At 64.4% G+C, this 439,175-nt stretch carries 416 protein-coding genes, 6 tRNA genes, 2 other RNA genes, 1 riboswitch and 1 other annotated feature (1 of these 426 running past the window's edge); of the genes, 229 read left to right on the forward strand and 195 right to left on the reverse strand.

Annotated elements, in window-relative coordinates:
- The 5 genes from ACRYLT_RS15370 to ACRYLT_RS15390 all read right to left on the reverse strand — a co-directional run.
- On the reverse strand, positions 1–117 hold the 5' end (the start) of the coding sequence (locus ACRYLT_RS15370) for a TonB-dependent receptor domain-containing protein (RefSeq protein ID WP_482664956.1). The gene continues 2,976 nt to the left of window position 1, outside the view; 117 of the gene's 3,093 nt are visible here — the first part of the coding sequence; it begins with the start codon at positions 115–117; its stop codon lies beyond the left edge, outside the window.
- Positions 118–237: 120 nt separating this feature from the next.
- The gene (locus ACRYLT_RS15375) at positions 238–1,410 is read right to left on the reverse strand and encodes an aspartyl/asparaginyl beta-hydroxylase domain-containing protein (protein WP_482664957.1); all 1,173 of its coding nucleotides are present in this window, start codon (positions 1,408–1,410) and stop codon (positions 238–240) included.
- Between the two features lie 38 nt (positions 1,411–1,448).
- Positions 1,449–2,861, reverse strand: coding sequence for an adenosylhomocysteinase (gene ahcY / locus ACRYLT_RS15380; protein ID WP_482664958.1), 1,413 nt, complete (start codon positions 2,859–2,861; stop codon positions 1,449–1,451).
- A gap of 113 nt (positions 2,862–2,974) precedes the next feature.
- Entirely contained in the window at positions 2,975–3,481 is a 507-nt protein-coding gene (locus tag ACRYLT_RS15385) for a hypothetical protein (RefSeq protein WP_482664959.1), read from the reverse strand.
- Between the two features lie 121 nt (positions 3,482–3,602).
- Positions 3,603–4,163: a YqgE/AlgH family protein gene (locus tag ACRYLT_RS15390; RefSeq protein ID WP_482665463.1), complete on the reverse strand. Its 561-nt coding sequence runs from the start codon at positions 4,161–4,163 to the stop codon at positions 3,603–3,605.
- Between the two features lie 106 nt (positions 4,164–4,269).
- Between ACRYLT_RS15390 and ACRYLT_RS15395 the strand changes: the two genes are divergently transcribed.
- Positions 4,270–4,752 carry a redoxin family protein gene (locus ACRYLT_RS15395; protein WP_482664960.1) on the forward strand — a complete coding sequence of 161 codons (483 nt, stop codon included), beginning with the start codon at positions 4,270–4,272 and terminating at the stop codon, positions 4,750–4,752.
- A gap of 292 nt (positions 4,753–5,044) precedes the next feature.
- Here ACRYLT_RS15395 and ACRYLT_RS15400 read toward each other — a convergent pair whose 3' ends face one another.
- The 7 genes from ACRYLT_RS15400 to ACRYLT_RS15430 all read right to left on the reverse strand — a co-directional run bounded on the left by ACRYLT_RS15400 (position 5,045) and on the right by ACRYLT_RS15430 (position 10,175).
- Positions 5,045–5,563, reverse strand: coding sequence for a YbjN domain-containing protein (locus ACRYLT_RS15400; RefSeq protein ID WP_482664961.1), 519 nt, complete (start codon positions 5,561–5,563; stop codon positions 5,045–5,047).
- Positions 5,564–5,655: 92 nt separating this feature from the next.
- Entirely contained in the window at positions 5,656–7,524 is a 1,869-nt protein-coding gene (locus ACRYLT_RS15405) for a M2 family metallopeptidase (RefSeq protein WP_482664962.1), read from the reverse strand.
- A gap of 31 nt (positions 7,525–7,555) precedes the next feature.
- Positions 7,556–8,335, reverse strand: a complete 780-nt coding sequence (locus ACRYLT_RS15410; protein WP_482664963.1) for an alpha/beta fold hydrolase — start codon at positions 8,333–8,335, stop codon at positions 7,556–7,558.
- On the reverse strand, positions 8,319–8,762 hold the full coding sequence (locus ACRYLT_RS15415; protein ID WP_482664964.1) for a GFA family protein: 444 nt from the start codon (positions 8,760–8,762) through the stop codon (positions 8,319–8,321). The genes ACRYLT_RS15410 and ACRYLT_RS15415 overlap by 17 nt, the downstream gene beginning before the upstream one ends.
- 23 nt (positions 8,763–8,785) lie before the next feature.
- Positions 8,786–9,250, reverse strand: a complete 465-nt coding sequence (locus tag ACRYLT_RS15420; RefSeq protein ID WP_482664965.1) for a DUF1465 family protein — start codon at positions 9,248–9,250, stop codon at positions 8,786–8,788.
- A 48-nt stretch (positions 9,251–9,298) separates the two neighbouring features.
- Positions 9,299–9,856, reverse strand: coding sequence for a tetratricopeptide repeat protein (locus ACRYLT_RS15425; RefSeq protein WP_482664966.1), 558 nt, complete (start codon positions 9,854–9,856; stop codon positions 9,299–9,301).
- Between the two features lie 106 nt (positions 9,857–9,962).
- Positions 9,963–10,175 carry a YdcH family protein gene (locus ACRYLT_RS15430; protein ID WP_482664967.1) on the reverse strand — a complete coding sequence of 71 codons (213 nt, stop codon included), beginning with the start codon at positions 10,173–10,175 and terminating at the stop codon, positions 9,963–9,965.
- A 147-nt stretch (positions 10,176–10,322) separates the two neighbouring features.
- On the opposite strand from ACRYLT_RS15430, the gene ACRYLT_RS15435 reads away from it, so the two are divergent.
- Complete coding sequence (locus tag ACRYLT_RS15435) at positions 10,323–10,478, forward strand: YdcH family protein (protein ID WP_482664968.1); 156 nt, start codon at positions 10,323–10,325, stop codon at positions 10,476–10,478.
- Between the two features lie 74 nt (positions 10,479–10,552).
- On the opposite strand, the gene dksA is transcribed toward ACRYLT_RS15435, so the two are convergent.
- The 4 genes from dksA to ACRYLT_RS15455 form a co-directional block, all read right to left on the reverse strand.
- Positions 10,553–10,993 (reverse strand): RNA polymerase-binding protein DksA, encoded by a 441-nt coding sequence (gene dksA, locus ACRYLT_RS15440; RefSeq protein WP_482664969.1) that lies wholly within the window; start codon positions 10,991–10,993, stop codon positions 10,553–10,555.
- Between the two features lie 671 nt (positions 10,994–11,664).
- Positions 11,665–12,096, reverse strand: a complete 432-nt coding sequence (locus ACRYLT_RS15445) for a hypothetical protein (RefSeq protein ID WP_482664970.1) — start codon at positions 12,094–12,096, stop codon at positions 11,665–11,667.
- An 87-nt stretch (positions 12,097–12,183) separates the two neighbouring features.
- A complete protein-coding gene (locus tag ACRYLT_RS15450; protein ID WP_482664971.1) occupies positions 12,184–12,513 on the reverse strand; it encodes a hypothetical protein in 330 nt (109 codons plus the stop codon).
- A 66-nt stretch (positions 12,514–12,579) separates the two neighbouring features.
- Complete coding sequence (locus tag ACRYLT_RS15455) at positions 12,580–13,062, reverse strand: host attachment family protein (RefSeq protein ID WP_482664972.1); 483 nt, start codon at positions 13,060–13,062, stop codon at positions 12,580–12,582.
- Positions 13,063–13,165: 103 nt separating this feature from the next.
- Between ACRYLT_RS15455 and surE the strand changes: the two genes are divergently transcribed.
- Together surE and ACRYLT_RS15465 are read left to right on the forward strand one after the other, a co-directional pair.
- The gene (surE, locus tag ACRYLT_RS15460) at positions 13,166–13,954 is read left to right on the forward strand and encodes a 5'/3'-nucleotidase SurE (protein WP_482664973.1); all 789 of its coding nucleotides are present in this window, start codon (positions 13,166–13,168) and stop codon (positions 13,952–13,954) included.
- A complete protein-coding gene (locus ACRYLT_RS15465) occupies positions 13,951–15,033 on the forward strand; it encodes a potassium channel family protein (RefSeq protein WP_482664974.1) in 1,083 nt (360 codons plus the stop codon). Before surE ends, ACRYLT_RS15465 begins: the two co-directional genes overlap by 4 nt.
- On the opposite strand, the gene ACRYLT_RS15470 is transcribed toward ACRYLT_RS15465, so the two are convergent.
- Entirely contained in the window at positions 15,012–16,022 is a 1,011-nt protein-coding gene (locus ACRYLT_RS15470) for a ribonuclease Z (protein WP_482664975.1), read from the reverse strand. The two genes, ACRYLT_RS15465 and ACRYLT_RS15470, sit on opposite strands and share 22 nt — an antisense overlap.
- An 80-nt stretch (positions 16,023–16,102) precedes the next feature.
- On the opposite strand from ACRYLT_RS15470, the gene rimO reads away from it, so the two are divergent.
- A complete protein-coding gene (rimO, locus tag ACRYLT_RS15475) occupies positions 16,103–17,434 on the forward strand; it encodes a 30S ribosomal protein S12 methylthiotransferase RimO (protein ID WP_482665464.1) in 1,332 nt (443 codons plus the stop codon).
- Here the strand turns inward: rimO and ACRYLT_RS15480 are convergent.
- Positions 17,431–17,994, reverse strand: coding sequence for a hypothetical protein (locus ACRYLT_RS15480; protein WP_482664976.1), 564 nt, complete (start codon positions 17,992–17,994; stop codon positions 17,431–17,433). The two genes, rimO and ACRYLT_RS15480, sit on opposite strands and share 4 nt — an antisense overlap.
- Before the next feature lie 35 nt (positions 17,995–18,029).
- Here ACRYLT_RS15480 and ACRYLT_RS15485 point away from each other — a divergent pair, with 35 nt between their 5' ends.
- The 3 genes from ACRYLT_RS15485 to ACRYLT_RS15495 all read left to right on the forward strand — a co-directional run bounded on the left by ACRYLT_RS15485 (position 18,030) and on the right by ACRYLT_RS15495 (position 20,761).
- Positions 18,030–19,448, forward strand: a complete 1,419-nt coding sequence (locus ACRYLT_RS15485; RefSeq protein WP_482664977.1) for a leucyl aminopeptidase family protein — start codon at positions 18,030–18,032, stop codon at positions 19,446–19,448.
- 133 nt (positions 19,449–19,581) lie between these two features.
- Positions 19,582–19,923, forward strand: a complete 342-nt coding sequence (locus ACRYLT_RS15490) for a MarR family transcriptional regulator (protein WP_482665465.1) — start codon at positions 19,582–19,584, stop codon at positions 19,921–19,923.
- A complete protein-coding gene (locus ACRYLT_RS15495; protein ID WP_482664978.1) occupies positions 19,838–20,761 on the forward strand; it encodes a C40 family peptidase in 924 nt (307 codons plus the stop codon). Before ACRYLT_RS15490 ends, ACRYLT_RS15495 begins: the two co-directional genes overlap by 86 nt.
- A gap of 60 nt (positions 20,762–20,821) precedes the next feature.
- Here the strand turns inward: ACRYLT_RS15495 and mltG are convergent, their stop codons facing one another.
- From mltG to ACRYLT_RS15510, 3 genes are all read right to left on the reverse strand, one after another.
- Positions 20,822–21,796 (reverse strand): endolytic transglycosylase MltG, encoded by a 975-nt coding sequence (gene mltG, locus ACRYLT_RS15500; RefSeq protein ID WP_482664979.1) that lies wholly within the window; start codon positions 21,794–21,796, stop codon positions 20,822–20,824.
- Between the two features lie 9 nt (positions 21,797–21,805).
- Positions 21,806–23,065, reverse strand: coding sequence for a beta-ketoacyl-ACP synthase II (gene fabF, locus ACRYLT_RS15505; protein WP_482664980.1), 1,260 nt, complete (start codon positions 23,063–23,065; stop codon positions 21,806–21,808).
- Between the two features lie 139 nt (positions 23,066–23,204).
- Entirely contained in the window at positions 23,205–23,441 is a 237-nt protein-coding gene (locus ACRYLT_RS15510) for an acyl carrier protein (RefSeq protein ID WP_482664981.1), read from the reverse strand.
- A 146-nt stretch (positions 23,442–23,587) separates the two neighbouring features.
- Between ACRYLT_RS15510 and ACRYLT_RS15515 the strand changes: the two genes are divergently transcribed.
- Entirely contained in the window at positions 23,588–24,826 is a 1,239-nt protein-coding gene (locus ACRYLT_RS15515) for a glycosyltransferase family 87 protein (RefSeq protein ID WP_482664982.1), read from the forward strand.
- Here ACRYLT_RS15515 and fabG read toward each other — a convergent pair.
- Entirely contained in the window at positions 24,780–25,517 is a 738-nt protein-coding gene (gene fabG, locus ACRYLT_RS15520; RefSeq protein WP_482664983.1) for a 3-oxoacyl-[acyl-carrier-protein] reductase, read from the reverse strand. The two genes, ACRYLT_RS15515 and fabG, sit on opposite strands and share 47 nt — an antisense overlap.
- Before the next feature lie 3 nt (positions 25,518–25,520).
- Positions 25,521–26,444, reverse strand: a complete 924-nt coding sequence (fabD, locus tag ACRYLT_RS15525) for an ACP S-malonyltransferase (protein WP_482664984.1) — start codon at positions 26,442–26,444, stop codon at positions 25,521–25,523.
- A 206-nt stretch (positions 26,445–26,650) separates the two neighbouring features.
- Between fabD and rpsF the strand changes: the two genes are divergently transcribed.
- The 3 genes from rpsF to rplI are packed head-to-tail and all read left to right on the forward strand — an operon-like array spanning position 26,651 to position 27,938.
- On the forward strand, positions 26,651–27,076 hold the full coding sequence (gene rpsF, locus ACRYLT_RS15530) for a 30S ribosomal protein S6 (RefSeq protein ID WP_482664985.1): 426 nt from the start codon (positions 26,651–26,653) through the stop codon (positions 27,074–27,076).
- Between the two features lie 16 nt (positions 27,077–27,092).
- Positions 27,093–27,317, forward strand: coding sequence for a 30S ribosomal protein S18 (gene rpsR / locus ACRYLT_RS15535; RefSeq protein WP_482664986.1), 225 nt, complete (start codon positions 27,093–27,095; stop codon positions 27,315–27,317).
- 12 nt (positions 27,318–27,329) lie between these two features.
- On the forward strand, positions 27,330–27,938 hold the full coding sequence (gene rplI, locus ACRYLT_RS15540; protein ID WP_482664987.1) for a 50S ribosomal protein L9: 609 nt from the start codon (positions 27,330–27,332) through the stop codon (positions 27,936–27,938).
- 88 nt (positions 27,939–28,026) lie between these two features.
- On the opposite strand, the gene ACRYLT_RS15545 is transcribed toward rplI, so the two are convergent.
- The 9 genes from ACRYLT_RS15545 to ACRYLT_RS15585 form a co-directional block, all read right to left on the reverse strand.
- Positions 28,027–29,316 carry an MFS transporter gene (locus ACRYLT_RS15545; RefSeq protein WP_482664988.1) on the reverse strand — a complete coding sequence of 430 codons (1,290 nt, stop codon included), beginning with the start codon at positions 29,314–29,316 and terminating at the stop codon, positions 28,027–28,029.
- Positions 29,317–29,335: 19 nt separating this feature from the next.
- Positions 29,336–29,818, reverse strand: coding sequence for a hypothetical protein (locus ACRYLT_RS15550; protein WP_482664989.1), 483 nt, complete (start codon positions 29,816–29,818; stop codon positions 29,336–29,338).
- On the reverse strand, positions 29,818–30,435 hold the full coding sequence (gene folE, locus ACRYLT_RS15555) for a GTP cyclohydrolase I FolE (protein ID WP_482664990.1): 618 nt from the start codon (positions 30,433–30,435) through the stop codon (positions 29,818–29,820). The genes ACRYLT_RS15550 and folE overlap by 1 nt, the downstream gene beginning before the upstream one ends.
- Before the next feature lie 31 nt (positions 30,436–30,466).
- Positions 30,467–30,543, reverse strand: a tRNA-Arg gene (locus tag ACRYLT_RS15560).
- Positions 30,544–30,640: 97 nt separating this feature from the next.
- Positions 30,641–31,072, reverse strand: a complete 432-nt coding sequence (locus ACRYLT_RS15565) for a DUF1178 family protein (RefSeq protein ID WP_482664991.1) — start codon at positions 31,070–31,072, stop codon at positions 30,641–30,643.
- Complete coding sequence (locus tag ACRYLT_RS15570) at positions 31,069–31,959, reverse strand: carbon-nitrogen hydrolase family protein (RefSeq protein ID WP_482664992.1); 891 nt, start codon at positions 31,957–31,959, stop codon at positions 31,069–31,071. The genes ACRYLT_RS15565 and ACRYLT_RS15570 overlap by 4 nt, the downstream gene beginning before the upstream one ends.
- Positions 31,956–32,216 (reverse strand): glutaredoxin 3, encoded by a 261-nt coding sequence (gene grxC, locus ACRYLT_RS15575; protein ID WP_482664993.1) that lies wholly within the window; start codon positions 32,214–32,216, stop codon positions 31,956–31,958. The genes ACRYLT_RS15570 and grxC overlap by 4 nt, the downstream gene beginning before the upstream one ends.
- A gap of 44 nt (positions 32,217–32,260) precedes the next feature.
- The gene (locus ACRYLT_RS15580) at positions 32,261–33,004 is read right to left on the reverse strand and encodes a ComF family protein (protein ID WP_482664994.1); all 744 of its coding nucleotides are present in this window, start codon (positions 33,002–33,004) and stop codon (positions 32,261–32,263) included.
- Complete coding sequence (locus ACRYLT_RS15585) at positions 32,997–34,730, reverse strand: SLC13 family permease (protein WP_482664995.1); 1,734 nt, start codon at positions 34,728–34,730, stop codon at positions 32,997–32,999. Before ACRYLT_RS15585 ends, ACRYLT_RS15580 begins: the two co-directional genes overlap by 8 nt.
- A 103-nt stretch (positions 34,731–34,833) precedes the next feature.
- Between ACRYLT_RS15585 and ACRYLT_RS15590 the strand changes: the two genes are divergently transcribed.
- Both ACRYLT_RS15590 and ACRYLT_RS15595 read left to right on the forward strand, forming a co-directional pair.
- The gene (locus ACRYLT_RS15590; protein WP_482664996.1) at positions 34,834–35,016 is read left to right on the forward strand and encodes a hypothetical protein; all 183 of its coding nucleotides are present in this window, start codon (positions 34,834–34,836) and stop codon (positions 35,014–35,016) included.
- A gap of 72 nt (positions 35,017–35,088) precedes the next feature.
- Positions 35,089–35,162, forward strand: a tRNA-Cys gene (locus ACRYLT_RS15595).
- Positions 35,163–35,251: 89 nt separating this feature from the next.
- Here the strand turns inward: ACRYLT_RS15595 and ACRYLT_RS15600 are convergent.
- The gene (locus tag ACRYLT_RS15600; RefSeq protein ID WP_482664997.1) at positions 35,252–37,384 is read right to left on the reverse strand and encodes an ATP-binding protein; all 2,133 of its coding nucleotides are present in this window, start codon (positions 37,382–37,384) and stop codon (positions 35,252–35,254) included.
- Between the two features lie 55 nt (positions 37,385–37,439).
- Between ACRYLT_RS15600 and hmgA the strand changes: the two genes are divergently transcribed.
- Positions 37,440–38,732, forward strand: a complete 1,293-nt coding sequence (gene hmgA / locus ACRYLT_RS15605) for a homogentisate 1,2-dioxygenase (protein ID WP_482664998.1) — start codon at positions 37,440–37,442, stop codon at positions 38,730–38,732.
- 198 nt (positions 38,733–38,930) lie between these two features.
- On the forward strand, positions 38,931–39,092 hold the full coding sequence (locus tag ACRYLT_RS15610; protein WP_482664999.1) for a hypothetical protein: 162 nt from the start codon (positions 38,931–38,933) through the stop codon (positions 39,090–39,092).
- Here ACRYLT_RS15610 and ACRYLT_RS15615 read toward each other — a convergent pair whose 3' ends face one another.
- Complete coding sequence (locus ACRYLT_RS15615; protein WP_482665000.1) at positions 39,093–39,284, reverse strand: hypothetical protein; 192 nt, start codon at positions 39,282–39,284, stop codon at positions 39,093–39,095. It lies immediately after the preceding gene.
- A 57-nt stretch (positions 39,285–39,341) separates the two neighbouring features.
- On the opposite strand from ACRYLT_RS15615, the gene ACRYLT_RS15620 reads away from it, so the two are divergent.
- Positions 39,342–39,545: a hypothetical protein gene (locus tag ACRYLT_RS15620; protein WP_482665001.1), complete on the forward strand. Its 204-nt coding sequence runs from the start codon at positions 39,342–39,344 to the stop codon at positions 39,543–39,545.
- Between the two features lie 36 nt (positions 39,546–39,581).
- Here the strand turns inward: ACRYLT_RS15620 and pspF are convergent, their stop codons facing one another.
- The gene (gene pspF, locus ACRYLT_RS15625) at positions 39,582–40,631 is read right to left on the reverse strand and encodes a phage shock protein operon transcriptional activator (protein WP_482665002.1); all 1,050 of its coding nucleotides are present in this window, start codon (positions 40,629–40,631) and stop codon (positions 39,582–39,584) included.
- A 183-nt stretch (positions 40,632–40,814) separates the two neighbouring features.
- On the opposite strand from pspF, the gene ACRYLT_RS15630 reads away from it, so the two are divergent.
- The 13 genes from ACRYLT_RS15630 (at position 40,815) to ACRYLT_RS15690 (ending at position 45,563) form a co-directional block, all read left to right on the forward strand.
- Positions 40,815–40,973: a hypothetical protein gene (locus ACRYLT_RS15630; protein ID WP_482665003.1), complete on the forward strand. Its 159-nt coding sequence runs from the start codon at positions 40,815–40,817 to the stop codon at positions 40,971–40,973.
- Between the two features lie 145 nt (positions 40,974–41,118).
- The gene (pspA, locus tag ACRYLT_RS15635; RefSeq protein WP_482665004.1) at positions 41,119–41,817 is read left to right on the forward strand and encodes a phage shock protein PspA; all 699 of its coding nucleotides are present in this window, start codon (positions 41,119–41,121) and stop codon (positions 41,815–41,817) included.
- Between the two features lie 4 nt (positions 41,818–41,821).
- Positions 41,822–42,151 (forward strand): envelope stress response membrane protein PspB, encoded by a 330-nt coding sequence (gene pspB, locus ACRYLT_RS15640; protein WP_482665005.1) that lies wholly within the window; start codon positions 41,822–41,824, stop codon positions 42,149–42,151.
- Complete coding sequence (gene pspC, locus ACRYLT_RS15645; RefSeq protein ID WP_482665006.1) at positions 42,148–42,531, forward strand: envelope stress response membrane protein PspC; 384 nt, start codon at positions 42,148–42,150, stop codon at positions 42,529–42,531. Before pspB ends, pspC begins: the two co-directional genes overlap by 4 nt.
- A 32-nt stretch (positions 42,532–42,563) precedes the next feature.
- Positions 42,564–42,824: a hypothetical protein gene (locus ACRYLT_RS15650; RefSeq protein ID WP_482665007.1), complete on the forward strand. Its 261-nt coding sequence runs from the start codon at positions 42,564–42,566 to the stop codon at positions 42,822–42,824.
- A 27-nt stretch (positions 42,825–42,851) separates the two neighbouring features.
- Positions 42,852–43,142, forward strand: coding sequence for a coiled-coil domain-containing protein (locus ACRYLT_RS15655; protein ID WP_482665008.1), 291 nt, complete (start codon positions 42,852–42,854; stop codon positions 43,140–43,142).
- 13 nt (positions 43,143–43,155) lie between these two features.
- Positions 43,156–43,470, forward strand: coding sequence for a hypothetical protein (locus ACRYLT_RS15660; RefSeq protein WP_482665009.1), 315 nt, complete (start codon positions 43,156–43,158; stop codon positions 43,468–43,470).
- A 34-nt stretch (positions 43,471–43,504) separates the two neighbouring features.
- Entirely contained in the window at positions 43,505–43,834 is a 330-nt protein-coding gene (locus ACRYLT_RS15665; protein ID WP_482665010.1) for a hypothetical protein, read from the forward strand.
- A gap of 10 nt (positions 43,835–43,844) precedes the next feature.
- Complete coding sequence (locus ACRYLT_RS15670) at positions 43,845–44,120, forward strand: hypothetical protein (protein ID WP_482665011.1); 276 nt, start codon at positions 43,845–43,847, stop codon at positions 44,118–44,120.
- Positions 44,121–44,154: 34 nt separating this feature from the next.
- Positions 44,155–44,415 carry a hypothetical protein gene (locus tag ACRYLT_RS15675; RefSeq protein ID WP_482665012.1) on the forward strand — a complete coding sequence of 87 codons (261 nt, stop codon included), beginning with the start codon at positions 44,155–44,157 and terminating at the stop codon, positions 44,413–44,415.
- Positions 44,416–44,425: 10 nt separating this feature from the next.
- Positions 44,426–44,650: a hypothetical protein gene (locus ACRYLT_RS15680; protein ID WP_482665013.1), complete on the forward strand. Its 225-nt coding sequence runs from the start codon at positions 44,426–44,428 to the stop codon at positions 44,648–44,650.
- Positions 44,651–44,691: 41 nt separating this feature from the next.
- Entirely contained in the window at positions 44,692–45,105 is a 414-nt protein-coding gene (locus ACRYLT_RS15685; RefSeq protein ID WP_482665014.1) for a SufE family protein, read from the forward strand.
- Between the two features lie 65 nt (positions 45,106–45,170).
- The gene (locus ACRYLT_RS15690; protein ID WP_482665015.1) at positions 45,171–45,563 is read left to right on the forward strand and encodes a PaaI family thioesterase; all 393 of its coding nucleotides are present in this window, start codon (positions 45,171–45,173) and stop codon (positions 45,561–45,563) included.
- A 9-nt stretch (positions 45,564–45,572) separates the two neighbouring features.
- Here ACRYLT_RS15690 and ACRYLT_RS15695 read toward each other — a convergent pair whose 3' ends face one another.
- From ACRYLT_RS15695 to ACRYLT_RS15730, 8 genes are all read right to left on the reverse strand, one after another.
- Positions 45,573–46,103 (reverse strand): J domain-containing protein, encoded by a 531-nt coding sequence (locus ACRYLT_RS15695; RefSeq protein ID WP_482665466.1) that lies wholly within the window; start codon positions 46,101–46,103, stop codon positions 45,573–45,575.
- Positions 46,104–46,155: 52 nt separating this feature from the next.
- Positions 46,156–46,546, reverse strand: an RNA gene (gene rnpB / locus ACRYLT_RS15700) — RNase P RNA component class A.
- Positions 46,547–46,607: 61 nt separating this feature from the next.
- A complete protein-coding gene (locus ACRYLT_RS15705) occupies positions 46,608–47,300 on the reverse strand; it encodes an N-acetylmuramoyl-L-alanine amidase (protein WP_482665016.1) in 693 nt (230 codons plus the stop codon).
- Between the two features lie 102 nt (positions 47,301–47,402).
- Positions 47,403–48,257 (reverse strand): CheR family methyltransferase, encoded by an 855-nt coding sequence (locus tag ACRYLT_RS15710; protein ID WP_482665017.1) that lies wholly within the window; start codon positions 48,255–48,257, stop codon positions 47,403–47,405.
- Positions 48,248–49,345: a chemotaxis-specific protein-glutamate methyltransferase CheB gene (gene cheB / locus ACRYLT_RS15715; RefSeq protein WP_482665018.1), complete on the reverse strand. Its 1,098-nt coding sequence runs from the start codon at positions 49,343–49,345 to the stop codon at positions 48,248–48,250. The genes ACRYLT_RS15710 and cheB overlap by 10 nt, the downstream gene beginning before the upstream one ends.
- A complete protein-coding gene (locus ACRYLT_RS15720; RefSeq protein ID WP_482665019.1) occupies positions 49,342–49,707 on the reverse strand; it encodes a response regulator in 366 nt (121 codons plus the stop codon). Before ACRYLT_RS15720 ends, cheB begins: the two co-directional genes overlap by 4 nt.
- A gap of 68 nt (positions 49,708–49,775) precedes the next feature.
- Complete coding sequence (locus ACRYLT_RS15725; RefSeq protein WP_482665020.1) at positions 49,776–50,210, reverse strand: chemotaxis protein CheW; 435 nt, start codon at positions 50,208–50,210, stop codon at positions 49,776–49,778.
- Positions 50,203–52,551 carry a chemotaxis protein CheA gene (locus tag ACRYLT_RS15730; RefSeq protein ID WP_482665021.1) on the reverse strand — a complete coding sequence of 783 codons (2,349 nt, stop codon included), beginning with the start codon at positions 52,549–52,551 and terminating at the stop codon, positions 50,203–50,205. The genes ACRYLT_RS15725 and ACRYLT_RS15730 overlap by 8 nt, the downstream gene beginning before the upstream one ends.
- A gap of 149 nt (positions 52,552–52,700) precedes the next feature.
- Between ACRYLT_RS15730 and ACRYLT_RS15735 the strand changes: the two genes are divergently transcribed.
- From ACRYLT_RS15735 to ACRYLT_RS15750, 4 genes are read left to right on the forward strand one after another with little or no spacing between them, the layout of a single operon-like run.
- Complete coding sequence (locus ACRYLT_RS15735) at positions 52,701–53,342, forward strand: TetR/AcrR family transcriptional regulator (RefSeq protein WP_482665022.1); 642 nt, start codon at positions 52,701–52,703, stop codon at positions 53,340–53,342.
- Positions 53,339–54,310, forward strand: a complete 972-nt coding sequence (locus ACRYLT_RS15740; RefSeq protein WP_482665023.1) for an HlyD family secretion protein — start codon at positions 53,339–53,341, stop codon at positions 54,308–54,310. Before ACRYLT_RS15735 ends, ACRYLT_RS15740 begins: the two co-directional genes overlap by 4 nt.
- Positions 54,307–55,224, forward strand: coding sequence for an ABC transporter ATP-binding protein (locus ACRYLT_RS15745; protein ID WP_482665024.1), 918 nt, complete (start codon positions 54,307–54,309; stop codon positions 55,222–55,224). The genes ACRYLT_RS15740 and ACRYLT_RS15745 overlap by 4 nt, the downstream gene beginning before the upstream one ends.
- Positions 55,221–56,369 (forward strand): ABC transporter permease, encoded by a 1,149-nt coding sequence (locus tag ACRYLT_RS15750; protein WP_482665025.1) that lies wholly within the window; start codon positions 55,221–55,223, stop codon positions 56,367–56,369. The genes ACRYLT_RS15745 and ACRYLT_RS15750 overlap by 4 nt, the downstream gene beginning before the upstream one ends.
- On the opposite strand, the gene ACRYLT_RS15755 is transcribed toward ACRYLT_RS15750, so the two are convergent.
- Positions 56,366–56,998, reverse strand: coding sequence for a histidine phosphotransferase family protein (locus tag ACRYLT_RS15755; RefSeq protein WP_482665026.1), 633 nt, complete (start codon positions 56,996–56,998; stop codon positions 56,366–56,368). The genes ACRYLT_RS15750 and ACRYLT_RS15755 overlap by 4 nt on opposite strands.
- A 140-nt stretch (positions 56,999–57,138) precedes the next feature.
- Here ACRYLT_RS15755 and ACRYLT_RS15760 point away from each other — a divergent pair, with 140 nt between their 5' ends.
- The 3 genes from ACRYLT_RS15760 (at position 57,139) to mtgA (ending at position 59,780) form a co-directional block, all read left to right on the forward strand.
- Positions 57,139–58,092, forward strand: coding sequence for an RluA family pseudouridine synthase (locus ACRYLT_RS15760; protein ID WP_482665027.1), 954 nt, complete (start codon positions 57,139–57,141; stop codon positions 58,090–58,092).
- Positions 58,093–58,158: 66 nt separating this feature from the next.
- Positions 58,159–59,064: an RNA polymerase sigma factor RpoH gene (gene rpoH, locus ACRYLT_RS15765; RefSeq protein ID WP_482665028.1), complete on the forward strand. Its 906-nt coding sequence runs from the start codon at positions 58,159–58,161 to the stop codon at positions 59,062–59,064.
- Positions 59,065–59,072: 8 nt separating this feature from the next.
- Positions 59,073–59,780 (forward strand): monofunctional biosynthetic peptidoglycan transglycosylase, encoded by a 708-nt coding sequence (gene mtgA, locus ACRYLT_RS15770; protein ID WP_482665029.1) that lies wholly within the window; start codon positions 59,073–59,075, stop codon positions 59,778–59,780.
- 9 nt (positions 59,781–59,789) lie between these two features.
- On the opposite strand, the gene ACRYLT_RS15775 is transcribed toward mtgA, so the two are convergent.
- The 8 genes from ACRYLT_RS15775 to ACRYLT_RS15810 all read right to left on the reverse strand — a co-directional run bounded on the left by ACRYLT_RS15775 (position 59,790) and on the right by ACRYLT_RS15810 (position 65,857).
- Positions 59,790–60,035 (reverse strand): hypothetical protein, encoded by a 246-nt coding sequence (locus ACRYLT_RS15775; RefSeq protein ID WP_482665030.1) that lies wholly within the window; start codon positions 60,033–60,035, stop codon positions 59,790–59,792.
- A gap of 56 nt (positions 60,036–60,091) precedes the next feature.
- The gene (locus tag ACRYLT_RS15780) at positions 60,092–60,415 is read right to left on the reverse strand and encodes a YbaB/EbfC family nucleoid-associated protein (RefSeq protein ID WP_482665031.1); all 324 of its coding nucleotides are present in this window, start codon (positions 60,413–60,415) and stop codon (positions 60,092–60,094) included.
- Position 60,416: 1 nt separating this feature from the next.
- The gene (locus ACRYLT_RS15785) at positions 60,417–62,003 is read right to left on the reverse strand and encodes a DNA polymerase III subunit gamma/tau (RefSeq protein WP_482665032.1); all 1,587 of its coding nucleotides are present in this window, start codon (positions 62,001–62,003) and stop codon (positions 60,417–60,419) included.
- 139 nt (positions 62,004–62,142) lie between these two features.
- An RNA gene (gene ffs / locus ACRYLT_RS15790) (signal recognition particle sRNA small type) lies at positions 62,143–62,240 on the reverse strand.
- Between the two features lie 35 nt (positions 62,241–62,275).
- Positions 62,276–63,328, reverse strand: coding sequence for an endonuclease/exonuclease/phosphatase family protein (locus ACRYLT_RS15795; RefSeq protein ID WP_482665033.1), 1,053 nt, complete (start codon positions 63,326–63,328; stop codon positions 62,276–62,278).
- Positions 63,325–63,660 carry a 2Fe-2S iron-sulfur cluster-binding protein gene (locus tag ACRYLT_RS15800; protein ID WP_482665034.1) on the reverse strand — a complete coding sequence of 112 codons (336 nt, stop codon included), beginning with the start codon at positions 63,658–63,660 and terminating at the stop codon, positions 63,325–63,327. Before ACRYLT_RS15800 ends, ACRYLT_RS15795 begins: the two co-directional genes overlap by 4 nt.
- Entirely contained in the window at positions 63,657–64,796 is a 1,140-nt protein-coding gene (locus tag ACRYLT_RS15805; RefSeq protein ID WP_482665035.1) for a cysteine desulfurase family protein, read from the reverse strand. Before ACRYLT_RS15805 ends, ACRYLT_RS15800 begins: the two co-directional genes overlap by 4 nt.
- Positions 64,793–65,857, reverse strand: a complete 1,065-nt coding sequence (locus ACRYLT_RS15810; RefSeq protein WP_482665036.1) for a cysteine desulfurase family protein — start codon at positions 65,855–65,857, stop codon at positions 64,793–64,795. The genes ACRYLT_RS15805 and ACRYLT_RS15810 overlap by 4 nt, the downstream gene beginning before the upstream one ends.
- A 112-nt stretch (positions 65,858–65,969) precedes the next feature.
- On the opposite strand from ACRYLT_RS15810, the gene ACRYLT_RS15815 reads away from it, so the two are divergent.
- The gene (locus ACRYLT_RS15815; protein ID WP_482665037.1) at positions 65,970–66,626 is read left to right on the forward strand and encodes an alpha/beta hydrolase; all 657 of its coding nucleotides are present in this window, start codon (positions 65,970–65,972) and stop codon (positions 66,624–66,626) included.
- Positions 66,627–66,676: 50 nt separating this feature from the next.
- Here ACRYLT_RS15815 and ACRYLT_RS15820 read toward each other — a convergent pair whose 3' ends face one another.
- Positions 66,677–66,844, reverse strand: a complete 168-nt coding sequence (locus tag ACRYLT_RS15820; RefSeq protein ID WP_482665038.1) for a hypothetical protein — start codon at positions 66,842–66,844, stop codon at positions 66,677–66,679.
- Between the two features lie 65 nt (positions 66,845–66,909).
- On the opposite strand from ACRYLT_RS15820, the gene ACRYLT_RS15825 reads away from it, so the two are divergent.
- Positions 66,910–67,146, forward strand: a complete 237-nt coding sequence (locus tag ACRYLT_RS15825; RefSeq protein WP_482665039.1) for a hypothetical protein — start codon at positions 66,910–66,912, stop codon at positions 67,144–67,146.
- Here the strand turns inward: ACRYLT_RS15825 and ACRYLT_RS15830 are convergent.
- Positions 67,110–68,072: a threonine ammonia-lyase gene (locus ACRYLT_RS15830; protein ID WP_482665040.1), complete on the reverse strand. Its 963-nt coding sequence runs from the start codon at positions 68,070–68,072 to the stop codon at positions 67,110–67,112. The genes ACRYLT_RS15825 and ACRYLT_RS15830 overlap by 37 nt on opposite strands.
- Positions 68,073–68,212: 140 nt before the next feature.
- Here ACRYLT_RS15830 and ACRYLT_RS15835 point away from each other — a divergent pair, with 140 nt between their 5' ends.
- Both ACRYLT_RS15835 and ACRYLT_RS15840 read left to right on the forward strand, forming a co-directional pair.
- Entirely contained in the window at positions 68,213–69,451 is a 1,239-nt protein-coding gene (locus ACRYLT_RS15835) for a type III PLP-dependent enzyme (protein ID WP_482665041.1), read from the forward strand.
- A 132-nt stretch (positions 69,452–69,583) separates the two neighbouring features.
- The gene (locus ACRYLT_RS15840) at positions 69,584–70,636 is read left to right on the forward strand and encodes a 1,9-bis(guanidino)-5-aza-nonane synthase (protein WP_482665042.1); all 1,053 of its coding nucleotides are present in this window, start codon (positions 69,584–69,586) and stop codon (positions 70,634–70,636) included.
- A gap of 63 nt (positions 70,637–70,699) precedes the next feature.
- Here the strand turns inward: ACRYLT_RS15840 and ACRYLT_RS15845 are convergent, their stop codons facing one another.
- Positions 70,700–71,245: a GNAT family N-acetyltransferase gene (locus ACRYLT_RS15845; protein ID WP_482665043.1), complete on the reverse strand. Its 546-nt coding sequence runs from the start codon at positions 71,243–71,245 to the stop codon at positions 70,700–70,702.
- Between the two features lie 72 nt (positions 71,246–71,317).
- Between ACRYLT_RS15845 and ACRYLT_RS15850 the strand changes: the two genes are divergently transcribed.
- Positions 71,318–71,758 carry an MAPEG family protein gene (locus ACRYLT_RS15850; protein ID WP_482665044.1) on the forward strand — a complete coding sequence of 147 codons (441 nt, stop codon included), beginning with the start codon at positions 71,318–71,320 and terminating at the stop codon, positions 71,756–71,758.
- 3 nt (positions 71,759–71,761) lie between these two features.
- On the opposite strand, the gene ACRYLT_RS15855 is transcribed toward ACRYLT_RS15850, so the two are convergent.
- The 8 genes from ACRYLT_RS15855 to ACRYLT_RS15890 form a co-directional block, all read right to left on the reverse strand.
- The gene (locus ACRYLT_RS15855; protein WP_482665045.1) at positions 71,762–72,574 is read right to left on the reverse strand and encodes a trypsin-like peptidase domain-containing protein; all 813 of its coding nucleotides are present in this window, start codon (positions 72,572–72,574) and stop codon (positions 71,762–71,764) included.
- Positions 72,575–72,628: 54 nt separating this feature from the next.
- Positions 72,629–73,831, reverse strand: a complete 1,203-nt coding sequence (locus ACRYLT_RS15860; RefSeq protein ID WP_482665046.1) for a class I SAM-dependent RNA methyltransferase — start codon at positions 73,829–73,831, stop codon at positions 72,629–72,631.
- Complete coding sequence (locus tag ACRYLT_RS15865) at positions 73,822–75,240, reverse strand: NAD(P)H-hydrate dehydratase (protein WP_482665047.1); 1,419 nt, start codon at positions 75,238–75,240, stop codon at positions 73,822–73,824. The genes ACRYLT_RS15860 and ACRYLT_RS15865 overlap by 10 nt, the downstream gene beginning before the upstream one ends.
- Complete coding sequence (locus ACRYLT_RS15870) at positions 75,237–75,578, reverse strand: hypothetical protein (RefSeq protein ID WP_482665048.1); 342 nt, start codon at positions 75,576–75,578, stop codon at positions 75,237–75,239. Before ACRYLT_RS15870 ends, ACRYLT_RS15865 begins: the two co-directional genes overlap by 4 nt.
- Before the next feature lie 13 nt (positions 75,579–75,591).
- Positions 75,592–76,317 (reverse strand): enoyl-CoA hydratase/isomerase family protein, encoded by a 726-nt coding sequence (locus ACRYLT_RS15875; RefSeq protein WP_482665049.1) that lies wholly within the window; start codon positions 76,315–76,317, stop codon positions 75,592–75,594.
- 245 nt (positions 76,318–76,562) lie between these two features.
- The gene (locus ACRYLT_RS15880) at positions 76,563–77,327 is read right to left on the reverse strand and encodes a 4-(cytidine 5'-diphospho)-2-C-methyl-D-erythritol kinase (RefSeq protein WP_482665050.1); all 765 of its coding nucleotides are present in this window, start codon (positions 77,325–77,327) and stop codon (positions 76,563–76,565) included.
- On the reverse strand, positions 77,327–78,964 hold the full coding sequence (locus ACRYLT_RS15885; protein ID WP_482665051.1) for a tetratricopeptide repeat protein: 1,638 nt from the start codon (positions 78,962–78,964) through the stop codon (positions 77,327–77,329). Before ACRYLT_RS15885 ends, ACRYLT_RS15880 begins: the two co-directional genes overlap by 1 nt.
- Before the next feature lie 7 nt (positions 78,965–78,971).
- Positions 78,972–80,618, reverse strand: coding sequence for an electron transfer flavoprotein-ubiquinone oxidoreductase (locus tag ACRYLT_RS15890; RefSeq protein WP_482665052.1), 1,647 nt, complete (start codon positions 80,616–80,618; stop codon positions 78,972–78,974).
- 99 nt (positions 80,619–80,717) lie between these two features.
- Here ACRYLT_RS15890 and ACRYLT_RS15895 point away from each other — a divergent pair, with 99 nt between their 5' ends.
- From ACRYLT_RS15895 to ACRYLT_RS15930, 8 genes are all read left to right on the forward strand, one after another.
- Entirely contained in the window at positions 80,718–81,437 is a 720-nt protein-coding gene (locus ACRYLT_RS15895; protein WP_482665053.1) for a uracil-DNA glycosylase family protein, read from the forward strand.
- Complete coding sequence (locus ACRYLT_RS15900; RefSeq protein WP_482665054.1) at positions 81,434–83,194, forward strand: lytic transglycosylase domain-containing protein; 1,761 nt, start codon at positions 81,434–81,436, stop codon at positions 83,192–83,194. The genes ACRYLT_RS15895 and ACRYLT_RS15900 overlap by 4 nt, the downstream gene beginning before the upstream one ends.
- A gap of 47 nt (positions 83,195–83,241) precedes the next feature.
- Positions 83,242–84,315, forward strand: a complete 1,074-nt coding sequence (locus ACRYLT_RS15905; RefSeq protein ID WP_482665055.1) for a PA0069 family radical SAM protein — start codon at positions 83,242–83,244, stop codon at positions 84,313–84,315.
- 108 nt (positions 84,316–84,423) lie between these two features.
- Positions 84,424–84,720: a hypothetical protein gene (locus ACRYLT_RS15910; RefSeq protein ID WP_482665056.1), complete on the forward strand. Its 297-nt coding sequence runs from the start codon at positions 84,424–84,426 to the stop codon at positions 84,718–84,720.
- Positions 84,721–84,786: 66 nt separating this feature from the next.
- A complete protein-coding gene (locus tag ACRYLT_RS15915; protein WP_482665057.1) occupies positions 84,787–86,298 on the forward strand; it encodes an ATPase domain-containing protein in 1,512 nt (503 codons plus the stop codon).
- Complete coding sequence (locus tag ACRYLT_RS15920) at positions 86,282–88,009, forward strand: response regulator (protein ID WP_482665058.1); 1,728 nt, start codon at positions 86,282–86,284, stop codon at positions 88,007–88,009. The genes ACRYLT_RS15915 and ACRYLT_RS15920 overlap by 17 nt, the downstream gene beginning before the upstream one ends.
- Before the next feature lie 45 nt (positions 88,010–88,054).
- A complete protein-coding gene (locus ACRYLT_RS15925; protein ID WP_482665059.1) occupies positions 88,055–88,450 on the forward strand; it encodes a hypothetical protein in 396 nt (131 codons plus the stop codon).
- A gap of 6 nt (positions 88,451–88,456) precedes the next feature.
- On the forward strand, positions 88,457–89,647 hold the full coding sequence (locus ACRYLT_RS15930) for a winged helix-turn-helix domain-containing protein (protein WP_482665060.1): 1,191 nt from the start codon (positions 88,457–88,459) through the stop codon (positions 89,645–89,647).
- Here the strand turns inward: ACRYLT_RS15930 and ACRYLT_RS15935 are convergent.
- Positions 89,605–90,750, reverse strand: a complete 1,146-nt coding sequence (locus ACRYLT_RS15935; protein WP_482665061.1) for an acyl-CoA dehydrogenase family protein — start codon at positions 90,748–90,750, stop codon at positions 89,605–89,607. The genes ACRYLT_RS15930 and ACRYLT_RS15935 overlap by 43 nt on opposite strands.
- A 139-nt stretch (positions 90,751–90,889) precedes the next feature.
- On the opposite strand from ACRYLT_RS15935, the gene ACRYLT_RS15940 reads away from it, so the two are divergent.
- A complete protein-coding gene (locus ACRYLT_RS15940) occupies positions 90,890–91,609 on the forward strand; it encodes a winged helix-turn-helix transcriptional regulator (RefSeq protein WP_482665062.1) in 720 nt (239 codons plus the stop codon).
- Here ACRYLT_RS15940 and gatB read toward each other — a convergent pair.
- From gatB to gatC, 4 genes are read right to left on the reverse strand one after another with little or no spacing between them, the layout of a single operon-like run.
- Positions 91,587–93,065: an Asp-tRNA(Asn)/Glu-tRNA(Gln) amidotransferase subunit GatB gene (gatB, locus tag ACRYLT_RS15945; protein ID WP_482665063.1), complete on the reverse strand. Its 1,479-nt coding sequence runs from the start codon at positions 93,063–93,065 to the stop codon at positions 91,587–91,589. The genes ACRYLT_RS15940 and gatB overlap by 23 nt on opposite strands.
- Positions 93,062–93,322 (reverse strand): hypothetical protein, encoded by a 261-nt coding sequence (locus ACRYLT_RS15950; protein WP_482665064.1) that lies wholly within the window; start codon positions 93,320–93,322, stop codon positions 93,062–93,064. Before ACRYLT_RS15950 ends, gatB begins: the two co-directional genes overlap by 4 nt.
- Entirely contained in the window at positions 93,316–94,797 is a 1,482-nt protein-coding gene (gene gatA / locus ACRYLT_RS15955; protein ID WP_482665065.1) for an Asp-tRNA(Asn)/Glu-tRNA(Gln) amidotransferase subunit GatA, read from the reverse strand. Before gatA ends, ACRYLT_RS15950 begins: the two co-directional genes overlap by 7 nt.
- The gene (gene gatC, locus ACRYLT_RS15960; protein ID WP_482665066.1) at positions 94,794–95,081 is read right to left on the reverse strand and encodes an Asp-tRNA(Asn)/Glu-tRNA(Gln) amidotransferase subunit GatC; all 288 of its coding nucleotides are present in this window, start codon (positions 95,079–95,081) and stop codon (positions 94,794–94,796) included. The genes gatA and gatC overlap by 4 nt, the downstream gene beginning before the upstream one ends.
- Before the next feature lie 105 nt (positions 95,082–95,186).
- Between gatC and ACRYLT_RS15965 the strand changes: the two genes are divergently transcribed.
- From ACRYLT_RS15965 to ACRYLT_RS15980, 4 genes are all read left to right on the forward strand, one after another.
- Entirely contained in the window at positions 95,187–96,323 is a 1,137-nt protein-coding gene (locus ACRYLT_RS15965) for a DUF3089 domain-containing protein (RefSeq protein ID WP_482665067.1), read from the forward strand.
- The gene (gene ruvX, locus ACRYLT_RS15970; protein WP_482665068.1) at positions 96,320–96,796 is read left to right on the forward strand and encodes a Holliday junction resolvase RuvX; all 477 of its coding nucleotides are present in this window, start codon (positions 96,320–96,322) and stop codon (positions 96,794–96,796) included. Before ACRYLT_RS15965 ends, ruvX begins: the two co-directional genes overlap by 4 nt.
- A gap of 52 nt (positions 96,797–96,848) precedes the next feature.
- Positions 96,849–98,777: a S9 family peptidase gene (locus ACRYLT_RS15975; RefSeq protein WP_482665069.1), complete on the forward strand. Its 1,929-nt coding sequence runs from the start codon at positions 96,849–96,851 to the stop codon at positions 98,775–98,777.
- A gap of 109 nt (positions 98,778–98,886) precedes the next feature.
- Positions 98,887–99,822 (forward strand): aspartate carbamoyltransferase catalytic subunit, encoded by a 936-nt coding sequence (locus ACRYLT_RS15980; protein WP_482665070.1) that lies wholly within the window; start codon positions 98,887–98,889, stop codon positions 99,820–99,822.
- A 130-nt stretch (positions 99,823–99,952) separates the two neighbouring features.
- Here ACRYLT_RS15980 and ACRYLT_RS15985 read toward each other — a convergent pair whose 3' ends face one another.
- From ACRYLT_RS15985 to ACRYLT_RS15995, 3 genes are read right to left on the reverse strand one after another with little or no spacing between them, the layout of a single operon-like run.
- On the reverse strand, positions 99,953–101,344 hold the full coding sequence (locus ACRYLT_RS15985) for an SPOR domain-containing protein (RefSeq protein WP_482665071.1): 1,392 nt from the start codon (positions 101,342–101,344) through the stop codon (positions 99,953–99,955).
- A 13-nt stretch (positions 101,345–101,357) separates the two neighbouring features.
- Positions 101,358–101,915, reverse strand: a complete 558-nt coding sequence (locus ACRYLT_RS15990; RefSeq protein ID WP_482665072.1) for a hypothetical protein — start codon at positions 101,913–101,915, stop codon at positions 101,358–101,360.
- 13 nt (positions 101,916–101,928) lie between these two features.
- Positions 101,929–102,651, reverse strand: a complete 723-nt coding sequence (locus tag ACRYLT_RS15995) for an AAA family ATPase (RefSeq protein ID WP_482665073.1) — start codon at positions 102,649–102,651, stop codon at positions 101,929–101,931.
- A 190-nt stretch (positions 102,652–102,841) separates the two neighbouring features.
- Here ACRYLT_RS15995 and ACRYLT_RS16000 point away from each other — a divergent pair, with 190 nt between their 5' ends.
- Positions 102,842–103,858, forward strand: a complete 1,017-nt coding sequence (locus ACRYLT_RS16000; protein WP_482665074.1) for an SPOR domain-containing protein — start codon at positions 102,842–102,844, stop codon at positions 103,856–103,858.
- 87 nt (positions 103,859–103,945) lie between these two features.
- Positions 103,946–104,266 (forward strand): hypothetical protein, encoded by a 321-nt coding sequence (locus tag ACRYLT_RS16005; RefSeq protein WP_482665075.1) that lies wholly within the window; start codon positions 103,946–103,948, stop codon positions 104,264–104,266.
- On the opposite strand, the gene serB is transcribed toward ACRYLT_RS16005, so the two are convergent.
- Positions 104,263–105,129, reverse strand: coding sequence for a phosphoserine phosphatase SerB (gene serB / locus ACRYLT_RS16010; RefSeq protein WP_482665076.1), 867 nt, complete (start codon positions 105,127–105,129; stop codon positions 104,263–104,265). The two genes, ACRYLT_RS16005 and serB, sit on opposite strands and share 4 nt — an antisense overlap.
- Between serB and miaA the strand changes: the two genes are divergently transcribed.
- Positions 105,122–106,054 (forward strand): tRNA (adenosine(37)-N6)-dimethylallyltransferase MiaA, encoded by a 933-nt coding sequence (gene miaA / locus ACRYLT_RS16015; protein WP_482665077.1) that lies wholly within the window; start codon positions 105,122–105,124, stop codon positions 106,052–106,054. The genes serB and miaA overlap by 8 nt on opposite strands.
- A gap of 12 nt (positions 106,055–106,066) precedes the next feature.
- Positions 106,067–107,071 carry a ketol-acid reductoisomerase gene (gene ilvC, locus ACRYLT_RS16020; protein ID WP_482665467.1) on the forward strand — a complete coding sequence of 335 codons (1,005 nt, stop codon included), beginning with the start codon at positions 106,067–106,069 and terminating at the stop codon, positions 107,069–107,071.
- A gap of 85 nt (positions 107,072–107,156) precedes the next feature.
- Here the strand turns inward: ilvC (ACRYLT_RS16020) and mutL are convergent, their stop codons facing one another.
- Positions 107,157–108,905: a DNA mismatch repair endonuclease MutL gene (gene mutL, locus ACRYLT_RS16025; protein WP_482665078.1), complete on the reverse strand. Its 1,749-nt coding sequence runs from the start codon at positions 108,903–108,905 to the stop codon at positions 107,157–107,159.
- A gap of 220 nt (positions 108,906–109,125) precedes the next feature.
- Here mutL and ACRYLT_RS16030 point away from each other — a divergent pair, with 220 nt between their 5' ends.
- The 6 genes from ACRYLT_RS16030 to ACRYLT_RS16055 all read left to right on the forward strand — a co-directional run bounded on the left by ACRYLT_RS16030 (position 109,126) and on the right by ACRYLT_RS16055 (position 114,937).
- On the forward strand, positions 109,126–110,169 hold the full coding sequence (locus ACRYLT_RS16030; protein WP_482665079.1) for a rod shape-determining protein: 1,044 nt from the start codon (positions 109,126–109,128) through the stop codon (positions 110,167–110,169).
- A 17-nt stretch (positions 110,170–110,186) separates the two neighbouring features.
- Complete coding sequence (mreC, locus tag ACRYLT_RS16035; protein WP_482665080.1) at positions 110,187–111,218, forward strand: rod shape-determining protein MreC; 1,032 nt, start codon at positions 110,187–110,189, stop codon at positions 111,216–111,218.
- A complete protein-coding gene (gene mreD, locus ACRYLT_RS16040) occupies positions 111,215–111,730 on the forward strand; it encodes a rod shape-determining protein MreD (RefSeq protein WP_482665081.1) in 516 nt (171 codons plus the stop codon). The genes mreC and mreD overlap by 4 nt, the downstream gene beginning before the upstream one ends.
- Complete coding sequence (mrdA, locus tag ACRYLT_RS16045; protein ID WP_482665082.1) at positions 111,727–113,667, forward strand: penicillin-binding protein 2; 1,941 nt, start codon at positions 111,727–111,729, stop codon at positions 113,665–113,667. Before mreD ends, mrdA begins: the two co-directional genes overlap by 4 nt.
- Complete coding sequence (rodA, locus tag ACRYLT_RS16050) at positions 113,667–114,767, forward strand: rod shape-determining protein RodA (protein WP_482665083.1); 1,101 nt, start codon at positions 113,667–113,669, stop codon at positions 114,765–114,767. Before mrdA ends, rodA begins: the two co-directional genes overlap by 1 nt.
- A gap of 94 nt (positions 114,768–114,861) precedes the next feature.
- A tRNA-Lys gene (locus tag ACRYLT_RS16055) sits at positions 114,862–114,937 on the forward strand.
- A gap of 180 nt (positions 114,938–115,117) precedes the next feature.
- Here the strand turns inward: ACRYLT_RS16055 and ACRYLT_RS16060 are convergent.
- The 3 genes from ACRYLT_RS16060 to ACRYLT_RS16070 all read right to left on the reverse strand — a co-directional run bounded on the left by ACRYLT_RS16060 (position 115,118) and on the right by ACRYLT_RS16070 (position 119,495).
- Positions 115,118–115,978 (reverse strand): universal stress protein, encoded by an 861-nt coding sequence (locus tag ACRYLT_RS16060; protein ID WP_482665084.1) that lies wholly within the window; start codon positions 115,976–115,978, stop codon positions 115,118–115,120.
- Positions 115,978–117,462: a SulP family inorganic anion transporter gene (locus ACRYLT_RS16065; RefSeq protein WP_482665085.1), complete on the reverse strand. Its 1,485-nt coding sequence runs from the start codon at positions 117,460–117,462 to the stop codon at positions 115,978–115,980. The genes ACRYLT_RS16060 and ACRYLT_RS16065 overlap by 1 nt, the downstream gene beginning before the upstream one ends.
- A 61-nt stretch (positions 117,463–117,523) precedes the next feature.
- Positions 117,524–117,575 (reverse strand) — a sequence feature (sul1 is cis-regulatory element that is thought to sense ions involved in sulfur or methionine metabolism; They are found in Alphaproteobacteria).
- A gap of 249 nt (positions 117,576–117,824) precedes the next feature.
- On the reverse strand, positions 117,825–119,495 hold the full coding sequence (locus ACRYLT_RS16070; protein ID WP_482665086.1) for a peptide chain release factor 3: 1,671 nt from the start codon (positions 119,493–119,495) through the stop codon (positions 117,825–117,827).
- Positions 119,496–119,839: 344 nt separating this feature from the next.
- Here ACRYLT_RS16070 and ACRYLT_RS16075 point away from each other — a divergent pair, with 344 nt between their 5' ends.
- Complete coding sequence (locus ACRYLT_RS16075; RefSeq protein WP_482665087.1) at positions 119,840–120,184, forward strand: TraR/DksA family transcriptional regulator; 345 nt, start codon at positions 119,840–119,842, stop codon at positions 120,182–120,184.
- Between the two features lie 44 nt (positions 120,185–120,228).
- Here ACRYLT_RS16075 and ACRYLT_RS16080 read toward each other — a convergent pair whose 3' ends face one another.
- Entirely contained in the window at positions 120,229–121,443 is a 1,215-nt protein-coding gene (locus tag ACRYLT_RS16080) for an MFS transporter (protein WP_482665088.1), read from the reverse strand.
- Between the two features lie 315 nt (positions 121,444–121,758).
- Positions 121,759–123,174, reverse strand: coding sequence for a cell division protein FtsZ (gene ftsZ / locus ACRYLT_RS16085; RefSeq protein WP_482665089.1), 1,416 nt, complete (start codon positions 123,172–123,174; stop codon positions 121,759–121,761).
- 263 nt (positions 123,175–123,437) lie between these two features.
- Between ftsZ and ACRYLT_RS16090 the strand changes: the two genes are divergently transcribed.
- A complete protein-coding gene (locus tag ACRYLT_RS16090) occupies positions 123,438–123,905 on the forward strand; it encodes a hypothetical protein (protein ID WP_482665090.1) in 468 nt (155 codons plus the stop codon).
- A 600-nt stretch (positions 123,906–124,505) separates the two neighbouring features.
- Here ACRYLT_RS16090 and ACRYLT_RS16095 read toward each other — a convergent pair.
- A complete protein-coding gene (locus ACRYLT_RS16095) occupies positions 124,506–124,706 on the reverse strand; it encodes a hypothetical protein (protein WP_482665091.1) in 201 nt (66 codons plus the stop codon).
- A 414-nt stretch (positions 124,707–125,120) separates the two neighbouring features.
- On the opposite strand from ACRYLT_RS16095, the gene ACRYLT_RS16100 reads away from it, so the two are divergent.
- Genes ACRYLT_RS16100 through ACRYLT_RS16125 form a run of 6 tightly spaced genes read left to right on the forward strand, consistent with a single transcriptional unit; the run spans position 125,121 to position 131,180 of the window.
- The gene (locus ACRYLT_RS16100; protein WP_482665092.1) at positions 125,121–125,774 is read left to right on the forward strand and encodes a DUF4129 domain-containing protein; all 654 of its coding nucleotides are present in this window, start codon (positions 125,121–125,123) and stop codon (positions 125,772–125,774) included.
- A complete protein-coding gene (locus tag ACRYLT_RS16105; RefSeq protein ID WP_482665093.1) occupies positions 125,771–126,964 on the forward strand; it encodes a hypothetical protein in 1,194 nt (397 codons plus the stop codon). Before ACRYLT_RS16100 ends, ACRYLT_RS16105 begins: the two co-directional genes overlap by 4 nt.
- Complete coding sequence (locus ACRYLT_RS16110) at positions 126,961–127,917, forward strand: AAA family ATPase (RefSeq protein ID WP_482665094.1); 957 nt, start codon at positions 126,961–126,963, stop codon at positions 127,915–127,917. Before ACRYLT_RS16105 ends, ACRYLT_RS16110 begins: the two co-directional genes overlap by 4 nt.
- Complete coding sequence (locus ACRYLT_RS16115; protein WP_482665095.1) at positions 127,914–129,230, forward strand: DUF58 domain-containing protein; 1,317 nt, start codon at positions 127,914–127,916, stop codon at positions 129,228–129,230. The genes ACRYLT_RS16110 and ACRYLT_RS16115 overlap by 4 nt, the downstream gene beginning before the upstream one ends.
- A complete protein-coding gene (locus ACRYLT_RS16120) occupies positions 129,227–130,309 on the forward strand; it encodes a stage II sporulation protein M (RefSeq protein ID WP_482665096.1) in 1,083 nt (360 codons plus the stop codon). The genes ACRYLT_RS16115 and ACRYLT_RS16120 overlap by 4 nt, the downstream gene beginning before the upstream one ends.
- On the forward strand, positions 130,302–131,180 hold the full coding sequence (locus ACRYLT_RS16125; protein WP_482665097.1) for an RDD family protein: 879 nt from the start codon (positions 130,302–130,304) through the stop codon (positions 131,178–131,180). The genes ACRYLT_RS16120 and ACRYLT_RS16125 overlap by 8 nt, the downstream gene beginning before the upstream one ends.
- Before the next feature lie 13 nt (positions 131,181–131,193).
- Here ACRYLT_RS16125 and ACRYLT_RS16130 read toward each other — a convergent pair whose 3' ends face one another.
- The 4 genes from ACRYLT_RS16130 to ACRYLT_RS16145 all read right to left on the reverse strand — a co-directional run bounded on the left by ACRYLT_RS16130 (position 131,194) and on the right by ACRYLT_RS16145 (position 137,241).
- Positions 131,194–131,625 carry a GNAT family N-acetyltransferase gene (locus ACRYLT_RS16130; RefSeq protein ID WP_482665098.1) on the reverse strand — a complete coding sequence of 144 codons (432 nt, stop codon included), beginning with the start codon at positions 131,623–131,625 and terminating at the stop codon, positions 131,194–131,196.
- Positions 131,626–131,669: 44 nt separating this feature from the next.
- A complete protein-coding gene (locus ACRYLT_RS16135) occupies positions 131,670–132,722 on the reverse strand; it encodes an aldo/keto reductase family protein (RefSeq protein WP_482665099.1) in 1,053 nt (350 codons plus the stop codon).
- Positions 132,723–132,834: 112 nt separating this feature from the next.
- On the reverse strand, positions 132,835–135,156 hold the full coding sequence (locus ACRYLT_RS16140; protein ID WP_482665100.1) for a putative bifunctional diguanylate cyclase/phosphodiesterase: 2,322 nt from the start codon (positions 135,154–135,156) through the stop codon (positions 132,835–132,837).
- A gap of 24 nt (positions 135,157–135,180) precedes the next feature.
- Positions 135,181–137,241 (reverse strand): FecR domain-containing protein, encoded by a 2,061-nt coding sequence (locus ACRYLT_RS16145; protein WP_482665101.1) that lies wholly within the window; start codon positions 137,239–137,241, stop codon positions 135,181–135,183.
- A gap of 149 nt (positions 137,242–137,390) precedes the next feature.
- Between ACRYLT_RS16145 and ACRYLT_RS16150 the strand changes: the two genes are divergently transcribed.
- Positions 137,391–139,067: a ShlB/FhaC/HecB family hemolysin secretion/activation protein gene (locus tag ACRYLT_RS16150; protein WP_482665102.1), complete on the forward strand. Its 1,677-nt coding sequence runs from the start codon at positions 137,391–137,393 to the stop codon at positions 139,065–139,067.
- Between the two features lie 167 nt (positions 139,068–139,234).
- Positions 139,235–140,203, forward strand: coding sequence for an NAD(P)H-dependent flavin oxidoreductase (locus ACRYLT_RS16155; RefSeq protein WP_482665103.1), 969 nt, complete (start codon positions 139,235–139,237; stop codon positions 140,201–140,203).
- Here ACRYLT_RS16155 and ACRYLT_RS16160 read toward each other — a convergent pair.
- Positions 140,200–141,228 (reverse strand): aspartate-semialdehyde dehydrogenase, encoded by a 1,029-nt coding sequence (locus ACRYLT_RS16160; RefSeq protein WP_482665104.1) that lies wholly within the window; start codon positions 141,226–141,228, stop codon positions 140,200–140,202. The genes ACRYLT_RS16155 and ACRYLT_RS16160 overlap by 4 nt on opposite strands.
- Before the next feature lie 93 nt (positions 141,229–141,321).
- On the opposite strand from ACRYLT_RS16160, the gene ACRYLT_RS16165 reads away from it, so the two are divergent.
- From ACRYLT_RS16165 to ACRYLT_RS16215, 11 genes are all read left to right on the forward strand, one after another.
- Positions 141,322–143,532, forward strand: a complete 2,211-nt coding sequence (locus ACRYLT_RS16165) for a M28 family peptidase (RefSeq protein WP_482665105.1) — start codon at positions 141,322–141,324, stop codon at positions 143,530–143,532.
- Positions 143,533–143,567: 35 nt separating this feature from the next.
- Positions 143,568–144,890: a replication-associated recombination protein A gene (locus ACRYLT_RS16170; RefSeq protein WP_482665106.1), complete on the forward strand. Its 1,323-nt coding sequence runs from the start codon at positions 143,568–143,570 to the stop codon at positions 144,888–144,890.
- Positions 144,871–146,268: a serine hydrolase domain-containing protein gene (locus tag ACRYLT_RS16175; RefSeq protein ID WP_482665107.1), complete on the forward strand. Its 1,398-nt coding sequence runs from the start codon at positions 144,871–144,873 to the stop codon at positions 146,266–146,268. The genes ACRYLT_RS16170 and ACRYLT_RS16175 overlap by 20 nt, the downstream gene beginning before the upstream one ends.
- Positions 146,265–146,615, forward strand: a complete 351-nt coding sequence (locus ACRYLT_RS16180; RefSeq protein WP_482665108.1) for an MmcQ/YjbR family DNA-binding protein — start codon at positions 146,265–146,267, stop codon at positions 146,613–146,615. The genes ACRYLT_RS16175 and ACRYLT_RS16180 overlap by 4 nt, the downstream gene beginning before the upstream one ends.
- Complete coding sequence (locus ACRYLT_RS16185; RefSeq protein ID WP_482665109.1) at positions 146,599–147,462, forward strand: hypothetical protein; 864 nt, start codon at positions 146,599–146,601, stop codon at positions 147,460–147,462. The genes ACRYLT_RS16180 and ACRYLT_RS16185 overlap by 17 nt, the downstream gene beginning before the upstream one ends.
- Positions 147,463–147,486: 24 nt before the next feature.
- Positions 147,487–147,562, forward strand: a tRNA-Thr gene (locus tag ACRYLT_RS16190).
- Between the two features lie 254 nt (positions 147,563–147,816).
- Positions 147,817–148,347, forward strand: coding sequence for a YfiR/HmsC family protein (locus ACRYLT_RS16195; RefSeq protein ID WP_482665110.1), 531 nt, complete (start codon positions 147,817–147,819; stop codon positions 148,345–148,347).
- Between the two features lie 2 nt (positions 148,348–148,349).
- A complete protein-coding gene (locus ACRYLT_RS16200) occupies positions 148,350–150,407 on the forward strand; it encodes a TonB-dependent receptor plug domain-containing protein (RefSeq protein ID WP_482665111.1) in 2,058 nt (685 codons plus the stop codon).
- Positions 150,407–152,722 (forward strand): response regulator, encoded by a 2,316-nt coding sequence (locus ACRYLT_RS16205; RefSeq protein ID WP_482665112.1) that lies wholly within the window; start codon positions 150,407–150,409, stop codon positions 152,720–152,722. The genes ACRYLT_RS16200 and ACRYLT_RS16205 overlap by 1 nt, the downstream gene beginning before the upstream one ends.
- Before the next feature lie 5 nt (positions 152,723–152,727).
- A complete protein-coding gene (locus ACRYLT_RS16210) occupies positions 152,728–154,980 on the forward strand; it encodes a two-component system response regulator (RefSeq protein ID WP_482665113.1) in 2,253 nt (750 codons plus the stop codon).
- Positions 154,977–156,974: a response regulator gene (locus ACRYLT_RS16215; RefSeq protein ID WP_482665114.1), complete on the forward strand. Its 1,998-nt coding sequence runs from the start codon at positions 154,977–154,979 to the stop codon at positions 156,972–156,974. The genes ACRYLT_RS16210 and ACRYLT_RS16215 overlap by 4 nt, the downstream gene beginning before the upstream one ends.
- A 93-nt stretch (positions 156,975–157,067) precedes the next feature.
- Here the strand turns inward: ACRYLT_RS16215 and ACRYLT_RS16220 are convergent, their stop codons facing one another.
- From ACRYLT_RS16220 to ACRYLT_RS16235, 4 genes are all read right to left on the reverse strand, one after another.
- Entirely contained in the window at positions 157,068–157,457 is a 390-nt protein-coding gene (locus tag ACRYLT_RS16220; protein ID WP_482665115.1) for a response regulator, read from the reverse strand.
- A 280-nt stretch (positions 157,458–157,737) separates the two neighbouring features.
- Positions 157,738–158,733, reverse strand: a complete 996-nt coding sequence (gene ispH / locus ACRYLT_RS16225) for a 4-hydroxy-3-methylbut-2-enyl diphosphate reductase (protein WP_482665116.1) — start codon at positions 158,731–158,733, stop codon at positions 157,738–157,740.
- A gap of 138 nt (positions 158,734–158,871) precedes the next feature.
- On the reverse strand, positions 158,872–159,195 hold the full coding sequence (locus tag ACRYLT_RS16230; RefSeq protein ID WP_482665117.1) for a DUF2141 domain-containing protein: 324 nt from the start codon (positions 159,193–159,195) through the stop codon (positions 158,872–158,874).
- A complete protein-coding gene (locus tag ACRYLT_RS16235; RefSeq protein WP_482665468.1) occupies positions 159,146–159,964 on the reverse strand; it encodes a sterol desaturase family protein in 819 nt (272 codons plus the stop codon). The genes ACRYLT_RS16230 and ACRYLT_RS16235 overlap by 50 nt, the downstream gene beginning before the upstream one ends.
- Positions 159,965–160,015: 51 nt before the next feature.
- On the opposite strand from ACRYLT_RS16235, the gene crtY reads away from it, so the two are divergent.
- Genes crtY through ACRYLT_RS16255 form a run of 4 tightly spaced genes read left to right on the forward strand, consistent with a single transcriptional unit; the run spans position 160,016 to position 164,091 of the window.
- A complete protein-coding gene (gene crtY / locus ACRYLT_RS16240) occupies positions 160,016–161,119 on the forward strand; it encodes a lycopene beta-cyclase CrtY (protein WP_482665118.1) in 1,104 nt (367 codons plus the stop codon).
- Positions 161,116–162,636, forward strand: coding sequence for a phytoene desaturase (locus tag ACRYLT_RS16245; protein ID WP_482665119.1), 1,521 nt, complete (start codon positions 161,116–161,118; stop codon positions 162,634–162,636). The genes crtY and ACRYLT_RS16245 overlap by 4 nt, the downstream gene beginning before the upstream one ends.
- A gap of 1 nt (position 162,637) precedes the next feature.
- Positions 162,638–163,600, forward strand: coding sequence for a phytoene/squalene synthase family protein (locus tag ACRYLT_RS16250; RefSeq protein ID WP_482665120.1), 963 nt, complete (start codon positions 162,638–162,640; stop codon positions 163,598–163,600).
- Positions 163,576–164,091: an O-acetyl-ADP-ribose deacetylase gene (locus ACRYLT_RS16255; RefSeq protein ID WP_482665121.1), complete on the forward strand. Its 516-nt coding sequence runs from the start codon at positions 163,576–163,578 to the stop codon at positions 164,089–164,091. The genes ACRYLT_RS16250 and ACRYLT_RS16255 overlap by 25 nt, the downstream gene beginning before the upstream one ends.
- On the opposite strand, the gene ACRYLT_RS16260 is transcribed toward ACRYLT_RS16255, so the two are convergent.
- A complete protein-coding gene (locus ACRYLT_RS16260; protein ID WP_482665469.1) occupies positions 164,070–164,579 on the reverse strand; it encodes a sterol desaturase family protein in 510 nt (169 codons plus the stop codon). The genes ACRYLT_RS16255 and ACRYLT_RS16260 overlap by 22 nt on opposite strands.
- A 123-nt stretch (positions 164,580–164,702) precedes the next feature.
- Here ACRYLT_RS16260 and ACRYLT_RS16265 point away from each other — a divergent pair, with 123 nt between their 5' ends.
- Genes ACRYLT_RS16265 through ACRYLT_RS16300 form a run of 8 tightly spaced genes read left to right on the forward strand, consistent with a single transcriptional unit; the run spans position 164,703 to position 173,722 of the window.
- Positions 164,703–166,187: a CYTH and CHAD domain-containing protein gene (locus tag ACRYLT_RS16265; RefSeq protein ID WP_482665122.1), complete on the forward strand. Its 1,485-nt coding sequence runs from the start codon at positions 164,703–164,705 to the stop codon at positions 166,185–166,187.
- A gap of 47 nt (positions 166,188–166,234) precedes the next feature.
- Entirely contained in the window at positions 166,235–168,526 is a 2,292-nt protein-coding gene (locus tag ACRYLT_RS16270) for a bifunctional salicylyl-CoA 5-hydroxylase/oxidoreductase (protein ID WP_482665123.1), read from the forward strand.
- Complete coding sequence (locus ACRYLT_RS16275; RefSeq protein ID WP_482665124.1) at positions 168,523–169,287, forward strand: SDR family NAD(P)-dependent oxidoreductase; 765 nt, start codon at positions 168,523–168,525, stop codon at positions 169,285–169,287. The genes ACRYLT_RS16270 and ACRYLT_RS16275 overlap by 4 nt, the downstream gene beginning before the upstream one ends.
- Complete coding sequence (locus tag ACRYLT_RS16280) at positions 169,284–169,778, forward strand: MarR family winged helix-turn-helix transcriptional regulator (protein WP_482665125.1); 495 nt, start codon at positions 169,284–169,286, stop codon at positions 169,776–169,778. Before ACRYLT_RS16275 ends, ACRYLT_RS16280 begins: the two co-directional genes overlap by 4 nt.
- Positions 169,775–170,584 (forward strand): enoyl-CoA hydratase family protein, encoded by an 810-nt coding sequence (locus ACRYLT_RS16285; protein WP_482665126.1) that lies wholly within the window; start codon positions 169,775–169,777, stop codon positions 170,582–170,584. The genes ACRYLT_RS16280 and ACRYLT_RS16285 overlap by 4 nt, the downstream gene beginning before the upstream one ends.
- Positions 170,584–171,750 (forward strand): acyl-CoA dehydrogenase family protein, encoded by a 1,167-nt coding sequence (locus ACRYLT_RS16290; protein WP_482665127.1) that lies wholly within the window; start codon positions 170,584–170,586, stop codon positions 171,748–171,750. Before ACRYLT_RS16285 ends, ACRYLT_RS16290 begins: the two co-directional genes overlap by 1 nt.
- Complete coding sequence (locus ACRYLT_RS16295) at positions 171,747–172,139, forward strand: RidA family protein (RefSeq protein WP_482665128.1); 393 nt, start codon at positions 171,747–171,749, stop codon at positions 172,137–172,139. Before ACRYLT_RS16290 ends, ACRYLT_RS16295 begins: the two co-directional genes overlap by 4 nt.
- Positions 172,136–173,722 (forward strand): AMP-binding protein, encoded by a 1,587-nt coding sequence (locus ACRYLT_RS16300; protein WP_482665129.1) that lies wholly within the window; start codon positions 172,136–172,138, stop codon positions 173,720–173,722. The genes ACRYLT_RS16295 and ACRYLT_RS16300 overlap by 4 nt, the downstream gene beginning before the upstream one ends.
- On the opposite strand, the gene ACRYLT_RS16305 is transcribed toward ACRYLT_RS16300, so the two are convergent.
- Together ACRYLT_RS16305 and ACRYLT_RS16310 are read right to left on the reverse strand one after the other, a co-directional pair.
- Complete coding sequence (locus ACRYLT_RS16305) at positions 173,719–174,336, reverse strand: glutathione S-transferase family protein (protein WP_482665130.1); 618 nt, start codon at positions 174,334–174,336, stop codon at positions 173,719–173,721. The two genes, ACRYLT_RS16300 and ACRYLT_RS16305, sit on opposite strands and share 4 nt — an antisense overlap.
- Before the next feature lie 83 nt (positions 174,337–174,419).
- Positions 174,420–175,424 carry an NAD(P)H-quinone oxidoreductase gene (locus ACRYLT_RS16310; protein ID WP_482665131.1) on the reverse strand — a complete coding sequence of 335 codons (1,005 nt, stop codon included), beginning with the start codon at positions 175,422–175,424 and terminating at the stop codon, positions 174,420–174,422.
- A gap of 64 nt (positions 175,425–175,488) precedes the next feature.
- On the opposite strand from ACRYLT_RS16310, the gene ACRYLT_RS16315 reads away from it, so the two are divergent.
- From ACRYLT_RS16315 to ACRYLT_RS16330, 4 genes are all read left to right on the forward strand, one after another.
- A complete protein-coding gene (locus ACRYLT_RS16315) occupies positions 175,489–175,686 on the forward strand; it encodes a DUF1192 domain-containing protein (RefSeq protein ID WP_482665132.1) in 198 nt (65 codons plus the stop codon).
- Positions 175,687–175,822: 136 nt separating this feature from the next.
- Positions 175,823–178,153, forward strand: a complete 2,331-nt coding sequence (gene clpA, locus ACRYLT_RS16320) for an ATP-dependent Clp protease ATP-binding subunit ClpA (protein WP_482665133.1) — start codon at positions 175,823–175,825, stop codon at positions 178,151–178,153.
- A gap of 87 nt (positions 178,154–178,240) precedes the next feature.
- Positions 178,241–178,882, forward strand: coding sequence for a glutathione S-transferase family protein (locus ACRYLT_RS16325; RefSeq protein ID WP_482665134.1), 642 nt, complete (start codon positions 178,241–178,243; stop codon positions 178,880–178,882).
- The gene (locus tag ACRYLT_RS16330) at positions 178,879–179,820 is read left to right on the forward strand and encodes a dienelactone hydrolase family protein (protein WP_482665135.1); all 942 of its coding nucleotides are present in this window, start codon (positions 178,879–178,881) and stop codon (positions 179,818–179,820) included. Before ACRYLT_RS16325 ends, ACRYLT_RS16330 begins: the two co-directional genes overlap by 4 nt.
- Before the next feature lie 53 nt (positions 179,821–179,873).
- Here the strand turns inward: ACRYLT_RS16330 and ACRYLT_RS16335 are convergent, their stop codons facing one another.
- Entirely contained in the window at positions 179,874–180,617 is a 744-nt protein-coding gene (locus tag ACRYLT_RS16335; protein WP_482665136.1) for a Bax inhibitor-1/YccA family protein, read from the reverse strand.
- 201 nt (positions 180,618–180,818) lie between these two features.
- Here ACRYLT_RS16335 and thpR point away from each other — a divergent pair, with 201 nt between their 5' ends.
- Positions 180,819–181,352: an RNA 2',3'-cyclic phosphodiesterase gene (gene thpR / locus ACRYLT_RS16340; RefSeq protein WP_482665137.1), complete on the forward strand. Its 534-nt coding sequence runs from the start codon at positions 180,819–180,821 to the stop codon at positions 181,350–181,352.
- A 36-nt stretch (positions 181,353–181,388) separates the two neighbouring features.
- Here thpR and ACRYLT_RS16345 read toward each other — a convergent pair whose 3' ends face one another.
- The 3 genes from ACRYLT_RS16345 to ACRYLT_RS16355 all read right to left on the reverse strand — a co-directional run bounded on the left by ACRYLT_RS16345 (position 181,389) and on the right by ACRYLT_RS16355 (position 183,604).
- Positions 181,389–182,135 carry a class I SAM-dependent methyltransferase gene (locus ACRYLT_RS16345; RefSeq protein ID WP_482665138.1) on the reverse strand — a complete coding sequence of 249 codons (747 nt, stop codon included), beginning with the start codon at positions 182,133–182,135 and terminating at the stop codon, positions 181,389–181,391.
- 66 nt (positions 182,136–182,201) lie between these two features.
- Complete coding sequence (locus ACRYLT_RS16350) at positions 182,202–182,789, reverse strand: urate hydroxylase PuuD (protein ID WP_482665139.1); 588 nt, start codon at positions 182,787–182,789, stop codon at positions 182,202–182,204.
- Between the two features lie 119 nt (positions 182,790–182,908).
- Positions 182,909–183,604 carry a TIGR02117 family protein gene (locus tag ACRYLT_RS16355; RefSeq protein WP_482665140.1) on the reverse strand — a complete coding sequence of 232 codons (696 nt, stop codon included), beginning with the start codon at positions 183,602–183,604 and terminating at the stop codon, positions 182,909–182,911.
- A 41-nt stretch (positions 183,605–183,645) separates the two neighbouring features.
- Between ACRYLT_RS16355 and ACRYLT_RS16360 the strand changes: the two genes are divergently transcribed.
- Complete coding sequence (locus tag ACRYLT_RS16360; RefSeq protein ID WP_482665141.1) at positions 183,646–184,827, forward strand: glycerate kinase type-2 family protein; 1,182 nt, start codon at positions 183,646–183,648, stop codon at positions 184,825–184,827.
- 9 nt (positions 184,828–184,836) lie between these two features.
- Positions 184,837–185,712 (forward strand): S-methyl-5'-thioadenosine phosphorylase, encoded by an 876-nt coding sequence (locus ACRYLT_RS16365; RefSeq protein WP_482665142.1) that lies wholly within the window; start codon positions 184,837–184,839, stop codon positions 185,710–185,712.
- On the opposite strand, the gene ACRYLT_RS16370 is transcribed toward ACRYLT_RS16365, so the two are convergent.
- The 4 genes from ACRYLT_RS16370 to msrB are packed head-to-tail and all read right to left on the reverse strand — an operon-like array spanning position 185,703 to position 188,456.
- Positions 185,703–186,359 (reverse strand): TIGR04283 family arsenosugar biosynthesis glycosyltransferase, encoded by a 657-nt coding sequence (locus ACRYLT_RS16370; RefSeq protein ID WP_482665143.1) that lies wholly within the window; start codon positions 186,357–186,359, stop codon positions 185,703–185,705. The two genes, ACRYLT_RS16365 and ACRYLT_RS16370, sit on opposite strands and share 10 nt — an antisense overlap.
- A gap of 12 nt (positions 186,360–186,371) precedes the next feature.
- Entirely contained in the window at positions 186,372–187,337 is a 966-nt protein-coding gene (locus ACRYLT_RS16375; protein ID WP_482665144.1) for a radical SAM protein, read from the reverse strand.
- Positions 187,319–187,951: a peptide-methionine (S)-S-oxide reductase MsrA gene (gene msrA / locus ACRYLT_RS16380; RefSeq protein ID WP_482665145.1), complete on the reverse strand. Its 633-nt coding sequence runs from the start codon at positions 187,949–187,951 to the stop codon at positions 187,319–187,321. The genes ACRYLT_RS16375 and msrA overlap by 19 nt, the downstream gene beginning before the upstream one ends.
- Before the next feature lie 7 nt (positions 187,952–187,958).
- Complete coding sequence (msrB, locus tag ACRYLT_RS16385; RefSeq protein WP_482665146.1) at positions 187,959–188,456, reverse strand: peptide-methionine (R)-S-oxide reductase MsrB; 498 nt, start codon at positions 188,454–188,456, stop codon at positions 187,959–187,961.
- Positions 188,457–188,567: 111 nt separating this feature from the next.
- On the opposite strand from msrB, the gene ACRYLT_RS16390 reads away from it, so the two are divergent.
- Genes ACRYLT_RS16390 through ACRYLT_RS16400 form a run of 3 tightly spaced genes read left to right on the forward strand, consistent with a single transcriptional unit; the run spans position 188,568 to position 191,686 of the window.
- Positions 188,568–190,706, forward strand: a complete 2,139-nt coding sequence (locus ACRYLT_RS16390) for an FAD-dependent oxidoreductase (protein WP_482665147.1) — start codon at positions 188,568–188,570, stop codon at positions 190,704–190,706.
- A complete protein-coding gene (locus tag ACRYLT_RS16395; protein ID WP_482665148.1) occupies positions 190,703–191,290 on the forward strand; it encodes a TIGR04282 family arsenosugar biosynthesis glycosyltransferase in 588 nt (195 codons plus the stop codon). The genes ACRYLT_RS16390 and ACRYLT_RS16395 overlap by 4 nt, the downstream gene beginning before the upstream one ends.
- Positions 191,291–191,299: 9 nt before the next feature.
- The gene (locus ACRYLT_RS16400; protein WP_482665149.1) at positions 191,300–191,686 is read left to right on the forward strand and encodes a PaaI family thioesterase; all 387 of its coding nucleotides are present in this window, start codon (positions 191,300–191,302) and stop codon (positions 191,684–191,686) included.
- Between the two features lie 21 nt (positions 191,687–191,707).
- Here the strand turns inward: ACRYLT_RS16400 and ACRYLT_RS16405 are convergent, their stop codons facing one another.
- From ACRYLT_RS16405 to ACRYLT_RS16425, 5 genes are read right to left on the reverse strand one after another with little or no spacing between them, the layout of a single operon-like run.
- Positions 191,708–192,850: an acyl-CoA dehydrogenase family protein gene (locus tag ACRYLT_RS16405; protein ID WP_482665150.1), complete on the reverse strand. Its 1,143-nt coding sequence runs from the start codon at positions 192,848–192,850 to the stop codon at positions 191,708–191,710.
- On the reverse strand, positions 192,850–193,965 hold the full coding sequence (locus ACRYLT_RS16410; RefSeq protein ID WP_482665151.1) for an acyl-CoA dehydrogenase family protein: 1,116 nt from the start codon (positions 193,963–193,965) through the stop codon (positions 192,850–192,852). Before ACRYLT_RS16410 ends, ACRYLT_RS16405 begins: the two co-directional genes overlap by 1 nt.
- Positions 193,966–193,968: 3 nt before the next feature.
- Positions 193,969–195,132 carry an acyl-CoA dehydrogenase family protein gene (locus ACRYLT_RS16415; RefSeq protein WP_482665152.1) on the reverse strand — a complete coding sequence of 388 codons (1,164 nt, stop codon included), beginning with the start codon at positions 195,130–195,132 and terminating at the stop codon, positions 193,969–193,971.
- 26 nt (positions 195,133–195,158) lie between these two features.
- Entirely contained in the window at positions 195,159–196,619 is a 1,461-nt protein-coding gene (locus ACRYLT_RS16420; protein ID WP_482665153.1) for a flavin-containing monooxygenase, read from the reverse strand.
- Positions 196,616–197,389: a hypothetical protein gene (locus ACRYLT_RS16425; RefSeq protein WP_482665154.1), complete on the reverse strand. Its 774-nt coding sequence runs from the start codon at positions 197,387–197,389 to the stop codon at positions 196,616–196,618. Before ACRYLT_RS16425 ends, ACRYLT_RS16420 begins: the two co-directional genes overlap by 4 nt.
- 222 nt (positions 197,390–197,611) lie before the next feature.
- On the opposite strand from ACRYLT_RS16425, the gene ACRYLT_RS16430 reads away from it, so the two are divergent.
- The 4 genes from ACRYLT_RS16430 to ACRYLT_RS16445 are packed head-to-tail and all read left to right on the forward strand — an operon-like array spanning position 197,612 to position 201,486.
- The gene (locus ACRYLT_RS16430; RefSeq protein WP_482665155.1) at positions 197,612–198,862 is read left to right on the forward strand and encodes an acyl-CoA dehydrogenase family protein; all 1,251 of its coding nucleotides are present in this window, start codon (positions 197,612–197,614) and stop codon (positions 198,860–198,862) included.
- The gene (locus ACRYLT_RS16435) at positions 198,859–199,944 is read left to right on the forward strand and encodes a Zn-dependent alcohol dehydrogenase (protein ID WP_482665156.1); all 1,086 of its coding nucleotides are present in this window, start codon (positions 198,859–198,861) and stop codon (positions 199,942–199,944) included. Before ACRYLT_RS16430 ends, ACRYLT_RS16435 begins: the two co-directional genes overlap by 4 nt.
- 10 nt (positions 199,945–199,954) lie before the next feature.
- Positions 199,955–200,728, forward strand: a complete 774-nt coding sequence (locus ACRYLT_RS16440; RefSeq protein WP_482665157.1) for an SDR family NAD(P)-dependent oxidoreductase — start codon at positions 199,955–199,957, stop codon at positions 200,726–200,728.
- A complete protein-coding gene (locus ACRYLT_RS16445) occupies positions 200,725–201,486 on the forward strand; it encodes an SDR family NAD(P)-dependent oxidoreductase (RefSeq protein ID WP_482665158.1) in 762 nt (253 codons plus the stop codon). The genes ACRYLT_RS16440 and ACRYLT_RS16445 overlap by 4 nt, the downstream gene beginning before the upstream one ends.
- A 6-nt stretch (positions 201,487–201,492) precedes the next feature.
- Here ACRYLT_RS16445 and ACRYLT_RS16450 read toward each other — a convergent pair whose 3' ends face one another.
- Positions 201,493–202,311, reverse strand: a complete 819-nt coding sequence (locus tag ACRYLT_RS16450) for a L,D-transpeptidase family protein (RefSeq protein WP_482665159.1) — start codon at positions 202,309–202,311, stop codon at positions 201,493–201,495.
- Between the two features lie 360 nt (positions 202,312–202,671).
- Here ACRYLT_RS16450 and ACRYLT_RS16455 point away from each other — a divergent pair, with 360 nt between their 5' ends.
- Positions 202,672–204,735 (forward strand): 3-hydroxyacyl-CoA dehydrogenase NAD-binding domain-containing protein, encoded by a 2,064-nt coding sequence (locus ACRYLT_RS16455; protein ID WP_482665160.1) that lies wholly within the window; start codon positions 202,672–202,674, stop codon positions 204,733–204,735.
- 43 nt (positions 204,736–204,778) lie between these two features.
- Here ACRYLT_RS16455 and ACRYLT_RS16460 read toward each other — a convergent pair whose 3' ends face one another.
- Positions 204,779–205,156 carry a hypothetical protein gene (locus tag ACRYLT_RS16460; protein WP_482665161.1) on the reverse strand — a complete coding sequence of 126 codons (378 nt, stop codon included), beginning with the start codon at positions 205,154–205,156 and terminating at the stop codon, positions 204,779–204,781.
- Between the two features lie 122 nt (positions 205,157–205,278).
- Positions 205,279–206,709: an aldehyde dehydrogenase gene (locus ACRYLT_RS16465; protein WP_482665162.1), complete on the reverse strand. Its 1,431-nt coding sequence runs from the start codon at positions 206,707–206,709 to the stop codon at positions 205,279–205,281.
- 146 nt (positions 206,710–206,855) lie between these two features.
- On the opposite strand from ACRYLT_RS16465, the gene ACRYLT_RS16470 reads away from it, so the two are divergent.
- Entirely contained in the window at positions 206,856–208,085 is a 1,230-nt protein-coding gene (locus ACRYLT_RS16470; RefSeq protein ID WP_482665163.1) for an NAD(P)/FAD-dependent oxidoreductase, read from the forward strand.
- A 72-nt stretch (positions 208,086–208,157) separates the two neighbouring features.
- Here ACRYLT_RS16470 and ACRYLT_RS16475 read toward each other — a convergent pair whose 3' ends face one another.
- The 4 genes from ACRYLT_RS16475 to ACRYLT_RS16490 form a co-directional block, all read right to left on the reverse strand.
- On the reverse strand, positions 208,158–209,720 hold the full coding sequence (locus tag ACRYLT_RS16475; RefSeq protein ID WP_482665164.1) for a pectate lyase: 1,563 nt from the start codon (positions 209,718–209,720) through the stop codon (positions 208,158–208,160).
- On the reverse strand, positions 209,711–210,715 hold the full coding sequence (locus ACRYLT_RS16480) for an alpha/beta hydrolase (RefSeq protein ID WP_482665165.1): 1,005 nt from the start codon (positions 210,713–210,715) through the stop codon (positions 209,711–209,713). Before ACRYLT_RS16480 ends, ACRYLT_RS16475 begins: the two co-directional genes overlap by 10 nt.
- Complete coding sequence (locus tag ACRYLT_RS16485; RefSeq protein WP_482665166.1) at positions 210,712–212,346, reverse strand: family 43 glycosylhydrolase; 1,635 nt, start codon at positions 212,344–212,346, stop codon at positions 210,712–210,714. Before ACRYLT_RS16485 ends, ACRYLT_RS16480 begins: the two co-directional genes overlap by 4 nt.
- 90 nt (positions 212,347–212,436) lie before the next feature.
- Positions 212,437–215,400 carry a TonB-dependent receptor gene (locus tag ACRYLT_RS16490; RefSeq protein ID WP_482665167.1) on the reverse strand — a complete coding sequence of 988 codons (2,964 nt, stop codon included), beginning with the start codon at positions 215,398–215,400 and terminating at the stop codon, positions 212,437–212,439.
- 236 nt (positions 215,401–215,636) lie between these two features.
- Between ACRYLT_RS16490 and ACRYLT_RS16495 the strand changes: the two genes are divergently transcribed.
- Positions 215,637–216,989: a pectate lyase family protein gene (locus ACRYLT_RS16495; protein WP_482665168.1), complete on the forward strand. Its 1,353-nt coding sequence runs from the start codon at positions 215,637–215,639 to the stop codon at positions 216,987–216,989.
- 71 nt (positions 216,990–217,060) lie between these two features.
- Here ACRYLT_RS16495 and ACRYLT_RS16500 read toward each other — a convergent pair whose 3' ends face one another.
- From ACRYLT_RS16500 to ACRYLT_RS16525, 6 genes are all read right to left on the reverse strand, one after another.
- On the reverse strand, positions 217,061–218,602 hold the full coding sequence (locus ACRYLT_RS16500) for a carboxylesterase/lipase family protein (RefSeq protein ID WP_482665169.1): 1,542 nt from the start codon (positions 218,600–218,602) through the stop codon (positions 217,061–217,063).
- Positions 218,599–219,609 carry a PfkB family carbohydrate kinase gene (locus ACRYLT_RS16505; RefSeq protein ID WP_482665170.1) on the reverse strand — a complete coding sequence of 337 codons (1,011 nt, stop codon included), beginning with the start codon at positions 219,607–219,609 and terminating at the stop codon, positions 218,599–218,601. The genes ACRYLT_RS16500 and ACRYLT_RS16505 overlap by 4 nt, the downstream gene beginning before the upstream one ends.
- Before the next feature lie 3 nt (positions 219,610–219,612).
- The gene (gene kduD / locus ACRYLT_RS16510; protein ID WP_482665171.1) at positions 219,613–220,368 is read right to left on the reverse strand and encodes a 2-dehydro-3-deoxy-D-gluconate 5-dehydrogenase KduD; all 756 of its coding nucleotides are present in this window, start codon (positions 220,366–220,368) and stop codon (positions 219,613–219,615) included.
- Positions 220,365–221,204: a 5-dehydro-4-deoxy-D-glucuronate isomerase gene (gene kduI, locus ACRYLT_RS16515; protein ID WP_482665172.1), complete on the reverse strand. Its 840-nt coding sequence runs from the start codon at positions 221,202–221,204 to the stop codon at positions 220,365–220,367. Before kduI ends, kduD begins: the two co-directional genes overlap by 4 nt.
- Before the next feature lie 17 nt (positions 221,205–221,221).
- Complete coding sequence (uxaC, locus tag ACRYLT_RS16520; protein ID WP_482665173.1) at positions 221,222–222,658, reverse strand: glucuronate isomerase; 1,437 nt, start codon at positions 222,656–222,658, stop codon at positions 221,222–221,224.
- A 90-nt stretch (positions 222,659–222,748) separates the two neighbouring features.
- Positions 222,749–223,801: a LacI family DNA-binding transcriptional regulator gene (locus ACRYLT_RS16525; protein ID WP_482665174.1), complete on the reverse strand. Its 1,053-nt coding sequence runs from the start codon at positions 223,799–223,801 to the stop codon at positions 222,749–222,751.
- Positions 223,802–223,915: 114 nt separating this feature from the next.
- Between ACRYLT_RS16525 and ACRYLT_RS16530 the strand changes: the two genes are divergently transcribed.
- The 4 genes from ACRYLT_RS16530 (at position 223,916) to ACRYLT_RS16545 (ending at position 228,355) form a co-directional block, all read left to right on the forward strand.
- Positions 223,916–225,421 (forward strand): UxaA family hydrolase, encoded by a 1,506-nt coding sequence (locus ACRYLT_RS16530; RefSeq protein WP_482665175.1) that lies wholly within the window; start codon positions 223,916–223,918, stop codon positions 225,419–225,421.
- Complete coding sequence (locus ACRYLT_RS16535) at positions 225,418–226,854, forward strand: mannitol dehydrogenase family protein (protein ID WP_482665176.1); 1,437 nt, start codon at positions 225,418–225,420, stop codon at positions 226,852–226,854. The genes ACRYLT_RS16530 and ACRYLT_RS16535 overlap by 4 nt, the downstream gene beginning before the upstream one ends.
- On the forward strand, positions 226,841–227,461 hold the full coding sequence (eda, locus tag ACRYLT_RS16540) for a bifunctional 4-hydroxy-2-oxoglutarate aldolase/2-dehydro-3-deoxy-phosphogluconate aldolase (RefSeq protein WP_482665177.1): 621 nt from the start codon (positions 226,841–226,843) through the stop codon (positions 227,459–227,461). The genes ACRYLT_RS16535 and eda overlap by 14 nt, the downstream gene beginning before the upstream one ends.
- An 87-nt stretch (positions 227,462–227,548) precedes the next feature.
- Entirely contained in the window at positions 227,549–228,355 is an 807-nt protein-coding gene (locus ACRYLT_RS16545) for a 2-keto-4-pentenoate hydratase (protein WP_482665178.1), read from the forward strand.
- A gap of 9 nt (positions 228,356–228,364) precedes the next feature.
- Here the strand turns inward: ACRYLT_RS16545 and ACRYLT_RS16550 are convergent, their stop codons facing one another.
- From ACRYLT_RS16550 to ACRYLT_RS16565, 4 genes are read right to left on the reverse strand one after another with little or no spacing between them, the layout of a single operon-like run.
- Positions 228,365–228,886, reverse strand: a complete 522-nt coding sequence (locus ACRYLT_RS16550) for a PepSY-like domain-containing protein (protein ID WP_482665179.1) — start codon at positions 228,884–228,886, stop codon at positions 228,365–228,367.
- A gap of 4 nt (positions 228,887–228,890) precedes the next feature.
- Positions 228,891–230,171, reverse strand: a complete 1,281-nt coding sequence (locus ACRYLT_RS16555; protein ID WP_482665180.1) for a TRAP transporter large permease — start codon at positions 230,169–230,171, stop codon at positions 228,891–228,893.
- A complete protein-coding gene (locus tag ACRYLT_RS16560) occupies positions 230,162–230,671 on the reverse strand; it encodes a TRAP transporter small permease (protein WP_482665181.1) in 510 nt (169 codons plus the stop codon). The genes ACRYLT_RS16555 and ACRYLT_RS16560 overlap by 10 nt, the downstream gene beginning before the upstream one ends.
- Positions 230,664–231,656 carry a TRAP transporter substrate-binding protein gene (locus ACRYLT_RS16565; RefSeq protein WP_482665182.1) on the reverse strand — a complete coding sequence of 331 codons (993 nt, stop codon included), beginning with the start codon at positions 231,654–231,656 and terminating at the stop codon, positions 230,664–230,666. Before ACRYLT_RS16565 ends, ACRYLT_RS16560 begins: the two co-directional genes overlap by 8 nt.
- Positions 231,657–231,936: 280 nt before the next feature.
- Here ACRYLT_RS16565 and ACRYLT_RS16570 point away from each other — a divergent pair, with 280 nt between their 5' ends.
- The gene (locus ACRYLT_RS16570; protein WP_482665183.1) at positions 231,937–233,133 is read left to right on the forward strand and encodes a serine hydrolase domain-containing protein; all 1,197 of its coding nucleotides are present in this window, start codon (positions 231,937–231,939) and stop codon (positions 233,131–233,133) included.
- Here the strand turns inward: ACRYLT_RS16570 and lysA are convergent.
- The 3 genes from lysA to ACRYLT_RS16585 form a co-directional block, all read right to left on the reverse strand.
- The gene (gene lysA / locus ACRYLT_RS16575; RefSeq protein WP_482665184.1) at positions 233,130–234,410 is read right to left on the reverse strand and encodes a diaminopimelate decarboxylase; all 1,281 of its coding nucleotides are present in this window, start codon (positions 234,408–234,410) and stop codon (positions 233,130–233,132) included. The genes ACRYLT_RS16570 and lysA overlap by 4 nt on opposite strands.
- Positions 234,411–234,503: 93 nt before the next feature.
- Positions 234,504–237,587: a TonB-dependent receptor plug domain-containing protein gene (locus ACRYLT_RS16580; protein ID WP_482665185.1), complete on the reverse strand. Its 3,084-nt coding sequence runs from the start codon at positions 237,585–237,587 to the stop codon at positions 234,504–234,506.
- 228 nt (positions 237,588–237,815) lie between these two features.
- On the reverse strand, positions 237,816–240,809 hold the full coding sequence (locus ACRYLT_RS16585; RefSeq protein ID WP_482665186.1) for a TonB-dependent receptor domain-containing protein: 2,994 nt from the start codon (positions 240,807–240,809) through the stop codon (positions 237,816–237,818).
- Positions 240,810–240,999: 190 nt separating this feature from the next.
- On the opposite strand from ACRYLT_RS16585, the gene ACRYLT_RS16590 reads away from it, so the two are divergent.
- Both ACRYLT_RS16590 and ACRYLT_RS16595 read left to right on the forward strand, forming a co-directional pair.
- Complete coding sequence (locus ACRYLT_RS16590; RefSeq protein ID WP_482665187.1) at positions 241,000–242,535, forward strand: MFS transporter; 1,536 nt, start codon at positions 241,000–241,002, stop codon at positions 242,533–242,535.
- Positions 242,532–243,548, forward strand: a complete 1,017-nt coding sequence (locus tag ACRYLT_RS16595) for a serine hydrolase domain-containing protein (protein ID WP_482665188.1) — start codon at positions 242,532–242,534, stop codon at positions 243,546–243,548. Before ACRYLT_RS16590 ends, ACRYLT_RS16595 begins: the two co-directional genes overlap by 4 nt.
- On the opposite strand, the gene dacB is transcribed toward ACRYLT_RS16595, so the two are convergent.
- Entirely contained in the window at positions 243,545–245,014 is a 1,470-nt protein-coding gene (gene dacB, locus ACRYLT_RS16600) for a D-alanyl-D-alanine carboxypeptidase/D-alanyl-D-alanine endopeptidase (protein ID WP_482665189.1), read from the reverse strand. The two genes, ACRYLT_RS16595 and dacB, sit on opposite strands and share 4 nt — an antisense overlap.
- Positions 245,015–245,349: 335 nt before the next feature.
- Between dacB and ACRYLT_RS16605 the strand changes: the two genes are divergently transcribed.
- Complete coding sequence (locus ACRYLT_RS16605) at positions 245,350–247,188, forward strand: amidohydrolase family protein (protein WP_482665190.1); 1,839 nt, start codon at positions 245,350–245,352, stop codon at positions 247,186–247,188.
- Between the two features lie 5 nt (positions 247,189–247,193).
- Here the strand turns inward: ACRYLT_RS16605 and ACRYLT_RS16610 are convergent, their stop codons facing one another.
- The 7 genes from ACRYLT_RS16610 to ACRYLT_RS16640 form a co-directional block, all read right to left on the reverse strand.
- Positions 247,194–248,444, reverse strand: a complete 1,251-nt coding sequence (locus tag ACRYLT_RS16610; protein WP_482665191.1) for a dicarboxylate/amino acid:cation symporter — start codon at positions 248,442–248,444, stop codon at positions 247,194–247,196.
- Complete coding sequence (locus ACRYLT_RS16615; RefSeq protein WP_482665192.1) at positions 248,441–250,000, reverse strand: N-acyl-D-amino-acid deacylase family protein; 1,560 nt, start codon at positions 249,998–250,000, stop codon at positions 248,441–248,443. Before ACRYLT_RS16615 ends, ACRYLT_RS16610 begins: the two co-directional genes overlap by 4 nt.
- Positions 249,997–250,986, reverse strand: coding sequence for an N-acetyl-D-Glu racemase DgcA (dgcA, locus tag ACRYLT_RS16620; RefSeq protein WP_482665193.1), 990 nt, complete (start codon positions 250,984–250,986; stop codon positions 249,997–249,999). The genes ACRYLT_RS16615 and dgcA overlap by 4 nt, the downstream gene beginning before the upstream one ends.
- The gene (gene dgcN, locus ACRYLT_RS16625; protein ID WP_482665194.1) at positions 250,944–251,978 is read right to left on the reverse strand and encodes an N-acetyltransferase DgcN; all 1,035 of its coding nucleotides are present in this window, start codon (positions 251,976–251,978) and stop codon (positions 250,944–250,946) included. The genes dgcA and dgcN overlap by 43 nt, the downstream gene beginning before the upstream one ends.
- Positions 251,979–252,047: 69 nt before the next feature.
- Positions 252,048–252,932 (reverse strand): LysR family transcriptional regulator, encoded by an 885-nt coding sequence (locus tag ACRYLT_RS16630; RefSeq protein WP_482665195.1) that lies wholly within the window; start codon positions 252,930–252,932, stop codon positions 252,048–252,050.
- A 71-nt stretch (positions 252,933–253,003) separates the two neighbouring features.
- Positions 253,004–254,677 carry an MFS transporter gene (locus ACRYLT_RS16635; protein WP_482665196.1) on the reverse strand — a complete coding sequence of 558 codons (1,674 nt, stop codon included), beginning with the start codon at positions 254,675–254,677 and terminating at the stop codon, positions 253,004–253,006.
- A 461-nt stretch (positions 254,678–255,138) separates the two neighbouring features.
- Entirely contained in the window at positions 255,139–256,419 is a 1,281-nt protein-coding gene (locus ACRYLT_RS16640; RefSeq protein WP_482665197.1) for an Nramp family divalent metal transporter, read from the reverse strand.
- A gap of 199 nt (positions 256,420–256,618) precedes the next feature.
- Between ACRYLT_RS16640 and ACRYLT_RS16645 the strand changes: the two genes are divergently transcribed.
- Positions 256,619–256,990, forward strand: coding sequence for a tRNA-binding protein (locus ACRYLT_RS16645; RefSeq protein WP_482665198.1), 372 nt, complete (start codon positions 256,619–256,621; stop codon positions 256,988–256,990).
- Positions 256,991–257,015: 25 nt separating this feature from the next.
- Here ACRYLT_RS16645 and ACRYLT_RS16650 read toward each other — a convergent pair whose 3' ends face one another.
- The 5 genes from ACRYLT_RS16650 to ACRYLT_RS16670 form a co-directional block, all read right to left on the reverse strand.
- Positions 257,016–257,969 (reverse strand): L,D-transpeptidase family protein, encoded by a 954-nt coding sequence (locus ACRYLT_RS16650; protein WP_482665199.1) that lies wholly within the window; start codon positions 257,967–257,969, stop codon positions 257,016–257,018.
- A gap of 321 nt (positions 257,970–258,290) precedes the next feature.
- Entirely contained in the window at positions 258,291–260,756 is a 2,466-nt protein-coding gene (locus ACRYLT_RS16655) for an NAD-dependent epimerase/dehydratase family protein (RefSeq protein WP_482665200.1), read from the reverse strand.
- Between the two features lie 16 nt (positions 260,757–260,772).
- On the reverse strand, positions 260,773–261,957 hold the full coding sequence (locus tag ACRYLT_RS16660) for an SDR family oxidoreductase (RefSeq protein WP_482665201.1): 1,185 nt from the start codon (positions 261,955–261,957) through the stop codon (positions 260,773–260,775).
- 210 nt (positions 261,958–262,167) lie between these two features.
- Positions 262,168–263,196 (reverse strand): AI-2E family transporter, encoded by a 1,029-nt coding sequence (locus ACRYLT_RS16665; protein ID WP_482665202.1) that lies wholly within the window; start codon positions 263,194–263,196, stop codon positions 262,168–262,170.
- Between the two features lie 50 nt (positions 263,197–263,246).
- Complete coding sequence (locus ACRYLT_RS16670; RefSeq protein ID WP_482665203.1) at positions 263,247–263,687, reverse strand: hypothetical protein; 441 nt, start codon at positions 263,685–263,687, stop codon at positions 263,247–263,249.
- Between the two features lie 643 nt (positions 263,688–264,330).
- Between ACRYLT_RS16670 and ACRYLT_RS16675 the strand changes: the two genes are divergently transcribed.
- Genes ACRYLT_RS16675 through ACRYLT_RS16685 form a run of 3 tightly spaced genes read left to right on the forward strand, consistent with a single transcriptional unit; the run spans position 264,331 to position 267,461 of the window.
- A complete protein-coding gene (locus ACRYLT_RS16675) occupies positions 264,331–265,080 on the forward strand; it encodes a hypothetical protein (RefSeq protein ID WP_482665204.1) in 750 nt (249 codons plus the stop codon).
- 12 nt (positions 265,081–265,092) lie between these two features.
- Positions 265,093–266,421: a DUF2254 domain-containing protein gene (locus ACRYLT_RS16680; protein ID WP_482665205.1), complete on the forward strand. Its 1,329-nt coding sequence runs from the start codon at positions 265,093–265,095 to the stop codon at positions 266,419–266,421.
- Positions 266,422–266,426: 5 nt separating this feature from the next.
- Positions 266,427–267,461: a sodium:calcium antiporter gene (locus ACRYLT_RS16685; RefSeq protein ID WP_482665206.1), complete on the forward strand. Its 1,035-nt coding sequence runs from the start codon at positions 266,427–266,429 to the stop codon at positions 267,459–267,461.
- Between the two features lie 78 nt (positions 267,462–267,539).
- Here the strand turns inward: ACRYLT_RS16685 and ACRYLT_RS16690 are convergent, their stop codons facing one another.
- Positions 267,540–269,006 carry a S41 family peptidase gene (locus ACRYLT_RS16690; RefSeq protein WP_482665207.1) on the reverse strand — a complete coding sequence of 489 codons (1,467 nt, stop codon included), beginning with the start codon at positions 269,004–269,006 and terminating at the stop codon, positions 267,540–267,542.
- 155 nt (positions 269,007–269,161) lie between these two features.
- Positions 269,162–269,701: a TetR/AcrR family transcriptional regulator gene (locus ACRYLT_RS16695; RefSeq protein ID WP_482665208.1), complete on the reverse strand. Its 540-nt coding sequence runs from the start codon at positions 269,699–269,701 to the stop codon at positions 269,162–269,164.
- A gap of 204 nt (positions 269,702–269,905) precedes the next feature.
- Between ACRYLT_RS16695 and ACRYLT_RS16700 the strand changes: the two genes are divergently transcribed.
- From ACRYLT_RS16700 to ACRYLT_RS16715, 4 genes are read left to right on the forward strand one after another with little or no spacing between them, the layout of a single operon-like run.
- A complete protein-coding gene (locus tag ACRYLT_RS16700; RefSeq protein WP_482665209.1) occupies positions 269,906–270,271 on the forward strand; it encodes a hypothetical protein in 366 nt (121 codons plus the stop codon).
- Positions 270,272–270,280: 9 nt separating this feature from the next.
- Entirely contained in the window at positions 270,281–271,561 is a 1,281-nt protein-coding gene (locus ACRYLT_RS16705; protein ID WP_482665210.1) for an efflux RND transporter periplasmic adaptor subunit, read from the forward strand.
- A 14-nt stretch (positions 271,562–271,575) separates the two neighbouring features.
- Positions 271,576–274,743, forward strand: a complete 3,168-nt coding sequence (locus ACRYLT_RS16710; protein WP_482665211.1) for an efflux RND transporter permease subunit — start codon at positions 271,576–271,578, stop codon at positions 274,741–274,743.
- An 11-nt stretch (positions 274,744–274,754) separates the two neighbouring features.
- Entirely contained in the window at positions 274,755–276,182 is a 1,428-nt protein-coding gene (locus ACRYLT_RS16715; RefSeq protein WP_482665212.1) for an efflux transporter outer membrane subunit, read from the forward strand.
- Between the two features lie 328 nt (positions 276,183–276,510).
- Here the strand turns inward: ACRYLT_RS16715 and ACRYLT_RS16720 are convergent, their stop codons facing one another.
- Positions 276,511–277,419 (reverse strand): oxygenase MpaB family protein, encoded by a 909-nt coding sequence (locus ACRYLT_RS16720; RefSeq protein WP_482665213.1) that lies wholly within the window; start codon positions 277,417–277,419, stop codon positions 276,511–276,513.
- A 227-nt stretch (positions 277,420–277,646) separates the two neighbouring features.
- On the opposite strand from ACRYLT_RS16720, the gene ACRYLT_RS16725 reads away from it, so the two are divergent.
- Positions 277,647–277,976: a GNAT family N-acetyltransferase gene (locus ACRYLT_RS16725; protein WP_482665214.1), complete on the forward strand. Its 330-nt coding sequence runs from the start codon at positions 277,647–277,649 to the stop codon at positions 277,974–277,976.
- A gap of 146 nt (positions 277,977–278,122) precedes the next feature.
- On the opposite strand, the gene ACRYLT_RS16730 is transcribed toward ACRYLT_RS16725, so the two are convergent.
- The 5 genes from ACRYLT_RS16730 to yczR form a co-directional block, all read right to left on the reverse strand.
- Positions 278,123–278,524 carry a hypothetical protein gene (locus tag ACRYLT_RS16730; RefSeq protein ID WP_482665215.1) on the reverse strand — a complete coding sequence of 134 codons (402 nt, stop codon included), beginning with the start codon at positions 278,522–278,524 and terminating at the stop codon, positions 278,123–278,125.
- Positions 278,525–278,847: 323 nt separating this feature from the next.
- Positions 278,848–283,020, reverse strand: a complete 4,173-nt coding sequence (locus ACRYLT_RS16735; RefSeq protein ID WP_482665216.1) for a Calx-beta domain-containing protein — start codon at positions 283,018–283,020, stop codon at positions 278,848–278,850.
- A gap of 343 nt (positions 283,021–283,363) precedes the next feature.
- On the reverse strand, positions 283,364–285,823 hold the full coding sequence (locus tag ACRYLT_RS16740) for a sensor domain-containing protein (RefSeq protein ID WP_482665217.1): 2,460 nt from the start codon (positions 285,821–285,823) through the stop codon (positions 283,364–283,366).
- Positions 285,824–286,100: 277 nt separating this feature from the next.
- Positions 286,101–286,394, reverse strand: coding sequence for a hypothetical protein (locus ACRYLT_RS16745; RefSeq protein ID WP_482665218.1), 294 nt, complete (start codon positions 286,392–286,394; stop codon positions 286,101–286,103).
- Between the two features lie 123 nt (positions 286,395–286,517).
- Positions 286,518–287,948 (reverse strand): MocR-like transcription factor YczR, encoded by a 1,431-nt coding sequence (gene yczR, locus ACRYLT_RS16750; RefSeq protein WP_482665219.1) that lies wholly within the window; start codon positions 287,946–287,948, stop codon positions 286,518–286,520.
- Positions 287,949–288,023: 75 nt separating this feature from the next.
- On the opposite strand from yczR, the gene yczE reads away from it, so the two are divergent.
- From yczE to ACRYLT_RS16770, 4 genes are all read left to right on the forward strand, one after another.
- Positions 288,024–288,707: a membrane protein YczE gene (yczE, locus tag ACRYLT_RS16755; RefSeq protein ID WP_482665220.1), complete on the forward strand. Its 684-nt coding sequence runs from the start codon at positions 288,024–288,026 to the stop codon at positions 288,705–288,707.
- 179 nt (positions 288,708–288,886) lie between these two features.
- Positions 288,887–291,157 carry a putative bifunctional diguanylate cyclase/phosphodiesterase gene (locus ACRYLT_RS16760; protein ID WP_482665221.1) on the forward strand — a complete coding sequence of 757 codons (2,271 nt, stop codon included), beginning with the start codon at positions 288,887–288,889 and terminating at the stop codon, positions 291,155–291,157.
- A gap of 33 nt (positions 291,158–291,190) precedes the next feature.
- Positions 291,191–291,925, forward strand: coding sequence for a TorF family putative porin (locus ACRYLT_RS16765; RefSeq protein ID WP_482665222.1), 735 nt, complete (start codon positions 291,191–291,193; stop codon positions 291,923–291,925).
- A 148-nt stretch (positions 291,926–292,073) separates the two neighbouring features.
- Positions 292,074–293,087 (forward strand): MBL fold metallo-hydrolase, encoded by a 1,014-nt coding sequence (locus ACRYLT_RS16770; protein WP_482665223.1) that lies wholly within the window; start codon positions 292,074–292,076, stop codon positions 293,085–293,087.
- Between the two features lie 11 nt (positions 293,088–293,098).
- Here ACRYLT_RS16770 and ACRYLT_RS16775 read toward each other — a convergent pair.
- A tRNA-Ser gene (locus ACRYLT_RS16775) sits at positions 293,099–293,188 on the reverse strand.
- Positions 293,189–293,373: 185 nt separating this feature from the next.
- On the opposite strand from ACRYLT_RS16775, the gene hspQ reads away from it, so the two are divergent.
- The 4 genes from hspQ to ACRYLT_RS16795 all read left to right on the forward strand — a co-directional run bounded on the left by hspQ (position 293,374) and on the right by ACRYLT_RS16795 (position 295,452).
- Entirely contained in the window at positions 293,374–293,754 is a 381-nt protein-coding gene (gene hspQ / locus ACRYLT_RS16780) for a heat shock protein HspQ (RefSeq protein WP_482665224.1), read from the forward strand.
- Positions 293,755–293,882: 128 nt separating this feature from the next.
- Positions 293,883–294,425, forward strand: coding sequence for a 50S ribosomal protein L21 (rplU, locus tag ACRYLT_RS16785; RefSeq protein WP_482665225.1), 543 nt, complete (start codon positions 293,883–293,885; stop codon positions 294,423–294,425).
- Between the two features lie 24 nt (positions 294,426–294,449).
- On the forward strand, positions 294,450–294,722 hold the full coding sequence (rpmA, locus tag ACRYLT_RS16790; RefSeq protein ID WP_482665226.1) for a 50S ribosomal protein L27: 273 nt from the start codon (positions 294,450–294,452) through the stop codon (positions 294,720–294,722).
- A gap of 169 nt (positions 294,723–294,891) precedes the next feature.
- Positions 294,892–295,452 carry a GNAT family N-acetyltransferase gene (locus ACRYLT_RS16795; RefSeq protein WP_482665227.1) on the forward strand — a complete coding sequence of 187 codons (561 nt, stop codon included), beginning with the start codon at positions 294,892–294,894 and terminating at the stop codon, positions 295,450–295,452.
- Positions 295,453–295,527: 75 nt separating this feature from the next.
- Here ACRYLT_RS16795 and ACRYLT_RS16800 read toward each other — a convergent pair whose 3' ends face one another.
- Positions 295,528–296,376: a metal-dependent hydrolase gene (locus ACRYLT_RS16800; RefSeq protein WP_482665228.1), complete on the reverse strand. Its 849-nt coding sequence runs from the start codon at positions 296,374–296,376 to the stop codon at positions 295,528–295,530.
- Positions 296,377–296,420: 44 nt separating this feature from the next.
- On the opposite strand from ACRYLT_RS16800, the gene ACRYLT_RS16805 reads away from it, so the two are divergent.
- On the forward strand, positions 296,421–296,996 hold the full coding sequence (locus ACRYLT_RS16805; protein ID WP_482665229.1) for a TetR/AcrR family transcriptional regulator: 576 nt from the start codon (positions 296,421–296,423) through the stop codon (positions 296,994–296,996).
- A gap of 234 nt (positions 296,997–297,230) precedes the next feature.
- Here the strand turns inward: ACRYLT_RS16805 and ACRYLT_RS16810 are convergent, their stop codons facing one another.
- On the reverse strand, positions 297,231–298,703 hold the full coding sequence (locus tag ACRYLT_RS16810; RefSeq protein WP_482665230.1) for a hypothetical protein: 1,473 nt from the start codon (positions 298,701–298,703) through the stop codon (positions 297,231–297,233).
- 245 nt (positions 298,704–298,948) lie between these two features.
- On the opposite strand from ACRYLT_RS16810, the gene obgE reads away from it, so the two are divergent.
- A complete protein-coding gene (obgE, locus tag ACRYLT_RS16815; RefSeq protein WP_482665231.1) occupies positions 298,949–299,983 on the forward strand; it encodes a GTPase ObgE in 1,035 nt (344 codons plus the stop codon).
- The gene (locus tag ACRYLT_RS16820) at positions 299,980–300,912 is read left to right on the forward strand and encodes an NAD-dependent epimerase/dehydratase family protein (RefSeq protein ID WP_482665232.1); all 933 of its coding nucleotides are present in this window, start codon (positions 299,980–299,982) and stop codon (positions 300,910–300,912) included. Before obgE ends, ACRYLT_RS16820 begins: the two co-directional genes overlap by 4 nt.
- Here ACRYLT_RS16820 and ACRYLT_RS16825 read toward each other — a convergent pair.
- The gene (locus ACRYLT_RS16825; protein WP_482665233.1) at positions 300,905–301,369 is read right to left on the reverse strand and encodes a Pycsar system effector family protein; all 465 of its coding nucleotides are present in this window, start codon (positions 301,367–301,369) and stop codon (positions 300,905–300,907) included. The two genes, ACRYLT_RS16820 and ACRYLT_RS16825, sit on opposite strands and share 8 nt — an antisense overlap.
- Before the next feature lie 193 nt (positions 301,370–301,562).
- Here ACRYLT_RS16825 and ACRYLT_RS16830 point away from each other — a divergent pair, with 193 nt between their 5' ends.
- From ACRYLT_RS16830 to ACRYLT_RS16840, 3 genes are read left to right on the forward strand one after another with little or no spacing between them, the layout of a single operon-like run.
- A complete protein-coding gene (locus tag ACRYLT_RS16830; protein WP_482665234.1) occupies positions 301,563–301,811 on the forward strand; it encodes an acyl carrier protein in 249 nt (82 codons plus the stop codon).
- Positions 301,808–303,070, forward strand: a complete 1,263-nt coding sequence (gene spt / locus ACRYLT_RS16835; RefSeq protein ID WP_482665235.1) for a serine palmitoyltransferase — start codon at positions 301,808–301,810, stop codon at positions 303,068–303,070. Before ACRYLT_RS16830 ends, spt begins: the two co-directional genes overlap by 4 nt.
- A gap of 57 nt (positions 303,071–303,127) precedes the next feature.
- A complete protein-coding gene (locus ACRYLT_RS16840) occupies positions 303,128–305,146 on the forward strand; it encodes a hybrid sensor histidine kinase/response regulator (protein WP_482665236.1) in 2,019 nt (672 codons plus the stop codon).
- On the opposite strand, the gene ACRYLT_RS16845 is transcribed toward ACRYLT_RS16840, so the two are convergent.
- Positions 305,103–305,996, reverse strand: a complete 894-nt coding sequence (locus ACRYLT_RS16845; RefSeq protein WP_482665237.1) for a hypothetical protein — start codon at positions 305,994–305,996, stop codon at positions 305,103–305,105. The two genes, ACRYLT_RS16840 and ACRYLT_RS16845, sit on opposite strands and share 44 nt — an antisense overlap.
- Positions 305,997–306,104: 108 nt before the next feature.
- Here ACRYLT_RS16845 and ACRYLT_RS16850 point away from each other — a divergent pair, with 108 nt between their 5' ends.
- Complete coding sequence (locus ACRYLT_RS16850) at positions 306,105–306,782, forward strand: cyclic nucleotide-binding domain-containing protein (protein ID WP_482665238.1); 678 nt, start codon at positions 306,105–306,107, stop codon at positions 306,780–306,782.
- A gap of 48 nt (positions 306,783–306,830) precedes the next feature.
- Here the strand turns inward: ACRYLT_RS16850 and ACRYLT_RS16855 are convergent, their stop codons facing one another.
- Entirely contained in the window at positions 306,831–308,294 is a 1,464-nt protein-coding gene (locus ACRYLT_RS16855; protein WP_482665239.1) for an aldehyde dehydrogenase family protein, read from the reverse strand.
- A gap of 12 nt (positions 308,295–308,306) precedes the next feature.
- The gene (locus tag ACRYLT_RS16860) at positions 308,307–310,031 is read right to left on the reverse strand and encodes an acetolactate synthase large subunit (protein WP_482665240.1); all 1,725 of its coding nucleotides are present in this window, start codon (positions 310,029–310,031) and stop codon (positions 308,307–308,309) included.
- A gap of 234 nt (positions 310,032–310,265) precedes the next feature.
- Here ACRYLT_RS16860 and ACRYLT_RS16865 point away from each other — a divergent pair, with 234 nt between their 5' ends.
- The 5 genes from ACRYLT_RS16865 (at position 310,266) to ACRYLT_RS16885 (ending at position 321,171) form a co-directional block, all read left to right on the forward strand.
- Positions 310,266–311,645 carry a multiheme c-type cytochrome gene (locus ACRYLT_RS16865; protein ID WP_482665241.1) on the forward strand — a complete coding sequence of 460 codons (1,380 nt, stop codon included), beginning with the start codon at positions 310,266–310,268 and terminating at the stop codon, positions 311,643–311,645.
- Positions 311,642–313,606, forward strand: a complete 1,965-nt coding sequence (locus tag ACRYLT_RS16870; RefSeq protein ID WP_482665242.1) for a heme-binding protein — start codon at positions 311,642–311,644, stop codon at positions 313,604–313,606. The genes ACRYLT_RS16865 and ACRYLT_RS16870 overlap by 4 nt, the downstream gene beginning before the upstream one ends.
- On the forward strand, positions 313,603–315,582 hold the full coding sequence (locus tag ACRYLT_RS16875; protein ID WP_482665243.1) for a hypothetical protein: 1,980 nt from the start codon (positions 313,603–313,605) through the stop codon (positions 315,580–315,582). The genes ACRYLT_RS16870 and ACRYLT_RS16875 overlap by 4 nt, the downstream gene beginning before the upstream one ends.
- A 10-nt stretch (positions 315,583–315,592) precedes the next feature.
- Positions 315,593–319,819, forward strand: coding sequence for an LVIVD repeat-containing protein (locus tag ACRYLT_RS16880; RefSeq protein ID WP_482665244.1), 4,227 nt, complete (start codon positions 315,593–315,595; stop codon positions 319,817–319,819).
- A gap of 77 nt (positions 319,820–319,896) precedes the next feature.
- The gene (locus ACRYLT_RS16885) at positions 319,897–321,171 is read left to right on the forward strand and encodes an HD-GYP domain-containing protein (RefSeq protein ID WP_482665245.1); all 1,275 of its coding nucleotides are present in this window, start codon (positions 319,897–319,899) and stop codon (positions 321,169–321,171) included.
- A 182-nt stretch (positions 321,172–321,353) separates the two neighbouring features.
- Here ACRYLT_RS16885 and ACRYLT_RS16890 read toward each other — a convergent pair whose 3' ends face one another.
- Genes ACRYLT_RS16890 through ACRYLT_RS16905 form a run of 4 tightly spaced genes read right to left on the reverse strand, consistent with a single transcriptional unit; the run spans position 321,354 to position 327,455 of the window.
- Positions 321,354–322,226 (reverse strand): phosphodiesterase, encoded by an 873-nt coding sequence (locus ACRYLT_RS16890; protein WP_482665246.1) that lies wholly within the window; start codon positions 322,224–322,226, stop codon positions 321,354–321,356.
- A 4-nt stretch (positions 322,227–322,230) separates the two neighbouring features.
- Positions 322,231–324,093: a cytochrome c3 family protein gene (locus ACRYLT_RS16895; protein ID WP_482665247.1), complete on the reverse strand. Its 1,863-nt coding sequence runs from the start codon at positions 324,091–324,093 to the stop codon at positions 322,231–322,233.
- A gap of 13 nt (positions 324,094–324,106) precedes the next feature.
- Positions 324,107–324,982 carry a hypothetical protein gene (locus ACRYLT_RS16900; RefSeq protein WP_482665248.1) on the reverse strand — a complete coding sequence of 292 codons (876 nt, stop codon included), beginning with the start codon at positions 324,980–324,982 and terminating at the stop codon, positions 324,107–324,109.
- A 31-nt stretch (positions 324,983–325,013) separates the two neighbouring features.
- Entirely contained in the window at positions 325,014–327,455 is a 2,442-nt protein-coding gene (locus tag ACRYLT_RS16905; protein WP_482665249.1) for a cyclic nucleotide-binding domain-containing protein, read from the reverse strand.
- 146 nt (positions 327,456–327,601) lie between these two features.
- On the opposite strand from ACRYLT_RS16905, the gene ACRYLT_RS16910 reads away from it, so the two are divergent.
- A complete protein-coding gene (locus tag ACRYLT_RS16910; RefSeq protein ID WP_482665250.1) occupies positions 327,602–328,552 on the forward strand; it encodes a tetratricopeptide repeat protein in 951 nt (316 codons plus the stop codon).
- A gap of 104 nt (positions 328,553–328,656) precedes the next feature.
- On the opposite strand, the gene ACRYLT_RS16915 is transcribed toward ACRYLT_RS16910, so the two are convergent.
- A complete protein-coding gene (locus ACRYLT_RS16915; protein ID WP_482665251.1) occupies positions 328,657–329,316 on the reverse strand; it encodes an OmpA family protein in 660 nt (219 codons plus the stop codon).
- Positions 329,317–329,528: 212 nt separating this feature from the next.
- Here ACRYLT_RS16915 and tagH point away from each other — a divergent pair, with 212 nt between their 5' ends.
- From tagH to ACRYLT_RS16945, 6 genes are all read left to right on the forward strand, one after another.
- Positions 329,529–330,686 carry a type VI secretion system-associated FHA domain protein TagH gene (gene tagH, locus ACRYLT_RS16920; protein ID WP_482665252.1) on the forward strand — a complete coding sequence of 386 codons (1,158 nt, stop codon included), beginning with the start codon at positions 329,529–329,531 and terminating at the stop codon, positions 330,684–330,686.
- A gap of 141 nt (positions 330,687–330,827) precedes the next feature.
- Positions 330,828–331,151, forward strand: coding sequence for an ArsR/SmtB family transcription factor (locus ACRYLT_RS16925; RefSeq protein WP_482665253.1), 324 nt, complete (start codon positions 330,828–330,830; stop codon positions 331,149–331,151).
- On the forward strand, positions 331,148–331,624 hold the full coding sequence (locus ACRYLT_RS16930) for an SRPBCC family protein (protein ID WP_482665254.1): 477 nt from the start codon (positions 331,148–331,150) through the stop codon (positions 331,622–331,624). Before ACRYLT_RS16925 ends, ACRYLT_RS16930 begins: the two co-directional genes overlap by 4 nt.
- A complete protein-coding gene (locus ACRYLT_RS16935; RefSeq protein ID WP_482665255.1) occupies positions 331,611–331,841 on the forward strand; it encodes a hypothetical protein in 231 nt (76 codons plus the stop codon). Before ACRYLT_RS16930 ends, ACRYLT_RS16935 begins: the two co-directional genes overlap by 14 nt.
- 8 nt (positions 331,842–331,849) lie before the next feature.
- Positions 331,850–332,311, forward strand: a complete 462-nt coding sequence (locus ACRYLT_RS16940; RefSeq protein WP_482665256.1) for a DUF1801 domain-containing protein — start codon at positions 331,850–331,852, stop codon at positions 332,309–332,311.
- Between the two features lie 29 nt (positions 332,312–332,340).
- Positions 332,341–332,766 (forward strand): DUF1801 domain-containing protein, encoded by a 426-nt coding sequence (locus ACRYLT_RS16945; RefSeq protein ID WP_482665257.1) that lies wholly within the window; start codon positions 332,341–332,343, stop codon positions 332,764–332,766.
- A gap of 20 nt (positions 332,767–332,786) precedes the next feature.
- Here the strand turns inward: ACRYLT_RS16945 and ACRYLT_RS16950 are convergent, their stop codons facing one another.
- Positions 332,787–334,865, reverse strand: a complete 2,079-nt coding sequence (locus ACRYLT_RS16950) for a serine/threonine-protein kinase (protein ID WP_482665258.1) — start codon at positions 334,863–334,865, stop codon at positions 332,787–332,789.
- Positions 334,866–334,869: 4 nt separating this feature from the next.
- Positions 334,870–335,622 carry a PP2C family protein-serine/threonine phosphatase gene (locus tag ACRYLT_RS16955; RefSeq protein ID WP_482665259.1) on the reverse strand — a complete coding sequence of 251 codons (753 nt, stop codon included), beginning with the start codon at positions 335,620–335,622 and terminating at the stop codon, positions 334,870–334,872.
- A gap of 172 nt (positions 335,623–335,794) precedes the next feature.
- Between ACRYLT_RS16955 and ACRYLT_RS16960 the strand changes: the two genes are divergently transcribed.
- The gene (locus tag ACRYLT_RS16960) at positions 335,795–336,070 is read left to right on the forward strand and encodes a hypothetical protein (RefSeq protein ID WP_482665260.1); all 276 of its coding nucleotides are present in this window, start codon (positions 335,795–335,797) and stop codon (positions 336,068–336,070) included.
- A gap of 93 nt (positions 336,071–336,163) precedes the next feature.
- Positions 336,164–336,239, forward strand: a tRNA-Glu gene (locus ACRYLT_RS16965).
- 359 nt (positions 336,240–336,598) lie between these two features.
- Here ACRYLT_RS16965 and ACRYLT_RS16970 read toward each other — a convergent pair.
- Both ACRYLT_RS16970 and ACRYLT_RS16975 read right to left on the reverse strand, forming a co-directional pair.
- Entirely contained in the window at positions 336,599–337,366 is a 768-nt protein-coding gene (locus tag ACRYLT_RS16970; RefSeq protein WP_482665261.1) for a sulfite exporter TauE/SafE family protein, read from the reverse strand.
- 43 nt (positions 337,367–337,409) lie between these two features.
- Positions 337,410–337,892 carry an Lrp/AsnC family transcriptional regulator gene (locus ACRYLT_RS16975; protein ID WP_482665262.1) on the reverse strand — a complete coding sequence of 161 codons (483 nt, stop codon included), beginning with the start codon at positions 337,890–337,892 and terminating at the stop codon, positions 337,410–337,412.
- A 207-nt stretch (positions 337,893–338,099) separates the two neighbouring features.
- Between ACRYLT_RS16975 and ACRYLT_RS16980 the strand changes: the two genes are divergently transcribed.
- Genes ACRYLT_RS16980 through cysN form a run of 7 tightly spaced genes read left to right on the forward strand, consistent with a single transcriptional unit; the run spans position 338,100 to position 345,315 of the window.
- Positions 338,100–338,432 (forward strand): DUF2849 domain-containing protein, encoded by a 333-nt coding sequence (locus ACRYLT_RS16980; protein WP_482665263.1) that lies wholly within the window; start codon positions 338,100–338,102, stop codon positions 338,430–338,432.
- Positions 338,419–340,095 carry a nitrite/sulfite reductase gene (locus tag ACRYLT_RS16985; protein ID WP_482665470.1) on the forward strand — a complete coding sequence of 559 codons (1,677 nt, stop codon included), beginning with the start codon at positions 338,419–338,421 and terminating at the stop codon, positions 340,093–340,095. Before ACRYLT_RS16980 ends, ACRYLT_RS16985 begins: the two co-directional genes overlap by 14 nt.
- A complete protein-coding gene (locus tag ACRYLT_RS16990; RefSeq protein ID WP_482665264.1) occupies positions 340,082–340,576 on the forward strand; it encodes a DUF934 domain-containing protein in 495 nt (164 codons plus the stop codon). The genes ACRYLT_RS16985 and ACRYLT_RS16990 overlap by 14 nt, the downstream gene beginning before the upstream one ends.
- Positions 340,573–341,298, forward strand: coding sequence for a phosphoadenylyl-sulfate reductase (locus tag ACRYLT_RS16995; protein WP_482665265.1), 726 nt, complete (start codon positions 340,573–340,575; stop codon positions 341,296–341,298). Before ACRYLT_RS16990 ends, ACRYLT_RS16995 begins: the two co-directional genes overlap by 4 nt.
- On the forward strand, positions 341,295–342,734 hold the full coding sequence (gene cysG, locus ACRYLT_RS17000; RefSeq protein ID WP_482665266.1) for a siroheme synthase CysG: 1,440 nt from the start codon (positions 341,295–341,297) through the stop codon (positions 342,732–342,734). The genes ACRYLT_RS16995 and cysG overlap by 4 nt, the downstream gene beginning before the upstream one ends.
- Entirely contained in the window at positions 342,731–343,636 is a 906-nt protein-coding gene (cysD, locus tag ACRYLT_RS17005; RefSeq protein ID WP_482665267.1) for a sulfate adenylyltransferase subunit CysD, read from the forward strand. The genes cysG and cysD overlap by 4 nt, the downstream gene beginning before the upstream one ends.
- Positions 343,636–345,315: a sulfate adenylyltransferase subunit CysN gene (gene cysN / locus ACRYLT_RS17010; protein ID WP_482665268.1), complete on the forward strand. Its 1,680-nt coding sequence runs from the start codon at positions 343,636–343,638 to the stop codon at positions 345,313–345,315. The genes cysD and cysN overlap by 1 nt, the downstream gene beginning before the upstream one ends.
- Positions 345,316–345,391: 76 nt before the next feature.
- Here the strand turns inward: cysN and leuD are convergent, their stop codons facing one another.
- From leuD to ACRYLT_RS17050, 8 genes are all read right to left on the reverse strand, one after another.
- A complete protein-coding gene (leuD, locus tag ACRYLT_RS17015) occupies positions 345,392–345,979 on the reverse strand; it encodes a 3-isopropylmalate dehydratase small subunit (RefSeq protein ID WP_482665269.1) in 588 nt (195 codons plus the stop codon).
- A complete protein-coding gene (leuC, locus tag ACRYLT_RS17020; RefSeq protein WP_482665471.1) occupies positions 345,976–347,448 on the reverse strand; it encodes a 3-isopropylmalate dehydratase large subunit in 1,473 nt (490 codons plus the stop codon). Before leuC ends, leuD begins: the two co-directional genes overlap by 4 nt.
- 20 nt (positions 347,449–347,468) lie before the next feature.
- A complete protein-coding gene (leuB, locus tag ACRYLT_RS17025) occupies positions 347,469–348,569 on the reverse strand; it encodes a 3-isopropylmalate dehydrogenase (RefSeq protein ID WP_482665270.1) in 1,101 nt (366 codons plus the stop codon).
- A gap of 12 nt (positions 348,570–348,581) precedes the next feature.
- Positions 348,582–350,162, reverse strand: coding sequence for a 2-isopropylmalate synthase (locus ACRYLT_RS17030; RefSeq protein ID WP_482665271.1), 1,581 nt, complete (start codon positions 350,160–350,162; stop codon positions 348,582–348,584).
- Entirely contained in the window at positions 350,159–350,416 is a 258-nt protein-coding gene (locus ACRYLT_RS17035; protein ID WP_482665272.1) for an ACT domain-containing protein, read from the reverse strand. The genes ACRYLT_RS17030 and ACRYLT_RS17035 overlap by 4 nt, the downstream gene beginning before the upstream one ends.
- On the reverse strand, positions 350,401–352,116 hold the full coding sequence (ilvG, locus tag ACRYLT_RS17040) for an acetolactate synthase 2 catalytic subunit (RefSeq protein ID WP_482665273.1): 1,716 nt from the start codon (positions 352,114–352,116) through the stop codon (positions 350,401–350,403). Before ilvG ends, ACRYLT_RS17035 begins: the two co-directional genes overlap by 16 nt.
- A 4-nt stretch (positions 352,117–352,120) precedes the next feature.
- On the reverse strand, positions 352,121–353,140 hold the full coding sequence (gene ilvC, locus ACRYLT_RS17045; protein ID WP_482665274.1) for a ketol-acid reductoisomerase: 1,020 nt from the start codon (positions 353,138–353,140) through the stop codon (positions 352,121–352,123).
- Between the two features lie 87 nt (positions 353,141–353,227).
- Complete coding sequence (locus ACRYLT_RS17050) at positions 353,228–353,350, reverse strand: hypothetical protein (RefSeq protein WP_482665275.1); 123 nt, start codon at positions 353,348–353,350, stop codon at positions 353,228–353,230.
- A 324-nt stretch (positions 353,351–353,674) separates the two neighbouring features.
- Between ACRYLT_RS17050 and ilvD the strand changes: the two genes are divergently transcribed.
- Entirely contained in the window at positions 353,675–355,348 is a 1,674-nt protein-coding gene (gene ilvD, locus ACRYLT_RS17055) for a dihydroxy-acid dehydratase (protein ID WP_482665276.1), read from the forward strand.
- A 190-nt stretch (positions 355,349–355,538) separates the two neighbouring features.
- Here the strand turns inward: ilvD and thrC are convergent, their stop codons facing one another.
- The 5 genes from thrC to ACRYLT_RS17080 all read right to left on the reverse strand — a co-directional run bounded on the left by thrC (position 355,539) and on the right by ACRYLT_RS17080 (position 361,306).
- Positions 355,539–356,828 (reverse strand): threonine synthase, encoded by a 1,290-nt coding sequence (gene thrC, locus ACRYLT_RS17060; protein WP_482665277.1) that lies wholly within the window; start codon positions 356,826–356,828, stop codon positions 355,539–355,541.
- Positions 356,825–357,778 carry a homoserine kinase gene (locus tag ACRYLT_RS17065; protein WP_482665278.1) on the reverse strand — a complete coding sequence of 318 codons (954 nt, stop codon included), beginning with the start codon at positions 357,776–357,778 and terminating at the stop codon, positions 356,825–356,827. The genes thrC and ACRYLT_RS17065 overlap by 4 nt, the downstream gene beginning before the upstream one ends.
- A 22-nt stretch (positions 357,779–357,800) precedes the next feature.
- Positions 357,801–359,552, reverse strand: a complete 1,752-nt coding sequence (locus tag ACRYLT_RS17070) for a homoserine dehydrogenase (RefSeq protein ID WP_482665279.1) — start codon at positions 359,550–359,552, stop codon at positions 357,801–357,803.
- Between the two features lie 375 nt (positions 359,553–359,927).
- Positions 359,928–360,932, reverse strand: a complete 1,005-nt coding sequence (locus ACRYLT_RS17075) for a YeiH family protein (protein WP_482665280.1) — start codon at positions 360,930–360,932, stop codon at positions 359,928–359,930.
- Positions 360,933–360,973: 41 nt separating this feature from the next.
- Positions 360,974–361,306, reverse strand: coding sequence for a DUF6356 family protein (locus ACRYLT_RS17080; protein ID WP_482665281.1), 333 nt, complete (start codon positions 361,304–361,306; stop codon positions 360,974–360,976).
- A gap of 14 nt (positions 361,307–361,320) precedes the next feature.
- On the opposite strand from ACRYLT_RS17080, the gene ACRYLT_RS17085 reads away from it, so the two are divergent.
- From ACRYLT_RS17085 to ACRYLT_RS17160, 16 genes are all read left to right on the forward strand, one after another.
- Entirely contained in the window at positions 361,321–361,788 is a 468-nt protein-coding gene (locus tag ACRYLT_RS17085) for an Lrp/AsnC family transcriptional regulator (RefSeq protein ID WP_482665282.1), read from the forward strand.
- A 402-nt stretch (positions 361,789–362,190) separates the two neighbouring features.
- The gene (locus ACRYLT_RS17090) at positions 362,191–362,949 is read left to right on the forward strand and encodes a chorismate mutase (protein WP_482665283.1); all 759 of its coding nucleotides are present in this window, start codon (positions 362,191–362,193) and stop codon (positions 362,947–362,949) included.
- Positions 362,946–364,241 (forward strand): 3-deoxy-7-phosphoheptulonate synthase class II, encoded by a 1,296-nt coding sequence (locus ACRYLT_RS17095; RefSeq protein WP_482665284.1) that lies wholly within the window; start codon positions 362,946–362,948, stop codon positions 364,239–364,241. Before ACRYLT_RS17090 ends, ACRYLT_RS17095 begins: the two co-directional genes overlap by 4 nt.
- Positions 364,242–364,246: 5 nt before the next feature.
- A complete protein-coding gene (locus ACRYLT_RS17100; RefSeq protein WP_482665285.1) occupies positions 364,247–364,669 on the forward strand; it encodes a type II 3-dehydroquinate dehydratase in 423 nt (140 codons plus the stop codon).
- Complete coding sequence (aroA, locus tag ACRYLT_RS17105; RefSeq protein WP_482665286.1) at positions 364,666–365,985, forward strand: 3-phosphoshikimate 1-carboxyvinyltransferase; 1,320 nt, start codon at positions 364,666–364,668, stop codon at positions 365,983–365,985. Before ACRYLT_RS17100 ends, aroA begins: the two co-directional genes overlap by 4 nt.
- A complete protein-coding gene (locus ACRYLT_RS17110; RefSeq protein ID WP_482665287.1) occupies positions 365,982–366,539 on the forward strand; it encodes a prephenate dehydratase domain-containing protein in 558 nt (185 codons plus the stop codon). The genes aroA and ACRYLT_RS17110 overlap by 4 nt, the downstream gene beginning before the upstream one ends.
- On the forward strand, positions 366,536–367,615 hold the full coding sequence (aroC, locus tag ACRYLT_RS17115) for a chorismate synthase (protein WP_482665288.1): 1,080 nt from the start codon (positions 366,536–366,538) through the stop codon (positions 367,613–367,615). The genes ACRYLT_RS17110 and aroC overlap by 4 nt, the downstream gene beginning before the upstream one ends.
- Positions 367,612–368,736, forward strand: coding sequence for a 3-dehydroquinate synthase (gene aroB / locus ACRYLT_RS17120; protein ID WP_482665289.1), 1,125 nt, complete (start codon positions 367,612–367,614; stop codon positions 368,734–368,736). Before aroC ends, aroB begins: the two co-directional genes overlap by 4 nt.
- Before the next feature lie 3 nt (positions 368,737–368,739).
- Positions 368,740–369,573: a shikimate dehydrogenase family protein gene (locus ACRYLT_RS17125; RefSeq protein ID WP_482665290.1), complete on the forward strand. Its 834-nt coding sequence runs from the start codon at positions 368,740–368,742 to the stop codon at positions 369,571–369,573.
- A 392-nt stretch (positions 369,574–369,965) separates the two neighbouring features.
- The gene (phhA, locus tag ACRYLT_RS17130; protein ID WP_482665291.1) at positions 369,966–370,838 is read left to right on the forward strand and encodes a phenylalanine 4-monooxygenase; all 873 of its coding nucleotides are present in this window, start codon (positions 369,966–369,968) and stop codon (positions 370,836–370,838) included.
- Positions 370,839–371,696: 858 nt separating this feature from the next.
- Positions 371,697–372,713, forward strand: coding sequence for a 3-deoxy-7-phosphoheptulonate synthase (gene aroF, locus ACRYLT_RS17135; RefSeq protein WP_482665292.1), 1,017 nt, complete (start codon positions 371,697–371,699; stop codon positions 372,711–372,713).
- Positions 372,710–374,245 carry an anthranilate synthase component 1 gene (locus ACRYLT_RS17140; protein ID WP_482665293.1) on the forward strand — a complete coding sequence of 512 codons (1,536 nt, stop codon included), beginning with the start codon at positions 372,710–372,712 and terminating at the stop codon, positions 374,243–374,245. Before aroF ends, ACRYLT_RS17140 begins: the two co-directional genes overlap by 4 nt.
- Before the next feature lie 58 nt (positions 374,246–374,303).
- Entirely contained in the window at positions 374,304–374,870 is a 567-nt protein-coding gene (locus ACRYLT_RS17145) for an anthranilate synthase component II (protein WP_482665294.1), read from the forward strand.
- Between the two features lie 475 nt (positions 374,871–375,345).
- A riboswitch (SAM-I-IV-variant riboswitch) is annotated at positions 375,346–375,454 on the forward strand.
- A 32-nt stretch (positions 375,455–375,486) separates the two neighbouring features.
- Positions 375,487–376,470, forward strand: coding sequence for an alpha/beta fold hydrolase (locus tag ACRYLT_RS17150; RefSeq protein WP_482665295.1), 984 nt, complete (start codon positions 375,487–375,489; stop codon positions 376,468–376,470).
- On the forward strand, positions 376,467–377,681 hold the full coding sequence (locus ACRYLT_RS17155; protein WP_482665296.1) for a PLP-dependent transferase: 1,215 nt from the start codon (positions 376,467–376,469) through the stop codon (positions 377,679–377,681). Before ACRYLT_RS17150 ends, ACRYLT_RS17155 begins: the two co-directional genes overlap by 4 nt.
- 15 nt (positions 377,682–377,696) lie before the next feature.
- Complete coding sequence (locus tag ACRYLT_RS17160) at positions 377,697–378,188, forward strand: Lrp/AsnC family transcriptional regulator (protein ID WP_482665297.1); 492 nt, start codon at positions 377,697–377,699, stop codon at positions 378,186–378,188.
- A 118-nt stretch (positions 378,189–378,306) separates the two neighbouring features.
- Here the strand turns inward: ACRYLT_RS17160 and ACRYLT_RS17165 are convergent, their stop codons facing one another.
- Positions 378,307–378,666 carry a flagellar biosynthesis regulator FlaF gene (locus ACRYLT_RS17165; protein WP_482665298.1) on the reverse strand — a complete coding sequence of 120 codons (360 nt, stop codon included), beginning with the start codon at positions 378,664–378,666 and terminating at the stop codon, positions 378,307–378,309.
- A gap of 307 nt (positions 378,667–378,973) precedes the next feature.
- Here ACRYLT_RS17165 and motA point away from each other — a divergent pair, with 307 nt between their 5' ends.
- The 13 genes from motA to ACRYLT_RS17230 are packed head-to-tail and all read left to right on the forward strand — an operon-like array spanning position 378,974 to position 388,376.
- Positions 378,974–379,858: a flagellar motor stator protein MotA gene (gene motA, locus ACRYLT_RS17170; RefSeq protein ID WP_482665299.1), complete on the forward strand. Its 885-nt coding sequence runs from the start codon at positions 378,974–378,976 to the stop codon at positions 379,856–379,858.
- On the forward strand, positions 379,833–380,159 hold the full coding sequence (locus tag ACRYLT_RS17175; RefSeq protein ID WP_482665300.1) for an STAS domain-containing protein: 327 nt from the start codon (positions 379,833–379,835) through the stop codon (positions 380,157–380,159). Before motA ends, ACRYLT_RS17175 begins: the two co-directional genes overlap by 26 nt.
- A gap of 4 nt (positions 380,160–380,163) precedes the next feature.
- A complete protein-coding gene (locus ACRYLT_RS17180; protein WP_482665301.1) occupies positions 380,164–380,529 on the forward strand; it encodes a response regulator in 366 nt (121 codons plus the stop codon).
- On the forward strand, positions 380,526–382,718 hold the full coding sequence (locus tag ACRYLT_RS17185) for a chemotaxis protein CheA (RefSeq protein WP_482665302.1): 2,193 nt from the start codon (positions 380,526–380,528) through the stop codon (positions 382,716–382,718). Before ACRYLT_RS17180 ends, ACRYLT_RS17185 begins: the two co-directional genes overlap by 4 nt.
- A complete protein-coding gene (locus ACRYLT_RS17190) occupies positions 382,715–383,203 on the forward strand; it encodes a chemotaxis protein CheW (protein WP_482665303.1) in 489 nt (162 codons plus the stop codon). Before ACRYLT_RS17185 ends, ACRYLT_RS17190 begins: the two co-directional genes overlap by 4 nt.
- Positions 383,200–384,069 carry a CheR family methyltransferase gene (locus tag ACRYLT_RS17195; RefSeq protein ID WP_482665304.1) on the forward strand — a complete coding sequence of 290 codons (870 nt, stop codon included), beginning with the start codon at positions 383,200–383,202 and terminating at the stop codon, positions 384,067–384,069. Before ACRYLT_RS17190 ends, ACRYLT_RS17195 begins: the two co-directional genes overlap by 4 nt.
- Entirely contained in the window at positions 384,069–385,097 is a 1,029-nt protein-coding gene (locus ACRYLT_RS17200) for a protein-glutamate methylesterase/protein-glutamine glutaminase (RefSeq protein WP_482665305.1), read from the forward strand. Before ACRYLT_RS17195 ends, ACRYLT_RS17200 begins: the two co-directional genes overlap by 1 nt.
- Positions 385,098–385,113: 16 nt before the next feature.
- Positions 385,114–385,503, forward strand: a complete 390-nt coding sequence (locus tag ACRYLT_RS17205; protein WP_482665306.1) for a response regulator — start codon at positions 385,114–385,116, stop codon at positions 385,501–385,503.
- 9 nt (positions 385,504–385,512) lie between these two features.
- On the forward strand, positions 385,513–386,034 hold the full coding sequence (locus tag ACRYLT_RS17210) for a chemotaxis protein CheD (RefSeq protein ID WP_482665307.1): 522 nt from the start codon (positions 385,513–385,515) through the stop codon (positions 386,032–386,034).
- Positions 386,034–386,360, forward strand: a complete 327-nt coding sequence (locus tag ACRYLT_RS17215; protein ID WP_482665308.1) for a hypothetical protein — start codon at positions 386,034–386,036, stop codon at positions 386,358–386,360. The genes ACRYLT_RS17210 and ACRYLT_RS17215 overlap by 1 nt, the downstream gene beginning before the upstream one ends.
- Before the next feature lies 1 nt (position 386,361).
- The gene (locus ACRYLT_RS17220; protein ID WP_482665309.1) at positions 386,362–387,216 is read left to right on the forward strand and encodes a flagellar motor protein MotB; all 855 of its coding nucleotides are present in this window, start codon (positions 386,362–386,364) and stop codon (positions 387,214–387,216) included.
- 4 nt (positions 387,217–387,220) lie between these two features.
- Positions 387,221–387,661, forward strand: a complete 441-nt coding sequence (locus ACRYLT_RS17225) for a hypothetical protein (RefSeq protein WP_482665310.1) — start codon at positions 387,221–387,223, stop codon at positions 387,659–387,661.
- A gap of 55 nt (positions 387,662–387,716) precedes the next feature.
- Complete coding sequence (locus tag ACRYLT_RS17230) at positions 387,717–388,376, forward strand: PilZ domain-containing protein (protein WP_482665311.1); 660 nt, start codon at positions 387,717–387,719, stop codon at positions 388,374–388,376.
- A gap of 80 nt (positions 388,377–388,456) precedes the next feature.
- Here the strand turns inward: ACRYLT_RS17230 and fliP are convergent, their stop codons facing one another.
- From fliP to ACRYLT_RS17245, 3 genes are read right to left on the reverse strand one after another with little or no spacing between them, the layout of a single operon-like run.
- A complete protein-coding gene (gene fliP / locus ACRYLT_RS17235; protein ID WP_482665312.1) occupies positions 388,457–389,182 on the reverse strand; it encodes a flagellar type III secretion system pore protein FliP in 726 nt (241 codons plus the stop codon).
- The gene (locus ACRYLT_RS17240; RefSeq protein WP_482665313.1) at positions 389,175–390,062 is read right to left on the reverse strand and encodes a FliO/MopB family protein; all 888 of its coding nucleotides are present in this window, start codon (positions 390,060–390,062) and stop codon (positions 389,175–389,177) included. Before ACRYLT_RS17240 ends, fliP begins: the two co-directional genes overlap by 8 nt.
- Before the next feature lie 2 nt (positions 390,063–390,064).
- On the reverse strand, positions 390,065–390,292 hold the full coding sequence (locus tag ACRYLT_RS17245; protein WP_482665314.1) for a FliM/FliN family flagellar motor switch protein: 228 nt from the start codon (positions 390,290–390,292) through the stop codon (positions 390,065–390,067).
- Positions 390,293–390,408: 116 nt separating this feature from the next.
- On the opposite strand from ACRYLT_RS17245, the gene flgC reads away from it, so the two are divergent.
- From flgC to flhB, 5 genes are read left to right on the forward strand one after another with little or no spacing between them, the layout of a single operon-like run.
- Positions 390,409–390,816 carry a flagellar basal body rod protein FlgC gene (gene flgC, locus ACRYLT_RS17250; protein WP_482665315.1) on the forward strand — a complete coding sequence of 136 codons (408 nt, stop codon included), beginning with the start codon at positions 390,409–390,411 and terminating at the stop codon, positions 390,814–390,816.
- A gap of 32 nt (positions 390,817–390,848) precedes the next feature.
- On the forward strand, positions 390,849–391,178 hold the full coding sequence (fliE, locus tag ACRYLT_RS17255) for a flagellar hook-basal body complex protein FliE (protein WP_482665316.1): 330 nt from the start codon (positions 390,849–390,851) through the stop codon (positions 391,176–391,178).
- 3 nt (positions 391,179–391,181) lie between these two features.
- A complete protein-coding gene (fliQ, locus tag ACRYLT_RS17260) occupies positions 391,182–391,445 on the forward strand; it encodes a flagellar biosynthesis protein FliQ (protein ID WP_482665317.1) in 264 nt (87 codons plus the stop codon).
- Positions 391,446–391,461: 16 nt separating this feature from the next.
- Positions 391,462–392,214 (forward strand): flagellar biosynthetic protein FliR, encoded by a 753-nt coding sequence (fliR, locus tag ACRYLT_RS17265; protein ID WP_482665318.1) that lies wholly within the window; start codon positions 391,462–391,464, stop codon positions 392,212–392,214.
- Positions 392,215–392,217: 3 nt separating this feature from the next.
- Positions 392,218–393,285, forward strand: a complete 1,068-nt coding sequence (gene flhB / locus ACRYLT_RS17270) for a flagellar biosynthesis protein FlhB (RefSeq protein WP_482665319.1) — start codon at positions 392,218–392,220, stop codon at positions 393,283–393,285.
- Between the two features lie 4 nt (positions 393,286–393,289).
- Here flhB and ACRYLT_RS17275 read toward each other — a convergent pair whose 3' ends face one another.
- Complete coding sequence (locus tag ACRYLT_RS17275) at positions 393,290–393,691, reverse strand: flagellar assembly protein FliX (RefSeq protein ID WP_482665320.1); 402 nt, start codon at positions 393,689–393,691, stop codon at positions 393,290–393,292.
- 66 nt (positions 393,692–393,757) lie between these two features.
- On the opposite strand from ACRYLT_RS17275, the gene ACRYLT_RS17280 reads away from it, so the two are divergent.
- From ACRYLT_RS17280 to ACRYLT_RS17290, 3 genes are read left to right on the forward strand one after another with little or no spacing between them, the layout of a single operon-like run.
- Entirely contained in the window at positions 393,758–394,861 is a 1,104-nt protein-coding gene (locus ACRYLT_RS17280; protein ID WP_482665321.1) for a flagellar basal body P-ring protein FlgI, read from the forward strand.
- Positions 394,858–395,166: a rod-binding protein gene (locus ACRYLT_RS17285; RefSeq protein WP_482665322.1), complete on the forward strand. Its 309-nt coding sequence runs from the start codon at positions 394,858–394,860 to the stop codon at positions 395,164–395,166. Before ACRYLT_RS17280 ends, ACRYLT_RS17285 begins: the two co-directional genes overlap by 4 nt.
- A complete protein-coding gene (locus tag ACRYLT_RS17290; protein WP_482665323.1) occupies positions 395,156–395,578 on the forward strand; it encodes a flagellar biosynthesis protein FlgN in 423 nt (140 codons plus the stop codon). Before ACRYLT_RS17285 ends, ACRYLT_RS17290 begins: the two co-directional genes overlap by 11 nt.
- Positions 395,579–395,742: 164 nt before the next feature.
- Here the strand turns inward: ACRYLT_RS17290 and ACRYLT_RS17295 are convergent, their stop codons facing one another.
- Both ACRYLT_RS17295 and ACRYLT_RS17300 read right to left on the reverse strand, forming a co-directional pair.
- Positions 395,743–396,171, reverse strand: a complete 429-nt coding sequence (locus ACRYLT_RS17295) for a flagellar basal body protein (RefSeq protein ID WP_482665324.1) — start codon at positions 396,169–396,171, stop codon at positions 395,743–395,745.
- Positions 396,172–396,192: 21 nt separating this feature from the next.
- Positions 396,193–398,901: an NHL repeat-containing protein gene (locus ACRYLT_RS17300; protein ID WP_482665325.1), complete on the reverse strand. Its 2,709-nt coding sequence runs from the start codon at positions 398,899–398,901 to the stop codon at positions 396,193–396,195.
- 88 nt (positions 398,902–398,989) lie between these two features.
- Here ACRYLT_RS17300 and fliG point away from each other — a divergent pair, with 88 nt between their 5' ends.
- From fliG to ACRYLT_RS17340, 8 genes are all read left to right on the forward strand, one after another.
- Positions 398,990–400,024 (forward strand): flagellar motor switch protein FliG, encoded by a 1,035-nt coding sequence (fliG, locus tag ACRYLT_RS17305; RefSeq protein WP_482665326.1) that lies wholly within the window; start codon positions 398,990–398,992, stop codon positions 400,022–400,024.
- Between the two features lie 29 nt (positions 400,025–400,053).
- On the forward strand, positions 400,054–400,710 hold the full coding sequence (locus tag ACRYLT_RS17310) for a FliH/SctL family protein (protein WP_482665327.1): 657 nt from the start codon (positions 400,054–400,056) through the stop codon (positions 400,708–400,710).
- A gap of 161 nt (positions 400,711–400,871) precedes the next feature.
- A complete protein-coding gene (fliF, locus tag ACRYLT_RS17315) occupies positions 400,872–402,416 on the forward strand; it encodes a flagellar basal-body MS-ring/collar protein FliF (protein WP_482665472.1) in 1,545 nt (514 codons plus the stop codon).
- Between the two features lie 16 nt (positions 402,417–402,432).
- Positions 402,433–402,813: a flagellar motor switch protein FliN gene (gene fliN, locus ACRYLT_RS17320; RefSeq protein ID WP_482665328.1), complete on the forward strand. Its 381-nt coding sequence runs from the start codon at positions 402,433–402,435 to the stop codon at positions 402,811–402,813.
- Positions 402,813–404,159 (forward strand): sigma-54-dependent transcriptional regulator, encoded by a 1,347-nt coding sequence (locus tag ACRYLT_RS17325; RefSeq protein ID WP_482665329.1) that lies wholly within the window; start codon positions 402,813–402,815, stop codon positions 404,157–404,159. Before fliN ends, ACRYLT_RS17325 begins: the two co-directional genes overlap by 1 nt.
- Before the next feature lie 15 nt (positions 404,160–404,174).
- Entirely contained in the window at positions 404,175–406,256 is a 2,082-nt protein-coding gene (flhA, locus tag ACRYLT_RS17330; RefSeq protein WP_482665330.1) for a flagellar biosynthesis protein FlhA, read from the forward strand.
- A 1,330-nt stretch (positions 406,257–407,586) separates the two neighbouring features.
- On the forward strand, positions 407,587–408,042 hold the full coding sequence (locus ACRYLT_RS17335) for a flagellar hook-length control protein FliK (protein WP_482665331.1): 456 nt from the start codon (positions 407,587–407,589) through the stop codon (positions 408,040–408,042).
- A gap of 10 nt (positions 408,043–408,052) precedes the next feature.
- Positions 408,053–408,733, forward strand: coding sequence for a flagellar hook assembly protein FlgD (locus ACRYLT_RS17340; RefSeq protein ID WP_482665332.1), 681 nt, complete (start codon positions 408,053–408,055; stop codon positions 408,731–408,733).
- A gap of 288 nt (positions 408,734–409,021) precedes the next feature.
- Here the strand turns inward: ACRYLT_RS17340 and ACRYLT_RS17345 are convergent, their stop codons facing one another.
- The 3 genes from ACRYLT_RS17345 to ACRYLT_RS17355 form a co-directional block, all read right to left on the reverse strand.
- On the reverse strand, positions 409,022–409,306 hold the full coding sequence (locus ACRYLT_RS17345; protein WP_482665333.1) for a hypothetical protein: 285 nt from the start codon (positions 409,304–409,306) through the stop codon (positions 409,022–409,024).
- A 102-nt stretch (positions 409,307–409,408) separates the two neighbouring features.
- Positions 409,409–409,810 carry a hypothetical protein gene (locus ACRYLT_RS17350; protein ID WP_482665334.1) on the reverse strand — a complete coding sequence of 134 codons (402 nt, stop codon included), beginning with the start codon at positions 409,808–409,810 and terminating at the stop codon, positions 409,409–409,411.
- A 182-nt stretch (positions 409,811–409,992) separates the two neighbouring features.
- Positions 409,993–410,811: a flagellin gene (locus ACRYLT_RS17355; RefSeq protein ID WP_482665335.1), complete on the reverse strand. Its 819-nt coding sequence runs from the start codon at positions 410,809–410,811 to the stop codon at positions 409,993–409,995.
- 312 nt (positions 410,812–411,123) lie between these two features.
- On the opposite strand from ACRYLT_RS17355, the gene ACRYLT_RS17360 reads away from it, so the two are divergent.
- On the forward strand, positions 411,124–413,544 hold the full coding sequence (locus ACRYLT_RS17360) for an HAD family hydrolase (RefSeq protein ID WP_482665336.1): 2,421 nt from the start codon (positions 411,124–411,126) through the stop codon (positions 413,542–413,544).
- Between the two features lie 391 nt (positions 413,545–413,935).
- Here ACRYLT_RS17360 and flgH read toward each other — a convergent pair whose 3' ends face one another.
- The 4 genes from flgH to ACRYLT_RS17380 all read right to left on the reverse strand — a co-directional run bounded on the left by flgH (position 413,936) and on the right by ACRYLT_RS17380 (position 416,800).
- A complete protein-coding gene (gene flgH / locus ACRYLT_RS17365; protein ID WP_482665337.1) occupies positions 413,936–414,700 on the reverse strand; it encodes a flagellar basal body L-ring protein FlgH in 765 nt (254 codons plus the stop codon).
- Positions 414,701–414,800: 100 nt separating this feature from the next.
- Entirely contained in the window at positions 414,801–415,235 is a 435-nt protein-coding gene (gene flgA, locus ACRYLT_RS17370; protein ID WP_482665338.1) for a flagellar basal body P-ring formation chaperone FlgA, read from the reverse strand.
- A gap of 4 nt (positions 415,236–415,239) precedes the next feature.
- The gene (gene flgG / locus ACRYLT_RS17375; RefSeq protein WP_482665339.1) at positions 415,240–416,025 is read right to left on the reverse strand and encodes a flagellar basal-body rod protein FlgG; all 786 of its coding nucleotides are present in this window, start codon (positions 416,023–416,025) and stop codon (positions 415,240–415,242) included.
- Between the two features lie 31 nt (positions 416,026–416,056).
- Positions 416,057–416,800, reverse strand: coding sequence for a flagellar hook-basal body complex protein (locus ACRYLT_RS17380; RefSeq protein ID WP_482665340.1), 744 nt, complete (start codon positions 416,798–416,800; stop codon positions 416,057–416,059).
- A 136-nt stretch (positions 416,801–416,936) separates the two neighbouring features.
- On the opposite strand from ACRYLT_RS17380, the gene ACRYLT_RS17385 reads away from it, so the two are divergent.
- From ACRYLT_RS17385 to ACRYLT_RS17400, 4 genes are read left to right on the forward strand one after another with little or no spacing between them, the layout of a single operon-like run.
- The gene (locus ACRYLT_RS17385; protein WP_482665341.1) at positions 416,937–417,443 is read left to right on the forward strand and encodes a flagellar basal body-associated FliL family protein; all 507 of its coding nucleotides are present in this window, start codon (positions 416,937–416,939) and stop codon (positions 417,441–417,443) included.
- Complete coding sequence (gene fliM / locus ACRYLT_RS17390; RefSeq protein ID WP_482665342.1) at positions 417,440–418,444, forward strand: flagellar motor switch protein FliM; 1,005 nt, start codon at positions 417,440–417,442, stop codon at positions 418,442–418,444. The genes ACRYLT_RS17385 and fliM overlap by 4 nt, the downstream gene beginning before the upstream one ends.
- Before the next feature lie 3 nt (positions 418,445–418,447).
- The gene (locus ACRYLT_RS17395) at positions 418,448–418,816 is read left to right on the forward strand and encodes a DUF6468 domain-containing protein (protein ID WP_482665343.1); all 369 of its coding nucleotides are present in this window, start codon (positions 418,448–418,450) and stop codon (positions 418,814–418,816) included.
- A complete protein-coding gene (locus ACRYLT_RS17400) occupies positions 418,813–419,361 on the forward strand; it encodes a MotE family protein (RefSeq protein ID WP_482665344.1) in 549 nt (182 codons plus the stop codon). Before ACRYLT_RS17395 ends, ACRYLT_RS17400 begins: the two co-directional genes overlap by 4 nt.
- Before the next feature lie 86 nt (positions 419,362–419,447).
- On the opposite strand, the gene ACRYLT_RS17405 is transcribed toward ACRYLT_RS17400, so the two are convergent.
- From ACRYLT_RS17405 to ACRYLT_RS17415, 3 genes are all read right to left on the reverse strand, one after another.
- A complete protein-coding gene (locus ACRYLT_RS17405) occupies positions 419,448–419,957 on the reverse strand; it encodes a Clp protease N-terminal domain-containing protein (protein ID WP_482665345.1) in 510 nt (169 codons plus the stop codon).
- Positions 419,958–419,966: 9 nt separating this feature from the next.
- On the reverse strand, positions 419,967–420,188 hold the full coding sequence (locus ACRYLT_RS17410; RefSeq protein WP_482665346.1) for a hypothetical protein: 222 nt from the start codon (positions 420,186–420,188) through the stop codon (positions 419,967–419,969).
- Positions 420,189–420,310: 122 nt separating this feature from the next.
- Complete coding sequence (locus tag ACRYLT_RS17415; RefSeq protein WP_482665347.1) at positions 420,311–420,709, reverse strand: hypothetical protein; 399 nt, start codon at positions 420,707–420,709, stop codon at positions 420,311–420,313.
- A gap of 322 nt (positions 420,710–421,031) precedes the next feature.
- Between ACRYLT_RS17415 and ACRYLT_RS17420 the strand changes: the two genes are divergently transcribed.
- Complete coding sequence (locus tag ACRYLT_RS17420) at positions 421,032–422,840, forward strand: hypothetical protein (protein ID WP_482665348.1); 1,809 nt, start codon at positions 421,032–421,034, stop codon at positions 422,838–422,840.
- Positions 422,841–422,935: 95 nt separating this feature from the next.
- Here the strand turns inward: ACRYLT_RS17420 and ACRYLT_RS17425 are convergent, their stop codons facing one another.
- From ACRYLT_RS17425 to flgE, 3 genes are read right to left on the reverse strand one after another with little or no spacing between them, the layout of a single operon-like run.
- Positions 422,936–423,844: a flagellin gene (locus ACRYLT_RS17425; protein ID WP_482665349.1), complete on the reverse strand. Its 909-nt coding sequence runs from the start codon at positions 423,842–423,844 to the stop codon at positions 422,936–422,938.
- Positions 423,845–423,858: 14 nt separating this feature from the next.
- Positions 423,859–425,958, reverse strand: coding sequence for a flagellar hook-associated protein FlgK (locus ACRYLT_RS17430; RefSeq protein WP_482665350.1), 2,100 nt, complete (start codon positions 425,956–425,958; stop codon positions 423,859–423,861).
- Positions 425,959–425,998: 40 nt separating this feature from the next.
- A complete protein-coding gene (flgE, locus tag ACRYLT_RS17435) occupies positions 425,999–427,303 on the reverse strand; it encodes a flagellar hook protein FlgE (RefSeq protein ID WP_482665351.1) in 1,305 nt (434 codons plus the stop codon).
- A gap of 194 nt (positions 427,304–427,497) precedes the next feature.
- On the opposite strand from flgE, the gene ACRYLT_RS17440 reads away from it, so the two are divergent.
- The 8 genes from ACRYLT_RS17440 to ACRYLT_RS17475 all read left to right on the forward strand — a co-directional run bounded on the left by ACRYLT_RS17440 (position 427,498) and on the right by ACRYLT_RS17475 (position 436,679).
- The gene (locus ACRYLT_RS17440; protein WP_482665352.1) at positions 427,498–427,896 is read left to right on the forward strand and encodes a flagellar biosynthesis repressor FlbT; all 399 of its coding nucleotides are present in this window, start codon (positions 427,498–427,500) and stop codon (positions 427,894–427,896) included.
- A gap of 19 nt (positions 427,897–427,915) precedes the next feature.
- On the forward strand, positions 427,916–429,241 hold the full coding sequence (gene fliI, locus ACRYLT_RS17445) for a flagellar protein export ATPase FliI (protein ID WP_482665473.1): 1,326 nt from the start codon (positions 427,916–427,918) through the stop codon (positions 429,239–429,241).
- Positions 429,238–429,684, forward strand: a complete 447-nt coding sequence (locus ACRYLT_RS17450) for a hypothetical protein (RefSeq protein WP_482665353.1) — start codon at positions 429,238–429,240, stop codon at positions 429,682–429,684. The genes fliI and ACRYLT_RS17450 overlap by 4 nt, the downstream gene beginning before the upstream one ends.
- The gene (locus ACRYLT_RS17455) at positions 429,681–430,679 is read left to right on the forward strand and encodes a peptidoglycan-binding protein (protein WP_482665354.1); all 999 of its coding nucleotides are present in this window, start codon (positions 429,681–429,683) and stop codon (positions 430,677–430,679) included. The genes ACRYLT_RS17450 and ACRYLT_RS17455 overlap by 4 nt, the downstream gene beginning before the upstream one ends.
- A gap of 106 nt (positions 430,680–430,785) precedes the next feature.
- Positions 430,786–431,904, forward strand: coding sequence for a sigma factor-like helix-turn-helix DNA-binding protein (locus ACRYLT_RS17460; RefSeq protein ID WP_482665355.1), 1,119 nt, complete (start codon positions 430,786–430,788; stop codon positions 431,902–431,904).
- Positions 431,905–432,077: 173 nt separating this feature from the next.
- Complete coding sequence (locus ACRYLT_RS17465; RefSeq protein ID WP_482665356.1) at positions 432,078–433,199, forward strand: helix-turn-helix domain-containing protein; 1,122 nt, start codon at positions 432,078–432,080, stop codon at positions 433,197–433,199.
- A 277-nt stretch (positions 433,200–433,476) separates the two neighbouring features.
- Positions 433,477–436,068: a PAS domain S-box protein gene (locus tag ACRYLT_RS17470; protein WP_482665357.1), complete on the forward strand. Its 2,592-nt coding sequence runs from the start codon at positions 433,477–433,479 to the stop codon at positions 436,066–436,068.
- Positions 436,065–436,679 carry a response regulator transcription factor gene (locus ACRYLT_RS17475; RefSeq protein ID WP_482665358.1) on the forward strand — a complete coding sequence of 205 codons (615 nt, stop codon included), beginning with the start codon at positions 436,065–436,067 and terminating at the stop codon, positions 436,677–436,679. Before ACRYLT_RS17470 ends, ACRYLT_RS17475 begins: the two co-directional genes overlap by 4 nt.
- 56 nt (positions 436,680–436,735) lie before the next feature.
- On the opposite strand, the gene ACRYLT_RS17480 is transcribed toward ACRYLT_RS17475, so the two are convergent.
- Positions 436,736–438,109: an alginate export family protein gene (locus ACRYLT_RS17480; RefSeq protein ID WP_482665359.1), complete on the reverse strand. Its 1,374-nt coding sequence runs from the start codon at positions 438,107–438,109 to the stop codon at positions 436,736–436,738.
- A 183-nt stretch (positions 438,110–438,292) separates the two neighbouring features.
- Here ACRYLT_RS17480 and ACRYLT_RS17485 point away from each other — a divergent pair.
- Positions 438,293–439,175, forward strand: an 883-nt coding sequence (locus ACRYLT_RS17485; protein WP_482665360.1) for an MCP four helix bundle domain-containing protein, incomplete at its 3' end; no start/stop codon positions are given.

Genomic DNA, 439,175 nt, shown 5'->3' on the forward strand with positions numbered 1-439,175 from the left:
GCAGGCGGGAGCCTGGTCGGTCTGCGCAGTGGCGGCATAGGTCGGGCCGGCAATGCCCGCAGCCAAAAAGGCTGCAAATGAGGCAGTGCTGAGCATTCGAACATTCAAGCGGCGCATGGATGATTTTCCCCGAAAGTGCAGTTCTGAGCCATCGACATTATCGAGTGGATGGCAAAAGAAAACCGGCCAGCCAGTACCGGCTGAACTAACTTTCGATGTGTTACATTAATGTCACATTCAGTTTCGAAGAACCGAATCCTTGCGATCGATCGCGTCGAAAATGGCAGAGACGGCGCGGCGCTCATCCGCCGTCAACTCGGGGCGCCAGATATCGAAGATCAGAACAATCCTGTCCTCGTCGCTGCCATTCCAGGCTTCATGTTCGATGGTGTCATCGAAGATCAGCAACTTACCCGGCTCCCACTCGCGAATTTCGTTGCCGACGCGAAACCCGCAGCTCTCCGGGACGATCAGTGGAAGATGACAGATCAGACGCGTATTGAGCATTCCATGATGTGGTGCAATGCGCGCGCCACCCTTGAGAAGAGAGAACAGAATTGATGGCGCTCTCGTCGTGATGTGGGGCAGCGGAACTTCCCTCATCACCGCCATCGTTCGGGGAAACCGCTCGGCGAGCCCTGGGACTGGGCCCCCATCCTGCCAGATATAGAGCGTGCTCCAGTCGGGATTCCCCATGAGCCCGTGAAAGTCGTAGCCTGGACGATCATCATTCTGCTGGAGGTAAGGCTGGAACAGTCCCTCCTCGTGAAGGACCGCCTCAAGCTCCGCCCGAATCTCATTCGACGCAGCCTGCACGTCCGCAGCCCACTCGAAGTCACCGGCCTCGTAAAACTGGATCTGCGGGAGCCCAGGAAAGTAATAGGCTGTCGGCCGCTGGAAATAGATCTCCTTCTCACCAAGCATGATATCCAGCGACTGCTGGAAGCGACGCGGTTGCCGATCAGCCGTTATTCCGAGTTGATCGAGATGACCGAGAAGCTGTTCGCGATGACGTGATGATATCAGCTTGATTGCCGCCTCGGCTCGACCGACCTCGGTAGCAAGATCGGCGGGCAAGTTCGGCTTCTGTGCAGCAAGCTTTACCGCCTTGCCGTAGAAGCTCGACGCGGCGCGGTCGTCACCTGCGGCAAGCCGGCACTCGCCCTTCATTATCAGGCCACGAATATTGTCCGTGTCGAGCTTCAAGAGCCGATCAAGCGCTTGCTCCTCAGCCTCCTTCTCCGACGCTTTCCGGCAAGCGACAGCCAAGAGCAGCAGGACCTGCGAATTCACCAGGCCGGCGCCGACGAGTCGGTCCAACTCGAGCCGGGCTTCTTCCGCCCGGCCCGCCTGCAGTGCTGCGGCTGCGCCTCGGAGGATCTGCTCTGCTTCCGTCCTGCTCAGCGCCATCCCGGCCTCCGACTGAGTTGAACCGGAGTGGCGAGAGATCAATAACGATAGTGGTCCGGCTTGAACGGCCCCTCGACCGGCACGCCGATATAATCGGCCTGGCGCTGGTTGAGCTTCGTCAGCTTGACTCCGAGCTTGTCGAGGTGAAGCGCCGCAACCTTCTCGTCGAGATGCTTCGGCAGAACGTAGACATCGTTCTTGTACTGGTCGGACTTGGTCCAGAGTTCGATCTGCGCCAGCACCTGATTGGTGAAGCTGGAGCTCATCACGAAGCTCGGGTGGCCGGTGGCGCAGCCGAGGTTTACCAGCCGCCCCTTGGCGAGGACGATGATCTTCTTGCCATCGGGGAACTCGACCTCGTCGACCTGCGGCTTGATCTCCGTCCACTTCATGTTCTGAAGCGCCGAAATCTGGATCTCGCTATCGAAGTGGCCGATGTTGCAGACGATCGCCATATTCTTCATCGCCCGCATGTGGTCGAGCGTGATCACGTCCATGTTGCCGGTTGCCGTCACGAAGATGTCGGCGCGCTGGGTCGCCTCCTCCATCGTCACAACTTCATAGCCTTCCATCGCCGCCTGGAGCGCGCAGATCGGGTCGATCTCGGTAACCAGCACACGGGCGCCGCCCTGGCGGAGCGAGGCGGCACTGCCTTTGCCGACATCGCCGAAGCCGGCAACGACGGCAACCTTGCCGGCCAGCATCACGTCGGTGGCGCGACGGATCGCGTCGACCAGGCTCTCGCGACAGCCGTAGAGATTGTCGAACTTCGACTTGGTGACGCTGTCGTTGACGTTGATCGCCGGGAACGGGAGCTTACCCTTCTTGGCCAAATCATAGAGGCGGTGGACACCGGTGGTGGTCTCCTCCGAAACGCCCTTGATGGTCTCCACCGTCTTGGTGAGATAGCCGGGCCGCTCGCCGAGGAAGCGCTTCAAGGTTGCGACGAAGATCTCCTCTTCCTCGTTGGTCGGCGAGAATAGCTGCTCGCCCGCCTCGACCCGAGCTCCCCAGAGCGCGAACATCGTCGCATCGCCGCCATCGTCGAGGATCAAGTTGGCGGTCTCGTCACGCCCCCAGTCGAAGATCCTGACGACATAGTCCCAATATTCCTCGAGGGTCTCGCCCTTAACAGCGAAGACGGGGATCCCACGAGCGGCAATGGCAGCGGCGGCATGATCCTGAGTCGAAAAGATGTTGCAGCTCGCCCAGCGCACTTCGGCACCCAGCTCGATCAGGGTCTCGATCAGCACCGCCGTCTGGATCGTCATGTGAAGCGAGCCGGTAATCCGCGCCCCCGCGAGCGGCTTCGACGCGCCATATTCGGCTCGAAGCGCCATCAGGCCCGGCATTTCGGTTTCGGCGATCTCGATCTCCTTGCGGCCGAAATCGGCCAGGCCGAGGTCGCGGATCACATAGTCGCTGAACGTGGTCTGGGGCTGAGTGGCCAAGGACGATCTCCTGAAAGTTGAAAGACCGCCAGAGCGGGTCGGGCGGCCGCGTGCTCGCTACCTAGTCGCGGCCGATGTCGAATGCAAATATAAAGATATCTTTATATGTGAGTTCAATCCAAGGCCGCCGCTGTAAAGCTGATGTTGCATCGGCCGCCGGGCAGCGCGGGGGGAGGTCCAAGCCGATCATTCAGGGCGACCAGCCGAGCCACGTCGCCAGCTGCGGCAGCCGCCTCATCAGCCGACAATGCAGTCTGCGCGCAAACATCCGCATTCGTCGGATCGTCGCCGTACGTGTTGGCCAGTGAGGTCGCAAAGCGATCGTAATGAAGTTCGGCCTCCTCACCATAACCGGTTCGGAACTGCGCGAGTATCACTCGGTTCGCCCCCTGGATCGTTTCACGATTGGAGACAACGAAGCGGTTGTAGGCGGGAGTCACGTCCAATCCCGTTGCGGCGCAGCGGAGCGAAGCCACCATAAGCCTTGATTGCAGGTCCCTCACCTTCGCTGCCGCCGCCTGCGTCTCATTCCAGCAACTCATTGCCGCGCTGGCCGGCATGCCGACGGAAAGCATCGCGACGGCTGCCGCGACCATTCCGCCCCTGTTCGCTCTGTTCATGCTGCTTCCTCAACCGCCTGCACAAGGCCCGGCGCCGGGAGGCGCGAGGCCGCTGTCGAGGCTTTCGCCTCGGCGCTGGGCAGTGAAGCATCGGAAAAGTTACGGACGTGGAAACAGCAGCTTAGGCATTTCCCGATTCTGCAGCGAGAAGGCGAGAATCGATTCCCGCGCTCAGGAAGGCGTCAGCCCAGCGCGAGTCCACTTCGCTTTCGTACAGTAGATGGTCATTGCCGGGAGTAGCAAACCAGCCATGGCGGCTCATCTCCTCCTCAAGCTGACCGGCCCCCCAGCCGGCATAGCCAAGGGCGGCTACCCAGCGGGATGGTCCCTTCCCTTGCGCGATCGCCTTGAGCACGTCGAGCGTGGCGCTGAGCACCCATCGGTCGCCGACATGGACGCTTTCGGTTCCGCTCCAGTCGGGTGAGTGGAGGATAAAGCCTCTCTGGGGCTCCACCGGCCCACCAAGATGAATGCCCGGATCAGGAGCGACGCCGGGGTCGATGTCGAGCTGCCGAAGCAGGTCGTGGAACCCGAGCCTCGGGATCAATCGACCCAGCCCGATTCCCAGCGCTCCACCCTCATCATGAACGCACATGGCGATAACCGCCTTCTCGAAGCGAGGATCACCGATCCCCGGCATGGCCAGCAACAACTGCCCGCTGAGAAACTTCGGCCCGTCCATCCTCTTGCTATAGGCTCGCCAGGAGGAGTCGGACAACGCCTGCGCCTCTATCGCTGGACAAAGCGCCTTGCTAAGGCGCCGGCTAACCGCACCAAGGGAGAGAAAGATGACGATTCAGATCGGCGAGCGCATCCCCAGCACCACTCTCTTGAAGGCCACTCCCGAAGGCCCGCAGCCGGTCTCGACGGACGATTTCTTCGCCGGTCGGAGAGTCGCCTTGTTCGCAGTACCGGGCGCGTTCACCCCCACCTGTTCGGCTCGGCACCTGCCGGGGTTCGTCGAGAAGTCCGATGAGCTCAGGTCGAAAGGAATCGATGAAATCGCCTGCGTGTCGGTGAACGACGCATTCGTCATGCAGGCCTGGGGCAGCCAGGGCGGCGCCGACGGCAAGGTGACGATGCTTGCCGACGGCAATGGCGACTTCGTCGAACAACTTGGTCTCGCCGCCGATTTCTCGAAACATGGCATGGGCAAGCGCAGCCAGCGCTGGTCGGCCATCGTCGAGGACGGCGTTGTCAGGCAGCTCAACGTGGAGGAGCCTGGCGCCTTCAGTGTTTCCAGCGCCGATTTCATGCTCGGCCAGCTATAGGCCACCTTGCTCGTAAGGCGCTCTGTCTCGATACAGGAAACATTCACCAGCTCCAGCGCATTGTCGAAGCCTCGATAGGTGCTCGGAGATCCACTATGGCCGATGATCGCAGTGTGGCCGGGCGACACAACGAGCCAGAGGGACTGAGTGCGCTCGAGATCGCCCGGCGCAACATCGAAACTTTGGGTCGTCCGATCAGCCCGGTTCTCAAGACCGCGGCGACCGCTTGCGAGCTTTCCCGGCGGTCCTCGGTCCGTCGAGACGCTCGAGACTCAGCGGCTTCAAGTGGCTTTTAGCCGCGTAGGACTTCGGCAGCGAATCGCTCGCTTTGGCTGGCGAAGACCAGAAGGTTCACGGCCAGATCGCCTCGGATGAAGCCGAAATCGGCGGTGAGATAGCGTTGGAGGGCCGGGCGTCCGTCGCCGGTCAGGAAAGCTCGCGAAAAGGCATAGCGCTGGTTGAAACGCTGGATCCGATTAGCAAGAGCGTCGGCGGTCACGCCAGAGGGCCGAGTCCACACAGCCTGGATGCTGATCGCCTTGCAGGCGCTGCCTTGCCGTTCACAGCTCCCGAACAGGATCGCCGCGCGTCGGCCGTTGGCAAAGGTGACGGCAAGCGCCGGCCGTTCAGCCGTTCCCCGCCGCTCCGATCGCGCCCCGATGGCGGCAAGGACGCTTTCAACCGTCGAATAGTTGAACGTCGGGAGCACCTGCCGGTTTTCCGGCGCGGCCGGATTCCATCGCACCGCTGCCTGGGCAAGCTCGGCGCTTGCAGCTGAAACGAGGATGAGCGCAGCAATCACGGCTCGCATGATGTTCCTCCGATCTGGCGGGACCGGCTCGAAAGCGCCTCCCGCCTTTACCGGCGATGTACAGCCCACAGATCGGCGCCGCGCGACAGAAGCTACCAGCCGCACCGCCTGCCTTGGTTCTGTTCGCGAAGCCAGCCGAGCAGGGGCTGGAAATATTCGATCATCGGCTGAGCGGACATTTCACGGGTGCCGGTGAAGGCCTCCAGCGCCTCGGGCCAGGGGCGCGACGCGCCCATCGCGAGCATCTCGTTCAGCCGCCTTCCGACCTCGCGGTTGCCATAGAAGGAACAGCGGTGAAGCGGTCCCTGCCACCCAGCCATGTCGCAGGCCGCCTTGTAGAACTGAAACTGGAGGATCCTGGCAAGAAAGTAACGGGTGTAGGGCACGCTCGCGGGTACGTGATACTTGGCGCCTGCGTCGAAATGCTGTTCGGTGCGTTCCACGGGCGGAACGATGCCCTGATACTGCAGGCGCATCTCGTCCCACGCTGCCTGGTACCGGTCCGGCGTTATCTGCCCGGAAAAGATGCCCCAGCGATAACGATCAATCAGCAGTCCGAACGGAAGAAAGGCAATCTTGTCGAGCGCCTGCCGGAGAAGCAGTGCGCGATCCTGCTCCTCGGTGGGCAGCTGGTTCTCGCGCAGGAGACCGATCTGAACGAGATATTCCGGAGTGACCGACAAAGCGATCATGTCGCCGATTGCTTCGTGGAAGCCGTCATTGGCACTGTCCAGATAGAGGAATGGCTGATCGTTGTACGCGCGCTGGTAATAATTGTGCCCGAGTTCGTGGTGGACGGTGACGAAGTCGTCCGCGTTCACCCGAGTGCACATCTTGATCCGCAGATCATCCTCGTTGTCGACGTTCCATGCCGAGGCGTGGCAAATCACCTCGCGGTCGCGCGGTTGAGTGATCATCGACCGCTCCCAGAAGGTCTGGGGCAGCGGCGCGAAGCCGAGCGAGCTGAAGAAGGATTCGCCCTGTCGAACGATCCGCTCCGGAGTGTAGTTGGCTCGCTCAAGCAACTGGGTCAGGTCATAGGGCGCTCGGCCTGAGGAGCGCGGCGCGACCACATCGTAGATATTACCCCATTCCTGCGCCCAAAGATTGCCGAGCAGATCAGCACGGATCGGACCGGTGGCGGGCTGGACCTGGTCACCATAGGCGCGGTTGAGCCCGGCGCGAGCGAAGCAGTGTATTTCTTCGTAGAGCGGTCGAACCTCGTTCCAGAGCCTTTCGGTCATGGCCGCAAAATCGTCGGGCGGCATGTCATATTTGGAACGCCACATCGCGCCGGTGTCGGGGAAGCCGAGCTCGCGGGCGCCCGCATTGGCAATCTCGACCATTCGGGCATATTGCGGCCGCATCGGTGCGCCGACATTGTTGTGCCAGCTTGTCCACATTTCGCGCAATTGCTCCGGGTTGCGCACGGTGCCCATCCGCGCCTCGATCTCATTGCCCGTGAGCTGCTCTCCGTTCATCGTTCCCCGCCCGCGGCCATATTGCGACTGCAGGTCGGTGGAGATTCGATTGAGCTCGGCCGCCGCTCCTTCGGTGGTCGGCGCCGGCAAGGTGAGACCGGAGCGAAGGATGTCGAGCTTGCGCCGGGTATCGTAGCTGAGCCCTGGGACGTTCTGATATCGCGCGGCCTCATTGGCCAGCCGAACGCCCATCTCCGTTCCGATCGTGCCGAAATGGGCCGCGAGCGCGTCCGTATCTGTCGTGATGTAGGTCGAGTTCACCCATTGAGCGCGACTGTTGAGCACCGAGAACTCGGCCAGCTCACGCTCCGCTCGAGCGATGAAGGCATCCGCCTCGGCTGCCGTCGGCGTCCCAGGCTGCTGCGCTTCGGGGGAGGCCGACGCCGTAGTCGAACTGTCCTGCATCGCCGTGGCGGTGCTGCAGCCTGAAGCAAGGCAGAAGGAAAGAGCCAATGCGAGCACGGAGACGCTGCTTTTCATCGATACATCCTCGTTCTTGTCGTTTCTCGGTTCATTGAACTGTCGCCGGCAACGGGTCAACGGCGAGGAAATCCGCGATGGCTCGGCCAAGTTCCGGCCGGGTAACGGCGCTCATATGGTTGCCCGGAACCTCGACATAGAGCCCGTTCGGAAGCAGCTCGGCGAGTTCCTCGGCTGGGCCATTGTCCCGGTCCTCCGCCCCAGAAAGAACCAGGGTCGGCATCTCTATGCCGCGCAGCATCCGCTCGTCAGAATCGACGAAGCTGTCCAGCAACGGCAGCAGCGCTTCGGGATCGCCGCCAGTGGTCTTGAGGAAGGCTTCGGCCATCCATTCCGGCGAGCCGCGCTCGTGAGTGCCGAGACCGGCCAATATCCGCTTGAAATGCCGACCTCGGCGTCTGGTGTCCAGCATTCCCTCCAGGCCCATCCCGCCAATGACGAGGCGTCGGGGCGTCGCACCCGAAATAACCATTCGCGCCGCCGTCCGGCCACCGAGCGAGTAGCCGCCGAGATCATAGTCCCGCAGCCCGAGGTGACGGATCAGTTCGAGGCCATCGCGCACCAGCACATCCGGTGGATAGAAATCCCGATCATGCGGCGCTCCGCTGTCGCCATGCGCCCGAAGATCCGGCATGATGACCCGACTGCCGTGACCGGCGATCGCGGCGGCGTGGCCGAACTTCAACCAGTTCGTCGCTGCGTTGGAGAAAAGCCCGTGGAGCAGCACCACCGGTCGGCCCTTGCCCAGTTCGTGCCAGGCGAGTTCGACTCCATCTGAGGCAACGAAGCGGTGGCTAACCAGGGAAGGCACCGGTGGCCTTGACCCAGCGCTGGACGAGCGGCTCATATTCATCGGTGCGATATTCCGGCAGGGCCTCGGTGTTGATCCAGGCGCGATGAAGGCTCTCCGCGCCGAAATGATGTTTGGGGACGAAACGCCCCGGCTCATCGAAGGAGCCGACCGTCAGGTCGATATTGTCGCTGTCGGGATAGGCGAAGCCGAGCGAAGTGCCGCACGCGGAGCAATAAGGCCTTCGGGCGATCGGCGACGATGCGTACCAGTCGGGCTCAGACTGCCAGCTCAGGTCCGCCTTCTTCACGTTCTTGAAAGCGATCGACACTCCACCGGTCGCACGCTGGCACATCCGGCAATGGCAGAGATAGGCTTCGTCATTCTCGATCGATACGGCGTACCGAATCCGTCCGCAGGCGCACCCGCCCCAAACTGATTCCGGCATAGCAAACCTCCTGGAAGGAGTTCCTAAAGCGAACGCTCCAGCCGGCTCAGAAGACTCCGGGCGGGACTTCCCTGAGGGCCGCCATCACCAAAACTCGCTTCATCGAGCCGACGGACTCGCTCATAAAGTTCCTCGCTCGATCGGATCAAGTCGACCGCCGCTTTGGGCAGCCGAGCTAACAAGGCTTCGTCGGTCTCCGGAGCCGTTCCGAGCCGTCGCTCATCCTCCCCCGCCTGCGCTCGGGTCAATTCTCCCGCCGCCACGGCACGCTGAGTGAGCAGCCACGCGATCAGGTGCATGAGGCGGGTCGTCACCTTTAGGGACTCGCACGAGAAGCCGACGCGGTCCACCGGGTCCAGCGTCAGGCGGTCGTCCGAAGCGGCGCGGTCGAAATAGCCGCGGGCCTCATCGGCGAGCAACATGGCCTCGACATAAAGCCCGTCGACCAGCTTCGACGTGAGTTCGATACGCGCTTGATCGTCCGCCATTTCCGGTCAGTGCCACAAGCTGGCACGGCCGGAAATGGGAAAAAAGGCTTAACTGCGAACGCTGAAGCGGGTGAGTGCCAGCTCGGCCGGGCGCCAGCCCGGCCGCAATTCGCTTGCCCGGCGATAGTCGCGATAGGCTTGAGCATCGCGGCCAGCCAGCTCATGCGCGACGGCGCGACCATAATAGCCCACCCACGGCCGCTGCGGCCCGCCTTGGATGCCCTGATCGATCAGAGCCAGAGCCGAATCGACCGGTGCACCGCCCGCGAGCATCGTGATACCCTTGTTGATCAGTGCGTCGGGCTGGCCCGGGCGAATTTCGAGAGCGGCATCGAAATCGGCGATGGCGCCCTCGAAATCTTCCAGGCGAAACCGTACGATGCCGCGATTGACGAATGTCGCCATCCGGTCGCGCAACGTCAGATCGGCGCTTCCAAGTGCGTCGGTGCAGGTGCGGACAATCTCCGGTCGGGAAACCTCCGATTCGGCGGCACGGAAGCAGGCTATGGCATCTGCGTTGGTGCCAAGAACATTGATGGTGTGAGCATTGGCGGCGGACGCGGCCAATATCGACGAGCCAAACAGCAGCAGTGACCTTGCGAGCATGTCGACCTCCGATTGAACAGCCAGGTTGGATCTATATAGCGAAGCTTGGACTCGCCGTGCTTACCTTTTCGACGGAGCGCATGCTCGCTTCTGCAAGCAACTCGGGTCAGGCGATGATATCGGGAACCCGGAGATCTTCCAGCAGGGCGATCTCATCCTTCAATCTCAGCTTCCGCTTCTTGAGCCGGGCGAGTTGTAGCTGGTCGGGCGCGGCCATGCTTCGAAGAGCGTCAATGGCGACGTCGAGGTCCCTGTGCTCCATTCGAAGCACCGCGAGTCGCGAAGCTGGATCCTGAGCGGCTGAGTCGTTCCTCTCCATTGGCTGCCCTCGCACTGCCACTGCTCCTATCGCTCTTTAATAGACCTTCAACAGACCGTCGTACATATCCGTTGGACTGTCGGATCAGGGGAGACAAAGCTCGGCAATGCGGGTTACCTTGCCGATCTCTAGGAAGAGGAGATGGGAATGCACCAGGCGCACGTTTCGGCCTTGCAGGCCAAGCATGCAGGGCTCGAAGCCCGAATCGTTGAAGAAGCCCAGCGCCCCATGCCCGACGCGGCAACGATCGCTCGCCTCAAGAAGCAAAAATTGAAGATCAAGGAGGAGATTGCCGGTCTTTAGGGCCGCCGGCTGACGCTGAGCGATCCCGTTTGCCGGGCAGTCCGCCGCCCCGGTCGCCCGGGGCGGCGTTTCGATCAATCGTCGCGCGAAATTCGTTCGTTCCGCTCGTGACGTTCCTGCGCTTCCACCGTCATCGTCGCGATCGGTCGCGCCTCGAGCCTGGCTAGACTGATCGGCTCGCCGGTGACTTCGCAGAAACCATATTCTCCTGTCTCGATTCGGCGAAGCGCCGCGTCGATCTTGGAGATGAGCTTGCGCTGCCGGTCACGGGTTCGAAGATGGATCCCCCAATCGGTCTCGCTCGAAGCCCGGTCGGTAAGGTCGGCCTCCTGCATCGGACCGTTCGCCAGAGCCGCCATCGTCTCGCGGGATTCTTTGACGATCTCGTCTTTCCAGGCGAGAAGCTTCTGCCGGAAATAAGCGAGCTGCTCCGGGTTCATGAACTCTTCGTTGGCGCTTGGACGATAAGCGCCGCCGAACTGCGGATTTAAAGCGTCACTATGAAGCGTTGCCATACCCCTCCACTCCTCGTCTCCCGGGCCTGCCGGAGCCGAACCTGTGGCGCGGGGGGCGCATAATATAGTGGAATCCAAGCCTCCCGCCCCGAGCGAGCGTATAGCTTCCGAGTAAGACAATCACAAGTCACTCAAACCCTAAGAAAAAACGGTTCGTCTTCGAATCATCCGGCAAATCATTGAACAAATGGCCGCACGATTACGCGATTCGAACATCTTGAGGTGGTTTCGCGGCGAGTCGGCGCTGCGCTCGCCGACATGCGCGCTCGCTCCGTTCATGGCCGGACTGAAGCTGTTCTGGAATGGGACGGAAGACCCGCGAAATGCCCTTTTACCCCCCCTCCGATGGTTAATGCGCTTGCGCTTAAACCCTGTGTTTGCATCTGCTCCTTAAGACCACTCGCGTGAATGCAAATCGGGTCCCCCGATCTCTTCCGTGGGCGGCCGGAACAGGATGCTGTTATGTCGGTACGAATGACCTTGGCGAAACTCTGCGCCTGCACTGTCGGAGGCGCGGTGATCGGCGGCGGCGCCGTTTCGTTTGCGGAGTCGCCGCCCCCCCGACCGGCTGTCGTCCAGCAGGCAAAGCACCGCTCGGCCGCCGCACCCCGGCGCGCCGAGGTCCTGCGCGCGGCTCCGCGCCGGGCCCAGAGCAAGGAACGCCGCGTCGTCTATCGCCGAACGGTTGAGCGGGTCGCCTGCGCAGCGCCTACGCCTTCGACGGTGACCACGCGCACAATCATTCCCCCCATGTTCATGCCGCCGCCTCCTCCGCCTCCGGTTGCCGTGGCAAGCAGTGGCGGCGGTGGCGGCGTTCCGGTCCTGGTCGGCGGCAGTGGCGGCGGCTCCGGCTTTGGCGGCGGATTCTTCGCCGGCGGATTCTTCGGCGGCAGCTCCTCGGGCGGTAACGTGGAGGTCAATGTCTCGACGTCCACGGGCGGAAGCTCGACATCCACGTCCGGCGGATCGACTTCGACCGGTGGAAGCTCGACCTCGACGGGTGGTAGCTCGACGTCGACCTCCGGCGGCTCGACCTCCACCTCGGGTGGGTCCACCTCGACTTCGGGAGGATCGACCTCGACCTCGACCGGCGGATCCAGCACGAGTTCGAGTTCTAGCAGCTCAAGTTCAAGCTCCAGTTCGAGCTCGAGTTCGAGTTCCAGCTCGGGCGGGAAACCGAGCAGCAGTGGTCATGGCAGCTCCAGCCATGGCAGCTCCAGCCATGGCAGCTCGGGCGGAAGCGGCTCCTCGGCGAGCAGCGCATCGTCGGCCTCGAGTTCGTCTGCCAGCAGCGCGTCGAGCAGCGGTGCGACGAGCGGCTCGAGCAGCTTCGGCTCCTCGGGAAGCACGAGCGGTTCGAGCGCCTCCTCGTCGAGCAGCGCATCGAGCTCGAGCAGCTCCAGTTCGGGGGGCTCGTCGGGTTCGAGCGGGGGAACGCCCGTTCCCGCCCCGCCGATGATCCTTCTGTTCGGCGCGGCGGCAGCAACCCTGGTGGCGCGCCGGAGGCTCGGCAAGCGCACACCCTGAGCTGGCTGTCCGAGCCGATTTGGCCCCGCCGTCTTCCCCGGCGGGGCCTTTCGTGTCCGCTATTCCTGCGCCTGGAGCACCCTTTCGATCTCCTCGACAGGCATGTTCGTGAGGTCCTTTGGAATCTCGGCCGAGATTCTCTTCTCGACTTCCTTGTGATAATGCTTGCGCAATTCCCCCAACGTCTTTGGCGGGGCAACGATCACCAGCGACTCGAACTCGTTGCGTAGCGCCCGCTCCTTCAGCATTTCAGCGGCGTCGGCGGCGAAGCGGTTCTCCTCGAGCTGGTGGAAATCGGTTTCGCTATAGGCACTTCGGGCCGCACCCATCGTATCGCCATAGCCCCCGGACCGAGGATCACCGCGGTTGCTCGAAAAGGTCCTTCCCGGCGAGTCCGTGCCCTGCTCGCTGTCCTTGGGATTTTCCTCAACCCTCTTCCCTTCGACGGTGAGGTTGGGAAATTCGGAATCGCCTTCGTTCCGGAAAAACAGCAGCTTGCGGCCATCGGCGACCAAGACGCAGCTATTGTGCGGCACCCGCATACTTTGCCTCCTTTTCTCATCTATGGCCGGTCAACGCCGCAGGACCGAGGATGTTGCCCGAGTGGACCTTGCCTCGCGCCAGACCCGCCTTATGAGAGACGCGATGCGCATCCTCCTCACGAATGACGACGGCGTGAATGCGCCCGGCCTCAAGGTGCTGGAGAAAATCGCTCGCGAATTTTCCGACGACATCTGGATCGTCGCGCCGACGGAGGAACAGTCCGGCGCCGGCCACTCCTTGACGCTCAGTCTGCCGATCCGCTTGAGGAAACTGGGCGAGCGCCGGTTCTGCGTCACCGGGACTCCCACCGACGCCGTGATGATGGCCATCGCCCAGATCATGAAGGACGATCCGCCCGATCTGATCCTCTCCGGAGTCAATCGCGGCGCCAATTTGGGCGAGGACGTCACCTATTCCGGCACGGTTTCAGCGGCGATGGAGGGGGCGCTGGCGGGCATTCCGTCGATTGCTCTGAGCCAGGGATTTGCCAAAGAGGGGATGGGCGATACCGTCGCTCGAATGCCCTCCGCGCATCCCTTCGAGGCCGCCGAGGCCTGGGCCGACGAAGTGCTTCGGCCGCTGATCGGAACGCCGATGGCGCCTCGGACGCTCATCAATGTCAATTTTCCCGCTTTGGCACCAAGCGCGATCAAGGGCATTCGCGTCGTTCGCCAGGGCATTCGCGACTACGGGCGCCTCCGGATCGTCCAGCGCACCGATCCGCGCGGATTCGACTATTACTGGTTCGGCCTGAGGCCGGTCCTCCAAACTCCAGGACATACGACCGACCTCGAAGCGATTGCTGACGGATTCATTGCAGTCACGCCCCTTCACCTCGACCTTACCCACGAGCCGTCCCTCGAGGGCCTCGCCGGGCATTATCGCCAATGAGCGTCCGCGTCGCAGGTCCGGACCTGCTGACGCTCCGACGCAAGTCGCGCACCCCGCCCTGGGTGCAGATCGGCTGGCGTCTCGCTCTGGTTTCGGCGCTCCTCGTCTTCGTCATTGCCGTCCACTGGTTCGAGCGGGACGGGCTTCGCGACAATCTCGACGATCATGTCAGCTTCAGCGACGTGATCTATTTCACGATGGTGAGCATCACGACGACGGGCTATGGCGACATCGTCCCGATCGACGATCATACCCGCACGTTCGACGCGCTGATCGTCACTCCGATCCGGATCTTCTTCGTTTTGATCTTTCTCGGCACGGCCTATCAGTTCGTGCTTCGACGAACCTGGAACAGGTGGGTGATGGCGCAAATCCAGAAACGGTTGAAGGATCATATCGTCGTCGCGGGATATGGAACGAGCGGATCCGAGACGGTGGCGGAACTGCTTGCTCGCGGCACCGATCCGTCCTGCATCGTTGTGATAGACCCCGACGAAGAGGCGCTCGAAGCGGCAGAATCGCTCGGCTGCGCCGTCCTTGAGGGCGACGCGACACGAGACAAGACTCTGGAGGCGGTCCGGATCCGGGAAGCCCGGGTGATGATCGTTTCCGCCGGTCGCGACGATACGTCGATCCTCATCTGCCTCACGGGGCGGCACCTCGCGCCGAACCTGCGGATCAGCGTGGCGGTCCGCGCCGAGGACAACGAGCTGCTGGCTCGCCAGGCCGGAGCAACCACGGTGATCAATCCGGTGAGCTTTGCCGGGCTGCTGCTGGCCGGGTCCGCCCATGGCCCGAACATCGCCGACTATCTGGCCGATCTCGCCTCCACCCACGGTCGGGTTCGTCTGGCGGAACGGGATGCACGCCCCGAAGAATATGGGAAGCCGCTCGCGGCCATAACGACGGGTCTTGGCGTTCGACTCTATCGCCAGGGCAGGCCGATTGGCTATTGGGAACCCGGCTGCAAGAGCATCGAAGCGGGCGATCGGATAATCGAAATCGTCCCAAGTCTTCGATCCGAAGCGGAACTGCCGCAAAAGTCGGGCACCGCCCACTATACGGCCTCGCACGCCTGAGGCCCGTCGGTTCCCCGGAAAGCCCTTTCGACCTCGGAGATCATCGCCGCCTCGTCCTCGTAACGGGGCGAAAAGTGAAAGGGTTCGATCCGACGTACGCCCGCCGAACGGCCGATTTCTCCGGCTGCACGCGTTGTGAGATGCGCGCGTTCACGCGCCGCACGCCAGTCCGACTCGGCGAAGCGCGACTCGATGAAGAGCAGGTCCGCTCGCCGCGCCAGTTGAACGATCGCCTCGCGGTTGCGCGGGCTGTCTGCAACGTCCGTGACATAGACGAGCTTCTGCCCTTGGCTCAGGCTGACCAGATGTCGAAGGGCCCCGAGCCGCTCCGGGCCGCGATCGGGGAGACTGAGTTCCGTCTCATCGGGCCTCCCCTCGAGGACTGCCCGCTTCAGCTCCTGGAGCCACGAACCCGTCGGGAGGCCGAGTTCCTGAAGGCGATTACGCCACACATTCACATGGAACGGCTCGGCAACAGCGAAGCCCAGGCTTGGACCGTGATGCTCAAGGACAGCAGCCCGAACTTCGAACCCATCCTCGGCTGCGACCAGCCCTTCCATGGCTCGTGCCTCCGATTGTCCCTCCCGGGCGAACCGGCCCTTGAATCGGAAGCGTGCGAAACGGGTCTGGCCGCACTCGTGCAATTCGGTCACTTCGAAGACCAGGTCGGCCTCGTAGCGCTCGACCAGATCCCATTCATAAGCCAGCAGCTTGTGCTGCACCCGGTCGCAGAAGCCGGCCGGGCCCACCATTCGGATCGTCTTGTCGCGCCCGACCGAGACTCGAAGCAAGGCATCGAAGCCGACGAAATGATCCATGTGCGTGTGAGTGACGAAGACGTGAGTCACGCGCAGAAGGTCGCGGGGCGAAAGGGACGAAAGGTCGCCAAGATCGAACAGGAGCGCACCTCGGCGATGAAGCATTTCGACGAACAGGCCTGGATCGCCGAAGCGGCCATTGATCAGGCGCGGGTGGAGATTTGGACGCATGAGCCGTCAACGCGTGCGGGAGCGCGACGACGCACAGCCTCTAGGAAATTCGGAGGGCGCGCACTATGTCGCCCGCTCCCATGGAACTGGAGCTCCCTTCCCCGCCGAAAGTCGGCATGGTCTCGCTTGGCTGTCCGAAGAATCTTGTCGATTCGGAACGCATCCTGACCAAGCTGCGAGCTGACGGCTATCAGATGTCGCCCGACTATGCCGGGGCCGACGTGGTTCTCGTCAATACCTGCGGCTTTCTTGATTCCGCAAAGGAAGAGAGCCTGGAGGCCATCGGCGAGGCGATCGCCGAGAACGGACGGGTCATCGTCACCGGCTGCATGGGCAAGGAAGCCGAAGCCATTCGGGAGCGATTCCCGGACGTGCTGGCGATCACCGGGGCCCACCAATATGAGGAGGTGGTCGGGGCCGTTCACGTCGCCGCGCCAATGCCGCCCTCCGCCTACCTGAACCTGGTCCCCGATGCCGGCCTGAAGCTGACACCGCGCCACTATTCCTATCTCAAGATCTCCGAAGGCTGCAATCACCGCTGTGCCTTCTGCATCATTCCCTCACTTCGCGGGGATCTGGTCAGCCGCCGCCCGGATGCCATTCTGCGCGAGGCGGAAAAGCTCGTCGCGGCCGGCACCAAGGAGTTGCTGGTCATCAGCCAGGACACCTCGGCCTACGGCGTCGACATCCGCAAGCAACCCCGTCTCTGGCAGGGCCGCGAGATCGTTCCGAACATGACCGAACTGGCTAGGGAGCTCGGCCGAATCGCTCCGTGGGTGCGGCTTCACTACGTTTATCCCTACCCGCACGTCGACCAGGTGATCCCGCTGATGGCGGAAGGTCTGGTCCTTCCCTATCTCGACATCCCCTTCCAGCACGCATCGCGGAACGTGCTGAAGGCGATGAGACGACCGGCGAACGAGGCCAAGGTGCTCGAGCGGATCCGCGGGTGGCGCGAGGTCTGCCCCGAAATCGCGATCCGCTCGACCTTCATTGTCGGTTTTCCTGGTGAGACTGACCAGGATTTCGAGTATCTGCTCGACTGGCTTGACGAGGCACAGCTCGACCGAGTCGGCGCCTTCCGCTTCGAGCCGGTCAAGGGCGCCGCCGCCAACGGCCTTCCCGGAGCGGTGCCTGAGGAGGTCAAGGAAGAGCGCTACGCTCGCTTCATGGCGAAGAGCGCTGCCATTTCGGCAGCCAAGCTTCGAGCGAAGATCGGCCGAACCATCGACGTCATCATCGATGCGGTCGATGAAGAAGGCGGAGCGACGGGTCGCTCCAAGGCGGACGCCCCGGAAATCGATGGTGAGGTCCACCTGCGCGACTCGACCGGTGTGAGCTCGGGAGACATCGTCTCAGTTCTGATCGAAGATGCCGACGAGCACGACCTTTACGGCTGCCCGTTGAACTAGGATCGAGCGGCCTGCCTTCGCCGGCTTCGACGCACTAGCCAGTAGATGAGGGCGCCAGCGGCCAGTAGCCCGAGCAGAATCCCGGCCCAGATCCAAGGCAGCATCCGGTCCCAGGCCTCGATCATGGCGAGTTCGGGCGGAGCGGTGCTGTGTGGAGTCACGTTCCATTGCACAACCTTGTCGGGCCCCCCATCCGAATAGGTGCGAAAGGTCGTTACGGTCCATCGCCCGCCGCCATGAGTCACGAGTGTGAACTGACGGTCGCGCTCGCTGCGTCCATTCACCATTCGGGTCGAAACGTTGAAGCTGACGATCTCCGTGGTCCCCGGAACATTCGGGTAGAGATCGGGCACCTGTCCGATCAGCTTGGCGCTCTGCTCCCACAGATCGGGTTGGAAGCGCTCGCGCAGCCAGCGCTCGTTGCCCTGCCGAAGGTTCTGGACCATCTGCTCGGCAAACGCCCGATCCTCCGGCGACGTCAGGGCGTTCAGAGCCGAACGCATGCTGCAGCCACCAAGCAGCAGGATCATCGAAAGAAGCAATGCGCGGACAGCCGGCATTTGAACGCCCCCCCTGCATCCGATAGGGTTAAGACATGACAGAAATCGCCGCATTGCTCCAGCCCGACCGCAATCAGCCAGCAACCGCGCTTCACCTCGTCGACCGGAAGAGCTTCGAGAAGTGGCTGAAGGATCAACCCGACCGGGTTCGCCAGACAGTTCAGGCTCAGGGCGTCAAGGGCGATCCTTTCCAGGTCGCGATCTTCCCCGGCGACGGACAGGCGCGAGGCGGCCACGACGATTGGTCTGCGCTCGTCGGAGTGGCCGATATCGAGGCGCTCAGCCCATGGTGCCTTGCCAAGGCGGCCGAAGTCCTCCCGGAGGGAACCTACCGGGTTGCCGGCCGAGGGCCCGGCCCGGCTGCGCTCGGCTGGCTGCTCGGCCAGTATCGTTTCGATCGGTACAAGGACAAGAAAGACAGCAAGGGCCGGCGGATTCTTCTCACCGACGAGCCCGCGAAAATCGATGAGACCGTCGCTGTCGCTGAGAGCAACTGCCTGGTGCGCGACCTCGTCAACTTGCCGGCGAACCATCTCGGCCCTGCTGAACTGGGCGCCGCAGTCGAAGAGGTCGGCGAGGAATTCGGCGCCCGAACGCAAATCGTCGTTGGCGCCAGTCTGGAAAGCGATTTCCCAATGGTCGCGGCAGTCGGCGCCGCCGCCTCATCCGAGCGCGCGCCACGTCTGATCGAACTGGAATGGGGCGATCAGAGACACCCCCGGCTCGCGCTGGTGGGCAAGGGCGTCTGCTTCGATTCCGGTGGGCTCGACATCAAGCCGTCTTCGGGGATGCGGCTGATGAAAAAGGACATGGGCGGGGCTGCCCACGCGCTCGCACTCGCTCGACTCGTCATGAAAGCCAATCTTCCGGTGCGGCTCCACCTGGTGATCCCCGCCGTGGAAAATGCCATTTCCGGCGGCGCCTTCCGACCAGGCGACATATTGAAGAGCCGAAAGGGCCTGACGGTCGAGATCGGCAATACCGATGCGGAGGGGAGATTGATCCTGGCGGACGCGCTTAGCCGGGCCGCGGAGGGCGATGGCGACCGCCGACCGGAACTCATCATCGACTATGCGACCCTGACCGGCGCCGCCCGAGTAGCCTTGGGCCCCGATCTGCCTGCCCTGTTCGTGAACGACGATGCGCTGGCGCACGACATGCTCAGCGCCGGCACCGCCGTCGCCGACCCGCTGTGGCGGATGCCGCTTTGGAAGCCCTATGAGGAGATGCTCGCCTCCGACCTGGCCGATCTCGGAAACGTCTCGGAAGCACCGATGGCGGGCGCCGTGACGGCCGCCCTCTTCCTGCAGAAATTCGTCCCCGAGGGAATTGCCTGGGCTCACCTCGATACGTTCGCGTGGCGGAGTTCCGCCAAACCGGGACGACCCAAAGGTGGCGAGGCACTTGGCCTGCGTTCCGCCTGGGAGGTGTTGCGCAGCCGCTACGTACGCTGAGCCGTAACGATTTTTCTCGCTTTTGCCACAATCGGGGAAACGAAAGCGGCGCTTGCTGGTTTACCAGCCGAAACGTCAGAAATTTCATCAGAATCGGAGCTTAGCCGTGGCCAACCAAGCCTTGAAAAGCTGGATGCACACGCTGATCAACTATGTTCGCTCCGGTCAACCCGATCTCACCAATCGACAAATGGCGCTGATGCTGCTGGTGTATCTGACACCGGGGCCGCACACGGTTCGAGGGCTTGCCAATATCCTCGGAGTCTCCAAGCCGGTGATCACGCGTGCCTTGAACACGCTGGGCTCGCTCGGCTATCTCCGCCGCGTCCGCGACGAAACCGACCGGCGCAACGTCTTCGTCGCCAGAACCAGCACTGGGCAGGAATTCCTTGAAGGTTTTGAACGCAATCTCGAGCAGGACGGCGCCGGCCGAAAGCCAGCCAAAGAGCGATCCTTTCTCCTCCAGCACGGATGACAGGTTCGGACTGACCGGCCCTTCACTGCCGCTCGATCCACGGCTGAACGCCTATCGCCGCGACCTGGCCGATATCGCCTTGGCCGGACAGATCATCGCGCCCCATTATGCCCGGCCGCTGGTACGCGGTTGCGGCGCCATTCCAACCTTCGTGTGGCCGGGCCCGACCGCGGAAGGCGAGCCCATTTCCGAACTACTCCCCGGCGAGAGTTTTGCAGTTCTCGAATATGCCGGCGGCTGGGCCTGGGGCTATTGCTGTGCCGATCACGTCGTCGGCTATGTCGAGGCGATCGAACTGACCGCTCCGAGCGTCACGACCCATATCGTCTGCGAAAAGTGGGCGCCCGTCGCCGCTGACGACCGTGTGACCTCTCCGGTCCTTGCCAGCCTGCCGATGGGGGCGCGACTCCATGGCGAGGAACATGGCGCCTGCCTGACGACCGAATATGGCTGCGTCTCGTTGAGCCATTTGCGGCGTATCGACGAGCATGACGAGGATCCGGTGCTCGTTGCCGAGCGGCTGATGGGAACTCCCTATCGCTCCGGCGGCCGCAGTTTCCATGGCATCGACAGTGGCGGGCTGATCCAGCTTGCGCTCAGCCTGTGCGGACTTCCGGCGCCGCGGCTTGCCGAGCAGCTTCGCAATGTCGGCGAGACGGTGAGTGCAGGCGACCCGGCGCGTCGCGGCGACATCGTCCTTTTCGACGGCGGGGCCGGGATGATGATCGACGACCTGCTGCTGATCCATGCGAGCCGGCTGGCGGGAAAGGTAACGGTCGAGCCGCTGACCGTGATCGAGGCTTCCCATCCGGTGGAGCGGCGGCGACTTCAGCCATAGCGAAGCCGACCGACACGGCGTCGGGCTTACCCTGCGGCCGTGATCAGCCGCGGCCCAGGATCACATATCGCCTCGCGCTCGCCTGATTGCATACCATCGCTGGACGTTGGCATTATGCTCCTGGAGCGTCTCGGCGAAGACATGCCCGCCGGTGCCGTCCGCGACGAAGTAGAGTGCGTTCGTCTGCGCCGGGTTGAGAACGGCCGCGATCGACTCCCGCCCTGGATTGGCGATCGGTCCAATCGGGAGTCCCGGTGCCGCATAGGTATTGTAGCCGTTGTTGGCGCGCAGCTCCGACTGGCGAATCCGGCGGCCGAGCGGCCTCCCTCTCGTGATCGGATAGATGACGGTCGGATCTGCCTGGAGCGGCATTCCGCGACGAAGACGATTGCTGTAGACGCCTGCGATCATCCGCCGCTCCGATGGCTTCCCCGTCTCCTTCTCGACAATCGAGGCAAGGATGATCGCGGCTTCGGGGCTGACCACTGCTGTGCTTGGGCTGCGCTGAGCCCAGAGGCGAGACAGCTCCCGGCGCATCGCCTGCTGCATTCGCGCCAGCACAGCCGCCCGGCTTTCGCCGCGCCGGTAGCTGTAGCTGTCCGGAAGCACCGACCCCTCCACCGGAACATCGATCGTGCCGGCAAGATAGGGAACACGCATCAGCCGTTCGTGGACCAGAACCGATGGCATCCCTTCCGGGATCGTCACCAGCCGCTGAACCGGACGGCCATATTGCAGGTGCATCAAGATGGCGGCCGCGCTCATCCCCGGGCGCAGTTGGAACTCGCCGGCCTGAATGGGGGCATGATCTCCGAACACCCGGGCGAAGGCGCGGAAGGTGGTGGCATTACCGCGGATTACCGACGCTTCGTCAAGCTGGGCAGCGACTCGGGCGACGCTCGAGCCCTGTTCGACAATGACCGTCTTCGGCTCGGAATAGGGCCCGGGTCCGGCCCAGAGCAGCCAGATTCCGGTCCCGGCGGCAAGAACCAGCAGCGCTGCCGCAATCAGCAGGGAAAGCAGCCCTCGCTTCATGAAAACGGCTTAAACCGCTTTCATGACAAGGCTGGCATTGGTGCCGCCGAAGCCGAAGCTGTTGTTGATCACCGCCCTGACCTTTCGCTCCTTGGCGACATGGGGCACGAGATCGACACCAGCAGTGCCCTCACCGGGATTATCCAGGTTCAGAGTGGGCGGCACGATCTGGTCGCGAAGGGCGAGGATGCAGAAAATCGCCTCCACCGCTCCGGCCCCGCCAAGCAGATGGCCGATCGCCGACTTGGTCGAGCTCATCGAAAGTTCGGAAACGGCGTTGCCGAACAGGCGACGAACCGCGCCCAGCTCCAGTTCGTCGCCGAGCGGAGTCGAGGTGCCGTGAGCATTGATATAATCGATGTCGATCGGATCCAGGCGCGCACGCTTCAGCGCCATCTCCATTGCGCGATAGCCCCCTGCCCCTTCCGGATGCGGAGCGGTGACGTGATAGGCATCGCCCGACAGGCCATAGCCGACCACTTCGGCATAGATCTTCGCGCCGCGCGCCTTGGCGCGTTCATATTCCTCGAGCACGACCACGCCCGCACCCTCGCCCATGACGAACCCGTCCCGGTCCTGGTCATAGGGCCGGCTGGCGCGTTCAGGCTGATCGTTGAAATTCGTCGACAAGGCTCTCGCCTGGGCGAAGCCGGCGATCCCGATCGGGCAGATCGCCGCCTCGGCGCCTCCCGCAAGCATGACGTCGGCATCGTCCATTGCGATCATCCGGGCCGCGTCGCCAATCGAGTGCGCACCGGTCGAACAGGCGGTGACCACCGCATGGTTGGGGCCCATCAGGCCATATTTGATCGAAACCTGGCCGGAAATGAGGTTGATGAGCCGGCCGTGCACGAAATGCGGGCTCACCCGGCGCGGACCCTTTTCATGGAGGACGAGCGATTCACTTTCGATGCCGGGAAGGCCGCCGATTCCGGAGCCGATCGAAACGCCCGCCCGGTAACGTTCTTCATCGCTCATGTCGGTGAGCCCCGAATCCTCCAGGGCCTGACCGGCGGCATCGATACCGTAGACGATGAACGGATCGACTTGGCGCTGAACCTTGTGATCAACCCGCTTCGATGGATCGAAGCCATATTCGTGATCTGCCCGCTTCACTTCGCAGGCAATCTTGCAGGCATAATCTTCCGGATCGAACTTGGTGATCCGACCCGCGCCGCTCTTTGAGGCGAGGATATTCTTCCAGCTGGTTTCGACGTCCCCGCCGAGCGGCGTTACGAGCCCGAGACCGGTGACCACGACACGGCGCATGCCTTCACTCCCTGAATAGACGAACGCTGAATAGACGATCGCTGAATAGACGAACGGCCCCCCGACCTAGGACGGGGAGCCGCTTTTACAACCATCGGCTCGCTCACCGCCGGACGGGCGGAGGGGCCCTGAATCAGCCTCAGGCCTTGTTCTGCTCGATATAGTCGATCGCATCCTTGACGGTCGAGATCTTCTCGGCCGCGTCGTCCGGAATCTCGACTCCGAACTCTTCCTCGAACGCCATAACGAGTTCGACGATGTCGAGGCTGTCGGCGCCGAGATCGTCGATGAAGCTCGCTTCCTCGGTGACCTTGTCACCTTCGACGCCCAGATGCTCGACCACGATCTTCTTAACGCGTTCGGCCGTCTCGCTCATAGTTCACCTTTCCCTAGAGGCATCTTTTCGTTGCCACCGCCCTAGCCGCATGGCGGGGCCGTGCGCAAGGCCCCGACATGCGCCTGCGCGACCCGATCGGCCATCTTTAACGCCTTCTTACCGCCTTTGGCGGCAGGGAACGCTTCATGCTCGCTCGAATTGCCGACGGATCATGGCTGACCCGCGATCGGATGCGCGCGGTCGCCCTGATCTGTGGGTCGGCGACGCTTCTGGTCGTGCTGTACCTCTTCGCGACGAGCACCGGCACGCTCGACCGCTTTGGTCGCCCGCTCGGCACGGATTTTTCCAATGTGTGGACGGCGGGCCAGATGGCTCTGCGCGGGGAAGCCGCCGAAGCGTGGGAATGGCCGCGGCATTATGAAGTTCAGCAGCAGGTCCACGGTAAGGGCGTCAACTTCTACGGCTGGCACTATCCCCCTCCCTTCCTTCTCGTCGCCGCGTTGCTGGCCGTTCTGCCCTACACGGCCGCACTCGTCGCCTGGCAGGCGTCCACCCTCGGCGTCGCAGCGATCGTGCTGCGCAAGATCGTTCCGCATCGCGATACATTGTTGCTCGGCCTGGCCGCGCCGATCGTCCTGGTCTGCCTCGGCCATGGCCATAACGGCTTTCTCACCGCCGTTCTGCTCGGCGGGGGCCTGATGTTCCTCGACCGACATCCTATGCTTGCCGGCATCCTACTCGGCTGCCTCGTCTACAAGCCGCAATTCGCGCTGCTGATCCCGCCGCTCCTGATCGTGATGCGCAACTGGAAGGCCTTCGCCGGAGCCGCGCTGTCATCCTGCTCACTGATTGCGCTGACCTTCCTCATCTGGGGGTGGCCAGTCTGGTTCGCGTTCCTCCAGTCGCTCGAGCTCACCCAGACGGTGGTGATCGAAGCCGGAGAAACCGGATGGCAGAAGATTCAGAGTCCGTTCGCGACGATGCGAATGTGGGGCGCGAGCGTCGCCATCGGCTATTCGGTACAGATCGGGGCGGCGATCCTTGCGGCGGGCACGTCCCTGTGGGTCGCAGCCCGGGCCGGCCCGCCTTTGCGCAACGCCGCAGTCATTGCCGCTGCGCTCATCTGCACGCCCTATGTTCTCGACTACGATTTCGTGCCGCTCGGAATGGCGGTCGCGTTCCTGGTGGCGGATGGCTTGAAGCGAGGCTTCCTCAGCTATGAAAAAAGCCTGTTGGCCTTTGTCTGGGCGGCGCCGATCTTCGCGCGCCAGGCAGCAGAGGCACTGCTCCTGCCGGTGGGTCTGGGGACGGCCGTGATCGTCCTGATTGTGTCGGCAAGACGGGCGGCGACGCTGGACGAGGCGAGTCTGCCCCGACTCAGATCATCGCCATTCCGCCATTCACGTGCAGGGTCTGCCCGGTGATGTACCCGGCCTCTCGGCTGGAAAGATAAACCGCCGCGGCGGCGACATCATCCCCCTCACCCAGCTTGCCGGCAGGAATCCGGCCAAGCAGGGCCTCTTTTTGAGCCTCGGGCAGCACCTCCGTCATGGCCGAGCGGATGAAGCCCGGGGCGATGCAATTCACGGTTATTCCGCGACTCGCCACCTCCTGTGCGAGGGCCTTTGACATGCCGACCAGGCCTGCCTTGGACGCGGCATAGTTCGCCTGACCGGGATTGCCGGTGGTGCCGACCACGGAGGTGATCGAGATGATCCGGCCGAAGCGGGCCCGCATCATCGGCTTGAGGGCGGCTCGGGCGAGGCGAAAGGCGGCCTCGAGATTGACCTGAATGACTTGGGACCATTCCTCGTCCTTCATCCGCATCGCCAGATTGTCGCGGGTCACCCCGGCATTGTTGATCAGGATGTCGAGCTGGCCCAATGCTTCCACTGCCTGCGGCACCAGTTTGTCGACGGCCGCGCCATCCGCCAGGTTGCACGCGAGCGCGACATGATCATTGCCAAGCTGAGCCGCGAACGCATCGAGTTTCTCCGCGTTCGAGCCCGAGACGGCGAGCCTTGCCCCGCGTTCCGCCAGCGCTTTGGCGATCGCCGATCCGATCCCGCCCGAAGCGCCGGTAACCAGCGCGGTCATGCCGCTGAGGTCGAACATCTCTCAAATCTCCTTCATCAGGGAGTCGATATCGTCGGGGGTGACGACGCTCGTGACCTTGGCATCGGGGGCGATCCGCTTGACCATCGGCCCGAGCACCTTGGCGCCGAACTCGACGAAATGGGTCACTCCGCCCTCGAACATCGCGGCCATGCTTTCCCGCCACCTCACCATCCCCGTCACCTGCTCGACGAGCAGCCGCCGGATCTCGTCCGGATCCTGGACAGGCGCCGCCGTGACATTTGCGTAGAGAGGCACAAGCGGAGCAGCGACCGCTGCCTCGGCCAGCGCCTGCTCCATCGCATCCGCTGCCGGCTGCATCAGCGAACAATGGAATGGCGCGGAAACGGGCAGCAGAACGGCTCGCCTGGCGCCCTTCGTCTTGGCGACTTCGACCGCGCGTTCGATCGCGCCGCGATGGCCCGAAATCACGACCTGGGAGGGATCGTTATCGTTGGCCACGGTGCAGACTTCACCCTGCGCGGCGGCCTCCGCCACCTGCTGCGCAACTTCCACGCTGGCGCCCAGCAAGGCCGCCATTGCGCCCTGCCCGACCGGCACCGCGGCCTGCATCGCCTGACCTCTTCGCTTGAGCAGTCGAGCCGTCGTCCCGAGGTCGATCGCACCGGCCGCGCAAAGGGCGGAATATTCGCCCAGCGAGTGGCCGGCGACGAAATTGGCCTTGGCGGCCAGGTCGATACCGGATGCCCGCAAGGTCGCGATCGCATTCGCCATGATCGCCGGCTGGGCATTCTCGGTGAGAGTGAGCTCGTCCTGGGGTCCCTCGGCCATCAGCCGCGACAGCCTTTGCTTGAGCGCCTCGTCCACTTCTTCGAAAACGGCCCGTGCATCGGCGCTCGCTTCGGCAAGCGCCTTTCCCATGCCGACCGCCTGGCTGCCCTGACCGGGAAAGATGAATGCCCGCATGCCTGTCCTCCTGTCGCGGCGGCTGGTAAGCCAGCGGAGCGCTCAAGTGCAAGTCGGGGTTGATTTTCACCCGCTTCTTCGCCATGTGGCCCAGGTCCGGGGCGAAGGCGCTGCCTTCAGCCTCGGCTTTGCTTTTAGACGACAGCCGGAGGGGCGTCCGCATTGGGCGGCGTCAGCGATCGGCCAAAGAAAAGGAACGCGAACGCATGCCGCTTTACGAGCATGTCTTTCTCGCGCGTCAGGACCTGGCCCAGGCCCAGGTCGATGCGCTGGCGGAAAACGCCACCAACATCATCGAGAGCAATGGCGGTCGGGTCGTCAGGACCGAGACCTGGGGTCTCAGGAACCTCGCCTATCGCATCGCCAAGAACCGCAAGGCGCATTATGTCGCGCTCGACTTCGAGGCCCCGGCAAATGTGGTGGCCGAGCTGGAACGTCAGACCCAGATCAACGAAGACGTCATCCGCTACATGACCATCAAGGTCGACGCCCACGAGCAGGGCCCGTCGGTGATGATGCGGCGCGGCGATCGCGACAAGCGCCGCGGCGACGACGAGCGCGGCGATCGCTTCGACCGGGGTGACCGAGGCGACCGGGGTAGTCGCGGGCGTCGCGACGAAGTCGAAGCCTGAGCGAGGAGCATAAGACATGGCACGTCCATTTTTCCGCCGGCGCAAGAGCTGCCCCTTCTCGGGCAAGGACGCCCCCAAGATCGATTACAAGGATGTACGGCTTCTCCAGGGCTTCGTCTCTGAGCGCGGCAAGATCGTCCCCAGCCGCATCACCGCGGTGTCCACCAAGAAGCAGCGCGAGCTCGCGCGCGCCATCAAGCGCGCCCGCCATCTCGGCCTGCTGCCTTATGTCGTGAAGTAAGGAGGCAGCGCCATGGAAGTCATCCTGCTCGAAAGAATCGAGAAACTCGGCACCATCGGTGACGTGGTGAAGGTGAAGAACGGCTATGCCCGCAACTTCCTTCTCCCGCGCGGCAAGGCGCTTCGCGCCAACGACGCCAACCGGAAGGTGTTCGAGGCCAATCGCGAAAAGATCGAAGCGCAGAATGCCGAACGGCGTTCGGCTGCCGAAAAGGACGCCAAGAAGGTCGACGGGCTGAAGCTCCAGTTGATCCGGCAGGCCTCAAATACCGGCCAGCTCTACGGATCCGTTTCCGCCCGCGATCTCGCCGAAGCGCTCGAGGCCGAAGGCCACAAGGTCGCCAAGAACCAGATCGTTCTCGATCGGCCGATCAAGTCGATCGGTGTCCAGGACGTAAAGATCGCGCTTCATCCAGAAGTCTCGGTCACCATCCAGGTCAACATCGCCCGCTCGCCCGAAGAGGCCGAGCTTCAGGCGCAGGGCGTCGACGTGATGGCCCAGATGTTCGAAAAGGATGTCGCGGGCTTCACCGAGGAGCGCGACCCCAATGCCGAACCCGGCGACATCGCAGGAACGCGCGAGAGCGGTTCCGACGAGGGCGAAGCCGCAAGCGCCGCCTGATCGCGTCCGATACTCTGTCGATCAAAGGCCGCCGCTCACCCGAGCGGCGGCCTTTTTCTTGGCCAACGGGCCCGTTGTCGGGTTGGCTTCACTTGATCTTGGCGAGCTCGATCCCCTTGGTTTCCCGAGCGAGAAGCGCGGACATGCCGCTGATCGCGCAGGCGATTCCGACATAAACTGCCACAGGCGTGGCCGAACCATAGCTGTCGTACAAAGCGAGAGCGATCATCGGTGCCAGCGATCCCGCAAATATGGCGGTGAGCTGATAGGCGATGGAGGCCCCCGAATAGCGGATCCGCGTCGGAAAGAGCTCCGCGATCATTGCCGCCTGTGGTCCGTACATCGCCCCGTGGAGAACGAGACCTACGACAAGGGCGAAGATGATCGAGAGTTCGTCACCGCTGGCGAGCAGCGGGAACAAGGCGAAGCTCCAGGCGGCGAGGCCGAACCCGCCGAAAGCATAGACCCAGCGACGACCGATGCGATCCGACAGAAGCGCGAAAAGCGGGATCGCGAAGAATTGCACGGCGGCGCCGACGAGCAGCGCATTGAGCGCGAGCGCCCGACTTTCCGTCGAGATCTGAACCAGGAAGGTCAGTGAGAAGGCGGTGAGGATGTAGTAGGAGATGTTCTCGCCGACGCGAAGTCCGGCACCGAGCAGGACCGCCTTCGGTCGTTCCCGGAACACCTCGATCGCGGGAAGCTTCGGCGGCGCCTGGTTCTCTTCGATCGACTGCTCGAACAACTGGCTCTCGCCGACGCGGTTGCGGATATACCAGCCGACCAGCACGAGTGCGATCGAGGCGAGGAACGGGATCCGCCAGCCCCAGGCGAGGAAATCGGCCTCGCTGAGCGACTGATCGACGACAGCGAGCATTCCGGCGGAAAGCAGGAAGCCGGCGGCAACGCTCGCCTGGGGCCAGCTTGCCCAGAAGCCCCGCCGGGCAGAGTCGCCATGCTCCGCCGCCATCAGCACCGCTCCGCCCCATTCCCCACCGACCGCGAAACCCTGGGTCAGGCGCAACAGGATCAAGGCGATCGGCGCCCAGATGCCGATCGTCTCGTAGGTCGGTAGAAGCCCGATCAGCACCGTTGCCACGCCCATCAGGATCAGGCTCAGCATCAACAGGCGCTTGCGGCCGATCCGGTCACCGAAATGACCGAACACGATTCCGCCGAGCGGACGCGCGGCGAACCCCAAGGCATAGGTCCCAAACGCGAGAAGAGTCCCGGTCAGTGGTTCATAGTCCGGAAAAAACAGGCGGTTGAAGATCAAGGCAGCGGCGGAATTGTAGAGGAAGAAGTCGTACCACTCGATCGTGGTGCCGATCATGCTCGCCATGACGACCCGCCGTATCGGCGTTGCTTGCTCTGCCATCCCGTTCCTCGCTTTCACCTCAGGCGCCGCAGCTCCAAACGCCCCGGAACTCCTGCTGTCTCTGGGTCCGCCGATTGGTAACGGTCAGCCGAGCGGGCCAGCTTCGAAGCTCCTCCATCCGTTGTTCCTCGCGCTTGGTCCGGCCGATACTGATGCTGATCTGGCGATCCTCGAAAAAGCCGCCCGAAATTCCGACCGGAGCCGAAGGAACGAAGTGGCGAAGCTCGCCGCCGACCCGCGCCACCGCATCGCTTCCGACGCTTGCCAGCAGCAAGCGCCCGTCAACGCTGAAATGGCAACCCGCCCCACTGAGCCCCTCCCGCTCGACATCTTCCGTCGACAGGGGTTGAAGACGAATCGAGGCGGAGGGGTCCGCCTTCTCCACGCTCGGGGTGGAAAGCCGCTCGATCTGATTGATGTCCGGTGCCGTCTGCGCCTCCTGATGGGATCGGTCACAGCCCGCCAGAAGCAGCGACGCCGCCACCAGCGGAACGATCCTCATCAATAGCCCATCAGGGCGAGCACCTCGCGGCGGCTGCGCTCGTCGTCCCGGAACACGCCCATCATCCGACTCGTCGTCATCATCACCCCTGGCGTCGAAACCCCTCGTGCGGTCATGCAGGCGTGGCTCGCCTCGATCACGACCGCGACCCCTTGCGGCTGGAGATGCTCCCAGATGCAGTCGGCGACCTGGGCGGTAAGCCGCTCCTGCACCTGGAGCCGACGGGCGAAGCCGTGCAGCACCCTGGCAAGCTTCGATATCCCGACCACGCGATGGCTCGGCAGATAGGCGATCGCCGCCTTGCCGATGATCGGCGCCAGATGGTGCTCGCAGTGCGACTGGAAGGGAATGTCCTTGAGCAGGACGATCTCGTCATAGCCGCCGACTTCCTCGAACGTCCGGCTGAGATGATGAGCCGGGTCCTCGGCATAGCCTCGGGCATATTCCCGCCAGGCGCGGGCTACCCGCCGCGGGGTGTCCAGAAGACCTTCCCGGTCGGGATCGTCACCCGCCCAGCGGATCAGGGTCCGAACCGCATCCTGTACATCTTCGGGCACGGCGACCTCGGGCGCCTTACGCACCAGATCTCCGTCCACCGGTTCGCCTCTGTCCGCCATATGAACTCCCGAAGGTCGAAAGAAGCGAGATTGGTGACCCCGACAGGATTCGAACCTGTGGCCTACTGATTAGGAATCAGTTGCTCTATCCTGCTGAGCTACGGGGCCATCCTCTCAAAGGATGATCGGCTAGGCAGTGACCACACTGCCTAGCCATGTCCAGGAAACACGGCAACCGGATCATTGGCTGAACCCGCCTCGGGGGTCAATTCTCCTCGCCCGGTTCGGCATAGGGAAAAAGGAGCGGCGACACCGGGACGCCCTCCTCGATCAGGCTTTCCGCATCGGCGATCGTCGCCTTGCCGTGGATCGCCCGCGCTTCCGCCTCGCCGAGGTGAATGGCCCGTGCCTCATCCGGAAAGCGGTCGCCGACATAGTCGCTCTTCTCCAGCAGCTTCTTCTGAAGCAGCGCCATTTGCGCGAGCATCGCCTTGACCGTCTCCGGCGGAAGATCGGCAGGCGCTTCGCCCCGTCCGCCGACCCGCGGCGCCATCGGCGCCTTGGCGACCTGCCCGGATCCGCAGATCGGACAGGATACCAGACTCCTTGCCTGCTGGTCTTCATAATCCGCGCTGGAGCCAAACCAGGCCTCGAAGACATGACCGCCCGGAGAACATCGGAGATCGAAGACGATCATTGGCCCGCGATCGCCCCCTCCCCGGCTTCCGACCGAGGCGCTGTCGCCGGACCGATGGACGCAACGACATGCTCCGGCTCAGGGATCGAACGGCGGTGGCGGATTGCCGGCAATCGGCTGCGAACTTCATCCACGGCGGCAGGATCGATCTCGACGAAGCCCAGTCCGGGGTCCCGTCCCATGTCCAGAAGGACAGTGCCCCAGGGGTCGACGACGAGCGAATGACCGAAGGTTTCACGACCATCCTCGTGCCGCCCGGTCTGGGCCGCTGCGATCACGAACACCCCCGCCTCGATCGCGCGGGCACGGAGCAAAACGTGCCAATGGGCCTCGCCGGTCGGGACCGTGAAGGCCGCGGGAATGCTGAACAGTGTGGCGCCGGCGTCGCTGAGCCTCGAAAACAGGCCGGCGAAGCGCAGATCATAGCAGATGGCAAGGCCGAGCGGGCCGAGCGGCGTGTCGACGAGCACGGGGCGCTCCCCGCCACAATAGGCCGCGGACTCCCGCCAGCTCTCGCCGGTCGCGAGGTCGACGTCGAACAGGTGCATCTTGTCGTAGCGGGCCCGGATCTGCCCCTGACCGTCAATCACGAAGCCCCGGTTGGCAAGCTTGTCCCCTTCCCGGGTCAGGAGCGCAAGCGACCCGACATGAACCCAGATGCCGGTTCGTCCGGCGGCATCGCGAACGGCGGCTAGGACCCGATCTTCAGCCTCGGTCCGAAGTTTCGGTCCAGCGCGCTGGCGGTCGCGATCCAGCAGACCGCTCATCTCCGGAGTGAACAGCATCTTCGCGCCGCCCGCCGCTGCCTCTTCGATCCGGCGGACCAGCTCGGCCGCGTTCGCGTCGGGATCGGTACCCGTCTGCGCCTGAAACAGTGCAATCTTCATTCGGCGCTCAACAGGGGTTCGAGTCGGCCGGAGCGATCGAGTTCCAGCAGGTCGTCGCACCCGCCGATATGGCGATCGTCAATGAAGATTTGCGGCACGGTCGACCGGCCATTGGCCCGCTGCAGCATTTCCGCCCGCTTGGGACCGCCCATCGTGATGTCAAATTCATCAAAAGCCACGCCCTTCGCCGCCAGCAGCTGCTTGGCGCGCGTGCAATAGCCACAGAATAGCTTGGTGTAGATTTCGACCCTTGCCATGCCCTGCTTTCCTTCGCGGCAAGTGAGGGCGAGCCCTCGCCTTGTCAATGTTCCCTGCTTCGAACGACCCTGGCCCAGCATAGAAGCTCGACCTCGGCCGCTCCGGCACGCTTCAGCACCCGGGCACAGGCATTGGCGGTGGCCCCGCTGGTATATACATCGTCCACCAGGATGATCCTCCGGCCGCGCACCTCCGCCTGAAGCTTCCTTGAAACCCGAAACGCGCCGCGTAACGCCTCGTTGCGCTCGCGCGGGCCCAGGCCCTTGAGCGGCGGAGTTGCCTTCAGCCGCTCCAGCAGGTCGAGCCGAACCTCGCCCCCTCTTCGCCGCGCAAGCGCGGAGGCGATCAGGGCGGCCTGATTGTAGCCCCGGCGCCAGATTCTCCATCGGTGCAGCGGAACTGGTGCCAGAAGCGCGCCGTCAGGTTCGAAATGCCGCTCGATGAATCTGGCAATCGTCGCCGCCACACCGGGCCGTCCGCCATATTTCAGCTTGAGCACGACCCGCCGGGCGGTTTCGTCATAGGCGACTGCCGCGCGCAGTCTGTCGAATGCCGGGGGCTCGGCAAGACAGCCGCCGCAGAGCGCCTCCTCCTCGCTTTCGAAGCCGAACGGCTGGGCGCATCGCGCGCAGCATGGAGGTCCGAGAAAGTCCAGCTGCGACCAGCAATCGAGGCAGAACCGATGCGGTTCATCGATGATCGACCCGCAGCCCGGGCATCGCGGCGGCAGGGCGAAATCGAGCAGGGGACGAGCGGTCGCTCGAAGGAGCGGCAGGAGCTCAGCCATAAAGGCGGCTCAACACATAGGCGGTGACGACGATCGCCAGAACGGACAAGGGGGCGCCGACCCTGGGATAGTCGGTGAAGCGATAATTGCCGGGTCGCATCACGATCAGGTTGTTCTGGTGTCCGATCGGCGTCAGGAAGTCGCAGGACGAGCCGATCAGTACGGCCAGGAGGGCCGCGTCCGGATTGATCCCCAGGGCCGTCGACGCCTCCACTCCAACCTGAGCCATGACCAGTGCCGTCGCGATATTGTTGAGAAAGACGGTGAGGATCATCGTCGCGCCGACGATCACGGCAAGCATCACGAAGAGCGAGGAATCCGCCAGCAGCCAGCTCAGGACTCCGGCGATCGCCTCGCTGCCGCCAGCTTCGTTGAACGCCCGACCGACCGGGATCATTCCGGCAAGAAGGATCAGAACCGGAATGTCGATCGATCGGTAGGCCTCCTCCGCGGGGAGCAACTGGAGCAAACAGATCAGCAGGGCGGCCGCCATGAAGGCGGCGGTCGTGTCCACGCCAAGCCCCGCCAGCAGGACAGAAGCGCCGTAGATGCCGACGACGAGAAGAGCCGGGCGTCCGGGCCGAACCGGCGGACTGTCGCGATCCACTTCGAGCAGCCGGGCATGCCGGATCAGCTGGGCCAGCATCTCCGGCTCGCCGCGGAGAAAGAGCTGGTCGCCGGCGCGGATCAGGTTCGTGTGAAGCGGCCGCTTCAGCCGGGCAGCGCGAGGACCGGCCGCGATGAGTTCGACGGCCCCGCGGGTTCGGGCACCGATCGCGCCATAATCCTGGCCGATCAGCGACGAGCCGTGAATGACCGAGACATGCGCCGTCTCGGCATCGTCGCGCTCGGCAACGTCGGAGAAGAAGCCGGCTTTTTCCGCCACCTGCCAGGGATAGTCGCGACTCATCACGAGCAAGCGGTCGTCGTGGAAAAGGAGCGCGTCATTTTCCAGCCTGGCCCGCTGACCGTTCCGGATGACGGCGAGAAGCACCGCCCCCGCATCGCGAAGGGAAGCGCGCACCGAGGAGACGCGCATCTGGCCCTGGAACGCGGCCATCGGCAGGCCGAGTTCGAACGTGAGAACGCGATTGTTGGCGCCGTCTTCGGTCTGTCCTTCGCGGCGCGGCGCGAGCCGCCAGCCGAAGATCATCAGGTAGAGCAGGCCCGCGGCCGCGAGCGCCGCCCCGACCGGAGTCATGTCGAACATCCCGAAGGGCTGTCCCACGCGATCTTCGCGGATCGACGAAATGATCAGGTTGGCCGGCGTTCCGATCAGGGTCGTCATTCCGCCAAGGATGGTCGCGAAGGCCAGCGGCATCAGCACCGCACCGGCCGGCAGTTTGTGCTCCCGAGCGATGGTGAGGGCGATCGGCATGGTAATGGCCAGTGCGGCGATGTTGTTCATGAAGGCGGACAGCAAGGTACCCATCAGGAGGACGCCGCCGATGCGAATGCTGGCGAAGCGTGAGCGCGGGACGAAGAGGCCCGTCATCGCCTGGGCGGCGCCGGTAAACTCCACCGCCCGTCCGACGACGAGAACGGCGGCGACGATCAGAACCGCCGGCGACCCGAACCCCGCAAGGGCTTCCTCGAGGCTGACGAGTCCGGTGACCCAGGCAAGCAGAAGAACGATCAAGGCGACGGCGTCGGGCCGGATGCGGTCGCTGACGAACATGGCGAGCGCAAGAAGCATGATGGCCGAGCTGAGGAGAGCGTCGCTCATGCCCGTACCTTAATCGAGATCCATCTGGTCGCCACTCCCACTGAGGGCGCGAACAATTCTGGTTCTCAATGGTTCACAGGTGAAGACAAAAGAGGAGGCAAAGGTGAGCGACAAGGATTCGATCAACAAGGCCGGCACTTCGGAGCAGGAGCGCGACCGGGAGAGCGAGTTCGACATCACCGGCAACGTCCGCGAGAAGCACCAGCAGCCCTCACCGGGCGGACGCGACCGCGGAGAGCTGTCGGACGCGGAGCCGCAAGGCGCAGGGGACGTCGGGGGCCGCTGACGCGGCTCCGACCGAACCGGCATGTGAACGGCCATTGACACCTCAGGCGAAGCCGCCCATTTCGGCGCCCTCGGCCCGATGGCGGAGTGGTGACGCAGCGGACTGCAAATCCGTATACGCCGGTTCGATTCCGGCTCGGGCCTCCACTTCATTGCTCTCATTGAAGCACGGCTCGCCCGACAGGCAGCCGCCTTGCAGGGCACTTTGCGTGACCGGTTCCGGGTCGTCGCTACTCTTATCCTGCCGGAAGTTTGGCTCTGACCTTCTCCGGACTGTGGAGTCGGTCGGCGCCTGGTGGCAGGGTAAAGCGAACGCAGGCCCCCTCCCCAGCCGCGCGATCCTCGACCCAGATGCGGCCGCCATGCGCTTCGATGATCGTTCGAGAGATGGAGAGCCCGAGGCCGAGACCGGAATTCTTCGTCGTGGCAAAGGGCGAAAAGCGATCGGCCCCTCTTCCCTGAAAGCCGGGGCCGTTATCTTCGACCCAGACCGTTACCGCACCCCCGGCCTCCCGCCGGCTGCCGATGCTGATCCTCGGATCGCCCGCTTCCGCAAGTGCATCGCAGGCGTTGCGGAGCAGGTTCACGAGCACCTGCTGGATCTGTATCCGATCGCCATAAATCTGCCTGGCCTCCGGCGCCAAAGCGGTCTCCAGCCGGAGCATCGGCCAGGCCTGCGCCGGCACCACGAGCGCCGCGGCGTCGTCGATCACTCGGGTCAGCGAAATTCTGGCCAGGGTTTTCGGTTGGTTCGCAACCATCTCGCGAACCCGGCGGATGATGGTTCCGGCGAACTGCACCTGGCGCTCGGCCGCGACCAGCCCCTCCTCGACTTCGTCGAGGCTCGAGCTTCGGAGCCGTCGGCGGCTGCCGGCAAGATAGTTCGACGCCGCCGCCAACGGCTGGTTCAATTCATGGGCAAGGGTCGCGGCCATGGCGTTCATCGCCTCGAGGCGGGAAAGATGAGCCAGCTGAGTCTGGAGGCGGTCCAGCAGCCTGCGGGCGCTGATGTTCTGGTTGGTTCCGTGAAGCCGGACGACCTTCGATTGCGGGTCTAAGCTGGGGATGACGACGATCTGGTGGCGCGATTCCAGCCCGCTGGGAAGGCGAACGTCATATTCGACCTCCTGTGATTCGCCGGTACGTACCGCTTCGGCAAAGGCCGCGTCGATCGCCTGCTGACCCTCCTCGTCGAGTGCAGCCTTGAACTCGGCCAGAGTCGGACTGCCAAGGCGAGGATCACGTTCGAACTGGACGCAAAGCTGCGGCGACCAGCGCAGCTCGCCAGTCAGCACGTCATATTCCCAGTCACCGATCTGTCCGATCCGTTGTGCTTCGTGCAGCCGCTGGTTGGCGCGGGCCAGCTCCAACGCACGCCGTTCCTGCCGGGCGCGATTGAAAATCAGCAGGGCTGCGAAAGCGATGATCAAGAGGGACGTAAGCGCCGCTCCGTTGACAATGACCGCGGCCCGGCGCCTGGGCTCGGCGAGGATCTCGGCCTCGCGCACGCCGTAGGTCACGAACAGGTCGTAGTTGCTGAGGCGGCGATGGCTGAAATACCGAACGATCCCGTCAAGAATGCTTGGGCCGAGATAGGTGCCGTTCGGATGTCTCCTCTGCTGTGACATGACGAGCGTGCCACGAAGGTCCTCGCCATAGCTTTCGGTCTGGCCGGTTCGCCGGGCGCGAGTTACTCCGTCCAGTCCGATGACCGACATGACGTCGGTCGCATTGATCGACGCGTCCTGGTAGAATGCGGTGAACTGCGCCGGAGCGATGTTGATCGCCACGACCCCGGCGAATGAGCCGTCTGGATTTTCGAGTCGGCGGCTGAGCCAGATGACCGGCTGCTCCAATACCTGCGAATATTGAGGGGCGCTCACGAACAAGTGGTCGGTCCTGCGCTCCGAATGAACCTTGAAAGCCGGGTGCCCGGAAACATTCGTCGGCGGCAATCGCGATGGTTCCAGCGAGGTTGCGATGAGATCGCCCGACGCGTTGGTGAGGCTGACTCCGAGAAACAGCCCCTGGTTGGTGAAGTTATTGTGCAGCGCCGCTGGACGGTGCCGCGTGCCAAACCAGCGTGGCGGAGCGGTACCGCTTTCGAACCGGTCCACGAAATAGCGGGTGACCAGCTCGGCACTGTCGAGGGTGCGGCGAACGAACTGCTCCAGAGCCATGGAGCGATTGACGTTCTGACGCACCGCGTCGTCGATCGCCCGGCGCCGCTCGAAACCTATTTGGTGATCGACGAACCACCAGAGCGCGGAGAGCAAAGCGAGACAGAAGCTGCCCACTCCGATTGCGAAGCGGAACAGCCCCGGCAGTCGACCTTTCCCCGATCGGAGCTGGGCGATTGCAGCACGCATCCCACATGCTATGGCGGGAGGAAGACTGTCGTTCAATCACGGAGCTTGGCGAGCAATGCACGAAGGACCGGCTGTCGAAATGATGTCCGGTTTCGGCAACCATTTCGCAACGGAAGCCGTCTCGGGCGCACTGCCAAGGGGCCGGAATTCGCCGCAGCGGCCGCCTTTCGGCCTCTATGCCGAGCAGCTGTCCGGTACCGCCTTCACGGCTCCTCGCGTCGAGAATCGACGATCGTGGCTCTATCGAATGCGGCCCTCTGCCGAGCACCCTCCTTACCAGCGCTATGAAGGTGCGAAGCATTTCGGCTCGGGAACTGCCGACGTGCCACTGCCGCCAAATCGCCTGCGCTGGGATCCCCTGCCGCTGCCTGACCAGCCGACGGACTTCATCGACGGCCTCGTGACGATGGTGGCCAATCGCGATCCGGAGAGCCTCGAAGGGGTCGCCGTTCACATCTACCGCGCCAACCGATCGATGGAACGGCGCTATTTCTTCGATTCAGACGGCGAGCTGCTGATCATTCCCCAGCAGGGTCGGCTCGACTTGCGAACCGAAATGGGGCGGATTGAAGTCGAACCGGGCGAGGTGGCGCTCGTGCCGCGAGGCGTGCGCTTCCGGGTACTTCTGCCCGACGGGGAGGCGCGCGGTTACGTGGCCGAAAATCACGGTTCCCTGTTCCGTCTGCCCGAACTGGGGCCGATCGGCTCCAACGGTCTCGCCAATCCGCGGGATTTCCTGATCCCGCGGGCGGCCTATGAGGATGAAGAGGTCCGTGTCGAGCTGGTCCAGAAGTATCTCGGATCGCTCTGGGTGACCGAGCTCGATCACAGCCCGATCGACGTTGTGGCCTGGCACGGCAATCTTGCGCCGTGGAAATATGACCTGAGGCTGTTCAACACGATCGGAACGGTCAGCTTCGACCATCCGGATCCCAGCATCTTCACCGTCCTGACTTCGCCATCCGACGTCCCGGGCCGCGCCAATGCCGACTTCGTGATTTTTCCGCCGCGCTGGATGGTGGCCGAGGACACTTTCCGCCCACCATGGTTCCATCGCAACGTCATGAGCGAATGCATGGGCCTGATCTACGGCGGTTACGACGCCAAGGCCGACGGTTTCCTTCCGGGGGGTCTCAGCCTGCACAATCTGATGGCTGGCCACGGACCTGACGTCGCCAGCTGGAAGGCCGCGAGCGAGGCCGAGCTCAAGCCCCACAAGATCGAGGGCACGATGGCTTTCATGGTCGAAAGCTGCTGGCCCTATCGCCCCACGCGGTTCGCGACCGATCATGCACAGAGCGACTATGACCAGGCCTGGGGCGGCTTCCCCAAGGCACAGCTTCCCTAGTCCGATCCGGCGGCTTGCCCTCGGCCATGCATCTGCGGCCCCCGAATCCTCAGACCTGTCCCTGAAGCGACAGGGCGATCTGACACAATCGAAACAAATGAAACGCGACTGTGACCAAGATATGCATGCCAGCGGTCCGGCCGGAGCGTAATGCCGCGATCTTCCAGTAGGCGGTGCGACGAGCCGTTAGAGGCGAACATGAAGATGTGGAAGAAAATGGACAGTCCCCTTGCCCTGGTCGTTCAGGGGTTCGCTGCAGGCGCGATCCTGTTCTTCACCTTCCAACCGGTGGCGCATCCTCCGCAGCAACCGTCCGACGCCTCGGAAGAAAGCTCGCTGCTCGGGACGCTTCGGGTCTAATCATTCCGCCGGAGCGACCGGCGGTACCCCGCTGGACGAGGGGTTTGGCGCATCCTCCGGATTGTTGATCCACGCCGCCCATACGAACACCGCCACTGCGATCAGCAGCAGCGCCAAGGCAACGAGATTACAGCCAACAGAGCCCGGCCGGTGCCGAGTGTCGCCCGCCTGTGTGGGATCGGGATTGTCCATCGCCGCCTGAACCTCGAGCCCTCGATCCGGGTTCCGCCCTGTGCCATGGAACGGCAGATGGCCGGCCTTTCCTTCTTCATCTACGGGCTGGTGGCCGGCTACCTCGTCGTCAGGCTGCAGCGCCTGAAAAACGAGGGTCGGGCGCCATCCCTCCTTCTCTGGGGAACGGCATGGATCGTCATGGTGCTTTCCTTCGGACTGGCTGCGCTTTCGCTGGGCTGGATGGCCTGGCTGGAGTTGTACGGCGCGCCTGAACCCTGAACTGGAGATCCAGCCTTCAGGAGAAGACGGTGCGGCTCAGCTTCCCTGTAGCTGGTGGCGCCGCATCGCATGCCGAAGCTGGTCGTAGGTGAGACTCAGTGCCGCAGCCGCAGCGCGCTGGTTCCACCGGCAGCGCTCCAACGCGGCCGCGAGAATGGCCTTCTCATATTCAGCGACGGCGAGCCGGAAATCCGCACATTTGCCGGGATCGTAGGCCGCGGCCGCAGCCGCTTCGGCCGGCGCGGCAGCGACCGGCTCTTCCGCCTTCGGAGGCGGTGGGGTCTTCTGGTTCTCGTTGGCGGCGGTCGGAGCCCAGGGGGACTCGAAGGGATCGAACTGGATGTCCTCGATCGGCTGGCTTTCGTCGTACCAGCGGTAGACGGCTCGCTCGACCACATTCCTCAGCTCGCGGACGTTCCCCGGCCACGGATAGGAAAGAAATTGTGCCATTGCCGCCTTCGCAAAGCCCGGCCAGCCGGCCCAGCCCAGCTCGAGAGCCATTCGGCGCCCGAAGAATTCCGCCAGCACGGGAATGTCGCTTTCCCGGTGCCTGAGCGGCGGCAGGGTCACGACTTCGAAGCTCAGCCGATCGAGAAGGTCGGCTCGAAACCGGCCTTCATCGACGAGTCTCGGGAGATGCTCATTGGTGGCGGCGACGATCCGTACATCGACCTCGATCGGCTTGGAGGCACCGATCCGGGTCACCTCGCCATATTCGATCGCGCGAAGCAGACGATCCTGCGCCGGACTGGACAGCGTCGCCAGCTCGTCCAGGAAGAGCGTTCCGCCATTGGCTTCTTCAAACCGTCCGGGCCGAGCCTTGGTGGCGCCGGTAAAGGCCCCGGCCTCGTGGCCGAACAGCTCGGCCTCGATCAACGTCTCGGGCAAGGCCGCGCAGTTCATCACGATAAGCGGTCCGTCCCAGCGCGAGGACAGGTGGTGGAGGCGCTCGGCAATGAGCTCCTTGCCGGTCCCCCTTTCCCCGATAACCAGCACCGGCCGATCGAGCGGCGCGGCGCGGCTGGCTCGCTCCACCGCGTCCAGAAAGGATGAGGACTGGCCGATCAGCTGGGTGTTCCGCTCCATTCCCGAATCTTGGCGTAATCCACCACGTCTTGGCAAGCCTTAACCGCCCACTGAGCCCGCAGCCTCGCTATTTTTGGCGGATTTCTGCGCTTTTTCAAAGTTGGCACGCCCCCTGCTAACATAAGAGCGTCACGCCCGGATGGTCGGCGGGATGGGACAATGACAATGTTGGGGAGACCGCAAATGTTCAAGTCAGATCATCTGGTCGGAGTTGCCCTGGCTGCAGTCGGCGCACTCATCCTTTCGACTCTCTCGGTCGCCGCGGCGGTAGCACCGGCGGAGGCTGTCGGCGACAGCCGTACCGTCTATGCTGAAGCCGGATCGGTTCGGGCGAATGGTTGATCGCTCACCGGTGCGGATCATGGTGGAGAAGGAAGCGCTCATCCGGATGGATGCTTCCAGCAGCCAGCGTGGAAACCGCGGCGGCAGTCGGTTCTATGGAAGGGCGCCGGCCACGCCCTTCGACTTAGCGAAGGAGTTTTTTTCCATGGGTATCTTTTCGCGGACGCGCGACATCATAGCCGCCAACGTCACCGACCTGCTCGACAAGGCGGAGGACCCGGCAAAGATGATCCGGATGATCATCCTCGAGATGGAGGAGACGCTTGTCGAGGTCCGGGCCTCGGCCGCGCGAACGATCGCCGACCAGAAGGAAATGCGGCGACAGATCGCCAAGCTCGACCGACTTCAGGAAAGCTGGGTCGAGAAGGCTGAGCTGGCCCTCTCCAAGGGCCGCGAGGATCTCGCCCGAGCAGCCTTGCTGGAGAAGCAGAAAGCCGCGGACATGGCCGACCAGCTCAAGGCGGAGATCGAGGTCCTGGATGATGCGTTGCGCGCTTCCGAGGCCGACATCGCCAAGCTGCAGTCGAAACTGCGCGAAGCGCGGACTCGGCAGAACGCGATCATGACCCGGATGGAAAGCGCTCAGAACCGCGCCCGGCTTCGCGAACTCTATGCGGGCCCCAAGGTCGACGAGGCGTTCAGCCGCTTCGACGTCCTGGAGCGTCGCGCAGATCTTGCCGAAGGCCATGCCGACGCTCTCGGCCTCGGGGGACCGCCCAAGACCCTCGAGGAGGAAATCGCCGAGTTGCGCAACGCCGAGAAAGTGGATGCGGAGCTCGAAGCGCTGAAGGCGACCCTCGCCAAGCGCACCAATGGCGGCGCTGCGCAGAGCCAGGAGGACTGATCAGATGGACGACCTGGCTCCAGTCATCATCGTCGGCATGCTCTTCATCGGTCTGCCGTGGATCATCTTTCACTATGTCAGCAAGTGGAAGACAGCAGCGACTTTGACCACCGAGGACGAGAACCTCCTCGACGAACTTCATGACCTCGCCCGCCGGCTGGACGAACGAATGATCACGATCGAACGGATCGTCCAAGCCGAGAATCCGAACTGGCGTTCGATCGCCCGCGATCCGGTCGGCCTCGGGATCGAAGATCATAGATCCCGCGACCTCGCCGACAGCGATCTCGAACCGGTCGCTCGCACCAACCGCCCCCGCAGGAGGAACGTATGAGCTCTCCACGCACTCGCTTCTACCTCGACAAGCAGAACGCCAAATGGTCGGGCGTCTGTGCCGGCATCGCAGACTATACCGGAATGGACGTGACTCTCGTCCGCATCGGTATCGTCATCCTCACGATCCTCGGTGGCTTTCCCTGGACCCTCATCGCCTACTGGATCGCCGCCTGGATGGCTCCGGCCAAGCCGGTGGAACTGTATTTGGAGGACAAGGAAGAGCAGAAGTTCTGGCAGGGCGTCCGCCGAAGTCCGCACCGCACGGCGCGCCAGGTGCGAGCCCGCTTCCGGGACATCGATCGAAGGCTCGCCGACGTGGAAGCCTATGTGACCAGTTCCAACAGTCGCCTCGCTCGCGAAATCGAACAGCTTCGCTGAACCGACAGCTGCCAGAGGAAGGAGGAAGAGTCATGGATGCCAATCTTGCCTTGTTCCTGATCATCGGGATCACGGTCGCAGCGGCTTTGGCCCTGCCCCTCCTTGCAACCTTCAACCGAAGCAGCCCTTCAAGTTTCGTCGAGAGCGCCGCCAGCGATGGAGCCGACCTGATGATTGCCGAGAATTCGAGGCTTCGCGGGCAGATCGCTAGGCTCGAGGAGCGCCTCTCAAGTCTTGAAGGTCAAGGCGGACGGCCAGCGCTTCGAGGCGCCCGTAGCGGCGATCTGAACTAGAACGAGCATCAACAGGGAGACGAGCGCATGTCCTGGGGAAGTCCAGCCTTTGTCCTGGCGATCATCGCCATGTCCTATGCCGCCTGGATCGTCACCAGCTGGATCCGAGCCAAGCATGGCTATCCTGTCGAGGACGAATGGGGCGGCCTGTCCCACGGCGGCGACCCGGGAGAGGATCGCAAGGTCGAACGGCTCTCGAGCGAGAATGATCAGCTGCGTAGTCAGGTCAGCCGGCTCGAGGAGCGGATCGCCGTGCTCGAGCGGATCGCCACCGATCCGGCCGAACGCACCGCGCGTGAAATCGAACAGCTGCGCTAGAGGAGAGCCATCCGTGAATTTCCCGTTCGAAACCTTCGCTCCCGTAGCCGCCATCGTCGGGCTCGCTGCCGTCCTCGGATGGGTGTTCACGACCTGGCTTCGAGTGAAGCATGGCTACCCGCTCGACGGCGCCTGGGGACAAGCCGTGTATCCCAAGACCAGCGACGAGGGGATGGAGCGCATCAAGCTGATCAGCCAGGAGAATGCCCAGCTCAGGGCCGAACTCGGCGCGGTCAAGGACCGACTCGCCAATGTCGAGCGGATCGTGACCGACGACAGCCATCGCCTGACGCAGGAAATCGAAGCGTTGCGACTGACTCGGAACTGAGCTGCTTTGGGAGAAGTGGGAGGAGGAGAAGCCAATGGCAGAGGAAATATTGATCCCGCACCTGCCCTGGATCATCGGCGGCGGAATGGTGCTCGGGCTGGTGGCGATCGCCGGATGGATCTTCACAACCTGGTTGCGAATCAAGCATGGCTATCCGCTCGAAACGAGCTGGGGCAAGGCCGTCGAGCCAAAGATCACCACCGAAGCGTCGGAGCGGTTCAAGCTGCTGACGGCGGAGAATGCTCAGCTGAGAGCCGAACTCGGTGCCGTGAAGGACCGGCTCGCCACTGTCGAGCGGATCGTCACCGACGACGGCCACCGGGTCGCGCAGGAAATCGAGGGCCTTCGCGGGCTCAGCAATTAGGAGCACCACGATGGAAAAGACCTATCTGGTCCTCGGCTTCTTCATGATCGTCGTCGGGATCCCGGTGATGGCCGGGATCGGCTACGAGGCCTTCAAGCGCTGGCTCAAGCACAAGGAGAAGATGGCGGAAGCCCTCGCCGCGATGACTGCCGAGCGAGCCGCCCAGCATGCCGCGCACACGGAGAGGCTGGAGCAACGTGTACGTGTGCTTGAACGCATCGTGACAGAGAAGGGCGTGGACATCGCCGACGAGATCGAACGGCTGCGCGACAAACCTCTGAACTGAAACGTCGAAACACGGGAACGGAAGGAAAGCGAATATGAGCGGCAGTCAGGTAATGGTGGTGCTGATCGTTGCGATGGTCATGGTCGCGAGCATCATCAAGGCGCGCTATGGTTATTCGCACAAGTTCAAGAACGGCGGACATGAGAGCGAAACCCGTTTTGGCGGTTCTCGCGAAACGGCGCAGCTGCGCGAGGAGGTCAAGCAGTTGAAAGCCCGGATCCAGGTCCTCGAACGCATCACGGTCGAGAAAGAGAACAGCCTGGAACGGCAGATCGAAGAGCTTCGGAACAGCTAGGGAGGGAAAGTTGGCGGAGCCGCTCCTTCTGGTCACACTCGCCTCGACGGGGACAATGGCCCTTGCGATCTGCTCGGCAGCTGCCGCCAAGGTCTGGCAGGGCTGGTTCGAGCTCAGGCGTCTGGAAATCGTCCGAGCGGGCCATCGAAAAACCGGAGCAGCGCGAGGCGAACTGGTCGAGCTCCGCAATCGTGTTCGACGCCTCGAACGCATCGCCGATGGGGCACAAGGCTGACGGCGGGTGACGAAAGCGGGCGAGACCATTAAGTGCGCCCGATGGACTTGCGATCACTTGAAGACGTTTACTCGGACTATGAGCTGCTCGAACCGGACGACCGCTATCGGCTTCTGATCGACCTCGGCCGCGGTCTCGAACCAATGCCCGAGGCATTGAAGACGGATGCCACTCTTGTAAGAGGCTGCTCCGCCGCGGTCTGGCTCTATCCGGTGGCGAGTGCCGACGGACGACTGCATTTCCTCGCCGACAGCAATGCCGCGATCACCAAGGGAATCGTCGCTTTGATCCTGCTTGCGGTGCAGGATCGCCGGCCCGAAGAGATACTCGCCCTCGACATCGAGGGCGAGTTGGCGAAGTTCGACCTTCGCAATCAATTGAGCTCCAACCGCACCCAAGGCATTCCGAACATGATCGCCCTGGTGCGCGAAACGGCACGACGGCTCGCACAATGAGCGGACCGGATTCCCCTGGACCGTCCTCGGGCAGCCCAACAAGGGCCTTCGATCCCGAAAGTTTCATGAGCTATGTGCGTCACCTCGGCCATGGCGGGGCGCTCGGAATCGCCTACCGGGATCATGGCGAGGATTGGGTCGAGCTCACGCTCCCCTATCACGAGCAACTGATCGGCATGCCGGAAAGCGGCATCATTGCCTCTGGACCGATCATCAGCCTGATGGACATGGCGACCAGCCTTTCCATCTGGGTCAAGTTGGGCCGGTTCCGGCATCAGGCCACGCTCGATCTGCGGATCGACTATCTGCGACCCGCCGTTCCCGGCCGGACGATCGTCGGGCGGGGCGAATGCTATCGAGTCACTCGGAGCGTCGGCTTCGTTCGGGGACTCGCCCATGATGGCGATCCTGCCGATCCGTTAGCCCATGTGACCGGTACGTTCATGTCGACGGACTGAGCCGTCCACCTAGACGGCGCTTCGGCGCTCCTCCGCCTTGCGCAGGACTTCATAAGCGGCCTGCACGGCCTGAAAGCGCTCGGCCGCTTCCGAGTCCCCGGGACGCAGGTCCGGATGGTTGGCCTTCGCCAGTCGTCGATAGGCGATCCGGACTTCCTCGAAATCGGCATCGCTCTCGAGCTCCAGGACATCCAGCGCACGCATTTCGTCGCTGCTCCGGCTGCCGTCGCCCGGTCCACCCCATCCGTAATGGCCGGACTGGCGATATCCGTTCGCTCCCCGCTGCTCGTCAGCTTCGCGTGCCGCCGCCTCTTCGGCGGTCAGGCCTTCGAAATAGTTCCAGTTGCGATTATACTCGGCCGCGTGCCGTTCGCAAAAAAACCAGCGATCCCGGCTGTTGGGCGATTTCGGTGCCGGCCGGTCGCCAGGCTCGTCGCAGCCGTGGCGATCGCACTTGCGCACCGGCTCCGCCTGGCGGGTCGAGCCGTAGCCGCGCCAGCGGGGAAATCCCCAGTCATTCGATCGCGTCTGCCTTGCCATCGCTTCCAGATAGAAAGTGGCCGGCGGTTCGGCCACCCTCCCGACAAGAAAAACGGCCAGAGGGTCTGTAAGCCGGGTTCTGTCCATCCGTTTCGGCAAGCCTCCGCGGAATGGGCGGCCATTCCTCTAGGAGACGGATCGCTCCGCCCCTCAAGCAACCAACCCGGGCGACGAGCCGGAACGAAGCCCATATGCCGCCCCTATTCGGTCTTGCTCCCGGTGGGGTTTGCCGTGCCGGCGCCGTTGCCGGAGCCGCGGTGGGCTCTTACCCCACCCTTTCGCCCTTACCTGCCATCGCCCTGTGGCTTCGACAGGCGGTCTGCTTTCTGTGGCACTTTCCCTGGGGTCGCCCCCGCCGGGCGTTACCCGGCACCGTCGTTCCGTGGAGCCCGGACTTTCCTCGCCCCGTGCTGAGCACGAGCCGCGGCCGCCCGACCCTCTGGCACTTCCCATCTAGGCGTTTTGCGGATCGTAACCAAGGGTGCCGGAGCAATTTCGATCGGGTCAGTCGTCCCCGCGCGGTCGAGGCAAGAGGAGGGCGAGCAGAATGGCTCGACATTTCCCGTCGATCGTGCCGTCGATGAGCTCCGGACGGAAGCGACGCTGGAAAGCGACCGTCGCGGCAAGCGGATCGCTGACGTCATAGCCGAAACGCTCCAGAGCGAGCAGGAATCCGGAGTCGGTCCAGTTCGGGTCCACGAGATTATGAGTGGGGCGCGGCAGCGCGAGCCGGTGTCGAGCCAACCTTCCCCATGGGAACAGCTCCCCCGGATCCTGCTTGCGCCTCGGCGCGATATCGGAATGGCCGACGATATTGCCGCGACTGATGCCGTGGCGATTCTTGATGTCGGCGATCAGTGGGATCAGGGCGTCGAGCTGGGCGTCGGCGAAGGGTCGGTAGCCATGCTCATGCCCGGGGTTGACGATCTCGATGCCGATGCTGATGTCGTTGATGGCACTATGGCCTCGCCAATAGGACTGGCCGGCATGCCAGGCGCGCTTGCCCTCCGGCACCAGCCGGAGCACCCGGCCATCCTCCTCGACCAGATAATGGCATGAAACGCTCGAGTCCGGATCGCAGAGCCGCGCGACGGCCTCGGCCCCGGTCTTCATCCCGGTATAGTGGAGCACGATGATCGATACCGGCTGATCGCGCTCGTCGAAGTTGGGCGAGGGGTAGTCGATAATCCCGTCCATGTCTTGTTAGGGCGCCAAGCTCATCGGACGTCAAGTCATCCTTCTTCTCGGGCCGCGACCGGCGAATTTCGAGTGCGGGGAACTGCTCTCCCGATTCGAGCCTTATGCAACTCGAGCGTCGGAATGCGTCACTGGCGTCGCTGACGGCATGTATAGGCCGCGATGCTCCGGGTCGGAAACAAAGCGGTCGGTCTGCCCCATCACAGTCTCTCCCGCGCCGAGCATCAGTGCGCCATCGGCCGCGATCGCCTGTCCGAGGCGATTGAAGGCGAGACGACGCATGTCGGACGAGAAATAAAGCAGGACGTTGCGACAGAGAATGATGTCGAAGCGGCCGGGGCGCGGCGGCGGATCGATGATGTTTCCGACTTCGAAGCGGACGCTTGAGCGGACCTCATCCGAAATCTGCCAATCTCCCCCGCCCAGCTCCTCGAACCAGCGGACCATCTGCATCACAGGAAGGCCGCGCTGAACCTCGAACTGCGAATAGGTGCCAGCGCGGGCTCGCTCGATCGCCGAGCGCGAAAGGTCGGTTCCGACGATCTCGATCTTCCAGCCGCGCCAGCGCGCGGGCTCGTCGGCAAAGTTCATTGCCAGGGAATAGACTTCTTGCCCGGTCGAGCAGCCTGCGCACCAGATGGCGAGCCGCTTCTCCCGGCTTCGGGCCGTCTCAAGCTTGCTGATGGGCCCGCCGAACAGCAGGTCGAAAGGCAGTCGATCGCGAAAGAAATAGGTTTCGTTGTTGAGCAGCGCCTCGATGACCTGGTCCGTAAGACCCTTGTCGCGCCCCGAGACCAGCTGCGAAACCAGTTGATCGACGCTGGCGAAGCCGCGCTGGCGGAGGATCGAAGCCAAAGCCGTATCGATGCGCCAGCGGCGGCTGAAGGCGAGTTGCTGGCCGGTTCGCGTTTCGAGAAGACTGGTCAGGATGCGTTGGGAGGCGGCACTTATCTCCATGACGCGCCTCCCGCCCGCTCGCCGATTCGACGCGCCAGTTCCGGCGGCGGAAGCACCGCCGACGTCAGTCCGGCTTCGGCGACGACCCTCGGCATGCCCCAGATCGCCGACGTCCGCTCGTCCTGAGCGAGCACGGCTCCGCCGCGCTCGACGAGGGTCCGGCTGCCGATGAGGCCATCGCGGCCCATGCCGCTGAGGATCACTCCGATTGCGGAGTCGCGATAGACCTCAGCAACCGTGGAGAGCATCGGATCGACCGATGGAAGGCAGCCGGTCGGCGCCGGGCGCCGATCGAGCCGGACCCGAACGCTCGATCCCTGCTGCTCGACGCAGAAATGGGCATCGCCGGGGGCGACGTGGACGAGATCCGCGGTCAGGGCCTGCCCTTCCTGCACGACGCAGGCTTCGCGCCCGGACGCCGCCTGCAGCTGTCGCGCGAAATAGGGCATGAAGATCGCCGGCAGGTGTTGGGTGATCATGATCGGTGCGCCGATCTTCGGCGGAAGCGCCCGAAGAAACTCGATCAGGGCATGGAGCCCGCCCGTCGACGCTCCGAGCGCGACGCAGCGCAGCCTTTGATCGGGCATGTCGCGAAGGCGCAGCGGAACCGGTGAACGGACCGGAGTCCCCTCGCGCCGGTCGGCTCGCCCGATCCGCCTCAGCCGGTCGCACAATATTTCGGCAAAGCGCCCGGCGAAGTTTCCGGATCCAGGCTTCGGAAGCGTGTCGGCAGCGCCTTGCGCAAGCGCCCTGACCGTCACCTCCGCCCCCTTCTCGGCAATGGAGGAGACGATGAGCACCTGGGCGCCCTCGCCCGCTGCGACGATCGCGGGCAGTCCTTCGAGGCCGTTCGTGCCCGGCATTTCCACGTCCAGAAGGACAATATCGACCTGCACCGTCTTCAAGGCGTCGAGCGCTTCGCTGACATTGCCGGCTACGGCGACGACTTCGAAATCGGGATCCGACGCCACCATCCGGGCGAGCACGGCCCGGGCAACCGTCGAATCGTCGACGATCATCAACCGGATTGGCGGCTCGGATGCCTTTTCGGACTGCCGGGACCGCACGGGTGCGGGCCGGGCGTTCACGCGAGCCCGACGATCTGCAGCTTGCTGTGAAGGGTTTCCCGATCGAACGGCTTCATCACATATTCGTCCGCGCCTGCAGCGATGGCGGCGCGGATGTGCGCGATGTCGTTCTCGGTGGTGCAGAAGACGACCTTCGGCTGCTGTGGCCATTCGGATTGGCGCAGCGCCCGGAGGAACTCCATGCCGCTCATCACCGGCATGTTCCAGTCGAGCAGGATGACGTCGGGCATGCTGGCGGCGCAGCGGCTGAGCGCGTCCCGCCCGTCCTCGGCTTCCTCCACGGTGAAATTCAGGGTCTCGAGGATGTGCCTGGCGACCTTCCGGATCACCTTGCTATCGTCAACGACAAGACAGCTTCTCATTTCTTACACGCTCCATGGCCGCTGGCATCTGAATCCCTAGCGGGAATAGGTAATCACAACTTTAAAACTCATGCGGCCTGAGCCGACGGACCGGCGATCAGCGCATGCGGGTCGACCAGCAGGAGCAGGTCGCCGTCAGCCTCGGTCATGCCGAGCGACACGCGGTCCCAGCCCGGTCCGATCGGAGCTCGAACCGGGATGACACTGCCGGTCGTTTCGATCACGTCCTCGACCTGATCGACAAGCAAGGCGTAGGGATGCCCGCCCGAAGGCACAACCAGCGCCTCGATCAAGCCTTCGGTAGAAGCACGGCCGAAGCCGAGCGATGAAAGGCCGTCAATGACTGTCAGGACGCGGCTGCGAAGCGCCGCAAGACCTGCGACATGCGCCAAGGCTTGGGGCGCCGGAGTAACACCTTCCAGCTCGACGACGGCTTCCACCTCGGAAGCCGGAAGAGCGATCCGGCGGCCGGCGAGGCGAACGATGAGCAGGAGTTCAGCCACGATTGCGCTCCTTGGCGGCGGTTCGACTCAACGCGTTGAGCAGGGCTACTCGGTCGTAACGGTAGATGCTGTTGTCATTCTCGCCCGAAAGCTCCGGCCGGGATCGAATCCGAAGCACCTCGCCGGCCGCACCGGACGGAAACTCGTCGGAGTCGGTGCTGGTGATCAATATGTCGGCCGCTATCCCCTCGCCTGCCGCAACCACCCGATAGCCAAGACTTTCGATCATCGGCTTCAGCATGTTTTCCATCCATGGATCGCCGGTCGGAAGGGCGCAGACCGGGCGATCCGCATCGGAGCGACGTTCATCCGCGTGAGAGGCGAAGATCCAGTAGGGATCCAGCAGCTCGACCTGAACGTCATCGACCAAAGCCACGCCCGCCACCTCGCCGGGCGCGGGCGCCGGTCGGAGATCGAGAGCGACGGCGCGTATGTCGACGACTTCGTCGAAGGCGTAGGCGAGTTGCGAGACTCCGTCCGTCAGGCGCAAGGTTCGGACCGCCCCCTGCTTCGGAGGTTCGGTGCATCCCGCAAGCGGAAGGATCCGTTCGCCCAAAGCCACGCGAAGCTTGCCCGCGCTGAAGCGGATCGCGGCGGCGGGGACATCCTCGATCCGCTCGACGACCGGCACGGGCAGGGCACGCAGCCCGCCGTCGAGACCACGGAACAGCAGAAGGCTCGTTTCGCATCCGGAATCGCCCGCTTCCGCTTCGGCAATCCGGCGATCAACTTCGGTTTCCTGGAACCGGACCCCGGCCTGTTTGGCCATCCCGGAAGGATCGAGAAGCAGGATCGGACGGCCATCGTCGGCCAAAGTCGTGCCCGCATAAAGACCGGCGGTCATCACGGCCGGAGCCGCCGGCTTCACCACCAGCTCCTCATGATCGTGGACGGCATCGACAGCGAGTGCATAGACGTCGCTCCCGGCGGGCTTGAGCAGGATCACGTTGCGCTCGTCGTCACTGGCAAGCGGCTCGACGCCGAGCAGCCCGGGAAGGCTGACGAGGGGAACTCGGCGGCCGCGAACGGTGGCAACGGAAAGCTCGCCGACCCTGTCCACCCGAACGGCATTGCCGGTTGCCCGGAGGATTTCCTCGATCGCCGAACGCGGGATCGCGAAAATCTGGCCACCGGCGCTGACGGTGAGCGCCGGAATGATGGTAAGGGTAAGCGGCACACGGATAGCGAGCCGGACACCTTGGCCAAGCCGGGAGTCGAGATCGACGACTCCGCCGATCCGCTCGATGTTGGCGCGAACGACGTCCATTCCGACGCCCCGGCCGGAAATGGCGGTGACTTCACCCGCCGTGGAAAGCCCGGGAGTGAAGACGAGCGCCAGCTTCTGAGCCGCCGACAGCCGCTCCGCCTTTTCGGCCGTCAGCGTGCCGGCGGCCATGGCCTTGCGGACCAGCGCCTCGCCATCGATGCCGCGACCATCATCGACGACCTCGATGAGGATCTGGTTCCCGGCCTGGCGCGCGGACACTTTCAGGTAGCCGGCCGGGTCCTTGCCCGCCTTGATCCTTGCCTCCGGAGGTTCGATCCCATGATCGATGGCGTTGCGGACGATATGGGTCAGCGGGTCCCGGATCATCTCGATCATCTCGCGATCGAGCTCGACGTCACCGCCATCGACTTCAAGTCGTACCTGCTTGCCAAGTTCGGCGGCCAGGTCGCGCACCATTCGCGGCAGGGCGCCGAAGAGATTATCGATCCGCTGCATCCGCGTGCGGGTGATCGCATCGCGGATCTCGGCAATGCAGGCGGATACGCGTTCGAAGGCCGCCTCGACAGCGATGTCGCGCGGAATGTCGCGAAGCCGCCGGGCAAGCTCGTTGCGCGCCAGCACGGCGTCGGAGACACCGCTCATCATTCGGTCGAGAAGGTCGACGGAAAGCCGGATCGATCGCATGGAGCGGCGGTTTTCGAGATCGACGGGTGCCGGAGCGACGGGCTCTAGCGCCGGCGGTGCTGACCCTCCGCTCAACGCGGCGATCAGCTGTTCGTCATCCTCGCTGGCCAAGGCTTCGCCCGTCTCCAGCGCTTGGATCAATTCTCCGATCCGGTCGATGACGGCGAGGACGGCAGTGACGAGCCTCGCATCGGCGGAACGCCGGCCGGCCCGAACCTCGGCCAGGGCGTCCTCGGCCGAATGGCTGAGTTGCTCAAGCCTGGGGAGGTCGAAAAAGCCGCAATTGCCCTTCACCGTGTGAACGAAGCGGAAGATCTCGTCGAGCCGCTCGCGGTCGCCCGGTTCCGCCTCCCACGCAACGATGGCGCCGGAAAGCGCCTGCAGCATGTCGCGCGTCTCGGCGATGAAGTCGTTGATCAGCTCGTCCATGGCTCCGCCCGCAACTGGAGACCGGTCTTATGCCGAGCGGTGGTAAAGAAGGCGTTTACCGCTACGCGTCTTCGCCGTTCGGGGGACTCGACGACATCATCGCCGCCTGCTACTAACTGACTGGTCATTTACTTATGAGTCTGGAACCCATGCCGAGCGCTCAAGCTCCGAAGTGGCGGCGTCGAAAGCCTGAGCGGCCGGACGACATCCTTGCCGCCGCCCTGCAGGTTTTCGCCGAAAAAGGGTTTGCCGCGGCCAGGATGGAGGACATTGCGGCCCGCGCCGGCCTCTCGAAAGGCGCCGTCTATCTCTACTTCCCGACGAAAGTTGACCTGTTTCGAGCCGTCGTCGAGCAGACGGTCGTTCCGAACATCGAAGCGGTCGGGCGAACCGTGCTCGCGCTCGAAATGCCGTTCGCGGATCGTCTTCGGCTCGTCCTCCCTCGGTTGGCGCAGATCCTGACTGTGCTTCCGATCGGAGCGGTGGCCAAGATGGTGATCGGAGAGAGCCGCAATTTCCCGGAACTCGCGAAGGTCTGGCACGACAATGTCGTTCTGAAAGGCCTTGGGCTTCTTACCGAGTTGATCGAGCAGGCCCAGCAGCGCGGCGAAATCCGCCCCGGGGACCCCCGCTTCCATGCCTTCGCGATCGTCGGACCGATCATCGTCGGCCTGCTCTTTCGAGAGACCTTCACGCCTGTGGGCGGGGTAGAGATCGACCTTCCGCGGCTGGCACGGCAGCATGTCGAGACAATCCTCGACGGACTCCTCACCGGCGGAGACCCGGAATGAAGCGGCAGCGGATCATTGTCCTTGTGCTGGTCGGGCTCGCGGTCGGGTTGCTGGTTTGGCGTCTGACAGCGCCCCAGTTCCGCCCGGACACCACTCTCTCGGGCTATATCGAAGGCGAAGCGCTGTACCTCGCCAGTCCGGTCGCGGGAACCGTGGCTCAGCTGGGCGTTCGGCGCGGTGATCAAGTCGCCGCGGGAACGCTTCTGTTCGTGGTCGAGCCTGGTCAGCGAAGGGCTCAGGGTGAGCAGGCCCTGGCCGAGCTCGAAGCCGCCGCCGCTCAAGCCGCCGATGCACGCAAGGGGCAGCGGCCGGTCGAGATCGACATCCTGCAGGCAGAACGCGAGTCGGCGGCGGCGGCGGAGCGAGAGGCGCGGGTCCTGCTCAGTCGAACCGAACTACTGGTCCAAAGGGGGATCTATGCCCGGGTCCGGCTCGACGAGGTTCGAGCCGCGTACCAGACCGCTTCGGCTCGGCTCGATGCGGCTGACCGCCGGATCCAGGCAGCGATGCTCGGGCAGCGCGAAGACCTGGTCCGGGCCGCCGATGCACGTGTTGCCCAGGCGCGGGCACGTCTCGCCGAAGCGGAAGCGCGGATCGACGACATGGCGCCTGTGGCTCCAGCCGACGCGCGGGTCGAGGAGGTCTTCTACCAAAGGGGAGAATGGGCGGCGGCAAACCAGCCGATCCTCGCCCTTATTCCCAACGACCGGATCTTCGTCCGATTCTTCGTCCCTGAGCGGGAGGTTGCCGCCTACCGCGTCGGCCGGCCTGTCCGCTTCAGCTGTGATGGCTGCGCCGACACTTTCAGCGCAACCATTTCGTTCGTCAGCCCCCGGCCCGAATTCACGCCGCCCGTCATCTACAGCCGCGAGGCTCGAGATCGCCTCGTCTTCATGGTGGAAGCCCGTCCGACGAACGGCACCCGGCTGGTTCCGGGCCTCCCGGTCGACGTGGAGCCGCTCGAATGAACTTGGCCATCAAAGCAGACCGGCTGAGCAAAAGTTTTGGCGGCCGAACGGTGGTGAAGGATTTCTCCATCGAGGTGGCCGAGGGCCGGATCACCGGCTTCCTGGGTCCCAACGGCTCGGGCAAGACGACGACCCTGCGCATGTTGTGCGGATTGCTGACACCGGACAGCGGTAGTGGAACGGCGCTGGGCTTCGACATCCTTTCCGAGAGCTGGGAGATCAAGCGCCGCACCGGCTACATGACTCAGCGCTTCTCGCTCTACGAGGACCTGACAGTCGAGGAGAATCTCCGCTTCAGCGCGAGAATCCGGAGCCTCGATCGAGTAGGAGAGCGGGTCGATTCGGCACTCGAGCAACTCGGGCTCGCCGAACGCCGGCGACAACTTTCCGGAACCCTTTCGGGGGGATGGAAGCAGAGGCTCGCCCTCGCCGTCGCCACCCTTCACGACCCACAACTGCTGCTCCTCGACGAGCCCACCGCCGGAGTCGATCCGCAGGCGCGGCGAACCTTCTGGGACGAGATCCACGCCCTCGCCTCTAGCGGGCTGACCGTGCTTGTTTCGACCCATTATATGGACGAGGCGGAGCGCTGCCACGACATCGCCTATATCGCTTATGGCGAACTTCTGGCCCGAGGCACGGCCAAGGAAGTGATCGAGGAGGCTCGGCTGTTCACCTGGCGCGGCGACGGCGCAGGGGTGGATCGGCTTGCCGTCGAATTGCTCAAGAACCCGGCCGTCGAGATGGCGGCGCCTTTCGGCCTGGCGCTTCATGTCAGCGGCAGCGACGATGAAGCCCTGGAGCGTGCGCTCGGACCGTATCGGCGACCCCCATTCCGCTGGACCCGGGTCGAGCCCACACTCGAGGACGTGTTCATTCACCTGATGGGCGGCGCGCGGGACAATTTCCAATGAAGGCCGGCCCGAGCCAGACCTTCTCCGCCGATCGATTTGCCGCGGTGCTGGTCAAGGAGTTCATCCAGCTCACGCGCGACCGGCTCACCTACGCCATGATATTGGCTGTGCCGCTGCTGCAGATGCTGCTGTTCGGCTATGCCATCAACTCCGATCCCCGCCATCTCCCGACGGCCGTGCTCGTCCAGGAGAACAGCGTCTTCGCTCGATCGGTCCTCTCGTCCATCCACAATTCGGGCTATTTCGACATCGTCCAGCAGGTCCGCTCGCCGGCCGAACTCGACGCGCTGGTCCGCACCGGCCAGGTGCAGTTCGGAATCACCATTCCCGGGGACTTCACCCGCCGGGTCGTTCGCGGCGATGCCGCTCAGATCCTCGTCGAGGCAGATGCAACGGACCCGACCGCCACCGCCAGTGCGCTCGCCGCCCTCGGTCGACTGCCCGAGGAGTCGCTTCGCCACGACCTCGTCGGCGCGGCGGCTCGGCTCACTGAGCGAGGATCGCCATTCGAAGTTGTCGTCCATCGTCGCTACAATCCGGAGAATATCACCTCCTACAACATCGTTCCCGGGCTGCTGGGAGTCGTGCTTACCCTCACGCTGGTGATGATGACCGCCGTGGGTGTGACTCGCGAACGCGAGCGCGGCACGATGGAAGGCCTGCTCGCTACCCCGGTGCAGCCGCTCGAGGTGATGCTCGGCAAGCTCGCCCCGTTCGTCATCGTCGGAATGCTTCAGACGGGGGTGATCCTGTTGCTTGCACGGCTTCTGTTCGGAGTCCCGATGGCGGGCGGCTGGAGCGGCCTCTTCTTCGGAGTCCTTCTGTTCATCCTGGGATCGCTCGGGCTCGGCTTCCTCATTTCCACGGTTACCCGAACCCAGCTCCAGGCCATGCAGCTGTCGGTCTTCTACTTGCTGCCTTCCATCCTGCTTTCGGGCTTCATGTTTCCGTTTCGGGGGATGCCCGACTGGGCCCAATGGCTGGGAACAATGCTCCCGGTGACTCACTTCCTCAGGATCGTGCGCGGTGCTCTGCTGAAGGGACAGGATTTCGCGGACATGGGATCAAGTCTCCTTGCCCTTGCGGCTTTCGTCTGCATCGTGGCCGCGCTCGCGCTGACGCGGTACCGGACGACCCTGGACTAAGCGGGAAGCGTGGCGCCGATCAGAAGCATTCCATCCTGATCGGCCACCTGGATCTGCCCGCCTCCCTCCTCGACGAGGCAGTGGACCAGCCAGGCAGCTGCGGCTCGGGGCACCACCTCGTCAGCGGCCGTTCCGCCGACCAGAACCTTCTTGAGCTCGGGGTCGAGCACGATCCGGCTGCCCTCGGCACGAACGACGATGTCGAGCCCGGCGCCATGCTTTTCCGCTCCGACGTCGAGGCTGCCGCCGCGTACCAGCGAGTCCCCGGCGATCAGGACAAGATTGAGCAACACCTTCAGCGCCGCCTTGCTCATCACCGGTTCGTCGACCATCCAGCCCAGGCGGATTCGGCCATCGCCGCCGAAAAGCCCCTCGATGGCGACCCGAGCCTCGCGCGTATCGACCTCGTCCGCAAAACCGCCAGCGGCTCCGAAGGCGAGGCGGAAGAATTTGAGCTTGTTCGCCGAAGCCCGTGCGCTCTCGGCGAGCAGATCAAGGCAGCGGGCGCGCATCTCCGGATCATGCTCTTCCGCGAGCAGTTCGAGACCGTTGTTGAGCGCTCCAACAGGCGAAAGCAGGTCGTGACACAGCCGCGAGCAAAGCAGACTCGCGAATTCGTGCGACTTCATGCGGCAGCGCCCCTTCGAAAATATCTAACCCTCTGGCCGTATTGGCCCTTGCGAGTCGCGGTTGCAAGGCTTCCTCTCCAGAGCCGCGTCCGTGACCTCATCCGCCTTGAATTCGTTACGGCCGTCGCCAAATCGGGCCTGTGGGGGGAAAGACGATCATTCAGGCGCGAATTCCGGGTGACGCTTCGGGCTGGCGGCTCGACCGCGCGCTGGCTGCGGCGGTGCCCACGCTTTCCCGCGAGCGGCTGAAGGCTTTGATCTCCAGCGGGGAGGTGACGGGTCCGCAGGGCTCGGCGGTTCGCGACCCGGCGATCAAGGCGGTGCCCGGTGCCGTCTATGAAGTGGCCGTGCCCGAACCGAAGCCCGCGCATAACGAAGCTCAGAACATCGCCCTGGAGATCGTCCACGAGGACGATCATCTTCTCGTCGTCGACAAGCCCGCCGGAATGGTGGTGCACCCGGCCGCGGGCAATCTCGACGGCACCCTGGTCAACGCTCTGCTCCACCATTGCTCCGGCCGGCTTTCCGGGATCGGCGGCGTGGCCCGGCCGGGCATCGTTCACCGGATCGACAAGGACACGTCGGGTCTTCTGGTCGTCGCCAAGACCGACGTCGCTCATGAGGGACTGGCAAGACAGTTTGCCGTTCACCTTATTCATCGCCTCTATCTGGCGGTCGCCGCCGGAATCCCGATCCCTCCTTCGGGAACCGTCGATGCGCCGCTGGCCCGGTCCACGGCCAACCGCAAGAAGATGGCGGTCGTCGAGAGCGGTCGAGGCAAGCGCGCCGTGACTCATTACCGGATGATTCGCCCGCTGAAGGACGCGGCCATCGTCGAGTGTCGACTGGAAACCGGGAGGACTCATCAGGTGCGGGTCCACATGGCCTCGATCGGCCACCCACTAGTCGGCGATCCGGTTTACGGCCGAACCCGCCCTTCGCACCGCGAAGTGTTGAAAAGATTGAATTTCCATCGCCAGGCGCTTCATGCAGCGGAGCTCGGTTTCGTTCATCCGGTTTCGAAAGAAAACCTAACCTTTAAAAGCCCCGTCCCATCTGATATTCAGGAACTGTTCGGGGCCCTTTCCGTATAGGAGCACGAGTGCCAGCGTGGGGCAGCAGATTCCATGCGGCGCGCAGGGAGAATGTGAGAAGTCATCATGGCAAGCGGTAGAAATGTCCCGGCGACGATCCCGTCCACCGGCGGTGAGGCTGGCCTCAACCGCTATCTGGCCGAGATCAAGAAGTTCCCGATCCTCTCTCCGGAAGAGGAATATATGCTGGCGAAGCGCTGGCAGGAGCATGGCGACACGGAAGCGGCTGCCAAGCTGGTCAACAGCCATCTGCGCCTCGTGGCGAAGATCGCGATGGGGTATCGCGGCTATGGCCTCCCTGTCTCCGAGCTGATCTCCGAGGGCAATATCGGGCTGATGCAGGGCGTGAAGAAGTTCGAGCCGGACCGCGGCTTCCGCCTGGCGACCTATGCCATGTGGTGGATCCGGGCGTCGATCCAGGAATTCATCCTGCGCAGCTGGAGCCTCGTGAAGATGGGGACCACGGCGGCTCAGAAGAAGCTGTTCTTCAATCTCCGTCGGATGAAGAATCGGATCGAGGCATTTGAGGAAGGCGACCTCAAGCCCGAGGACGTGAAGCAGATCGCCACCGATCTCGGCGTGTCCGAGGAAGATGTGGTTTCGATGAACCGTCGCATGGCGATGGGTGGCGATACCTCGCTGAACGTGCCACTCCGCGACGACAGCGAGGGCAGCTGGCAGGACTTCCTCGTCGACAGCGAGCCGCTTCAGGACGAGCGAGTCGCCGAGGCGCAGGAATCGCAGGTGCGGCATGAACTGCTGCAGGAGGCGATGAACGCCCTCAACGACCGCGAGCGCCATATCCTGACGGAGCGTCGGCTGACCGATGATCCGAAGACTCTGGAGGAGCTCAGTCAGGTCTATGATGTCAGCCGCGAGCGGATCCGGCAGATCGAGGTTCGCGCCTTCGAAAAGCTTCAAAAGGCGCTGATGAACCTCGCCGGCGAACGCAGGCTGCTCTCCGCCGGCTAAGCGCTCGGGTGGCTGTCAAGACTCGAAGGAATCGCGGCTGGCTGCGACGTGGTCTCGGCTGGATCGTCCGGCTCGTCGCGCTGTTCCTCGTGGTGAGCATCCTTTGGGTGTTGCTGTACCGCTTCGTGAATCCGCCCATCACCTTCACGATGGTCGCTGACATGATCGGCGGCAACGGGGCCAGGCGCGAGTGGATGTCACTGGATCGAATGGATCGTGACATGGTCCGCGCCGCAATCGCCGGCGAGGACAGCAAGTTCTGCTCGCACAACGGCTTCGATCGCGAAGCGATCGAGGCGGCGTTCAGGCGCAACATGCAGGGAGGAAGCGTTCTGCGCGGGGGGTCGACGATCAGCCAGCAGACCGCGAAGAATGCCTTTCTGTGGCAGGGCGGCGGCTATTTCCGCAAAGGCCTGGAGGCCTGGTTCACCCTTCTGATCGAGAAGCTCTGGGACAAGCGGCGGATCATGGAGGTCTATCTGAACGTCGCCGAGACCGGAATCGGCACTTACGGAGTCAATGCCGGCGCTCAGCGCTACTTCGGGCACGACGCCTCCCGCCTCAGTCCGACCGAGGCGGCAAGGATCGCGGCAGTCCTGCCGCTGCCGAAACGCCGCGAGGCGATCGCCCCGCGGGGCTTCACCCGGCGCTACGGCAACATGATCGCGGCGCGGATGGCGGCAGTTCGCAGCCAGCGCCTCGACCGCTGCCTTTGAGAGCGGGCGCTACTGCGCCTGAACGACTTCGCCGGCGCTTCTCTGGGCATCGCCATCGTCGCGTCCCTGGCTCCAGGCGAAAACGAGCAGAAGAACGGCGACGAACAGCAGCGCCAGCACCGGCAGGCCGGGCCGCCGGTCGCTCCGGTCCAGGCCGAGGGCGCTGGGATTCTTGAAGGTCACGCTTCCGGCGGGGCCGAGGGCGCCGCTTTCGGGAAGACCGCCACCCGTTCCGGTTTCGATCTTGTCGGTCATATCCTTACCTTTCTCGGCCTTCGAACGAAGCGGCAGGAAGCGGGGTTCCCTTCACCCTAGAACGGCATCTTGAAACCGGGCGGAAGCTGCAGCCCGCCCGTGGCACTGCGCATCGCCTCCTGAGCGGCGATGTCGGCCTTGCCACGCGCATCGTTGATGGCAGCGGCGACAAGGTCCTCGACCATCTGCTTTTCGGACGGTTGAAGGAGAGATTCATCGATCTCGACACCGATGATCCGGCCTTTTGCCGAGGCCCGGATCCTGACCATCCCACCGCCGGAGACGCCTTCGACGATAACCTTGTCGAGGTCTTCCTGGGCCTGCATCAGCTTGTTCTGAGCTTCCTGCGCCATGCGCATGATTTCATTAAGGTCGGGCAATTCACGCACTCCGTTTGTCGATCGTGTAGCTGGCGAGCTCGGCCTCCGGAAAGGCCTCGAAAGCGGCCTTCACGACGGGCGAGTCAAGGACCTTCTGCCGCTGCCGCTCGGCCTCCGCTTTCTCCTGCTCGAGCAGTGACGGCTCGGCCGGTTCGTCGGCCGCACGCACCTGCCAGAATGTTCCGGTAGCGAATTTGAGGGCGGCCGCAAGATCGCGAACGAAGTCGCTGGCCAAGGGTTTCAGCGGCCGGACGACCAGTTCCGGTGGAGCATAGCGCACGAGGCCGACATAATCGTGCAGCTGCTGGGCAAGATGCGCCTTGCCGCCCTCCGCGAGGCGGTCGACGAGCTCCCGGAAACTGGCTGGCGCCCTGAGCAGTGGAGACTGGCTCTCCCCCCGCGGTCTCTCCGGCGCTCCCGGCGCGGCGGTCTCGCCGCTCGCCAGCTTGGCGATCAGCTCGCCCGGGTCAGGCAGTTCTGCGGCGTGAATGATTCGAAGCAGGGCCATTTCGGCCGCTTCCAGCGGCGAAGGCGCGATCTGAACCTCGCTCAGTCCCTTGAGCAACATCTGCCAAAGTCGGTGAATGGCGGCAAAGGACAGCCGGCCGCCCCATTCGGCATAGGCCTCCCTTTCCTCGATCGACTGGGCGGGATCCTGAGCCCCTCCGACCTTGGCGCGGGTGATTCCGTGCACCGCCTCGAGAAGTCCGCGCAGCACCGCCGACGGCTCCACTCCGAGATCATATTGATCCTTGAGCGCCGACAGGGCTCCCATGGCGTCCCCGCTCAAGAGCAACCCGAGCAGCCGGCGGATTGCGCCGCGGTCCGACAGGCCGAGCATCGCTCGCACCTGATCGGCCGTTACTGCGCCGGCTCCGTGAGCAATCGCCTGGTCGAGGATGGAAAGGCCGTCGCGCGCCGATCCTTCCGCCGCCCGGGCGATCAGAGCCAGGGCCTCGGCTTCGACCTCGGCGCCTTCGGCATGAGCCACTCGGGCGAAATGCTCGGCCAGCATTTCCGCCGGGATTCGCCGAAGGTCGAAACGCTGGCACCGCGACAGGACGGTGATCGGAACCTTGTTCACCTCGGTCGTGGCGAAGAGGAACTTCACATGCGCCGGCGGCTCCTCCAGAGTCTTCAGGAGCGCGTTGAACGCGTTCTTCGACAGCATGTGAACTTCGTCGATGATGTAGACCTTGTAGCGCGCCGAGACGGCGGCATAGCGCACCGCCTCGATGATCTCGCGAACATCGTCGACTCCGGTGTGGGAGGCGGCGTCCATCTCGACCACATCGATATGGCGGCCTTCGGCGATTGCGCGGCAGGGCTCGCACACGCCACAGGGCTGGATGGTTGGTCCCCCCTGCCCGTCCGGGCCAACGCAGTTCAGCGCCTTGGCGATCAGCCTCGCCGTCGACGTCTTGCCGACTCCGCGGACCCCCGTGAGCAGAAATGCATGGGCCAGCCGGTCGCGCCTGATCGCGTTGGCGAGCGTACGCACCATCGCCTCCTGTCCGATCAGGGCATCGAAGCTCTGTGGGCGGTATTTGCGGGCAAGGACCCGATAAGGCTGGGGGGAATCGGACATCGGCCCTACCCTAGCTCCTCAGCCCCTAGCTGTCGAAGGCGGAGCGCGCGGGGAACTCCGGCACCGATGGCCTCAGCAATGTGCGGGAATGTACCGGCTGAAGTCTCGCTCGTCCTTGCTGTGCAGTGGCGTGCAAGAGGAGGTGGGAGCCGGAACGACCCGACGCGAGAACTCGTTACGGCTGCTTCCTTCCGGACCTGACCGGGTTGGCGAGAGCGCCGTCCGCCCGACTCCCGCGGCGCATATGGGACGAAAAGGGCGAACCTGCAAGGTCACGCCGGGCAGTGGTCGGTTGCAGCGGAGTCGACGTTCCAGACAAGTTCGTAAGTGACCAGAAAGCCGTCATGATCCGACAATGCGGGGCCGCCCTCGCCGCCGTCGAACATGGCTTCCACTCGGACCGGACGAATGTCGACCTGGCGCCCCGAAGCGAACAGTTGCAGATCCTGCGTGTCCATCCAAGGCGCGTCGCCGTCCCAGGAAAGCCGGACCTCGCACTTGTCCGGCCGCTCGCTGCACCAGCGGTGAACGATCTCAAGCGGCTGGTGGCGGTCGAACTCGCCGAATCGCGCCTCCGAGTGGCGCATGTTGAAGTCGCCGCCGAACACGATTGGCCGCGATTGGTCGCTCACCTCGCGAAGGAAAGCCGACAGTGCCAGCACTTGAGCCCGGTGAGCCGCCGTATGTCTCGCCTCCGAGACGCGAGAGGCTGCGGCCGAGTTCATGTGCGTGTTGAGAATATCGACGGTGTCAGGCACGCCCGGCACGGCGATCCTGGCATAAAGCATCCCCTTGTTCGACAGGCAGTCGCGTCCTGCGCAACTGCCGCGCGGAAACGGACGCGTCTTGGTCTCGACCACGGGAAAATTGGACAGGATCACGAGGCCGGATGAGGCAAGCCTCAACCCCAACTCGCCTTGTCGGGGCTGTCGGCGACCCGGAAGTCGGTCCGTTTCGCGGGCGGGACGCCGCTCGCCACGCGCAGGGCCCGCCACCACGGCTGGATAACCGGCCCCCGAGGCCGCTTGGGCCGCAGACCGGCTGAAGACCTCCTGCAGCAGGACGATGTCGGGAGCCTCTCCGCGTGCTCTCAACATTTGCAGGTGTTCGGCGATCCGGCGAAGATGCGGCCCGCGCCCCGAGCGGATCGGCCACGCCAGACCTTCGACATTGTAGGTCAGCACGGAGATCCGGGTTCGGGCCGTCCCCCGCGCGTCGACCTGAACCGACGGCCGCACGGCCTCGTCGCAGGAGACGAACCGCTCTGCCGGAAGGCTGGCGCAATTCGCCGTCAACAGAGCGAGAAGCGCGATCAGACTCTTCATCGGCCCTGCATGTTGTGGAAGCCGCTCGGGATTCGAACGGTGAGGGCCTCCAGGCTTTCGTTCAGCCAGATCTGGCAGGCGAGTCGGGAATGGCGGGTCACCTGGGCGGCGAGGTCGAGCATGTCCTCCTCCTCTTCGCTCGCCGGAGGAAGCTTCGCAAAATCCTGCGGATCGATGATCACGTGACAGGTCGAACAGGCCATCTGGCCTTCGCACGTGCCTTCCAGCGGCTGCCCGGCATTCTGGGCGACATCGAGCAGCCGCTCCCCGGCAGGAGCGCGAACTTCCTGAACATGAGTTCCGTCGGCTGAGATGAAACGCACGAGAGTCATTGGGCGAACCCTGATGGCGAAGAGGTTTGACGATCGGCGGCGCCGAGAATGAGCGTGAGCGCCGCGCGAAGCTCGCTTTCCTGCGTATAGCGACCAAAGCCGATTCGAACGCTCGATCGGGCCTCGCGCTCGGAAAGACCCAGCGCGGCAAGAACGTGGCTGGGGCGGCCCGAGCCGCTGGCACAGGCCGACCCAGCGGAAAAGGCGACCTGCCGGACCTCGGAGATCAAGCGGGACGAATCGATTCCGGCCCTTCGGATGTTGAGATTGCCATGGTAGCGGCGGTCCGCCGAGCCATTCAGAATCCACCCGGAACTGAGCTCCCTGGCCATCCGCCAGAGACGTTCCACATGGGCGTCGTCCAGATTGCGGCGTTCGGCGAGCAGGCGGGCCGCTTCCCCGAAGCCGACGCACAGCGCCGGCGAAAGCGTTCCGGACCGGATTCCCCCCTCCTGCCCGCCTCCATGGAGGATCGGATCGATCTCCACGCCGTTCCGGATCCAGAGTGCGCCGACACCCTTGGGACCGTAAACCTTGTGGGACGAAACCGCGACCAGGTCGCACACGTGAAGCGGCAGCTCGACCCGTCCGAACCCCTGAACGGCATCGCAGAAGAAGAGCGCACCTTGTTTGTGAGCGATTTCGGCGAGCGCCTCGATCGGCTGGACGACGCCAATCTCGTTGTTGACCAGCATCGCGGCCACGAGCCCGGTGGAGTCGTTCACCTGCTCGGCAACCACATCGAGGTCCAGAAGTCCATCCTTGTCGACCGGGAGGATGACGATCTCGAACCCCTGCCGGCTCAGCCACTGCACCGAATCGAGCACACAGGCATGCTCGGTCGCGACCGTGACGATTCGGCGTCGACCCGACGCAAATCGGGCCGCCGCCCCTTTCAGCGCCCAATTGGCGGCTTCGGTCGCACCGGAGGTGAAATAGAGCTTTCCCTCGCCAGGGGCGCCGAGCGCCTCCGCCACACGCTTGCGGGCCAGTTCAATCGCTGCGGCGGCTTCGCGACCGAGACGATGCGGGCTGTGGGGGTTGCCGAAATGGGACTCGATCCAGGGCCGCATCGCCGCTGAAACTTCGGGCGCGAGCGGGGTGGTGGCCTGGTAATCGAGATAGATGCAGCTCACGCGGGCCGGCGCCTTTCGTAGAGCTTCCGCCACTCGGCGAGGAACCTCTCGACATCGCGCTCGGCCGTTTGCGGGCCGAAGCTCACCCTGATCACCTCGCGTGACGACTCTTCGTCCATCCCCATCGCCAACAGAACATGGCTCGACTTGAGGCTCCCCGACGAGCAGGCACTGCCCGCCGAGACCGCTATCCCGGCGAGGTCGAACTGCATCATCTGCGAGGCGGCGGGAACGCCGGGCATCCGATAGCCGGCAATCGTTGCGATTCGCGGCGATTCGTGACCGACGACTTCGCCGCCCGCGTCGATAATCTCCTGGTCGAGCACTTCCCGAAGCCGCTCCGCTTCCTTGTACCAGGAATGGTCGGCCTCGACCGCCGCCGCGAATCCCATGATCAGCGGCACGGCGGCGGTGCCGGGCCGGTAACCGCCCTCCTGTCCACCAATCGCCTCAAGGGCGGCGCTGTCCTTGACGAGAAGCGCACCGATTCCCGGCGGCCCGCCTAGCTTGTGCGCGGCGACGACCAGGAAATCGGCGTCCGGCAAAGGCAGCTTGCCGGCGCTCTGGGCGCAGTCGACCAGAAGGAGGCCGCCAGCCGCCCTCACCCGCTCGGCAATCCCGTCGATCGGATGGATCACTCCGGTTTCGTTGTTGACCGCCTGAACGGCAACCAGCGGCCGCTCCGCCGTCTTCAGGGCGATCTCCAGGTCGGCGAGGTCGAGCGTGCCGTTCGATCTGGCCGCGATTCGCCGGGCCTCCGGAACGGGCCGAAGCACCGCCGAATGTTCGATGGCAGACACGATTCGGGTTCCCGCACGAGCCCGGCGAAGGACGATCTCGAGCGCTTCGGTGGCGCCGGAGGTGAAGACCAGGGCTCCGGTCCAGCCCAAGGCGCTGGCGATTCGCGTCCGGGCTTCCTCCAGCGCGGCACGAACGACCCGACCTTCCAGGTGAGCCGAAGAAGGGTTGGCCCAGCTTTCGCAGGCCTTCGCGATCGCCACTGCCGCCCCGGGCAGGATCGGCGTCGTCGAAGCATGATCGAGGTAAATTCGCCCGGACAAGAGCAACGCATCCCTAAGAAATTGCAGAACGGCGTCGCCCGCCTATATAGAGCGCCGCCCCGCGCGGTGCATCCACGCGGGTTTCCTTTGTTCCCTGCCAAGCACAGGTGCAATGCCCGAAGTCATTTTTCCTGGGCCCGAGGGCCGTCTCGAAGGACGTTTCAGCCCCGGTCCGCGCCCGCGCGCTCCGGTCGCGATGATCCTTCACCCGCATCCGCAGGGCGGAGGCACGATGAACAACGCCATCGTCCTCGCCCTGTACAAGACCTTCGTTCGCCGGGGTTTTGCAACGCTCCGGTTCAACTTCCGCGGGGTCGGCAAGAGCCAGGGCATTTTCGACAACGGTATCGGCGAGTTGTCGGACGCGGCCAGCGCTCTCGACTGGGTGCAGCAGGTGCATCCGGAAGCCGAAACGACCTGGATCGCCGGATTCTCCTTCGGTGCTTGGATCGGGATGCAGCTGCTGATGCGTCGCCCGGAGGCTCGAGGCTTCATCTCCATCGCTCCGCCTGCGAACATGTACGATTTCAGTTTCCTGGCACCCTGCCCGGCCTCCGGAATCATCATCCAGGGCGAAGCGGACGAAGTGGTCACCCCCGGCGCCGTCCAGAAGCTGGTCGACAAGCTGCGTACGCAGCGGCACATCACCATCGAGCACAAAACGATCCCGGGCGCCAACCACTTCTTCGTCAATGAGATGGATCTGTTGATGAAGGCGGTCGACGACTATCTCGATTTCAGGCTCGACCCGTCCTGCCCGATCCGCTGAGGCGATCGGGAAGCGATCGGAGCTGAAGCCGAAGCTGGACCCTCATCCGCTCAGAGCGTCCACACCAGCACGTTGCCGAGAATGACGGCGGCCGCGACGAACATCAGAAGGCCCTTGGTTCGATCGCGGCGCTTCGCGATCAGATAGGTCGCTCCGCCGACGAGTGCGAACACGGCAAGCATCATGATCGAGAGCAGGATCGCGCCAGGGCCGGTCATGCCCGGCTGATGGCACGATCCCCGGCCTTCACCAACCCTTAAGCCTGGGCGAATAGGCTGGCCCGATGATGCCGCTGGACGGAGCCCTCGAATCGATCGGAGAATCGATCCTTCCGGCCTTGTCGCAGCTGCTCGACGGCGTTCTCGACGGCGCGACGCTGGCGCGCCCGGGGATCGATGCGGCGGAACATTCCGAAGCGCTCAGGAGAACGGCGCTGGAGGTCGCGGCCTTGGGCCAGCTCATCGCCCTGGTGGCACCGCTCGCTCACGCCGCTGACGAGCCTCGCAGGATCCCGGCGTAAAGCTCCGGATCGACATTTCCGCCGGAAACGACGACGACCGTCTCGTCCGGCAGATCTCCAACCTTCTCGAACAGAAGGGCCGCGAGGGCCACGGCTCCGCCGGGTTCGGCGACGATCCGCAGGTTCCGGAAGGCGAACGCCATGGCCGCCGCCACTTCCTGCTCGCCAACTGCCACTCCGATTGCGTCGGTCTGCCTTAGGGCGTCGAAGGTAAGCGGAGAGACCAGCTTCGTCTGGAGCGCGTCGCAGCGCGTCGCGGGCGCTGGCTCGTCGACCGGCAGGATGGTACCGGCGCGGAGCGACCGGCCCATGTCGTCCCAGCCTTCAGGTTCGGCGACGACCAGCCGAGTTTCGGGTAGCGCGATCGCGATTCCGGCGGCCAGGCCGCCGCCGCCGCAGGGGACGAGCAACTGGTCCGGGGCATGTCCGAGCTGATCCCGTATCTCGACCCCGACGCTCCCCTGTCCCTCGATGACGTCAACGTCGTCGAAGGACGGGACGAGCGTCGCTCCGCGCTGCTGGGCGAGTCGGGCGGCGATTTCCTCGCGCCTTTCGCGAGCGCGATCGTAGAAGACGATCTCCGCGCCCGCAGCGCGAGTCGCCTCGACCTTCACGGCGGGCGCGTCGCTCGGCATGACGATCGCCGCCGTCACGCCCAGCCGCCGAGCGGCGAGGGCCACGCCTTGAGCGTGATTGCCGGAAGAGAAAGCAACCACCCCGCGACTCCGTTCCGATTCGCTCAACTGCGCGAGCCGGTTGGTCGCACCGCGCAATTTGAAGCTGCCGCCATTCTGCAGACATTCCGGCTTCACCCAGATCCGGCGACCCTTCCAGTCGAGCGGCAGTAGGGGTGTTCGAGTCACGATTCCGGCGATGCGGTTCGCCGCTGCTTGAACACCGTTCGGCGTCGGACTTCTCTCTTGCATCGAAACCTCTGGGAAAACACGGAAATTCGCAGGTCTTTACATGGGGGTCCAGCGCCCATATATGCCGCGCCGCTGCCCCATGGGGACTTCCAACCGCAAGGCAGCTTTTTCGTCAACGATCCTGTTGGAGGTCCCTTGAGTTGCACACGCACCATAGCGCGCTGGGGCTAGCTACCGCCCACTTCGGTCGCGGCAACGCGACCGTGATCGCCCGCCAGCACCCGGTTCAGCCGGTCACGCTCATTCGTCCGCACGCCGCTCGTCGTGCTGCCCGATTCTTCGTCGAGAAGTTTCCGGGCCGCTCGCTCTATGCGGTCAAGGCGAATCCGTCCCCGGACCTGCTCCAGGTGCTGTGGGAGGCCGGAGTCACGCATTTCGACGTGGCTTCGATTGCCGAGGTCCGTCTCGTGTCGAAGACTCTGCCCGAGGCGGTGCTCTGCTTCATGCACCCGGTCAAAGCCGAAGAAGCGATTGCCGAAGCCTATTTCAGCTACGGCGTTCGCACTTTCTCGCTCGACACGATGGAAGAGCTCGAGAAGATCGTCCGCGCGACGACGAGCCCCGATGGTGTGGTTGCCAGCGATCTCAACCTGCTCGTTCGGATTCGGGTTTCGTCGGAACATTCGAAGCTGAGTCTCGCTTCCAAGTTCGGAGCCGAACCTCAGGAGATGAAGGCGCTGCTGATGGCGGCTCGCCAGGCTTCGGATGCCCTCGGCATCTGCTTCCATGTCGGCAGCCAGGCGATGACTCCGGCGGCCTATGCCGAGGCGATGCAGCGCGTCCGCGCCGCCATCGTCGAGGCCGCGGTCACGGTCGACATCGTCGACGTCGGCGGAGGCTTCCCGTCCACCTATCCGGGGATGGAGCCGCCGCCGCTCGAAACCTATTTCGAGGTCATCCACAAGGCGTTCGAAAGCCTGCCGATTTCCTATTCGGCCGAACTGTGGTGCGAGCCCGGCCGGGCGCTGTGCGCCGAATATGCGAGCCTGCTCGTACGCGTCGAAAAGCGGCGTGGCGACCAGCTCTACATCAATGACGGGGCGTACGGGGCTCTGTTCGATGCGGCGCATATCGGCTGGCGGTTTCCGGTAAGGCTGGTCCGGGAAGCGGATTCGGAGGCCCGCGACGTAGCGTTCAGCTTCTACGGTCCCACCTGCGACGATCTCGACCATATGGCGGGCCCGTTCATGCTGCCCGCCGACGTCGCCGCCGGCGACTATATCGAGATCGGAATGCTTGGGGCCTATGGCTGCGCGATGCGCACCGGCTTCAACGGCTTCGGATCCGACCTCAAGGTCGTCGCCGACGATGAGCCGATGGCGACGCTCTATGTAGAAGAGGAGGAACGGCCCGCGGCGTCGAACGTCGTGAAGCTGTAACCTCGGCGAGAGATTGCGCGTGCTGCGTCAGCAGCGGCGCACCAGGAGCGGAGCGTCTGCGGGCGCTCCGCCACCCACGGGTTTCCGGCGTCCCCATAACGACGGCGGTTCTTGTGAGTATGGGAGATTCCCGTGAACGACATCCGTGTGAACGACAATCGCAAGGCGGAGCTTCTGTCGAAGACCGTCGAGCATATCGACATCAAGAGCTTCGACGCTCGCCCCATCGTCGACGCGATGAAGAAGATGAGCTTCACCTCGCGCGATCTCGGTCGAGCCACTGAAATCTACAACCAGATGCTGGCCGATCCGGACTGCTCGATCATCCTCGTGGTGGCCGGCTCCACGTCGGCTGGCGGCTGCATGGATCTCTATGCGGACCTGGTGAAGCACAACATGGTCGATGCCGTGGTCGCTACCGGCGCCACCATCGTCGACATGGATTTCTTCGAGGCGCTGGGTCACAAGCACTATCAGGCGCTGGAGATCCCCGACGACGACACGCTTCGCTCGCTCTACATCGACCGGATCTACGACACCTATATCGATGAAGAGCAGCTTCAGGACACCGATTTCACCATCGCCGAGATCGCCAACTCGCTCGATCCGAAGCCTTATTCGTCGCGCGCCTTCATCCGAGAGATGGGCAAATGGCTGATGGAGAACGGCAAGAAGGAGAACAGCCTCGTCAAGCTCGCCTACGAGCATGACGTGCCGATCTTCTGCCCGGCCTTCACGGACAGCTCGGCCGGCTTCGGCCTCGTCAAGCACCAGGTCGACCGGATGAAGGAAGGCAAGCCTTACCTGACGATGGATTCGATCGCCGACTTCCGCGAACTCACCGACATCAAGATCAAGGCGGGCTCCACCGGCCTGCTGATGATTGGTGGCGGAGTCCCGAAGAACTTCACCCAGGACACGGTCGTCTGTGCCGAGATCCTCGGCCACGAGGATGTCGAGGTGCACAAATATGCGGTGCAGATCACCGTCGCCGACGTGCGCGACGGCGCCTGCTCCTCCTCGACCCTCCAGGAGGCGGCGAGCTGGGGCAAGGTCTCGACCGCGCTCGAGCAGATGGTGTTCGCCGAGGCGACCAGTGTCCTGCCACTGCTGGCCAGCGATGCCTATCATCGCGGCCATTGGAAGAACCGCGCCAAGCGCGCCTTCGGCAAGATGTTCGACTAAGACCAGGAGCCCCCGCCCTCACCGGCGGGGGTTTTTGCTTCTGACTGGGTCAGGCTCGAAAAGCTAAGCCAGGCGCGGCCTCCGATCCTGCCACTCCTGCTTCGTCTGGCCCCAGATATCGATCATATGGCCTTCGAACGGCGGCGGCAGCCTGCCGGGGCCGCGATTCACCGAGCCGAGCCGTTCGGCGACGGCAATCGACGCGCTGTTCTTCGGATCGATGCTGTGAATGACCTCGGTCCAGCCGAGATTGCCGAACGCCCAATCGATCGTCGCGATCGCGGCTTCGGTCGCATAACCGCGGCCCCAGGCCGACTTGACGATTCCCCAGCCCACTTCCGGTCCCGGCCATTCCTCCGGCTGCCAGGGACCCACCCGGCCGACCCAGCGACCGGTCGCCTTCTCGATCACCGAAAACATGCCGAAGCCCTTGAGTGCCCATGAGCCGGCCATCGTCGCAAGGCCACGCCAGGCGGCGGCGCGGGCGACAGGTCCGCCGATGAAAGAAGAGCTTTCCGGATCCGCCATCAGCTCGGCCCAGCCGTCGAAATCATCCTGTACCGGCGGCCGAAGCAGCAGTCGCTCCGTTTCGATCCTCGGCTGAATCATGCATTCCCTCCGCGGTTGATGCGCCATCGAAACTGTCGCACCTCTACCGGCTCAACAGGGGGAGACCAGTAAATGCAATATCCGATCCTCGCGCCCGTGGTCGCGCTCGTCGCCTGGACGCTGGTGATGATGCTGTGGCTGTACTTCACCCGTTTTCCGGCGCTTGCACGCAAGGGGATCTCCTTGAAGGGGCGCGTAGGAAGCAAGGGGGGCGATCTGGACGGAGTGATCGAGCCGAACGTCCAATGGAAGGCGCACAATTACAACCATCTGATGGAGCAGCCGACGATCTTCTATGCGATCTGCATCACTCTTGCGCTGATCGGCGGCGGCGACGTCTGGATCAACGTGTGGCTCGCCTGGGGCTATGTGCTGTTTCGGATCGTTCACAGTCTGATCCAGGCCACGGTGAATGTGGTGCAATGGCGCTTCCTCGCCTTCGCGCTCGCTTCCTTCTGCCTGATCGGACTGGCCGTCCATGCGGCGGCGCGAGTCCTCCACGACATTCTCTAGGGCCTAGCGCGGCAGCTGTCGGAGGATCGCTTCCATCACCTGCCGGGCGTCGTTGGACGGAACGGCAAGACCGATCCCGACATTGCCTTGGCCCGGTCCGATGATGGCGGTGTTGATGCCGACCACCTCGCCGCGCATGTTGATCAGCGGCCCACCGGAATTGCCGGGATTGATCGGCGCGTCGGTCTGGACATAGCTCGGCCCGTCGCCGCGCCGGCTCTGCCCAAGAGCGCTGACGATCCCCGCAGTCACGGTCTGGCCGATCTGAAAGGGATCCCCAATTGCGACGACATAGTCGCCGACCTGAAGCTGGTCGGAGTCGCCAAGCGGCAGCTGGCTGAGATTGCCCGACGGTATCTGAAGGAGCGCGATGTCGCTCCGGGGATGACTGCCCAGGAAGCGGGCGGGGAGCCTCCGCTCACCGACTGTGACTTCGATTGCTCGCGCATTTTCGACGACATGATGGTTGGTGAGTACGAGACCGCGTTCGGAATCGACAATGAAGCCGGATCCGGCCGAAAGACGCGGCGCCAGTGCGGCTTCCGGAACCCCGAAAAACTCCTGGAAGTAGGGATCCCGAAGCAACGGGTTCTGCTCGTAAGGCGATGGCTGGACGACGGCAATGTTGACCACCGCCGGAGCGACTCGGTTAACGAGGGGCGCCAGCGAAGCCGTCGAGACTCGCGGCGGGAGCGCCACCTCCTGAGCGGGTGCCGCCAACTTTCTGCCACTGAGCCACCACGCCGCCGTTCCTCCCGCCAAGCCCGAGGCGAGCAGGAGAAGGATGAGGCTGAAAAAGCCGATCCTGACGATCACGGATGATCCTTCCTGGCTGACGCCGGTCTCCGCTCCGCGAGGCGGCTGGCCAAGTCAAGCGCGGGCAAAGGCCGCAACGAGCTCGACATGCGTGGACCAGCGGAACTGGCCGACGGGCATCGCCCACTGGAGCCGGTACCCGCCGGCAACGAGGATCGACGCGTCGCGGGCGAAGGTTGCAGGGTTGCAGGAGACATAGGCGATCCGTGGAACGCTCGAGCGGGACAGCAGTGCCGCCTGTTCCTTCGCACCGGCACGAGGCGGATCGATCACGATCGCGTCGAAACGGTTCAGCTCCTTGTCGTCGAGCGGCCGACGGAACAGATCGCGATGATCGACAAAGACCTGTCGCTGAGCCCGACCGGCGCCGCCCTTGAGCGCGAGCGCCGAATCGCGTGCTCCCTCGACCGCGAGAACCCGCCCATCGAGAGCCAGAGCGAAGGTGCCAAGGCCGGCAAAGAGGTCGGCGACGATCCGCCCCTCACCCACCGCTTCCCTGACGCCGGCGACCAGCGCCGCCTCCCCCTCCTCCGTCGCCTGGAGGAAGGCGCCGTGTGGAAGCGGTACCGGCACGTCCCCCAGGGTGATGGTGGCGGGGACTGGCTCCCATAAGGTCTGAGGGCCGTAGCCGTCGTCCGTCGACAGCCGCGCCAGCCGGTGCCGTTGAGCGAAATCCGAGATCGCCTCCGCCGCCTGCAGCCCTTCCGAAGTCCAGCCCTCGAGCAGAATATCGACACCCTGGTCGGCCAGGGTCAGCCTTATCTCGGCCCGGCCGCGCGATGGTAGGTGCCGGGCGAGCAGCGTCCGAAGCGGCTCCACCAGGGCGAAAAGCTCGGGACGGAGGATATGGCATTCGCGCATGTCGACGATGCGATGGCTCGCTTCGGCATTGAACCCCAGCAGCACCTGCCCGCCGCGGCGCTCCGCCCGCAGGGCAGAGCGGCGGCGGGTCCGGGGCGGCGAAATGTGCGGCGGCCTCAACTCGGGAACGGGAACCTGCTGGGCCGTCAGGGCGCCGGCAATCCGGTCCTGAAGAAAGGCGCCATAGGCGGCATCGTCGACATGCTGGAGCTGGCATCCCCCGCATTCGGGAAAGTGACGGCATGGCGGGGCAATCCGGTGAGGACCAGGTGTCACCTCGCCATCGGCGCACAATTCATCGCCGGGCGCGGCCATCGGAACGAAACGGCCGGTCTCGGTCACTCCGTCCCCTCGGGCGGCGAGCCGCACCACGCGCTCCCTCGTCCCTACAGACATTCTGCGACGGCTTCCGGGAGGTGATCGAGCAGGTCGTCGGCGACCAGAGCCGGTCCCGCAAGCTCGGCGGCGCGGCCGTGAAGCCAGGCGCCGGCACAGGCGGCTTCGAAGGCGCCGAGCCCCGAAGCGCGGGCGGCTGCAACGAGGCCGGCGAGAACATCTCCCGTGCCGGCGCTGGCGAGCCAGTGCGGCGCGGGTCGCAGGATCGCCGCCCGGCCGTCGCGATCGGCCACCATCGTATCGGCTCCCTTGTAGACGATGACCGAGTTGGACAAGGCGGCGGCGGCTCGAGCCTGATCCACCTTGCTTCCGCCGACGCCGGGAAACAGTCGAGCGAATTCACCCGCATGAGGAGTCAGGATCGGCCGCGAGCCGCCGGACGGAAGATCGCCGAGACGCAGCAGGACCAGCGCGTCTCCATCGATCACCAGGGGCCGCCCGCAACCGAGTGCCGATCGCAGCCGTGCCTGCGAATTCCCGCTCCTGCCGAGACCGGGGCCGACGACGACCGCTCCCACGCGCTCGTCACGAAGGAGGTCCAGCCCCGCCCCCGAGCCCTGTACGACTGCCGAGGGAATGGCCGCGATCGTCTCCGGCGCGATCAGCCGAACGTAGCCCGCACCGCCGCGCGCCGCGGCGGAGGCGGCCAGTGCCGACGCGCCTGCCATCTCCCCGCCGACGACGGCCACATAGCCTCTCTTATATTTGTGATCGTCGGGCCCCGGGGCGCGAAGTTTCGGCCGTCCCGTCACCGTCAGCCGACTATGTGCTTCGATCCCTATGTCCGCCACGACGATCCGACCCATGTGCCGCGCCGCCGGCTGCAGGAGATGCGAAGGCTTCAACGTCTGAAACGTCACCGTCAGATCATGATCCGGCACCGGCGACAGGATGGATCCGTCATCACTACCGGTTCCGCTTGGCAGATCCACTGCGACCCGCACCTGGGCACGCCGGGCGAGATCGAGCAGCCGGTCGGAAAGGTGCTTGGCGAGCGGCCGGCCGAGGCCGGTGCCGAACAGGGCGTCGATCAGCAGCGGAGTTCCCTTCGCTTCCGCAATCGGGATGACCGGTCCGCCCCAACGCTCCCGAGCCGCGCGTGCGGCGGCACTGCCCGGCTCGTTCGAAGCCGCCACCTGGACCGCCATTCCGCGGCGAGCCAGTTCCCGTGCGATCACATAGCCGTCGCCGCCATTGTTCCCCGGGCCGCACAGGACCATGGCCGGCAGCGGCCCGGAAAAGCGCCAGATCGCTTCGGCCGCGGCAATACCCGCACGCTCCATCAGGGCGTCCACCGAAGTGCCCGATCCGATTGCCGCCGCTTCCGCCGAACGCATCTCCTCGGCGGTAAGGACGAACCGCTCGGCCGCTCCGAACATCTGGACAGAGCCTTCAGCCAGGCTGGTCATTGGGCCGTTGGAACCGGAAACCGGTAGACGTCGCCGGCTACTTCCACCTCAAGGCGGCCATCGGCCAAACGCGCCCAACGCGCCGGTTCGGAACCGTCGGCAGTATCGACCCCCTGCCCGGAGCCGACCAGCCGGCGAAATCCGCCGTCGGGGCGGCGAATGACCAGCGCGAGCCGCCCATCGCTTTCGCGACTTTCCAACGTGCAGACCCGCTCGAAAGCCTCGGCGCCGTCGAGCCGGCATTCGACCGCACTCGAATCGGCGCCGGTTCCTGGCTGAACGCCTGGATCGCCGCAGGCGGCGAGCAAGAGGAGGCCGATCTGCGGCAACCGTTTCATGCACGCAGTCCTATCATTTCCTTCGAAATCCTTCGAGCCGCCGGGCGAGCTCGTCGCCAGCGATGAGCGAGTCGAAGCGCCGGTCCTGCTCGGCGTCGCTTCGCCGGCCCTGTCCGGCGAGTCGAATAGCCCGCTTGAGCGTGGCAAGGCTTTCACCATCATTGGCAAGGATGGCCGATTGAATCTCGTCCGGTTCCCTCAGTTCGACCAGGCCGATCCTCGCCGCTTCCTCGGCGTCGATGCTGAGGGCGCTGAACAGGAGTCGGGCCGCCTGTCCGGTACCGACCAGCTCGACAAGCCGATGAACGTCCTCCTGAGGATAGGAGATCCCGATCTTGGCCGGAGTTATCGCGAATCGGGCTCCGGCCAAGGCGATCCGAAGATCGCAGGCCATGGCGAGAGCGACCCCTGCGCCGTAGCAGGGACCCTCTATCTTCGCGATCGTCGGAACCGGAAGTTGCCGCAATCGATCCAGCGCCTCGCGCATGGACTCGCGAAAGCGAACTCGCAGCTTCTCGTCATCCCGAAGTGCGGCGAAGTCGCCCAGGTCGGCGCCGGCGCAGAAGGCGCCGTTCGAGCCCGCCACGATCAGGAGTCTGGAGTCCGATTGCTCGACTTCGCCGATCAACTGCGACAGGCGCTCCCATCCAGCCAACGCAATGGCATTGCGGGCCTGAGGCCGATCGAGCGTCAGTCGGGCGACAAATCCTTCACGTTCGAGGCGCAGCATCGCCGCCATCGATGCCGCGTGGGCAAGGCTTTGTCTCGGAAAAAAGGCCGGATCGCCCGTTACACCGCGATCCGGCCCAAATCGGTCCGCGGCGCCCGTCCGGTGGAGGCGGGGACCGCGGGCGAATGTCGGCGCGTGCACATCCGCGCCTCGACCCGTCAAGCTCGGATAAGCAAAGGCCGTGCCATGACGAAATCCTGGGGTTTCCGATGGTTAACGCAGGTCGAAGGCTGTTCCGAAGTGGGATGAACGGGTCAGCGAAGACGGGTGCGGAGCAGCCACCAGTCGGGATGATCCGCCGCGATCGCTGCCGCCAGGCTATCACGCTGCCGCTCGTTCTCGAAGAGGCCGAAACAGGTCGCCCCCGAGCCCGACATTCGCGAGAATTCGGCGGGGCGAAGCGCAGAAAGGACCTCCGCGACTTGCGGAAGCAGGCGGATCGCCGGCTCTTCGAGGTCGTTTCGGCCCTCCCGCCAGCACTGCAACGGTCCCCGATCGACGCCATTCCAGGCCCGGAACACTTCAGCCGTGGAGAGCCCGAGACGGGGATTGACGAGGAGGACCGGCTTACCAGCGAGATCCCCTGCCTCCATCGGCGATACCCTGTCGCCCCTTCCCTCGCCCCGCGCGGTGCGGCTGGACAGGCAGGCGGGAACATCGGCGCCGAGCCCGGCCGCGATCGAGTCCATGTTGTTCGCTCCGAACAATCGAAGCACGGCCGCTGCATCGGCGGAACCGCCGCCGACTCCGGCAGCGACCGGCAGCCGCTTGTCGAGCGTCAGCGCCGCTCTCGCACCGATTGACCGGGCCGCCTTCAGGACCAGATTGTCCGTTTCGTCCCCCAGCTGACCTGCGAACGGACCGGTGATCTCCAGCGAAAGGGAATCCGCCTCTCGCGCCGTCACAACATCGCCGTCCTCGCAAAAGGCGAAGATCGTCTCGATCCGGTGATAGCCGTCAGGCAGCCGCTCACGCACGTGAAGCGCGAGATTGATCTTGGCGTAGGCGATTTCGCCCATCAGCGTGCAGCAAGGGCGGGCGTCAGGCCTCTTTCGATCTTGGCGTTGATCCGCGCCTCGTCCTCGCCCTCGGCATAGACCCGCGCCGCCGCCCAGGCGAAGCGGGCCTCGATCCGGCGACCAACGGTGAAGTAGGCGTCACCGAGATGCTCGTTGATTTCGACGTCAGCCGGCGCAGCCTGCGCCGCCTGCTCGAGCAGCGGGATAGCCTCCGCCCTGTCGCCCTTGAGGAACAGGGCCCAACCCAGCGAATCGGTGATCGCCGCATTGTCCGGAGCGAGCCGGTGCGCTTCGCGAATGAGCCGTTCCGCCTCGTCCTGATTTTCGCCCCGGACGAGTTGCGAATAGCCGAGATAGTTGAGCACCAGCGGCTGGTCGGGTGCGAGGGCGTAGGCCTGTCTCAGCGCTTCCCGCGCCTGTGGCCATTCGCCAGCCTGTTCGTGGGCTCCGCCGCGAAGCAGCCAGAGTCCCCATTCGGGATAGTCGCCGTCGCCTTCGTTCCTCAGCTCGAGGGCGCGGGCAAAGGCGGCCGCCGCCTCGCTATGTCTTCCGAGTTCCGTCAGCACTTCGCCAAGGCGGACCTGGTCAACGGCACCCGCCGTGCCGGTGCTGGCTGCCGCCCTTGCCTCCGCCAGTGCCCGTTCGCTCTCGCCGCCCTGGACGAGGAAACGTATCCGCTGGTCGCGGACTGTCTGGGCATAAGGATCATCCGCCGAAACGTTGCGGAGAAGGTCGACGGCATGCGTGTGGCGCCCCTGACGAGCGGAAAGCTCGGCCGCCACCATCCAGGTTTCGCTGCTCGCCGGGTCAAGATAGGTGGCAAGCCGGGCGAAGGTCGCGGCGATCGGCGTGAGATCCTGTGCATGCAGGTCGAGAGCGAGCTTGACCAGAAATTCGGCCATTCCGGCCGGCGCGGACTCGATCGCGCCGGGAATGGGCTTGCCGGTCTCCACCAGACGTCGAGCGGCAACAAGCGGCGCTTCATTCCCCTGGAGCAAGGATAGGGCCGCCTCGCGCCTGCGTTGCCGGACGAGAGCTCCGGCTGCCGCGATCCGAAGCCGCAGAGCCCGGGGGCCGGCGGCACCCGCAGCCTGCAATAATTGCGCTGCGCCTTCGACACGACCCTCGGCTACCAGGAGAAGCGGCCTGTGCTCGGACGCGATCGCCGCGGCTGCGCCGGTGGATCCCTCCGGGAGGAAGGAGAGCGGATCACCCCGGCCGGATCCGTGGGAAAGCCAGGCACGCATCACCGGAACGGCAAAGGCAAAGAGCTGATCGCGCTCGACAGCATCGATCTGCCGGGTTGCAGCCGTCCAGTCGCGGTTCCGAAAGGCTTCGGCGACGAGGAGGAACCGGGCGTCCGGCAACAGCGCGCCCTTGGCTTCGAGAACCCGGGCGGCGCGCAGGGCCAACGGCCAGTCGCCCGCCGAAATGGCATGGGTGAGCGCCTGCGAGGCGACCAGCTCATTGTCCGGCGCGGCCGCAAGCGCTGCGGCGAAACCGCGGCTCGCCTCATCGAACGCCCCTGCCGAAGCGGCGGCCCGCGCCTGAACATAAGCGTCAAGCGGCGAGCGCGAATCGACCCGAGCCTCCGCGGCCGCGGAAGTGGTGAGTGCGGCGGCGACGAAACCCCGCAAAAGGCGCCTACATGTTGGGGTAATTGGGACCTCCTCCGCCTTCCGGCACGACCCAGTTGATGTTCTGAGTCGGATCCTTGATGTCGCAGGTCTTGCAGTGAACGCAGTTCTGGGCGTTGATCTGCAATCTGGCTCCGCCCCCCTCCTCGACGAATTCGTAAACTCCGGCGGGACAGTAACGCTGTTCGGGCCCGGCATAGCGTTCGAGATTGACCTCGACCGGGATGTCCGGATCCTTGAGCGTGAGGTGGACCGGCTGATCCTCTTCATGATTTGTGTTGGACACGAAGACCGAAGACAGGCGGTCGAAGCTGATGATTCCGTCCGGCTTGGGATAGTCGATTGGCCGGACCATGTCCTTGCGCCAGAGGCTTTCATGATCGGGATGATGGCGCATCGTGAAGGGCAGACCGATCCCGAGCTGCCGCATCCACATGTCCACTCCCGCGAACAAGGTGCCGACCGTTCCGCCCCATTTGGCCACCAGCGGCTCGACGTTGCGGACCATCTTCAGCTCTTCGGCAACCCAGCTGTCGTGAAGGGCGGATTGATAGTCGGCCAGTTCGTCGCCGCCGCGATCTGCGGAAATGGCGGCGAAAGCTGCCTCGGCCGCTAGCATTCCCGATTTCATTGCGGTGTGACTGCCCTTGATCCGGGGCACGTTGACGAAGCCGGCCGAGCAGCCGATCAGCGCGCCCCCTGGAAAGACCAGCTTCGGGATGGCCTGGTAGCCACCCTCGTTGATCGCGCGGGCGCCGTAGCTGACCCGCCGGCCGCCCTCCAGGAACTGGCGGATGGCGGGATGCTGCTTCCAGCGCTGGAATTCCTCGAAAGGCGACAGATAGGGATTGCGGTAATTGAGCGCGACGACGAAGCCCAAGGCAACCTGATTGTTTTCCTGGTGGTACAGGAACCCGCCGCCCCAGGCGTCGTCGAGTGGCCAGCCCTGGGTGTGAATGACCCGGCCGGGCTGATGCTTGTCCGGATCGATATCCCACAATTCCTTGAGGCCGATGCCATAGATCTGAGGCTGGCTGTCACGGTCCAGCTCGAAGATTCGCTTGAGCTCCTTCGTGAGGTGGCCTCGGGCGCCTTCCGCGAGAAACGTGTAGCGCCCGTGCAGCTCCATGCCCGGCTGATAATCGGCCTTGTGGGTTCCGTCGCGAGCCACCCCCATGTCGCCGGTGGCGACGCCTTTCACCGAACCGTCCTCGTTGAACAGCACTTCCGCTGCGGCGAAGCCGGGGAAAATCTCGACTCCCAGTGCCTCTGCCTGACCGGCCAGCCAGCGGCAGAGATTGCCGAGGCTGAGCGTGAAGGTGCCCTTGTTGTTCATGAAGGGCGGCATCAGCGCGTGCGGAAAGGAAAATCTCTTCTTCGCCGTCAGAACCCAATGCTCGTTGCGGGTGACCGGGACCGTGAGCGGGCTGTCGAGTTCGCGCCAGTTGGGGAGCAACTCGTCGATCGCCCGCGGATCGACCACGGCGCCGGAAAGAATGTGGGCGCCAACCTCGGAACCCTTTTCCAGGATGCAGACGGAAACTTCCCTGCCGGCTTCGTTGGCAAGCTGCTTGAGGCGGATGGCGGCGGCGAGCCCGGCCGGGCCAGCACCGACGATCACCACGTCGTAGGGCATCGACTCCCGCTCAGCCATTCCGTCCACTCCTGTCGTCGCAAACTGCCAACGTCTGGCAGATAAACAGCGCCTTCCCGATTGACCAGCCCGCCTTGGGACGAGTCAAAGGGATGGAGAGTGGCTGTGGGGTTTGGGCAAGGCATGTCCTCGGACTGGGCGGCGAGTGCCCTGAAATGGTGGGAAGATGCGGGCGTCGACGTGATCGTCGGCGAAACGCCGCGCGACTGGTTGAACCCGCCCGCAAGAGCGGCCGCCCCGCCGACCGCGATCGAACCCACCGCCGATGTCCCGCCCGCCGACCTCGCGGACTTTCGGCGATGGTTGCTCGACTGCGATCGGTGGCCGCTCCCCGCCCGGTCAAGAGTGGCACCGGCCGGCGATCCCAAATCGGGCCTGATGATCCTCGTCGATATGCCGACGATCGAGGATGTGGCTGCTGGCGCCTTGCTGGCGGGAACGGCCGGCGCCCTGTTCGACCGGATGCTGAAGGCCATCGGCCGGAGCCGCGAGACCATCTACCTGGCCTCGCTGTCGCCAATCCGCACCGCTACCGGCAAGGTCGATCCCAGCGAATCGGCAAGCCTCGCGGAACTGGCTCGACACCATGTCGGCCTGGTTTCACCCAACGCCCTGCTCCTGTTCGGCGACGCCTGCGCCAAGGCACTGGTCGGATCGCCGGTTGCAGGTGCTCGAGGACAGTGGCACGATCTTGAGACTCCGAGCGGCTCGGTCAGGACCGTTGCAACCTTCAGCCCTCACTATCTCGAGCGGATGCCGGCGGCAAAGAAGCTCGCCTGGGAGGATCTTCAGATGCTGATGGAAGGACTGAAGCCATGAAGAGGGTGAACGCCGTGCTGTTTGCAGGGCTGGCTCTGGTTGCTGCTCCCGTTCAGGCAAGCGTCGGTCTGGCCCAGTCTTCGACAGAACGTGCCTTCTCGATTCCTACCCAGCTCAGTGCGGGTGAGCGTGAAACTTATCGCGCGCTGTTCGCGGATCTGCGGGCCAAGAACTGGGCCAGTGCGGCAGCCCGGCTGGAGAGTCTCCGACCCGCGCCGCTCAGCGATTTCGCTCGAGCGATCCTCTACACTCACCCGGAATCGCCGCGCGTCGAAGTCGGGCCGCTGCTGGAGCTGCTCGAGCGAGCGCCCGACCTGCCCCAGGCGCCGGACCTGGCCCGGCTTGCCACCTTGAGGGGCGCCACCGTCCTGCCCGAAATTCCCGAGCAGCAGCGGCTCGCCGGACTTCCAGGACAGCCGCGGCGTCAGCGGCCGCGGCCAGTTCGCGGCGACCCCGCCGCCGACGCGCTCGAACCGGCGATCAATCCGCTGCTCGTTAACGATCGCCCATTCGAAGCGGAGGCGATTTTCAACGAGCGCAATGCCGATCTTTCGGAGGAGGCAAGGACTGCCTTCGCTCAGCGCATCGCCTGGGTCTACTATCTCAACGGCAATGACCGGGATGCGCTGCGGCTCGCCGACATTGCTCGTCGAGGCGTGACCGAATGGGCCATCCACGCCGAATGGGTGGCCGGGCTGGCAAGCTGGCGACTCGCCGACTACCGTGCGGCGGCGCAGCATTTCAGCACAGTCGCCGCCCGGTCGAGCGACGTGGAGCTTTCAGCCGCCGGCCATTACTGGACGGCTCGAGCACAGACGGCGGGCGGGCAACCGCAGCTGGTGCAGCAACATCTTCAGTCGGCCGCCCGACTCAACGAAACCTTCTATGGCCTGCTCGCGCAAAGTGCGCTCGGCATTCGCCGGCGCGCCGCCGAACTCGACCCGCTCAGCGCCGACGAGTGGCGCGACTTGTCGAGACTGCGCAACGTCCGAGCCGCAGTGGCCCTGACGGAGATCGGCGAAACCGAGCTGGCGGGTAACCTGCTCCGTCACCAGGCCCGGATCGGGCCATCGCGCGACCACGAGAAGCTGACGCACCTTGCCGCGAGACTCGATCTGACCAGCACCCAGATGTGGCTCGCGCATAATGGTCCGCGTGGCCATCGAACCGACATTCACGATCGCTATCCGCGTCCTAGCTGGCAGCCGCCGCGCGGCTGGCGAGTCGACCGCGCGCTCGCCTTCGCCCACGCCTTGCAGGAATCGAACTTCCGTCCCGAAGCGGTGAGCTCCGCCGGCGCTCGCGGTCTCATGCAGGTGCGACCCGGCACGGCAGGCGACCTGATCCGATGGCGCGGGATCACGGCCGACCCCTCCCGGCTCAACGATCCCGCCAACAATATCGAATTCGGGCAGACCTATCTCGAATATCTGCGCGATCTGCCGAGCACCGGCGGATTGCTGCCGCGGGTGATCGCTTCCTACAATGCCGGTCCGGCACCGATTGCCCAGTGGAACACCCGCTTTGACCAGAGCGATCCGCTGCTGTTCATCGAGACGATCCCCTACTGGGAGACTCGCGGCTACGTACCGATCGTCCTTCGCAACTACTGGATCTACGAGGAGCAGACGGCCGATCGCTCATCGAGTCGCCGAGCCCTGGCTCAGGGTCTCTGGCCGCGGTTCCCCGGAATGCCGGGACCAACGGCCGTCCGGATCGACGGGCGTGGCCCGCAATCGGCGAGTGGGGCCGACTGACTCAATCTGTTCTTGCTATGTTCCGTCAATCGGGCTAGCTTTGTCGAATGAGGCCAGACGCCCGCCTTGGTCGCGGCGCGCCCGAGAACAGGACGCCCACGCGCTTCAATCTGCCTGTTCGCGAAGCCGATGGCGACTGGCTCGATTCGCGTGAAGAACAGGATGGCGAACCGGCGCCGCTTCGAACCACGGTCACGGTCGAGAAGCCAAAGACGATCATCGCCCGCAACCAGTCGCTCGACATCGGCTTCGATCGGTCCATAAATCCGTACCGGGGCTGCGAACATGGTTGCATCTACTGTTTTGCGAGGCCCACCCACGCATTCCACGATCTTTCTCCCGGCCTCGACTTCGAAACGAAGCTGTTTGCCAAGCCGGACGCGGCCAGGCTCCTCCGATCGGAACTCGGCAGGCCTGGCTATTGCGTGCGTCCGATGGCGATGGGAACCAATACCGACCCCTATCAGCCCATCGAAGCGAAATGGCGGATCACTCGAAGCGTCCTCCAAGTGCTCGCGGAGACCCGGCACCCGGTGACGATCACCACCAAGTCCGACCGGGTGCTTCGCGATCTGGACATTCTCGAGCCGATGGGCCGCCTGAACCTCGCCAGCGTCGCGCTTTCGATCACCTCGTTGACTCCTCAAATATCGCGCACCCTGGAACCTCGAGCGCCGACGGCTCGAAAGCGGCTCGACGCCGTGAAGCGGCTCTCCGAGGCCGGAATTCCGACGACGGTCGCCATCGCCCCGGTCGTTCCGGGGATCACGGATCACGAGCTCGAGGCCTTGGTGGAGGCGGCCGCCGAGTCCGGCGCCCAGGGCGCCTTCTTCCTTCCTGTCCGCTTGCCGCACGAAGTCGCGCCGCTGTTTCGCGCCTGGCTCGACGAACATTATCCGGAGCGCGCAGGCAAGGTCATGGCGATCATTCGCCAGATGCGCGGCGGCAAGGACAATGATCCCAACTGGTTCACGAGGATGCAGGGGTTCGGCCCATGGGCCGATTTGCTTCGGACCCGGTTCCAGCGTGCGGTGAAGAAGCACGGTCTCGATCGGGTGAGGCAGCCGCTTCGTACCGACCTTTTCGAACCGCCTGCCGGTCCACAGCTTCGGCTCCTTTGAAGGCAGCTTTCGTTGATCCGACGTCCCTGATCGGGACTCTCCCGCTCCGGGCGATTGCAGCGCTCGCGCGGGAATGAGATTGGAGAATATCGATCATCGGAGTCTGCCATGCGGAAATCCATGCTGATGCTCTCGGGACTTCTTGCAACGCCTGCGCTCGGTCAGCCGACCGAGAGCGAGGCCGAAAAGCTCATGGTCGCCCGATCGGACGGCAGCTGGACCATCACTCGCGACATCGCCGAGCCTTCGAACTCTCTTGGCCGCGAGACGGATGGACTGATCTTGGACGAGGAGGATCCGGCGACCTCGGATGATCGCCGGATGCGCCGCAGCGACGAGGATCGGGCGATTGAAGAGGCATTCGAAGAAGCGGTCGAATGGTCACGACGCACCGATCCGCAGTGACGCTCAGCGAGGATTTACACGCGCCTGCGGTCTGATGCAGATGGGCGCCCCAGCGAGGAGGCGTCCATGGCCGGTGAAGAAGAGCTTCTTGATGAGGGAGGTCCGGTTTCGTCGGGATCCCCCGCCCTCGATTACATTCTTCAGGGAGGCTATGCGGCCAGGCGGGTGCACCTGATCGAGGGCGAACCCGGCTCGGGCAAAACAACCCTGGGACTGCAGTTCCTGATCGAAGGCCGCGACAAGGGCGAACGCTGCCTCTACATCACCTTGTCCGAAAGCCGGGAAGAGCTTCTCCACGTGGCGGGCACTCATGGCTGGGACCTGTCCGACATCGAGATTTTCGAGCTCGTTCCACCGGAGCTCAGCCTCGATCAGGAACGGGAACAGTCCATCGTCTACGCCTCCGATCTCGAATTGGGAGAAACCGTTCGGCTGGTCATGGATGAAGTGGAGCGGGTCGCCCCAGCCCGGATCGTCTTCGACAGCCTCTCTGAGATTCGATTGCTCGCTCAGGGGCCGCTACGTTTCCGGCGACAGGTGCTGGCGCTGAAGCATTATTTCGCGCGGCATAATTGCACGGTCGTTTTCCTCGACGACCTCACCCAGAATACGGACGACCTCAGCCTCCACAGTCTCGCGCATGGAGTCATCCGGCTCGAGCAGCAGGCCATGTCCTACGGCGCCGAGCGACGACGGCTGCGGGTGTGGAAGATGCGCGGCCGGGCGTTTCGCGGCGGCTTCCACGACTTCCGGATTCGCAAAGGCGGGCTCGACATCTTCCCGCGGCTCGTAGCCGGTGCGCATCCTGAAGCCGGTGCGCCCGGGCGGCGAGCTTCGAGCGGGATCGAGCCGCTCGACGAACTGGTCGGCGGCGGGCTGGACTTCGGCACTTCGACCCTCATCCTCGGCCCTTCCGGATCCGGCAAGTCCACCTTGGCAATGCAGTATCTCCACGCCGGACTGCGGGACGGCGACAAGGCGCTGTTCGTCAGTTTCGACGAGACCAGCCGGATCTTCTTCCAGCGGGCCGAGGGTCTCGGATTGGACTTGGCGCCCCATTCCCAGCGCGGTGCACTCACCTTCCGTCAGGTCGATCCTGCCGAGCTTTCCCCCGGCGAGCTGAGTTCGATCGTCCGCGATCATGTCGAAGGCGGGGCCGCGATCGTGGTTCTCGACTCCCTGTCGGGATATCAGCATGCAATGCCGGACGAGCAGCACATGCTGCTCCAGATGCATGAGATTCTCACCTATCTGAACCAGCAGGGCGTGCTCACCTTCCTGATCCTCGCCCAGACGGGAATGGTGGGGCACATGCAGGCTTCGATCGACCTGACCTACCTTTCCGACAACGTACTTCTTCTTCGCTTCTTCGAAGCCGGCGGCGAGATCAGGCGGGCGCTATCGGTCGTCAAGAAGCGGACGGGTTCGCACGAGGCGACGATCAGGGAGTTCAAGATCGACGGTGGCGGCGTCCAGGTGGGCCCGAAACTGGACGGCTTCCGGGGCGTTCTGACCGGAACTCCGACGTTCGAAGGCCGGGGGGCGTTGCTCGAGGATCGGAGTGTCGACAAAAGCTGAGTCTCTCCCGGACGACCATTTCCTGATCGTTGCGCCCGGAGGGCGCGACGCGCCGGTCATCGCCGATCTGTTGCGGAGCGGTTCGCTTCCGACAATCGCGGATCCCGACGGCGAAACCCTGCTCGACGCGATCGTCGCCGGACGTGGTGCTGGTGCCATCGTCACCGACGCCGGACTTGCGCGGATCGACAAGAATCGACTTCGCCACGCGATCGAGGGTCAGCCCCCCTGGTCTGACTTCCCCTTCGTCCTGCTCGCCCGGCGAGGAGAGCAGCGGCAGGGATCGCGGGCTATCGAGGAGCTGGTCAACGTCACCGTCCTCGAGCGCCCCCTTCATCCGGCCACCTTGCTGAGCGCAGCGCGATCGGCTCTACGCGGACGGCTGCGCCAGCGCCTCGCCGCTCGACATCTGGCCGATCTGGAGCGGGCCCGCTCCGAACTGAGGGAATTGGCCGACACCCTCGAAGAGAAGGTATCTGCCCGGACCCGCGACCTTGCCGCGGCCAACGACCGGCTTACCAAGGAAATCGTCGAGCGTGAACGCGCCGAAGCGAGACTGGTCCAGGCACAGAAGATGGAGGCCGTAGGGCAGCTCACGGGCGGCATTGCTCACGATTTCAACAACTTGCTTACAGCCGTTGTCGGCTCGCTCGATCTTCTCCTGCGGCGGACCGACGATGAAGGCGTGAAGCGTCTCGCCCGCAACGCCCTGCAGGCGGCCGAGCGAGGCGCAGAGCTCACCTCCCAGTTGCTGGCCTTTTCGCGGCGCCAGCGCCTGTCCCCGGCCGCGGTTCAGCCGAACGACGTGGTCTCCGGCATGGGAGACCTGATCGCGCGTACGATCGGGCCGCACGTGCGGGTGGAGACGAAGCTTGCGCCTGACCTCTGGCTGGCGCTTGCCGATCCGACCCAGCTCGAAGTGATGATCCTGAACCTGGCGATCAATGCGCGCGATGCGATGCCGGCCGGCGGCCGACTGACGATCGCGACGAGCAATGTCGATTCGGTTCCGACCGCCCTGGTCGGCGAGCTTGAGCCGCGCCAATATGTCGCGATCTCGGTCACGGACACCGGCACGGGCATGAGCCCGCAGGTATTGGCCAAGGCCTTCGAACCCTTCTTCACGACCAAGGCTCCCGGCAAGGGCACCGGCCTTGGACTTGCGCAGCTCTACGGCTTCGCGAAGCAATCGGGCGGCACCGCCCGAATCGAGAGTCGGGAAGGCGAAGGCACAACCGTCACCATCTATCTCCCTCGAACGGAACAGGGGGTAAGCGCCCGTCCCAACATTTCGCCCACGCCAATGGCGGACCGCCGAGCACGGATCCTGATCGTCGACGATGATGACGACGTCCGGCTGGTAGCAGCGGCCATTGCGGAGGAGCTGGGCTATGAAACAGCGACCGCCGCGAGCGGTGCCGAGGCGCTCAGCCTGGCCGAGGCTGAGGAGTTTGCGCTGATGCTGACCGACATCGCCATGCCCGGAATGTCCGGGGTCGAACTCGCTCGCCGAATGCACGACGTTTCGCCCAACATGAAGATCGCCTTTGCCAGCGGCTATGCGGACATCCAGACGTTCGGCGAGGAACTTGCCAACGAGATCGTCCTCAAGAAGCCCTATCGGATTCACGAGGTCGCCGCCCGCATCGAGGCCTTGCTGTCGGAAGCTCGCGAGGATCCGGGCAAGGTGCTTCGCTTTCCCGCTGCCTGATCGAGCGGGCGCGACAATGCCGTTCGTCTGCGCTAGGGAGGCGTGATGACCAAATCGGCAACCGACGTGATGCAGGAGATCATCTACTCCGCCGTCATTGACTCGCTTGGCGCGCTGAAGACGGCATCGAAGGGGCTGCCGAACAATCTGCTGCGCGACCTTAATGCCATCCACGCCAACACAACCTTTGCCGATTTGCCGCCGGAACTTCAGGCGTCGATTACGGCGAGCGTCCGCGCCGCCTTCACCCGACTCCTGAAGGAGGGCTACTCCGTTTCGAGTGGCCAGGCCGCGCCCCCGCGCAACCCTATCCGACGCGACGCCCCTCCGCAGGGCCGCGGGCCGAGGCCGGGAGGTCCGCGCGGGGAACGCCGCGACGGACCAAGGCCGCCACGCAAGGGCGGTCGGCCGGGCGGGAAGCCGGGACCGCGCGGGAAATAGGGGATCTTGCCTGAACGGGTAACGCCGGCCGCAGCCCGGCGGATCGTGCTGGCGGCGCAGGGATTTGGCACAACCCGACCCGGACGGGTCGACCAGGGCCATCTGCGTCGAACCATCGACCGACTGTCGCTCCATCAAATCGACAGCGTGAACGCGATTACGCGCGCGCACTATCTGCCGGCCTTTTCGCGGCTTGGAGTCTATGATCGGACCTTTCTCGACCGGTCGGCCTGGGGCCGCAAGTCGGATCGACGCCTGTTCGAATATTGGGCTCACGAAGCCTCGCTCCTGCCGCTCGAGCTGCATCCGCTGCTCCGCTGGCGGATGGCCGGCGCCGATCGCGGCGAGATCGGCTGGAACAGCCTGCGCGCTTTCGCCCGGGAGCGGCGGCAGCAAGCCGAGTCGGTGCTGGCAAGGATCCGAGCCGAAGGGCCCCTCGCCGCTTCCGACTTCGACACCGGCCGGAGCCGCGGCGGCTGGTGGCAATGGGGCGAATCGAAGCGCGCGCTGGAATGGCTGCTCTGGGCCGGCCACGTGACGACTCACTCGCGCCGAGGCAGCTTCGAACGGGTCTACGACCTTACCGAACGAGTCATCCCGCCGGGCATCCTCGCTCTTCCGACGCCTTCCGAAGCGGAAGCGCAGCGGCTGCTGGTGGAGCGTTCGGCGAGAGCCCTGGGTATCGCGACGATCAGCGAGTTGCGCGACTATTTCCGGCTGAAACCCGAGCCCGCTCGCCGGGCCGTCGAGGCCCTGGTCGCAGAGGGCCTGCTCGTTCCCGCCCGTGTCGGCGATTCGCCGCTCCCCTATTTCATCCACCGCGACGCGCGCCGACCCCGCCGAGTGCGAGGCCAGGCGCTGCTTGCGCCATTCGATCCTCTGATATGGGAGCGGAGCCGAACCGAGCGGCTGTTCAATTTCCGCTATCGGATCGAGATCTACACTCCGGCCGAAAAGCGCGAGCACGGCTATTATGTGCTGCCATTCCTGCTCGACGAAAGGCTGGTCGCCCGAGTCGACCTGAAAGCCGATCGAAGCCGCTCCTGTCTCCTCGTGCGCCAGGTCACGCTTGAACCCGATTCGCCGCCGGAAACCCTTCATCGGCTCGACGAGGAGATCCGACTGATGGCAACCTGGCTTGGTCTCGGGACCGTTCAGCCATCCACGTCGAGACCCAGTGCAAGCCGACCAGAATAGAGCAGCTGCGGCTTCTCCTGAAGCGGATGGAAGCGGGCACCCTGGACATCACGGAAGGCCCGCTCGATCCCCGCCGAGCGATAGAAGGACGCTCCGCCCACCACTTCCATCGCTTTCTCGACGGTTTCGATCGCCGCGCCCCCGGCCAGCGTCCGCGCCGTCATCGACTGTTTGGTGGTTTCGGGGCCGGGGGAGGCCGATTCGGCGAGTCGGATCATCCGCTCGAGGGCCATCTCTGCCGTGGCGAAGGCATTTTCCATCTCTCCGACCAGAAGCGGCAGATGGGGATCCTGGGCTCGCTTGCGGGCCAGCTCCAGCGCCCTCGTCCGAGCCGCCTCGGCCACGCCGACATAGGCCGAATAGATCAGCGGAAAGGCTATCATGCTGATGATATGGAACAGCATGTGCCATTTGCCTGTCGGGCGACTGCCGGCAATGGCAGCGTCGGGGACGAAAACGTCGCAGAGCTCGACATCGTTGGAGCCCGTCCCGCGCATTCCAAGGCTGTGCCAGGTGTCGAGAACTCGAACGCCGGGAGCGTTCAGCGGCACGGCAAAGTGCAGCACCGTCGGTCCGGAACCCGGGTCATCGTACACGGCGCTCGTGACCAGCAGGTCCCCCGCCGGGCTACCGCTCGAAAAGGGCTTTCTCGCGGTCACCTTGTAACCGCCCTCCACCCTGGTGGCGGTGCCGCCGCTCGGCAGCCAATCCGAACCGCCGCTTGAAACAAGCACCAGATCTTCGCCGGCGACTCGCCTAAGGAGGCCTTCCGTCGGCGCTTTCTGATGGCGCCAGCGCCACGCGGCGACGGCGACAAGATGGCAATGCATGGCATAAGCGAGCGCGCTGGACCCGCAGACATTGCCCAGCCGGCGGATTACCTGGCCGATATCGGCGACGCTGGCTCCGCCTCCGCCCAATTCTTCAGGGACGAGCGCCTTGAACAGCCCTTCCTGCTTCAGTCCATGATAGGTTTCGTGAACGAAGCTGTCCTCGGAATCGTGCATCGCCGCACGCGCTCCGATATGTTTCGTCAGTCGCTCGACGCGATGCAGCCAAGCGGGCGAGCTGTGCGAATTTTCCAGTGTAGCGGCCAGTATCATGCTATCGTCTCCCGGTGGCCGGATCCGATGATCCGACGTTGCGGGAACGATGACAAGACGCTGCGGTGACAGCTAGTTCAGCAACTGAATCGACCCGGTACAGGAACTGAACTGCAGCCGCCGCCACCGGGAGAGCGAGATGGCGGAGCGGAGCTACCGGCAATTCTGTCCTGTGGCGATGGCCGCGGAAGTTCTCTGCACGCGCTGGACCGTCGTGCTTCTTCGCGAGCTGATCGCCGGGTCGACCCGCTTCAACGACCTGCGCCGCGGAGTGCCGCGAATGTCGCCAGCCCTGCTTGCCCAGCGATTGCGGGAGTTGGAGTCGATCGGCGTGGTGGAGCGGGTCCCCTGCCCTTCGGATCCAACGATACTCGAATACAGGCTGACGGAGGCCGGACTGGAGCTCGAGCCGCTGGTCGACCGGTTCGGACGCTGGGGCCAGCGCTGGGTGAAGAGTGAGGTCTCTCTGCAGAATCTCGATGCTCAGCTGCTGATGTGGGACATGCGGCGAAACCTGGTCACGACTCCGATGCCGCCGCGGCGCAGCGTGATCCAGTTCCGTTTCCCCGATCAGCCGACAGGCCGGCGCTGCTGGTGGCTGATCGTCGAGCCGGACGCGCCCGTCGACCTCTGCTCGGTCGATCCGGGCTTCGACGTCGATCTTTACGTCGGAAGCGATCTTCGAACCATGACGGCCATCTGGATGGGGCACGACAGGCTGCGGTCGGCGATCGAGGAGGGTCGGCTGATCCTCACTGGCGAACCCGACCTCGCCAGCAAGATGGATTCCTGGCTGGGCCGCAGTCCGTTCGCTCAGGTGGAGCGACCGGTTTCGATTAGCCCGACAATGCCTTCTTGAGCAGCTCGTTGACGACCTGCGGATTGGCCTTGCCCTGCATCGCCTTCATCGTCTGACCGACAAAGAAGCCGAACAGTTTGTCCTTGCCGGATCGATATTCGGCGACCTTGTCTTGATGGGCCGCGAGCACATCGGCGATGACCTTTTCGATCGCTCCGGTGTCCGAAGTCTGCTTGAGCCCCCGCGCTTCGACAATGGCCGAAGGATCCTCGCGCGTTTCGAGCATGATCTCGAAGACCTGCTTGGCCAGAGTTCCGGAGAGGGTGCCGTCGGCTACCAGCCTGAGGAGCTCGGCCCCCTGGGCAGGAGTCACCGGGCTCTGCTCGATTCCGAGCCCAAGCCGGTTCAGAGCGCCAAACAGGTCAGAGATGACCCAGTTGCTTGCGCGCTGCCCATGTTCGTCGCCCAGCTCGGCAAGGAGGGCTTCGAACCACCGCGCCGTTTCGACTTCGGCGGTGAGCACGCTGGCGTTGTAATGCGGCAGGCCCAGCACCTCCTCGTAGCGGCGGCGCTTGGCGTCCGGCAGCTCGGGCAAGGACTCCCGGCAATCGCGCAGAAAGTCGTCGCCAAGCTCGAGCGGCAACAGGTCCGGATCGGGGAAGTAGCGGTAATCGTGGGCTTCCTCCTTGGAGCGAAGCGACCGAGTCTCGCCTTTGTCCGGATCGAACAGGCGCGTCTCCTGGACGATCGTCCCACCGCTCTCCAGTATGTCGACCTGCCGATTCGCCTCATATTCGATCGCTGCCATGACGAAGCGGACCGAATTGACGTTCTTGATCTCGCAGCGGGTCCCGAAAGCTTCGCCCGGGCGGCGCACCGAGACGTTGACGTCGGCGCGCATGCTGCCCTGTTCCATGTTGCCGTCGCAGCTTCCGACATAGCGAAGGATCGCCCGAAGCTTGCGGACATAGGCACCGGCCTCTTCGGGCGAACGCATGTCGGGCTTCGAAACGATCTCCATCAGCGCCACGCCCGAGCGATTGAGATCGACATAGGAAAAGCTTGGATGCTGATCGTGCAGCATCTTGCCGGCATCCTGCTCGATATGAATCCGCTCGATTCCGACCTTTTTGGTGAGGCCGTCGCCGGTCTCGATCTCGACGACACCCTCGCCGACGATCGGATGATAGAGCTGGCTGATCTGATAGCCCTGCGGCAGATCCGGATAGAAATAGTTCTTCCGATCGAAGCGCGACCAGGGGTTGATCTTTGCGTTGAGCGCCATTCCGGTGCGGACCGCCTGGCGCACACATTCCATGTTGGGCACGGGCAGCATGCCGGGCATGGCCGCATCGATCAGCGAGACCTGGCTGTTGGGTTCCGCACCAAACTCCGTCGATGCTCCGGAGAACAGCTTCGCCTGGCTCACCACCTGGGCATGAACTTCGAGGCCGATCACGACCTCCCAGTCGCCGGTAGCGCCGCGGATTCGGTAAGTGGATTCTGCTTCGGTCATTTCTTTTCCGCTTCGACGGCCGCGGCGTGGATCCGGACGAGCATCTGCTCGATCCCGTCCATCTGCTCCTGTGGGATCAGGCCGACCGGCATGGTGCCAAGCGTACGGCGGATTCCCTCCAGCGACACTTCCATGTCGTCAGCACTCGCGACGCCCTTTTCGGCCAATATCCGAAGCGCGTGAACTCCGGCCAGGAAACCCGCGAGCCCAAGCGTGAAGTCGCGCTTGTCATAGGCGCTCTCTTCCAGCACTACCACCAGGCCTCCGGCCGATGGGTGAAGCCGGCGCGCTGCTCGATCGCCAGCCCGGCGTTCAGCACGTTCTGCTCGTCGAGCGCCTTGCCGACGATCTGGAGTCCGAGCGGCAGGCCCAGGCCATCCAGACCGGCCGGAACGGACATGGCCGGAAGACCGGCAAGGCTGGCCGGGACGGCAAAGACGTCGTTGAGATACATGGCGATTGGATCGGCGCTCTTCTCGCCAAGCGCAAAGGCGGCCGAGGGCGCGGTCGGAGTGAGGAGAAGGTCGACCTCCTGCCAAACCTGTTCGAAATCGCGCGCAATCAGCGCGCGCACTTTCTGAGCCTGGTTGAAATAGGCGTCGTAGAAGCCGGCGCTCAGCACATAGGTGCCGATCATGATCCGGCGCTTCACCTCCGCGCCAAAGCCGGCGGCGCGGGTCTGTTCGTACATTTCGGTGAGGCCGCCCTGGTCAGGCTGAACCCGGGCACCATAGCGGACTCCGTCATAGCGGGCGAGGTTCGACGAAGCTTCGGCCGGAGCGATGATATAGTAGGTCGGCAACGCATATTTGGTATGCGGAAGCGAGACCTCCACGATCTCCGCGCCGGCGTCGCGAAGCCAGTCGATGCCCCGCTGCCAGACAGCGTCGATCTCGGCTGGAACGCCGTCGATTCGATATTCGCGAGGGATGCCGACCCGCTTTCCCTTCAGGTCCGGATCCAATCCCGCCTCCCATCGCGGGACGGGAAGGTCGAGCGAAGTGGCATCCTTGGGATCGAACCCGCTCATCGCCTCGAGCAGGATCGCACAGTCGCGGACATCGCGCGCCATCGGCCCAGCCTGGTCGAGGCTGGAAGCAAAGGCGACGATTCCCCAACGCGAACAGCGGCCATAAGTCGGCTTGATGCCGGCGATGCCGGTGAAAGCGGCCGGCTGGCGGATGGAGCCGCCCGTATCGGTGCCGGTCGCGCCGGGGCAGATCCGGGCGGCCACCGCCGCCGAAGATCCGCCCGAGCTGCCGCCCGGCGCGAGCGGCGCGTTGCCGCCATCGCTCCGCCGCCAGGGGGAGATGACCGGCCCGTAGCCGCTCGTCTCGTTGGACGACCCCATGGCGAACTCGTCCATGTTGAGCTTGCCGAGCATGCCGGCGCCGGCCGCAAAGAGCCGGGCACTGACGGTGCTTTCATAAACCGGCGTGAATCCGTCCAGGATGCGGCTTCCGGCGGTCGTCTGCACGTCGCGGGTAGCGAACAGGTCCTTGATCCCGAGCGGAACGCCCGACAGCGGCTTGAGCTCGTCCCGTCGGCGCGCCTCATCCGCACAGTCCGCGGCAGCGAGGGCATGCTCCGGCGTCTCGACGATGAAGGCGTTCAGGCTCTTCGCCTTTTCCACCGCGGCGATGCAAGCTTCCGCAACTTCCCGGGCCGAGAAGTCGCCATTGCGAATGCCGTCACGGATTGCCGCGACCCCGAGATCGTTGAGCCGGCTCATTCGATGACCTTCGGAACGGCGAAGAAACCATGTTCGGCGACCGGCGCATTCTTCAGCACCTCGTCGCCAATCCCGCCTTCGGTGACGACGTCGTCGCGAAGTCGAAGCTTGTTGGGAATCACGGCGGTCATCGGCTGGATTCCCGACACGTCCACTTCCTGAAGCTGTTCGATCCAGCCGAGAATGTTGGACAATTCGGGCGCCAGCGAGGCGACCTCCTCCTCGCTCACGGCGATGCGGGCGAGTTTGGCGATGTGGCGAACGGTGGCACTGTCGACGGACATTCTTGATCCCACTGGAGACGGGATCGCAAGCGATCCCTCGGGGGCGCCGCTAGCATTGCAGGTCACGGGCTTGCAAGCGAACGCCGCTTGCGCTCAAGGGCCGGCGTGTCGAAGAAAAGATCACATCCGGCGGTCCGCTTCCTTTGGGTGATTGCAGGCCTGACCGTTCTCTTCATGGCTGGCGCCGTCGCCTACCGCCTGTTCGAGCAGGATCTGATGCGGTGGGTGATGGTGCCGAAGGTAGAGTTCGCGGAAGTGCCGATGCCCGAAGGCTCGAGCTATGCCGAACCGGAGCTTTGGATCGCCCGGCCCGATATCAGGGACAATCCGGCGCTCTGGACTCCGCGCGGGTTCCAGCCAACGCGCGAGCCGCGCGCTTCGGTCTTCTTCATTCATCCGACCTCATTCCTCGAAAGCTCTGCCTGGAACGCACCTCTCGATGACGAGGAGTCTCAATGGCGGGCGCGATTGTTCGTCCGCAGCCAGGCGAGCGCGTTCAACTCGGTCGGGGAGATCTGGGCGCCCAAATATCGTCAGGCGGCATTCGGCGCCTTCCTTACCACGGAGCAGGATGCCCAGCGAGCCCTCGCCTTCGCCTATCGCGACATACTCGCCGCCTATGAGGAGTTCCTTCGCCAGGCTCCGGCGGATCGACCGATCATCCTCGCCGCCCACAGCCAGGGAAGCTTTCACCTGATGCGGCTGCTCCACGAGCGGGTCCGAGGTGCACCCGAAGTCGACCGGATCCTGGCCGCCTACGTGGTCGGTTGGCCGATCTCGGAAACGGCCGACCTGCCGGCACTTCCCCTCGTCCCGTGCGAGCGGCCGGACCAGACCGGCTGCATCCTGTCCTGGCAGAGCTTTGCAGAACCGGCCGACCCGAAGCAGGTCACCGACGTCTACGACCAGTCGATCGGGCCCGGCGGCGTCCCGCGCGCGGGCTCGGCGATGCTCTGCACCAACCCGCTCACCGGCGCTCGCGGCGGCGAGGCGGCGAGCTCAGCAAATCGCGGCACCCTGATCCCGAACGAAGACTTCACCGACGCGGAGTTCCGACTCCACGCCGTTCCGGCACGTTGCGACGTCCGGGGTTTTCTACTGATCGGCGACAATGACTCACTTCCAGAAATGGGGCCCTACACGCTGCCCGGCAACAATCTTCACGTCTACGATTATGCCTTGTTCTGGGCGAATGTCCGGGCCGATGCCGAGCGGCGGCTCGAAAGCTTCCTCAGCCGATGATCGCCGGCACCGCCGCCGATTTCCGCGAATTGCTTCCGAACGGCGGTCGACTGATCGGCCTCGATGTCGGCACGAGGACCATCGGGACGGCACTTTGCGATGCACAATGGACGATAGCGACTCCTGCCGAGCTGATCCGGCGAACCAAGTTCGCGAAGGACCTGGAAGCCTTGCGACGCCCGGTCGTCGCCCAGATGGTCCGTGGGATCGTTATCGGGCTTCCGCTCAACCTGGATGGAAGTGACAGCCCCCGAACCCAATCCGTGCGCGCCTTCGCCCGAAATCTCGAACCGCTTGGCCTGCCGATCCTGCTCTGGGACGAGCGCTGGTCCACCCAGGCCGTGACCCGAACCCTGATCGAAGCCGATGCCAGCCGCGCCCGGCGCGCCGAACTCGTGGACAAGATGGCGGCGGCCTACATCCTCCAGGGAGCGATCGACGCGCTCACTTCCGCAGGTTCAACTCGGGCCTAGACAGCGGGACCTTCCCGTATTAGTCCAGTAACACACATTCGGAGAGACATCCATGCGCCTGAGCATCGCCGCTGCCCTACTTGCCACAAGCTCCATGACGATCGGTACGTTCAGCGCCGCCCAGGCCGCACAACCGCCCTCCCCCGAACGGACAGCCGAACCTGTGCGCTATTCAGCGCAACAATTCTTCGAGACCACGAGCTTTTCGATGGCATCGCCGGCCGGCCACGCTTTCTCCGCCGACGGGCGCAATCTCCTCATCGCCAACGATCGAAGCGGCGTCTTCAACGTGCAACTTCTGCCGATTGCCGGCGGGGAGCCGGTGCCGGTCACAAGCTCGACGGACAATGCCAATTTCGCCGCCAGCTTCTTCCCGAACGACGACCGAATTCTCTTCACCTACGATCGCGGCGGCAACGAGCTCAACCACCTCTACGTGCGAGAGCGGGACGGATCGGTTCGCGATCTCACCCCGGGCGAACGGCTGAAGGCGATGTTCCTCGGCTGGAGCGGCGATGGCCGCCGCTTCTTCGTTGCGACCAACGAGCGCAACCCGCAGATGTTCGACATCTATGCCTATGACGCGGACGGCTATGGGCGTCGGCTGATCCTTCAGAACGAGGGCTTCATGCCCGCCGCAGTCTCGCGCGACGGCCGCTATGTCGCCCTGGTAAAGGCGCATTCAAGCGCCAATTCCGATCTCTACATCGCCGATACCGAGTCCGGTGGCGAACCCCGTTTGATAAGCCAGCACGAAGGCAATGTCGAATATGGCGCCTATGACTTCACCCCCGACGGACGGACTCTGATCTACTCCACCAACGAGCATGGCGAGTTCAACCAGGCCTGGAGCTACGACCTTGCCAGTGGCGAGAAGAGGCCGCTGATCCAGGCGGATTGGGACGTGATGTTCGTCTCCTTCTCGCCGTCGGGCCGCTATCGAGTGCATGCCGTCAATGAGGACGCGTCCACTCGGCTGACCATTACCGACACCCGCACCGGCCGCCCGGTGGCGCTGCGGGGCGTGCCGGAGGGCGACCTTGGCGGAGTCCGATTCAATCGGGACGAGTCGGCCATCGCCTTCACCGTCGCCTCGGACACCTCGCCGGCCGACATCTTCGTCGCCGACCTTTCCAGCGGCCAGGCAAGGAGGCTCACGCGCGCGCTCAATCCGGCGATCGACGAGCGCCAGCTGGTCGAGGGACAGATCACCCGGTTCCGCTCCTACGATGGTCTGGAGGTTCCAGGGATCCTTTATCGCCCGCGCGAGGCGAGCGCCTCGAACCCGGTTCCAGTTGTCGTGTGGGTTCATGGCGGGCCGGGCGGTCAGAGCCGGCGCGGCTATTCGGCGGCAATCCAGCACCTCGTGAACAACGGCTATGCCGTTTATGCGATCAACAATCGCGGCTCCTCGGGATACGGCAAGACCTTTTTCCATCTCGACGACCGGCGTCACGGCGATGCCGACCTTCGCGACGTCATCGCGGCACGCACCTGGCTTTCCAACATGGACTGGATAAGCGATCGGGTAGCGGTGATGGGCGGATCCTATGGCGGCTACATGACGGCCGCGGCACTCGCCTTCCATCCCGAAGTGTTCGACGCCGGAATCAACATCTTCGGGGTGACCAACTGGGTGCGCACCCTCGAGTCGATCCCCGCCTGGTGGGGCGCTCAGCGAACGGCGCTGTATGACGAGATGGGCGACCCGACTACGGATGCCGAGCGGCACCGGCGGATTTCGCCGCTGTTCCACGCCGCCAACATTCGCCGGCCGATGCTGGTCGTCCAGGGTGCCAACGATCCGCGGGTGCTCCAGGTGGAAAGCGACGAGCTCGTTGCCGCGGTTCGCCGCAACAACGTGCCCGTGGAATATCTCCTGTTTCCGGACGAAGGCCACGGCTTCCTCCGCAAGGAGAACCGGATCAATGCGTCGGAAGCCTATCTCCGGTTTCTCGACCAGCACCTGCGGGCGCGTTGACCGGGCGGGGTCGGTTCACGATAGGCAGGCGCTGAAGGACGGGGGTATCCCTTCGGCGGCGTTGGAGACCATTGTCGGCTGCGGCTTTGAACCCTAAAGCGCGGCCTCGATGCCGACTGCCGCCTTTCCGCACCGTCACCTGCTCGGGATTGAAGGGCTTTCCGCTTCCACTATCGAACGGATCCTCGAGGAAGCGGAAGGCTGGGCCAGCTTCAATCGCGGCGTCCGCAAGGCCGACGACCGGCTCCGCGGCCTGACGCAGATCAACGCCTTCTTCGAAAATTCCACCCGTACGCTCTTCTCCTTCGAGATTGCCGGCAAGAGGCTTGGCGCTCAGGTCGCCAATTTCCATCCGGCCGCTTCGAGCGTCCGCAAGGGCGAAAGCCTTATCGATACGGCCCTTACCCTCAATGCGATGCGGCCGGACATTCTCGTCATCCGCCACGATGCCGACGGTGCTGCGGCCGAAGTCGCGGAGGTGATGGACTGTCCGGTCATCAATGCGGGCGACGGCCGGGGCGAGCATCCAACCCAGGCCCTGCTTGATGCGCTCACCATCCGCCGCCGATTCGGACAGCTTGAAGGCCTGACGGTCGCCATTTGCGGCGACATACGCCACAGTCGGGTGGCCAATTCGAACATGCGATCCCTGCCGCTTCTGGGAGCGCGACTCCGGGTCGTCGCGCCGGACCTGCTGATGCCCGATCAGCTGCCCGAAGGCGTGGAAGGCTTTGGCGACATCGAAGAAGGCATTGCCGGCGTCGACGTGGTGATGATGCTGCGGATCCAGCGTGAACGGATGGAGGAGGCCGTTTCCGGGTCGCTGGGTGACTTCCACGCGCGCTTCGGATTGACTCGAGAGCGGCTCAGGCTCGCGGCGCCGCACGCAATCGTGATGCACCCCGGCCCGATGAATCGCGGCATCGAGATTGACGGCGAAGTCGCCGACGACCCGGAGCGGTCAGTCATTCGGGAGCAGGTCGAGTTCGGGGTAGCCATCCGGATGGCCTGCCTCGACCTGCTCACCAGGGACCGGCAAGTCTAATCCGCGGCAAGTCCCTCACGATCCGGACTTCGTGGAGGCCGAGTCGTCCCGAGTTGACTGAAACAAAAGAATGGCGCCCGGCCCTTGGCCGACCGGGCGCCTTTCCAGAGGGGATCAAGCTCCGGAAAATTCAGGCGCTGCGGTCGCGGCCGGGAGCATAGCGCGCCGCCCAGCGGACCGAGGCGTCGCCCTCGCTGGGGCGAACGAAGCAGGCTCCGCCGCGAGCGCGGATCGCACTGCACGTCCGGTTGGCGTCGGCGCGGGAGTCAAAGCCGGCGACAGCGACGCGATGCAGCGTTCGGCCGTTCATGCCGATGGTGGCGGTGAGCGGTGCCCGACCCGAAAGGCCGTAGCGGCGCTCGGCCTCGAGCCACGCCCGTTCGGCATTCTGCTGCGTGCTGAACGCGCCGAGCTGGACGACGAAACGGCTTCTCCCGGATCGCGCGGTGGCCGTGCCTGACGGCCGCTCACGCTCGAACACCGGCGCAGGCGGCAGCGATACGGCAGCCGTCCGGACCACCACCGGGTCGGGTCGGGTCAGGCTTTGGGCAGCGACAGCGAAGCGCACCTCCTCGTCGCTCGCCGGCTCGGACTCAGGCGCTGCGGCATAATGCGCAGCCGCGGTCTCAGCGGCGCTCGCCTGGGCAAACTGCACCGGCTCAGCCGCCTCAGCGGGCGGCACTCCCCAGTCGGAATCCTCCGCCGGCGTCTGCACCGGAGCGGCCTCGGCGAAGCTCATGACCTCGACTCCGGTCGGGCTGTCCGGCGCAGGCCGAGAAAGCGCAATCCGGATCGGCTGACCGGGGTCCTGGACCGGAGTCACCCCCAGCAGGCTGGCGACCCGAGTGGGGCCCGAATCGGGACGGGCAAAGCTCGCCCACTGCTCCATGCGCTGGCCAAGTTCCGCCGGAGAAACGTCCTGCGCGGCAATGGTCCGAGCTCGCTGCCAGTCGCCGGCCAAGGCATAGGAAAGGGCCAGATTCTGGCGAAGCCGCGGTGTGGACTCGATGCCTCGGGCCGCCGGTTCGAGCATTTCGATGGCCCGTTCCGGCAATCCTGCCAGCGCATAAGCCAGGCCGACGTCCGAAACGGAAGCGCGGCCGACAACATTGTCGAGCTGGGCGACCGCAGCCTGCGGACGACCCAGGGCGATCTCGGTCAAGGCGAGGCTCAGTGAAGCGCGAACATGCTGGGGATCGAGTTCCACGACGTCGGCGAAGCTCGCGCGCGCCGAATCGAAGCGACCGCTCTTGAGGTAAAGGTCGGCCAAGAACAGCCGGTACCCGATATCGCGCGGCGAGAGCTCGACGGCCTGCTCGACCCGGCTGAGCGCCTGAGCGACGTCGCCCTGCTGCAAGGCGGTGCGGCCCTGCTCGTAGAGCTGATGCGCCTGCTGGTCGGACGGGGCGGCCCGGGAAGCCGAAGCAAGCCGTCGCATCGCGTCGGACTGAGCGCTGCAGGCGACCATGGTGACCGCGACGATCATCGTCGAGGCAGCGATTTTTAGAGCAGTCTGGTTCATCTATCGGGCTCCGTCAGCTTCGCTTCGCGCCGGCGACCGGGACATGCGAAGCCAGTTCGTCCAGTTCGGGGATGGTGGCTAGCGCCTGATCGAGCGCCGTCGTGACGAGCTGTTGCGCCGAGCGGCCGGTAACGGCGCAGGCCAGGCGGAGACGAAGATGCCGGTCGGAATCGAGCCGAAGCGTGAACGCCGCCTTGCGTCCAGGCGTCGGATTGGCTCTCGCCTTGGGGAGCTTCACGATCTCGGCCTTGACTGAACGTCGGCTCTTGGCGGGTTCAGGCTCTTCCTCGGCGGGAATGGCGTCGAAGCGCTCGGCGATCACGCGCTGCTGGGCGACGACTGGCGATTCGTCGCTAGCGGCGGGCTTGGGCGCCGGCGTCAAAGCCGCGATCGAGCTCGGGGCGTGGGCCACGGGCGCGGGGTCGGGCTGGGCGGCCGGGTCATAACCCATGTCGTTCCAGCCAAGATCCTCGAGACTGCTGAAGCCCTGCGGACGCATCGCCGGCTTGGCGGCTCCCTTTCGAGCCAGCAGCCCCGAAGAGAGAGAGGCATAGGGGCGTGCTTCGTTCATCTTCCCGCCCCCTTCACTGACCGATGACGCGGCGGCCGAAGCCGGCTGCGGGGCGCTGGGCACCGAGAGGACTGACGACCGGGCCACCTGGCGCGGCAAAGACGGTTCGCCGGAAATTCTTCTCGAGCCGGTCGGAGATGTAGCTCCACAATTCCTCAACTTCTCTTGCCGAACGGCCCTTGGGATCGACCTCCATCACCGTTCGGCCGTCGATCATCGACGCGGCAAAATCGGTTCGGTGGTGGATAGTGACGGGAGCGACGGTGCCGTGTTGCGAAAGGGCAATGGCGGCCTCGAAAGTGATCTTCGCCTTGGGAGTCGCGGCGTTCACGACGAAGATGAGAGGCTTGCCGGCCCGTTCGCACAGATCGACCGTGGCCCCTACGGCCCGCAGGTCGTGCGGGCTCGGACGGGTCGGAATGACGATCAGCTCGGCGACGTGGATCACGCTCTGGATCGCCATCGTGATGGCAGGCGGGGTGTCGATGACGGCGAGCCTGAACCCCTGCTGGCGCAGGACCTCGAGATCGGCGCCGAGTCGAGCAACCGTCGTCTGCGCAAAGGCGGGCATTTCGTCCGCGCGCTCGTTCCACCAGTCGGCGAGCGATCCTTGTGGGTCGATATCGATCAGGCAGACCGGACCATAGCCCGCGCGCTGCGCCTGGACGGCCAGATGGCCGGACAAGGTGGTCTTGCCCGATCCGCCCTTCTGAGAGGACAAAGCCAAAACGCGCATCTAATTTCCCTCGGTTCCCACGCTCGGGATCAAGGGTTGCACCCGCCGGTGCTAAAATCTGGTTAATCGAGCAGCCACGGATCCCCTTTCCGAGGGCCTCACGCCATGGTCAAGCTGCTGATAAGCATGCTAACAGCCGATTAAGCATTGCCGGCTAGGAAGATGGCCATTCGGTGGGGAGATTTTCCAGATGAGAACCCGGAAGCGGCTGTGGGTCATCGCTGCGGCAGCTGGTCTTGCGCTTGTCGGGAACGGCAGCGCCGCCGCCGTCGCCCAGGATACCCAGCGTGGAATCGCCGCCTGGCAGGCCGGCAATTATGACGAAGCCGTCCGCTTGTGGCGCCCGCTTGCAGACCGCGGCGATGCCGATGCCCAATATAATCTCGCGCACGCCTACAAGCTCGGACGCGGCGTGCCGCAGAACCTCAACCTTGCCGAACAATGGTATGAGCGCGCCGCCCGTCAGGGCCATGAGGAGGCCGTGGCCAATCTCGGTCTGATCCTGTTCCAGAACGGCCGCCGGCGCGAAGCAATGCCCTACATCCAGCGCGCTGCCGAGCGCGGCGATCCTCGCGCGCAGTATGTGCTTGGAACGGCCTTGTTCAATGGCGACTTGGTCGGAACCGACCTGCCAAGAGCCTATGCCCTGATGACTCGAGCGGCCGAACAGGGCCTTCCCCCCGCCCAGTCGCAGCTGCGCCAGATGGAAGAGCATCTCACCGAGGAGGACCGGGTCCGGGGACTGGAACTCGCGCGGTCGATGCCAACCCTCGCCCCGGCAATGGCAGCGGCCGCTCCCGCTACGCCGATCGTCACCGCGACCCCGTCTCCTGCCCGATCCCGACCCGCACCCGCACCCGCAGCCGAGCGCCCGGCGTCTCCCGTCTCGCCGGAAACCCCCGCTCGGCAATCGTCGGCAACTTCGCCGCCTGCTTCTTCTTCGAGGCGTTCAGCCGTTCCATCTGCCTCGCCGCCCCGCTCGGTCGGGCGCTGGAGAGTGCAGCTCGGCGCCTATGGCAGCGAAGCCAATGCGCGCCGCGCCTGGGAAAGCGTGAGCGATCACCTACCGGGGCTTGAGCCTTCTTTCAGCCGCGCCGGCAATCTGACCCGGCTGCAAGCCGGACCGCTGCAGGACCGGGCGGCGGCGGAGCGCGCCTGCTCCACCGCTCGAAGCGCTGGGCTGGGCTGTTTCGTGGTATCGCCCTGAACCGAGCCGACCGCACAAGCCCCGCGTAGCGCCTTAACCGAATTTTCGCGCCCGCCTTCTATTCATCGCCGCAAGGGGAGTGAGAGAATGGGGGCCAGCCAAAGCCTTGAAGCTCGACTCGGGATGGCGTCGCCCTGGCGACGACGCCGGATGTGCCTTCTTGTTGCCGATCGCCCCGCCCCGGCGGCGCTTCGCGAAGTCTCGGCCGCCGGCGCCTATCTCGAAACGCATGCCGATATCCGGCTCGGCGCGAGGGTCGAGTTGCGCCATCCCGAAGCCGGAGCGATTCAGGGCTGGGTCCGCTCGGTCACGCCGGAGGGGGTGGCGCTCCGCTTCGACTTCGGCGAAGCGTCCGTGGCCTTTGCGCTGGCGGCGATCGCCGCCGACATGAGCCGGCCGGCGTCCTAATCAATCCATTCCGATCGCGGATAACCCTGGGCGTAAAGCAAGGCGGTCAGGTCGCCGCGCTCGATCCGGGCATCGGCCGCCGCTGCAACGGACGGCTTGGCGCGAAAGGCGATTCCCAGGCCGGCCGCCTTCAGCATTTCGATGTCGTTGGCGCCGTCTCCGACCGCCAGCGATGCCTGAATTGGGATTCCGCGGCGCAAGGCGGCGGCCTCCAGCGCCTTCCTCTTGCCCTCGGCGCCGACGATCGGCTTTCGCACCGTCCCCGCCAGACGCCCCTTCTCGATCAAGAGCTCGTTGGCTGCCGCCTCGTGGAACCCGATCGCTTCCGCCACCGGATGGGCGAAGCGCGTGAACCCGCCTGAAACCAGCAGGCAATAGGCGCCATTGGCACGCATCGTCTGGACGAGCGTTCGTGCGCCCGGCATCAATTCGACCCGTTCCTCGCGACACCGGTCGATCGCTGCCTCCTCGAGCTGACTCAGCAAGGCGACCCGAGCATCCAGCGCGGCCTCGAAGTCCAGCTCGCCGCGCATCGCCCGCTCGGTCACTTCGGCGACCTCCGACTTCACTCCGGCATAGTCGGCGAGTTCGTCGATGCATTCGACGGTGATCATGGTGGAGTCCATGTCGGCGGCGAGCAATCGCTTGCGGCGGCCGTCCCTCGGTTGGACGATCACGTCCACCTGCGGGAGAGCGTCTTCGAGCAGCTGCCGGGCTTGCGAAGGGTCGTCGCCCAGCAGGATATCGCAGGCGCTAGCCTCCTCCACCCAATCATGACCGACGGCGACCGACAGCGCATCAAGGGCGACGGAAATATCGCCGCGCGCCAGTCGATCCGCTGCTATCAGGGTTGCGATGAACATAGACTCCTCGGCCAAGCTCCCACTGGCGCTCATTGCAGGGCCGACCGCCAGCGGCAAGTCGGCCCTCGCTCTGGCGCTTGCGGAAAGGCACGACGGAATCGTCATCAACGCCGACAGCGCGCAGGTCTATCGCGACCTGAGGATCGTGACCGCTCGGCCTACCGTCGAGGAAGAAGCGCGGGTGCCGCATCGGCTCTACGGCTATCGCGACGGTGCCGACTCCTGCTCGGCCGCGGAGTGGTCGCAGGATGCCCGAGCCGCCATCGCCGAAGCCCATGCCGAGGGACGGCTGCCGATCCTCACCGGAGGCACCGGTCTCTACATCCGAACTTTGTTGGACGGCATCGCTCCGATCCCCGAAATTGATCCCGAGATCCGTCGGGCGGTTCGCAAGCTGCCCGTCGATCAGGCCCATGTCGCCCTTGCCAAAGAAGATCCGCAAGCGGCGGCACGGATCCGGCCAAGCGATACCGCCCGAACCGCTCGAGCGCTCGAGGTCATCCGATCGACAGGCCGAAGCCTCCGCGATTGGCAGAAGGAAAAGACAGGCGGCATTGGCGATCAGGTCGAACTGATGCCTCTCATACTCCTGCCACCGCGGGAGTGGCTTTATGCCCGATGCGACGAAAGATTCGAAATCATGTTTTCAGAACAAGGGCTTGAGGAGGTTCGCTTGCTTATGAAGCGAAGCTTGCCGGCTTTCGCACCGGTGATGCGAGCGATCGGGGTTCCCGAGATCTCCGCCTTCCTCACCGGCGAATTGTCGGAACCGCAAGCTCTGGAGGCCGGCCAGACCGCGACCCGCCGCTACGCCAAGCGCCAGTTCACCTGGTTCAACCGGCAGCCGCCGCCAGAATGGCCGCGCTTCACCGAGCCGCTCGATTGCGACAGCTTGCCCGATGCCCTAGCGCGGCTGAACCTTTGAGGGGGGGGAATGATGCGCATCTTTCTCGATGCCGACGCCGATCTCGGCTTGATTCTCGACCGCAAGGTAGCGGTGATCGGCTTCGGCAATCAGGGACGGGCCCAGGCTCTCAACCTGCGCGACAGCGGCGTTGCCGTGACGGTCGCGCTGCCGATCGGTTCGGGGAGCCGTAGACGGGCCGGAGCCGAAGGATTTGACGTCATGACGGCCGCCGAGGCCGCCTCCTGGGCGGATCTCTGCGTGATTCTGACTGCGGACGAGGACCAGGCCCGGATCTATGCCGAGGAAATCGCCCCCAACCTCCGCAAGGGTGGAGCGATCGTCTTTGCTCACGGGCTGGCAATCCATTTCCGGCTCATCAAGCCGCGCGATGACCTCGACGTTTTTCTCGTTTCTCCCAAGGGTCCGGGGACGGCTCTTCGCAGTGAGTATGAACGAGGCCGTGGCCTCATCTCACTGTTTGCGGTGAATCAGAACGCGACCGGACAAGCGGAGACGCTGGCGCTCTCCTACGCCTCTGCCATCGGCAGCGGCCGGGTAGGAATTCTACCGACCAGCTTCGCCGAGGAGTGCGAGGCCGATCTGTTCAACGAGCAGGCCGTGCTGTGGGGCGCGATCCCCGAGCTGATCCAGGCCGGCTACGAGACTCTGGTCGAGGCCGGTTTCTCGCCAGAAATCGCCTATTTCGAATGCCTTACGGAGGTAAAACTCATAGCCGATCTCATCTATGAGCGGGGCATTGCCGGAATGCGGGAGGCGATTTCAAACACTGCCGAGTTCGGGGCACTAAGCGGCGGAACGCGGATCGTGACCGACGAGACCCGCGCCGAGATGCGCCGGATCCTTGCCGAGGTGCGCGACGGCCGCTTTGTCGGTTCCCTGCTGGCCGATGCCGCCGCCGGCTACCCGCGCCTGAAGGAGTCGCGCGCGCAATCGGCAGCACACCCGATCGAAGCGGTCGGCAACAGACTGCGCGCGCTGACACGGCGGAGCGCGGGAACCTCTGAAGCCGGCTGAACAGGGCAGAGAGGCGGCCCGGCAAGCCGGCCCGATAGTTGGCTTGAGTCTCGTGCGCGTTCCGGAAAAGCGCGCGGATGCGTCACTACTTGCGACCGAACAGCTTCTCGATATCGGAATGGGCGAGTTTCACCCAGGTCGGTCGCCCATGATTGCACTGGCCGCTATGCGGCGTCACCTCCATTTCCCGGAGCAGCGCGTTCATTTCCGCGACCGACAGGATCCGGCCGGCACGGACCGAGCCGTGGCAGGCCATCGTCGCCGCGACATGGTCGAGCTTCTCCTTGAGACTGAGAGCCTCGTCGAATGCGGCAAGCTCGTCAGCGAGGTCCGTGACGAGCCCCCTCACGTCGCCAGCGCCGAGCAGGGCCGGAGTCGCCCGGACCAGAAGGGCGCGAGGGCCGAACCGTTCGAGCTCCAGGCCCATTTCGGCGAGTTCGGCGGCGCGCGCCTCGATTCGGTCGCAGGCGGGTTCGTCCAGCTCGACCACTTCGGGCAGAAGCAGCGCCTGTCGGGGAACTCCGCCATTGGCCATCGCTTTTCGCATCCGCTCCAGCACCAGCCGTTCGTGCGCGGCATGCTGGTCGACCAGGATGAGACCGTCTTCCGCCTCGGCCACGATATAGGTCCCCGCCACCTGTCCCCGAGCGACTCCCAGTGGAAAGGCGCGGCTTTCCGGCGGCGGCACCGAAGCGGCTTCGGCCCGCGCCTGCAGCGCCGGAGCGGCATAGTCCGGACGATGCTCCCACACCGATGACTGACCGGGTATGGGGAGCGGGAAGCTCGGGCTGCGCACCGGCTCCGGCTGCCAATTGCCGAGAGCCGCTGCGGAGGAGCGCTGCGCCGAACGATGTCCCGCCTCATCCAGGGCATTTCTCAGTCCGCCGACGATCAACCCACGAATGTTGCCGGGATCGCGAAAACGCACCTCGGTCTTGGCCGGGTGGACGTTGACGTCGACCTCTTCGCCCGGAACGTCGATGAACAGGGCAAGCACCGGGTGACGATCGCGGGCGAGCAAATCCTGATAGGCGGCGCGAACGGCACCGATCAGAAGTCGGTCCTTCACAGGCCTCCCGTTGACGAACAGATATTGATGGTCGGCGATGCCGCGATTGAAAGTTGGAAGCCCAGCCACGCCGCCAAGCCGCGCCGGGCCTCGAACCGCGTCGATCGCGAGGCTGTTGCTCGCAAGCTCGCGGTCGGTGAGTGCCGCAACCCGGGTCGGACGATCCTCGCCCGGAGCGACGGTGAGAACTCGACGCCCCTGATGTTCGAGCGTGAAGCCGATGTCCGGCCGAGCCATTGCGAGCCGTTTCACGACATCGAGGCAGGCGGCATATTCGCTCCGCTCCGAGCGCAGGAACTTGCGCCTTGCCGGCACCTTTCCAAACAGATCCTCGACGATAACCCGGGTTCCCGGCGGCAGCGCTGCCGGCCCCTCCCCTTCGAGGCGGCCATTGTCGACGGCTCGCGACCATCCGTCGGCGCTTCGGACCCGGCTTTCGATCCGAACTCGAGCCACGCTCGCGATCGATGGAAGGGCTTCGCCGCGAAAGCCCAAAGTGGTTACCTGGTCGATCGAATCGGTGGGCAGCTTCGACGTGGCATGCCGTTCGAGTGCGAGAGCGATCTCCGAAGGCGCCATCCCGCAGCCGTCGTCGGCTACCTCGATCCTTTCGATCCCCCCGCCTGCGAGACTGACGACAATGCGCGTGGCGCCCGCGTCGATCGCATTCTCGACCAGCTCCTTCAACGCACTGGCCGGTCTTTCCACCACTTCACCGGCAGCAATACGGTTGACCAGATGTTCGGGCAGGCGCCTTATTGACATGCTTGTTGCTCTAGACGAAGCGGCGCCGGCCCGCGAGATCAATCCGATCGGAAGGTCCGGTCGCGCGCGAGCAAGATCAGCCGGCCTTGCGGCCGGATCTTCGGGTTCACACTCTTTTGTGGACCCGGGGCGCGGCGCCATCCTATAGGAGAACCATCAGGAGAGGCCGGAGATATTCGGCCCGCCCGTACCCCTCCAGGCACGAGAGTTTTAGCCAGATATGTCCGTCTTCAACTTTCTGAGACTTCCTTCCCACGACATGGCCATTGACCTCGGCACCGCCAATACCGTGGTCTATGTCCGCGGCCGCGGCGTTGTCCTCAACGAGCCTTCGGTCGTCGCGATCGAGACGATCAACGGCGTCAAGCGAGTGAAGGCCGTCGGCGACGATGCCAAGCTGATGATGGGCAAGACGCCCGATCAGATCGAGGCCATCCGCCCGCTGCGCGACGGCGTGATCGCCGACATCGACGTCGCCGAGCAGATGATCAAGCACTTCATCCAGAAAGTTCATGGCCGCCGGCGCTTCCCGCGCTGGCCTGAGATCGTGATCTGCGTGCCATCGGGCTCGACCAGCGTCGAACGCCGCGCCATCCGCGACGCCGCTTCCAACGCCGGTGCCCGCCAGGTCTATCTGATCGAGGAGCCGATGGCGGCGGCGATCGGCGCCGACATGCCGGTGACCGAGCCGATCGGATCGATGGTCGTCGACATCGGCGGCGGAACGACGGAAGTGGCCGTCCTCTCGCTGCGCGGGCTGGCTTACACCACCTCCGTGCGCGTCGGCGGCGACAAAATGGACGAAGCGATCAGCTCCTATGTGCGGCGCAATCACAACCTGCTGATCGGCGAAGCCACGGCCGAGCGGATCAAGAAGCAGGTCGGCGTGGCCAAGCCGCCGCCCAACGGCACGGACGGCGAAACGGTCCACATCAAGGGCCGCGATCTCGTCAACGGCGTCCCCAAGGAGATTACGATCAACCAGCGCCAGATCGCCGAAGCGCTGTCGGAGCCGGTCGGCACGATCGTCGAGGGCGTTCGGATCGCCCTCGAGAATACCGCTCCGGAGCTTGCCGCCGACATCGTCGACCAGGGCATCGTCCTGACCGGCGGCGGAGCGCTGCTCAAGGGCCTTGACGAAGTGCTGCGGGACGAAACGGGCCTTCCCGTGACCGTCGCCGACGATCCCCTTACCTGCGTGGCGCTCGGCACCGGGCGGGCGATGGAGGAGGAAGTCTTCCGCGGCGTGCTGCAGACGGCCTAGAGCTGGAAGGAGCGTAAATGGCGCCGCCCGCCAATCGGCGCCCCGGTTTCTCCCGACGGGCGCAGTACGGCTTGTTTCTCGGCTACGTCGTCGCCGTGGCGGGAATGATCGTCGCCGTGCTGCTGCTGGCCGTGGCGATCATCGATCCCCGCGGATTCCAGGCGATCAAGGGCGCTGCGCTCGACGTCACCACTCCGGTGAGTTCGAGCGGGCGGAGCGTTGTTCGATTCTTCGGCGACATCACCGGATCGGTCGGCGCTTACATCCGCGCCGGCTCCCAGAATGCCGAGTTGCGCTCGCAATTGGAGGCGACTCGGAGGGAATTGCTCCGGACCAGGGCGGCACAAGCCGAGAATGTTCGGCTGAGGCGGCTGCTCGGCCTCGCTTCGGAGGTCGAGGACGAGGTCACGATCGCGCGCCTCGTCACATCCTCGTTCCAGGCGCCGCGCCGGCTGGCGACCCTTTCGGCCGGAAGCGCCGCCGGCGTTGCCGTGGGTCAGCCGGTGCGATCCCCCGACGGGCTGATCGGCCGAGTCATCGAAACCGGGCGCTGGGCATCGCGCATCCTGTTGATCACCGACGGGTCCAGCAACGTCCCGGTGCGCATGCTTCGCGGCGGCATCCCCGCCCTTGCGGTCGGCCGGGGTGACGGAACGATCGAGCTGCGCACACTCGAGGTGGGCGAAAATCCCTTCCGGCGTGGCGACCTTCTGGTCACTTCGGGAATCGGCGGCATCTTTCCACCCAATGTGCCGGTTGCGTCTGTGGTTCGGCTCGAGGGCGACACCGCCATCGCCCGGCCGGTTGCCGATCCGGCGCGAGCTGATTTCGCGATCGTTCAGCGTCCGTATCAGCCGGCGGCGAACGCACCGCTCGAAAACGCCACCCCGCAGCCAATAGCCCAACCTGTGCCGGCTTCCGCTGCAGCCGCAGCAGGAATCTCCGGTGGCACGGCGCCAACGCCGCGCCAGCGCGATCCCCGCTACCAGCCGGCGTTGCAGCAGCCGCAACCGGGCACCTCCACCCCGCCTCCGGTCCCGCCGCAATGAACAGGATCGCCGGTTCCAGCACCGAAGTCGCCATTCGCGACGCTCGGCGTCGCTTCGTTCCGATCGGCTCAACCATCGTTGCAATCCTGCTCGCGCTTCTGCCGATCATCAATTCGGCGCCGCTCATTCCCGACATCGGCTTTCTGGCCCTGATTACCTGGCGGCTGCTGCGGCCGGAAATCTGGAGCGCTCAAGTTGCCCTCGGCCTTGGATTGCTCAACGATCTCGTGATCGGCAACCCGCTTGGACAGTCAATGCTGCTCTGGACGGGGATCTTTCTGGCCTTCGACCTGCTCGACAGCCGGATCGGATTTCGCGACTATCTGATGGACTGGCTGATCGCCGCCGGTGCGATCAGCTTCCATACAGTTGGTGCGTGGTACATCGCGCTCCTGATGGGCAGTGATATCGAATTCCCGGTGATGGTGCCGCAATTGGTCGTCAGCGTCATGGCTTACCCCGTCATGGCGCGGCTGATCCTGTGGCTCGACCGCTGGCGGCTGATGCGATGAGTCGGCGCAACCGTCCCCCGATCACCGAAAGCAGCCAGAACCAGACCTTCACCCGACGGGCGATGGTCATCGGCGCCCTGCAGGCGGGCCTGGCTACGGTACTTGCCGGCCGCATGGGCTATATCGCGATCGCTCAAAATCAGCGCTACAGCGATCTGGCCGAAAGCAATCGAATCCAGGAACGGCTGATACCGCCCCGCCGCGGCTGGATCGTCGATCGCCACGGACAACCCATGGCCGTCAATCGCAGTGACTTTCGAGTCGACTTGATTCCGGATCGGCTCGAAGACGAGGACCGCGTCATCGCCACACTCGCGCGAATCCTGGAACTTGCGCCGGAAGACGTGGAGAAGATCCGTCAGGACCTCGAAGCAGCGGCCGGGTTCCAGCCGGTTCCCGTCGCCGAGCACCTGCCCTTCGACAAGTTCGCCGCAGTGACGGTCCGGCTTCCGGAGCTTCCGGGCGTATCGCCCCTGCGCGCCTTCTCCCGCTACTATCCCGAGGGCGCCGCCGTCGGACATCTGATCGGCTATGTCGGAACGCCGAACCGCGAGGAATATGAGGCGGAAAACCGGAATCAGCTGCTGGTCACGCCCGGCTTCAAGGTCGGCAAGGAGGGCCTCGAAAAGGTCATGGAGCAGCGGCTTCGAGGTCAACCCGGAGCCGCCCGGGTCGAGGTGACGGCGCGCGGCCGCCTCGTTCGCGAGCTGCGCACCCGGCCGGACGTGAGCGGTCCGCCACTTCGTACCACCATCGATGCCGGACTGCAGAGCTACGCCGCTCGGCGCCTGGGGGACGAATCCGGCGCGTGCGTGGTCATGGACTGCAATTCGGGTGACCTGCTCGCCTTCGCTTCGATGCCGGCCTACGATCCCAACACTTTCGCCGATGGAATCAGCACCAGCGAGTGGCGGATGTTTTCCGCCGACGAGCGCAAGCCGCTTCTGAACAAGGTCGTCAACGCGCTCTACCCTCCGGGTTCGACGATCAAGCCGGCGGTGAGTCTCGCCCTGCTCGAGGCAGGCATCGATCCCGAGGAGCGGGTCAGCTGCGGCGGCGGTTATCAGCTCGGCAACCGCTTCTTTCGATGCCTCGGTCGCCATGGGCCGATGAACATGCACACGGCCATTGCCCGAAGCTGCAACACCTATTTCTACGCGATGGGACGCCGGATCGGCTTCGATCGGATTGCTCCGGTCTGGCGCGCGCTCGGGCTCGGCGAGAAGTTCGATCTTCCGCTCGTTTCGCAAAGTTACGGCACCGTTCCCGACAGCGACTGGAAGCGGCGTCGTTACGAGCAGAATCCCGATCGGTTCCTCCGCCCGGATTGGACCGATTCCGACACGCTCAATGCTTCAATCGGCCAGGGTTATGTCATCCTGAACCCGCTTCAGCTCGCCACCATGGCCGCTTGCCTGGCTTCCGGAAAGCGGGTCCGCCCTCGGCTGCTCGCCAATGAAGGCACGGCTTCACAAGCTTTCTCCTACAATTCCGGCTACTTCGAGACGGTTCGGGCCGGAATGTCGGAAGTGGTGAATGGCCACGGCACGGCGGGGCGAAGCCGACTTCCCTTCAACGACATCCTGATGGGCGGCAAGACGGGCACTGCCCAGGTCCGCCGGATCACCGGCAGCCAGCGCGGCCAGGGCGGTGAATGGAAGTATCGTGATCACGGCCTGTTCGTCTTCTTCGCCCCCGTCGACCGGCCGCTTTATGCAGGCGCGGTCGTGATCGAACATGGCATGGGCGGCTCCCGAGCGGCTGCGCCCGTCGCCAAGGACGTGATGACCTATTTGTTCGACAAGGATCTCGCGATGCAGGCGCTTCTGCCGCTTGAGCAACAATGGGGCGGCACGATAGCCGAGCGCATGGAGCGCCGGGCTCAGGAATGGGCCGCACGCGCCGAAGCGAATGCGCAATCGACGGACCGGAGCTGATGAGCTTCGTCCTTCCCAGACCGATTGCCGAACTTCCGTGGCAGCTGCTCTTGGTGGTCGCCGCTCTTGGAGCGGCAGGCGTGCTCGGCCTCTATTCGGCGGCAGGAGGCTCGCCCAGCCCGTGGGCCCTGCCCCACGCCGTTCGCTTCACAGCCTTTTTCGGACTGGCCATCTGCCTCTCTTATGTCCGCCCGAAAACCTTTCAGGAGTTTGCCTGGGCCGCTTACGCCTTCGGGATTATCCTGCTGATCCTGACACTGATGCTGGGCGTGATCGGGGGCGGCGCCAGAAGCTGGCTCAACCTGGGTTTCGTCCGGATCCAGCCTTCGGAGCTGATGAAGCCGGTCCTCGTCCTGATCCTCGCCCGCTTCTACTCGATGGTGCCGCCGCGGGAGATCACCCGCTGGTCGGCGATCTGGCCGGTCGCCGTCTTTCTGGGGCCGCCGCTGCTGCTGATCCTCCTTCAGCCCGATTTCGGGACCGCCTGCCTGATCGTGCTCGCCTCGGTCGGCCTGATGTTCCTCGCCGGGCTTCCGCTGAGGCTGTTCATCGGCGCGGGCCTTGCCCTCGCCGCAGCGGCACCGATCTCCTACTCCTTCCTTCTGCCCCACCAGAAGCTGCGGCTCTTCATCTTCCTCAATCCCGAGCAGGATCCGCTCGGTGCGGGCTATCACATCCAGCAATCCCAGATCGCGATTGGATCGGGCGGCCTGTTCGGCAAGGGCTTCCTCAACGGCTCGCAAAGCCACCTTCAATATCTGCCGGAACAGCATACCGACTTCATCTTCTCGGCGCTGGCCGAAGAATGGGGTCTGATCGGCGGGCTCGTCCTGATCCTGCTCTTCTACCTGCTCTGTCGGTGGTCGTTGCGGGTCGCGGTGGAAGCCAAGGACCGGTTCGAACGGCTGACCGCGGCAGGCCTCGCTTTGACCATCTTCTTCTACATCGCGGTCAATCTGATGATGGTGATGGGACTGGCACCGGTGGTCGGAATTCCGCTTCCGCTCGTGTCCTATGGCGGGTCGGCGATGCTGACGGTGATGATATGCCTCGGCATCCTGATGTCGATCGACCGGAGCAGCCGAAGCGCCCGCCGGTGAACGGCGCTCGGGGCGCAGGACAATGGTTGCAATAGCGCGCTGGCGACACTAAATGGCCGCTTCCGCGGGCGTTCGCCCGAGCGCCGAAAGGCATGGACGCATAGCTCAGTTGGTAGAGCAGCTGACTCTTAATCAGCGGGTCCTAGGTTCGAGCCCTAGTGCGTCCACCACCTTTTCTTCAAGGACTTGAGCCGGTCTCCTGCGACCGGCGCAGCCTCGCCCGGCCGCTGAAAGCTTGGTGCGAGGCGATGCCTTACGCGAAGCCGGAAACCTGCAAGTCCTGCACAGATCCCTTTGAAGGAGGCTCCTGTCAGCCGGGCCAGGACTCGGCTCTGATCTCGCTCGTCCAGCTAGCGGAACAGGAGCACCGGCAAGGTAACTCCCCGGATCACCGCCGTCGTCGTGCTGCCGACGATCATGGCGCGCAAGGGTGAATGGCCGTAGGCGCCCATGATGACCATGTCGGCCTGGCTGTGGCCGGCCTCCGCGACGATCACCCCGTCTGCGTCGCCCGGGACGATCTCCGCCCGCGCCGCCCTCTCGCCGAGAACCTCGTTCGCCCAGCGCAGACCGTCGCGGTGCTTGTCGCTTTCCGTGCCGGCGATCAGCAGGTGGAGCTCGACCCCCTCGAAGAGCGGCGAAGTCGCGGCGAAGGCGACGGCGCGGCGGGCGCTCGGGCCGCCATCGAAGGCGATCAGCGCCCGCTCGATCGGCCGAAAGGCGCGGGAAGCGACCAGTACCGGCTTGACGCTCTGGCGAACCACGCGCTCGACCTTGCTGCCAAGATGCCCCTTGGCGAAGTCGGCCGATGCCCCCCGCTTTCCGATCACGACGAGGTCTGCCTCTTCCTCCCGCTCGATCACCGTCTCGACGATGCCGCCATGCCGGTGAACGAGCGAAACCTCCTCGACGCCTCTCTCGCGAAGCCGCTCCTGAGCCGCCCGAAGCAGCAGGTTGCCCTGCTCGCGGGCAAGCCGCCCTTCGGCCTCGTCGATCCTGACCAATTCCTCAAGCAGACTGCTCTTGGCGCCAAGACCGACCGCGCCGCTGAGGTCCTGGCGCGCGGCGACCGAATCCTTGCGCTGAATGACGTGGAGCACCTCGACCGCCGAGTTCAGCCGGGTCGCGGCCCAGGCGGCATGATCGCAGACGCTGGTGGCATATTGCGACGCGTCGATGCAGGCCAAAAGCTTCGTAATCTGCCTCTCCATCAGTGCGCTCCCAGCGCATCATCGGCGCCCGGTTTATCATGAATTCCGAACCGGTCGACCATTGTCGCGCTCGCCGCATTGAGGCCGATGACCTCCACCTCCGTGCCTTCACGGCGGTACTTCAGCACGGCCTTGTCGAGCGCGGCCACTGCCGAGATGTCCCAGAAATGCGCCCGGCTGACGTCGATGCAGACGCGGTCGACCACCTCCTTGAAGTCGAAGGCTGTCAGGAACCGGTCGACTGACGCGAAGAAGATCTGGCCAGAGAATTCGTAGCGACGCAGCCTTCCATCCTCGCCAAGAGTCGAGGCGACCGCGAAGAGCCGGCTCACCTTGCTGGCGAAGAAGATACCGCTCAGAAGCACGCCGACGAGCACACCCTGAGCCAGGTCGTGGGTCCAAACGACGACCACCACGGTGGCAATCATCACCACCGAGCTGTGCCAGGGATGGACCTTCAGATTCTTGATTGAAGTCCAGCTGAAGGTGCCGATCGACACCATGATCATCACCGCGACGAGAGCCGGCATCGGGATCTGGGCGACCCAGGGACCGAGAACGACGATCAGGAAGATGAGGACGATCCCCGCTACCGCCGTCGACAGGCGGGTATGGCCTCCCGACTTCACGTTGATCACGGACTGGCCGATCATCGCGCAGCCGCCCATCCCGCCGAAGAAGCCGGTGACGAAATTGGCGATCCCCTGCCCCTTGGTTTCCTGCTTCTTGTCGGAGGGCGTGTCGGTGAGGTCGTCGACGATCTGCGCCGTCAGCAGCGATTCGAGCAGACCGACCGCCGCCATCGTCACCGAATAAGGCAGGATGATCTGCAGGGTCGTCCAGGTAAGCGGCACGTCGGGAACGAAGAAGAAGGGCAGCGTCGATGGCAGCTCGCCCATGTCGCCGACCCGGTTGACGGGAAGCGCCAGCCATACGGACACCAGAGAGAGCAGAACGATGGCGACGAGCGGCGACGGCACGGCCTGGGTAAGCCTCGGCAGCAAGTAGATGATAGCCAGTCCAGCGGCGACCAGCGCATAGGTTTCCCAGGACACCCCGATCAGCTGCGGCAGCTGCGCGATGAAGATGAGAATGGCGAGCGCGTTGACGAATCCGGTGATGACCGAGCGCGACACGAACCGCATCAGCAGGTCGAACCTCAGAAATCCGCTGACGATCTGAAGCACACCCATCAGGATTGTAGCGGCGAAGAGATATTCGACTCCATGGTCCCGCACGAGCGGAACGACAAGCACGGCGATGGCGGCGGTCGCGGCCGAGATCATCCCAGGCCTTCCGCCCACCAAGGCGGTGATCACCGCGATCGAGAACGAGGCGTAGAGCCCGACGCGGGGATCGACTCCGGCAATCACCGAAAACCCGATCGCCTCGGGAATGAGAGCGAGGGCGACGACGATTCCGGCGAGAATGTCGCCGCGGGGATTGGAAAGCCATTCCCGTCTCAGGGCGGCAAATGTCGACATGGTTGACCTTCAAGCTCACGACGAGCCTCGTCCAGGGACGCGCTCAAGACGGGACTGATCAAGTGATCCGGGGGATAGGCGCCCGGCCGAGCCACCCGCAGCGCGGGTCCGGCGAAGGCCGCCCTATGATGCAGGTTCGCAGGTGCTGCAAGTGCGAACTAGCCGCGCCGGACGCCCCAAAGCGATCTTGCTATCGCGTGTTTGCCGATCACCAACTCATGTCGGATCCTTTTCCGGTTCCCAGCCGGGCGAAGTTCCAAGGGCGTCAATCAGGCGGCGGTTCGCTCAGGGTACGTCCCTCAGTGCCGAAGTCTCGCCCAAGTGCGCAGAAGGGCATTCCTCGCCCTCCCGGATTCGACGAATCAAGATCGCTCTCGCACCGTCGCGAGCTCGATCCCCGGCCACTCCTCGACGAACCGGCCGAGTTCCCAACTATTCCTGATCAGCAGTACCGGCGCCTCATCCTGATCTTCGGCCAAGATGCTTCGGTGAGTCTCGAGGAATCGCTTCAGCAAGGCCGGATCGGATGATCGGACCCAGCGCGCAACTTCATAGGGGCTCGGCTCGAAACCAAGCTTCACCCCATATTCCTGGTCGAGGCGAGTCGCGAGCACATCGAGCTGGAGCTCCCCGATCACTCCGACGATCCATTGCGACCCGATCGTCGGCTTGAACAGCCGTACGACTCCCTCTTCGGCAAGATCGGCAAGGCCGCGCCGCATCTGCTTGACCTTTAGCGGATCGTCCAACCGGACCCGCCGAAGGATTTCGGGGGCAAAGTCAGGCAGTCCGGTGAAGGCCAGGTCGCCCTTTTCCGTCAGCGTGTCGCCCACGCGCAGAGTTCCGTGATTGGGAATGCCGACGATGTCGCCGGGGCGGGAAAGGTCGGCCAGCTCACGATCACGGGCGAAAAAGGTGATCGGATTGTGGATGGCGATGGGTTTCCCGGTGCGCCCGTTGATGAGCTTCATGCCGCGCTTCAGGGTGCCCGAACAGATCCGCATGAAGGCCACCCGATCGCGATGATTCGGGTCCATGTTCGCCTGGACCTTGAAGATGAAGCCGGTAACTCGAGGCTCGTCCGGCTTGACCGGCGCCGGCCGGGCCGGCTGCGCCTGCGGAGCCGGCGCGAAAGCGGCAAGGCCGTCGATCAGCGCTTCAACTCCGAACAGCTTGAGCGCGCTTCCGAAATAGACGGGCGTGAGGTCACCGGCACGGAAAGACTGGAGGTCGAAGCCGGGATAGGCCGCCCGGGCGAGGCCGGCCTCTTCGCGCAGAAACGAGGCGGCGTCGGCCGGAAGGTGTCGGTCGATAGCCGGATCGTCGAGGCCGCTGCACCCGATCTCTGCGCCCGGCGACGTCCCGCCGTCTTTCCTGTCCACCGTCAGCAGACGGTCGGAGCTCAGATCATAGAGACCGTGGAAGAGGCCGCCGAGGCCCGTCGGCCAGTTCTGCGGGGAAACGTCGAGCTGGAGCGTTTCCGCGATCTCGTCGAGCAAGGCGAACGGACTGAGCCCTTCGCGATCGACCTTGTTGATGAAAGTGATGATCGGGATGTTCCTGAGGCGACAAACCTCGAACAGCTTGCGGGTCTGCGCCTCGATTCCCTTGGCCGCGTCGATCACCATGACCGCTGAGTCGACAGCCGTCAGGGTCCGATAAGTATCCTCTGAAAAATCCTGGTGGCCCGGCGTATCCAGCAGGTTGAACAGGATATTGCCCCGCTCGAAGGTCATCACCGAGCTGGTGACCGAAATGCCGCGCTGCTGCTCGATCGCCATCCAGTCCGATCGCGCGCGCCGGCGGTCGCCCCGAGCGCGCACCTCTCCTGCCTCATGAATGGCCCCGGCGGAATGGAGCAACTTCTCGGTCAAGGTCGTCTTGCCGGCGTCCGGGTGCGAGATGATGGCGAAGGTCCGCCGCTCCAAGGCAACGATCTGCGTCGCGCCGCCCGCTTCGGAGCAATTCGCAACCGCCTCAGAACTCTCCAAAGCCGGCTCGAACTCACCTGGCTCCGACAATTTGTCCGTCATATCGTCTCCCGATGCCGTGCTTCAGCGTGCCCGGACCTGAAAGCTGTTCGAAGCGAGCTCCGGACAGCGACCCGGAAGGTCGAGCTTGTTGCCGACTCAATGGCGTCACTGTCGTCTCGTCCCTCGGCTCGCCCGAATCCCGTGGCTCCAGCCGAACTGACGAAGATGGAATGTTCGAAAACCCGCGTGGCAGCCGAACCCCACCAGATGGCCAGCGCGGAACTCCAGCCTCACATAGGCAGGAATTGCCGCAATTTGTAGTGCGAAATGGGACCGCCGGGCGTCCGATCGGGGCCGCCGCCAGACCTCTCGCTCCGAAGCCAGTGCGGTGTTAGCCTTTGAGAATGACTCTCGACCTTGATCATTTTCGCGACAAGTTGCTCGCCAGGCAGGCTGCGCTAACCGAGGAAGACCGACTGGCCGAGGCGGACCGCCAGCCCGTCGCGCTCGACCAAGAGAGCGTCGGCCGGCTGTCCCGGATCGACGCGATGCAGGTGCAGGCGATGGCACTTGCGCAGCAGCGTCGCCGCCAATCCGAGCGGGCGGCCATAGGCGCCGCCCTCCGCCGGATCGACGAAGGCGAGTTCGGCTATTGTCTCAAGTGCGGCGAGGAGATCGCGCCTGCGCGCCTCGAACAGAATCCGTCGGTCACCAACTGCATCGACTGTGCTCGGGAGCTGTCGACCTGATTGGGGAGGCCCATCGGTCCGAACGGTGAACTCTCGTTGCGGCGTCAACTCTGGCGTGCGCGCGCCCTCAGTCGACGCGCCGCAACGGCCAGTGCCGCGCAGGCCAGGACACACCAGGCGCTCATCCACAGCAGTTGGTCTGGCAGAGGCACGCCGAGATCGATCAGGGCGCCTGTGACTCCCGGCCCGAGGGCGGTCGAGAGCACCATGGCCGATACCGTGAGGGCGCGGATCCCGCCGAGATGGGCGACGCCATAGGCTTCGGGCCAAAGCGCGCCGAGCATCGTCCCGGTCAGGCCGTAGCTCACTCCGAAGAGCACCATGAACAGATAGAATCCCCAGACCTGCGGCAGGAGCGCCAGCGCCAGACTCGCGATTGCCAGCGGCACCAGAAAGAAAGGAAGCAGACGGAGCGCGCCGAACCGGTCGATGAGTTGACCGCAGACGAGGGCGAAGGTGACGGTCGTCGCCGCCATCAACGGAAAGGCCGCGGCGAATTCGAGCGCATCGTAACCGCGCAGGGCGATGAGATAGCCCTGGTGAAAGAAGATGGTTGTTCCGATGAACGGCGGCGCCAGCACTCCGATCAGGAGAAGATAGAAGATCGGATCACGAAGCACCTCCGCCCGGGTCCAGTCCCGTGCCGTACGGCCATTCGCCAATCCGTCCGAACCTTCAAGCGGCCTTCGCTCGACTCGAAGCAGGTGGAGGATGAGCGGGAAGGCGAAAAAGAGGACCAGGGCTGCAGCGGCCAGCCAGGCTCCCTGCCATCCCACCCATTCCGAAACGAGGACGAACGCGACCGGGAACAGCGCCTCGCCGGCCTGATGACCAGGTACGACCAGTGAGACCGCCCTTCCCCGGCTGGCGACGAACCAGCGACCGACCTCCGTGAGTGCGGTGTGAGTCATCATCCCCTGGCCAAAAAGGCGAAGCAGGAAAATCGCCAGCACAAGAGTCGCGATGTTCGGAGCCCAGGCGACGAGCACGCACGCCAATGCCAGAAGGGGCATCACGAAGCGGACGACTTTCCAGCCAGGCATCAGGTCCAGGCTCCGTCCGACCCAAGGCAGCGCCGCGGCGCTGGCCAGCGTCGCGATCATGTAGACCAGGCCGAATTCACCGCCCGACAAATCGAATCGCTCGCGCAGTTCATTGCCGGAAAGCCCGATAAAAAAGGTCTGCCCGAACGAGGAGAACATCGTCAGCAGAAAGCCGCCAGCGATCCACCGGGCGTTCGCGCGCAGAAAACCAATCACGACCACGCCTGTGGCGTCATTCCTGTCGAGTTGGAAGGCCGGCAAGCCCCCTCGGCTGCGGATCGCGCAGCTCTTTTGCATGGTCGGCCTTCGCAAAGCCGACTGCATCAAGCCGTTCAGGAACCGATGGAAGACCGGCTGATCCGGCCGGTACAAGGGGGAACGATTGGGGTGGCTGAACGCAGCACGGGCATGGGAGGGCCCATGACCATGCTGCTATCCGGCTGACGTTGGAAGCGACGACGGAAGAGACCAACCGGCCGCCATGCTGGGCCGCAAAGGCTGCGCTTGCGCCTTCGGCTGCAGGACAGAAGGTCAGGCGGCGCGGGCTCTGCTTTGCTGACGCCATTCGTCGCCGCGATAGAGGTGCGGCCTTGCGGGTTCACTCTCGATCTCCCGAACCGTCTTGACCGCAGTTCGGGCCGCATCGGCCATCCGCTCGAACAGACTGGGACCACGTGTCTCGAGTTCGCGAGCCGGAGATTGTGCAACGGCTGGTGCAGCCATGGCTGGTGCAGCGGTTGAGGGCGCGGGAGCTCTCGGGCGGACCGGCTCCGGCCGAGGCAGGACGAGACTCCGCTCGATCATGAGGCGCAGGTCTTCGCCCGACGGAGCAGTGGTACTCGGCTCGTCATCCAGCGGCTCCAGCCTCGCCTCCGCCCGCGGCGGACGCGGCAAGGGCAGATCCACCGGGGTCGCGGCGAGACTGGGGCGCACAGCGGGCTGTGGCGCCGGCGTGGCAAGCCGCGCGGCAGGCTGCAGCGCCGGCATAACGACCGGCGCAGCGGCGGCGGCGGCCTCGGTGGCTGTCTTCAGGCCTGTCGCGACCACCGACACCCGAATCCGCCCTTCCAGATCGGGATCGAACGCCGACCCCCAGATGATGTCCGCCTCGGCGTCGGCGAACTCGCTGATATGGCTGGCAACCTCGTCAACCTCCATCAGCTTCATGTCCTCTCCGCCCGTGATCGAAATGATCAATCCTCGCGCACCGGCGAGTTCGACGTCGAGAAGCGGATTGGCGAGCGCGCCCTCGGCGGCGCGAACGGCGCGATCGTCGCCGGACGCCTCGGCCGTTCCCATCATCGCCGGCCCCATGTTCGACATAACGGTGCGAATGTCGGCGAAATCGAGGTTGATCAGGCCAGGCATCAGGATCAGGTCGGTGATTCCTCGAACGCCCTGCCGCAGCACGTCATCGGAGAGAGCAAAGGCTTCACGGATCGTGGTCCGAGCATCCGCAACCCGGAACAGATTCTGGTTCGGGATGACGATCAAAGTATCGACTTGCTCGCGAAGCGCTTCGAGGCCCCGGGCCGCACTCTGGGCGCGGCGACGCCCTTCGAAGCCGAAGGGCGTCGTCACGACAGCCACCGTCAGAATGCCGCGATCACGTGCAGCCTTTGCAATGACAGGAGCGGCGCCCGTACCGGTACCGCCGCCGAGGCCGGCAGCGATGAAGCACATGTCGGCGTCCTCGAGCATTCCGACGATCTCAGCCAGCGACTCCTCCGCGGCAGCCCGACCGAGTTCGGCGCGCGAGCCGGCGCCAAGGCCCTCCGTGCTCTGACGGCCGAGCTGGATCCTGTGCTCGGCCGGCGAAGCGCCAAGCGCCTGAACGTCGGTATTGGCCGCGATCAGAGTGGCGCCCTGGATGTCGTCACTGATGAGATTCGCGAGCGCATTGCCTCCCGCGCCGCCGACGCCGATGATCACGATTCTGGGTCTCAACTCTTGCGGCTCGCTAGCAAAGGCAATCACTGTTCTTCTCCTCACGTTTGAGACTCCGTCGTCGGCGAGCGTTAACCGCTTTGCACTTGGCAGCTCGACCAAGCGACGGAGGATTACTCTAAACCTTCATTAACTCGGGAAGGCTGGCTGTGAGGATTACGTAGTTCTACGTTTAGGATTCTTACGGACTTTCGCCCCCCGTCCTCCACGTTAACCACGAACAGGTTGAATAGCCGGGCTCTCACTCGGCCGTGGAGGTCAAGTTGCGTCAGCTTTTTCTGGGGAATGCCTTGTGCGGAGTGGCTCGAAGCGGAACGATCGTGCTTCCGCGCTTCGTCCGCTCGATTCTGCCGGCCGAGACTCCCCTGACTCTCCTCATCGGCGTTCACGAAAGCGATTCTTGTCTGATCGGCTTCGAGCCCTCTTATGCGGCTACGCTCGCGTCGGACGGACATCGCCGTCGGATTGCCGAGGAACTCATCGACCCGCAGGCTCATCATTCGCGCGCGCGCCGGACCTTCGGTCTCGTCGAGCGCTGCACCTATGGCGAGAGGGGCACGCTGCGCCTTCCGCCGTTCATGCGCCGTCGCGCCCGAATCGACGACCTGGCGCTCGTCGTCGGCGTCGGCGAAACATTCGAGCTCTGGAGCCCGGCGGCCGCTCTGGAGTCCGGCGACCCGAACCTTGGTGCGCTTGCCGCCTTCCACCTCGAAATCCCCGAATCAGCTTAGGAGATAGTGATGAAGTTCATCTGCGCGCCCTCCGACCACGAGGCCGCGCCGGTTACGGTGCGAAATCAGGGGCTCGAATTCGGCCGATGCAGCCGTTGTGGCAGCGATCTGGTTCGATCGCACAAGCGCTGGCGTGCCGTGCCCTCAGGATTCAGGATCGTGTGGCGCCGTCAGGACGAGGCCGCTGAGGTCAGCTCGGCGCAGCTCCAGCTCGACCTGCAGGTTCATGGCCGGGCCTTGGCCCTGCCCCACAGGAAGGCTCCGCGCCTTGCCGGCTTCTTCCGCAAATGTGTCACTGCGCTCCGGGCGATGTTCCGCGTTCGAACGCCTCTGGTCAACGCCTGGAGCCGATCGGGACCGACTTCTCCGCCTCGGACGAGGTGGCACTCACCAACTGGAGGCCGTCGATCAGCGGCAAAACGCGGGCAGCTCTCGTCCCGCTCCATGCGTTCCGATCGCCCATCGCCGACCCGATGCCTGAACCTGCCCCACCTGCCGCCTTTGACCTGAACGCCGATCCGGAGGCTGTCTGCATTTGAGATGCAGGCCGCCTCCACCCGGCCGAGGCGGCGGCTCCGTTGTCGAACTCGCTGCGCCCGCTCAGTGCCGTTTGATCCGCCGGGTAAGCTCCTCGCCTGTTTCGCCTTCCTCGATGTCACCGGGGACAATCCAGCGGATATCCCCGCCCGAATCATGATCCACACGCACCTGACGCGCGGCGATAGCATCACGCATCGCGGCCTCGCGCGTCTCTCGCCAGGGGCCGGTCAGGGCCGAGGTTCGGTAGCGGTATCGGGGCATAGCCTCCCCCTTTTCCGGCACAGTCTCCCGACCTCAGCGTTTCTGTCGCTCAACGCGCGATATATCAGGAGAAGACCACCGCGAGGCTGGCGGTTGCGGCACCTTCCCTGACGGGTCGCAGCTCGAGATGGAGGCTGACCAGCGTCACCGCCATCCAAATCAGCGAGGATTCCGAACAAGCATCGCATGCCAGCCAATGGACGGGCTCCGAGCATCACAGCCACCTGCAGCTAATCCGGTGAGTTCTTGCCGAGCACGTGAAATAGTCTGCAATCACACGGCGTGTTTCGATCTTTTCCTCAATCGTTTTCTTTTTCCCGAACAGAACGTCAGGGCGGAAAGTCTCGTCGACAACCGATGGGACGGTTTTTCATGGCTTGCCGCTGGTCGCCAGGGATGCCTAGGATGCCGGCAATGGGGGTGGGACCGTCGATCGCGAAGCTGCCGCAACAGGCGGCTGCCGGAACCGAGGCGGACGCGCTCGCCGAGGCGCACCGGCGCCTGCTTTCCGATCGATCGATCCAGTTCGATCTTCCGACCTACCAGCCTCCGACCACACCCGCCTGGCTTCGCGCCGTGGCCGAATTCGTCCAGGCGAACATGCCGGTGCTGAAGGTGCTGTTCTGGATCGCCCTCGCCGCTGCGATACTTTTCTGTCTCTATCTCCTGGCGCTCCGATTCTCGGGCGCCGAGTGGCCCTGGCGGCGCTCGACCAGGCAGGAAGAAGATGAAAGCTGGCGCCCGGCAGAAGCCCCCGCGCGGGCGCTCCTGAGCGAAGCCGATGCTCTGGCCGCACAGGGCCGCTATTCCGAGGCCGCGCACCTGTTGCTGTTCCGAAGTATCGAGGACATCGATTCTCGCCGACCGAACCTGGTCCGGCCGGCTTTCACCAGCCGCGACATTGCCGCTTTGCCAGCGCTGCCGCCGAAGCCCCGAAACGCGTTCGCCCGAATCGCTACCTTCGTCGAGCGCAGCCTCTTTGCCCGACGACCGCTCGCCGAGACCGACTGGCGCGACTGCCGCTCGGCTTATGAGGAGTTCGCCTTCGCCGAAGGATGGCGCGGATGAGCGCCCAGCAGCCGTTCAATCCCAGGCTCGTCGTCGGGATGATCGTGGCCGGGATCGTCACGTTCGCCGTCTTGCTTCTGCTCATTGCCTATGGCGGCGGGATAGGCTCAAGCCGCGACGGTCGGGCTCACGCCCAATCGGCATCGGCGGTCGGATTCAGGGCGCTCGTCCAGCTGGTGGGGGAGTTTCGGGAAACTCATTTCGACGAGAGCGAGTCCGAGTGGGCCGACCATCTGCTCATCGTCACCCTGGAGGAGCGCAACAGTCCGGCGCAGGTCGAACGGCTGCTCGAGCAGCGATCCAATTATCCGACGCTCATCATCCTTCCCAAGTGGACGACCATGCCCGATCCCGCTCGGCGGGGATGGGTACGGGCCCTTGCTCCCGGGGCCGCCGTGGGCATGGGTCCCTGGTTCGGCAAGGGCGTCGAGGTCTCGCTTCTGAGGGAGGAGTCGCCCAGCCGCTCCGGCGGCACTGGCATAGCGGAGGGCCTGGTCTTCCCGGTTCCGGAATCTCCTCAGCTGATCGCGGGCCCGGAGCTGATTCCAGTCCTTCCGCTGACGGACGGAGGCGCGCTGATCGCCCAACTTGGTGATCAGCCCCATTATGTCGTGGCCGATCCGGACCTCTTCAACAATCACGGGCTGAGCAACCCCGAACGGGCACGATCAGCGGTGGCTCTGATCGAACGGCTGAACGATGAAGGGGAGTTCGTCGACTTCGATCTCAGCCTCAACGGAATCGGCGGAAGAGCGAGCGGATCGGGGCTGCTCCGGCTCGCCTTCGACCCCCCCTTTCTCGTGCTCACTCTGGCGCTTATGGCCGCAGCTCTGCTTGCCGGATTGCAGGGAGCGTTCCGGTTCGGACCCACGCGTCGGGAAGAGCGCGCGATCGCCTTCGGGAAGGCCGCTTTGGTCGAGAACAGCGCCGGTCTGATCCGCCTTGCCGGTCGCGAGAGCCGGCTCGGGCCCGCCTATGTCGATGTCGTGCGCCACGAGGCCGCGCGCGCCGCGAGCGCCTCACCCGAGTTGCAGGGCGAAGCACTGGACTCGTATCTCGATCGTCTCAGCCGGCCCGGCCGGCCTCGATTCAGCGAATTGGCCATCCAGCTCGCTCTGGCTCGGGATCGCTCGTCCTTGATGGCCGCCGCACGGGCACTCAATCAGTGGAAGAAGGAAATCATCCGGTGAACTTGACCGAAGTCAAAGGCCTGGCGGACGAGATCAGGGGCGAAGTGGCCAGGGCCATCGTCGGGCAGGACGATGCCGTCGAGCTGATGCTGATCGCGCTCTTCTGCTCCGGTCACATCCTGCTCGAGGGTCCTCCGGGGACGGCCAAAACCTTTCTCGCCCAATGCTTTGCCCGGACGCTCGGGCTGCATTTCGGCCGGATCCAGTTCACTCCGGATCTGATGCCGGGCGACATTCTCGGTTCGAACCTTTTCAACTTCCAGACCAGCCAGTTCACGCTGACCCGCGGGCCGATCTTCTGCGAGCTGCTGCTTGCCGACGAGATCAATCGAACTCCGCCCAAGACCCAGGCGGCGCTGCTGGAGGCAATGCAGGAACGCTCGGTGACGATCGACGCCGAGACCCACGCCCTGCCCGACCATTTCATGGTCATCGCCACCCAGAATCCGATCGAACAGCAAGGCGTCTATCCGCTTCCGGAAGCGCAGCTCGACCGGTTCCTTTTCAAGCACCGGATGGGATATCCTTCGGCCGAGGAAGAAAGAAGGATCGTTGCGAGCCACGGCGCGCGCTTCGGCGCTCCTCGGCCTCAGGAATGGGGAATAGAGCGCAAGGTCGAACCCGGCCGGCTCACCGAGGCGATTGCCGCGGTCTCCGCCATTCCGATGGTGGACGAGGTGACCGATTATGTCGTCGCACTGGTCCGGGCCACGCGCGAAGCCCCGGAACTGGAGGGCGGCGCCTCGCCGCGATCGGCGGCGATGCTGGCCGGCGCGGCCAGGGCAAGGGCAGCGCTGGAAGGGCGCGACTATGTCATTCCCGACGACGTCAAGGCGCTTGCCCCATCGGTCCTGCGTCATCGCGTTCTGCTCTCGGCCGCCGCTGAGATCGAAGGAAAGCCAGTCGAAAGCGTGATTGCGCGGCTGATCGAAGAGGTCGAGGCGCCGCGTTGATCTATCCGACGCGCCTGACCGTCCTTCTCGCCGCGGCGGTGGCGCCGGCGGCGTTGCTTATCGGGATTTTCCTGCCTGCCTATTGGACGGCCGGATTGGCGCTGCTCGTGCTGCTGATGGCGCTCTGCGCGGTGGATGCGCTGGCGGGAGCGGCGGGTCGGGATGTCGAGTTCGCCTGCCACGGACAGCGCTCGGTCAGCGTGGGCGAAGCCTTCGCGATCACCGCCAGCCTTCGCTTTCGCCGCTGGTTCCCGACCGTTGTCGAAGCGGCGCTGGGCGCAAGCGGACCTGTCAGCGCTCCCTTCGGCTGGCACAGCAAGGTTGAACTGAACTCCAACGGCCAGGGCGAGGCTGCGATCCTTCTCCGGGCAGAGCGAAGGGGCACGGCTCGGCTGGAACAATTCTGGCTTCGCTGGCCAGGAAGACTCGGACTCGTCTGGAAGCAGCGCCAGCTCGGCCTTGACGAAGCGGTGCTCATCACTCCGGACATTCGACCGGTCCGTGACAAGGGCGTTCAACTGGTGAGCCGCGAATCGATGCATGGCATGCGCGCTCAGCTCCAGGTCGGCGAAGGCGCGGAGTTCGAGGCACTGACGGAATATCACCCGGGAATGGACCGCCGGTCGATCGACTGGAAGCAGTCCGCCCGGCACACGCAATTGATTGCCAAGGAGTATCGGACGGAACGCAACAACAACATCGTAATGGCGCTCGATTGCGGTCGGGCGATGTGCGAGCCGCTGGACGGAGTTCCGCGGATCGATCGGGCGGTGACGGCCGCCCTTCTGACCGCCTACGTGGCCCTGAAGGATGGCGACCGGGTCGGCTTCTTCGCCTTCGATTCGCGGCCACGCGCATCGAGCAGTCCGATCTCCGGGCCGCGTGCCTATCCGATGCTTCAGCGGGTAGCCGCAGGAATCGACTATAGCAGCCACGAAACCAACTACACGCTGGCCGTCTCCACTCTGGCGAACGGTCTCAGCCGCCGCTCGTTGATCGTCGTCTTCACCGAATTCGCCGACACGATCAGTGCCGAACTGATGCTGAACGCCGTCGGCAGCCTGCTCGCTCGCCACCTCGTCCTGTTCGTCGTGCTGCGCGACGAGGAACTGGAAGCCTTTACCAGCGCCGAGCCGAAGGAGCCCGAGGATATAAGCCGAGCGGTCACGGCCGCCGCCTTGCTCCGGGAACGGCGACTCGTCCTGACCCGCCTCAGGCATGTCGGCGTCCACGTGATTGAAGCGGCGGCAAGTGAAGCGGGCCCGGCTCTCGTCGCCGCCTATCTGGACCTCAAACGAAGGCACCAGCTTTGACGAACTGGAATGCCGCCCAGGCCGAAACGGAAGCGGGTGATGGGGCGTGGGTCGCCGGGGCGCCATTGCCAGCCGATACCCGCCGGTTCAGGGCCGCGCGCGAAGGCGAATGGCGACGGCTGGAGGACATACTCACTCGCGCCGAGCGCAAGTCGGTCCGCGCCTTGCCTGACGAGGATCTCCTCGCCCTTCCCATACTCTACCGCGGGGCGCTTTCCTCACTTTCGGTGGCTCGGGAAACCTCACTCGATCTCGAGCTCGTCACCTATCTCGAGGGGCTTTGCGCCCGCGCCTATTTCTTCGTTTATGGCGTTCGGACGTCGCCGGGCGAACGGCTGAAGGCCTTCTTCGCCAGCGACTGGCCGGCGGCGGTTCGGAGTCTCTGGAAGGAGACCTTGGCTTCGCTCAGCCTGCTGCTGATCGGCGCTCTCGCCGGTTACCTGCTCGTCACCAGCGATCCCGGCTGGTTCGAAACCATCGTTCCGGCGGAGCTCGCCGGCGGTCGCAACTTCGGCGCGTCGACCGACCAGCTTCGGGAAACGATCTATGACGGCGGCGGCGAAAACTGGCTCAGCGTCTTCGCGACCTATTTGTTCACGCACAACAGCCAGGTTTCGATGCTCTGCTTCGCCCTTGGCTTTGCCTTCGCCGTTCCGACGGCAATGCTGCTCGTTCACAACGGGACGATGCTGGGTGCCTTCCTCGCCTTGTTTGCTTCTCGTGGCCTGGGGACGGAGATGGGCGGCTGGCTGATCATTCACGGATCGACGGAACTCTTCGCGATCGCGCTTTCCGGCGCTGCCGGGATCCGGATCGGCTGGAGCGTCGTCTTCCCGGGTCAGGAGACCCGGCTGAACGCGGCGACGAAGGCGGGCCGCACCTCGGCGCTGACAATGGCCGGCGTCATTCTGATGCTGCTCGTCGCCGGCCTGCTCGAAGGCTTTGGTCGCCAACTCGTCACCGCCGACGTCAGCCGCTACGCGATCGGGAGCGGCATGTTGCTGCTTTGGCTCGCCTACTTCTACCTGCCGCGCCGTCGCACTGGACGCTCATCCTCCGAGTCGAGCGCCCATGCCTGAGCTCGCAGCCGTCAATCGCCGCGCACTCGCAGGTCAGCGCCGGAGCCTGATAACACCGGAGGGAGTCGACCTTCAGCTCAGTCTCGCCGACGCCGGCCAGCGGATTTCAGCCTTCATCATCGACCTGATGATCATGGTGGGCGTCCTGATTGGCTTCACCCTTCTGTGCCTGCTCGGTCTAGCGGCAATGGGGCTTTCCAGTGCCCAGCTCCTACTCATTATTTGGCTGCTCGGCTTCTTCCTGCTGCGCAATTTCTATTTCGTTCTGATGGAAACGGGACCGCGCGCCGCGACCTTCGGCAAGCGCCTGGTGGGCCTCCGGGTCGTCGCGCGCAATGGCGAACGACTGACGGCGGACCGGGTGATCGCCCGGAACATGATGCGCGAGATCGAGTTCTACCTGCCCCTGTCCTTTCTGAGCTACAATGCGTCAGAAGGCACCGGCAGCGGCCTCACGGCCCTGGCGGGGCTCGCCTGGACCTGTCTCTTCCTCTTCTTTCCCTTGTTCAACAAGGATCGCCTGCGCGTTGGCGACCTCCTCGCGGGCACTTGGGTGGTCAACGCCCCGAAGAGGAAGCTCAGCGTCGACTCGCTCGATCGGCAAGGCGCGCCGGATCGCTATCGATTCACGGAAGAGCAGCTCGACGTCTACGGCATCTTCGAAATCCAGACGCTCGAACAGGTGCTCCGCAATGGCAATCCCGAGTCGATCGCTACCGTGGCGGCGACGATCCGCGGCAAGATCGGCGCCAATGACGAGGGCTGGGACCGGGATTTCCTGGTCGCCTATTATGACGCCGCCCGCGCCCGAATGGAGCGGGGGCTGCTGTTCGGACGCCGGCGCGAGGACAAGTTCGACCGCCCAGCCTAGAGCGTCCGTCTGATCAGGATCTCGGGAACAGGATATCGCCGATGGGTAGATCGATCTCCGCAATCCGGACAAAGCCCATGGCCGCGTAGAAGCGTTCGCCGTTAAGGCTGGAATAGCAGCAAAGTTCGCGCACGCCGGCTCTGCGGGCCTCCGTTTCGCAGCGAGCGTACAACGCCCGGCCGATTCCTCGACCGCTCCAGCCGGAACCGGTCGCGAAGTGACGGATGTGCGCGGATCCGGCCCCTGCCCCGTCGCTTTCCGGCGCCTCGAACGACCACCCGCCGCAGCCCACCACCTGCCCCTCCGCCTCACAAACATAATAGGTGCCAGTCCGCAGCAATCCGGAGTGGGGACGGGTAATCAGCGGCAGTGCCCGGGCGAGCAAAGCCGGATCGTAGTCAGCCGCCATCAGGGCGGGATGGGAGTCCTCCAGAACCCCAGCCACGCTACCGGCATCTTCCGGGCCGGCGACTCTGAGCGCACAAGTCGTCACGCGGCGCCTTGTGCCGCCGCGACGATCCGCTCCGCCTCGATGAACAGCGCCGGATCCACCTCGGCTCCGGAGGCGGCCACATTCTCTTCCACCTGGTCGGGCCGCGAAGCGCCGATGATGGCCGAAGCGACATTGGGGTGACGCAGCACCCAGGCGAGTGCGAACTGGGCCAGACTGAGCCCCGACTGAGCCGCGAGCGGCTTCAGCCGCTGAACCGCCTCGAGGACCGGTCGCTGGAGGAGACGATCCATCCAGCCGCCCATTTCCTCGCTCGTTGCCCGACTTCCCGGCGGCAGGGGAGAATCGGGATGGTACTTTCCGGTGAGCACGCCCTGGGCGAGCGGCGACCAGACGATCTGAGAGATCCCATTGGCCGAGCACATGGGTATCACCTCCTTTTCGGGCTCGCGCCACAGCAGCGAATATTGGGGCTGGCTGGAAACGAAGCGCTCCACTCCGGCCATTTCGATCGCCGCTCGAATGCGATCCGCCGGCCATTCGGAAAATCCGAGATAGCGTGTCTTTCCGCTCTGCACGGCGCGGGTCAGGGCTTCCATCGTCTCCTCGAGCGGCGTGTCCCAGTCGTAGCGATGACACTGATAGAGATCGACATAGTCGGTGCGCAGTCGCCTCAGCGAGGCATCGAGCTGCTTCTCGATCTGGACTCGGGAAAGGCCTCGATCGGCCTCGGACATCGGGAAATAAAGCTTGGTCGCGAGCACGTAGCTGTCGCGCGGCCGCTCGGCGAGCGCCGAACCGAGGAAGGTTTCCGCTGCACCGCGACCATAGATGTTGGCCGTGTCGATGAAGTTGATGCCGAGTTCGAACGCCCGATCCAGGCAGGCCCGGGCCTTGTCAGCTTCAACGCCCACTCCGTAGGTGAGCCAGGAGCCTAAAGAAACTTCTGATACTTTCAAATCACTTATGCCGAGTTGGCGATATTTCATGTCAAGCTCCCACAAAATTAGCAGAGCTCTGCCTTGTACAAATTTGTCGCGCAGAAGCACCAGAGCATCGTTCGCCCGCAAAGGCGAACATCGCTTGCACATGTGCTATCGGCTCATCGGCATCACGCCATTACCTGCCATCGGCATGGCATCTCGATCTTGCAATCTGCCCTGCGCACGAGATCACGCCAACCAGAGTCAACAGCCGGCGGTCCTAGGCGGCCGACTTCTGCCTTCCGTTCAGAAAGTCAGCCAGAGCGCAAGCGGGCATCGGCTTGCCGATATGCCATCCTTGGCCGATATCGCAGCCCATTTCGGCAAGCAGCGCCAGGCATCCGGCATCCTCGATGCCTTCCGCCACGACCTTCATTCCTAGCTCGTGCGCCAGCGCGATGGTGGAACGCACCATGATGGCGTTGCGTCGGTCGGAGACAAGAGTCAGCACGAAGCTCATGTCGATCTTGAGCTCGTTGGCGGGCAGCTTCTGCAGGTAGCCGAGCGACGATTGGCCAGTGCCATAATCGTCGATGGAGATGTTGACCCCGAGGCTTCGCCAGCTCTCCAGGGCGGTGATCGCCCGATCCGGATCGTCCATGGCCGCCGACTCCGTCACCTCGATCGTGATCCTGTCCTTGGGCAACGGAGCGCTGTCGAGTCGTTCGCGAAGCAGTTCCACGAAGCCATCGTCCAGCAACAAGGTTGCCGACACGTTGATTGCGACCATCAAGTCGTGACCCATGTTTCGCCAGCGGAGAGCGTCGGCGATGGCATTGTCGAAAACATGGAAGGTGAGATCACGAGCGCGGCCATGTTCCTCCACCAGCGGGATGAACTGGTCCGGCCGGATCGCTCCGCGCGCCGGATCGTCCCATCGGACCAGGGCCTCGACGCCGACGATCTGGCCGCTCCTGATGTCGAGCTTGGGCTGATAGGCGTTCCAGACCTGACCCGCGGCCATGGCAGCGTCCAGCTCACCCAGCAGGGACAAGTGCCAATTGGTTTCCTCGCTTTCTCCATCCGTGTAGCGCTCCCAGCGCCCGCCCTGACCGGCGGCATGCACGGCCGCCAGTGAGGCATTGGCCACCTGCTGCTTGGCGCCCGACGCAACCGGGTCGGCAACTCCGAAGCTCAGCGTGACGTCGATGAACCGGCCGCAATCGACAGGCGAGCGCATCAGCGCAATCAATGCTTCCAGTCGATTCGGCAGAGTCTCCGCGCCGTCCGCCGGCTCGATCCAGGCAAGGCTTCCTTCGTCGATCCGATAGATGGGCCGTTCATGGCCGAAGCCCAATCGAGCCACCACACGCTGGATCATATTCAGTGTCGCCCCCGGGCCCAGACCTGCGGCGATGGCAGCGAAGCGTTCGATCCGCGCGACGACGACCGGCGCCGAGACGTTGGCGGCAGCGGCTTCGAGTGCAGCGAGGTTCGGCAGGCCGGTGGCCTCATCCGTGAGCGAACGCTCGCGAAAGCGCTGTGCAAGATGGAGGGCCGGCCCGAGGACCGCGGCGGCCAACAGGGTCACAAGCGCCGGAGCAAGCGGCATCGACAGGGCCAGCCAATGTTCGGTGCCGAGCGGCAGCGCGAGAATGGCAGCGCTTCCGCCTAGGAAGCCGGCGATGCGCCGGTAGCTTCTGCCCGGCCGAAGCGTCGAAAAAGTGAGGCCAATGGCCAGCAACAGGGCCCATAGACCAGTGGTCCGTGCTGGGACCGGCCCGGCCAGCAATGTCTCCGCCGCCAGTGCCTGAATGACCACGCCGGGAATGACGCCATGATTGGGTACCGCATAACGGTCCCAGATCTCGACCGCGGTCGCACCGACGATGATCCGCTTGCCCCGAAGCTCAGCCGCCGGAACTCGCCCCTGCATCACGTCGGCGAAGCTGTGGCGCGGGATCGAGGCGGGATCGATCGCGTAGTCGATCTCGAACGCGCGGCCGATGGTCGCCTGCCGTTCGGCGACCATGGAGGCAAGGGAAGGTCTCGCCACCCCTGCCGTCTCGATCCCGGTGAGCATGTGGCGGACATAGCCGTCCAGATCCGGTACGACATTCACTGACGCGAGAAATGCTTTGTCACGGAAAGGGATAGCAGGGAGATTGTCCACATGATCTGAACTTTGCGCCGACTCGCGCTGACGCAGCGTCGGAAGCACGACTGCGCCTTCCGCCCGCTCGAGCGCCGCCGCAAGCGCGGAGTCGTCGACAGGGTTCGACAGCGAGGAGAAATCCACGTCGAACGCGATCGAACGGACACCCGCCGACCGGAGCTGGTCGATGAGTTGGGCGTGGTAGCGTCTTGGCCAGGGCCAGCGATCGAGTTCCCTGAGACTGCGGGCATCCATCTCGACGATATGCACTTCGCCGCTGGCCTGGTGCAGTCGCACGATATCCCGGCCGCTCCGCAGCAGCCGATCGACGCTCTCCCCTCCACCCAGGGCCAGCAAGGCAAGCCCGAGAAATGCCGCCGTTCCGGCTGTGAACACCCAACGACGGGAGAGCAGGCATTCCCAGAAATTGAGACCTAGTCTTAACATCGGCTGATTTCGATTTGATCTAGGTCAGTTTTGGTCGAACACAATCAACGGCTCTGCCGCTGATGCAGGCAACGCGCCGACAGACCTCCCGCCGTCCCGAAGGGTGTCGGAATTGACACCAAGTTCCGAGTGCGAACTGCTGTCATCGATGCCGCTCACGGAAACCAGGCTGGTGCAGGCGAGGTCGCCGGCAAGACATGCGTCCGAATGGATGCCGTCAGCGCCCGCTGACCCCGCCTGAAGACCTGGATCGGCAGGAGGCTCATTGCCAGCAACGACGTTCCGCGGCCCGCCGCCGCCGCGGCCCGGAGTGCTGTCGTCGTCGCCATCGTCGTCGTTGCCGTGGCCGTTATTGCCGTCATCGCTGCCGCCGCTGCTGCCGCCGCCATTGCCATTGCCACCGCCATTGCCACGGCCATTGCCACCGCCGTTGCCACCGCCGTTGCCGTCCCCATCTCCGCCGCCGTTGCCGCTGCCGGGATTGCTGTCGTCGTCGCCATCGTCGTCGTTGCCGTGGCCGTTATTGCCGTCATCGCTGCCGCCGTTGCCGTCGCCGTTTCCACCGCCATTGCCACCGCCGTTGCCGCCGTCGTTCCCACCGCCGTCGCCGCCGCCGTTGCCGCCGCCGCTCCCGCCGCCATTGCCGTCGCCGTTTCCGCCGCCGTTCCCGCCGCCATTTCCGCCGCCGTTCCCGCCGCCATTTCCGCCGCCGTTTCCACCGCCATTGCCGTCGCCGTTTCCGCCGCCGTTCCCGCCGCCGTTTCCGCCGCCGTTGCCGCCGCCATTGCCGCCGTCGTTCCCGCCGCCATTTCCACCGCCGTTCCCGCCGCCATTGCCGCCGCCGTTCCCGCCGTCGTTTCCGCCGCCATTGCCGCCGCCGTTCCCGCCGCCATTTCCGCCGCCATTTCCGCCGCCGTTCCCGCCACCATTGCCGCCGCCGTTCCCGCCGCCATTTCCGCCGCCATTGCCGTCGCCGTTCCCGCCGTCGTTTCCGCCGCCATTGCCGCCGCCATTGCCGCCGCCATTTCCGCCGCCGTTCCCGCCACCATTGCCGCCGCCGTTGCCGCCGCCATTTCCGCCGCCATTGCCGTCGCCGTTCCCGCCGCCGTTCCCGCCGCCATTGCCGTGGCCGTTTCCGCCGCCGTTCCCGCCGCCATTGCCGCCGCCGTTCCCGCCGCCATTTCCGCCGCCGTTCCCGCCGCCATTCCCGCCGCCATTGCCGTCGCCGTTTCCGCCGCCGTTGCCGCCGCCATTCCCACCGCCATTGCCGTCGCCGTTGCCGCCGCCATTGCTGTTGTCCGCGCGGATCTCGGCCCGTTCAGCCTCACGGATTTCGACGCTCGCGATTTCAACAGGAGGCTCGATAGCCAACAGACCGGCGGTCGAGTCCGAAAAGGGCACAGGATCCTCGGCAATGGGGATCGAGACGATGGGGGAGTCCGCCGGCGGTCCCGAAAATGCGCCGTGAGCCGGTGCCGGCACCGTGACAACTCCGGGCAAGGGAGTCCCGTTGGATCGGACCGCTCGATTACCCTCTCCCTCGACGTTGAGCCGGAGCAGATCGGATGCCCCGACGCTCACAACCATGCCGGGTCGAACCAGTTCGGCGGCGCCGCCATCTACGGTGGAGACCTCGACCGCCCCTTCCGTCACCTGCACCGAGGCTCCCTCGGCCCCCACGCTTACGGTAAAGGTGGTCCCCTTCACTACAGCGGCCAGATACGGAGTTTGAACGCCAAAGTGGGGGGTCGAGCGTCGCTCGATCCGGAACAGAGCCGTGCCCCAGTCGGCGAGCATCTGAATGACGCCTCGGTCTTGCTGTTGCGGCGCTGCGATCCTGATCTGGCTGTTGGGTGAAACGATGACGAATTCCTGCCCGCGGACCAGAACGGCTCGACCCCGAGCTGTCGCGATCGTCGAGCCCGAGGCGAGCAGCAGTCCGCGGGTCGCGGCGCGACTGCGGCCGTCCTCCACCACCCGAACGTCGCCGCTGACTTCACTGATCCGCCATTGCGGCACTTGAGCGAGAGCCGTTCCGCTCACCGCCATCAGCACCGGCGCCAGTCCCAGGATTACTCTGCGCATCGCCCTGCTCCTTCCCTCGGTCGAGGGTCCTCGCCGCATGACGTCATACGCCTGGCTACTTGCGCAGCCGTGAAACGGCAGGGTTAATCGGCGCATAATTCGCTGCATGCACAAGAGAATGTTTACCGGCCTGGAGTATGAGGCAGCCGATGAGGTCGCGTCGGATCAGCGGAGCCGGTTGGGGCAAGTGCGTGCTGGCCGCTACGGCGCTGCTGACGCCATGGACGACCTTGGCCTCCCAAGTTCCGACTCCCGAGGATCGCAGCGACGCAGCGGTCATCGTCCAGGAGGAGCGCGAGGACGGGGTCTATCCGTCCCAGGATCTGGGTCGGACTGAAGTCACGGCGGAGGAACTCGAGGCCACCGCGTCGAACCAGCTGTTCGTCGCTGGTGCGATTCGTGTCGAGGGGGCTGACGCTTTGCCACCGGCCGCCTTCGCTTCAGCGATCGAACCCTTTCTCGGCCGGCCGCTTTCACCTTCCGATCTTCGGGCACTCGCTCGCGCGGTGGCCGACGTGGCCCGTGGAGCCGGTTACGGTCTTTCCACGGCCTGGATCCCCCGCCAGAACGTCAGCAATGGCGTGTTGCGAGTCCGCATCGACGAGGGCCGGATCGACGAGGTGCAGGCCACCGGCCCAGCCGCCCCCGCGGTGGAGCGAATGCTTGCCCGCCTCACCGATGGCACTCCGGTGCGGACGGCCGAGCTCGAGCGCCAGCTTCTGCTCGCTGGCGACAGAGCCGGAGTCTCCCTCGGCCGCGCTCGTCTGGCACGGAGCGGCGGGCGCAATGTGCTGCGCGTGGATTCGGCGCTTGAGAGAGTGATAGGTCGAGCTTCCCTGGACAATTGGGGGACGTCCGCGATCGGGCCATGGCGCGCTCGGATGGCTGTCGACGTCAATTCGGTCCTGGGATTTGGCGATGCGTTCAGCATCGGCGGAGTCCTGACGCCGGCCGATCCCGGCGAGTTCCAGATGGTGCAGGTGGGATATTCACACCCGGTGGGTGATCAGGGCACAATCGCATCGCTCCGCGGCTATCTGTCCCATTCCCGCGCAGGCGCCACGCTTCGCGACCGCGACATCGAAGGCAACAGTGCTGACGTCGAAGTCGGTTTTTCGCATCCGATCATCCGCAGCCGGGCCGCAAGCCTGTGGAGCCACATCTATTTCGGAGTGCGCGACAGCAATCTCACCCGGCAAGATCGGGAAATTCGAAAGGATCGTATCGTCACCGCCACAGCGATCCTGTTCGGGGTTTCGCGCTTGGCCGAAGGCACGAGCCGAGTGCGAATCGCGGCCGTTCAGGGGTTCGACCTGTTCGACGCCACTCGAGGGAGTGAGCCGTTGGCGTCCCGCAGAGACGGCGATGGAGTCTTCACCAAACTGACGGTCTGGGCCGATTATTCGCGCCCGCTTGGAAGCGATTTCAGCCTACACGTCGGCATGGAAGGCCAACTCGCGTCGCGTCCCCTGCTAGCCAGCGAGGAGATCGGCCTCGGCGGCCGAAGCTTCCTTCGCGGCTATGACTATCGCGAGTTCGCCGGCGACCGCGGAGCGGCGGGCTTTGCCGAATTGCGCTTCGACCTTCGTGGACTGCCGAAGCCGCTGAGGCGAGCCCAGCTCTACATCTATGGTGACGCTGGTCGAGTGAGCAATCTGGACGGCGGCCGAGGCGGCGGTACCCTCGCCTCCGCCGGAGGGGGCCTGCGAGTCACGCTCGATCCTCGCATCGAAGCTGGCCTCGAGATCGGCGTCCCGCTGCGTGACGGAGCGTTTGGCGAGAGGCCCGACCCCCGCATTTCCTTCACCGCTTCCACGCGCTTCTGACTCCAGCCTCGGCTGATGCCGGCGCTGCCCCCGGATTTCGGGGCGTTCGTCGCGACTGCCTCAGAGTCCTTCTCGGAATGGACTTAAGAGTAGCTCCTAACACCATGTTTTTGCCTGTTTATTCTAATGGAACTTGCCAGGTGGCGGGGAGCCGTTAAGCCGAGATCATGACACTGCCTTCCTCGTTCGATCGCCTCCGCTTGCCCGTCATCGGAGCGCCGCTTTTCATCGTCTCCAATCCCGACCTTGTTATCGCCCAGTGCAAGGCGGGCATCGTCGGCTCCTTCCCCGCGCTCAATGCTCGGCCGCAGTCGCTCCTCGACGAATGGCTGCATCGGATCACCGAGGAACTCGCCGCTTGGGACCGGCAGAATCCGGACCGACCCGCGGCGCCCTTTGCCGTCAACCAGATCGTCCACCGCTCCAACGCCCGCCTCCAGGAGGACATGGCGACCTGCGCCAAATGGAAGGTGCCCATCGTCATCACGTCGCTGGGCGCGATCGTCGAAGTCAATCAGGCGGTGCACGGATGGGGCGGAATCACCCTGCACGACGTGATCAATGACCGGTTCGCCCGCAAAGCGATCGAGAAGGGCGCCGATGGTCTCATCGCCGTCGCGGCCGGCGCGGGCGGCCATGCCGGACGGCTGTCGCCCTTCGCCCTCATTCAGGAAATTCGCGAATGGTTCGACGGGCCACTGATCCTGTCCGGCGCCATCGCTACCGGCCGAGCGGTGTTGGCCGCCCAGGCCATGGGTGCAGACCTGGCCTATATCGGTTCGCCGTTCATCGCCACGATCGAGGCCAATGCCGAGGCCGACTACAAGCAGGGCATCGTCGAAGCCCGCGCCGACGACATCGTCTATTCCAGCCTCTTCACCGGCGTCCACGGCAATTATCTGAAAAGATCGATTGTCGCCGCGGGCCTGGATCCGGACAATCTCCCGGAGGGCGACGTCACGACGATGGACTTCGGTACCGGCACCTCGAAGGCCAAGGCGTGGCGCGATATCTGGGGATCGGGCCAGGGCATCGGCGCGATCGACGAGATCCTGCCCGCCGGCGACTATGTCGCTCGGCTGGCCGCCCAATATGAAGCGGCCAGGGCCGAGCTGAGGGCCAGAAGCGGTTTCTAGGCGGCCTTCTGTAGGTGTCTTCGGCCGAGCAGCTCGGCAATCTGGACGGCATTCAGAGCGGCGCCCTTGCGAAGATTGTCGGAAACGCACCAGAGCGCCAGGCCGTTCTCGACGGTCGGATCCTCGCGAACGCGGCTGACATAAGTGGCATACTCGCCGACGCACTCGACCGGAGTCACGTAGCCGCCGGCCTCGCGCTTATCGACCAGCATCACGCCGGGTGCTTCGCGGAGGATGGACTGCGCCTTCTTCGCCGAAATCTCGCTCTCGAACTCGACATGGATGGCCTCGCTGTGGCCGACGAAAACCGGTACTCGGACACAGGTTGCCGTCACCTTGACCGAGGGATCGAGGATCTTCTTGGTCTCGACGACCATCTTCCATTCCTCCTTGGTCGATCCGTCGTCGAGGAAGACGTCGATATGAGGAATGACGTTGAAGGCGATCTGCTTGCTGAAGTTCACCGGCTCGTTCGGATCTCCGACGAAGATGTTCCGGCTCTGCTCGAAAAGCTCGTCCATGCCCGCCTTTCCGGCACCGGAAACGGACTGATAAGTGGCGACCACGACCCGCTTGATTCTGGCATAGTCGTGAAGCGGCTTGAGGGCGACGACCATCTGGGCGGTCGAGCAGTTCGGGTTCGCGATGATGTTCTTGCGGCGATAAAGGTCGATGGCCTCCGGGTTTACCTCGGGCACGATCAGCGGAACGTCGGGATCCATCCGGAACAGCGAGCTGTTGTCGATCACCGTGCACCCGGCCGCCGCGGCCTTCGGCGCATAGACCCTGGAGACTTCGGACCCGGCGGCGAACAAGGCCATGTCCCAGCCGGCGAAATCGAAATGCTCGATATTCTTGACGCGGAGTTCACGGCCGCTGTCGCCGAAATCGATGACATCGCCGGTCGATCGCGGCGACGCAACGGCGGCCACTTCATCGACCGGGAATTCGCGCTCGGCGAGAATGTTCAGCATTTCGCGACCGACATTCCCGGTCGCACCGACCACCACGACCCGATAACCCATCTCGAATTCTCCGACTGAAGCGCGCCACGCCGCTATCGCATGCTCGCGTTCCAAGCGATATGGAATGCCTCGGCCGCAGCGCAAGGAGGGGGCGTGGCACGAGCGGGAGCGATACTGACTGCAGCAATCGTGCTGCTGCTCGCGGCAATGGGCCTGAAAGGGGCCCTGGTTCCCCTGCCCACTCCGCCCGAAGCGCCTTCAGCCGATCGATTCGACGCCAATCGTGCCGCCGCAAGACTTCAACGGGTGCTTGGCGACGAGCGTCCGCATCCGGTGGACAGCGACGCCAGCGACGGCGTCCGGGAGCGGCTGATCGCGGAAATGCGGGCGGCGGGCCTCGAGCCACGAGTCACTGACGATTTCGCCTGCAACGGCTTCACCCGCTCCCGAGCCGTCGCCTGCGCCCGGGTCCGCAACCTCGTCGCGACGATCGGCCCTTCGGAAGGTCGCCACCTCCTGCTGTCAGCCCATTATGACAGCACCTTCGCCGGACCCGGCGCCGCCGATGCCGGGATTGCCGTCGCGACGTTGCTGGAAACGGCGTCGCTGCTTCGAGGCCGAGAACTGGATCGGCCGGTCACCTTCCTCTTCAACGAAGGCGAGGAGATGGGGCTGATCGGCGCCCGCGCCTTTCTGGCACGCGATACGGTTGCGCCTCGCGTGGATTCGCTCCTGAACTTCGAGGCGCGCGGGGTCACCGGTCCGGCGACGATGTTCGAAACCAGCCGCCCCAACGGCCCCGCCATCGCTCATTTCTCCCGATCGGTGGACCGCCCGGTGGCCAACTCGATGACCACCGACCTCTACCGACTCATTCCCAATTCCACCGACGTGGCGGTGTTCGAGGCACGGGACTGGACGATCCTGAACTTCGCGATCATCGGCAACGAGACCCGCTACCACAGCATGGGCGACGACCTCTCGGCTCTCGATCGGCGGAGCCTCCAGCATATGGGTGATCAGGCGTTCGCGACGACTCTGAGCCTCGCCGCCGGCCAGCCGGTAAACGCGACGGGCGAGCGGCTCTATGCGGACCTTCTCGGCCGCGAGCTCGTCGTGCTGCCCAGGACGTTTGGACTCGTCCTGCTGGGCTTGCTTCTGATCTTCTTCCTGTTGCAGGGCTGGCGCCGCCGCGCGCTGGGCCGGCCGCTGCTCGCGATCGGAACGGCGATCATCGGCTCGGCACTGCTAGGTTGGGCAGGCCAGTCGCTGCTCGGCCTGATCCGGGATGGCGACTATTGGCGCGGCTATCCCTGGGTCACCAACCTCGCGGTCTATGGCTCGGCAGTGGCGGCAGGCCTGCTCGCGCTGCTGCTGGTCGCGCACAATCTCGAGCTGGAGCGGCTGCGCCGCGGATTCTGGCTGCTGTTCCTGCTGACCGGCGCGGGCATCGCCATCCTCGCTCCCGGTGCCATAATCTATTTCCTGTTCCCGCCCCTGGTCGCCGCGATCGGCATGGAGGCCGAGCGCCGCTGGGCCGGATCGGAACGCGCCGGAGCCGTCATCGCCAGCATGCTCCTCTATCTCACTCTCGGCCCGTCGCTCGCCTTGTTCGAAGAGCTGATGAGCAACGGGCCGCACTGGATGTTCGGCCCGATCGGCGCGACGATCCTGCTGCCGGCGCTGATCGAGTTGAAGCCCCTCCTCGAGCGGGTGCCGCGCGGCTTCGCCCTGGCAGGCGCTTGCGACCTTTTCCTGATTGCGTGGACCGCAGTTGCGCTCGCTCCTGCCTATAGCGAGGATCGGCAACGGCTCTTTTCGCTCGACTATGCCTGGGATGCGGATACCCGCCGTGCTCAATGGGTCGTGAACAGCGACGGCGGACCCATTCCCTATCAAGGCGAATGGCGCGAAACCGAACTGCCCTACTCCAGCCGGCGGCGCCCGGCAGCGCCCGCGCCAGCGACTCCGATAAGCGCGCCATCGGTCCAGCTTGTTCAAGAGCAGAGGCTCGAGGGAGAACGGCATCTCACCTTGAGACTCAGTAGCAACGGGGCCGAAAGCGTCGTCCTGATCGCACCCGCCGAATCGAGGCTGCACAGTGCCGGGGTTCCCGGCTTCATCCAGCGGTTCGGACCGGGCAGGCCAAAGGATCGCTACCTGCTTCGCTGCGTCGGCCGAAGCTGCGACGGCGCTCTCCTCAGACTCGCAATCGGCGGCTCTGATCCCATCGAATTGATGGTCGTCGGAACGCGCAGCGGCCTTCCGGCAAGCGCCGGCCCGCTTCTTCGCGCAAGACCGCCTTTGTCTCGTCCGCAATATTCGCCAGACTCCACCATCGCTTACGCCAAAATCCGGCTCTAGGTGCGAAGGCGCAGGAAATAGGCTAGTCGGCCGGCGTGGCCGACCTGTTCGCGAACGACCCACCTCCCAAACCGGCGAACCTGCCGCCGTCCGAAAATGCGCCCCTCGCCGACCGCCTGAGGCCGCAGCGGCTCGAGGATGTGGTTGGCCAGGAGCATCTCACCGGGCCCGAGGGCGCAATCGGCCGAATGGTCGCTGCAGGCAAGCTCGCCTCAATGATCCTCTGGGGACCACCCGGCACAGGCAAGACGACCATCGCCCGCTTGCTTGCCGATGCGGTTGGGATGCGCTTCGTCGCCATCTCGGCCGTTTTCTCGGGCGTCGCCGAGCTCAAGAAGGTTTTCGCAGAGGCGCGCGACTTCGCCCGCACCGGCCGACAAACCTTGCTCTTCGTGGACGAGATTCATCGGTTCAATCGCGCCCAGCAGGATGGCTTCCTGCCCTATGTGGAGGACGGAACTGTCGGTCTGGTCGGAGCCACCACCGAGAATCCCAGCTTCGAACTCAATGCCGCGCTCCTGTCTCGAGCCCAGGTACTGATCCTGAACCGGCTCGATCCTTCGGCCCTGGGCAAGCTGCTCGATCGCGCCGAAGCCCTGGTCGGCCGCCCGCTCCCGCTCACTCCAGAGGCACGCGACGCGCTCGTCGCCACCGCCGACGGTGACGGCCGGTTCCTGCTCAATCAAGCCGAAACTCTCTATTCGGTCGATCTGCCGGATCCGCTCGATTCCGCTGGCCTGGCATCGCTGCTCCACCGGCGAGTCGCCGTCTACGACAAGGATCGCGAAGGTCACTACAATCTGATCTCGGCGCTCCACAAGTCGATCCGCGGCTCCGACCCGCAGGCGGCGCTTTACTACCTCGCCCGGATGCTGGTCGCGGGGGAGGAACCGCTTTACGTTCTTCGGCGGCTGACCCGGGCCGCGGTGGAGGATATCGGACTCGCCGATCCCAACGCGCTCGTCCAGTGCATCGCCGCCAAGGATAGCTACGACTTCCTCGGCAGCCCGGAGGGCGAGCTGGCGATCGCCCAAGCCTGCCTCTATCTCGCCACGGCACCAAAATCGAACTCGGTCTACACGGCTCAGAAGGCCGCCTGGCGCTCGGCGCGAGATACCGGCTCGTTGATGCCGCCCAGGAACATTCTCAACGCTCCGACACAGCTGATGAAGCAGATCGGCTACGGCAAGGGCTACCAATATGACCATGACTCGGAAGGCGGCTTTTCCGGCGACGATTACTGGCCGGAGGAGATGGAGCCGCAGACTTTCTATGCGCCCAGCGATCGTGGCTTCGAAAAGCGGATTGCCGAGCGGATCGCCTGGTGGGAGGAGCAGCGTGCGAAGAGGAAGTCTTAGCTGGGCGGCCGCGGCCGCGGCGGCGCTGCTCGCGATGCCTCCGGTCTCGGCGCAGCAGAATGCGCCGGAATATGTCCGCGCGCTCGCCGCCGGCTACAAGGCGGCCTTCGTCTGCTCGAACCTGTTCAACGCCGGCATCAGCCCCGAACGGACGGCACAGGACGATCTTCAAGGGACCTATTCCGAGCTGAACCCGATCTTTCCGACGCTTCGCGCGGAGGTAGACGAGTCCGCCCGCCAAGTTTCGGTGGCCTATGCCGACAACATGCCGCCGCGCGTCGCGGTTTGGCGCCCGCATCTCGGCTGCGCGCAACTGCCGATCGGCGCGCGCCCCGAGACGGCGGCTCTGGTCCCGCGTCTCGAAGTCGAGCGGCCGAGCGCGATCGATGACGAGCGCGATTGGCCGACCGGCGACCGCCACGGCACCGGACGGCCCGACGGCGATGCGCGAGCGCTTGAGCGGGCGGTTGCCAAGGCCTTCGATCGCCGGACCTACGGCCAGGGAAGCGAGACGACGGCCGTCCTGATCGTCCAGAACGGCCGCATTGTCGCCGAGCGCTACCGGCCCGATTTCGACAGGCACACGTCGCAGCGCACCTGGTCGGTGGCGAAGAGCATCGCCGGAACGGTGATCGGCGCGGCCGTCCAGCAGGGGGTCGTCAGGATCGACGAGCCGGCCCCCGTCCCCGAATGGCAGCGCGCCGGCGATCCACGCCAGGAAATCACCTTCGACCATCTTCTGCGCATGGCGAGCGGACTTCACAGCGACTATCCCGGCAACCGTACCGACGCCCTCTATTTCGGAGGGGTTTCGGTCAGCGAAGAGGCGGCGAGCTGGCCGGTCGTGGCACCGCCGAACACGCGCTTTCGCTATTCCAACAACGACACCGTTCTTGCGGTGCGAGCCCTGCAGCATCGGCTGGGTGACGGCCAGGAGTCCCGGCTGTTCCCCTTTCGCGCCCTTCTCTGGAAGATCGGGATGACTCGAACGGTTCCGGAGACCGACTGGCAAGGGTATTTCATCATGTCGAGCCAAGTCTGGACCACGGCCCGGGATCTTGCGCGCCTGGGCCTTCTGTACCTCAATGACGGCGTGTGGAACGGAGAGCGGATCCTACCCGCCGGGTGGATTGACTATGTCCGCCGTAACGGCCCTGCCCGGCCCGCGAACGGCGACGGCTATGGCGCAACCTGGTGGACCTTTTCAGAAGGCGACGGGCTTCCGCCGGACGCCTTTTCCGCCAACGGCAATCGTGGCCAGTATCTCATCGTCATCCCGTCTCGCCAGCTGGTGATCGTCCGGCGCGGCTTCGACCGGGTCGGCATGGGATTCGACCATTCCACTTTCGCGCGCGACGTCCTGGCGGCGCTGCGATGAAGCCGATCGAGAGCTGGGAAGACGTGATCGCCTTCGCTCTCACCCTGCCCGATGCCGAGCTTGCCACCTCCTATGGGCGACCGGCGGTGAAGGTCCGGGGCAAGGCCTTCGTCTATCAAGGGCGGGAAAAGGGGAGCTTCGCCGTTGCCGCTCCGCTTCCAGAAAAGGAACTTCTGATCGAAACGGAACCGGACGTCTTCTGGGAAACCGATCATTATAGCGGCTGGCCGGCGGTGCTGGTCCGTTTCGGCAGCGCGTCGCGGGATCGGATCGAAGCGGTCATCGGCCGGGCCTGGTGGGATCGGGCAAGCAAGGCGCAGCGGACGGCCTTTGGTCCACGTCCCTGAATTCCACCGCTTCGCGGCGATCGACTGGTCGGGTGCCAAGGGGCACCGTCACAAGGGCATCGCCATTGCCGTGGCGGAGGCCGGCCAGGGGCCGCCCCGGCTGATCCGCCCCGATCATGCCTGGTCGCGTACCGAAGTGCTCGAATGGCTGATCGCCGCCGCCGAAGAGACCCCTACCCTGTTCGGCTTCGACTTCAGCTTCGCTCCGCCGATTGCCGAGCGCGGCGAATATCTTCCCGGCGAGCCGGGTATCCCCTCCACGGCGCGTGAATTCTGGGCCTATGTCGACCGGCAGTCCGATGATGAGGACCTCGGTGCGGCGAGCTTTCTCGAACGGGTACATCGCCGTCACTTCTATTTCGGCATCAGCGACGGCGTGAAATCACGATTCATGCATTTTCGGCAATGCGATTCCCGGCTGAACGCCCAGGGCGGTCGAAAGACGGCCAGCGCCTATGATGCAATCGGCGCCGCACAGGTTGCCAAGGCGAGCTTTTCCGGAATGCGCCTGCTCCACCGGATCGGCGGCAAGGTCGCGATCTGGCCGATGGATCCGCTTCCGGAACGGGGAAGCGTCGTCGTCGAAATCTACACTCGGATCTATCTGCGCCGAGCCGATCTGCCCGGAACCAAGCTGAGATCGAGAACCGAGCTCAACCGAGCCCTCAAGGCCCTCGGAAGTGCGCCGGTTCGGCTGCGCTTCGAGCCCAACGATCACCAGACCGACGCTCTCGTCACGGCCGCCGGAATGCGCGCGCTGGCGAGCGAAGGTCCGCAGGCGTTCGATCCGGTCGGACTGACTCCGGAACTCGCCCTAACCGAGGGCTGGACCTTCGGCATCGCTTAGCCCATGTGGAGGCGGATTCGCCTGGCCGGGTTAGCTCAGCTGGTAGAGCAACCGCCTTGTAAGCGGTAGGTCGTCGGTTCGAGTCCGACACCCGGCACCATCCCCGCCCTCCGTGGCCAGTTCAGATCATGCCGTCAGGTCTGCTGAACTGCCGAACGCCAGCGCCAGGCGCTCAACAGCTCTCCCGAAAGGACGCCGATCGAGGGCCGGAAGGGCTGCGTCCAGCGCCCGATCGAGGCAAGGGCCGGCCCCGGCGCCTAGGTAGATATACCTAGGTTAAGTCCTACGCCGAATTAGATTTTCCTGCGCCACAAGGCCTTCTGCCGTTGACGTCAAGCTCGGAGCGGGAAGGCCGTGACCAACATTCGACTGCTCTTGGCCTCGGCGGTGCTGGTGGCGCCGACCTCCGCTTGCGAACTGACCGCCTCGCCGCGGTCAGCCAATCTGGTGCAGGTTTTGGGCCGATCCGTCTCCTTTCTCGTTCCTCCCTTCGGCGGTTCGGTGACGGTCGCCATCGTCTACGAGCCGGGCAACGAAGCTTCCGTCGCCGAGGCACAAGCCATTGAACGGGCGCTCGGCTCCGGCCTCAGCGCCGGATCCGTCACCCTCAGGCCGAGAATGGTCGCCGCAAGCAACCTCAGACTGCTCGATGGCGCAAGGGTGGCCTTCGTCACGCGCGGCACAAACTATGCGCGGATCTCGGCGGCGACCGGCCCGCGATCCATCCTGACGGTCAGCTCGGATCCTCGCTGCGCCAGGTCCGGCCAGTGCGTGATGGCGATCAGCTCGGCCGGCAGGGTGCAGATTTTCGTCAGCAGGGCGGCCGCCCGAGCCGCCAATCTCAGGTTCAATACGAGCTTTCTCATGCTCATCACGGAGGTTTGAAGATGCGCCGCAACTCTTTCGTCGGGCGCCCAGCGCCATTGGCGGCGGTGCTGCTGTCTTCCGCGGCACTGACCCTTCCCGGTCCCGCCTTCGGCCAGGGCATCGAACATCAGCGGCTCCAGGATCTGTTCGGCGAGCCAGTTACGACCAGCGTGACCGGCCAGCCGCAGCGCGCCTCCGAAGCGCCTGCGGCGCTCATCATCATCACTCAGGATGATATAAGGCGGGCGCCCGCTCGCGATCTCGTGGGGCTCCTGCGTGCCTATTCCAGCATCGACGTTGCGCGCTGGACCGCGAGCCAGTCGGACGTTGCCGTCCGCGGCGGAGTCCAGCCCTTCAATCCGCGGCTGCTCGTCCTCGTCAACGGCCGACAAGTCTATCTCGACCATTATGGAATGACCAACTGGGCGGCGATCGGCGTGGAACTCGACGAGATCCAGCAGATCGAGGTGGTGATGGGACCGAACAGTGCCCTGTTCGGCTTCAACGCTGTTGCCGGCGTCGTCAACATTATCACGGTGGATCCGCTCGCGACCCGTCACGTCACTGTGTCCGGCGATCTCGGAACCGAGGGCTACGCCAGGGCTTCGGCAAGCGCTGCCTTGCCGCTCGGCAGCGGCATCGGCGTTCGCCTATCTGCAGGCTTCAGTCGTTCGGACGAGCTGGACGCGCTCGGCGAGACCGTTCCCGCTCCTCAAGATGAGCCCGTCGACAATGCATGGCGGCGGCAGGTCAGCGGCGAAATCCACGGTCAGCTTGGTTCGCGGACTCGAGCCATGCTGGGCGGCCATTATTCGGAAGTGCGCAACACCGAATATGTGCATGTCCTCCTCACCGCTTCGACGCGGCAGAAGCTCCATGCCTTCTCGGGCCGTATCACCCACGATCTCGGATGGGGTGTGCTGTCGGCTACGGCCTATCAGAACCACGTCGCGATCGAGACGCCACTGGGTTTCCCGCCAAACCGGCTGCATATACACAGCGACATGACTGCGCTTTCGTCCGCGCTCCTGGTGCCGGCGGGGCCTTCCAATACGTTCCGTGTGAGCGCGGAGTACCGCAATAACAACTTTCGGCAGGAGCCAGGCTTTTCGGGAGAAACTCGCTACCACCTCCTGGCGGCAAGCGGCATGTGGGAAACGGCTCTCGCCGCGGGAGTGACCTTCACGCTCGCCGGCCGCCTCGACCACCTCCAGCTGAAACAAGAAGGGCCAATCGATCAGCCTTCCTTCTTCAGCGAAGCCGACTTCGATCGATCGATCACGCAATGGAGCCTCAATACGGCCCTTAACGTTGCTCTGACCGAATCGACGGCGGTGCGTCTCGTCGCGGCGCGCGGCCTGCAGGCCCCTTCCCTGTTCGCCCTGGGCTCACGCTTCGTGATCCCGGCCGGGAGATTTCCGGTCGTCCTCGCCGGTAATCCGACCATCGAGCCGTCGATCGTATGGAGCGGCGAGGCCGGATTGTCGCACCGGCTGGAGGCGGAGCGGATCGATTTGCAGGTGAATGCCTTCTTCCATCGCACAACCAACCTGATGAGCACATCCGCGGGCCGAATGCCGCCAATGGCGACCCCGCCGCGCTACCCCTTCATCTTCTTCGGCTACGACAATGTCGGAAGCTTCCGAAGCTTCGGTTTCGATGCTTCGGTGGCACGACGCGCCGAAAACGGCCTTTCCTGGCAGGTGAACTACACCTGGACCGATAGCCGCCAAACTGCGGCCGAGCGCTATCGCGGGATCCAGCTCCCGCTCGTGCTCGATCGTTCAACACCGGAGCATAAAATCAAGGCACAGCTCAGCTATGAGCGCGGGCCCTGGCTCGGCACGATCGCCGCCCGCTACAAATCCGCGGTCGAGCAGCCTCTCGCGGTGGTCCGCAACATCATACTTGTCCCTTTGGAGAATAGCCTTGCCATCGACGCCAAACTCGCACTGAGGGTCAACAGACAGATCACGCTCGAACTCAGCGGCGAGAATCTGACCGATGCCGCCTCCGTCGACCTGTCGCCCATTGCGGCCGAGCGTCGCCTCTGGGCGACGGTGCGCACGAGCTTCTGATGGAAATGTTCGACTCGGGTGGGCCGTCGGCGGGGTTCCGAGTCAGGGCTCGACGACTGTCGGACTGGCCGCTCATCGCGAAGTTCGGCCTAGGGCCGCTGGTTGCCATCCTGCTTCTGCTGGTCATGGCGGTCGTCCAGATCGGCGCGCTTTGGAACATCCAGGGACATACCGATTATATCGTCGGCACGGCGATGCCTGAAGCCGGGCAAATCTCGGACATCGCCACCCGCTTCGACGCCGCAGACGCCGAGCTCGCCAAGCTTTTCATTCATGAAGCCGCCAATCCCGGCGCGCACGACCTTTCCGTTCATGTCCAGGGAGTCAGGACGGAACTGGATCGGATCGGCCGCGAGCTGGTCCAGTTGGAAAGCACGGATCTCGGTCGAGCCAATCTCGCTCGGCTACGGCAGGTCAAGGCCAAGGTGGACGAATATTCCGCCACCGTCGACGTGGTCACGTCGATGCTCAGCGTCAATTTCGTCAGCGCTGCGATGATGCTGGAGCCCTTCCACGAAAATGCGAACCAGCTTTCGACAGAGATAGGCGGGCTGGCGGATTATGGGACGGCAGAGGCGGCCCGGCGCGCCGAGGCCGTGCGCATGCACGTCCTTTCAGTCGTGACGATCTTCACCATTCTCGCTCTGCTGGCCATTCCGGGAATCGCGCTGGCCACATTCCTGCTCGGGCGAGCAACGGTCCGTTCCATTCAGAACATCGCAGATGCGACGACTCGCCTCGCGGGCCGCGATTTCGACATCGATATCGAGGCGCTTGCCCGACAGGACGAGCTTGGTGCCGTCGTGACGGCACTCAAGACCTTCAAGGACCAGGCCTTCGAAGCGCAGCGCTTGGGACAGGTCGAACGGCAGAGCCGGGAGTTGCAGATCGCGAAGACGGCTGCGGAGACGGCAAGTCGCGCGAAATCCGAATTCCTCGCCAATATGAGCCACGAGCTTCGAACGCCACTGAACGCGATTCTTGGCTACGCTCAATTGCTTGAGCGCGACGGCGATCTTGGCGAGCGACACGCTATGGCCGCTCGGACCATCCACCAGAGCGGATCCCACCTGCTCACGTTGATTACGGACATCCTCGATCTTTCCAAGATCGAAGCCGGCAAGTTCGAGCTGTGTCCGGCGCCGATCAGCTTGCGCGCTTTCCTTCAGGGCATCGCCGACATGGTGAGGGTCCGAACCGAAGAGAAAGGGCTTCGCTTTGTCTGCTGCCTGCCGGACGACCTTCCCGCTTATGTGACCGCCGATGAAAAAAGGCTGCGCCAGGTCCTCATCAACCTGCTTGGAAACGCGATCAAGTTCACCAGCTATGGAGAAGTCCGGCTGGAAGTCGAACCGATTTCCCAAAGCAGCACGACCACGACTTTGCGGTTCGCGGTCGCCGACACCGGCGTCGGCATGGCGGAGGAGGAGCTGGAGTTCATTTTCCGGCGATTCGAGCAGGTCGGCGACGCGGAGCGGCGAGCGGCCGGAACGGGGCTGGGACTGAACATCAGTGGTCAGCTGATCGGGCTGATGAACAGCGCGATCCGGGTATCCAGCCGGCTCGGCGAGGGCAGTCGCTTCTGGTTCGACCTGGAACTTCCTTTGGCAACCGCCGGCGAGGAAGTCAGCGTCGCCGCCGCGGACCGAATAACCGGCTATTCCGGGAAACCGCGTACCATCTTGGTCGTCGACGACACGGCAGCAAACCGCGCCTACCTCGCCGACTCGCTCGGGCAACTCGGGTTCCGCACTGTTCACGCCGAAAACGGGCTGGAAGGCGTCGAGCAGGCCCAAGCGGTGAATCCCGATCTCATTCTGATGGACATCAGAATGCCGGTCATGGACGGGTTCGAGGCGACTGAAAAAATCCGTGAAATGGAACTTCTCAAATCGGTTCCAATCATCGTGGTCTCCGCGAGCGCCACCCAAGACGTCCAGGCTCGAAGTATCGCCGCAGGAGCCAACGCTTTCCTCACCAAGCCGATCGAGAATGACGATCTCCTGAAGGCGCTTGTTCGACACCTCGATATCGATTGGGTCAGCAAGACCGATGACGACGTCCGTCCGGAGGCGCTCCCGGATGCCGACGAACCCGTCGATATCCCAAGGGAAGAGATCGACGCGCTGATGAAAATCGCGCTTTCCGGCAACATGAAAGCGATCCGCAGGCAGGCCGATCACCTGAAGGACATGGATGAGCGCTTCCAGCCGTTTGCCGACAAGATCCAGCAGCTGGCGAAAACTTATCAGTCGTCCACGATCCTGAGTCTGATCGAAAGCCAATATAATAGAATCCAGGTCATACAAGAATGAACCCGATGATTGGCACGCAAACGCTGAGAACCATCCTTATCGTCGACGACAATCCCCTCAACCTCGGGGTCGTCGTCGACCATCTCGAAGATCATGGCTTCGAAGTCATCGTTGCCCAGGGCGGCGCCGAAGCCATCAAGCGTGCCGAACTCGTCCAGCCGGACCTCATACTGCTCGACGTCATGATGCCCGGCATGGACGGGCTGGAGACGTGCAGGCGTCTGAAGTCGAGTGCGGTGACCAGTGCCATCCCGGTCATCTTCATGACCGCGCTGAACGACATTCACGACAAGGTCGCGGCATTCGCAGCAGGCGGTGTCGATTATGTCAGCAAGCCCTTCCAGAACGAAGAACTGCTGGCGCGGGTGCGCACCCATATCGAGCTTCGAACGGTGCAGCGGCGCCTGGCCGCGCAGAATGCCGAGCTCCAGAACCAGATCAGTGCGCGGCGAGCCGCTCAGGTCGCGTTGCGCGCCTCGGAACTGCAATATCGGCGCCTGTTCGAAACGGCCACAGACGGGATTCTGCTCCTGGGGAGCCTCACCGGAGAAGTGACGGACGCAAATCCGGCGTTCCTGGCCATGGTCGGGTGCGATCGAAGCGAGCTCGTCGGGCGGCCTCTGGCAGATCTCCCCAGTTTTGCGGGCATCGACGCCACCGATTCATGTCTGGCCGACGTTCGCGAGTTCGGTTCCGTGCAATATGACGACTGGATTCTCCACGCCAGCGACGGTTCGCCCATCGCTGTTGAGGTGGTCGGAAGCCGGTACGAAGCTGACGGCAGTCCAATCGTGCAGTTCAGTTTCCGCAACATAAGCGACCGCAGGGCTGCAGAGGCCCGAGCTCGGTACGTTGCGCATCATGATGCCCTCACCGGTCTACCGAACCGGCTCCTGCTCGCCGACCGACTGAAGGTCGCCCTCGCCAACGCCCGCCGAAGCGGGACGAGAACCGCGGTGCTGATGCTCGACCTCGACCATTTCAAGCATATCAACGACTCCTTGGGACATCATGTCGGCGACAAGTTGCTCGAAGGTGTCGCCGACCGCCTCCGGACAGCGCTGCGTTCCACGGATACGGCTGCCCGGATCGGCGGCGACGAGTTCGTGATCATCCTTCCCGATCTCGACGACCAGCATCATCCCACTGTCGTCGCCGAAAAGATCCGGGATCTGCTCGCCCAGCCCTTCACGATCGGGGATCTCGATCTGCACGTCGGGTGCAGCGTCGGCATCAGCCTCTACCCGGGAGACGGGGAGGATGGCGGAGCGCTGCTTCGGGCCGCTGACATTGCCATGTACCATGCCAAGGAAAGCGGGCGGAACACCGAGCGCTTCTTCACGCCCGAACTCAATGCGGCGGCGCAACGTTGGCACCTGCTTTCCAACGACGTGCGCGGCGCCTGGTCGCGGGGCGAGTTCGAACTTCACTACCAGCCCCAGGTTTCGCTTGAAACCCGGTCGGTCGTCGGTCTTGAGGCGCTGCTGCGATGGAATCATCCGACCGAGGGAGTGATCGCCCCCGCGCAGTTCATCCCGATTCTCGAAGAGCTCGGAATGATGACCGAGGTCGGGACTTGGGTGCTCAAGACCGCGTGCCATCAGAATGCCGATTGGCAACGGCTGGGCCTCCCCCGAGTCCGGATTGGCGTGAATGTCTCGGCGCAGCAATTCTACCGGGGGGACATCGTCAAGACGGTCGCAAAGGCACTCGCCGCCTCCGGCCTGGATCCGCAGTGGCTCGAACTTGAGTTCACGGAGAGCCTCAGCCTTGACGAGAGCGAAACCACCCTGGCGACGATGCGTGACCTGAAGGCTCTGGGCGTCGCCCTTTCCGTCGACGATTTCGGAACGGGCTGGTCATCGCTCGCCTATCTTCGCCGCTTCCCACTGGACGGAATCAAGATCGACCGCTCCTTCATGCGCGACCTCGCGACTCATTCTACCACGGCGACGGTCGTCCACGCGATCCTGAACCTGGCGCGCAATCTTGGACTGAACTGCGTCGCCGAAGGCGTCGAAACCGAAGAGCAGCTCAAATACCTCCAGCATGAGCTTTGCACGGAAATGCAAGGCTTCCTCTTCAGCGAAGCTCTACCGGCTCATGCTATGCCGCATCTGCTCACTTCCGATCAGTGGCTGACGAGACTGAAACAAGGTCCGGTCAGTGTCCGAAATCCGGCCCGCCCAGACGGACCGAGAAGGCGAGGACAATCCCAGCGGCTGCCGGCGAAGCCCGTATGGATCGCCCGGTCATGAACCAGATACCGGCTGAAGGGTCCGCCCAGACGATCCTGATCGTCGACGACAATCCCGTGAATCTCGCGGTGGTCGTCGAGCATCTCGAGGATCATGGTTTCGACATCGCTGTGGCTCAGGGCGGGGAAGAAGCGATCGCGCGCGCCGAATTCGTTCGACCGGACCTGATCCTGCTCGACGTCATGATGCCGGGCATTGATGGTTTCGAGACGTGCCGGCGCCTTAAGGACAAAGACGAGATCCGCGACATACCGGTGATCTTCATGACCGCCCTTGCCGACGTCAACGACAAGGTTGCCGCCTTCTCGGCCGGGGGCGTGGACTATGTCGGAAAGCCCTTCCAAATCGAAGAGTTGCTCGCTCGAGTGAAGATGCACCTCGAACTGCGCCGGGTTCAGAGAACCTTGCTTGCGCAGAACCGCGAGCTTCACGAGGAGATCGAAGCGAGACGTCATGCGGAAACGGCTCTGCGCACGTCCGAGCTTCGCTATGGTCGCTTGTTCGAGGACGCGACCGATGGGATCCTGCTGCTCGACAGCCGGTCGGGGCAGCTCGACGAGGCCAATCCGGCCTTCCTGGCGATGCTGGGCTATGATCGCACCGCCCGGCTCGATCGCCGGACCTGGGACGACCTCTGGCCGGAAGAAACCCGACAACAGCTTCGCTCCGCCGTCGCCCGCGCCCGCAATGGCGACACCGCCCGATTTTCCGGCTTCTGCCCAACGACGACGAAACAGCCGAGATGGTGCGACTTCGTGGTCACCCCGATCAGGACTGACGACGGCGAGGTCGCCCAGATCTTTGCGATTGTTCGGGACGTCACCGAATTGCGTGAATTGGAGGATTCGATCCGGCACGCGCAGAAGATGGAAGTGGTCGGTCAGCTGACGGGAGGGCTTGCCCATGATTTCAACAATCTGCTGGCCGTCATCATCGGGAACCTCGACTTGGTCGAGGAGGATCTCGCCGACGAAGCTCTCGCCGAGCCGGTCAGGGAGGCCATCGCAGCAGCGCTGCGGGGACGCGATCTCAATCAGCAACTTCTGGCTTTCTCGCGGCGCCAAGCCCTGGCGCCCGCAACGGTGGATATCAACGAGCTTGTCACGACGACAGGCAAGCTGTCCGCACGAACCTTGGGAGGAGCGGTGCACATAGAGCTTCGGCTCTCGGAAGGCCTTTGGTCTGCCAAGGTCGATCCGGCGCAACTCGAAGCCGCTCTGCTCAACCTGCTCATCAACGCTCGCGACGCCATGCCCAATGGCGGCGAAATCGCCATCGAGACCGCGAACCTTGCCGCCGGGCCTGACCAGCCGCTCCCGCGCGGCCTTGAACTGGATCCGGGTGCCTATGTCGTCATCACCGTCAAGGACACGGGCGAAGGAATGTCGCCGGAGACGCTCAGCCGAGCCTTTGAGCCCTTCTACACGACCAAGGGCGTCGGCGCAGGAAGCGGCCTGGGTCTCAGCATGGTCTATGGCTTCGTCCGTCAGTCCGGTGGGCAGGTCCACATAGCCAGCGAAATCGGGCGCGGAACCTCGGTACAATTGTACCTGCCCAGGTGCCAGGACGATCTCAGGGACCTTGTCGAAGACGATCAGGAAGGTTCGATCAGCCTCGGCAAAGGCGAAATGATCCTCCTGGTGGAGGACAATGATGCAGTGCGAAGGGTCACCGCACGACAGCTGGAGCAGCTGGGTTACCGGGTTGTGGTGGCCGCTGACGCCGCCGAGGCCCTGTCGATCCTGGCCGAGTATCCCCGGATCGACCTGCTCTTCACTGATGTCGTCATGCCGGGCGGGATGAACGGATTCGAGCTCTCCAGGGAAGCCCTCAGCCGATCGCCAGGACTGAAGGTCCTTCACGCGAGCGGCTATACTGACAGCCTGGAGCTTCCGGTGCAGCCGAATGGAGAAAGCGTCAGTCTGCTCGCCAAGCCGTACCGCAAGCGCGACATGGCAGCCAAGGTGCGCGAGATGATCGATTGCGCGGCTTGATGCCCGGCTGAGGGGATTCGGACCGCCGCTCACCGCCCTTGATTGGGAAAATGCCGGGGAAGAAGGCTGCCTTGAGTGCCCGGCAGGCCGGCTTCAGCCCAGTTCGCCAAAGAGCCGCTGGATCTTGGCTCGCAAGTCGGCTGCTCGGAACGGCTTCACCAGATAATCACTAACTCCGAGTTGGACCGCGCGTTCCACGATCTTGCGTTCGCCCGACCCGCTCAGCATGATGAAGGCGGGATTGTTTGTACCCGGGTCGTTGCGGACATTGGCCAGAAGCTCCAGGCCGTCCATTTCCGGCATGGCGTAATCCGAGATGATCAGGTGGATTCGACCTGACCTCGCCGCAGCCAGCGCGTCCAGCGGGCTCGCGGTACATTTGATGCTCGAGATCCCGAATCCTTCGAGGATCCGCTGAAGGAGCGAGCGCATGGGCCCCTGATCATCGACGATGATAACGTTCAGTGCCGAAGCTGCCGTCATGTCCAATCCTGCATGTGTTCGCGCCTTCTCGCGCCAAGCCGATCCGTGTGAGGCCCCGCAACGCGCCGACGCGGGCGACCAAGATCAGGCCGAAACCGACCCCGGGCTCACGATTCCCACACGGACCCTCTCGAACACATTATAGCATGCCTGCTCCGCGAGCGCCGGATCCCAGGCCATAACTTGTCCAAAAGGCATCGGTTCTCGATCCGCTTGAACCGGTACTCGCCCCAATCATCCCGAAGTTGCAGCGCGTCGTCTGACTCCGCCAATCGGCAGTTCAGGCGAGCCGCAGTGGCTTGAAGACGGTCTTTTCCTCCAGATGAACGGCTTCTTCGACGTCCAGGTCGAACCGTGTTCCGAGCCTCTGGACGATTCCCGTCACCGTTTCCTCGGGCGTCGACGCGGCGGCGCTGATGGCGATCGTGCGCGCACCGGCGAGCGCCTGCAGATCGAGGTCGAGCGGCTCGGCCACGAGCTGAACCTGGTCACAGCCGGCGGCGCGGGCCAGTTCGGCAAGGCGACAGGCGTTGGAAGAGAAACGTTCACCAGCCACGATCACCGCATCGGCATCCTTCGCGAGAATGCGCAGCGCCGCCTGGCGGTTGGTGGTGGCGTAACAGATGTCGCTGCTCGCGGGCGCTGCCACATCGCTGAAGCGCTCGATCACCGCCGCCACGACGTGAGAAGCTTCTTCAACCGAATAAGTCGTCTGCACCGCATAGGCGACGGGGAGAGTGTCCGACAGGTCGAGAGCCATGACCTCGTCCGCGCTTCGAACCACGCTTGCCGCTCCAACGGGAAGCTGGCCGAGCGTTCCGTCGATCTCGGGATGACCTTCGTGCCCGATCAGAATGACGTGCCGCCCGTCGGCATGGTGCCGGCTGACTTCGCGATGCACCTTGGCAACCAAGGGACAGACGGCGTCGAACCAATTCAGCGCGCGTTCGTCCGCTCTCTCGGCGACGCGTCTGGCGATCCCATGAGCGGACATGATGACCACCGCGCCTTCGGGCACCTCGTCCAGTTCCTGGACGAATATCGCGCCCTTGGCCTCGAGCGAGCGCACGACCGCCAGGTTGTGGACGATGGGGCGGCGGACATAGACAGGAGCGCCGTAGCGGGTGAGCGCTTCCTCGACGGCGGCGATCGCCCGGCGAACGCCGGCACAGAAACCCCTCGGCCCCGCAAGACGGACCCGCAGCGGCGGAAATGCACTCGCCGCCTCGTGTTCGAGCTCCGAATGGGCGCCCGAGGCAAAAGACTCCTCTCGCAATCCCCCGCTCCCTTCGAGGCTGGTTATGAAGAGTTTCTTGGTGAAGGAAAAGGCTGGCTGGCCGCCGAACAGGCCTGCCACAGGCGATCGCGACCTGGCCAAGCGAGGCTCGCCGCTTTCGCCTGCGCAGAAAGGCTTCTAAAGCAGATACTTCATTCGAATCGTCTGTCGGGCACCAGAAGGGCCGACGGTGAAGCGGACCTCATCGAAAGACGGGGGCCCCATCCGAATCCGAGGATTGCGGGAAAAGCCGAATCCCTCCCGCGGGATCGCCATGACCCGGTCGAATCGCCCATTGCCGTTCTCGTCGTGAATGACGGAAAGTGCATAGACACCCTCTCCCACTCCGTTGAGTCGAATGCTCGCTGCCTGGGCGCTGGAAACCGACCTCTTGATGGCCGCCGGATCGCCGTCACAGCTCGGGAAGTGCGCCGGATTGCGCGTCAGGCACAGTCTCACCATGCCGCGTTGGTTGCGGAGTCCTTCCACCTGAACCTCGACTTCGGCCGCTCGGGCGATCGAAGGTACCGAGACCGCGATCAGTGCCGCACAAGCGATCCCAGAAACGGAAATAAAGCCCATAATTGCACCCATATTGCTGATGGTGACGCTGGTGATGGCTTGCCGTGATCAACCACTTCCCGGCCGGTCCCTGGACGATCGCTCGGGGAAAGAGCTCCCAGCCCATATGATTGGTCACACCCATTACCGTCATGACGGTCAGCACCACGAACAGGGCGCCGACATGGATGGGAATGATCAGGACCAGCGCCGGAATGACCACCGCTCCGGTGAGCGCCTCGACCGGATGGAAGCTCATCGCCGCCCAGGCGGTGGGCGGGCGGCTGGCATGATGGACGGCATGGGCGATCCGGAACAGTCTCGGCCGGTGCATCCAACGATGAGTCCAGTAGAACCAGGCGTCGTGGAGCAACAGGTAGACAAGCACTGAAGCCGGCAGCCACCAGGTCGGATATTCCGAAATGTCGGCATAGACACGGGTCCAGCCATGCTCCTGCCAGCCCCAGGCGAGTAGTCCGGCCGGCGCTGCGTAGATGAAGGCACTCGCCAGCGACCAGCCGATTTCGCTGCGGATCTGCGGCTCCAGCCCGGCATAAAGATTGGGAAAGCGCCGCCTCGTCAGCCAGGCGAAGACTCCGCTGACGGCAAGGTAGCGAACGCCGACGATCAGGGTCATCGCGATGATCGACAGGAGAATGGCGGCGAGCAAGGTCACGCCTGCCCCTTACACCAGCCGCTGGGTCTGCGTAAGGAGAGCGCGATGAGCGGTGGACGAAACACACCCTTGGTGATCGCGGGCGGCGGCCTTGCCGGCTGTCTCACCGCGCTTGCTCTCGCCAGATTGCGTCCCGAGGTCCCGTTCATCCTGCTGGAACAGGGCGAAAGGTTCGGCGGAAACCATATCTGGTCGTTCTTCGACGCGGACCTGGCACCGGAGGATCGATGGCTTGTCGAGCCGTTCGTCGCGAAGAGCTGGCACGGCTACGAGGTTCGTTTTCCTGAGCGAAGCCGCACCCTTGCGACCGGCTACAACAGTGCGCGGTCCGAGCTTCTGGACCGGCTGGTCCGGGACAGGCTTCGCCCCGACCAATATCGGCTCGGAGTTCGGATCGGCGAGGAGGAGATGATCGACATCGATGCCCGCGGGCCGACCGGGCTGGAAAAGCTCGATCTCGGCTGGCAGAAATTCGTCGGTCGGGAATATCGGCTGAATGCCCCTCACGGGCTTGAGCGGCCCATCGTCATGGATGCGACGGTCGAGCAGATCGACGGCTATCGGTTCGTCTACTGCCTTCCTTTCGCCGAGGACCGGCTTCTGATCGAAGACACTTATTATTCCACCGACGTCGCTCTCGACCCCTCCATTGTCGGCGCCCGACTGGACGCTTATGCCGAAGCGCAGGGCTGGCATCCTGCCAGGGTCGAAAAAGAGGAATCAGGCGTTCTGCCGGTAGCGATGGGGGGTGATTTCGATGCCTTCTGGCCCGCTCAGGAGCGACGGGCGCGGATTGGGCTGCGCGGCGGCTTCTTCCACCCGACGACCGGCTATTCGCTTCCGGACGCGGTCCGCACCGCCATGCTGATTGCCCGCCAGACCGATTTCGGATCGCTGCATCGAACTGTCAGGGACGAGGCGAAGCGCCGCTGGCAGGAGCGCGGCTTCTACCGAATGCTCGATCGGATGCTGTTCCGGGCCGCCGAGCCGAGCCAGCGTTATCGCGTGCTCCAGCATTTCTATCGGCTCGATTCGGCGCTGATCGAACGCTTCTATGCGGCTCGATCAACGGCTGCCGACAAGCTTCGCATTCTCAGCGGCAAGCCTCCGGTGCCGATCGCCAGAGCTCTTGCGGCCATGTGGGCATGACCAAACGCGCGGCCGTGATCGGCGCCGGCTTCGGCGGACTGGCGCTTGCCATCCGACTGCAATCGGCGGGGATTGCCACGACGGTGGTGGAAGCTCGGGACAAGCCGGGCGGTCGAGCCTATTTCTGGGAAAGGGACGGCTACAGGTTCGATGCCGGCCCGACCGTCATCACCGATCCCGACTGCCTCAGGGAATTGTGGGCGTTGACCGGGGCCGACCTGGCGCAGGACGTCGATCTTGTCCCGGTAAGCCCCTTCTACCGCCTCGCCTGGCCCGACGGCACCATCTTCGATTATTCGAATGACGATCGCTTCCTGGCGGAGCAGATCGAACGTCTCGATCCGGTCGACGTCGAAGGCTATCGCCGATTTCTCGATTATTCCGCCGGTGTTTATCGCGAAGGTTATGAGAAGCTCGGGGCCGTGCCGTTTCTCGATTTCCGGTCGATGCTTCGAGCGGCACCGCACCTTGCCCGCTATCAGGCATGGCGCTCGGTCTACTCGATCGTCTCCGGTTTCGTTCGCAACGAGAAGCTGCGCCAGGCGCTCTCGTTCCACACCCTCCTTGTCGGCGGGAATCCGCTGACGACGAGCGCCATCTACGCCTTGATCCACAAACTCGAGCGGGATGGCGGCGTGTGGTTCGCTCGCGGCGGCACCAATGCGCTCGTTCGCGGCATGGTCGATCACTTCCAGAGGCTGGGGGGCGAGCTTCGCCTGTCCGATCCGGTTGAGGCCATCGAAACGGCCGGCCCGCGAGTGACTGCCGTGCGGAGCCGGAGCGGGTGGCGTGGCGAGTTCGATGCCGTAGCTTCGAACGGAGACGTGGTTCACAGCTACGGACTGATCGAGGGCCATCGCCGAGGCCCGACAAGTGCGGCCCGGTTGCGCCGCAAGCGCTTCTCCCCCTCTCTGTTCGTGGTGCACTTCGGCGTTCGCGGCAAACAGCCGCAAGTCCCGCATCACACCATCCTGTTCGGCCCGCGCTATCAGGGCCTCCTCGGCGACATCTACGATCGCGGCCGCCTCGCCGACGATCCTTCGCTCTATATCCATCATCCGACGGCAACCGACCCCGAAATGGCCCCGCCGGACTGCTCCACCTTCTATGCTCTGGCGCCGGTGCCCCATCTCGGCAAGCTTGCGGTTGATTGGAGAATCGAGGGTCCAGCCTACCGCGACAGGATCCTGGAGATCGTCGAGCGCAGGCTCGTGCCGGGGCTGCGCAACCGGATCGAGGTTCTGTTCCACTACACGCCCGCCGATTTCGCTCAGGATCTCGGGGCCCATCTCGGCTCCGCCTTCAGCCTGGAGCCGCTGCTGACGCAAAGCGCCTGGTTTCGAGTCCACAATCGCGACGACGTGATCCGCAACCTTTATTTCGTCGGTGCCGGCACTCATCCCGGCGCGGGCATTCCCGGGGTTGTCGGCAGCGCCAAGGCGACGGCAGGATTGATGATCGATGACCTGCAGCCCTCCTCGAACAGGCGGCCCCGTCCGGAGCATGGCCACGACTGAAATGAAGCGCTCCCCGGCCGCCCATTCGGTTGTCACGACTGCGAGCCGAGGCCGAGCCGAACGGGAGTCGCTGGTCGCCGAGGCGGAACGTACGATCCGCGCCGGTTCCAAATCCTTTCGCTTCGCGAGCCGGATATTCGACCAGCAAACCCGCGAACGGGCGTGGCTTCTCTACGCCTGGTGCCGTGCCTGCGACGACCTCGCCGATGGCCAGACGCTAGGTCATGGCGCCGTCGCACCGGACGATCCGGAGCGCCGGATCGCATTCATTCGCGAAGCCACTGAGCGCGCCCTGGCCGGAGAGAGGACCGGCCTCGTGCCTTTCGATGCCCTGGCGGTCGTCGCAGAGGAATGCGCACTGCCCCGCAGGTTCATTGACGACCATCTCAAGGGCTTCGCGCTCGACGCCGAGGGATGGCGACCAGCCACCGAGGCGGATCTGCTGCGCTATTGCTATTATGTCGCCGGAGCGGTGGGCTGCATGATGGCGGTCCTGATGGGCGTGGCGCCCGAGGACCAGGAGACGCTCGACCGGGCCTCCGATCTCGGGATCGCCTTCCAACTCGCCAATATTGCCCGCGACATCGTCGAAGATCATGGCGTTGGGCGCTTGTACCTGCCGGGCGAGTGGCTCGAGGGCGAACAGCTGGACCCGGACGACCGGGGGAGCCTCGCTGCCATCGCCGCGCGCCTTGCGGACCTGGTCGGGCGATACGAGGCGTCGGCACGGGTGGGCGCAGCCCGCCTGCCCTTCCGCTCTCGCTGGGCCGTGCTTTCGGCGGCCAACATCTATGGCGGCATCGCTCGAAAGGTGGTCGCCCGCGCGGAAGGGGCCTGGGACAGCCGAACCATCATCCACAAGCCTGCAAAGCTGATCCTGGTCGTCCGCGCGTTGATCGAATGTGCCGATCAGCCTCAGCTCTTGCCCAGGGAGGACCTATGGAGCCGACCTCAGGCCGGATGAGAGCGCTCAAGGCGGACATCACCACTCTCCACGTCGGCGCCATCGTCAACGCGGCCAATTCCTCACTTCTGGGCGGAGGCGGAGTCGATGGGGCGATCCACCGCGCCGCCGGGCCCGACCTGCTGCGGGAATGCCGCTCCCTCGGCGGATGCAGGACTGGTGAGGCAAAGATCACGAAGGGCTACGATCTTCCGGCTCGCTGGATCATCCACACCGTCGGACCGGTCTGGCACGGCGGCGGCAATGGCGAGCCCGAACTTCTGGCCTCCTGCTACCGCAACAGCCTGCGGCTCGCTGTCGATCATGGCATCCGCACCCTCGCCTTTCCCGCCATCAGTTGCGGGGTCTACGGCTACCCTGTCGGACCGGCAGCGAAGATCGCGGTGACGGAGACCAGCGCATTCCTGGAAGATCACCCGGAGATCGACTGTGTCAGCTTCGCCCTGTTCAGCGAGGAGGTTCTGGAAGTCTATCGCGGGCTGCTGACCTGAGGCGCGCGGACTCCGGCTCTTTCACGGCGCACCAACTCCGCCTTCAGCGCCTCTGCTGGTGGCGCCCACAGGAAGCCGAAGCTGACGGTGCCCTCCTTCGTCTCGACGGCATGGTGGAGGCGATGGGCCTGGACGATCCGCTTCATATAGGCGGACCGAGCGACGTAACGGTGCCCGATCCGCTTGTGCACGATCACGTCGTGAAAGCCGAAATAGATCGCTCCATAGGCGGCGATCCCGGCACCCACCCAGACCGCCCAGTCGCCCCAGCCCAGGTTCACGCCCCCGAAGATGAGCGTGATCGAAGGAATGGCGAAGATCACGGCGTAGAGATCGTTCGCTTCGAACGGTCCGGTCCGCGGCCGGTGATGGCTTTCATGCAGAAACCAGCCGGGTCCATGCATCACCCAGCGATGGGCGGCGTAAGCCACGCCTTCCATCCCGAGCACCGTGCCCGCAAACAACAATAGGCCTGTCCACCATGACATTCGCCCCATATAGCCCCTCGTCGGGCCTTTTGCCTCTCCTTTCTAGTCCTGCCCGCGCAACCGGCCCGTCGAATAACTGTAACATTGCCGTCCCATAAGGCGTCGTCATCTGGGGGATCGGCCTTGGCCAGCGAAGTCGAGCTCAAGTTCGACGTGGAATCGGGTGGTGCCGATGCGATCCGGCAGGCCGCCCCGCTGCGATCGGCTCAGCCGGTGCAGAAGGACTATGACACCGTCTATTTCGACACTGCCGAGAGCGCTCTGCGAAAGGCGGGCTTCTCCCTTCGCGTTCGGCAGTCAGAGGACGGCTATGTCCAGGCGGTCAAGCGCAAAAAGGCCAGCTCGGCGGGCCTTTTCGTCCGGCAGGAATGGGAGAGCGAAGTTGCGCGCTTCGAGCTTGACCCGGCGGCCTTCGAAAACTCTCCCCTCAGACAGTGGATGGACCGGCACCAACCCGGCCAGCTCGAACCCTTCGTTCGAACCCGGTTCAGACGGACCTCCTGGCAGCTTGAGCATCAGGGCAGCCGGATCGAGGTTGTCCTCGACGAGGGCAGGATAACCAACGGGGGCCACGAAGCTCCTCTCATCGAACTCGAGCTCGAACTGCTGTCGGGAAAGCCGGCGCCCTTGTTCGCGCTCGCCGAGGAGATCGGCGCAACGGCGCCCTTGCGCCTGGGCGTCCTGAGCAAAGGCGAACGAGGCTATGCGCTGGCTGAGGGGCGCCTCGGCCGAGCTTCCAAGGCCGATCCGATCATTCTGGCTGCGGACGTCGACGAGGCCGAGGCCTTCTACACCATCGCTCATGGCTGCCTTCGTCATTTCCGGCTGAACGAAATCGTTCTGCTGGAGCGGGAGGATCCGGAAGCCTTGCACCAGGCGCGGGTCGCGCTGCGCCGACTGCGGGCGGCGCTGTCGCTTTTCCGGCCGACCGTCCGCGGCTCGGACTATCGACGCCTTCGCGAAGAGCTGCGCTGGTTTGCGGCGCAGTTTGGTGACGCCCGCAATGCCGACGTTCTGGTCGCGCGATTGGAGGAGCTGGGGCAGGAAGCGCCGGAGGAAATAGGCCGAACGCGAGAGGTCGCTTATTCGAGATTATCGGAGGCCCTGCGCTCGGATCGGGCGCGCCAGCTCATGCTTCGCTTCGCGCTCTGGCTCGAGACGGGGGCCTGGCGATACCGCGAGCGGGGTGCCCGACCCGTTTTCGCACTGGCGGGCGAGCAGCTGGAGCGCCGTTGGCGCAAGGTCCACCGACAAGGCTCGGACCTCGCCCGCTTGACCGAAGAGGAGCGGCACCGACTGAGGATCGACGTCAAGAAGCTTCGTTATGCCGCCGAGTTTCTCTCGTCGCTCTACCGGGCAAAGCCACTCGCACCGCGAAGGGAACGGTTCCTGGCGGCGCTCAAGGCGCTTCAGGAACAGCTCGGCGAATTGAACGATGCCTGGAACGCGCAGCAGCAGGCGGCTCAGCTTTCGCCTGAGCTTCGACACGCTCTCGAATCGCTCCACCCGGAGAAGGACCGACAGCGCGCCCTTCGCGAGGCCAGCAAGGCGTTTCATCGCGCCGAGTCCGCAGCCGGCTTCTGGAATCAACCCCCACACCGCTCTTGACCGCCCCGGCCAGAATATTTTAAGTCTAAAATAAAGGGGAGAGCCGGATGCGGATTTCATGCCTCGGCGGCGGGCCTGCCGGGCTCTACTTCGCGATTTCGATGAAGTTGCGCGATCCCGCGCATGAAATCGACCTGTTCGAGCGGAACCGGTCCGACGACACGTTCGGATGGGGAGTCGTCTTCTCCGACCAGACGGTCGAAAACCTGATGCGGAACGATCCCGTGTCAGGGGCCGTCATTGCCGGCGAATTCGCGCATTGGGACGATATCGACGTCCACGTCCACGGAACGACCATCCGCTCCTCGGGCCACGGCTTCATCGGCATCGGCCGCAAGCGTCTGCTCAGCATTCTTCAGCAAAGAGCGCGCGAACTCGGCGTTCGGCTCCACTTCGAACATGAGGCCAGCCCCGAGCTCGAGGACTGGCAGGATTATGATCTCGTCATCGCTGCCGACGGCGCGAACAGCCGGATTCGGACCCGCTACGAGTCGCATTTCGATGTCGACATCCAGGTTCGGCGGAACAAGTTCTTCTGGTTCGGCACAGCCAAGGTATTCGATGCCTTCACCTTTGCCTTCGAGAAGACGGATTCCGGCTGGGTGTGGGCCCATGCCTATCGCTTCGACGACGATCTTTCGACGTTCATCGTCGAGATGGCACCCGAGACCTGGGCGGGACTCGGACTCGACCGAATGGATCAGCCCGAAGCCATCGCGCTTTGCGAGCGCATCTTCGCCAAACACCTCGATGGCCATTCGCTCATGTCGAATGCGAGGCACCTGCCGGGTCCGCAGGCCTGGCTCAACTTCCGCCGGATCGTGTGCCGCCGCTGGTCCCATCGCAACCTGATCCTGCTCGGCGACGCGGCCCACACCGCTCATTTCTCGATCGGCTCCGGGACGAAGCTGGCGCTCGAGGATGCGATCAAGCTGGCGGAGGTGCTGAACAGGCCCGGTCTCGATCGAGCCGAGGCGCTCGACGAATATCAGGCAGAGCGCAATCTCGAAGTCCTCAAGCTCCAGAACAGCGCCCGCAACTCGACCGAATGGTTCGAGACGCTGGAGCGTTACCTCCACTTCGAACCCATTCAATTCGCTTATTCACTGCTCACCCGTTCGCAGCGGGTCAGTCACGAAAACCTGCGGCTTCGGGACAAGACGTGGCTCGAGGGAGTCGAACGCTGGTTCCAGTCGAGGGCCCGCGGAGCGCCGGCCAACGACCCGGCACCGCCGATGTTCGCCCCCTTCCGCTTACGGGACATGACCCTCGAGAACCGGATCGTCGTCTCGCCGATGGCGATGTATTCGGCCGTGGACGGCACACCCGACGATTTCCACCTCGTCCATTATGGCGAACGCGCCAAGGGCGGGGCTGGCCTCGTCTATACCGAAATGACGTGCGTATCGGCCGAGGGACGGATCACCCCGGGCTGCACCGGCATGTACCGACCGGAACATGTCAGCGCGTGGCGGCGCATCGTCGACTTCGTCCACGCGCACAGCAAGGCCAAATTCTGCCTTCAACTCGGACATTCCGGACCCAAGGGAAGCACCAGGGTCGGCTGGGAAGGCTATGACGTGCCGCTCGAAAGCGGCAACTGGCCGGTGATGGCGGCTTCGGCCGTCCCGTGGACCCAGTGCAATCAGGTTCCGCGGCCGATGACCCGCAAGGACATGGACGAGGTCGTCGCGCAATTTGTCGCCGCTACCCGATGGGGAGAAGAAGCGGGTTTCGACATGATCGAGCTCCACGCGGCGCACGGCTATCTGCTTTCCAGTTTCATCACTCCGCTGACGAACAGGCGCACGGACGAATATGGCGGTAGCCTGGAGAACCGTCTCCGATTTCCGCTGGAAGTCTTCCGGGCGATGCGCGCCGCCTGGCCGGAGCACAAGCCGATGTCGGTGCGCATCTCGGCAAACGACTGGATGGGCGACAAAGGCGTGACTCCCGACGAAGCCGTCGAGATCGGACGCGCCTTCGCCGAAGCGGGTGCGGACCTGATCGACGTTTCCGCCGGTCAGACCTGGGCCGATTGTCAGCCCATCTACGGCCGCATGTTCCAGACCCCGTTCGCGGACCAGATTCGGAACGAAGCCCGGCTGACGACGATGGCCGTGGGCAACATCTATGAGCCGGACCATGTCAATTCGATCCTGGCGGCAGGTCGCGCCGATCTTGTCGCGCTCGCCCGGCCCCATCTGGTCGATCCGATGTGGACTCTTCGGGCCGCTGCCCAGCAGGACTACCGCCGAGTTCATGTGCCGCCGCAATATCTGGGAGGAATGGCTCAGCTCGCGCGTAATCTGCAACGCGAAGCGGAACTGAAGGCGTGAGCCGGCTCGCCGGACAGCATGCCGTGGTCACCGGCGGCGGAACCGGCATCGGGGCCGCGATCGCGCGCGCCCTTGCTGCCGAAGGGGCAAGACTGACTCTCGTCGGCCGTCGCCGCGAAAAGCTGGAAGAAGTCGCGTCTGGCGGACTGGACGCGCTCGTCGCTCCGGCCGACATAACGAGCCGGCAGGAAATGGAAGATTGCCTGGCGATCGCTCGCGAGGCGCAGGGACCTGTCTCGATCCTGGTGAACAATGCCGGTGCGGCCGAGAGCGCGCCCTTGGCGAAGATCACGGCGGAAAGCTGGCGTCAGACGATGGCGGTCAACCTCGATGCGCTGTTCCACTGCTGCCAGGCGGCGCTCCCTGACCTGCTCGAGGCGAATGCCGGCCGAATCGTCAACATCGCATCGACGGCCGGGCTCAAAGGCTATGCCTACACCGCCGCATATGTCGCGGCGAAGCATGGCGCGATCGGCCTGACTCGCGCGCTGGCCGTGGAGCTGGCCAGGACGGGGGTGACGGTGAACGCCGTTTGCCCCGGTTTCACCGACACGGAGATGGCGGCGGAAGCCGTGGCCAACATTCGGGCCAAGACCGGAAGAAGCGAGGAGGAAGCGGTCGCGGAGCTTGCCCGATTCAATCCGCAGGGTCGGCTGATCCAGCCGGAGGAAGTCGCCAGCGCCGTCGTCTGGCTGTGCCTCCCCGAAAACCGCTCGATTACCGGACAGGCCCTCGTCATCGCCGGCGGAGAGGTCATGTGAATCAGGCGCTCGCCATTCGCGAGAAGCATGAGGGTGGGCTTGGCGACGGCTCGAGCGTGCGCGTCTGGCTTCGCCTGCTTTCCTGCACCATCGCGATCGAAAAGGAGGTGCAGCGGCGCTTTGGCGAGCTGGGAATCACCCTGCCCCGCTTCGACGTGCTGGCGGCTCTCGATCGCCATCCCGAGGGCCTCGCGATGGGCGCTCTGTCCCAAGCCTTGCTCGTATCGAACGGCAACGTGACCCAGCTGGTCCAGAAGCTTGTTCGGGAGGGCCTTGTCGAAATGCGAAAGCCGCCTGAAGATCGCCGTTCGTCGATCGTTCGACTGACCGACGATGGACGGAAACAGTTCGAGAAGCTGGCACAGGCACATCAGGAGTGGATCGATAGCATGTTCGAAGGCCTGGAGTTGACGCAACGCGAGTTGCTTTACCTGACGTTGGGATCGCTCAAGTCTTCGATCGGCAGGGCCTCGGTCAGGAGCGGCGGATGAATCCGGAAACGTTCCAACCCAGCCACTTCCGGTGGGACTTCGCCGACGGCGTGGCGACGGTCACTCTGAACCGCCCGGAGCGGAAAAACCCCCTCACTTTCGAATCCTATGCCGAGCTTCGCGACACATTTCGCCAGCTCGTCTACGTCAAGGAGGTGAAGGCCGTGGTCGTTGCCGGCGCTGGCGGAAACTTCAGCTCCGGCGGCGACGTGCACGAAATCATCGGGCCGTTGACGGAGCGGCAGATGCCGGGCCTGATCGACTTCACCCGGATGACGGGCGACCTGGTCAAGGCGATGCGCGGCTGCCCGCAGCCGATCGTCGCGGCGATCGACGGAGTCTGCGTCGGCGCCGGAGCGATCGTCGCCATGGCGTCGGACATCCGCCTTGCGACGCCAGAGGCGAAGACCGCCTTTCTCTTCTCCCGGGTCGGTCTGGCGGGTTGCGACATGGGCGCCTGCGCGATCCTTCCCCGGATCATCGGCCAGGGTCGTGCATCGGAGCTGCTCTTCACCGGCCGGGTGATGACGGCCGAAGAAGGCGAGCACTGGGGATTTCACAACCGGCTGGTTCCCGCCGAAAGCCTTCTTCAAGAAGCACAGGCACTGGCGCAGAGCCTCGCAAGCGGACCGACCTTCGCTCATGGGATCACCAAGACCCAGCTCAACACCGAGTGGGCGGTGAGCCTCGACGTGGCGATCGAGATGGAGGCCCAGGCGCAGGCGATCTGCATGGCGACCAACGACTTCCGTCGCGCCTTCGAAGCCTTTGCGGCGAAGCGAACGCCCGAGTTCGAGGGCGACTGATGCCGGATCGCACGTTTCTCGACTGGCCCTTCTTCGACGACAGCCATCGCCGGCTCGCCGAGGCGCTGGAAGATTGGTGCCGGGCCGAACTGACGGCGGCTCATGGCCAGGACCTCGACACCGAGTGCCGGAACCTGGTCGCAAGGCTCGGGGCGGGCGGGTGGCTGCGCTACTGCGTGCCCGCCGCATATGGCGGAATCGCGGACTCGCTGGATGTGCGATCGCTCGCTCTGATCCGGGAAACTCTGGCACGTCACTCGGCTCTCGCGGACTTCGCCTTCGCGATGCAGGGGCTCGGATCCGGCGCGATCACCCTGTTCGGTTCGGAGCAGCAGCGGAGTGCCTACCTGCCGGCAGTGGCCAGGGGCGAGAGAATCGCCGCTTTCGCGTTGACGGAGCCCGCCTCCGGGTCCGACGTCGCGTCGATGGAGACGACCGCCGAAGAGATTGCGGGAGGCTACCGGGTCAATGGCGCCAAGACCTACATCTCCAACGGTGGAATAGCGGACTTCTATGTCCTGTTCGCCCGCACCGGCGAAGCTCCGGGAGCGAAGGGCATCTCCGCCTTCATCGTCGACGCCGAAACGGACGGGCTGGATTGCAGGGAACGGATCGAGGTCATCGCTCCACACCCCCTCGCCACCCTCAGATTCAGCGACATGCAGCTGCCGCAATCCGCCCTGCTCGGCGAGCGGGGCCGCGGCTTCGCCCAGGCAATGGCGACTCTCGACGTCTTCAGGACCACCGTAGGCGCGGCGGCCCTCGGCTTGTCCCGCAGGGCGCTCGATGAAGCGACGGACCGGGCTCTCGGTCGCCGCCTCGGCACCGGAACCCTGGCGGAGAATGCCGTCGTTCAGTCGATGCTGGCGGAGATGGTGCTGGACGTCGAGAGTTCGGCCCTCCTTGTCTATCGAGCCGCCTGGCTGCGCGACGTGAAGCAGCTGAGGAACAGTCGGGAAGCGGCCTTGGCGAAGCTTCACGCCACGGACAGCGCTCAGCAGGTGATCGACAAGGCGGTCCAGATTTTCGGAGGGCTGGGAGTGACGGTCGGAGTGCCGGTGGAAGCGCTTTATCGGGAGATCAGGGCCTTGCGGATCTATGAGGGGGCTTCGGAAGTGCAGAAAGTGGTGATCGCTCGTCATCATCTTGCGGGTCATGGCCGATGAGGGCGCTGCTTCCGACAGGGTGGCCTCGCCCGAAAGGCTATTCGAATGGCATTTCGGCGACAGGCCGGATGGTGTTCACGGCGGGGATCATCGGCTGGAACGCCCAGGAGGAATTCGAGGCCGACGACATGGCCGGGCAGTTCCGCCAGCTTCTGCTCAACATGCTCGCGGTCCTCGGCGAAGGTGGAGCCAGGCCCGAGCATATCGTCCGGATGACCTGGTATGTCACCGACATGGACGAATATCGATCCAGCCTCTCGGCCATCGGCGCTGCCTATCGCGAGCTGATCGGAAAGCATTTTCCAACCATGGCAGTGGTTCAGGTCGGATCGCTCGTGGAGCCCAAAGCGAGGATCGAGATCGAGGCGACAGCGGTGGTGCCTGAATGACGACAGCCCATTTCGATACCTACATCCGCGATCGGCTGCCGGCGCCGGAGCAGCAGCCGGAATTCCTGTTCGAACTGCCGGACCTCAAATATCCGGATCGCCTGAACGCCGCCGTGGAGTTGATCGACCGTCACGATCCGCAGGCTCTGGCCGTGATCAACGACTCCGGCCGCTGGACCTATGGCGAGATGGCGGATCTTTCGGACCGGATCGCCCGGCTATTGTCCGAAGAGGAAGGATTGGTGCCCGGCAACCGGGTTTTCCTTCGCGGGCCCAACAACGCCATGCTGTTCGCGGCCTGGCTCGGAGTCCTCAAGGCGGGCGGGATCGTCGTGGCCACGATGCCGATGCTGCGCCCAGGCGAAATCGCCACGATCCTCGGCCGGGCCCGGATCAGCCATGCCATCATCGATAGTCGCTTCCGCGAGGATTTCGATGCTGCCGGCGGAGTCGGTTCGCTCCTTACCTATGATGGCGATACCGGAACGGGCGAGCTCGAACGCCGACTGAAGCAGGTCGCCCCTGGCTTCGCTCCCGTTCAGACCCATCGCGACGATGTTGCTCTGGTCGCCTTCACCTCCGGCACCACCGGCAGGCCCAAGGGCTGTGTCCATTTCCATCGGGACGTGCTGGCGAGCTGCGACAGTTTCGCCCGTTACGTGCTTCGGCCGCGCCCGGGCGACCGCTGGGCCTGCTCGGCGCCCATTGCCTTCACCTTCGGGCTGGGCATGCTTCTGACCTTTCCGTGGCGTTTCGGCGGGACCGCGGTGACGATAGAGACACCGGGACCGAAGCCGCTGCTCGAAGCCATCGAAAAGCACAAGGTGACGACCCTCGCCACCGCTCCAACCGCCTACAAGGCGATGACGGGACTGCTCGGCGACCATGACATCTCCACCCTTCATACCTGTGTCTCGGCGGGGGAGCATCTTCCCGCGGCCACCTGGCACGCCTGGCACGAGGCGACCGGGCTTCGGATCATCGACGGCATCGGCGCAACCGAGATGATGCACATCTTCATTTCGGCTTCCGGCGAGGACATCCGTCCCGGATCGACCGGCAAAGCGGTCCCGGGCTATGTCGCGACGGTACTGGACGAGATGGACCGGCCGATGGCGAGCGGCACCGGACGCCTCGCCATCAAGGGCCCGACCGGCTGCCGCTATTTCGATGACGAACGCCAGAAGGCCTATGTGAGGAATGGCTGGAACGTCACCGGCGACACCTACCGGAAGGACGATGACGGCTATTTCTGGTATCTCGCCCGATCCGACGACATGATCATCTCTGCCGGCTACAACATCGCTGCGCCTGAGGTGGAAAATGCCCTCTATGGCCATCCGGCCGTGCAGGAATGCGCCGTGATTGGAACTCCCTGCGAGGAGCGCGGCCAGAAAGTGAAGGCCTTCATCGTCGCCGCGCCCGGCTATGTGCCGTCCGAGGCGCTCGCCCGAGCTCTTCAGGACCATGTGAAGGCGACGATCGCTCCCTACAAATATCCGCGCGAGATCGAGTTCGCCGAGGCGCTTCCGAAGACGGCGACGGGCAAGTTACAGCGCTTCGCGCTTCGCGAACGCGCCTAGGCACTCAACGGAACATAGCCCGGTGTGGCTTCGATCCGCCTGAGCCAGGCGCCGAGGCTCGGATAATCGGCAAGCCGGAACCCACCTTCTTCGGCGACGTGCGTGTATGCGTAGAGCACAATGTCCGCCAGGCTGAGGCTGTCGCCGACGAACCAATCGCGTCCAGCGAGATGTTCGTCCATCAGCTTGAGCGCGGCTTCGCCGGCGGCACGCTTGCTCGGCATCTGCACCCGCTGCTCCGCCGTCAGCCGATCCTCACCGACAAAGCCGATCCAGAACCGCAATGTCGCAATATTGGGCTCGTGATTATATTGTTCGAAGAACATCCAGCGCAGCATGTCCGAGCGTTCGAACCGATCGCTCGGTACCAGCGGCGTTCCCTCCGCGAGATAGAAACAGGCGGCGTTGCTTTCCGGAATGTAGCGGTCGCCGATCTGAAGCACCGGGATCCGGCCGTTGGCATTGACGCTGGCCAGGAATTCGGGCGTTCGGGTCTCGCCCTTCAGGATGTCATAACCCCGCCTCTCGATCGAAAGTCCGAGCAAGGCCGCCGTCAACCGCACCTTGTAACAATTGCCCGAGGGGGCATATTCGTGAAGCACCAACGCGTCCAAGGCGATCCTCCCTGCTGCCGAGGCTGTCGGGCAAGCCGGATGCGGCGACAAGCAGGTTTTTAGGAGCTTCTCATAAGCGCTGCTTATCGAGAAACCTCCAGGACGATCTTGCCGACATGTTCGCCCCCCTCCATTCGTCTGTGCGCCTCGGCCGCTTGATCGAGCGGCAGGACGATGTCGATGACCGGTCTCAACCGCTCTTCCTCAACGAGCGGCCAGACGGTTCGAAGAATGTCCTCGGCCAAAAGGGCCTTGAACTCGATCGTTCGAGGACGAAGGGTCGACCCGGTGAGCGTCAGCCGACGCTGCATCACCCGGCCGATATTGAGTTCAGCCTTCGCGCCGCGCTGGACGGCGATCGATACATGGCGTCCTTCGTCCGCCAGGCAATCGAGATTGCGCGACAGATAGTCGCCGCCCACCATGTCGAGCAGGATATCGACGCCCCGCCCGTCGGTCAGCCGCTTCACCTCCTCGACGAAATCGTGGGATCGATAGTTGATGGCGAAGTCGGCACCGAGTTCCTCTGCTCGCCGGCACTTCTCGTCGCTGCCGCAGGTGACGACAATTCGAACGCCGAACAGCTTGCACAAGGCGATCGCCATCGTTCCGATTCCGCTGGTGCCGCCATGCACGAGTGCGGTCTCGCCGTCGCGGACATAGCCGCGCTGGAAAAGGTTGCTCCAGACGGTGAAAAGGGTTTCGGGAATGGCTGCGGCTTCCACCAAAGTGAGCGCCGGAGGCACCGGGAGGCAGAGGCTGGCCTGGGCAACGGCATATTCGGCATATCCGCCACCTGCGACCAGCGCGCAGACATTCTGTCCGATCAGCTCCCTCGCCACGCCTTTCCCCGCCTCGACGATCGTCCCGGCAATCTCGAGACCAGGGATGGATGGCGCTCCGGGCGGCGGAGGGTAGAGCCCTCGTCGTTGCAGCACATCCGGACGGTTCACGCCCGCTGCCTGAACCCTGACCAGGACCTCGCCCGGCCCGGGCGTCGGCACCGAGCGACGCACGGAGATCAGCACTTCCGGACCGCCCGGCTCGGCCGGATCGATCGCGTTCATCTCTTCGGGCTGTGCGCTCATCTTCCCCCGTCCGGCCGGCGCGCTGTTTATTGACTTGGCGCGAGTCTCGGTCAACGTTGTCGGTATGGATCTGGACGAACTCTTTCCCGATAAGCCCGACGATCCGCTGACCTTGCTGACCAAACAGGATCTGGACCCCTTTTCAGTCCACGAGCTGGAAGCTCGGATCGCGATCCTGGAAGCGGAGATCGAGCGGGTGAAGGCGAAGCTCCACAACGCGGTTAACTTCCGGGCAAGCGCCGAGGAGTTATTCAAGCGATGACGTTTCCGCTGGGAACCTCCGGCCCGGCCGGGTTTTCCCAGACTGTTTCGGGTCGATGCTTGATGATGGCGTATCTAAACCCGACATGGGGAGCATGTGGCCCGTAGACTTGGCTGCGGGCCGGTAGGAGTAAGCAATGCCTTCTTTTGCCCGCGAACTCGAGCAGACGCTCCATAATGCCCTCGCCGAGGCGAGCGGCCGCAGGCACGAATATGCAACCCTTGAACACCTCCTTCTCGCTCTGACGGAGGACGTCCATGCCGGTCGCGTGATGGAAGCCTGCGGAGTCAATCTGCCGGAGCTCAAGGAACAGGTCCGTCACTATCTCGACAACGAGCTTGAAGCTCTGAAGGTCGAAGGTGAGACGGATCCCTCGCCGACGAGCGGCTTCCAGCGAGTCGTGCAACGCGCCATCCTTCACGTCCAGTCTTCGGGCCGGGACGAGGTGACAGGCGCCAATGTTCTGGTCGCGCTCTTTTCCGAGCGCGAGAGCTATGCCGTCTATTTCCTTCAGCAGCAGGACATGAGCCGCCTCGACGCGGTGACCTACATTTCCCATGGTGTCGGCAAGGGCGAGGCGATCAGCCAGGCTCCCGAGCCGAAGGGAGCGGAGGAACAGAAGCAGGAGGAGGGCAAGAAGAAGCCCGAATCGGCGCTCAAGCAGTTCACGGTCAACCTCAACGAGAAGGCGAAGGAAGGCCGGGTCGACCCGCTGATCGGCCGCGGACCGGAGGTCGACCGAACGGTGCAGATCCTCTGCCGCCGGTCGAAGAACAACCCGCTCTATGTTGGCGATCCAGGCGTCGGCAAGACCGCCATTGCCGAAGGGCTGGCGCGCAAGATCATCGAGGGCGATGTTCCCGAAGTCCTCAAGCCAGCGGTCATCTATTCGCTCGACATGGGCGCGCTTCTGGCCGGGACGCGCTACCGCGGCGATTTCGAGGAACGGCTTAAGGCGGTCGTGTCGGAGCTTGAGAAGCTCCCGCACGCCATCCTCTTCATCGACGAGATCCACACCGTGATCGGCGCCGGCGCCACCTCCGGCGGTGCGATGGACGCGTCCAACCTTCTGAAACCGGCGCTCTCCAACGGCTCGATCCGATGCATCGGGTCGACCACCTACAAGGAGTTCCGAAACCATTTCGAGAAGGACCGAGCGCTGCTCCGTCGCTTCCAGAAGATCGACGTCAACGAGCCGACGATCGAGGATACGGTGAAGATCCTTGCCGGTCTTCGGTCCGCCTTCGAGGAGCATCACGGAGTCAAGTATACGCCGGATGCGATCAAGGCGGCCGTGGAGCTTTCGGCACGCTACATCAACGACCGCAAGCTGCCCGACAAGGCCATCGACGTGATCGACGAAGTCGGCGCGATGCAGATGCTGGTCGTGCCGTCCAAGCGCAAGAAGACGATCACCACCAAGGAGATCGAGGCCGTCATCTCGACCATCGCCCGGATTCCCGCAAAGAGCGTGTCCAGCGACGACAAGAAGGCGCTGGAGCATCTCGAGCGCGATCTGAAGCGGGTCGTTTTCGGCCAGGACAAGGCGATCGAGGTCCTGTCCTCGGCAATCAAGCTCAGTCGGGCCGGCCTCCGCGATCCCGACAAGCCGATCGGCAACTATCTCTTCTCGGGCCCGACCGGCGTCGGCAAGACGGAGGTCGCGCGCCAGCTCGCGTCGATAATGGGAATCCCGCTGCAGCGCTTCGACATGTCGGAATATATGGAGAGGCACAGCGTATCCCGGCTGATCGGCGCGCCTCCGGGCTATGTCGGCTACGATCAGGGCGGGCTGCTGACGGACGCGATCGACCAGCATCCGCACTGCGTGCTCCTCCTCGACGAAATTGAGAAGGCGCATCCCGACCTGTTCAACATCCTGCTTCAGGTGATGGACAACGGCAAGCTGACCGATCATCACGGCAAGACCGTCGACTTCCGCAATGTCATCCTGATCATGACGACCAATGCGGGCGCCGCCGACATGGCGAGCGAGGGCATTGGCTTCGGCAATGTGTCGAAGGAGGATGCCAGCGACGAGGCAGTGAAGCGGATGTTCACGCCCGAGTTCCGCAACCGGCTCGATGCGATCGTTCCGTTCGGCTACCTGCCGCCGGAAGTCGTCGCGCGGGTCGTGGACAAGTTCATCCTTCAGCTCGAACTGCAGCTGGCGGAGCGAAACGTCCACATCGAACTCGACGAGGATGCCCGCAAGTGGCTGACCGAACGCGGCTACGACAAGCTGTACGGCGCCCGCCCGATGGGTCGTCTGGTTCAGGAGAAGATCAAGCAGCCTCTCGCCGAGGAGCTGCTGTTCGGAAAGCTCGTCAATGGCGGCGAGGTCAAGGTCCGGATCAAGGACAATGCCCCCGCCTTCGAAGTCATCCCGGCTCCACCCAAGGCTTCGCGAAGGAAAAAGGCCTCGGGCAAGACCAAGCCCGAGGATCATCCCGAGCAGCAGGCGTAACAAGGAAGGCCCCCAGCATGGGGGCCTTCTCTTTTCCCCGTCATGAAGGATGGCTAGGTTGCGCGCTGAATGCGAGGAGGCACGCCGATGACCGAGACCCTCACCTTCTACACCAATCCGATGTCACGCGGACGGATCGTCCGCTGGATGCTCGAAGAGGTCGACGAGCCGTACGAAACGGTGCTTCTCGATTACGGTACGACGATGAAATCGCCGGATTATCTCGCCATCAACCCGATGGGGAAAGTTCCCGCGATCAGATATGGCGAGACGGTGGTCACGGAAGGCGCCGCGATCTGCGCCTTCCTTGCCGACATGTTCCCTGACCGGGGACTGGCGCCGTCACCCGGAAACCCGATGCGCGGCACCTATTATCGCTGGCTGTTCTTCACGGCGGGGCCCGTCGAAGCGGCCGTGACGGGAAAGGCGCTGGGACTGCTCGCGCCACCGGACAAGAAGGCCATGGCCGGTTACGGCAGCTTCGAGGAGGCGATCGACTGTCTTGAATCCGCGATACGCAACGGACCCTACATCTGTGGCGAACAGTTCACCGCGGCCGACGTCTATGTCGGCTCGCAGATCGGCTGGGGAATGATGTTCGGGGTGATCGACAAGCGTCCTGCCTTCGAGGACTATTTCGGCCGCTTGCAGTCCCGCCCGGCAGCCATCCGAGCACGCGAGCTGGACGAGGCCGCGATGCCCAAGGAAAAGGACGCACAGAGCGCATGAACGATCGCCGCCGCGCCGCAATCGCGCTCTACGACCGGTTCACGCATGCAGAGAGGCAGGTCGATCGCTCACCAGGAGCAATCTCGGACTGTCGGGAGCGGTCCGACCCGCCTCTGGACCGCCGCCTGTTCATGGCCGAACTCACGCGGATCGCGGGAGGTGCGGCCGCCGCTTCCGTCCTCCTGTCCAGCATCGCCGCCGATGCCCAGGCGGTGCCGCGGATCGCCGCCGACGATCGACGACTGACCGCCCGAACCCTGGAGTGGGAGCCTCGTCCCGGCCGGCGCTACAAGGGCTATTCCGTCGCGCCGGTGGGCCGAACGGGCCTGCCGCTCATTCTCGTCATCCACGAGAATCGCGGACTGAACGAGCATATCCGCGACGTTGCGCGGCGGCTCGCACTGGCCGGCTATTCGGCTCTTGCCATCGACTTCCTGAGCACGGCCGGAGGCACACCCGCGGACGAGGATCGTGCCCGAACCCTGATCGGCCAGCTCGACATGGCGGAGATCGTCGCCGACGGCGACGCGACGATCCGCTCGAGCGCTGCGGGCGACGACGGTTCGCGCAAGGTCGGAATCCTCGGCTTCTGCTGGGGCGGCGCGATGGTCAACCGCCTCGCCGTGGCGGCTGGCGATGCGCTCGCCGCGGGTGTGTCCTTCTACGGACCGGCACCGTCGCCGGCGGAGGCGCCGAGGGTGCAGGCACCGCTGCTTATCCACCTGGCGGAACGGGACGAGCGGGTGAACGCAACCGCCCTCCCGTGGATTGCCGCGCTTCGCAACGCGGGCAAGGACGTGCGCGCGATCAACTATCACGGCGTCGAACACGCCTTTCACAACGACACCTCGGCCGCCCGCTACAACGAAGAGGCCGCCCGCCGGGCGTGGGCGACGACTCTGGGATTCTTCGACCGTCATCTTCGCGGCCGCGCATAAGAAAGGGGCCCGGCGTTGCCGCCGGGCCCCTGATCGCGCCTCTCGGCTGCCGCTTATTCCCGATTGCCGAGGAAGCGGAGCAGGAAGAGGAACAGGTTGATGAAGTCGAGATAGAGCGTCAGCGCGCCCATGATCTTTGCCTTGCCGTGGAAGTCCGTACCGGCAACGGAGAAGTACATGCTCTTGATCTTCTGGGTGTCGTAGGCCGTCAGTCCGGCGAAAATCAGAACGCCGATGGCGCTGATCGCCAGATCGAACACGCTGTTCTGCCAGAACAGGTTGATCAGCATCGCGACGATCAGGCCGAACAGCCCCATGATCAGGAACGTGCCCATTCCGGAAAGGTCGCGCTTCGTCGTGTAGCCCCACAGGCTCAGGCTGGCGAAGCCGGCCGCGGTCGCGAAGAAGGCGGTAGCGATCGAACCCGGCGTGTAGACGAGGAAGATCGTCGACAGCGAGGCGCCCATGAGCGCGGCATAGGTCCAGAAAAGAGCCTGAGCAGCGCCGGTTGAGATCCGGTTGATTCCGAAGCTCATGATCATCACCAGCGCGAGCGGCGCGAGGATGATCACCCAGGCGAGCAGACCGCCATTGGCGAAGATCTGGAAGGCGATCGAATTCTCGCCGCCCTGGGCGAACAGGAGGGCGACGATGCCCGTCAGAAGCACGCCCGAGGTCATATAGTTGTAGACCGACAGCATGTGCGACCTGAGGCCGGCGTCGAACGCGACCTCCGCACGGCCGGCCGTGCTAGCCGGCGCAGCGCCGCCGATCCGCGGGTCAGACCAGTTGGCCATTTGTCAAAACTCCCTCTCTCGGCGGAGACGTCCGCCATGCTCTCCGAATATCGGAGGAAAGCGGGTCCATTTCAAGCAAAACCGGACCGGGGTCGTTCCGGAAAGCGACGCAAAACCGGGCTTCTTTGCTGCCACTCCTGCTGCTGGCGTAGTGGGATCGACCTCGTGATCACGGGATCGGCCTCTGCTAGTGTCAAGTCCATGCACCGCCTCTTCGTGGCCATTCGACCGCCGCGCCCGATTCGCGACCTGCTTCTGAACGCGATGGGCGGAATCAGTGGCGCTCGTTGGCAGACCGATGAACAGATCCATCTCACGCTTCGCTTCATTGGCGAAGTTGACCGGCATCAGGCGGGCGACATCCTCGCCGCGCTTGGGGCGATTCACCACCCCGCCTTCGAAATCGCGATCAGCGGACTCGGGCTCTTCGACCGGCGCGGTCAGCCGGAGGTCGTCTGGGCGGGAGTGACGCCGCACGAGCCGCTCAGAAGCCTGCACAAGAAGATCGACCAGGCCGTGGCCAGAGTGGGACTTCCACCGGAGCAGCGTGCCTATATGCCGCACATCACCCTGGCACGGCTGAAACGTTCCTCGGGTACTGTCGGCAACCTGATTGAGCAATCGGGCGGACTGTCGAGCCCGCCGTTCCGAGTGGAGGCTTTCGGTCTGTACGAAAGCCAGCTGACTCCGGACGGGGCTGTCTACTCTCCCGTCGAGCGTTATCCGCTTGGGTGAGTAGCTCGATCCGCAACTCGCGGCTCGCCCGATCAACTAGCGGCTGCAGACGAGCCTTCGCAGAGGCCAGGTCAGGGCTATGCCTGACGGATGGTCGCGAACACCCAGGATTCTCTCAGCGGCCTCGGCCACCTGATCCGCGCTGGCGTCGACGGCGCCGAACAGGAGACGAAGGAACTCCGCCATGACCGACCTGCTGGCGAAGATCCAGGGAAGATCGAGAACGCGATCCTCCTCGATGGTGAAGCCCGCACCGGTAAGGAATCGCGCTGTGTTTCCGTCGAGGAATCTCCCGTCATGACCCATCGGATTATGAGCCGCGACAAAGCCATTGAGGAATTCGTCGGCCGCGCTGCCTGCCTGGACATCGGCGATCACGGCCGTTCCACCGGACCGGAGGACTCGCCGGAACTCGCGGAAGATCACTGGCAGGTCAGGTTCGTGATGAAGCCCCGCGAGGCTGACCAGGCAATCCACGCTTTCCGTTTCGAGTTTAAGGGCGTGCAACCGGCAGTTCAGCGCCGTGACCTCCGGCCGGTCGGGGATTCGAGCGAGGAACGCCCGGCTAGGCTCGACGGCGAAATAGTCGACATCCAGCGGTTCGACATAGCGCCAGAGATAGCCTGCCCCCGCAGGGGCGTCGCACAGCCGCACTCTGCCTGACCTCGGCAGCGGCGCCACCATCATTTCGAACTCAGCCCGGCGCGCTTCCGGCGCCAAAGTCATGGCCGCGTCGTAGAGATTGGCCCGTTCTTCGAAGATCTTCGAATAGGTATCGAACACGGGCAATCTCGATTCTCGCACACAGGACGGGCCCGGGCCGAACATTGGCCGCCCAGGCCTCCCCGATCAGCCGCCGATATGCGTCTGGGCAACCATGCAGTAGAGCATCGGGACCGACAGGATCAGGTTGGTTCGCGAGGCCATCATCGCCGTGGTCGCCGAACGGGCCTTCGACGCGTCATCGGCCTCGACAATTCCGAGTGCCCTCTTCTGGTTGGGCCAGATGATGAACCACACATTGGCCGCCATGATCAGGCCCAGCCACATGCCGATGCCGATCGTCCTGAAGCCTTCCTGAAGGCCAAGCGCATCGGCCGCATAGCCGGGCACCTGAAGCTCGCCGACCAGGAAGCCGAGGACGACGGTGGCGAGCGCGGCCCAGCGAAACCAGAACAGGGCGGCCGGCGCGATATATCTGGTCACCCCAGGTTTCAGCTCCGCCGGCACTTTCGGCATGGTCGGGATTTGAACGAAGTTGAAATAGTAAAGCAGCCCGATCCAGAGGATCCCGGCGAGGACATGGAGGAAGCGAAGCCACTGCGCCCAATAGCCCTCCATTCCGATTGCCTCGCCGTGCAGCCCGAACATGGCGACGATCAGAAGAAAGATCCCGATGACGAGGGCGAGGTGGAAGTTTCCGAGTATCTTCGCCATTTTCCGCTCCCCTGTGCAGAAGTTGTTGCGCTTCGGTAACTAGGCGCTGCGCGCGCCGGCCGCAACGGCCGTGGCTTAGGTGCTTCCTGTCGCCGGGGCGCTCCTCGTCTGACGAGGAATCAGTCCAGCCGCCACATGATGCTCTGCGAGAGAGGCGTCCAAACGCCCGTTCGAACGCCGGCGGCGCGGAGCGCCCGGCCGGTCCACTCGTTGCAAGTCAGGACGAAGCTGTATCCGCCTCTGGCTTCGTAGAACATGTCCCAGTCGCTGTAGCCCCGACCGACCAGCGGAATCGTCGAGCCACGCGAATCGCGCTCGAATCGGGCGCCGACATAAGTGACGAGCCGCCGATACTGGTCGGGGCTGATCGTGATCGGCCGCTGCCACTCGTCAGGCCGAGGTTCGTGGTCGTGCTCGACGTGGAGCAGGGTGCGTCCTCCGCCGAAGGCAGCGTGGAAGGCCCGGCTGACGGTAAGGTCTCCCCATGTCGGTGTGTTCAGGTAGAATTCGCGGTTGCCATAGCCGACCGCGACATGGTCGGCATTGCCCCAGCGCGGGTCGCGGACATGTTCGCCGGGGACAAAGGGGCGCCAGTCCATGATCGCATTCACCTTGGGCATGACGATCCAAGTGTGGACGCCGTTGGTTCGAACGAAGATCGTCACTCCACGCTGAGCCTCGCGCCAGGAGACGTTCGCCGGCACCAGGCCGAGGATGAGGGCAGCAAGGAAATAGGTGAGCGGCAAGGAGATCACGACCAGAATGACCCGGAGCAGGATCAGCCAAAGTTTCCGCCTCGTCGCCCTGGTCAGCACTCCCCTTTGCTAGTCCGCAGAAGATCGAACAGGAAGAGTCGATGAGGCAGGATCTGGAACGCATCTTCTGGGCGGGAGTGCAAGCCTGCCGTCCTGAACATCTTCTGCCGGCTTATCTGCCTCAGAAAACTGGACGGATGATCATCCTCGCAGTCGGCAAGGCGGCCGGGGCCATGGCCGCCGCCGTGGAAGATCATTTCGACGGTGATCTCCTGGGGCTGGCCGTCATCCCGCAGGGCGTATCGGCGCGCCTGCGTCGGCTTCGGCGGTTCGAATCGAGGCATCCGCTGCCCGACGAGTCGAGCGTCGAAGCCGCCCGGCAACTGATCGCGCTGGCCAGGTCGTCGCAGCCGGACGATTTCGTTCTCGCGCTACTGAGCGGCGGCGCATCGGCGCTCGCCTGCCTGCCCGGTAAAGGCCTGCAACTCTCTGACAAGCAGCGACTATCCGCCGCCCTTCTTCGCTCCGGCGCCGCAATTGGCGAGATCAACTGCGTTCGTCGGCATCTGTCGCAGATCAAAGGGGGGCGACTCGGCCAGGCCGTGGCGGGGCGGCTGCTGACGCTCGCGATCAGCGACGTGCCTGGAGATAGGCCCGAGGACATCGGCTCCGGACCGACTGTTGGAGATCCGACCACCGTTGCGGATGCCAAGGCGGTGCTTGATCGATACGCTATTCCCGCCCCGATGATGGGCTGGTCGGAGACTCCGGCGCGCCTCGAATCGGACTTCCGGATCGTGGCACGATCGGCGGATGCGATCGCCGCTGCGGCCCGGCAAGCGGAACAGATCGGCTATCGTCCGGTCGTGCTCGGCGAATGTACCGGCGACGCTTCAAGTCTCGGCCGCCAGCATGCTCGGCTGGCGCTGGACGCCCCGCCTGGATCGGCGCTCATTTCCGGGGGTGAGCTTGTCTGCCGCGTAACCGGGCCGGGAAGTGGAGGACGCAATCACGAATATGCGCTTGCCGCGTCGACGAGCCTCGCCGGACGGGCCGACATCGTCGGACTTGCAGCCGATACGGACGGCCTGGACGGAACCAGTGGTGCAGCCGGTGCCTTCATCGATGGGGCGCTGTTCGATGGCACCCTTGCCGAGCGGGCAGCGGAAGCCCTCGCCGCGAACGACAGCGGGACCTTTCTCGAGTCGATCGGCCGGCAGTTCCATACCGGGCCGACTTCAACCAACGTCAACGACTTGCGGATCATTCTGATCGCTCACTAAGGGTGGCCCATGAGTGAATGGACGATCGGGATCCTCGGCGGCTCCGGGCTTTACGAAATCGATGCACTGGAGGACGCCCAGTGGATCGCGGTCGACACGCCCTGGGGGGCGCCTTCGGACGAACTCCTGATCGGCCGCCTCGAAGGTGTGAAATTCGTGTTCCTGCCAAGGCATGGACGCGGCCACCGGCTCCCGCCGAGTGCGGTCAATGCGCGAGCCAATGTGGATGCGCTGAAGCGGGCCGGCTGCACCGATCTCCTGGCAATATCGGCTGTCGGTTCACTGCGGGAGGCGCTCTCGCCCGGCCGGTTCGTCCTTGTCGACCAGTTTGTCGATCGTACCTTCGCCCGTGAAAAGAGCTTCTTCGGGCCCGGCTTCGTCGCTCATGTGTCGATGGCCGATCCGGTTTGTCCCAGGCTATCCGAGTTGGCCGCAACGGCAGCGGAAGCGGCAGGCGCACAGGTCAGTCGCGGCGCCACCTATCTGGCGATGGAGGGACCGCAATTCTCGACTCGGGCCGAAAGTCATCTTTACCGGCAGTGGGGATGCGACCTCGTCGGAATGACGGGAATGCCGGAGGCAAAGCTCGCTCGGGAGGCGGAGATGCCCTACGCACTGGTGGGGATGGTCACCGACTATGACTGCTGGCGCGAAAGCGAGGAGGCGGTCGAGGTTTCCGCGATCGTCGCGCAGCTTCGAGCCAATGCCGATACGGCGCGACGGCTGGTCGTGGAACTGGCACGCCGACTGCCGAAAGAGAGACCGCCCTCGCCGATCGATACCTGCCTCGATCATGCCGTCATAACCGCGCCACAGGCCCGTGATCCGGCGATGACCGCACGTCTGGACGCGATCTGTCGCCGGTTATCCAACCCTCAACCATAATATCTCGCGATCTTCTCGGGACTCATCCCGAAGCCATAGAGAGCGAGACAGCCGAGATTCCGCGCTGAACGGCGCCACCAGCCTTCGCGCCTCCAACGCTCAGCGCTGGTGAAGGCATCCGCGTCGAGAACCGCCAGCCGCCGCCGGCCGATCCGGCGGACGATGTCGACATCTTCCATCATCGGCACCGGCCGATAACCCCCGATCTGATCGTAGAGCGGCCTTGGGACGAGCAGACCCTGATCGCCATAAGGCAGCGCCAGAAGCCCCGTCCGGGCCGCCACGGTGCGCTCAAGCAGCCGGGCCTGCCAGGCCCGGTCGGCAAGCCGGAACCTGAAGCAGGCTGCCATTCCCGGCTGGCTTTGCACATGCGCCTCGACGGCTTCCCGCCAGCCATGTCCCGGAAGCGTGTCGGCGTGGAGGAAGAGCAGCCAGTCTCCCTTCGCCGCCTCTCCTCCGGAGCGAAGCTGGCTCCCCCGGCCTTTCGGCGCAAGGATCAGTCGGACGCCGGCCGCCTCGGCAATGCCGACGGTATCGTCGCTGGACCCGCCGTCGACCACCAGGATTTCGTCGGCCGACTTCATCCGCTCCAGGCAGTCGCGCAGATAGGCGCCGGCATTCAAGGTCGGAATGACGACGGACAGCATCGGTAACCCGGCTCAGCCGGAACAGCTCGCGCCGCCCAGGACGCAGAAGCGTGCGCAATGGGGGTGATTCAGCGGAACGGCCGATGTCGCAGAGCCAAGACTCTCGCCGAGCGCGAAAGCAGGATCGTAGGGCAGCAAGGTGCAGGCAACGACATGAGGGCGCGCGGCCCCCCTCGCCTTCACGACCATGCGGCTCGATGCGCACATCATCTGGCTAGGCGAAACGTCCAATATCCCCCAGCAGGATTCGGTGATCTCCGGCACATCGGCCGATGCATCCATTTCCGGGAACAGCACCAGGCCGCAATCGACTCGCACACCGAGCTCACCGAACAGGCGTTCGTAGCCCGCGCGCGCGTCCTCTTCGCCTTCGGCGCCAAGCCTTCGCCCCGCAACCGCCAGGTGAAAGCCCGTTTCGGACAGCCATTTCAGCCCATCCAGGGCCTTGAGCCAGGTGCCGATTCCGCGCTCCGCTTCGTGAACCGACGCCGTGTAGTGATCGAGGCTGACCCGGATCACGAGCCGGTCGCCGGCTTCGGCCGCCATGGCTGTCAACGCCGCCTCGAAACGCCGCATCGGCCGCATCGCGTTGGTGAGGACCAGAAGCCGGAACCCGCTGGCCAGGGCCGAACGCATCATGGCGATCATGTCCGGGTTCATGAACGGCTCGCCACCGGTGAAGCCAATTTCGCGAACGCCCATTGCCCGGGCTTCGGCGAAATAGGGCTCGGCATCTTCGAGGGTCAGATAAGCGAGCGAATCATTGGTGGGTGAGCTCTCGATATAGCAGGTCTTGCAGGCGAGATTGCACAAGGTCCCAGTGTTAAGCCACAAGGTGTCCAGCCGCTCGAGGGACACCCACGCCCTCCGCTCGCCTTTGGCGGTCTGGTTCGGATCGCGGAACTTGGCGGGATCCAGTGGAGGCGCCCCAGCCACTTGGAAGGGCGAAGGCGAAGAGTTCAGCGCGCGGCTTGCCATATCGACTGAATGCGCTGGTCGCGGCCGCAATTCCAGCGGTAGAAGCGATATCGTACCGGGTTCTTGCGATAATAATCCTGATGATAGTCTTCGGCGGCATAGAAGTTGCGCGCCGGCAGGATCAGGGTGGCAACGCTTCGCCCAAGCTGCCGCTCGACGCGGGCTTTGGCTGACTCGGCGATCCGCCGCTCCGCTTCGCTTCCGACAAAGATGGCCGACCGATATTGATAACCGCGGTCGCAGAACTGTCCGCCTGAGTCGAGGGGATCGACCGTTCGGAAGAATCGGTCGACGAGCGTGGCATAACTGACCTGGGCCGGATCGTACGCCACTCTGACCGCCTCGATATGGCCGGTTCCGCCACCCGAAACCTGTTCGTAGCTCGGATTGGCCAACCGGCCGCCCGAATAGCCGGAGGTCGTGGCGAGAACTCCGGCCATGTGATCGAAGTCAGACTCGGTGCACCAGAAGCAGCCGCCGGCGAAGATCGCCGTCGCCACCCGGTCCGCCTTGCCAGTCCCGGTGGAACTCTGCCCGGAGCGCGATGCCACCATTCCGGCCACGGCAGCGGCTCCGGTGACGATCAGCAACGCCAGGATCAGGAGTCTGCGCATGCGCGTTTCAGGCCCGGGCCGGTACGAACTTCAGGGCAATCCCGTTCATGCACCAGCGCTGCCCGGTCGGTGGCGGGCCATCGTCGAAAACGTGGCCGAGATGACTGCCACAGCGGCGACAATGCACTTCGGTGCGGCTTATGAAGAGCGTGTTGTCGGGACGCGTGCGAACTGCTCCCCGAATCGGTCGAGTGAAGCTCGGCCAGCCGGTGCCGCTCTCATATTTGTCCTGCGATCGAAAGACCGGGAGCCCGCAGCCGGCGCACTGATAGGTGCCCGGGCGATGCTCGGCATTGAGCGGACTGGAGCCGGAGCGCTCCGTTCCCTGTCGGCGAAGCACATGAAATTGCTCGGGGCTGAGCCGACGGCGCCATTGGTCAGGCGTGAGGCTGATCTCGAACGTCTCGGCTGAAGCTTCCGAGCCGCGTCCGGCGAGCAGGGCGGCGGCAGCGGCGATTCCGGTCACCCCGGCGCCGCCTAGCAATTCCCGCCTGCTGATCCTCATGGTCGTCCGTCTCCACGCCTCTGCCGCGCCCGCCACCTTGCCGCGGACATAGTGAATGGAGGATGAGTCGCGCTCTTGCCCCGACATCGCCTTTTCGCGCACGAGGGCGCGGTGAAGCGACTCCCTCTTGGCCGCGTCCTGCTGCTGCTGTTCGTCGCAGCGGCGCTCACGGCCATTTTCTGGAGCGGTGTGCCCGACCAGCTTGGCCTGGATTCGCTCAAGGCACAGCGGGAGATGCTGGTTCGCCAAGTCGATCGCGAACCCCTGCCGGTCGCGGCCATCTATTTCCTGGCCTATGTCACGATGACGGCCCTCTCCATCCCCGGAGCGGTGATCCTGACCCTAAGCGGCGGCGCAATCTTCGATCTATGGCTGGGGCTGCTGCTTGTCTCTTTCGCTTCGACGATGGGCGCGACCCTGGCCTTCCTCGGCTCCCGCTACCTGTTCCGTGACTGGGTGGAACGCCGCTTCGGTCAACGGCTGGCACCGATCAATCGCGGGCTGGAACGCGACGGAACCCTGTATCTCCTTTCGATGAGGCTCAACCCGGCGGTGCCCTTCTTCCTGGTCAATCTCGGAATGGGCCTCACTCGGATGTCGGTCTTCAGATTTGCCCTGGTCAGCCAGATCGGCATGCTTCCGGCGACGCTGGTCTACGTCAATGCGGGCACTCAGCTCGCTCGGATCCGCTCGCTCGGGGACATTGCCACTCCAGGCCTGATCGGTTCACTGGTGCTGCTGAGCTTGCTCCCCCTGTTCGGCAAATGGGCGGCGGACCGCCTGCGTCGCCGGCGCCAGTTCAAGGCTTGGCGTCGGCCCAAGCGGTTCGATCGCAACCTCGTCGTCATCGGCGCCGGCGCGGGCGGATTGGTGACGTCCTATATCGCCGCGACGCTTCGAGCGAAGGTGACCCTGATCGAGTCCGGAGCGATGGGCGGCGACTGCCTCAACACCGGCTGCGTCCCGTCGAAAGCGCTGATCCGAAGTGCCCGACTGGCGCACGAGATCCGCCATGCCGACAGGTTCGGGCTGGAACCGGCGCAGCCCGGTGTCGACTGGCTCGCAATCATGCGACGGATCGAGCGGATCATCGCGCACATCGCACCGGCCGACAGTGTCGAGCGCTACACCAGGCTTGGCGCTGACGTGCGTCAGGGCCGAGCGAAGATCCTCGACCCATGGACCGTCGAAGTGAATGGCGAACGGCTGAGCTCCCGGGCCATCGTCATCGCCACCGGTGCCGAACCGGCCATTCCCGCCATCCCGGGACTTGGCGATAGCGGATTTCTCACCAGCGACACGATGTGGGAAGAACTTGGGCGTCGGGACTCACCGCCGAAGCGACTGCTCATTCTCGGGGGCGGGCCCATTGGAGTGGAGATGGCGCAGGCCTTCGCTCGCCTCGGAAGCCACGTGACTCAGGTCGTTCGCGGTTCCAGGATCCTGACCCGGGAAGACGAGGATGTCGCCGACTACATCGCTTCGACGCTACGCAGCGAAGGCGTGGATCTTCGCACCAGCCACGAGCCAGTCAGGATCGAGCAGAAGAGCCTGATCGCGCGGGCCGGAGGCGCGGAGCTTGCCCTTCCCTTCGACGACATCCTGGTCGCCGTCGGGCGAAAGCCGCGACTTGCCGGCCTAGGTCTTGAAACGCTGGGGATCGACACGGAAGAAATGCTGGAGGTGAACGACTGCCTCCAAACTCTCTTCCCCAACATCTATGTCGTAGGCGACGCGGCCGGCGCGTACCAATTCACCCATGCCGCCTCGCACCAGGCGTGGCACGCGGCCGTGAACGCGCTGTTCGGCGGGTTCCGGCGCTTCCGCGTCGACTATCGCTTCATGCCCTGGGTGACTTTCACCGATCCGGAAATCGCCCATGTCGGCCATAATGAGCAAAGCGCGCAGGCGGCGAAGGTCCCCTATGAAGTGGTGCGGCACGAACTGAGCCACCTCGATCGGGCAGTGACTGAGAGCGCGAGCGGCGGGTTCGTGAAGCTGCTTGTCGAACCGGGGCGCGACCGCATCCTTGGAGCGAGCATCGTCGCCCACAATGCCGGCGAGATGATCGCCGAAATCGTCCTGGCAATGAAGCATGGCATCGGCCTGGACAGGCTGCTCGGTACGGTCCACGCTTATCCGACCATGGCCGAAGCGAACAAGTTCGCGGCGGGCGAGCGCAAGAAGGCGCACAAACCGGAGCGGCTGCTCGCCTGGGCCGAGCGCTATCACAGGTGGCGGCGACGATGAGGAACGCTCGAATCATCATCTTTGCCAAGGCGCCACTCCCTGGCCGAGTGAAGACCCGGCTCATCCCCGCTTTGGGTGAGGCAGGCGCGGCTCGCCTTGCCCACCAGATGCTCCTCGACACGGTCGCCGAGGCGCTTGCGGCCAATATGGCCATTCCCGAACTGTGTACCGAACCCCATCCGATGGAAGCGGAATGGACATCGTTCCTGCCGAATGCCCCCCTTCGCTTCACCGGCCAGGGCGAGGGCGATCTGGGGGAACGGCTCGCTCGCGCAGCGAAACGGACGATCCTTCTCGGTGAAAAGGCGCTGCTGATCGGTACCGATTGTCCGGAACTCGACCGAAACCGGCTCCGAGCGGCGGCGCTGGCGCTTCGGGATCATGATGCCTTCATTCACCCTACCGTAGATGGCGGCTACGCGCTTCTGGGCTTGAGCCGGTACGACCCGACCCTGTTCCAGGACATTCGCTGGAGCACGCCAACCGTGGCCGAAGCGACGATCGATCGCATCGCCTCGCTTGGCTGGTCGTTGAAGCTGGGGGAAACCTTGCGCGACATAGACGAGCCGTCAGACCTGACCTAGGGCGGGCCGATGGACCCGCTGCCGCCTTATGCCCGCTTTCTCGGCATCAGCACCCACCGCTCGCAATCGGGCGAGCGACTGTTCGTCATGCCGTTCGGCGACGTCGTCCTCGGGCGTCCGGGCTATCTTCACGGCGGCGCGATCGCCGGGCTGCTGGAGTTCGCCGCTCTGGGGGCGCTCTTCGACCAATTGGGTTCGCGCGAGGGTGTGACGGTGAAGCCGGTCAATGTCACCGTCAATTTCATGCGGGGCGGTGTCGATCACGACACGTTCGCCGCAGCCGTCGTGACCCGGCTCGGCAATCGAGTCGCCAATGTCGAAGCGCACGCCTGGCAGCAGCACCGGGATAAGCCGATCGCGGCCGCGCAGATGAACGTCATGCTCAAGCGGGGTTAAGCCGCCGCCTCGGCCCGTCCGTTAACCGCCGCGCTTCAGAGTTTCACGAGCGATGACGAGCTGCTGGATCTGGCTGGTGCCTTCGTAGATCCGGAACAGGCGCACGTCGCGATAGAGCCGCTCGATCCCATAGTCGGCAATATAGCCGGCACCGCCGAAAATCTGGACCGCGCGATCGGCGACCCGACCGACCATCTCGCTGGCATAATATTTGGCGGCGGCGGCCTCGAGGACGATCGGAGCCCCCTGATCCTTGAGCGCGGCCGTTTCGAGCACCAGTGCCCTGGCCGCCATCGCCTCGGTCTTGGAATCGGCGATCATCGCCTGGACAAGCTGGAAGTCGGCCAAGGGCTTTCCGAACTGTCGCCGTTCGCTGGCATAGGCGACGCAGTCCGAAATCAACCTTTCCGCCACTCCGACGCAGACGGCGGCGATATGAAGCCGGCCGCGATCGAGCACGCGCATCGCGATCTTGAAGCCTTCGCCTTCCTCGCCGAGGCGGTTGACGGCAGGCACAGGTGCCTCGTCGAAGTTCACGTCGCAGACATGGGCGCCCTGCTGGCCCATCTTCTTCTCGGGCTTGCCGATGCTGACCCCAGGCAGGTCGGCGGGGACCAGAAAGGCCGAGACTCCGCGCGCACCCTCTTCCCCCGTTCGCGCCATCACCGTGAACAAGGAGGCCTTGTCGGCATTGGTGATGAACCGTTTGGTTCCACTCAGCCGGTAGACGTCGCCGTCGCGCACTGCCCGGGTCTGAACCGAGGCGCTGTCGGAGCCTGCCCCCGGTTCGGTCAGCGCGAAGCTGGTGATGATCTCGCCACTCGCGATCCTCGGGAGCCATTGCCGTTTCTGATCATCGGATCCTGCCATCACCAGCCCCTGGCTGCCGATTCCGACATTGGTTCCGAAGACCGAACGGAAGGCGGGAGTGGTTCGCCCGAACTCCAGCGCAAGTCGAACCTCCTCCGACATGGAAAGGCCAAGCCCGCCAAATTCCTGAGGGATTGAGAGGCCGAACAGTCCCATTTCCTGCATTTCCCGAACGATCCCGTCGGGCACTTCGTCTTCCTCGGCGACCCGCTCCTCCAGCGGACGAAGCCGCTCGGCCACGAACCGGCGGACGGTTTCGAGCAGCGCATCGAAGGTTTCCGGATCGAGCGGCATCAATAACCTTTCATTCGCGCAAGCCTGTCGGCATGGTAGTTCGGGTCGCCGAACAGTTCGTTCAGGACCCGGTCGCGCTTCATGTAGAGGCCGATGTCAAATTCGTCGGTCATGCCGATGCCGCCGTGCATCTGAACGCCCTCCTGAACGGCAAGAGTCGACGCCCACCCCGACTTTGCCTTGGCGACCGAGACCATCGCCTCCGCTTCAGCGCCTTCTTCGTCGAGCAGCTGCTGGGCCTTGAGCGTCGCCGCCCGGGCGATTTCGAGCTCGGAATAAAGGTGTGCAGACCGGTGCTGAAGCACCTGGAACTCGCCGATCAGCCGCCCGAACTGCCTGCGCTGCTTGAGATAGTCGACGGTCATGTCCATGGCGGCCGATCCGACTCCCACCAGTTCCGCCGCAGCGGCCGATCGACCGGCGTTCAGCATCCGGTTCAGCACGGCTTCACCACCGCCCACCTCGCCAACAACCGAGTCGGCGTCGACTTCGACCTGATGGAAAGTGAGCCGAGCGCCGATGCTGCTGTCGGCAAGTCGGACCCCTTCGGCCTCGAGCCCGCTTGCGCCCTTTTCGACCGCAAACAGGGTCAAGCCGTCATCGGTCTGGGCTGCGACAAGGATCACGTCGGCGGCCGTTCCCTGCACGACGAACTGCTTCTGGCCCGAAAGCCGGAAGCCGTTGCCGGATCGCTCCGCCCGCATCGCGATCGACTCCGGCCGATGCTTTGGTCCTTCGTCGATCGCCAGAGCGGCGACCGTGTCGCCGGACAGGATTCCGGGATACCAGCGTTCGCGCGCCGCCGTTCCCTTGAGCGCTTCGACGAAGGCGACGGCAGTCATCAGGAACGGCGAGGGCGTCAGGTTGCGGCCGATCTCTTCCATCACGATTCCGGCCTCGACATGGCCAAGGCCGAGCCCGCCGTCAGCTTCCTCGATGAGGATCCCGTTGAAACCCATCTCGGCGAACTGCTTCCACAGCCCATGTCCGAAGCCGTCGGGGCAGTTCCGATCCCGCCAATGTCGCAGCTGTTTCGTGATCGCACCTTCCTCGGCCATGAAGCCGCGCGCGGTATCGCGAAGCATCGCCTGATCTTCGTTGAGGTAGAGCGGCATGGATCAGGCTCCGGGAAGCTGGAGGATGCGTTTGGCGACGATTCCGAGCTGGATTTCGCTGGTTCCGCCCTCGATCGAATTGGCCTTGGTGCGAAGCCACTCGCGAGCGGCCTTGCCCTTCCGGGACCGGTCGCTCTCCCATTCGAGGGCGTTGGAGCCTCCAGCCGCCATGACCAGTTCGTGGCGACGCTTGTTCAACTCGGTTCCGGCATATTTCATCATCGAGGGCTGGGCCGGATGGGCCAAGCCCGCCTTGAGCTCGTCGATGAAGCGCTCGCTCATTGCCCGGAAAGCCAGCGCCTCTACGTCGAATCGGGCCACGTCGGCGCGAAGGAAGGGATCGTCGGCGACGGCGTCCCTGAGCGCCTCTCCAAGCACTCCGGTCTGGCCACCCAGACCCATCCCGCTGATCATTTCGCGCTCATGGCCGAGCAGATATTTGGCGACGTCCCAGCCCCTGTTCAGTTCGCCGACGATCTGGTCCTTGGGAACCTTCACGTCGTCGAAGAACGTCTCGCAGAAGGGGGAATAGCCGGAAATGAGAAGAATCGGTCTCGTCGACACGCCAGGCGACGCCATGTCGAAGAGAAGGAAGCTGATGCCCTGATGCTTGGGAGCGTCCGGATCGGTTCGGACCAGGCAGAAGATCCAATCCGCCTTGTCCGCATAGCTGGTCCAGACCTTCTGCCCGTTGACCAGCCAGTGATCGCCCCTGTCCTCGCACCGGGTCTGGAGGGACGCCAGGTCCGAACCGGCATTGGGCTCGCTATAGCCCTGGCACCAGCGGATCTCGCCGCGCGCGATCTCGGGAAGAAAGCGCTTCTTCTGGGCCTCGGTGCCATATTTGAGCAAAGCCGGCCCAAGCATCGAGATGCCGAAGCTCATCAACGGATTTCGGGCACCGAGCCGGGCCATCTCCTGCCGCAGGATCTTGGTCTCGGCCGGTGACAGGCCGCCGCCGCCATAGGCCTCCGGCCAGTCCGGAACGGTCCAGCCGCGCTCGGCCATTAGCTCCATCCAGCGCTTCTGCGCTTCGTTCTTGAAGGTCGGGTTGCGCCCGCCCCAGCACAGGTCCGTTTCGTCGCGGATCGGCTCGCGCATTTCGGGTGGGCAGTTGGACTCCAGCCAGGCGCGCGTTTCCCGGCGGAATGACTCAAGGTCCGTCATTACGGCTCCTCTCCTTTACGTAAACGTCAACTGCCTTGCCGCTTTTCAGGAGTCAACGGGGGCGTTCGAAACTCCATGGCCTGATCGGTCACGGAGGCGATGCGCATCATGACCAGGTCGCGGATGTAGTTCTGGTGGACTCGCCATGGCGCCTCGGTCCCCTGAGCCGGCAGGAAAGATTCGGCCCGTTTCACATAGCCGGAGCTGAAGTCGAGCATCGGCCGACGCTCGATTCCGCTTTCGGGCAGGCGCGGGACACAGATGGCATAACCATGCTCATCCATGTGGCTGAGGAGCCGGCAGACATAGCGCGAGGCGAGATCCGCCTTCAGGGTCCAGGAGGCATTGGTGTAGCCGAATATGACGGCGAGATTAGGCACGTCGCTGAGCATCATGCCCTTGTAGCTCACATGGTCGGCGACGTTGACCGGGTCGCCGTCGATCGACAGCTCGATCCCGCCGAGGAGCTTCACGACCAGTCCGGTCGCGGTTACCACGACGTCCGCCGGCAGCTCCATGCCCGAGCTCAGCCGCAGGCCTTCGGGCGTGAAGCGCTCGATCGTGTCGGTGACGACCGAAACGCTGCCAGCCCGGATCGAATCGAACAGATCGCCGTCGGGGAGCAGGCAGAGCCGCTGGTCCCAGGGGGCGTAGCTGGGCGAGAAGTGGCGCTGGACGTCATAGCCGGGCGGAAGCGCGTCGGCGGCCATCTTCACGATCGCCTGCTTCACCTTGTCGGGGCGCTTGCGGGCACGATCGAAGAAGAACAGCCCGAGCAGCACGTTCTTCCAGCGCGCCAGCCGGGTGCCGATCCGGGGCGCCAGAGGGTCGCGCGAAGGACGCGAAACGATATAGGTCGGCGAACGCTGAAGCATGGTTACGTGCGCTGCCTTCCGCGCCATCGCGGGAACGAGTGTAACCGCGGTGGCGCCACTGCCGATCACGACGACCCGCTTGCCTGAATGGTCGAGATCCTCGGGCCAGAATTGCGGATGAACCATCCGGCCGGCAAAGTCGCCTTCCCCGGGCCATTCGGGTCGATAGCCCTGCGAATAGTCGTAGTAGCCGCTGCACAGGAACAGGAAGTTGCAGGTGAGCCGGCGCCCTTCGCCTTCCACCTCGACGTCCACTGTCCAGCGCGCCTCGGCGGAGGACCAGGAGGCCCGAACGACCCGGTGACCGAACCGAATGCTCCGATCAATGCCGAACTCGCGGGCCGTGTCTTCGACATAGGTGCGGATCGAATCGCCATCGGCGATCGAACGGTCGCCTCGCCAAGGCCGAAAGGGGAAACCGAGCGTGTACATGTCGCTGTCGGAGCGGACTCCGGGATAGCGGAACAGGTCCCAGGTGCCGCCGATGCGATCCCGCGCCTCCAGGATCAGCCACTTCTTGTCGGGGCAGCGAGTCTGCAGGTGGTAGGCGGCGTCAATTCCGGAAAGGCCGGCGCCGACGATCAGAACGTCGAAATGTTCGCCCTGGATCATCCCGTGCAGAGGGAAAGAAAGGCGATCTCCATCACCGTGTCGGCCTCCACCGGCAGCGGATTGGAATCGGGAGGGCCGTATTCGCGATAGTCGGTCATGGTGCCACCGGGATCATGAGTTCGCCGGGCGAGCGCAGCGATCGTCCGCGCCTGACAGTCGATCTGGAGCAGATAGGAGATTCCACTCGGCGGCGTGTCCGGATTGATCAGTCGGAACCATGCCTTGCCGGAGCCAGGCTGGCGTTCGACGGAGCCCGCATCGACGGCGATGCCCTGGCCCGATCCCGCGCTGCCCAGGTTGAGCCAGGTCACGGCATTTCCGGGAGGGGCCGGAGCGCCGGATGGCGGCGGCAGGCTGCCGGGGCGAACGGCGCCCGGAATTAGCGCCGGTAAAGCCTCCTGACGGCGAGGGACGATCTCGTCGCTCGCATCGCAGCTCGCCGCCGCTCGGGCGAGTTCCAGCCGCACCTGTGGATCGCCCATCGATCCGGCCACGTGCATCAGGTCCTGGATGGTCAGTCGGTCGGGATCGAAATAGCCCTGTCGAACCGAGGAAGCGGCGCGCTGGAAGCGGCGGAGCTGAAGCGGGGTCAGGCTGGCGCCGAGCCGCTCCGCCACGCACTGCGTCTGACGAAGATTGAGGCCATAGCGCGTGAGCTGACCGTCGATGATGTCGGATCGCGGACCGACATAGTCGGCGACATTGCCCGCGCAGCCGGAAAGAAAGGCGGCCAGCAGGGTGAGCGATGGCAAGCGAATGAGGGCTCTCACGGCATGCTGGTTATCAATCCCGACAGCGCCGCGCCAGCCGGTGAGCGAACAGTGGCACGGCAGCAGCAGGTCGTCCGCTTCGCGAGAGTGCAGAGGTGAGAGTGCAGCCCGGGCTAGCCTCGCCGCCGCATCCGACCGGCTCGCGCGGGTAGCCCGCCACTGGCGCAGATCGGGAGTTTCTGGCAGCCTTGCCCGGCAGCCTCAGCGAGGGAATCCGACCGGATGGACTTTGACCTTACGGAACGCGAACGTTTTTACCGGGACCAAGTGCGGGAATTAATCGAGATTCGGATTCGCCCTCGGACCAAGGACTATAAGGACCAACTTGCCACTGGCGAGCGGTGGCAGCCGATCGAGGTGATCGAGGAGCTGAAGCCGCTGGCCAAGGCGGAAGGTCTGTGGAACCTGTTCATGCCTCCGGGCTGGGCACTCGCCCATGTCGACGACAGCTTCCAGTTCGAAGGAACGCAGCTCACCAACCTCGAATATGCCCTCTGCGCCGAGGAGATGGGGCGCATCGGCTGGGCGTCCGAGGTGTTCAACTGCTCCGCGCCCGACACGGGCAACATGGAAGTGCTTCACCGTTACGGCACGCGAGAGCAGAAGGAGCAGTGGCTTCGACCGCTGATGAACGGTGAAATCCGATCGGCCTTCCTGATGACGGAGCCCGCGGTCGCCTCCTCCGACGCGACCAACATCCAGTGCGAAATCAGGCGCGACGGCGATGAATATGTGATCAATGGCCGCAAATGGTGGTCTTCGGGCGCTGGCGACCCGCGCTGCAAGGTGGCCATCGTCATGGGAAAGACCAATCCCGACAATCCCCGCCATCAGCAGCAGTCGATGGTGCTGGTGCCCCTCGATTCGCCCGGCGTGACGATCGAGCGCCCATTGACCGTGTTCGGCTATGACGACGCGCCGCACGGCCATATGGAGGTCGAGCTCAAGAACGTCAGGATCCCCGTCTCGAACATGCTGCTGGGTGAGGGACGCGGCTTCGAGATCGCTCAGGGGCGGCTCGGTCCGGGACGGATCCACCACTGCATGCGGACCATCGGGGCAGCCGAAGAAGCCTTGAAGGCGATGGTCATCCGTCTCCAAAGCCGAGTCGCGTTCGGCAAGCCCATTTCCTCGCACAGCGTCTGGGAGGAGAGGATCGCTCGGGCCCGGATCGACATCGAATGCTCGCGACTGCTGTGCCTCAAGGCGGCCGACATGATGGACAAGGCCGGCAACAAGGCCGCGAAGGGCGAGATCGCGATGATCAAGATTCACGCTCCCAACATGGCGCTCCGGATCATCGACGATGCCATTCAGGCGCATGGGGGCGCCGGCGTCTCCCAGGATTTCGAACTGGCCAAGAGCTATGCCGGGATCCGAACGCTGAGGCTCGCCGACGGGCCGGACGAAGTCCACGCCCGTGCGATCGCGAAACTCGAATATGCCAGGCATGCGGTGGAGCCTCAGGCGTGAAGGCGGCGGTCCTTCGCCAGGCCGGCACTCCACTGGCGATCGAGGAAGCGACGCTCGACAATCCGGGTCCGCGCGAGGTGCGCATCCGCACCTCCGCCTGCGGGCTGTGTCATTCCGACCTCCATTTCATCGAGGGAACCTATCCGCATCCCCTCCCCTGCGTGCCGGGTCACGAGGCGGCGGGGATCGTCGAGGCGGTTGGAAGCGAGGTCCGGACCGTCAAACCCGGCGATCATGTGGTCACCTGTCTTTCGGCCTTTTGCGGCCATTGCGAATATTGCGTCACCGGCCGGATGTCGCTCTGCCCCGGCGGAGACACGAGGCGGCCCCGCGGCTCCACGCCGCGGATCACCGGCGGCGATGGTCAGCCGATCAACCAGATGCTCAATCTCTCGGCTTTCGCCGAAGGCATGTTGATTCACGAGCATGCCTGTGTCGCGATCCATCCGGAGATGCCGCTCGACAAGGCGGCAGTGATCGGCTGTGCCGTCACGACCGGCGCCGGAACCATCTTCAACGCGGCAAGGCTGACACCGGGAGAGTCCGTCGCGGTGATCGGCTGCGGCGGAGTGGGACTTGCGACGATCAACGCCGCGAAGATTGCCGGAGCGGGACGGATCATTGCCGCGGACCCAGTGCCCGAAAAGCGCGAACTCGCACGAAGGCTCGGCGCCACTGATGTCGTGGATCCGACCAGCGAGGGTGCGGCAGGCGAAATCGTCGAAATGACCAAGGGCGGTGTCGATCATGCGATCGAGGCCGTCGGCCGACCGGCCTCGGCAGAACTGGCAGTGAAGGCGCTTCGGCGCGGCGGGACCGCCACCATTCTCGGAATGATGCCGCTTGACCATCAGGTGGGCCTCGGAGCGATGGACCTGCTTTCCGGCAAGAAGCTCCAGGGCGCTTTCATGGGCGCCAATCGCTTCCCGGTCGACATTCCCCGACTGGTCGACTTCTACCTTCGTGGCCTCCTCGATCTCGATGCCATCGTTGCCGAGAGGATCCGACTCGACCAGGTCAATGAAGGCTTCGCGAGAATGAAGAAAGGCGACGCCGCCCGCTCGGTGATCGTGTTCGATTGAGGGAGAAAGTATGAGCCTGTTCGACCTGACCGGAAGGGTCGCCATCATCACCGGTAGCTCACGCGGGATCGGCCGATCGATCGCCGAAGCGATGGCCGATCAGGGCGCCAAGGTGGTGATCTCTTCGCGCAAGGCCGAGGCCTGCCAGGAGGCGGCCGACGCGATCAATGCCAGGCATCCCGGATCGGCCATCGTCGTTCCCGCCAACATTTCCTCCAAGGAGGAACTCCAGAACCTCGTCGACTCGACGAAACGGGAATGGGGCAAGGTGGACGTGCTCGTCTGCAACGCTGCCTCCAATCCCTATTACGGACCGATGGCCGGGATCTCGGACGACCAGTTCCGCAAGATCCTCGACAACAATATCATTTCCAACCACTGGCTGATCCAGTTGGTGGCTCCGGAGATGGTCGAGCGGCGCGAAGGATCGATCATCATCGTCAGCTCGATCGGCGGATTGAAGGGCTCCCCGGTGATCGGCGCCTACAATATTTCCAAGGCGGCCGACTTCCAGCTCGCCCGGAATCTCGCCCAGGAATTCGGCCCCCATCAAGTGCGCGTCAACTGCATTGCTCCGGGGCTGATCCGGACGGATTTCGCCCGCGCTCTGTGGGAAAATCCCCAGACTTTGAAGATGGTCACGAGCATGACTCCGATGCAGCGGATCGGCGAGCCCGAGGAGATTGCCGGAGCGGCAGTGTTCCTCGCCAGCCGAGCCTCGACCTTCGTGACCGGCCAGGCGATCGTCGTCGACGGTGGGAGCACCATCGGAGTGGGCCTGTGAGCGGCCGACTGGAAGGAAAGGTCGCGATCGTCACAGGCGCCGCGTCGGGTATCGGCAAGGCAACGGCGACCTTGTTCGCCCGCGAAGGCGCGAAGGTCGTTGCGGCTGACGTCAACGCGTCCGAGGGCATCGTTGCCGCCTGCGCAGGCACCGAGGGCGACGTGAAAGGGCTCGTGGACAAAGCGATCGGCGACCATGGCGGCCTCGACATCTTCTTCGCCAACGCCGGCATCTCAGGGGGCCTCGCATCGCTGTTCGAGCAGAGCGTCGAGGATTGGCAGGAAATCCTTCGAGTCAACCTGATCGGGCCCTGGCTGGCGGTCAAGCATGCTGCGCCGGCAATGAAAGCCCGCGGCGGCGGGTCGATCATCGCCACCGCCTCGGTCGCGGGCCTCCGTGCGGGTGCCGGCGGTCCGGCTTACTCAGCCAGCAAGGCCGGCGTGATCCGGCTCGTCCAGGTTGCCGCGACGCAATTGTGCGGCGCCAACATCCGGGTCAATGCCATCTGCCCGGGACTCATCGAAACGGGAATGACCAAGGGCATTTACGACATGGCGCGCGCGGCCGGAAAGGAAGACCTGATCGGCCACCTCAATCCGCTCAAGCGCGGCGGCCAGCCCGAGGAAATTGCCAACGCCGCGCTCTTCCTGGCTTCGGACGAGGCGAGCTACGTCAACGGCCACGCTCTGGTCGTCGATGGCGGCCTCTCCGCCTCGCACCCGTTCCATCGCCAGGAATATGGCCGAACCGCCTTCTGAGGCGGCTCAGTCGGTGCCGACCGGCGCTTCCTCATCGGGACCGCCCATACCGGCATAAAGACCGGCTCCGCGAACCATCGCCAGCGCCTCTCCGGCAGAGGGCGATTGCCGGATGATGTGGACCGAGGCGCCGACCTGGGTAACCGCGAACAGCTCGCGGGCAAAAGCCAGCGGCAGACGCACGCAGCCATGCGACGCGGGTCGGCCAGGAATCTGCCCGGCGTGAAGCGCGATCCCGTCCCAGGTGAGCCGCTGCATGAACGGCATGGGCGCATTGTTGTACAGGTTCGAATAATGCTCTCGCCGCTTCTGCAGGATGTTGAACGTGCCGGTCGGCGTTTCATGACCTCGGCGCCCGGTCGACACGGTGGTGATGCCGATGAGCGTCCCGCCGCGATAAACATAGGCGCGCTGAAGCGGAATACTGACGACGACCTCTACCTCACCCTGGCTCGACCGCTCCGGCGCCCAGATGAACTCGCCCGGAGCGAGCTCCGCCGCGGCCAATGTGTCGTTTGCGTCGACAATGGCGGCAGCGACCATCGCCGCTGGTGTGGCGGCCTGAACCGGCGGAGCGGTTGACTGGGGAATCGCCGCTTCGTCAGCGGTCGCGTTCGCCAGCACCGAACCTGTCGACGACGCGGGGGCACAGCGACAATCTGACGAACGGCCTTGCAGCGAGCCTGAGCGATTGCCGCTTGACGCCTGGACCTCTGTCGGTTCGGCGGAGCCGCTCTGATCTGGATAGGCGGAGCGAACCGGAGTGATGGCGAACAGCAGGGAGGTCCCTGCAACCAGTCCGTTACGGATGAGCGAATTGTACATCTTTTCTTCTGCGGGACTTTGGCCCGCCCTTCTCTTCGGCCCGGATTGGCCGCCACGGCCGACTAGACATGGTGCGTCGCAGCATTGTGCCGCCCGCAAGTCTTAGTTGTTACGTTTGTTGCAGGTGTCCGAATGGGGGAACGCGGCAGCTCATCGGTCTCAGTCGATCCGCCGGCGTAACCGAGGGTGCGCTGGCGACCAGGGCGAGTCCGAGTCCGCTATGGTGGCGAGAATCTCCGCCGGTCCGACGACGGTGAACACGAGGGCGATCCCACACTTAGGACCTCGGGCGGGCCGGCACGTGCGGTTGACGTTTACGTAAAGACGCGCCATCGGCAGGTCGACAAAGGAGGCATGCCAATGAGCCCGATTTCCACCAGGAAGCATGGCGACGTGCTGGTCGTCACGTCGAACAACCCGCCTGTGAACGCGCTCGGACACGCGGTTCGCGAAGGCTTGGTCAAGGCCATCGAGGAGGCCGATTCAGACGAGAGCGTCCGGGCGGTGGTGATCCTCTGCCAGGGGCAGACCTTCTTTGCCGGAGCCGACATCAGTGAATTCGGCACTCCGAAGTCGATGCAGCCTCCGGTTCTTCCCCAGGTCGTGGATATCATCGAGAATTGCACCAAGCCCGTGATTGCCGCGATCCACGGCACCGCCTTCGGTGGCGGGCTCGAGGTCGCGCTGGCGAGCCATTACCGAGTTGCCGTTCCGTCGGCGAAGCTCGGCGTGCCGGAGGTGAAACTCGGCCTTCTTCCCGGGGCCGGCGGCACTCAGCGCCTGCCCCGCGTCGCCGGCGTGAAGAAGGCGCTGGAGATGGCCGCGACCGGAAATCCGATCGGTGCTCGCGAGGCATTCGAGATCGGCCTCGTCGACCGGCTGATCGAAGGCGATCTCGAGCAGCATGCCGTCGCTTTCGCCGAGCAAGTGAGGGACGTGCGCCCTATTCCGAGGACGAGCGAACGGGACGACAAGATCGCCGAGGTACGCGGCAACCCGGCCGTTTTCGACGAATTCCGACAGGCCAATGCCAGGAAGTTCCGCGGCTTCGACGCCCCGGAATATAATATTCGCGCGATCGAGGCGGCGGTCACGAAGCCTTATGCCGAAGGCGTTCAGGACGAACGGCGGCTCTTCATGGAATTGATGAGCGGCACCCAGGCGCGAGCACAGCAATATTTCTTCTTCGCCGAGCGCAAGGCGGCCAAGATCGAAGGCTTGCCCGACGACACACAGCCGCGCGAGATCCGCAGAGTCGGCGTGATCGGCGCCGGCACGATGGGCGGCGGCATTTCCATGAATTTCCTGTCGGCCGGGATCCCCGTGACGATCGTCGAAATGGCTCAGGACGCGCTCGATCGCGGCACCGGAGTCATGCGCAAGAATTACGAGGCCAGTGCAGCCAAGGGCAGGATCACCGCCGATCAGGTGGAGCAGGCGATGGGATTGCTGAAGCCCACGCTGAGCATGGACGATCTCGGCGATTGCGACCTCATCATCGAGGCCGTTTTCGAGAATATGGACATCAAGAAGGAGGTGTTCGGAAAGCTCGACAGGATCGCCAAGCCAGGCGCCATCCTCGCCTCCAACACGTCCTATCTCAACATCGACGAAATCGCCGCGGCCACCTCTCGACCTCAGGACGTGCTCGGCCTCCATTTCTTCTCGCCGGCGAACGTCATGAAGCTCCTCGAGGTCGTCCGCGGAGCGAAGACGGCGCCGGACGTGCTCGTCACCGCCATGCAGCTGGCCAAGAAGATCAGGAAGGTCGCGGTCGTTGCAGGCGTCTGTTACGGCTTCATCGGCAATCGCATGCTGATCCCGCGCCAGCTTCAGGCCAACCAGCTGTTGATCGAAGGCGCCACCCCCCAGCAGATCGACAAGGTCCATGTCGACTTCGGAATGCCGATGGGACCGTTCCAGATGGCCGATCTCGCCGGTGTGGACATTGGCTGGCATCGCGATCCGAGCCGGATCGAGAATATCCGCGACGCATTGTGCGCGATCGATCGCTGGGGACAGAAGAAGGGGGCCGGTTTCTACGACTATGACGAGAAACGGCGCCCCTCCCCTTCGCCCAGGGTGCAGGAAATCATCGAAGAGTTCCGAAGCAAGGCGGGTGTGCAGCCGCGCGAGATCAGCGATCAGGAGATCGTCGAGCGAACGCTCTACACGATGGTCAACGAGGGCGCGAAGATACTCGACGAGGAAATGGCGCAGCGCGCGTCGGACATCGACGTGGTCTGGGTCTACGGCTATGGCTGGCCAGTCTATCGCGGCGGTCCGATGTTCTGGGCGGACACCGAAGGCCTGCTCAAGATCGTCGAAGGCCTAAAGCGCCAGGCGGAACGCCTTGGCCCGGAATTCGGTCTTTCAGACCTGCTGCTCCGCAAGGCCGAGGCCGGGGAAAGGTTCACGCGCTAGCGTGAACTCACCCCCGGCCTGATCGGTCTGCGATGGATCGGGTTCAGCAGTAGCGGACCCGGACATAGTCGCGATACCAGGGGTCCCACTCCCACCGGGTAAGGCAGCGCCGAGCATAATAGCGACGCGGGTGTCGGGCGCGGTAATAGCGGTCGTCATAGTAGCGACCGCGATAGTAGCCGCGATCATAATAGCCGCGCCGGTCGTAATAATAAGGATCGTAGTAGCGGCCGCGCCGATCACTTGAAGCGATCGCCGCGCCGATTCCGAGGCCGATTATCCCGGCACCGACAGCCCAGGCCCAGTCGTCATCCCTGTCGCGATCGCGCCGCCATCTCTGGGCTTCCGCCGGCGCTGCGGTCAGCGCCAGCATCGCCGCCAACGTCAGGCCGGCAAGACTCGTCCTGAAGACCTTCTTCATGAGGCTACTCCTGCAACTTCGCCCCTGTCGGGGCGAAAACGCTCGGAAGAGCCGCTTGTTCAATGCCGGACTGCCCCGAGCCGGCTTGGGCAGCGAAGTCCCCAATGGATATGGCTGTTGACCTAGATCGGATAGGCGCCCGGTTCGGTTTCCAGAGTGATCCAGCGAAGCTCCGTAAAGCTGTCGATGCCCGCTTTGCCGCCGAAGCGGCCATAGCCGGAGGCGCCGACCCCACCGAAGGGCATTTGCGGCTCGTCATGAACGGTCGGCCCGTTGACGTGGCAAATGCCGGAATGGATCCGGCGCGCCACTTTGAGGCCGCGAGCCGAATCGCGAGTGAACACGGCGGCCGAGAGGCCATATTCGCTGTCATTGGCGATCCGAACGGCATCGGCCTCGTCGCGCGCCCGGATGATCGCAACCACCGGTCCGAAGCTTTCATCACCATAGAGCTTCATGTCGGGGCCCACGCGGTCGAGAACGGTGGCGCACATCAGAACACCGTCCGATTTCCCGCCTGCCAAGGTAACCGCGCCCTTGTCGAGAGCATCGTCGATCAGCCCGTTGACCCGCTGAACGGCGCTTTGATCGACGACGCAACCGAGCGGAGCCTTGTTCTCCCGAGGATCGCCGCAGACAATCGAAGCCGCCCTGGCGGCGAGTTTCTCGGCAAAGGCATCGGCAACGGCCTCGACAACGATGATCCGTTCTGTCGACATGCAGATCTGGCCCTGGTTCATGAACGCCCCGAAGGCTGCGGCCTTGGCGGCCTCATCCAGATCGGCATCTTCGAGGACGATCAGCGGCGCCTTGCCGCCGAGCTCGAGCAGGACCGGCTTCAGGTGCTCGGCGGCGCGTCGAGCGATGATCCGACCGACCTCGGTCGATCCGGTGAAGTTGATTCGCCGAACCGCGGGATGATCGATCAAGGCACCGACGATCTCGCCCGCATCCTCCGGCGCGTTGCTGACCAGGTTCACCACGCCTTCCGGAAAGCCGGCGTCGGCGAAGCAGCGGACGATCAGTCCATGCGTGCCAGGGCAAAGTTCCGAAGCCTTCAGGATGACGCTGTTGCCGCAGGCGAGCGGGACGGCGATGGCACGTACCCCGAGGATGATTGGAGCGTTCCAGGGCGCGATCCCGAGGATCACTCCAACCGGCTCGCGCAGCGCCAGCGAGATGCAGCCCGGCTTGTCGGACGGAATCACCTCGCCGCCGACCTGAGTCGTCAGAGCGGCCGCTTCGCGGATCATCCCTGCGGCCAGGGCGAGGTTGAATCGAGCCCAGCCCTCCGTCGAACCCGTCTCGCTGATCATGAGGTCAACGAACTGGTCCGACCGCGCCTCGAGCGCGGCCGCCGCCTTGTTGAGGAGCGCGCGACGCGGGCTGGGCCCCAGCGCACTCCAGTCCGGAAAAGCGGCGGCCGCCGCTTCGGCAACTTGGCGGGCCTCTTCCACGGTGAAAGCGCGAGCGCTGGTGGCGACTTTCCCCGTCATCGGGTTGAGGCGTTCGAATGTCCGGGCGGTCGAGCCTGGTGTTGAATCGATCATCATCATCGTCTGCTATTGGCAAATTCGCCGTCGAGCCAGCCTTTCCCCGCATCTCTTCCCTCGCTCGCAGAACGATGTCCGCCTCATCCGAAGCGAGGTTGGACGGCGCCTTGCGCTTTCTCTATCCGGGCCGAAAGAGGAAGGCAGAGTTGATCGAACAAACGGCTTTCGACGTCCTGATCGTTGGTGGCGGACATGGTGGAGCCCAGGCGGCAATCGCCTTGCGGCAGCGCCATTTTCAAGGCTCGATCGCACTGGTGAGCGCCGAGTCCGAGCTGCCCTACGAGCGGCCGCCCTTGTCCAAGGAGTATCTGGCTGGCGAAAGATCGTCCGAACGACTGCTGATCCGGTCCCCGGATTTCTGGCGGGACCGCCAGGTCGAGATGCGGCTTGGGCAGAAAGTCATCCGAGTCGAGCCCGACGCCCATCAGGTGCTGCTCGAAGATGGTCGCGCTCTTGGTTACCGCCGGCTCATCTGGGCGGCGGGCGGAGTTCCTCGCAGTCTGGCCTGCAGTGGTGGCGATCTTCCAAACGTCCACACGATCCGATCGCGGATCGATGTGGACTCGCTGTTACGGGATCTGCCCGGGAGGCGCCGCCTGGCGGTCATCGGCGGCGGCTTTATCGGCCTTGAGGCGGCTTCGGTGCTTGCAAAACTGGGCAAGCAGGTCGTCCTCCTCGAGGCTCAGGATCGGGTGCTCGCGCGGGTTGCGGCAGAGCCGATCTCCCGCTTCTACGAAGCCGAGCACCGAGCACGGGGAGTCGACGTCCGGACCGGGATTTCCGTCCAATGCATCGAGGAGCGCGACGGCGCCGCAAGCGGCGTGAGACTGGCCGACGGTTTGCTGATCGAAGCGGATGCGGTCATCGTCGGAGTCGGCATCGATCCTGTCGTCGAGCCGCTGCTTCGCGCCGGCGCGAAAGGCAGCGACGGAGTCGATGTCGATGAATATTGCCGGACCGGGCTTCCCGACATCTTCGCCATTGGCGACTGCGCCGCTCATTCCAACCGCTACGCCGATGGCGGTCGGGTTCGGCTGGAATCGGTTCAGAACGCGCATGATCAAGCCGTGGTCGCCGCCGAGGCGATCCTCGGGGATCCGCGCCCCTATGACTCGGTACCCTGGTTCTGGTCCAACCAGTACGACCTCAAGTTGCAGACGATAGGCCTGGCTCACGACCATGACGAAGTGATCGTCCGGGGCGAGCCTGCCAGCCGCAGCTTCTCCGTCATCTACCTTCGGAACGGCCGGGTCGCAGCGCTCGACTGCGTGAACGCCGTCAAGGACTATGTTCAGGGGAAGCGGCTCGTCGCAGAGCGACTGTCACCGCCCAAAGACAAGCTGGCCGACCAGCAGATCCCTCTGAAAACGCTTTGAGCCGGGCGGCCGCAGAAAGCTGGTCGACTCCTGGCCGTCGCCAGTCTCGCTCCGGGACTCTGCCTCCTGGCCTCAGTCGTTTCGCTGCAGCTCTTCGATCAGGCGCGCCATGTTGGCGATGTAGGCAGCGGTCGAGATGCCGACCACCGGCGTTTCGCTCGGGTAAGGCGAGGTATCGCTCGAGTCGCCTACATGGGTGGAACGGAAGTCTCCGGCCTGTATCTCGGCTGGCCCGGGGCCGCGATACGGGTTGCTGGTCGCGACCAGGGGCGTGGGCCAGTAGCCACGCGCGTTAAGGGCGCGGATGATCTGTCGCGGCGTTCCGGCCGCGCGAGCATTGAGATCGGAACCGGTCTGGCTTCCGCTCACGAAGTAGCGGGGCAGAGGCATCGGACTGGTGGCGAACAGTGGCGAAAAGGCCCGGACCTGCTCCGAAAAGGTGTCGCGCAGCCGCGCATATTCGGCGCGCAGCGCCGGAATGTCGATCGCCCGAAAGGCCGAATAATGGCCGATCGTCGCCTCGGCGTCATAGTCCCAATAATATTGTCCGTTGACCACGTTCGATCCGCGGCGGTGGACGTAGATCGGGCGGTTGGTGCCGATCTCGATGAAGGTCGGGAAGGCGCGATTGCCGCGCTCCTGCCCCGCCGGGAGGCGAACCGTTTCCAGCCAGTCCAGCGCCTCGGGGATCCGTGCCAGGAACTTGGTCTCGCCGGTCAGGCGGTAGAAGTCCATCAACGCCTGGACGTTGGCAGCGGTCGTCTGAGTCGCGAGCGCCCGAGGTTCGTAGGAGCGCGCCTCGGCGGGTTGCAGGTCGAGCGTGTATTGAAGCGCCCAGCCGGCTTGCGGCGGGCCAAGCTGAGTCACCAGAAAGGCGTTCATCCCGCGGACGATCGCGTCACGGACCCGAGTTTCGCCGAGCGCCTGATAGCACATGATCAGGAAGCGGATATTCTCCGCCGCCACGTCGTCGTTGAACGTGATCAGCCGCGCATAATCGGGGTAGGTCTCACTGTGCGGGTAGCGCTGCGGCCAGCCGCCGATCGGGTATTGGCTTTCCAGGACGAAATCGATCGCCCGATCCAGTGCCGGCCGGTACTTCGGATCGCGCTTCTCGACATAGAGTCGGAGCAGGAATTGCATCGCTTCCGAAGTGCCGGCATCGTCGAACGTCGCGTTGCCGCCGTGATGCTGGAATTCCTCCATTCGCCAGGCGTTGCGGCCGACCGTCTCATACCAGTTGCGGGTCGAGGCCTCGCCGGCAAAGTCGATGAAATAGTTCCAGCCGCCGCTTCGATGCTGGCCCCAGATCAGGGCTCCGGCGACCTGTTCGGCCGCCCGGTAATAATAATCGTCGCCCGTGGCGTGATAGGCATCGAGGAAGAGATGCCCCATGGTCGCGGTTCCGGGCGGCTGAACCCAGATCATGCTCGGCGCGGCTTCGAGTTCTCCCCAGCGGCGCGAAAGGTCGGGAAGATAGGACCAGACATAGCCGCCATTGGTCGCCACTTCCTCGACCATGAACTCCGTCGCCCGCCGCATCGTCCGCTCGATTTCGGCGCGGTCCTGGGCCGGAGCCGGTGCGGCGACCAGTAAAGCGATCAGCACCAGGACCAGTCGGACGATCACGTCCATAATCCCTTGCGCCGCCCCCATGCGGTGAACAATGCAGGCCAACCTTCGACGGATTTGCCACGCGCCAGACGCAGGCCGAAGCCATGACCGCCATCGGGAAAGAGATGCGTTTCGGTCTCCACTCCGGCTTCGCGTAAGGCCGCCCGCAGGAGCAGGCTGTTCTCAACGACGACCGCCTCGTCATCCTCCGCATGGAGCAGGAAGACCGGCGGACAATCGGGGCGAACATTATGATTGGGCGAATGCGCCCGCTCGAGTTCTGCCGCGGCATTCTCCCCGATCAGATTGCGTCGCGATCCCGCATGCGCCGTCGGCAAGGTCATCGAGATGACCGGGTAAATCGGCGCGACCGCATCCGGGCGGGCGCTTAGCCGGTCGGCGGAATCGACGGGCTGGTAGGTCGACGCATCGAAGCGCGTCGCAAGGTCGGCGCAGAGATGGCCGCCCGCGGAAAAGCCGAGGGCGCACACTCGGCCAGGATCCAACCCGAATCGGCCCGCTTGGTGGCGGATCAGCCGAATGGCCCGCTGGGCATCACCGATCGCGACATCGGGTCCCGCGGCCCACCCTTCGTGCGGCAGACGGTAGAAGAGGACGAAAGCGGTGATGCCCCGTGCAGAAAGGAGGCGCGCCATTTCATAGGCCTCCTTGTCGATCACCACCCAATTATAGCCACCGCCCGGCATGATCAGCACCGCCGAACCGTTCGGACGCTCCGGGCGGAAGACGACCAGGCGCGGGCGAGCAATGCCGAAGACATAACGATCGTTGTAGGATGGGTCGCTGCTCCGCTCGCGCACGGTTTCGACCGGAAGGACTGCCGGAGCACCGGGTGCCTGCCCGGGCCAGAGGTCGATCGTCTCCGTCGGCTCAGGCTGGCTCATATGCGGTGACTCGCGCGTTGCCGGCGGCGGCGTTTGTCCGGCGGCTGCGGAGCTGGCTCCCACCCCGACGGCCAGGCCGGCGATTAGTGCGGTTCGGCGATCGATCATCATTGCAGCGCCCGATAGGTGAAGTTGGAAAAACGCACCTCCCCTGCTCCGGCTGCGTAGAGTGCCGGCCGGAGGCTGAGGAAGTCATAAGCGACGTTATGGTGGTAACCGGAAACTTCCATCTGAACGTCGAACTTCTGCCAGCTGCGGCCTTCGTCCGCGCTCGTGTGGATCGTCAGGATGTTGCGATCATTGGTCAGCCGCAGCCGAAGCGCCCGAAGCGGGCCGCTTGCACCCGAGTCGCGCTGGCCCGGCGCCGTGCCGCTAAGGCGCTGCAAGCCGTATCGGTGCATGACCAGGCCGCGGTCGCCGAGGCCCAAGCCGGCATAAAGGCGGCGATTGTAGAAGAGGAGAAGGCCGCCCTCGGCACCGGGATCGACCTCGACATCGGCTTCGATCCGGTAGCGCTGGTCGCCGGCGATGCAGCTGAGCGGCGAGCAGTCGCTCGGGCTGCTGCCCTTGCCGCGCAGGTGCAGCTTGCCGCCGCCGAGACGGACCCGCCCCATTTCACCGGCCGCGGGATCATAGAAGGCCCATTGCGTGCCGAAGCGGGGCTCGGAGAAGTCATCGCTCAGCGCGGCGCCATGCGGCTGCGGCCCAAGTTCGAGCGGTTTCGCGATCCTCCGGGACAGGTCGCCGCCGAGCGGTCGAACCCAGCCGCTCGTCGTCCATTCAACCGGCTCCAAAAGGGTCTGACGTCCGAGCGTCCAATAGCCATTCTCGTAACCGTGATAGATCATCCACCAGCGACCGTTGGGTCCTTCAAACAGGGTGGCGTGACCGCGCGACCACCATTTCTCGCGCTCGGAAGTGGTGCGGATGATCGGATTGCCGGGATCATCTTCCCAAGGCCCGTGGATCGACCGCGACCGAGCCATGATCACCATGTGCCCGGTCGGCGGGCCGGCTGTGCCGCCAACGGCCGTCGTCATGTAATAATAGTCGCCGCGGCGGACGATCTTGGGGCCTTCCGGAGCGAATGTCTCAACGACCCAGTCCTCGGGATAGCGCCAGGGGTCGTAGACATGCTCTACGTCGCTCGTCCTCCTCAGACCGTCGCGGCTGAGCCGGACTCGATCACCGCCGGAGAGGAAAAGATAGCGTTCGCCATCTTCGCCGACCGCATGCCCCGGATCGATATGGTTCGGCAGGTCGAGGTCGATCGGCTCGGACCAGGGCCCCTCGATCCTGTCGGCATGGATGACATAGATCGATCTCTTGTCCGGGAACCGGGCGGGGATGTAGACGAAATAGCGACCTTGATGCTTCACCAGTTCTGGAGCCCAGACCGAGCCGATCGGAATGCGCAAGGCAGCCGTAACCGGACGCCAGTTCACGAGATCGCGGCTGTGCCAGATGACGATTCCAGGATAGGCGTCGAAGCTCGAGAAGGTGACGTAATAATCGTCACCGTCACGCAGGATGGTCGGATCGGGCCGATCGCCGGCGAAGATGGGGTTGAGGAAGGTACCGTCGCCAAGATCGGCGCGCCTCTGCCCTTCGAACCCGCGGCCCCAGCTCATCTCGGAATAAGGGTCAAGCGAGCTCGACGCCCGCGAGCCCTGCGCAAACAGGCGCGCCGGTGAGAGCGACAGCCCGCCCAAAGCGAGGCCGGCCGCCGCAATGGACTTCATGCTGGTTCGACGATCCACGTCACTGCCTCTCGGTGAAGGACCGAACGCCGATCGAAGCGCCCGGCCCGAAGTCAAAGGGATGGCGGTGGATCAGAGGCGATAACGGACACCGAGCAGAATGGTCCGGCCGAAATGATTATATTCGTAGTTTCGGTTGGCATCGATGTCCGTCCAACGGTCGCGATATTCGTCCGTGAGATTGATCCCCTCGAGCGAGACCTCGAAATGATCGTTGATCTCGTACCGGACCGCCGCATCCAGGTTCAGAGTCGAATTGTAGCCTTCGAAGACGTTGCCGGTGCCGCTGTTTCCGTCGATGAACCCGCTCCGATAGCTCACCGACGCACGAGCGCTGAACCGGCCGTCATCATAGTAGAGCGTGGCGTTGAAGGTTCGCTTCGACAGCCCGAAGAAGGTCGCGCTCCGCTCCTCTGGAACCGCAGCAGCGTAATTGCCGTTGGCGAGATAGGCGGTGCGTGGCCCCGTCACGAGATAGGTGGCGTCGGAATCGACGAAGCTCGCATTCACGATCCCGCCGAAATTGGACAGGAGGCCAGGCAGGAAGCGAAACGGGCCTTGAAGCGCCACTTCGAGACCGTTGAGCGTAGCCCCCTCGCCGTTGACCGTGGTATTGATCGACCAGATCGGGGCCGCCCGGAGCGCCGGATCCAGAGCAGCCGGCGATGAGGGGACCAGCACCGAAACCGGGAGTCCCGTGGAATCGAAGGAGATATCGGTGATCGTCTCCGATACCGGGAAGCTCGCAATATCCTTCCTGAAGACGGCAACCGAGAAGATCGACTCCGGCGCGAAATACCATTCGACCGCCAGGTCATAGTTGGTGGCGCGATACGGCGAGAGTTGCGGGTTGCCGAAATTGATCCTGAAGTTGAAGCCGTCGGCAGAACCGCCCGGCGTCAGGCTTCCAAGCGAGGGCCGGGTGATCACCTTGGCCACTGCAGCGCGAACGATGACGTTGCGGGTAGGATAGAGCGCCAGGTTCACGGCTGGAAGCCAGTCATCGTAGTTGCGCTCGACCGTGCGTTCGACTCCGCTGAGCAGACCAGTCGAAGTCTGGTCGGTGCGCGCGTAGCGGATGCCGGCGTTCAGCGCATATTCGAGGCCGACCAGGTCGCCCCGGGCATCGAACTGGAGATAGCCGCCGGTCACCTCCTCCGCGACGCTTCGCACATTGCCGGCGTCCACCCGCAGCTCCCGACCGTATAGATTGGTAAACTCGGCTGCATTGCGGAGGTTAGGGATCAGCCAGGATGTTGTCGTCCCCGCAGGCTGTCCGGCATTTCCAAGCTCGAACAGCTCGGCAAGATCTGACGTGACGGGGAAACCGTAGACGGATCCTGGCCCGAAGGCAGAGGAAGGCGAGCAGGTGATCGTTCCGAGCACACGATCCGGACCGCCATTGCCGCAGACAGCCGTGTCGCGCGTAAACGCCTCGGACGCGAAACTGAAGCGCCGGTACACGGCACCGGCCTTGATCTGCAGACCGTCGGTGACATCCCATTCGGTACGCAGCTGCGCCGTCCGGAACCGGTTCGTCACGCTGGACGGACGATCGCGGATCTCCGCGAGCTGGAAATTGGCCGGGTTCGTCATGTCCGTGCCGAAAGTGAGCACCGGGCTACGCGAATTGGTATAGTCGTAGCTATAATCCTGGGCGGCGCGGTTGTCGAAGACGATCGTCGTTTCGACGGGGATCGCCGCTTGCGACCTGGACAAGCCTCCGAGGAGGGTGAAGCGGAAGCTGTCGCTGACCTCCTGGTCCCAGGTTGCGCCAAGCTGGTAGAATTCGGTCTCGGACTGGCGCAGATAATGCTCGGTGCGGACCCAGGCATCATCGAACGTGGCGGAAACGAGATTATTCGTCTCCGGGTCGATCACGAAGTTGCTGACGTCGATCCGGCGCTGGTTGCTTCGGAAAAGGACCTCGCCCCACTTCTCCTCACGATCCTCGCGGAACCGGGAATAAAGGCCATCGATCGAAAGTCGGGTACGATCGCTCGGCTCGAACTGAACGCTCGCCGTGAGGCCGAGCCGTTCGCGATCGTGCCCAACCTCGCCGTAGCGGGGGATTCGGGGGTGAAATGCCAGGCCGACCTGCCCGCAGGCACCGCCGGCCGCGCCGGGGCGGAACACGCCGCCATTATTGGCCACCGGAGTCGCGCTGGTAGCGCTTGTGTACCAGCAGGGCGTCCCGTTCACGGAATCGAACCGCGCCTGTTCCCACCGCACCGTATTGTTGCCGAGCTCCAGCGTATCGAGCTTGGAATAGGCGCCGGAAACGGAGACTCCGAAGGTCCGCTCCGGATTGGTCCAGGAGATCAGTGCGGCGACCCGCGGTCCGACATTGTCGCTGAGATCGTTGTAGGAAGCCTGCGCCGAAAGGGCGAGATTGAAGCCCGGGCGCCCACCGAGCGGATTGCCCGTATTGAGATCGATCACAGCGCCGAGCGATCCCTCGTCCAGGGAAGCTTCGGCGGTCTTGTGAACGACAATCGAGCTGAACAACTCCGAGGCGAAGACGTTGAAGTCGAACGCACGGTCGCGGTTGGCAGAAGCGCCGTCGGTCGAGGTCGCGATTGTCTCGAGCCCGTTCAGACGAACCCGGGTGAACTGGGCGCCCAGCCCTCGAACGGTGATGGCACGGCCCTCACCGCCGTCACGCTGGATCGCGATTCCGGGAATGCGCTGAAGCGACTCGGCCAGGTTCTGGTCCGGAAACTGGGCGATGTCCTCCGCGACGATCGCATCAACGGCGGACACCGATTGCCGCTTCAGGCTGAGCGCAGCGTTGAGCGAAGCTCGAAAGCCAGTGACGACGATCGCGTCATCTCCGACCGGATCGGACGCCGAATCCACCCCCTCTCCCTCCAGCGAAGGAGCGACCTCTGGTTGCTCTTCCTGGACAGGCTGCCCCTGATCTTGCGCAAGGGCGTGTCCGCTGAACGCCGTCCCGGCGATCACCAGCGCCGAGGCCGCCCCCATCAAACGGAGCGCGAGTCGCTTGTGCGGACCAAATTCCTGTTGTGCGGCCATCTTCAATCCTCCCCAACCATGACACCGGTGTCTATCCGGCGCCGGCAAAAACCGCGTGCATGACCGCACAGCGAGATTGAAGGTCGAGGAGCCCTGCTGAGCCGCCTTCCTCCCTCTCCGAAGTGCTGCGTTTGCCGCAGTCATTCTTCTCGGTTGCTCTACTTGAGTAACCGGTGTCATAAAGGATTAGTGCCGTTGAGAAGCACGTGTCAAGACCAAGCGCCGAGAGGGTTTCAATGAGGCTGTTCCACGTTCCATTTCTGATCTTTTGCAGCCTGTTGGCTGCGCCGGCTCTTAGCCAGCCTTTCCCCGGCGCGGTAGGCTGGGCCGCTTCGACTCCGGGCGGTCGCGGCGGAGCCATCGTCAGAGTCACCAATCTCAATGCCGATGGCCCGGGTTCTCTCAGGGCGGCACTGGAGCGAAGCGGTCCGCGAATCGTCGTGTTCGAGGTGGCGGGAGTGATCGATCTCGGTCTGACGACCCTCACCATTGACGATCCCTTTCTCACCATCGCAGGGCAAACGGCGCCTTCGCCGGGGATCACGATCATTCGGGGCGGGATCGACATCCGCACCCATGACGTCGTCGTTCGGCATATCCGAATCCGGGGCGGGGTGTCCGGTCAGGCGCGCCGGAGTGGTTGGGAAGCCGACGGCATCTCCACGGTAGGGGCTCGCAATATCATCATCGATCACTGCACGATCAGCTGGGCCGTGGACGAGAATCTTTCCGCCTCCGGACCGCGCTTCACCGGCGACACGGTCGAGGAATGGCGGCGCGGCACTTCACACAACATCACCTTCTCCTACAACATCCTTGCCGAGGGGCTCGCTGACGCCAGCCATCCGAAAGGGGAGCATTCGAAGGGATCGCTGATCCACGACAATGCGACGGGAATCCTGATCTACCGCAACCTTTATGCGCACAATTACGAGCGCTCTCCCCTGCTCAAGGGCGGAGTCCATGCGGCGGTGGTCAATAATCTCATCTTCAACCCCGGAGCGCAGGCGATCCACTACAATCTGATGGATCTGGAATGGGGCGATCGACCGCACCAGCTCGGCGAACTGTCGGCTGTCGGAAACGTGCTTCGCGCCGGCCTGTCGACGCGGCCCGACATCGCCTTTCTGACGATCGGCGGCGTCGGCGACCTGCGCTTTCACGGCCGCGACAATCTTGCTGTCGACCGGCGCGGCGAGCCGCTGCCGATGTTCGGCCGCTATACCACCAGCCCGGCTCGGATCATCGAGGTCGCCAATCCCCTGGTCTGGCCCCAAGGGCTGGAGGCCCTGCCCGCCGATCAGGTCGAAACGCATGTGCTGCGCTTCGCCGGTGCTCGCCCCTGGGATCGCGACGCGCACGACGTTCGAGTGACTTTCGACGTCGCCGAAGGACGGGGCGAGATCATCGATGACGAACGGGAAGTCGGCGGCTATCCTCAGGTGGAGCCCACGCGTGCGCCTTTCGTCGAGGCCGAGTGGGACCTGGCGACGATGGAACCGCGCTCGGGCCGCTATCCCGGGCAGCGTGACGATTTCATCCAGCAGCCGACGACCGCTCGCGACCGAGAAATGCGCCGCCAGCCCTAGTCTCGAGAACGGGCGGCCGAAGGGCTCTGCGCCAAGCCTCTGCCGATCCGACGGCTGCTCTGGCCGGCCGGCTAGGTACCCGGCTGGACGTAGGGGACGCGGGCGAAAATTTCGCGCTGTTCCCGACGGGGATCGCTCTCCACTCGCGACCGTCGATCGAAGATCATCGTCTGACGCTCGGGCAAGGTGTGAACCGGCCATGTCGGGAGGTCGGAATGGTTGGGATCCCCGTGCTCTGCGAAGGCGATGAACGCCTTCATCATCGCCGAACTCACCGCTCGAGCCGAGGCATCGGTCCCCGTGATGGAGCCGGCGGCATCGAGGGTGCCGAAGACGAGCGGAATATCCATCGTATGCGGCGCACCTCGCCAGGGGTCGACCGGCGAAGGATAGTCCAGCTGGTAGACCCAAGTGGGCGCTCCGGCCTTGGCCCGGGCGTCGGCTTCTTCGACCTGGCCTCGCCAGCTGCGCCCCGCCGTCGTCGCAGCGAAGAAGATCTGTTCGGCGGAATAGTCCGGGAACAGGCGCCGATATTCCGACACCACCCATTCGGGATGAATGTCGACTCGAAGCTCCGGGCCAAGCCGCTCGGCCAGATTGTCCCAGCTCAAGCCGCGGATCTTCGGATGATCCGGTCCGAAGAAGCTGCGAGTCTCGTCCCGGGTGTTGCCGAGGATCATCGGAATGGCGTTCGACTGGGGGTTCGCGTCCGGCCAGAAAGGGTGCCGGACCAGCCATTTCATGTCGAGCACCGGGCCTAAATAGACGCTTCCGCCCAGGACCGGATCGACCGCGTCGAGCCCTTCGACCAGTCTCTCCGTCGGCGCCGAGAGGAGATCGTCGATCGAGCTGGCACGTAGTCGTTCCATATAGGCGCGGGCGCGGGCCGTAGCGTTGAGCGGACCCGATGCGGTAACCTGCTGGCCGCTCATCGTCGCCGCTCGCTGGAACAGGCCGGCGGCGGCGGGCATTCCCATCATGGTGGCGATCTTGGCGCCGCCGCCGGATTGGCCAAACACCATCAATTTCTCGGGATCGCCGCCGAACGCCGCTATATTGTCCCGGATCCACCTCATCGCGAGCACGAGATCGAGCTGGCCGGCATTGCCGCTGTCGGGAAAACGTGGATCAAGCCGGGCCAAATAAAGGTAGCCGAACAGGTTGAGGCGGTGGTTGACCGTGACGACGACCACGTCCCCGGCCTGAGCCAGGAAGCGGCCATCGTTGAGCGGATCGACAACGCTCCCGGACGAATAAGCGCCGCCATGAATATAGACCATCACCGGCCGCCGCCGTCCCCGTGCTGCCTCGGGAGTCCAGACGTTGAGGTAAAGACAGTCCTCGCTCGTCGGAGTGTAACGGTCCCCCCGCTGGGGCGACGAGGGGCCGAAGCGAACCGCCTCTATAGTCTCACGCGAAACCGGAGGCGCAAGCGGTGCCTGGAACCGTCGCGCCACGCCGTAGCGAATCCCGCGAAAGACGTTGAGCCCTCCCTCGCGCGAGCCGCGTACCCTGCCCAGAGTGGTTTCGACCAGAGGTTGCGGCCGTGCAGCAAGGGCAGGGGAAGAGAGCAGTGCGGCAGTGCCGATCAAAAAGGTGCGCCGGTCGATCATCGGCGAACGTCCAGCTCTCCGGCTAGGAACGATTCCACGTCCCGAGTCGTGAACAGGCTCGAATCCCCCGGAAGGCTATGCTTCAGGGCGGTCACGGCAAGCCCGGCCCTTGCACTCCAGTCGAGATCGCGACCGGAAAGAATGCCGTGAAGCACTCCGACGGCAAAGGCATCGCCGCCGCCGATCCGGTCGACGATTCCTGCAACGGTCACTTCCTCGGTCTGAGCAGAGCCGTCGCGCGAATCGATGCGAGCGGCGATCCGATGCGTGTCCGCATCTTCGACATGGCGGGCGGTCGACGCGATCAGGCGCAGTTTCGGAAAGGCGGCAAAGGCGGCATCCGCAGCTTCGCGGCGGCGCGCTTCACCATCGCCGCCAAAGGCTTTGCCAAGCAGTAACGAGACGTCCCGATGATTGCCGAACAGGATTTCAGCATGCTGGACGAGACGGTTGAGAATGTCGCCCGGATTGCTGTCCCACCTTTGCCAGAGCTGCGCGCGATAGTTGCCATCGAAGGAGATCGGAATCGCCCTTGCCGCTGCGGCGTGGGCGGCGGCGAGGGCCAGCTCGGCCGAGCGCGGTCCGAGTGCGGGCGTAATCCCGGACATGTGAAACAGCCCGGCGCCGTCGAGCAGCCGATCCCAGTCGAAATCATCCGGCCCCGCCGATGCGAAGCTGCTTCCCTCGCGGTCGTACACGATCTCGGAGGACCGCAATCCGGCGCCCGGGGACAGGAAATAAAGTCCCATCCGGCCCTCGGTGAGGCCGACTCCGCTCGAATCCACACCATTTCGGCGGAGGAAGCCAATCGCCGCCCTTCCGAGCGCGTTGTCTGGGACACGGCTGACCATGCTGGCGGCATGGCCAAGGCAGGACAGGCCCACCGCAACATTGGCTTCCGCGCCACCGACATGGACATCGAGCCGGCCCGTCTGGAGCAGGAGTTCACGCCCCGGCGCGGTAAGCCGCAGCAGCAGCTCCCCGAAGCAGACGATCCGTCCGGTCATCGGCTAGCGCGCGAGCCAGCCGCCGTCGACGGCCAGGACGTGGCCGTTGACATAGTCGGAGGCCGTTGAAGCAAGGAAGACGGCGGCTCCACCAAGGTCGGACGGATCGCCCCAGCGGCCGGCGGGAATGCGTTCCAGGATCTGGCGATTCCGGGTTTCGTCCGACTGCAGAGCGGCGGTGTTGTTCGTGGCGATATAGCCTGGAGCAATCGCATTCACGTTGAGTCCCTTGGCCGCCCATTCATTGGCGAGCAGCCGGGTCAGGCCGGCGACGCCGGACTTGGACGCAGTGTAGCTGGGGACCCGAATTCCACCCTGAAAGCTGAGCATCGAAGCGATGTTGATGATCTTGCCCCTGCCCCGGCCGATCATGTGGCGGGCCGCCGCCTGACAGAGGAAAAACACGGACTTCAGGTTGGTGTCGATTACCGCGTCCCAATCCTCTTCGGTGAAATCCACGGCGTCGGCGCGGCGGATGATGCCCGCATTGTTGACCAATATGTCGAGCCCGCCGAGCTCAGCGAGGGCTTTGTCGACGATTTTGTTCACCGGCGCGATGGTTGAAAGGTCCGCGCCGATGACCACGGCCTTTCGTCCGAGTGCCTGAACCTTCTGGGCCGTCTCCTCGGCGGGAGTCCGGCCAGCGAGGGCCAGATCCGCGCCGGCTTCGGCGAGCGCTACCGCGATACCCTGGCCGATGCCGGTATTCGCGCCGGTGACGACCGCCACCTTTCCCGAAAGATCGAACATCGAAGTCACTGCAGCTGGCAGATGTCGAGGACGTTCATGTCGGTATAGTCCTGATTCTCGCCGGCCATGGCCCAGATGAAGGCGTAGGACTTGGTGCCCGCCCCCATGTGAACGGACCAGACCGGACTGATAACCGCTTCTTCGTTGGCGATGGTGATCTGGCGAAGCTGATCGCCCTGCCCCATGAAATGGAACACTCTGTCAGTCTCGCCGTCGAGCCCGAAATAGAAATAGATCTCGCTCCGCCGCTCATGGATGTGCGGAGGCATCGTGTTCCAGACCGAGCCCGGCTTGAGCACCGTCAGCCCCATCACCAGCTGCGCGCTGTCGCACACGCCGGGGATGACGAGCTGGTAGATGGTTCGCTCGTTCGATTCCTCGAGGCTGCCACGCTCGAGCGCATTGGCTTCGGCAATGGACAGCTTACGGGTCTGAAACGCCTTATGGGCAGGACAGGAAGCCAGATAGAAGCGGGCGCCCTGGCCGGAGAACTGAACTTCCCTGGCCCCCATCGTCACGTAAAGGCAGTCCATTCGGCCAAGCTCGAAGGCTTCCCCGTCCACCGTGACGGTGCCGGTCGCCTCGCCGACGTTCACGACCGCCAATTCGCGGCGCTCGAGAAACGGCTTGCCGGCGGCGGACGGCGGCTCGGTCTGGTCGGGCAATCGGACCGAGTTGCCGCCAACGACCACGCCGCCGATCACGAAGCGGTCGGCATGGGTGTAGTTGAGCACGCACTCGCCGTCCCGGAACAGGCCCTGGATCAGGTAGCGGTCGCGAAGCTCCTCGTTGGAGACGCACTCCATCATGTCCGGGTGAGTGGCGTAATATGTGCGTTCGAACATCATCTTCTCCGTTGGGTTCAAGCCGCTTGCAGTTGCGGTTCATCGAGCCGGTAAGCTCGTTTCACGAGGCCGTAGGTCAGTTCGTGAGCGAGCTCATGGGCCTCGTCCACGTCGAGCCGATGTTCGGCGACGAGACGGGCGAGAAAGGCGCAGTCCGAACGACGGGCAACATCATGACGAGCCGGGATCGACAGAAAGGCGCGCGTGTCGTCGTTGAAACCCACCGTGTTGTAGAAGCCGGCCGTTTCCGTCGTCATTTCCCGGAACCGCCGCATGCCTTCCGGCGAATCGTGGAACCACCAGGCCGGACCGAGCTTCAGGCAGGGATAGTGACCGGCCAGCGGCGCCAGCTCGCGCGCATAGGCGCTTTCGTCGAGCGTGAAGAGAATGATGGTCAGCCGAGCTTCGTTGCCGAAGCGGTCGAGAAGCGGCTTGAGCGCCCGAACATAATCGGTTCGGGTCGGGATGTCGGCGCCCTTGTCGCGACCATAGGAACCGTGCAGCCAGCGATTGTGATTGCGGAATGAACCCGGATGGATCTGCATGACCATTCCATCTTCCAGGCTCATCGCCGCCATCTCGGTCAGCATCTGGGCGCGGAACAGCTCCGCATCCTCCGGGCTCCAGCGGCCGCCGACAATTCGGGAGAAAAGAGCCTCCTTCTCCCCAGCGCCGAGGTCCGCCGTGGCCGCCGTCGGATGGCCATGGTCCGTGGCCGTCGCTCCGGCGGAGCGGAACTGGGCGCGGCGCTTGCGATGGGCCGCAAGATAACCGCTCCAGCTTTCGACATCCTCGCCGGTGAGCTCCCCGAAACGGACGAGCGCTTCACGGAAGTCCTCATGCTCCGGATCGACGACCGCATCGGGCCGATAGGTGGTCACCACCCGGCCCCGCCATCCCGACTGACGGATGGCGGCGTGATGGCCGAGATCCTCGTGCGGCCCTTCGGTGGTGGCAAGAAGTTCGATCCTGAACCGCTCGAACAAGGCGCGTGGGCGGAAACTAGCGGTCGCCAGGGCTTCGGTGATCCGGTCGAAGTAGAAATCGGCGGTCGCGGGTTCGAGAACGAGATCGATGCCGAACACCTCGGAAAAGACATGGTCGAGCCAGATCCGTGACGGAGTTCCCCGGAAGAGGTGATAATGAGCGGCGAATAGCCGCCACGCCTCCTTCGGATCGGCGGCCGACCGACCGGAACGGCTGCTCACTCCGAGCCGCTCCAGCGACACCCCCTGGCTGTAGAGCATCCGGTAAAGATAGTGGTCGGGCGCAAGCAGCAACTCGGTGGGGTTGGTCCAGGGTGCATTGGAGGCGAACCAGGCCGGGTCGGTATGGCCATGGGGACTGATGATCGGCAGGTCCCTCACTCGCGCATAGAGCTCGCGAGCGACCGCCCGGATCGAGGGCTCGGCGGGAAACAGCCGGTCGGGATGGAGCTGAAGCGGCCTCGGCATCGTCTTCCTGAACTTGTTGCTCGGCGAGTCTGCGCCGCCTTCTCCTCATGGTAACCGGTGTCAGACGCATGGACAAGGCCCCGGCTGCCTTCAGGACGGAGGTGGACCGACCGAACCGCGTTTCACCAGCAGCGATGGAAGCATCGAAGGCTGCTCCCCCGCCGTCCTGCCCTCGACGACATCGCCGACCAGCTTTCGAGCGGCCGAGCGCGCCATGGAGACGATCGGCCAGCGGACGGTGGTCAGTGGCGGCCAGATATGGGCAGCGATCGGCGTATCGTCGAAGCCAATGACGGAGAGTTCGTCAGGAACCGAGATTCCCCTCTCCCTCGCCGCGTAGACGACTCCGGCGGCCATCTCGTCATTGCTCGCAAAAATGGCGGTCGGCCTCGGGGAAAGGTCGAGAAGGCGATTCGCCGCCGTCACTCCGGTTTCGAAAGTGTAGTTGCCGGCAGCGATCAGGCTTCGCGGCAAAGTGATACCGGCCGCCTGAAGCGCATCCTCGAAGCCGAGGCGCCGCTCCCGCGCGGAGCGGAAGCCGTCGGGCCCCTCGATAAGGCCAATCAGGCTATGCCCCTGCTGGACGAGGAAGGCCGTCGCCTCGCGCACTGCCTCGCGGTCATTTGACGCCACCATATGGTCGGCATCGTCGAGCTGGACCGATCCCATCCGCACGTAGCGGCAGCCCAACTCCTCGCAGAGTGCCGCCAGTGAATCGTTCTCCGAGACGGGTGGAAGGAGCACCACGCCGAAAAGGCGCTGCCGCTCGAGAAAGTCGCGAACATCGTCGAGCAGCATGGAGGAGTTGCGATCGACCGGGCGGACGACCATTTCGAATTCTGTACCGTGCAGCGCTTCAAGGATGCCCTGCTGGACGTTCAGCACCATCTGTGCGTTCGGATTATCGTGAATGAGCCCGATAAGAAAGTTGCGGCGAAGGGCCAGGGCGCGGGCCTGCGGATTGGGAACGTAACCCAGTTGGCGGATTACCTGCTCGACTCGCCGGCGCGTATCGTCGTTCAGAAGAGGCGAGCGGTTGATTACTCGGCTCACCGTCTTCTTGGATACACCCGCCAATCTCGCGACATCGTTGATTGTCGGCTTGGACGTGCGCGTCGCCGCTGCTTGCTCCCGGTCCGCCAATTCCTCTCCCCTTGTTTAGCGGGATTAGCCCGCTTCGCTTCCACCCGCCAGTGAAAGCACCGTTCCGCCCTTGCCTGCCTGCCGAACTGCATCTATTTTGACACCGGTTACCATATGTCTCAAGCAGCAACCTTGGCGCAGGCGATCGAACTTTCCGCACTGCTCCGACTCCACCCATCGGACGATGTGGCGGTGGCGATCCGACCCGTGGAACAAGGCGAGGTTTCGCCACTGGCAACGACGGTCGAATCCATTCCGCAGGGCCACAAGGTCGCGATCAGGGATTTGGAGGAAGGCGCCGTCGTCCACAAGTTCGGATGGCCGATCGGACGTTTGCGGGCAGCGACGAGGGCCGGCGCGCACATCCACACGCACAACCTCGAAACACTACTGATCGGAGTCGAGGGCTATGCCTATCAGGTGAGCCGTGGCGCGCCTCTGCCCCTGGACACGCAGACAAGGTTTTCAGGCTATCGCCGGGCCGACGGACGGGTTGGAACCCGCAACGAGATCTGGGTCCTTCCGACCGTCGGCTGCGTCGCTCGAACGGCGGAAAAGATCGCCGCCATTGCTCATGCGCGCCACTCGAAGTTCGTCGACGGAGTCCACGCCTTCGCTCATCCTCACGGCTGCTCGCAACTCGGGGACGATCTTGCAGGAACCCGCTCGATTCTCGCCGCCTTGGCCTGTCATCCCAATGCGGGCGGCGTTCTCCTTGTGGGACTGGGCTGCGAATCGAACCAGCTCAATCGACTGATGGAACAGATCCCGGAGCCGCTCCGCGGGCGAGTTCGAACCTTGGGAGCTCAGGGCGTCGAGGATGAAGTCGAGGCCGGGCTGGCCCATGTCGATGCACTGGTGGCGACGGCGTCGCTCGCCAGCCGAACCGAGGTCGGTCTCGATTCGCTGGTGATTGGGCTCAAGTGCGGCGGCTCCGACGGCTTCTCCGGACTGACGGCCAATCCTCTGATCGGCCGGATCACCGACCGGGTCGTCGGATCCGGCGGAAGCGCCATCCTGACCGAAATACCGGAAGTGTTCGGCGCCGAGCGGCTGCTGATGGCCCGTGCCCGGGACCGGCACGTGTTCGATGGGCTGGTCGGAGTGGTCAATGACTTCAAGAGATACTTCCTCGGCAACGGCCAGCCGGTTTCGGAGAATCCCTCGCCCGGAAATATCGAGGGCGGAATCACGACATTGGAGGAGAAGTCGCTCGGGGCCGTTCAGAAAGCGGGCCAGGCCCCTGTCGCGGACGTGATCCGATATGGCGAGCGGATCGGTCGCAGGGGTCTCACAGTCCTGGAAGCTCCGGGCAATGACGCCATTTCCTCCACGGCACTTGCCGCTGCCGGTGCGAATGTGATTCTTTTCACTACCGGCCGAGGAACACCGCTCGGTTTTCCGGTGCCGACTCTGAAGATTGCCTCCAACAGCGCTCTGGCGACGAAGAAGCGCAACTGGATCGATTTCGACGCAGGCGAAGTGCTGACCCGAGGTTTCGAGGCGGCGACGGAGAATTTGATCCGGACGATCGCCGCGATCGCGTCGGGCGAAGCCACCGCGGCCGAACGCAATGGCGAGCGCGAAATCGCTATCTGGAAGCGCGGCGTCACTCTGTGAAAAGGCTGACGCAGGCGACGGTCGAGGCGGTTCCGGAGCATGTCGCACGTCCGAAATATGATCGGCAGGCAATCGGAACGGGAATCGTTCATTTCGGACCGGGCGCATTCCACCGTGCGCACCAGTCGGACTATGTCGATCGTCTGCTCGAAGACGATCCACGTTGGGGGATCGCTGCCGTCTCGCTGCGTTCCGGCACTACCGTCGAGGCTCTTCGGCGGCAGGACGGTCTCTACACGCTGGCGATCCTCGACGAGCGTCCAGGCCTGCGAATCTTGGGTGCCCACCGCAGGTTCGTCGGTCCGGGTGGTACTTGCGAGGTTCGCTCGCTCCTTGCGGACCCGGCCGTAAGAATCGTCTCCTCCACCGTCACCGAGAAAGGCTATTGCCTCGCCCCGGATGGCGGGCTCGATCTAAGTCATCCCGACATCGTCCGCGATCTGGCCCACCCGGACGATCCGGTCAGCCTCGTCGGTTGGCTCGCGCTCGGCCTGCGCCTTCGCCGGACATCGGGATCGGCGCCGTTCGTACCGCTCTGCTGCGACAACATGGTCGCCAACGGCAAGAAGTTGCGTGGGGCCGTACTCAGCTTTACCGAACGAATGGATCGGGAACTGGCTCGCTGGATCGCCGAGGAAGTACGGTTTCCGGACACGATGGTGGATTCGATCACACCGGCCACCGGCGACGCCCTCCGCTCCAGGGTCAGTGGCGAAATAGGCCTCGAGGACGTCGCTCCGGTCGCTCGGGAGGCCTATACCGCCTGGATCATCGAGGACGTTCTGCCGGTGGACGGACCCGATCTCCGATCGGTTGGAGCGGTACTGACGAGCGACGTCGCCGGATTCGAACTGGCCAAGCTTCGAATCCTGAACGGCGCCCATAGCAGCCTCGCTTATCTGGGCCTTCTGGCCGGGCACCAGACCGTGGCGGACGCCATGGCGGATCAGAGGCTCGCCGAAATCGTGAAGTCGATGGTGATCGAAGACGTCATTCCGACGCTCCGTGGCCGGGCCAGCATGAATCTCGGTTCCTATGCGGCCGAAATCTTCGCGCGATTCCGCAACCCGGCGATCGGCCACAAGCTCTCTCAGATTGCCTGGGACGGGTCACAGAAGCTGCCCTACCGACTGCTCGACACGATCCGCGACGCCCGAGCCGCCGGCCAACGGATTGACCGCCTGGTCCTACCCCTCGCCGCGTGGATGCGCTTCGTGCAGCGCCAGGCGCTGGCAGGTGCCGCGATCGTCGATCCCCTGGCGGACCGGCTCGCGCAGGTTGCCGGCGGAGCCCGTGACCTGCACGAACTGGCCGTTCGACTGTTAGCCTTGGAAGCGATATTTCCGCCGGACCTTGCCGGCGACGACGCTTTCCGAAACGCCCTCTTCTCTGCCATGGCCCAGCTTCCGGAGCCCAACCATGCCCGACATTGACGACATCATGAGTGCCGCACCGGTGATCCCCGTGCTGGTGATCGACCGGATCGAGGACGCGGTTCCGATCGCCCAAGCGCTCGTCGCGGGCGGCCTTCCGATTCTCGAGGTCACTCTTCGAACGCCCGTCGCGCTCGAAGTCATTCGCGAAATGAAGAAGGTCGATGGGGCGATCGTCGGCGCCGGGACCGTCCTCAATCCCCAACAGCTTGACGATGCGTTGGCCGCCGGCGCCCAGTTCGTCGTCAGCCCCGGATTGACCGAACGGCTCGGCCGAGCCGCTCGCTCCGCGGCCACGCCCTTTCTGCCTGGCGTCAGCGGCGCCGCCGAAATCATGCAGGCGCTCGATCTCGGCTTCTCGCGCCTGAAATTCTTCCCGGCCAGCGCTTCGGGAGGAATCCCGGCGCTGAAAGCGCTCAGTGCGGTTTTCGGCGAAGTGCGTTTCTGCCCGACCGGCGGCATCTCCGCCGAGGACGCCGGCCAATGGCTGGCGCTGGAATCGGTCCGCTGCGTCGGCGGCAGCTGGATCGCTCCACCAGGCAGTAGCGCCGACCTGAGCTCGGTAACGGCTCGCGCACAGCAGGCGGCACGGCTCGGATCAGCATAAGGTGACAACCGCCAGCCCGCCTCGGCCATTGCTTATGACACCGGTTTCCACTAGCCTTCCGAAAACAGCGATCGCGAGGGGATGTTCGTGAATCTGCGTACCCAGGAAACGGCGGCCATCGCCCAGCGCTTTCTGTCCGCGAGGAGACAGGCAGCGGGATTGTCCGATTATCCGGGCGAGATGCCCACTGCGCTCGAGGAGGCTTATGCCATCCAGGATCGAGCCATAGTCGCCTGGGGCAAGCCGGTGGTCGGCTGGAAGGTTGGCCGGATCAATCCGCCTTATAGTCAGCGCTTCGAGACCGACCGACTCGCCGGGCCCATCTTTCTTCAGGAGATTGCCGACGGATCCGGTCGCGGTCCCGACATGCCGGTGTTCGCTGCAGGCTTCGCTGCCGGCGAGGCCGAGTTCCTGCTGCGCATCGGCAGGAATCCTCCGCCGGGAAAGATGGAATTCTCGCTCGAAGAAGCCGCCGATCTCATCGATACGGTCCATGTCGGGATCGAGATTGCCAGCTCGCCCCTCGCTCCAATCAATCAGCTGGGGCCGATCGCCGTCGTCTCGGATTTCGGCAACAATAATGGCATTCTCGTCGGTCGAGAGATTGCGGATTGGCGCGAGAGCGGGTTCGAAAACTGGCTTGTCACCACGACCATCGACGGCGTCGAAGTCGGCACCGGTCGAGCCTCGGCCTTTCCCGATGGAGCCATAGGCGCTGCCAGATTCCTGTTCGAGTTGATGGCGCGGCGCGGCATCGAGCTGAAGCCCGGGCAATGGATATCGTCGGGTGCCGTGACCGGCGTGCACGATGCCGCAGCCGGCCAGACCGTCGAAGCCAGGTTCGACGACTCGTACCGGGTCAGCTGCGCGCTACGCGCCGCTGCTCCGGAGTGACGACGGGCGCTAGTGCGCCCATTCCCGAGTCAGTATCTCCGCTTCTCGGCCATTCCACTTGACCTCGAGCTTGCGTCCCTGCGGCTCCCCGTTGGCGGGCGAGTAGAGTTCGTAGATGACCAGACCGTCCTGCTGGACGCTCTCGATCACGCGAGTCGGCGCGATCGACGGGTCGCTTCCTTGCGCAGCCTGGCGAACCGGCGCAGGCACCGCCGAAAAAGCAATGTCGCGCTGGGTCTCGACAACCCTCCAACGTCCGCCTTCCTCCATGATGTCGAACTCGATCTCAGATCCGTCCGCGAGTCTCCCGCTGATGTCGAAATAGCGGCGGCCTTCGCGGGTTTCCGCCTCGGCTTCCTCCGGCACGAAGCCGGGCCGAGTCGTCTGCGCGGCCGTGAGCACTTCCTGCGGCACTTGGTCCAGCGGGACGTCGAGTTTCCCCGACGTTTCGACCTTGTTCGCAGGCGAGTCCGGCTCGCCACTGCAGGCGATGAGGGTGAGAAGCAGGGCAAAGGCGAAATTCGGCTTCATCGGTTCATCCAAAGTAGCGAGGCAGAGCGAGCGAAAGCTCGGGCACGTAGCTGACCAGCAACAAGGCGGCGAGAAGCGCTCCATAGAAGGGCCAGATCGTTCGAACGGTCCGCTCGACCGCGATCCCGCCAATGGCGGAGCCGACGAACAGCACCGAACCGACCGGGGGAGTCACCAGCCCGATCCCGAGATTGAGCATCATGATGATCCCAAAATGGACGGGATCGATACCGAGGGGCGCCAGGATCGGCAGGAAAATCGGAGTGGTGATGACGATCAGCGGCGCCATGTCCATGAAGGTGCCGAGCAACAAGAGAATGATGTTGACGATCAGGAGAATGAAGATCGGATTGTCGGTGAGGAAGCCGATCAGACCGGCGAGCTCGGCCGGCACTTCCAGGATGGCCAGAGCAAAGCCGAAGGCGGTGGCGGAGGCGATGATCAGCAGGACCATGGCCGCGGTCTTGACGGACTGGATCGCTGCCGCGGCAAATTCCGGCCAACCGAGGCTTCGATAGACGAAAATTCCGACAGCGATCGTGTAGATCACGGCAATGGCAGAAGACTCGGTCGGCGTGAATATTCCGCTGAGGATCCCGCCCATGATGATGACCGCGGTCAGCAATCCGGGCACGGCATAGACGGCGGCGCGGAGGAACGGCCGCCAGCCTGGGAAGGTGCCCTTCGAGTAGCCGCGCTTCACGGCGACAATCCAGGCCACAAACATCAGCAGCAGACCGGTCAGGATCCCGGGAACGATTCCGGCGAGAAAAAGGTCGCCGATCGAAACGCCGGTGCCCGACGCCGCCGCGTAGATGATCATGTTGTGCGATGGAGGGATAAGCAATCCAACGATCGCCGCCGTCGCCGTGACGTTCACGCAATAGTCCGTGTCGTACCCCTTTTCCTTCATCAGCGGGATAAGCGTCGACCCCATGGCTGAGGCACTGGCGATCGCGGACCCCGATACGGCGCCGAACAGCATCGAAGCTCCGACATTCACCTGTCCGAGGCCGCCCCGGGCGCGTCCGAACATCGCTTCGGCCACCTGGACCAGCCGCGTGGCGATTCCGGCTCGATACATGAGGTCACCGGCGAAGATGAAGAAGGGAATGGCCATCAAGTTGAAGACGCTGATTCCTGCAGCCATCCGCTGAAACACGACCACGAGCGGGAGATCGAGCACCGCGAACGTCGCCAGCGAAGCTCCCAGCAGCGCGAAAGCCACCGGTACGCCAAGCGCAAGAAGCACCAGCAGAGTGACGAGAAGGACGGCTAACTCCACCGGCTGGTCTCCTTGTCGGCGCTTTCTTCGCCCGCGGCGTCCTCGAGGAGCAGCTCGACGACAAAAAGGACAATGAGGACTCCCGAGAGGGGCAGAGGCAGGTAGGCGACTCCTCTCGGCAAACCGAGCGTCGGGATGACGTGGCTCCAGGTGCGGACCACCAATTCTCCGCCCCAGACAGCAATGGCGAGGCCGCAAAGACCGACGATCAAATGGGCCACGAAACGCATCGCTCGACGACCGCGGATCGACAGCAGCGATTCCGCGGCGAGGATCCGGATGTGGAAACCCTCGCGGACGCCTGCGGCCGCGGCGAAGAAGACGTACCAGATCATCAGCACCAGCGCTGACTGCTCTGCCCAAGCAGGGCTGGAATTCAGCACGTATCGGCCGAAGACCTGCCAACCGACTATGGCTGTCATCAGCACCAGCCCGGCGGCTCCGGCCCGCAGCAAGAGATCGCTCGCGGCGGAGTTGATCCGTTTCAGCCGTTCAAGCATCGCCGCTTCCCATGGCCAGGATGCTCCGAACGAGTTCGCTCTGCTGCGGCGAAGTGACGAACGATTCCCAGACCGGCTGCATCCGAACGCGAAAAGACTGTCGATCCACTTCGTTCGCCTGAACCCCGGCAGCGAGTAGCGCGCGGCGCGCTTCGGCGACCCGGGCGTCCCACAAGCCACGCATGTAAGGAACGGAGTCGCGTGCGCTTTGCCGAACGATCGCCTGGTCTGCCTCGCTGAGTTCGTCCCAGCGCGTCTTCGACATGAGCAGGACTTCGGGCGCCATCACGTGATTGGTCAGGCTGTAAAAGGGAGCGACTTCGAAGTGCCGACCCGTCTGATAGGAGGGCCAGTTGTTTTCTGCGCCGTCCACCACGCCCTGCACCAGCCCCTGATAAACTTCGCCAAGGTCCATCGGAGTCGCGTCGGCTCCCAGCGATCGGATCATCGCGACGTAGAGGTCGGAGTTCTGGACCCGGATCTTCAGTCCGCGCATGTCTTCGGGCCGCCGGATCGGCCGGCGCACATTGTAGAAGGATCGGCCTCCCGAATCGTAGAAACACAGGCCGATCAGTCCATGCCTCTCGAGCGAAGACAGCACCCGCTGCCCCGGTTCTCCGTCGAGCGAGCGCCGCATATGCTCTTCCGTTTCGAACAGAAAAGGAAGTGACGGGATGATCGTCAGCGGCTCGATCGAGTTCAGAGGCGCCAGATTGACCCGGTTGAAATCCAGGCCTCCAAAGCTGGTGATTTCGAGCGTGTCGCGCTCGGCGCCCAGCTGGCCTCCGGGAAAGAGCTTCAGTCGAAGCCGCCCACCGGTGCGCTGCTCGACAAGGTCCCCAAAATATCGGAAAGCGCGAACAGTAGGATAGTCGGCCGGGTGAGTGTCCGTTCCGAACAAGGTCGAGCGCCGGCCATTGCCGCACCCGGCGATCGAAAGCGCCAGGCCGCCGGCCAGGACGCTCCGCCTGGTCCAGCCAGTCATTCCACCCGTCGTCCTGGTTGCGGAGTCGATTTCCGCGCCTTTCATCCGCGCACCCGTCCCTCTCGATGATCCGGTCTTGACGCCGGCTTGCAGGCGTTTGTGGCACACGATGACACCGGTATCAATCCCCTGGCGCCACCGCTTCAATTGACTCGGCCAAGGCCGATCTCGCTCTGACGGCACGCTCGTTTGCCTCGGGATTGCCAGTCATTGCGAAGACGACATTTCGGTTTGGCAGTAGGTTGTTCTCGCTGCTTGCGACAATGGCTATGATCCACATATGCGCATTGTACCGGCGGTCGCCTTCCTTTCCCTTTCGGCCTGTCAGCTGACCCCGTCGGATCATGCTCCACCGCCACCGAATGTCACTCATGCCTGGGTCACATTCGATTCCACACAGCTGAACGAGAGCGAAGCTGCGGGCTTGGCGGACCGACGGACGGGTCGTGCCGCCACCATTGAGGACCCGGTGCGGGTTGCCTCCATATCCAAGCTGATCGTCGCGCTAGGGGTGATGCGGCTGGTCGAGAAGGGCCGGATCGATCTCGATTCCGACGTTTCCGTTTGGCTTGGCTGGCAGCTTCGGAACCCGGCCTACCCCGAAGTGCCGATCACGTTGCGGATGCTGCTTTCCCATCGTTCGAGCCTTCGAGACGATGGCGACGCCTACGTCATCCCGCTCGGGAGGACGCTGCGTTCGGCAATTGCCGAGCCCAACGTCTTCGACCCGGACCACCGGCCGGGCGATTATTTCCGCTACGCCAACCTGAACTTCCCGGTCATCGCCTCGATACTCGAAAAAGCGACCGGGGAGCGGTTCGACCGGCTGATCCACTCCCTGGTCCTGGCACCGCTTGACCTCGACGCCTGCTTCAACTGGACGATGTGCAGCGACGAAAAGGCAAGTCGAGCGGTCACCCTCTACCGCCCGGACGGCACCGTCGCCGTCGACGGCCTCGGCGGAAGGCGCCCCGATTGTCCCGTGTTCCGAGAAACCGAGACCTGCGAGCTGGACCGATACGAGCTCGGAAGCAACGGTGCGCTCTTTTCTCCGCAGGGGGGGCTGCGCGCTTCGATGAGCGACCTGGCCGTAATCGGTCAGCTACTGCTCAACCGCGGCCGCCATCGGGGTCGGCCGTTCCTCAGCGGGGAAAGCATCCGGACGGTTCTGGAACCGATCTGGACGTTCGACGGGGTCAACGGCGACACGAGCGAGGGCTTCTACTGCGCCTATGGCCTGGGGGCTCAGTCGCTGCCCGTCACCACTCCCGGCTGCGAGGACGACCTGTTCGGAAGTGGGCGCCGAATGGCCGGCCATGCGGGAGACGCGTACAATCTCCGATCGGGCCTTTGGATTGACCCCGAGCGGAAGGTGGGAATTGCCTATTTCGCCGCCAACAATCCCGCCGAGCCGCCGCGTGGCCACTCCGCCTATCGCGCCATCGAGGAATGGCTCGCCTCCAGGATGGACGACTAGCGGCTTTCACCCCCGCGGCCGAGCCACTCGGGGACCTTCTCATCCGCAAGAAAGGCTTCCAAGCCCCTCCTCTCCCTGACAATCGCCCAGCGGCTGCCCTCGACCAGCACCTCCGGCGCGAGCGCCCTGGAATTGTACGTGTTGGCCATCGTCGCCCCATAGGCTCCGGCGGTTCGGATGATCATGAGATCGCCGGCTCCGACCTTGTCCAGCGTTCGGGCGACGGCGAACATGTCGCCGCTTTCGCAGACCGGTCCGACCACGTCGGCTTGCATCCGTTCGCCGGTCGGCGCCACCGCATCGATCCCGTGCCAGGCATCGTAGAGGCTTGGCCGGAGCAGGTCGTTCATCGCGGCGTCGACGATGACGAAAGGACATCTGGGGCCGGATTTCACCCGAATCACTTCAGTCAGGAGGATCCCGGCATTTCCGACGATCAGCCGTCCAGGCTCGAAGATAAGCCGAACGTTCCACCCTCGCGTAGCCCGCGCCACCATCGCGCCATAATCCTCGATCGTCGGCGGCGGCGGAGCGGATGGATCATATTGCACCCCCAGCCCACCGCCCAGGTCAGCCGTTTCGATCCTGTGTCCCTGCGACCGAAGCTGGGCGATCATCGCGCCCACCTTGTCGAACGCCGCCTCCAGCGGCTCGAGGCGAGTCAACTGGCTGCCGATATGGACGGCAAGGCCCTTCAGCTCAAGGCCCGGCAAGTCTCTGAGCCTACCACAGGCTGCCAGGGCCTCGTCGATCGGGATACCGAATTTGTTGTGCGCCGCGCCGGTCGAGATCTTGGCATGCGAACCCGCATCGACATCGGGATTGACCCGAAAGGCGACCGGCGCCTTCCGCCCGAGCGACATCGCCACCTGCGACAGCATTTCGGCTTCGGGGAGCGATTCCAGGTTGAATTGCGCAAGGCCGCCGTCGAGCGCGAGGCGCATTTCTTCGGCCGTCTTGCCGACGCCTGAAAAGACGATCTTGTCGGACGGGATCCCGGCCGCCTTTGCGCGGCTATATTCGCCGCCGGAAACCACGTCCGCGCCGAGTCCCTCGTCGGCAAGCGTCGCCAGAACCGCTGCATTGGGATTGGCCTTCACCGCATAAGCAATCAAAGGCTCGCCAAGGGCAGAAAGCGCCTCCCGTAGCGCCCGCGCCTGGCTGCGCATCGCGCTGCTCGAGTAGACATAGACAGGCGTGCCCACCTCGCGCGCGATCAGCGGCAGCGGCACGTCCTCGCAGTGCACGACTCCATCAACAAGTGGAAAAGGGTTCATTGGCGCTCCTTACGCGCCGCCGCTAAGGCAATCGGCGACGGCGCGAAAGTCAAAGCCGCGGCGCTGGGCCGCGGCTTTGGCTCGATCGCGTGGTCAGCGCACCCGCAAGCGCATGCCGACCCTGAACGACCTTCCGAGAAGGTCGCTATAGGTGCTGTTCGCCGCCAGACCAGTTTCCGGCAGCAGGAGCGGATTGGCGTTGAACAGGTTGGTCACATTGACAAAGAATTCGCCGTCGCCCCGGCCGAGCGCGTCGAACCGCGACGTTACGTTGAGATCGACGTAGAACGTACCCGACACCCGATTGCGCTCATAGGTTGGCGCATTCACGGTCGAAACTGGGCAATTCGTCTGGCACTCGATTCCGTTCGCAACATATTTGCCGGCGCTGACGCCGCGCCCGACCGCAGTGATGCTGAAAGCATCCGCGTCGTAGGTTGCGCTGACTCGGTAGATCCATTTTGGCGTGCTGAACTGTCCGCCATTGACGCCCACGGTGTTGAGCACCACCGTACCGGGGACGCCGCTGTTGAAGCGGTTCTCCAGATAGCGGGTCGCGAGGCCACGGACGGTGAAAGCGCCGTCTGCGCCGGCGATCAGTCGGTCGAGCGCCGTCCGATAAGACGCCTCGAAATCGACGCCTCGGACCTCCTGGGTCGCCGCGTTGAAGGGTTGAGTCCGGATGATCAAATAGGGCTGACCCGGGTTCTGGGTGCGCGAGGGATCGACACTGATCGCATCGCAGAACGCTGCTTGCCCCAGGAAGCAGAGATTGACGATCTGCTGAGCGGAGAAGCTGCTGATCCCGCTATTGATCTGGATATCGAAATAATCGACCGCGAGGTTGAAGCCCGGAAGAAAGGTCGGCGAGAACACCCCGCCAATATTCCACTGATCGGACTTTTCCGGCTCCAGGTTCGGATTGCCTGTCGCGAAACCGGAATAGCTGTAGCCAGCCTGCGGCTGCTCGCCGACGGGGACGAAGGGCGGACTGGTGCCAGTCACGAAGCCGGGATTGCTTACCGAATCGCTGTTCGCCGTGCCCGCCTGGAACAGATCGTTGAGGTTCGGGGCGCGGATGTCGCGTGAACGGGTCACCCGCAGGCGGAAGTCGTCGATTGGCTGCCAGGTTGCGCCCGCCTTCCATGTCGTGACGTAGCCTGCCGTCGAATAATCGGTCGCACGCACCGCGCCGTTGAACTCCAGGCCAAAACCGAGCGGGATCAACGTTTCGAAATAGGCTTCCTTGACGTCGTAGGATCCGAAGCTGGGCAGGTAATTGCCCACCGACCAGCGATTTCTGGCACCCGTGACTCTGCCCTGCGCATCGCGGATCGGCAGCGGCTGGAACTCTTCGGGAACGAAGCCGCTAATCTCTTCCTTGCGATATTCGGCCCCGACCGCGATGCTGACATCACCGGCCCAGGTCGCGAACGGCGTCGCCGAGACGTTGAAGCCGATTACAGTCTGTTCGAGCACCTGGTCGCGATAAGGATCGCCCAGCACGTAATCGATCGCCGCCGGATCGGCGACGCCGAGACCGAGACGGTTCAACGGCACGCAGGCTGGATCGTTGTTGCTCGGATCGGCATCGACATTGATCAGGCACTGAATCGATCCGACGGGATAGCCGCTGCCCGCCGGCGCAAAGGCTGCATCTCGCGCGGCGTTGATGCGAGCGATGTTCTGGATGTCGCGGAGCTGCTCACGCACCTCGGCTCGGCCATATTGCCCGTAAATGTCCCAGCGTGCGGTCCTTGCGAACGCTTCGAACTCGCCCTCCGCACCGATCAGGTAACGCTGCACTTCGCGCCTGTTGTCGATTCCTCGGAACGGCAGGTCGGCCGACGTAGTCGCAACGGTCACGCTGGTGATGCCCTGTAGCCGCTCTGCGCCAAGCGTGTTCAGCAGGAACGCATTGCAGGTAATCGGCACCGGCGTCTGGGTGCACCCGGTCGCATCAAGCCGGATGCCAGTCTGCAGGTTGGGCCCAGCGTTGAAGGCTATTTCCTGCCGGTTGTACGCGGCCTCCGCGAACAATTCGACGCCGTCGCTAACCTCGAAGCTGATGCGGCCGAACACGCCCTGACGGTCATCCTCCGGATCCAGGCCGATCCTGCGCCCCGAATCGTTGACCCGCCAGTCGCCGCCTCGGGTGCGCAGCGGCACGGCGCTGCCGGTGGGAGACGGGAAGGTCAAATCTCCCCAGACGAACTGGTTGATCGACCCGCCGCCACCGAAATAGATGCCGCGAAGCCGATTGGCGGCACCTCCGGTAGAGTTGGTGATGATGCTGCCAGGAGTGGAATTGGTCGGACCCGCGCCACGCACGAAGATGTATTGCGGGGCGCCTGAATTCGGGTTCGCGAGATAGGCCGGGTTCTCGAACCGCAGGAACCCGATCTGATTCCAGTCCCGGTCGACCTCGAAGATGCCGTCGCGATGGGCGATTTCGCCGCTCAGCAGGATGTGACCGCGCCCGCCGGCGAACGCCAGACCACCCGTTACATTGACCGAATAGTTGAACCCGTCGCCATATTGGGTGACTCCGGTATCACCCTCGATCTTCAGCCCCTCATATCGGTTGTTGAGAATGAAGTTGACGACGCCCGCCACGGCGTCCGAGCCATAGGCAGCCGAGGCGCCGCCAGTCACCACCTCGACGCGCGAGATCAGCCCTTGCGGAATGGTGTTGATGTCGACGACCCCGGTGATCGCCGATCCCACCGAGCGCCGGCCATTGACCAGCACCAGCGTACGAGTGCCGCTCGCGCCGGCGTCCAGGTTGCGCAGGTTGAGCGAGTTTATGCCGGCCTGCCCGCTCGAAATGTTGAGGCGCGAGTTGGAAGGACGTGTCGAGCCAGCAAGCGACGGCAGGGTGTTGACGAAATCGGCGATATTGTTCGTCGGTGAGCCGCTTTCGATTTCAGCCTCGGTCAGCACCGTGAGCGGAGTAGGGGCCTGGTAGCCGTCCCGGATGATTCGCGTGCCTGTCACGACGATGTTGTCATTGCTGTCGCCACTTTCAGCCGACCGCGGCTGAGCCGCGGACGAGTCGCTCGAGGTTTGCTCGTCCGATCGCGTCTGCGCCAAGGCGGCGGCGGGCAGAGTACACAGGAGCCCTGCAACCGCCGTCCCGGAAAAAAGCATTCTCTTGAGTGACTTGGAAGTAAACATTCGATCATCCCCCCTGTGGCGACAGCTTTTCGGCATTAAGTAACAAGATTGTCATGGCTCCCCATATTTTCTGTTGGCGGACCCATAACCTCGCGGGCACTCGGCCAGCTCGCCCCCTGGAGCACCGGTCGAGCGCTGTTGCGCAGTCGAGCGCCGGCGCCGCGGAAGCTTCGCAAAACCTTCAGAAAGATGCCGCGGCTTACCCGGCCGCGGCGTCAGGGCAGGCGGTCAGAATTTGAATTCAGCCTGGAAAGTGAAGGACCGCCCCCGCGGATCGGCTACCCGAGGCTCCCAGGAGCTGCCGCCACCGGTGAAGCTGTCGTAGCTGATCGCGAAGGGCGGATCGGTATCGAAGAGATTCCTTACGCCGACGCCGAAGCGCATTCCCTCGATGCCGGTGAAGCCGACGAAGAGATTGTAGATGATATAGTCGTCAACCCGCTCCACCACGTCGGGACGAGTAACCGATCCGTTCGCGATTCCGGGAAGCTGCTGGTTCTGATATCCGTTGCGAAAGATCTGGGTGAAGGTGACGTTCCAGTCGTCGTTGGTGTAGCTGATGAACGCATTGTGTTTCCAGCGAAGCCCGAGATCGCCGCTGAACGAGAAAACGCCCAGCCGGTTCTCGATCGCAGCTCCCTCCAGGATCTGCTCCGTCTTCTTCAGAAGGTAGGTACCATCGATCCCGGCGAGCAGCCGCCCACCCCAAGCATCGACGCCACCGCGAGCGACAATTTCGATTCCTTCCGTCGTGGAACCGCCCGTGTTGATCCACCTTTGATCGATTTCGAGCAAGGCACCGGTGGCCGGGTCGCGAATGAATCGCTCCTCGAAGAGCTCGTAATTGTCGACGAGCTGACGGAGCGTCAGCACCTGGATGGTATCGTCGCGCCTGATGTTGAAATAGTCGACCGACAGACTGAAGTTGCGCGAGGGCTCGACGACCACTCCGAGGCTCCACATCTCCGCTGTTTCCGGTCCGAGATTGGGATTGCCGCCGTTGATGATGTCGATCGACCGTACGAGATTTTCGCAGCCCGGGACGGCCGGATCAGGACGCGCGCTGGGGCAGGTCGCCGGGTCCGCCAGGTCGTTGCCGGTGTAGAGCGACTCGATCCGGCCGTTGAACAGCTGGTTGAAGGCCGGCACCCGAAAGGCCGTGTTGTAATTGCCTCGGAACATCAGCTCCGGAATGGGCCGGTACTTGAAATTGACCATCGGATTTTCGGTCGTTCCGAAATCGCCATAGTCGTCGATCCGCCCGGCCAGCGTCAGCTCGAAATTGCGGAATAGTGGGATCAGGATTTCGGCATAGGCCGCCTTGATCTCGCGCTCGGCACCCTGGAGGGCATTCTGGTCGTCGAACGGCGCGGCAATGATCACCGGACGGTTCGCCGCTTCCCGCGCATCGCCGTTGAACCGGTATCTCTCGCGGCGATAGTCCACTCCGGCAGCAGCGCGGACCGTTCCGCCCGGCAGATCGAACAAGGGCCCGGAAAACGAGGCGTCGCCCTGAAGCACGGAATAGCGGCCGCCGTAGAGGATCACGCCTTCGGCGGACACGGCATCGAGAGCGGCAAGGGCTTGCGGGGTCTGCGACTGACCCGGCAGCAGGAACGGGTTGATGATGCCGCTGTTGAGCAGGCCGATCAGGCCGCGCCGCGTCGCACCGGGCGCGAGTGGAGCATTCGGGTCATCAGCGCCAGTCGCCGTCGTGCCCCGATAATAATAGCCGGAGCCAAGCTGCGATTGGGACTCGCTGACGGCATAGGAGACGCCACTCCGATAATCCCAGCTTCCGAACAACGGACCATCGATGCCAAAGGCATAACGTGCGGTTTCCGTCTCGGTCGTGATTTCGCGGCGGCCACATTCGATGCAACGCCAGCGATAGGCGAAGCCGTCCGGATCCCTGGCAGCCAGTTCGGGAAAGGCGGCGATCAGCCGCTGGTACACGATGTCCCACCCCGGCGCTCCTACGGGATGCTCGTAGCGCTGGGTCGTGGTGTTGGGCGTGATCTGGACGTTCGAGAATCGCTTCGCTGCCGCCGCGTCGGATCCCGTTGCCTCGAGGCTGATTTCATGTTCGCCCAGCCGGACGACGCCGCGTGCGAGCCAGGTAAGCGTTTCCAGCGGCTGCTGAAGCACGGCCGCGCGTCCGGTGTCCCAGGCACAGGCCAGAGCGGCATTGGGAGTCGCCCAAAGCTGATTGTCATAAGGCCCCTGCCCCGGGATCGAACCGCAGCCCTCGCCGCCAGGCAGGTCGAGAATGTTGATTCCGCCCCCTGCTCGGGTCGTAGTTCCGGGGATAAGGGGAGTTTCGCCTGCATTTGCGAAGAAGGTCCCCGCAAGCGGAAAGATCGTGGCGTGCGGCGTGCCGCGCGTGTCGGGCGACAGCCCGCGCTCGGGCTGGAAGGTGTTCACGAAATCGCGCTGATCGCCACGCAGTTCGGGGACGTCGCTATAGCTGATCGCGGCCATCACGTTGAAGCCGTCCGAACTCAGATCGCCATAGCCGGCGATCCCGGAAACTCGATAAACCGTATGGTCGCCCTCTTCCGCGACATCGGTGAAGCCCTGGACTCCGAAGCCCTGATAATCGTTGCGAAGGATGAAGTTGATCACGCCGCCGATCGCATCGGTGCCGTAGATGGCGGACGCGCCTTCTTTCAGCACCTCGACCCGCTCGATGGCCGAAAAGGGGATCTGGTTGACGTCGACGGCAGAGCCTTGCAGCCCGTGCGCGGCCACTCGTCGGCCGTTCAGCAGAACCAGGGTCGCGCCGGAGCCCTGGCCGCGCAGGTTGGCGAAGGAAGCGCCGTTATTACCCCGCTGTTGGCCGGAAACTACGTCGGCGTTGCTCGCCAGATTGTCGGCCCCGGTGCCGTTGGTCGTCAGATAGGCGATAAGCTGCTCGGGATTGGAAATGCCGTTCCGCTCGATCTCCTGCGTCGTGATGATCTGAAGCGGCAGGGCGCTGTCGTTGGGATCCCGGCGGATTCGCGAACCCGTGACGAGGATGTTCTCGCCACTGGCCTGATCGGCACTCGTACTTCTGACCGTCGCTCCCTGATCGGGGAGTTCTGCGCCGGATGGTGTGCTGTCGGGCTGGGTCGTCGATTCGGGATCCGTGACCTGCGCTGACGCCGGCAGAGCACAGGCGAGCGTGATGAAAGCGGTTCCCGAGAATAGAAACGCTCTGAATGGCGTGGCAGCAAGCATCCTATGTCCCCCTAGGCGTGAGCCGTTGGGCATTAAGTAACAAGATTTTGACCAGCGGCCATAGTTTCTGTTGGCGGGGCCATAACCTCCCGCCATTCTGGCGGTGAATGAGCAGGCTTCGTGACTCTATGGCCACAGTTGACGAGCCATGGCCGCGCCCGCGATCCTGGCTGATCGCGAAGGGGGCAGGATGGCAACGACAGCAGTAACCGAGAGTGCCGCGGCGGCCCCGCTCGTCGTGCCGAGGGGGATCGGCCGGCAGGCACTGTATATCATGCTCGGCTTTTCGGCCGGCCTTCCCTTCTACATGTTCTCGACGGTGCTTTCGCTGAGGCTCCAGGCCCATGAAGTGGGCCTCGTCATTATCGGCTTTTTCGCCTGGGTTCAGCTTCTGCCGACCTTCAAGTTCCTGTGGGCGCCGCTGCTCGACCGGTACGAGGTTCCGGGCTTCGGCCGTTTCTGGGGCAAGCGACGGGGCTGGATCATGCTTTCCCAGCTCGGCATCTTCACTTCGATGGCGACGATGGGTCTCACCTCCTCGGATCAGAATCTCGGCATCACCGCCTTGTTCGCCGTGCTTCTCGCCTTCTGGACGACGACACTTGAAGTCGCCGCCGACGCTTGGCGCATCGAACTCGCTCCAACTCAGGAGGAGCAGGGGCCGATCGCCGCCGCCAATCTTTGGGGCTATCGGACAGCAATGGTCGCGGCAGGCAGCGGCGCTCTCCTCATCGCCGACATGCCGGGCTGGGGCTGGACGGGTGCCTATCTGGCGATCGCCGCCGCCGTCTTCCTGCCTTTCCCGCTGCTTGCGGCGATGCGGCCGGACCCGAACCGTGGCGGCAGCCGTAGCGTCGCGCTGGCGACGGGGCTTCTCGCAAGCCTGATCATCCTTTCCGCGCTAACGGCTGTGACGGCGGGCATCGGCTGGCTCCTGCTGAGCGGGGCCTCCGGTCTCGGCCTCAACGGGCAGTCCAATGTGACTCCCTATGTGCTCGCCATCTGCATGGTGCCGTTCCTGGTCATGGCGGCGGCCCTCCCCCGGATCCGGGACCTGCCCCCGACGGCGCCGGCCCGCCGTTCGGTCGCTCTTGGGCCCTATGTTGACTTCTTCTGGCGCTACGGCTTCCTCGCGCTGGCGCTGATGGCGTTCGTTTCCATCTACCGAATGGGCGACGTTCTGGCTCTGAACCTCTCGAAGCCGATGATCCGCGAGCTGGGCTATTCGCTGACCGAGATCGGACTCGCCGACAGTTACGTCGCTCTGATCTCCAGCATCGTCGGAGTCGGGATCGGCGGCCTGATGGCGGCACGCTGGCCGCTCGCCCGAACCCTCGCGATCGGTGCGATCTTTGCCGCGATCGGCAATTTCGGCTTCGTCTGGCTTGCTCACCAGCCGACAGACGGAACGGCTCTCTATGTCGCGACTGCCGCCGACCAGTTCGGCAACGGCATGGCCGGGGCGATCTTCGTCGTCTACCTGTCGATGCTCGTCAACCCGCGCTTCCCGGGAGCGCAATATGCCTTTCTCTCCGGTTTCGCCTTCCTGCTGCCGCGGCTGCTTTCCGGGGCCGGCGGTGGGATGGTCGAAGCGTTCGACCGCGCCGGTTATAATGGCTTCGATCTCTTTTTCATTCTTTCCGGCGTGCTGAGCCTCGCCGCCATCCTGTTCCTGCCGGTCATTGCCCGCGCCCGGCCGCGCGCGCCAGACGATCTGCCCGAATGATGGAGGAAATCGTCGAGCGCGCCTTCGCCCCCGCACAGCAAGCGATCGAGCAAGGCCGAATACCCGGCGCTGCGCTAGGGATTGTCGCTTCGGACGGGCGGCGTGCCGTCCGCCGGGCGGGAATGGCCGCGCTTGTGCCCGATCCCGAGCCGCTGACCGACGACCATTGGTTCGACCTGGCTTCGGTGTCCAAGGTGATCGCCACGACGACGATGGTCCTCACCCTGGCCGAACAAAAGCGGATCGATCTCGACCGACCGCTCACCGACGCCATTCCGGATCTCCGCCAATATGAGCTCGACACTGCGCCCGAACGGAAGCTGACCTTCCGTGACTGTCTCGCTCATCGATCCTTCCTTCCGGCAGTGGAGCCGATCTACACCTATGGCGACGATCCGGCGCGCCTTCGCGCCTTCGTTCTGCAGCGCTCGTGGCGCCATGGCCCGCCGGTCTATTCCGACATCAATTTCATCCTGCTCGGAATCGCGATTGAGCGAGTCACCGGAGCGAGCCTCGCGGATTGGCCGCTCGGCCCAGGCTTGAGCTTCGGTCCTCCGCCGGGCCCGGCTGTCGCCACCGAAGCCTGCAGCTGGCGCGGGCGCGTCCTGAAGGGCGAGGTCCATGACGAAAATGCCTGGGCACTTGGCGGCGCGCCCGGTCATGCGGGATTGTTCGGAACGGTGGCAGGTGTGCTCGATTTCGCGGCCGGGCTGCTGGACGGCAGCGGCGCTTCGCCCTTTCTGCTCCAGGCCATCAGGACTCCGGTGCACGAACATCGCACCTGCGGTTGGGAGCGGCGCTTCGTCGGCTGGCCAGGCGGTGATTCCTGCTCCAACGAAACGATAGGCCACACCGGATTTACCGGGACCGGGCTTTGGGTCGACTTCGATCGAGGCCTTGCCTGGACTCTTCTTTCGAACCGCGTTCACCCGACCCGGCACCAGGACTCCGGGATAATGGAGTTGCGCCGGTCAACTGGCGACGCCGTCATCCGGTCCTGGGATTCGGCTTAAAACGCTTCCGCAATTCGAACGAGAGTCGAATCCATGATCGCCGTGGCGCTGGCGGCTTCCGGAACATCGTTGGCGTAGAAGGAGAAGATCAGGGTGCGACCGCTGCGAGCGACCATGTAACCGGACAAGGCATTGGTCGCATTGAGAGAGCCCGTCTTGGCGAAAAGCCGCCCTTCCAGCGGGGTGCCGCGGAACCGGTTCCCGAGCGTCCCGTCCCGCCCTGCGACGGGAAAGGTCGACCGCCATTCTTCTCCCCAGGGCTGGGCGGCCGCCCAGCGCAGGAAGGTGGCCATCGCCCGAGGTGACTGCCGGTTGTAGGTGGACATTCCCGAGCCATCCGACTGATCCCAGCCGGTTCGCGGTACACCGGCGCGTTCGAGCATGCTGGCGATCGCGGCGACTCCGTCCTCGATCGAACCGGATCCGCGAACCAGACCGATCCGGCGAAGCATCAGTTCGGAATGGAGATTCTGGCTTACCTTGTTGATCACGGTCAGATCCTCGGCAAGCGGACCGGGGACAACCCGCGCAAGGACCTCCGGTTCCGGCGGACGTGGCGCCGGGGCGCCGTTGCGTCGTTCCGGGTCGTCACTTGGCATGAACGGACGGTGTCGGGCCTCCACCCGTCCGGCAACCCTGACCCCTCGCTCCTCCAGGAGGGTCTTCAAGCGCCAGGCGGCGAAATGGGCTGGATCGTCGACGCCGAGGCGAAGCCGCTGCGGTTCGGCTCCCGCCATGATCGTCCCGGTCAAGATGACGACATGGCTGCCCGGAATCCGGTCGAAGCGCAGCTCGGTCGACCCAGCCGCGACCGTCACCGCGCGATTGTCGACGCTGTAATAGGGCAGCAGTTCCAGGGTGGGCTGTCGTCCCACCGCGCCCGGCGAAACCACTATCGTCAGCTCGTTATCGTCGAGGGTGAGCGCCGAAATCGCCGTGCCGTACCGGCTGGAAATGTTGTTCCAGCTCATCCCCGGGCTCCAGCGCTGGTCCGGAAACAAGGTGTCGTCACCAATGACGTTGCCGACCACTCGCGTCCTTGCAGCCACTGCATCGGCCAAGCTAGCCAGGCAGTTGGACAAGCAATCGGCAGCGCTCGACAATCGGGCATCGCCATGACCACGAAGCACCACGTCCGGAGCCCCGGGGCGGTTCCGGTCCAGCCGGACCGCCGCCCCGCCCGCGGTATCAGGCCGGTCCAAATCCGACAGGGAATCGTAGGCCGCGGCTGTCGTGAGCAGCTTGGTGTTCGAGGCGGGGATGAATCGCCCCTCCGGGTTGATCGCGACGATCTCTTGTCCGTCCTCGGTGGCAACGACCAGACCGAAGCGGGTTCCTGCCCTGGCTGCGGCAAGTTCCGATTCAACTTTCTGCTGAAGCGAGTCCTCGAAAGCCAGAACTGGCGCAGTGGCGGCCATCGCTAGCGTCAGGATCGTGATCCGCAGGCCCTGTCCGAGAATTTGCATCGCTCGACCCTAGGGCACTTCGCGCCGGGAGCAAGCCAGGCAGGGTCATTCAGAGCGTTGCCGCCGCTATAACGCCGGCGCATTCGTCTCCCCATCCGGGTTGCGCCGACCCTGTCAGGGCTTCAACGAGGAGCCATGGCATGGCGCAAGCTCGCGGGTCCGCCTCGGCGACCATCCCAGAACCCGGCCTTGTTGCTGCTCGTGGCGCAATCGGCGGTTTCCGGAGCACCGGTCGGGCAAACGCCGCCGCCAAGAAGCGGCGCCTGCCGGAACGCCGCACTGCTCGATGAGGGCACCGGCTTGAAGATCTGGCGACAAGAGTGGAGCGGCCGAGGATGAACTGGACGAAATGTGCGACCCTCATTCTGGCGCTGCTCTGTCTCGGGGCATCGCCCGACGGCGGCGTTCTGATCCGCGGCGCCCGGATCTTCGACGGCACCGGATCGCCGGCATCGGTCGGTGACGTCCTGATCCGGGGCGAGCGCATCGCCGCGGTCGCGCCGCGACTTGCGGTGCCTCGCGGGGCGCGAGTGGTGAGCGGGCGAGGGATGACTCTGATCCCGGGTCTGCACGACCTGCACACCCATCTGCGCGCGCCCGGCTTTGGAGGGCCGGAAGATCTCGGCAAGGCCTATGCCGGCCACCTCCTCCACGGAGTCACCACGGCGAACGACTTCTCCGTGACGGGCGAAATGCTGGCGCCCATCCGCGACATGACCCGAACGGGCGCGCTTGCAGCGCCGAACCTCAGACTCGCCATTCGCCTCGGTGTTCCCGGCGGTCACGGGACCGAATATGGCTGGGGCGACTCCTTCACTCTGGAGGCAGCGACTCCGCGGGCCGCGCAGATCGCGATGGCCCGTGCGCTTTCCTATCGGCCGGATGTCATCAAGGTGTTTGCCGACGGGTGGCGATACGGCCGCACGCCGGACCTCAACAGCATGAACGAGCCCACTCTCCGGGCGATCGTCGACAGCGCCCACGCTGCCGGAATTCCGGTGATCACCCACACCGTGACCCTGGAAGGCGCCAAGCTCGCCGCGAGGGCCGGCGTGGACGCGCTCGGGCACGGCATCGGCGACTCGCTCGTTGACGAGGAACTGATCCGGCTGATGCGCACCAACGGGACCGCTTATGTGCCGACGATGGTGGTCTACCAACCGCAGCAGAACCGCACCTTCGCGCCAGCCGAGTGGCGGAAGTTGCGGGCGCCCGAACGGGCGCGCGAGGAGGCGCGGATGGCCGGCGCGCCCGAGTCGATCCCGGACCTCGAAACGCGGCGGTGGGCGGTCCTGCAGGAGAACCTGCGAAGGCTGAAGGCCGGCGGCATTCGAATCGGCATCGGCACCGACGCGGGCATAGGCGGAGTCTATCAGGGATCGTCGGCCATCCGCGAGATACGCCTGATGACGGAGCTGGGCTTCACGCCCGCCGAAGCCCTGGCGGCCGCGACGAGCGTGAGCGCGGGAATTCTTCGGCAGAGCGAGGATCAAGGGCGGATTGCGCCCGGACAGAGGGCCGACTTGGTCCTGATTGGCGGTCGCCCCGACGAGCGGATCGAGCATCTGTACGATGTCCGTCATCTGTTCGTCTCAGGCCGCGAGATCCCGCTTCCGCAGCTTCGGCGACTCGTCGAGTCGGAGGAGCTATCGCCGCTGCCGGTCCACAGGATGGCCGGGCCGATCGATACCGGCAGTGGACCGAACGGCCGGACCGATCTTGGAACGCTACCGGTCGGAACTCATGAACCCGGCGCCGACCATAGTCATCTGCATCATCTTCGACGAAGCGACGCGCCGGAACGCCTGTTCCTGTTCGCCCGAATGGGCGCAGCTCCGCAACCCTATGCCAACCTGGTTCTCCCGCTCACGCCCGGTGCCGTTCACCTTGCCGATGCAAGTGGCTTCACCGGCATCGCTTTCACGACCCGAGGCGCCGGGCGCTACGCCCTTCTGCTCGAAAGCTACGGAATCGATCCCCGGCAGGCGTTCCGGACCCATTTCGCCGCGGACGAATCCCTTCGGGAAGTCCGAATCCCGTTTGCGGAGCTGCAGAGCCCGAATGCCGAGGCGAGGCTGAACCTCGCCCAGCTTCGCGCTCTTGTGTTCCGGCTTGAAGGCGAACCTGGCGGGCAGGCTTCGCTCGAGATCGGAAATATCCGCTTCTACCGCTGAGGTCGTCAGGCGTTCGGACCGGAACGAAGTGCTTCCGGATCGAGCTCGCCTTCCCAGCGTGCAACCGTTGTCGTCACCGTCAGGTTCGCGCTTGCGCTCGGAACGGTTCGGGTCATGTCGAGCAGGCGATCGAAAGGGAGAACGAAGCCGACGATCAATGCGGTCTGCTCGGGCGGCACGCCCACAGCTGAAAGCACGGCGGCGAGCATGAACAGCGACGCTGATGGAACCGGCGCGGTTCCGAAGGCGGCCAGCGCGCCCGTGAGCAGGACAAGGCCGTAGACGGTAGGCGACAAGGGAACGCCGAGCGCCTGGAGGCTGAACATGCTGAGCAGCCCGACATACATCGCCGTTCCGTCCTTGCCGATGCTGGCGCCGAGCGGGAGAACGGTCGAATAGACTGACCGCCCGATCCCGATATTTCTTTCCGCCACCCGCATCGCCACCGGCAGGGTTGCCGAACTGGAGGCGGTGGAAAAGGCCACGGCCAGGGCATCGATGATTGCTCGGAAGAAGCGCACGACCGGCACCCGCGCGACGAGCCGAAGCAACAGGCTGTGGACCAGCAGGATCTGGATGGCGGAGCCGATCACGACGGCGAGCGCCAGCCAGCCGACATTGGCGAAAACAGCGGCCCCGTTTGCCGCCACGGCGTTGGCGATCAGAGCGAAAACCCCAAAGGGAGTCGCCTCCATGACGATGCCGACGATCCTGAGAAGCACCGCCGTCGCCGACTGAAGCAGCCCGGCGAGCGGCCGCCCTGCCTCGCCCGCGGCAAGAGTTCCGATCCCCAGGAGGATTGCAACGAAGATGATCGCCAGCATGTCGCCTTTGGCGAGGGCCTCGAAGATATTCACCGGGATGATCCCGACGAGCTGCTCGTAAGGCGTGGGAGGCTCGCCGAGAGCCTGGGGGGCGGCTGTTCCGAGCGGCGCCCCCTCCCCTGGCCGGATCAGGCTCGCCACGGCCATTCCCACCGATACGGCGATCGCCGTCGTGACCGCGAAAAGGCCAATGGTTCGCCCGCCGAGCGAGCCGATCCGCTTCGGGTCGCCCAGCGCGGTGATGCCGGCGGCGATCGTCACCAGCACGATCGGCACGACCAGCATCCGGATCGCACGGACGAACAGATCGCCGAGGAACTGCACCGCGGGCGTGGCCTCGGGCCAAAGCATGGCAAAGACGAGGCCGAGCGCCAGCGCTCCAAGCACCCGTTTCCAGAGCGGGATCGCGAACCAGCCCCGCAACAGACTCATTGACAGGTTCCGGACGGTGGCCGGTGCGCCAGCCCTCGTCCCGCCGCGGCGCCGGTCAGGTTCCCGTCGTCGACGGCGGGAACGCCGTTGACGAAAACGGCCCTGACGCCGGTTGCGAGCAGCGTCGGCTCCTCATAGGTGGCGCGCGCCGCATAGGCATTCGGGTCGAACAGGACGATGTCGGCGAACGTACCCGGCCGCAGCCGGCCGCGGTCGCTCAGGCCGAAAGTGTCGGCGGGCAAAGCCGTACTGCGCTCGATGAATTCGCGCAGGGTCAGCACACGGCGGCGAACCACATATTCGGCATATTTGCGAGCGAAGCTGCCATAGGCCCGAGGGTGGCCGGTAGATGCGTCGGATCCCGTCATCACCCAAGGGCGGCTCATGAAGGCAGCGATGTCCTCCTCCGTCTGATTGAACGAGGCTACGGAGGGGTCTTGGATCCGGATGACGGCGATCGCCGAGCTGATCGCGTCCATCCCCTGAGCTTCGGCGACCTGAGCCAGAGTCCGGCCGCGATACCGTCCTTGAGTGATCAGGAGCGAGGCACTCCCTCCCCGGCGACGGAGGTTTTCGGCCATGTCCGCGCGCAGACGCTCGGTCAGGGAGGAGTCGTCGAACCGCTGGAGAAGGGCCGAACGGCCGCCGTCCTGTGCCCAGCGCGGCACCAAAGCGGCGGCCAGGCTCGTTCCCGAAGCGGACCAGGGATATTGGTCGGCCGTGATCCGGTGCCCAGACCGGCGCGCCTCCTCTATCCTGGCGATGATCGCTGGGGCCTGTCCGTGGACGTCGACTCCGAGTGCCTTGATGTGAGATATATTGAGGGGAAGGCCTCCTGCCGTTCCGATGGCGATCGCCTCGTCCACGGCCGCAGCCAGTCCGATCGAATAGCTCGATTCATCGCGAATGTGGGTGTCATAGACTCCGCCGCGGATCCCGGCCTCGCGGGCGAGAGCCACCACCTCCCCGGTGGAAGCGAAACTCTGAGGCGCGTAGAAGAGTCCGCTGGAAAGCCCGAGAGCGCCGCTGCACATGGCGCTCGCCACAACCCGTCTCATCCGCTCGAGCTCGTCCTGTGTCGGCGGCCGGTCGGCCTCGCCGACGACCTGCCGCCGAACCTCTCCGAAGCCGACGAAGGCGGCGTAGTTGATCCCGACCGGCCTGGTTCGGGCGCTTCCCAGCACCGAGGCGACATCGGGATCGCCGCCGCCGTCATTGCCGATGAAAGCCGTGGTCACGCCCTGCATCAGAAAGGCAGGAATGAGCCGGATCCGGGGATCCTCGTCGGCAAGCTGGGCGCCGATATGCGAATGCGGATCGATGAAGCCCGGAGCGACAATCAGGCCGCGCGCGTCGAGCACCCGGCGCGCCGAGAACGGAAGTCTACGGCCCACTGCCCGGATCCGGTCTCCGGAGACCGCTACATCGCCGACGAAAGGCGCGTCCGACCCGGTGTAAACGGTTCCGCCACGGATGATGAGGTCGACCTGCTCCGGGGGTGATGCACCTCCCAAGGCCGCCACCGCGAACAGCAGCGCCACCAGTCTTACGTTCATATCGTTCCCCAGAAACCGGCGGCCGGCGGATGGATCAGGCCGCCTTCCATCGCGATACCGCCGGGTCGATCCTCCAGGAGCCAGACGGGACCGTCAAGATCGACGAAATCCGACATGATGGCGAGGTGGAGAGCCGGAGCGATCGACAAGGAAGAGCTCACCATGCAACCCGTCATGAGTCCCAATCCGCGAGCGCGTGCAGCCGCCGCGAGCTCCAGAGCGGCCGTCAGCCCGCCGGCCTTGTCGAGCTTCACGTTGACCGCCTGATAGCGGCGCGCCACCACCTCCAGGTCAGCCGCGACATGCACGGCCTCGTCAGCGCAGATCGGAACGGCTGGCGTGAACCCCTCGAGCCACTCGTCCGCCCCGGCCGGAAGGGGCTGCTCCAGCAGCGACGCCCTGGCCTCGACGAGGACCGGCTGAACAGCCTTCAGGACGTCCGGGTTCCAGCTTTCGTTGGGATCGACGATCAAATCGGGTTTCGGCGCAGCGGCTCTCACGGCGCGGATCTGCTCCGCCGGCGCGATGGCATCGACCTTCACTTTCAGCACGGGGGCGTCGGCAAGAGCGGCGGCAGCCGAGGCCATCCCCTCGGGCGAGTCGATCACGATCGTCAGTGCGCTTGCGACGGAGCGAAGGGCCTGCCCGTCGATAAGGTTGGCCACGTCCCGGCCGGAACGACGGGCCTCCAGATCCCACAAGGCGCAATCGAGCGCATTTCGCGCTGCGCCCGCCGGCAGCACTTCCAATAGTTCTTCACGTCCCCAACCCCGCTCGACCAGCGGCCGAACCTGCTCGATTGCGGCAAGGGCGCTCGCGACCGTTTCACCGTAACGAGGATAAGGGACGGCCTCGCCACGGCCACTTACACCATCCTGGGTGACCGTGACCGTCACCACGTCCGCCGCCGTTTTCACGCCCCGGGAGATCCGGAACGGCCGGCTTAGAGGGAAGCGATCGTGCTGCGCGCTGAGGGTTCGGAACATAGCAACCGGTCGAGAATGGCATCCACGCCAAAGGCCACCGGGTCGGTACAGGGAAGGCCCAGCCGATCCTCGGTGTCCGCACAAACCCGGCGAGCGACGCCCGGATCGAGGTTCGAGGTGTTGAAGCAGATGCCGACGGCTCGAACCTGCGGGCTGGTCAGCCTCGCCGCTTCGAGATTGGCTTCAAGACACTCGGCCAGTCCAGGGAGCGGCCGCCCGGCAATTCCGCGCATGTGCGGTCTTCCAGGCTCGTGGCAAAGGACGAGCGCTTCGGGCTGAGCCCCGTGAAGCAGCCCCAGCGATACGCCGGCAAAGGAGGGATGGAAGAGCGATCCCTGCCCTTCGATAATGTCCCAGCCATCGTCCTCACGGGCCGGGGTGAGCTGTTCGATTGCGCCGGAAATGAAATCGGCGACCACGGCATCCACGGCAACGCCGTCGCCGGCGATCAGAATGCCGGTCTGCCCGGTCGCCCTGAAATCGGCTGCAACTCCGCGCCTTCGAAGCCCCTCCACGAGGACGATCGACGCATACATCTTTCCGACGGAGCAGTCGGTACCGACCGTGAGAAGACGATGGCCGCGCCTTTCATAGCCCTTCCCTACCGAGAGATTGGCCGGCGGATCGCGCACGTCGAAAAGACTGAGGCCGCGCTCCCGAGCGAGCGCGGCCAGTCGCGGCTCGTCCCGGAGTCGCTGGTGGAGCCCGGAAGCGACGCTCATCCCGGCTTCGAGAGCCGCAGCCGCATCATCGACAAGCTCGGTGCCGAGCCTTCCCCCCGCTCCGGCAATCCCCAGGATCAGCGTCCGAGCGCCGGCGGCCGCGGCCTCGCGCATTCCCAACCGCGGCAGGCCCAGAGTTAACGGGCAATCGTCGTGGCGGAATTCGCCGATGCAGTCGGAGCGGCGGAACTCGGCCACGCCACGCGAAGTCTTGATGCCCAGCACATCGGCGCTGTGACCAAGATAAAGGAGGAAAGGCGACGGGATCATCTTCGATCAGCCTAGCCATTGGCCTGGCGACCGGCGCATATTCATGAAGCGGGCCGCCATAGCCGTTCGCTATGGAGTATCCAGCACTTGCTTCATGGTCTTCAGAAACTCGGTTGCGAGCGCTCCGAGCGGACGGTTGATAAGGAACATGGCGTGGATATCGAAGGTGATACGCGGTTTCAGTGGCCGCATCGCCAGCCCCGGAGCGAGACAGGCCTGGGCAGTGAAGCTGTCGATCACCGTCATTCCGACCCCTTGCCGGACCAGTGCGCCGGCAATGTAGAAGGTTCGAGCCGAAACCACTTCGTCCAACTCGAGTCCAAGCCGGTCCAGTTCGTCCGTGAAGATCCGGCCCGTCGGGCCGCTCGCAGCGAGGCTGATGAAGCGCTGCCCTTGCAGGCGCTGAAGCTCGATCCCCGAAGGCGCATCGGGCATGTCCTGCTCCCGATAGAGGACCACCAGTTCACCTTCGCCGAGCCAGCGCTGAGCGATCGGCGCCGCCGGGGGCACCTGATAGGCGATGGCGATATCCGTCTCGCGCTCATGCAGCTTGCGCAGCAAATCGTCGTGATGGACCGTCTGCAGATCGAACTTCACATTGTCGTGGGTCCGCAGGAAACGAGACACCGCCGTCGGAATGGCATCAAGTGCGAGCGAGGGCAAAGCGGAGATCCGCAGGGTTCCCCCGGCACCTCGACGGAGATTTCGACCGGCCTCGCGCAACGCATGAACACGATCCTGAATCTCCCGCACCTCCTCAAACAAGGTATGAGCATCCTCGGTCGGTACGAGGCCGCCATTGGTCCGCTGGAAGAGTTGGAAGCCAAGCAGGCTCTCCGCATGGCGAAGCATCTTGGACACGGACGGCTGGGAGACGTTGAGCGCTCTCGCGGCGGCACTTACCGATCCGTTGACGTAAACGGCGTGAAAGATCTCGATGTGGCGGAGGTTCATTCGACGACACTTTCAGTTTTTCCGGAGGTCCGCAATGGAGCGGCCGAACATGCTCATCGGTGGCGGGCGGACTATTCAGCGATGTCGCGGCTGCGAGTCTCGGGCAGGAAGAGCAGCCCGATGACAACCGTCAGCAGGGCAACGGCGACCGGATACCAGAGACCGAAATAGATGTCGCCGCTGGCCGCGACCATGGCAAAGGCTGTGGTTGGAAGGAAACCACCGAACCATCCGTTGCCGACGTGATAAGGGAGCGACATGGACGTGTAGCGGATCCGAGCCGGAAACAGCTCGACCAGCATGGCCGCGATCGGACCGTAGACCATCGTTACGTAGAGGACGAGGATAGTAAGAATAAGCACGACCATCGGCCGGTCGATCGCCCCGGGATCGGCGCTGTCCGGATAGCCGACCGCCGTCAGCGCCGATTGCGCCTCCTGCTGAAAAGACGCGATCGCCGCCGCGCGTTCCGGCCCTGAAAGGATGCGGGGATCGGGGACCTCTACCTCCCTCTCGCCAATGCGCATCCGCGCCGCCGCGCCTCGGGGCGCCGCCACATTCTGATAGGAAACGCCGGCTCGCGCGAGGTAGGATTTGGCAATGTCACAGCTCCGGGCGTCGAACCGGTTCCGGCCGATCGGATCGAACTGGACGGAGCAGTCTTGCGGATCGGCGATGACCGCGACCGGAGCGGTCGCCTGTGCGGCGTACAAGGCGGGGTTGGCCGCTTTCGACAAGGCATGGAACAGGGGAAAATAGGTCAGGGCCGCGAGCAGACAGCCGGTGAGAATGATCGGTTTTCGTCCAATCCGATCCGAAAGCCAGCCGAAGAGGATGAAGAAGGGAGTGCCGATCGCCAACGCTATGGCGATGAGGATGTTCGCCGTGGCGCCATCCACCTTCATCATCCGCTCAAGGAAGAACAATGCGTAGAACTGTCCCGTGTACCAGACCACGGCCTGGCCGGCGACGGCGCCGAACAGGGCGATCAGGACCAGCTTCGCATTTCCCCAGCGGCCGAACGCTTCGGTGAGTGGCGCCTTCGAGGTGGTGCCCTCCGCCTTCATTCGGCGGAATACGGGGCTTTCGGCGAGCTGAAGCCTGATCCACAGCGAAACGGCAAGCAGGCCCAGCGAGATCAGGAAAGGCAGCCGCCAGCCCCAATCCGCGAAGGCTTCCTCGCCCAGCGCGGTTCGGATCCCGATGACCACCAGCAGAGCGGCGAACAAACCGAGCGTCGCCGTGGTCTGAATGAAGCTGGTATAGAGTCCGCGTCTGCCGTTAGGCGCGTGCTCGGCCACGTAGGTCGCGGCGCCGCCATATTCGCCCCCAAGGGCCAGCCCCTGGACCAGGCGCAGGAGAAGAAGGAGGATCGGCGCCGCCACTCCGATCGAGGCATAGCTCGGCAGGAGTCCAACGCAGAAGGTCGACAGGCCCATCAGCCCCATCGTGACGAGGAAGGTGTTCTTGCGCCCGACCAGGTCGCCGATCCTGCCGAAGAGGACCGCGCCGAACGGACGAACGGCAAAACCCGCGGCGAAAGCCGCGAGCGCGAAGATGAAGCCGGTGGTCTCGTTGACGCCCGAGAAAAACTGCGCGGAGATGACGGAAGCGAGCAATCCGTAGAGGTAGAAATCGTACCACTCGAAGACCGTCCCGAGCGAGGAAGCGGTAATGACCAGCTTCTCGCTCTGCCTCTCCGGAAGCTGGTCCGAGGGCAGCTGCGCCCGCTCGATTTCCGTCATAAACCCCTCCCGGTGACGAGTACGGTTCGGGGCTTCGCCCCGCCGCCTTTTCATTTTGGCGATCTTTCTTTCGGGCCAGCGGATGTGCGTCAATCCTGAAAGAGCGGCGTAGCAGCCCGGCAACACCCGCCGAAGATTCCGCTCCCGAAGCGATCCGGACAGTGTCGTTCCCGCCCAAACTGAACTAGATTCCTGATTGTATGTCAGCGACTTGCTTCTTTGGCTTCCACCGACCGTCACTTACTTCGATCGCCAAGCGCCCGTTCGGTCTCGCCGGCCTGTGCCAAGGCTGCGGAAGGCCGATGACTCGGCGCGAAGGAGGGAAATGGGAGCTCGCCGACCCGCTCGACCAGCCGCTCAAGTCTTGAAATGAGGGCCCGCGACAGGCGAGAGCGGATTAGCGTCAGCCATCTCGACCGGCACCAGGAGCTCCCAGACCAGGCTATCGTTCGGCGATTCTGCTAGGAGGCGAGGAATGACCAGATCTGCTGCACGCACAGCACCAGGAACAGCAACGCCGAGGCCGAGAGCACGAGGTTGGACAACCAGCCGTTGCGGTGCTCGGTCGCGACTCGGTTGGAGTTCAGCAGAAGCAGCAGCGTGGCGGCGAGAAAGGGCATGAAGAAGGCTCCAACCACGCCGTAGATGATGACGAGCAGGAAGGGCTGTTCGAAGAAGAGCAGCAGCATGGGCGGAAAGGTGAGCCAGAGCAGATAGGCTCGGAACGGCCATTTTCGCTCGGGATGCTCGCTCCTCTCCTTGCGGCCGCGAACATGTTCGACGAAGTCGGAAAAGAGCAGGCTTACGCCGTGCCAGACGCCGAACAGCGACGACAAAGCGGTCGCAGCGAAGCCGACGAGAAAGGCGATCGCCACCGGGCGGCCGAAGCGCTCCTCGAGCACGTCGCTGAGGTTGAGCAATCCCCGATCGTTGGCGGCGAGCGCGATCTGGGCGCTGTGAAGCAGCTCCGCGCCGACAATCAGCATCGCGACCACGAAGATTCCGGTGACGGTGTAGGCGGTATAATTGTCGAGCCGCATCATCGGGATCCAGGCCGGACCCCGCCATCCCTTGGTGTTCACCCAATAGCCGTAGGCGGCCGTGGTGATCGTGCCGCCAACGCCGCCGATCAGGCCAAGCGTGTAGAAGACCGAGCCCTCCGGAAGCGACGGCACCAGGCCGCCCAGGACGTCCCCAAGTCCCGGCGCAACAAGGATGGCGAGCCCGGTGATCACCACGAACATCAGAGCGACAAGGAACTTCATGACGCGCTCGAATGTCTCGTAGCGATTGAGCGCGACGAACAGGAAGCTGGCGACACCGGCGATCACGGCCCAGGCGGGCAGCGGCAGAATCGGGAACAAGGCGGCAAGTGGCAGAGCGGTCGCGCTCATTGCCGTCGCGCCATAGATGAATCCCCAGATGAGGATGTAGATCCCGAAATACCAGCTCGTCCAGGCGCCGAGCGATCGCCAGCCTTCGAAGATGGTCGACTCGGTGGCGAGATGGTAGCGCGCAGCGCCCTCGGAAAGGGCGATCTTGACGATGCAGCCGAGGACGGCCGCCCACATCAATGCGTAGCCGAACCGCGAACCGGCAATCAGGGTGGCAACGAGATCGCCGGCGCCCACGCCGGTCGCCGCGGCAACGATACCCGGCCCGATGAGCTTCCAGCGCCCGGAGCGCGGTGGAACCGTCGGTTCGTTCAGCTCCTCATCCCGGGATCCCTGCACTTCCGACACTGCCACCCCCTCAGCCAAGTCAGGACGCCCCGACAACTCGTGGTCGCCGAAGCGGCTCCATGTCCTTCGATTTCTACTGCCGAGCCTTCCCCTTGGCCATCCGCTTGTCTCGTTGGCAGCGATCCGCGACCGGTGCAAAGACTTGCGGCGAAGAAACCCTATCGGGTAGCGAGCGCCCGTCGAAATTCGGGGACACGCCATGCATCTTCGCCACGACCCCAGCGCTCCGGCCAGCGAGCCGATCGCCTTCGAGCAGTTTCTGGCGGTCGATATCCGCGTCGGTCGGATCATCGCCGCCGAGCCCTTCCCGGAGGCGCGGAAGCCCGCGCTGAAGCTCAGCATCGACTTCGGCCCGGTCATCGGCGTCAAACGATCGTCGGCCCAGATCACGGAGCATTATGCACCGGAAACTCTGGTCGGCCGGATGGTGACGGCCGTGGTCAATTTCCCGCCTCGGCAGATCGGACCCTTCATGTCGGAGGTGCTCACTCTCGGCTTTCCCGACGAGAATGGGGCAGTAGTCCTCGTCGTGCCGGACAAGGAGGTTCCGATCGGAGGGCGTCTATTCTAGGTCCGGACCCTTCAAGCCTGATCACTCAGCTTTCGAGGAATCGAACCCGCGTTCCCTCGCGCACCGCCGTCGCCAGCTCGCGCGCATCCCAGTTGGTAAGCCGGACGCAGCCATGGCTCGACGTCTTCCCGATCAGCCGAGGTTCCGGAGTCCCATGGATGCCATAGCCTTCGCGGCTGAGATCGATCCAGATCGTGCCCACTGGGTTGTTGGGTCCCGGCGCGATCGTCACTCGCCTGTCCGGTCCCCAGTCCCTGCCGGACGGGTCGAAGTAATAAGCGGGATATGTGGCGACGGCCCTCACTTCCATGGTCCCGCTCGGAGAAGGAAAAGTGCTGCTTCCGATCGTCGCAGGATAGGTCGCCACCAACTCGCCATCCTCGGAGTAGGCACGAAGCACAGCCGAACCCTTGTCCACTTCGATCCGAGTCACAGGTGTCGCAAGCTCGTCCCCACCGGCATCCACCACCAGGATCCTCTCGCCTGCTCTGGTCAGGTCAACGTCGGGATTGAGAGCTCGAAGAAGGCCGGCCGACATGTGGAACTTCTCAGCCAGAGCCTCTACCGCTCCCTCGAAGCCAAGGCGATCGAGCTGTGCCTGCCTTGCCATTCCCTGCGGCACCGATCGAAACGGGCCCGCCACATCCTCCTGCTTGATGACATATTCCCGAACGATTTCATCGGGATGCGCCTCGGCAAGTCGCCGGAGCAGGTCGTTGTCGAGTTCCCCGTCGACCGTTAGCCCCTGAGCGCGCTCGAACGCAGCTACGGCACGTCGCGTGTTCGCTCCCATAACCGCGTCGATCACTCCCGGCGAATGGCGGGCACGGTCAAGCAGCACCTGGGCGACCAGGACCTGCTGATCGCGCGGCTCGGCCAGAGCTTCGGCGGGTATCGCTCCGAGCCGCTCAGAAGGGCTTTCTACACCCTGAGCCGCAGACGGCGCCGGAAGTAGAGCGAGGGCCGCCGCGATCCCCACGGCCGAAGCCCTTTGCCAGCAAGATGGCCGATCCCATACTCGATGACTGGGAATTCCGTCCCCCGATAGACTAGAAATGTTGAGGCTCGACTTGCTCACCTGTTTGGACACTTGAGATCTCCTGGGCTCCGGACAGCCGAGACGGTCCAGGACTGTCCTGTCCGCGCGGGACATCGGTCAGGGAGAATTGACGCGGCTGCCATCCGGTGAATGCGGCGCTGCGTTGCCGCACATTCTCTTTTGAAATCAATGATAGAGGACGGTGATGGTTCCGCCGGACCTTGCCTGGCGGAGTGCTGCGCGGCAGTCGTCGCAAGCGCTTCAGGAGATCAACCTGCTCCACCCGCCGTAGCGGCCATGGATCGGCCCGCGACGCAGGCAGAGGATGATCAGAAGAATGCCGCAGACCAGGCTTGCAGCCGTTGAAACCGAACTAGCGCCAAGGATGAACGGCATTGCGACGAGCGCTCCGCCGAGAGGGATCAGGAGATAGCGAACCGGACGCGCTACCTCGGCGGCCGCGACAGAAACGACCGTGAGCACAAGCGAGCCGATCAGATGGTCGAAATCGGCGATCACGCCTTCCGCCCCCAGAGTCACCCGAGTGAAAAGCAGCCAGAGTCCGACGAGAACGCACAAGCCGAGGTTCCACGGCAGGTTAACGCCCCCGGAAATCATCTCGCGCAGCACCGCACCTGGCGCAGAATCGAACTCGCTGGCCCCATCCCCGTCGTTCGCGCGGTCGTCCGTGTCGCCGAGGAACAGGACTCGGAGCCAATTTCGACCGGCTCTCGCCCGGCGACGAACGAACTGGAGCGATGCGAGCAGCTCGTCGAGAGAATATGGTATCTGCACGAGAATGGCAGCCGCTCCAATCAGCGCGATCAGGCTCCAGGTGCCAATGACGATCGGCTGAATGATGATGAACAGGATCGAGACGACTCCGAGCGGCGCAATCAGGATACCGAACAGGATCACCAGCCAAGGCATGGTTCGCCAACGCCGGGTGGAGCCGATTATGCCGGTGACGATCTCGAGTGCGTAGACATATCCCCCGAGCGCTGCGTCGGAGACGGGAAACGCCTCTGACACATGAGAGGTGACAATCTCCTCCGTACCGTTTTGCGGATCGGATAGTTTTCCGGCGAAGAACGGATCCCAAACGTCCGGGATGTAGCCGAGCTGGTAGGCGGCAAGGTAGCGCGAGACGTAGAGACCGACCAGCGCAAGAGCGATAATCGGCAAACGTTGAGTCCAGGTCGACGGGTTGTAGCTCCAGCCCGGAGGTCGTTCGGGACCTGACATGGCAGCAATCGCGGATACCCCCGGGTCGGGTTTGCTAGCGAAGGCGAGGCCGAAGACGAGCATGCCTACCAGGGTCGAGGAGAGATAGTCAGCCGCGCTGTCGGACCAGAAGATGAATGGCAGCGCCATTGTCGCGATGCCGATCCCGGCGCAGACCCAGCGCGCCCACCGCAAGCGCCAGGAGAGAGAGAGGGCCGCGAACAGCATGAGCCCCGCCCCGAGCACGACCTCCAGACCGGCGAGCCAGCGGCTATCGACGCCGACGATCGGTGGCTGGATCAACAGCCAACTGCCAAGCGCGATGTTCACCATGTGCGCCCAGCGCCAGCTGCGATGTTCGTGGCGAAGCTGACCTTCGTGACGCTGACGCAACTCGCCAGGATGGAAGCCGAGCCGAGCCGCTTCCTCGACCCATTCCGGCGGTGTGATTCGGTTGCGCTGGTACCAGTCCAGAGGATCTCGCTTCAGGTCTTGAACGAGCGCGGGCAGAGTCGTTTCAAGCCGGTGGACCGGATGCCAGCCGAGCAGCTCACCTGCACGGGTAATGTCCAGGGCGTAATGATCATCCGCCATCCGCACCATGAACGGTTTGACAAAGGGTTCTTCCCCCTTGTCGATCGAATCCGGGATCACGGGCTCCAACTTACCCAGAGCTGCCGACCCGACGGCCGCCAACGGTTTCGGCACTCGGATCGTCGGCCAGTCCTCGTCGCCATGAACCAGACGGCCGATCCGGTCCTGCAGCGCATCATAGCCTATTGCGCCGGGCTCGCCGATGAGAAGCGCGGTTTGTCCCGGGAGGCGATCGCGCCGGTCGACGGTTCGACGGAAGGCATCGATCATGTCTTGGCGATGGACCAATGACTGACCGACATCGGGCGATCCGGAATAGACATAACTCTGCAGGTCTCGCTCGAATATCCGGGCGATCTGTTGAGTAAGAGTGGGTACCGCCGACTGCTCATCATAGACGCCGGCCAGCCGCAGGATCACAACTGGAGTATCGCGGGCCTCTTCCTGCACGACCGCCTCGGCGCGAGCCTTGGACCGCGGGTATATCCAACGCGGTCCGATTGGCCACTGCTCGTCGATCCGCTCGCCCGGGCGACACGGCGCATGGACGAGCATTGTGCTCGCATAAACGAATTGGCCGACGGAGAAGTCACGAAGACACCGGAGCAGCAGCCGAGTCCCCTCGACGTTCAGCTTCTCATAGAGTGGATGATCCTCGCCGGTGAAATCGAAATAGGCGGCAAGGTGCAGCACGCTTGCGATCCGCGCTCCGAACCGCTCCCGAACCTGAGCGAGCGCTTCTCGAAGCGATTGCTCCGAGGTGAGATCCGCCTCGAACAGCGGAAAATCCGCCTCGCCCTTCAGGTCTAACCCGACCACCTCGTAACCCTCCGACAAAGCGGAAGCGAGGGAGCGGCCGAGATTGCCGGCCGCTCCGGTGATCAGCACGAGGGGCTTGGAATGGGTCACGCGAACAGGTGCCGGCTTACGCCCTCTCCTTCTCCGTCTGCGCGGCCTTCTGCGAGCCCTGCGCCTGCGGCCTCAGCAGAAACCCGGTAACGGCCGCACCGGCCGCACCAACCGCGGCGGCCGTTGCGAGCGTTTTCAGCGGCCTCGTCTTGAACGTGGTGTAGAGACTACCTTTGACGATATAGTCTTCTTGATCGCCGTAGAGTTCACCCGAACTGCCCGGCCGGTCGAACCCTCCAAGATGTTCGCGCGGTCGCCGATTCGCGTCTTTTGCCGTTACGAAGAACAAGCGCGAATAGAGCCTGTCCGTCAGACGAGGAAATAGTCGCGAGGCACCTGTCATGAGTCGGCCGGCACCGCCAACAATGACATCGCGCGTGGAATGTTCGGCCGCGTGGCATATTGCCTGAGCGACGACCTCCGGAGCATAAACGGGAGGCGGAACTTTGGAAGCCGCATCCATATAGTTCCTGGCATGGACACCGAACGGTGTGTGAATACCGCTCGGCTGGATCAGGGTCACGGAAACTGGCGCATCGTCGTGCATCAGTTCAAGCCTGAGCGAGTCGGTGAAGCCCTTCACCGCAAACTTGGAAGCGGTGTATGCGGACAGGATCGGAGCCGGCATCTCGGAGGAGATGGAGCCGGTGTTGATCAGCGCGCCGCCATGCTCGCGCAAGTGCCTGAGCGCCTCGGTGGAACCATAGACCACGCCCCAATAATTGGTCTTGAACATCCGCTCATGGTCCTCGTCGGAGAGCTCATCGAGCTTGGCATAGGCCCCGACGCCGGCGTTGTTGACCCAAGTGTCAAACCCGCCATGACGTGCGATGACCGTGTCTACCGCTCGGCGAACTTGGTCCCGCTCGCCAACATCCGCGACGACATAGTCGGCCTTGCCGCCCTCGCCGCGGATTTGCTCGCAAATCTCGCGCATGCCGTCTTCATCTCGGGCGACGATGACAACGTTCGCACCCCGTGCCGCCGCCATTTTGGCCGTTGCCAAGCCTATTCCCGACGAGCCTCCGGTGATGACGAATGTCTGATCGCGCAAAGGCTTGAGTTTCATAGCATCGCTCCTGTCGGTATTTGGGGGAAGCGTCTGGACGCCTGCTCTGCTAACGGGTCGTTCGATCCATCGTTCCGAGCCAGGGGGAGTTTTCCAAGCTTCCACGAAGCCGCCGACGTCGGAAGTGGTCATCCTGGTTATAGTCGAGCAGCCGATTGCATCTCAGAGCCAGGAAACCAATCCCGCCGGTGGCGACAGGCACTGAAACGAGGCTCATTGCCGCCAAGCGGAGGTCGAGGCAGTCCGGTGGCTGATGCCATCCGACTTGGCATGCTGACGCGCCGGACTGGCGGCGCCAAGCGGGAGCAGTTTCGACCTGTTCCGGTCTACTTGGCTCATGGCTCAATCTGCACGGACATGAGCTTGAAGAGCCTCCAAGTCGCTGTCCCCGCTCAGGAACAGAGCGATCGGCTGGAGTGACGGGACGTGGGCGAAGAGTATCGTAATCAGAACCGTCATCGGAACGGCAACCACGGCACCGGCAATGCCCCAGGTCCAGCCCCACACCAGGAGAGAAAGCAGCACGACGAGGGGTGATATCGATAGTTGCCGTCCCATCAGCTTCGGGTCCACGAAATTGCCCATCACCTGTTCGATCACCAGCAGCCCCGCACCAATCCCGAGCGCCGTGCCGAGGTCCATCGTCGCAAGTGCGAAGAGAAATGGCAAAACTCCGGCGATGAGCGAGCCCACAGTTGGGATGAAATTGAGAAGAAACGCGAGCATTCCCCAGACGAGCAGCAGCGGCATCCCGAACAGCGCCAGCCATCCCGCATACAGGATCCCGGTGATCGATCCGAGAGCAAGTCGAGTGACGAAGTAGCGGCGAAAACGCTGTCCGACGGCCCTGGCGGATTCCGCCCATTGGCGGCCTTCCACGCCGCCGGAGACCGCCATCAGCTTGGCATGCCACTGCCGCCCCTCGGTCAACATCAGGAGGACCAGAAAGAGGATCAGGACCAGTCCCGCCAGCGTGTTCCAGAGACTTCCCAGGAAGCCGAGGGCTTGGGACCGGAAGGTGCTAAGGACGCCGTTCGTCGATTGCTCGCCACCGGTCAGTCGATCTATTCCAACGGACGCGGCGAGCTGTTGCAGCTTCGGAACCACTTGCCCGGCGCCGCTTGCGACCTGTTGACCGGCCAGCCCGATACCCGTGACGAACAAGGCAAGAAGAGCAATCACGACCAACAGGGCGGCGACATAGCCTAACCAGTCCAGCCACGGAGGAACCCGTTCCTGTACCCAGCGGCACACCGGCCAGATCGAGAGGGCGATAAAGAGGGACAGAGCAAACGGCAATGTTACCATGACGCTGGCACGAAGCAGCCACAGGAGAGCAACAACAGCGACGATGGCAAGCAGCCATTTCACCGTCCTACCCCGTCCGGGGGTCCCATGTCTTTCTGAAAGCCCAGGGTCGCTCATGCGTCCGAATTCCCATCGGGGGCGATCGAACCCGCTTCCTCGCGATCGTTGCCGCAGGCGCGAAGGAAGCTGTCGACCGCGCGCGCGCCCGATCCCTCGGTCGGCAGGCGGATCGATTCCGGACCCCAGCGCACCATCAAAGGTAGGCCGCGGCGCAAGCTATGAATTGGCTCGGCCTGAAGGGACAGGACCGCTTCAGCGGCCAGGCCGCCAAGCTGCGACCTGGAAAGGCGTATTGGGACGACCTGTCGGACTCGCGGAGTAGAGAAGACCAGCTGCCGAGGCCGCACTCGCGCAACCATTTCCGGACGGACGAGAGTAACGACCGCATTGTCTTCACCGTCAGGACAACGGATCATGATCGTGACGTTGTCGCTGTTGGGCTGGCCGTGGGTGAGTTTGGGTCCCGCAGAAGTTGAACTATATCCCCATTCCATGAATGGCGCTTCGCCCGCTCGAGCCGGGGCGGTGCGATCCGACTCGCGTGGGGCTTTCTCTGCGGACGGCGATCCTGCGCCGAAAGCAGCCGTTCCGTTCTTCGGCTCTGCCGGATCACTGCCGACGGACGAATTGCAGGCGACCGTACTTGCAACAAGCGCGCTTGCGCAGAGGGCGAAGGTCCGATCGATGGTCGGCGGAAGGCGGCTATCCGGGCGCCAGGCAGCGGCAGGCTTCTCGCGATCGGCCGTTCCGACCGCCGATGTAAGGCAGCTCTGAGCGAACCCTTCCATCTAGCTCTCCTCCTTGCCGCCGAGGCCACTCCCCATTGCCGACTCGATCGCCGGCGATGGTTGATCGTCACCCAAGATGCGATCGGTTGAAACAAGTCGGCTCAAGCTCCGAAGTTCCGCGGGACCCGCGTCCTGCGAATCCTCCGGCGACCGATGCTCTTCCAGGACTAGCCGAGTCGGAACTGGGGCAGTCCCCGACCATTGGAGCCATGGAGATCGGCATGTGGAAGCGCAGCAACCGCCGAAGTGCGCTGGCTGGCCATCGAGGGAATGGCGTCTTCGGCAACCCATCGAAGGGGATCGGAATGGCTGCACTCGGTGAAACGGCGGCCGCAGGCCTGTTGGCCAGATGAGAGAGGCCGGAACATGGCTCGCCTTTGCCGCGGCCCTGCTCTTTGCAGCGGTTCATATCTTCGGGCCGCGGCTTCGATTCCTTGCCGTCACCCCCCGAAGCGTCTGGCTATCGCTCGCTGGGGGAGTGTCAGTCGCCTATGTGTTCGTCCACCTGTTACCCGAGCTCGCCCACCATCAGGAGACACTGCTTCGCGTTGCGGCGGAACGGGGCTTTCTCTCGCAGCTGGAGGCGCATTCCTATCTGATCGCGCTAGCAGGTCTAGCTTCATTCTATGGGCTGCATCGGCTCGCCCGCAGTTCGGGGAAGAGGTCGAACGGCGCTGCGGTTCAGAACGCGGTGCCGATGAACGTCTTCTGGACCCATCTGGGTGCCTTCGCCGCGTACAACCTCCTCATTGGCTACTTGCTCATCCACCGGGAGGAAACTGGGGTGGGTGGATTGATCGCCTATGCCGTCGCCATGGCTCTGCATTTCCTCGTCAACGATCAGGGGCTTCGGGAGCAACATGGCAAGGCCTATGACCGCCTCGGCCGCTGGCCACTGGCGGTCGCGCCGATTGCCGGCTGCCTGCTCGGGGCGGTGACGACGGTTTCCCCAGCCTTGCTTTCGGCCCTTTTCGCCTTCCTCGCCGGCGGCATCATTTTGAATGTGCTGAAGGAGGAACTCCCCGAGGAGCGGGAAAGTCGGTTCTCGGCTTTTGCGGCCGGCACCGGCACCTATTCGGCGCTCCTTCTGATTCGTTGAGGTTAGCGGTTCATGAAAGGCACCGTTCGAGCGAATTGGCTGGAGATCAAGGCCAGCTACTGGTTCATTCCCAGCGTTCTGACCTCGGCCGCCGTTGCACTGGCGTTGATCACGATCGGGGTCGACCGAAGCTGGGGGTCCGAATGGTTGACCGATTTTTCCTGGTTTGACGGTCCCCGTCCGGAAGGCGCACGCGCTCAGCTGACGGTGATTGCCAGTGCGATGATCGCCATCGCTTCTACCGTTTTCGCCATAACGATCGCGGCCGTCGCTTATGCCTCAGGCAATTACGGACCGAGACTGCTGAACAACTTCATGAACGATCGCGGCAATCAGGTCTCGCTCGGCGTCTTCGTTTCGACCTTTGTCTACAACCTGCTCGTCCTCGGGATGGTTCGCAATGCCGAGGGCGAAAGAGGCCCCGGAGCTCCATTGTCCGACGCTGATGGCGCCTTCGTCCCGCAGCTGTCGATGCTTGTCTCTGCGGTCTCGGTTATGGTGGCGGTGGCCGTTCTCGTCTATTTTCTTCATCACATTCCCGCGAGTATTCGGATCAACACCGTCCTTGGCGGGATCGGCCGACGCCTGATCGCGGACATCGAGAAGCGCTTCCCGGCCAAGGGTGGCGCAGAGGAGCCAGTCGCTCCGCTTTCGGGTCAGGAAATCTCGGCCAACCGCGTCGGCTATGTCGAGATCATCGACTTCAAACGGCTGGAGTCGCTGGCCGAACAAAGGAGAGTCAGCGTTTCGTTGGCGGTTCGAACCGGCGACTTCATCTATCCACATCTAGCAGTCGTGCGAGTTGCGAAAGGCGATGTCGACGAGGAGCTGTGCCGGGAGATCCTCGATTGCTTCTCCCTCGGAAACTCCCGAACTCCGACTCAGGATCTCGAATTCCTCATCGACGAATTGGTGGAGATCGGACTTCGGGCTCTGTCCCCCGGCGTGAATGATCCGTTCACCGCCATTACCAGCTTCCACTGGCTCGCCGCCGCGCTCGCCAAGCTCGCGGATCGCGATCTCTGGGAAGGGCCGGAGCAGGGGAACTATGATCGCCGTCACGTTCTCCCTGTCCCTGACGACTTCGGCCATTATCTTCGACGTAGTTTTGGTGCCCTGCGACTGGCGGCGGCGACAAACCCGATTGCAGCGACGGTCTTCCTGGAATGCTTAGCGAATGTCGCCCTCGGTGCGACCTCACAGGAGCGTCGGACTGCTCTTCACCAGGAAGCGCGCCGCCTCGGCGAACAGACCGAGATCGAGCTAAGCGGTCCCGCACGCGATGAGGTTCGCGCGCGCCTGGCCGAGGTTGAAAGCAGGTTTGCCGAGCTTGCCCGCTGAACGTCATGTCCGCCGCCCTTGCATCCCTACCGCTGTCGCTGCTGATCGGAGTATTCGCAGCTGCGGCCGTGCTCGTCTGGTCGGCGGGATCCCGGCTTGCAGGACTCGTCGACGCGCTCGCCCGAAAGACCGGCATCGGTCAGGCCTTCGCAGGCATGCTTCTGCTGGGCGGGATCACCTCCTTGCCCGAGGTGGCGGCAGTCAGCACTTCGGCGGCCGTTGGGAACGGACCGCTCGCGGTCAACAATCTTCTTGGAACCGCATCCATCAACATCCTCCTGCTGGCGCTGGCCGATATCGTCTACGGCCGAGAGGCGCTGACCGGCACCGCAGCCCGGGCAACGGTGCTCATGCAGGGCGTGCTATCGATGTTGCTTGCGAGTGCCGTCAGTGTCGTTGCCGCGGCGGGGGACATTGCCCTGTTCGGAGCCGGCGCCGGCGCGACCGGCATTGCCGTGGCCGCAGTCGCCGCGATCTGGATCTCATCCCGCTACGAAAATCGCCATGTGTGGGAAGTGGTCGGCGTCGAACAGGACCATGCACACGACGAAGATGGAGACCCGCGGCCGCTCCGGCGGCTCGTGCTGCTGACCGGGCTGTGCGCCGGATTCATCCTGATTGGCGGCGCCACCCTTGCGCTGTGCGCGGATCGGATCGTGGCCGCCACGGGCCTTTCCGCCGGAATTGTCGGATTCCTCCTTATCGGCGCGGCCACTTCCCTTCCTGAGATCAGCTCGATCACGGCGGCCGTTCGGCTCCGACGCTATCAGATGGCCATCGGGGACGTGTTCGGCACGAACATCTTCAATATCATGCTGATTTTCCTCGCCGACCTCGTCTACTTGGGCGACCCGCTATTGGCCATGACGGGACGCTTCGAACTGGTCGGGGCGGGGCTGGCGGTGCTCCTTACAGGCATCTTCCTGGTGGGCCTGCTCGAGCGGCGGGACCGGACAGTCCTGCGCATGGGCTTCGACACGATCGCCGCCGTGGCCACTTTCGCGATTGGAGTCATCCTGCTCGCCAAAGTCGGCGACTGAAAGGATCGGTGAAAAGGGAGCGCACCGACGCGGATTGCGACTGTTGGGGGCGCCGCGGCGGCAAAGCGACAGGCGGTGCTAGGGCCGGTCCTGCGCCAGCGAGCGCGCCCGCTCGACGGCCTCGGGGAGAACTGCTTCGAGAAGACGTGCCCGAAATGCCCGGCCGTCGTTCGCGCGCCAGTTTATGGGGACATCGGGGAGTACCCCGCGGACCTCGTTCGATCCGTCAGCGCGCAAGCGCGCGCAATCCGGAAGCCGCAGGGTCGCGCCGCTTCGATCCAGCCTCGTCGGAGTTCCGCCCCAGCTGTACCCGCAGCCCGACCCGCCAGTTCGTGCCCCAACGATCAGCGCGGCCCTGTTGTCTTGCAGAAGAGCGGCGAACTGCTCGGCCGCCGACCAGGTCTCCTGGTCGGTGAGAACAATCACCGGTCCATCCCACACGCCGTCGCGATAATGATGCTGGGCCGGATTGAAGACGTGAACGGCCCATTCCCGTCCTTCCAATGCGCCCGCCGGAAGCTGGCCGACCAGTCCCGTCGCATATCCGGCCTGGACCAGCCAGGGGCAGGCCGAGTCCCGGGGCGGGCAGCGTCGTTCCGCTTCGGCCCTGATCGTGTCGGCTTCGGCCGCCCAGCCGAGAAGTCGTTCCCGATCGGGCGCGGAAGCGGCGCTCGCGAAGCCGCGAAGCCGATCCGCGGTCTGGCCCCAGATGCGGGCCCAATGCTCGCCGCGTACCACCGCCAGGCGGGCCGACTGAAGGGTGCGCCGGCTCATCATCCTGGCGGCAACCTCCGACCACTCGGATCCGCCGCCATTGCCGGTGATGTCGACCACCAGCACCTCGGCCCCGGCCGAGCGCAGCGTCTCGAGCCTGTCGATCATCGCCTGGCCAAGCGCTCGGTAGGCGTGAGTGATGATCCGGTTCTGGCATTCGTCGTCGCACGGCTGATCCACGGGAATGTTCAGGGCTGCGACAGCGGCTGGACATAGCGAGGGGCTGCCTTGCGGCATGAAAATCCCGATCCGGAGAAAGCCCAGCCGGGTTCCGCCGAGCGTTGCAGTGCCGGCCGGCAGCAGGTCGCCTTCGGCGATGGGCGTGTAGCCGCGGATTGCAGGGACGATCCCTGGCGAGGCCGGCGACGCATAGCCGATCGACCGGCAGAGCCGCTCTGGACTCGGAGGAGATGCCTGTGAACCTGTTGCGGCGGCCGCACTGCTCGCCCCCTGAGGTCGAGGCCAGCTCAAGCTGACATGACCGTCGCCGATCCGCTGCATCAGCCGGTCGAGCAGCACACGCGCCTCGGTATCGCTTCGGGCACTGCGCAATGCGCTCTCGGCGCGATCGAAGAGCGTATCGAGGTCGACTTCGCGCTCGGTGACGAGCCATTCCAGATTGGCATATTTGGTTTCGAGCGCGCTCCGGATCTGGGCAAGGTCCTCCAGCCAGAGTTCAGGCGACCATCCCGAGGACTGCGCCGCCGCGGGAGCACTCAACAAGGCGAGGCCCGCCGCAATCAGCGCCATCCACCGCATCCGAACGGGCATGTGTTCTCTCCCCCTGGCGGCTCAACAACCCCGCGCCTCAGCCGCAACCCGCAAGATCCGGAGCGCGTAAATCGTCGCTTCCGTAAGGGCGGGCGGACTCAATTGAACGCTATGCTCGGTCGCGAACATTCGCAACGGTCGATCGAAGACGACCTTTAGGGAGCGGGCTTGAGATGCGCCTCGATCAGTCGGTCCGCGGAGCGGACGAGCGCACTGGCCGGTCCTTGAGAGCCAAATACGTGATGGGTGGAATAGGCGCCTTCGACCAACAGCAGCAGCCCGTCGGCAAGCGCCTCGGGATCGTCGACCGCAAGGCGCCGAGCCAGTTGCAGCATGCGTTCGCGCACATCCGCCTTGCAGGAGTGGACGACTTCCCGGCCGGGATGTCCGTCCTCCGGAAATTCGACCGCCGTGTTGGACATCGGACACCCACGAAAGCCCGGAAGGCTCATCTGCTCGGCATAATGGGCGATGATCGCGCGTAGCTGGGCCAGCGGATCTTCGCCGACCGCCTCGAGCCGGTTCTCGAGCGCTGCCTTACCCTCGTCGGCGTAACTTTCCAGGCAAGCCGCGACGAGTTCATCTTTTGATTCGAAGGCGCGGTAAAGGCTCGGCTTCGTCACTCCGGCCTGACAGACGATCTCGTCCACGCCAACCGCCCGAACTCCGCGCTGGTAGAAGAGCTGGCGGGCCACCTCGAAGATCCGCCCCGCCGCGTTCTTCCGCGGCGCTCCGCAGGAATCCCGGCATCGGGACAGGCTTTCTCGGCTCCTCGAACTCAAAATCTTTTCCATTCACCCTTGACGAAATGTAACTGAACGGTACGTATCACGCCAAGGACGTACCGGTCAGTAACATTCTAACTGGCCTCCTAATGACCGATTTCAAGGAGGAAATCAATGGCATACCGCACTTTCGGAGGAGCCGACGCGTTTGAAGCGGCCCGCACCGAGTCGGACGGGGACATGGTTGCGGCACAATTCACGCCGCTCGAAGTGAGCGTCATCCGGCTCGCCGAGGCTGACCCGGTCGCCAGCCTTGGCCCGCCGACACGCTTCACCCGATTCTTCGAGCGGTGGTTCGGAATCGCCCCCCCGGCCCCGCTCGCCGATCCGCGCCTGGAGGCGCTTCGCCGCTTCGCCCTGCTCGCCCGGCTGACGAACGGACGCGTACCCGCGGAGGAGGCAAGCCGATTCATCGCCTCCGGTTTCACCAATCTCCAGGCGCGTGCGCTCCAGCGCCGAGCCGCTCTCTCGGCCCGCTGAGGAAACGTCATGTTCCACATCTTTCCCAAGGACCAGAAGCCCGTTCCCCTGGACGGCGAGGCGGCGGCCACTGCCGTGATGAACGGTCGTCGCTTCGCCGTTCGTCGCGCTATCCTTGTCCTCGGCTTCGTAGCAGTCGCAATCGCCGCCGGCATGCGTTTCCTCGGCGGCGGCGAAGCTCAAGCGGACGCGCCTCCGCCACCGACGGTGACCGTTGCGGCACCCCTCGTCAGGAACATCGCCGAATGGGACGACTTTACCGGGCGCTTCGAAGCCAGCCAGTCGGTGGAAATTCGCCCGCGTGTTTCGGGACAGCTGGTCGGCATTCACTTTCGCGACGGGGAAATCGTTCGGCGCGGCCAGTTGCTCTTCACCATCGACCAGCGCCCGTTTCTTGCCGCTCTGGCTGAGGCGCGGGCCCGGCTTGCCTCAGCGCAGTCCGCGCTGGCGCTGGCCCGCACGGATTATGCCCGGGCGTCGCGACTGATCGCCGACGAGGCGGTGCCGCAGGAGGAGGTGGACACGCTTCAGGCCGCGGTTCGATCGAGGACTGCCGAGGTCGCTGCGGCGCAGGCGATGGTTCAGCAGCGAGCGCTCGAGCTCGAGTTCACCCGCGTCCGAGCACCCTTAAGCGGCCGAGTTTCGGACCGGCGCATCGACATCGGCAATCTCGTTGCCGCCAACCAGTCGCTGCTGACGACGGTGCTCGCGCTCGATCCGATCCATTTCAGCTTCGACGCTTCCGAAGCGCTGGCGCTGCGCGCTCAGCGTCAGCGGCGGGAGGGTGACGCCCAACCGACTCACGCCGAAATCCGGCTCCAGGACGAAACGGGTTATAGCTGGCGCGGTCGCGTGGACTTCACCGACAACAGCATCGACCCAGGCTCAGGCACATTGCGTGGCCGCGCCGTCGTCGCCAATCCCGACCATTTCCTGAAGCCGGGAATGTTCGGCAGCATGCGCCTGGGCTCCGGTACTCCGCGGCCGGCGCTGCTGATCCCCGACGCCGCCGTCCAGACCGACCAGGCCCGAAAGATCGTCCTCGTCGTCGAGGCCAACGGAACGGTCGCGGTTCGACCCGTCGAAATCGGTCCGCGGCTGGGCACTCTTCGCGCGATTAGATCCGGACTTCGCCCGAACGACCGGGTGGTTGTCGAAGGCGTCCAGTTCGCCCGCCCCGGAAGCCAGGTGGGCGTTCGCTTGACCCGGATCTCCGCTGATGCCCCGGCGCAGCCCGCTTCCGCTTCCTATTCCGCACCGCCGTCCTCCCAGGCCACCCTGGCGAACTGAGACAAGGAACGCCCATGCGCTTCAGCCATCTCTTCATCCGCCGGCCGATCTTTGCCGGGGTGATCGCGATCGTGATCACCCTGGTGGGGGCCTTCTCCTATTTCGGACTGGCAATCGCGCAATATCCGGATGTCGTTCCGCCGACGGTCACGGTCAGTGCCAGCTATCCCGGCGCCTCCGCCGAAACCGTCGCCGACACGGTCGCCGCGCCTCTCGAGCAGGAGATCAACGGCGTCGACAACATGCTCTACATGTCGAGCCAGTCCACGGGTAACGGTCAGCTGACCATTACCGTCACCTTCCGTCTCGGCACCGATCTCGACACGGCCCAGGTGCTCGTCCAGAATCGGGTCGCCCTCGCCGAACCGCGCCTGCCCGAGGAAGTACGACGCACCGGAGTGGTCGTCCGCAAGGCCCTGCCCTCCTGGCTGCTGGCGGTGAACGTCCTCTCGCCGGACGGCTCGCTCGACCGCGGCTATGTCTCGAACTACGCGCTGACCCAGCTCAAGGACCGGTTGTCCCGGGTGGAAGGCGTCGGCGAGGTCCAGGTATTCGGCGCGCGCGATTATGCGATGCGGGTCTGGATCGATCCGGAGCGGGCTTCCGCTCACACCCTCACCGCCGGCGACATCGTCTCGGCCCTTCGGTCACAGAACGTCCAGGTGGCCGCCGGAACGGTCGGACAGCCACCGTCGAACAGCGGAGCGGCCTGGCAGCTGAACGTCGAGACCCAAGGGCGGTTCGACACTCCGCAGGAGTTCGCCAACGTCATCGTCAGAACCGACGAACAGGGCCGGACGACACGGCTCTCCGACGTCGCACGAGTCGAGCTGGGCGCAGAAGACTATGGGATGAACGCCTATCTTTCGAACCGGGAATCCCTGATCTTCGGCATCGTTCAGCGCCCGGGCACCAACGCGCTTGCGGCCGCCGAAGGGGTGATAAGCGAACTTGAGGCAGCCTCGGCCGATTTTCCGCCAGGGCTTGAATATCGGATCGTCTGGAATCCGACCGAGTTCATCAGCGAATCCATCGAGGCCGTCCAGAAGACCTTCATCGAGGCCTTGCTTCTGGTGGTGCTCGTCATCCTGATCTTTCTTCAAAGCTGGCGAGCGGCGATCATCCCGCTGGTAGCCATTCCCGTATCGCTCGTCGGCGCGTTCGCCGTGCTGGCGGCGCTGGGCTATTCGCTCAATACCCTGTCGCTCTTCGGACTGCTCCTGTCGATCGGGATCGTCGTCGACGATGCGATCGTCGTGGTGGAGAATGTGGAGCGCAATCTCGAGCAGGGACTCTCGCCGCGCGAAGCGGCCCATCGCTCCATGGATGAGGTATCGGTCGCTCTGGTGTCGATCGTGCTGGTGCTCTGCGCCGTCTTCATTCCGACGGTCTTTCTCACCGGCATCACCGGCGAATTCTATCGGCAGTTTGCGGTGACGATCTCGGCTGCGACCTTGATTTCGCTGCTCGTGTCCCTCAGCCTGTCGCCGGCGCTTGCGGCGCTGCTGCTCAAGCCTCGCGCCGAAGGCGTGCCGGAGCGCGGCTGGAAGCGCTATCTCGCGATTGGCGGCCAACGCTTCAACAGCGGGTTCGATCGCCTGAGCCGCTGGTATGGCGACTTTACGCGCCTGACGCTGCGCAATGCGGGAAAGACCCTTGCAACCTATGGTGCACTGATTGCCGCCACGGTCGCGCTGTTCTGGGCGACCCCGGCCGGCTTCATCCCTGCTCAGGACCAGAGCTATGCGGTGGCGGCCTTCCAGCTCCCGCCCGGCTCCTCGATCGAGCGGACCGACGAAGTGATGCGGCGAGTCACTGAGCGGTTGCTCCAGGTACCGGGAATTGAGGATGCGGTGAGCTTTGCCGGCTTCGACGGTGCCACCTTCACCGCCGCTCCCAATGCCGCCGCCAGCTTCGTCACGTTCAGGCCCTATGCCGAGCGTGCCGCCACCGGGCGCAGCGAGGCGGCAATCATGGCCGACATGCGGGCCGCCGTGGCCGATGTCGACGAAGCGATGGTGTTCGTTCTTCCGCCACCGATCATCCAGGGTATCGGCACCGGCGGCGGCTATCGGATGATGATCCAGGACCGCAACGGCCAAGGCCCTCGGGCGCTGGAACAGGCTGCCGCAGGTCTCATCGCCGCTGCCCAACAGGAGCGAGGACTCACTCAGGTATTCACGCTCTTCAACACCGCGACTCCGCGAATCTATGCTGACGTGGATCGAGTGAAGGCAGACATGCTCGGCGTACCGCCAACCCGGATCTTCGAGGCGCTCCAGGTCTACCTGGGCTCCGCCTATGTGAATGATTTCAACCTGCTCGGCCGTACCTTCAGGGTGACCGCACAGGCCGAAGCGACCCACCGCGACGACCTTTCGGACATCGGCCGGCTCGAGACCCGGTCCAATTCAGGCCAGATGGTGCCGATCGGCGCCGTCGCCACCTTCCAGGACCGGACCGGGCCTTTCCGGGTGGTGCGCTACAATCTCTATCCGGCCGTCGAAGTGGACGGCGAAACCAGCCCAGGCTTCTCCACCGGCCAGTCGCTGGCCACGATGGAGCGACTGGCGCAGGATCTGCCTCCGGGTTTCACCTATGAATGGACCGACATCGCCTTCCAGCAGAAGGCGGCCGGCAACATCGCTATCCTGGTCTTCGCTGCCGCCGTGATCTTCGTCTTCCTGGTGCTGGCGGCACAGTTCGAAAGCCTGATGCTGCCGCTGTCGGTGATCCTGATCGTGCCGATGACCCTGCTCGCGGCCATGGTCGGTGTGAACTTGAGAGGGATGGACAACAATATCCTTACCCAGATCGGACTCATCGTCCTGATCGGTCTCGCGGCGAAGAACGCGATCCTGATCGTGGAATTTGCCAAGCAGGCCGAAGAACGCGGCCTTACGGCCATCGAGGCGGCGGTCGAAGCCGCGCAACGGCGGCTTCGGCCGATCCTGATGACCAGCCTCGCCTTCATCCTGGGCGTGATGCCCTTGGTGTTCGCCACCGGCGCGGGATCGGAACTGCGCCAGGCGCTCGGCACCGCCGTTTTCTTCGGAATGATCGGAGTCACCTTCTTCGGACTGGTGTTCACGCCGACCTTCTACGTCGCCTGTCGGGCGCTGGGAGAGCGGCTGGCGTGGCGCACCAGGCGCGGCGGACCGACTCTCCAGCCTGCGGAATGAGGAAACAAGAAATGAAGTTGCGCCTCCTTCATGTGGCTGCCCTGCTGACCGCCCTCGCCGGCTGTACGGTCGGACCCGACCACCGCCCGCCGACGCCGCCATCTGCCGCTGCCGGCCCATTCCTCGGCGCCGATCATCCCGCCTTCGTAATGGAAGAGCCTGAACAAGGCTGGTGGCGGCTGTACCAGGACCCGGTCCTCGACGGGCTGATCGAGGATGCGTTCGTCCACAACAGCGATGTTCGGGTGGCGACAGCCAATCTCGCCCGCGCCCGAGCGCTGTTGCGGGAAGCTCGCGCCGGGCGAACCCCGCAAACCTCCATCGAATCTGGGGCTGCCTACGGCCGCACTCCGGAGGAGCAAGCGCGTCCCGGGGCTGACCGCGAGGACTGGAGCTTCGATGCGGGGCTCGGAGTCGCCTACGAACTCGACCTGTTCGGGCGGGTCAGCCGTTCGGTCGAGGCGAGCCGCGCCGATGCCGGCGCGGCGGCGGCGGTACGCGACGCGGTCCGAGTTGCCGTCGCAGCCGAAACGGCGCGCGCCTATGCCGACTCGGCCGCCGCGGCGGCGCGCCTCGATGTTGCCGAACACAGCCTCGCTTTGATCGAGCGCAGCCTCCACCTCACCACCAGACGCTTCGAAGCCGGCCGTGCCTCGCGTCTCGATGTCGCCCGCGTCACGTCCCTGCGCGAGCAGCAGCGAGCTGCACTGCCTCCGCTTCGGGCCGAGCGCGACGGGGCCCTTTTCCGCCTCGCCGCGCTCACCGGCCGCGCACCCGCCGACCTGCCCCCATCGGCGGGTGCGCGCCGGACTGTCCTTCAACTCGATCGAGAGATTCCCGTCGGGGACGGCCGGGCGCTGCTGGCGCGGCGCCCGGACGTTCGGGAGGCCGAACGCCGGCTGGCTGCGGAGACGGCGCGGATTGGTGTTGCCACGGCCGACCTGTATCCGCGGATCACGCTCGGCGGATCGGTCGGATCGGCATCGTCGTCGCTGGGCAATCTTTTCACCGGCGGCGCGCTCGGGTTTCTGGTCGGGCCGCTCATCGACTGGTCCTTCCCGAACCAGGAGGCCATTCGCGCGCGCATCCAGGCGGCAGAAGCGTCGGCAGAGGCCGCACTTGCCCGGTTCGACGGGGTCGTGCTGGTGGCGCTGCAGGAGACCGAGACGGCCTTGTCCGCCTATCGGCACGAGCTTGAGCGGCGCTCGGCTCTCAACGCGGCTCGGGACGCGGCCCGTGCCGCCGCCGAGCTTGAACGGGTTCGGCTGCGCGAGGGTCGCGCCGACTCGCTATCCTTGCTAGACGCCGAGCGCACCCTGGCCGAAGCCGAAGCCGCCCTGGCGGAATCCGATTCGAGGCTCGTTGCTGCTCAGGTCGACCTCTTCCGAGCCCTTGGCGGCGGCTGGCAGGATGGCGAATCCCAGCTCGCCAGCCGATGAAGCCCAGGTTTCGAGACGAAGGAGTTGGCGAGTCGCCGAGCCTTTGGCTTCGATCGGGAACGGCGAAGAGCGGATTTGAGGATCATCCTTGGGGAGGTGCGGCGGCCTCCCCGATCACATCTCAACGATCGCTGTTGGCCAGTGCGTCGACGTCGACGTCGCCCTTCAGATCGACGTCGGATTACCCTTGTCGTTGATCCCGAGGTCCATGTCGGGAAGGTCCACGTCGACGATCCGCGCCCCGACTGACCCGGGCGGTCGCAAGGCTCTAAATGCTCTCGTGAAAACGGATAGGCTGATGAGCCACCGGGCTTGTGATTGGACTCGATCAGCCAGATCGCCGGGCTTGCCGGATCGGACTGTAGAGAGAATTGGGCGACCGGCCCAGCCGGACGCAAGCCTGTGCAGGAGGAGCGGCACTGATCGGCAGCCGGTCGGCAATCCATGCCATGCCGCTCACCGCGAACGCCTGCAGGCGGCCGAGCCCCTTCCCCTCCAGCCGAAGCCGCTTTCGCAGCTCGGGGGGAACGAGTTCGACAGCCGCCGCGACGAGCAGTCGCTGAACCGGCCGGAGTCCGGGAACGATCGGCGCCTTCTTCATCAGATCGAGAAACTCGAAGATGACATCCGAAGTCTCGAGCACCGCCGTGAATTCACGAAGCATGGCCTGCCATTCGCCCAGTGAGCGGGGGGCGTGATGAGCACCGTAGAGTCGAGCAGCAGGCTGCGCCTCCGCAAAGGCCCGGCTCTTCTCCGCCTCGGACAGAGTGCTCGCATAACGGAAATAAGCTTCGATGAAACCGAAAGACGCGGTGGCCTGTACCCAGTCGAGCAGCCGAGGGTCGTCGGCCCGATAAGCAACCCCGTCCGCTCTGACTCCCCGGATCTTGCCATGCAGCCTGGAAACTCGCGCGATCATCTCCTGAGCGACACTTCTGGGACCATAGACCGTCATCATCGCCGCGGCACCCGTTCGCCGTAGCCGCATGACGGGATCGGTGCGGAACGAGCTATGATCCCATACGCCGGAGCGAACCGAGGGCTCAGCCAGTTCGAGGATGACGGCGGTCACGCCGCCGATGAAAAGAGTGACGGGATTCTTGAAAATCCGCCAGGACAGCGAGTCCGGCGGAACCAGAGCCTCCTCGCCTGGAGGTTGCGTGAACTCATATTCCAGCCCCCGGGGCGGTTCCATCAGACGTGCAATCGGATCCAGCAGCCGGTCGAGAGCGGGCATGGGCAATCTCCGTCTCTCCCCCCTCCGCCACTCCAGATGGTGCCGGGTAGGCCAGCTTCAAACGGGGTTGGCATGCCGACCTTCTCCCCATGGGGCACGATCGAACGCGAAGCCCTTCCTCGACCGAGGCTGCCACCCGGTTCGAGGCACGATCATCAAACGCTCCCGAATAGCCCCCCTTCCGCTTTTTCTACGCCTCCGGCGGCGGGCTCGTGTAGACGGACAGAATGGATCAAGTATCTCCCTCCCAGGCCGGATGGACCGTCGTGGACAATCCTGAACGGCACCGCTTCGAAGTCGATCTTGGCGGCGTGCTTGCCGTCGCTGAATATACCCTGCCGAACGGCCTCATCATGTTCACTCACACCGAGGTGCCTCCGGAACATGAAGGCAAAGGAGTGGGAACGGCGCTGATCCGGGCGGGTCTTGCAGCCGCGCGCGAGCGCGGCCTGCGGGTGATACCGATCTGCCCCTTCTTCGCCGCCTACATCAAACAGCATTCCGAGGAACATGACCTGCTGGATCCCACCTGGCGGCGGCAGCTTGGGATCCAGTGACTTCAGCGAGCCGGCAGTCCGCCACCACTTCGCGCGATGCCGGGCAGCGTCGACTTCATGGCGCCCGCATGCTGCCGGACGCCGCATTCACTGACCGCTTCTGCCGCGACGAACCGACAGGCAACGAGAGCCTCCAGGGCGCCTGATCAACTCACCAAGGTTATTGGCGGAATGATCAGGTGAGGACCCGCGACCTGGACATGTCCAGGGTCCATTTCCTTGAAAAACCGCTGCGTTCCTTCGACAACCTCCTGGAGGGTCAGGGCGGCATAGACGGTGAAAGGCGGCGCTTCGGGCCGGGCTGCCCGAACCGCGGCTTCGAGTGCGTCATCTAGTGCCAGTGCGGCTTCACGTCGGCGAAGCTCGAGCGATCCAAGCCGCCCATTCATCGCTGCCCTGTCGCGCTCGCAATGGCCCTGAAAGGCCTCAGTGGCCGAAAAGCCGCTCGCCGCCAGCGCCTGGCGAGCAGCGATCAGGCCCCGACGCAGCCCCTCCTCGCCCGCACCGTCCACAAAGAGATTCAGTTCACCATCGTTGATGGTGGCCATCTGTGCCTCCCGCCTGAATGCCGTTCATGTTCTCTATCTGTTCTCAGGAGAGAGGTCCAGAGCAGAGTGGTGAGGCATAGGTCATGGACGAATGCGCGCTCCGGCCGGACGTCCTGAGCGACTGATACAGGTGGTCCGTGAGTTCGCCGATCACGCTGAGTAGAGCCAGCGGCCAGATGCGGTGCCGCGGGCATTGGCGCCACTATGCCGGCAAACGCGGCCGCACGTGAGCTCGCCCGAATGGGTCAGGGGCGAATCTCGGCAAGGCAAGGGCGAGCCACAATCGTGCCGGCACAGAGCACGTCACGGCCCGCCCGGTCGCCTCAGACGATGTGGGCCTGGTGCCCCAGGAATTCGGGGAATCCGGACAGCATGGGCGCGGAACCGCTGCCGGTCTCGAAATCCACATCCTCGAACGCCGACACGCCAAGCAGGATGAGCGATCCGCCGCCCTTGGAAAGATCGAGCTTCAGATCGAGCACGCCGTCGCCGTTCACGTCGTCAACGCGATGGCTTCGAACACCGATACCGGGCTCCAGCCGGATGACGTCGAGGCCGACCTCGAAGTCGAGGATGGTGTCGGTGCCGCCGCTCTTGCCTTGAACGAAGAGATCGCGGCCGGCGCCGCCGATCAGAAGGTCGTCGCCGCGTCCGCCGACGAGTACATCGTTCCCGGCGCCGCCGTCGAGCCTGTCGGCGCCATTGTCACCGAACAGCCAGTCGTGTCCGTCGAGGCCAAGGAGGACGTCGTCGCCATTCCCGCCGAAAAGGTTGTCCTCGCCCGCGCTTCCGGCGAGGATGTCGCGGCCATTTCCGCCCGACAGGATTTCGCCATCGTCGATCCCGGTCACGATCACCTCGACGGTCGCGGAATCGGTCCCGCCCTTGCCGTCCGAGACGGTATAGGTGAAGCGATCGACCGCGGTCTCGCCCGGCGCGAGCGCATCGAAGGAGTCATGGTCGGCGACGTACCGCAGGGTCTTGAGCTCCGGATCGAATACCAGCGAACCATAGGTACCGGTCCCGTCCACCGACTGGATCACCAGCGAGTCGCGCGCGTTGCCGTCGCTGTCGTTCGACAGCAGCAGGTCCCACAGATTGCCGCTTGCGGCGTCCTCGTCGACGGCGATGACGTCTGCCGTCGCCACCGGCGGAACGTTCGGCTGCGGGATGTGGAAGGTGGCGATCAGCGGGTCATGGTCGCTTGCCCGCGGTGCGCCGAAGACCTGCTCTGCATTGAGATGGACCGCGTCGAACCTGGCGCCGGCAAGCAGGCCGCCGGTGACGACGATATTGTCCAGGCCCTGGAGGTTGCCTTCGTAGAGATAGCTGTAGCGTTCCTCCTCCGGCAGCAGCTCGTAGAGATTGGTATAGACGCCATCCCTGTGGAGCTCCGCCATCGTCTCCTCGAAGTAGAAGGCGTTGAAGTCGCCGGCGACGGCAAGCTTCAGCGCCGGATCTGCAGCGAGCCGGTCATTGACATAGGCAGCCACAGCGTCCGCCATCGCCTCGCGCCGATCATCGCCGCGCGGTTCGGCCGGCTGGTCGGCACCGAACAACGGGTCGCTGCCGCCGCGGCTGTAGAAATGAACATTCACCAGCGTCACCTCCTCGCCGTTGAACGAGAAGGTGCCGACGAGCGGCCTGCGGCTGTTCTGGAACGCCGGGTCGTCGATCAGGCTGAGGCCCCCCTCGACCAGCGAGACCCGGTCAGGATTGTAGAAGAAGCCGTTGCGGATGTTGCCCCCGGCCGCTCCGCCGGTGGAGCCTTCCGAGTCAGGAGCAATCTCGACATAGACATAGTTCGGTCCCCCCGCTGCGGCGATTGCGTCGATCAGCAGCTGGGCGGTATATTGGGCCGACAGGGGATCGGTGCCGCCAAGACCGTTCCCGTCCTGCATCTCCTGAACCGCGATGATGTCGGGGGCCGACAGGGCATAGACGATATCGTTGGCGAGCAGTTCGAACGTCTGTGCTGATGTCGACGGGCTGAGATTGCCCACATTGTAGGTCGCGACCGAAAGATTGTCGGCGTCCCCGTCGATCGTCGTGGTCTCGCGGTCGAGGCTCACGTCCTGGGTCGTCGTAACGGCCTCCGTGACCAGCACTTCGTAGCTGTTGAAGCTGTAGGAGACGACGCCGGTCACATCCGAGAGTCGGTCGCCCTGCGTGTGACTGGGCGAATAGCCGGCGAAGAGGCCCGAATCGGCGTCGATCTGGATCTTCTCGGGATTGAAGTCGCCCTCGGAAACAGTGATGCCGCCGCGCGAATTGACTCCGGTCGCGCCGACGCCGCCGCTGGCCACCACCCAGGTTTCGCCGAAACTGTTGGTGTGACCGACGACCAGCGGCGCCTCGATCGTGACCCGCATGCCCTCGAGCGACTCGTAGAAGTCGATCCCGTCGTTCGCCGGATCGTAGACGAGCCCGTCATCATCGATGATCGCGTTGGGCGGCAGTAGGCCGCCTGCACCGATTCGCACCGCCTCCGGAAGCGAATTCCCGGACGAGAGAATTGTGAAGGTGGCGTCGGCAATCTGAGTCACGCTCAGATTCGTCGGATCGCCGCCCGGCACGAATTCCTCGACCCTTCCGGTCAGATCGAGTGAGTCCCCCACGGCGACGGCCGGAGCCCCGCGCGTATAAACGAAGATCGCGTCGGACGTGGCGGCGTCGCCATCCCCATTCGGATCCTGCAGGTAGAAGCCATTGCTGTCTACTGCAGTGACGATTCCGGATGTGCGCACGACCTGCCCGGCGACTTCGGACACGTGCGCGGCGCTCTGGATCTGGTAGATCGCCAGGTCGACCGGATCATCGTTGACGATCGTGCCGATCGCTGATCCGGATTCGATCAGGACCGCGCCTTGAGGATTGGAAAGGATCACCGAAAGCGTCTCGTTGCTTTCACCGGCAAGATCGCCGGAGACCTGAACGACAATCTGCTGTTCGCTCTCGCCAGGCGCGAACGTGACGGAGCCGGTCAAGACCTGGCCGGCGACCAGGTCGCCCGGATCGGCGGTGCCGTCCAGTAGCACTTCATAGTCGACGGAGCCGGAGCCGTTCAGGCCGCCCGAACGGCGCACGACGAACACGAGCTCGGCGCTACCGGAATCACCCTCCACGACTTGCGAGTTGCGCACCGACACCAGTCCCGGGGCGTCCGCGCCGATGAAGTCCTGACTTCCGTTGGCGGAGCCAAAGCTCGAGTCGCCACTGACCCAGGCGAAGTCGCCATAAGATCCGCCGCTTCCGACCAGGTGGAGCGACTTGCCGGGCGCCTCGCCACCGGACTGGGACACACCGATGTCGGTGCTGGTCATCCCCGCGGCGGGCCCATCCACCGCCGTCATTTCACCCTCGTAGGAGAGGAACTGAACGACCGCGCCGCTCGGATCGATCAAAGCCAAGCCGTCCGGAGCGCCATTCTGGATGCCGGGAAAATCGAAGGCGAGCGTTCCGTAGCCGTCGTCCTGGTCGGGAATGATCCCCGTCAGCGCGATTTCGCCATAGGTCCTGCCGCCATTGCCGTTGTAGAAGACGAGGGTCCAGCCGGCGAGACTGGTACCCGCGGCCCCGGCGATCTCCACCGCTTCGCCAACGTCCGCGCCACCATTGTCATAATGAAGCTCGTTGATGAAAACCGGCCCTGCCGGGGGCGCCGCATCGTCGTTGCGGATCGTGCCGGTCGCCTCGGCATCGAGAAGCACAACGCCCGCGCTCGGTTCCGACAGGGTGACGAGGACCGTCTCGTCTCCCTCGAACTGCGTGTCGCCGGCAACTTTGATCACGATCTGGGCCTCGGCCTGTCCGTCGGCGAAGACAACCGATCCGGTCAGCGGCTGCGCCTCCAGATCGGCGAGGTCGGCGGTTCCGGGAGCGACCGCCCACGTGGCGGATGCGGAGCCCGTGAGCGATCCGCTGCGAGTGACGGTGAAGACCAGTTCGGCAGCCCCGGAATTGCCTTCCACCACCTCGGCATCGGCAATCGACAGGCCTGGGGCCGCACCAATGAAGCTCTGGCCCTGGTTGGTGGCGCCGGGCGTGTCGTCGCCGATCAGCGCCCAGGTGAAATCGCCGCGGCTGGTGCCGGTGCCGACCAGTCCGACCGAAGTGCCTTCCGCATTTCCGGGCTCGAAGACGCCGATATTGACGCTCGTCCTGCCTGCGGCTGGACCGTCGGCGGCGACGAAGACGCCCTCGTAGCTCAGGAACTCGACGACATTGCCGTTCGGATCGATCAGCGCGATTCCGTCCGGCGAGCCATTCTGGATGCCGTTCACGGGGTAAGCGATGGAAACCGTGCCAAAGCCATTCTGCTGGTTCGGTACCGTGCCGTTCAGAGTCACCGTCGAATAAGCGAGGCCGTTCGACCCGTTGTAGAGCACGATCTTCCAGCCGGTGAGGTCGGTTCCGGCGGCGCCTGCAATCTCGACGAATTCGCCGCTGTCGGTGCTTGCATCGTCATAGTGGAACTCGTTGATCCAGATAGCCATCGACCCGATTCCTTCCTCAATTGCCGCAGCGAGGCGGGCGGGCATGAAGGAGGCCCGTGCCAGACTGCCGACGCGTTGCTTCAGACCGACTGGATCGGCCCAGCTGATCACTGGCCACCTTGTGGCCGTCATCGACCCAGCTACCGGGTTCCGGGGAAGATTCCATGACAAGCCGGGGACAGGAACATTCCACCGGCTCGGCTCGCCGCAAATCGCCGGAAGCCGCTCTGGAATTTCTCAGAGCTTCAGCGCTCGATCCCGCGACCTTGCCTCCAGCCGAAGCTCAGTCTGGCAACACCTGCTCGTGGTTCGCTCCCGGCAAGTCGTCCAGTGGGACCGATGGCTAAGCTCGGGTCATGCCGGTGACCAGATCGGGAACCAGCGAGGCTTCGACCGGCTTTCCGAACAGATAACCCTGGCCAGAATGGCAGCGGTGTTTCCTGAGGAAGCTCGCCTGATCGCGCGTTTCCACGCCCTCAGCGACAATCTTGATTCCGAGGCTCTGGCCGAGATTGATGACGGCCCTGACGATCGAAGCCTCATGATTGCCTTTCTCGAGGCGGCAGATGAAGGACTTGTCGATCTTGATGACACTCACCGGGAAGTGGTTCAGGTGCGAAAGGGAGGCGTAGCCGGTGCCGAAATCGTCCAGGGCAATCTGGACGCCCTCACTCGCAAGCAGTTTCAGCGCTTCCTGGACATGCTCTGCGCCCCGCCCCAGGAACACGGTCTCCGTCACTTCGAGCTGGAGCGCGGAGCCGGGCAGACCTGCGCGGTTCAGGCGCTCGAGCAGTTGCTCGGCGAAGGCGCCTCGACTGAATTCGGCCGCGGCTGCGTTGAGGGCGACCTGTCCGAAGGCGATGCCCTGATCGGTCCAGCGGCACATGTCCGCGAAAACGAGATCGATCATCCGATCGCTGATCTCTGCAGCCAGGGTCATGTCCTGAAACGCCGCAGCGATGGTGTCGGGCGTCTGGACACCCTTGGTGGGATGGTCCCAGCGCAGCAAGGCCTCGAAGCCGTCAAGGCGTCCGGTGCGCAGATCCACCTTCGGCTGGTAGAAGGGGCGGATCCGTCCCTGAATCAGCGCGTCCTTCGCGAGAGCCAGCATCGAGAGTCGGTTCTGAGCTTCGGCGCGCATCTTCGGCTCAAACACCCTCAATATGCCCTTGCCCGCAGCCTTCGCGACGTAGAGAGCAATGTCCGCGTGCTTCATCAGTTCGCCGCGCTCCGAGCCCTGGCTCGGATAGATGCTGGCACCGATGCTGGTCTTGATGTCGAGCAGCTTACCATCGATCTGACAGGGACGCCTGAGCGCGTTCAGGATCGAAGATGCGGCCGATTCCACCTCCGCCCGCTGGCCGATCCCTCGGAGGAGGACGGCGAATTCGTCGCCACCCAGCCGTGCGACCATGTCGTCGGCTCGGACCGTCTGTCTAAGCCGGTTCGAAAATTCCACGAGCAGCGAATCGCCGGCGTCGTGGCCGAGCACATCGTTCGTGCGCTTGAAGTCGTCGAGGTCCAGCATCAGGACGGTGCAGCCGACGCCGCTTTCGCGAGCGTCCATCAGGGCGCCGTCCAATGTGGATTGGAACAAGGCTCGGTTGGGTAGTTGCGTCAGCGGATCGTGATTCGCGGCCCAGCGCACCTGCTCTTCGGCCGTCTTCTGATGGGTGATGTCACGCGCAATGGACAGGAGTCCGTTCGAACTGCCGCCGGAACTGCTGATCGGGGTGACGATGACGTCCCACCACCGAACGCCATTGACGCTCCGTTGCCTCGCCATGAAGCGACCGGTGCGCCCTGACTGAGCCTCGCGGAGCGCCAGAAGCGCCGGTTCACGCGCCTGCGTCGGGAAGGCGTCAATCCAGAAACGGCCAATCCAGCTCCTGCCCTGGCGCAAGGCGGCCACCGCTGCGGGATTGAGGAAGCGGATGATGCCTTCCGGATCAAGGAGCGCGATCCAGTCCGGGCTGGCCTCGACCATGCTTCGGTTGATCGCCTCGCTGGCCTTCAAGGCTTCGCGGGCCATCACCTGGTCGTGAATGTCGGTGCATGTGCCGTACCAGCGGATAGGCACGCCGTCCCGGTCACGTTCAAGCTCGCCGCGGCTAAGCACCCAGCGATAGTCTCCGCTTGCATGCCTGAGCCGGTACTGAGCTTCGTATCTTTCGCCTGACGCGAACTTCTCGGACCAGGTCCGGCTTGCCCTGGTCCGATCGTCAGGATGCACCAGCGAAAGGCGATCGAGGTCGAGCGCGCCGTTCACCTCGCAGCCGGTAAACTCTACCCAGCGCGCATTGTAGAATTCCTCGGAGCCGTCGGCGGCCATGGTCCAGACCATCTGCGGGATGGTGTCGAGCGTCGTCTTCCAGCGCGCGAGCATGATTTTCTGAAGCTCGTCCGCCTCCCTGCGCCCGCTAATGTCGCGAATGATACCTTCCAGGTGCAAAGGGTGCCCCTGATCGTCATAAACCGCATGGCCGCGCTCGCTCACCCACCGCAGCTCTCCGCTCTTGGTGGTGATCCGATAGGTGACTTCGAAGCTCTGCCTTGACTCCAGGGCCTCGGACACGGCGGCTTCGACCGCAGCCTTGTCCTCAGCAAACATGATGTCGGCCCAGCCGCCCTGGTCCCGGATTTCGGCAGTCTCGTAGCCTGTCAGTTCTTCTATGGCACCGCTGGCGAAGGACATCCGCCACGGGGCGTGTAGTTCGGATCTGTAGAAGAGGCCTGACAGGCTGCGAAGGACGCTCCGGAATTCCCGGCGGCTCTCCGCCAAGGCCGCTCGCAATTCCGCCACCTCAGCCTGCAGATCGCACAAGCCCAGCAGTGGATAGTTGAGGTCGGATGGCTTGGTATGGAGCAATGCGATTCAGCCAAGGTGAGTCCAACCCCCGTCATATCTCGCGGGAAGTTAAGCAATTCTCCATCCGGGGAATCGCTCCGGCGCCTCAAATTCGCCGAGTTATGAAGGGGTCTGCTCTCCGACAGTTTGCCGATCTCGGAGCCGGAATGCCGCGATCGGCTGACCACCGGAGCAAGGGCACTCCAGCCTGCTTATCGAGGCCCGCCAAGGTTCAGAAGCAGCGAATCCCGATGATCCGCCGGTCATCTTCGTTGAAGAAGAAGTTGATCCGATCGGGCCGGAAGTCTTCGGTGATTGCGTCGGACTCGGATGCCTGGCGAACATTCGGGCCGTCCGCTGGCGCCCGATCGATGCTTTGACCCATCAGGTGGGCGTAGCGATCGGCCCCACATGTATCCGGCGGCCGCTGCAGGCCAAGCCGGGCAGAATCGACGGGGCTTGGCTGCCGCTCGACACAGGCTCCCAGAAGCAGCGAGGCGATTGCCGCGTATCCCAACCTGTTCATGGTCAAATCCCTTTTGGATGTCTCACTTCACCAGACGCCGAACGGACGCCAATTCCGTAATGGGCAGCGCCCGACGGTTCCCAAGCGCGGCCTCCCGGACTTGAGCAGCGGCCATCGCGCCCGTCAGATGACGTCGACAAACCCCGCCGACAGGGTGTCCCGGATCTGGGGCCCGCTCATCTGGCGCCAGACGGCGGCAATGCGCCTCACCCCTTCCTCCATTGTTTCCGGCGCAGCGGTGAACGGCAGACGGAGACGGCGCTCCAGACCGCCTTCGGGCCCGAATCTCGACCCGGGAGCCATCCGTACGCCCCGCCCTTCGGCCGCCGCCGCAAGCATGGTGCTTCTTTCCGCGGGAAGTTGCATCCAGAGCACGAGTCCTCCCGCTGGAAGGCGGCAGGTCCAGTCCGGGAGCCAGCGCTCGACATATTTGGCAAGCAGATCCCTTTTCACCCTGAGCTCGACGCGTCTTCCTTCCAGATCGGCGATCTCGCGACCGAGCAGGTGCGCCGCCGCGAGCTGCTCCAGCAACGGGCTGGACAGGTCGAAGGATGCCCGAACCCGGGCGATCGCCTCGATCGAACGCGGATCTCCCCGGATCCAGCCGATTCGCAGTCCGCCCCAATGCGACTTCGACATGGACCCGAGGGTCAGGACCGCCCCGTCTGCCGCATAGGATCCGAGCGGCGGTGGGGGAGGCACGTCCAGCCACAGATCGCGCATCGACTCGTCGACCACGAGCAAGGTTCGGGTTCGGCCGGCGGCCTCCACAATCTCGCGGCGGCCGTCCTCGTCCATTACCAGACCCGTCGGATTGTGATGGTCCGGCTGCACATAGGCCAATCGAGGCCCGACCTGGCGGAGCGCGGCAGCGAAACCTTCCCTGTCCCAGCCACCCTCGAACATGGGAATTGCCACGGCGCGGCAGGAGGCCCGCTGCAGTGCATCGATTGCCAAGGGATAAGTGGGGTTCTCGACGACGACGCGATCGCCCGGCACCGTCAGCCAGTGGAGAATCAGTGCCAACCCATGCTGGGCGCCTTGGGTCACCAGGATCTGGTCCGGAGAGGTGGGAAGCCCCTGTTGGCAGTAGCGTTGGGCGATGGCTTTCCGCAGCCCGTAGAGGCCGAGCATGTGATAGCCGCCTTGCGGCAGGTGCTCGGGCAGTGCGGCGAGTGCCGCTGAATAAGCGTGGTGGATGGAAGCGGCTGCCGAAACCACCGCTACCGAAAAATCGATCACGCCATCCCCATCGCCCAGATCGGCTTGCGGCCGGCCGCCCGGGAGGCTCGGCACACAAACGATACTGGGCGCGCCGTGGCGGCTCTCGATGAAGCCCTCGGCTCGAAGTTCGGCATAAGCGGCGCTGATCGTCGTCCGGCTCACCGCCAAAGCCGCCGCAAGATCGCGCTCGCCCGGCATCCGGCTACCGATGGCAAGGCGTCCATCAAGGATGAGGAGCCTGATCGCATCGTGGAGCTGACGCCAGGTCGGCACTCGAGCAGATTCGGACCGCCACAGGCCAAGCTGCCGCGCCAGCGATCTGGCTCCCATTCTGACCGTGCTCACCAGTCCAGTTGTAAGGGAGTGGCCATTTCAATCAAGGCCGCTGAAGCCGAAGAGAAGGGCATGAACTATCGCCTCGCTCAACTGGTCGCCGGTCTCATTCTCTACGGTTTCTCGATGGCCCTGATGGTCAGGGCAGGCCTCGGACTGAATCCCTGGGACGTCTTCCACCAGGGCGTGGCTCCCCAACTCGGACTCAGCCTCGGAATGGTGGTGAACCTTGTCGGCCTGGTCATACTCCTGCTCTGGATCCCACTTCGCCAGAAGCCCGGGATCGGCACCGTGCTCAACGTCCTGCTGATCGGAACCGCCGCGGATTTCAGCCTGCGGTTGATGCCCGAGGTAAGCGGCTTGCCATTCCAGAGCGCGATGCTGCTGACGGGGATCGCCCTGAACGGTCTCGCCTGCGGCGCCTATCTCGGCGCAGGGCTCGGTGCCGGCCCTCGGGACGGACTCATGACCGGGATCGTGGGCCGGACCGGCTGGTCCGTCCGGACCGTCCGCACGACGATCGAAGTGGGCGTCCTCGCCACCGGCTGGCTCCTCGGCGGCACTGTCGGCGTCGGCACCGTCCTTTATGCCGTAGCGATCGGGCCGATCGTCCATGTCACCTTGCCCTGGCTTACAATCGGCGCAAGCCGGAAGAAGTGCGTGAGGCGCATTCGCCTTATGACGTCCGAACGGGACTTGTGCGATTCAGCCGGTCCTGGCGAAGAGCGGCCGAGCCCGGAGGCGCGGCCAACCTGAGATCGTCTGCCGCTTCGCCCCTCCCGGCCCGAACGGCCATCACGGCCCTGCTCGGCAGCGGCTGCGGCTGCTTCCGCTCATCTTCGGACCCGGAATAGGTAAAAACACAAGCGACGCTGAAACGTCGCGTGAACCCCGCGGGCATAGCCTCTCCCCGGCCTCAGAGCGAGGCGGGGGAAATGGCTGTGGCCGATCATTCGCACACGACATGGCGGTTCGGGCCTAAAATCCTGTTTCCAGTCGTTGCCGTGTCGTTGATCGCCACCGCTCTTTCGGTCTTCGCCCTCCACTGGACAACCCGCGGCAGCGACGAGGTCTCGGTCGAGCGGCAGATCCGAACGACGCGTCGGGCGATCGACGATGTAACTGCGCGACTCGCCCAGGAGCAGGAAGCGATTGCCGTCTGGGACGATCCGGTGGATCAACTGGCGTCGCGGGAGGTGGACCTCGCCTGGGTCGACGAGAATCTCGGGCTCTGGCTCCACAATCTGTTCGCGCATGATCATGTTTACATCCTCGATGTTCGCGACGAGCCGGTCTACGCCGGCCTTGACGGCAATATGGCACCAGCCGAGCGCTTCGAGGCCGTGCGTTCCGATCTGCGCCGATTTGTCGATCTGGTACGCGGGCGGTCCGACGAGCCGAATGGCCGGTTCGACCGTCTTCCCGGGCAGAGCCTTCCTGACCAGACCAACGTCCTGACGACGGAGAACGCGGTTCACGCAACCGGCTTGCTCAGCGTCGGCGGGCGACCGGCTGCTGTCAGCGTAATGCTGATCGTTCCTCACACCGTTGAAGCGCGCCGTCCGGGTACCGAGCCCATCATGATCAGCCTTCGCTTCCTGGACGGCGGATTCCTTTCAGAACTCGAACGCCGAAACCTGATCGATTCGCCGCGTTTTTCTCGCGAAGAGGCGTTTGAAGACGGTGAGGCCTCAATCCCGCTTCTTGGCAGAAAGAACGAGACGATCGGCTGGTTTGCGTGGCGTCCGGAACTGCCCGGATCGCAGATCAAAGCTGTTCTGCTTCCGATCGCGGTCCTGATGATCCTGGCAATGATCGGAACCATGGCCCTGCTCGCCCGCTGGCTGTGGCGAGCGACGGGGGAACTGCGCGACACCCTTGTCCAGCTCAGCGCCAGCGAGGTTCAGGCGCAGCACCTCGCCTTTCACGACACCCTGACCGGACTTCCCAACCGGGCGCTGTTCAATGACAGGCTCGATCATGCGCTGAACCGTGCCCGTCGAGGCGAGAGCCTGTCTCTTCTGCTGCTCGACCTCGATCGGTTCAAGCATGTCAACGACACGCTCGGCCACCTTGCCGGCGATGCCCTGATCCGCGAATTTGGCGCTCGGATCGCCGCCCTGATCCGCGAAGGCGATACGATGGCACGGCTGGGCGGCGACGAGTTTGCCGTGCTTCTGCCGGGCATGGAGTCCCCGTCCGATGTGGAGGCCCTTTGCGAGCGCCTCCTCGAGGCGGTTCACGCACCCTTCGAAGTGCTCGGTAGCTCGGCCTTCGTCGGAGTCAGCATCGGCATCGTCATGGCTCCCGAATTCGGACTCGACCGAGTCGACCTGATGCGCAAATGCGACATCGCCCTTTACCGCGCCAAGGAGGAGGGCCGCGACTGCTACCGCTTCTTCGTCGAAAGCATGGACGAGCGGATCCGCTTTCGAAGCGCGGTGGAAGAGGATCTCCGCGCCGCCCTTTCCGGTGGCGAGGAGCTCTACGTCCACTACCAGCCGCAGGTTTCGGCAGACGGCAAGTCGATCGTCGGTCTGGAGGCTTTGGCGCGCTGGCGTCATCCGAAGCGGGGCATCATCCCGCCCGAACAATTCGTTCCGGTCGCCGAGGAGACCGGCCTCATCTGCCAGCTCGGCGAATGGGTCCTGCACCAGGCATGCGTTGCGGCGCGGCGCTGGCCGGACTTGTTCATCGCGGTGAACCTTTCACCGGTCCAGTTTCGCGCCTCGGGTTTTGCCCAGCGGGCCATCGCGATAGCCGAGGGAGCGGGCGTGAAGCCGAGTCAGCTCGAACTGGAGGTGACCGAAGGCGTCCTGCTCGACGACGACGACCTGGTGCGCGCGGCTCTGACAGAGCTTCGCTCCGCCGGATTTCGGATCGCGCTCGACGATTTCGGCACTGGCTATTCGTCTCTCAGCTATCTGCGCCGGTTCGAGGTCGACAAGATCAAGATCGACCGATCCTTCATTCAGCATCTGGGGCAGCAGGTCGATTCGGCCTCGATCGTCGCCGCGGTGGTCACGCTCGGCCATGCCATGGGGCTGACCGTGACCGCAGAAGGCGTGGAGACTGCGGATCAGCAGCGTTTTCTGACCGTTGCCGGCTGCAACCAGATGCAGGGCTACCTCTTTTCTCGGGCACTCTCGGAAACTCAGGTGGAAACTCTGCTCGCCGAGCAGGACGCCCGCCGCAACGCCGCCTGACCCCACCCCTCTCCAGATTGAAAGTTCCTCGCCGTGCTTCGCCTTGCTTCCGCTGCCTTCGCTCTGACCGCCAGCCTCTTCTCGATGCCCGCAAGCACCGCAACGATGCCGGGGGGACTGACCCTGTCTGGCGAAGCTCAGCTCGTATCCGATTACCGCTTCAGGGGTATTTCGCTATCGGGGAGATCCCCGGCCGCGCAGGGCGGTCTCACCCTCTTTCACGAGAGCGGCCTCTACGGCACCGTCTGGAGCTCGACGATCAGCGAGACGGAAGGCGGGGCTGACGCCGAGCTGGACCTAATGATGGGCTATGCCGTCGAATGGGAGAGCGGCCTGGCCTTGGATGTCTCCGCAACCCAGTACCTTTATCCTTCGGACCGAGCCCTCGATTTCTTCGAACTGTCCGGAACGCTGTCCTATCCAGTCGGCACGACGACGCCGCGCTTCGGGTTGAGCTATGCGCCGGCTCAGGGCGCGATGCGCGACTCCTTCGGGACCAAGCGCGACAATCTGTACCTGTTCGCAGGTGCCGAACATGCCCTGTCCGGCACACCGGTGACGCTCGACGTTCAGCTTGGCTACGAGCGAGGCTATTTCGACGTGACGGACAAAGGCGGGAAGGTCGATTGGCGTGTCGGCGGCACCGTTGCCCTCCATGGGTTCGCCCTCGGACTTCATTATGCCGACAGCGACGCTCGCGCCCCGGACGACAGGGGACGCGACCTTGCCGCAGGCATGCTGCTGGCCTCGCTGGGCTTCAGCTTCTAGCCTCTCGCATCATCCCGAATCCTCAGCTCCTCGAAAGTGCGGCAGCCGGTCGCCGATAAAGGTCGTTCGTCGAAGACTGGTCGCCGAAGGATTAGTCGGCTGGCAGCAGATCGGCTGTCCGGTTTCCAACCAGGAATTGCGCAGACTGATGATCCGTCACCTCGCCGGAATGAGCCTTCTTTGCGCCGCCACTTTCGCGCCTCCAGCCGAGGCACAGCAGCTCGAGCGACTGACTGCGGACGTCGCGGTGCTGATCGGATCCAGCAGCAATGTGTTGATCCTGAGCGGACCGAACGGCGTCGTGCTGATCGACAATCAGGCGCCGAATGATCGCGAGCAAACCCAGGCGGCGATTGCGCAGGTGTCGAGCGCCGGATTACGCTACGTGATCAACACCCACTGGCATCTCGACCATAGCGGCGGCAACGACTGGGCCGGTCGTGCCGGAGCCACGATCATCGCCCATCGCAACGTTCGAGTTCGCCGGGCCGCGGATCAATATATGCGTGCGTATAACGCCCGGATCCCGGCGGCGTCCGCGGTCGCGCTTCCTAGCCTTACCTATGATTCAGGTCTGGACCTTCAGCACGGCGCCGAGATCGTCGAACTGCGCCATGCGCCCAATGCTCACACCGATGGCGACACGATCGTAACGCTCCGCAACGCCAACGTGATCCACATGGGCGACGTCTACTTCAACGGCTATTTCCCCTTCATCGACCGCGACAGCGGCGGCAGCATTCAGGGCATTCTCGCCGCGATCGAGCGCGTGCTCGCCGTCGCTGACGATCGTACGCGCATCGTTCCGAGCCACGGACCGATCGCGACCCGCGCGGAGCTCCAGGCCCATCGCGACATGCTGCAGGCCGTCGCCGGCGAGGTGCGCGAGGCAATCGCGGCGGGCGAAACGCGCGATCAGGTCCTCGCCTCGGAGCTACTGGCGCCTTATCGCCCAGGCCTGGAAGGTGACCCGGCCGGATTTCTCGGCGCGGTCTACGACAGTCTTGCCGCCGAGATGGCGCAGCGCTCTGCAGCCGGTCAAGCCTCCGGTCGCTGCCTCGCAGGTGCGTTTCCGGTCGGGTCCCGCCACCGGTATCAGATAGGTGAAGCGGGAAATCCGGTCACTCCCGCGAGGCGTAGCGGGTCAGCCAGAGGGGCTTAGAACAAGCAAGCTGGCGGAGAGGGAGGGATTCGAACCCTCGGTACCCGTGAGGGCACAACGGTTTTCGAGACCGCCCCGTTCGACCGCTCCGGCACCTCTCCGCTGCTTGAAAGCAGGTCCCTTCCCAGATGTCCGTGGAGCCAAGCTTCCTCGGATGTCCTCGGGGACCGGTCGATGAGCCGCGCGCTCTAACCCAAGCCCCTCCCCTTGCCAAGCGTCTCCTGAGCCTGTCGCAAGTGGACCAGCTTGCTTGTGTTGCGCGCAATCCTCCCTACATATGGTAGCGATGACCGAGCCTCGCAACCACAGCTTCGATTCCTCGATTGCGCTCCAGGCGCCGCCCATCGCCCATGCCCGGTTTTCGATCGGCGAGGTCGTCCGCCACCGCCTGTTCGACTTCCGCGGCGTGATCTTCGACATCGATCCGGTCTTCGCCAACAGCGAGGAATGGTATGAGGCGATCCCCGAAGAAATCCGTCCCCCCAAGGACCAGCCCTTTTATCACCTGCTCGCCGAAAATTCGGAATCGTCCTACATCGCCTATGTCAGCCAGCAGAATCTGGTTCCCGATTTGGAAGGCGAGCCGGTCGACCATCCGGCCATTTCCGGAATGTTCGAGGGCTTTTCGGATGGACGCTACCGGCTGAAGCGCGAACGGCGTCACTGAGACGGCGCCGGGCCCTGCTCTTGGTTGACAGCCACGCTGTCCCTATGTAGCAGCCGGCGTCTCCGCGCGGGCCTCGGCCGGCGCGGTCAAGCATTTTGGAAGCATCGGAAAGAGCCATGTTCGCAATCGTGCGCACGGGCGGCAAGCAGTATCGCGTCGCCGCCGGAGACAAGATCGTCGTCGAGAAGCTTGCCGGAGAGGCTGGCGACACCATCACCCTGGACGACGTCCTGCTCGCAGGCGACGGCGGCGAGCTGAAGCCCACGGACGGTCTCACCGTCTCGGCCGAGATCATCGCCCAGGCCAAGGGCGAAAAGGTGATCGTCTTCAAGAAGAAACGGCGCCACAATTATCGTCGCAAGCGCGGCCACCGCCAGCAGCACACGATCCTGCGAATCGTCGGTATCGGCGACCAGAAGGCCGCCGCGCCGAAAAAGGCAGCCAAGAAGGAGGCTCCTGCCCCGTCCGAGGCTCCCGCCAAGATCGAGGGCGCGGAGAGCCCGATGACGGACAATCCGGCGCCGAAGAAGGCGAAAAAGGAGACGGCCGCAACCGAGGCCAAGGCCGAGGCGCCGAAGAAGGCCGAGCCGACGGCAGGCGAAACCGACACCCCGGCCGCGCCGAAAAAGAAGGCTTCGACAAAGAAGCCGGCGGCTGATAAAGAAGCCTGAAGAGATTTAGAGTAGGCATTCGTCATGGCACATAAGAAAGCAGGCGGCTCGTCCCGCAACGGCCGCGACTCCCACAGCAAGCGCCTGGGCGTGAAGAAGTTCGGCGGTGAGGCTGTCCTCGCCGGCAACATCATCGTGCGCCAGCGCGGCACGAAATATTATCCGGGCAACGGCGTCGGCATGGGCAAGGATCACACCCTTTTCGCCCTTACCGACGGCCGCGTCGCGTTTCGCGACGGCAAGCTCGGCCGCAAGTTTGTCCATATTGACATGGGGCAGATTGAGGCAGCGGAATAGGGGTAGTCGAGGACGGGCTACCCAGGAAGGGGTGGCCCCGGGTTCTCGTCAGGGAACCGTAGTGAGGGAGAGGGTCACCCCCTCTCCCTTTTCATTTCTCCCTCACGCGAATGTCGCCGGACCGAAACCGATTTTTGGTCAAGGCCGGTGCAAGTGAAGGGGAAGAGTCATGTTCGCGAGGACCGAAAGACTGCTGCTGCGTCCCGGCTGGAAGGAAGACGCGCCGGCCCTGCACCAGGCGATCGCCGACGAGCGGATCGTTCGCAATCTCGCTACGGCTCCCTGGCCCTATAGCCTTGCAGATGCCGAAGCCTTTCTGTCGCGAGAGCGCGACCCGCTCGATCCCAGCTGCCTCATCTTTCTGCGCACCAGGGGCGCTCCCCGCCTGATCGGCGGAATCGGCTTCGGTCGAATGCCATCGGGCGCCCACGAATTCGGCTATTGGATCGCCCGCCCCTATTGGGGACTTGGCTTCGCCACCGAAGCCGGTCGGGCGGTGATTGCAGCCGCTCGCGACTCGCTGCGTCTGAGACGAATCATCGCCGGTCACTTCCTCGACAACCCCGCCTCGGGCCGGGTGCTCGCAAAGCTCGGTTTCCAGCCGACCGGAGTGACGGCCCACCGTTATAGCGCCGCCAGGGGCAGGGAAGCTCCTTGCAAGCTGTTCGAGCTGGAACTGCAAGGAGAGCTGGACCAGCCGCTCGAGCCTGCCTGCGCGATGGCTGCATGAATCCTGCCCTCGCTTCTCCCGAATGGGGAAGCGGGGGCAGCTTCGGTTTCCGAGGGATCGGGGCGAAGAGCGGCGCTAAGCCGCGGGGACCGGTCCCCGGTCGAGCGCCCGTTCCGCCGCTGCGATCAACTGGCGATCGTCATGGTTCCAAGGATGAAATCCCGGCAAAAAGAAGGCGAGCCAGGCGCCGAAGATCCGGCGCAACATGCCGGGACGTATCCAGGCAAACCAGAACATCCGAGCCCATGCCTTGGGCCCGGTGATTCCGTCCTGCCGCAGAAGCTCCAACGTGCCTCGAGTGCGGTCGACAAGAAAATTCCTGGTGACGTAGAGCATCACCATCGTTTTGACCTTCCAGCGCTTCGACCGGGGCCAACCACGGGTGGCGTGCAACCAGGTGTCGTAGGCGACACCCTTATGTTCGATCTCCTCGATCGCGTGCCAGCGCCACATGTTCGCGCTTTCCGGATCGGCCTTCCCAAGGTGACGCGGATCCCTGAGCAGCTCATGCGCCAGGATGGCGGTGAAATGTTCAAGGCACATGGTCGCGGCGAGGCTGACGATCGGCGGCTTCGCCCGGGTGATGGCAAGACGATGATCGACCTGATCTTCGAGCGGCTTGAGATCGTAACCCGCCTCCAAGGCTCGCCTGTTGAACTGCACATGCTCCCGGCTGTGCATCACTTCCTGGGTGACGAAGGCCTTGATCTCGCCTTCCAGCTTGGGTGGAACGCCTTCGCGAAACCGGCGCACGCTTTCGACGAAAAAGCCCTCCCCCTTCGGGAAAGTTGCCGACAAGGCATTGTAGAAAGCGGTGGCGATCGGATCGTCGCCCATCCACCACCGTTCCTGCTTTGAGCCGCGACCGAAGCGACGATCGCGAGGCGTAATCGCCAAGTCTTGAGGTGTACCCGCACGCGGCATGCTGTATCTCCGTCGGTCATGGCCGCTACAAGATACTTACATAGATGTCAATAGTTCGCGAGCGCCTGTCGCCCCAGGAAAGCCGTGCCGCTGCTCTTGAAGCGGCGCGCCGGCTGCTGATCGAGGAGGGTCCACAGGCCGTTACTCTGAAAGCCGTGGCAGCAGAGATTGGCAAGACGCATGCCAACCTGCTCCATCATTTCGGCTCCGCTGCTGGACTGCAGGCGGCGCTCGCCGAGTCGATTAGCGAGCGGGTCTGCGCCGGGATCGCGGACGCCGTCCAGAAAGCCCGCGCCGGCGAGGTTGACCCGATCGCGATCGTCGATCGGACGTTCGACGCCTTCGGCCGCGAAGGCGGTGGGGCTCTTGCGGCCTGGATGATCCTGTCGGGCAATCGCGACGCCCTCAACCCGATCCTGGAGGCGATTCACCAGCTGGTCGATCAACTCGGCGAGGGCAATGACCGACCGGTACACGAGACGACTCTCTGGCTGGTCCTCGCGGCTATCGGAGACTCGCTGCTGGGCGGCCCAATGGCCAAGGCTTTGGGGCTGCCGCGCGAACGGGCGCGAGAACTGGCCCGACGCCAGTTGATCGCTTCGTCAGACCTCCCAAGGTGATGGCGGACTTTCCGCTCACCAGGAACTGCAGTGATTCAAGGCAGCGACTGCCACGGACCAGAGCCTCTTGCCTGTCGGCCGTAATTGGATTTGCCCAAGCAAGGATTCTCCGACAGAGGTTCGTCTGGACCGCCGCTCCTTCTAGGCGATCTGCTAGCGGCAAACGCAGACAGTGAAGTCTCTATGGGGCGTATAGGTCCGGCGCCCCCCGGAAGGGGCGCCGGAACCATTGGTTTACTGGTTGACAGTTGCGCTGTTGCCCATGCCGGACTGGCTGACGATGGCCTGGTTTCCGCTGGTTGACTGCAGCACGGTGGCGATGTTCGCCGTTCCTGCCTGCTCCACCAGTGCCAGATTGCCGGTCGTTTCCGAGTCCTGAGTGATCACGGCATTGTGATCCGAACCGGCCTGCACGATCGCGGCATCGCTGTAGGTCCCGTTCTGCACGATGCTCGCCGTCGTGCCGGTGGCAGACGCAAGGCTGACACTGCTGTAATCGCCCTCAAGCAGCTCCGCCAGGTCAGCCGTGACTCCTTGACCGACGCCGCCGCGATTGCCCGCACCTTCCTGCTCGATGGTCGCCGAATTGAGGAAACCAATCTGGGCAACGGCGGCAAGAGCGGCGCCCGTCTGCGCTACCTCCGCCGTGTTGGTATTGCCGATCTGGGCCACATAGGCGCGCGCGCCATCGCTCGGCTGATCGACGGTCGCCGTGTTGAAGCCGCCCTGCTGATAGACACCGGCAGACGTAGAGTCGCCCTTCTGATTGACGCTCGCCTCATTGCCCTCGCCGAGCTGACCGACAGCCGCTTCCGCACCAACGCCGCTCTGAAGCACGAGCGAATATTGTTCAGCGCCGTCTCCGGACTGGAACACCTGGGCCGACGAGTCCGCTCCGCTCTGGCTGACGATGGCATTGTGGCCTTCGCTGCCTTCGCCCGACTGAACCACCGATGCCTCGCTGCCGCTGGCCGACGACCACTGGGTAACCCTCGCCGAATGAGTGATCGGCGCGGCATAGCTGCCCGACCCCGCGCCGACCCCCGACTGAACGACGGAGACGCTCGCATCCGCGGCGGCCTGGCTGACAATCGAACTGTGCGAGAAACCGGATTGATCGACGGTTGCGGAAGCCCCCGTGGCCGTGGCCTGCTGGGTGATCGTCGAGCCGACCCGCGGACCAACCTGGACTACCTCGGCCGACTGGCCGTCACCATATTGGAAAACGTTGGACCGGTTGGTGTCGGCAGCTTCAGCATTGGTCTGGCTGACCAGGATGGTGGAGCCGTCGCCCGTCTGCGAAATCATGCTGTCATTGTTGACATAGCCTCCACTTCCGGCGGTCTGGGCGACCTCGACCGACGAGTCGCCGTTCTGGGTGATGCTCGATCGGTTGCCGTCGCCCGCCTGGCCGACCAGGACGGTGCCCCCTGCCGTCTGCCCGATGATCGAGCGATTGTCGCTGCCACCGTTCTGGATCGAGGTGGCGGAAGCGCTCGTTCCCGTCTGGAAGATGCGGATCTCGGAGCCGAGGGAGCCTTCGTTCTGCTGTGCCACGGCCTCGTTGCCAGAACCCTGATCCTGGTCGACGAGAACGATTCCGTTTTCGCCAGCCTGGCGGATGTCCACACCATTGCTTTGTGCGGAAGCGGATGCCGCCGCCAAGAGTGCCAGCGTGGACACGGATGCGTAGATGATGCGCTTCATTTCCAACCCTTTTTGTTATGGAATAGTAGGCAACGCGATTAAGGCGGAGCGATGTGAAGCTGCACAAGCGCCCTACCGACTCACGTCAACGCCTCGTTAACCATCGCGCACTACGGTTTAGAGCCGACCGCTTCTCACTTCGGTGACGGGCAGGTTGCGTTGTGGTGACGGCGTCCCGTCATGGCACGGGTCCGGGTCGACGGCCGCCCACTTCCCTCACGCGGATCGCAACCTATAGAGTCGCCATGCATTTCCTCGACCAGGCCAAGATCTACATCCGATCCGGCTCCGGCGGCCCGGGCGCCGTGAGCTTCCGACGCGAGAAGTTCATCGAATATGGCGGGCCCGACGGCGGCGATGGCGGCAAAGGCGGCGATATCGTTTTCGAAGCCGTCGAGGGGCTGAACACCCTTATCGACTTCCGCTACACGCAGCATTTCAAGGCCCCCCGAGGCAAAGGCGGCGCAGGCCGCAACCAGACCGGCGCAAGCGGCAAGGACCTGGTCATCAAGGTGCCGATCGGGACTCAGATCCTGTCGGACGACAAGGAGCATGTGCTGGCCGACCTGACCGAGGCAGGGCAGCGAATCGTCCTGCTCAAGGGAGGCGATGGCGGACGGGGCAACGCCAGCTACAAGACTTCGACGAACAGAGCGCCGCGCCAGCACGGTACCGGCTGGCCGGGCGAGGAAATGTGGGTCTGGCTTCGGCTCAAGCTGATCGCGGACGCCGGGCTGGTCGGCCTGCCGAATGCGGGCAAGTCGACCTTCCTCAACGCTGTCTCCAACGCCAAGGCGAAGGTCGGCGACTATCCGTTCACCACCCTCCATCCGAAGCTTGGAGTGGTTCGTCACAAAGGCGTCGATTTCGTTCTCGCCGACATTCCCGGCCTGATCGAAGGCGCGGCCGAGGGAGCGGGGATCGGCGACCGCTTTCTCGGCCATATCGAGCGGACGCGCGTTCTGGTCCATCTGGTCGATGCCAACAACGAGGATGTCGCCACGGCCTATCGAACCGTGCGGGAGGAGCTGGAAGCCTATGGAGCCGGGCTCGGTGACAAGCCCGAGATAATCGCGCTCAACAAGGTCGACACGATCGACGAAGAGCTTTCGAGCGCGCTCGCTGCCGAGCTGGAGGACGAGGCCGACTGCAGCGTCTATCCTGTGTCCGGCGCCAGCGGCGAAGGAGTCGAAGCGGTCCTCGATGCGATCCTCGGGCAGCTCGGCCAAGTCCAGCGCAAGCGGGCCGAGGATGAGGAGAGCGGCTGGTCCCCCTTATGAATCGAACGAGATCGAAGATCCGCACCCTTGCCGTGACCGGCGGCACAGGCTTCGTCGGCTCGCACCTGCTGAGAGTGGCGCTCGAGCAGGGGTATGAGATCCGCGCTCTCACACGAGGCTGGAAACCGCCCGAGGAAAGACTTGATTGGGTGGAGGGGGCACTCGACCGGCCGGAAAGCCTTCGCAAGCTCTGCGACGGTGCCGATGCGGTGATTCACATCGCCGGCCTCATCAACGCCGCGACTCGCGCTTCCTTCGAAATGGTGAACGTCGGCGGGACGGCCGCGATGATCGACAGCGCTCGAAGAGAAAACGTTCGGCGCTTCATCCACATCTCGTCGCTCGCGGCTCGCGAACCGGAACTGTCCGACTATGGCTGGTCGAAAGCGAAGTCCGAGCGGCTGGTCGCTGCCTCCGGGCTCGACTGGACGATCATCCGGCCGCCCGCCGTCTACGGCCCCGGTGATCGTGAAACCTTCGAGCTGTTCAAGATGGCTCGGCGCGGCATCGTCGCCTTGCCACCGAAGGGGCGCTTCTCCGTCGTTCATGTCGAGGATCTCTGTCGGCTGATCCTCGCCGTGCTCGAGGAGCCCGAAACCGTGTCCGAGCTCTACGAGCCGGACGACGGGCTGGCCGAAGGTTGGGACCATCGTCATTTCGCTCGAACCCTTGGCCGAGCGATGGGCAGAAGAACGGCCGCCCTTTCAATGCCCAGACTCGTGCTGAAGGGGGCCTCGCGACTCGATAGCCTGGTCAGGCGCGACAAGGCGAAACTGACTCCGGATCGGGTGCGCTACTTCTGTCATCCCGACTGGGTGGTGACGGCACAGCGGCGCCCGCCCGAAGGTCTGTGGAAAGCGCGAATCCGAACGCCCACAGGACTGAAAGAAACGGCGGAATGGTATCGACAGCAGGGCTGGATCAGGTGACGTAGAGGGTGACGTAAGCGATGCAACTTGCCACCAGTCCGGCAAGGAATGTCTTGTACGCATAGCCCAGCATCCGATATTTCTTGTTCTGAAGAACCGATCCTGCCTGGTGGATGTCGCGTGCCATGGTCCGGTAAATGCGATGGTCGCTGTGCAGCCGCGACAATAACTGTTCGATGAACTCCTCCTCGTCCATCTGGCTGAACACGCCGAAGAACAGGATATTCTCGCGCGGCGAGCGTTTCGGCCTCGTCGTCTTGGGAAGCACTGCCAGCACGGCGAAGATCGCCGAAAAGAAGGCCGCGCCCCCAAGGATCAGCAGGGGAATGGGGGTGCTCGAACCCTGAGCCTTCCCGATCGTGATCGTGAAGATGACGAAGGTGGCGCCCATCAGGATGCTGGCCTTGTGGTCGGCCATCGCCGAAAGCTGCAGCTGCGCAAGCTGCGTCGTTCGCATCAGGTGAACCGCATTCGGCGGGTAGTTCGGCGCTTCAGTTTCTCCCTGGTCCGACAACTTCTTGAATCCTCGGCTACTCGTCGGAGGGCGTCATGACACGGCTCCAATGGCATTGCCAAGCCCGCCTCGCCGCCGCCCGTTTTCTGCCCTATTCGCTTGGCAGACATTCTTCCCGAACCTAAAGGGCAGCCGCATGAGTGACCGGGACCAGACCTTTGCCAAGGTCGCTGAGCTGATCGAGCCGTTCAATCGGAAAGGAGTCCCGCTGACGGACGCGACGACCTTTGCCGGCGACCTCGAGTGGGACAGCCTCGTCGTGATGGACTTTGTTGCCTCGGTGGAGGACGAGTTCGACATTCTCATCACGATGAACATGCAGGCGGAGATCGAGACTGTCGGTCAGCTCGTCGACGCGGTTTCGAAGCTGAAGAAGGGCGCATGACCGACCCCGCCCTCGACACTCTGAATCCTTCCGGCTCCTCCGCCCCGCGCGGACCGGCGCCAGACCTGTTCTCCAAATTCGACCCGCTGATCGATCAGCGCGAAGCCCTGCTCGCCACCGGCGTCAAGGATCCGTTCGGATTGGTCATGGAGAGGGTGCTCTCCCCTACCCGCGCAATCTGCAACGGCCGCGAAACCATCCTGCTCGGGACGTACAATTATATGGGGATGACGTTCGATGGAGACGTCATCGCCGCCGGGAAACAGGCACTGGACGAGTTCGGCTCGGGAACGACCGGGAGTCGCGTCCTCAACGGCACCTATGTCGGGCACAAGGCCGTCGAGGAGGCGCTGAAGGATTTCTACGCCATGGATCACGCCATGGTCTTCTCGACCGGATACCAGGCCAATCTCGGAATCATTTCCACGCTGGCCGGCAAGGGCGACTATGTCGTCCTCGACATCGACAGCCACGCTTCGATCTATGACGGATGCAAGATGGGGGACGCCGAGATCGTTCCCTTCCGCCACAATGACGTGGTCGCCCTCGAGAAGCGACTGGCGCGAGTCCCGGCCGAAGCCGGGAAGCTGGTCGTCCTGGAGGGCGTCTATTCGATGCTTGGCGATGTCGCGCCGCTTCGCGAAATGGTCGCCGTCTCGAAGGCCGCCGGCGCCATGGTGCTGGTCGACGAAGCGCATTCGATGGGCTTCATTGGCCCCAATGGCCGCGGCGTCGCCGAAGAGCAGGGCGTCCTTGACGATGTCGATTTCGTCATTGGCACCTTTTCCAAGAGCGTCGGGACGGTTGGCGGCTTCTGCGTTTCCAATCACCCGAAGTTCGAGATCCTTCGTCTCGTCTGCCGCCCCTACGTCTTCACGGCTTCGCTTCCGCCAAGCGTCGTTGCCACCGCTGCAATCTCGATCCGCAAGCTGATGCACGGCCACAACAAGCGGGCTCACCTTTGGGAGAATAGCAAGCGGCTGCATGCCGGCCTCAAGCAGCTGGGCTTTCAACTGGGCACCGAGGAACCGCAATCGGCAATCATCGCCGTCATCATGCCGGACCTCGAGAAAGGGGCCGCGATGTGGGAAGCCCTGCTCAGTGAGGGCGTTTACGTCAATCTGGCCCGTCCGCCAGCCACTCCAGCCAATATGACTCTGCTGCGCTGCTCGCTCTGTGCCGAGCATAGCGACGAGGAAGTGGGCGAAATTCTCCAGAGGTTCGAACGGGCCGGACGGGTCGCCGGAGTGATCGGCTGAGCAAGCGTTTAACCCAAAGGCTTTCCATCCCCTTCACCTTCTTCTAAATCCGGCCGCATGGCGGATGAGCCGATCGAAGCCGCGGCCGAAGAGAGCGGCCCGCCTCCTTGGCGTGCCCTTTGGGTGAGCGCCGCGGCGCTGATCGCCACGCTGGTGCTGATCTCGCTCATCTTCATGATCACCTGGTCCAATCGCGCTCGAGACGAGGCTCTGGGCTGGGAGCGGCGGACCTATGAAGTCATGCTTCTCACTCGCACCATCGATGCCACCATTGCTCGCTCGGAGGCGGCATTGGGCCGGTACGTTCTTGACGAGAACCAGCATACCGGGACCGATTACTATAATGAGTGGCGTGCGGCAGGCTTCCAAATCGGTCAGTTGCAGCGGCTGCTTCGACGCGATCCCGAGCAGACCCGGCGTGTGGAAGAACTTCAGCAGCTTTATCGTCAGCGCGGCCGCGAACTCGCCCCTGCGGCGAGTGCCGCCGAACGGCGCGCAGGCACCGGTGGATTAAGCCTGCTCTATCAGGCCGCGTCTTCGCCGACGCTCCCCGCGCTTCGGGCCCAGCTGGAGCAGATCGCGCGAGCGGAACGGGCAAACCTCACCCGCCGAATGGAGCAAACTCGCGGTTTCGTCGCTCGTGCGGACGCCTATACCGAGTGGCTCGGCTGGCTAGCCATTCTGATCGGTCTTGGTGCCGTCGGCCTGGCCGTGCTGGCATGGCGCTCATTCCTCGAGGGGCGGCGAGCTCGTCAGGAAGCGGACATCGAGGCCTGGCGCTCGCTTGAGCTCGAACGCGCCGTGCAGGAACGCACCCGCGAGCTCAGCGAGGCGAATGAGCGGCTCAAGGCCGAGGCGGCCGAGCGTGCCGCTGCCGAGGAGAAGCTGCGCCAGGTCCAGAAGATGGAGGCGGTGGGCCAGCTGACCGGAGGTATCGCCCACGATTTCAACAACATGCTCGCGGTCGTCGTCGGTGGACTGGACCTTGCCCGGCGAAAGCTTCACGGATCGCGCCGGGAGGTCGAGTTCCACCTCGACAGCGCCATGGAAGGCGCGACTCGAGCCGCGGCTCTTACCCGTCGATTGCTCGCCTTCGCCCGGGCCGAGCCCCTGCTCCCCGAACCGGTGGCGCCCTCGGAACTGATCGAAGGCATGCTGGACCTTGTGGATCGGGCGATCGGCGAGCGAATCACGGTTCACACCAGCTTCGCGCCGGAAGCCTGGCATGTGTGGGCCGATCCGACCCAGTTGGAGAATGCGATCCTCAACCTCGCCGTCAACGGCCGCGATGCGATGGAAGGCAGCGGCGAACTGACTCTCAGGGTTGAGAATGTCTCGATGAATCATGGGCAAGTCGAGGATCTGCCCGAAGGCGATTACGTCCGGATCAGCGTCTCGGACACTGGCCGCGGAATCGCCCCAGAACATATTGATCGCGTCTTCGAGCCGTTCTTCACGACCAAGCCGATCGGGAAAGGCACCGGACTGGGCCTGTCGCAAATCTTTGCCTTCGCCCGCCAGTCGGGCGGCGATGTCCGCATCGCCTCCGAGGTTGGCAAGGGCACCACCGTCTCACTCTATCTGCCACGCTTCGCGATCGGCGCCGATCAGCTCCCGAAGCGGCCGCAGGCGCCGTCGGCGCCGGTCGAAGAGCGGCCGCCGGTCCGTCCCGGAGCGTTGATCCTCGTGGTGGAGGACGATCCCCGGGTCAGCCGGTCAACCGTATCGGCCCTGGAGGAGCTCGGATATCGCCCGATACCCTGCTCGAGCGGTGCCGAGGCGCTCGATCTTCTCCAGGGCGAACCTGCCATCGCCCTCGTCGTCACCGATGTGATGATGCCTGAAATGACGGGCACCGAGCTCGCCGCGGCGATCCGGCGCCGTCGCCCGGAGGTTCCGATCCTGTTCGTGACAGGCTATGTCGGTGAAGCCGGTGAGAAAGATGAACTGATCGGGGGCGAACTGCTGCGCAAGCCGTTCACCCTCGCCGCACTCGCCCAGGCGGTGAGCGCTGCGCTCGCCCGGGCGCCGATCAGCGAATCGCGCCCCGCCGCAGCAGACGAGGCAGCAGAATAAGAGCGGTCAGGATCGGCCAGCGCCGCTGCCACGGCTTCAATTCAAGCCGGGTGCCCGCATGCCGATTGATCTTCCAGGCAAGATAGTCGGCTCCTCCCGCGAAAGTGGTCGAGGCCTTCGCCAGTCGGAGCAGCGTCAGCACCTTCCCTTGCCGCTGTCGCCTCTTCCAGTTTCGCCGGGCGAGCGTCGGTTCCGCCGGAACCGCCGCTAGTTCGGCGAAGATGGCTTGACCGATCCGCTTGAAGCGCTCCGGATCGGCTTCGACGATGGAACCGGGCCGCTCCCGCCGCTCGGCGCGCAGTTCGGCTCCGTAGGTCAGCTCATAGCCCGCGCGAAACACGGCAAGAGGATCGCCCCGTTCCTCGGCCATGGTCGGCAGGGTAAGCGCAAACAAGGTGGGAGCGGCTTGGGCGACACTGTCGACCACTTCCGAACGGGCCGCCTCGTCGCGAACCCAGACGAGACGCGAGGGCTGGGAGAAGCGTGCCCAGACAGAGGTGCTGCGCGCCTCCAGGCCGCATTCCCGAGCGAAATCGGCTTCGCTGAGGACCGCATATTTGGCGACCAGCCCCTCATGCTCGAACGGAAAGACGTTGGGCGGGATGATCCGGTTCGCCAGGGACAACCAGCCTCGGCCATAGGCTTCGCGGTAGCTGGAGACGATAAGATAGAAATCGAGCATAAGGCCCTCCAGCTCCCGCTCACGCAAGCAGGAACCATAGAAGAGAACTGCCCGAGCCGCGTCCGGATATTCGGAGGCGAGAGCCGCCGCCATTGCAGCGGCGCGGGGATCGACCGGTTCGTCCAGTTCGGCGGCCACGAGATCGCGCAGGGTGATCGGCTCATTCATCAGCGGCCTCCTTAGTGCCGGAGCGGAAATGAAGCGACTGCTTACGAACAGCGTCGCCCCTTCCGCCGGAGCCCGCATTGTCGCATTATGCCCTTCGAAGGATCATCCATGGCTACGTCGGAACTGTTTCTGCACCTGGGCTACGCGCTTCTGATCATGGGCGTGCTTGTCTCCCGCGTTGCGTTGATGCGCATCCTGTTCGCTTCGGCGGCTGCGGCGCTGGGAATTCGAGCGCTGCTCTGGACCGAGGAACTGATCACGATCGGCTGGATGTGCGGATTGACGGCCACCTGCCTTCTCCTCCTGCTGCGCGACTTCCGCGAAAGCCGGGCAGCGCGAGTCAGCGGTGAAGAGCGGGACATGCTGGACAGCCTCGTCGCCGGGCTTTCCGTCGGCCGAGCTCGGCATCTGATCGAACAGGGCGTGTGGCTGACCGGCAAGGAAGGCGATGTTCTGGTCACGGAGGGACTGCCGGCCGAAAACCTCTATTATCTCGCCGAAGGAGAGGCGCGGGTGTTGAGCATGGGCCGTCAGGTCGGCCTTTGCCGCGCCGGCGACCTCGTGGGCGAACTCACCGTTCTCTCCGGCGAAGCGGCTAGCGCGACGGTCGTGCTCAGCAGCCCAGCGCGATTCTGGTGTGCGCCCGCGGACGTATTGCGCCCCTACCTGGCCGCACATGAGGATGTCCGGCAGGCGATGGACAAGGGTTTCGCCGCTGCGCTCAAGTCGAAACTGCGCGCTACCAACCGAACCATCGCCCAAGCCGATCCGTCGCCGGCTGGCTGATTTCGGATCGCTGCGGATCAGATGCGGTCCGACCCCGTCCTTCGAAGTTCAGGATCCCATCTGCTTGAGCGCCGCGCCAGCGCCTCGACGGATCACGAGATTACGGATCTCGGTCATGTCCTCCATCGCGAAGCGGACGCCTTCACGCCCGAGTCCGGACTCCTTCACGCCGCCATAAGGCATGTTGTCGACTCGGTAGGAGGGAACGTCGTTGATCACGACGCCGCCGACGTCCAGCCGGTCCCAGGCATCGAACATCTTGAACAGGTCGCGGGTGAAGATGCCTGCCTGAAGCCCGAATTTGCTGTCGTTCACTTCGTCCAGGGCCGCCGAGAAATCGTCGAACTTCGAGAGGATGGCGACGGGCCCGAACGCTTCCTCGCGATACACGCTCGAGGAACGATCGACATTCTCGAGCAGCGTCGCTTCGAGCATCGCACCGTTCCTGCCGCCGCCGCATAGCAAAGTTGCGCCGTCGCGAACGGCTTCCTGGATCCAATTGTCCAGCCGACGTGCCTCGCTTTCGCTGATCATCGGGCCCACGAACGTTTCGCGGTCCTTCGGATCGCCGGCGATCAGCTTGCTTGCGCGCGCGCAGAGCCGGTCCCGCAGATCGTCATAGATGTCCGAATGGATGATGATCCGCTGGACTCCGATGCAAGACTGGCCGGACTGATAGAAGGCGCCGAAGATGATGCGTTCGACGGCATCGTCGAGATCGGCATCCGAATCGACGATGACAGCGGCATTGCCCCCCAGCTCGAGAACCACCTTCTTCTTGCCGGCCTTGGCCTTCAGCTCCCAGCCGACACCCGGCGACCCGGTAAAGCTGAGCAGCTTCAGCCGCTCGTCCGTGGTGAAAAGGTCGGCTCCATCACGGTGGGCGGGAAGTATGGAAAAGGCCCCTTTCGGCAGATCCGTCTCGGCCAGGACCTCGCCGATGATGATCGTGCCCAAAGGGGTTCGGCTTGCCGGCTTCACCACGAAGGGGCATCCGACCGCGAGCGCGGGCGCAATCTTGTGGGCTGCCAGGTTGAGCGGGAAGTTGAACGGCGAGATGAAGCTGCAGGGTCCGATCGGAACGCGTTTCCAGATGCCCTGATACCCTTTCGCCCGCGGCGAGATGTCCAGCGGCTGGACCTCTCCCGTCATCCGGACGCTCTCCTCCGCGGCGATTCGGAAGGTGTCGATCAGCCGCGTGACCTCGCCCTCGCTGTCCTTGATCGGTTTTCCGGCCTCGACGCAAAGCGCATAAGCCAGCTCGTCGAATCGCTCCGTGAACCGGTTCACGCAGTGCTGCAGAACGGCCTGGCGCTCGAAGCTCGCCATCCGGCCCATTGGCTCCGCCGCTTCAGCCGCGGCAGCGATTCCGGCATCGATCGTCGCCGCATCGGCCTGAGCAACCCGGAAGGCGACCTCGCCCGTATATTTGTCGGTTACTTCGAGATCGGCATTCGGCTGCTTCGCCTCGTTCGCGAGGTATAGCGGATAGACTTCCTTAAGCTGAACCATCGGAAAATGTCCTCAGGCCAGAGTGGGTCCGGCCGCGACCGGAGTCGCTTCCTCGACATTTTCGAAGCTGAGCCCCGGCTTTTCCCCGCTGTCGAGAGCGGCGCTGAGCTCCTTGAGATCCCGGTTGAGGATCCGATCGTTCTCCGAATAGTCGACCGGGCAATCGATCAGATGGACCCCCGGGGAGTTCAGGCACTGGTCGAGCAGGACCGGCAGCGATTCGGCACTGTCGACCCGGTACCCCTTGGCGCCGTAGCTTTCGGCATATTTGACGAAATCGGGATTGCCGTAGGTAAGTCCGAAATCCTCGAACCCCATATTGGCCTGCTTCCAGCGGATCATCCCGTAGGCATCGTCGCGCAGGATCAGGACGGTGATGTTGAGTCCGAGACGAACCGCGGTCTCCATCTCCTGGCTGTTCATCATGAAGCCACCGTCGCCGCAGATCGCCATCACCTTGCGATCGGGATAGATCATGGCCGAGGCCATGGCCGAAGGAAGACCGGCGCCCATCGTCGCGAGCGCGTTGTCGAGAAGAACCGTGTTGGGCTGGCGCGCCGGATAGTTGCGGGCAAACCAGATCTTGTAGACGCCGTTGTCGAGGCAGATGATTCCATCGGCCGGCATGGCTTCGCGGATCCGTTTCACAAGACAGGCCGGAAAGATCGGGAAGCGCATGTCGTCGCACATCGTCGCGGTGTGATCGATCTCCGCCTTGCGTGCCCGGAGCATCCGGTCGAAGTTCCAGGTGCCCGACGGCATGATGTCACGGTTGATCTGCCAGATTGCGTTCGCGATGTCCCCGATCACCTCGACTTGAGGGAAATAGACGGGGTCGACTTCGGCGGTCTTGGTGCTGACGTGAATCACCTCCGTTCCACCCTGAAGCATGAAAAATGGCGGCTTCTCGATGACGTCGTGACCCACATTGATGATGAGATCGGAAGCTTCGATCGCCTTGTGAACGAAATCGCCGGCCGAGAGCGCTGCGCAGCCGAGGAATTTCGGATGAGTTTCGTCGAGAACGCCCTTCCCAAGCTGAGTAGTGATGAAGGGAATCCCGGTTTTCTCGATGAACTGGAGAAGCATCCGGCTCGTCATCTTCCGGTTCGCGCCCGCACCGATCACGAGCACCGGCGACCGCGCCGATTCGATCTTCTTGACCGCGGCTCGAACCGACTTCTCGTCGGCGAGCGGCCGGCGAACCAGGCTTCGCGGGAACGGCCGCGAATCGGTCTGCTCCTCGGCTATGTCCTCCGGAAATTCGAGGTGGACCGCGCCGGGCTTCTCCTCTTCGGCAAGGCGGAAGGCCTCGCGCACACGGCTCGGGATATTGTCGGCCGAAGCGAGCTGATGCGTGTATTTGGTGATCGGTCGCATCATGTCGACGACGTCGAGTATCTGGAACCGGCCCTGCTTGGATTTCTTGATCGGCTTCTGGCCGGTGATCATCATCATCGGCATTCCACCGAGCTGAGCATAAGCCGCAGCGGTCACGAAATTGGTTGCTCCGGGCCCGAGGGTCGCGAGACAAACTCCGGTATGGCCGGTATGACGTCCATAAGTCGCCGCCATGAAGCCGGCGCCCTGCTCATGACGAGTGAGCACGAGCTTGATCTTCTTCGATCGCGAAAGGCTGTCGAGGAAGTCGAGATTTTCCTCGCCAGGAACGCCGAATACATATTCGACCCCTTCCTCTTCGAGGCACTGGATGAATAGGTCAGAGGCTTTCGTCATGTCGCCGCTCCGATCGCGTTCCTGGGATTGCCGGACATATAGTCAGACGGCGGACGGATTCGGCTCACGAGTCCGGTGCCCCCTGCTGAAGGCCCAGGTTTACCGGGGATTGTTTCGCCTGTCATCAGCGGCTTGCAAGGCGCCTTTCCCGGTTGCATGCAACAGGCGTTTCGGTCCATAGATCGGTCGGGAGCTTTGACCCGGCCGAGGGGAAACGGCCGTCAGGGAGGGCAAATGGGGGGCAGCCGTAAATTCGCCGTAGGTGCCGGCGCCGCTGGCTTCGTGGGCGCGCTCGCTTTGCTCTTTTCGATTCAGTCGCAGGGAGCGCAGGCTGTCGTTCAGAGCGGTTCCACCGGCACTTATGTCGGAGTCGCCTCCTGCGGCGGCACCACCTGCCATGGGCGCAGCGAAGGTGACGGACCTGTCGTTCGTCAGGACGAAATCATGCTCTGGCAGGATCCTGCGAGCGCGGCCGGCGCCCACAGCCGCGCCTATGACGTGCTTCGCGATCCTCGCAGCCAGGTCATCGCTCAGCGGCTCGGAATCGGAGAAGCGACCGGAGCGCCGATGTGCCTCGGCTGTCACGCGACTCCGGCGGGCCAGCGCGGCGGACGGTTCCAGCTGGCCGATGGCGTCGGATGCGAATCGTGCCACGGCCCCGCTTCCGGATGGCTGTCGAGCCACTACGCCGTCGGCGGCACGCATGCGAATAATGTTTCTCGCGGCCTGATTCCGCTCGAAAATCCGCGGGCCCGGGCGAGCGTCTGTCTCGATTGCCATTTCGGCAGCGCCGACGAGGGCCAGTTCGTCACCCACCGGATCATGGCCGCCGGTCACCCCCGGATTTCGTTCGAGCTCGACCTGTTTACGACGCTCCAGCAGCATCATCAGGTCGACGAGGACTATGTCCGGCGCAAGGGCCGGCCCGACTCGCTGCGTACCTGGGCGATCGGCCAGGCAATGGCGCTCGACCGTTCGCTGTCGCTCTTCTCGAATCCATCTCGGGGGACCGAAGGCGCCTTCCCCGAATTCTACTTCTTCGATTGCCACAGCTGCCACAGGCCGATTTCGGACGATCCGAATTACCGGCCGACCGCCGTGGCCAATCCGGGTCGGCCGATTCCATCCGGGATGCCGCCCTACAACGACGAGAACATGATCATGCTCGCGGCGGCGGCTCGAGTCGTGGCACCGGCGCTGGCGCAGCGCTTCGAACGCGACAGCCGCGCATTCCATCAGGCGATCGCCCGCGACCGCGCCAGTGCCGTTCGCTCGGCGCAGACTCTGCGCTCGACGGCTCAGGCTCTCGCCGACGCCTTCTCGTCCGCGCAAATGGGACGTGCCCAGGTCTTCGCGATCATCGATTCGATCACGAGCGAAGCGATCAGCCCGCGCTTCACGGATTATGCCGGCAGCGTTCAGGCGGTGATGGCCACCGACACGCTGCTTTCCGCGCTCGTGAACGAGGGTGAGATTGGCGAAGCGGCGGCTAACAACATCCGTTCCGACATCAACAGTGCGTATCGCGCCGTCCGCGATCCGAATGCCTACCGGCCCGGAGACTTCCGCGCCAGCCTGGGCCGGGCCGCTGCCGCGATCCGGAGGCTCAGGTGAAGCGTAGCGTTTCCACGATTGCCATTGCTGCCTTGTTGCTGGCTTCCTGCGGAGGCGGAGGCGGAAGTACCGCGCCCCAACCTAAGCAGCCCGACCCGCCGGTCGGCTCGCAGTCGGTGTTCCAGACTCCGGCCCTGGTCGGGCTGACCGTCGCCGACATCCAGCGGATCATCTCCCAGGGTGTTGCCGAAGCGCAGGCGCAGGGACGACCTTCCGGATTCGTCGTCATCGACCGGGTCGGCAACGTCCTTGCCGTCTTTGTGATGAACGGCACCAACTTGACGCTCCGGACACCGTCCGCACCGAACGGCAACAATGACGCGCTTCAGGGCCTGAACCTGCCCGCTCCGGCGGCCCTCGCTGGCGGCATTTCCAAGGCGCTGACTTCGTCCTACTTCTCGTCGGTCGGCGCCGCTTTCTCGACTCGGACCGCGAACGACATCGTCCAAGAAACGCTTCCGCCCTCGGCGGCGACTCGCGGTCTCGAGAGCGGCCCGCTATTCTCGGTGCAGTTCAGCCAACTTCCGTGCTCCGACGTTTCGTCGCGATTCCCGAATCGAGCGGGCACTCACCGGGGACCTCTCGGTGCAGGCGCGGATCCCGGCTCATTCCCGCTCTACAAGAATGGCGCCGTGGTGGGCGCCGTCGCGGTGGTGGGAGACGGAGTATACGGGTTCGACACCGAATATCGCGACAATGACCGCGATATTGAAGAGGTGATTGCGCTCGCGGCGACGACCGGCTTCGAGCCTCGGCCGGAGATCCGGGCGAACCGGATCACCGTGGATGGCTTCCTGCTACGTTATTCGGATGCGACTCCGGCGGATTTCCGCAGCAACCCGGCCAACGCGCCGAGCTTCGCGACCCTCAATGGGACGGTCGGCAATCTCGTATCGGTCCGCGGCTATTATGATGCGGCGAACGGCATTCTTCCCGGCACCATCTACGGAACCGAGGAGTCAGGGGTCCGGCCCGCAACCCAGGCCGAGTTCACGATCCCGGAAGCTTGGGTCGTCAGCGACGGTTCCGGCAACAACCGGTTCCCGATCCGGGGAGGAACCGACGGCGCCGAAGCTCTTAGTCAGGCCGAGGTCCGAGCGCTCCTCGAGGAGGCCTTCCTTGTGCAGCGGCAGGCGCGGGCGCAGCTGCGCGTGGAAGCACCGGGCGAAGCCGAGGCGCGCGCCCAGAACACGATCGTCGTGGTCGACACGAACGGCGAGATACTGGGGCTGGTCCGCGGACCGGATGCGCTTCCGGACGCGATCGACGCCGTCCCTCAGAAGGCGCGAACCACCGTCTTCTTCTCCAGCCCGACGGCGGCAAGCTACCTGCTTTCGCACCCCGATCCGGAGGTTCGGGACTACGTTCCCGCCGTGCGGACGTTTCTGGGCGATCCCAACGCGCTGACCGGGAATGTGGCCTTCGGGCTGCGTTCAATTGCCAATCTTTCCCGTCCCTGGTTCCCCGACGGCGAACTGGGGCGGCCGCCCGGCCCGCTTTCGGTTCCGATCGAACAGTTCAACATCTTCTCGACTGGTCTCCAGTCGCAGCTGATCGAGCAGGATATCATCGATCACATCCTCTATATCCTCGGCGTACGGGCAGACGACGTGCCGCGCAGCTGCACGCGCTCTCCGGAGATTCGTCCGGGTTTCAATCGGATCAACAACGGGATTACGCTGTTCGCCGGCGGCGTGCCGATCTACCGCAACGGCCGGCTGGTGGGAGCGATCGGTTCGTCTGGCGACGGCAACGACCAGAGCGACATGATCGCGTTCCTGGGCGTGCATAATGCCGGACTCCGGCTCGGCGGATCGATCGGCAATGCCGATCCGGCAATCCGCGCCGACCGAATCCAGGTTCCGCTCGGCGACGGACAAACCGCCAATCTGCGCTACGTCCGCTGCCCCTTCGCTCCCTTCGTGGGAACGAACGAACAGAATGTGTGTCAGGGCAAATGAGCCTCGCCGCTGCCTTTCTCTCGCTGATGACTTCAGCCGGGCCAGAGGCGCTGGCCGTGTCTGCACAACCGGCGCCCGAGCTCAGCGTCACTGGGGCGGCTGCGTCGATCGCCGCGCCTCAGGAAGAGGAGGCCGCCGAAGCCGAGGCGGCGGCGGAGTCGCAGAACCCGCAACCGAATGAGCGCAGCGAGCCCCCTCCTCCTCCGGCCGAGCAGGAACTGATCGACGGTCGGCGACGGCCGGACATCCAGCGCGAGCTGCCCGATGCCGTCGAGCAAGTTAATCCCGGCGCCATCCGTTCGCCTCCTCCAGAGGCTTTTCCCGCCGATCATATTCCGATCCCGGACCGCTGGCGGTTGATCCAGAGTCTGGGGCTGGTTCGGGAGCGCTGGTGGGATCCGTACAACCAGAACACGCTCAAGGGCGACCGGCCGATCTGCACGCCCGAGGACACGAGCGAGCAGCACCAGAATAGTTTCGGCTGCCGCGCCGCGCGCTTCCTGGGATTGCAGAGCAATGACTGGTTCTTCGTCGGCAGCGCTGTGTCAGACACCGTCATCGAGCCGCGAACCTTTCCGATCCCCGGTGGCGAGCAAACCACCGACCGTCCCGGCGGGCTCGACGTGTTCGGCCGCAACGGCAGCTTCGTTGGCGTTCAGACCTTCATCGTCAGCGCCGCCTTGATCAAGGGCTCCACCGCCTACAAGCCGCCGGATGTCGAATGGCGGCTGACCCTGGCGGCACAAGCCAACTATGTCGACGTGCGCGACCGCCGAATCCTCGACGTGCGCCCAAGCGTCGGCAGCAACCGGTTCGACTATGCGCTGGACGTCCAGGAGGCTTTCCTGGACTACCATTTCGTCAACACGTCCTACCGCTACGACTTCTACTCGATCCGCGTCGGAATCCAGCCGTTCCAGTTCGACTTCCGCGGCTTCCTGTTTCAGGATCAGCAGCTCGGAATCCGGCTGTTCGGCAATCGCGACAACAATCGGTTCCAGTTCAACGTCGCGGCACTCTGGCGACTTGAGAAGGACACCAATTCCGGCCTGAACAACATTCTCCAGACACCTCGGCAGGATTGGATCCTGCACGCCAACCTCTACCGCCAGGACTTCCCTTTCGTCGGACTGACGAGCGAGCTGTCCGTCACCTGGAACATCAATCGCGAACGCGACGATATCGAAGTTGACGACAATGGCTTCCCGGCACGGCCGGCTGTCATCGGCAACCTACAGGCGCGCAACTATGACGCCTGGTATTTTGGCTATGGCGTGGATGGCCGAATCGGCCGGATGAACCTGACCGCTTTCGGCTACGGGCTGTTCGGATCCGACCGCAACAGCAACTTCACTGGCGAGGAGGCACGGATCGAAGCCTTCTTCGCGGCCGCCGAACCCTCCTACGACTTCAACTGGATCCGAGTTCGGGGCGCGGCCCTTTTCGCGAGCGGCGACAACGATCCTTTCGACAATGTCCAGCGCGGCTTCGATGCGATCTTCGAGAATCCGATCTTCGCCGGTGCCGACACCAGCTACTGGATCAGACAGTCGATCCCGTTCGCGGGCGGCGCTCGAGCGGTCACCTTGGCCGGGCGCAACGGCATCCTCAACAATCTGCGCTCGTCCAAGGAGCAGGGGCAGTCTAATTTCGTCAATCCGGGGACGATGCTGCTCGGCGTCGGGGCCGATTTCGACATCACGCCCGAGTTCCGGATTTCCGCCAATGTCAATCATCTCTGGTTCCACCGGACCGGAGTGCTGAACGTGCTTCGCCAGCAACAGACGATCCGACGCGATATCGGCTGGGATCTTTCTGCGGCGGCAATCTGGCGTCCCGGGATGATCCAGAACGTCGTTTTCCGGCTCTCCGGTGCGGTGCTCGCGCCCGGCACCGGATTCGACGACCTGTTTACGAATGCTCAGCGCGACGACGTCTATTATTCGGTCCTGTTCAACGCGATTCTGACTTACTGAGGCGGGGGGAATGCAGCTCAATCGGCTTGCGAAGAAGGTGCTTATCGGGGCGGCGCTCACCGCCTCGGCAGTTTTCGGCACCTCGCAGCTCGGTGCGGCCGAGAAAGAGAAGCCGGTCGTGCGCGACTACAGCCTCGTTCGCGCCGCTCCAGCACCGCGCACTCAGGAGTGGAGCGACGCCGAAGCGAAAAGCGCCGGCTGCACGTCCTGCCATACGGAGAGCGACACGCACACGATGCACCGCTCTCCGGCGGTCGTGCTCGGCTGCGTCGACTGCCACGGCGGCAATCCTGCGATCCGCGGTAACCCGCAGCTTGCGCATGACGATCCGCAGTTCGTCGCGGCGCGTGATCAGGCGCATGTCCTGCCTCGCTATCCGCAGGCGTGGAACTGGCCGATCAGCGCCAATCCCCGGCGCAGCTACACGCTCCTGAACGTCGAGGCGCCGGAATATGTCCGGTTCGTCAATCCGTCGGACTATCGCGCGGCTCGCGACGCCTGCGGCGCCTGCCATATCGAGATCATCGAGGCTGCCGAGCGTTCGATCATGGCCACCGGCGCGATGCTGTGGGGCGGCGCTTCCTACAACAACGGCATTCTGCCCTTCAAAAACTATGTCCTGGGCGAGGCTTATACCCGCGACGGTCAGCCGGCGCGGATCCAGTCGCCGGTCAATGGGCAGATCACTCCGGAACAGCGTGCCCGCGGTGTTCTCGCCGAACTTTACCCGATGCCGACCTGGCACGTCGTTCCGCCCGGTGACATCTTCCGCGTGTTTGAGCGCGGCGGACGCAACATCAACACGCAATTCGCCGAAGTCGGCCTGCCGAACCCGACCGGGATCATCCAGCGCCTGGAAGAGCCGGGCCGGCCGGACATCCGTCAGTCCAATCGCGGCCCGGGAACCGGCCTTCGAGTGTCGATTCCGGTACTCAACGTCCACAAGACCCGGCTCAACGATCCGTTCATGTGGTTCATGGGCACGAACGACCAGCCCGGCGACTATCGTCATTCCGGCTGCGCCAGCTGCCACGTCGTCTACGCCAACGATCGCGAACCGCGACACAGCCTCACTTATGCTCAATATGGCCGCGACGGTCAGACTCAGACCATCGATCCGATGATCGCGCGCCTGAACCAGCGCCTACCCACCCAAGACGGTCACAGCGGCGAAGAAAGTCATTCCGAGGACGATGGAGCGCACGGCAATGGCGAATCAGAAGTCGGTAGTGGCACCAATGGCCATGCGGCTCCGGCCGATACGAACCACAGCGCGATGCGGGAGCGCGGCCATCCGCTGAGGCACGTCTTCACGCGTGCCATCCCGACAGCGCAGTGCATGAACTGCCACATGCACCAGCCGAACATCTTCCTGAACACCTATCTCGGCTACACGATGTGGGACTATGAGTCCGACGCCGACCTGATGTGGCCCGGGCCGGAAAACCGGCTGCCCGCCCGTAACGCTCAGGAGGAACAGCGTTTCCGCAATCAGGTCTATCCGACCGAGGACGAGGTCCATTACGTCCTGGAGCGCAATCCCGAAGCGGCGGCTCCGCGCGGGCTCTGGGCCGACGTCGAGTTCCTGCGCGAAGTCTATGACCGGGTGAACCCGCTGGCCCGCGACACCCAGTTCGCAGACTATCACGGTCACGGCTGGAACTTCCGGGCGATCTTCCGCCGCGACCGCGAAGGCAATCTGCTCGACGCCGACGGCAACATCATCCCGCCGGGCGATCCGGACACCTTCCGCCGCGAAGGCGAAGGCCTGTTTGTCCCGGTCGGCGTCAACCCCGGACGCTCCGTCCACATGATGGACATCCATGCCGAGCGCGGGCTGCAATGTGCTGACTGCCACTTCGCTCGCGACAGCCACGGCAACGGCTTCATCTATGGCGAAGTAGCCAATGCGATCGAGATTTCGTGCAAGGATTGCCACGGCACGGCTCGTGAATATGCCAACCTGCTGACTTCGAACGTGGCGGCACCGCCGCGGGGCACCAATCTCGCGCTGATCCGCAACGAGGATGGCCGCCGCCGCTTCGAATGGGTCGAGCGCGATGGACGCCGAATTCTCATCCAGCGCTCGATCGTCGATCCCAATCTCGAATGGGAGGTCAGTCAGGTGCGCGACAGCGTCGACGCCAACCTTCCGCCCTGCGAGGCTCGCGGCGACGAGGCGACCCAGGGACCCTGCTTCAGCCTCCCCTCGGCCCGAGCCAAGCTCATGTCGCGCACCGGCGCGGAGACCGGCCGCTTCGTCTTCGGCGAAGGCGTGGCGGATGAAGAGCTTGCCCATCGCGATGAGGAGATGGCCTGCTTCACTTGTCACCTATCGTGGACGACGAGCTGCGCCGGCTGCCACCTGCCGATCGAGGCGAACAACCGAACGACGATCCACCACTATAGCGGCGAGGAAACGCGCAACTTCGCGACCTACAATCCCCAGGTCGCGCGCGACGAGATGTTCCAGCTCGGTCGCCACCAGACCACCAAGGGCAACATCATTGCCCCGATCCGGTCGACCTCGGCGCTGATCCTGTCCTCCACCAACGTGAACCGCGAGCGAATCTACGTCCAGCAACCCCCGATTGCCGCTTCAGGCTATTCATCGCAGGCCTTCGCTCCGCACTTCCCGCACACCGTGCGTCGGACCGAGACGAAGACCTGCACCGACTGCCATCTGTCGGAAGCGAACGACAATAATGCGATCATGGCCCAGCTGCTTCTGCAGGGTACCAATTTCGTGAACTTCGTCGGCATGCACGTCTGGTCCGGTCTCGAGGGCGGCTTCCAGGCCACTCGGGTGACCGAATGGGAGGAGCCGCAGGCGGTGATCGGATCGAACCTCCACCGCTACGCCTATCCCGACTATTGGCGGATGCATGTCGAGCAGAACGGCCGCGAGCTGATCAACTGGACCCGCGGACGCACGTTCGACAGGCGGTTGAGCGGTGAACGCTTCTCGCTGGAGGAGTTCCGCAACATCGTCCAGGGCACGCGCGATCCCGTGCGCTGCCTCCAGAATCGCGGCGAGTATATGTTCGTCGCAGAGGGCCGCGGCGGCTTCATGGTCTATGACATTGCCAGCATCGGCAATAAGGGCCTGTCGGAGCGGATCATCACCGGTCCCTTCTCGCCGCTTGGGCACGACACGCGGGTGAACTCGCGCAATGCGACCTGCGTCGCGTTGCCGACCAACCAGCCGATCCGCCCCGATCGCAACGATTCGATGGCGAACACCGCTCGACCGCAGCCGGATGGAAGCACGATCACCCTGCTCGAGGAAAATCAGGAGCAGCGGATGCACGAAATCTACCGCTATGCGGTGGTGACCGACTCCGAAGAAGGCCTGTTCCTCGTCAACGTCGACACGATGTCGAACGGCGAACCGCGTGACAATTTCCTGCGCCGGGCCCGGCTCGAGGGTGGAGCGACCGCCTGGAACCCGGACGGGATCCTGAACGGTGCAAGGCACATCACGCTTGCCGGCCACTATGCCTATGTCACGACCCCCAATGCGCTGGTCGTCGTCAATCTTGACAACCCGCTGGCGCCGCGCCTCGTCACCAGCCAGCCGCTTCAGGACGGGCGGGCCTCGGCGATCCAGTTCCGCTACCTGTGGGTCACGGATGCTCAGGGGTTGAAGCTGTTCGACGTCACCCGGATGGACAATCCGGTGCCGGTGCCGGGCGCAACCGTGCCGTTCGAGAATGCGCAGCGTGTCTATCTTGCCCGTACCTACGCCTATGTCGCGGCGAAGCATCAGGGCCTGGCGATCGTCAACGTGACCAACCCGGAGCGGCCGGGCGCACCGACCTTCGTCACCTTCGACGGGCAGATGAACGACGTCGAGGACGTGATCGTCGCAAGCACCAACGCCTCACTGTTCGCCTACGTCGCGGACGGCCGCAACGGCGTGCGAGTGGTGCAGCTCACCTCGTTCGCCAGTACGCCGCAAGTCTACGGCTTCTCGCCGCGGCCGGTGCCGGAACTGATCGCCTGGGCACGCACCCCCACGCCCGCGCTGTCACTTGCCAAGGGCCTCGATCGCGATCGCGGCGTCGACGAAACCGGCGGCCAGATCGCCGTCTTTGGTCGACTTGGATCGCGACCATTCAATCGGCAGGAGATGGAACGCCTGTTCCTCAACAGCCGTGGCCTGCCCTATCGGGTGAGCGACCATGGTGTGATGCAGGACTGGATTCCCGCCCGTCTCGCCTCGGTTCGCCGCTAGTCCTGCGGATTTTTCGAGGCCGATCTTAAGGAATTTTCCAGTACCCCTTTTCCATAGAGGATCGGGGGGTTTCGCTGATGTTGCGAGTTCGGAAAGAGGATTTGCGGCTCGGGATGTTCATCGAGTCGCTTGAGGGCTCGTGGTTCGAGCATCCTTTCTGGAGGTCCCGGTTCCTGCTCGAGCGGGAGGAAGATCTTCACGCCCTCCAGAGTAGCGGTATCGACAGCGTCTGGATCGACGAGGCCAAGAGTCTCGCCCCGGCCATTGCTCATGTTTGCAGCCCGCCCTCTCCGCCCCGCCGCAGTCTGTTGGCGGAACTGGCCGCGGAAGCGCCGACCCAGGCCGAGCCCGAGCCGAAGCCGGCGCCCAAACCTCGCCGTGCCCCACGGCCCAACGAATTTCGTGCCGCCGAGACGGTGCTCGCCGATTGCAAGGCCGCCGTCGGTGATCTGTTCGCAAGAATCCAGAGCGGCAACGGCGCCGAGGCCATTGCCGACGCGGCGCCGATCGTCAGCGGGATCGCGGAGTCGGTCGAGCGCAATCCCGATGCTTTGCTCACGCTCTCGCGGATCCGAACGCTCGACGAATATACCTACATGCATTCGGTTGCGGTCAGCGCGCTCATGATCAATCTGGCGCGGGAGCTGAAGCTCGCTCCGGATTATGTGAGACAGGCGGGCACGGCCGGCCTTTTCATGGACGTCGGCAAGGGCTTCCTCAGGGCGGAGCTGCTGAGCAAGTCCGAACTCTATTCACCCGAAGAGCGGGCGGAGATGCGTCGTCACACGGAGCTCGGCGCTCAGGCTGTAAAGGCTTCAGCCGAAATGTCGAAGATCGTCGCCGATGTCTGCCTTCACCATCATGAAAGGCATGACGGGACGGGCTATCCTCACGGCCTGAAGGGCGATGAGATCAGCCTCTTTTCACGAATGGCAGCGGTCTGCGACGCTTATGATGCCCTGATTTCGCCCCGGCCCCATCGACCGGCACTCAGTCCCGCCGAAGCGATCGCTGACATGTACAAATCGGACGGCCATTTCGACGACAGCCTTCTGACAAGCTTCATTCGGAGCGTGGGAATTTACCCGGTCGGCAGCCTCGTCCGACTCGAATCGCGGATGCTCGGCTGCGTCGCTGCTCAACGTCGAGACCAGCTCACGCGTCCGGTCGTCCGGATCTTCTATTCCATCTCGGAACGGGCCCATGTGCCGGTTCGCGAACTCGATCTGGCACAGATGCCCCAGCCGGACAGGATCGTTGCTCGGGAGGAGCCGGCCCGCTGGGGGTTGGCCGATTGGGACAGCTTTGCGGTCAATCTGCTGCAAGGACAGAAGTCAAAGCTTGCCGCCTAGCCAGGAGCGCCTGCCTCGTCCGGCGGGAGCTGTGCCAAGCTGAGCTTCGGGCCAGCCTGGCGCCATGTGCTTCCGGCCGAGAATCAGCGCCGTGCACTGGATACAAGGTCTACTCACATGGCGAGCGTCTGCGGATCTTTCTTGCAAGAACGATAGGCCCTGCCCGCTAGGCGGGGCGTCAATCAGCCGAGGTCGAGCAGGGTGTTGCCCTCTTTCTCCCGGACGAGCATCCGCACCAGCGGCTGGAGCTTGGGTGTGTAGCGAACGATGATCTCGTGATCGTCGACTGTATCGAAATGAGTGACGAGCTGACGCCCGTTCCACCAATGGAGAGCGAAGTGAGGCTGCCCGGCGACGATCATCGGCCGCTGGTCCGGCTGATCCGGATTGATCGGTTCCAGATCGAGGGCGACCTGAGGGGCCGTTGACGGGCACACAATCAGCGGAAAGCCTGCCCAACCCGTCACGAGCGGCCGATGGACATGTCCGGCAACCATGGCGACGACGTTGTCGTGCGCCTCAAACACGTTGCGCAGCCGTCCGACCCAAAGCGCGTCCGGATCTTCGGTCAGCCACGGTATGCCCGTATCGATCGGGGGATGATGAAGGGCGATGAGGGTCGGCCGCTCCGGCGCTTCCGCAAGTCGCGCCTTCAGCCAGGCTTCGCGCTCGCTGCAGAAGGCACCTCCGTGCCGGCCTTCCTCTAGCGTGTCGAGGACGAGGATCCGGACCGGATGGTCCTCGATCGCATATTGGACGAACCCCCCCACGGTGGGAGTGCTGGGAAACACGCCAAGAAAAGCTTCCCTGCTGTCGTGATTCCCCATCAGCGGAAAAACCGGGAACGGAAGATCCGCGATCGCCTCCTTGAAGCGAATGTAGGAGACCCCGTCGTCGCCCCGCTCGGCAATGTCGCCCGTGACCAGCAGCAGGTCCGGCACCGGCCTCAGGCTCCGGAGAGCCGCCAGCGTCCGATCCAGACGCTGGCGGTTGAACTCGTCCGCGTTGCTCGGATCGAAGCCTAAGTGAAGGTCGGTGATCTGAGCGACCAGCATCCGATCATCGCGTTCTGGCCGCCGGCTGCGGCTGCGTACGAAGCACCGTCGTTCGCCACCGCTGCCCGCGAACGGTTTGCCGGATCAGCATCGAAGGCGTGCCTTCGTCCATATGGTAATCGTGGCACATTGCGCAGGTCGATTCCACTGGCAGATCCGTCGATTCGCCGCCGTGGCAGGCGCGGCAGCTGGCAACGTCCGGTAGCAGCAGATCGCTTGCCTGGCCGGAAGCGTCAGCGCGGTGACAGCTCAGGCAGGCCTGAGTGCCTTCCTGCCGCGGCTGACCGGGACGCTGGACGAACTGGTGCGGACGGTGATCGAACCAGCCGTGCAACATGTAGCGGCTCGGGAACGCAACCGGTCGAATACCGAAGGCGAGGCCGGAACTGGGCTGTTCGACCTCGTGGCAGTCGAAGCAGGCACCGCCTTCCGAGAAGACCGCGCGAACCGCCTGGTCGGCCCTTGTGCCGGCGGCGCCCCTTGCCCGTGCGGCCTGAACGGCGGCGCGGACCTGGTTCACGTCACCCGGTCGGCTCCTTTGGACTCCGAGCTCGGCCGGCCGAACTCTGAGGCCAGCGCGATAGAAGGAGCGGATGTCGGCAACGACCTGGCTCGGCTCGCCATGGCGCAGAGTCCGAACGGTACCGTCGATCTGCTCGAAAGCGAGGCTGTGGCACATGCCGCAGTCGCTCTCCATGTCGACCGGCTGGAAGCGGGTTCCGTCCGGAGTGGGCACGTGGCAGTCGGAACATTCCATCTGCTGGCCGAAGCCATAGCTCGCGCCGAGCCGCCGGGCCATCTGCGCGACCCCGCCGGTCGGTGCCAAGTGCAGGTCGTGCGGGAACTTGAGGTTGCTGGCTTCACGCGGCTGCTGGTCCAGCGAGACGCGCTGTGTAACCGGCTGCTCCCCGTTCCAGCGGATGAGCACCGCCGGCTTGAATTCCGGATGAGCCTCCTCGAAGTCCGAAGCATTGCCGAGACGGGTGTCGGGCAAACGCGACTGAAGGTCCGTGTGGCAGTCCGAGCAGAATTGCTGGGGCGTCGGGACCATCTGCTGAGGCCCCTCATGTTCCGTATGGCAATCAACGCAGCGACCCGCGTCGAGCCCGAACGTATCGGCGACGGTGCGCTGGAACCGCGCCCAGCCAGTCAGGTTCGGCTCGGCGCGACGCAGCCGGCTCGGATCGGCATGGTCGTGGATTTGCGTGTGGCAAGCCGTGCACGCTTCGTCACGAACGGCAACGAACGGCTGCGTATGACAGGCGGTGCAATTGCTGGAAAGATTCGCGTGACCCTGGGAGAGGGAGCCGCTCAGCCACAGGCGATCGCCATGGAACGACTGCGCCTGGGCAAACTGCTCTTCGTTGCCGCGTTGCTGATAGAAAGCCCAGATCGGCCAGGCGAGAAACAGGCCCAAGACGACGATGGCAAGGCTCCATGCGATGGACCGCTTGCCGGGCATGACGGCTGCAAGCGCAAATCGGCGCGTGTCGAACTTTTCTTCGGCCTCTTCAGTGTCGCCGCGCTCGACGTCGATGGCGACGTCGTCCGACCCCATTTCCTGCGGCAGGACTCGAAGGACGAACGGTCCGACCTTGATCGTGCCGCCGTCGGAGAGCTCGATCTGACCGAATTGCGTGTTGCTTCCGTTGACCTCGATCGTGAGTCCGGCCTCTGCCGAGACTCCGAGACGAGTCGACGAGACAAGCTCCAGAGTCGCATGATGCAAGGCGACCGCGAGCTCGTTCAGACGGATGTCGCAGTCGGGATCGCGCCCGACCTTGATCAGATCGTCATTGACTCGCGACGTACGGACGATCTGGCGCCCGTCAGCGCTATAGCTGATGTTCCTGAGGAGGAACGCCATCCCTACCTACCCCCTACCAGTAGAAGAAGACGCTGACGATGTGCGCAATCAGCGCGACAATCAGCACGAACGTCAACGGTACGTGCACGAACAGCCAGATTTCGAGCAGGGCCCGCCGCTGCACATAGCCGCGCAGGCGCGCCAGAGCGGCCGCCTTGCGCTCAAGCAGCTGGACGACCTGCTCGATCGGCGCGGCCGCCCTTCCCTCTACCTCGTTGAGACGCGCCCGCATGATCTGCAGCGCTCGGCGATTGCCGCAGCGCGGATAATTGCCGGACAGGCGCCGCCAGACTCCGCCGCCGAAAGGATCCTCGCCGAGCGAGCCGAGGACGATCTCGCTGTCGGAGTCGGAAAGCGGCTGGGCCGCCGCCTGGATCTGCTTGTCGAGGCTGCTGACGGCCTCGATCATCTGCGGACCGGTCATCTCGGATCGGCTGTCCGACAGGCCCTGCGGAAGGATGCCGTAGACGGTGATCCCGTAGACGCCGGAGAAGATGACCAGCATCATCAGGACGTAGGCCAGCGTGTGAACGTTCCAGCCGAACTGGAAGCCGGTGTGCAGGGTTGCGATGACGATCAGCGCCAGGCCCAGATAGACGTGGGCGGAAGTCCATGCCTTCAGCGACCAGCGGCCGCGGGTCATCGCACGCTTGCGGATGCCGAGCATCCCGAGCCAGCAAATCAGCAACGCTCCGATCGTGCCGAGCAGATAGCCCAGCCAGCTGCCGCCATTATGGCGTGGCTGGACGTCGATCAGCATGTAGATGAGCACGGTCAGGATCGAGAGAACGAGCCCGATCTTGAACCAGCGGAATCGCCGATAACGAAGGAAGCCCTCATGGGCGACGCCCTCGGCGAATTGCGTCCTTTCGATCCCCCTGCTTGCCACCCCTGTAAGCCCCCTGTTGCTCGTTACGGCCTTATACCGTTTGTCCCATTCTCGCTACTGTCAGGAATTGTTCCGGCGAAACACGTATCGCCGCGCCGGTTGGGCATGCGCGCACGCAGGCCGGGCCGCCCTCGATGCCCGAGCACATGTCGCATTTGATTGCCTTTTTCGGCGCCTCGGCCCCGCCCTTCTTCTTCTTCGCCCACTTCTCGTCCGCTTCGCCGGGACCAGGACCGGCGCCAAAGAACAGCCATTTCAGCAGGCTTGGTTTCTTGGGCGGAACCTTCGCCATGCGAATCACCCCGTATGGGCAGTTGCGCTGGCAATTGCCGCAGCCGATGCAGGTGTCGTTGATATAGACTTCGCCGTCGGGGCCCCGGTTCAGGGCGTTCGGCGGGCAATCGGCCATGCAGTGCGGATGCTCGCAATGTCGGCAACTGGTCGGAACATGAAGATGGGCATAGGTCCGCCCGGCTTCGCGGTTCAGGCGCGACAGCCCTTCATGGCTGTCGGCACAGGCCCGTTCGCAATTGTCGCAGCCGATACAGAGCTTCTCGTCGATCAGAAGCACATCGGTGGCTTCGCCGATGCCGTTCTCGACAAGGAAGCCAGCGACCGAGGAATACATGTCGACCGCGCCGCCGAAGCTCTGCTTTCGCGCCTCGATGAAGTCGGTCGTCTGCTGCCGCGCCGCCATGCTCTCCTTCATTCGGGCGAGCAGCTCCGGCTTTCTCAGCAGCAGCCGCTTGAACGCCTCCCCGTCGAGGCGGATCACTTCCGACTTGATCGCAGCCCGAACCGTTGCGGTCCGCCGGCCGCGATCGATCAGCGCCATCTCGCCAACATAGGAACCGGCCGGCAGGTAGGAGAGGAAGACGGGCTTTCCGCCGATATTCTTCTCGACGACCATCGACCCCTGCCGAATGACGAAGACGTCATAGCCTTCATCGCCTTCGTTGATGATCGTCTGCCCGGCGCGGACCTCCTTGATCTCGGCAGTTTCGAGAACTTCCTGAAGATCCTCTGAAGTCACCGATCCGAACAGCTGGAGCAGCTGGCGCTCGGTGGAAATCCGGGTGATCTCGCGCTTGGCGGCCGCATTGGTCGCCATCAGCTTCAGCGCCGCACTGCGCGGGATCTCGATAACGATAGCGCCCTCGGCGGTGCGCACCGTTGCGCCCCGCTTGCGGCCGGAGATCAGCCCAACCTCGCCGACGATCGATCCCTGCCCGATCCGCACTGTCTTGGATGGGTCGTTGGAGTCGACCTCGACCAGGACCGAGCCGTCGGCGATCGCGAAGAGCGACGAACCCGGCTCGTTGCGCTGGAACAGGACATCCCCGGACCGATAGGCGCGAGGTTCCGAATCCAGCATGAACTCGCGCATCTGGAGCATGGACAGGTCGTTGAGGATGGAGACTCGTCGACGAAGGAACGCCAGCCATTCGGTCACGCTGCGCGCGCCGGGAAGGACGGCGAACTTCTCCTCGAGAATCGGTTCGTCGGCGGGCTTCAGATCCTTGTTGCCGTTGATGAACTCGACGACGTCATAGCCCTGGTTCATGCAATGCTTGATCAGCGGATAACCGGCCAGGGCGCCGATCACATAGATACCCGGAACCGTCGATTCGAACTCCGGCGACAGCTGCGGATAGGCGTCGGGCGAGTCGCTGCTGAACTTGATCCCGCAGCTTTCGACAAACTTGCGCGGCGGCGCGGTACCCATCCGGGCGATGATCCGGTCGCACTTGATCTTCTGTTCGCCGTCGCGAGTCTCGAGGTAAAGCCAGCCCGGCGCGACCTTGAGCGGGCTCGTCTCGCACATGATGTTGATTCGACCGGCGCGGCCCGCCTCCATCAGCAGGTCGACATTGGCCTGCTTGGCGCGAGCGAATTCGGCGCTCCGGTTGAGAATGGTGACCGTGTTGTTCTGCTCCGGATCGGCGGCCAGACCCAGCGCGTTCTCGATTCCGGCGTCGCCGGAGCCGATCACGGTGATATGCTCGTCGACAAACTCCCCTGGGTCGTCGAGCGTATACTGGATGTGCGGCAGGTCCCCGCCTTCGCAACGCATCTTGTTCGGATTGCCCTGGGTACCGATGCCCAGGATGACATATTCGGCCTGAACGGTCTGACCGTTGGTGAGCGTCAGCGTGAAATTGCCCTTTTCGCCGGTGATCGCCTTGACCTCGGCGTTGAACATCACGTTGAGTCTGTGCTCCTCGGCCTGCTTGTCCCAGATCTCGAGGATCGTCTCACGTTTGCCGGCATCGAAATCGAAATCCGAGCGCAGCACGAGCTGGCTCGGAGTCGCCATGACGTGCTTGCCCTTCTGATACTTGTAGATCGTATCCGAAAGATGGTCGGTCTTCTCGAGCAGGACGTGGCTGATTCCCAGCTGCGCCGCGCGCGCGGCGGCGCTGAGCCCCGCGGGCCCCGAGCCGACGACCGCGATCTTGAAAGCCGACGCCACCTGAACTCACTCCCCAATCCGAATCCGCAGAACGCTTCACAAGCATCTGAAAAGGCGCGCACACGCAAGCCATGTCCAGTCTAGCAGCTTCTCGATTGGAAGCCAGACTTGACGTCCGCTTTTTTACCGTAATGATCGCGCCGCAAATGGCCGAAACCAGCACATCCAGGCGGAGGATCTCATCCGCAACCATCGCCCTCGTCGTCGCGGCTCTTTTTGCCGCCGCTGCGGTGGCCATCGCCCTGTTCCGGTCCGGAGACACGGCCGAGACCGCAGCCGCCGACGGCAACACCGCTCAACCGCAGCAAGCGGCCAGCAGTGTCGAGGAGGGGGTGGCGAGCCTTCGCGAACGGCTCCGGCAGGATCCGGACAATCATGAAGGCTGGCATCTTCTTGGCCTGTCCTATCGCGAGATGGGTCGCTTTGCCGAAGCCGAGCAGGCCTTCCGCCGAGCAATGGAATTGTCGCCGCGCAATGCCGATTATGTCGCCTATCTCGCCGAATCGCTGGTGCTCCGGGGCGGCAATGACGGCCCTCCCCCCGAAGCCGAGCAACTGTTCCGTCGAGCGCTGGAACTCGAGCCCGGCAACCCGCAGGCACGCTACTATCTCGCCACTCTGAAAGACTTCAGGGGTGATCATCGCGGCGCAGTCGAAGATCTGCTTGCGATCCTTCGCGATGCTCCCGCCGATGCCCCGTGGGAGCCTCAGGTGCGCAGCGCCGTCCAGGCGATCGCCCAGCAGAACAATATCGACATTGCCGGCCGCCTGCCGCCGCCGCGCCAGCCGACGCCATCCACTGCAACCGCGGCGATCCCCGGCCCGACCCGGGAACAGATGGAGGCCGCCAAGGCCCTGCCGCCGAGCCAGCAGGACGCGATGGTCGAGGGAATGGTCAGCAGGCTCGAGGGGCGTTTGCGGCAGAACCCGCGCGATGCGGAGCGCTGGATCATGCTGATGCGCTCGCGCGTCGTCCTGAACCAGCAGGATGCCGCTCGGGACGCGCTTCGTTCCGCCCTTGCGGCCTTCCAGGGCGATTCCGCTACCCAGCAGCGATTGCGCACGGCCGCTCAGGAACTGGGCATCCCGGCCAGCTAGGCGACCCCAAAAGGGAGCAGCCCGGACGATCCGCCCGGGCTGCCAGCATATCTGCTCGAAAGGGACGCCGCGTGGGGCGCGCGGTCGCTGGTGAACCCGGAGGATCAGGAGATCCGGACCGCCTCCACCCGACGATTTTCGCTCGCCGCGGCCGAGCGTCCCGGCAGCGGTCGGTCAAATCCGTAGCCGCGCACTTCCAGCCGGGAGGCTGGAATTCCTTGGCTTACCAGATAATCGGCGACCGCCTGAGCCCGCTTCTGAGACAGGTTGAGATTGAGCGCCCGTCCGCCGACGGAATCGGTATGGCCTTCGATCCGCAGCCGAACATTGGCGAGCTGCGGGCGCTTCAACGCCTCGGCCAGCGCACGAACCCGCGCCTGGGCTTCGGGTGAAAGAGTCGTCGAGCCGGTAGCGAAGGCGACCCTGAGGTCCGCCCGCCCGGGCTGCGCCGCGGCCGGTCGCGCTGATGGCTGGCGCCCGCTGCTGGAAGCGGTCTGTCGACGATTGTTGTTGCGCGGTGCGGTGGCCTTAGGGGCCGGCCGGTTCGAGCTGGCGTTCGGCCGTGACAGCGAGAAGCCGCGGGTCGCGGAAACCCGCGGACCATTGGGATCGTCGGCCGTAGCGCCGTCCGCCTCATCCGCGCATTCGCCGCTGAGAGCGCAGACGAACTCGTCCGCATCGGGAGAGGAGCTTTCCTGGGAAAGAGCGGCATAGGGAACCATCGTCATACCGCAGACCAACAGGGACAAACCGAGCTTGCGCATTATCGCCTCCTAAGGAGTGATGCCATTTCACAGGAAATGAAGGGTCAAGCCTTAGTAGCTCATGAACGAAGTTGCGGCAAGTCGAGCCATCGGCGGGGCCGGATCGGGAACATTGTCGCAACTGCACTTGCCTGCTAACGGACGTGCGGGGGGCAGCTCACAAGTGCGGGCGCCCTTTTGGTTGCCAGCAGCTGCGAGGTTCCGACCGCCGCATGACCCTCATCCTGACCGTTCGCAACGCCGACATCCTCGCCGATGGGACGGCCGCCGAGTTTAGGCTCGAAAGCGGTAGCGCTGTCATCGGCCGTTCCAAGAACTGCGACTGGAATCTGCCTGATCCGAAGAACGCCATATCGTCTCGCCACGCGGAGATTCGCAGGGACGGGGAATCCTATCTGATCAAGGACATCAGCACCAACGGCACGTTCCTCAACGGCGCCTCCGAACGCCTGGGCGGCGAGCACGCCCTGACGGAAGGCGACGTGATCCGGATCGGTCATTACGAGATCATGGTCTCGGTAACGGAGGAACGCGCGGTCCCGTCGCCCCCTCCCCCTCCCCCTCCGCCTCCGCCTCCGCCTGCACCCGCCGCGGTCGAACCACCGGCCGGGAGCAGAGAGGCTGCGGCAGAGGAGAGCCAAAGCGAGGATCGCGCGCCGGAGAATGTCACGGTGATGTGGGATTCGCTTGCCGACATCAACAAGGTGGACTGGGCGCGGGCGGGACTGGGCGCCCGAGACGAGACCGCACCGATCGCAGCGGGCGACCTCACAACGGTCGATCAATTCACCGAGGCCTTGCTCGCTGCCGCTGGGGTCGCGGAATCGGGCGTTCAGCGCGATCCCGACCTGGTTCGCAAGGCGGGATCACTCCTCAAGCGCCTCGTTTCCGGGCTCGTCGTGATGATCGAAGCTCGGGCTCGCGCCAAGGCGCAAATGGGCGCCGAGGCGACCGGGCTCCAGCTCGAGGGCAACAACCCGATCAAATTCTCCCGATCGCCCGAGCAGGCGCTCGCGCAGTTGCTGAACCCGCCGCAGTCCGGCTTCATGGAAGCCGACCGCGCCGTCGAGGACGCATTCCTCGATCTCCAGTCGCATCAGGTGGCGACGTTGCGGGCGATACCGGGTGCACTTCGCGCGACCCTCGACCGATTCTCTCCGGGATCGATCCGCCGCCGAGCGGAAAAGGCCGGAGTTCTCGCCCGGATCCTGCCGGCGCTTCAGGATGCGGCGCTGTGGCGAAATTACGAGCGGGAATATGTGAAGGTGAAGAACGAGTCGGACGAGGCCTTCATGGAAGTCTTCTCCAAGGAGTTCCGCAAGGCGTATGAGCGCCAGTTGCGCGAAGGCTTCGAAGACCGCCAGCGCTGACGTCGATGCGGTTCCGGTCCATCCGCGGATCGGATCTTATGTGCCAGCAAAATTCCGGTATCGGGCGCCGGCTGAAGAGCCCAGTTGACGGACACATAACCCTGTGGTTATGAGCAATCATAACCTAGCAGTTATGAGTCCATGTCCGACACACCCGACCTGTTGTTCCGAACCCTGGCCGACCCGACGAGGCGCGCGATATTCGAACGTCTGTGCCGCGAAGGCGAGCAGACGGTCGGGGCGCTGACGGGCCTGGCCGGCGTGTCCCAACCGGCTGTATCCAAGCATCTTCGATTGCTGAAGGAGGCCGGACTCGTTCGAGATCGCCAGGCCGGTCGCCAGACTTGCTACCGTGCCCAAGTCGGAGCGCTTGCCCCCTTGATCGATTGGACCCGGCAGATGGGCAGCTTCTGGGAAAGCCGGTTCGACGACCTCGACGACCTGCTGAACAGGATGGATCAATGAACGAGTCGGCAACCCAGGTGCGCACAGTGGTCGTGGAGCGCGACCTCAATCACCCTCCCGAAAAGGTCTGGCGGGCACTTACGCAGCCGCACCTGATCGAAGAGTGGCTGATGAAGAACGATTTCGTCGCTTCCGTAGGCCACAAGTTCAATCTCAGGGGAGATTGGGGCGGCGTATTGGATTGCGAAGTGCTTGCTCTCGATCCGCCGGATCGGCTGTCCTACAGTTGGAACTTCGCCCATGACGATCCCGCTTATGATCTCCGGAGCGTCGTCACCTTCATTTTGACCCGAACCGCGACCGGCACCCGGTTGCGACTGGAGCAGACGGGCTTCCGCCCCGAACAGAAGCAGGCCCAAGGCGGCGCCATGCAGGGCTGGCAGCTTTTCTTCGGCAAGCTGGAGCAACTCCTCGATCGGACCGAAGAGGGGGCCACGACCGTTCGCGAGGGAGGATCCGATGACAGTGAGTGAGTGGATGCGTCAGTTCCATCGCTGGCTTTCGCTGGCCTTCACGGCAGTCGTCCTGGCGCTGTTCACCGCGCTCGCCGCCGGAGCGGAGCCGGCGGACTGGCTCTACCTCTTGCCGCTGTTTCCGCTCGGGCTCCTGGCCGCTACCGGACTTTACCTCTTGTTCCTGCCTTACCTCGCCAGGCAGGGCAGCGGCTCCGCTGCCGCCGTGGCGGACTGATCGCCAAGATGAGCAGGATCTCCGATCGTTCGACAAGGCCCGGGAAAGCAGGCGACGAGTCGGGGCCCTCGGAGCCGAAGCTCCTGTCAGGAGGGAACCCGCAGATCCCCAAAGGCTACGGGGACGCTCCGGTCAACGCCTATATTGCCGCAATGCCCGGCTGGAAGAGCGACGTTGGGCGCCGGCTCGACGAGATCATCAGCACGACCGTTCCGGAGGTTCGAAAGGCAGTCAAGTGGAACTCGCCGTTCTACGGAGTACAGGACGATGTATGGTTCCTCAGCTTCCACTGCTTCACCAGATACGTCAAGGTCACCTTCTTTCGTGGCGCCTCGCTGCGCCCTCCGCCTCCTGGCCAGTCGAAATACCCGCAGGTGCGATATTTGGACATCCACGAAGGTCAGCTCGACGAGGCGCAATTCGCCGATTGGGTGGCGCAGGCTAGCCAGCTACCCGGCGAACGGCTGTAAGCATCGTCTCTCCAGCGAGGAATTGCTTCATGTCCCCAACCGAATCCGAGTCACCGTCCCGACTGATCGATGAGAAGCTGGAATCACTCGGCGATTGGCGCGGGGACGTGCTCGCCCGGATCCGCCATCTCATCAAGGCGGCCGATCCGGAGGTGATCGAGCAGGTCAAATGGCGAAAGCCTTCCAACCCGGCAGGCGTGCCGGTCTGGGAGCATTCCGGCATCCTCTGTACCGGGGAAACCTATCGGGCAAAGGTCAAGCTGACCTTCGCCCAAGGAGCATCGCTGCCCGACCCTTCCGGCCTGTTCAATGCCGGGCTGGATGGCGGAACTCGACGCGCCATCGATCTGCGCGAGGGCGACGAAGTCGACGAAGAGGCTTTCAAGGCTCTGGTTCGATCGGCAGTGGCGCTGAATGTCGAGCGTTCTGCCTCGCGCCGCACCGGCCGCAGGTAAAGCCGCCGCGCCAGGCGCGGCTACTCCTTGTCGCCCACCGGCGGCTCCATTCCCGTGCTGGCGGGAGTGGCCGCGACATCGCCTTGCTGTCGGTTGACGGACTGGAACCAGACCATCTCCACCCGCCAGTTGCCGTCCGCCGCGCCCGCCAGAAACTCCTGCTGCCAGGCGGGGCCGCGAGCACCGATGGGCGGTGCCACCACGTCGGGCGGAAACGGTCCGCGACCGGTCACCAGGATGATTCCCGACCAGCCTTCATGGTCGAGATCGACATTGAGCCGATAGCGTCCATTCCCCTCGTCGACGATCGGACCAGCGCCGACATTGGCCTCGAAACTGGCGCGATCCGGCAGCAAGCTGGTGATCACACCCGAAGGCTCGATGCCGAGAATGGCGAAGTCGAGTTCAGGATCGGCAAAGTTGAAGTTGATGACGGCGTTCGCGGCTTCCTTGCCTTCATAAGGCGTGCCGGGGGGCTGAAGCCGCATTTCGTAGCGCGGCTCGGACACCGAAAGCTTGTAATCGGAGGATGCCCGCACCTGCCGATACGTGTCGAGCGCGGCGCAGCCTGCCGGCGTGATCGGCGCCACGTCCCCGAAGTCGAGTCGGGCGTTCTGGACTCCGGCACTCTCCAGTGCCTGGGCAATGTCCTGCTGCGCAGCGGCCGAATCACCGGCAACTCCCCGCATGGCGACGCTGATTCCGTCCTCGCCGCCCTGGATCGCGCCGATGTCGAGCCAGGTGCAACTGACCGAAGGAAGTGCCGAATTGATCGTGGCGCGAGCCGTCTCGACGGGATCCCCCGTCACGACGGCCTCGTTTCCGGTGCTTCCGTTGACGATCGGCGGGGCCCCTCCGCCTTGCTGTCCCATCACGTACCAGGCGCCGGCGCCAACAGCCAGGGCCGCGGCGAGCACACCGCCGACGATCAGCGCCTTGGGCCCGCCACTTCCGCCACTCGCCGGAGCGGCCGCCGGAGCTTCCGACGGTCTGGGAGCCGGAGTCGGCGGTGCCGATCCGCCAAGCATCGCCAGGACGTCGTCCATCGAGCGCAGCCGCTCCTTGGGATCAGGGCGGAGCATCGCCTCCAGGACCGGGCGAAGGCTTGCCGGCACCGGCGACAGGTCGGGCCCCTTGCGCCGCTTGTCGATCGCGTCGACGAGCGAACCGGACATGTTGACATTCTTGCCCTGAGCCACGGCAAGGATCACCAGTCCGAGACTGTAGACGTCGGTCCAGGGCCCCACTTCGCGGCCGAAATCGCCGAGCTGCTCGGGCGCAACATAGTTCAGTTTGCCGGCGAAGCCGTCGCCGACGATCGTCGCGGAACTCGCATCGAGATCCTTGGCGATCCCGAAGTCGATGATCTTCGCCTGGTGGACATCGCCACCGGGGAGAAGGACATTGTCAGGCGAGATGTCGCGGTGAATGGCACCCAGCCGATGTGCCGCCGAAAGCCCGGAAGCGAGCCGGCGCAGCAATCCGGCGAGTTCCTCGGGCGTTCGCTCCACCTTGCCGAGCACGTCGCCCAGTTCGACGCCCTCGATGAACTCGGTGACGATGTAGAGGACGCCTAACTGCGGTTCCTGAGCCAGCACACGGTAATTGACCAGCGCCTCATGCTGCAGCTTGGTGAGGGTCCGAGCTTCCTTTCGGAACATGGCCACGACCTTCTCGTCGGCCGCCATGGCCGGAAGCATGACCTTGATCGCGACCCGTTCGTCCGTGTTGACGTTGCAGCCCTCGAACACCTCGCCCATTCCGCCCCGGGCGAGGAAACGCTTCACTTCGAAGATGTGATTGAGGACGTCGCCGACCTTGATCGGCCGGGCCGGTTCGCGCGGAGTGAAGGCCGTCGGGCTCGTCATGGGTGCCGGTTCGTTCGGCACGGCAGCCGGAGGGGCACCGTCTTCCGACTTCTCGGGCGCGGGCGCGGACGGCTCGAACACCGTTCGCGGTTCCTCGCTTCCCGCCGACTGATCGCCGGTTGACGAATCCGGCGTCGCCGCCGGCTCGGAGCCGCTTCCTTCGCCCGAAGGCATGAAGACGGTGCGCTCCTCGCTTTCCTGCGGCGGCTTCTTGTCCTTGTCGTCGCTCATCTTCTTACCGATCCGGAATAGAAAGGAGGGTGGGTTCGCTCGCCCAGACCGCGACCACTGTCACGTTGTCGGGCGCGCCATTGGCCAAAGTCAGCTCTACCAATTCGTCGGGAGCGCCCTCCGGGCTGCCTCGAGCGAGAAGCCGGGCAATCTCGGGTTCGGGAACGTAGCCATGAAGCCCGTCGCTGCAGAGGAGGAAGATGTCGCCGGCCTGGACCTCGCCGGTTACCTTGTCGATCTCGATCTCCTCGCGGACGCCCACGGCTCGGGACAGGATATGTCCCATTGGATGGCCGACTGCATCCTCCGGACTGAGGATACCGCGCGCGACCATTTCCTGCACCTGGCTGTGGTCCCGACTCAATTGCCGGAGCTCTCCGCCCCTCAGCAGATAGGCGCGACTGTCGCCAACCCACAGCACGGCATAGCGCTGGTCCTTGACCAGCAGGGTGACGATCGTCGATCCCATCTGCCTCCGGCGCCGCCCGGCTTCGACCAGAATGGCGCGGTTCGCGCTTCGGATCGCCTCCGCGACCCGTTCGGCAGATTCTTCCAGATCCGCCGCCGGCTCGACCGCTTCGAGCTTCTCGATCAGCTTGGCGGAGGCCCATTCGCCCCCTTCGTGGCCGCCCATGCCGTCGGCGACCGCCCACAAACCCTGGGTCTCCTTCGCGCAATAGCTGTCCTCATTGTGGTCGCGCACGCGACCCTCGTGGGTCTTCGCCCAGCTTTCGATACGGATTGCGGATAGTTCCACTTCTTACCTCTGGCGGCTCGCTTGGCGCGCGCGATCGTGGATCAAGGTTGGCATGAACGTCCCCCGGCTATTCCCGTCATCTAAGCACAGCTTCCGCCATCGATAAAGCGGCCTCTTCCTTCCCCTCCAGGGCTCCCCTAAGAAGCCGGCTCTCTCAACCTGTGGGATTGGCATGAAACCTTTACATATTTTCCTGACCGGAATGATTTCCCTAACTCTCGCCGCCTGCAACCAAGGGGCTGGCAATGCCAGCACCGACAATCTCGCGGCCGACAATGCCGCAGGCGCCTCCGAGAACGCCGCCGTAGCCGACGGCAACTCGACCGATGGCGGCAAGCCCGCCGGTGATCCGGCGGCCAACGCCGCCGTCCCGGCCGGCGAAAAGCCGGCAGCCGAAGCCGGCGCAGCCAACGATTCTGCTCCGGCCGGCGAAAAGCCGACCGAATAGCCCAATCGATTGGGCGCGGGGCCGATCGACGGATCGGCCCCGTCGCTTGACAGCCAGCGCCCGAGCCCCATATGCGCGCTTCCGCCAGCGCATGGCCCCTTCGTCTAGCGGTCTAGGACGTCGCCCTCTCACGGCGAAAACACGGGTTCGAGTCCCGTAGGGGTCACCAGCGGAACACGGTACTCTGCACTATCTCGGAAAAGAGCCCCAGCAGGATACCCGACCTGGCCTCAAGGCCGCCCTTTTGGTGATCGCACGGCGCCGGATCGCACGCGGGTATTCACCGGTCCCAGCAGTTGCTCGAGCAGCACATAGGTATGGAGGACTTCCCGGCGTTCGGCGAAGTCGCGATAACGCTAGAGTAGCGAGCGTCCTCCGCCCCGTCGGCAACGCGGGCCGCCGGATTGGCGGCCGTCGATCGCGTAGATGAGCGGTCCGGATCATCTCATTTGGCTGATCGAGGCGCGCCGGTGACGTTGGGGTCGAGATAATTGCCCGGTCGACCGGTTTGATGAGCACCGGTTTGCGTCAAAATTCGAGCGCCCGGTACGCGCCAAGAACACTCGTCGCCGTCAGGACGGCACCGACCATGATCAACAGCGTCTTGGTGGGAACGATCTTGGCGAACCAGGCGCCGAGCGGAGCGGCGCAAAGGCCACCGATCAGCAATCCAACCACCGCGACGGTGAACGCCTCGATGCCGAGCGTCGCGACGAAGGTCGCCGAGATGGTGACGGTGAGGAAGAATTCGGTTGCACTGACCGTGCCGATCACCTTGCGCGGCTCGGCGCCTTGGATGAGAAGGTTGCTGGTGACGACCGGTCCCCACCCTCCCCCGCCAGCAGCGTCGAGAAATCCGCCGACCAAAGCCAGCGGCTCCACAACCTTCGGCTTGCGCACGACCGGGGGGTATCTGATCCCGCGCCACAACAGGTAAAGGCCAATCGCGGCCAGATAGACGAGCACGGCGGGACGTGCCGCCTCCGCATCGACCGAGGCCAGCACATAGGCGCCCAGCACGCCTCCCAGCACGCCCGGTACGACCAGCCGACGAAACAGGCGCCAGTCGATATTGCGATGGATCGCGTGGCTGACCCCCGATGCGGCGGTGGTGAAGGTCTCGACGACATGAATGCTTGCCGATGCCGTCGCGGGCGGGACTCCGGTACTCAGCAGCAAAGTGGTGGAGATGACTCCGAAGGCCATGCCGAGCGCGCCGTCGACCAGCTGAGCGGCAAAGCCGATGGCGATGAAGTAGACTATGTCCGGAATACCGGCGATCGCTGGGTCTATCACCGACGCCTCCCGGAACTGGATCTGGCGGCGGCGCGAGCCGCCGTCAACGAGCCTTGGCCGCGAGGAGCGGATAGGCGGTGGTCGACTTCACCCGCTCCATCGCGAAGCGCGACGTGACATTCTTCAGCGGCACCTTCTCGATCAGCTTCTTGTAGAAACTGTCGAACGCCTCCATGCTTTCGACCGCGATCCGCAGCAGATAATCGACGTCGCCCGCCATTCGATAGATCTCCAGCACTTCCGGCATTTCGGAAACCATGCGAGCGAAGCCGTCGAGCCAATCGGCCGAATGGTCTGCCGCCTCGATCTCGACGAAGACGGTGAGCCCGAAGCCGATCGCCTCCGGATCGAGGATCGCGACCCGCTTGGTGATGATTCCCGCCGCCTCCATGTTCTGGATCCGCCGCCAGCAGGGCGTCTGCGACAGGTGCACGCGATCGGCAATCTCCGCGACGCTCATCGACGCATCCTCCTGAAGCAGCGCCAGGATCTTCAGATCGATATTATCCAGCTTTCCCCGCGCCACTGTTTAGAACTTTCTTCCGGTTCAACTTCCTGGATTGGCTTGTTCATGCCTTTTGCCGAGCACGGGTTGAGATTGGCGCACGGCAATCGTAGTTGCTCTGCCTAATACTAAACATTCCCGCGTTTCCAATAGGTTGGTAATACTTGTTTTCGCCCGGAAATTGGAAGTGCGTTCCATCCGCTGGCGCTTTTTTAGAAGAGATATAGCATGGCAGCAAAGCTGAGCCTCCCCGCCATCCTCTCGGCCAACCGGCTGGTCGAAGGAGATGTGGTCTATTATGCCGGCGGCGGATGGTCGCCGCGCCTTGCCGACGCTCTGGTCGCTCGGGACGGCTCCGGATCGCAAGTGCTGGAGGCGGCCCGAGCCGAGGCCCTGCTCGGCGGCCAGTTCCTCCTCCCCGAGATAATTCCGATCGCGGTGGACGATTCCGGGCGGGTTGTTCCCAGGCATTATCGCGAACGAATCCGCGCGCTGGGGCCGACGATCAGGCCCGATCTCGGACCGCAGGCGCAGGGGGAGCATGCGCATGTATCGCTATGACGAATTCGACGAACGGATCGTTCGGGCGCGCGTCGCCCAATTCCGCGAACAGGTGCGGCGGCGCCTGGACGGCTCGCTTACCGAGGAGGAGTTCACGCCGCTCCGGCTGATGAACGGGCTCTACCTTCAGCTCCACGCTTATATGCTGAGGGTCGCTATTCCTTATGGGACTCTCGATTCCCGCCAGATGCGCCAGCTGGCGATGATCGCCGATCGCTGGGACAGGGGCTATGGCCACTTCACGACCCGGCAGAATATCCAGTTCAACTGGCCGAAACTCGACGATGTGCCGGACATATTGGAGGCGCTCGCCGACGTCGAGATGCACTGCATCCAGACCTCGGGCAACTGCATCCGCAACGTCACCGCGGATCATTTCGCCGGGGTCGCCGCCGACGAAATCGAGGATCCGCGGCCGGTGGCCGAGCTGATCCGACAATGGTCGACGCTGCACCCGGAATTCAGCTTCCTGCCGCGCAAGTTCAAGATCGCGGTGACCGGGTCAGCGCAGGACAGAGCGGCAGTCGCGGTCCACGACATCGGAATCCGAATCGTCCGCGACGAAGCCGGCGAGGTCGGCTATCGTGTCCTGGTTGGCGGCGGTCTCGGCCGAACGCCGTTCATCGGCAAGACGATCCGCGAGTTCCTGCCCAGGAACGAACTGCTCGCCTATCTCGAGGCAATCATGCGCGTCTACAATCTCGAGGGACGACGCGACAACAAATACAAGGCAAGGATCAAGATCCTCGTCCACGAGATCGGAACCGACGCGTTCATTGCCCGGGTCGAGGAGGAATTTACCAGGCTCGACGGCCCAAGCGTCAATGCCGATCCGGAGGAATCGGCTCGGATCGCCGCGTATTTCGCGCCGCCGCCCTATGAGAGCTTGCCGGCGAGTTCGGAGGCGTTCGAGTTCGCCAAGTCGCGCGACCCGGATTTCGCCCGCTTCGCCGACACCAATCTCTTCCCGCACAAGGTGCCGGGCTATGCCGCCGTGACGGTCTCGCTGAAGGCGATCGGCGAGGCGCCGGGCGACGCTTCCTCGAGCCAGATGCGGCTGCTCGCCGACATCGCCGAGCGCTTCTCGTTCGACGAGCTGCGAATCAGCCATGTCCAGAACATCATCCTTCCGCATGTGAAGCTGGACGAGGTCCATGAGGTCTGGTCGCTGCTGGTCGAAGCCGGGCTGGCAACGGCGAATGCGGGCCTGGTCAGCGACATCATCTCCTGCCCCGGAATGGACTATTGCACGCTGGCGACGGCGCGGTCGATCCCGATCGCCCAGGCCATTGCCCGGCGCTTCGCCGATCCCGAGCGGCAGCGCCTCATCGGCGAGCTGGGAATCAAGATTTCGGGTTGCATCAATGCCTGCGGCCACCACCACGTCGGCCATATCGGCATTCTCGGCCTCGATAAGGCCGGGCGCGAGAACTACCAGATCACGCTCGGCGGCGATCCCGGCAATGCCGCCTCGCTCGGCGAGCGGCTCGGCCCGGGCATCGACGGCGAGCAGGTGCCCGACGCAATCGAGCGGATCGCCGAAATCTATCTTGAGCTTCGGGCCAGCGAGAAGGAGCGCTTCATCGAGACGCTGAGGCGGGTCGGCCTGGATCCGTTCAAGTCGGCGCTTCAGGCACAGGAGGCGATCCGTGCCGCTGCTTGACCGAAACGGCCTGCGCGCCGACGAATATGTGCGCGACAGCGCCTCGGCCGCGGCGGTCCTGGTGCCGCTCGACGCCCTCCCTTCGGCCCTGCAGGCGCGCTTGCCCGGACAGAGGATCGGCGTGGAAATCGACAACGACCTCCACCCGCGCGACCTGGCCTCGGTGCAGGAGCAGCTCGATCTGGTGTCGGTCCGCTTCACCCGATTCAGTGACGGCCGCGGATTCAGCATCGGCCAGATCCTGCGCGAACAGGGTTTCGAGGCCCGGATTCGCGCTAGCGGCGAGTTCATCCCGGACCTGTTCGCCTTCGCCCTGCAAAGCGGCTTCGACGAAATCGAAATCGACCAGGAACGGCTTGCCCGCCAGCCGGTCGAACAATGGCTGAACGCTCTGACGCAGATCGGCCTGGCCTATCAGCGGGCCCGCGACGGCACGCCCTCGATCCTGGAGGGCCGTCGGCTCCGCAAGGTGGCGGCATGAGCGCCGCCGCTCTTCCCTCGATCGGCGGGGGCACCCCCGCCGAGCGCCTCGCCTCGCTTCGCGAAGCGGTTCCCGGCCGGATCGTCTTCACCACCAGCTTCGGGCTCGAAGATCAGGCCTTGTCCCACCTGATCTGGAAGAGGCGCCTCGATATCGAAGTCGTCACGCTCGATACCGGGCGCCTCTTCCCCTCCACCTACGAGCTCTGGGCGGAGACGGAGGCCACCTACGGAGTCCGGATCCGCTCCTTCCATCCGGAGGCGGCCGCACTCGCGGATATGATTGCCGACAGCGGGATCAACGGCTTCTATCACGCGAAATCGGCTCGGCTCGACTGCTGCGGTGTTCGCAAGGTGAAGCCGTTGAAGCGCGCGCTGGCCGGCGCCGAGGCCTGGATAACAGGCCTGCGCGCCGATCAGTCGTCGGCTCGCGCCACCGTCGAGCTCGCCGCCTGGGACCAGTCGCATCGGCTACTGAAGGTCGCGCCCCTGTTCGACTGGACTCGACAGGCCATCGCGGATTTCTGCGCGGCCGAAGGCGTGCCGATCAATCCCCTTCACGCGCAGGGCTATTCCTCCATCGGCTGCGAGCCTTGCACGCGCGCCATTGCGCCCGGCGAACCGGAGCGATCCGGACGCTGGTGGTGGGAGACGGACGAGGCCAAGGAATGCGGCCTGCACGTCGACCGGGACGGACGGCTGGTCCGGAGGCGGGCGGCATGAACGAAGCCCGGCTTCCGCAGGCGACTCCGGCCCGGATCGCGCCGCTGGCGAAACTGCCGCTCTTCCATTCGCTGGAAGGCCGGAAGACGGTCGTCGCCGGCAGCTCGGCGGGCGCGCTGTGGAAAGCCGAGCTGCTGTCCGCGGCCGGTGCCGAAGTGCTGGTCCTGTCCGGCCATGATGCCGCAGCCAAACTGTTCGGCGAGCTGGCGCGGCGTCCAGTCCGGGGAAGCGTCACCGTCCTTCCCCGCCGCTGGCGGCCGTCCGACCTGAGCGGAGCCGCTCTGGCGCTGGCGGATATTGCCGACCGCTCGGAAGCCCTCAGCTTCGTCGTCGCGGCTCGGGAACAGGGCGCGGCTGCCCACCTCATCGATCAGCCGGACCTCAGCGATTTCCAGTTCGGAACAATCGTCAATCGCTCGCCCATCGTCATCGGCATTTCGACGAGCGGCGGCGCGCCCATGCTCGGCCAGTCGATTCGAGCACGGGTCGAGGCCGTCCTGCCGCGCGGTCTTTCCGCCTGGGCCGAGGCCGCGCTGCGCTGGCGGCCCCGAGTGCGCGAAAGGCTCGAACGGTTCGCCGATCGGCGCCTCTTCTGGGAGCGCTTCACGCGCCGCGTCTGGGCCGATCCGGAGCGCCCGCCGACCGAAGCGGACCTCGACGCCGTCGTCGCCGGGATCGAGCCGGCCGCAAGCGGAAAAGTGGTCCTTGTCGGCGCCGGCCCCGGCGATCCGGAGCTTCTGACCCTGAAGGCGGTTCGAGCGCTTCAGTCGGCGACGGTGATCCTCTACGACGATCTGGTCGGCCCGGAAGTGCTGGAGCTGGCGCGCCGGGAGGCGCGGCGAATCGCCGTTGGCAAGCGCGGCCGCGGCCCCTCCTGCCGCCAGGACGAGATCAACGCCCGGCTGGTCGAGCTTGCCCGGTCCGGCGAGTCGGTCGTCCGCCTCAAGGGCGGCGACCCCCTGATCTTCGGGCGCGCAACCGAAGAAATAGAGTCATGCCGCCGCGCCGGCATCGAAGTCACCGTCGTCCCCGGAATCTCGGCCGCCCAGGGTGCCGCCGCCGAGCTCGGCATCTCACTGACCGAACGCGACGTGGCTCGCCGGGTCCAGTTCGTCACCGGACATGGTTCGGACGGCTCGCTCCCGGACGATCTCGATTGGGCCGCGATTGCCGACCCGCAGGCGACCACCGCCATCTACATGCCGCGCCGTACCCTTGGCGAATTCGCACGAACGGCTCTATCGAGGGGCCTCGATCCCGATATGCCAGCGCTTGCGATCGCCTCGGCGACACGCCGCGAACAGAACCACGTTTCCGGCACCGTCGCCGAAATTGCCGGCCTCGCCGCGACGCTGCCGCTGAGGGCGCCGGTCATTGTCATCGTGGGCAGGGTCGCTCGCGAGGTTGCCGCTGCGCGATTCAAGGAGGCGGCATGAGCGCCCGGACCCTCACTCATCTCGAACAGCTCGAAGCCGAGAGCATCCACATCATGCGCGAGGTGGTCGCCGAGACGGAGCGGCCGGTCATGCTCTATTCGATCGGCAAGGATTCGTCGGTGATGCTTCACCTAGCGCGGAAGGCCTTCCATCCGGCGCCGCCGCCTTTCCCTTTGCTTCATGTCGATACGACCTGGAAGTTCAGGGAAATGTACGCGCTTCGCGATCGCATCGCCGTGGAAAGCGGAATGGAGCTGATCGTCCACCGCAATCCGGAGGCCGAACGCCTCGGCATCAATCCATTCGACCACGGCAGTCTCCACACCGACATGTGGAAGACGGAAGGGCTCAAGCAGGCGCTCGATCTCCACGGCTTTGACGCAGCCTTTGGAGGTGCCCGCCGGGACGAGGAGAAAAGCCGGGCCAAGGAACGAGTCTTCAGCTTTCGGACCGCGGCTCACCGCTGGGATCCGAAGAACCAGCGGCCGGAGCTTTGGAACCTCTACAATGCCCGGAAGGCGAAGGGAGAGAGCGTCCGCGTGTTCCCGCTCTCGAACTGGACCGAGCTCGACATCTGGCAGTACATCTATGCCGAGGATATTCCCATCGTTCCGCTCTACCTTGCCGCGCCGCGGCCTACCGTCGAGCGCGACGGTCTGATCCTCATGGTCGACGACGATCGATTCCCGCTTCGCCCCGGCGAGGCGCCCGTCAAGCGGATGATCCGCTTCCGGACCCTGGGCTGCTACCCGCTCACCGGAGCGATCGAGAGCGAGGCGGCGACCCTCCCCGAGGTGATCCGGGAGATGCTCGTCGCGACAAGCTCCGAACGGCAGGGCCGGGCGATCGACCACGATCAGTCGGCAAGCATGGAGAAGAAGAAGCAGGAAGGCTATTTCTGATGGCCACCGCGGCTCGCAAGCTCGACGGCGCCGAGGCGGCCGCTCGCGAGGTCGAAGCCTATCTGCAGGCGAACGCGCGCAAGTCGCTGCTCCGCTTCATCACCTGCGGCTCCGTCGACGACGGCAAATCGACCCTGATCGGCCGACTGCTCTACGACAGCAAAATGCTGTTCGAAGACCAGCTTGCGGCGCTGGAAAAGGACAGCAGGCAGGTCGGCACCCAGAACGGAGCGCTCGACTTCGCTCTGCTCGTCGACGGGCTTGCGGCCGAACGCGAGCAGGGCATCACCATCGACGTCGCCTATCGCTTCTTCGCCACCGACCGGCGCAAGTTCATCGTCGCCGACACGCCCGGCCACGAACAATATACCCGGAACATGGTCACCGGGGCTTCGACCGCGGATCTGGCCGTCATCCTCGTCGACGCGCGCAAGGGCATCCTCACGCAGACGCGCCGGCACAGCGCGATCGCCCATCTGCTCGGCATCCGCCACATCGTCCTCGCCGTGAACAAGATGGATCTGGTCGACTATGACAAGGCCCGGTTCGAGCGGATCGTCGCCGATTACCATGCGGCCGCTCGCCAGATCGGAATCGAGGCTTTCGAGGCGATCCCGCTTTCAGGACTGGCCGGCGACAATGTCACGAGCCGCGGTTCCCGGATGCCCTGGTATGGCGGACCGAGCCTGCTCGAGCATCTCGAGACGGTGCCGATCGCCGAAGCGGATGAGCGGGCGGGCGAGTTCCGCATGCCGGTCCAGTGGGTGAACCGGCCGAACCAGAATTTTCGCGGCTATGCCGGCCGGATCGCGACCGGCACCGTTCGGGTCGGCGACCGCATCAGGATCGCGGTTTCCGGCCGCACCTCGACCGTGGACCGGATCGTCGCCTTCGGCGGAGACCTTGACGAAGCGGTCGCCGGCCAGTCGGTCACTCTGACGCTCCGCGACGACATCGATTGCTCGCGCGGCGACCTGATCGTCGGCGACAGAGCGGACGTCGAGGTCGCCGATAACCTCACCGCCACTTTGGTCTGGATGTCGGCGGAGCCGCTGGTGCCTGGCCGGTCCTACTGGATGAAGATCGGCACCCAGACCGTCGCCGCAAGTATCTCCGACGTCCGCGACATCCGCGACGTCGACACGGGCGAAGTCTCGGCCGGCCGGCCGCTCGGCCTCAACGATCTCGGCCGCTGCGACATCCTGCTCGACCGGCCGGTCGCCGCATTGGCCTATCGGCGCAGCCGCCAGCTCGGCGCCTTCATCCTGATCGACCGGGCGAGCCACGTGACGGTCGCGGCGGGAATGTTCGAAGCCTTTCGCGAGGGAGCGGTCGAGGCCGAGCGCGCGGAAGGCGCGGGAGGGCGGATCCTGTGGCTGGTCGGCTCGTCGCCCGCGGAACGGCTGAACTTCGGCCGACGGGCGCAAAAGCGGCTTCGTGCTCATGGGCGCCCAGCCCTGATCCTCGATTCGACTGCCCTTCGTGACGGCCTGAGCAGCGACCTGGGTAACACCGATGCCGATGAAATGGAGAATCGCCGCCGGACCGTCGAGGTCGCCAAGCTGCTCAAGCGCGCGGGCGTGACCGTGTTGATCGCAGCCGACGAAGCCCAGGATAGTTCACCCGGTTCCCGGATCGACGTGGCCGAGGACCATTCGAGCTGGGACTGGATGATCTGAGCAACGGCACGGCGACCGCGACGATCCACATGCGCCCGCGCGTGACGGGCCGGGCTTCATCTCGGAAGCAGGCGCCTCAGGCCGAAACCTGGACCGTCGGCGCGAACGGGCCGCTGCGCTGCTCATAGTCGGCGATCGATGACTCATGGGCCAGGGTGAGATCGATCTCGTCGAGTCCCTTCAGCAGGCAGTCGCGCCGAAACGGATCCATGTCGAAGCCGAACGCCTGCCCCGAAGCAGCGACGACCATCCGTTCCAGGTCGATCGAAAGCGGACCCTCGCGGGCCTTTTCGAGCAGACCTTCAGCCGACGACCGGTCGAGCGCGACCGTCACCAGTCCGTTCTTGAAGGCATTGCCGGCGAAGATGTCCGAAAAGCTCGGAGCGATGACGGCACGGATGCCGAGATCGAGCAGCGCCCAAACGGCATGTTCCCGGCTCGACCCGCAGCCGAAATTCTCTCCGGCGACGAGGATCGGAGCGCCGCGATAGTCAGGATCGTCGAGCACGTTGCCAGGTTCACGCTTCAATGCGGCGAAGGCATGGCGGCCAAGGCCCGTCCTCGACACCGTCTTCAGATGCTCCGCCGCGATGATGACGTCGGTGTCGACATTCGCGAGCCCGAGCGGATAGGCTTTGCCCTCGATACGGCGGACACGCATCATGGCCGGACCAACTCGCGAACGTCGGTCAGGCGACCGGTGACCGCAGCCGCGGCCGCCATCGCGGGCGACATCAAGTGGGTCCGTGCGCCGGGACCCTGCCGGCCGACGAAGTTGCGGTTGGAGGTCGAGGCGCAGCGCCCGCCCGGCGGTACCTTGTCCGGATTCATCCCCAGGCACATCGAGCAGCCGGGCTCTCGCCACTCGAAACCGGCCTCGATGAAGATCCTGTCGAGCCCTTCCTGTTCGGCCTGGCGCTTCACCAGCCCGGATCCTGGTACGACCAGAGCCTGCCGGATATTGGAGGCAAGCCGCCGTCGGCGAACCACCTTCGCCGCCTCCCGCAGGTCCTCGATACGGCTGTTGGTGCAGCTGCCGATGAAGACGTGGTCGATCGTCACATCCTCCATCGCCATCCCGGGCGACAGGCCCATATAATCGAGCGAGCGCAGCGCGGCCTCGCGCCTCACGACATCCGCATAGGTGTCGGGGTCGGGCACCGCCCCTGTGATCGGCACGACATCTTCGGGGCTCGTCCCCCAGGTAACGCTGGGCGCGATGGTGGAGGCATCGACCGTCACACTTCGATCGAAACGGGCGCCGGCGTCGCTTCGAAGCGCATGCCACGACCGTAGCCGGCGCTCCCATTCAATTCCCTTCGGCGCCAGCGGCCGACCCTCGAGATAGGCGAAGGTCTTCTCGTCCGGGGCGATCAGACCGGACCTCGCGCCGGCCTCGATCGACATGTTGGCGATGGTGAGACGTCCCTCGACGCTCATCTCTTCCACCGCGCTTCCGCGATACTCGATGACATGCCCGATCGCGCCTGCGGAACCAATCCGCCCAATCACGGCGAGGATCAGATCCTTCGGGGCGACTCCGAAGCCGGCGCGGCCTTCGATCCGCACTTCCATCGTTCGGGACGGCTTCAGCCACACGGTCTGGGTCGCCAGCACATGTTCCACCTCGCTGGTGCCGATTCCGAAGGCGAGGCATCCGAGCGCCCCATGTGCGGCAGTGTGGCTGTCCCCGCAGACCAGAGTGGTTCCTGGCAGGGTAAAACCCTGCTCCGGTCCGACGACATGGACGATCCCCTGCTTCGGGGCAGTGTCCGAGATATAGGGGATGCCGAACTCGACGACGTTCCGCTCCAGCGCCGCAAGCTGGGCGGCACTCTCCGGGTCAGCGATCGGGATCCGCACTCCGCCCGCACTGAGGCGCGTAGTCGTCGGCACGTTGTGATCGGGAACGGCGAGGGTAAGGTCGGGCCGGCGAACCCTTCGCCCGGCAAGCCGCAGCCCCTCGAAGGCCTGTGGCGAGGTTACCTCGTGAACCAGATGTCGATCGATGTAAACCAGACAGGTGCCGTCGCTTCGCCGCTCGATGACATGCGAATCGAAGATCTTCTCGTAGAGCGTTCGCGGACGACCGGAATCCGGGATGGCCTGGGAGGCCGACTGCGAAGCGGGCATCGAATTGGGCGCAGACAAGCTCATCCACAGCATCCCCGGTTCATCGCGATCAGCTCCGCATGGGCCTTCCTCGCGGAAAATGTCGCCGCCAGAGACTCGCGGATCCGCTCGCCCATATCGGAGCAGCTGGCGCGGCCGCCGAGATCGGTGGTCCAGCAGCCGCCGCGAAGCGCCGCCTCAAGAGCACCCGTCAGAAGCGAAGCGGGTTCGTGCAGTCCGAGGCCGAGGTCGAGCATCATTGCCGCACTCGCGATCGCCGCAGCCGGATTGGCGAGATTCTGGCCGGCAATGTCGGGCGCCGAACCGTGGATCGGCTCGAACAGACCAGGACCGCCATTGCCGAGGCTCGCGGAAGGCAGCAGACCGATCGACCCGCCCAGCACCGACAGTTCGTCCGACATGATGTCTCCGAACATGTTCTCGGTAAGGATGACGTCGAACCGGCGCGGCCGCGTCACCAGCGCCATCGCGGCCGCATCGACATACATATGGTCGAGCGCCACGTCCGGATATTGGCGCGCCACTTCATCCACCGTTCGCCGCCACAGTTTCGAGGTCGCAAGTACATTCGCCTTGTCGACCGAGGTCACCTTCTTCCGCCGCTTGCGCGCCTCCGCGAAGGCGACATGAGCGATCCGCTCCACCTCCTCGCGCGCATAGACGCACAGGTCGGAAGCGAAATCGTCGGTGAGCTGCTTCTCGCCGAAATATGCTCCGCCGGTTAACTCGCGAACCACCAGCACGTCGGTGCCCGTACAGATATGCTTCTTCAGCGGGGAAAGATGCTCGAGACCGCGCAAAAGGCGCGAAGGTCTCAGGTTCGCGTAAAGGCCGAGCTTCAGTCTAAGCTGAAGCAAGGCGGCTTCCGGCCGCTCCTCGAATTCGTCCCATTGCGGCCCGCCGACGGCACCCATCAGCACAGCGTCGGCGGAGCGGCACGCCGCGAGAGTCGAAGCGGGTAGCGAAGTGCCGTGTTCGTCGATTGCCGCACCGCCTATGGCATGTTCTTCGAAGACGAGGTCGAGTGCGCAGCGATCCGACAGCAGCTCGAGGCATTTGCGAGCCTCGGCGACGACTTCGGGACCGATACCGTCCCCCGGCAAAAGCACAATCTTTGGCATGATGTTCTCCTTCTAGGCAGCCTTGGCCGTGGCGACGCCCAGGTTCCGCACCCGGCGGACGGCCTCGGCATTGCTCGCGGCATCGATGAAAGCGGCGACGCAGCACGGCAGGATGTCGCGTGCCCGTGCACGCCCGGTGAAAATTTCCCCGGAAATCTCGAGGGCGATTTCCACGAGCACCTTGGCGCCTTGGCCATCGTCGCTCAGCTCGGCGGAATCCGCCGCAACATATTGCAGCTCGAGCGCATCGACCCGGGCTTCAATCCCCATGATCTGCCCGATCGCCTTGAACACGGCGTCGAGCGCTCCGGGGGCCGAGGCGAGATCGGTGATTCGGCCGCGTTCGCCATGATCGAGCTCGACTCTCGCCACCGGCCTTGCATTGGCACCGGCCGGTGCTCGGATTTCGAGCTTGGATAGGCCCCAGTTGACCTTGTCTTCGCCGCCGCCGGCGAAAAGTGCCACGAGCCGGGCCGAATCCATGATCACGCCTTCGTCCGCGAGCCGCTTGAAGGTTGCGAAGACGCTGTCCAAACTGTCGCCGCTCAGGTCGAAGCCGAGCTCGAGCGCACGCTTCACCAAGGCATGCCGGCCCGAATGCTTGCCGAGCACTATACCGTCGGTGGCGAGGCCGATATCCTCAGGCTTCATGATTTCATAGGTGGCCCGGTTCTGTAGCACGCCATGCTGGTGGATCCCGGCCTCATGGGCGAAGGCGTTGGCACCCACGATCGCCTTGTTGCGAGGCGGCGTCACATTGGTAACCTGGGCCAGCGTCCGGCTGGTCATCATGATCTGCCGCGTGTCGATTCCGGTGCCGACACCGAAGGCGTCGGCACGCGTCCGGAGGGCCATCACGACCTCCTCGAGCGCGCAATTGCCGGCCCGTTCGCCGATGCCGTTCACCGCGCATTCGATCTGACGCGCGCCGCCACGGACCGCCGCCAGCGAATTGGCGACGGCCAGGCCGAGATCGTCATGGCAATGGGCAGAGAAGATCACGTCCGCAGGCCGCTCGACATGCTGGACCAGGTGCCGAAACAAGCCCCCGATCTCCTCGGGAGTCGTATAGCCGACGGTATCCGGCACGTTGAGCGTGAGAGCGCCTTCCGAGGCGGCCGCGGACAGGCACTCGACCAGAAAGTCACGCTCGGTGCGGATCGCATCCTCGGCCGAGAATTCGACATCCTCCACCAGCTCGCGCGCCAGCGCCACCGCCGCCCGGATCGCCTCGACCACCTCGGCCCGGCTCATGTTCAGCTTCGCCTCGCGGTGGATCGGGCTGGTGCCGAGAAAGACATGGATGCGCTTGCGCGGCGCGGACGCAAGCGCTCGAGCGGCCGCTTGGATGTCGCCGCGGATCGATCGGGCAAGCGAGCAGATGACCGGTCCTTCAATGCTGCTCGCAATCGCCTCGATCGAGCGTGCGTCGCCGGGGGATGCGGCGGCGAAACCGGCCTCGATCACATCGACCTTGAGCTCGGCCAGCGCACGCGCCATGCGCAGCTTGCCTTCGAGGGTCATGGAAAAACCCGGCGCCTGCTCGCCGTCCCGCAAAGTCGTGTCGAAGATCCGTACTTGGTCCTCGCTCATGCCGCCTTCTCTTGGGCAAAGCTGAGGGGACGTGCGCTGTAGACGCCGTGGAGGCGCCGAAGCTGGCGCTCGAGCGTGTCGGAGCGCCTGCCGGGATCGCGCGGCATGAGGTCGAGCGCCATCGAGGCCCGGCGGCCGCAGGACTGTTCGTGCATCTCGATGGCGCGAACCGCGAAGCCGCGCCGCTCGATGAGGCCGAGCAGCCGGAGCACTGCGCCTTCCTGCGGCGTGAAGTCGATCAGAAACCGGTGCATGGGCTCTTCTCCATCATCTGACTGTTGGCGCTGTTGGGGGGGACGAGCGGCCAAACATTCTCGGCCGGGTCGATTCGGGCATGGCAGAGGATTGCGCCGGACGTTCCGAGCAGCCGCTCGATCGCGTCTGGGACCTGCGCCCGCTGGTCAATGGTGAACGCTTCGATTCCGAAGGCTCGGGCCACCTCCGCGAAGTCGGGATTGTCGTAAAGGTCGATCTCGGAGTAGTTGCCGTCGTAGAACAATTCCTGCCACTGCCGGACCATTCCCAGACGGCTGTTGTCGAGCAGCAGGATCTTTAGCGGCAAGCGATAGCGGCGGAGCGTCGCCAGCTCGTGAATGTTCATCATGATCGAACCGTCGCCGGTCACCGTCACGACTGTGGATCCGGGCGAAGCGACCAGGGCGCCGATGCCGGCCGGGATTCCGTAGCCCATGGTTCCAAGCCCGGCGCTGGTCAGATGCGCCGCGGCTCGGGTGAAGCGACAATGCTGAGCCACCCACATCTGGTGCTGCCCGACATCGCAGGTGACGATGAGATCGTCGCCCGCCGCTTCCGACAGCGCCCTGAGCAGTGCCGGTGCATAGATGCCGTTTCCTGGCGCATCATAGCGCGCCTGCCAGCGCTGCTTGTTGCCAGCGCATCGCGATCGCCATCCGGCGATGTCGAGCGGAGCGCTGGTGAGGCGGTCGAGGATCAGCGAGACGTCACCGACCAGCGAAACTTCGGGTTGCCTCAGCTTTCCGACCTCGGCCGGATCTCCGTCGATATGGATGACCTTGGCCCCGGCGGCAAAGGTGTCGAGCCTTCCCGTAGCCCGATCGTCGAACCTGGCGCCGACACAAATGAGCAGGTCGCAGTCGTGGACCGCCATGTTGGCCGCGCGGCTGCCGTGCATTCCGAGCATTCCGAGGGCCAGCGGCTGCTCGGGCGGAAGAGCTCCGAGACCCTTGAGCGTCGCCACTGACGGAATGCCCGTGCGCCGGGCGAAATCGCGCAGCGCACGCTCCGCCCGAGCGATCGCGACCCCGCCCCCGACATAGAGGACCGGCGCGCGCGCCTCCTCGATCAATCGCTTGGCGCGGCGAAGCGAACGCTCGTCCGGAGCGGGGCTCACGAAGGGCGGCGGCGGCTCGAAATTGCTGACCACCGACACCTTCTTCTGGACGACATCCTTGGGAAGGTCGATGAGCACGGGGCCCGGCCGGCCCGACGCCGCCAGGGCAAAGGCCTCGGCAAATATCTGCGGGATCTCCTCGGTTCGTCGAACCAGATAGGAATGCTTCACGATCGGGAGAGTGATCCCGAAAATGTCAACCTCCTGAAAGGCATCCGTGCCGAGCAGCGGCGTTGCGACCTGGCCGGTAATGGCGACCAGGGGCACACTGTCCATGAAAGCGTTGGCGATTCCGGTGACCAGGTTGGTCGCGCCCGGCCCGGACGTGGCGAGGCAGACGCCCGGCCGCCCGGCCACTCGCCCATAGGCATCGGCGGCGAGAGCGGCAGCCTGCTCGTGCCGGACCAGGATATGGGTCAGGCCCGACGCCGGCAGCGCGTCGTAGACGGGCATGATCGCCCCGCCGGGATAGCCAAAGACATGGCGCACGCCTTCGCGCTCCAGCGCTTCCACCACCAGCCGAGCGCCGGTAACCCTGTCGGATGGCGTCGGAGATGGTGGCAAGGCACATGGAGCATGCATGGCGTTACGCCGCCTTTGAAGTCAGCCGCGGCTTCGCCTGAAGCCATGCCATGTGACCGCGAAGCTTCGTCCCGATCTGCTCGATCGGCTGAGCGAGATCCGCCTCGAGCAGCTCCTGATACCGTCGCTTGCCCGACCGGTTCTCGGCGATCCAGGTTTGAGCGAACTTGCCGGTTCGAATGTCGGCCAGAACTTCGCGCATCCGTTCGCGCGTCTCGTCATTGATGACTCTGGGACCGGAGACGAGGTCGCCGAACTTGGCGGTTTCCGAGACAAATTCGTGCATTTTGGCGAGCCCGCCTTCATACAGCAGATCGACGATCAGCTTGAGCTCGTGGAGACATTCGAAATAGGCGACCTCGGGCTTGTAGCCGGCCTCAACCAGGGTCTCGAAACCCGAGGTGACGAGCTCGGTGACGCCGCCGCAAAGCACCGCCTGCTCCCCGAACAGATCGGTTTCCGTCTCCTCGGCGAAGCTGGTCTCGATCGCTCCGGCAGCGGTCCCACCGAGCCCGCGGGCATAGGCGATCGCCCGCTCGCGCGCGCACCCCGTGGAGTCCTGCTGAATGGCGAACAGGCAAGGGACTCCGCGGCCGATCTCGAATTCGCGCCGCACCAGGTCGCCCGGGCCCTTGGGTGCGACCAGGACGACGTCGATGTCCGAGCGGGGCCGAACTTCGGAATAGTGAATCGAGAAGCCGTGGGCGACGAGCAGGGCCGCGCCAGCCGCGAGGTTGGGCGCGATCGCGTCCTCATAGACTTCACGATGAGTCATGTCCGGCGTCAGCAGCGCCACGAGTGAAGCCTCTGCTGCCGCCTCGGCCGGCGAAGTGACCCGGAAGCCGTCGCTGAGGGCCCGATCCTCCGCCAGGCCGTCGGACCGGGCACCGACGACAACATTCAGTCCGCTGTCGCGCAGGTTCAGAGCGTGTGCCCGCCCCTGGCTGCCATAGCCGACGATCGCGATCGTTCCGCTCCTGAAGGCGGATAGGTCGGCATCTTGGTTGGTGTAGATTTTCTCCATCGGGGTCTCCTTTGCAGGCCAAAAGAAAACCCCCGCTCCTGGAGGGAGCGGGGGCCTTGTCTTTCTGGTTCTCTTCGATCTGAACCGTCAGCCGGGCACCGCTCCCACAAGGAAGCTAATAAGCACGAGGACGAGAAGCAGCGCGAGGAGGCAGGCGGCGCGAAGCGCCCCCATCTCGGTGTTCCAGCTGTACTTCGCGGACAGCGTCACGCAATCTACCTCGCTCAGAAATCGTCCCAAGGATACGTATAGGCTGTCATTGCACAAGCCCAAAACGGCGGGGGGCGAAAAGACGCAAGATTTTTCCATCAACCGAGCAGAAAGAGTCCGGCAGCGCCGATGGTGCCCGGTTGCTGTTCGCATTCACGGTCGCTTCGCGGGTCGCCAGAGCTCCGGCCAGCATTGCCGATCGAGGATGCTATTCCGGCCTTGGCTGGCGATCGCCAACCTCCCAAGTAGAGAAAGACGCAAAATCCATCCCTTTTCAGCTCTGCATTTCACCCCCTACGATGGACCGCTCCTGTCTTTGGAGGAATGGACATGTCGCTCGAGGATCTGCCGTCACGCCGCTTGATCGAAGGTCCGGCGCGAGCGCCGGCACGGGCAATGCTCCGGGCAGCGGGCTATGACGACGACGCGATGGCAAGGCCGATGGTTGCGATCGTCAATACCTGGTCGACCGTGACTCCGTGCAACATGCACCTCAAGGAGCTGGCCGAGCATGCCCGCCGCGGCATCAGCTCGGCCGGTGCGACTCCGGTGGACTTCAACACCATTGTGGTCACCGACGGAATCGCGATGGGCACACCTGGAATGCGCGCCTCCTTGATCAGCCGCGAGATCATCGCTGATTCCGCCGAGCTCGCCGTGCGCGGCCATTCGCTCGATGCCGTGCTGTTCCTGGTCGGCTGCGACAAGACCATTCCGGCCGCGGCGATGGCGGCGGCTCGGCTCGATCTTCCCACGGTCATCCTCTACGGCGGATCGATCATGCCGGGCCGACTGGGCGACAGGCCGGTCACCATCCAGGACGTCTTCGAAGCCGTGGGTGCTCATGGCGCCGGCGCGCTCGACGATGAAGGCCTGAGCCGGGTCGAGCGAAGCGCCTGCCCCGGCGCCGGCGCGTGCGGCGGCCAGTTCACGGCCAACACGATGGCGCTGGCGATGACCTTCCTCGGCCTCTCGCCGATGGGACTCAACGACATTCCTGCCACCCATCCGGACAAGGCGAGAGCGGCCGAAGAGGCCGGCCGGATCCTGGTCGAGGCGCTGGAGGCCGGCCGGAACGCCCGCAGCCTGATCACGCCGTCGAGCCTGCGCAATGCCGCAGTCGCGGGGACGGCGACGGCGGGCTCGACCAATCTCGTCCTTCACCTGCTGGCCATCGCGCGCGAGGCCGGCATCGGCGAAGAAGCATTCGGCATCGACCTGTTCGACGAGGTGTCGCGAGCGACCCCCGTCATCGCCGACCTGAAGCCCGGCGGCCGGTTCATGGCACCGGACATGTTCGCCGCCGGTGGCGCGGCGCTGCTCGGCCGGCGTCTGATGGAAGCCGGTCTGATCGCCGACTCTCCCACCGTCACCGGCCGCAATCTCTTCCCCTATTTCGAAGCGGCACGAGAGCGGGCCGGCCAGGAGGTGATCCTTGGCGCCGAAAGGCCGCTCAAGAGCCGCGGGGGCTTCGCCATCCTCTACGGCAATATCGCGCCGGAAGGCTGCGTCGCCAAGCTCGCCGGCCACGACCGGCTGCGGTTCGAAGGTCCGGCCAAGGTGTATGACGGCGAGGAGGCCTGCTTCACGGCGCTGAACGGCGGCGACATCGTTCCCGGCGATGTCGTCGTCATTCGCGGGGAAGGCCCCGCCGGAGGTCCTGGAATGCGCGAGATGCTCGCCGTCACCGCCGCCATTCAAGGCCGCGGCCTGGGCGACGACGTGGCGCTCGTCACCGATGGTCGCTTTTCGGGTGCCACTTACGGCTTCATGGTTGGTCATGTCGCGCCAGAAGCGGCCAAAGGTGGGCCGATCGGACGCCTGAGGAGCGGCGATCGGATCCGGATAGATGTCGAAGCCAGGACGATCGAGACCGACGCCGACCTTCAGGGCAGAGCCCAGGCCACGATCCCTTCAACCCGGGAGGTGCCAGGCGGAAGCTATGGCAAATATACGCGGCTCGTCGGCTCGGCGGCGCAGGGCGCGGTGACGATCTGAGCGGCGCGGCGCCGGGATAAGGACACGATCACGCGAAGTCGAGCCCCGGTAACGGGTGTCACCTGCGCAAAACGGCTTCCGTTACGAAAGGAGAGCTCGACCCGCGGCGGATGTTCGATCGCGCGGGCGCGTGGATCGGCGTCGTGCGGAACGATATCGCTCCCGACCGGATCGCTGGGACCCGCATCGGTCAGGAGCGGTCAAGCTCCGCCGCGAGCGCGTCCTTGTCCGGTGAGATCAGCGTCGTTCGGGCCGGTCGTTCCGCGATTTCCGCCAGCGACGGCGGAGGATTGAGGCGCCTCCCGATCAACGGTTCGACGATGTCGGCGAACTTGTACGGGTGAGCCGTGGCGACCGTGATCCAGGGCCGCTCCGCCCGCAGCGATTCGGGGAGCCGGGCATAAGCTTCGGCCGCGGTGGCCGAGTGAGGACACCAGACATAGCCGCCTCTTTCATGGTCCGTCCGGATCCGCTCGCGAATCAGCTCGTCCCTGATCTGGTCGACTCGAAGCAAACGGTCGGCGGCGCGGAGGTGGACCAGCCGCTCGAAATTGTTCGGAGCGCCGACGTCCATCGCGTTCGCAATCGTTTTCACCGACGGCCGCGGTCGATAGATTCTGCTGATCGACCAGTCGTAAAGCGTCGCATTGGCATTGGTCACCGCGATGACCGGGCCGATCGGAGCTCCCAGCGCGCGCGCCATCAGCGCGGCCAGCACATGGCCGAGATTGCCGGTGGGGATGAGCAGACCCGGTGCCGCTCCACCCTCGGCGCGCAACCGAAGCGCCGCCGAAACAAGATAGACCATCTGCGGAAGCAGCCGCCCCAGATTAATCGAATTGGCCGAGGTCAGCCCCTGGCGCTCCGCCAGACGATCATCGCTGAAGGCTCCCTTCACCAGCCGCTGGCAATCGTCGAAATCCCCCTTCACCTCGAGAGTCCGGACCGGCGCCGTCCAGCAGCTGAGCTGATGCGCCTGGAAGGGCGACACTCGCCCCCGGGGAAACAGGATGAACATTCGAACGCCCTCGCGCCCTTCGGCGGCGCTAGCGGCCGCTGCGCCGGTGTCGCCGGACGTCGCCACCAGCACCGTCATCGGACCGCTTTGCCGGGCCAGCCGGTGGAGACAGGCGAACAAGAAGCGAGCACCGAAATCCTTGAAGGCACCGGTCGGGCCATGGAACAGCTCGAGCGCCTTGAGGTTCGGCCGTTCCGGATCCGGAGTGACGAGCGGCGCCGGGAAGGTGAAGGCCTCGCGGCAGATGGCCCGTAGATGCCAAGCAAGCCGGTCGCCCTCGAAATAGGGGGCGAGCAACCGCTCGGCGAGTGGCGCGAGCGCAAGCTGCGGCTCGATCGAGTCGGCGTCTAACCTGACCGGATCAGCCGGCATGTAGAGGCCGCCATCGGGAGCCGCTCCGCGCCGGATCGCTTCGGAGATGCTGATCACGGGCGCTCGGCCGCGCGTGCTGACAAACCTCATGCCGCGCGGTTCCTCGAGCGACCGACCACCGTCTCGAGACGCGCACCTTCGGATCCGACCGGAGCGCGATAGGCGCGCGCTTCGTGACCTTCCGCCCGGAAGGCCTCGGCCATTGCCTCTTCGACCGCCTGCGCCCGCGCCTCGGGCGCCCAGGCGAAGACAGAGGGTCCCGAACCCGAGAAGGAGGACCCAAGCGCGCCGCAGTTGAGCGCGGCCTGCTTCACCCTGCTCAACGCCGGTAGCAAGGGGAGGCGCTGGGGCTCGATCAGCACATCCTCGAGCCCGGCGCGGATGAGTTCCCGGTCGCCCGCAGCGCAGCCTGCGACGAAGGCGGCAAGGCGGCGCGAATGCTCGACTGCGAGGCCGAGCGGGATCTGGGCGCCGAGCAGCCGCCGCGCTTCGCGAGTCTCGATCGCCACGGGCGGGTGAAGCAGGATTGACGTTATGCCCTGCGGCACGGTCAGCCTTCTGACGAGGCCTTCACCTTCGCGCGCGACGAGGACCAGGCCACCGAGCAGGCTGGCGGCAACATTGTCCCACGGCGGCGGATTGCACGCCGCACGCTCGCCCTCGATGGCGAATGGAAGCAGAGCCGGAAGTTCGAGCGGCTCGTGCAGCAGCGCATTGGCCGCGACCACGGCCGCAATCGCTGACGCGGCGGATCCACCCATTCCGGCGCTGATCGGAATACCCTTCTCAATCGAAAGGCGGACACCGAAGTCGGCGCCGGCAACGTCGAGCAAGGCCAAGGCGGCTGCCAGAGCCGTATTGTCCCGCGGCGCATCGGGAAGCGTCGTCGCAAGTCCGGTTACGGCGCCGAGGCGGACACCTCTTTCCGGTTCGCGCAAGGCCGTCACCCGGTCGCGCGCCGCGTCGAACGCTTGGCCGAGCACATCGAAGCCGACGCCGACATTGCCGATACTGGCCGGAGCGCTTGCGGTCGCCGCCAAGGGTCTTTCCTGCCTCATGCTGTCAGGCCCTAAGCCGCTCGGGACAGGATTGCATCTCGGCCGCGGCGAGCAGCCGCTGGAGGTCCATGATGTCGCCGAAGACGGCGGCGGTCGTAGGCCAGCGGCCGGCGCCTTTTCCGCAAAGCAGGTGGACCTGCCCGTTCGCATCCTCGATCAGGAACCGATTCTCCTCGTTGCGGGCGGCGGCGAGCGGATGATCCCGGGCAAGGGGTTCGATCGTGACTTCGGCTCTGACCATGCCGTCGGACCCGACCCAGCAGCGGGCTACCTGCTTCAGCACTTCGCCTTGCTGCAACGCGGCGACGGCCATTTCCGGGCCGACCTCCCGAAGCGACTGGCGCGGGATCCGGAACGGCGGGAGGGACAGGCCGAAGGCGCGGCGGACCAGAATCGACAGCTTGTCCGCGGCATCCTCGCCATCGACGTCGGCGGCTGGATCGGCCTCGGCAAAGCCGAGTTCCTGGGCTCGGGCCAGAGCCGCGTCGAAGGCCCAGCCTTCGCCCAGGCGGCTCAGCAGGAAATTGGCGGTGCCGTTCAGAACGCCTTCGATCCGGACCACGCCCGGCTCGTCGCGGAGCCGCTGGACAGCCTCGAGGATGGGAGTGCCGCCGCCCACGGCACCCGAATAGAATAGCTGCGCCCGACCGGCATCGGCGCAGACATGCAGGGAATCGTAATGCTTGGCGACGGCCGCCTTGTTGGCGGTGACGACATGAACTCCGTCGCGAAGCGCCGAACACATGAGACCGGCCGGATAGTCCGTGCCCCCGATCAGCTCGACGAGCAGATCAGGCTCGCCGGCCAGGGCCTCGTCGAGCCTTCTGGTAAAGCCCGGCTGGTCCGCAGATCCGACTCGCGCCTCCGGCTGACGGACCAGCACCGGATTGATTTCAAACAGATCGGGACGCTGGCGCAGGCAGGATAGCACTCCGGCCCCGACGGCGCCGCAGCCGAGCAAGGCAACCCGAAGCCGCGGAAGCCGGAGCGGAACTTCCTTGCGCGGCGGCAAGGCGGCAACCACCGTTGCCTCGTGATGACCAAGCGCGGCGACCTCAATCGCGATCGACTCCGCCTTCGCCGTCTCGATTGCCTTCGGCTGGATCAGGCCCTTGCTGGCCCGTGCCGCCGCTTCGTAGGTCAGAGTGCCATAACGTTCGGCGAGAGGATTTTGCGCCGGATCCTCGGCATAGACTCCGTCCACGTCCTTGAGGAGCCTGACTCGACTGGAGCCGAGGCGGGCGGCGAAGAAGACGGCGGAAAGGTCAGTGCCGCCGCGGCCCAGCGTGACTACGCCATATTGGTCATGGCCGGCGGTGAAGCCGGGCACGACGATCACGTCATGGTCGTCGAAGCGGGCATTCGTCGCCGGGACGTCGAGCCCGCAAAGGTGGCCATCGAGCGGCTCCCCCTTCGCGACGAGGCCGATCTCGTGGGGATCGACGACGCAGGCCCGTACCCCCATTCGCGACAGTGCCAGCCCCATCAAGGCGGCCGATCGCAACTCCCCGATCCGGGCGAGCCGCGCCACTAGAGCCGGAGCGGGATCGCCACCGACGCGGTTCGCCTGGTCGAGAAGCGAGTCCGTCTCTCCGGCGAGCGCCGAGACCACGACGACGACCCGCTCGCCGTCGCGAATGTGACGATAGACCTCCTGGGCGGCGCTTCGGAAGTCGTCCTCGCACTCCAGCACGGAACTGCCGAACTTCAGGACGCACGATTTTCGCGCGTCGACTTCGATAAGTGCCTTGGTCACTGCTCTTTTCTCCATGGAATCGTTGATTTTGGGCATGAAAAAACCCGCTCGCCGGGTTGGTGAGCGGGTCGGTGGAAGCTTGAAGTTTCCGGGCTGACGTCAGCCGCTACCGACCCACAATCGGGTGGTCATGCTGATGATCGTCATGATCGAGGCGCGCGCAGAAGGTCCGATGCCGAGACCGGCATGGCTGACAGACTGTCCTGGCTTCGCTCTCAACACTGCGCCTCGTCTCCAGATGATGCGGCGTCCTTGCACATGTTCGGACCGCCTGCCCCGGCACTTCAGCTAGAATGAGCGACTGAACCGTTACTGGTCAAACGAATGGTTTTGCTTTTTTTGTGTGTTTCGCGAAATGAACCGCTATTGGCTGGTTCACAACTGGATCAGCAGCACGCCGCAGAGCGCGAAGATGGCGATGATTGCGGTCTGAGCGACGAGCGCAAGCATCGGGCGAATGCCGAATCCGGCGAGTTCGCCCAGGGTCAGCTTCGTCCCCAGCGCAACGATAGCGATGAGCAGGCATAGTCTGGATCCCTGCTGGAACAGCGGGATCATGCTCGAAGGAATTGCGCCCAGCGACGAAGCAGCAGCAAGAACGAAGAACGCGACCAGAAACGAAGGAAGAAGCGGGGGCGACTTTCCCGGCAAACCTCGGTTCGAAGCGGCGAACCCGTAGCCGACGAGGATGACCACTGGGGCCAGGCAGGCGACCCGCATCAGCTTCACCGAGGCTGCGATCTGCCCCGCCTGCTCGGAAAAGCTGAAACCGGCCCCCACCGCCTGGACGACTTCGTGGAGCGACGTTCCAAGAAAGATTCCGGCGGCTTGGTCGTCCAGTCCGAGCCAAACGGCAAGGAATGGATAGCCGATCATGGCGAGGGTGCCGATCGCGGTCACGGCGGCGATTGTCGCCCCCGCGTTGCGGTCGGTTCGATCGCTCCTCGGCAGGACGGACGCCACGGCCAGAGCGGCGGAGGCTCCGCAGATCGCGACGGAGGCGGCGGTCAGAGTGGAGACCTCGCTCGACAGGCCAAGGATCCGCGCCACGCCGTAACCGGCGACAAGACAGAGAAGCAGCCCGCCTATAGCAATCAGCCAGGCGCCGAGGCCAAGCCCGGCCAATTGGGCATAGGTGATCTGCGCCCCCAGCAAGGCGACTCCGAACCGGAGCACGGATCGGCCGGCGAAGGTCAGGCCGGCATGGAACAGGGGCTGCCGAGTTCGACCCGAAGCCGCCATTCCGAGCAGGAGCCCAAGAAGGGTGACCGGGAGGTCGGTCACAGTCGCGACCAGCCAGGCGGCGAGAGCAAGGGCGGTGGCGAGCGCGGCTCCGGGAATGATGGCCCGAAGAGCGGCCGCGGCGGCTGCGCCGCGCACCTTTGATGAAGAAGAGGCGCCTGCTCCGTCGGTCGGCGCAGTCACCCTTCGGCCCGTGTGCGCCCGCTCCTGCCGCTGCCACGTGATCGCATCTCGCCGTGCAGCCGCTCGACGAGCGCGCTCGCAGTGTGCGGAAAGAGGAAAGGAAGCAGTGAATGCAGGAGACAGGCGATCCCGGCGCAGACGAGAAGCACGCCGAAGCGAGCCGCCGCAAGGAAATGCGTGAGGTAGGACTCGCCGACCTTGGAAGGATGATTCGTGAACGGATTGGTCAACTTCGCCTCCTTGTCGAAGGGATGGTGAATAGCGTTGCCCGGACTGGAAATTTTCCCAAAGTTTTTGCAGATCGTTGCAAGTGAGCGAAAATCATACAAGTGAGATCGGCTAAATGGCGAAACTGGATTCCATCGATGTCCGATTGCTCAACATCCTCCAGGAGGACTCGGCGCGACCGATTGCCGGAATCGCCGAAGAAGTCGGGCTGTCGGTCAACGCCTGCTGGAAAAGAGTGAAGCGCCTTGAGGAAAGCGGCGTGATCGAACGGCGCGTGGCCCTGCTCAACCGGCAGGCGGTCGGCCTGGGGATCACGGTATTCGTTTCGATCCGGACCGACCGGCACGAGGAGTCCTGGCTGGAGAAATTCGCCTCGACGGTTCGAACAATACCGGAGGTGATCGAATTTTACCGCCTTGCCGGCGACACCGACTATCTCCTCAAGATCGTCTGCAACGGGATCGACGATTATGACCGCATCTATAAGAAGCTGATCAGAAGCACGCGCCTGACCGACGTGAGCGCATCCTTCGCCATGGAGCAGCTCAAATATACAACGCGGCTGCCCGTGGAGGCCCGCTGATCCTTCGCTGCATCCTCTCTGTCAACGAACCCCAGGCGAGGAGACTGTGACCGAAACGTCGGTCTATCGACAAATTTCGTTCGGCAGAGAAAGCCGTTTCAGCAAAATCTCCTGTCTTGGCGATTTGGCCACGGCGATGACTTGACAGGCTCGCGCACTCCGGTCAGCTTCGAAGGGAGCGCTCGCGGGCGCTATTTGGACCAGGAGCTGAACATCATGGGCAAAGGATCGGACGTTCGCATCCCCTCCTCGATGATGGATTCCGCCTGGCGCTATTTCGGATCGTTTACGGGCCGGTACGCCAACTGAGGCGTGCCGGAAAAGAAGGTCGACACCTCCCTTCAATCCTGAACTGAAGCCGTCGTCCTCCGCGCTTGCGGTCGACTCGGCGCCGAGACCGAAATGACCCATGAACATGCGGGCGCGCCTCAGGGCCGCGCCGGATCGCCCGAAACCCTCGCCGAGCTGCGAGCGGAAATCGATCTCATCGACGATCGACTCCTCAATCTGATGGAGCAGCGCCTGGCGAGGGCGCTCGCACTCGCCAGTCGCAAGCAGGAGGCGTTTCCGGACCGGCTGCTTCTGCGTCCCGACCGCGAACAAGCCGTGACCAAGCGGATCTCGGGCCGGGCCACCGCGCTGTCGAAAGCGTCGGTCGCGATGATCTGGCGTGAGCTGATGTCCGCCAGCCTGCAGGCACAGCGGATGACGGAGCTAGCGGTCTTCACCGACCGGCAGCCGGTTCGAGTCACCAACGGCACGAGGCTCAGGTTCGGCTGCGTGGCGCCGATCGTCGTCGTCGGCAGTCCATCAGAGGCTCTCGACAGGGCCCGGCGCCAGGAGGCGGTTGCGGTGATCGAGCTCAGTCCGTTGTCCGGCTGGTGGCTCGAGCTGGTCGATGATCCTTCCCTCCTTATCTTCGATTGCATCGCGGAAGCCGACGGCGCGGTAACGGCGCTCACCATCGGGCGGGTCGCCCCCGAGGCGCTGCCCGACCATATCAGCTTCGCGATCGTCACCGACCGCTCGCTCGAGGCCCGACTCAGGCGGGGAGAGAGCATCCGCCCAATTGCCATGCACGGTCAGTTGCGGCTTTGCGTCAGCCGACCTCAGCCTGCCAGTGAGATGTCGCCGACTTCGGCCCAAGGAGCGCGCGCATGAGCTGGGATCCTGCCTCGTGGCGAGCCTTCGCGGCGGCCCAGCTGCCGGCCTATCCCGATCCAGTCGAGCTCCAGACAGTCGAGTCCTGCCTTTCGGCGGCGGCGGCAATCACCAGCGTCGCCGACAATGCGAGGCTCAGCGCGTCTCTCGCGGAAGTCGCCGCGGGCCGCGCCTTCCTTCTCCAGGGCGGAGACTGCGCGGAGAGTTTCGCGGAATTCGGCGCCGACAAGGTCCGGGTCACTTTCAACCTGCTCCACGAAATGGCGGCGCTGCTTCAGTCGGCCTCTCCTCTCGACGTCGTCAGGGTCGGCCGTATTGCCGGCCAGTTCGCCAAGCCACGATCGTCGGACAAGGAGACGATCGGCGAAATCACCCTGCCAACCTATCGCGGCGACATCATCAACGGCCCCGACTTCGATCTGGCCAGCCGAACTCCCGATCCGATGCGCATGCTGGAAGCGCACAAGCAGGCCAGCATCACCATGAGCCTGCTCCAGGCCTATTCGGCCGCAGCTTATGCCGAACGATCGAACTTCCACCGGCGAGGACGCCAGCGGCTTGGCCTGCCCTTCGAACATCCTGCAACCGGCGGCCGGCTCTGCCGGCCCGCCGAGCTTTTCACCAGCCATGAGGCCCTGCTTCTGAATTACGAGCAGGCGCTGACCCGCTTCGATCCGGTCACCGAAAATTGGTGGTCGCAATCGGCTCATATGGTGTGGATCGGGGATCGCACTCGCCAGCTCGACGGCGCTCATGTCGAATATGCACGAGGCATAGCCAATTCGCTCGGCCTCAAATGCGGCCCGAGCATGAATTGCGACGACCTGCTGCGTCTCATTGAGCGGCTCGATCCCGACAATCGCGCCGGGCGGCTGGTGCTGATCGGTCGCTTTGGGGCGGGGAAGATTTCCAAACATCTCCCGGCCCTGGTGCGAGCGGTGAAACGCGCCGGTCGACAGGTCGTCTGGTCGATCGACCCGATGCACGGCAACACCCGGCTGCTCGGCGACGTGAAAACGCGACTGGTCCGTGATATCCTGGCCGAGCTGACCGCCTTCTTCGACATCGCTCATGCCGAAGGCGTTCATCCCGGCGGAATCCATCTCGAATTGACCGGAGGACCGGTGACCGAGTGTATCGGCGGGAGGCTTCCCGTGGCCGAAGAAGACCTTTCGCAATGCTACCTCACCCATTGCGACCCGCGGCTCAACCGGGCCCAGGCGCTCGACGTCGCGGCCGGTGTGGCAAGACATATCGGAGGCGGCGTGGCGGCCGTGTCCGACGCGGCATGAGCATCGTGGCAGCGTCAAGCGCCGCGGAAACGGCGTCCCGGCGGACGATCGTGATCAACGGCCCCAATCGCCACGGGCTGAGCCGGCGCGAACCGGAAATCCACCGCCTGAAAACGCTTTTGGGCCTCGAAAGCGACTGCCTCGCCCTGCCCCTCTCGACGGGCTTCGACCTCCTGTTCCGTCAGTCGCATGGGAAACAGGAGCTGATCGAATGGCTAGACGAGGCGGCCGACCCCGGCTCTGCAACGGTCATCATTTCCGTCGCCTTCAGTCGATCCTCACTCGCCATATTCGATGCATTGATTTGCCGGCCAGGCGCGAACGGCTATCGGCTTGCACTTCTTCATGTCACCGAGTTGGTCGGCTCGGCATCGGGCGCAGCCTTCATTTACTTCATCGTTTCCAGCGCGGGTGCCCAGCAATCATGAATGACATCCTACCGAAAGACGGGCTGAAAACCGCGCGTTCAGTAAACCTTGCCGGCCGGATCGTCGTGCCCGGGGACAAGTCGATCTCGCATCGTGCCTTGATTCTCGGTGCGCTCGCCGAGGGTCAGACTCGAATCGAGGGCCTGCTCGAATCACAGGATGTCCTTCACACGGCGGATGCCCTTCGGCATTTCGGAGTCCCGGTCGAGCGGAGAAGCGAAGGTATCTGGCAGGTCCGCGGACGAGTCCTCGAGTCACCGGCCGGCCCGATCGACTGTGGCAATTCCGGCACCGGCGCCCGCCTGCTGATGGGCGCGGCTGCCGGGTTTCGGGTGAAGGCGACCTTCACCGGCGACTCGTCGCTCAGGAGCCGACCGATGCGCCGAGTGCTCGACCCGCTGGTCGCGATGGGCGCGAGCACCGACGGACGGGAAAGGCTCCCCGTGACGCTCGTCGGCGGCGATCTCCAGGGCATTCGTCACGTCAACGCGAGCGCCTCGGCCCAGGTCAAGTCCGCGATCCTGCTTGCCGGCCTGAAGGCCCGGGGCGCGGTCGAGGTGATCGAGCCAGCGCCCAGCCGCGACCATAGCGAAAGGTTGCTTCGAGCGTTCGGCTGCGAAATCGAATCGGAGCCGTTGGAGACCGGTCGCCACATCCGTCTGGGAGAGCACCGGGTCCTGAGCGGAACGGAGGTCTGGGTTCCCGGCGACCCGTCCTCGGCCGCATTCCTGCTGGTCGCTGGCCTGATCTGTCCCGGGTCGAGGCTGTCGGTGCAAGGCGTCCTGATCAATCCCCTTCGCGCCGGCTTGCTCGAGACGCTCGTCGAGATGGGTGCCGAACTTACCATCCAGAATCGGCGCGAGATGGGCGGGGAGGAGGTTGCCGACCTCAAGGTCTGCGCGTCGTCGCTCCGGGGAGTGGCCGTTCCGGCCGCCCGGGCGCCGAGCATGATCGACGAATATCCCATCCTTGCCGTGGCCGCCGCCTTCGCGAACGGCGATACCATCATGCACGGTCTGGCCGAGCTTCGGCTGAAGGAGTCGGATCGGCTCGAAACGGTTCGGGCGGGGCTTGCCGCCTGCGGTGTCGAGACGGCGATCGAAGGGGACAGCCTGATCGTCCGCGGGCGCGGAGCGGTGCCGGGCGGTGCGGCGATCATGACTCACGGCGATCACCGGATTGCGATGAGCTTCCTCGTCTTGGGGCTCGCCTCCCGGCATCCGGTAGCGGTCGATCGGCCCGACATGATCGAGACCAGTTTCCCGGGCTTTGCACCCCTTGTTCATGCAATCGGCGGGACGATAGGTCCGGCATGACACAGCGGGTTGCGTATCAGGGCGCGCGCGGCGCTTTCGGCGAGCAAGCCTGCCGAAGCTTCCTTCCGGAGCTGATAGCCGTTGCCAAACCGACCTTTCCAGCCGTTGTGGAGTCGGTGTCCAGGGGCGAGTGCGATCGCGGTATGCTGCCCCTCCGGAACAACCTCGCCGGGCAGGTTCCCGGGATCCAATCCCTGATCGACAATGCCGCGCTGACGATCGTCTCGGTGCACCCTCTTCCGATCCAGCTTCATCTGCTTGGCGCCGATGGCGCTACGCTCGAAAGCGTTCGGGTCGTGGCGAGTCATCCGATGGCTTTGGCTCAGTGTCGCCTGTGGCTCGAACGTCACGCCCTCACCCGAGAGGATGCCGACAACACCGCCTTCGCCGCCCGGGAGCTGTCTCGGAGCGGCGATCCCACAAGAGCGGTGGTCGCATCCGAAGGTGCGGCGCGGCTGTACGGTCTCAAGATCATCAAGCGGGACGTGCAGGATCGGCCCGACAACGCTACCTTGTTCGCGGTTGTCGCGCAGCGGGACGAGACCGGCCAATGAGCTTCAACACATTCGGCCGCCTTTTCCGATACACCAGCTGGGGCGAGAGCCATGGCCCGGCGATCGGTGTGGTCATCGATGGCTGCCCGCCCGGAATCGCGCTGACCGAGGAGGACATCCAGCCCTGGCTCGACCGTCGGCGACCCGGCCAGTCCCGATTCACCACCCAGCGACGCGAGCCGGACAAGGTCAGGATCCTGTCGGGGGTCTTCGAAGGGCTGACGACCGGCGCTCCGATCAGCCTGATGATCGAGAATGTCGATGCGCGGCCGCGCGACTATGGCAGCCTCGCCGACGCATTCCGGCCCGGACATGCCGATTATTCCTATCAGGTCAAATATGGGATCCGCGACTGGCGCGGCGGCGGCCGAGCCTCGGCGCGCGAGACGGCGATGCGGGTTGCGGCCGGCGCCGTCGCCCGCAAGCTCATCCCGGCCGTGTCGATCGGCGCTTATCTGGTGGAGCTGGGCGGCGAAGCGGTGGACTTCGCCGCGTTTGACGGCGCCGCAATCGATGAAAATGTCTTCTTCTGCCCCGACCGGGAGGCGGCAGCGCGGTGGGAGGAACGAGTGGACCGAGCTCGCAAGCAGGGAACATCCCTCGGCGGCATCGTCGAATGCGTCGCTTCCGGCGTTCCGGCCGGACTGGGGGCGCCCGTCTACGGCAAGCTCGATGCCGATCTCGCCGCCGCAATGATGTCGATCAATGCGGTCAAGGGAGTCGAAATCGGCGCCGGCTTCGCTTCGGCTCGCCGGGCCGGGCACGAAAATGCCGATGAGATGAGGATTGGCGCCGAGGGAAAGGCGGAATTCCTCTCCAATCATTCGGGAGGAATAGCCGGCGGCATTTCGACCGGTCAGCCAGTCGTCGTTCGGGCCGCTTTCAAGCCAACGCCGTCGATCCGGACGCCCTTGGCGACGATCGACGGAGGCGGCGGCGAAACTCAAATCGCCACCAGGGGACGGCACGATCCCTGCGTCGCGATACGCGGTGCCCCAGTGGTGGAGGCGATGATGGCTCTCGTCCTTGCCGACCACTTCCTGCTGAATCGCGGTCAATGCGGAGAGAAAGGGTGAACCCAAGCGTGACGATCGATGTGGAGCTTGGCCAGAGTTCCTATCCGGTGCTGATCGAGGCGGAGCTGCTTCGCCATGCCGGCGAGCTGTTGGCGCCCTATGCCGCGCGCAAGCGCCTCATCGTCATCACCGACAATCGCGTCTGGGATGCTCACGGCACAGTCTTCGCCACCGGATTGGCGGGAGCCGGCATTCGCTGCGATCCGATCGTGGTCGCCCCCGGCGAGGACAGCAAGAGCTGGCCGGTACTGATCGAACTTGTCGATCGCCTGATCGAGAAGCAGGTGGAGCGAGGCGACCATATCGTCGCTTTCGGCGGAGGCGTGATCGGCGACCTCGCCGGCTTCGCGGCGGCCATCCTCAAGCGCGGCTGCCCCTGGCTCCAGGTGCCCACCACTTTGCTGGCAATGGTCGATTCGTCGGTCGGCGGAAAGACCGGGATCAACCTCGCGGCCGGCAAGAATCTGGTCGGAGCCTTCCATCAGCCGGCCGCCGTACTGATCGATCCGACCTGCCTCGGCACCCTGCCCCACCGCCACGTCCGGGCTGGCTATGCCGAAGTCGTGAAATATGGGCTGATTTCGGATCCGGGCTTCTTCGACTGGTGCAGGGCGCACGGCAGACAGTTGATCGCTGGAAGCCTCGAACACCGGAGCGATGCGATCGCCCGGTGCGTCGCCGCCAAGGCCGGGATCATCGCCGACGACGAACGCGAGATTTCGGGCAAGCGAGCCCTTCTCAACCTCGGCCACACCTTCGCGCATGCGCTCGAAACGGAGACGGGCATGACCGACGGCTTGCTCCACGGCGAAGCGGTCGCGCTCGGAATGACGCTCGCTTTCCAATTCTCTGTCGAAAGGGGCCTCTGCCCAGCCCGCGAGGCCGCCGAGGTAGCCGAACATCTCGACTCGGTCGGTCTTCCCACCCGTCTTGCCCAAGTCGGCATCACGGCCCCGGGGCGCCAACTCGCCGCTCACATGGCGCACGACAAGAAGGCGAGCGGCGGACAGATCACGTTCATCCTCGCCGAGGGAATCGGCAAGGCTCTCGCCGTCCCGTCGATCGACCTGGCCGAGGTCGCCGTCTTCCTCGACCGCCAGCGCGAAACCGAGGCCGCTTGAGTCGTGCCGCCTTATGCCGAATTGATCGGCGATCCGGTCGCCCATTCCAAATCCCCGATCATCCATGGCTTCTGGCTCGGGAAGCAGGGTATGGCGGGCGAATATCGGCTGACCCGGGTTTCCCGCGGCGAGATACACGAGCATCTGCGGCTTCGCCGAACCGATCCGGATTGGCGGGGGTGCAACGTCACCGCACCGCTCAAGGAGGAAGCGCTCGGATTCGTCAGCGAGGTCGCTGCGGACTCGCGCGAGCTCGACGCTGTGAACTGCGTCGTTCCCCGATCCGGCCGTCTGGTCGGCTATAATACCGATTTTCACGGCATCGCCGAAGCGCTCGACGACACGGAACTGGCGGGGCAAGCGGCCTGCGTGATCGGCGCCGGGGGGGCAGCGCGGGCCGCGATCGGCTACCTCGTCAGCCGGCGGGTTGCAGCGATCCGGGTGCTGGCGCGAGATCCCGGCAAGGTTTCAACCATGCTCCGCCTGGCGAAGTCCCCCGGCAGCATCGAGATCCTGCCCTTCGACAGGGCGCCGTCGGCGATGCGCGGCGCGGCAGCGATCCTCAACGCGACTCCGCTCGGATCGAGCCATGGCAAGCCGTTGCCCGAACCGATGTTCGCAAGCCTTCAAGACGCCGCTCCGGGCGCCGCCTTGCTCGACATGGTCTACGATCCCGTCGAAACCGCCCTGCTCAGGACGGCGAGGCAGCTTGGCCTCAATGCCATCGACGGCCTGGTCATGCTGGTCGGGCAGGCGCGGGGCGCCTTCCGGCTGTTCTTCGAGGCGGAAGCACCGACGGAGCATGACTCGGAACTTCGGCACTTGTTGAACCGCTGAAGGCGCCTGTCGTCCGGCCGAAACCCCGCGAGGTCGCACGTGGCGCGGCAGCTGTTCCATTTTCGTTGCGCGTGTCCAGCGATGCCGCCCTTGCGCTTGGAGCCGGTCGTCGAGCAAATCGTTCCAAAAACGGCGTGATCGCCGCTCCGACTGCGAATGGATTTGACCGGAAGCGTCCGCATTGTCATTTTGGTCGCATGCAGCTGGCCCTGAACGCGCCTGAGCCGAATGCCGTCGCCCTGAGCGGCGCACCGGTCGCTGCCTATCACCCGTATTACGCCATCGCACGGGCGAAACCGGCTTAGCGCACCTTCAATTCAGGTTCGTGAAATCGGCCCCGCCCGGATCTCCTGGCGGGGTTCTTTTCGTTCGAATGAAAGGACTCGTCACCCATGTTCAAGGACAGTTTTGACCAGGCGGCCGCGGCCGAGCCGACGCCTCCCTCCGAGCGCCACGGCGCCGCCAGGGATCCCTCGCGACCGCCTCCCGGCGCGGCCGCCGACTGGACGGTGCCGCAGCGCTGGAACGACTTCACGCCGGAAGAACATGACGTCTGGGACCTTTTGTTCGCCCGTCAGCAGGAAGCGCTGGCCGGTCGGGTGGTCGCCGCGTTCGAAAGAGGGCTCGACATCCTGCGACTCTCGCGCCCCGGTATTCCGGAATTCGACGAGCTGAACGATCGCCTGTTCGGCCGAACGGGATGGACGGTCGTCGCCGTTCCCGGGCTGGTGCCGGACCATGTCTTTTTCGAACATCTGCGCAACCGGCGCTTCCCGGCCGGAAACTTCATCCGAAAGCGCTCGCAGCTCGACTATCTCGAAGAACCCGACGTGTTCCACGACGTGTTCGGCCATGTGCCGCTACTCGCCTTGCCGGAAATGGCAGATTTCATGCAGAAGCTGGGAGAGCTTGGCCACCAGGCGATCGATCGGGGCGAACTCGGCCGCATTTCCCGGCTCTACTGGTACACGGTCGAGTTCGGCCTCGCTCGGGAGAACGGCGCCCTGAAGATTTACGGTGCCGGCATCGTTTCGAGCTTCGGAGAGAGTCGCTATTCGCTGGAAAGCCCGACTCCCAAGCGGCGGGCCTTCGACCTGCGCCGGGTCCTTCGCACCCTCTATCGAACCGACTCGTTCCAGCCCTGCTACTTCGTCCTCGACAGCTTCGATCGCCTCTTGCGATTGACTGACGGCCTCGATCTCCTCGCGCTCGATGCCGAGCTTTCGGGCGAAGCGGACATCGATCCCGCGGCGGCCCAGGGATGAGCAATCGCACGCTGCGGCCACCCTCGTCAGCGGCGCGAGGCGCATTGCCGTCAAGACCGGCTCCGCGCTTCCGATCGATGGGACAGCGGCCGAGTGCGCCGTTTCTGGCTTCCGAAGCCTTGCCGGCGACCTCGCCCGCCTCCGGCCGAGGGCAAGCCGCTCATCATCATTTCCTCGGGCGCCGTGGTGCTGGTCCGCCCCCGCTGGGGGCTGTCGCGGCTCTCGCAGCTCGGCGTCAAACAGGCTGCCGCGGCCATCGCCAGGCTTGCTTCGTGAGAGCCTGGAACTCTTCGCTCGCCGAACATTCGCTTCAACCGGCGCAGCCCCTCCTGACCATCGAACAGACGGAGGCACGTCGGCGCTGGCTCGATGCTCGTGCCATTTCAGGCTGATCGCCTGCGGCGCCGTTCCGATCACCAACGAGAGTGGCAGCGTCGCCATCGAAGAGCTGCGCTACGGCGACAATCACCCGCTCTTCGACCTGGATGAGCTCTGTCCCGCAGGCCCGCCTGCAACGGCGGCACTCGTTTCCTGCTCTTCGTCAGCGAAACTTTGGCCGACTGCGCAAAAATTAACTCATGCGCGGCGCTTGACGCCTGCCCCATCTTCACCATAGTTCAGGGCACCATGCAGCGGAACGAACGCTTTTTGCAGGAAAAATCCGGTCGCGCCCTTTTCGGCGCCGGTCCGTCGGTCTCGATTCCGGCCTCTTGGTGGCGCTGGCATGCCTTCAAAGCCTTCGGCGTGCCACGCTGGCGATGGTCTAGCTAGTCCAAGTACGGACGCCCATCCGCACCAGTCATTGGCCCGCCTCAGGCGGGCTTTTTTAATGCCGATCTTCGACCAGGAACCACGCCCATGATCATCGTTCTCAAGCCGGATGCGCCGGCCGAAACCGCCGAGGAATTGCTCGAGCGCATTGCCGGCATAGGCCTCAAACCCCTCCACATGCCCGGCGCGGAGCGGGTCGTGCTCGGTGCGCTCGGCGACGAGCGCGTGCTTGCCGAGCTTCGTCTCGAAAGCCACCCCATGGTGGAATCGGTGAAGCCGATCCTCTCGCCCTACAAGCTCGTCAGCCGAGAGCTTCAGCCGCATGATAGCGTCGTCAGATTCGGTAGCCTGCCGATCGGCGGCCGCGGCTTCGCGGTGATCGCCGGGCCCTGCGCGCTCGAAAGTGAGGAGCAGCTCCGCAATACCGGGCTCTTGATCCGGGGCGCCGGGGCTCGGGCGCTCCGAGCCGGAGCCTTCAAGCCGCGGACCAGCCCCTACGGGTTCCAGGGCCATGGCGGCGACGGGCTGAAGATCCTTCGCGAGGTCGCCGACGAGCTGGGACTGCCCGTCGTTACCGAGGTGATGGACAGCGCCGACGTCGACCTTGTCGCCGAACATGCCGACGCGCTCCAGATCGGGGCGCGCAACATGCAGAACTTCGCTTTGCTGCGGGCGGTCGGCCGGTCGGGAAAGCCGGTGCTTCTGAAGCGCGGAATGTCGGCGCGGATCGAGGAATGGCTGCTGGCGGCCGAATATTTGCTCGCCGAGGGCAACGACCAGGTCGTGCTCTGCGAGCGGGGGATCCGCACCTTCGAAACCGCTACCCGCAATACGCTCGATCTCAACGCGATACCCTATATCAAACAGAAGGCTCACCTGCCCGTGATCGTCGATCCTTCGCACGGTACGGGCATCCGCGATCTCGTCATCCCGATGGCTCTGGCCGCCGCGGCCTGCGGCGCGGACGGCCTGATGGTGGAGGTGCACGAGGATCCCGCCGCGGCCCTGTCTGACGGTCCCCAGTCCCTCTACCCTCAGCAGTTTTCCGAACTGATGCGCGCGCTCGAGCCGGTCGTCCGGGCGGTCGGAAGGCCGCTGGCATGATCGCTCGGTATCCGGCCACCGGAGAGGCGGTGGCGCTCTGCCGCCAGCTCAGCGGCAGGCCCGATCCGCTCGCTCTCTATGCCGCTCTCAGCAGGAATGGCACGCGACCCGACACGCTCCTGTTCGAGCAGACCGGCGGGCCGACGATGCTGCTCGATCAGGCGGCGGTGAGGGTGGAGTGCCGAGGTCGCGAGGTCAGCCTCACCGCCCTGTCGCCGACAGGCCGGAACCTGCTGGCGATGATCGCGGAACGGATGGTCGACCGACTGGCAGGGATCGAGGCCGAGCGGATCCGGCTCCGATTCCCCAGGGTCGAGGGGAACGATCCCGAGGAGCGGCTGGCAGCCCCCTCGCCCTTCGACGTGCTGCGCGAACTCACGATCGGCCTTGGCCGGACTGGCCTCGACGATCCGTTCGGCGTGCTGGGTATCGGGGTCATCGCCTATGATCACGTCGATCTGTTGGAGCAATTGCCGCCCGCGAAGCAGGATCCACTCCGCTTCCCCGATTTCCTTTTCTGGATCGCGGAATCCCTGGTGCTGTTCGAGGACGGCGGCCGTCCGCGCGCGATCTGCACGGCCTTCGGCGGGCCCCAGCAAGACGACGGCCGCAAGGCCTCATACAGTGCGTCGGCGCGACTCGCCGAGCTGGTCGAGCGCTGCGGGCGCGTTGCCCCCTTCGTGGAGCAGCCGCCGGAGCCGACCCGTGCCCAGGTCGATCTGGACGATGCAGCCTATTCCGACCTGGTTGCGCGGATGAAAGCGCATGTTGCGGCAGGCGAGGTCTATCAAATCGTCCCCTCGCGCACCTTTCGGGCAGACTGCCCTGATCCGCTTCAGGCCTATGCCGCGCTCCGGCGGCTCGATCGAAGCGCCTACGGCTATTTCGTGTCGGCGGAATCCCATCAGCTGTTTGGTGCCTCGCCGGAAACGTCGGTCCGGGTGACGAACGAGCGCGGCCGATACGCCGAAGTTCGGCCGATTGCGGGCACTCGCCCCCGCGGCGCCACGGCCGATGAGGACGATCGGCTCGAAGGGGAACTTCGACTCGACGCCAAGGAGACGGCCGAGCACATGATGCTTGTCGATCTCGCCCGGAACGACGTCGCCCGGATCAGCAAGACAGGGACCCGCCGGGTCACCCGTCTGATGGACATTGAGCGCCACGCGCGGGTGATGCACCTAGTTTCGAGAGTCAGGGGAGAATTGAAAGACGCTCTCGACGGCTTTGACGCTCTTAAAGCCTGCCTCAACGTCGGCACTCTGACCGGCGCACCGAAAATCCGCGCCATGGCGCTGCTGCGTGAGGCGGAACGCACGAAGCGCGGGCCCTATGGCGGCGCAATCGGTTGGATTAGCGGCAGCGGCGAGGTCGATACGGCGGTGATCATCCGATCGGCGGTCGTGAAGGACGGAACCGCTTACGTTCGCGCCGGGGCGGGAATCGTCCAGGATTCCGATCCCGCCGCCGAGACTCGTGAGACTCGGATCAAGGCGGCGGCAGTACTGGCCGCGCTGGGCGCCGAGCCGTGACCGACCCGCTCGCCATCATCGACGCACTCGCGCGAGTCCTCTCCGGGAAGCAGTTGGCATGAAACCCGTGCTGATGATCGATAATCTCGACAGCTTCACCTTCAACCTGGTGGAAGCCTTTGAACGACTCGGGAGCGCCGTCCGGGTCGTCCGAAACACCATCACCGCCGCAGAGGCGCTCGCCGTCGCCGAAGCGGCCGGCTCGCTGATCGTGCTTTCGCCGGGGCCCGGGCGACCGGCCGATGCCGGCTGCTGCCTGGAACTTGCCGAGATCGCCGCCGGCCGGGTGCCGCTGCTCGGCATCTGCCTGGGCCACCAGGTGATCGTCGAGCAAGCCGGAGGCGAAGTCTGCCGGGCGCCCGCTCCGGTTCACGGCAAGGCGAGCCTGCTTCGGCACGACGGCGAGGGGCCCTTCGCCGGGCTTGAAAATCCGCTCCGTGTCGGGCGCTATCATTCGCTCGGGACGATGCGGCTCCCGCCGCGCTTCCGGGTCCACGCCGAAGCGGACGGCATGGCGATGGCGATCAGCGACGAAAGCGCCAGGCAGATCGGTCTCCAGTTCCATCCTGAGTCGATCCTCACCCGCGAAGGCGACCGCCTTCTGGCGAACATTCTGGCGGGATAGCGACAAACGTGCGCGAACCTGCGCCGGGTTTCGATGGACCAGCTGCACTGGACGACGGCGCGCGAAGCGAGCGCATCGATGAGCAACAGCTTCAGCGAAGCCAGGGCCGTCCATGGTCGAACAGGCGAGCCTTACCGAACCCTTCGGGGCCGCTGCAACGCGATTCGGCGGCACGCCCGCATCCTCACCATGCTCGGCATCGGTGAGATGACCCCTCGCGCGCGGCGGTCCAATGGCTCTCGTGGTGGTCTGAAATCCTATCTTTCAAGCTTCCGCTGAAGAAGGCCGCGCCGGCCCGTGAGCTGCCCCATCACCAAGAACCGAGCACCTACGCGATCCAGGTCAGCCCACCCGGGAGCAGCGAAAGAGCTCGCACCTCCGCTTTGCGCAAAAACTCCTCCGATTGCGGAGGCCCTCTTGCGCTTGCTCCAGCGCGTGAATAGAAGCCCCGAAGCTTCGCGGCCAGTCCGTGAGGCGAAAGCATCAAGAGTGGGCCCTCGCGCCCACGCCAACCTGCCCGACCCGGGCAAGGTGGCAGTCCTGAAAGGGACGATGCGGCCGATCCGGCAACCAAGCGGGTCCTTCGGCAGCAACGTCCTGGCCTTTGGAGGTGGGAATGAAGCTGTTGAGGGAAGCATTGCCGGACGAACCGCAGCCGCCGCCGGCGCTTCCTGTCGACTTCGAGCTTCCCCTGCCCTTCGACCTGCAGCGTTTTGGGAGCTTTGCTCGGGCGAGCCTGTGCGGCCCTCCCGACGCGCCCCTTCTGGTCCTGCTCGGCGGGATCTCGGCGAACCGATATCCCTGCTTTGGACCGGACAACGGACCGGGCTGGTGGCTTGGCCTCGCCGGGCCAGGATGGGCCGCTGATCCCGACCGATTCCGGATATTGGGTCTCGACTTCATTGCCGACGAGTCGGGCCGGATCGCTCCGGAGCCGGCCGATCAGGCCCGAACCCTCGGCCTCGCCCTCGACCGGATCGGAGTCGACCGAGCCCACGCCGTGATTGGCGCCTCCTATGGTGGAATGATCGCCCTCGCCCTTGGCGAACGATTCCCCGAACGCGCCGGGAAGCTGGTCGTCATTTCCGCCGACGCCCGCCCCCATCCCGCGTCGACCGCACTTCGCGAGCTCCAGCGCCGAATCGTTTCGCTCGGACTCGACAGCGGTCGGGCAAGAGAGGCACTGAGCATCGCTCGCGGATTGGGGATGCTGAGCTATCGCACACCCGACGAGTTTTCGGCGAGATTTGCGGGCGGAATGGAAAGCGAGGATCCGCTCGCCTGTACCCAACCCGGCGCCTATCTGCGCGCGCGGGGCGATGCCTTTCTCGAAGTCATGTCTCCGCAGCGCTTCCTCAGCCTATCCGGTTCGATCGATCGGCACCGAGTAAGTGCGGAGCAGATCAGCTTGCCGACAATGCTGATCGGCGCCGAATCCGACCAGCTCGTGCCGCCATCGCAAATGCGCGAACTGGCCGGTCGGCTCGCCGGCCCGACCGAGCTTCACCTGCTTCCCTGCCTTCATGGACACGACATGTTCCTGAAGGACGCGAACCGGCTGTCGGAGCTGATTGACCCCTTTCTGAGGACCGAAGCATGAGCAAACTACGTCAGCCGGCAACGATTGCCGCCGCCTCGAAATGCGACCTCGATCCGCTGAGGAGCGTCGCTCCGCCCCTGTGGACGTCCGACACCTATGGATGGGCGGACGCCGAGAAGAAGCCGGATTATGATTATTCGCGCACGGCCAATCCGAACCGCGATCTTCTCGGCAAGGCGCTTTCGCAACTCGAGGGCGCGGCCGGCGGAGTCATCACCAATTCCGGCCAGGCCGCAAGTCTGCTTGCACTGCTTCTCGTTCCGGCTGGTGGTGTCGTGATTGCACCTCACGATTGCTACGGAGGCACCTACCGCTTGCTTCAGGGCTTTGCCGACAAAGGCAAGCTGCGAGTCGAGTTCGTCGACCAGCGCGACGACGCAGCTTTCGCTGCCGCGCTGAGGACGGCACCCAGACTCGTCTGGCTGGAAACGCCGAGCAATCCGCTGCTCAGGATCGTCGACATCGCCGACCGGGCGAAGAGCGCCAAGGAGGCGGGAGCGCTCGTCGTCGCCGACAACACGCTGCCGACCCCCTGCCGGCAACGTCCGCTCGACCTTGGCTGCGACCTCGTCACACATTCGACCAGCAAAGCCCTCAACGGCCATTCCGACCTGATCGGCGGAGCGCTTCTGGCAAAGGACCCCGCCCTCGTCGAGGAACTCTCATGGTGGGGGAACGCCGCTGGCCTCACCGGCTCCGCCTTCGACGCGGCCCAGACGCTGAGGGGACTTCGAACGCTGCCGCTCCGGCTGGATCGCCAGGAGCAGACCGCGATCGCCATCGCGGAATGGCTCTCCGGCCACGAGCAGGTTCAGCAGGTCTTCTTCCCGGGACTGACCTCCTCTCCGGATCACCTTCTCGCTACCCGACAGCAGAGCGGACCGGGCTTCGTGCTCAGCTTCAGGTTGAAGGGCGGTCAAGCCGCCGCGCTTGAGTTCGTAAAGGCGCTAGAGATGATCACTCTCGCCGCGTCGCTCGGAAGCTTTTCCACCTTGGTCTGCTTGCCAGCAACGATGACCCACCGCGGTATGCCGCGCGAAGCGCAGGTAAAGGCGGGGATCACGGGAGATCTGCTGCGCCTGTCGATCGGTCTCGAGGATCATCGAGACATCATCGCCGACCTGGAACGCGGCTTCGCCCGCGTTGTGGTTGCAACGACTCGAGCAGATATTTCTGATGATCAGCGTATCGCGGCGGCTCGAACGTCTTGAAGGGAGTGGCAAGACGTGAATGGATCGCTTGATCGGACAGATCTGAAGATCCTGGCGCTCCTGCAGGAGAATGCCACGATCACCGTCGCGGAAATCTCTTCGCAGGTTCACCTCTCGCAGACGCCATGCTGGCGCCGGATCCAGAAGATGGAACTAGCAGGCATCATCCAGAAGCGGGTGGCGCTGCTCGATGCCAATGCGATTGGTTTCGGACTGTCGGTCTTCGTCGAGATTCATGCCGAGGATCATTCGGCTGATTGGCTCCGGCGCTTCAACGAGGCGATCGTGGAGCTCCCCGAGATCATGGAAGTGCACCGCATGGCAGGGGAAATCGACTATCTCCTGCGGGTCGCGGTCGGCGGCATGGAAGACTATGACGACTTCTATCGCCGGCTGATCGAGAAGGTGCCGCTGAAGAACGTCACATCGCGCTTCTCGATGGAGCAGGTAAAGTCGACAACCGCCTATCCGATCGGGCTGGCCGACCTGAAACTGAATGGCGGTTAGGCGTTGCCCGACGCTAATGACGCCGAGGCGGCACCGAGGATCATCGAAGGCTCGGCCGATACTAGGGCCGGGTTGGCGAACGGATTCGGAGCGGACACTCAAACCCGGTTCTGCGCCGTCAGGCGGCAATTGGATTGGGCGCCAGTCCCTCAATGATCAAGCGATTGACGGCGATCAGGTCGTCGATCGATTCACGCCCGGCGACCACGGCACTGGTGAAGCGATCCACCCACAGCGAAAGGGAGATGATGCCCGCCCGCAGCGAGTCCGGGAGACCGTTGCCCGCGCTGCCGCAAGCGGCGGCGAAGGTCGCCCACATTTCCCGGTTGCGATGGAGCGTCGGAACCAAAGCAGCACCCGTAAGGCCGCTGTCGCGAGCCGCGATCATCTCTCCGGTAATCTCGCCGACGAGGCGGTACTCGGTGGCGCGCGGGCTTTCGGCAATGGTCCTCACGCGCTGGTAGGCGGCAACCGACATCGATCAAGGCTCCTGGCTTTTCTCCCATTCTAGACAATTTCTCGACGCGGCGGGCCAGCTGGTGACAGACGCGGTCCCCCACCGCTCTCGGGCGATCGCCCGCGCCAGGCCTCACGACCGACGGTCTGGCGGGCAGCTGCAGCACCGAAGGCGCGGAAATCTCCACCTTTTTCCCGGCCGATCCCGCCCCGGCCAGGGCTGCCCAACCTCGGCGAAAGTCGAGCGGAAAACTTTGCCGGTCGCGCCGCCTGAACCGAACTTCTTCCTATAACTGAAATGTCCCGACGGTCGGGCTGCCGGAACTCTCATGATCAACGCTATCGGATTCATCGTCATATTCGGCTGCGTCTTCGGCAGCTTCATCCTCGCCGGCGGCAAGATGGACATCGTTCTCCATGCGCTGCCGCACGAGATGATGGCGATCGCCGGCGCTGCGCTCGGTGCCTTCATCGTCGGCAACTCGCTGCCGACGGTCAAGAAGGCCGGCCGCGGAGTCGTTCGGGCATTCAAGGGTGCGCGTTGGAAGGATGAAGATCATCGTGATCTTCTGACCCTGCTGTTCGCCCTGCTCGCGACTTTCAAGAAGGGCGGAGCGACCGCCATCGAAAAGCATCTCGACGATCCAGCGGAAAGCTCGATCTTCACGCGTTATCCGCGCCTCCTCGCCGACCATCATCTGGTGGAGTTCGTCTGCGACTATCTCCGGATGATGACCGTCAACTTCGAGGATCCGCACCAGCTCGCCGAAGCCATGGAAGCGGATATCGACCGTCACCATCACGAGGAGCTGGCGCCTCAGCATGCTCTGCAGACGATGGCCGACGGCCTGCCTGCGATCGGAATCGTCGCGGCCGTGCTCGGCGTGATCAAGACGATGGGCTCGATCGATCAACCGACCGAAATCCTCGGCGCGATGATCGGCGGAGCGCTGGTCGGCACCTTTCTCGGCGTTCTCCTCTCCTACTGCGTCGTGGGACCGATCGCGAGCAAGCTTCTGGCCGTCGTCGAAAGCGAATCCAGCCCCTTCCACATCGCGAAGACGGCCATCGTTGCCTACGCGCAGGGCGTGCCGACCCAAGTGGCGGTCGAGATCGCACGGCGGATGACCCCTTCCCTGCACGCCCCGACTTTCCAGCAACTCGAGATCGCACTCGATGAGGTCAAGAATGAACTCAACACAATCCCCGTCTGACGCCGCCCTGTCGGACGATCATCTGGTCACTCTGCCGGCTCAGGCCGGAACCGTCACGGCGGAAGATCTTCGTGTGGGCCTCGTCCTCGCCGGCGATCTCAATGACGCCGTGCGGATCGACGCTTCGCAGGTCGAGAGCATTGGCCAGGCCGTTCTCCAGCTGCTGGTCGCAGCCCGGGCAGAAGCGGACCGAAACTCCCTTCCCTTCGAGATCGTCAGCCCCAGTCCCGCCTTCGTCGATCGGGTGAGCCGCTGCGCCCTCGCCGACATGTTCGGACTTCAGACTGAAAAGGATCAGTGAAACCGTGAGCAAGCTCATCCTCACCGTCGACGATTCACCGAGCATGCGAATGCTTCTGAAGACGTCGCTCACCGCCCAGGGCTTCAAGATCGAAAGCGCCAATGACGGCGTTCACGGGCTGGAGCGGATGCAGGAAGTCCAGCCGGACCTTCTGATCACCGACATCAACATGCCCAACATGGACGGGTTCGGACTGATCGAGGCCGTTCGGACCCTGCCACAGTTTCGCGGAACCCCGATCCTCGTCCTTTCGACGGAATTCTCCGACGACAAGAAGGCGCGCGCCCGATCGGCTGGCGCGACCGGCTGGATCACCAAGCCATTCGACCCGGCAAAGCTGGGAGCGGCGATCCGCCGGGTGTGCCCGTGAGCGACGAACTCGACGAAATCCAGGCGATCTTCTTCGAAGAGTGCGTCGAGGGCCTCACCACGGCCGAGGCGGGCTTGTCGGAGATGGCAGCCGGTGATGCTTCGGCCGAAGTCATCGCCGCCGTGTTCCGGGCCGTCCATTCGATCAAGGGAGGCTCGGGCGCTTTCGGTCACTCCGCCCTGCTCGCCTTCTCGCACCGGTTCGAGAATGTCCTCGACGAGGTTCGGGCCGGGATCATCCCGCCGACCCCAGAAGTCGTCAAGGTCATGCTCACCGCCTTCGACATATTGTCCGACCATGTCGCCGCGGCGCGCGAGCAGAGCGCTCCACCGGCCGACGACGCGGTTCTCGCCGCGCTCGAAGACCTGCTGGCCAGCAAGGGAGCAAGCGGGCCCGGATCGGCCGCGGTCGCGGAGGAAGTGGAGATCGCATCGACACCGGTAGCGATCGAGGCCGACGAGTTCGGCTTCGTTCCGGTCGTTGCCACCGTGGAGGAGCTGGATCCTTTCGGATTCGAGCCCGTTGCCATTTCGCTCGAAGAGGTGGTGGAGCTCCAACCGGCCGACTGGACGGTCCGCTTCGGCCCGTCGCGCGACGCGCTCGCCAATGGCGGCGAACCGATACTCGTTATCCGCGAACTCGAGCGACTCGGCGGGCAGGTCGGGTCGGTCGACATGTCCACGCTGCCGGACCTGCGCGATCTCGATCCGGAGAACAGCTATTTCGTTTGGACGCTGACGGTTCCGGGCTCGGTTTCCGAAGCCGATATCACCGAATGCTTCGACTTCGTCGCACCGGATTCCTTGATCGAGATCGTGCGGTGCGCCTCGCCATCGATCGCCGAAGACGCAGCCGATGGCGTCGTGCCCGAACCCGAAGCTTGCGCGACTGAACCGGCCGAAGCCGCTTCGACCGTGACCGCAGCAGCTCTGCTGGAGACGGAGCCCGCCAGATCGGCCGCCCCCGCTGCGGAGCGGCCCGAGCGCTCGGCCGACCAACCGGTCCAGACAATCCGGGTCGACCTCAGCAAGCTCGACCAGCTGTTGAACCTGGTGGGCGAGCTGGTGATCCGAGGCTCCATCCTGGCAGACCGGCTCTCGCCGGCCGATCAGGAGCGGGTCGAGCTGCCCCAGCTTTCACGCCTGACGCGCCAGATTCAGGACAGCGTGATGTCGCTGCGCGCTCAGCCGATCAAGCAGGCCTTCTCTCGAGTCCCGCGGATGCTTCGGGATCTGTCAGCAGAGACCGGCAAGCAGGTGGTGCTCGACGTGGTGGGCGAGACAACCGAGGTCGACAAGAGCGTCATCGAGAAGATCGGGGACCCCCTCACCCACATGATCCGCAATGCCGTCGACCACGGCATCGAGTCGCCCGAAGAACGGATCGCCAAGGGCAAGCCCCCGGAGGGGATGGTGCACCTTTCGGCCGAACAGAAGGGCGCGCGCATCCTGGTTCGTGTTCGCGACGATGGACGCGGCATCGATCGTGCACGAGTCAAGGCAAAGGCCATCGAACGCGGCATCATCCCCGCCGACGCTCAGCTTTCGGACGAGGAGATCGACCAGCTCATTTGCGCGCCGGGCTTCTCGACCGCGGAAACCATCTCCAACATTTCCGGCCGCGGAGTCGGGATGGACGTCGTCCGGTCGAACGTGGAGGCTTTGGGAGGCCGGGTCGAAATCAGTTCGGTTCCAAACGAAGGCACGGCCTTTACGATGATCCTTCCGCTGACGCTCGCCATCCTCGATGGCATGGTCATCCGACTGGCTGGGCAACGCTACGTTCTGCCGCTGGCAAGCGTGGTGGAGTCGGTCCGCCCCGAACCCGGCCAGGTGCAGCGGACCACTCCTACCAGCGAAGTCATCGAGCTTCGTGGCTCCTATCTGCCCGTCCGGCGGCTGACCGACTTCTTCGGCCTTGGGCGAGGAATCGAGCGCAAGCCCGAGGATTCGCTGGTCATCGTTGTCGAAAGCGACACGGCCGGCCTCCTCGGTCTGATGGTCGATACCATCGACGATCGGCGAGAAGTGGTGCTCAAGAGCCTCGACCAAAATCTTCATCCGATCCGCGGTCTGGGCGGTGCCACCATCCTCGGCGACGGTTCGATCGCCCTGATCCTCGACATCGAGGCGATCGTGGCCGCCCCTTCCTCAACCTCCAAGCACAACCTCAAAGGACTGGCAGCATGAGCTCCACCGAAAGCGCTGAACGCAAGATCGTCACCTTTTCTTTGGGTGACAGGACGTTCGGAATCGACATGCGGACTCTGATCGAGATTCGCGAATGGGAAGCGCCGACTCCGCTCCCGAAGGTACCAGCCTATATCAAGGGCGTCGCCAATCTTCGCGGCACGGTGATCCCGATCGTCGGCCTCGCGGAAAGGCTTGGCTGGGAGCCGAGCGTGCCCCATGCGCGCTCCTGTATTCTCGTCGTCAGCATGGGCGAGAAGCAGGCGGGCTTCCTCGTCGACGAGGTCGCCGACATCGTCCTCATCAAGGACAGCGAGATTCAGCCCGCGCCTGACCTCGAGGTTGACGAGCCGGGCATGATCGCCGGTCTCGTTCGGGTTGGAGGCCGCGATCAGGCGGGTGAAGCCGGCGAAGGTGGGGCAATGGTGCTTCTGCTCGACCTCGACTCCCTCAACGTCATCCGCCAGATGGAACTGGCAGCGTGAACCACGCCGCCGCCCTTCCCTCTGCCGCTGGTCCCGGTGAGATCGACCTCGGCAACGCCGAGTTCGAGGCGATCGCGGCGATCATGCAGCGCGAGGCGCGGATTCATCTCAGCGATGCGAAGCGGACCCTCGTTCACTCGCGGCTGAGCCGCCGCCTTCGCGAGCAACGCCTGGCCACCTTTCGCGACTATGTCGCATTGGTGCAGAGCGACGCGGAGGAACGGGGCGCGATGGTCGTAGCGTTGACCACGAACCACACCCATTTCTTCCGTGAAGCACATCATTTCGACCATTTCCGCGAAACTCTCCTTCCGGCGCTTAAGAAGCGAGCCGCTTCTCAGCCCGTGCGGATCTGGTCGGCGGGCTGCTCGAGCGGCGAAGAGCCCTACACCATTGCCATGTGTCTGCTCGGCCACGACCGCAGCGCAGCGGGCTGGCTTCGCTCGGCGGACGTTAAGATCCTGGCGACCGACATCTCTACGCCGATGGTCGACGCGACTCGGCGGGCCACTTATGAGGCCAGCGCTACGGAATCGATCCCCGAACCGTATCGCAGCGCATGGCTGAAGCCCGCGGGGCAGCGCGTTGAGATCGCCCCCGAGGCCCGGGCCCTCGTCACGGCTCGCCCGCTCAATTTGTTCGAGCCGTGGCCGATGCGCCAGCGCTATGATGCGATCTTCTGCCGCAACGTCATGATCTATTTCGATGACTCGGCGAAAGCCGAGCTTGAACTCAGGCTCGCGGAACAGCTCGCGCCCGACGGTTTCCTCTACATCGGTCATTCGGAGCGACTGATCGGTCCCGCCGCTCAACGGCTCAGCCTGTGTGGCCAGACCGTCTACGCCCATTCCAGGGGCAACCACTGATGACTGCCGACCGAGTCAGAGTCCTGGTCGTGGACGACAGCGCCAGCATGCGCGCTGCGCTGAACCGAATCCTCTCGGCCGACCCCGACATCGAGGTGGTTGGTCTCGCTCCCGAGCCGCATGCCGCGCGAGCGATGATCAAGGAACTCAATCCCGACGTCGTTACCCTGGACGTCGAGATGCCCGGAATGGACGGGCTGTCGTTCCTCGAAAAGATCATGCGCCTGCGACCGATGCCGGTGGTCATGTGCTCGACGCTGACGGCGCGCGGCACGGAAGTCACGATTGAAGCGCTCCGATTGGGCGCGGTAGACTTCATTGCCAAGCCGGCGGGCAACCCACTCGACGTGGCAAGAGACGCCGAACAGCTGCGGGCGAAGGTCAAGGCCGCCGCACGCAGCAAGGTGCGTCATCAGCCGGCGTCGAGCCGGACGGCGATCGCCGATTCGGTGGTCGCCGGGCTGCGGGATGTCGTGATCGCGATCGGCTCCTCGACGGGTGGAGTCGAAGCGCACTTCTCTCTGATCGCTTCGCTGCCACGCGACTGCCCCCCGATCCTGATCGTGCAGCATATGCCGGCCGGGTTCACTGCGGGCTTTGCCGGCCGGCTCAACGCCGAGAGCGCAGTTACCGTCGTCGAAGCGGCGGACGGAGCGCCGGTCGAGCGTGGAACCGTCTATATTGCACCTGGGGGCGAACGGCACATGGAATTGAGTCCGCTCCAGCGGCGAATCAAACTGACCGCCGCCAGCCCGGTCGGCGGTCATCGTCCCTCGGTCGATGTGCTGTTCCAATCCATGGTTCGTCTCGGAACAGGGGCTGTCGGCGTCATCCTTACGGGGATGGGTGCGGATGGAGCCGAGGGACTTCTTGCGATGCGTCGGGCCGGCGCCCGTACCCTCGCCCAGAACGCCGAGAGCTGCGTCGTCTATGGAATGCCGAGAGCGGCCTTCGAGCTTGGCGCCGTCGAGCGCCAGTTGAGTCTTTCTGCAATGCCCGAGGCGATCCTCGCGGCTTGTCGTTCGTGAGTTTGAGGGAAGCCTGATGCCAGCTGCATCCGCAATCAAGGTTATGGTGGTCGACGACCAGGCCAGCATGCGCGCGATGATCCGCCGCGCGCTGCAGGACTTCGGATTCAAGGACGTGCGCGACAAGGCGAGTGGAGTCGAGGCGCTGACAGCCGTTCGGGCGGACCGGGTCCATCTGATCATTTCCGACTTCAACATGCCCGAAATGGATGGGCTTCAGCTTCTCGAGCAGGTCCGCGGCGACCCCGTTATCGGCAAGACCGTCTTCATCATGCTGACCGGATCGTCCGATCGCGAAATCGTCCAAAAGGCGGCTGCGCTGGGGGTCAACAATTATCTGGTGAAGCCGTTCGCGCCGGCGGTGCTGAAGGAAAAGATCGAGCGCGTTTTCGGTCAGCTGACCTGAGCCGCCGCGATGAAGCGAATCTCCATAGTTCAGGGCGAACAAGCCGTGGTTTCGGAGCCGGATGTGGTGGTCTCCACCGTTCTTGGATCGTGCATCGCCGTCTGTCTGCAGGACCCGGTCGCCCGGATCGGCGGGATGAACCACTTTCTGCTCGGCGAACCTTCGCCGGATCGACCGGTGCCGGAAAGCCAACTCGTTCGTTACGGTCTTCACGCCATGGAGTTGCTCATCAACGAAATGATGAAGCGTGGCGCCTCTCGCGATCGGCTTCGCGCGCACCTCTACGGCGGTGCCACGATGATCAGCGGCCTCGGGTCAATCGGTCGCGAGAATTCCGCTTTCGCTCGCCGCTTCGTCGAAACCGAAGGCATTCCTGTCGGCCATGTCGATCTTGGTGGGGAACATGCCCGGCGGGTCGAATTCCTTCCCTATGACGGCCGCTCCCGCTCGCGGCAGGTCGCTCACGCACCGCCCGTGGCGTTGCCGCGGCCTGTGCCCCGTCAGCTACTCGGCGATCTCGAGCTCTTCTGATGCCTTTGCTCACTCCTGAAGCGGACGACCCGATCATGACCCAGATCGACCACCTGACCATTGCTCTCTGCGCGGCGATCGCGGACGAAATCCGCGACGTTCGCGGCCTCATCGAGTCGCTCGCCGAGTTGCTCGCTGCGGACGAGTATCTGGCCACCAACTACACCGAACAACTGCAGACCTTCGACATGCTCGTCCAGCGGGCTCAGGAAAGCGCCGATCTCCTCGATCGAGTCGCCGCCGGAACATGCTCACTCGACTCGATCGAAAAGGTTCGACTCAATCTGGTGCAGGACCGTCTGCGGGCGGCGTTGAGGGCCGCCTGACATGGCGACCAAGCCAGCCGGGGCCAACCAGAGGCCGATCATCGTCCGCAAGAAGCGGGTGGCGGCGGCCGGGCACCATGGCGGCCATTGGAAAGTCGCCTATGCCGACTTCGTGACGGCGATGATGGCCTTTTTCATGCTGCTCTGGCTGATCTCCGAGGCGCCTCAAGACCGACTCAAGGGACTGGCGGAGCATTTCACGCCGACACCGCCTTCCCCCGCCAGTTCCACTGGTACCGGCGAATTGGCGGGCGCAGGCGGCCGGACTCGCCGCGCTCAGTCGGACAGTCCGACGGCCACGGGCCAGCCGAATGCCGAGGCGGCTACCGCGGGAAGCGCCCGTGGTGGAACGGCCAGCATCCCGGACGCGTCGATGCGCGTTCTTGCGCAGGAGCTGAGGATCGTCCTCGACGCCATTCCGCAGGAAGCGTCTCGCGAAAGCGTCCGGGTCGCCCCCTCGCGTGAGGGGGTCAGGGTCAACCTGATGGATACGGCGAACCGCTCCATGTTCCGGCCGGGCACCGCAGAGCTCAACCCCTATGCCCGGGCGATCCTGGCTGACCTCGCTCGCAAGATCGCCCGCTCAGGGGTTCAGATCGCCGTCGAGGGTCATACCGACGGGGTCGGCGGGCAGTCCGATTCGAACTGGCGTCTTTCGGGCGAACGCGCGCTTGCCGCACGCTCGGCTCTGATCGCGTCCGGTCTGCCGCAGGACCGCTTCACGGAGGTGGTCGCGCTTGGCTCGTCCCGCCTCGTCTATCCCGACCAGCCCGACCGTCCGGAGAACCGGCGGATCACGCTCGTACTGCTCGCTGAGCCTTCGGCTCTTCCGAACGACGTCAGCTTCAGGTTCTGACCCGATGAAGCGGATCCTCACCGGTCTCCTCGTTCTCGTTGCCGGGGCGGGCGTCGGCGGCGGCGCCGCTTTCGTGACGGGGCTGCTCCTGGGTCCGGCGCCGGCAGCGGCATCCGCACCGACGGCCGAGCTCGACAGAGTCTTCGTTCCCGCCGGTCCGGTCCTGGCGCCGCTTGTTCTTCCAGACGGGCGTCTCGCCGGCTATTACAGGTTCGAAGTACAGCTGGAGGTCGATCAGGAGCAGGCGGAAGCCGTTGCGGCAAGGCTCCCACTCCTCCTCCACGCGATCAACCTCAGGACCTTCCGTACTCCGCTGGCGAGCGGGCCCGACGGAATGCTGCCTAGCATCGACTTGTTCCGGAAGGTCGTAATGACCTCGGCGCCGGAGGCATTCGGGCCCGGCACCGTTCACCGGGTCGCGATCACTCAGGCCAATCCGGCATGATCCGGAACCGCAGCCGAGACATGCCGGAACTGCGCGGCTGTAAGGGAGCAGGATCGTGATCGACAGTCGGTCGAACGAGCCCGTAGATCCACACTCCGACGCTCCCAGCCATTTCTCGCCGCGAGCCACTCGAACGCTGACGCTGCTGATGACGGGCAAGCTCATCACGGCAGCCCAGGAAGGTCTTTGCCGCATCCGCAATATCTCGGCGACGGGCCTGCAGATCGAGACACACATTCCTGTAGCTGCGGGCGACGTTTTGCGGGTTGAACTTCACGGACTGGCGGAACTCGCGGGCAAGGTCGCCTGGAGCCGCGGCTCGGTAGCGGGCGTCGCCCTTGTCGAGCGGGTTGACGTCGAGCAGCTGCTCCATGTGGCGCCAAGGAGCCGTCTGGTTCGCACTCCCGGTCGACGACCGCCCCGTTTCCGGATCGAGAGGCCAGTCCAGGTTGCCGGTCGCGATGGTCTTCACGAAGCAGCCTTGATCGACCTCTCCCAAAGCGGCGCTCGATTGCGCCTGCCGTTCCGTCCGAGACTGGACGAGCGGCTGAGCCTGTCGATCAGCGGCTTGCCGCTGAAGAGCGGCGGGGTTCGCTGGGTCCGCGGCGAAGAGGCAGGCTTGGCCTTCTATGAACCCTTGCCATTCGAACGGCTGGCCCAGTGGCTCGCCGATCGCCGCGGCGACGACACCTCCCAGGTCGCCGCGGCGATCTAGAACGGGCTGGGCCGGGGAGCCGCTTCACTCTCAGCCACGGCTCGACGAAAATCGGAGGAGCGGACCGGGTCGTGCCGCCGCTAACCAGTGAAACTTCTCACCAACGAGCCCGCGACCAACGCCCAGCCGTCGACGAGGACAAAGAAGATAATTTTCATCGGCAGCGAAATGGTCGGTGGCGGCAGCATCATCATTCCCATTGCCATCAGCACCGCTGACACTGCCAGGTCGATGACCAGGAAGGGCAGCAGGAGCAGGAAGCCGATCTCGAAGGCTCGGCGCAACTCGGAGATCATGAAAGCGGGGATCAAAGTCGCCAGCGGGGTTTCCGCGCGGGGCGCGGGTGGACTGTCGGACATCTCGTTGAACAGTCGAAGGTCATCATCGCGGACCTGCCCGAGCATGAACACACGGAACGGTTCCGCCGTCCGTTCGAACGCTCGCTCCTCGCTGATCCGACCTTCGTTGTAGGGCTTCACACCGTCATTCCATGCCTGCTGAAAAGTCGGCGCCATGACGAAGAAGGACAGAAAGAGAGCCAGACTGATCAGCACGGGGTTGGGAGGCACTCCGGGCGCTCCAATGCCGGTCCGAAGCAGCGAGAGAGCGACGACGATTCGGGTGAAGCAGGTAACGGTCATCAGGATCCCGGGCGCGAGCGACAAGATGGTCAGCAGCAGCACGAGCTGAATCGCTCGGCCGCTGATCGATCCCTCGCCGAGATTGATCGAGGTCGTCTGGGCGAGCGCGGCCGCCGGCATGGCCAAAGCGATCGCGATGGCTGCCGTGCGCAGGAGCTTAACCATGGCTTTTGGCCCTTCTGTGTCGCGCCGGATTGCCGGTTGGCCGCGGCGGCCTCTTCTTCGCGCGACGTGTCCCCGGCTTGCCCGCCGCTCCGCCCGGCGCAGCGGCCACGCGCGTCTCGGGGCGCAGTTTGGGAGAATCCTGCAGTGCCTCGGTCTTCGCCAGAGACTTGCTCCGGCATTCACTGACTTGTCGCTCACCGGCAGCTGCTGGCGAGGTCGACAGGAGGCGAATCCGTTCCAGTGCGCGGCTGCGAATCTTGATGCAGCAGGCCGAGATACGGTGAAGTTTATTGGCGAGATACTCCGCAGGCTTGCGGTCGCGACTTGCCGGCTGTTCGACCGGCGCCAGCGTGGCGGATTCGGTTTCGCCGAGGCGACTTTCGACGAGGCTGTTGAACGACGTAGACTTCGCATCCGCTATCGGAGGAACCAGACGCGCCAGCTCCCCGGCGGCGCTGACGGCGCCACCGACCTTCTTTCGAACGCCTGAGCGGGTTCTTTCGAGAAAGGCCCCGAAGGATTGCCGAAGAGCCTCCATCTCCGCCTTCGACAGCGCCATCGCTTCCGCCTCGGTGCGGCGGCGCTCCTCTTCCGCGGCGGCGTCAAGATCGTCGCGAACGATGCCTGATTCGACGATGAGATTGCCTTCGGGCGAAATAAGGATGAGATGCTCGCGTCCGTCGCGGCGCAGAAGCGCAATCGAACGGCGCGAATCCAGGCTCGTCCGCTCGATCAATTGCAGCCGCTGCCCGGCGCCGCCGACGGCCACTCGGCCGGGAAGGCGGATGTCGAACCGGCGCACGGCCCAAAGGGCGAAGGCGAGGATCCCGAGAACGGCACCAAGGCCGCCAAGGGTTCGAAGCAGTGCCAGAGCGTCCATGCTCAGCGGCTCCGCTTCACGACTTCGGTGACCTCGAGCGACATTCGATCACCCGCCACCTGAATCTTGCCGCGCGCGACCAACTGGTCGTTCACGTAGAGTTCGGTCGGATCGTCGTACCCGCAGTCGAGCGGGATCAGAGCGCCACGGCCCATCTTCAGCAACTGGCGGATCGGCAGCCGGGTGGAACCAAGCACGATCGACATTTCTACGGGGACATCATCGAGCACGAGCTGCGCCTCCTTCTGGAGGACTTATAGGAATGATTTTCAGGGTTAACGGCCACCACTAGGCAAAATCTGCCTATAAGATCGGAAGTGCGGCCGTTCGCCGCGTGGAGACGATCATGGACCTCAAAAGCTCGGTGAACATCTCGGCCTCGGGACTTCGTGCCCAATCGCTGCGGATGCGGGTGATCTCGGAAAATCTCGCCAATGCCGACTCCGTGGCGAGCACGCCCGGCGGCGACCCCTATCGCCGTCGAGTCGTCACCTTCCAGTCCAATCTGGAGAATGCGCAGGGTGCACGCGGCGTGGAGGTTCGCGCCATCACCACGGACAACTCCGCCTTTCAACGGATCTACCAGCCAGGCCACCCCGCTGCGGACGCCAACGGCTATGTCGAGCGACCGAACGTGAGCAGCCTCATCGAGACTGCGGACATGCGCGCGGCGCAGCGCTCCTACGAAGCCAACCTCAACGCCATCGAAGCGGCGAAGAGCATGACGATGCGGACCATCGACCTGCTCAAATAGACCCTTTCGACCCGATCAAAAGGAATCAAGCTATGTCCATCGGCGCTCTTGACGCCGCGTCGGCCTACGGCCGCGTCCTCGGTACTTCCGGCGTGTCCGGCGGAACCGGCATTCGGCCCGTGACGGGCGCTCCGGCACCCGAAGGCGCCGGGTTCGGCGGAATGATCGAAGGCCTGATCGGCGATGCCGCCCAGAGCCTGCGCGTAGCCGAGACCGCGAGCGCGATGCAGGTCGCGGGCCGGGGCGACCTCATCGACGTCGTCACCGCGATCGGCGCGGCGGAAACCGCTCTCGACACCGTCGTTGCCGTCCGCGACCGCGTTGTGAACGCCTATTCCGAGATCATGCGGATGCAGATCTGAGTCATGTCGCCGGACGACATCCTTGCGATTGCGAAGTCGGCTTTGCTGCTCGTTCTGACCGTCGCCGGTCCGATGCTGATCGTCTCGCTCATCGTCGGTGTCTTGATCGGTCTCATCCAGGCATTGACCCAGATTCAGGAAATGACTCTGACCTTTGTGCCGAAGATTCTCGCGATCGGGTTGGTCCTGGTGATGAGCCTGCCGATGATCGGGCAGGCGCTCTCGAGCTTCATGTCGGAGCTGACGTCGCGGATTGTCTCGGGCTGAGACCCGGCTCCGAGTCATGCAGGATCTGCCGCTCCAAGCTACCGGCTTCCTGATCCTGTTCGCTCGGGTCGGCGCGGTTCTGATGGTCCTTCCGGTGTTTTCCGAGGAAGCGGTGCCCGGGCGGATTCGGCTGCTCATCGCCTTCGGACTGACCGCGGGGATGTGGGGTCTGCTCGATCACAACGTATTGCCGGCAGCGCGCGACGAAAGCGGGCTTCCCGCGATCATCGTCATTGAGCTGCTCATCGGGCTGGCGCTCGGGATGATGGTCAGGCTGATGTTCTTCGCCGCAATCGTGGCAGGATCGATCGTCAGCCTTCAGGTCGGTCTTTCCTCGGCCATCATCTTCGATCCCTCGACCGGCGGTCAAACTCCGATCCTTGCCAAGCTGGTGGCCGTCGGAGCTGCAGTCCTGTGCATGGCCCTCGGCCTCCACCACCTCTGGATCGGCGCGATCATCCGCTCTTACGATCTCTTTGCCGTCGGCGCGGCTCCGAACGCGGGCGATCTCGCCGCGCTGGGCGTTGCCACCGTCGCTCGCTCGATGGCGTTGGCCGTCAGCCTGTCGGCGCCACTTCTCGTCTATGGCATCATTTTCAACGTCGCACTCGGATTCTCGGCTCGGCTCGCGCCGAGCATCCAGGTCTTCTTCATTGCCCAACCGCTCAATATTCTTCTCGGGCTCGCTTTGTTCGCCACCGTCGTGGGAACGATGCTTTCCGGCTTCGCCCAAGCGATGACCGACTGGATGCAAGGCGGCTGGAGCTGAGCCATGGCCGAGCAGGACAAGGATCAGAAGACCCAGGAGCCGACCCAGAAGAAGCTCGAGGACGCTCGACGCAAGGGCGAGGTGGCGACAACGCCGGAAATGCGTCACGCCGTCATGTTCCTGGCAATGCTTGCGGTGTTCGGCACGATCGGAATTCAGGCGCTGACCGACATGGGACGCCTCTTCCTCAGCCTGTGGGGCGGGGCAGACCGCTTCCGGATGGAGCCGGAAGGCGCGCAGGGCTTCGCCACGGGCCTTTTCGCCGAGCTTGGCGGAATATTTGCGCCGACTCTCGGCCTGCTGTTCGGATTCGCGGTCCTCATCGTTTTCGTCCAGGGCCGCCCGTCGCTGTCCTGGTCACGACTGCAGCCCAAATGGTCGAAAGTTTCCCCGGTCGCCGGCCTTGGGCGCATGTTCGGCCTGCGCGGTCTCATCGAGTTCCTGAAGACACTGGCGAAGTGCGCGGCAGTGATCACCGTCGTTCTGATCGTCATCTGGCCCAAGGCTGTCGCGGTCGACGAGTTGATCGGAATGGGCCCGGAAGCGATCGCCCGCACCAGCGGCGCGCTCGTGCTGCTCATGCTGAAGGCGGTTCTGCTGCTGGTGGGTGCCCTGGCCCTGTTCGACTTCATCTACCAGCGGCGGGCCTTTCTCCAGCGGATGCGAATGACCCTTCAGGAGGTGAAGGACGAGCACAAAGAGACCGAGGGGGACCCGTATATCAAGGCGCGAATCCGTTCGATCGCAGTCCAGAGGGCCCGCCGTCGAATGATGGCCGCGGTGCCGACCGCCAGCGTGGTCATCACCAATCCGACCCACTATGCGGTTGCGCTTCGGTACGATCATGGAGAAATGGCGGCTCCTGTCGTCGTCGCCAAAGGCACGGACGCCGTCGCTCTCAAGATCCGGGAGATTGCCGCGGGAGCCGGCGTTCCGGTGATGGAGAGTCCCCCGCTCGCTCGCGCCCTCTACAGTTCGGTGGAAATCGACCACCCGATCCCGGTCGAACATTATGCCGCGGTTGCGGAGATCATCCACTACGTCATGCGCCTGGCCCGCGGCAGACGCTGACTCGTCAGCCGCGCTCCTGTTTGGCCAGCTCGACCAGTATCCGCAGCTCGATCTCGTCCATCAGACGCGCGATTTCCTGCTCTTGCGGGCGGCCACGGCGACGGGTCCAGTCCTTCAGGGCTTCGACTCGTTCGCGGCTGACTCGACCAGCGAGCAGCTCGGCGTGCAACCGCTCCAGCTCGTCGAGCGCCTCCTCAGCCTCTCGGGCCGGATCGCGGCGAGGCTCGGTGCCCGCGGCGGCCAAAGCGACCAGCATCTGCACGGATTGGGTGGGTGGCGAAACGGTCTGCGCGACGGGTGCCGTCGCGGCGGCTGCCGGCGGAGCGAAGGCAGCGGCGGCGGCGCGCTTGACCGGAATCGCCAGCAGTGCCTGCAAGATCGACGTCGGGCCCGCTGGCTGAACCAATTCCCGTTTCCTCCTATATTTTCCTATAAGACAAAAGACGCCATTTTCCAATTTGATCGGGGCGATATGCGACTTTGCCAGGTTCTTGCTACCTTGATTGCGGCTGCCGCGGTCGCGACCAGCTCGCCAGCTTTGGCGGGGCCGCGGATCAAGGACATTGTCAGCGTCGAGAATGTCCGCTCCAACCAGCTTGTCGGCTATGGGCTGGTTGTCGGCCTCGCCGGTACCGGCGATCGGCTACGCAATGTGCCTTTCACCGAGGAATCGATGCAGGCGATGCTCGAGCGAATGGGCGTCAACGTCCGCGGCGCCCAGATGCGGTCGCAGAATGTTGCAGCCGTCTCCATCACCGCCACTCTGCCGCCCTTTGCCCGCTCCGGATCGACGATTGACGTCCAGGTCTCGGCACTTGGCGACGCAAGCAGTCTCCAGGGTGGGACCTTGATCGCTTCCGCGCTTCGCGGAATGGACGGTCAGATCTACGCCGTAGCGCAAGGGCCGGTCGCCGTTTCAGGATTTCGAGCTCAGGGCGCAGCGGCAAGCGTGAGCCGTGGAGTGTCGACTTCGGCGCGGATTGCCGGCGGTGCAATCGTCGAGCGGGAGGTTCCCTATTCGCTTGGTTCAGCGGGAAGCCTCAAGCTGGCGTTGCGCAATCCCGATTTCACCACGGCTCAGCGGATCGCCGCGGCAATCAACCGCCAGTATCCCGGGTCGGCCCAGGTGCTCGATCCGGCTACGGTCGAGCTGTCGCGCGGCGGCGGGGCGAATTCGCTGATCGAGCTCGTCACCCGAGTCGAGAATCTCGAGGTCGACGTCGATCAGGCAGCGCGGATCGTCATCAACGAAGCGGCCGGCACCGTGGTGATGACCAACGATGTTCGCGTAAGCCCGGTCGCCGTCGCCCAGGGCGGCCTCACCATCAGAGTCACCGAAACGCCAATGGTTTCGCAGCCGGCTCCCTTCTCCCTGGGCGAGACAACGATCGAGCCGAGAACGCAGGTCGACGTCGACGACGGCCAAGGCCGATCCTTGGCAATGGTCGGCGGAACATCGCTCCAACAGCTGGTTGCCGGTTTGAACGCGCTCGGGGTCTCGCCGCGCGATCTCATCACCATCCTGCAAGCGGTGAAAAGCGCCGGCGCGCTGCAGGCCGAAATCGAGGTACAATGATGAACGAGATCAGGCCCTCCGTCGGCGCTGCTCAGCCCGCTGCGCAGACCGCTCCCGCGGCCGGGAGTCCGGCGGTCGCGGCGCGTGAATTCGAAGCCGTGTTCCTGGGCCAGATGGCGCGCATCATGCTGGAGAGCGTCGAGATCGGTGAACAATTCTCTGGCGGCCACGGCGAAGAGATGTTCCGCGGCATCCTTGCGGAAAGACTGGGCGTCGAAATGGCAAGAAGCGGCGGAGTCGGTCTCGCCCCAGCCGTGATGGACCATATCATTCGTTTGCAGGGAGGCGATCCAGATGCCCAATGAGTTGATAGCCACCATTCGGTCGCTCGTCACGCTGATGCGTGAGGAAACCGAAATGCTGCGGATTCCCGGCAGGATCGCCGATCTTCAGGAGGTAGCCGAAGCCAAGGCGCGGCTGGTGGGCTTGATCGAGGCGCGCTCCAGCCAGCTCGAGCGCGAGCAACCCGGTTGGCGCGACTCGCTCGATCCCGAGGGGCTCGACGCTCTCACGGAGGCGGTGGCAGAGCTTCGCGATGTCTCCAGCGCCAACGCGAAGATGCTCGAGCGACAGATAGAACTTTCCCTGCAGATGATGGAGGCGATCGCGGCGGAGGCTAAAAGGCTCAAGGGGACCCGCAGCGCGACCTATGGAGCGACGGGTCAGCTCTGGCAGGTAGATATACCCACTCCGGTTTCGACCAACGCCAAATATTAGCTCAACCGGAGCTGCCCTGCGCCCAGAAGAGGCGCAGCGGCAACGATCTAGTCGAGACTGGAAGCGACGCTTGTCCTTCCATTCTCATCATGAACATTCGGCGGGGCAGCTGAAGCTTCCCGCCTGGCGAGATCAGCAAACGGCCATGCGCCGCGACGTCGGGTTTAGCCGTTGCGACCGATCGCGCCGCGGAGCAGACCCATTTGCTTTCGATAGAGGCCCGTCAAAGTGGCGAAATCCGCCTGTACCTGCCCCATTCGGAGCAACTGGTCCTCGAGCGTCACGTTGTTTCCATCCGGCTTGGTCTCGCTGATCTCCCGATCCTCGACCACTCGGCCTGAAGCGCCGGAGGAAGCGCCAAGGGCAGTCATGCCGGCGGTGAGTGCTACCCGTGGTCGAGCAATTCGCGCTGCGCCGCTTTGCCCCTGCACCGATGCCAGCAGGCTGGAAAAATCAGGCGCCTCCACATCGCGTGAGCGATAACCTGGAGTCTCGCTGTTGGCGATGTTCTGAGCGACCACGCGCTGCCGATCCGACTGGTGTCGCATCGCCCGGGTGATGTCTCGCAGGAGGTTGAGGTTGGCTTCGCTCATGTAAGAAGTTCCCGATATCAACTAGGAGGAGAAGGCGGTCAGGCGATTGAGCGTGTCCTGATAGCGCGCGGCTTGCGCCGCCAGGTAAGGCGAGACGTGCCCGCCGCTGCCGGAGGCATTGACGCGTGCCTCCTTGGTGCTGTCCCAGTAGAGAGACCGGTAGGCAGTCTGAGTCATCGACAGGGCCGAGTTGATCCGGTCGAGTGCCTTGGCGGCGCTGGCGGCGCTACCGAGATCCAGGGCATGGGTGAGCCCGAGCCCGAAACTGCCGCCCGGTCGCACCGTCGGCGCCTTTGCGGGCACGGGAGCAGGAGTCGAAAGTCGGGCAGCGGCGAGACTCAGCTTGTCCAGCGCGTCGCGCCCAATGGCGCCGGCAATCAGCTCGATGCCGTGACCCGCTCTGGCTTCGATTCGCAGCACCTTGTCGTCGCCGACGGTCGGGGTGGCGACATTGATGTCCTTGCCTGCTGCACGCCGAACTTTCTCGGAAAGACTGGCGAGGGTTTCGTCGGCGGCGATCACGATCTTGCGTGCACGTCTCCCATCCACCCGAATGGAGAATTCGTCCCCGGCGCGAAGGCTGGTCTGGGCGACCAGCCGCGCGGATTCGACCCGGTTGACTGGACCTCCACTGAATCCAAGCGCGCTCAACGCGTTGTCGGCACCACGGGCAGCGGAGATTCGCACCGGTTCGGTGCGCAGTGTTGGTTGACCGAACTGGTTTGCCGCTTCGATCAACCCGGTTGCCATGTCGACTCGGCCGATGAAGCCATCGGTGCTGCCACGACGGGCCCCGCTGAGATCGCCCGTGGTTCGCCCGCCGAGGTAGAGCGAACCATCCATGAAGACGGCGCTGTCGATCTGATCGTCTGCACCGGTGCCGACATAGGTCACCGCGGCGCCGGCCAGCCCGGAATCGACTCGAGCGACGAAGCCATCCCGCCCGCCGCTCAATCCGTTGACCTGGGTTCCCGCCAGAGCTGCCCTGGTAGCCCCGGCAACGGCAATGCTCCCGTCGGCAGCGACGGCAATGGCTCTGGCATCGGCGGTGCCGAGATCGAGTGTGCCGAGATCGGTCGAAAGCGATTGCGAATCCATTCGCCGAAGGCGCGCCGTACCGCCCTCATTAGCGAGAACGAGCAGTTCGCCATGGGCGTCCATCGCCAGCGCCGTGACCGAATCAACTCCGCCGCTGTCGATCACTCGCCTTTCCTGGATCCTGCCTTGACCGTCGAGCCGAGTGAGGAAAGCATCACCATTGCCGCTAGCCGCCCGCCCGCCGACGAAGATCGAACCGTCGCCGCCAACCGTCACCGCCTGCGCGCTGTCCTGGCCGCCTGAGCGGACCAGAGTCGCAAACTGCTCGTCGCCATTGGCATCGAGCCGAACGACCAACATGTCGCCGTCGCTGTCGACTCCTTCGAAGCTGCCCTTGACGGTTCCAGCGACGACGATGTCGCCGTTGGCGGCGATGCTGATCGCGGCGCCTTCGCTGCTTCCTGCCGCGCCGAGCGTGCGCTGCCAGACGACCTTGCCTTCCGAATCGAGCTTGCTCAGGAACAGATCCTCGCTTCCGACGATGCGGTCGGAGCCGAGGTCGCCGGCGGTCGTCCCAACGACATAGCTGAACCCGTTCGCATCGCTGACGATCGCTCGCGCCTGGGTTGATGCCAAGACGGTTTTCGGCTCGGCCACGTCACCGTTGGGCGTCTTGGGAGGAGGCGCCATCAGCGCCGCTTGCTCCGTCCCTAGCCGGTCCACCGCGCTGATCGTTGCCAGCGTCTTCTGGCCGAGCATTCCGGCCGGATCGTCGAAACGCGTGATCCGGGTGGCAGTCGGCGCGTCCAGCGCTGTCAGGCCGCTGGCCACCATGATCGAGTTTCCTGCTCCGACTTGATCGAGCGAGACTTGTCCGACGCCCATCGTGTCGAGCGCCAGGCCCCAACTGCCCGTCGATTTGTCCGGAACGAATTTGGCCTCCCATTTGGAGCGGACATTGCCGTCGGAGTCGGTAACAGGCGTTCCATCCGGATCGAGCATGGGGATCGCGGCAATGGCCGCATTGAACGCGTCGGCCACCGAGTCCAAAGTCGGTGGCTGTGGGGTTTGCGACAGATCGACCTGCACGATGTCGCTGACGCCATTCTTTGTGAGCGTCAAACGGAATTGCTCGCTTCCGCTCAGGCCAGCGAGTGGCGCATCGCGCGTCGCGCTCACACCCTGACCGACAGTGCGATACGGATCCGACCTCGAGATCGCGACGCTCTCGGCGCGGCGAGCCGGCTGAGCGAAGGCGAGGTTCACCTTGTCGGCCGGCGCCTGCCCAAGGAAGCTCTGAAGGTCCGTCAGCCCCTTGGCAAAGATTGCCTGCAACGAGCCGCGCTCCGCGGCCGGAGTCGTGGGTTTAACGGCAGTCTCGGCAAGGAGGCGCAGTCGGTCGAGCGCCTTGTAGGCAATGAAGGCGGTCTGGACGTCGGCGGGTAGTCCATTCCCGCTCAAGGACTTGTCGATGATCGTGGCCATCCGCTTGATCGCGGACAACTGGACCGATGGCGGCGTGGTTGGCGACCTCTCCTTCCACGGCGGGGCCGTTTCCGGTGTCGTGAACTGTGCCTTTGCGAGCCTGACGGCGCGGGACTCCACCACCAGTCCATAACTCATCCCGGCGAAGGCGTTACTACCCGTCAACAGCGACAGGCCGGTCAGGCTGTTCGACAAGTACATCGTCATTCCGGCGCCTCTCACTCCTGCTTCTCCTATAATAGAGGAAAACAGACCCTTCAGGCACCTGACCGCACTTATCTGCGAGAGAGATTCGATGAACGTGACCGTCACCGCTCCCGAGCCGCCGGAGCTGAAGAAATATTCCGGCCTGCAACGCGCCGCGGCCCTGCTGCTCGTGCTCGGAAAGGAGCATGGCGCGCCGATCTGGGAACAGCTGTCGGTGGACGAGGTAAAGGAGCTTTCCTCGGCCATGTCGCAGCTCGGGCGGCTTCCGTCGGGCGCGGTCGAACATCTCCTGGTTCAGTTCACCGGAGAGATCCACAGCATGGCCTCGCTTCACGGCTCGTACGAGACAACCGAGCGGCTGCTTTCGGAAATCATGCCCCTGGAGAAGGTGCGCGAGGTCATGGAGGACATTCGCGGACCGTCCGGCCGGACGATGTGGGACAAGCTCTCCAATGTGAACGAGACCGTCCTCGCCAGCTACCTGAAGAACGAATATCCGCAGACTGTCGCGGTCATTCTGAGCAAGCTCAAGCCCGATCATGCGGCGCGCGTACTGGCGGAGCTTCCGCGGGAGATCGGCGTCGACGTCGTCCACCGCATGCTCCGAATGGACACCGTCCAGAAGGAGGTCATCCAGGAAGTGGAGGCGACCCTTCGGACCGAGTTCATGACCAATCTCTCTCGCGCCCAGCGGCGCGATCCGCACGAGAGCATGGCCGACGTGTTCAACTGCATGGACCGATCGACGGAGGAATCCATGCTGGCGGCGCTCGACGAGCGAGCGCCGGAATCCGCCGAACGGATCCGCGCGCTCATGTTCACCTTCCAGGATCTGATGAACCTGCTGCCCAACGCTATCGCAACCATTGTCCGCAAGGCGGACAAGCGCTCAATGGCATTGGCGCTTAAAGGTGCCCCCGAAGGGATGCGCGAGCTCTTCTTCAACGGCATGACCCAGCGGGCGGCGAAACTGATGCGCGACGACATGGCTGCGATGGGACCGGTTCGGGCCCGCGACTGCGAGGAGGCCCAGACGGCGCTGGTGCGCCTGGCCAAGTCACTGGCCGATGCCGGCGAGATCGTGCTCGTCGATCCGCGCAACGACGATGCACTGATCATCTGATCCAATCCTGAGCTGACGGGAGCTACCGAGTGGGAGTCGCTTTCAAGGTAATGCCTTTTGCGTTCGATCGCGTCTTCACCGATCCAGCGCCAGCCGCGACTCCGGATCCCCTCGCCGATCGAGCTGCAAACGAGGCGTTGAAGGACGAGATCCGGCGCCTGCGGCGCGACCATGAGGCGGCAATCGCCCTCGCGCGCGCCGAGGGCTATGAGGAAGGGCTTCAGCAGGCTCGGGCGGAGCGCGAAACGGCTGTTCTCGCCGCCGTCGACGCGCTTCAAGCCTCGCTCGAACTCATCGAGAACCGGTTCAGCGAAATCGAGGTTCGGCTCACACGAGAAGCCGGCGAGCTCGCGCTCGCGGCTGGAGAGTTGATCGCCGCTCGAGCGCTGGCAGTCGATCCCGTCGGAGGGATCGACGAAGCTCTCGGCCGAGCTCTTGCCCAGGTGGGTCGCGGTCAGCCTCTTCACATCCACGTCCATCCCGAACAGGTTCAGGCCGTGGAACAGCTCATCGCCGACAGGCAAAGCCAGGAGCGACGGCGGCTATCGATCACCGTCCAGGCCGACGGCTCGCTGGCGACCGGTGACGCCCGGATCCGATGGGGTCAGGGCGGGCTCCTGCTCGATGCCGATGCTCGGCGCGAGGCACTTCGGGCCGAGCTCGAGGCCCTTCTTCCGCCGGCCTGAGCTGACGCGAGGACCGGGCAAGAAATTCCGCCCGGCAAAATCTGCCGCCCCATTTCGTCCTATAATCAGAGTGAAGGGCCGAGCGCCCGACTGTCATGGGGCCAGCCTTGAACTTCATACGAGATCTTGTCGGACGGATAGGGCTGCGCCGAGTCGCGCTGATGGGTGGAGTCGCCGCCGTGATGCTGCTCGGCCTGGCCTATCTCGCCACCCGCTCCGGCGGGAGCAGCGAGATGGGCTACCTCTATACCGATCTCGACCCTGCGGCCGCTCAGTCCATTGTCGACCAGCTGCGAACCGATAACGTGCCGTTTCAGCTGTCCGCCGACGGGACCGCCATAATGGCGCCCCAGGACCGGCTTGCCGAACTCAGGATGAGCCTGGCCTCGGAACGACTTGGCGGCCGGATCGGCTATGCCATCCTCGATCAGGAGGAACCGTTCGGCGTCTCCTCGTCTCGCGCTCGCCTCAATGAAACACGAGCGATCGAAGGTGAGCTCGTCCAGTCGATCCAGAGCCTGGAAAACGTCACCAAGGCGCGTGTCCACATCGTTATGCCCGAGCGAGCCGTCTTCGCGAACGAGCCGCGGCGGGCGACGGCGGCGGTCACGGTGAAGACCCGGGGCCGCCTCTCTGGCGAGACGGTCCAGGCGATTCGCCATCTCGTTGCCTCGTCTGTGCCAGAGCTGGCGCCGGAGAGCGTTTCGATCGTCGACCATACCGGCGCCTTGCTGGCCCGCGCGGGCGAGGCCGGTGCGGCCGGAGGCGGCGACGCCGACGAACGCCAGCAGGCCATCGAGGCCCGACTCCGCCAGCAGATCGAGGCAATGCTCGAACCCATCGTCGGCGCCGGCAAGGTTCGTGCGGAGGTCGCGGCAACCATCGACCGCGACTCGTCGCGCGAGGAAGCCAGCCTCGTCGACCCGGATCGCCAGGCCATCGCCCGCCAGGTGACGGTCGAGTCCAGCGACCGCAACAACGAAAGCGAGGCTTCTGCCGAAGCGGCAACCGTGGCCGAACAGCTGCCGGAGGCCGAGGCGGCGCCGGAGGCGGCGGGCGGGGACCGTCGTCAGTCCGAGCGCAACGAGACTTCGGAGGATACGACTTTCGAGAACAGCCGAACCAATACGGTTCGGGTGCGTACGCCCGGCGCCGTCACTCGGCTCAGCGTCGCCGTGATGGTCGATGGAGGCCAGCAAGGCCTTCCTCAGCCTCAGCTTCAACGGCTCCAGCGGCTCGTCGAGAATGCCGTTGGATTCGACTCCGAACGCGGCGACAGCGTTGTCGTCGAGGCCATGCCGTTCACGGTGGAAGAGCTTGTCGACGCTGAAGAAAGCTGGTTTTCGAACCTCCCTACGGATCAGATCTTCAGCTTTCTGAAGGTGCTCGTGATCGCCGGAGTCGCCTTGCTGGCGCTGCGGATGCTGCGGTCGAACCGCGACCGGCGGCAAACCGATGGAGCGGCGCCGGTGCGGGTCGCCTCGGAAACTTCTGAACCGCTCGCCATCCCGGCCGCGGCTGGAAGCGAAGAAGCTCAAGCCGCGCTGGCTGCCGCGCAGGCGCAAGCCAGCATGCTCGATCAGGAGATCGCGCTCGCCCAGGTGGACGGCCGCGTAAAACTTTCCGCCATCAATCGGATCGGCGAAGCGGTCGCGACGAGCCCGCTCGAAGCGGTTTCGGTGATCCGCCAATGGATGGCTGCCTAACCCGAAGGAATGAATCATGGACGGCGAAGCTCAGGAAATGATCCCTACCCCGTTCGACTCGTCCGCGAGCGATCTCGACGATTTTTCCGCCCGTTCGGCAGCCCCGGAGCCGCAGGCTGAATCGCAGCTTCCGGTCCGGGCTGCCACGACTCCTGCCGAGGAGTTCGAGGCGGTCTACGATGTCCCGGTCAGAGTGAAGGCCGTGCTCGGAGGGGCCCGGGTCGCGGTAGGCGAGCTGGTGCAGATGCGGGCCGGCACGGTGGTCGAGCTCGATCGACGCGTGGGAGAGCCGGTCGACGTCTTCGTCAATGACCGGCTCATCGCCCGCGGCGAGCTCGTCATGATCGACGGCTCATTGGGCGTCACCCTCACGGAAACCGTGAAGCAGGACTATTGATGCCCGCCTTAGCCTCCTCCTCGATCCGGGTCGTCCTCATCGGCCGAGCCGAAAGCGAGTTCCACCGCGCAGCCGAAATGGCCCGTGAAGCCGGCGCCGAGGTCGTCATGGCCGATGCGGTCGCCGGCGCGCTGGCCGCCTTCCGAAGCGACGGCGGCGATCTGGCGATGATCGACGTTGATCTCGACGTCGCCGACTTCATCTGCCGGCTGCGGGCGGAGCGGATCGCGGTCCCCGTGCTGGCCTGCGGCGTCGAGGCGTCGGCTCCTCGGGCTGTCGCAGCGGTTCGCGCCGGAGCCTTCGACTATGTGCCGCTACCGCCCCAGCGCGAGCTGATCGCCGCCGCCATTCTCTCCGTCGGCCAGCGCGTCTCACGGCCGATCGGCGCTGATCCTCGCTTCCTTCGCGCCCTCGATTATGGCCGTGCCGTCGCCTCGAGCGGGGCGCCGGTGCTGATCGCAGGCGAGAAAGGAACCGGGAAGGAAGTCTTCGCCCGGATGCTTCACGAGCGATCCGGCCGCAATGGCCGGTTCCTGGTAGTGGAATGCGCCGGCGTCTCCGACGAAATGGTGGAATCGGAGCTGTTCGGCCATGAGCAAGGCGCGTTCGCCGGCGCCGTCGCCGCGCGGGTCGGGCGGCTTGCCGCGGCAACCGACGGAACAGTCTTGCTTCGCGAGATCGGCGCCCTTGGGCCCGTCGCCCAAGCCCGCCTCGCCGCTTATCTTCAGGAGAGCGAAGGCCAGGCTGGCCTCAGGGGCATGCCCCTGCCGAAGCGGGCGCGGCTGATTGCATCCAGCAGCATCGAGCTCGAGAAGCTCGCGGGCCGCGGCGCTTTCCGCGCCGACCTCCTCGCCCGGTTGGGATTGGTCAGGATCGAACTCCCGCCTCTGCGCAACCGTCGCGGCGATATCGAACTCCTCGCCGACGCCTTTGCCGAACGTCTTGCACTGGCAAACGGAGTCGCCGTCAGGCCCTTTTCGGTCGAGGCCATGGATCGGCTCCGCCATCACGACTGGCCAGGCAATATCCGCGAACTCGAGGATGTCGTCCATCGCGCTGTCCTCCTCTCGAGGGGCGGCACAATCGAGCCGGAGGCGCTGGTACTCAGTGACGGGTCCGCCATGGCGTTGCCCGAGAAAGCGGATGCGCCCCACGGCCCCGACGTCGTCGCCTTGGTCGGCCGAAGCATGGCTGACGTCGAGCGGGAGCTTATTCTTCAGACGCTGCAGCGCTGTGGCGGCAACCGGACGAGCGCATCGTCCATTCTTGGCATCTCCGTGCGGACCATGCGCAACAAGCTCAAAAGCTTCATCGAGGCGGGCATCCCCGTTTCACCGGCAACCTGACGCGGAGCTTCCCTGATGTCTTCCAAGCTCGTCCAGCTGATGCAGCGTGTCGGCGACAATCGGGATATCGCCCTCGCCGGCGGAGTCATCGCGATCATCGCGATGCTGATTCTGCCTATGCCAGCTTGGCTGCTGGATCTCGGCCTGGCGCTGTCTATCACCTTGTCGGTCATGATCCTGATGACCGCCCTCTTCATCGAGAAGCCGCTCGACTTGTCGGCTTTCCCAACCATCCTGCTCATCGCGACGATGTTGCGCCTCGGTTTGAACCTGGCCTCCACTCGACTCATCCTGGGCCATGGTCACGAGGGGCCCGAGGCCGCCGGCGGAGTCATTGCCGCCTTCGGCGAGTTCCTGATGGGCGGCGAGACGGTAATCGGCCTCACGATCTTCACCATTCTGATCGTGATCAACTTTGTCGTCATCACCAAGGGCGCTGGTCGAATCGCCGAAGTCGCTGCCCGGTTCAGCCTGGACTCGATGCCGGGAAAGCAGATGGCGATCGACGCCGATCTCTCCGCCGGCATGATCGACGAAGCCCAGGCCCGCGCCCGCCGCACGGAGATCGAGGCGGAGAGTGGCTTCTACGGCGCGATGGACGGCGCCTCCAAATTCGTGAAGGGCGATGCGATAGCGGGGCTCCTTATCACCGCCGTGAACATCATCGTCGGGCTTGTCGTCGGGGTCGTCATCCACGGTCTGGCGGTCAGCGAGGCGTTCCACACCTACACTATTCTGACGGTGGGTGACGGGCTTGTCAGCCAGATCCCTGCCCTGATTGTTTCGACCGCCGCCGGACTGCTCGTCTCGAAAGGCGGGGTCGCCGGCAAGACCGGTGCGGCGCTGACGCAGCAATTGGGCCGCTATCCGAAGGCGTTCGGAATGGTCGCCTTTCTGATGGGTGCTCTGGCACTGATGCCGGGGCTTCCTTTCGTCCCCTTTGCGGTCTTCGCGGTGCTGAGCGGCTCGCTCGCCTGGACGATGTCGAGAAAGGCCGAGGAGCAGGCGGCGAAGGATCGCAAGGCCAAGGCCGACGCTGAGGCCGCGGCCGCACAGGAGGAGGAGCCGATCGCACGCACCGTGGCGCTCGACGCGATCCGGATCGAGCTCGGCTACGGGCTGCTCCCGGTCATCAACGACTCAAGCAGCGAACCTCGGCTGGACGATCAGGTCCGGGCCCTGCGCCGCCAGATGGCGATCGACTATGGCTTTCTGCTGCCATCCGTTCGGATCATCGACAATCTGGCGCTGCACGCGAACCAGTATGTAGTCTACATCAAGGAAACCGAGGTCGCTCGCGGCGAACTTCGCCTGGACCGGTTGATGGTGATCAACCCGTCCAATGCGCCGGTCGGCCTGCCTGGCGAGGAAACGCGCGAGCCCGTCTTCAACCTGCCTGCCCTCTGGATCGACCGCGGCCTTCGCGAGGAGGCGGGGTTCCGCGGACTCACCGTTGTGGACTGCGGCACCATCATCGCGACTCATCTTACGGAGCTGGTCAAGGACAATATCGCCGACATGCTCTCCTATTCGGAGGTGCAGAAGCTGCTCAATGAGGTGCACAAGGAAGCTGAGAAGCTCGTCGCCGACATCATCCCGTCGAAGATCTCGATCTCAGGAGTCCAGCGGGTACTTCAGAACTTGCTCGGCGAAGGCATTTCCATCCGCGACGTCCCGACCATTCTCGAGGGCATTGCGGAGGCGGTGCCGCTGACGTCCAACTTGACCCAGATCACCGAACATGTTCGTGCCCGACTTGCTCGGCAGATCTCGGCTCAACAGTCGCGCGACGGTTCAATCCCGATCGTCACCCTTTCGCCGGAATGGGATCAGGCTTTCGCCGAGAGCCTGATCGGTCAGGGGGACGAGCGTCATCTCGCGATGGCGCCATCCAATCTCCAAGCCTTCATCAGCTCAGTCCGCGAGACCTACGATCGCCTTGCCGCCGCCGGCGAGATACCGTGCATCCTAACCAATCCGACCATTCGGCCATTCGTTCGCTCCATCATCGAACGCGTCAGGCCAGCAACAGTGGTGCTTTCCCAGAACGAGGTTCACAGCCGGGCGCGGATCCGCGCTCTCGGGTCAATCGGCTGAGAAGTCCTGCACTCGGCGACTTCGACCCGATCATCTTCCTATAATGAATGGGGCCCGAAGGCCTCTGCACCGAGGGGTCCGAATGGACATCGTAACGACCGGCCTGCCTGGCCCGAACCTCCCCGTCGCCGGAGCACCGGCAATGGCGACGAATAGCGGCTTCTTCGCCATCGCCTTATCGGCGGTTCCGGCCGAGCTAGGAGCCGGCGAGGCACGGAAGATCCCGCCTCCTGCAAGCCCGTCAGCGGCAATGCACGTCAAGGTCAGTAGCCTGTTCGAAGTTTCGCCATCGGCGGCCGTCTCTCCATCGCCCATGACGTCTGGCGTCCAGGCCCCAATTGCCGCATCTCTGCCCGTTGCGCCGCGATCGATGCTTTCGGAGCCGCCAATGCCCGCCGACGGCACTGACCAGCCGCCGGTCGAATTGTTCCCGGCCGTCGAGAGAACGGTTGCCGGGAATAGGCATTCGACGGCCGCCGCCGAGGCCCCTGCGAACAGATCGGTCCTTGGTCCGCCCAGGAGGGGCGCTGAGGTCGCCGGGGCTCCGCTGGACCAGGTGTCGGAATTGGCCACGCCCCCGGGGACGACGGTCATGCCTGTCGAACCGGCAAGCCTTGGGTCGAAGGACCCGCTCTCGGCGATACAGGCCAAGACCACCGACGCGACCCATTCCAAGACTGTCGGCGAAGTAGCGGTCGAGCTTGTGCCGGATTCCGATCCCAGCGCGGAAGCTCCGGCGCCTCCGAGCGTCTTCGCGAGCGCCGCCGAGATTTCGGCTCCTGTTCCTCAAGGGTGGGTCCTGATCGAACCAGGCGCCGTCGCAGCTCCGAAACCGGCGCTGCAGGAGTCGACCGCCACACCGTCACCTGCACCGGTTGCCCAACCGACCCCGGCAACCGTCTCCCCATCTCCGCGCGTTCTCGACAGATCGGCAAGCCGGATCAAGGCCGGTCAATCGCCGACAGAAGCGGTTGCCCCGGCAGAGTCCAAGCGGACTTCCCCTGAACCCGCCGAGTCCTTCACGCAGCCATTGGGCAGGACGAGCGATCGAGATCTCGCCGAGGCCAATGAGCAGTTCGAGACACTCCGGCCTGGGGCTGTGAGCGAGAAGACGACTCAGGGTCCGGTCCAGGTAGCGGAGCAGTCTGCCCGGCCCACGGCGCAGGCCGCAGAACGGTCGCCGTCTGCCCCCTCTGCCTCCTCTGCCCCTCAGATATCTGCGGCTTCGTCCTCGCCCCCCTCCGTCCCCCAACCAGTTGCGGCTTGGTCCCCCGCCCCGTCTGCGCCCGCGACTCCCACGGCTTCGCTCGTTTCGCCCCAGGCGGCGCCAATGGAGAATCCGCAGCCCTTCGTGGCAGCCCGCCCCGGCAGAATGGGGCGCGACATGGGCATTGAGATTGCTCGTCGCGTCTCGGCTGGTGCGGAGGAGCTCGTCGTTCGGCTGGATCCGGCCGAGCTCGGCCGGATCCATATCCGTATGACCGTGAACGAACAGGGCAACCTCCGCGCGATCGTCGCTGCGGATGCGCCGGCTGCGCTCGAGGCCCTGCGGCAGGAAATTGGAGATCTTGGCCGAGCGCTCGATCAGGCCGGGGTCAAGACGGATGGCGAAAGCTTCCGCTTCGAGCGGGGCGGTGGCGGTGGCAGCGACAGTGCATCCGCGTGGCAGCGCTACCAAGGCCAGGATCGCTCAGGACGAAACCGCACGGACTTGCCGGAGCCCGCCGACAACGAACCGAATGAATTACCCGCTCGCGCCAACCGGCGCGTGGACCTGATGGCCTGAGGAGAATGAAATGACCGTCAACACCGTGACCGGGGCTGCGAACCTGCCGGGGACGCAGAACGCTTCCGGCGGCCTGCTCGCTGCTTCGAGTGGCGATTTCGACATGTTTCTGAAGCTGCTGACGACGCAGATGCAGAACCAAGACCCACTCGATCCGATGGACACGTCGGAATATACTCAGCAGCTGGTTCAATATTCGCAGGTCGAGCAGTCGATCCAGCAGACCGGGGTCCTTCGCGACATTCTTTCTCGGCTTTCGGCACAGGACATGGCGCAGGCTTCCGGCTTCATCGGCCGCGAGGCCCAGTTCGAAACGACGACCTCGGGCCTCGGCCAGGCACCCGCGCAATGGACCTGGACTGTTCCACGTGACGTCGCCTCGCTCGAGGCGACTATCCTCGACGCCTCGGGTCGAACGGTGGCGACCCGGATGCTGGATCCCTCGCTGCGTGAAGGGCGCTTCGTCTGGGACGGCAGCCTAACGTCAGGAGGAACGGCTCCCGCGGGGGACTATGTTCTCAACGTGCGAGCGACCGACGCCAGCGGCGCATCGACCCCCGTGACTATCCGCAGCGTCGGGATCGTTGACAGCGTCACCGCCGAAGCCGGCAATCTGACGCTCGGCGTGAATGGTGCTTCGATACCCGCGTCGAGCCTGATCCGGGTTTCGGCGGTCTCCTCGGGTTCGTAAATTTTTCCAAGCCGCAGCTCCGCTCGGGGCTCGCCTCAATCTATAAGAAACTTGAATGCTGCGCTTTCCGCCGGTTGGGTACCCCCCTTACTTCCCCTCCGGAGGAACCGCGACATGAACGGCAGGTCGGACCTCCCTCCGGCCTGCCGTTTTTCCAGGCGTCGAGCCTCGCACCACTCAGATGAGCAAAGTCAGGCGACAGTCTTGTCGGCGCCGTGAGCCGAACGACGGTCTACCGCAAGCAGCGCCTCGACTCATTGAGGTGGCTGCAGTTTCGGAACTTGGAAATCAGCGTGCCGAAGCCACTTCGAACTGCTCGAGAACACAGCCGGGACTTGCCACCGGCTGAACGAGCAAGGCAAGGCATTCGGCGATCGCCGGATCCTCGCGGGGCCCGATGACGTCGACAATGTCCTCCAGCTGCATCCCGGGCGAGCCAAGGCCGCGCTTGGCCGCCGCATCCCAGAGCTTCTCACGGTCGCTGATCGAAAAGGTGAGTGCCACTCGGATCTGCTCAGCGACTTCCCGGCTTCGCGAACTGCCGCTTTTGTGATCGAATTCGCGCGGATCCATTTGCCAGTCCTATCGCCTGATGTGCCTGCCGCTCGCACTTGCCTCGAGAGGCCAGCCAGCGGCCACTAAGGAATTTCCCGTACGGTATTTATGCGCAGGTGGTCAGTGGAGGCTTGGGCTGCCGTGCCGCCCGAGTTCGCGCGCATGCGCGCAGACCATGCACAGCTCGGCGTAGAGCTTGTCCCAGAATGCCTCGGGTATTTCCAGGGACCCGCTGCCCTCCTGGCTGACTCGGATCGTCGCCCGAGGCTCGATCACCAATTCAAACCGGGAGGCAAATCCACCCGCGACCACCTCCTCCGGCAGCCCCTCGGGAAGCGCCAGGCGCGCCGACATGATGTAGCCACCCAGCAACTCGGTGCCGTAGCTGTCGAGCATCACCCGCGGAGCTTCCGCCGAGGCTGACAGCCCGATCACCGTCACCGCCCGGCCGCCGATCACGTCAAAGCTTATTCGCAGCCGCCCGCCCTGCGGGTCGACGATCTCGCGGATCCTCCGGAACACAAAACCTCGCTCAAGTCCTGAAGACATTATAGGCGCGTTGCTCGCCGGAGCGGATCACTCCGGACTTTCCTCGAGTTTCCCCTGAGTGGGAGCGACGCCCCTGGAGATCAGAATGAAAAGGGCCGGGATGTCGCCATCCCGGCCCAGTCAGACCTGATCGGTCATGACGCTTCGCTCCGCGACTAGCGGAACAGCCCCATGATCGACTGCGGCGCCTGGTTGGCAATCGACAGAGCCTGGAGGCCGAGCTGCTGCTTGACCTGCAGTGCCTGAAGATTGGCCGATTCCTTGGCCAAGTCGGCGTCGACGAGATTGCCGATGCCGCTCTCGATCACGTCGGACAGCTTGCTGGTGAAGCTGATCTGCCCGTCGATCTTCCGCGCCGCCGAGCCCAGCGTGCTGAGCTTGGTGCCGATGGCGGTTGCCTGAGTATCCAACGTGTTGACCATCGTCTTGGCGGTCGCCGCGTCAGTGAACGTCGTGCCGATCGCCGTCACGATGGCAGTGAAGTCCTGGTTGGCAACGTTTAGCGTGGCGGCCGTCGTGTCGGTCGACTGAAGCGCCGCAACGTTGCCGCCGCTGGCCTTCAGCAGGTTGGTACCGTTGAACTCGGAGGAGTTGATGATCGTGGTGATCTGCTCCTTGAGCGCATCGAAATCCTTGGCAATCGCGGTGCGGCTGGCGGAATCGAGGCCGGCATCCGACGCTTCGAGAGCCTTGGACTTCATCTGGTTCACGATGTCGGAGATCTGCTCCGCACCCGCCACTGCCACGTCGACCGTGCTGTTGGCGCGGTTGAGCGAGGAGGTGACGGCCTTCAGGCCGCCCATGTCGCCGCGAAGCGTCTGGGCGATGGTGAAGGACGCGGAATCGTCCTTGGTCGAGGCGACCGACAGGCCGGTGTTGATTCGGCTCTGAACGGTGCTGAGGCCCCGATTAGTCGCGTTGAGGCTCTGGAGAGCCGCCATCGCGCCGACATTGGTGTTGACGGAATATGCCATTACGTTTTTCCTTCTGTGGTCGAAGCCGCTTCTGCGGCTTGGGCCAGATTCGCTGGCCGCGACGGTCAGGCGTATTTGCTGACCGCATTCTCATTCTAGGAATAGGGGCTGCCACTCAGCCGGCCCTCGACGCATTTTTTTGCGGTTGCTTCGGCATTAACCTTGAAGGACGGCAGGAAAGCTGGACATCTGACTTCGCCTTCGCGGACGAGCTTCCACCGAAATCCTCCAGCCGTCGCCCCGACGTTCCTCAATATCCTATAATGACCGAGAGTCCGCGCGATCCGCGCCTGCCAGCGAGGCCGACCCACAATGAAGACGTCCATCCTTCCGCACCAGCTCCCCCATGCCCTCGACGATGCGCCGGCGGGCCTCGCCATGCTTTCGCTCGACTGCTTCGACACGCTGCTTTGGAGGAACGTGCACGTCCCGATCGACGTCTTCGCCGACCTTGGAGAGAGCAGAGCCACGCCCCAGCAGCGCAGGTGGGCGGAAAGCCGAGCGCGAAGCCGCGCCACGCTTCGGGATGGACGCAACGAAACGACGATCGAGGAGATCTACGCGGCCCTGCTGCCTGCGCACGATGAGGAGGCACGCGCGCGCGCCGTCGCGGTCGAGCTGGAGGCGGAAGCCCGGCATTGCTACGGCTTTGCGCCGACGGTTGCACTGATGCGCTCGGCGAGGAAGGCGGGGCTCCGGATCGCGATCGTCAGCGACACCTATCTGAACCGCGCGCAGCTGACGGAGCTCATCTGCGCTGCTGCCGGGGATGACGTCGCCGCCCTGATCGACGATGTCTTCTGCTCTTCCGAGTTCGGCGTCTCGAAGAGCGAGGGCCTCTTCAGACATGTACTTCGCAAGACCGGACTCGCGCCCGGGCGCATCCTTCATATCGGGGACAATAAGGGCGCCGACTTTGAGCCCGCTCAGGCGCTCGGCATCAATGCGCTCCACCTGCTCCAGTTCAGTGAAGAGGAGCAGCAGCGACTTCGGCTCGAGGCCGCGGCCGGCGCAATCGTCAACACGGCCGGCCCAAACGCCATCCCGAGCTACCAGCCGCATCGGGCGGCCCTTGCCCACGGTGTCCCTACCTTGCGCGACCCGTCGGAACGGCTGGGCTATACCGCTCTCGGCCCGGTGCTCCATGCCTTCGCGCGGTGGATCGCCGACGAAGCGGCGGCCTTGTCCAGCACGGGATCGAGGACTCATCTGCTATTTCTGATGCGGGACGGCTATCTCCCTCAGCGCGTCTTCGAAGCCCTCGGAACCGGCCTCTCCACCACTGCGATCGAAGTAAGCCGCTTCACCGCAATTGCGGCGAATTTCGTCGACGAAGCGGCAGTCAACGAGCATCTCGAGGTCGAGCTCGAATGCACGCCCCCGCAGGAAATCGGCCGCCAGTTGCTCCTTTCGGAATCGGAGGTCGCGTCGATCCTGCGCCGGTCGCAGGGCCGCACTGCCGGATTTGCCGCCGCGATCCGTGCGCCGGCCACGATGCGCAAGATCCTAAGCCGCTCACGCGCCTTCGCCGATCGGCTGGTCAAGCATGTCACCCGGGAGGTGGCGCCGACCCCCGGCGACACGCTGATGCTGGTCGATCTCGGCTATAATGGCACCGTCCAGGACCAGGTGGAGCCGCTCCTTCGCCTCGAGCTCGGCGTCGAAGTGGCAGGACGCTATCTTCTGCTCCGGGAGCAGAGGATCAGCCGGTGCGACAAGAAGGGGCTGATCGACGGGCGCCATTACGGATCGAGCACCCTGGAGGCCCTGTGCGCCAACGTGGCGGTCATCGAGCAGCTCTGCACCGCCCCGCAGGGATCGGTCGTCGACTATGACGCGGATGGACGGGCGCTCCGGAACGGAAACAGCATAAAGGCCCGGCAAAGCGCTGTCCGCGACAACGTTCAGCGGGGATGCGTCCGCTTCGCGCGCGAGCGCGAATCCGCCTTCGTTCGTGCGCCCCGCTCGGATCGACCGGACACTCGCCGCCACTCGGCCGCTGCGACGCTGGCCAGGCTCATGTTTCTTCCTCTTGCCTACGAGCTCGAGGTGCTCGCGAGCTTCGAGCATGACGTGAACCTGGGCAGTGCCGGAACCGTGAAGCTGTTCGACACCGACGTCGCGGCCAAGGGGCTCAAGCGCCGCGGGCTGTTCTACATGAAGGGCGCCGAGCGAATGTATCTTCCCGCCGAGCTCCGGGGCCACGGTCTTCCGACCAGCCTGACGCTCCTGACACAGCATCGGTTCGGGTTCGACCTCAAATATGCCGATTTCTGCGACCGCACCATCGAGCTGCCAGTCATCGTCGCCGACGGGAATGACATGTTCGCGGACAAGGTTCAGGCACACGCCACTCATGACGGCTATTTCATGGCGGCTATTCCTATCGCCGACGGCCGCTTCGCGGTCGGCGTCCAGTTCGGGCGCCTCTACGAATGGGTCCAGGTGGAGTCGGCACAGTTCATTCCCGTCAAAGCCTTCTTAAGCGAAAAGGCCGCTCATCTGGGCGAGCCCGTCGACGCGCTCCCTTCGCTGGAAGGCATGGAACAGGTTGCACCACACCTGATGCGCTGCGAAGACGAGGCCGCTTTCATGATGGTGCCGCCGCCTGCACTTTCCCGGCGCGAACCGATGATGCTGACGGTTGTTTTCCGACCGGTCGCCGAGCGACAGCCAGCGGCTGCGCCGATGATCGACCGCTCCAGCACCACGCCCGAGACGGGTATCGCCTGAACAGAGACGGGACGATTCCCGCCACGGCGATTCATTCACCGCTTCCTCGATGGCGGGACCTTAGGCGTTTTTGCTTGCCCGGGCCGGGCATGGAAGCGGCCAAGCCGCTGCTCGCCATTTCCATCGATCAGCCCGGTCCGCCGCCGCGGCTCCCGCTTGCAACCTCGCAGTCGTGCGAAGGATCATATCGTCTCCCCTGGTCAGGCGGAGAGCGGAGGCGGCCTGAGGCGCTACAGGCCTGAACAAGAAACCGGCGCCTGAACAAGGAACGGCCCAAGGCCCCGATGGCACCGGCTTTCAGGACAGTTACCGCGCCCGCTCGGAACCGGGAAAGATGCACCCGGTGATCCGGCGCTCGCGCTACCGGAAACCCTCCCAGATCCGATCGCTGTCAGAACGGGAAGAGCGCATCATAGATCTGCTGCGCCCAACGCGCTTGCTGGACGTCCGTCAGCTGGCCGCGACCGCCATAGCTGATCCGCGCCTCGGCGATCTGCGAGTGGCGGACGCTGTTGTCACGAGCAATGTCCTGCGGCCGGATGATTCCGGTGACGATCAGTTCGCGAAGCTCGAAATTGACGCGCATCTCCTGACGGCCTCGGATGACGAGATTGCCGTTGGGCAGGACGTTGGTCACGACAGCGGCCATGGTCAGGTTGATCGTCTCGCTTCGCTCCGTCGTGCCCGTGCCACTCGATCGGGACCTCGAGCTGGCGTCGACGAGACTGCCCGTGTCCGCTTCGCCGGGGAGGACCCGTCGAAGCGGGTTTTCGAGGCCGAACAAGGATGCGAGGCCGGCATTTTCCGACCCGGTGCGCTCGCGCGACGTGCTGTTGTCGACTGAGGCTCGGTCGGCGACGTTGATCCGGATGGTCACGATGTCACCTTGCTGCGAGGCTCGCTGATCGCGGAACAGCGCACCGGCCCCCGATCGGAACAGCGACGCCGAGGGCGCCGACGGCGGGGCGGCGACCGGCGCCTCATGGATGGTCTCGACAAGGTCGGGGCGGGCAATCGAACCCTCCCTGTATGGCGCCGCCACGGCTTCCTGGGGCGAGAGTCGTGGTGCCCGGCCGACATTGCTCAGTCGACCGGCGGCTCCGCATCCCGAAAGCACGGGAGCGACCATCATCAGGATCATCATTTGCTTCTTCATCGAAGGCTCCAGAAGGCAGCTGATGCGCGCTCAGTGCGCGCCGGGGGGTTGGCACTGTGTCGGCACCGGCCGGACGAGGCCGCCAGTGCCCGAGAAACTGTCAGGGCGCGGTGACTCGAACGGCGCCGGCGCCTTCGACGATGCCGTCGAGGGTGCGGTTTGTGGAGGCGACAACTCGGACCGTCTCTCCTGCGCCGCCGCTGCCAAGGGCGCGGCCGGAGGCGGTAATGGTGAGGGCGCCGGAGCGTACGTAAATGGTCACCGGCTCGCCGCGCCGCACGAGCCGAGGCGTCGTCACGTCAGCTTGTCGAACGACGTTGCCTGCGGCTAGCCGGCGATTGGCCTCCATTCCGGCAGCGGCCTCGATCGACAGCGTTCCACGAGCCTGGGAAGCTGTCCTTCCTTCGACGGCGAAGTCGCTTGCGGCAAGCAACTCGCCGCGTTCGATCGTGCGTACGAGCACCGGCGTCTCGACGGCCGTCGGCGCTGCAGCTTGCAGCCCGACGGCGAGCGGCAGAACAAAGAGCGAGATCATCGCGTCACCGAAGCTGGCTGGTGGTGCCGAGCATCTCGTCGACCGTCTTCACGACGCGACTGTTCATCTCATAGGCACGCTGCGCGGTAATCAGCGCCGTGATTTCCGACACCGGATTGACGTTCGATGCCTCGAGGAAGCCCTGGCGGAGAGACCCAAAGCCCGCCTCGCCCGGGGCGGCCACATTCGGTTCGCCCGAGGCGGCGGTTTGAAGGAACAGGTTGCCGCCCATCGCCTCGAGACCGGCTTCGTTCATGAAGGTGGCGAGCTGGAGCTGGCCGACATCCTGGAGCGCGGCATCGCCGGCCACTTTCACTTGGACCGTCCCGTTGCGGGCGATGACGACGTCGGTTGCCTCCTGCGGAACGGCGATTCCCGGCTGCACCGGATAACCGTCGGCGGTGACCAGCTCTCCTTGATCGGAAACCTGGAACGAGCCGGCGCGAGTATAGGCGGTCTCGCCATTGGGCATAGTGACCTGGAAATAGCCCTGGCCTTCGATCGCGACGTCGTACCGGTTATCGGTCTGGGTCAGGGCGCCCTGAGTGCCGATGCGGTAAACGCCGCCGGTACGCACGCCCGCGCCGATCTGAATGCCAGACGGCGCTATTGCCTCGGCGCCACCGGTCTGGGCACCGGCGCGCGCGACCTGCTGGTAAAGCAGGTCCTGAAACTCGGCACGCTGCCTTTTGTAGGCGGTCGTGTTCATGTTCGCGATATTGTTGGAAATGACGTCGACGTTGGTCTGCTGTGCGAGCATCCCGGTGCCGGCAATGGACAGTGATCGCATATGGGCTTCCTCGGTTCGAAAGGTTGGAAGGTCAGTCGACGCGGCCGAGCCGCTCGATTGCGCGCTTGCGCATGTCGTTGATTCCATCCGCCATTCGCTGGCTGGTCTGGTAGGAACGAAGGATTTCGACCATTGCCGTGGTCTCGATGATCGGCTGGACGTTCGACGCTTCAACTCCGCCGCTGCGCAGGCGGGTTTCCGCCGCGCCAAGCTGCCGTCCTCCCTCGCCGGTAAGAAGTCCGTCGCCGCGGGGCGAGACGGACGCCGCGTTGTCGAACACCGTGATAGTGAGCCGGCCAAGCGGACCTTGGCCCCCCATCACTGTGCCGTCCTGCGTGACTCGGACTTGCCCGACCTGGTCGGCCGGAATGGCGATCGGCTGTCCGCCTTCGCCAAGCACGCGCTGGCCCGCCGCCGTTCCGAGTTCGCCACTTTCGAGCACTCGGAGCAGTCCCGCACGGGTATAGGCTTCACCACCCTCAGGGGCCTGCACGGAGAGAAAGCCCGGACCGTCAATCATCACGTCCAGCGGATTGCCCGTGGATTGGAACGCACCCGGAGTGGTGTCGTGAACGGCGCCATAGTCGAGCACGAAGGAGACATTGCGCGCAGCGTCGGTCATTCCCTCGCGACCGCGCTCCACATATTCGTGAAACACGGGTCGCTCGCGCCGAAAGCCGACCGTGCTGGAATTCGCCATGTTGTTGGCGACCACATCAAGCCGGCGGCGCAACGCCTGTTCGTGGCTGAGCAGCACGTAGGAAGAGATGTCCATTCTTCACTCCGGAAAAAATCCTGGAAACTTCCGCACTAGGCAGAATTTGCCGGTGTCCCCTCTATAATAGGAGGAAATCGGAGTGGCCGGCGCGATCGCGGCGATTTCGGCAAGATTGCCGGCGAAAGGAACGGAAGTGGCCAGCGAACAAGAGGATGAAGCCGACGAGAGCGTGCAGGAGGTGACAATACTTCCTCCCCCGCCGAAGCGGTCGCGAAAGAAGCCGATCATCGGCGCCATTGCGGCGCTTGTCCTGCTCGGAGGCGGTGGGGCCGCCGGCTACGCCCTGCTGGGTGGGGACGGTGGCGAAGGCACGGCCGAGCTGAATGTGGAAGACGTGAGTACGTTCGTCGACATGCCGCCATTGACCGTCAATCTTCGAGCGCCCGACGGAGCGCCGCGCTACCTGCGAGTGCACCTGATGCTGGTGCCGTCGTCGGAGTCGCAGGTAGAGGAAATTACTCGAAAGCTGCCGCTGATCATCGATTCCTACCAGCCCTTCCTGCGCGAGCTCAGGCCCGAGGATCTCGCCGGTTCCGCCGCTGCCTTTCGCCTGAAGGAGGAAATGCTCGTTCGCGCCAATGCCGCCGTCGGCGCGGGTTCGGTTACCGACGTTCTCATCCAGGATCTTGTGCAGCAATGAGCGATTTCGAGGAGTTCGACCTTCCCGACCCGCAGCCGATGGCGCTCGGCGACGACCACGCGCTCGATCAAGCGGACATCGATGCGCTCTTCGGTGATGTTGCCGCGCCCATTCCACAAAAGAGCGGACTTCGCGCGGTCATCGAGTCCGATGTGATCAATCACGAGCGCCTGCCGATGCTCGAGGTGGTGTGCGATCGCGTCATCCGCACCTTTGCGACCAACATGCGCAACATGACATCCGACGCCATCGACGTCAGCCTCGAAGCGACCAGCTCGGTTCGCTTCGGCGAATTCATGAACCGCGTCGCGCTGCCGGCGATGTTCGGGGTGTTCAGGGTTGAGGAATGGGAGAATTACGGAATCGTCGCTGTCGAGTCCTCCCTGATATACTCCGTCGTGGACGCGCTGCTCGGAGGTCGAGGCAGCAGTGGTCCGGTCAAGATCGACGGCCGCGGCTTTACCACGATCGAGACGAGCCTTGTGTCCCGGATGATCGATCTGGCGCTTTCCGACCTCGCCGCTGCCTTCGAGCCGATCGCCCCTGTCACGATGACTCTCGAACGGATCGAGACGAGCCCGCGCTTCGCCGCCATCGCCAGCCCCAGCAACGTCACGGCGGTTGCGACCTTCCGAGTGGACATGGAGGAACGTGGCGGTCGCTTCAGCGTGCTTCTGCCCTATGCCACGCTGGAGCCCGTGCGCGAGAAGCTGCTCCAGCGCTTCATGGGGGAGAAAATGGGTCGCGACTCGCTGTGGGAGGTCCATATGGGCGCCGAGATCCGCAAGACCGAGATCCAGCTCGACGCGGTTCTGGCCGAGCGCGTCCTTCGACTTCGTGACGTACAATCGCTCCAGGTCGGTCAGACTCTCCCGCTCAACAAGCATGCCGACGATCCGCTCGAAATCCACTCGAGCGGCGTTCGCCTCGGCCGCGCTTTGCTGGGACAGCGCAACCAGAATGTCGCCATCCGACTTCTCACCGACATCGCGAAGGACTGAGCCATGGGTTTCGCCACGTTCATCAATATCATCACCACCATCTTCTGCCTCGCGGTGCTCGTCCAGAGCGTTCGGATGATGCGCAGCCTTGAGGCCGTGAAAGGGGCGTCGCTGCCGCAGATGGTCCAGGCTCTCGACACTGCCGCATCTCAGGCGCGGATCGTTCTTTCGGAGCTCAAGGAGACCTTGCGCACCGATGCCGCGTCCACCGCCCGAGCGCTCGCTTCGGCCGAATCGATCCGTGACGAACTGACCGTGATGGTCGGGATCGCCAACGCGACCGCCGATCGGCTGCTTGAGAGCGCGGGAAGCGCAGGCGGCGCCGCCGACGAGCAGGACGATGTGCTCGAACTTGAGCGAGCGGCAGCATGAGGTTTCGCCCTCCCCTGTTGATGCTGTTGGCGGCCACCGCGGGAGTGGGGGTACTGGCCAATGGCGTCAGCGCCGCCGATCGTTCGGCGAAGGCGCCGGAGACTCGCCTCGGCGCGTCGATCAAGCAGGACATGACCGCACGCGACCAGGAACTGGCGCGCCGCAACCGGGCGCTCCAACTTCGCGAGCAGGCAGCGCGAGCGGCCGAGCAGCGGCTCGCAACCGGCGGCGCCGCCGCTGCGGCGGCTGCGCAAGCCGGCGCTCCAGCCGAGCAGCGTTCCCCATCGCCCGAGGAGGAACGTTTCGCCGAGCTCGCTCGCATCTATCAGGCGATGCGGCCAAACCGAGCCGCGATCGTGTTCGAACAGCTTGAAATGGATGTTCAGGTCGAGGTGGCGGAGCGAATGCGCGAGCGCTCCACGGCGCTCATCCTTGCCAACATGTCGCCCCAGGGCGCCGCAGCGCTTACCATGGCCATGGCCCGACGGAGCTCCGCCGAACCTGCGCGAGCTGCGGCTCCTCGCCCTCAGCCGACGCGACGCTAGCCTAGGGGAAGCATCGCCATCCGTCAGTGGCCGGAGCGTGATTGGGTCCGAGTCACGGGATCGATGCAGCGCAACATAAACCTCGCCTACGCGGCTCTGCTATGTCGAGCGATGTCCTCGGCGACGACTTTCAGAGCAGCGCCATTTATACCCATCGCCCGCAAGGCGCGAGCGGCGACACCGTGCTGGATGCCCGCAACAATGGCGACAACATCCGCACCAAGCATTGGATCGTGGGATCTGCGGTGCTCGGCCAGAAGCTGCATGATTTCGCGTCCGGACGGCGACGCGCTGAAGACTGCGTGCTTTGGTGGCGGAGGCACTGGGCGCGCCGCGGCATCGGGAGCATCCAGGCCGACCAGGATCAGCGCGTCCTGATACTGACGCTCGATGGCTTGTCTCAGATCTGCCGCATCCGCTTCGAACTCACGAAATGCACGGCGAGCGGTCCCATCCTCAAGATCGAACGCCGCGAGCAGGAAATGCTCCGCACCCGGCTCGCTTTGCTGATCGCGGAGGGCGTGCGCCTCTGCCGTTTCACATAGGGTCTTGATGGTGGCCATGTTGCCAAGGCTCGATTTGATCCGTTTGAGCATGAAAATCTCCTACGCCAGATCATCGTCTGCGCTGATGTTTGAAAGCCTTTTGTGGGCGGCTTGTTTGGTGACTCCGAGTGCCTGAGCGATCCGGGTCCACGACCAGCCTTGTTTCAGTGCCGAGTGCACCGCCTGGCGCTCCAGATTGTCCGCCATTCGCCGGAGCGCGACCACAGCCGCAAGCGCGTGTTCTGGCTCGTCCGGCGTCGGCAGGTGGTTGGAAGCAACCATACGTCAACTGTAGTTGACGACTACTCGAGTGTCAACCAAAGTTGACGAGAAGTGACAACCTGGGTCGCTGCAGCCGCCTGGACGACCGCATTTTCCCGGACGTTTCGCCGCGGCCGTTTCCCTCAGGCCGGACGTGCCGCGACCTCGACGATCAGAATCCGGGAAATGCCAGCGTCGACACCTTGCAGAGCTTCGGTCAGATCCCGACTGAGCTGCTCGACATCAACCGGTCGAAGCGGCGACGCATGAAGGCGGGAGAATTCGAGAGTCGCGCCAAGCGAAACTGAACGCAGTCGTGGAAGGGCCGAGCCGAGCCGCTCCGCAGCTGCGGGATCATCAGCGCCGAGCACCACCTTGACGGTAAAGGCGCCGTCCACTCGGCCGCCGTCGACGATCGGAACCCGGATCTCTTCCATTTGAACCAGGTGCAGCTCGTTGGAGCCTCCAACTTCGGCCCAGGCCATGGTTCCGCTGGCGGACAACAGGGCAGTCAGCAAGGTGAAGGCGAGCCGCGTACGCACGAGCACTTTCCTCAACATCATTCAGGCCGGCCAGCCGAAGCTCAGCCTCTACCTTCTTCTATAATAGACGAAGAAACAGGAGATTGGACTCGATGAGCCGCGATCAGAGACCCGGCAAGCTGAAGGTCGTCAGCAGCACGACACCGGTAAACGATCGGCGCCGCGGTGATCGCAAGCCCCAGCGGGGAAAAATCGCTCCGGGTTCAAACGACCCTGCGCCAGCCGAGGCTCGAAGCTCTCCTGGTATTGCGCTCCCTTTGCTCTTTCTCGTCGCCGCAGCGGCGGGCGGTGCCGGTTTCGCGCTGGTGGGACCGGTGAATTGATGCGCCGCAAGCTCCTGTCGTTCGCATCCGCAGCCGGTGCGGCGGTCGTCGCGATTGCGGCGACCGCCCAGCCTCCTTTAGGTGCGACAGCCGGCGAGCGTTCCGTCGGTCCCGTCCAGACGAGGCGTTTGCGCCTTCCCGGCTTCGCCGCCGAGCTGGCGGCCGATCCCCGGATTGTCGGCCCCTCGGGCTGGAAGATCCTTCCACCTTTCCAAGCGCGGGCTGCCCTTGCGACCGCGACGCCACGGACTCGCCAGCGAGCCCGCTGGAACTATGCCCGAAGTCTGATTGGCGACGACCGCGCGCCCGAAGCCCTGGGCGTCCTCGACGTCATGCTTCGGGACGATCCCGATCTCGCGCTCGTCCCATCCTTTCAACTCGCACGCGGCGCCGTGCTCGCCCGCCTCGATCGCCGCGCAGAAGCTCTTTCGGCGCTCGCTCAAGGCGGGTTGGAGGCCAACGCAGAGGCTTGTCTGTGGCGGATGCGGGTCCTCGCCGCGGCGGGCGCAGGGGAGCAAGCTCTGTCACAGGGAGTCTGCGCGGCCGCAGCCCTGCGAGCGCGTCCCCCGACCGCCCGAACACCGTTCATCGCCGCCGCATCGGCGGCCGCGCTCGATTCCGGCAGAGCCGGGGAAGCGGAGCCTTGGCTCGCCATGGCCCCTCAATCCGATCCGTCGGCCAATCTGTGGCGGGGCAGAATCCTTCTTTCGCTCGGTCGGGATGCTCAGGCGCTGCCGAGATTGAGGCAGGTCGAACGTTCGGGAAACGCGGAACAGCGCCACGATGTCCGACTCAGCCTGATCGAAAGTGCGGTTACAAGCCGTCGGATGGCAGCTTCCGAAGCCTTGCGTCGGCTGGAACAACTGCGTTTCGTGTGGCGCGGCGGTCCGATCGAGGAGCGCGCGCTGCAGCTGAGCTATCGGCTTTACCGACAGGTCGGCGACACTCACGGGGCGCTTGGCGCCGGCGCTACCCTGGTCCGCTACTTCGATCTGGCGGACGAACTGCCCGCCTTCATGGCCGCCGTCCAGTCGGATCTCGCCGCACTGCTTGCCGCCGACAGCCGGATGCCGTTGCCACAAGCCGCTGGGCTATTCTGGGACTATCGCGATCTCGCCCCTGGTGGAGGCGAAGGTGATCAGCTTGTCGAGCGACTGTCGGCACGCCTCCAACATGAAGGGCTCTATGCCCGCGCGGCAGAACTGCTCGAACATCGGTTGAGGGTGCGAAATAGCGACATCACCCAGGGGCCGCTGTCGGTTCGGGTGGCGACCTTGCACATTCTTGCCGGACGCCCTGACCGGGCGCTTGCCGCAGTCCGAGCCACCGAGCGAGTCATCTATCCGCGGGAGATGCTGTGGGATCGCAACCGCATCCAGGCCGTCGCGCTCCACCAGCTCGGCCGCCACCGCGAGGCAATCGCCGTGCTGCAGGACGTGCCGGGAAGCGGCGGGTTGCGATCGGAATTGCTATGGAAGCAGAATGACTGGAACGCCTTCGCGGCAGCAGCGGGGCCGGAGCTGCCGGCAAGCGTTTCCCTGAACGAAGTCGGACAGGCGATGGTCCTGCGCTATGCCATTGCTCTTGGAATGCTTGGCCGCGAGGCGGAGCTCGCCCAGCTTCGCGCCCGCTATCGCGACGGCTTCTCCGCGCTGCCGAGCGCCGGCGTCTTCGAGATCCTCACCAGCGCTCCCGGATCGGTCGACGCCGGAACGCTCACCCGGGCAATGGGTGCGATACCTGCCGCAAGCCCCGCCGGCCGGATCGCCGACCTGCTTGACCTTGCACCGAGTCCGGGCGGAGCCTGAGCGGCGGCGGATCAACTGGAGCACGTTCCCTTCGCTCGACCAGCCTCGAACCACTGCAATGAGGTTGGCGGACGAGAAGACCGGATCAGGCCCGATCAGCGCAGGAACTTGACGAGGCTGAGGCCTGAGAATTCGGAGAAGACCGAATAGGAGGCCTCGAGGATCGTGCGGCGCTGGACGAGCTCAGCGGCTACCTCGGCAAGATTGGCATCTTCGTTGCGGCCGATCAGCTCCTTCAGCAGGAGAGTGCGCTCATCCGCGCGCTGGACCAGGGAGTCGACCTGCACCTGACGACGGCCATTTTCTGCATTGATCGAGCGCAATGCCTTGAGGCCGTCACCGACTTCGGTGGCGGCGGCCGACAAGGCATCCCTCTGAGCCCCAGTTAGCGTGGCGCCAAATGGCCCCGCCTCGGCGAGCCTCTTGAACCCTTCGAAAAGCTCGGTGCCAAGCTCGTCAGCCAGAACTCCATAAGTGACGTCCAGTCCATCGCCGACGCGGGCCGAGGCGCGAACCTGGTCGTTTCGGAACGCGTCGGCGACGCTCAACCCGGGCAGATCGGACAGTTTCTGAGGCACGAACGGCGGCCCGTCCGTCTGAGATCCCGCGAAGAGCGGCAAGCCGGCCTCCGTTGCATTCATGCCTTCCCGGAACTGGTGGAAGGCAGCCTCGATCGCCTCTTGGAGTCCCGTGCTCTGTCCAGTGCCGATCGCCTCCAATATATCCTGGTGGAGAGCCATCATCGAACTTTCCACTCCGCCGATGCTCGCATCCTGAAACGACAAGGTGGTCTGCAATCGATTCGCCACGGCTGCGTGAGCCTCCTGGCGAGCGACCAGCGAGCGTGCCGAAAGGGTTCGAACTGTCTCGGTGCCGAGCGCTGCGTAGCTCTGGGCCTTCTTGCCGGTGGCCAGCTGGACCTGGGTTGCAGAAAGCTTCTGCTGCGAGCGCTGAATAGCCTCGAACAAGGTCCGCTGCATCGGGATGGTGGCGGCTCGGCTCATCTCTCGTTCCTTTCTCAGCGGACCATTGCGATCAGCGTGTCGTACATCTCGCTTGCAGTCGTCATGACTCGAGCGGCCGCGGAGTAGCTGTTCTGAAAGATGACGAGCTGCGAAAGCTCCTCGTCGATATTGACTCCGGAATAAGCGTCGCGCCGATTGACGGCATCCTCTCGTCGAGCGCTGGCATCGGCGAGCCGGTCCGCAGCTTGCGAGGCCTCCATCCCAGCTCGACCAAGGACGAGTCCGGCAAAGCGTTCGATCGTCGCTTGACCTTGACTGCCGAAGTCAGTCGACTGGCTCAGCCGATCCACGAAGGCAGTGGCGCCGCGTATGTCGCCCTGCCCAATCGCCCGCGCCCCAACCGCGGCCGCCGTGTCAAGCCGCGCGAGCGGCAACTGCGCCGCGGATGCCAGGACGACTGGCCGGACCTCGGCGGCGGCGAGGCCAGTGGAAGTGCCGGTAAGAGCCGACAGTGCGGTGAAGGAGCGTCCCGTTCCGAATCGATCCGTCGAATCCGCCGGGATGCTGAGGGAAGCGCCCGTGACGCTGGGATCAGCCTGGAAGCGGAAGCGGCCGCGTGAGTCGATCGAGAAACTTCCGAAGCTCGCGATCGGACTGGCATTTAGGTCGGCCAGGAGGTCGCCCATGGAACCGCCCGTGCTCGGCATCAGAGTGTACTTGACGAGGGCACGCCCGGTCGGATCGCGCAGGATCAACTGACTCGTCTGGCCAGTTTCGAAGCCGTGCGGATCGCCGGCTTCGAATCCCGAAGGCGTGAGGGCGCTAGCGGCGCTTCGAACGAGATCATTGAGGCCGAAGAATTGCGAAAAGCCGGAGCCCGCCCGGTCGCTCGGAGCAGTCGGATCCTGGCCGATGGCAACGCCCTGTCCCGCGGCTGTGGCGGTTATCGTAAGGGTTCCATTGACGAACGAGGCCGTCGCCGCCCCTCCCAGACCGCCATTGATCGCCGCAACGGCATCGTCGATGGTCGCCGTCGGGCCAAGCGCCGAAAAGTCGACGCTGGTTTTTGCGACCAGTTCGCCGTCAGTCTTGACGACCGCAAAAGCGGCACTGCCGTTGAAGCCGAGCCGATCGGTGCCGACGAGGCCGGTCTGACGACCGTCCAGCCGTGACGGTGCAGGCACGGTCGTTCCCGCATTGGCGACGGCGTTCAGGGTTTCGGCAAGTCCGCCGAACAGAACACCCAGCCGGTCGGAAAATTCGGGCAAGGCGCGGTCCCGAAGGTCGAGCAGCCCACCAAGGCGTCCGCCGACCATGGCGGAATCGATGCGCTCACCCGTCGCCGCGCCGAGGCTTCCGTCGGCCTCGGCAAAGTGGATGTCGATGCTGGGATAGGAAGCTTGTGAAACACCCTGCCCCGTCGTCGGATAGGAAAGCTGACGCAGACGGCGGTCGAGGAGGGCCGCCCCGGAAGCCGTGTCGATACTGACCCGACCGTCGGGCTGCTCGCGAACGCTCACGTTCACGAGACTGCTCAATTCCTGGACGGCGGACATTCGCTGGTCACCGGCACCGGCCGAACTTCGTCCGAGCACGTCCAGGCGAGCGACCGTGTCGTTCAGTTCGTGGATGCGGCGCAACAGCGAGTTTACCTTCTCGACCGTGAAGCCGACTTCCGATTCGACGTCGGCGCGAAGCGAACCGACGTCGCGATCGAGCTGCTGCATGGTGACGACCGCGTCCTGAACATTGCCGGTGAAGGCCGCCACCGTCTGCTCAGAGGCGGCGGAGCCGGTCATCGCGATCGCAGAGGCTGTCACCTCGTCCAGGCGCGCGGCCAGTCCGCCCTCTGCGCCAGGGGCTCCCAACAAGGACTGCAGCCGGTCGAGATAAGCCCCTGCGACCTCCGCCCGTCCCACATCACCGGAACGGCGATACACCGTCGCCTCGAGAAACCGGTCGGCGATCCGCGCCGGTTCGCTCACCACCACCCCATTCACTCGGCCGGAGGTTACCCCGGTCGAAAATGTCACTCGCTCCCGAGCATAGCCGGGGCTGCTGACATTGGCGATGTTGTTCGACACCGACCGCAGCCCCGCTTGCGAGGCCGAAAGGCCGGACAGGGCGGAGCCGAGAATATCGTTCAACGCCACGAGCTGGTTTCCTTCAGGGTCGGTGTCCGGCGAACAGGCATCAGCGCTTCAGGCTACTCAGTTCCTGAAGCATGTCGTCGACGGTCGTTATGATCTTCGAGGAGGCACTATAGGCCCTCTGGAACCGGATCATGTTGGTGAATTCCTGCGCCAGATCGACATTCGAGGATTCAAGCGTGCCGCTGGAAATCAGGCCGCCACCGAGCGAGCCGGGAGGATTGATTGCGGCACTGCCGGAACTGCTGGAAACGCCATAGGCATTTCCGGCAAGTCGAACGAGCCCATCCGGATTGGCGAACGTGGCGAGTGGAAGCCGGAAGACGGCGCGCGCGGTTCCGTCGTCGAAGATGGCGCTGACGATCCCCTCGGGCGACACTTCGACGGACGAGACGGTGCCGAGCAGGCCGCCATTTACCGAGGACGAGATGAGCGCCGACTCTCCGGAAAACTGAGTGAGGCCGTCAAGAGCCCCATCGCTGCCCATGGCGAGCGTGATCGGGCTCGAGCCGGCACCATTGGTCCAGGTGACGGAGAGCGGATCGAACAGAGCGGCAGTCGAGCCGGCCCGGTCGAGGCTGCCGTCGGGATTGAAGCGGATCGTGCCGCTTGCGAGCAGCCCGCCGGCGGCGGTGACCTCGGCAGGATCGGCATAAATCTCGCTGACCCACTCGTTTGCGTCCGTCTTGAGATAGCTCAAGGTGATCCGGTGGCTGCCGCCCTGAGCATCGTACACGTCGATCGAACGGGTGAAGTCCGGAGTCACCGTTCCTGAAGCCATCTGGCCGGCGGCATAGGTCGCCGCGGCAGCGGAGACGGGCTGGTCGGAGCGCAGATTGGCGCGCATCTGGATCCGGTCGGTCGCCGCGGCTGAGCCGGTCAGTTCGCTGAGCCGGACGGGCTCGAGCGCATTGAGGCTGCCGGTGTCGAGATAATTGCCCTGGGGATCGAGACGCCATCCTTGGAGATAATATCCGCTGGTGTTGCGCATATATCCTTCGAGGTCGGGTTTGAACGCACCGGCGCGAGTGAAGGCGACGTCTGCATTGGCGTCGGTCCCGTTGCGGGTGACGAAAAAGCCGGCCCCATCGATGCCCAGGTCGGTCTGGCTGCTCGAGGCTTGGAGCAGCCCCTGCTTGGAGATCATCGCCTGAGGGGCGGCAATGACGCCGCCGGCCGAGTAGCTCGAACGGGCTCGGCCATCGGTCACCATCGAGCGGAACTCGGCGGTGACGCCCTTATAGCCAATGGTATTGATGTTCGTGATATTGTCGGCAACGGTCGCCATCGCGCTCGACTGAGCGCCAAGGCCGGACACGCCGGCATAAAGTGCGGAATAGAGGCTCAACAGCGGTCTCCCGAAAGCAGGCGCCGGCGACTGCCCACGCCCTGTCCCGCTCATTATAGGATGACACGAAAGGCCGCCAAAAGGCTCGCGGACAAAATGCCGTCGGCGAGAAAACAGCGCGCAAGCGGCGAGCGGGCCGGAATGCAGATTTTCATCCTATAAGAGCATCAACAGACTCACAAAGGATGATCGGCATGCTTCGGATTGCACTTCGCGATGGCGAAAAGGTGGTGGTGAACGGCGCCGTCCTGACCTCGGTCGGCCGCACCGAGCTGCGGGTCGAGAACCATGCCGCGATCCTGCGTGGCCGGGAGGTGATGCTCCCCGAGGCGGCGACCACGCCCGCCCGAGCGCTCTATTTCCACACCATGATGGCTTATGTCGATCCGGCCAACGACTCGGCTCATCAGAATCGGATCATCGAGGCGCTCGAACATGTCTCGCCGATGCTCGCTGAGCCACAGGCGCGCGCGACCTATCTTTCCTTTGCAAGCCACGTCGCCCGAATGGAATATTACAAGGCGCTTGGCGATTGCCGGCGACTGATGCACCTCGAAGACGAGTTGCTGGACCAGGTTGGCGAAGCCGCCTGAATTCGAACCGCGCCAGCCTGTGCCGAACCTCGCTTCCGTTGCGCGTGCCGTGCGCGACCTCACGCCAGATCGTCGCTACGGGCGAGTCGTCGCCGCTCGGGGCGCCTTGATCGAGGTTGAGGGTCTCGCCGGTGCCGCCCGGATCGGCTCGCGAGTCGAGGTGACCAGCGAAGCCGGAATCATCGAAACCGAGGTGACAGGCCTCGATCGCGAGATTGCTCATTGCCTTCCCTTCAGGGACCCGCAGGGCATCGCTTCCGGCGCTCGCGCCGACCTGGTTTCGGGACAGTTCGCGCTCCGGCCGAGCCCGGCTTGGCTAGGCCGAATGATTGACGGGCTCGGACGGCCGGTCGACGGCAAAGGTCCACTCGGCTTCGGCGCCGACGCCCGCCCGGTCAAGGCGGCTCCACCGCCGGCGGCGAGCCGCGGCCGGGTCGGCGCCCGGGTCGAGACCGGAGTCTCAGCCCTCGATCTTTTCGCTCCGCTTTGCCTCGGCCAGCGGCTCGGACTGTTCGCCGGATCGGGAGTCGGCAAGTCCGTTTTGCTGTCGATGCTGGCCCGGTGGACGAGTTGCGATGTTGCGGTGATCGGTCTCATCGGCGAGCGGGGGCGCGAGGTCCAGGAATTCGTCGAGGATGATCTCGGAATAGATGGCCTCGCCCGCTCGGTCGTCGTGGTCGCCACTTCCGACGAGCCGGCACTGATGCGCCGCCAGGCAGCCTGGACGACACTCGCCGTCGCCGAGCATTTCCGCGACTCGGGTCTCAACGTTCTTTGCCTGATGGACTCGGTCACCCGCTTCGCCATGGCCCAGCGGGAGATCGGACTCGCCAGCGGCGAACCGCCGGCGACCAAAGGCTATACGCCAACGGTGTTCGCCGAACTACCGCGGCTGCTCGAACGCGCAGGGCCGGGCCCGGCCGGTCGGGGCAGCATAACCGGCCTCTTCACGGTCCTCGTCGACGGCGACGATCATAACGAACCGGTTGCCGATGCGGTTCGAGGGATTCTCGACGGCCACGTCGTGATGAGCCGCCGGATTGCCGAACGAGGCCGCTATCCCGCGATCGACATTCTGAAGTCCGTCTCTCGCACCTTGCCGCATGCGCTTGGCGACGAAGAGAACCGCCTCAGGCTCGCCGCCCGGGCCATCCTCTCCCTCTATGGCGACATGGAGGAGTTGGTTCGGCTTGGCGCCTACAAAGCGGGATCCAATGACGAAGTCGACCGGGCGATCGCGCTCGCTCCGGCCATCGAAGCCGTCCTTCATCAGGACAGGAACGATCACCGCCCCGCCCCGTCCAGTTTCGCGGCACTGGGCGAACTACTCGAGGCCAGCCAATGAAGACGCCCTATTGCGCAGCCGTCGGAATAAGACGGCGAGAGGTGGACGAAATCAGGATTTCGATCAGCGTCGAAATCAGCCGCCTGGCTGCCGTTGAACGCGAGCAGGCGGACCTGGCCGAGGCGGTACGGCAGGAGCGCCATGCCGCCGCCGAGGCCGTGGTCCTGCCATCCACCGCTTATTTCGCGCACATGCGCGCGCTTCGAACCAGCCTCGAGTCGGACCGCAGGATGATCGACGGTCGAGTGGCTCAACTGCAGAGCGCCGCACGAGAGGCATACGGCTCGCTGACTGCGGTGGAGGGCGCCGCCGACCGATTCCGCGGAGAGGCTCGCCGGAGAGTCGAAGCCGCCGAGCAGTCGGCCAGCGATGATCGCTCGGCAAGCGACCTCATGCGCAAGCGAAACGTGCTGCGGGCCGTCAGGACAAGAGCGGGCCGATGATTGATCGTTCCCAGTTCGAGTCTCTCCGCCCCGCTCAACGTGCCGAGATCATCTACCGGCAGGCCCAGTCCGAACTCGCCCAGTCCCTTTGGCGCGCAGCCATCGGCAGTGGTGAAAGCGACCGGAGTGCTCCCCCTTCAAGCACCGGTGGAGCTGCCGGCAACAGCTTCGGACTCGAGTCGCTCCTTTCGCTGATCGGGCGCGGCGCTGATGCCACCCCGGCCGGCCGCTCGAGCTGCTGCTGCAACCATGACGCGACCGCCCGTTCGAACTCTCCGGACGGACCAACGCCGGCAATGCCGGCGCGACCACTTGCGGACAATCCGGAAGCTCCGCTCCGTGTCGACGGCCTGGGTCCGAACGCCCGCTATGGCTCATTCATCAACCGCGCCGGCGAGCGGACTGGCTTGCCGCCGGCGGCGATCGCCGCGATCGTCGATGCCGAAGCTGCGCGCGGTCCCGGCGGCGCCTGGAACTGCCATTCCCGCAATCCGCGGTCGAGCGCTGCAGGGCTCGGCCAGTTCATCAGCAGCACCTGGATCGGTGAAGCCGAGCGCCGTGGCACCTGGCTCAACGCCGAGGCGTCCCGCCGCGGCTGGCTGGACCCCGAGGGCCGGGTCTCTGCGGGGGCACGCTCAGAGCTGCTGGCGCTGCGCTACGACCCCGAGGCGTCGATCGAGGCGACCGCCGATTATGCCGAGCACAATCTGGCGCGGCTGCAGCGCGCGGGAATCGAGGTCGGCGACGAGGTAGAGCGGATCGCCCGAGGCGCTTATCTCGCCCATCACCTCGGTCCCGGTGACGCCGTTCGCTTCCTCGCAGACGGTGGACTGGCCGACAGCCGTGCAGCCCGGCTTCTTGCGGCCCAGATCGGCGAAGCGAGTGCCAGTCGACGGGTGGCCGCTGCTGGTGACGCCAGCGAGGCACACCGCGCTTGGCTATTGGCTTATCTCGACCGCCGGATCAGACCCGATCGGTTCCTCGCGAACTTATAGGATAAGTACTTTCCCGGAGCCCTGCCTATTGATCCTATTAAAGGATTAACACGCATTTGAACCTTCGTGTCGGCGCTCGTCCGGCACCGAGGAAGGGGGGTTCCAAATGTCCAAAACTACGATGGCCCTGGAAGCGGCCGTTGCCAGCGTTATCCAGAACCGCGCAGCCGAAGGCGAGCGACAAACCGCACGGCAGCGTGCCAATGTCGACCGCGCCTTTGCGCAAATTCTCAAGCTGATTGCGCCGCGGATCCGGCATTTCATCCGTCAATATGGCCTTGTCGCCCATTGGGACGATGCCGAGCAGTGCTGCGCCATCGGCGTTCATCGCGCCATTGAGGCTTACGACCCGGCCAAGGCACAATTCACCACCTTCGTGAACTGGCAGCTGCGCGGCGAGCTTCAAAGCCTGCGCTTCCGGCTGATGACGGATCAGCGGGCGTCGGCGAAGAAGGTCGAGGCGACCACCGTTTCGCTTCACTCGGTCGCGAGCGGCCCGGAGGGCGAGGAGACCTCGCTGGAATCGATCATCGAGGATGAAGGTGCCGAGCAACTGACGGAATCGGGCGCATCCGACTATCTTGCCCGGCGGGCGACCGCCGCGCTCATCGAGGAATATGTCGTTCACAACCGAAAGCTCGGCCTGGCTCAGCTCAGCAAGCGGCCGCGGCCGAAGCGCTCGGTGCCGCGCGAGGCGCTGCCCGGCGTTCCGCGGCTGCGCTCGTCGCTCGAGCGGATGGATCCGGTCGAGGTCGAGAAGATCGACCAGAAACTCGCCCGCGACCGCGAGATACTCGAACGCCGCGTTTTCAACGATGCAACGCTTGACGATGTCGGCAACGACACCGGCATCACCAAGGAGCGAATCCGGCAGATCAGCAAGTCGGCGACGCGATCGATGGCAGAGATTGCCGCTTCGCACCCGCGCTTCGCGCTGATGGCGGAATATGGCGAGCCGGCGATCTCCCGTCGCAAAGCGACGTCGCCCTCGGTCGCGCCCGTTGCCAAGACGCCGCTTCTGCCCGATCCCCGGCTCGAGCAGAACCAGCTGTTGCGAGTGGTCGCCGTCGCGCCGACGGCCGTGGAAACGCCGGAGGCAGTGTCCGGCTGGCACGGCGACGAAGCCTTGCGCGCCGCCGGCTTCACCTACGAGCCGCATGAGAAGGGGCCTGATCTCAAGTTCCAAACTCCTCAATCCAGCACGCCCGGCGCTCTTGCCGCCTGACCTTGCCGGGTCGGCGGCGGCAATGCCCGTTCGCCGACCCGCACTTGCTGGACCCGCACGCGGCAAGCTCCTATCCTCCCTCCGCTGCAGCGGTGGGGATGATCATGTCGATGGAGTTGCAACGCCCGGTTCCGAGGCGTCGTCGAAGTGGCGGGCAAGCCAAGACGAACCGAATGCAGCCGGTGCCCGTCGCCCCGGATCGCTTTCGCCACTTCATCTTCCCCAACCGGATGCGGGAGCTGCGAAGGCAGCACGGCTTTCCCAAGCTGCTCGCCCTTGCCGCCAATATTCCCGACATTCCCTATATCCGGCTGTCCAAGATCGAGCGGGGTGAAGTGGTCGCCCGCCCCGACGAGATCGTGCTGATCGCGGGACTGCTCGGAGTCGCACCATCGGACCTGCTGATCGACGTCGACGCTCCCGACTTCGATATGGAAGCCTGGGCGGAACCGTTCCAGGACGGCCGGACGCCGGACGAGGAGGAAGAGCGCTTCGCCGTCATGTTGGCGGCTGCGATGCGGCTGCGGCGAGCGCAGTCGGCAGATCTGACCATCGCCGCGCTCGAGAAGGTCTACGGGGTTCCTCCGGTGATCCTCTCGCGGATCGAGAATGCGTTCAAGACACTCGACCGCTGGAATGACTCGACCGTTCGCGGCTTGTGCCGGATTTTCGGGGTCGAGGACGAAGAAGCCCTCCGCGGCCTCGTCCACGATCAGTATAGCCGCGGGCTTCTCAACGAACAGATTCTCGCCGTCGCTGACCCGCAGGCGCGGCTACGCAAGACGCGTGAGCGAGTCGGGCGCCTGGCAGAGGCACTTGCGACAATGGCCGCGCCCCGAAACAGTGAGCGGATCGAACCGGCGGGTTCCTCCCGGACGCAGACTGCCCCCGAGCCCCGCTCAGTCGATCGAGACGCGGCGGCGGCCCCGGCCGCACGTCTGCTGCCCGTCCTAGGCACCCCATTGGCTGGTGGCCTGATCGCGCCCAGGGACACCGGCAATCTGGTTGAAGCGCCGCGCCACGCCGGTCCTCGCGCCTTCGGACTGCGCGTTTGCCGTCCCTCTCTCGGGCTTGGGCTTCCAGGCAATGCGGTCTTGATCGCGGACCCCGACGTCTTCCCCGTCTCCGGGGGGATCGCGGTGATCCGTGAGGGCGGAAACTATCGAGTCGTCGCCATCACATTCGACCGCAGCGGAGCGATGCTTGGTCACAGCATCAACCCGGAATTGGAAATAGCGGTCGACGCCCTCGATCCCGCCGACGTCGCGGCGGTGCTGAGCGCCGTCTTCGGCTAGTCGGTCGTCGGACATCCCCTTACCCAGCTTCAACGGCTTGCACCGGAACGATTTTTCATCCGACAAGCTCTTGCCTGAGCGGATTTCCGCGCTACAGACTTCACTTGCCTGGCGGTGGGGCCCAGTCGGCTCCCTGGATGTGGCGGCGCGGGAGGAGTAACTGGAAGCGCTCGAAAAGGCCAAGGTGAGGAGCGACTTCCTCGCAAGACTCTGTGCTCTTGCCGCTCTACTGTGTGCGGCGCTTTCACTTAGCGGGTGGATCCTCGACGAAGACTGGTTGGTCGGCTTCGGATACCCGCTGCGGATCTGGCCCTGGACCGCGATCGGGCTAATCTGTCTTGCTGGCGCCTTCCTGGCTCTCCTCCAGGGCCATCGCATTGCGGCTCGCTGGCTGCTGGCGCTGACCGCAGCCATCGGCGGTGCTTCCTGGCTCCAGACCGCTTTAAGCCTCGATTTCGGCCTCGACCGGCTTCTCCTGCCCGAAGGCATCAGGGAGCCGCTGATCGCGCGACCGCTTGGTCGTCCTTCTGCTCTCATCGTGACGGAATGGCTGCTCCTCGGCGCCGCCCTGGTCCTCGCCGGCCGCCGATCAGCCCAGGGCTGCCAAATTGCCTGCCTTCTGAGCAGCATTCCCCTCGCACTCGCGACCATGGCAGCGGGACTTCTCCTGCTCGGCGCGGACCTGACGGGCGAAGCGGCGTTTTATCTCGGCACCTCTCTGCCGAGCGCCCTCGCGATGATCGTCATCGCCCTGGGTATCTGTTTCTGGTGCCAGGGCGCCAATTGGTCGGTGCTGGCGTCAGGCGGCGCTGCACGCACATTGGTGGCGGTACTACCGCTCGTCCTGCTGGCTCCGACCCTGACGGCGATTGTCGAGATGCAGCTGCAGTTGCTGGGAATCGGCTCTCACTTTCTCGTTGACGTCGCTTCCGGCGCAATCACCGCCTTGTTCTTCACCGCTCTGCTCGTTTGGGCGCTTGGACGCCTCTCGGCCCACCGGGCGGCACTCGCAGAGCTGACTCGAGCGCTCGATTCGGCTCCGATCGCGCTTGTCGGACCGGACGGCACCATCCGGCATTGGTCGCGTGGATGTGAGCGCCTTTACGGCTGGACGGCCGAGCAGGCGCTGGGCGCCCGCAAGCACGACCTGCTCACGACCAGGCCCGAGGGCTCAGAAGAAGCTTTGATCCGGCTCCAACGCGGCGAGGAGCTGGACCGGGAGCTCGTCGAAGCGACCTGCGACGGGCGCGACATGCGGGTCCTGGAACATGCTCATCGAGTCGATGCCGGCAGCGACGACCCAATGATCGTGCTCTCCCTGACCGACATTTCGGCACGCGCGGAAATGGAAAGCGCACTCGAACAGAATCGGCAGCGTCTCGCCGACGCGGTCGAGGCGTTCGGGCTCGGCACGTTTGAATGGGAGGTCGTCTCCGGCGCGGTAACCTGGTCTCCCGGCTCGGAGGAGCGCCTCGGACTGGAGCCGGGCAGCATCCGTGACTTTCTGAGCTTCTATGATCATGTCGATGCTGAAGACTTTGCCGTGGTCCTCGCCGATCTGGAAACGGCGGTCGAGGCGCGCAACGACCGGTTCAATTTCAGCTTGCGCTATCACGCCGTGTCCACGGGCGAGCGCATGCTCGAAGGCACGGCTCGGCTATTCTATGACCCGCAGGGCGAACTTGTTCGTCTCGTCGGCGCCGCGGCCGACGTCACCGAGAGATATGAGCGGCAGGAACGGCTCCGCAGCCAGGCCGCCCAGCTCCGCTCCATGCTGGACACGGTGCCCGACGCCATGATCGTCATCGACTCGCATGGCGTGATCCTGCACTTCGGGGCAGGCGCCGCACGAACGCTCGGCTATGCCCCGGACGAGGTGACGGGAAAAAGTTACCTGGTGCTGGCGCCGGACCGGCTTCGCGAAGATTATGCCGCCGCACTCGACCGCTACCTTCAAACAGGGCGAGCCCGTTTGATTGGCCGCGCTACTCGTTCCTTTGCCCGTCGGTCCGACGGTAGTGAAATCCCGGTCGAAGTGCTGGTCGGCGAGGCGGCGGCCGGCGGAACCCGGCTTTTCACTCTGCTGATGCGCGACATTTCCGACCGGCTCGCAGCCGAGGAGCGGTTGAGCACCCTCTCTGCGGAACTTGCCCATGTTTCCCGACTGAGCGCGATGGGTGAGATGGCGACCGGAATCGCCCATGAGCTCAACCAGCCGCTCACCGCTGTGTCCAATTATCTGGCCGCGGTCGATGTCCTTATCCGCAGCGGACGGGCCGACCCGGTGAAAGTAAGCGAGTTGGTGGACATCGCCGTGGGTCAGGCCAATCGCGCCGGCCAGATTATCCGCGGCATGCGCAATTTCGCGGCCAAGGGCCAGGTCGAGGTACGGGCCGAGCCGGTGCGCGAGACGTTGAGCGAAGCGGCCGATCTCGTCTTCGTTGGACCGGTGCCGCTCCAGGTCTCGCTCATCTACGATCTTGATCCCGCAGCAGAAATGATGCTCGTCGATCGCATCCAGTTTCAGCAGGTGGTGGTCAACCTGCTTCGGAACGCGATGCAGGCCATGCAATGCTGTCCGGAATCGCGCAAGGAGATCATCCTTTCGGCGAAGCCTACAGGGAACGGAATGATCGAGATAGGCGTCTCCGATACCGGTCCGGGCCTGTCCGATCCAGTCCTCGCCCGCTTGTTCGAGCCCTTCTCGTCCAGCGGCGAAGCTGGCGGAATGGGCGTCGGCCTGTCCATCTGCCGGCGTATCGTGGAGGCCCATGGCGGCAGGATCTGGGCGAGCAACCGGCCCGAGGGCGGCGCTTCGTTCCGCTTCACGGTGCCGGGCCTGGATGAAGGGGAAATGGAGGAGCTGTGAGCGCGCGATCCATCTATATCGTCGAGGACGATGAAGCGGTCCGGATGTCTCTCTACCGGCTCCTGTCTTCGCTTCCGGACCATCTCGTCCGCACCTTTCCTTCCGGCGAAGCCTTTCTCGAGCGTTCCAGCGAGCTGGATCCAGGCGTTGTCCTGCTCGATTACAGCATGCCCGGGCTGACCGGGCTGCAGGTGCTTCAGCGTCTGGATTCGAGCCGCTTCGCAGCGATCGTCCTGACCGGCCATGGAAGTGTTTCGATCGCTCTAGAGGCGATCCGGTCGGGCGCCGCCGATTTCCTGGAAAAACCCTACCGCCCAGCTTCGCTTCTCCAGATCATCGAACGCGCCTTCTCCACCCTCGAACAGGATCGGGCCGCGCTCGCCAAGATCGCCACCGCCAAATCCAAGGTCGACCGTCTTTCCGCACGGGAGCGGGAAGTTCTGAAAGGTTTGATCGAGGGACGACCCAACAAGGTGATCGCCCATCAGCTCGAAATCAGTCCTCGAACGGTGGAGATCTATCGCTCGAACGTCATGGACAAGCTGGAAGTGCGAAGCCTTTCGGAAGCGCTTCGAGTCTCCTTTGCCGCGGGTCTGTTTCCCGGGGACTGAGCGATCGCTCCGCGAGTGGCCGGCCGCCCAAGGAACGGAGCGGACCGGCAGAAGGATCAGAACGTCGTCGAGAGCGAGAAGTAGCCGTAGCGCGTATCACCGGTCGAGGGCGCGTTCGGCGCTTCGCGCAGGAAGCGGCCTTTGTCGAGCCAGGCGGCGCCAGCCTCGGCCCGGAGTCGATCCGGCACCAGCCAATAGCGCACCCGCCCTTCGATCTGGTTGCCGGCCCATCGTCCCGAACCGCCGTTGGCATCGCGAACCCCGGTGGCGGCGAAACTGTCGGCAGCTTCTTCGAGCCAGAGGGCACGGTACATGAGGGCGAAGTCCAGTCGGGCCTGGGGCTTGCCCTCGAGCCTCAACCCCGCCGAGACGAGGTTCGAACGCGTGATCGGTCCGTAGAGCGCCGTTGGTCCGAAGGCGCTTCGGCGCGAGCCGAACAGCGGATCGAATCGAGCATAGTCACCGCCTGGACCATCGCCGGTAGCCAGGTCGATATGAGCAGAAATCCGGGGCGACCAGCCGGCGCGAAGCTTCTGGCCAACCTCGGCATGAACATAATGAGCGTCGACAGCCAGCTCGCGCGCCTCTCCGGCCGCGGCGGAGGCGCGGATGTCACCACGCTGGCCGGCATATTCGAGGTCGAAGTCGATCCGTCCCGTCGCAGGCGCTGAATGGAGACGCGCACCATAGGTCAATATGTCGCGATTGCGCGTCGAATATCCCGGAGCGTCGCGCTCTGAAAGCTGGAAGGCGTAAACCTGGCCGGAGACATTGCCGATCGGCAAAGGGCGTTCGTAGCTGGCTCCATAGAATTGCAGGTCAGAGGTGGAGCGATCCAGTTCGACCTCATCGTCCCGGAGCCCCTCCGAGTCCTTCGGCAGGCGGATATTGGGCATCGTCCAGAACGCCATGAAATGCCCATCGTCCGGCGTCTTGAGATCGAGCAGAGCGCCGGTGAAGGCTGAAGGCGAATTGGAGGAATCGGCGCGCTCGACGAGCCGGCCCGAGCCGATGTCCATCGTGAAACGGCCCGCCTTGAGGTCACCGTCAAAGCCCCGAGCGATCGCGTCATCGATCTCCACCGCGAGATAGGCCTGAAGCGGTTCCAGAGCGTTGATCTCCGATGTACCCGCAGACGAATTTCGCTTCTGCAAATAGCCTCGAGCGTCGCTGAGTTCCCCGATCAGGCGGACCGGCCCGGCGTCATATTCGGCGAGAATGGTGGTGCGGAAGGAAAGCAGGAAATCGCTTTCGGCGCGGCCTGGTCGGAACTGACCGTCAATGCCCTCGGCATAGGCACGAAATGTGCCGCCGATCGAAAAGCCTTCGACTCCCTCAGCCGCCTGAGCACTTACCGGAGACACAGTGAGGATGAGTGCGATGGCAAGTCCACGACGGCGAGAAGGCAGGTGCGAAGGCTTGTAGGGCATTGTGTCGGCTCCGGATTGAGGATCTCATCCATTATAGGATGATCCCTGCAGAGCGTTGTCCTACGCCAATATCTGCATCCGTGCGCCAGGGGTACTCCGTGTTCCTATAATGGATTGATCCGTCCGGACGAGGACGGAAGAACTTGGTCGCGCCAGAGTCGCGACGAACGACGGAGAACCCTGGTGAACAGCTTCAGGAACATGCGCCTTGCGCAGAAGATCATGGTGGGACTGGGCCTGTTCGCCCTCCTCGCCATCTTCATTGCTGGTTTCGGCGCCATTCAGTTGAACACGATGGCTGACCGATCGCGAGTCCTCATCGACACGAGGGCAGAGAGCTTGAAGCTGGCCGCCGTGGCGAATGAGAAAAAAAGCCGGATCCATCAGATCTGGTACGCGAGCGTCATCGAGAACGATCTTCCCGACTTCCAGGAGATGCTTCGCCAGGTTGCCGCGGAGCGACGGCAGATCGAAAATGGCTTCGGCGCCATGCGTCCTTTCATGGAAGGCGAAGACCTGACGCGCCTCAACGAGGCCGAACGGGCGTTCGCCGATTATGTCCGGGCGACGGATGCCATTCCTGCTCTCTGGCGAGCTGGCCGTCGCGAAGAAGCCGAGGACGTCGTTCAGCATCCTGCCAATGAAGCCTTTCTCAGGCTCGATCAGGCGCTCACGACAATCGTCAACGGCAAGGATGAGCAGCTGGAGGAAGGCGCGGCCGCAGCTGAAGCCCAGTCCGTATCCGCCCTCTGGACTCTGGTCCTCGTCTCGTTCTTCGGCCTCATTTTCATTGCAGGGTTGGTCATCTGGATGGTTCGTGCGCAGATTGCCGGACCGCTTGGAGCAATGACCGGACTGATGGACAGGCTGGCGAAGGGCGACAACAGCATGGACATTCCGAATGCCGATCGCCGCGACGAAATTGGCGACATGGCCAGGGCGGTGCTCGTCTTCCGCGACACAGCCCGAGCGCAGGTGGCCGCCCAGGCCGAGAAGGCCCGTGCCGATGCCGAGCAGAAGATGGTGGTGGACACTCTGGCCGAGGGTCTTGGAAGCCTCGCCCGGG

Source organism: Sphingosinicella sp. SM1-17 (genome assembly GCF_056821765.1).

What these genes read in the sequence shown, in the direction of transcription:
- ACRYLT_RS15375 (WP_482664957.1), bottom strand. Translation starts at nt 1,410, where the DNA reads ATGGCGCTGAGCAGGACGGAAGCAGAGCAGATCCTCCGAGGCGCAGCC.
- ACRYLT_RS15385 (WP_482664959.1), bottom strand. Translation starts at nt 3,481, where the DNA reads ATGAACAGAGCGAACAGGGGCGGAATGGTCGCGGCAGCCGTCGCGATG.
- ACRYLT_RS15390 (WP_482665463.1), bottom strand. Translation starts at nt 4,163, where the DNA reads ATGGACGGGCCGAAGTTTCTCAGCGGGCAGTTGTTGCTGGCCATGCCG.
- ACRYLT_RS15395 (WP_482664960.1), top strand. Translation starts at nt 4,270, where the DNA reads ATGACGATTCAGATCGGCGAGCGCATCCCCAGCACCACTCTCTTGAAG.
- ACRYLT_RS15400 (WP_482664961.1), bottom strand. Translation starts at nt 5,563, where the DNA reads ATGCGAGCCGTGATTGCTGCGCTCATCCTCGTTTCAGCTGCAAGCGCC.
- ACRYLT_RS15405 (WP_482664962.1), bottom strand. Translation starts at nt 7,524, where the DNA reads ATGAAAAGCAGCGTCTCCGTGCTCGCATTGGCTCTTTCCTTCTGCCTT.
- ACRYLT_RS15415 (WP_482664964.1), bottom strand. Translation starts at nt 8,762, where the DNA reads ATGCCGGAATCAGTTTGGGGCGGGTGCGCCTGCGGACGGATTCGGTAC.
- ACRYLT_RS15420 (WP_482664965.1), bottom strand. Translation starts at nt 9,250, where the DNA reads ATGGCGGACGATCAAGCGCGTATCGAACTCACGTCGAAGCTGGTCGAC.
- ACRYLT_RS15425 (WP_482664966.1), bottom strand. Translation starts at nt 9,856, where the DNA reads ATGCTCGCAAGGTCACTGCTGCTGTTTGGCTCGTCGATATTGGCCGCG.
- ACRYLT_RS15430 (WP_482664967.1), bottom strand. Translation starts at nt 10,175, where the DNA reads ATGGAGAGGAACGACTCAGCCGCTCAGGATCCAGCTTCGCGACTCGCG.
- ACRYLT_RS15435 (WP_482664968.1), top strand. Translation starts at nt 10,323, where the DNA reads ATGCACCAGGCGCACGTTTCGGCCTTGCAGGCCAAGCATGCAGGGCTC.
- dksA (WP_482664969.1), bottom strand. Translation starts at nt 10,993, where the DNA reads ATGGCAACGCTTCATAGTGACGCTTTAAATCCGCAGTTCGGCGGCGCT.
- ACRYLT_RS15455 (WP_482664972.1), bottom strand. Translation starts at nt 13,062, where the DNA reads ATGCGGGTGCCGCACAATAGCTGCGTCTTGGTCGCCGATGGCCGCAAG.
- surE (WP_482664973.1), top strand. Translation starts at nt 13,166, where the DNA reads ATGCGCATCCTCCTCACGAATGACGACGGCGTGAATGCGCCCGGCCTC.
- ACRYLT_RS15465 (WP_482664974.1), top strand. Translation starts at nt 13,951, where the DNA reads ATGAGCGTCCGCGTCGCAGGTCCGGACCTGCTGACGCTCCGACGCAAG.
- ACRYLT_RS15470 (WP_482664975.1), bottom strand. Translation starts at nt 16,022, where the DNA reads ATGCGTCCAAATCTCCACCCGCGCCTGATCAATGGCCGCTTCGGCGAT.
- rimO (WP_482665464.1), top strand. Translation starts at nt 16,103, where the DNA reads ATGGAACTGGAGCTCCCTTCCCCGCCGAAAGTCGGCATGGTCTCGCTT.
- ACRYLT_RS15480 (WP_482664976.1), bottom strand. Translation starts at nt 17,994, where the DNA reads ATGCCGGCTGTCCGCGCATTGCTTCTTTCGATGATCCTGCTGCTTGGT.
- ACRYLT_RS15485 (WP_482664977.1), top strand. Translation starts at nt 18,030, where the DNA reads ATGACAGAAATCGCCGCATTGCTCCAGCCCGACCGCAATCAGCCAGCA.
- ACRYLT_RS15490 (WP_482665465.1), top strand. Translation starts at nt 19,582, where the DNA reads ATGCACACGCTGATCAACTATGTTCGCTCCGGTCAACCCGATCTCACC.
- mltG (WP_482664979.1), bottom strand. Translation starts at nt 21,796, where the DNA reads ATGAAGCGAGGGCTGCTTTCCCTGCTGATTGCGGCAGCGCTGCTGGTT.
- fabF (WP_482664980.1), bottom strand. Translation starts at nt 23,065, where the DNA reads ATGCGCCGTGTCGTGGTCACCGGTCTCGGGCTCGTAACGCCGCTCGGC.
- ACRYLT_RS15510 (WP_482664981.1), bottom strand. Translation starts at nt 23,441, where the DNA reads ATGAGCGAGACGGCCGAACGCGTTAAGAAGATCGTGGTCGAGCATCTG.
- ACRYLT_RS15515 (WP_482664982.1), top strand. Translation starts at nt 23,588, where the DNA reads ATGCTCGCTCGAATTGCCGACGGATCATGGCTGACCCGCGATCGGATG.
- fabG (WP_482664983.1), bottom strand. Translation starts at nt 25,517, where the DNA reads ATGTTCGACCTCAGCGGCATGACCGCGCTGGTTACCGGCGCTTCGGGC.
- fabD (WP_482664984.1), bottom strand. Translation starts at nt 26,444, where the DNA reads ATGCGGGCATTCATCTTTCCCGGTCAGGGCAGCCAGGCGGTCGGCATG.
- rpsF (WP_482664985.1), top strand. Translation starts at nt 26,651, where the DNA reads ATGCCGCTTTACGAGCATGTCTTTCTCGCGCGTCAGGACCTGGCCCAG.
- rpsR (WP_482664986.1), top strand. Translation starts at nt 27,093, where the DNA reads ATGGCACGTCCATTTTTCCGCCGGCGCAAGAGCTGCCCCTTCTCGGGC.
- rplI (WP_482664987.1), top strand. Translation starts at nt 27,330, where the DNA reads ATGGAAGTCATCCTGCTCGAAAGAATCGAGAAACTCGGCACCATCGGT.
- ACRYLT_RS15545 (WP_482664988.1), bottom strand. Translation starts at nt 29,316, where the DNA reads ATGGCAGAGCAAGCAACGCCGATACGGCGGGTCGTCATGGCGAGCATG.
- ACRYLT_RS15550 (WP_482664989.1), bottom strand. Translation starts at nt 29,818, where the DNA reads ATGAGGATCGTTCCGCTGGTGGCGGCGTCGCTGCTTCTGGCGGGCTGT.
- folE (WP_482664990.1), bottom strand. Translation starts at nt 30,435, where the DNA reads ATGGCGGACAGAGGCGAACCGGTGGACGGAGATCTGGTGCGTAAGGCG.
- ACRYLT_RS15565 (WP_482664991.1), bottom strand. Translation starts at nt 31,072, where the DNA reads ATGATCGTCTTCGATCTCCGATGTTCTCCGGGCGGTCATGTCTTCGAG.
- ACRYLT_RS15570 (WP_482664992.1), bottom strand. Translation starts at nt 31,959, where the DNA reads ATGAAGATTGCACTGTTTCAGGCGCAGACGGGTACCGATCCCGACGCG.
- grxC (WP_482664993.1), bottom strand. Translation starts at nt 32,216, where the DNA reads ATGGCAAGGGTCGAAATCTACACCAAGCTATTCTGTGGCTATTGCACG.
- ACRYLT_RS15580 (WP_482664994.1), bottom strand. Translation starts at nt 33,004, where the DNA reads ATGGCTGAGCTCCTGCCGCTCCTTCGAGCGACCGCTCGTCCCCTGCTC.
- ACRYLT_RS15585 (WP_482664995.1), bottom strand. Translation starts at nt 34,730, where the DNA reads ATGAGCGACGCTCTCCTCAGCTCGGCCATCATGCTTCTTGCGCTCGCC.
- ACRYLT_RS15600 (WP_482664997.1), bottom strand. Translation starts at nt 37,384, where the DNA reads ATGCGTGCTGCAATCGCCCAGCTCCGATCGGGGAAAGGTCGACTGCCG.
- hmgA (WP_482664998.1), top strand. Translation starts at nt 37,440, where the DNA reads ATGCACGAAGGACCGGCTGTCGAAATGATGTCCGGTTTCGGCAACCAT.
- ACRYLT_RS15610 (WP_482664999.1), top strand. Translation starts at nt 38,931, where the DNA reads ATGAAGATGTGGAAGAAAATGGACAGTCCCCTTGCCCTGGTCGTTCAG.
- ACRYLT_RS15615 (WP_482665000.1), bottom strand. Translation starts at nt 39,284, where the DNA reads ATGGACAATCCCGATCCCACACAGGCGGGCGACACTCGGCACCGGCCG.
- ACRYLT_RS15620 (WP_482665001.1), top strand. Translation starts at nt 39,342, where the DNA reads ATGGCCGGCCTTTCCTTCTTCATCTACGGGCTGGTGGCCGGCTACCTC.
- pspF (WP_482665002.1), bottom strand. Translation starts at nt 40,631, where the DNA reads ATGGAGCGGAACACCCAGCTGATCGGCCAGTCCTCATCCTTTCTGGAC.
- ACRYLT_RS15630 (WP_482665003.1), top strand. Translation starts at nt 40,815, where the DNA reads ATGTTCAAGTCAGATCATCTGGTCGGAGTTGCCCTGGCTGCAGTCGGC.
- pspA (WP_482665004.1), top strand. Translation starts at nt 41,119, where the DNA reads ATGGGTATCTTTTCGCGGACGCGCGACATCATAGCCGCCAACGTCACC.
- pspB (WP_482665005.1), top strand. Translation starts at nt 41,822, where the DNA reads ATGGACGACCTGGCTCCAGTCATCATCGTCGGCATGCTCTTCATCGGT.
- pspC (WP_482665006.1), top strand. Translation starts at nt 42,148, where the DNA reads ATGAGCTCTCCACGCACTCGCTTCTACCTCGACAAGCAGAACGCCAAA.
- ACRYLT_RS15650 (WP_482665007.1), top strand. Translation starts at nt 42,564, where the DNA reads ATGGATGCCAATCTTGCCTTGTTCCTGATCATCGGGATCACGGTCGCA.
- ACRYLT_RS15655 (WP_482665008.1), top strand. Translation starts at nt 42,852, where the DNA reads ATGTCCTGGGGAAGTCCAGCCTTTGTCCTGGCGATCATCGCCATGTCC.
- ACRYLT_RS15665 (WP_482665010.1), top strand. Translation starts at nt 43,505, where the DNA reads ATGGCAGAGGAAATATTGATCCCGCACCTGCCCTGGATCATCGGCGGC.
- ACRYLT_RS15670 (WP_482665011.1), top strand. Translation starts at nt 43,845, where the DNA reads ATGGAAAAGACCTATCTGGTCCTCGGCTTCTTCATGATCGTCGTCGGG.
- ACRYLT_RS15675 (WP_482665012.1), top strand. Translation starts at nt 44,155, where the DNA reads ATGAGCGGCAGTCAGGTAATGGTGGTGCTGATCGTTGCGATGGTCATG.
- ACRYLT_RS15685 (WP_482665014.1), top strand. Translation starts at nt 44,692, where the DNA reads ATGGACTTGCGATCACTTGAAGACGTTTACTCGGACTATGAGCTGCTC.
- ACRYLT_RS15690 (WP_482665015.1), top strand. Translation starts at nt 45,171, where the DNA reads ATGAGCTATGTGCGTCACCTCGGCCATGGCGGGGCGCTCGGAATCGCC.
- ACRYLT_RS15695 (WP_482665466.1), bottom strand. Translation starts at nt 46,103, where the DNA reads ATGGCAAGGCAGACGCGATCGAATGACTGGGGATTTCCCCGCTGGCGC.
- ACRYLT_RS15705 (WP_482665016.1), bottom strand. Translation starts at nt 47,300, where the DNA reads ATGGACGGGATTATCGACTACCCCTCGCCCAACTTCGACGAGCGCGAT.
- ACRYLT_RS15710 (WP_482665017.1), bottom strand. Translation starts at nt 48,257, where the DNA reads ATGGAGATAAGTGCCGCCTCCCAACGCATCCTGACCAGTCTTCTCGAA.
- ACRYLT_RS15720 (WP_482665019.1), bottom strand. Translation starts at nt 49,707, where the DNA reads ATGAGAAGCTGTCTTGTCGTTGACGATAGCAAGGTGATCCGGAAGGTC.
- ACRYLT_RS15730 (WP_482665021.1), bottom strand. Translation starts at nt 52,551, where the DNA reads ATGGACGAGCTGATCAACGACTTCATCGCCGAGACGCGCGACATGCTG.
- ACRYLT_RS15735 (WP_482665022.1), top strand. Translation starts at nt 52,701, where the DNA reads ATGCCGAGCGCTCAAGCTCCGAAGTGGCGGCGTCGAAAGCCTGAGCGG.
- ACRYLT_RS15740 (WP_482665023.1), top strand. Translation starts at nt 53,339, where the DNA reads ATGAAGCGGCAGCGGATCATTGTCCTTGTGCTGGTCGGGCTCGCGGTC.
- ACRYLT_RS15745 (WP_482665024.1), top strand. Translation starts at nt 54,307, where the DNA reads ATGAACTTGGCCATCAAAGCAGACCGGCTGAGCAAAAGTTTTGGCGGC.
- ACRYLT_RS15750 (WP_482665025.1), top strand. Translation starts at nt 55,221, where the DNA reads ATGAAGGCCGGCCCGAGCCAGACCTTCTCCGCCGATCGATTTGCCGCG.
- ACRYLT_RS15755 (WP_482665026.1), bottom strand. Translation starts at nt 56,998, where the DNA reads ATGAAGTCGCACGAATTCGCGAGTCTGCTTTGCTCGCGGCTGTGTCAC.
- rpoH (WP_482665028.1), top strand. Translation starts at nt 58,159, where the DNA reads ATGGCAAGCGGTAGAAATGTCCCGGCGACGATCCCGTCCACCGGCGGT.
- ACRYLT_RS15775 (WP_482665030.1), bottom strand. Translation starts at nt 60,035, where the DNA reads ATGACCGACAAGATCGAAACCGGAACGGGTGGCGGTCTTCCCGAAAGC.
- ACRYLT_RS15785 (WP_482665032.1), bottom strand. Translation starts at nt 62,003, where the DNA reads ATGTCCGATTCCCCCCAGCCTTATCGGGTCCTTGCCCGCAAATACCGC.
- ACRYLT_RS15795 (WP_482665033.1), bottom strand. Translation starts at nt 63,328, where the DNA reads ATGAAGAGTCTGATCGCGCTTCTCGCTCTGTTGACGGCGAATTGCGCC.
- ACRYLT_RS15800 (WP_482665034.1), bottom strand. Translation starts at nt 63,660, where the DNA reads ATGACTCTCGTGCGTTTCATCTCAGCCGACGGAACTCATGTTCAGGAA.
- ACRYLT_RS15815 (WP_482665037.1), top strand. Translation starts at nt 65,970, where the DNA reads ATGCCCGAAGTCATTTTTCCTGGGCCCGAGGGCCGTCTCGAAGGACGT.
- ACRYLT_RS15820 (WP_482665038.1), bottom strand. Translation starts at nt 66,844, where the DNA reads ATGACCGGCCCTGGCGCGATCCTGCTCTCGATCATGATGCTTGCCGTG.
- ACRYLT_RS15825 (WP_482665039.1), top strand. Translation starts at nt 66,910, where the DNA reads ATGATGCCGCTGGACGGAGCCCTCGAATCGATCGGAGAATCGATCCTT.
- ACRYLT_RS15830 (WP_482665040.1), bottom strand. Translation starts at nt 68,072, where the DNA reads ATGCAAGAGAGAAGTCCGACGCCGAACGGTGTTCAAGCAGCGGCGAAC.
- ACRYLT_RS15845 (WP_482665043.1), bottom strand. Translation starts at nt 71,245, where the DNA reads ATGATTCAGCCGAGGATCGAAACGGAGCGACTGCTGCTTCGGCCGCCG.
- ACRYLT_RS15850 (WP_482665044.1), top strand. Translation starts at nt 71,318, where the DNA reads ATGCAATATCCGATCCTCGCGCCCGTGGTCGCGCTCGTCGCCTGGACG.
- ACRYLT_RS15860 (WP_482665046.1), bottom strand. Translation starts at nt 73,831, where the DNA reads ATGTCTGTAGGGACGAGGGAGCGCGTGGTGCGGCTCGCCGCCCGAGGG.
- ACRYLT_RS15865 (WP_482665047.1), bottom strand. Translation starts at nt 75,240, where the DNA reads ATGACCAGCCTGGCTGAAGGCTCTGTCCAGATGTTCGGAGCGGCCGAG.
- ACRYLT_RS15870 (WP_482665048.1), bottom strand. Translation starts at nt 75,578, where the DNA reads ATGAAACGGTTGCCGCAGATCGGCCTCCTCTTGCTCGCCGCCTGCGGC.
- ACRYLT_RS15875 (WP_482665049.1), bottom strand. Translation starts at nt 76,317, where the DNA reads ATGGCGGCGATGCTGCGCCTCGAACGTGAAGGATTTGTCGCCCGACTG.
- ACRYLT_RS15880 (WP_482665050.1), bottom strand. Translation starts at nt 77,327, where the DNA reads ATGGGCGAAATCGCCTACGCCAAGATCAATCTCGCGCTTCACGTGCGT.
- ACRYLT_RS15890 (WP_482665052.1), bottom strand. Translation starts at nt 80,618, where the DNA reads ATGGCTGAGCGGGAGTCGATGCCCTACGACGTGGTGATCGTCGGTGCT.
- ACRYLT_RS15900 (WP_482665054.1), top strand. Translation starts at nt 81,434, where the DNA reads ATGAAGAGGGTGAACGCCGTGCTGTTTGCAGGGCTGGCTCTGGTTGCT.
- ACRYLT_RS15905 (WP_482665055.1), top strand. Translation starts at nt 83,242, where the DNA reads ATGAGGCCAGACGCCCGCCTTGGTCGCGGCGCGCCCGAGAACAGGACG.
- ACRYLT_RS15910 (WP_482665056.1), top strand. Translation starts at nt 84,424, where the DNA reads ATGCGGAAATCCATGCTGATGCTCTCGGGACTTCTTGCAACGCCTGCG.
- ACRYLT_RS15915 (WP_482665057.1), top strand. Translation starts at nt 84,787, where the DNA reads ATGGCCGGTGAAGAAGAGCTTCTTGATGAGGGAGGTCCGGTTTCGTCG.
- ACRYLT_RS15925 (WP_482665059.1), top strand. Translation starts at nt 88,055, where the DNA reads ATGACCAAATCGGCAACCGACGTGATGCAGGAGATCATCTACTCCGCC.
- ACRYLT_RS15935 (WP_482665061.1), bottom strand. Translation starts at nt 90,750, where the DNA reads ATGATACTGGCCGCTACACTGGAAAATTCGCACAGCTCGCCCGCTTGG.
- ACRYLT_RS15940 (WP_482665062.1), top strand. Translation starts at nt 90,890, where the DNA reads ATGGCGGAGCGGAGCTACCGGCAATTCTGTCCTGTGGCGATGGCCGCG.
- gatB (WP_482665063.1), bottom strand. Translation starts at nt 93,065, where the DNA reads ATGACCGAAGCAGAATCCACTTACCGAATCCGCGGCGCTACCGGCGAC.
- gatA (WP_482665065.1), bottom strand. Translation starts at nt 94,797, where the DNA reads ATGAGCCGGCTCAACGATCTCGGGGTCGCGGCAATCCGTGACGGCATT.
- gatC (WP_482665066.1), bottom strand. Translation starts at nt 95,081, where the DNA reads ATGTCCGTCGACAGTGCCACCGTTCGCCACATCGCCAAACTCGCCCGC.
- ruvX (WP_482665068.1), top strand. Translation starts at nt 96,320, where the DNA reads ATGATCGCCGGCACCGCCGCCGATTTCCGCGAATTGCTTCCGAACGGC.
- ACRYLT_RS15975 (WP_482665069.1), top strand. Translation starts at nt 96,849, where the DNA reads ATGCGCCTGAGCATCGCCGCTGCCCTACTTGCCACAAGCTCCATGACG.
- ACRYLT_RS15980 (WP_482665070.1), top strand. Translation starts at nt 98,887, where the DNA reads ATGCCGACTGCCGCCTTTCCGCACCGTCACCTGCTCGGGATTGAAGGG.
- ACRYLT_RS15985 (WP_482665071.1), bottom strand. Translation starts at nt 101,344, where the DNA reads ATGAACCAGACTGCTCTAAAAATCGCTGCCTCGACGATGATCGTCGCG.
- ACRYLT_RS15990 (WP_482665072.1), bottom strand. Translation starts at nt 101,915, where the DNA reads ATGAACGAAGCACGCCCCTATGCCTCTCTCTCTTCGGGGCTGCTGGCT.
- ACRYLT_RS15995 (WP_482665073.1), bottom strand. Translation starts at nt 102,651, where the DNA reads ATGCGCGTTTTGGCTTTGTCCTCTCAGAAGGGCGGATCGGGCAAGACC.
- ACRYLT_RS16000 (WP_482665074.1), top strand. Translation starts at nt 102,842, where the DNA reads ATGAGAACCCGGAAGCGGCTGTGGGTCATCGCTGCGGCAGCTGGTCTT.
- ACRYLT_RS16005 (WP_482665075.1), top strand. Translation starts at nt 103,946, where the DNA reads ATGGGGGCCAGCCAAAGCCTTGAAGCTCGACTCGGGATGGCGTCGCCC.
- miaA (WP_482665077.1), top strand. Translation starts at nt 105,122, where the DNA reads ATGAACATAGACTCCTCGGCCAAGCTCCCACTGGCGCTCATTGCAGGG.
- serB (WP_482665076.1), bottom strand. Translation starts at nt 105,129, where the DNA reads ATGTTCATCGCAACCCTGATAGCAGCGGATCGACTGGCGCGCGGCGAT.
- ilvC (WP_482665467.1), top strand. Translation starts at nt 106,067, where the DNA reads ATGCGCATCTTTCTCGATGCCGACGCCGATCTCGGCTTGATTCTCGAC.
- mutL (WP_482665078.1), bottom strand. Translation starts at nt 108,905, where the DNA reads ATGTCAATAAGGCGCCTGCCCGAACATCTGGTCAACCGTATTGCTGCC.
- ACRYLT_RS16030 (WP_482665079.1), top strand. Translation starts at nt 109,126, where the DNA reads ATGTCCGTCTTCAACTTTCTGAGACTTCCTTCCCACGACATGGCCATT.
- mreC (WP_482665080.1), top strand. Translation starts at nt 110,187, where the DNA reads ATGGCGCCGCCCGCCAATCGGCGCCCCGGTTTCTCCCGACGGGCGCAG.
- mreD (WP_482665081.1), top strand. Translation starts at nt 111,215, where the DNA reads ATGAACAGGATCGCCGGTTCCAGCACCGAAGTCGCCATTCGCGACGCT.
- mrdA (WP_482665082.1), top strand. Translation starts at nt 111,727, where the DNA reads ATGAGTCGGCGCAACCGTCCCCCGATCACCGAAAGCAGCCAGAACCAG.
- rodA (WP_482665083.1), top strand. Translation starts at nt 113,667, where the DNA reads ATGAGCTTCGTCCTTCCCAGACCGATTGCCGAACTTCCGTGGCAGCTG.
- ACRYLT_RS16060 (WP_482665084.1), bottom strand. Translation starts at nt 115,978, where the DNA reads ATGGAGAGGCAGATTACGAAGCTTTTGGCCTGCATCGACGCGTCGCAA.
- ACRYLT_RS16065 (WP_482665085.1), bottom strand. Translation starts at nt 117,462, where the DNA reads ATGTCGACATTTGCCGCCCTGAGACGGGAATGGCTTTCCAATCCCCGC.
- ACRYLT_RS16070 (WP_482665086.1), bottom strand. Translation starts at nt 119,495, where the DNA reads ATGACGGACAAATTGTCGGAGCCAGGTGAGTTCGAGCCGGCTTTGGAG.
- ACRYLT_RS16075 (WP_482665087.1), top strand. Translation starts at nt 119,840, where the DNA reads ATGACTCTCGACCTTGATCATTTTCGCGACAAGTTGCTCGCCAGGCAG.
- ACRYLT_RS16095 (WP_482665091.1), bottom strand. Translation starts at nt 124,706, where the DNA reads ATGCCCCGATACCGCTACCGAACCTCGGCCCTGACCGGCCCCTGGCGA.
- ACRYLT_RS16100 (WP_482665092.1), top strand. Translation starts at nt 125,121, where the DNA reads ATGGGGGTGGGACCGTCGATCGCGAAGCTGCCGCAACAGGCGGCTGCC.
- ACRYLT_RS16105 (WP_482665093.1), top strand. Translation starts at nt 125,771, where the DNA reads ATGAGCGCCCAGCAGCCGTTCAATCCCAGGCTCGTCGTCGGGATGATC.
- ACRYLT_RS16125 (WP_482665097.1), top strand. Translation starts at nt 130,302, where the DNA reads ATGCCTGAGCTCGCAGCCGTCAATCGCCGCGCACTCGCAGGTCAGCGC.
- ACRYLT_RS16135 (WP_482665099.1), bottom strand. Translation starts at nt 132,722, where the DNA reads ATGTGCAAGCGATGTTCGCCTTTGCGGGCGAACGATGCTCTGGTGCTT.
- ACRYLT_RS16140 (WP_482665100.1), bottom strand. Translation starts at nt 135,156, where the DNA reads ATGTTAAGACTAGGTCTCAATTTCTGGGAATGCCTGCTCTCCCGTCGT.
- ACRYLT_RS16145 (WP_482665101.1), bottom strand. Translation starts at nt 137,241, where the DNA reads ATGCGCAGAGTAATCCTGGGACTGGCGCCGGTGCTGATGGCGGTGAGC.
- ACRYLT_RS16150 (WP_482665102.1), top strand. Translation starts at nt 137,391, where the DNA reads ATGAGGTCGCGTCGGATCAGCGGAGCCGGTTGGGGCAAGTGCGTGCTG.
- ACRYLT_RS16155 (WP_482665103.1), top strand. Translation starts at nt 139,235, where the DNA reads ATGACACTGCCTTCCTCGTTCGATCGCCTCCGCTTGCCCGTCATCGGA.
- ACRYLT_RS16160 (WP_482665104.1), bottom strand. Translation starts at nt 141,228, where the DNA reads ATGGGTTATCGGGTCGTGGTGGTCGGTGCGACCGGGAATGTCGGTCGC.
- ACRYLT_RS16180 (WP_482665108.1), top strand. Translation starts at nt 146,265, where the DNA reads ATGAAGCCGATCGAGAGCTGGGAAGACGTGATCGCCTTCGCTCTCACC.
- ACRYLT_RS16200 (WP_482665111.1), top strand. Translation starts at nt 148,350, where the DNA reads ATGCGCCGCAACTCTTTCGTCGGGCGCCCAGCGCCATTGGCGGCGGTG.
- ACRYLT_RS16205 (WP_482665112.1), top strand. Translation starts at nt 150,407, where the DNA reads ATGGAAATGTTCGACTCGGGTGGGCCGTCGGCGGGGTTCCGAGTCAGG.
- ACRYLT_RS16210 (WP_482665113.1), top strand. Translation starts at nt 152,728, where the DNA reads ATGATTGGCACGCAAACGCTGAGAACCATCCTTATCGTCGACGACAAT.
- ACRYLT_RS16215 (WP_482665114.1), top strand. Translation starts at nt 154,977, where the DNA reads ATGAACCAGATACCGGCTGAAGGGTCCGCCCAGACGATCCTGATCGTC.
- ACRYLT_RS16220 (WP_482665115.1), bottom strand. Translation starts at nt 157,457, where the DNA reads ATGACGGCAGCTTCGGCACTGAACGTTATCATCGTCGATGATCAGGGG.
- ACRYLT_RS16230 (WP_482665117.1), bottom strand. Translation starts at nt 159,195, where the DNA reads ATGGTGAGACTGTGCCTGACGCGCAATCCGGCGCACTTCCCGAGCTGT.
- crtY (WP_482665118.1), top strand. Translation starts at nt 160,016, where the DNA reads ATGAGCGGTGGACGAAACACACCCTTGGTGATCGCGGGCGGCGGCCTT.
- ACRYLT_RS16245 (WP_482665119.1), top strand. Translation starts at nt 161,116, where the DNA reads ATGACCAAACGCGCGGCCGTGATCGGCGCCGGCTTCGGCGGACTGGCG.
- ACRYLT_RS16250 (WP_482665120.1), top strand. Translation starts at nt 162,638, where the DNA reads ATGAAGCGCTCCCCGGCCGCCCATTCGGTTGTCACGACTGCGAGCCGA.
- ACRYLT_RS16255 (WP_482665121.1), top strand. Translation starts at nt 163,576, where the DNA reads ATGGAGCCGACCTCAGGCCGGATGAGAGCGCTCAAGGCGGACATCACC.
- ACRYLT_RS16260 (WP_482665469.1), bottom strand. Translation starts at nt 164,579, where the DNA reads ATGTCATGGTGGACAGGCCTATTGTTGTTTGCGGGCACGGTGCTCGGG.
- ACRYLT_RS16270 (WP_482665123.1), top strand. Translation starts at nt 166,235, where the DNA reads ATGCGGATTTCATGCCTCGGCGGCGGGCCTGCCGGGCTCTACTTCGCG.
- ACRYLT_RS16285 (WP_482665126.1), top strand. Translation starts at nt 169,775, where the DNA reads ATGAATCCGGAAACGTTCCAACCCAGCCACTTCCGGTGGGACTTCGCC.
- ACRYLT_RS16290 (WP_482665127.1), top strand. Translation starts at nt 170,584, where the DNA reads ATGCCGGATCGCACGTTTCTCGACTGGCCCTTCTTCGACGACAGCCAT.
- ACRYLT_RS16295 (WP_482665128.1), top strand. Translation starts at nt 171,747, where the DNA reads ATGAGGGCGCTGCTTCCGACAGGGTGGCCTCGCCCGAAAGGCTATTCG.
- ACRYLT_RS16300 (WP_482665129.1), top strand. Translation starts at nt 172,136, where the DNA reads ATGACGACAGCCCATTTCGATACCTACATCCGCGATCGGCTGCCGGCG.
- ACRYLT_RS16310 (WP_482665131.1), bottom strand. Translation starts at nt 175,424, where the DNA reads ATGAGCGCACAGCCCGAAGAGATGAACGCGATCGATCCGGCCGAGCCG.
- ACRYLT_RS16315 (WP_482665132.1), top strand. Translation starts at nt 175,489, where the DNA reads ATGGATCTGGACGAACTCTTTCCCGATAAGCCCGACGATCCGCTGACC.
- clpA (WP_482665133.1), top strand. Translation starts at nt 175,823, where the DNA reads ATGCCTTCTTTTGCCCGCGAACTCGAGCAGACGCTCCATAATGCCCTC.
- ACRYLT_RS16325 (WP_482665134.1), top strand. Translation starts at nt 178,241, where the DNA reads ATGACCGAGACCCTCACCTTCTACACCAATCCGATGTCACGCGGACGG.
- ACRYLT_RS16330 (WP_482665135.1), top strand. Translation starts at nt 178,879, where the DNA reads ATGAACGATCGCCGCCGCGCCGCAATCGCGCTCTACGACCGGTTCACG.
- ACRYLT_RS16335 (WP_482665136.1), bottom strand. Translation starts at nt 180,617, where the DNA reads ATGGCCAACTGGTCTGACCCGCGGATCGGCGGCGCTGCGCCGGCTAGC.
- thpR (WP_482665137.1), top strand. Translation starts at nt 180,819, where the DNA reads ATGCACCGCCTCTTCGTGGCCATTCGACCGCCGCGCCCGATTCGCGAC.
- ACRYLT_RS16350 (WP_482665139.1), bottom strand. Translation starts at nt 182,789, where the DNA reads ATGGCGAAGATACTCGGAAACTTCCACCTCGCCCTCGTCATCGGGATC.
- ACRYLT_RS16360 (WP_482665141.1), top strand. Translation starts at nt 183,646, where the DNA reads ATGAGGCAGGATCTGGAACGCATCTTCTGGGCGGGAGTGCAAGCCTGC.
- ACRYLT_RS16365 (WP_482665142.1), top strand. Translation starts at nt 184,837, where the DNA reads ATGAGTGAATGGACGATCGGGATCCTCGGCGGCTCCGGGCTTTACGAA.
- ACRYLT_RS16370 (WP_482665143.1), bottom strand. Translation starts at nt 186,359, where the DNA reads ATGCTGTCCGTCGTCATTCCGACCTTGAATGCCGGCGCCTATCTGCGC.
- ACRYLT_RS16375 (WP_482665144.1), bottom strand. Translation starts at nt 187,337, where the DNA reads ATGGCAAGCCGCGCGCTGAACTCTTCGCCTTCGCCCTTCCAAGTGGCT.
- msrA (WP_482665145.1), bottom strand. Translation starts at nt 187,951, where the DNA reads ATGCGCAGACTCCTGATCCTGGCGTTGCTGATCGTCACCGGAGCCGCT.
- msrB (WP_482665146.1), bottom strand. Translation starts at nt 188,456, where the DNA reads ATGAGGATCAGCAGGCGGGAATTGCTAGGCGGCGCCGGGGTGACCGGA.
- ACRYLT_RS16395 (WP_482665148.1), top strand. Translation starts at nt 190,703, where the DNA reads ATGAGGAACGCTCGAATCATCATCTTTGCCAAGGCGCCACTCCCTGGC.
- ACRYLT_RS16400 (WP_482665149.1), top strand. Translation starts at nt 191,300, where the DNA reads ATGGACCCGCTGCCGCCTTATGCCCGCTTTCTCGGCATCAGCACCCAC.
- ACRYLT_RS16405 (WP_482665150.1), bottom strand. Translation starts at nt 192,850, where the DNA reads ATGCCGCTCGATCCGGAAACCTTCGATGCGCTGCTCGAAACCGTCCGC.
- ACRYLT_RS16410 (WP_482665151.1), bottom strand. Translation starts at nt 193,965, where the DNA reads ATGCCGCTCTACCTCAACGAAGATCAGGCGATGCTTCGCGATACCGCG.
- ACRYLT_RS16415 (WP_482665152.1), bottom strand. Translation starts at nt 195,132, where the DNA reads ATGACGGACCTTGAGTCATTCCGCCGGGAAACGCGCGCCTGGCTGGAG.
- ACRYLT_RS16420 (WP_482665153.1), bottom strand. Translation starts at nt 196,619, where the DNA reads ATGATCCAGGGCGAACATTTCGACGTTCTGATCGTCGGCGCCGGCCTT.
- ACRYLT_RS16430 (WP_482665155.1), top strand. Translation starts at nt 197,612, where the DNA reads ATGGACTTTGACCTTACGGAACGCGAACGTTTTTACCGGGACCAAGTG.
- ACRYLT_RS16440 (WP_482665157.1), top strand. Translation starts at nt 199,955, where the DNA reads ATGAGCCTGTTCGACCTGACCGGAAGGGTCGCCATCATCACCGGTAGC.
- ACRYLT_RS16450 (WP_482665159.1), bottom strand. Translation starts at nt 202,311, where the DNA reads ATGTACAATTCGCTCATCCGTAACGGACTGGTTGCAGGGACCTCCCTG.
- ACRYLT_RS16455 (WP_482665160.1), top strand. Translation starts at nt 202,672, where the DNA reads ATGAGCCCGATTTCCACCAGGAAGCATGGCGACGTGCTGGTCGTCACG.
- ACRYLT_RS16460 (WP_482665161.1), bottom strand. Translation starts at nt 205,156, where the DNA reads ATGAAGAAGGTCTTCAGGACGAGTCTTGCCGGCCTGACGTTGGCGGCG.
- ACRYLT_RS16465 (WP_482665162.1), bottom strand. Translation starts at nt 206,709, where the DNA reads ATGATGATCGATTCAACACCAGGCTCGACCGCCCGGACATTCGAACGC.
- ACRYLT_RS16475 (WP_482665164.1), bottom strand. Translation starts at nt 209,720, where the DNA reads ATGGACGTGATCGTCCGACTGGTCCTGGTGCTGATCGCTTTACTGGTC.
- ACRYLT_RS16480 (WP_482665165.1), bottom strand. Translation starts at nt 210,715, where the DNA reads ATGATGATCGATCGCCGAACCGCACTAATCGCCGGCCTGGCCGTCGGG.
- ACRYLT_RS16485 (WP_482665166.1), bottom strand. Translation starts at nt 212,346, where the DNA reads ATGAAGTCCATTGCGGCGGCCGGCCTCGCTTTGGGCGGGCTGTCGCTC.
- ACRYLT_RS16490 (WP_482665167.1), bottom strand. Translation starts at nt 215,400, where the DNA reads ATGGCCGCACAACAGGAATTTGGTCCGCACAAGCGACTCGCGCTCCGT.
- ACRYLT_RS16495 (WP_482665168.1), top strand. Translation starts at nt 215,637, where the DNA reads ATGAGGCTGTTCCACGTTCCATTTCTGATCTTTTGCAGCCTGTTGGCT.
- ACRYLT_RS16500 (WP_482665169.1), bottom strand. Translation starts at nt 218,602, where the DNA reads ATGATCGACCGGCGCACCTTTTTGATCGGCACTGCCGCACTGCTCTCT.
- ACRYLT_RS16505 (WP_482665170.1), bottom strand. Translation starts at nt 219,609, where the DNA reads ATGACCGGACGGATCGTCTGCTTCGGGGAGCTGCTGCTGCGGCTTACC.
- kduI (WP_482665172.1), bottom strand. Translation starts at nt 221,204, where the DNA reads ATGTTCGAACGCACATATTACGCCACTCACCCGGACATGATGGAGTGC.
- uxaC (WP_482665173.1), bottom strand. Translation starts at nt 222,658, where the DNA reads ATGCCGAGGCCGCTTCAGCTCCATCCCGACCGGCTGTTTCCCGCCGAG.
- ACRYLT_RS16530 (WP_482665175.1), top strand. Translation starts at nt 223,916, where the DNA reads ATGTCTCAAGCAGCAACCTTGGCGCAGGCGATCGAACTTTCCGCACTG.
- eda (WP_482665177.1), top strand. Translation starts at nt 226,841, where the DNA reads ATGCCCGACATTGACGACATCATGAGTGCCGCACCGGTGATCCCCGTG.
- ACRYLT_RS16550 (WP_482665179.1), bottom strand. Translation starts at nt 228,886, where the DNA reads ATGAAGCCGAATTTCGCCTTTGCCCTGCTTCTCACCCTCATCGCCTGC.
- ACRYLT_RS16560 (WP_482665181.1), bottom strand. Translation starts at nt 230,671, where the DNA reads ATGCTTGAACGGCTGAAACGGATCAACTCCGCCGCGAGCGATCTCTTG.
- ACRYLT_RS16565 (WP_482665182.1), bottom strand. Translation starts at nt 231,656, where the DNA reads ATGACTGGCTGGACCAGGCGGAGCGTCCTGGCCGGCGGCCTGGCGCTT.
- ACRYLT_RS16570 (WP_482665183.1), top strand. Translation starts at nt 231,937, where the DNA reads ATGCGCATTGTACCGGCGGTCGCCTTCCTTTCCCTTTCGGCCTGTCAG.
- lysA (WP_482665184.1), bottom strand. Translation starts at nt 234,410, where the DNA reads ATGAACCCTTTTCCACTTGTTGATGGAGTCGTGCACTGCGAGGACGTG.
- ACRYLT_RS16580 (WP_482665185.1), bottom strand. Translation starts at nt 237,587, where the DNA reads ATGTTTACTTCCAAGTCACTCAAGAGAATGCTTTTTTCCGGGACGGCG.
- ACRYLT_RS16585 (WP_482665186.1), bottom strand. Translation starts at nt 240,809, where the DNA reads ATGCTTGCTGCCACGCCATTCAGAGCGTTTCTATTCTCGGGAACCGCT.
- ACRYLT_RS16590 (WP_482665187.1), top strand. Translation starts at nt 241,000, where the DNA reads ATGGCAACGACAGCAGTAACCGAGAGTGCCGCGGCGGCCCCGCTCGTC.
- ACRYLT_RS16595 (WP_482665188.1), top strand. Translation starts at nt 242,532, where the DNA reads ATGATGGAGGAAATCGTCGAGCGCGCCTTCGCCCCCGCACAGCAAGCG.
- dacB (WP_482665189.1), bottom strand. Translation starts at nt 245,014, where the DNA reads ATGCAAATTCTCGGACAGGGCCTGCGGATCACGATCCTGACGCTAGCG.
- ACRYLT_RS16605 (WP_482665190.1), top strand. Translation starts at nt 245,350, where the DNA reads ATGAACTGGACGAAATGTGCGACCCTCATTCTGGCGCTGCTCTGTCTC.
- ACRYLT_RS16610 (WP_482665191.1), bottom strand. Translation starts at nt 248,444, where the DNA reads ATGAGTCTGTTGCGGGGCTGGTTCGCGATCCCGCTCTGGAAACGGGTG.
- ACRYLT_RS16615 (WP_482665192.1), bottom strand. Translation starts at nt 250,000, where the DNA reads ATGAACGTAAGACTGGTGGCGCTGCTGTTCGCGGTGGCGGCCTTGGGA.
- dgcA (WP_482665193.1), bottom strand. Translation starts at nt 250,986, where the DNA reads ATGTTCCGAACCCTCAGCGCGCAGCACGATCGCTTCCCTCTAAGCCGG.
- dgcN (WP_482665194.1), bottom strand. Translation starts at nt 251,978, where the DNA reads ATGATCCCGTCGCCTTTCCTCCTTTATCTTGGTCACAGCGCCGATGTG.
- ACRYLT_RS16630 (WP_482665195.1), bottom strand. Translation starts at nt 252,932, where the DNA reads ATGAACCTCCGCCACATCGAGATCTTTCACGCCGTTTACGTCAACGGA.
- ACRYLT_RS16635 (WP_482665196.1), bottom strand. Translation starts at nt 254,677, where the DNA reads ATGACGGAAATCGAGCGGGCGCAGCTGCCCTCGGACCAGCTTCCGGAG.
- ACRYLT_RS16645 (WP_482665198.1), top strand. Translation starts at nt 256,619, where the DNA reads ATGCATCTTCGCCACGACCCCAGCGCTCCGGCCAGCGAGCCGATCGCC.
- ACRYLT_RS16660 (WP_482665201.1), bottom strand. Translation starts at nt 261,957, where the DNA reads ATGACCACTTCCGACGTCGGCGGCTTCGTGGAAGCTTGGAAAACTCCC.
- ACRYLT_RS16670 (WP_482665203.1), bottom strand. Translation starts at nt 263,687, where the DNA reads ATGGAATGGGGATATAGTTCAACTTCTGCGGGACCCAAACTCACCCAC.
- ACRYLT_RS16675 (WP_482665204.1), top strand. Translation starts at nt 264,331, where the DNA reads ATGAGAGAGGCCGGAACATGGCTCGCCTTTGCCGCGGCCCTGCTCTTT.
- ACRYLT_RS16680 (WP_482665205.1), top strand. Translation starts at nt 265,093, where the DNA reads ATGAAAGGCACCGTTCGAGCGAATTGGCTGGAGATCAAGGCCAGCTAC.
- ACRYLT_RS16685 (WP_482665206.1), top strand. Translation starts at nt 266,427, where the DNA reads ATGTCCGCCGCCCTTGCATCCCTACCGCTGTCGCTGCTGATCGGAGTA.
- ACRYLT_RS16690 (WP_482665207.1), bottom strand. Translation starts at nt 269,006, where the DNA reads ATGCCCGTTCGGATGCGGTGGATGGCGCTGATTGCGGCGGGCCTCGCC.
- ACRYLT_RS16700 (WP_482665209.1), top strand. Translation starts at nt 269,906, where the DNA reads ATGGCATACCGCACTTTCGGAGGAGCCGACGCGTTTGAAGCGGCCCGC.
- ACRYLT_RS16705 (WP_482665210.1), top strand. Translation starts at nt 270,281, where the DNA reads ATGTTCCACATCTTTCCCAAGGACCAGAAGCCCGTTCCCCTGGACGGC.
- ACRYLT_RS16710 (WP_482665211.1), top strand. Translation starts at nt 271,576, where the DNA reads ATGCGCTTCAGCCATCTCTTCATCCGCCGGCCGATCTTTGCCGGGGTG.
- ACRYLT_RS16715 (WP_482665212.1), top strand. Translation starts at nt 274,755, where the DNA reads ATGAAGTTGCGCCTCCTTCATGTGGCTGCCCTGCTGACCGCCCTCGCC.
- ACRYLT_RS16720 (WP_482665213.1), bottom strand. Translation starts at nt 277,419, where the DNA reads ATGCCCGCTCTCGACCGGCTGCTGGATCCGATTGCACGTCTGATGGAA.
- ACRYLT_RS16725 (WP_482665214.1), top strand. Translation starts at nt 277,647, where the DNA reads ATGGATCAAGTATCTCCCTCCCAGGCCGGATGGACCGTCGTGGACAAT.
- ACRYLT_RS16730 (WP_482665215.1), bottom strand. Translation starts at nt 278,524, where the DNA reads ATGGCCACCATCAACGATGGTGAACTGAATCTCTTTGTGGACGGTGCG.
- ACRYLT_RS16735 (WP_482665216.1), bottom strand. Translation starts at nt 283,020, where the DNA reads ATGGCTATCTGGATCAACGAGTTCCACTATGACGATGCAAGCACCGAC.
- ACRYLT_RS16745 (WP_482665218.1), bottom strand. Translation starts at nt 286,394, where the DNA reads ATGAACAGGTTGGGATACGCGGCAATCGCCTCGCTGCTTCTGGGAGCC.
- yczR (WP_482665219.1), bottom strand. Translation starts at nt 287,948, where the DNA reads ATGGGAGCCAGATCGCTGGCGCGGCAGCTTGGCCTGTGGCGGTCCGAA.
- yczE (WP_482665220.1), top strand. Translation starts at nt 288,024, where the DNA reads ATGAACTATCGCCTCGCTCAACTGGTCGCCGGTCTCATTCTCTACGGT.
- ACRYLT_RS16760 (WP_482665221.1), top strand. Translation starts at nt 288,887, where the DNA reads ATGGCTGTGGCCGATCATTCGCACACGACATGGCGGTTCGGGCCTAAA.
- ACRYLT_RS16770 (WP_482665223.1), top strand. Translation starts at nt 292,074, where the DNA reads ATGATCCGTCACCTCGCCGGAATGAGCCTTCTTTGCGCCGCCACTTTC.
- hspQ (WP_482665224.1), top strand. Translation starts at nt 293,374, where the DNA reads ATGACCGAGCCTCGCAACCACAGCTTCGATTCCTCGATTGCGCTCCAG.
- rpmA (WP_482665226.1), top strand. Translation starts at nt 294,450, where the DNA reads ATGGCACATAAGAAAGCAGGCGGCTCGTCCCGCAACGGCCGCGACTCC.
- ACRYLT_RS16795 (WP_482665227.1), top strand. Translation starts at nt 294,892, where the DNA reads ATGTTCGCGAGGACCGAAAGACTGCTGCTGCGTCCCGGCTGGAAGGAA.
- ACRYLT_RS16800 (WP_482665228.1), bottom strand. Translation starts at nt 296,376, where the DNA reads ATGCCGCGTGCGGGTACACCTCAAGACTTGGCGATTACGCCTCGCGAT.
- ACRYLT_RS16805 (WP_482665229.1), top strand. Translation starts at nt 296,421, where the DNA reads ATGTCAATAGTTCGCGAGCGCCTGTCGCCCCAGGAAAGCCGTGCCGCT.
- ACRYLT_RS16810 (WP_482665230.1), bottom strand. Translation starts at nt 298,703, where the DNA reads ATGAAGCGCATCATCTACGCATCCGTGTCCACGCTGGCACTCTTGGCG.
- obgE (WP_482665231.1), top strand. Translation starts at nt 298,949, where the DNA reads ATGCATTTCCTCGACCAGGCCAAGATCTACATCCGATCCGGCTCCGGC.
- ACRYLT_RS16820 (WP_482665232.1), top strand. Translation starts at nt 299,980, where the DNA reads ATGAATCGAACGAGATCGAAGATCCGCACCCTTGCCGTGACCGGCGGC.
- ACRYLT_RS16825 (WP_482665233.1), bottom strand. Translation starts at nt 301,369, where the DNA reads ATGCGAACGACGCAGCTTGCGCAGCTGCAGCTTTCGGCGATGGCCGAC.
- ACRYLT_RS16830 (WP_482665234.1), top strand. Translation starts at nt 301,563, where the DNA reads ATGAGTGACCGGGACCAGACCTTTGCCAAGGTCGCTGAGCTGATCGAG.
- spt (WP_482665235.1), top strand. Translation starts at nt 301,808, where the DNA reads ATGACCGACCCCGCCCTCGACACTCTGAATCCTTCCGGCTCCTCCGCC.
- ACRYLT_RS16840 (WP_482665236.1), top strand. Translation starts at nt 303,128, where the DNA reads ATGGCGGATGAGCCGATCGAAGCCGCGGCCGAAGAGAGCGGCCCGCCT.
- ACRYLT_RS16845 (WP_482665237.1), bottom strand. Translation starts at nt 305,996, where the DNA reads ATGAATGAGCCGATCACCCTGCGCGATCTCGTGGCCGCCGAACTGGAC.
- ACRYLT_RS16850 (WP_482665238.1), top strand. Translation starts at nt 306,105, where the DNA reads ATGGCTACGTCGGAACTGTTTCTGCACCTGGGCTACGCGCTTCTGATC.
- ACRYLT_RS16855 (WP_482665239.1), bottom strand. Translation starts at nt 308,294, where the DNA reads ATGGTTCAGCTTAAGGAAGTCTATCCGCTATACCTCGCGAACGAGGCG.
- ACRYLT_RS16860 (WP_482665240.1), bottom strand. Translation starts at nt 310,031, where the DNA reads ATGACGAAAGCCTCTGACCTATTCATCCAGTGCCTCGAAGAGGAAGGG.
- ACRYLT_RS16865 (WP_482665241.1), top strand. Translation starts at nt 310,266, where the DNA reads ATGGGGGGCAGCCGTAAATTCGCCGTAGGTGCCGGCGCCGCTGGCTTC.
- ACRYLT_RS16875 (WP_482665243.1), top strand. Translation starts at nt 313,603, where the DNA reads ATGAGCCTCGCCGCTGCCTTTCTCTCGCTGATGACTTCAGCCGGGCCA.
- ACRYLT_RS16880 (WP_482665244.1), top strand. Translation starts at nt 315,593, where the DNA reads ATGCAGCTCAATCGGCTTGCGAAGAAGGTGCTTATCGGGGCGGCGCTC.
- ACRYLT_RS16885 (WP_482665245.1), top strand. Translation starts at nt 319,897, where the DNA reads ATGTTGCGAGTTCGGAAAGAGGATTTGCGGCTCGGGATGTTCATCGAG.
- ACRYLT_RS16890 (WP_482665246.1), bottom strand. Translation starts at nt 322,226, where the DNA reads ATGCTGGTCGCTCAGATCACCGACCTTCACTTAGGCTTCGATCCGAGC.
- ACRYLT_RS16895 (WP_482665247.1), bottom strand. Translation starts at nt 324,093, where the DNA reads ATGGCGTTCCTCCTCAGGAACATCAGCTATAGCGCTGACGGGCGCCAG.
- ACRYLT_RS16910 (WP_482665250.1), top strand. Translation starts at nt 327,602, where the DNA reads ATGGCCGAAACCAGCACATCCAGGCGGAGGATCTCATCCGCAACCATC.
- ACRYLT_RS16915 (WP_482665251.1), bottom strand. Translation starts at nt 329,316, where the DNA reads ATGCGCAAGCTCGGTTTGTCCCTGTTGGTCTGCGGTATGACGATGGTT.
- tagH (WP_482665252.1), top strand. Translation starts at nt 329,529, where the DNA reads ATGACCCTCATCCTGACCGTTCGCAACGCCGACATCCTCGCCGATGGG.
- ACRYLT_RS16925 (WP_482665253.1), top strand. Translation starts at nt 330,828, where the DNA reads ATGTCCGACACACCCGACCTGTTGTTCCGAACCCTGGCCGACCCGACG.
- ACRYLT_RS16930 (WP_482665254.1), top strand. Translation starts at nt 331,148, where the DNA reads ATGAACGAGTCGGCAACCCAGGTGCGCACAGTGGTCGTGGAGCGCGAC.
- ACRYLT_RS16935 (WP_482665255.1), top strand. Translation starts at nt 331,611, where the DNA reads ATGACAGTGAGTGAGTGGATGCGTCAGTTCCATCGCTGGCTTTCGCTG.
- ACRYLT_RS16940 (WP_482665256.1), top strand. Translation starts at nt 331,850, where the DNA reads ATGAGCAGGATCTCCGATCGTTCGACAAGGCCCGGGAAAGCAGGCGAC.
- ACRYLT_RS16945 (WP_482665257.1), top strand. Translation starts at nt 332,341, where the DNA reads ATGTCCCCAACCGAATCCGAGTCACCGTCCCGACTGATCGATGAGAAG.
- ACRYLT_RS16950 (WP_482665258.1), bottom strand. Translation starts at nt 334,865, where the DNA reads ATGAGCGACGACAAGGACAAGAAGCCGCCGCAGGAAAGCGAGGAGCGC.
- ACRYLT_RS16960 (WP_482665260.1), top strand. Translation starts at nt 335,795, where the DNA reads ATGAAACCTTTACATATTTTCCTGACCGGAATGATTTCCCTAACTCTC.
- ACRYLT_RS16980 (WP_482665263.1), top strand. Translation starts at nt 338,100, where the DNA reads ATGGCAGCAAAGCTGAGCCTCCCCGCCATCCTCTCGGCCAACCGGCTG.
- ACRYLT_RS16985 (WP_482665470.1), top strand. Translation starts at nt 338,419, where the DNA reads ATGTATCGCTATGACGAATTCGACGAACGGATCGTTCGGGCGCGCGTC.
- ACRYLT_RS16995 (WP_482665265.1), top strand. Translation starts at nt 340,573, where the DNA reads ATGAGCGCCGCCGCTCTTCCCTCGATCGGCGGGGGCACCCCCGCCGAG.
- cysG (WP_482665266.1), top strand. Translation starts at nt 341,295, where the DNA reads ATGAACGAAGCCCGGCTTCCGCAGGCGACTCCGGCCCGGATCGCGCCG.
- cysD (WP_482665267.1), top strand. Translation starts at nt 342,731, where the DNA reads ATGAGCGCCCGGACCCTCACTCATCTCGAACAGCTCGAAGCCGAGAGC.
- cysN (WP_482665268.1), top strand. Translation starts at nt 343,636, where the DNA reads ATGGCCACCGCGGCTCGCAAGCTCGACGGCGCCGAGGCGGCCGCTCGC.
- leuD (WP_482665269.1), bottom strand. Translation starts at nt 345,979, where the DNA reads ATGATGCGTGTCCGCCGTATCGAGGGCAAAGCCTATCCGCTCGGGCTC.
- leuC (WP_482665471.1), bottom strand. Translation starts at nt 347,448, where the DNA reads ATGCCCGCTTCGCAGTCGGCCTCCCAGGCCATCCCGGATTCCGGTCGT.
- leuB (WP_482665270.1), bottom strand. Translation starts at nt 348,569, where the DNA reads ATGCCAAAGATTGTGCTTTTGCCGGGGGACGGTATCGGTCCCGAAGTC.
- ACRYLT_RS17030 (WP_482665271.1), bottom strand. Translation starts at nt 350,162, where the DNA reads ATGAGCGAGGACCAAGTACGGATCTTCGACACGACTTTGCGGGACGGC.
- ACRYLT_RS17035 (WP_482665272.1), bottom strand. Translation starts at nt 350,416, where the DNA reads ATGCACCGGTTTCTGATCGACTTCACGCCGCAGGAAGGCGCAGTGCTC.
- ilvG (WP_482665273.1), bottom strand. Translation starts at nt 352,116, where the DNA reads ATGCATGCTCCATGTGCCTTGCCACCATCTCCGACGCCATCCGACAGG.
- ilvC (WP_482665274.1), bottom strand. Translation starts at nt 353,140, where the DNA reads ATGGAGAAAATCTACACCAACCAAGATGCCGACCTATCCGCCTTCAGG.
- ilvD (WP_482665276.1), top strand. Translation starts at nt 353,675, where the DNA reads ATGGACATGTCGCTCGAGGATCTGCCGTCACGCCGCTTGATCGAAGGT.
- thrC (WP_482665277.1), bottom strand. Translation starts at nt 356,828, where the DNA reads ATGAGGTTTGTCAGCACGCGCGGCCGAGCGCCCGTGATCAGCATCTCC.
- ACRYLT_RS17085 (WP_482665282.1), top strand. Translation starts at nt 361,321, where the DNA reads ATGGCGAAACTGGATTCCATCGATGTCCGATTGCTCAACATCCTCCAG.
- ACRYLT_RS17090 (WP_482665283.1), top strand. Translation starts at nt 362,191, where the DNA reads ATGACCCATGAACATGCGGGCGCGCCTCAGGGCCGCGCCGGATCGCCC.
- ACRYLT_RS17095 (WP_482665284.1), top strand. Translation starts at nt 362,946, where the DNA reads ATGAGCTGGGATCCTGCCTCGTGGCGAGCCTTCGCGGCGGCCCAGCTG.
- aroA (WP_482665286.1), top strand. Translation starts at nt 364,666, where the DNA reads ATGAATGACATCCTACCGAAAGACGGGCTGAAAACCGCGCGTTCAGTA.
- ACRYLT_RS17110 (WP_482665287.1), top strand. Translation starts at nt 365,982, where the DNA reads ATGACACAGCGGGTTGCGTATCAGGGCGCGCGCGGCGCTTTCGGCGAG.
- aroC (WP_482665288.1), top strand. Translation starts at nt 366,536, where the DNA reads ATGAGCTTCAACACATTCGGCCGCCTTTTCCGATACACCAGCTGGGGC.
- phhA (WP_482665291.1), top strand. Translation starts at nt 369,966, where the DNA reads ATGTTCAAGGACAGTTTTGACCAGGCGGCCGCGGCCGAGCCGACGCCT.
- aroF (WP_482665292.1), top strand. Translation starts at nt 371,697, where the DNA reads ATGATCATCGTTCTCAAGCCGGATGCGCCGGCCGAAACCGCCGAGGAA.
- ACRYLT_RS17140 (WP_482665293.1), top strand. Translation starts at nt 372,710, where the DNA reads ATGATCGCTCGGTATCCGGCCACCGGAGAGGCGGTGGCGCTCTGCCGC.
- ACRYLT_RS17145 (WP_482665294.1), top strand. Translation starts at nt 374,304, where the DNA reads ATGAAACCCGTGCTGATGATCGATAATCTCGACAGCTTCACCTTCAAC.
- ACRYLT_RS17150 (WP_482665295.1), top strand. Translation starts at nt 375,487, where the DNA reads ATGAAGCTGTTGAGGGAAGCATTGCCGGACGAACCGCAGCCGCCGCCG.
- ACRYLT_RS17155 (WP_482665296.1), top strand. Translation starts at nt 376,467, where the DNA reads ATGAGCAAACTACGTCAGCCGGCAACGATTGCCGCCGCCTCGAAATGC.
- ACRYLT_RS17165 (WP_482665298.1), bottom strand. Translation starts at nt 378,666, where the DNA reads ATGTCGGTTGCCGCCTACCAGCGCGTGAGGACCATTGCCGAAAGCCCG.
- motA (WP_482665299.1), top strand. Translation starts at nt 378,974, where the DNA reads ATGATCAACGCTATCGGATTCATCGTCATATTCGGCTGCGTCTTCGGC.
- ACRYLT_RS17175 (WP_482665300.1), top strand. Translation starts at nt 379,833, where the DNA reads ATGAACTCAACACAATCCCCGTCTGACGCCGCCCTGTCGGACGATCAT.
- ACRYLT_RS17190 (WP_482665303.1), top strand. Translation starts at nt 382,715, where the DNA reads ATGAGCTCCACCGAAAGCGCTGAACGCAAGATCGTCACCTTTTCTTTG.
- ACRYLT_RS17200 (WP_482665305.1), top strand. Translation starts at nt 384,069, where the DNA reads ATGACTGCCGACCGAGTCAGAGTCCTGGTCGTGGACGACAGCGCCAGC.
- ACRYLT_RS17205 (WP_482665306.1), top strand. Translation starts at nt 385,114, where the DNA reads ATGCCAGCTGCATCCGCAATCAAGGTTATGGTGGTCGACGACCAGGCC.
- ACRYLT_RS17210 (WP_482665307.1), top strand. Translation starts at nt 385,513, where the DNA reads ATGAAGCGAATCTCCATAGTTCAGGGCGAACAAGCCGTGGTTTCGGAG.
- ACRYLT_RS17215 (WP_482665308.1), top strand. Translation starts at nt 386,034, where the DNA reads ATGCCTTTGCTCACTCCTGAAGCGGACGACCCGATCATGACCCAGATC.
- ACRYLT_RS17220 (WP_482665309.1), top strand. Translation starts at nt 386,362, where the DNA reads ATGGCGACCAAGCCAGCCGGGGCCAACCAGAGGCCGATCATCGTCCGC.
- ACRYLT_RS17225 (WP_482665310.1), top strand. Translation starts at nt 387,221, where the DNA reads ATGAAGCGGATCCTCACCGGTCTCCTCGTTCTCGTTGCCGGGGCGGGC.
- fliP (WP_482665312.1), bottom strand. Translation starts at nt 389,182, where the DNA reads ATGGTTAAGCTCCTGCGCACGGCAGCCATCGCGATCGCTTTGGCCATG.
- ACRYLT_RS17240 (WP_482665313.1), bottom strand. Translation starts at nt 390,062, where the DNA reads ATGGACGCTCTGGCACTGCTTCGAACCCTTGGCGGCCTTGGTGCCGTT.
- flgC (WP_482665315.1), top strand. Translation starts at nt 390,409, where the DNA reads ATGGACCTCAAAAGCTCGGTGAACATCTCGGCCTCGGGACTTCGTGCC.
- fliE (WP_482665316.1), top strand. Translation starts at nt 390,849, where the DNA reads ATGTCCATCGGCGCTCTTGACGCCGCGTCGGCCTACGGCCGCGTCCTC.
- fliQ (WP_482665317.1), top strand. Translation starts at nt 391,182, where the DNA reads ATGTCGCCGGACGACATCCTTGCGATTGCGAAGTCGGCTTTGCTGCTC.
- fliR (WP_482665318.1), top strand. Translation starts at nt 391,462, where the DNA reads ATGCAGGATCTGCCGCTCCAAGCTACCGGCTTCCTGATCCTGTTCGCT.
- flhB (WP_482665319.1), top strand. Translation starts at nt 392,218, where the DNA reads ATGGCCGAGCAGGACAAGGATCAGAAGACCCAGGAGCCGACCCAGAAG.
- ACRYLT_RS17280 (WP_482665321.1), top strand. Translation starts at nt 393,758, where the DNA reads ATGCGACTTTGCCAGGTTCTTGCTACCTTGATTGCGGCTGCCGCGGTC.
- ACRYLT_RS17285 (WP_482665322.1), top strand. Translation starts at nt 394,858, where the DNA reads ATGATGAACGAGATCAGGCCCTCCGTCGGCGCTGCTCAGCCCGCTGCG.
- ACRYLT_RS17290 (WP_482665323.1), top strand. Translation starts at nt 395,156, where the DNA reads ATGCCCAATGAGTTGATAGCCACCATTCGGTCGCTCGTCACGCTGATG.
- ACRYLT_RS17295 (WP_482665324.1), bottom strand. Translation starts at nt 396,171, where the DNA reads ATGAGCGAAGCCAACCTCAACCTCCTGCGAGACATCACCCGGGCGATG.
- ACRYLT_RS17300 (WP_482665325.1), bottom strand. Translation starts at nt 398,901, where the DNA reads ATGACGATGTACTTGTCGAACAGCCTGACCGGCCTGTCGCTGTTGACG.
- fliG (WP_482665326.1), top strand. Translation starts at nt 398,990, where the DNA reads ATGAACGTGACCGTCACCGCTCCCGAGCCGCCGGAGCTGAAGAAATAT.
- fliF (WP_482665472.1), top strand. Translation starts at nt 400,872, where the DNA reads ATGGGTGGAGTCGCCGCCGTGATGCTGCTCGGCCTGGCCTATCTCGCC.
- fliN (WP_482665328.1), top strand. Translation starts at nt 402,433, where the DNA reads ATGGACGGCGAAGCTCAGGAAATGATCCCTACCCCGTTCGACTCGTCC.
- ACRYLT_RS17325 (WP_482665329.1), top strand. Translation starts at nt 402,813, where the DNA reads ATGCCCGCCTTAGCCTCCTCCTCGATCCGGGTCGTCCTCATCGGCCGA.
- flhA (WP_482665330.1), top strand. Translation starts at nt 404,175, where the DNA reads ATGTCTTCCAAGCTCGTCCAGCTGATGCAGCGTGTCGGCGACAATCGG.
- ACRYLT_RS17335 (WP_482665331.1), top strand. Translation starts at nt 407,587, where the DNA reads ATGGAGAATCCGCAGCCCTTCGTGGCAGCCCGCCCCGGCAGAATGGGG.
- ACRYLT_RS17340 (WP_482665332.1), top strand. Translation starts at nt 408,053, where the DNA reads ATGACCGTCAACACCGTGACCGGGGCTGCGAACCTGCCGGGGACGCAG.
- ACRYLT_RS17345 (WP_482665333.1), bottom strand. Translation starts at nt 409,306, where the DNA reads ATGGATCCGCGCGAATTCGATCACAAAAGCGGCAGTTCGCGAAGCCGG.
- ACRYLT_RS17355 (WP_482665335.1), bottom strand. Translation starts at nt 410,811, where the DNA reads ATGGCATATTCCGTCAACACCAATGTCGGCGCGATGGCGGCTCTCCAG.
- ACRYLT_RS17360 (WP_482665336.1), top strand. Translation starts at nt 411,124, where the DNA reads ATGAAGACGTCCATCCTTCCGCACCAGCTCCCCCATGCCCTCGACGAT.
- flgH (WP_482665337.1), bottom strand. Translation starts at nt 414,700, where the DNA reads ATGAAGAAGCAAATGATGATCCTGATGATGGTCGCTCCCGTGCTTTCG.
- flgA (WP_482665338.1), bottom strand. Translation starts at nt 415,235, where the DNA reads ATGATCTCGCTCTTTGTTCTGCCGCTCGCCGTCGGGCTGCAAGCTGCA.
- flgG (WP_482665339.1), bottom strand. Translation starts at nt 416,025, where the DNA reads ATGCGATCACTGTCCATTGCCGGCACCGGGATGCTCGCACAGCAGACC.
- ACRYLT_RS17380 (WP_482665340.1), bottom strand. Translation starts at nt 416,800, where the DNA reads ATGGACATCTCTTCCTACGTGCTGCTCAGCCACGAACAGGCGTTGCGC.
- fliM (WP_482665342.1), top strand. Translation starts at nt 417,440, where the DNA reads ATGAGCGATTTCGAGGAGTTCGACCTTCCCGACCCGCAGCCGATGGCG.
- ACRYLT_RS17395 (WP_482665343.1), top strand. Translation starts at nt 418,448, where the DNA reads ATGGGTTTCGCCACGTTCATCAATATCATCACCACCATCTTCTGCCTC.
- ACRYLT_RS17400 (WP_482665344.1), top strand. Translation starts at nt 418,813, where the DNA reads ATGAGGTTTCGCCCTCCCCTGTTGATGCTGTTGGCGGCCACCGCGGGA.
- ACRYLT_RS17405 (WP_482665345.1), bottom strand. Translation starts at nt 419,957, where the DNA reads ATGCTCAAACGGATCAAATCGAGCCTTGGCAACATGGCCACCATCAAG.
- ACRYLT_RS17410 (WP_482665346.1), bottom strand. Translation starts at nt 420,188, where the DNA reads ATGGTTGCTTCCAACCACCTGCCGACGCCGGACGAGCCAGAACACGCG.
- ACRYLT_RS17420 (WP_482665348.1), top strand. Translation starts at nt 421,032, where the DNA reads ATGCGCCGCAAGCTCCTGTCGTTCGCATCCGCAGCCGGTGCGGCGGTC.
- ACRYLT_RS17425 (WP_482665349.1), bottom strand. Translation starts at nt 423,844, where the DNA reads ATGAGCCGAGCCGCCACCATCCCGATGCAGCGGACCTTGTTCGAGGCT.
- ACRYLT_RS17440 (WP_482665352.1), top strand. Translation starts at nt 427,498, where the DNA reads ATGCTTCGGATTGCACTTCGCGATGGCGAAAAGGTGGTGGTGAACGGC.
- ACRYLT_RS17450 (WP_482665353.1), top strand. Translation starts at nt 429,238, where the DNA reads ATGAAGACGCCCTATTGCGCAGCCGTCGGAATAAGACGGCGAGAGGTG.
- ACRYLT_RS17455 (WP_482665354.1), top strand. Translation starts at nt 429,681, where the DNA reads ATGATTGATCGTTCCCAGTTCGAGTCTCTCCGCCCCGCTCAACGTGCC.
- ACRYLT_RS17460 (WP_482665355.1), top strand. Translation starts at nt 430,786, where the DNA reads ATGTCCAAAACTACGATGGCCCTGGAAGCGGCCGTTGCCAGCGTTATC.
- ACRYLT_RS17465 (WP_482665356.1), top strand. Translation starts at nt 432,078, where the DNA reads ATGCAGCCGGTGCCCGTCGCCCCGGATCGCTTTCGCCACTTCATCTTC.
- ACRYLT_RS17480 (WP_482665359.1), bottom strand. Translation starts at nt 438,109, where the DNA reads ATGCCCTACAAGCCTTCGCACCTGCCTTCTCGCCGTCGTGGACTTGCC.